The organism is Klebsiella sp. 141162, from assembly GCF_050600755.1.
GTDB classification, from domain to species: Bacteria; Pseudomonadota; Gammaproteobacteria; order Enterobacterales; family Enterobacteriaceae; genus Klebsiella; species Klebsiella aerogenes.
This window is the reverse complement of record NZ_JAQIRI010000001.1, coordinates 1,150,943-1,593,654: the sequence shown is the minus strand read 5'-3', so window position 1 is coordinate 1,593,654 and position 442,712 is coordinate 1,150,943. Positions and strand designations below refer to the sequence as shown.

Below are 442,712 nucleotides of genomic sequence, written 5' to 3'. Positions count from 1 at the left end.
CGGTAGTCGGTTGGTAGCCCCGGTAAGCGTAAGCGCCACCGGGGAGGATTCCCAGATAGCGGCGCATAGCGCCTTATCCGGGCTACGGTTCGGTAGTCGGTTGGTAGCCCCGGTAAGCGTAAGCGCCACCGGGGAGGATTCCCAGATAGCGGCGCATAGCGCCTTATCCGGGCTACGGTTCGGTATTCGGTTAGTAGCCCCGGTAAGCGTAAGCGCCGCCGGCGGAGGATTCCCGGATAGCGGCGCATGGCGCCTTATCCGGGCTACGGTTCGGTAGTCGGTCGGTAGCCCCGGTAAGCGTAAGCGCCACCGGGGGAGGGTTGGTATGGCCGTCGAACCTTAACCCATCGCGCTTTCGCGCAGGCGGGCTTTCAGCTTGTTGTACTCGTCGATCACGTACTGCTCCGCCGCGCGCTGATCGGCAATCCGCTCAACGTTAACCGCGCAGTACTTGTACTCCGGCGTTTTGGTTATCGGGCTCAGGTTCTCCGACACCAGCTCGTTACAGGCGCCAATCCACCACTGGTAGGTCATGTACACCGCGCCTTTATTCGGCCGATCGCTGACCTGCGCGCGGGTGATGATGCGCCCCTTACGCGAGTTGACCCACACCAGCGCTTCATCCTCGATGCCTAACCGTTCGGCGTCGGCGGTGTTGATTTGCGCATAGCCCGGTTCATCCGCAAGCCTGCTTAAGGCCGCACAGTTACCGGTCATCGAACGGCACGAGTAGTGACCGACCTCGCGCACCGTTGAGAGCACCATCGGGTACTGTTCAGAAAGTTTATCTCCCGGCGCGACCCAGTCGCAGGTGAAAAACTGGGCTTTACCGCTCGGCGTAGAGAACGTCTCTTTAAACAGATACGACGTCCCCTGGTCGGCGTCGGACTCATCGCGGCATGGCCACATGACATAGCCGAGCTCGCCCATTTTTTCATAGGTGGCGCCGTAGAAGTTCGGGCACAGATGCCGCAACTCATCCCAGATCTCCTGGGTGTTGTTGTAGTGCATCGGATAGCCCATCCGGGTGGCGATTTCGCTGATGATCTGCCAGTCGGTTTTCAGGTCCCACTTCGGCTCCACCGCTTTAAAGAAGCGCTGGAAGCCGCGGTCCGCTGCGGTATACACACCTTCGTGCTCGCCCCACGAGGTGGATGGCAGGATGACGTCGGCCGCGGCGGCGGTTTTGGTCATGAAAATATCCTGGACGATAACCAGTTCCAGCTGTTCAAACGCCTTGCGCACCGCGGAAAGCTCGGCATCGGTCTGCAGCGGATCCTCGCCCATAATGTACGCCGCGCGGACTTCGCCGTGTTCGGCGCGGTGCGGCAGCTCGCTGATGCGGTAGCCGGTATGTTCCGGCAGGCTGTCGACGCCCCACGCTCTGGCAAACTTCTCGCGGTTTTCCGGGAACTTAACGTACTGGTAGCCCGGATAGGTATCCGGCAGCGCGCCCATATCGCAGGCGCCCTGAACGTTGTTCTGTCCGCGTACCGGGTTGACGCCGACGCTCGGCTTGCCGAGGTTGCCGGTGAGGATCGCGAGGCTGGTCAGCGACCGCACGGTCTCCACGCCCTGGTAGAACTGGGTGACGCCCATGCCCCACAGGATGGCGGCGGATTTGGCGCTGGCGTACATCCGGGCGCAGGCGCGGATCTCCTGAGCGCTGACGCCGGTTATCTCTTCCACCGACTCCGGCGTGTAGCCTTCGACGATTTTGCGATACTCCTCGAAGCCCTCGGAACGGCTGGCGACGAAGGATTTATCGTACAGATCCTCTTCAATAATGACGTGGCCAATGGCGTTGAGCAGCGCGATATTCGAGCCGTTCTTCAGCGCGATGTGCATGTCGGCGATGCGCGCGGTTTCAATCTTGCGCGGGTCGCAGACGATAATTCTCGCCCCGTTGCGTTTGGCGTTAATGACGTGATTCGCCACGATAGGGTGGGAATCCGCCGGGTTGTAACCGAAGATAAACACCAGATCGGTGTTATCAATCTCCGTGATGGCATTACTCATGGCGCCGTTACCGACCGACTGGTGCAGACCTGCAACCGAAGGGCCGTGTCAGACGCGAGCGCAGCAGTCAACGTTATTGGTACCAATAACGGCGCGCGCGAATTTTTGCATCACGTAGTTGGTTTCATTGCCGGTCCCGCGGGAGGAGCCGGTGGTCTGGATCGCGTCCGGGCCATATTTTTCTTTAATGGCGCCAAGGCGGGCGGCGACGTAATCGAGCGCCTCGTCCCAGGAGACGGCTTCCAGTTTGCCGCTGCGCTTACGACGGATCATGGGGGTTTTGAGACGCGGGGTCAGGATCTGGGTATCGTTAATGAAGTCCCAGCCATAATAGCCTTTCAGACACAGGGTTCCCTGATTGTTTTTCCCCATGGCCGCTTCGGCGCCGACGACCATGCCGTCGTCCACCACCAGCCGCAGCTTACAGCCAGCGGCGCAGTAGGGACAGACGGTGGTTACTTTTTCCATCGTGTGACTCCTTAAAAATAGTACGGCAGCAGATAGATAAAACGGCTGTTAATTCCGAGGGTAATGGCGTCCTGGATGGCGGGAACCGCCATCAGGGCCATCATCAACAGTGCAAAAAGCAGACGTTGCGACATAGACATAATCACTCCTGGCCGTCAGCGGCGGTTTGACCTTTCTGTACCTTGCGCAGCAGCAGCCACATGCGTACCGTACGCACGGCCATGTTGCGGGCAGCCGCGCTCGGCGGCGCCGGGTCCGGTTCCGGGACATCGTGAGAAATACGGAACGGCACGCTGCCGTTCAGCGTCAGGTTGGCGACAATCGCCGTCAGGGTGCCGATAGTGATGCCGCTATGCAGAAACAGCTGCATCATCGGCGGGAACTGGGTAAACAGATTCGGCACCAGTACCGGCATCATGCCGAGACCAAGGGTGAGCGCGACGACCATCCCATTGTTATTGTTGCGATAGTTGACCTGGCCGAGAGTACGAATACCGGAAACGGCAACCATGCCGAACATAACGATACCGGCGCCGCCGAGGATCGGTTTCGGAATCAGTACCACCAGCGCCGCCATTTTGGCGAAAATGCCCATTAGCATCAGGATGACGCCCGAGACCGACACCACGAAGCGGCTGCGTACGCCGGTCAGGCCAATCAGGCCGACGTTTTGCGCAAAGGCCGCGTAGGGAAACAGGTTGAAGAAGCCGCAGATCGTCGTCGCCAGTCCGCAGGTATTCAGGCCGTTACGCAGCATGCTGGCCGTGACCTGTTTACCGACGATATCGCCGGTCGCCATGATGGACGACATGGTTTCGACCATCACCACCACCATGACCATCGACAGCAGGGCGACCGGCACGATATGAAACTCAGGCCGGGCGAACTGCATCACCTGTGGCAGATGCAGCCAAGGCGTAGCGTTGACGAGGTTAAAATCCAGCGGCTTGAAGAAGCTCCATAAAATAGTGCCGATCACCAGCCCGATCAGCACCGAGGTGTTCTTGACCACGCCGGTGGCGAAGGTATAAAGGTTAAGAATAATGACCAGCGTGATGGCCGCCATCAGCAGCGAGAAGAGATCGCCGAAACCGGCCATCTCGCTGCTGCCGCCGCCAATCCATCCTCCCGCGACCGGCATAATAGAGAGGCCGATCAGCGTCACAATGCCACCCATCACCACCTTCGGAAAGAAGCGAATGAGACGGCTAATCCACGGCGCGCAGCAGAGGATAAAAATGCCGGAGACGATAACCGAGCCGGAGATCGCCCCGATACCGTACTCTTTGCCGATAAGCACCATCGGGATCAGCGCGGCGAAAGTACAGCCCTGGATCAGCGGTAAGCGGCAGCCCAACCACTGCTTGATGCCCATCGATTGCACGATGGTTGCGGCGCCGCAAATAAACAAATCGGCGCTGATTAATAAAATAATATGCTCCGCAGGCAAACCGACCGCGTTACCCACCACCAGCGGCACCGCCACCGCCCCGGCGTACATCACCAGCACGTGCTGCAATCCATAGAGAATCATTTGCGTAATTGGCAGGACCTCATCGACCGGCGCGACAGTCGCCGTATTGCGTGAGGCCGGAATGGCAAAATCTTTCATGAAGTAGTTGTCTCCTTTACGACTTCTGCCCGTGCCGAACTGAAAGGGCAGAAGTTACGATTCGAAGGCCATTGCCTCCCTCTGCTGATGATGTTCACCAGCGTATAACGCGCACGGAGTTGCTTATGCGTTAGGAGGGTTATGCGTAAGCTGTGCCAAAAATGAGCGAAGCGGCAGTGGAAGAATATATTTGTGAAATCAATCACGGGTTGGCATGTTTATTTCTTGCAGGCCCGTTTAACGCTGCGAGCGGGCATCAGAAATAAAAATGGCGAATATCAGTTTGAGATATATGCCGTCTCATTTTGGTAGGCGAAATAAGCGCTAAGAAGGTAAAAATGATAAAAAGGCAGGGCGGGCTTGAGATGCCATCCCGGTGATTTGATGAGCTTTTATTTATTCGAGAGTGACAGGAGAGTAATAATTTGAGCTGACTCGCAAAAATGAATGGCAGCAGAAGGTGAGCGCCCAATATCGCCCGAATATTGCAATCCATCCCTGAGACTATTCCAGAAGAATAAAAGGGAAGCAAATGAATCGATTTATTGTGGCCGATGTTGCGAACTGTATTGGATGTCATGCCTGCGAAGTAGCCTGCGTCACGGCGCATCATCAGGATGCCTGGCCGGCACAGCGCAGCGCCTTTGTTCCGCGCATCCATGTTGTCTTCCACCGGAATGCCAGTACTGCGACCACTTGCCACCATTGCAACGACGCGCCTTGCGTCACCTCCTGTCCGACTCAGGCGCTGTATGTCGCCAACGACAGCATCCAGTTTACCCAGTCCGAGTGTATCGGTTGCAAAAACTGCGTCGTCGCTTGCCCATTTGGCGCAATCGAGATGGTCGCCAGCGGGGAGGATGGCCCGCAGCTGGCGCAAAAATGCGATCTTTGTCGCGAGCGCCCCTCCGCAGAACAGGCCTGCGTGGCCAGTTGCCCGACACAGGCGCTGCGCGTAATGGACGAGAGCGCGCTCCAGCGGTTACAGCGGGAAAGACAAATCCGCTCCGCCCAAGGGCAGCCGCTGGCCGAGCGTCGTGGCGCAAGGCGCGAAGCAATCCTGGATAAAGCGCCGCGGATGGGGGCGAAGAAGCTTGCCGCGGAGGAGCGAAAAGCGCATTTTGCCGAGATCTACCAGCGCCTTAGCGAATGTGATGCCGAATATGAAAGCGAGCGTTGCCTGTACTGCGCGCAAAAAGCCTGGTGCAACTGGACCTGCCCATTACACAACCATATTCCCGATTTCATCCGACTGGTGCGTGAAGGCAAAATTATTGAGGCCGCAGAACTCTGTCATCAAAGTAGTTCGCTTCCGGAAATCTGCGGCCGGGTCTGCCCACAGGACAGGCTATGTGAGGGCGCCTGTACGCTGAAAAACGAAGGCGGCGCGGTGGCGGTTGGCAATCTGGAACGCTATATCACCGATACCGCGCTGGCGATGGGCTGGCGGCCAACCACAGGCGAGGTTGCGCCGCGTCGGGAACGCGTGGCTATTATCGGCGCCGGACCGGCGGGACTGGGCTGCGCGGATATTCTCGCGCGCGCCGGGGTACAGGTTGATGTTTTTGATAAACATCCTGAAATTGGCGGGCTGCTGACTTTCGGCATTCCGTCTTTCAAGCTGGAAAAAACGGTAATGGCGCTGCGGCGTGAGATCTTCAGCGATATGGGGATTCGTTTCCATCTCAATCAGGAAGTGGGGCGCGACGTGGCCTTCAGCGACCTGGTTGCTAACTATGACGCGGTCTTTTTAGGCGTCGGCACCTATGGGCTGATGGGCGCTGGTCTTGATGGCGAAGATGCGCCGGGTGTTATTCAGGCGCTGCCGTTCCTGATTGCCAATACCCGTGAGGTGATGGGGCTTGAAGAGAGCGCTGAATATCCGTTAACCGATATTAAGGGTAAGCGGGTGGTGGTGCTGGGCGGTGGCGATACGGCGATGGACTGTCTGCGCACCGCGGTGCGTCGCGGAGCCGAGAGCGTGACCTGCGCCTATCGTCGCGATGAGTTAAGCATGCCGGGCTCGAAAAAAGAGGTGGTGAACGCGCGGGAGGAGGGCGTGGCGTTTCAGTTTAACGTTCAGCCGCAATATATCCTGCGTAACCGTAAAGGGCAGGTCAGCGCCGTTGGGATGATCCGTACCGAAATGGGTGAACCAGGGCCGGATGGCCGCCGCCGCCCGCGGCCAATTGCCGGTTCAGAATTCGAACTCCCGGCCGATGTGCTGGTGCTGGCGTTTGGTTTCCAGGCCCATGACATGCCGTGGCTGCGGGGGCACGGCATCAAACTTGACCGCTGGGGGCAGATTGTGACGGGCGGCAAAGGTCGCGGCACCACGCAGACCAGCCATGACAAAATCTATGCCGGCGGCGATGCGGTGCATGGCGCCGATCTGGTGGTGACGGCAATGGTTGCCGGGCGCCAGGCCGCAAGCGAAATGCTGGCGCGATTTGACCATAAGGAGCGGTGATGACCCATTTTATTCTTGCCAGTTCACAGGCCTGTATCGGCTGTCGTACCTGCGAAGTTGCCTGCGCACTGGAGCATGTGGCGGAGGGGGCGGAATTTCATCCGCGATTGAAGGTGATGCGACTCGACACGTTGAGCGTGCCGGTGATGTGCCATCAGTGTGAGAACGCGCCATGCGTTGGGGTCTGTCCGACCGGCGCATTGGCGATGGGCGCCGAACGGGTCGAGGCCGATGCCGGGCGTTGTATTGGCTGCCAGAGCTGTGTCGTCGCCTGCCCATTTGGCGCGATTACTATCGAGACATCGGCGGCGCATCCGCCGGTTATCGTGAAGTGCGATCTCTGCGAGCAGCGAGACGGCGGCCCGGCCTGCGTATCGGTATGCCCAACGGCGGCGTTATCGCTAATGACCGATGACGCGCTGGCGGCGCTGCAGAAACAGAGAACGATCGCCAGCGCCAGCTTGTTGAGTTTGTAGGAAAGTCCCGGATGGCGACGCGCCGCGCGTCTTATCCGGGCTACCCGAACGATGTTTCTGCGCTATTTATAGCCCCGCTAGAAGCCAAAAAATAAACCCGGTACAGCGACCGGGTTTTGTTTTTGCGTGATGGGATTACGGCAATGCATCCATCCGCTGCCACATCTTCTTCGCCACCTTCCGCGCTTCGGCGAAAATCGTATCGCAATCAATAGCGAACTGCCGATCCTCATAGACCATGACGCCATTCACCATCACGCTATGAACGTGGCTGGCCCCCATACCGAAGGCGATGTGCCCGGCGAGATTAGCCGCCAGCAGCGGCGTCGGCGGAATATAATCGCTGATGGTTAAATCCGCCTTATAGCCCGCCTCAATACGGCCGAAACGGTCGTTAAAGTTGCGGCTAAGCAGCGTGTTGCCGTTGCTTAATGCCTGCGCAAAGCTATCCGGCCACAGCGGCCCGCCGGCATCACGGTGTTTAAAGAAGGCGAACTTGAGCTCTTCAAACATATCGGAGCCGATACCGTCGGTGCCCAGCGCCAGGTTGCGAAATGCCGTCAGCTGCTGGTTATAGCCAACATGGTTGTTCATGTTAGAGCGGGCGTTATGGACAAGAAAACCATCGTGCGCGTTCAGTAGTTCAATATCCGCGTCCGACAGATACAGCCCGTGAGCCACCAGCGTTTTACTATCGATGAGATCGAACTCCGCCAGGCGTACCAGCAGATCTTTACCGTAGTGATGGTGGCTGTGGGAAACGTCGTAACGGTCTTCCGCCATATGAATATGCAGGCCGCGCCCGGTTGCTTTTAATGCTTCGCGAAGCATCAAAAGCCCCTCATTGGGAACCGTAAACGGCGCATGGGCGCCGATATGCGCTTCTACCAGATAGGGTTCGTCGCCGTTTTCCCGCGCCCGATCGATTTCGTGGGCAAAACGGATATTTTCCTCCACGCTTGCCTGAAGTTCCTGCTGGCCGCCGTTACGGTCGGTGGTTTCAAAACAGGTCATGCCGCGCAGGCCGACCTTGATGAAAGCGTTACGTAACTGACTTAATGATCCAGCGATATAGTTCGGCGACGCGCTGTGGTCAATGACGGCGGTACAGCCGCTGCGAATGGCCTCCAGCGAACAGATAAGCCCGCTGTAGTATAAGGACTCCTCATCCAGCGCGCGGTCCAGGCGCCACCACAGGTTTTTTAGCGTGGAGATAAAATCGGGACTCGGCGCAATATTGGCCTGAATACCGCGCGACAGTCCGGAATAAAAATGGTTATGCGAGCAGACCATTCCCGGCATCACCAGCCGGCCGCGCATTTCTTTAATACGCGCCTGCGGATAACGCTGGCTCAGGTTCGCGCCTGTTTCGATAATTCTGTCATTTTCGATGACGATATCGACACTTTCTTCCACTTTTGCCGGGTGAAGCTGGGCAAGGGTGGCATTTTTAAGCACTAAGATACTCATACTTCGACGGCTCCTAGCAAATAGTGATGATGTTGATGGACGTGGCTGATGATGCGGCACATGGCATCCAGCTGCGGCGGTACTTCAGCGAACTGACCCTTAGTATCGATTTCCAGCTGCCAGATCAGGCCATCCTGACGGACATGAACCCGCTGCTGTTCCACGAGGAAACCAGGATTGCTGCTGTTGTTGAAATCCTGTTCGAGGCTAAAAACGGTGACTTTGTCCTTATAAGGTTTGCCTTGCCATGGGCAGAACTGCGCGCAGTTGCCGCATTCGTTGCAGTACGCGTCGAGGTGCAGCGTCTGGAAGCGGTTGTCGAACCCCGGCACCGCGATTGAGACGTTGGCGCGGTTCGGGCAAACATCCACGCACTTGCTGCAGACGTAATTACATTCGAGGCAACGCTCCGCCTCCTGCGCGACAAAGGCATCGCGGTCGTCTTTATCAACCTGAGCGATAGCAATGGTTCCTTTGCGGCGGTAAATATCCGCGGGATCGACGTTATTCCACTGTTTATCGCCGAAGTGGCTGCGGATATTCTCGCGCTTCAGGATCGCATCGCTGGCGCGACGGGCGTTGCCTATCGCCGAGACGATCGAAGAAGGGCCATGCTGTACATCGCCAATCAGGAAGACGTTAGCCAGACGGCTTTCGCCATCAGCATTGACCTCAGGCCAGCCGTGGTCGTTGAGCGGGATCCCCATCGCCGCCAGCGCTTCGCCATCCTGCTGTTCGCCGATAGCGGTAATCAGCGTATCGACCTGCAGCGTCCAGGTTTCATCGGTGGGCAATGGGCGACGTCGACCCTGTTCATCAGGTTCGCCGAGGGCCATGGCGCGAACGGTCAGCGTGCCGTCAGCGGCGAAGTGCTCCGGGTTACTGAGGAAGCGGAACGTAACGCCATCCTGAAGGGCTTCTTCGTACTCCTCGCGCCATGCTGGCATCTCCTGCTGCGAGCGGCGATAAATCACCGTCGCTTTCTCAACGCCGGGGATGTGCAGCGCCGCGCGGGCGCAGTCCATTGCAGTATTGCCCGCGCCGACAATGGCCACGTGTTTACCCACGTTCAGGCGATCGCCGCGGTTGAACGCGCGCAGGAAGTTGAGCGATTTATGAATATTCGTGTTGTCGCCGCCAAGCTTCACGCCGCTGTTTTTGTCGGTACCAGTGCCGACCAGTACATAGCGATAACCCTCCTGACGGAGTTTTTCGACGGTGAGATGCGGGTCGCAGCCGTAGACAATATTGACGCCGTGATTAACAACGAACTCGATATCCTGCTGGATAAGTTCCGCGGGAATGCGGAAATGCGGAATGATGTTTTTTACCACTCCGCCAGCGTTAGCTTCGCGCTCAAATAGCGTGACCGGGTGGCCGGCGCGGGCGAGGAAGTAACCCGCCGCCAGCCCCGCCGGGCCTGCGCCAATCACCGCCACCGGGTTACGGCTACCGGAACCAGCCGGTTTATGCCAGCGGCGTTGGTATTCTGGCCAGCCTTTCTCAAGGGCGATTTTTTTCAGCTCGCGGATATTTAACGCGCTGTCATAATCAAGACGCGTACAGTTGTACTGGCACTGGTGATCGCAGATATGGCCGGTGATCGCCGGCAACGCGTTACGTTGATAGATAAGCTCCAGCGCATCGGCATAGCGCTGCTCGCCCATCAGGCGAATGTATTCCGGAATATCCTGTTTGATGGCGCAGGCGCTGACGCAAGGGGCGACGTAGCAGTCGGTTAACGGCAGCGGCTCGCCAACGTCGATGCGATCGTCCGGCTTCCAGTGTTTTTGCGTGTACTCCATGCTCACCGCTTTTTCCGCCAGCGCGTTCAGGCGCTTGACGTCGACCTGATTCATTTCCCAGCCATCGGCCGGTTCCAGCTCGCGCATGCACTGGCTAAGACGCAGGTAACCACCGGGTTTTAGCAGATCGGTCGCCATGGTAATGGGGCGGATCCCGGTTTCAAAGATATCGCGGATATTGAGCTGGCTGGCGCCGCCGGAGTAGGAGATCGGGAGTTTGCCATCGAATTCACGCGATAGCAGCGCCGCAACGTTGATGGAGAGGGGGAACAGGGCGCGGCCGGACATATACATCTCATCGCCGGGCAACGCGCCTTTATTGTTGACCGTGCCGAGGGTGTTGGTTAGCTTCACGCCGAAGCCGAGTTGTTTACTTTTCGCCAACGCCATCAGACGCGTCAACATTTCCAGCGCCTGGCCGATTTTAAGATCGTGTTCAAAAGATTCTTCATTCAGACCGATATAGTCAAAGCCGCAGGTGTCGAGAATTTCGCGTACGCGCGGGTAGCCCAACAGCGTCGGATTAAGCTTCACGAAGGTGTTGAGCTGCTTCTCTTCCAGCATATAGCGGCAAATGGCTTCGATTTCATCCGGCGGGCAACCATGCATGGTAGAGAGAGTAACCCCTTGTACCAGTTTTGCCGGAATGCGTTCCGCGAGCGTCGCCAGCCGCGGGCGGATATCATCCAGCGACAGGCGGGCAAGGAAGGCGTCATCATGCAGCCAGCGGTTCAGCGTGTCGCGGTACTGGGTAAATTTCGGCTGCCCGGCGGCGTTCATCATATTATCGATAAACTGCTGCATCGGCGGTTGTTTGATGCCTTCCAGGTTATAGCCGACGCTCATATTGAAAATAAATGACTTGCCGTTTTGCGCCGGCGTGAACGGGAAAATCTCTTCCAGCAGATGCAGAATAAACCATGCTTTAAGGTATTCATCCCACGCTTTTTGCAGCGTGAATTCCGTAGACCATTCGGTATTGAAACATTCGTCTTCAGCGTCGATGCAGGGTTTTTCCAGCTCAAGCCGGTCGAGGATCTGTACGGTTTTCAACTCGATAAACCGCCCGCCGGTGAGCCAGGCGGTGATGATATTCTGCGCCAGTTGGGTATGCGGGCCGGCGGCCGGGCCGATTGGGGTGGCGCAGCTTTCGCCGAAGACGCTTACCCGGCGTTGGTTGGTGGGCGAATAGAACTGCTGCTCAGGAATACCAAAAATGGAATGGTGTTGTTGATACTCATCGAAAATGCGCGTCAATAATTCCTCAAACGGGACGGGACGCATGATATCCCCCATAACCCTCTCCTTTATCTGTGCAATCAAATTTGCCGGTTAGTGGTGCTTATTCCGACGGATAGTTAAGGAAGAGCAACAATCGAACCAGTTATTAAAGGCAGAAGGTTTGAATAATTAAAAATGTGAGAGAGATCTAAATAACACCTGGCTTTGTGAATAGGCTCACGCTATGGTAATGAGAATTAAAATCACTCTATATTTTTATCCGCCGGGATTTCTCAAAATAAACGGCGAAATATCACAATGATAATTTCCCGACAAAGGCATTATTAATCCTGGTTTTGCAGGCGAATAAAATCAGCAGGGGTATCGATATCCCAGACCATTTGCGGAAAATCTAACTCCAGACAGCGATGGCGGCTTTGTAATAACCGTTTGCGCATTGAGCCGGGTCCATCGTGAGTGATAAGTTGGCGCAACTGCGTGCCGGCAATAAGGATTGGATGACCCGGTACGCCTTGATATTGCGGAAGAAGCGCGCTGTCGCCCCGTTGTTGCCACAGCCGCTGGAAAAGCGCAGTCGGCAGGCAGGGTAAATCGCCGAGGGTGATAAAACAGTAGTTGTTTCGCACCTGGCTTGCGCCGGCGCAAACAGAAGTAAACAGACCCTGCTGATAGTTGGGATTATAAACCAGGGTTATTTTTGGATGCGCCGAATAGCGTTGATGTAACTCCTCTGCGCGAAAACCGCTCACCAGAATAATACGCGAGCAGAATTGCAGGGCGTTTTTTATACTTGCATCAAGTATTGTCGTTCCGCGCCAGGGTAACATCATTTTCCACTGTCCCATCCGGGAGGACAATCCGGCGGCGGTAATAATACAATCGACCTGTTTCATACTCCTCCCTGAATAATGGAATCCTGTCCAGCGCATGGAAAATATACCGCATCTGCAATCGCTGTTTTGTGATTTAGGCGTAAATGATGGTCCGCTGCTGATTTCCGCCGTCGGCGCGGGAGGTAAAACCAGTACCTTAATGTGGCTGGCGCAGCGTTTTCGTGAGGCTGGCCGGCGAGTTCTGCTCACCACGACCACCCACATGTATCTTCCGGCAACCCTACCTGTGCTGATTTGCCGCGATCCGCTGGCGCTGCCTGACGAGGTTTGGCAGCGGCCGCTACAGGCCTGCTACGCCTCATGGCTCGCCCCTGCGGGTAAAGTTCGTGGGTTTAGCCCGCAACAGCTTGATGCGCTGGTTGCCGCAGGTTGCGTGGACGTGGTGCTGGTAGAAGCTGACGGGGCTCACGGTTTCGCCTTAAAAGCGCCAGCTGAGCACGAACCTTGCATACCTCAATCCTGTTGCTGCGTTATTGCCGTCATGGGGGCCTGGAGGCTCGGGCAAAACGTTGGGCCAGCGACCGTTCATCGCTGGCCCCTTTTTTCCCGGATAACCGGCGCGGCGCCGGATACAGCGCTGAGGTGGCCGATGCTGCATCGCTTGATCGCGCATCCGCAGGGAGCGTTTAAAGGCGTTCCGCCCGCCAGTCGCCGGATCCTGCTGCTGAATCAGCTTTCTCAAAATGAGAATTTACCGGAGGAGGCGCTGTTGCAGCAGTGGGGGGTTAACGCACTGTGGGCGGGAGCGGTACAAGAGCAACCCGCGATAACGCGGCGACGAACAACAGAGTGACGCCCCGGCTTGGGCGCATGGCGGATATCCATTGAGGTTGTTATGAATATTTTCTCTGAAGCGGCAAAACTCGAAGCACAGAATCGCCCGTTTGCCCTGGCGCAGATTGTCGATAGCCGCGGCTCAACGCCGCGCCATTCGGCGCAGATGTTAATCCGTGAAGATGGTTCGATAGTCGGCACCATCGGCGGCGGCATGGTTGAGCGTAAAGTGATTGAACAGGCGCTGGAAGCGCTCAGTGAAAAAGCGTCGCGCATGTTTCATGGGCGGATGGCGCGCAGCGGCAGCGATGCGGTCGGCTCCGATTGCGGTGGGGCGATGTCGGTCTATATTAGCGTACATGGCCTGCGCCCGCGGCTGGTGCTGATCGGCGCCGGGCACGTTAACCGCGCGGTGGCGCAAAGCGCGGCGCTGCTGGGTTTTGAGGTGGCGGTGGCCGATATCTATTCTGAAAGCCTGAACCCCGACTATTTTCCGCCGACAACGCAGTTGCTGCATGCTGAAACCTTCAGCGAGGCGGTGGATTCCCTGGCGATCCGCGGTGATGACTTTGTGTTAATCGCCACCAATAACCAGGACCGTGAAGCGCTGGATAAACTGATTGAACGGCCGGTCGCCTGGCTTGGGCTGCTGGCCAGCCGCCGTAAAGTCCAGGTGTTTTTACGCCAGCTACGGGAAAACGGCGTTGCCGCAGAACATATTGCCCGCCTGCACGCGCCGGTTGGCTATAACATTGGCGCCGAAACGCCGCATGAGATAGCGATTAGCATTCTGGCGGAAATCCTGCAGGTAAAAAATCGCGCGCCCGGCGGCCTGCTGATGGCGGCTGCCACGCCTGCGCAGCAGCAGTTGGTCGCTATTCGCGGCGCCGGCGATATCGCCAGCGGCGTGGCTCTGCGCCTGTGGCATGCGGGGTTCAAAGTGGTGATGCTGGAAGTGGCGAAGCCGACGGTTATCCGCCGCAGCGTCGCTTTTGCCCAGGCAGTCTTCGACGGTGAAATGACGGTAGAAGGGGTGATGGCGAAGCGGGTGTCATCCGCTCAGGAGGCCATCCAGGTGATTGAGAATGGCGTGATTCCGGTATTGGTGGATCCGCTGTGCGAATCGCTGACTGAACTGCGTCCTGTCTGCGTCGTGGATGCCATTCTGGCGAAAGAGAATTTTGGTACGCAACGAGAAATGGCGCCGGCGGTAATTGCGCTGGGCCCGGGTTTTTGCGCCGGCGTGGATTGTCATGCGGTGATTGAAACCAATCGCGGCCATTGGCTAGGGCAGGTGATTTACGATGGCAAAGCCCAGGAGAACACCGGGATTCCTGGTAATATTCTTGGGCATACTTCACGACGGGTGATCCGCGCCCCGGGTGCCGGGGTGATGCATGCGAAGGTGGCGCTGGGGGATATCGTTAATGAAGGCGATATCATCGCCACTATCGGCGAGGCCGAGATTATTGCGCCACTAAGCGGTATGGTGCGAGGTTTGCTCAGCGATGGGTTAGTGGTCGATAGCGGCTTTAAAATTGGCGATATCGACCCGCGCGGCGCCAGCGCCGATTTTACCAGCGTCTCCGATAAGGCGCGCGCCATCGGCGGCGGGGTGCTTGAGGCGCTGATGACGCTGATGAATCAGCGGGTAAAAGAGAAAAGCGTATTGTTGTCGGTGGCGTAGATAGCGGCACGAAGCCGCTTTTTTGCCGGGTGGCGGCTACGCCTTACCCGGCCTACCATTCGTGCGACCGGCCTTTAATTTATTCACTACGCTGGATGAAGCCGGTGTTGGTGGCCTCAAAATCCCCGGTGGCGCTACCGCTTACCGGGGCTACAGTACTGTGCGGTCTGGTAGCCCGGATAAGGCGCAACGCGCCGCCTCCGGGAAAACAGTATCTACATTTCGTGCCTTTTTACCCTTCAATAACCGTACCGGTTTTTCCTTCAATTCCTTCTTTGGCTTTATTTAATACGGTGATGAGCGCTTTGCGCCCCGGACGTGAACGGGCGAATGACGCGGCGGCCTCAACTTTAGGCAGCATCGAACCCTTAGCGAAGTGACCCTCACGAATGAACTGTTCGGCATCGCTGAGCGACAGCTTATCCAGCCACTGCTCGTTGGGTTTGCCAAAGTTGATCGCCACTTTCTCGACCGCGGTCAAGATGATCAGCATGTCGGCGTCGATCATCGCCGCCAGTTTAGCGCTGGCCCAGTCTTTATCAATTACCGCGCTGGCGCCGCGCAGATGATTGCCTTCGCGGATTACCGGGATCCCGCCGCCGCCCGCGGTGATCACCACGTGACAGGCATCCATTAGCGCTTTTACCGTCTCTTTCTCAATAATATCGACCGGCTGCGGCGAGGCGACAACCCGGCGATAGCCGCGCCCGGCATCTTCTTTCATGACGTAGCCCTGACGCGTGAGCTGTTCCGCTTCCTGCTCGGTGAAAAAAGAGCCGATAGGCTTGGTCGGATTTTTAAACGCCGGATCGTTGGCGTCGACTTCCACCTGGGTGATGATTGTCGCCACCGGGATATGCATCGATCGCGACAGCAGCTCCTCGCGCAGGGCATTTTGCAGGTCATAGCCGATATAGCCCTGACTTAGTGCCACGCAGACCGACATGGGCAACATCGGGGTATGGGCCTCGGTTTTGGCTGCGGCTTCGAAAGCAAGGTTAATCATCCCAACCTGCGGGCCGTTGCCGTGGGTCACGACCACCTGGTGGCCATGGGCTATCAGGTCGACAATAGCCTGCGCGGTTTGCTTGACGGCCTGCATTTGCCCGGCCAGATCCTCGCCAAGTGCGTTACCGCCGAGGGCGAGTACAATTTTCTTACTCATGAATGCCTCACTTAAGATGTGGTTCCGCTGACCGGAAGGTGAGCGGTAGAAAAGGGGTCGCGGCGTAAAAAACGCCCCTGGCCAGCGCTGCCGGTGAAGGTGCCGTTATCGAAAATAACCCGGCCATGCGATAAGGTCTGGCGAATCGCGCCCTGGCAAATAAAGCCCTCCCAGGGCGAATAGTCGGCGTTGTCATGCAACATCTCATGGCGGATCGTGGTGGTGCGCTGCGGATCGATTATGACGACATCGCCGTCTGCGCCGGGTGCCAATAGTCCTTTTTTCGGCCACAGGCCAAATAGCTTCGCGGGGGTGGCGCTGGTGAGCGCGACGAAACGCTGCGGTGAGAGCCGCCCGGTCATGACGCCGTGGGAAAACATGAGCAACAGGCGGTTTTCCACCCCAGGTAGGCCGTTCGGACAGCGGCTGAAATCGCCGCCGGAGAGCTGCTGGCGTTGGGCCATCGAGAAAGCGCAGTGATCGGTCGCCACCACGTCGATCGAGCCATCGGCGATACCGCACCACAGCGCATCATTGTTGCTGGCGTTGCGCAGCGGCGGGCTTAACAGATATCCCAGCGCGTCTTCGCGTTCATAGCACCGGTCGTCAAGCAGCAGATATTGCGGACAGGTTTCAATCCACACCGGCTGATGCCGCCGCTGGGCGAGACGCAGATAATCCAGCCCCAGGCCGTTGGAGAGATGAACGATATACAGCGGCGCATTGTCGGCGAGCTGGGCGAGGTTGATCATCCGCGCGATAGCCTCCGCTTCACACTCCAGCGGGCGGCTAAGGGCGTGGTAGCGCGGCGCGGTTTTGCCGGCCGCCAGAAATTCGGCCCGTTTACGGGCGATAGCGGCGTCGTTTTCCGGATGAACGGTGGTTAGCGCGCCGGCGCGGTGGAGATGGCACATCGCCTGAAGCACTTCGTCATCGTTCAACTTATACTGGTAGGTCAGGTAGAGCTTGAAGCTGCTAATCCCGGCATCCACCATCATCGGGATTTCATCGAGGATGGCATGGTTGATATGCTGGATAACGCCGTGAAAACTGTAGTCGATCACCGCTTTGTAGGCGGCATATCCGTGATAGGCCTCTAGCTGGTGACGAAGGCGGCAGCCGGCGGGGCCGAAGCCCATATGGTCGACGATAGTGGTGGTACCGCCGCAGGCGGCGGCGCGGGTGCCGGTGAAGAAATCATCGCAGCTGCGGGCGTGCCCGGTATCGATATTAAAGTGAGTATGAACGTCAATGCCGCCGGGCATGACGTAGCAACCCGCGGCATCGATAGTCTGGCAAGGTTCGGTCGGGGTTATCCGTTCGGCGAGCTGGCTGACCAGGCCGTTTTCAATCAGCAGATCCTGTTTTGCCTGGCCGTCGGCGTTGACCACGATGCCGTTTTTAATCAGTACGCGCATAAAAACTCCAGACTCCCGCCGACGCGCGGCGGGAGGAATAACCGTACGAACTTACTCCGTTGCCAGCCAGCTCAGCGGGATTGCGGCGTACATCGCGGCGCAGGTCACCAGATGCTGTTTCCAGGTTTTTTCATTTGGCGCATGGGCTTCCGGCTCTTTACCCGGACCGAAACCGATAACCGGGATGCCGTGACGGCCCATGATGGAAACGCCGTTGGTGGAGAAGGTCCATTTGTCGACCACCGGCGCTTTACCGAACAGCCCTTCATAGGCGTTGCTGAGCGCGCGTACGGTGAAATGATCCTCTTCAACTTTCCAGGTCGGGAAGTAGCATTCCGTTGGATAAACCAGCCCGGTCCATGACGGGCGTTCATAGTTGTACATTGAGACCACGGCGCCAGCCTTCTGCACGGCAGGCAGGGCGCGGATCTCATCCAACGCGCCTTCCCAGGTTTCGCCCCAGGTCAGACGGCGGTCAATAGAGACCGCGCAGCTGTCGGCAACCGCGCAGCGGCTTGGCGAGGTGAAGAAAATTTCTGAAACGGTGAGGGTGCCTTTACCCAGGAATTCATCGTTGCCAAGGTTATGGGACAGCTCCTGCAGCTCGTTAAGAATCGGCCCCATTTTGAAAATGGCATTATCGCCGCGCTCCGGCGCCGAGCCGTGGCAGCTCACCCCCTGAACATCAACGCGAATCTCCATACGCCCGCGCTGACCGCGATAGATTTGGCAATCCGTCGGCTCGGTACTGACCACGAATTCCGGGCGAATGCCGGACTGCTCGATGATGTACTGCCAGCACAGACCGTCGCAATCTTCCTCCTGGACGGTACCGGTCACCAGCAGGGTATATTCATCTTCCAGACCGAGGTCCTTGATGATTTTTCCAGCGTAGACCATCGACGCCATCCCGCCTTCCTGGTCGGACGCGCCGCGTCCGCCGATCAGCTCATCGGTTTCCATCCCCTGGTAGGGGTCGAAGGTCCAGTTCTTGATGTTACCGATGCCGACGGTATCGATATGCGCGTCCATGGCGACCAGTCGCGGGCCGTGGCCGATATAGCCCAGCACGTTGCCCATCGGGTCGATCTCGACTTTATCGAAGCCGACTTTTTCCATCTCTTCTTTAATACGATGCACGACGCGTTTTTCGTCACAGCTTTCGCTGGGGATGGCGATCATATCGCGCAGGAAGCGGGTCATATCCTGCTGGTAGTGGTTTGCTTTTTCGACAATCAGTTTGAATGGAATGTGCTTAGCCATGAATTAACTCTCCGGTCCTGATTTCCCGCTTCGCGGGATGAATATGTTGAATAAATTGAACGTTTATTGTGCTGCCGGCAGCTTGCCTTCCCAGACGACCTCGCGGTAATGCTGCACGTCGGTGTCGCCTTCGGTGCTGATGACCAGCACCACGGAGTGGTTATCAAGCCCCAGTTTGTTCATCAGCGCCTGGCGCTGCGGATGGAAGTGGACGGCGGCCAGCGTCCCGAGCCCGACGGCGCCGGATTCCCCGGAGATAACCCGGTGATCATTGCCGACGGGATTACCGAGTACGCGCATACCGAGGGCGGCAACGGCATCCTGGCAGGAGATAAATTGGGTGGCGCAATTGCGCAGGATTTCCCAGCCCAGCGGGTTAGGTTCGCCGCAGGCCAGTCCGGCCATGATGGTGGCCATGTCGCCGCCGACGTTGACGATGTCGCCTTTTACCCCGGAGCGATAGATGCAGTCCGCCAGTTCAGGTTCGACGATCACCGAGTGCAAATCGCGGGCGCCGAAGACGTCGACCAGATAGCCGAGCACGCCGCCTGCCATCGCGCCGACACCGGCCTGCAGGAAGACGTGGGTAGGGCGAGCAATGCCCATCGCCGCCATCTGTTCTACCGCTTCATCGGCGAGGGTGGCGTAACCTTGCATAATCCAGGTTGGGATTTTGGTGTAACCTTCCCATGCGGTGTCCTGTACCACTTCCCAGCCGTTTTTCTGCGCGGTTTGCATGGTAAAGCGCACGGTATCGTCGTAGTTCATATCGGTAACGATACATTCCGCGCCGAGGCGCAAAATGGCATCCACGCGTTCCTGCGCTGAACCTTTCGGCATGTATACCACCGCGTTTTGCCCTAGCTGCTGGGCGGCCCAGGCGACGCCGCGCCCGTGGTTGCCGTCGGTGGTAGTGGCGAAAGTCATCTTCTCTTTGATGGTGGATTTCAGGGTATCAAACGAGAAGGCGTTAATATCGAGACGGTATTTTTCACACAACAGCTGGGCGATGGCGTAGGCGCCGCCGAGCATTTTGAAGGCGTTGAGGCCAAAGCGCTGGGATTCATCTTTTACCAGGATGTTCTTTACGCCGAACAGCGCCGCCAGTTCCTTCAGGGCATACAGCGGCGTCGGTTGGTAACCGGCGATTTTTTGATGAAAATGACGCGCCTGTTGCGCCTGCTGACGGGAAAACAGCGGCGAGGTTTCACCGGTAAAGAAGCGGTTGTCGGCAATATCCATTTTCAGCGAAAAAGCAGACATATTCTGTCCTTATCCTTCTTTGGAGTCGGGGAAGCCGGCCCGCAGACCGGCTTGCGAGGTTATTTGATGCGTTTTTGCGCGTCCTGCAGCAGTTGCTCCAGCAACTGACCGGGTTTGGCATATTTGCGACAGAGGATCATGGCGGCGATGATGTACGGCTTCCAGCTGGCCTCTTTATAGGTGGCGATACGGTATTTTTCGAACACCGCTTCGGTGACTTCGCCTTCCTCGCAGGAGACGCCGGTAATATCCGCCGGCAGGCAGTGCATATACAGCGCGTCACCGTCTTTGGTGTGCTTCATCATCTCTTCGGTACAGTGCCAGTCTTTGTGATTGGCGTTCTGGGCGAGACAGGCTTTTTCCAGTGCTTTCAGCCCGTCATGGTCGTTGGCGCGCAGTAGCTCGGTGCGCTGTTCCATAACTTTGTATGGCGCCCAGGATTTCGGGTAAACGATATCGGCGTCTTTAAAGGCTTCCGCCATATCGGTGACCTGACGGAAGCTGCCGCCGGATGCCGCGGCGTTTTTCTTCGCCACTTCGATAACATCCGGGATCAGATCGTAGCCTTCCGGATGGGCGAGGGTGACGTCCATACCGAAGCGGGTCATCAGACCGATGATCCCCTGCGGAACGGAAAGCGGTTTGCCGTAGCTGGGCGAGTAGGCCCAGGTCATGGCAATTTTTTTACCTTTCAGATTTTCCAGCGAGCCGAAGTGTTCACGCAGCCAGGCCAGATCGGCCATCGCCTGCGTCGGATGGTCGATGTCGCACTGCAGGTTTATTAATGCCGGGCGCTGCGGCAGTACGCCCTGTTTGTGGCCGTCATCCAGCGCTTCGCCGACTTCACGCATATAAGCGTTGCCGGCGCCGAGATACATATCGTCGCGAATACCGATGGCGTCAGCGCAGAAGGAGATCATATTGGCGGTTTCACGTACCGTTTCACCGTGGGCGATCTGCGACTTGCCTTCGTCGAGGTCCTGCTGCGCCAGGCCGAGCAGGTTTAACGCCGAGGCATAAGAGAAGCGGGTGCGGGTCGAGTTATCGCGAAAGACCGAAATACCCAGCCCGCTGTTAAAAACTTTGGTAGCGATGTTTTCCGCCCGCAGCGTTTTCAACGCCGCGGCGACATCCAGCACCTGCTTCAGCTCGTCCGGCGATTGCTCCCACGTCAGCAGGAAGTCTTTTTCATGCAGGTTGGAGTTGAGCTTATTGATATCCTTGATCAGTTCGTTAACAGTTTTCATATTTCGATCCTGGTAGTGAATGACGGCTTATTGATTGCTGTGCAGTCGAAATGACATTGATGTAAGTGGCGACGGCCAGCGCTGTATTACCACTAACAATAAGCGTGCCAGTTGTAATTCAGTCGCGGCGCGCGAGCGAAAAAGTCGAGAATTATGCGAGGCGGGTCACGAAAAATGGCTTATAACGGTCAATTGATAGAAATGAAATTCATTCGCCAGTTGTCACGATAAATTTAATTTGATCCATCAGACGAGCGTGGATATCGTTCTGCGACGGTGATTTCGACACCAAAATGATAATTTTGGCCTGTGGATTATCATATTGAGAGGAAAATGTGATACCTCTTCCATATTTTCTTTAAGCCGTAAAAAAGCGCAGGGTTGGTACCTTTTTTCAAGTTGCGCAGCGGTAGTATGATAAACGCAGAATAAAAAGAGTCGATCTTCAGCATTCTCTTTCGGCTACTGATATTAAAAGGTCAATTATGATTCCCTCCAATTCTCTATCCGTTTTAATGCAGATTCAGCCAACGATTCAACGTTTTGCCCGCATGCTCTCCAGCGTGTTACAACTCGAGGTCGAGATTGTCGATAATACGCTGTGCCGCGTCGCCGGTACCGGCGCCTACGGTAAATTCCTGGGGCGAAAATTAAATACAGATTCGCGACTTTTACGTTACATAATAGAAACAAAAAAAGAAAAGGTCGTGACTCATTCGCGTTTTGACCCCTTGTGTAAGGGGTGTACCAATAAAGAGAACTGTAAAGAGAAGGCATTTCTGGGCACCCCGGTCATTTATCAGGAACAGTGTGTCGGGGTTATTAGCCTGGTCGCCCTAACTCGCGAGCAGCAGGAGCGAATTAATGACAACCTCCACGAGTTCTCAGATTATGTACGACACGTTTCTTCAATATTTGTCTCCCGCCTGTTAGAAGACCAGGGTGGGGGAGACAATATGCTAAAAATGTTTTCCACCATGATTGAAAACATGGATCAGGGCGTGCTGGTGGTTAGCCAGGATCAAAAAGTTAAATTTGCCAATCAGGCGGCAATGAAAATCCTTGGCGCGAATCACGGTAGTATGATTGGTAAAACTATTCATTTTCGTCCGCTGACGTTTGCGCAAAATTTTATTCGCGGCCACGTTCAGCACGTCATTTCTTTTGATGATAAGAAAGAGCTGATTATCGGCCAGCTGCACGCTATTCAGGATCAATGGCTGTTCTTAATGGCCTTCCATCAGTCGCATTCGTCGGCCGATCTGGCGCCGCCGCAGGATGGCCCGCAGATTGAACAGATGGTTGGCGAATGTCGGCCAATGCGTCAGCTGAAAAAACTGATTACCCGTGTGGCGCCAAGCCCGTCGAGCGTAATGATCGTCGGCGAAAGTGGAACCGGCAAAGAGGTGGTCGCTCGCGCGGTACATAAGCTCAGCGACAGACAGGCAAAGCCTTTCATCGCCATCAACTGCGCGGCCATCCCCGAGCAGCTACTGGAGAGCGAGCTCTTTGGTTACGTCAAAGGCGCATTTACCGGGGCGTCGGCAAACGGCAAGACCGGGTTGATTCAGGCAGCTAATCACGGCACGCTGTTTCTCGATGAAATCGGCGACATGCCGTTAACCCTGCAGGCTAAGCTGCTGCGGGCGATTGAATCGCGCGAAATTCAGCCGGTGGGGGCGAGCCATCCGGTGCCGGTCGATATCCGCATTATTTCGGCCACTAACCAGAATCTTGAGCAGTTCATTGCCGAAGGCAAATTCCGCGAGGATCTGTTCTATCGGCTTAATGTCATCCCACTGCGCCTGCCGCCGTTGCGCGAGCGTCAGGATGATATCGAATTGCTGATTCACTATTTCCTGCACCTGCACACCCGGCGGCTGGAGCTGGTTTATCCCGGCGTGTCCCCGGAAGTTATCGCCTTACTGAAGAACTACCGTTGGCCGGGCAATATTCGCGAGCTGAGTAACCTGATGGAGTACCTGGTTAACGTGGTTCCCTCCGGTGAGGTGATCGATCTGTCGCTGTTGCCGCCAAATCTTATCAGCAGCGGCAAAGTCAACGAGCGTGAAAGCACCGGGGCGGCGCCAGCCAGCGTTGCGAAAGAAGAAGAGGGGGGTACGGCGCTGGAGGAGATGGAAAAGCAGATGATCCGCGATGCTTTGACGCGTTATAGCAATAAAAAGCAGGCCGCCGATGAACTCGGGATCGGCATTGCGACGCTATATCGTAAAATCAAAAAATATGAACTGGTCGGGGTTTGATAACCCGTATCACTCTGAGAGCAATGTTTATCAAAATCGCCGATCGTTATTGATCTGGCATGCATCACGCGCCGAATGCCCGGAAAAGAGAAAATCACTACCGATGATTTTCTCTTTTTTTACAGCTTTCAACTCCTCCCTCATGGCTTAACTGTTCTGCTTGCTCGCTTCAGTCACCATTTTCTGTTCGTTTTTTCAGCAGGTGGCATTGTTCTTGCCTTTACCGTTTGCCATCGGCTGCTGCGATAGCCGGCAAACAAACATGATAAGGACAGGAACATGGTGCAGATAAATGAGAATCTCGCGACTCCGCCCGTTTCATCGTTGAGTCGTTTTTTTGCTAAGCCCCGCATTATTGCTAAACCTGGATTTAACCGCTGGTTGGTCCCACCGGCGGCGCTGGCGGTGCATTTGTGCATTGGTATGGCCTACGGCTTTTCAGTCTACTGGCTGCCAATGTCGCAGCTGATCGGCGGCAGCGCGCCGCTGCAGTGTCCGGTCGATATGTCATTCTGGCAGCAACTGGTTACCCGCCAGTGCGACTGGAAAATTTCCCTGCTTGGCTGGACCTATACGCTGTTCTTCGTTTTTCTCGGCTGCTCCGCGGCGCTCTGGGGGAGCTGGCTGGAGAAGGTTGGCCCGCGTCTGGTGAGTTTCGTTGCAACCCTTTGCTGGTGTGGCGGCCTGCTGCTGGCGAGCGCGGCAATCTATTTTCATCAGCTGTGGCTACTGTGGTTGGGCGCCGGTGTGATTGGCGGCATTGGCCTGGGGCTTGGCTATATTTCGCCGGTCTCAACGCTGTTGCGCTGGTTTCCCGATAAGCGGGGGATGGCCGCGGGAATGGCGATCATGGGCTTCGGCGGCGGGGCGCTGGTGGGGGCGCCGCTGGCGAATTGGCTGATTAATTTTTTCGCCGATAGTCAGGAAACTGGGGTATGGCAAAGCATTCTGGCGCTGGCGGTGATTTATGCGCTGTTTATGCTCTGTGGGACATTCGGCTATCGCCTGCCACCGATGGGCTGGCATCCGCGCGGCGCGAAAGCGCAGCAAGTCATCGGCAAACAGCCAACCATTCAGGTTCACGTCAGCGTCGCGTGGCGCACTCCGCAGTTCTGGCTGCTGTGGCTGGTGCTGTGGCTTAACGTTACCGCCGGGATCGGCATTCTCGGCATGGCCTCGCCGATGCTGCAGGAGATTTTTGCCGGTAAGTTACTATCGCTGGATCTGGGCTGGCAGGAACTTAATACAGAACAGCTGAAGCGCATCGCGACGATGGCGGCGGGATTTACCGGCCTGCTCAGCCTGTTTAATATTCTGGGGCGCTTTTTCTGGGCTTCTGTTTCCGATATGTGCGGCAGGAAGGTCACCTTCGCGCTGATCTTCTTTCTGGGAACCCTACTTTACGGCACGCTGCCGCTCATTAACCACGGCGGCTACGTGGCGTTTTTTGTCTGTGCGCTCTGCGTGATTATCTCTATGTACGGCGGCGGGTTCGCGACCATCCCGGCGTATCTCGCCGATGTATTTGGCTCACAAATGGTTGGCGCGATCCATGGCCGTCTGCTGACTGCCTGGTCGGCGGCCGGGATCAGCGGCCCGGTGCTGGTCAACTATTTGCGTGAATACCAGCTGGCGCAAGGCGTGGAACCCGCGAGAATATATGACATCACGCTGCTGGCGTTGACCGGGTTGCTTATCATCGGCTTTATTTGTAATCAGCTGGTTCGGCCGATTTCGCAGAAATATGCCATGACCGCGGAGCAACAGCAGCAGGCGAGGGGCCTGTATACTATCAATAAAGACGCGCAGCTGAGCTGGGAACCGACGCCCGCGCCGCTGCTGCTGACGCTAAGCTGGCTGGCGGTCGGCATACCCTTGCTGTGGGGGATGGGGACCACCTTGCAACAAGCGGTGAAGTTCTTTATGTAGACCCACAGAGGTAAGCACCCAAAGGAGAGGTTGGGTGCTTATTGTGCAGCTATTACCAATAACGATTCCCATTCTGCGCTTCGGTGATACACTAACTAAATGTGATCTTTGTCATATCGTAATTACTACAGAGAAAAGAGACACTGCTATGCAACATATCATTGAGGGCTTCCTCAACTTCCAGAAAGAGATTTTCCCGCAACGCAAAGAGCTCTTCCGCAGCCTGGCGTCGAGCCAGAATCCTAAAGCGTTGTTCATCTCTTGTTCCGATAGCCGCCTGGTTCCGGAACTGGTTACCCAGCAGGAACCTGGGCAGCTGTTCGTTATTCGTAATGCCGGTAATATTGTGCCCTCATTTGGACCGGAGCCGGGCGGCGTGTCTGCCACCATTGAATATGCCGTTGTCGCCCTTGGCGTGACGGATATTGTTATCTGCGGTCACTCCAACTGCGGCGCGATGAAAGCCATCGCCACCTGCCAATGTCTGGAACCAATGCCTGCCGTTTCCCACTGGTTGCGCTACTCCGACGCGGCGAAAGCGGTGGTTGAGAAGAAAACCTGGGCCAGTGAAACCGATAAAGTGAACGGTATGGTGCAGGAAAACGTCATTGCCCAGTTGAACAACATTAAAACGCATCCATCGGTCGCGGTTGGCCTGCGTGACAAAACCCTGCGTCTGCACGGCTGGTTCTATGATATCGAAAGCGGCGATATTCGCGCGCTGGATAAAGACACCAAAACCTTCGTTTCATTGTCGGAAAACCCGGAAGTCTACTTCGAATAATATCCCCCAGGGCAAGGAAGCCCTGAGCATCGTAATAGATAATTCATGAGCCCATCTCATAGGTCTGTTCGTTAACACCTGGCTAATCAACGCCCTGCCAAGTTTCTATAATCCTCTTCTCCTGTCGATACTTTCCGTTTGGAGAACAAACGATGCAAAACCCATTGAACGCGCGCCAACAGGCGCTGATCCCGGTTGGCGCCCTGGCCGCTGAAGGCAATATCGCGGCATTGGCCCCGGCGCTGGAGACCGCGCTTGATATCGGCCTGACAATAAATGAATTAAAAGAGACGCTGGTGCAGTTGTATGCCTACTGCGGCTTTCCGCGGAGCCTGAATGCACTCTCCTGCCTGATGAGGGTGATAACCGAGCGCCGGGCGCGAGGCGTTATTGATAACGAGGGGGCGACAGCGACCCCGTTACCGGAGAACTGGGATAGCCTGCAGGCCGGTAGCCGTAATCAGACACAACTGGTAGGGCAAACGGTCAGCGGACCGCTATTTGATTTTGCGCCGGCCATTGACTGCTATCTGAAGGCACATCTGTTTGGCGATATTTTCCAGCGTGACGTTCTGGATTGGTCGACGCGCGAGCTGGCGACGATCTCAATGCTGGCAGCGCTATCCGGCGTGGAAAGCCAGCTGAAGAGCCATTACGCGATTAGCCTGCACAACGGCCTGACGGCGCAGCAGCTGCGCGGATTTATTAACGTGTTGGCGACAAAAGTCAGCGCCGGGATAGCGGATAAGGCCTCGGTGGTGCTGGAACAAGTGGTTATTGAGCAGCAGCAGGATGGAAAAGGCGTTTAATGGCTGCGGTCTCTTCCAGCCGGTTGAATCATTGGCGGAGAGTACATCTCATTAATGGTTGGAAGAGGTGAACGACGGAGGGGACAACAACATTGTCTTCGCTAAAAAGCAGCGCGGCGCGCCAGAGAGAATGTCTGACGCGCCATGCTCGCACTATTATTTGCTCAGTTCGGCAGTCATATAGACGCGGTTATTGAACTGGGCGCTGGTGATTTTATAAGACGCGCCTTGCTCTGCAGCCTGCGCGGCAATTTTCGCTTCCGCACGGTCGAGGGTCGAAGCGGTTGCCGTCACGCTCTGCGCGAAAGCACCGAATGACATCAGGGACAGAACGGTAACAGCAGCAAAAGTTTTGATGGATTTCATGGTCATATTCCTTAAATTTTTTGTTTGGGGAGGAGCACTGTTGCTCCGATGTGATAAGAATAGAACCAATGCCGGTTGTTTAAAATCGAAACAATTTGCGTATCTCATTCAAAATTTATGATCAATATTGGCGGCGAATGTTTATCTGAAACGGAGGCGGGGATGATAGGGCGGGCTGATAGGGTGGCGGCTTTACAAAGCCACACAAATGTTGAAGGAACTTGCCGTAAAGCGTGCTACTCTCTATCTGAAGTTGTTGAATTTACTACGGAATGGTTAACGCCTGAAGGAGAACGCTATGGTAATGACCACGCTATCCCCCTTAGTAGTGACGCGTTGGAGTGAAAGCCCGGCGGTGCAGGAACTACAAGATACCCAATTGCTGCGGCCTTGGGCAAAAGCCACCGCCTGCTGTCGTAGCAAGAAAGCCTGGAAGAGGCGTTATGTCACTCGCCAGAAACAGGCCGAATAAACCGAAACGGTATTTGCCGGTCTATTCCTGGTGTTGCGGTTGATAGCGTAGTGGATACTCCGCAAGTGGATGGGGCAGGTTCATATTATGGCTGCCCTCAATCTCGGCAACGATGGTTTGATAACCGGCAATCCAGCGTTGCCCCTGCGCTTTAGCCTGCTGGTGTTGCAGATGGTTCATCATCATTTCCATAGACTGTCGGTCACGCCAGTAGTAATTATTGATGATTCTGCCGCTGGCGGCATCATGATAGCTCTCCATCCCGATAAACCCTTCTAGCGACCGGGTGTAGCGTTCGATTACGCCGTCCAGTTGATAAAAGTCGTCGTCGTACTCTTTCTTCTCGAAGATAAAACTGGTTAAAAATAGTGACATCGCCTGCTCCTGCGCCTGCCTTTACAGACTGATTAACGTGGACTGGTGACTCAGGCCGGGCATCATCTGCTCCAGTCCCTCGGTAAGCATCCGCCCGGCCTCATGCAGCGCTTCGAGCGGCATTTCCGGCAGGCTTTCCAGAATAAACCACATCTGCGGGTCGCGAGCGCTCAGACGGGTGCGAACTCCCTGTCGCCAGTTCCAGCGGCGGCAGGTAACGCCGCGATCGTCACGCCAAATGACTTCTCCCGGTTCCGCTGATTCAACGGCGGCTAAGCCTTCCTTCATCGTATCAAAAAGCTCAGAACCGTCGGCGATAACCAGACGCGGCGCGCCGCAATAGGCGGCGATGTTCTCACCCCCGACCGGAACGGCATACCGCAGGCTAACGGCATTGTAGAGGTCAACGACCGGGTCAATTGCCGGCATGGCGCCCTCGCGCAGTACGCGTTTACGCAACGCCTCCGCGGAGCAGGGCGTGCGTTTTGGCTTAGCGCCAAACGCTTTGAATACCGTAGACCAGGCCGCGAGATGATCTTCCGCCCAGGCGGGCTGTCCGGCTAATACCGCCTGACAGGCTGTGGCCAGCGCGGCTTCACCGATAGAAGCATCACGTAGCGGCGCAGCGTTGACGGTAATACTCAGCGCCCGAAACCCCGGGGCGATTGCGGCTAACTGTGGGCTAATTGACGGTAATGGGTGAGACATTGCATAATCCTGTAACGACTGATTTAGAGCATAATATCGACCGATGAACGACAAAGTCAATATAACGACCGATAATAACAACGATCTAAGCCGCATTAATGAGGCGGTATCGCGGCGTATTAAGCAGTTTCGACGCGAAAAGAAGATCTCTCTCGACGAGCTTTCCCGTCGCGCAGGCGTCAGTAAAGGGATGCTGGTGGATATCGAAGGGTGTCGGGCGAATCCCAGTATCGCGATGTTGTGCAAAATCGCTGCGGCGATGGGGGTGTCGGTGGCGGAGTTTGTCAACGTCGCCAGTGAACCGATGGTCCATCTTATCGACCGTGACGCAATTCCGATATTATGGCGCGGCGAGCAGGGCGGCAGCGCCAGACTGCTGGCCGGCACCAGCGGACCGGATATGCTTGAGCTCTGGCAGTGGCGGATGCTGCCTGGCGAATCGTTCCGTTCGCCGGGGCACCCGGCCGACACCTACGAACTGCTATACGTGACCGAGGGGCAGCTCACCCTGACGGTGAATAATGACCAATATCAGGTGGCAGAGGGATGTTCTGCGGTAGCGCGTACTGATGCGCCGCATGAATATTGTAATGTTAGCCAGTTGCCCGTCGTCTTTACCATGACGGTGTATGAGAAAGGGCGCTGACGCGGACTCTGGCGTAATTCTGGCTTCACCACTACGCTCAATAACTCACTCCCTGGATAGAGATAGTATCCAGGGGAACGCGGTGAGCCAGAGGAAGCCTTATGAGTGAAGTCAAAATTGTTGCCACGCTGACCCCTTATCCTGAATATATCGATACCATCAGAAATGCGGCATTAGCCATGGTGCCGCCGACGCACAGAGAAGCAGGGTGCCTGCAATACGACCTGCACGAAAGCCGGGAGATCCCTGATGTCAGGCAGCTTTCCCAACAAGGAAAGATCTCATTTGTGTTTATTGAGCGTTGGCGTTCGGAAGACGATCTGAAACAGCACGTTGCGATGCCCTATCATGATGATTTTCTGGCGATACTGGACGGTAAACTGGAGAGTATTCAGGTACAGCGATTGATGGCCTTGTAGATAAAAGCAAGAGGAAAAAAGAGAAGTGCGCACCAAATCAATAATGATTGAAATGGTGCGTCCGAGTGGACTCGAACCACCGACCCCCACCATGTCAAGGTGGTGCTCTAACCAACTGAGCTACGGACGCAAATGGTGCGTTTAATTGGACTCGAACCAACGACCCCCACCATGTCAAGGTGGTGCTCTAACCAACTGAGCTATAAACGCAAATGGTGCGTTCAATTGGACTCGAACCAACGACCCCCACCATGTCAAGGTGGTGCTCTAACCAACTGAGCTATGAACGCAATGTTGTGGTGACAACGGGGACGCATATTAACGGCAGGGAGGCCATGTGGCAAGAGGCAAACGTCACTTTTCTTGCAGAATAGACGCGTTTGCAGAACTTTTATCCATGTCGCACATATTTTACTGATGATAAAGGATATTTCTTCAGCAATATCCCGCTTCGTTGCGTTTTTCTGCCCGGATTGGCAGGGGAGACGCTCACCGACTTTATGCTAGAGTGTGCGGCAAATAAACGACGGAGCGCAGTAATGAAAGCAATTGGCATTTTTTGTGGTTCTTCTACCGGGGACAACCCGATTTATCAGATTTACGCGCAACAGGTTGGCAAGGCGCTGGCGCAAGCCGGGGTGGAGCTCGTGTATGGTGGCGGTAAAGTAGGACTCATGGGCGCCGTGGCAGACGCGGCGTTAGAACACGGCGGGCGGGTCATTGGCGTGATGCCGCGCGGGCTGGTGGAGCGTGAGATTGCGCATAGCGGACTAAGCGAGCTGCATGTCGTTGAGAATATGCATGAGCGTAAAAACAAAATGTCGCTGCTGGCGGACGGCTTCATTGCCATGCCGGGCGGAGCCGGAACGCTGGAAGAAATTTTTGAACAGTGGACCTGGGCGCAGCTCGGTATTCATGAAAAACCCTGTGCTTTTCTGAATGTGAACGGCTATTACAATCCGCTGCAGGCGATGGCGGAAAAAATGGCCGCCGAAGGGTTTATGCACCGCCGCTATGCTGAGATGCTGACTTTTAGCGATGATGTGCAGGAGATTTTGACCGCATTCCACCGCTATGAGCCGCCACAGCGCAAATGGCTTGCGAAGTAGCGCTATTTTTAAGTCGATTTATTATTTAACGCCAAAAAAAGGGCAAACCGCGTCAACGGCTTGCCCTTTTATTTAGCATTTTTGGTTAGCGCGCTGCGCGCTGCAGGATAATGCTGGACGGCTGACGCTGCAGGAAGCGCATGCGCAGCATCATCATGATGGCAGCGGAGGTCAGGCCGATGATAAAGCCGCACCAGAAGCCCGCAGGCCCCATCCGCGGCACCACAATATCGGTCAGCGCCAGCAGATAACCGCTTGGCAGCCCCAGTACCCAGTAAGCGGTGAAGGTAATAAAGAAGATCGACCGCGTATCTTTATAACCGCGCAGAATACCGCTGCCGATCACCTGAATGGAGTCGGAAATCTGATAAATCGCCGCCAGCAGCATCAGCTGTGAGGCCAGTAGCACCACCTCAGGGTTATCGTTGTACAGCAGGGCAATCTGCTTACGCATCAGGATCGTGAAAATCGCGGTGATCATTGCCATGCAGACGCCCACGCCGACGCCGGTACGCGCGGAGGTCTGGGCATCCAGCGTCGAGCCCTGGCCGAGACGAAAGCCAACGCGAATGGTCACCGCCGCCGCCAGCGAGAGCGGAAGAACGAACATCAGCGAACTGAAGTTGAGCGCGATTTGATGCCCTGCGACATCGATAATTCCCAATGGCGAAACCAGCAGCGCCACAACTGCGAACAGCGTGACTTCAAAAAACAGCGCCAGCGCGATTGGCAACCCCAGCTGTACCAGCCGTTTTAATACCGAAAAATCAGGTTTACTGAAACGCTCAGCGCAGCGGATATCGCGCATTGAGCGCGCGCGGCGTACCCAGGTCAGCATGCTGGCAAACATGACCCAGTAGACCGAGGCGGTCGCGACCCCGCAGCCGATACCGCCAAGCTCCGGCATGCCGAAATGACCATAGATAAAAATGTAGTTCACAGGAATGTTGACCAACAGGCCGATAAAACCCATCACCATTCCGGGTTTGGTTTTTGCCAGCCCTTCGCACTGGTTACGCGCGACCTGGAAAAACAGATATCCCGGCGCTCCCCACAGCAGCGCACGCAGATACCCCACCGCTTTGTCGGCAAGCTGTGGGTCGATGTTGTGCATCGAGCTAATGATATAGCCTGCGTTCCACAGCACCACCATCACCAGTACGGAGACAAAGCCCGCCAGCCAAAAGCCCTGGCGTACCTGCTGGGCGATACGATCGCGGCGGCCGGAGCCATTGAGTTGGGCGATAACCGGCGTTAGCGCCAGCAGCAGACCGTGGCCGAACAGGATGGCAGGTAGCCAGATCGAGGTGCCGATAGCCACGGCGGCCATATCGGTTGCGCTATAGCCGCCGGCCATCACCGTATCGACAAAACCCATCGCCGTCTGGGCGACCTGCGCCAGAATGACCGGGATAGCCAATGCTAATAACTGACGCGCTTCTATAAAGTACTTCTGCACGTGAACACCTTTATATTGTTGTTATTTTGAGACTAAAAAAGCCGCCTTAAATGGCAGCAAGAAGAAAAAACAGGAGGAATTTCCAGTCTATTGTAGCGAGGATTAGCCATTAAGCCAGTGAAAAAATGGTGGGGGCACGATGCGCGCTGGCAACCTGTTTGGTCAACTGTTATTGTTCCGCGTATATATAACGGTAATGATACCGTCACGATTCTCAACAGGAGCAAAGTATGTTTACTGGTATTGTACAGGGGACTGCGAAAGTGGTGTCCATCGATGAGAAACCGAATTTCCGCACCCACGTGGTGGAGCTGCCGGCGCATATGCTCGACGGCCTGGAGACCGGTGCTTCGGTGGCGCACAATGGCTGTTGCCTGACCGTTACCGAAATTGACGGCCCGCGAATCAGCTTTGATTTGATGAAAGAGACGCTGCGGATCACCAACCTTGGCGCTATCCATGAAGGCGATATGGTCAACGTTGAGCGAGCGGCGAAATTCAATGATGAAATCGGCGGCCATTTGATGTCCGGCCATATTATGACCACCGCCGAAGTCGTTAAAATCCTCACCTCGGAAAACAATCGCCAGATTTGGTTTAAGGTACAGGACCCGGCGCTGATGAAATATATCCTGTATAAAGGGTTCATTGGCGTGGACGGTATTAGCCTGACGGTTGGCGAGGTGACCCCGACTCGTTTCTGCGTGCATCTGATCCCCGAAACGCTACAGCGTACGACGCTTGGGGTGAAAAAACTCGGCGATAAAGTGAATATCGAAATCGATCCGCAGACTCAGGCGGTGGTGGATACCGTGGAACGCGTGCTGGCGGCAAAAGAAGCGGCGCAAAAAAGCGCGGAAGAATAATTAAAAAAGCCCCCGTAGAAGCGTATTTCTGCGGGGGCTTTTTTTAGCGAGTCTAGCGGGCTACGCGCAGGCCGTGTTCAACACCACGCGAGAAGACGACCTGCCAGAGCTGAATATCGCGGGCGCGGAAGGCACCGGCGCAGGCATTCAGATAATAGGTAAACATGCGTTTGAAACGGTCCGAATAGTTATCGGCAATATCCGGCCAACTGGCAAGGAAACGCTCGTACCAGGCCATCAAGGTGGTGTCATAATCGGCGCCAAAGTTATGCCAATCTTCCATCACAAAATGCTTCTCGCTGGCATCGGCGATATGGCGTACCGACGGCAGGCAACCGTTAGGGAATATATATTTATTAATCCACGGGTCGACGTTGTGATCGGTAATTTTTGAGCCAATGGTGTGCAGCAGAAAACGACCGTTTGGTTTTAAATTACGATCGACAACTTCAAAATAAGTGGCGTAATTTTTAGGCCCTACGTGCTCGAACATCCCGACGGAGACGATGCGGTCAAAACTTTCGTGGAGATCGCGATAGTCCTGCAGCAGAATATTGACATCTAATCCCGCGCAACGCTCTTGCGCCATTTTTTGTTGTTCAGCCGAAATGGTCACGCCCGTCACGCTGACGTTATAGTTTTTGGCCATGTAATAGGCCAACCCACCCCAACCGCAACCGATATCCAGCACTTTCATTCCAGGCTCAAGCTGCAGTTTGCGACAAATAAGATCTAATTTATCCTGCTGCGCCTGCTCCAGATTTTCGGCCTCTTTCCAGTATCCGCAGGAATATTGCATATAGGGATCGAGCATGCGGTGGAAAAGGTCGTTGCCTAAATCGTAGTGTTCTTTACCAACAATCCAGGCGCGTTTTTTGCTTTGCAGATTGAACAGACGAGCGCCAGCGATACGTAGCGTATCTTTGAAGTGGCGGGGGAGTTGCTTATCCAGCCCGGCGCGCAATACCTTGTGAAAGAATATATCCAGGCGTTCGCATTCCCACCAGCCGTCCATATAGCTTTCGCCTAATCCGAGAGACCCTTCCTGTAACACGCGTTTAAAAAAGAGCGGGTTTTTTACCCGGATATCGGAGGGTGCGGAACCATTGATTTCAATTCCGGCACGGCCCAATAATTCAGCTGCAATCCGGTACCAATCATCGTTTGGTACACTTACTTCTTCTATACACGATGAACTCATAGCTTCTCCATCACGCCCAAGTGATCAGAACCTTAAAACAGCGTAGACGCTTTTTTGGCTTTGTGAGAAATCTCACGAAAAAATCGTGAGGGTGCTATCCGACGTAGAACAGAGGAAGGGAGATAACCCTTGCCGAAAGGCCTTCCATGGTTAAACGGGCTGCGTCCTGCCCCCGTTAATATCTAAAAAACTTTCTATTTATGTGATGCCGGATCCAGTATAGGCCGCTAAAAACCGCCTTTCAATAAAAATATATTAGCAGGCTAATGACTGGTCCGGGATATCCTTTAAAAATTCATCAAGCGTGAGATGATTCGCTCACTAACTGTACGCGTCGTTGCTGCATCCAGAAACCGATGCCTGCCAGGACGATGGAAATCAGCATCACGCTGGTGGTGGTCAGAAGCGGAGTGGCGATAAGGCTTGAGACCAGCAGGCTTGCCAGGAAGCACAGGCCAAGCTGCAGCGTATTCTGCAGGGCGGCGGCGCGGCCGGTCGCCTGTGGAAAAGGTTTCAGCGCCTGGGCGACAACGATAGGGTAAATGCCGCCATTCACAATCGCCATAATGCAAAACGGAACCATTAACGCAACCAGCGACGGATGATCCTGTATTCCGGCAAGCCAGGTCGCGGCTACGCTCAGCGAAAAAACAACCAGCAGCCAGGGCAGCATCTGATGACCCTGCCATTTTTGCAGCGCCGCGCGGCAGCCGTAACCGCCGATCAGGAAGGCGATAGTTTGCGGCACGTAGCTAAGACCAATCACCGTCGGACCATAGCCCATTTCATGGAGGATAAATGGCGAACCGGTGAGCCAGGCGAAGAAGCTGGCGGAACACGCCGCATAAATGAGCACGTTACCGCTATATTCACGTGAACGCAGCAGGGACATAAAGGTAAGTTTCTGCTGGGTTTCGCCAGCAGGTTTGACGACCGCCTTCAGACGAAAAGCCGGTAGCATCAACAGTATGGTGATAGCGAACAGGGTGGCGAAGATAGCCTGCCATTCCAGATGGACTAACAGCCAACTGCCGAGTAACGGCGCCAGCGCCGGAGAGAGCCCGACCAGCGGCATGATCGTCGCGAAAATGCGGTTGGTGCGCTGGGCCGGATAGTAGTCGGTCACCATCGCCTGCCAGGTCACCGCGGCGGCGCATACGCCAATCGCCTGGACAAAACGCAGTACCAGCATCAGCGTCGCATCGCGTACCCACAGCATCCCAAGGCAGCCAAGAGCGAAGATAGCCAGCCCGGCGAGCAGAATCGGTTTCCGACCATAGCGGTCCGACAGCGGCCCCCAGAACAGCTGGCCGATCGCGAAGCCCGCGAGGAATAAGCTCAGGCTGGCGCTAACCGATGCGGCAGAGGTGTTGAGGTCTTGCTGAATGGCGGCAAAGGCCGGTAGATACATGTCGGTGGCCAGAAAGCCAAGCACGCTCAGGCCGCCCAGCCACACTAAAAATCCTTTCCCAGGTTGTTGCATAACGTTCTCTTTCTACTGATGCAGGTACGATGCCGCAGAGTGTAGGGAGTGTAATCCGCCTTGTGAAACGCTATTATTTGTCACATGCATTCAAAAATTTTGCAGGCAGAATATGTGGTCTGAATATTCCTTAGAAGTGGTTGATGCTGTGGCGCGTAACGGGAGTTTCAGCGCCGCGGCGCAGGAGTTGCACCGTGTACCTTCGGCGGTGAGCTACACGGTGCGACAACTGGAGGAGTGGCTTGCGGTTCCGCTTTTTGAACGTCGCCATCGTGATGTTGAATTGACCCCCGCCGGGCACTGGTTTTTGCAGGAAGGACGTTCTGTTATCAAAAAAATGCAGATCACCCGCCAGCAGTGCCAGCAGATTGCTAACGGCTGGCGTGGCCAGCTGTCGATTGCGGTGGACGATATCGTTAAACCGGCGCGGATGCGCCAGATGATCGTTGATTTTTATCGCCATTTTAGCGATGTCGAACTGATCGTTTTTCAGGAAGTTTTCAACGGCGTCTGGGATGCGTTAGCCGATGGGCGGGTAGAATTAGCTATTGGCGCGACGCGTTCGATTCCGGTGGGCGGGCGCTACGCTTTCCGCGATATGGGGATGCTGAACTGGCACTGTGTCGTCGCCAGCAGCCATCCGCTGGCGCAGATGGAAGGGCCGCTCAGCGATGACGTGTTGCGCAACTGGCCGTCCCTGGTGCGCGAAGATACCTCACGTTCGCTGCCGAAGCGCACAACCTGGCTGCTGGATAACCAGAAGCGGGTGGTGGTGCCGGATTGGGAATCTTCAGCCACCTGTCTTTCGGCAGGATTGTGCGTCGGGATGGTGCCTGGCCACTTTGCCCGCCCGCATATCGATAGCGGGGAGTGGACGGCTTTGACGCTGGAAAACCCATTCCCGGATGCCGCCTGCTGCCTGACCTGGCAACAAAGCGATACCTCACCCGCTTTGAGCTGGCTACTTGACTATCTTGGCGACAGCGAAACGTTGAATCGGGAGTGGTTGCGGGCGCCGGAATAACCGGCGCCGGGGGGAGGGCGTTAGCGGCGATAATCGACGAACGGGCCGTCGGCAACCGAGCGGCGCTCGATAAGACGCGGATGTACCTCGATGGACTGCGACTCTTCACGTTTATTAACAATGCGATCGAGCAGCATATTGAATGCCGCTTCCCCGAGCGAGTCCTTTGGCTGATGTATAGTGGTCAGCGCCGGGCTGAAGTAGCGGGCGTTACGCACGTTATCATAGCCGATCAGCGAAATGTCCTGCGGTACGCGCAGGCCCATTTCGTCGGCGGCGCAGATAGCGCCCATCGCCATGATGTCGCCGCCGCAGAACACGGCGGTTGGGCGGTGCTGCTGATTGAGGATCTGCTGCATGGCGCGGTAGCCGGATTCCGGTTCAAAGTCGCCCTGAACAATCCAGTTTTCCGGCACATTGATATGCGCTTCTTTCATCGCCTGCATGAAGCCTGCCAGGCGTCCGGCACCGGTGTTACGCTCAAGCGGGCCCGGAATAACGCCAATTTCGCGGTGGCCGCGTTCAATCAGGTAACGGCCGGCGATATAGCCGCCTTCAAAGGCATTATCGATAACCGAGTCGGTAAAGTCCGCTTTGGCTTCGCCCCAGTCCATCACCACCATCGGGATATGACGATACTCTTCAAGCATACTGAGTACGGACTCCGGGTACTCGGAACACATCACCAGCAGGCCGTCAACGCGCTTTTGCGCCATCATAGACAAGTAGGCGCGCTGTTTTTCCGGATCGTTCCAGGCGTTGCCCAGAATCAGGGTATAGCCTTTCTGGAAGCAGCTTTTTTCTACGGATTCGATAATTTCAGCGAAATAGGCCGCTTCGCTACTGGTGGCCAGCAGACCGATCGATTTAGTGTGATTGACTTTCAGGCTGCGAGCCACGGCGCTTGGCGAATAGTGGAGTTCTTTAATTGCCGCCCACACCGCATTGCGCGTCTCTTCCGCAACGAAACGGGTTTTGTTAATCACATGTGACACAGTTGTAGTGGAAACGTTTGCGCGTTTCGCTACATCTTTAATAGTTGCCATTACTTCTCACTCCAGACCTTGACCTGATCGTCTGATTATCGATACGTAAACGTTTGCCTATACACACCCTGTATACAATGATCAACATTGCAACACCTGGGAAAACGACACAGAACGACAGGAAGGGGTCAATGGCCGATACGCTTTCAAATTAGCGTGGGATTTTGTCCTATCTCGCGGCAAAGGGGAAGAGCAAAAATGTGCATCACTCTAAATCCGGGAAGATTTTTGCATATTTTTGTGCAAAAATGAGCAAGCTCACTTTCTATGTGGGGATAATCAGGGGAGAAAATTGATGGACACAAATTTAAAGTTTTCGCTGACAACGACGGTTATTGTTCTGGGTCTGATCGTCGCCGCCGCGTTGACCGCGGTACTGCACTGATTCCAGCAGGGAGGGGGCTTCCCCTCCCATCCCGCCATTATTAGCAGATCTGCAAAAATCTTTTGTCATTTCGTTTACTTCTGTTTTTCTGTGATTGATGTCATGCTTTTGGCTTCTGATGTAATGCCGTGTCCTGAATCGGCCTGATGGAGTCTCTGAATGAAAATCAACTTTCCCTTACTCGCGTTGGCGATCGGTGCCTTTGGTATCGGTACCACCGAGTTTTCCCCGATGGGATTACTGCCGGTTATCGCCAAAGGCGTAGATGTTTCTATTCCGGCCGCGGGGATGCTGATTAGCGCCTATGCCATTGGCGTGATGGTTGGCGCGCCGTTAATGACGTTACTGCTGTCGCATCGCGCTCGCCGCAATGCATTGATCTTCCTGATGGGGATCTTCACCCTCGGCAACGTGCTCTCTTCTATTGCGCCGGATTACACGACGCTACTGCTGTCGCGCATTATCACCAGCCTCAATCATGGCGCGTTCTTTGGCCTTGGCTCGGTCGTTGCCGCAAGCGTGGTGCCAAAACACAAACAGGCCAGCGCGGTCGCGACCATGTTTATGGGGCTGACCATTGCCAATATCGGCGGCGTACCGGCTGCCACCTGGCTTGGTGAAACCATCGGCTGGCGAATGTCGTTCCTGGCCACGGCGGGTCTGGGGTTAATTGCGATGGTAAGCCTGTGGTTCTCCCTGCCGAAAGGTAGCGCCGGCGAGCGTCCGAACGTGAAGCGCGAGCTGTCGGTATTAATGCGGCCTCAGGTACTCTCTGCGCTGTTGACCACCGTGCTGGGCGCCGGGGCAATGTTCACGCTGTATACCTACATTTCTCCGGTACTGCATACCATCACCAACGCTTCACCGCTGTTTGTTACCGCCATGTTGGTATTAATCGGCGTCGGTTTCTCGCTTGGCAACTATCTGGGCGGTAAGTTTGCCGACCGTTCAGTCTCCGGCACTTTGAAAGGATTCCTGTTGTTGTTGATTGCCATCATGTTGGCTATTCCGCTGCTGGCGCAATCGCAACTGGGTGCTGCCGTCAGCATGGTCGTGTGGGGCGCGGCAACCTTCGCGGTGGTTCCGCCGCTGCAGATGCGGGTAATGCGCGTAGCGCACGAAGCGCCGGGTCTGTCATCATCGGTGAATATTGGCGCTTTCAACCTCGGTAACGCGTTGGGCGCGGCGGCGGGCGGCGCGGTGATATCCGGCGGTCTCGGGTATGCTTTTGTGCCGGTGATGGGGGCGATTATTGCCGGGCTGGCGTTGGCGGTGGTGCTGTTTGGCGGGCGTTCTCAACCAGAAGAAGCATTAGCGAATAACTAAGTCGCACTAAGAAAAAACCGCAGCGGGGTAACCCTGCTGCGGTTTTGTTTTTATGCTGCCAGGTTAGCGGCAACAAATTTCCAGTTTACCAGCGCCCAGAAGTGTTCCAGATAATTAGGACGGGCATTGCGGTAGTCGATGTAGTAGGCGTGTTCCCAGACATCAACGGTCAGCAGCGGCGTCGCATCGGTAGTCAGCGGAGTGCCGGCGTTGCTGGTGGAGACGATAGCCAGGCTGCCGTCTGCGTTTTTAACAAGCCAGGTCCAGCCTGCGCCGAAGTTTTTTGCCGCGGCATCGGTGAATTTCGCTTTAAAATCAGCGAAGCTACCGAAAGATTTGTTAATCGCTGCGGCCAGTTCGCCTTCCGGCTCACCGCCGGCGTTCGGCGCCAGGCAGTTCCAGTAGAAAGTGTGGTTCCAGACCTGCGCTGCGTTATTGAAGACGCCGCCTTCAGAAGAGCGAACGATCTCTTCCAGAGATTTGCCTTCAAAAGCGGTGCCTTTGATCAGGTTGTTGAGGTTGGTCACGTAGGCCTGGTGATGCTTACCGTAATGGTATTCCAGGGTTTCAGCGGAAATGTGCGGCGCCAGGGCGTCTTTTGCATATGGTAATGCAGGTAATTCGAACGACATTGCTACTCTCCTTATAACTTTTTGTTTTTTATCACATTAATTAGGTGAAGATTCACCTGAATACAGTATTTACTGTGTAACGCTGTCGCGAGTGTTACATGTTATTGTGTTGAGAATGTTAACATTTGCTGAAGTCAGTTAAAAGACTTACAACAACAAAGGTTATTCATTGCTAACGCGACTGATTAAGCCTTCGCCAGTCTGGCGCATGGCGAGCGATATGATTCGCAAATTCCCCATCGACGCGCCTGCCTACGACTAAAACGCTTCGTATCTTCACCGCCTGTTATCTTTTTAGATCGCTATAAAACATTAGCTTGCGAGCATTATGCGTAATGGGAATGACTTTCATGCCCAATAATCATTAGGATTAATTTTAATTGTATGACAAATATAATTGTCTCTGCAGGCAACGGACCTCGGAGTAAGAAATCGTTATTGAACAAGCATAAAGCTCATAATTGATGGATGAAAAGAGATGGCGCACAAACATGAAATGGTCAGTGAACATATCATTCCGATCGTCATAGATATTATCGAATGGATCGAAGACAACATTTTTACCGCGCTCCCCGTTACCGCGATCTCGCGAAAATCGGGTTATTCGCACTGGTATTTTCAGCGTCAGTTCGCGCTAATTACCGGTTATACGCTGGGAACATATGTGAGCCGACGCAAAATGACCATTGCCGCCGGCATTCTCAAACAGACGAAGGATTCGGCGCTGAGTATCTCATTGCTGCTCGGGTTTGAAGGCCAGGCGACATTCTGCCGTACTTTCCGTCGTCATTTTGGTATGTCGCCGACCAGTTATCGCCGTCACCCCGCGCTACTGGAGGAACGTATGCAGTATCCGCTGAATCTGCAAGAGGAGGGGAATGTACAGCAGAACGGTATGCCGCCGCAGCGGCAAACCGGGATCGGCGTTTCTTAACGAATGGTTTTTGGCGTCATCACGCGGCGCGCGCCGACGTAGTGGCGAACCCAATAATCTTCGCTTAAAGAGGTTATCTGGATGTCACGGCCGGTACGCGGCGACTGGATAAACTTTCCGTTTCCAACGTAAACGCCAACGTGGTCGGCGGTGCCGCGTCCGCGGGTGCGGAAGAAGACCAGGTCGCCACTTTGCAGTTCATCGCGGTCAACCGGGCGGGCATCGCGCAGGTGATACATTTCGTTAGCGGTGCGCGGAATATGAATTTTAACCAGATCTTTATAGGCGTAATAAACCAGCCCGCTACAGTCAAAACCGGTGCGCGGAGAGGAGCCTCCCCAGCGGTAAGGCTTGCCTAGCTGATCCATGAGTTTATTCATCGCGGTGCTTTGCGCTTTTTGCACCCGGGCTTTGTGCGCATCGGCAATCGTCAGATTCGGTTCATCGGCAACAGGTTTACAGCGCTTTTTGTAGCCTTTACGCACCACGCATTTGCTTTTTACGCTGTTTAACGCCAGCGTCGTTGCTTCGCTGGATGTTACCGTTTTCGCACACTGCTTTTTATAACCTTTGCGCAACACGCATTTTTTGCTGGCGCCGGCGGCTTGACGATTAAGTGCGGTTTGGCTTGCTGCGGTAGTACGGGTAGGGTGCTTTGCGCTTGAGGTTTTTTTACGGGTAGTTTTAGCGGTGGATTTAGATTTATTCTGTGCCGCTTTCTTCTTACGCTCGGCGGTGGAGCCTTTCGCCGGATGCGCCTTCGGCGTAGCCGAAGCGTGCGTATGCCCTGAAGCATGCGCCAATGGCGTAAGCGAGATAGATGTAAACAGTAATGCACAGAGCGATATCGCGATTTTATTGAGCCGCGCCACTGAGCAATCCCCTGATTAAATTACAGACATATACCAATGCCTGACGGTGAATGACAAACCGGAATGATTCTAAAGCATAAAAAGCCAGAAAGTTAATACTCTTTTGTATCTAAAATGTCGTTTGGTTAACGATTGCAAAAAAATAAGTCAGAGAATCGCCGACCCGTACAGAAAGTGCGCAATTCGCCTCGCGGCGGCGTTACAAAGTGATATTTTTAAGGCAACTTCAGACGACAGAAGATAAAATGTGGCGAGTGAAAAAAATGTTATTATCGGTCCTGCGTCCAGGACGCTACAATGACAAATTACTGCCGTAAAGATGTTTAAGGAAGCACGACAATGAGCACCACTTTAGAAACGATCCAACGTCAAATCGCTGAAAACCCAATTCTGCTGTACATGAAAGGCTCTCCGAAGCTGCCGAGCTGCGGTTTCTCCGCTCAGGCAGTGCAGGCGCTTTCCGCTTGCGGCGAACGTTTTGCCTACGTAGACATCCTGCAGAACCCGGATATTCGCGCTGAACTGCCGAAATACGCTAACTGGCCGACCTTCCCGCAGCTGTGGGTTGACGGCGAACTGGTTGGCGGTTGCGACATCATCATCGAAATGTATCAGCGCGGCGAACTGCAGCAGCTGATTAAAGAAACGGCTGCCAAGCACAGCGCTGACGAGCCGAAAGCAGAGTAATTCTTCGCTGCAAAGAAAAAGCGACTTCCCCGGAAGTCGCTTTTTTTATGGCTTATGCTTCGATCGGCGCTAGCGGCCAGCCGCCAAGGCGCTTCCAGCGGTTGACGATTTCGCAGAATAGCTGGGCGGTTTGCTCGGTATCGTACAACGCGGAATGGGCCTTACTGCCGTCAAACTCCATTCCTGCGGCGATGCAGGCTTTAGATAATACGGTTTGCCCTAAGGCCAGCCCGCTCAGCGCGGCGGTATCGAAGGTCACGAAAGGGTGGAACGGATTGCGTTTCAACCCGGCGCGCTCGGCGGCGGCCATCGTGAAGCTGTGATCGAAAGTCGCGTTATGCGCCACCATTATCGCCCGGCTGCAATCGCTCTCTTTCATCCCTTTGCGGACCATCTTAAAAATAGCGTGCAGCGCATCGTATTCGCTTATCGCGCCGCGTTCAGGATCGTTTGGGTTAATTCCATTGAAAGCCAGCGCTTCTGGCTGCAGGTTGGCCCCTTCGAAGGGAGCCACGTGAAAATGCAGCGTTTCGTCCGGCATTAGCCAGCCCTGCTCATCCATCTTCAACGTAATAGCGGCGATCTCCAGCAGGGCGTCGGTTTTGGCATTAAACCCGGCGGTCTCAACATCAATCACCACTGGGTAAAAACCGCGAAAACGGCCGCACAGACCATTAAGTTGAGCGTTCTCGGACATCAGATTCTCTTAGCTGGAAAAAAGTAGCGCGCATTATGGCAAATTTTGCCGCGGCTTGCAGCAGGAAGGGAGAAAACATCGGGGGCGAACGCGCCCGATGAGATTGATGATAAACGTCATGCAATCAGTGGGAATTCAGATTGCATTAGGACAAATAACAAGGAAAATCAATTTATTGATTTTCGGCTGATAACCACAAAGAAGGAAAAACCACGCTTTTTCCTTCTTTGTCAGCAGTCTGACGGGCGCGAATGCGCCCGAATTAACTTAGTTGCCGAGACCTTTTCCGGCATCTTTCTCTTCGATCAGCTCGATTTTGTAGCCGTCCGGATCTTCAACAAAAGCGATAACCGTGCTGCCGCCTTTCACCGGACCTGCCTCGCGAGTGACATTGCCGCCGTTCTGACGAATACGTTCGCAGGCTTCCGCCGCGTTATCGACGCTCAGCGCAATGTGGCCATAGGCGGTACCGAGCTCGTAGCTATCTACGCCCCAGTTATAGGTCAGTTCGATAACCGCGGTATCGCTCTCTTCGCCGTAGCCGACGAAAGCCAGCGAGTATTTGTACTCAGGGTTTTCGCTGGTACGCAGCAGCTTCATGCCCAGCACGTTGGTATAAAACTCAATAGAACGTTGCAGGTCGCCAACGCGCAGCATGGTGTGAAGTAAGCGCATAATTTCCCCTATGCAGTTTGTTTTGATACATCAGAGTCTTGAGTATAGCGGCGATGGTACGCCGCTATCAATGGAGGGATTACAGGGTTGGATAATCGGTATAACCTTCCGCGCCGCCGCCGTAGAAGCTTTCCGGGCGCTGCGGGTTCAGCGCCGCTTTTTTCTGCAGACGCGCCACCAGATCCGGGTTGGCGATGTAATCGCGGCCAAAGGCCACGGCATCGATCAGTCCTTTATTGATAAGGTCGTTGGCTTTCTCCACCGTGTAGGCGCCAGCACCGATAATCGCGCCTGGGAAACGATCGCGAACTTTCTGGCGAAATTCGTCGCTATACGGTTGACCGCCGGCCCAGTCTGGTTCGGACATATGCAGATAAGCGATACCGCGTTTCGCCAGTTGCTCAATAAGATAGAGCGCATCGGCTTCCTCGTTCGGGCCGTTATCGACGTTCTGGAAACTACCGATTGGCGACACGCGAATGCCGATACGGTCGGCGCTCCACTCTTTGCTGACGGCATCGACCACTTCCAGCACCAGACGGGCGCGGTTTTCAACGCTACCGCCGTACTGGTCGGTACGCTGGTTAGAAGAAGGCGACAGGAACTGGTGCAGCAGATAACCGTGCGCGGAGTGCAGCTCTACCAGATCGAAACCCACATCGCGGGCATTGCCTACCGCCTGACGGAAGTCATCAACGATGCCTGGGATTTCGTCCGTTTCCAGCGCGCGCGGCATCGATGTATCGACGCGAATGGCATGACCGTTTTCATCACGCAGCGAAGTACGCGTGCCTGCGCTCAGCGCCGATGGCGCAACCGGCGCGGCGCCGCCTGGCTGCAGACTGTTATGAGAAATACGCCCGGTGTGCCACAGTTGCACGGCGATATGACCGTTTTCAGCATGTACGCCAGCGGTGATTTTTTGCCATGCGGCCATTTGCTCTGCGCTATGCAGGCCCGGCGCGCCGGCATAGCCTTTCGCTTGGGCGGAAATTTGCGTCGCTTCGGTGATAATCAGGCCGGAGCTGGCGCGCTGACGATAGTACTCAGCCATCAGCGGAGTAGGGATGTCGCCAGGCTCGATGCTGCGCAGACGGGTCAGCGGAGCCATAAATACGCGGTTAGGTACGGTCACCGCACCGACTTTTAACGGGCTGAACAATTTAGATTCTGACATAATGACTCCTGAGTAGACCGGTCGTCTTGTAACTGGTTAAATAAAAACGCCTGTTAAACCGCAGGCGCTGCAATGATCTGTTTGGCGTGAGCAAGGGCGCTTTCCAGCGGCGTTGCGCTACGCGTAATTTTGGCCTGTAAATTGGCCCCCAACCACAACGAGTACAGCACCTGTGAAAGGGTAATTGCTTCCCCCTCAAACAGCAGGCTACCCTCCAGGCGGCCTTTTTCCAGCGCTTCGCCCAACAGGGCGATAATCTGGCTGGCGCCTTTATCCATGGCGGTACGCATATCTTCCGACAAGTCACACACCTCTGCCGACAGCTTCACGGTTAAGCAACCGCTGATAATACCCTGTTGGCAAAACTGATTCAGCGTGTGCTGATAGTAGGCCAGCAGTCGGTCGCGGTAGTTGCCTTCGCCATGGTCAAAGTGGTCAACCAGGCGCTGCAGATAGCCGGTGTAGTGATGTTCAAGCAACGCGACGCCGAAGGCTTCTTTTGAGCGAAAGTAGTGATAGAAAGAGCCTTTCGGCACTTCCGCGGTTTTCAGAAGTTCACTTAAGCCCATTCCGGTAAAACCACGATGCATGCATAGTTGTTCGCCGGTGACGAGGATGTGTTCTCGGGTATCGCATTCGCTGTGTCTGTTCATGGGGCACACTGTAGTAGACCGATTGGTCTAATGCAAGCAAAATGATCATTCTGCGAGGATAACAAACCAACAAAAGTTGCGCGCGAGCGGCAGAGCGTCTTCAATGAGAGACAGAGAGAATAAACGGGAGAGCGGTGGTGGCAGAGCAGCTTGAGTTTTTCCCGGTACAGAGTCCGTGCCGGGGAATATGTCAGTCCGATGAACGCGGTTATTGTCGCGGCTGTTTTCGTAGCCGTGATGAGCGCTTCAATTGGCAAAAGCTGAGCGATGCGCAAAAACAAGAGGTCCTGCGTCTGTGCCGCCAGCGTTTACTGCGTAAAATTCGCGCGGCTAAGCAGGCGCCCGCGGAAGAACCGCAGCAACCCTCACTGTTTTGACGACAAATATGCGTATACTCAGAACACTTTTTTGTCGAGGAAGCGTTTATGGTTCAGCGTATTGCTATGGCTCCGCAGGGGCCGGAATTTTCACGTTTTGTTATGGGTTACTGGCGGCTAATGGACTGGAAAATGTCCACAGACGCGTTGGTTGGTTTCATTGAGCAGCACCTGGATCTAGGAATTACTACCGTCGACCACGCCGATATCTACGGCGATTACCAGTGTGAAGCCGCTTTTGGCGAAGCGATGAAGCGAGCGCCGCACCTGCGTAGCCGTATGGAAATCGTTAGCAAGTGTGGGATTGCGACTAAAGCGCGTGCGGAAAATACCATTGGTCACTATATCACCGATCGCGACCACATCATTCTTAGCGCCGAACAATCGCTGCGCAATCTGGCGACCGATCATCTCGATTTACTGCTGATTCATCGCCCGGATCCGCTGATGGATGCCGACGAAGTCGCAGAGGCTTTCCTCGCGCTACATCATAGTGGGAAAGTGCGCCACTTTGGCGTATCTAACTTTACGCCGGCGCAGTTTACGCTATTACAATCGCGCCTGCCTTTCACCCTGGCTACTAACCAGGTCGAGATCTCACCGGTACATCAGCCTCTATTGCTTGACGGTACCCTCGATCAGCTCCAGCAGTTGCGCATTCGACCGATGGCCTGGTCGTGTCTCGGCGGCGGACGCCTGTTCAATGACGAGAGCTTCCAACCGCTGCGCGACGAGCTGGCGCAAATTGCCCAGGAGCTCAATGCAGATAGCATTGAGCAAGTCGTCTATGCGTGGGTGCTGCGCCTGCCGTCGAAACCGCTGCCGATTATCGGCTCGGGCAAAATCGAGCGCGTGCGCTCGGCGATTGTGGCGGAAAAACTGCCTATGACGCGCCAGCAGTGGTTCCGCATTCGTAAAGCGGCGCTGGGTTACGACGTTCCTTAAACCATCTTACGCCTCCGGATGCCGCTACCTGGTTTACACTTATCAGGGATACAGCCAATCCGGAGGTGTTATGCAACGATGTTTACTCGCTATTTTCACTCTCGCATTTTGCGCTGGCGCGCAGGCCGCCAGTGAAGATGTCTCCCTTAATCTTGTCACCAGCCAGAGCGTTGGCCAGGCCGTCGGTAGCGTTAAAATTACTGAAACCGACAGAGGCCTTGAATTTACTCCTGATTTACGCGCGCTTCCGCCGGGCAAACACGGTTTTCATATCCACGCTGAGGGAAGCTGCCAGCCGGCGATAAAAGACGGTAAAGCGGTCGCCGCCGGCGCGGCGGGCGGTCATTTCGATCCGCAACATACCGGTAAGCATGAAGGGCCGCTGGGCGCAGGGCATCTTGGCGATCTTCCACTGCTGGTGGTCAACGACGATGGGGTGGCTAACCAACCGGTTATTGCCCCGCGCCTGAAAACGCTCGCGGAAGTGAAGGGCAAAGCGCTGATGGTTCATGTCGGCGGCGATAATATGGCCGATAGCCCGCAGCCGCTGGGCGGCGGCGGCGAGCGTTTTGCCTGCGGGGTGATTAAGTAGTCCGTTCGGTAATGGTGCCGGCAATTGGCGCCTGTTCCAGCTGCGATAGCGAGCAGTATAACCGCCAGATTATCGCCGCCAGCTCTTTAGCCGCCGGCTGATGATGATGGTTAAGGGTATCGCAGATCCGCTGCAACTCCAGCAACGTCGAGGCAAGTGGACGTTGCTGGACGCCGCGTTCGCTCATGACGTCGCGAAGCAGGCTGATACACAAGTCGCGTACTTGTGAGAGGGGGTCTGAACGTGTCTCCCAATCACGTAGTTGCCACACGACATGCGAGCAGTTGAGCAGCACTACGCCCCAGCGCAGCAGCCAACGTCGCGCCAGCGCGTCCTGGCTGCTGCTCAACTGGCTAATGTGGTGATACACCAGAGACTCAAATTCGTGCTCGCTATGCTGCGGGCGGCGGCTCAACTGATCGACAAAGTGACGCCGTAACGCACGGATATGGCGGCGACTTTTCCGCGCATCTGAGCCGGGACTGATAACCGCAAAGGCAAGCCACGCCAGACCAACACCGATAATTTTGCCGAGATTATCATTAAGAAACGAGGCAAAGTCATAAACCGGAGGGTTGGTGACCGAAATAAACGATCCCATAAAGACGATTAACTGCCCCCATAGCCCAGCGAACTTCGGCATCTGGAGTTTCAATAACTGCATGGTGGTGAGCAGCGGGAACAGAAACAGTAAAAACTGCCACAGGTCGGTTATCTGCACCATTAAGCCAAACTTCACCACAAAACTGAACAGCGACAACAGCACCAGGGTACGCATCAATAAGGTGAGCGATTTAAATGGCGACGGCGATATTGAGTAGAGTACGCAGCTAATGGCGGCGAGGGTGAGCGCGGCGGCGCAGGCCTGCCATTGGGTGCTGATACCCCAGGCGCCCACGGCCACCAGCGCGCAGAAGGTACGTAAGCCGTTCCATAACGCTTCAGCCTGATCGGTATGACGCGACAGCGCCGGCGCCGAAGGGACGTTAAACTCGGTGATAGCGCTGGCGTTCTCGATGCGGCGGATCCAGCGGCTGCTTTCGAGATAGATACGACAGAAATAACGCAGCCGTTTCCAGAACGCCAGATGGCGATAGTCGGCGTTAGGGCCGGGGGCCAGCGGTACCAGAATCCGCGCCACGCTATAAACATTTGCGTGCGGATTGGTGAGCTCGCTGAGTAGCGTTTCGAGCACCGCTCGCGTATTGCCAGGCGCATCCGGCCAGTTCAATAACATTCTTCGCAGGCTGGAGATGACGCTGGTCATTCGCAACTGCTGATGAAGCAGATAATTCAGCAAGGGATTCTGCCGTCTGAAACGGTAGTGGCTCCAGAAGGCCTGGATACGCAGCAAATTCATGGTCAGGATCTGGCCGATGACGCTTTCATGGGCGCTACGAATCGCATCGGTGGTTTCCGGCACCCACAGCAGGCTGGCATGCTCTAATAGCCGGGAATGCATATTCTTCAGTGCCGTCAGCAGCGTGACGCCATCTGAGGTACTGGGCAGGATCATCATCATGAACCCGCCGGACAATATCCCCACAATCACTTCACAAACTCGCGACTGAGCGATAGTCCACAGTTCATTCGCGTCGGCAACATTAATAACCGGGAAGGCGATAATTGCGCAGGTATAGCCTGCCAGTTGAAAAGCGTAGGCGACGTTATTGGTGAACATCGCGCAGGCCCAGGTACAGAGCGCAATCCAGGCTGAAATACTGAACAAGAATAGCCACGGGTCGTTAAGGGTATGGCCGGCCAACAGCAGGGCGGCGCAGGCGCCGAGCAGGCTGCCGGCGATACGACCAAAGCTCTTGCTGATAACGCCGCCAACGGTCGGGAAGCTGACGACCGCGGCGGAGGTCATTGCCCAGTAGGGCTCATCAAGATCCAGCGCATAGGCGATGCTAAGCGCCAGACACATCGCAATGCCGTTGCGTAACGCGTAGCGCCATTGCGGACGGCTGGCTTTAAACCACGGCAGTGATTGCCAGCGCAGAGCCTGCAGCTTCATTACTGTCCGCCAATCGATACGGTGCAAGTGGTACCTGAAACCAGCGTGACGTCCGCAGGCAGCTTATCGAACTCAATACGTACCGGTACGCGTTGCGCGAGGCGTACCCATGGAATGTTGGGTTTAATATTAGCGACCAGCGCCGAACCGCCTTCGACGCTCTGATCAACGATGGCGCGGCCGATGCTGGAAACGTGACCCTGTAACGTTTGTTTGCTGCTATAGAGAACGACCTGAGCGCTAGCGCCTTCGCGGATGTGACGCAGTTTGGTCTCTTCAAAATAACCCAGGACATAAAAAGAATGACTATCAACCAACGCAAATACCGGGTGGCCGACGGAGGCGTAATCTCCGACCCGCGTTGACAAATTAGTGATCCAGCCATCAACCGGCGCTTTGACCTCGGTTTGCGTCAGCTGCCACTGCGCATGTTCCAGCGCGGCTTGCGCCACGCCAACCACCGCTTTAGCCGCCTCATAAGTGGTATTGGCGGTATTCAAAGCGGTATTAACGGTTTCCATATCTTCAGCGGAGATGAAGTTTTGCGAAAGACTGCGGCGGCGAGTAACGTCGCTGGCGGCCTTGGTTTGCTCGGCTTTGGCTTTTGCCAGTTCCGCTTTGGCTTTTGCCAACTGCGCCTGAGCGTTTAAAACCGCAATGCGATAGGGGGTATCGTCAATGCGGAACAAAACGTCGCCGGCTTTGACCAACTGGTTGTCTTTAACATTCAACTGCAAAATACTGCCGGAAACCTGAGGCGTAATGCCGACCTGTTCGGCGCGAATTTTGCCATCCCGCGTCCATGGTGACTGAGTGTAGTAATTCCATACCAGCCAGGCGGCGATAATCGCAATAGCGGCAATAATTAAGGTTGAGAGATATTTTAGTTTCTTCATGAAATGAGCATCACAAGAGAGTCAGGAGAACCAGCGCCAGGCAAACGGCCAGCGCAAACAGGGAAAGGTCCATCAGCAGGGGATGCCAGATTTCGCCGGCGTACATCCAGTCGCGTAGCTGACGATGAACGATTAACCAGATAAAGAAACCAAGCACGACGGCTTTAAATAACGGGGGAAAATAGATAGAAGCGCCGAACACCAGGTCCTGTAGCGACAATCCGGGAGTGTTAAGACTCAGTTTCACAAGCAAAAATCCTTTGCCGTTGCAGGGATAATGTTCTTGGTGATGAATTAGTTCACATTGTAAATCATTGTCTTGAATTTAGTGAATCAAGTAATTCATTTGTTTTGGTAATTTAAATGCTGCACACTATTCTAAAAGCAGTATAATAACTTAGCAAGCTAATTATAAGGAGATGAAATTGGAATCGCCACTTGGTTCTGATCTGGCACGTTTGGTACGCGTTTGGCGCGCGCTGATCGACCATCGCCTAAAACCTCTGGAGTTAACGCAGACGCACTGGGTCACGCTGCATAACATTCATCAGCTACCTCCTGAGCAGTCGCAAATCCAGCTGGCCAAGGCTATTGGTATTGAACAGCCCTCTTTGGTGCGCACGCTGGATCAACTGGAGGAGAAAGGGCTTATTTCTCGCCAGACTTGTGCAAACGATCGCCGGGCGAAACGTATCAAGCTCACGGAAAAGGCGGAACCGCTGATCAACCAAATGGAAGACGTGATCGGCAAAACGCGTGATGAAATCCTTGCGGGTGTATCTAAGCAGGAAGTCGAAACGCTGCTCAACTTAATCCGTAAACTTGAAAACAATATCCTCGATCTTCAGGCAAAAGACTAGCCGGGAAAAGGGCTTTGCGTTCGCAAAGCCCTTTCTCTTATTCCTGCCAGACCACCACGCGATTGCGGCCAGCGTTTTTCGCCGCGTACATAGCCGCATCCGCGCGTTTGACGCACTCTTCAGCCCCAATGTTGGAGCTCGAAACGGTGTAGACCCCCATACTAATCGTCATCCGTTCCGGCAGTGATGCCTGCCCGGCGCTGACCATCTGGCGAATTCGCTCGGCTATCGCCAGCGCATCATCAGCATCAGTATTTACCAGCAACAGGGCAAACTCCTCGCCGCCGATACGGGCGGCAATATCCTCACGGCGCACATGAGTTTGTAGTACGCTGGCGGCAAACTGAATTACCTTGTCGCCCTGAACATGGCCGTAGTTGTCATTGATGCGCTTAAAATGATCGAGATCGCTGACGATGACCGATAGCGGTCGTGTTGCTGAAGTCTGCGGTAGCAAACCGCTGAGCGTGTCGTAAAAGTAGCTGCGGTTGTACAGTCTGGTCAGCGGATCGCGGATAGAGTTCTGATACGAATTGATGTATTTGTTGTTAGAGTCGCGATAGAGAATAAAAACGTCACTTAACAGTACGAACAGCATAAATAACGTACTCAAAGTTTCGAACAGGCGCGCCTGATTCCAAGCGATAATATGCTGACTACCTGTCGCTGTGAGTAATACGTTTAGCGTAAATATATAGGCAGCACAGAAAAATGCGCCGCTATACCAGAAGATATTACGTAGCTTGGTTAGTATAACCAATAATATCAACGTAAATACCCAGGCGAAAAATAGCAGCCAGCCCATCCAGTTATGCCATAACGGAGTAAAAGTGCTGGTGATGTCGTCGATAAAATCGATGCTTAATAATGGGCTGTTACTGGAGTGTAACCACGATAAAATAAGAATAGTAGCGCTAAAAATAAAACATCCCGTCAATATTAAAGTATGCGCGCCGGCCGCTTGATTAAGATACTGACGATAGCGGTATATAATAATGGCAGTGATGAACAACACGACCATCAAAATATTACGGAATGAGTAAAAAATCAGCGCGTCATTTTGTTTAACAATATATTCGCTGTTGCACAGTAGCCAGCCGGGATAGCTGCTCAGGGTGCCCAGCATCAGTAAGGCGGAGCTGGCAAAGGCGAAGGCGATAGGCATCAGATAGAGACGGCTTTTATCACACCAATACTTCATGCTCATGAAGCAGGAAATAGTAATGTGAAAAATCATTAATATAATTGTCAGCAAAGGAAAAAGTGGTGATGAAGTCGTAGGGATACGATTAACGACTGAATCAGATAGTATATCAATCGTAATAATTGCCAGGCTGCAGGCGATGATATAAGCGAATAAGCGGTGCGATAATCGATTTAAATTCAGAGGCACAGGTAAACTCCCGCGATAAAAATGGGGGGTAAAAACGACGCGCAGGTCGCTAAATGAGAAAATCCACTTCAGGCTAACGAATTAATTAACGGGGAATATTGCGCAAACGCAAGTTGCCGTGCAGAAATATCAATAATATTGATATATGTATGATGAATGTTTTGGTGGTAAATAATGAATCTGGAGAATTAATGCGGCCAATTAAGGCCGCATTAGAGAGGCTTAACGCGGGGAAACCGTCACTTGACTGCCGCTGCCGGCAATGGCTACGCGCTGACCAACGGAGAACGGGGTGCTGCCCTGTTTCTGAACCACCATGATGGTATTGCCGTCATCTTTGCGGATTTCCAGCTCAACGCCTTGCGTTTTGTTCATCGCGCCCTGTACGCCCTGACCGGCTACGCCGCCGGCAACCGCGCCTGCAGCGGTTGCAAGAGAACGACCGGTGCCGCCGCCAATGGTATTACCAAGGAAGCCACCGAGTACCGCGCCGCCAATCGCGCCGATAGCATTGCTGTCATCGCCGCTTTGGATCTGGACCGCACGGGTATGTACGATGGTACCGTAGGTCACGCTTTGCACCTGCTTGGCTTCTGATGCTGTGTAAACATCGCCAGATAGACCGCTGCTGCTGACGCAACCCGCCAGGGTTAAGCCAATCATCGAGACAGCCAAAACACGTAAAATCATTTATGAATCTCCTGTGTACCAAAAATGTTCCAGTGAACTTCCATGTGGTCAATTATATGGCATTTAAGCGTTCGCTGGCATAGCTTCCTTATGGACTGTTTAAAAATAATAAGGTTCGCTTTAACGACGAATAAACGTAAATACTTTACCTAACAAATCGTCGCGGCAGAACTATTGTTAAAAAGTATTAGTGCGCCATAGCATTGAACCCTGCTTTATGATGCACTGATGGTTCTGCAAAAGTCATGGAATGAGGGTAGGCGTATGAAATCAGGTCGTTTTATTGGCGTAATGTCTGGCACCAGCCTTGATGGCGTAGATGTCGTTCTGGCGGCGATAAATGAAAACATGGTGGCGCAGCAGGCGAGCCTCTCGTACCCCATCCCGGTCAAACTGAAAGAAGAAATATTAGCGATTTGCCAGGGGCAGCAGCTGACCTTGTCGCAACTGGGGCGTCTGGATACCCGTTTGGGGCGGCTTTTTTCGGATGCAGTATTAGCGCTGATGCGCCAGCAGAACCTTCAGCCTGAAGATGTTGTCGCCATCGGTTGCCATGGTCAGACGGTGTGGCATGAACCGACCGGCGATGCCCCGCACACCATGCAAATAGGCGATAACAACCAGATCGCTGCGCATACCGGCGTGACCGTCGTGGGGGATTTCCGCCGCCGCGATATGGCGCTTGGCGGCCAGGGCGCGCCGCTTGTCCCGGCCTTCCATGAGGCTCTGTTGGCGCACCCGGTTGAAAGGCGCATGGTGCTTAACATCGGCGGCATTGCCAACCTCTCGTTGCTGGTTCCGGGGCAGCCGGTACGCGGTTATGACACCGGGCCGGGGAATATGCTGATGGACGCCTGGATCTGGCGCCAGTGCGGTAAACCCTACGATAAAGACGCGCAATGGGCCAGTGAAGGCAAAGTCTTACTACCACTTCTGCAGGATATGTTAAGCGACCCCTGGTTCGCGTTACCCGCGCCGAAGAGCACCGGTCGTGAGTATTTCAACTATGGTTGGCTGGAAAAGCATCTGGCGCGCTATACCCATCTGCGGGGGCAGGATGTTCAGGCCACGCTGACAGAACTGACCGCGGTGTCCATCAGTGAGCAGGTTTTGTTAAGCGGCGGCTGTGAGCGTTTGTTAGTTTGCGGCGGCGGGGCGCGGAATCCGCTGCTGATGGCGCGTCTGGCGGCATTGCTGCCAGGGACTGAAGTCACGACCACCGATGACGCCGGTATCAGCGGCGACGATATGGAAGCGTTGGCCTTTGCGTGGCTGGCGTGGCGTACGCTTGCCGGTCTGCCGGGGAATCTTCCCTCCGTCACCGGCGCCAGCGAAGCGACAATTCTTGGCGCCATCTATCCCGCGAATCGAGCGCAGAATCAGAGTTAACTGAAGTCGCTATTTTTTATTTACCGGTAAACTGGACGAAATTCCGGGAGGGCGGTTTGCTCTCCTGACCGGGAAAGTCGAAGGCATACACATGAAAAAAATTCTTATTGCGGTAGTTCCTTTTATGCTCGCTGGGTGTAGCTATTACAACCAATTCGTTGAACGGATGCAGACCGACACCCTTGAATATCAGTGCGATCAAAAACCGTTGACCGTCCATTTGAACAACGCTCGTCAGCAGGTGAGTTTTATCTATGATAATCAGCAATTAAACCTGACCCAGGGGCTCTCGGCTTCCGGGGCTCGTTATACTGATGGCGTTTATGTGTTCTGGTCGAAAGGCGACAGCGCCACCGTTTATAAACGCGACCGCGCGGTGTTGGATAACTGCCAGTTACAGACCGCGAAACGTTGAGATTTCCGTAGCGGGGGCGCACAATAACGCCACCCTATGACAACGATCTCAATGGTTATGTCTGATAACGACGAATTGCAGCAAATCGCGCATCTGCGCCGTGAATATACCCGTGGCGGCCTTCGTCGCCACGATCTTCCCGCTGAACCCCTGACGTTATTTGAACGTTGGCTGCGTCAGGCCTGTGACGCTAAGCTCGCAGACCCGACGGCGATGGTAGTCGCGACCGTTGATGAAAACGGCCAGCCCTATCAACGCATCGTATTGTTAAAGCACTATGACGAAAAAGGGCTGGTGTTTTATACCAACCTGGGTAGTCGCAAAGCACATCAAATCGAAAAAAATCCCCGTATCAGCCTGCTGTTTCCCTGGCATATGCTGGAACGCCAGGTCATGGTAATAGGTCAGGCAGAACGTCTGTCGACGCTGGAAGTGGTGAAGTATTTCCACAGCCGACCGCGCGATAGCCAGATTGGCGCGTGGGTCTCCCAACAGTCCAGCCGTATCTCCGCTCGTGGGATCCTGGAAAGTAAATTCCTCGAGTTGAAACAGAAATTCCAGCAAGGCGAAGTGCCGTTGCCAAGTTTCTGGGGCGGTTTCCGCGTTAGCATCGAACAAATGGAGTTCTGGCAGGGCGGTGAACATCGTCTGCACGACCGCTTTTTATACCAGTGGCAAAATGATGGCTGGCAAATCGACCGTCTGGCGCCATAAAGGACGCAAAATGTTGTTTTAAGCGCTGGTGCTACGTGCTCCGGCGCTTTATTCTATGTACCTTTCGCGTCTGGCGAAAAGTCGTGTACCGGCAAAGGTGCAGTCGTTTATACATGGAGAATTTGATGGCAAGCAGTAACTTGATTAAACAATTGCAAGAGCGGGGGCTGGTAGCCCAGGTGACGGACGAAGAAGCGTTAGCAGAGCGACTGGCGCAAGGCCCGATCGCGCTCTATTGCGGCTTCGATCCTACCGCTGACAGCTTGCACTTGGGGCATCTTGTTCCATTGTTATGCCTGAAACGCTTCCAGCAGGCAGGCCATAAGCCTGTGGCGCTGGTCGGCGGCGCGACCGGTCTGATTGGCGACCCGAGCTTTAAAGCCGCTGAGCGTAAACTCAATACCGAAGATACCGTGCAGCAGTGGGTGGATAAAATCCGTAAACAGGTTGCGCCATTCCTCGATTTCAACTGCGGCGACAACTCGGCGATTGCCGCGAATAACTACGACTGGTTCGGCGGCATGAACGTGCTGACCTTCCTGCGTGATATCGGCAAGCACTTCTCTGTGAACCAGATGATCAACAAAGAAGCGGTGAAGCAGCGTCTGAACCGTGACGATCAGGGGATCTCTTTCACCGAGTTTTCCTATAACCTGCTGCAGGGTTATGACTTTGCTTGCCTGAATAAACTGCACGGCGTGACGCTGCAAATCGGTGGTTCCGATCAGTGGGGCAACATCACTTCAGGTATCGACCTGACTCGTCGTTTGCACCAGAATCAGGTCTTCGGTTTGACCGTTCCGCTGATCACCAAGGCCGACGGCACCAAGTTCGGTAAAACCGAGGGCGGCGCGGTATGGTTGGATCCGAAGAAAACCAGTCCGTACAAATTCTACCAGTTCTGGATCAACACCGCGGACGCAGACGTTTATCGCTTCCTGAAGTTCTTCACCTTCATGGACATTGCCGAGATCAATGCGCTGGAAGAAGAAGATAAGAACAGCGGTAAAGCGCCGCGCGCGCAGTACGTACTGGCAGAGCAGGTGACGCGTCTGGTCCACGGCGAAGAAGGCCTGGAAGCGGCTAAGCGCATTACCGAAAGCCTGTTCAACGGCAATCTGAGCGACCTGAGCGAAGCGGATTTCGAACAGCTGGCGCAAGACGGCGTGCCAATGATCGAAATGGAAAAGGGCGCCGATCTTCTGCAGGCGCTGGTGGATTCCGAGCTGCAGCCGTCCCGCGGTCAGGCGCGTAAAACCGTAGCCTCCAACGCGGTGACCATTAACGGCGAAAAACAGTCCGATCCGGAATATGTATTCAGCGATAGCGACCGCCTGTTCGGCCGCTACACCTTACTACGTCGCGGTAAGAAGAATTACTGCCTGGTCTGCTGGAAATAAAAAATAAAACCAGGGCGTGGGAAACCACGCCCTTTTTTCTTTTTAGGGTTGTGGTAAGAAAATGAAGAACATCCTCGCCATTCAGTCTCACGTCGTGTTTGGCCATGCGGGCAACAGCGCCGCTGAATTTCCGATGCGCCGTCTCGGCGCCAACGTCTGGCCCCTCAATACCGTACAGTTCTCCAACCATACGCAATACGGCAAATGGACCGGCTGCGTCATGCCGCCTTCGCATTTGACCGAAATCGTGCAGGGGATTGCCGATATCGATAAGCTGCAGAGCTGCGATGCGGTACTGAGCGGCTATCTTGGTTCCGCCGAGCAGGGCGAACATATTCTCGGCATCGTGCGTCAGGTGAAAGCGGCGAATCCGGCGGCAAAATACTTTTGCGATCCGGTTATGGGGCATCCGGAAAAAGGCTGCATCGTCGCTCCTGGAGTGGCTGAATTCCACGTACGCTATGCGCTGCCGGCCAGTGATATCATCGCGCCGAATCTTGTCGAGCTGGAGATCCTGTGCGGCCATCCGGTGGCCAACGTTGATGAAGCCGTTAGCGCGGCCCGTGAGCTTATAGCGCAAGGGCCTCAGGTAGTGCTGGTGAAGCATCTGGCGCGGGCGGGTATGAGTATGGATCGCTTTGAGATGTTGCTGGTGACGGCGGATGAAGCCTGGCATATCAGCCGCCCGCTGGTCGATTTTGGCAGCCGTCAGCCGGTCGGCGTGGGCGATGTGACCAGCGGCCTGCTGCTGGTTAAGCTACTGCAGGGCGCCAGCCTGCGCGACGCCCTTGAGCACGTCACTGCGGCAGTGTATGAAATCATGCTGGCAACCAAAAATATGCAGGAGTATGAACTGCAGGTGGTGGCGGCGCAGGACCGCATCGCCAAACCGGAACATTACTTCAGCGCAACGCAACTGTAAGCGCGATGGCATGCCCGCTTGCGGGCATGCCGATGATTTACTTCAGACCTTCCGCCGACAGCGCCGCCGCAACGGACGGACGCGCCGCGACATGCGCCATCCAGGCGCCAATATTAGCGTAAGCTTCCATATTCAGTTTCACCGCATAGCCCCAGCGCAGGACCGTAAACAGGTAGCCATCGGCGATGGTGAAGCGATGCCCATTCAACCACTGTTTATCCTGTAGCGCCTCATCGACATACTGCAGCTTTTTCTCCAGCAGGGCGCGCACCGTTGGCTTGTAGTCTTCCGGGGTGTCCGGACGGAACAGCGGAGTAAAGCCTTTATGTAGTTCGGTGGCGACGTAATTCAGCCATTCCAGCGTCTGATAGCGGGCAATGGTGCCCACTGGCGCCAGCAGCTGGCGGTCGGGCACGCGGTCGGCAATATACTGCATGATGGCCACACCCTCGGTCAGCAGCACTTCATCGTCAAGCAGCAGCGCGGGAACCTGACCCTTAGGATTAATCAGCAGGTAGTCATCGCCGTTTTCGAGGCGTTTCTTCGCCAGGTCGACGCTATCGATGGTAAAGTCGAGGCCGCTTTCGCGCAGGGCGATATGAGAGGCAAGGGAACAGGCGCCGGGCTTGTAGAACAGTTTCATCAGTAACTCCTCGTGGCTGCAGTTTCCTGTATGTTAGTCCCCCGTGGGGCAAAAAAAAAGCCGCTAACAAACGTTAGCGGCCTAAATTTATTGGTTTTCCCGGAGCATTTAAGCGGTTGCGGTTTCGCGCGCTTTGGCGACAGCGTCGTCATCCAGCGTCATACGGTTTAGCTTCGGCGCGGTCAGCAGCATCAGGAAGGCGATGACTGCGGTCGCGATACCAATTTGCAGGAACACGTGGCCGTAAACATCCAGAGAAACCAGCGGGTCGGTCACGTTTTCCGGTACTGCCATCAGGTTAGCGATTTTACCTGCAATGATGGCGGCGCCTGCGGTGGTCAGGAACCAGCTACCCATGATGAAGCCCATCAGACGTTGCGGTACCAGTTGAGCAACCATCGCCAGGCCGAGGCCGGAAATCATCAGTTCACCGATACTCTGCAGCGCGTAGCTGAGGATCAACCAGTTGACGGAGACGATACCGGCATCGCTGGCGAATTTGGTACCCAGCGGCAGCACCAGGAAAGCGCCGGAGCACAGCACCATACCGATGGCGAACTTATGCGGCATCGGCAGGCGGTCACCCATCTTGTTATAAATCGCGGCCAGAATCGGGCTACCAATCATAATCCAGAACGGGTTCAGTGCCTGATACTGCTCAGGTTCGAACGCGATACCCAGAATCGAGTGCTCAACGTTACGGATCGCGAAGAAGTTCAGCGAGGTTGGCATCTGGCTGTACAGTACGAAGAATACAATCGCTTCAACCATCAGCAGGAAAGCAACGATCATTTTACGACGCGCCGCGCCCTGCAGCGCCATGGCTTCTTTAGCGAAGATGATAACGATGCCCAGTGCAATGACGCCCAGCGCCATACGTGCGATGCCCTGATTGTGCAGCAGCCAGGTGGCAATAGCGACCAGCACTACCACGCCGACGATGGTCGCCAGCAGTTTGCCGACATGCACCGGAGCGAAGTCAGGTTTGGAACCGTACTGTTTAACCCACTTCTGGCAGAAGGCGAAGTTAACCACGGTGATCAACATGCCCACGACGCTCAGCGCGAACGCCACGCTCCAGCCGAACTTCGCTGCCAGCCACGGCGTGGCGAGCATAGAGAAGAAGGAGCCGATATTGACGGACATATAGTACATGGTAAATGCACCGTCCAGACGCGGGTCGTTCTTGTCATAGCAGGTGGAGAGCAGGGAAGACGGGTTAGCTTTGAACAAGCCGTTACCGACGGCGATAGTCGCCATACCCATATAGACGATGGCGGCATCGTGACCGGACCAGGCAACCAGCGCATAGCCGATAGCCAGAACAATCGCGCCAAGCATGATGACGCGTTTGGTGCCAAGCACCTTGTCGCCGAGCCATCCGCCGATAGCGACCAGGCCATAAACCAGTGCACTAAAGGAAGAGAACAGGGTGATAGAATCCGCTTCCGACATACCCAGCTGTTTTACCAGGTAAACGGCCATGATCCCTTGCAGGCCGTAATAACCAAAACGCTCCCATAACTCAATGGAGAAGATGAGATAAAACGCTCTTGGTTGTTTGAAAGCGTTCAAACTCACGCTTTCTGCTGGTTTATTGTTTGCAGTTGACACATATACCTCTTTTTTTACATCCCATATTAACGGGGGCTGTTTGGGGCGCAATCCCGGAGGACCGCCGCCTTTATAGTTATTCTTGGAGGGAAAACGGCAAGTAATGTTCACTATCCTGCCCCATCAGGCAATAGCTTTGTAATACTCTGTTACACATAACCAAGCTACTATAATTAGCCAGTCATACAAATGTTATACAGAGTTAAATTTCACCTTTTCGTTAAACCTGATATTTTAATCTACGCCGGGCGGCCATCGTGGGGATAAAGGCGATATATTCTGCTTTTTGACCTTGAAGGCAGTGGGATGGCCTATATTCCTAAAAATAAGCAGGCTATTCTCCTGGTGACTGAGGCTCTGATATTGAAATTGCTGGCTTTTTGCAGCATTTTTGCAACAGTAATTTAACGACGAGTTGCGTGGATGATCTTGATCACAAATACATAGAAAATTTTCAGCGGTAAAAAACGATTGCGCTGATTGCTGGTTATATAACCGCATAATTATCCATCTAAATGGCAAAAGTATGGAGTCATTGTCGGTGTGATTGATGAAAAATAGAACCATAACCACAGGTTAGGTTATGGATCCGGGCGATCGTTGGTGAAAATAGCGGTGACTGACGAGGACGGTAATATTCAGCAGATATGCAAAAATCAGGACTCAACCTTCTCTTTATACTCGCACAAATCTTCTATCAGGCAGGAACCGCAGCGCGGTTTTCGCGCGACGCAAGTGTAACGGCCGTGAAGAATAAGCCAGTGGTGACAGTCAACTTTAAACTCCGCCGGAACCACCTTTAACAACTTTTCTTCGACTTGTTCAACGTTCTTACCGGGAGCAAATTGTGTCCGATTGCAAACGCGGAAGATATGGGTGTCGACGGCAATAGTCGGCCAGCCAAAAGCGGTATTCAGCACGACATTGGCGGTCTTACGACCGACTCCTGGTAGCGCTTCCAGCGCCGCCCGGTCTTCCGGCACCTCACCGTTATGTTTCTCCAGTAAGATGCGGCAGGTCTTAATGACGTTTTCGGCTTTACTATTAAACAAGCCAATGGTTTTGATATAGGACTTCACGCCGTCAACGCCAAGCTCCAGCATCGCCGCCGGCGTATTGGCGACCGGATAGAGCTTCGCAGTAGCTTTGTTGACGCTAACATCAGTGGCCTGCGCTGACAGCAGCACCGCAATAAGTAGCTCGAACGGTGAGGTGAAATTGAGTTCAGTGGTTGGGTGCGGGTCGTTATCCCGCAGCCTGGTCAGGATCTCCAGGCGTTTGGCTTTATTCATCTTACGCTTTCCCTGTCACATCAGTTGGGGCGACGGAGACGGCCTGCGCCGCTTTCGCCTTACGCTGCTTAGTACGCTCATCGATGAGGTATTTTACCGCCAGCATCATACCGAGGCCAATGAAAGCGCCTGGCGGTAGCATCGCCAGCAGGAACGGCGTATCGGTATGGAAAACTTCAATGCGCAGGACTTTCGCCCAACTGCCTAATAAGCTATCGGCACCATCAAACAGCGTGCCATTACCGATTATTTCGCGCAGCGACCCCAGCACAAACATGGCACAGGTCGCGCCCATACCAATGGAAAAACCATCGAGCGCTGACAGCGCCGGTCCTTTTTTGGCGGCGAACGCTTCGGCGCGCCCAACCACGATACAGTTGGTCACGATAAGCGGAATGAAGATACCCAGCGATTGATACAGGCCGAAAGCGTAGGCATTGATAAGCATTTGTACCACGCTGACTACCGAGGCGATAATCATCACGTAGATCGGAATACGGATCTCCGCCGGTGTCCAGCGGCGCAGGCTGGAAATGGTGAGGTTGGTGAGCGTCAGCACCAGCGTGGTCGCCAGACCGAGGCCCAGGGCATTGGTAGCCGTCGAGGTAACCGCAAGCAGGGGACACATCCCCAGCAGCTGGACCAGCGCCGAGTTATTCTTCCACAACCCTTGAACAATGACGTCTTTTACTTCGCTCATGGCTTAGTCTCCGCAGGCGGTGAATTCAGGGATCTGCGCGGGCAGCGTTTGCGCATACAGTCCCGCGCGTTTAACGGCGTTTACCACCGCACGTGGGGTAATGGTCGCGCCGGTGAATTGGTCGAAATCACCACCGTCTTTTTTCACCGCCCAGTGGCTATCATTTTGGCCATGGATAACCTTGCCGCTGAAGTGGGTGATCCAGTCAGAAATACGCAGTTCAATCTTATCACCGAGCCCGGGGGTCTCATGATGCTCGGTGACGCGTGAGCCGAGAACGGTGCCTTTAAAGTCAGCTGCGACCAGAAGTTGAATCGCCCCGGAATAACCATCCGGCGCCGTGGCTTCCATCACCGCGCCGACCGGCGCATCGTTATTCTTTGCAATCCATACTTTATGCTGACCTTTGCCTAACTGCGGCGCGGTCACCAGATAACAGCTTTTCAGCAGATCGTTATTATAACTCTCCGCTGGCAGGACCTGATCGAACAGGGCCTTTTGCTGTAGCGCGGCCTGCTGCTCAATGGTGTTCTTGGTTAATTCATTGATGGCGGCCGTCAGTCCGGTAGAGCCAGCGGCAAAGAGCGCCAGCGTGATGCCGTGTTTACGCATGCTATTTAACATCGCGACTCCTCAACGGTGGCCATACACGCGCGGACGCGTGTAGTAGTCAATCAATGGGACGGTAATATTCGCCAGCAGCACGGCGAAGGCGACGCCGTCCGGATAACCGCCGAAGCTGCGGATTAGCCACACCAGTAAACCTGCCAGCGCGCCGAAAATCAGGCGTCCGCGGTTGGTAGTGGATGCCGTCACCGGATCGGTAAGGATAAAGAACGCTCCAAGCATGGTGGCGCCGGAAAGCAGATGCATCTGCGGCGATGCCAGGCTTTCCGGTGAGAAAATCCAGCCGAGAGTGGCGCAAACGGCAAGGCTTAACAGGAAGCTTACCGGAATATGCCAGCGAATGGTTTTTTGCCAAAGCAGGAACAGACCGCCAGCCAGCCAGGCGAGGTTAACCCACTGCCAGCCGAGACCAGCTAATTGGCCGCCGTAAATTGGATACTGCAGGATCTCTTTTGCGCTGTGTCCGGCATGCAGGGACGTTTTAAACGTATCCAGCGGCGTGGCCTGGCTGATACCGTCGATTCCCATACGCAGGCTGTTCATATCGCCGCCGCTGGCGGTATGGCCGCTGAAAATAACCTGCAGCGCATCCATAAAACCAGGCACCTGAGCGGAAATCTCATGCGGTGGTAACCAGGAGGTCATCTGCACCGGGAAAGAGATCAGCAGAACAACATAGCCGATCATCGCCGGGTTAAAGGGGTTATGCCCTAATCCGCCGTACAGTTGCTTGGCAATCACCACCGCAAAGGCGGTGCCTAACACCACCATCCACCACGGCGCCAGCGGCGGAATACTGACGGCCAGCAACAGCCCGGTCAGCAGGGCGGAGTTATCCGCAAGGGTTGCCGCTATATTTTGTTTGCGCAACTTGAGAATAGCCGCTTCGGTTCCCCATGCGGTGAAGGCCGCGAGGATAATCTGCAACAGGGTACCCCAGCCGAAAAACCAGCTCTGGACGATAATACCAGGGATCGCCGCCAGCAGCACCAGTAGCATAATTCGCGAGGTCTGGCGCTGGTTGTGGGTATAAGGGGAGCTTGCAATTCTGAAAACCATTTATTCCTCGTTAACTGCCTGCTGTGTTGCTTTACGCGCCTGAACGCGAGCGATAGCTGCCGCGACGGCCGCCTTACGCGGATCGTCATTGGCGGCATCCGGCGTGGATTGTTGTTCTGCTTGTTGTGCTGCCTTTCGCGCTTTGGCACGGGCGATAGCGGCCTCAACGGCGGCTTTACGCGGGTCGACCGCGGGGGCAGCCTCAACCGGTGTTTCACTTTCGGCAGAAGGTGCGACGTTCTCAACCTGCTGTGCGGCCTTACGCGCTTTTGCACGGGCGATAGCGGCTTCAACGGCGGCTTTACGCGGGTCGACCGCGGGGGCAGCCTCAACCGGTGTTTCACTTTCGGCAGAAGGTGCGACGTTCTCAGCCTGCTGCGCGGCTTTGCGCGCTTTGGCACGGGCGATAGCGGCCTCAACGGCCGCTTTGCGCGGATCGCTTGCTTCGGCTGTTGATTCAACAGCGGCTTGCTGTTCGGCTTTGCGCGCCCGAGCCTCGGCTTTACGCGCTTCGCGGGCGGCAATCGCTTCGCTGTTGTCCGGTTTGCTGCCGGACTGAATGACAATCGGCTGCGCCGCGTCACGCTGCTTATCGCGTACGCGGGCCAGCGCGGCGTTAATGGCATCCTGATCTTTCGCCGCCGGTTGTACGGCCGCTTTTTTGTGCCGCTCCTGACGCGCGGCTTTTTCACGTTCAAGACGTGCCTGTCGCGCTTCAAAACGAGCTTTCGCCTCGGCGGCGCGCTGTTCTTCCAGGCGAATGGCGGCTATTTCCGCTTTTTCCTGGCGGAAATATTGCACCAGTGGAATATTGCTGGGACAAACCCAGGCGCAGGCGCCGCATTCGATGCAGTCCGCTAAGTTATGCGTGGTGGCTTTATCGTGCTGCTGGCCTTTACTAAACCAATACAGCTGCTGGGGGAGTAGATCTGCCGGGCAGGCATCCGCGCAGGCGCTGCAGCGGATACAGCCTTGTTCTTCCTGCGTTTCGCCCATCTCAGTTATCGACGGCGCCAGCAGGCAGTTAGTGATTTTCACGACAGGAACGTCAAGCCAGGGCAAAGTGAAGCCCATTAGCGGCCCGCCCATGATGACCATCGGCTCCGCGCTGGCGCAGAAACCGGCATCGCTCAGCAGATGACGCACCGGCGTACCCAGGCGCGCCCAAACGTTGCCCGGACGGCTAATCGCTTCGCCGGTTAAAGTGACGACGCGCTCGGTTAACGGCTCGCCGTCAATAACCGCGCGTTTAACAGCATAAGCGGTACCAACGTTCTGCATCAGGACGCCAATATCGGAGGAGCGGCCGCCGTGCGGCACCTGCTTACCGGTAAGAATTTGCGTGAGCTGCTTCGCGCCGCCGGAGGGATATTTCGTTGGGATTACCCGCAGCGCTATGCCATGGGCGTCGGATAATACCGCGCGCAGCATGGAAATGGCCTGCGGTTTATTATCTTCGATACCAATCAGCACCTGTTTGGGCTGCAAAATATGCGCAAGGATGCGGATCCCTTCAACGACCTGCGCCGCGCAGTCCTGCATCAGGCGATCGTCGGCGGTGATATAGGGTTCGCATTCCGCGGCATTGATAATCAGGGTGTCGATTTTATCACCGCCGCCGCGCAGTTTTGTTCCCGTGGGGAAGCCGGCGCCGCCTAGCCCGGCAACGCCAAACTGGTGGATACGCTCGATCAGTTCTTCACGCGATTTGTTGTGGTAGTCGCTCCAGCCGTCGCGCTCGATCCAGCAGTCATCGCCATCGGCGTCGATAATAACGCTCAGTTCCGCCAGCGCGGAAGGATGGGCGGTCGAGTGAGGCTCGATGGCCGTCACCGTCCCGGAAGTTGGGGCATGGACCGGCAGCATTCTGCCAAAACCGCGGGTCAACGGTTGGCCGCGCAGAACCTTATCGCCCGGTTGTACGCACAGTTCGCCTTCAGCACCGATATGCTGCTTCAGCGGAATGACGAAACGCTGCGGCAGAGGAACCTGACGCAGCGGCGTGCCGTTGGACTGAGTTTTCATTTCCGGCGGATGAATACCGCCGTTGAAATCCCAGATCTTGTCTTTTCGGAAAGCGGAAAATAACTTAAACATGTTGTTCCACAGGAATATTGCGTACTGGGATGGTTTGCAGGTCCCATTTCCAGGTTTCGGTGGTCTGGGCGACTGGACGCAGGTCAATACACTGAGTCGGGCAGGGGGCCACACAGAGATTACAGCCGGTACACAGGTCGCTCATTACCGTATGCATGGCGCGGGTCGCGCCAACGATGGCATCGACCGGACAGGCCTGAATACATTTGGTGCAGCCAATGCAGTTGGCTTCATCAATCACCGCCAACATGCGAACCGGCTCTTGCTGCTGCTCGTCGCCGTCAATAGGCTGCGGATCGACATTCAATAACGCGGCGATTTTTAACATGACTGCTTCGCCGCCGGGGGCGCAGCGGTTGATTTTTTCACCCTGGGTGCCTACGGCTTCCGCGTAGGGACGGCAGCCCGGAAAACCGCACTGACCGCATTGGCTTTGCGGCAGCAGTTCATCAATTTTTTCTACCACCGGGTCGTCTTCCACCGCAAAACGGCGCGACGCGTATCCCAGTATTAAGCCGAAAATCAGCCCGAGCAGGCTGATGGCGATCACGGCTATCCAGACAGCGCTCATTACAACTTCACCAAACCACTAAAGCCCATGAATGCCAGTGACATTAATCCAGCGGTCACCAGCGCAATCGCGTTACCGCGAAACGGCGCGGGAACATCGGCAACCACCAGGCGTTCGCGAATGGCGGCGAATAACACCATCACCAGCGAGAAACCGACGGCAGCGGCGAAACCGTACAGCGCGGACTGCAGGAAATTATGCCCGAGGTTAATATTCAGCAATGCCACGCCCAGCACCGCGCAGTTGGTGGTGATTAACGGCAGGAAGATCCCCAGCAGACGATACAGCGCCGGACTGGTTTTACGGACCACCATCTCGGTAAATTGCACCACCACTGCGATGACCAGGATAAAGGCCAGGGTGCGCAGATAAACAAGGTTCAGCGGGATAAGGATCCAGGTATCAATCAACCAGGCGCAAATCGAGGCCAGCGTCATCACGAAGGTGGTGGCCAGTCCCATCCCCATAGCGGTTTCCAGCTTTTTGGAAACCCCCATAAACGGGCACAATCCAAGAAACTTCACCAGCACGAAGTTATTAACAAGGACAGTACCGACAAAGAGCAGTAAATAATCAGCCATTATTGGACCTGAAACGAAAAAAAGCCGCCTATTATCGAATAAATCGATACCGGCGACAACAGGTGAACTGTGTGGTTATTACGGATTGACGAAGGTCCGCTTAACCCGCGCAGAGCGTCGAAAATAGGGCGCAAACAACGCTGCGGCAAGCAACGGAAACAACAGCTGGCGCATGGCCAGAAGATCCGAAATCGGCGAAAAAGCGAACGCCTTAATCGCCAGCAGCAGAGAAATAAGCAGCCAGATAATGTAGTGCTTAGGTACCACCGCGCGGCGTTTGAAAAAAGCGATTGTCAGCCACAGGGTATAATACCACATCGCGACGGCAAACAGCAGGGAAGCCAGCCATAGCGCCAGGTGGCCGAAGCTCATTGCTTTCAGCAATGCCCAGGTCTGCGGCGCCATCAGCGCATTCGCGTACAGTATTAATGATAGAGAGGTGCTGAACAGCGCGAGCAGTAACCACGCCAGCGGCGCCAGTAGCCAGCCGCCGATACGTTCTGCAGATTGAGAGGACATCGTAACCCCCGGATTCAACGCCAGTTAGTTAATTTCAGGGCGGGAAGTATAAGCAACTGGCGTGAATGATAACAGCCTTTATTGCACGTAACGCCATACCGACTTCGGCACCTGGCCTACATCGAACAGTTTTCCGCCAGAGACTAACTCGGCGCGGCGGTGATCGGCGGCGCGATACATGTTGACGATTTCATTGGTGTCAGAGAGAGAATAGTTAAGATGATCAAAAAGTTTTTCCAGGCTTTCCAGCGAACTAATTTTGCGGAATTTTAATAAATAATCCTGTACGGTCATTTGTGTATCCATTTAATAATCGGAATTAAGTCGAATATTACCAATTTTCTGTAAACCGTGTTTCAACTAACAGCGCCTTCTTGATGGGCCGGCGGAATTATTTCGGTTGCCAATACTAAAAACAAGAACTGATTAGGGTCCTGGCATCGTAAAAAGAAATTTAAGAATATTCTACAACCAGATCAGGCGCCGGACGGCGCCTGGGAGGGAAGATTAACGCTGTTCGCCTCGGCTGGCAATAACGTTTTGATACCAGAAATAACTCTTTTTTCGTTTGCGAGCGCGGTTCTGCTGGTGATCGACGTAGACAAAACCGTACTGCTTCTGATAACCGTTGAGCCAGCTTAGCAGGTCAATAAAGGACCACGGGTAAAAACCACGGACATCCGCACCTAATGCTATTGCTTTTTCCAGCGCATTAATGTGGCTACTCAGATAGTCAATTCGCGGATCGTCGACAATTTCACCGTCAATTATCGGATCTTTTGCCCCCAAACCATTTTCGGTGATATAGATTGGGATATCGCCATAGCGCTCTTTTATCATCATGATGCCGTCGGTTAATCCCTGCGGCCAAATTTCCCAACCCCATTCAGTATAAGTACTTTGCGGATTGCGGACGAAATAAAATAATCCATCTACGCCGGACTCGCCGACGCCTGGACCCTCCTGCGGCGTGGCGGAGACCGTCTCCCGACGGTAATAATTCAGGCCAATAAAATCACAGCGGTTTTCCTTAAGCAGCGCATCATCGCCCGGGGCGAAGCGCGGTACATTCCACAGCGCCTGAGCCTGACGAAGCAAATCGTCTGGATAGACGCCTTTCAGTACCGGATCGTAGAACCAGTGAGTATGAATAGCATCGGCCAACGCAGTGGCCTTAATATCCTCCGCGCTTGGCGTCAACGGCGTATGGGGCTGCAGGACATTAACGAAACCAATCTGACCGTCAATGTTCATTTCACGAAAGCTCTTAACGGCCAACGCGTGGGCGATAAAGACATGGTGACAGGCCTGGATGGCGCGCGCCGGGTCGCGTACCGCCGGTGGGTGGCAGCCATTTATATAACCGTGGCCAATAAATACGATAGTTTCGTTAAAGGTGGCCCACAGTTTGACCCTGGAACCGAAGCGCTGATAGCACAGACGTGCGTATTCAGCGAAGGCTTCCGAGGTGCTGCGGGCCTCCCAACCGCCTTCGTCCTGCAATGCCTGCGGCAAATCCCAGTGATAAAGGGTGATCATCGGTTCGATATTGTGCGCCAGCAGTTCGTCGATCAGATCGCTGTAAAACTGTACGCCGGGTTCATTGACTTCGCCGCGGCCACGAGGCAATAACCGTGGCCAGGAGATAGAAAAGCGGTAGCTTTGGAGCCCCATTTCCGCCATCAGGGCGACATCTTCACGAAAACGATGGTAGTGATCGACTGCGATATCGCCATTGGTGCCCTGAAAGGTGGTTCCTGGCTGGTGCGAGTAGATATCCCAAATAGAAGGGCCTTTGCCATCGGCATCGTGCCCGCCTTCAACCTGGTAGGCGGCCGTTGCGGCCCCCCAGAGAAAATCTTGCGGAAATGCGCCCATCAAAAAAACTCCTTATCAAGTGATAAAGAGAGTGTATTGAATGGCGCGACAAATCTGCAACCGGTTTCTGAAACCGGTTGCAGATTTGCGGCGAGCATCACTTTTTGCCGTTACTTCGCCTGAACGGTGCTGGCCGGAGGCGGGGACTGATAATCATCGATTTGATGCGCAACCACCAACAGCACAGCCGAAACGCCAAAAACAACCCAACCAATAAGTTCTACAATGCGGGTAAAAACAGTCGTCATAATTCTAAAGCGGAAAGTTAAAATGGACTGAAATGTTACTAAACCGCGGAAACAACGCAAGTACTACCGCCCATGCATTGCGCAAATGGCGCAAAGATGAACACCGTACACTGATAAGTGGAAGATTGCGGTTTATAGTTAGAGCCATGTTGCCTGTGAGGATGACGCCATGAGTGATGCTATACGGGTAGGGCTGATAGGCTACGGTTATGCAAGCAAGACATTTCATGCGCCTTTGATTTCCGGTACGCCGGGTATGGCGCTGTCGGCTGTGGTCAGTAGCGACGCGCAGAAAGTGCTGGCAGACTGGCCGGCGACCCAGGTGGTGGCTTCCGCGAATTCGCTCTTTGCTGACCCCGATATCGATCTCATTGTCATTCCGACCCCCAACGATACTCATTTTCCGCTGGCGCGAGCGGCGCTGGAGGCGGGCAAACACGTCATTGTTGATAAGCCTTTTACCGTGACACTGTCACAAGCGCGTGAGTTGGATGCTATCGCCAGAAGCCGCGGGCGTCTGTTATCAGTATTTCACAACCGGCGTTGGGATAGCGATTTTCTCACGCTGAAGGCCTTGATTGCCGCTGGGGAATTGGGAGAGGTCAGTTACTTTGAATCACATTTCGATCGCTATCGTCCGCAAATTCGCGATCGCTGGCGTGAGCTAGGCGGCCCTGGCAGCGGTATCTGGTATGACTTAGGCCCTCATCTGCTGGATCAGGCTGTCAATCTGTTTGGCCTGCCGGTGAGTATTGCCGTCGATCTGGCGCAGCAGCGCCCCGGCGCTCAGGCGACGGATTATTTCCACGCGGTGTTAATTTATCCGCAACGACGCGTGATTTTGCACAGTACGCTGCTGGCGGCGGCGGAAACGGCGCGTTATATCGTCCATGGTTCACGAGGAAGCTATGTGAAATATGGTCTCGATCCGCAGGAAGAGCGTTTGAAAAGCGGCGAGCGGCTGCCGCAAGAGGATTGGGGCTACGATATGCGCGACGGCATATTGACCCGCGTTGAAGGTGAAGAGCGCGTCGAGGAAACCTGGCTGACGCTGCCGGGAAATTATCCCGCTTATTATGCGGCGATCCGCGATGCGCTCAACGGCAGCGGTGAAAACCCGGTACCCGCAAGCCAGGCGATTCAGATTATGGAACTGATTGAGCTGGGGATTGAATCGGCACGGCACCGGACGGCGCTGTGCCTGATTTAACCGCTTACTCCGCCTGTGCGGCGGAGCTTTGACTTAATGAGCCTGCAGGACGCGTTGCATTAGCGCCTCTTTTTCCTGACGACTCAGGAACGCCAGCTCCAGACCGTTAATTTGCGCCTGGCGGATCTGCGCACGGCTGAGGCCCGCCGCCGGTGCGGCGACATTGTACTCATGAATGATATCCACACCCTGTACCGCCGGATCATCGGTGTTAATGCAGGCCAGAACGCCGTGATCGAGGAAGGTCTTCAGCGGGTGCTGCGCCAGTGAGGCGACGGTACTGGTCTGGATGTTTGATGTCAGGCAGGATTCAATGCCAATACGTTCAGCGGCGAGGAAGTCCATCAGCTTCGGATCCTGCACTGCTTTCACCCCGTGACCGATACGTTCGGCGCCCAGTTCACGAATAGCCTGCCAGATACTTTCCGGCCCGGCGGCTTCACCTGCGTGGACGGTAATACGCCAACCCGCGTCACGTGCGCGGCGGAAATGATCCATAAACAGCGCGCCAGGGAATCCCAGCTCATCGCCAGCCAGATCCAGCGCGGTGATACCATCGCGATGGGCCAGCAGGGCGTCGAGTTCTTCTTCACAGGCCGCTTCGCCGAAGGTGCGGCTCATGATGCCAATCAGACGCGCTTCGACGCCAAAATCACGGCAGCCTTCACGTACTCCGGCAATCACCGCTTCGACGACGCCGGCGACCGGCAGCTGATGGGTCATCGCCATATAACGCGGAGAAAAGCGCAGCTCAACGTAGTGCAGGCCGTTGCGCGCGGCGTCTTCAACGTTTTCCCAGGCAACACGCCGGCAGGCTTCCAGAGAAGCCAGCACCTTCACGCCCCAATCGAGTTTCGCCAGGAAGCTGACCAGGTCTGGTTCATTACTGGTAACCTGCACATGCGGACGCAGCGTTTCAAGCGTGTCTGCCGGGAGAGTAATATTGAACTGGCGGCCAAGATCGAGAATGGTTTGGGCACGGATGTTGCCGTCAAGATGGCGGTGAATGTCAGTTAAAGGCAAAGTTGAATCAATCATGGACGCACTCGTTTTTTAGTTGAAGTGCACGATATTATACATCAGCAGTGTAACTGTTTAAAAGTAGGGAAAAAATCCTGTTGATACAGAGAGATGACTTGAACAAAGTCTGTTTTTGCGCAAATTAAGAGCCATTTTTTCTTTTTGTTGCGCAATTCGGCTGATGAGCTGCCCGCCACAAAACTAACTGCGGGCCGCCTGAATATCCGGATGAGCGTTTAATAATTTCTGCGATTAAAAGGGCAGAATCATATTTTCCATATGCAATAACGTATTATCTTTTGACCAGTAATGGCGCGTTTTTTCATTAAGATCAACCACCCACTTGAATACCCCTGCATTTGCCAGTTCAGCGCAATAGATATCAAAAGGGGTGATACCGCTAAAGTGGCGTCGCGCAGCTTCTCGGGTAAGCGTTCTGCAGGCCTGCGAGTTAACACGCAGCAACTTTCTGTTGCTTTTCAGGGAAACGAAAGTATCTGATGACATAACAAAATTCACATTCCCGGTAGCGACAAAATAAATGTAATAAGAGACATTATTTTCAATAAGTACTTCAGTAAATGAAATAAAATCCGCATCAGTACGTACTCGCTCAAAAATGGTTCTGAGCAAATCCAGAAGCTCCATGGTTTTCCTTGTGGGTCGTGTGCGCGCGTGAGACGGCTTCATATACGGTTGGTGTATATAAAACGTTCACATATCTATTTATTATAATGCTAATTATATAGGCTTAATTTTAATGTGTGTAATGGTGTTGGAACAGTGTTTCAAGTGTTACAAAATATTGCTTCAGCGTCAGATATCGCGGTTGAACTGGCAGGGAGTAAAACAGCGCGGCGACTTATCAATAGCATTTCGCTATTAGTCATAGAGAATCAGTATTTAATCTTAATATTCCGCTTTTATATAGTATCACGGACTACTATTCCTGCCATCGTTAGCAGGCTATTTTATAAAGGACGCTGGGAAAATGGCATTTACTCTGAAAAATTTGACGCATTCATTGGTTTTCGCTGGCGCATTGCTGCTGGCGGGCTGTGGGCCAAAAGATCAGGATCCGAATCATATTAAAGTGGGGATTAGCGCGGGGATAGACCAGCAAGTCTGGGCGGTGGTGCAAAAGGTCGCCAAACAAAAATATAACCTCGATGTCGAGGTGGTGACTTTCAATGACTTCGTCCTGCCAAACGAGGCGCTGAACAATGGCGATCTCGATATCAATGCTTTCCAGCATAAACCCTATCTGGATAAACAGATTCAGGAGCGCGGCTATAAGCTGGTAGATGTCGGTACCACATTTGTCTATCCGATAGCCGCTTATTCAAAGAAAATCACCGCCATTTCACAGCTTCCGGACGGCGCCCAGGTGGCGGTGCCTAACGACCCAACCAACCTTGGACGCTCACTGTTATTGCTGGAGAAGCAGGGACTCATCACTCTGAAAGAGGGGGTTGGCCTGCTGCCAACCGCGCTGGATATCGTGAAAAACCCGAAGAAGCTGAAAATCGTCGAGATTGAAGCGCCGCAGCTGACCCGCGCGCTGGATGATAAACAGGTGACCATGGCTATCATTAATACCACCTTTTCCAGCCAGATTGGCCTGTCGCCGACGCGCAATGGTCTGTTCATTGAGGATAAAAATTCGCCGTACGTCAATATCTTCGCCAGCCGTGAAGATAATAAAGACAGCGCAAAGGTAAAGAACCTGGTGAAAGCCTATCAGACCGACGAAGTCGCCAATGCCGCCGCCGAATTGTATAAAGGTGATGCGGTGAAAGGTTGGTAGCTATTCTTCCCTCGCGGTCTGGTTCTGTGCATCCAGCACCTGAGTTAACACGCGCCGCGCATTAGCGGCGCAGTCAATGTCATCCGGCTTCTGTTGTATCTCATCAATAACGCTTATCAGCTGCGCTTTGCTGTGCGCGAGTTTCTGTTCCAGTTTTTCAATATCCGCCACTTTTTGTTGCAGGGTGGTGAGAAGCGTTTGTCGGTCCCAGTGGTTGAGATCGGACGGTAACAGGGCGGCGATTTCTTCAAGAGTAAATCCCGCCGCCTGTGCGGTAGTAATCAATCCCAGCAACACCAGCGCCTCTTCCGGATAGCTGCGATAGCCATTGGCTTTACGCTGCACGGTTTTGAGGATCCCGGCGCGCTCGTAATAACGGATCCGCGAAGGCGTAAGGCCGCTGCGTTTTGCCAGAGTACCGATGTTCATTTTTATTCCTCATAAGCTGCTTGACCTTAAACTTAACTTTAAGGTTATGGTTTGTCCAGTACACTGACTGGAGCCCTGACATGACACTCTTTACTCCGCTGCGACTGGCCTCTGGCGTCGTCATTAACAACCGCATCGCTAAAGCGGCGATGGAAGAAAATATGGCCGATGCCGATCATGCGCCGTCAACGGAATTACTCACTCTCTATAAGGCCTGGGCGCAGGGGGGCGCCGGGGTGATTATTACCGGCAATGTGATGGTGGACGCCAGGGCGATGACCGGCCCGGCGGGCGTGGTGCTGGAAGATGAACGACATCTCGACAGGTTCCGCGCCTGGTCGCAGGCGGCGCGGGCGAATGGCGCGCAGGTGTGGATGCAGATCAATCATCCTGGGCGACAGATGCCTGCGGGCCTGGGACAGGAGACGCTGGCCCCTTCGGCGTTGGCGCTGGATCTTGGGTCGCAATCTTCGCGCTTTCGCCTGCCGCGGGCCATGGATGAGAAGGATATCGCCGATGTGACGCGACGGTTCATCACCACCTCCCGGTTAGCGGAACGCGCTGGATTTCACGGCGTCGAAATCCATGCCGCCCACGGTTATTTGCTGAGCCAGTTCCTCTCGCCGCTCAGTAATCAGCGCACCGATCGATATGGCGGGAGCATTGAAAATCGCGCCCGTCTACTGCTGGATATCGTGCGCGGCGTACGCGAGACGGTGGCGGCGGATTTTACCGTTGTGGTCAAACTCAATTCAGCGGATTTCCAGCGCGGCGGCTTTTCGATTAACGATGCGAAGAGGGTGGTGCAAATGCTGGCGGAAAGCGGCGTCGATCTGGTCGAACTTTCCGGCGGCAGCTACGAAGCGCCGGCGATGATGGGCGCCATGCGCGATGAGCGGACGTTGGCGCGGGAAGCTTACTTCCTGCAGTTTGCCGAGCAGATCGCCGAAGTGGCGACGATTCCTTTAATGGTCACCGGCGGCGTGCGGCGGCGTGAAGTGGCGGAAAGGGTGGTGAATAGCGGGGTTGCGCTGGTGGGGATCGCCACGGCGATGGCGATTGTCCCCAGTCTGCCGCAGTACTGGCGTGAGGGGGAGTTCGATGCGCCACTGCTGCGTCAGGGTAACTGGAAGAACAAGGCCATTGCCGCCACCGCGCATATGGCGGCGGTGAAATATCAGCTGCAGCGGCTAAGCCGCCACCGCGCGGCGCGGCCGCAGGTCTCACCGCTATGGGCGCTGCTGACGGCGCAACTGACGGCGAAACGGCAGGCTAAACGTTATCGGCGCTGGATGGCGGGCAAATAATGACAGCCGGTAGCGTGCTACCGGCCCCTCGCGTCACTTTTGAATCAGATAGCGGATTGTCGGCCCGTCCTGCTGAATATCCAGCACGGTATAGCCGTGATTTTTAGCATCGTGCGGGATGTTGTTGATTGACTGCGGACAGTCGCTCACCACTTCCAGTATTTCCCCTTTTTTTAGTGCCGGCATCGCTTCAAGCGTGGCCACGGCTGGGTAGGGGCAAGGTTCGCCAACCATATCGAGGCGGTAATCAGGAACGATCTCTTTCATGCGGTTTCCTTAATACGGGTCGCCGAAGTGTTTTTCTGGCGAAAGAAGTGTTTTTCCCAGGCGATAACCAACATCAGCGCGATAAACAGCAGCAGGTAGGTGATAAGCAGGCCGCCGAACGGACCAAAAGTCGTCAGCAGGTTAATCTTATCCCAGTTGGTGGCAAGCGTCGGCGATAAGTCATCCCAGAAGTAAGCCAGCAGGGTGGAGCCGATAACGTTGCCTAACCCGACCCACCAATAATGTACCTGGCCTTCAACGGCGCGATACATCCAACCGGTTTCGCAACCACCGGCCAGTACGATGCCAAAACCGAACAGCAGGCCGCCAATTACCGCGTTCGGCCCGGCCCACATGATTTTGGGCTCCATGCCGAGCTGCACATAGCTAAAGATACCGATAGCGCTGGCCGCCATCCCGAAGATGATTGCTTTGGCCATATAGGTGCGCCCGGTCACCCACATATCGCGAAAGGCGGAGGTGAAACAGATTTGCGCTCGCTCGATGAGCAGGCCAAAAGCAACGCCGAACAGCAGGGCAAGGCCAAGTTTAGGCTGATTGGCGGCGGTCAGTAGCCCCCAGCCGATCATAGCGACAAATACCAGCATTCCCAGACGAAAGCGGCGACGCGCCTGCGCGGGTTTTTGAGTTAACGGTGAGGCCGCGAAGACTTTCTCAATTTTGACCGGGATACGGAAAACAGGCAGCAGCGTAAAGCGCGCGCCGAACCAGGTCCCGATAGCGGTGGCGATGGCGAAGAACCATGCGTGCAGGGAAAACTGCGGGATCCCGGTGAAGAAAGCCGCCAGGTTACAACCCATTGCCAGCCGGGCGCCGAAGCCAGCGATAATGCCGCCGGCCAGCGCCTGGAAAATGCGAATGCGGCTACGCGGCATCCGCAGCTTGACGTTATTCGCCCACAGCGCGGCGGCCAGGCAGCCGCCAAACATGCCAAGGATCATCATGCCGTCGATACGCGTTAACGGCGTACCTTCGAGATGAATTAATTGGTAGTAACCCCAGTTTTCGGCCGGAACGCCCATCATCTGCAGCAATTGGCCGCCCCAGCGGGTAAATTCGCCGGTGACTGCCCAGAATGTACCGGTAATGCCAAAATAGTAAGTAGAAAGAATACCGGCGGCGATCACCGCAGGCGCTGGCGCCCAAAACTTAATTAGCCAGGCTTGTTTGAATTGTTGCCATGTCATAGAAATGCCTCTGAACTCAGAAGGTAATTCGCCCCGAAAGGGCTTGAAGAGCCGCGATAATACGCCGCTTAGCTTTCAGAATCACTCGACGAGATCAAAAGCGGGAAGAATGCCTCATGAAAAAGGCCGCCAGTCAGGGCGGCCTTAAATCAACAACGCTGGAATTAATTAAAGCCCAGGCGAATAAGATTCAATGGGCAATACAATTCATGGCTACCGTCTAATTCTACGCAGTCACTGCGGCGCAGCTGTTCGCTGTTTTTATTGGCGCCATGAATAGCCTTAATCACTCCCGTCGCGCCGCTGTCGGCCACCATGACCCGGCTGCCGGCATCAATAGCATTACGGTTACGATCGTAGGTTTTCATCATTTCCTCCTCTGCATTGTCATTCGGACGTGATTGTTTAGCGTTGTTTTAATACTCCTGTGTGGTTAAAAAGTTTTTGAGATATATCAAAATTATTTTAATTGAGGGCGCAATGACCGCAGAGCGGCAATCAATCCTTGAACCCCTTTCTCAAGCTTCACCCGCGGGCATCCGGCATTTAGCCTGATGAAACCGTTACCCTCTTCGCCATAGGTATAACCCGGCATGATCGCGAGTTTTTGCTCTTCAATCAGCGCTTTTTGCAGCGCGCGATCGTCGATACCGAGTGGACGCAGATCGATCCACGCCAGATAGGTGGCCTGTGGCGGCTGCCAGTTTAGCTGCGGGAAGGCCTGATTCAGCTGCCCGGCGATATAGCGCATGTTTTCCTGCAGATAATCGCGTAGCGCATCCAGCCATGGCGCGCCCTGACGATAGGCGGCGATATGCGCGACCAGCGCCGGAACCGACGGAGAAGATAGTCCATCGCGGCCTTTCAGCGCTTGCAGATAGCCATCGCGCGAAGCAGTATCGGCGATGAGCCCATAGGCGCCGGTAAATGCCGGGATATTGAAGCTTTTTGAGCCCGACGTGAACAGCGCCCAGGACCCCTGCGCAACGGCGCACCAGGGGGTATGATGGTGTTCGCCCCAGGTCATATCCATATGAATTTCATCGCTAATAACCCGGACGTTATGCTTCGCGCACAGTTGCGCCATGGTGGTCAGTTCATCGCGGCTCCAGACTTTGCCCGTCGGATTGTGCGGGCTGCACAGCAGCAAAATGCGGTTGTCGGGATGGGCGAGCGCGGCTTCCAGTTCGTTCATATCGCAACGCCACTCACCCTCATCAAGCTTGAGCGCCACCGGGGCAATGCGGCGCTGGTTGCCGTCGATAGTTTTGTAAAACGCGTCGTAAGCCGGAGTATGGACCACGATGCCGTCCCCCGGATTCGACCATTGCCGGATCATTTCGGCCACCATGTAGATAACCGACGGGCCGTAAACGATGGCGTCGTGGTCGATGGGGCTATGAAAACGGCTGGCGAACCAGTGGCTGACGGCCCCGAGAAATTCGTCGTTTTTCCAGCGGCTATAGCCAAAAACGCCGTGCGCCAGGCGCTGGCTGACGGCGTCGATAATACAAGGGGCGGTAGCGAAATCCATATCAGAGATAGTGAACGGCAGGAGGTCGGCGGCGCCGAAACGGTCGGCAACGTAATCCCATTGGGTGCACCAGGTACCGTGGCGATCGACTGGCGTGGCAAAATCAAACATCTGAACGTCCTTCGAAAATGCCCCCTACGCGTGGAAGGGGGCGTATGTTTAGGCCTGAACGGTATTCATCAGGGTGGCCATTTCATCTTTTACCGACTGAACCTGTGGGCCGATGACCACTTGCAGGTTGTGATCGTTAAGCTGGACCACGCCGATTGCGCGGTTGGCTTTCAGCGCGGCGGTATCGACTTTGCTCATGTCGTTCACCGACAGGCGCAGGCGGGTAATGCAGTTATCGAGCGTGACAATATTGTCGGCACCGCCGAGCGCGGCCAGAATCGCCGGCACGTTATAACCTGATTTGCCAATCGTTCCGGCAACCGCTTTTTCGATGTTAGTCGCCGTTTCGATATCGCGGCCCGGCGTTTTCAGATTGAAGCGGGTGATGGCGAAACGGAAGATACCGTAGTACACCGCGAACCAGATGGCGGCGACAACCGGCACCATATACCACTTGGTCGACAGCCCGTGCAGGATGCCAAAGACCACGAAGTCGATAATGTTGCCGTCGGTGTTGCCGATGGTGACGCCAAGTACCGCCATGATAGTGAAACCAAGGCCGGTCAGCAGGGCGTGGATGACGTACAGTACCGGCGCGACGAACAGGAACAGGAATTCCAACGGTTCAGTGGTACCGCCGACTACGCAGGCAATGACGCCAGAAATGAGCAGCCCTTTAATTTTATGACGGTTTTCTGGGCGGGCGCAGTGGTACATCGCCAGCGCCGCGCCGGGCAGGCCGCCGAGGAAGGCTGGCATTTTACCCTGTGACAGGAAGCGGGTCGCGCTTTCAGAGAAGCCGTGCGTCGTCGGACAACTCAACTGCGCCTGGAAGATGGTCAGCGCGCCGCTGACGCTGTGGCCGCAAACGTCCATGGTGCCCCCCGCTTCGGTAAAGCGGATCAGCGCCACCAGAATATGATGCAGGCCGAACGGCAGCAGCAGGCGTTCTCCGGTGCCGAAGATCATCGGGCCAAAATCGCCGGCGCTATTGATAACATGTCCTAGTCCGTTGATACCCATCGCGAACACCGGCCACACCAGTGGAATAACCAGGCCGACCAGGCCTAACACCACGGTGGTAATGATAGGCACAAAGCGCGTGCCGCCAAAGAAGGCCAGCGCGTCCGGCAGACGGATGTTGTGGAAGCGTTCGTGCAGCATCCAGACGATAATCCCGGCGATAACCGCTCCGAGGATCCCGGTGTCGATCGACTGAATACCGATAATATTCTGAATGTTGTTGGCCTTGAGGATCGCCGCGTCGGTCGTTGGCAGAATGCCTTTCGCCGTCAGCCAGAAGTTAACCGCGAGGTTCATTACCGCGTAGCCGACGAAGCCCGCGAAAGCGGCGACGCCTTTGTTTTCACGCGCCAGGCCGAGCGGAATAGCGATACAGAACATGACCGGCAGGAAGCTAAAAGCAAATGAGCCGACTTTACTCATCCAGACAAAAATCGCCTGCAGCAGCGGCACGTTTAGCCACGGCAGCAGCGTAATCACATCGTGGCTGCTTAACGAGCTGCCGATCCCCAGCATGATCCCGCAAAACGAGAGCAACGCCACGGGCAACATAAAGGTTTTTCCTAACTGCTGGAAAAACTCCCATAAGGTAATTTTTGGTGCTGTTTTCGCCGTCATACACGAATCCTGGTTCTGAAAAGGGTCGATAGGATGTAACGTAGCGGCAAGATAAAACGTTTTACCATTTTTTAGTGCGATAAAAATCACATAATCAAGCGATAATAAGGTTTATAAAGATAACATACTGATAAAACGTTTTATCGAAAGGCAAAGGGAGTCAGCCAGTCGTTATGGCTATCGCAAAAAAGACAACCATCAATGATGTGGCGCTGGCGGCTGGCGTCTCGGTTAGTACGGTATCGCTGGTGCTCAGCGGTAAAGGGCGTATCTCTTCGGCCACCGGCGAGCGCGTCAATCAGGCCATTGAGCAACTCGGTTTTGTGCGTAATCGCCAGGCGGCGTCGCTCCGCGGCGGGCAAAGCGGGGTGATTGGCCTTATCGTTAGCGATCTGTCGAAACCGTTTTATGCCGAACTAACCGCCGGGTTGACCGATGCGCTGGAATCACAGGGTAAAATGGTATTTCTGACCCAGGGCGGGCATCGCGGCGAGAAAATGCTCCAGCGTTTTGAAACGCTGGTCTCGCAGGGGGTGGACGGGGTGATTATCGCCGGCGCTATCGACAAGGGCGGCGAACTGCGCGATCGTGCCGCCGAAGTGGGGATGCCGCTGGTTTTTGCCTCCCGCGCCAGCTACCTGGACGATATCGACCTGATCCGCCCGGATAACATGCAGGCGGCGCAAATGGTGACTGAACATCTGATTCGCCGCGGTCATCAGCGCATCGCCTGGCTGGGCGGGCAAAGCGCGTCCCTGACCCGCGCCGAACGGGTGGGCGGCTATTGCGCCACCTTATTGAAGTACGGGCTGCCGTTTCATAGCGAATGGGTTGTCGAGTGTGGATCCAGTCAGCAGCAGGCGGCGGAAGCCATGATCGCGCTGCTGCGGCAAAACCCGACCATCAGCGCGGTGCTTTGCTATAACAGCGTCATCGCCACCGGGGCGTGGTTCGGTCTTCTGCGCGCCGGGCGGCAGAGCGGCGAGGGCAGCGTGGAAAGTTATTTTGAGCAACGCATCGCGCTGGCGGCCTTTGCCGAAGTGCCGGAAGCGGCGCTCGATGATGTTCCCTTGACCTGGGTGATCACCCCCGCGCGTGAGATGGGGAACAGTCTGGCGGAGTGTATTTTACGCCGCCTCGAGGAGGGGCAAGGCAGCGCGCGTAATCAGATTATGCCGCCGCGGCTGGTTATTAGAAAATAGGGGCCGCCATCGATTAAGGTGGTTCCCGGGCTGCGGCTTACGCCTTGCCCGGGTAACCTGATTGCAGCCCGGTACGTGTTTTTACTGCTGCGGTTCGGCGGTGGGGAGCGTCAGGCCGAACATGGCGGCGAAATCAGCCAGCGGCATTTTCTGCCCGTTTAGCGTGACCTGGCCGTCGGCGTACTGCAGGCTGGAGGTAATCGCGTTATCTTCCATCGTGGTCAGACGGAACATCTGGCCCATCGCCGCCAGCCCTTTAACCTGCTGATCGGCAAGTTTCGCCGCATCCTCCGGCTGATAGCCTTCCAGCCCGGCAATCTGCGTCATCAGAGCGGTGGCCATATCCACCGGGATCACCAGCTTGCCGTCCAGCGATTTAATGCTGCGGTCCAGTTCATCGGCGACGGTCTGCGGCGCGGCGGTCGTTTGCGCCGGATCCTGCATCAGCACCGACAGATTCAGGGTGCTTTCGCCTTTCGCATTTTGCCAGCTCAGCGGGGAAATCGTCAGCGACGGATTACCTTTCAACAGAATCGGCAGCGAGCTAAAGAAGATTTCGCTTAACGCCTGCTGATAGAGTTCCGGATTCTGCGCCAGCTCTGGCTTCGCCATCAGCGCCTGTGCCTGGGCGTTATACTGCTGGCTGAATTGATGCCACGCCTGTCCGTCGAGATTATCCAGCTTAACGGTGAGTTTGCCGCGGCCCATATCCTGGTTTTGCAGTTTCAGGCTGTTAAGGTTGTAATCAAGCTGGCTATTGATACGCTTGCCGTCATCGGAGAGCGTAGAGCGGCCGTCGATATTCATGCCTTCCAGCAGCGCCAGCTCTTTACCTTCAACGCCGATCGCCAGTTTATCAAGCGAGATCTTCTGCTTGCCGATACGCTCCTCAAAAGCGGTCATTTCGGTGGCGCCGTCAGCCTTCAGGTTGCTGAAATTGAGCTGAACTTTCTGGTTGTATTCGTTGACCGCGTTGATCTGCCCGCTGGCCGCTTCGCCGCTCAGGCTGATAGTTTTGCCATCGCGATCGGCATTGAGCTGGAACTGGCCGCCGCTAAAGATAACTTTTTCATTGTCTTTAGCGTAATCCAGCGGGTTAAGGAAGATGGCCGACTGGGTATCGCCGCTGTAGGCAATACGGGTGTCGATGTTGAACGGCGCTTGCCCTTTAGCAATATCGAACAGCGCTTTGCTGGCGTCGTTATTCACGAGGGTGGTGTTGACGGAGGCCATTGCCGGCACGAGGTTAAAAGATTTTAACGAGGCAAGCGGGAAGGGACCATGATCGACCTTCTCGTCAAACACCAGGCTTTGACCGGCGGCCAACAGGCTGTGTTCTTTACCGGCCTGCGGCTTTACCACCAATTGCAGATGGCTGCTGAATAACCCGCGCTGGTAGTCCTGATAGCTCAGCTCTACGCCCGCTTCCGGCGCGTTGCTCTGCAGTTGGGCATTCGCCTGCTGCACCATTTCGGCAATACGGTTTTCCAGTTGCTTACCGGTAAACCAGGCTCCGCCTGTCCAGACGACTCCGAGCGCGACGATAACTCCCGCGGCGACCAACGTTTTTTTCATAGCATTTGTCCATAAATGAAACCAGGCGGAACATGCCGCCTGGTTGTGTTGTCATGATGGGGGAAGTCTAGCAACTGCGGATTAAAAGTTCAGTAACTTACTTAAGCTTATTGAACACGCGCGCCAGACGACCGTTGCCGCTGACCTGTACCGGCGATTCGTTGCAGGCGATAAACGCCGATTCACCCGGCTGCAGGGTCAGACGCTGCTCGCCTTTACGCAGCGTTGCTTCGCCTTCCACACAGAACAGAATCGCGGCGCTCTCTTGCGCCAGAGAGGCCTCATTAGTGGTCAGATCGTGCAACGAGAAGGCGAAATCATCGACCGGGATTGGGAAATCCAGCTCGCTACCGCGTTGTTCCGGCTGGGTCAGCAGCTCAGCGGCAGGTTTGGCGACAAATTTCACGTTCGCCACCAGTTCCGGAATATCGATGTATTTTGGCGTCAGACCGGCGCGCAGCACGTTATCTGAGTTGGCCATCACTTCCAGCGCCACGCCCTGCAGGTAGGCGTGCGGGGTCTCGGCGAACAGGAACATCGCTTCGCCAGGATTCAGTTTCACCACGTTGAGTAGTAGCGGGGAGAAGAGGCCGCTGTCATCCGGGTAGAATTCAGCGATCAGACGAATGGTCTGCCACGGCTCGCCCTGCTGGCGGTCGAGGGCGTTTTGCAGCACGCTGAGCGCATGCGCTTTTTCTTCACCTTTCATATTCAGCAGGCTGGCGAATAGCTGGCTTAAATGCGCGGCATCCGGCTGTTGAATGAATTCGCCAATTGCCGGATGCGCCTCGGCAACCGGCTGCAGCAGCGCGACAATTTCATTAAATTCGCGGAACGCGTTCATAGCGAGGAACGGCGTCAGGGCGAAGACCAGCTCCGGCTTGTGGTTGGGATCTTTATAGTTGCGCTCGGCGGCATCCAGCGGAATACCCGCGGCGTTCTCTTTGGCAAAGCCAATTTCCGACGCGCGTTTATTCGGGTGAACCTGGATGGAGAGCGGCTGGGCGGCGCACAGTACTTTGAACAAGAACGGCAGTTCGCCAAAACGCTCGGCGACGTTAGCGCCGAGGAGGGCATTTTTATCGGCTTCAATGACCTCGCGCAGCGACTGCGGCTGGCCGTCGGCGTTAAGGATCCGCGAGCTGCTTTTCGGGTGTGCGCCCATCCACAGTTCCGCCATCGGCAGGTTGTCCGGATTGGCGATACCGTAAAGGTCGGTTAACGCGGTGTGACTTCCCCATGCATAGTTTTGCACTGAGTTAATGAGCTTCTGCATTCTCAATCCCTGTTTCCACATAAAAATGTTGGCTCTATTAAACCAACAAATCGTCGAGAAGCAACTGCTGAAAGAAAAAGTCGTCCTTGTCTCAGTTTTTGTTAAAAAATTGTGTAAGATTGATCGACTCGCTTTTCTACAGGCAAATGGAGTGTCTGCCTGAAACATAATCAGCCAAGCAGTAAGTGAGAGTACAATGTCGAACAAACCGTTTGTTTATCAGGATCCTTTTCCGCTTAAAAAGGATGACACCGAGTATTATCTCCTCAGCAGTGATTACGTCTCCGTCGCCGAATTCGCCGGCCAGGAAGTTCTGAAGGTTGAACCTCAGGCGCTAACCTTACTGGCCCAACACGCGTTCCACGACGCCTCCTTTATGCTCCGCCCGGCACACCAGCAGCAGGTCGCGGATATCCTCAACGACCCGGAAGCCAGCGAAAACGACAAATACGTCGCGCTGCAATTCCTGCGTAACTCCGATATCGCCGCCAAAGGCATTCTGCCGACCTGTCAGGACACCGGTACCGCGATCATCATGGGGAAAAAGGGACAGCGCGTTTGGACCGGCGGCGGCGATGAAGCCGCGCTGGCGCAGGGCGTGTACAACACCTATATCCAGGACAACCTGCGTTATTCGCAGAACGCGCCGCTGGACATGTATAAAGAGGTCAACACCGGTACCAACCTGCCGGCGCAGATCGATCTTTATGCAACCGATGGCGATGAGTATAAGTTCCTCTGTATCGCCAAGGGCGGCGGCTCCGCGAACAAAACCTATCTGTACCAGGAAACGAAAGCGTTAATCACCCCGGCGAAGCTGAAAAACTACCTCGTCGAGAAGATGCGCACCCTCGGTACCGCAGCCTGTCCGCCTTACCATATCGCCTTTGTTATCGGCGGCACCTCAGCGGAAGCCACGCTGAAGACGGTGAAACTGGCCTCGACCAAATACTACGATGGTCTGCCGACCGAAGGTAACGAACATGGCCAGGCGTTCCGCGATGTGCAGCTGGAGCAAGAGCTGCTGCTGGAAGCGCAGAACCTCGGCCTCGGCGCGCAGTTCGGCGGCAAGTACTTCGCCCACGATATCCGCGTGGTCCGCCTGCCGCGTCACGGCGCCTCCTGTCCGGTGGGGATGGGAGTCTCCTGTTCCGCTGACCGTAACATCAAAGCTAAAATCAACCGCGACGGCATTTGGCTGGAGAAACTGGAGAGCAACCCAGGGAAATACATCCCTGAGCACCTGCGCCAGGCCGGCGAAGGCGAAGCCGTGAAGGTGAACCTCAATCAGCCGATGAGCGAGATTCTGGCGCTGCTGTCGCAGTATCCGGTGTCGACGCGTCTGTCGCTGAGCGGCACGATCATCGTGGCCCGCGATATTGCCCATGCCAAGCTAAAAGAGCTTATCGATAATGGCGAAGCGCTGCCGCAGTATGTCAAAGATCACCCGATCTACTACGCAGGCCCGGCGAAGACGCCGGATGGTTACGCTTCCGGTTCTCTGGGTCCGACGACTGCTGGCCGCATGGACTCATATGTCGATCTGCTGCAATCGCACGGTGCGAGTAAAATCATGCTGGCCAAGGGTAACCGCAGCCAGCAGGTGACCGATGCCTGCCACAAACACGGCGGTTTCTATCTCGGTAGTATCGGCGGCCCGGCGGCGGTTCTCGCGCAGCAGAGTATCCGCAGCCTCGAGTGCGTGGCTTATCCGGAGCTGGGAATGGAAGCTATCTGGAAAATCGAAGTGGAAGATTTCCCGGCCTTTATCCTCGTTGATGATAAAGGTAACGACTTCTTCCAGCAGATCCAGACGTCGCAGTGTTCGCGCTGCGTGAAGTGAACGATGCCGCCCTTCGGGGCGGTTTTTGTTTGTGCCGCTTAGCGGCACGAACGACCAAAATAACTAATAAATCTGGTTAATACTTAATCCTTTAAGCAGGTGAGCTTTGTCGCTATGACGCACTTTGAATCCAAGGAGAAAGTAATGACAACGCATCGCAGTGAAAAAGACTCGATGGGCGCCATCGACGTCCCGGCCGATAAACTTTGGGGCGCGCAGACCCAGCGCTCGCTTGAGCATTTCCGTATCTCAACGGAGAAAATGCCTGGTGAACTGATCTACGCGCTGGCGCTGACCAAACGCGCGGCGGCGAAGGTTAACCAGGATCTGGGGCTGCTGGCGGCGGATAAAGCGGGCGCCATCATCGCCGCCGCGGATGAAGTCCTCGCCGGCAAGCATGCGCAGGAGTTTCCGTTGGCTATCTGGCAAACCGGCTCCGGTACCCAAAGCAACATGAATATGAACGAAGTGCTGGCTAACCGTGCGAGCGAGTTGCTTGGCGGCGAGCGCGGCATGGGGCGCAAAATTCATCCCAATGATGACGTCAATAAAAGCCAGAGCTCGAATGATGTTTTTCCAACGGCGATGCACGTCGCGGCGCTAATCGCGCTGCGCGAAAAGCTGATCCCGCAGCTACAGGCGCTGCGGGCCACGCTACAGGAAAAGTCGCTGGCCTTCGGTGACATCGTTAAAATTGGCCGCACCCACCTACAGGACGCTACGCCGCTGACGTTAGGGCAGGAGATCTCCGGTTGGGTCGCGATGCTGGAACATAATCTCCGCCATATTGAACACAGCCTGCCGCATCTCGCAGAGCTGGCGCTGGGCGGTACGGCGGTTGGCACCGGCTTGAATACGCACCCGGAATATGCGGTGCGGGTGGCGGCGGAACTGGCGTCGCTTAGCGGACTGCCGTTCGTCACCGCGCCCAACAAATTTGAAGCGCTGGCCACCGTGGATGCGCTGGTCCACGCCCACGGCGCGCTGAAGGGGCTGGCGGCTTCGCTGATGAAAATCGCCAACGATGTGCGCTGGCTGGCCTCCGGGCCGCGCTGCGGCATAGGTGAAATCGCCATTCCGGAGAACGAACCGGGATCCTCCATTATGCCCGGCAAGGTCAACCCGACGCAGTGCGAAGCGTTGACGATGCTGTGCTGCCAGGTGATGGGTAACGACGTGGCGGTGAATATCGGCGGCGCGTCAGGGAACTTTGAGCTTAACGTCTATCGGCCAATGGTCATCCACAACTTCCTGCAGTCGGTACGCCTGCTGGCGGACGGCATGGAGAGCTTTAATGAGCACTGCGCGGTGGGTATTGAGCCGAACCGCGAGCGAATCAACCAGTTGCTGAATGAGTCGCTGATGCTGGTGACCGCGCTCAATACCCATATCGGCTACGATAAAGCGGCGGAGATCGCCAAAAAAGCGCACCATGAAGGGCTGACGCTGAAAGCCGCGGCGCTGTCGCTTGGTTACCTGACGGAAGCCGAATTCGATAGCTGGGTTCGCCCGCAGGATATGGTTGGCAGCCTCGCTACTCGCTAGCCAGCCATAAATGCAGACGCGGGATCAGTAATCGTAACGACTGTGCCTGCGGCTTGTGGCGGTACTGCACGTTATCAGCATCGTAATTCAAAAGTTCGCCGAGATCCGGCACGCTAACCCCGTGGGTGCCGGAGATTAGCGCAATCAGCGGGCCGGGGCAGGCGTACTGCACCTGCTTCTGCTCGCCGGCATACCACACCCGGGCAATCGGCTGTACCTTGACCGGGCGTTTGATTTTCAATTTTGCCCGTTGCGGCAGGGCAGCGATATCCTGAAATTCCCGTTCCAGCTTGCTTTGCCACTGTTCGCGGGTCCAGGGCGGCACCGCACGCGGCGATTGCAGGCTCTTCTCTAACTGCATTAATACTTCATCGCGGGTCAGATTTTTAATCACATGCTTATTGGCCCAGCCGAAGCGGATGGTGCTGGGATCGAGCAGCGGCGTCAGGGTACGATAGGCGCTAAGGGTAATCAGGCCGGGCAGGTGGCGGTGAACCCATTCGAAACGCGCGGCGGCCGGCAATCCGGAATCGACGGTCACTATTTTCTCAAACGCCGCTTTCAGCGCGTTAATGGCGCTGATTTTCTCCAGCAGGTCTGCCTGCTGTTGCGTATCAACCGCCAGGCAAATCGCCCCGGGGAGGCGTACCGCCGCCTTGCTGCTGCGGTTTTCCGACTGCTGCTGTATAAACAGATGGCTGTAGTGCCTGAGCGCCATCTCCAGCGCGCTTTGCCCGACGTGCTGGGTGACCTGAATGGTATCCAGCGGCGCGTGCTCCGCCTCTTTACTCACCGCGGGTAATTCGAAAACCCGCGCCGCCAGCAGACGGCAGCGGCTCAGCGACGCTTTGAAGGTTTGTAGTTCGCGCTCAAGCTCACGAAAGGTGTCATTTAAGCGCGCAACGAGGTCGTAGCTTGCCATGATTACCGCCTTAGTTACAACATACTGTTTGAGTATAAACTATACGCAGGCCGTAACGCCTGCGCAAGCTCGGCTAAGCAGAAGTAAAAGCGGGAAGCTGGTGGTAAATAGGCCAGCTGAAAATGAACGCCGCGCCGCCGAGCGAGCTTTCGTCGCAGCGGACTTCACCGGCCATCGCCTGAGCAATACTGTGTACGATAGCCAGCCCCAGGCCGCAGCCGCCGGTGGCGCGATCGCGGCTGGGATCGAGACGGACAAACGGCTCGAATACCCGTTCGCGTTCCTCAAGGGCGATACCCGGGCCATCATCTTCCACTCGCAGCGTCGCCCGTGAACCGGCCAGCGACAGACTGATATGAATATGTTGATGGCTGTAGCGCAGGGCATTATTGACCAGGTTATCCAGCACGCGCTCCATTAAACGCATATCCAGCGCGCCGTAGTCGCCGGCCGTTAGCTGGCGCAACGCGACTTCACGCTGCGGATTGACCAGTTGAATGTCCTCGACGTGCGCGCGGATCCAGGCCGGGAAATCCGGGGTGGTCAGGTTGAGTTCGTTCTGCGGGCGATCGAGACGAGCGTAGGTCAGTAATTCTTCAATCAGCGCTTCCAGTTGCCCGATATCGCGGTTGAGAGCCTGCGACTCGGCCTCGGTCAGATTTTCGCTCATCTCCAGGCGATAGCGCAGGCGCACCAGCGGCGTGCGTAGTTCATGAGCGATACCGTCAATAAGCTGTTTTTTACTGGCTATCAGGGCGTTGATATTATCCGCCATTTGGTTAAAGGCCACGCCGAGTCGCTCGAAGCTCGACATGCTATCGAAATGGATGCGCTCGCTAAAATGGCCTTCGCCGAAGCGCTGTGCGGCGGTTTCGATACGCAACATATCCTGCCAGTGTGGACGCATCCAGATAAACACCGGGAACGCCAGTGAAATAGCGATAAACGCCATCAGCGCGACGTCCAGCAGGCGCATCTCATGCAAAAAATAAAGATAGGGCACCGGGCCGACTGATAATACGTAATGGCTGCGCGGGATGCGTTGAATGAAGGTGTACTGATCGTCCAGCGCCACGATATCCCCCGCGCGCAGGTGCTGCATCGAGCTTTCCGACAGCTTGAATTTGCTTAACGGTTCAATGTGCAGATCGAAAGAGAGGTTGAGGTCCAGCTCTTTCAGCGTGTTGCTCCAGTCGCGCGGCGGGATCTCACGCAGTTCGCTGCGCATCAGATACAGCGAGCTTTTCATCAGATCGTCCAGCGACTGGCGACCGGCGCGCTCGGCGGTGAATTTATACACCAGGCCGACCAGCATGGTCATGACCAGGAAGCAGACGAACAGCAAAAGGTAAAACTGCACAAACAGTTTTTTCATTAATCATCACCGGTCATTAACTGGGTTATCTCGCGTCAAAAGATTCTACAGGAGAAGGATCCCGCTCGGCAAAGTTCTCACAGAGGCGCCAGGCCAAATGGCCGATGGCCGTATTGTGCCATTTCCCCGGTCTGCCAGACGCCAGCCTCTCTGTTAATTTAAGCGCCCCTTAAATGACGGAGAGCGCCAGATGACTAAGCCCGTGTATTTGCATACTGATAATGATGTTGAGATTTTAAAAACCTTCGATATGGTCCTCAGCCATATGCAGGCGATCGCCGACCCTTATCAGTGGAAGTGGGTGATTACCGGCTGGCACAGCATCCTGCAGAACGCAATGGTGTTGGCGCTGTGTCAGGGCAATGACTTTCAGGTATACCTGGCCGACGGTAAAGCGTCGACTCGAGATATTTTCCTGCAAATTTATAACGACGATTTTTCCAACATCGACAAGCTGCAACTGCCGTCCTTTATGACGCTATACCGTGCGACAATGGAGAACAGCGCATTCGCACCCAGCGAAGACTGTACGGTGGCGATGGGTAAGCTTCACCAGCTGCGCAATGATTTCATCCACTATCATCCCGGAGGCTGGAGCCTGCAGGTCGATGGTTTACCGCAATGGATTCTGGCGAGCGGCGAACTGCTGGATCATTTCCTCGCCAGCCGTGAGGTCGTACGCTGGTATGGCGAAGACGATGAAATGGCATTCAGAGAGAAATACGCTGAATTTCAAGACCGACTACACGGCGTGATATCGGTCTATTCCTGACGCCGATTAATTATCCCAGGCGTGCGGAGCGAACAGATAACCTTTGTTGCGCACCGTCTTGATACGGTAGGGCTCGTTGGCGTTGTCGAGCAGCTTTTTACGCAGGCGTGAAATCGCGACATCGACGCTGCGATCCATGCCGTCGTAGCTGACGCCACGGAGATTTTTCAACAGCGCATCGCGATCCATAATCTGCCCGGCATGGGTCGCCAGCTCCCACAGCAGGTCGAAATCGGCGGTGGACAAAGCAACGTTGTCGCCACCGAGCAATACCTGACGGTTAACCGGGTCGATCGACAGCGAACCAAAGACAATGGCTTTATGCGGCGTCAGGGTTGCGGGAGCGGGCATCGACGGCGAAGCCACATGCTGGCGCAGATGCAAACGTAACCGGGCCAGCAGCACCGCAGGCGGGGTGGTCTTGAGGATATAATCACTGGCGCCCATCTCCAGCGACAGAATATGGTTCATATCGCTATCGAGCGAGGTCAGCAACACAATCGGACCCTGCCACTGGCTGCGCAGGTCGCGGCACAGCGTCATTCCGTCTTTGCCAGGCAGCATGATATCCAGCAGTACCAGATCGGGTTGTTCACGAGCAATAACCTCTTCGGCCCGGTCGCCGCGCGGTTCAACGACCACGTCCATATCATGCTTTCCCAGATAGGCGGCGATAAGCGCGCCAACTTCGGGCTCATCCTCAACAAAAACGATCTTATTCATATCTTACGCGTATAAATTAAAAAGCTAACATACACCGCCCGCAAATTGCCTGCCATTAATCTTTCATAAACAAATGTTCTTCCGTTATGCTGGGGAAATTGTTGTTCAAATGTTAAGGCATAAAATGGGGCTGTTGATTAAAGCGCTGCTGGGAGCGCTGGTGGTGGTACTGATAGGCGTACTGTCAAAAACCAAAAATTACTATATTGCCGGTTTAATTCCGTTATTTCCGACCTTCGCGCTTATTGCCCACTATATCGTCGCCAGCGAGCGCGGCATTGAAGCGCTGCGCACGACTATCGTCTTCGGCATGTGGTCAATCATCCCGTATTTTATCTACTTACTTTCGTTATGGTACTTCACCGGCGTAATGCGCCTGCCTTACGCGCTGGCAGGCGCGGTGATCTGCTGGAGTCTGGCGGCCTGGCTGCTGATCCTCGGCTGGAGCCGTTTCCACTAGCGCAGCGGTCGGCCGCCGTCGACCGCGAAAGAGCGGCCGGTGACGTAGCAGCTGGTGAACAGATAATTGATGAGGTCGATAATCTCTTTTTCACCCGGTGCGATTTTCATCAGCGATTTATCCAGCGCCTGTTTACGGTATTCAGCGTCATCATGCTCGTTGAACATAATCAGCGATGGCGCGATGGCGTTGACCTTCACTTCCGGGGCCAGCTTACGGGCGAAAGAGCGGGTCATATTATCAAGCGCCGCTTTACTGGCGGCATAGGCGATATGCTTATCGCTGCCGCGTTCCACCACGTAGTCGGTGATGTGAATAATATCGCTGACCGCGTGACCAAAACCGCGCAGCAGGCTCTCCAGCGCGTGGTTAAGCAGATAGGGCGCGTGGACGTGAATTTGCATCATCCGCGATATCACCGTGGATAACGGCACCCCCGGTTTCTCCGCCATCCAATCACTGGCGTTATGAATAATCGCGCGCAGGCCGCTGGTCTGCGCTTTCACCGCTTCCGCGAAGGTAAGAATACCGTCGTCGCTGCTGAAATCGGCCTGCAGACACACCGCGCCGGCGTCGCGCAGGGTGTCAATCGATGGATAATGCTGGCGATAGCTGACGATCACCGGTTGCTGCTGGTTTAAAAAATGGTGTGCCAGAGCGAGGCCGATACGGCGGCCTGCTCCCGTGATCAGGACCGGACGAGGCTGTGCTTCAGCCATGGGTATCTCCTTTCAAGTTCAGCGGTAGGGCAACCGCTTACCCCACCAGCATCCACGTTGCCGGAACGGCGGCAACCAGCAAAAAACCAATTAATGCCATTTCACGGCGTTTGAGCATGCGATCGTGCTGGTGAGTACGGCGGGCGTACAGGAAAACCAGAAGACCCGGAGCGTAAAGTACCACCGACAATAGCAAATGCACAGGACCGGACGCATACAATAACCATAAGCCATAAACGCACGCGCCGACACCCACGGCTTTGTGTAACGGACGTACGGCAATCTTAAGCAGGAAAGCGCCGACGAGGAAATAGGGCACCAGAATCATTTCTGAGGCGATGGTTAGCAGGGTACCGTAGTCGGATCCGGTAAGCCAAATCAGCACCAGACAAATCTGCACGCTGATGTTGGTCAACCACAGCGAGGAAGAGGGGGCGTTATTCTTATTGGTTTTGGCGAACAGGCGTGGGAACGCTTTATGCGTCGCCGCCAGATACGGCACTTCAGCGGCCATAATGGTCCAGCTTAAATAGGCGCCGCAGACGGAGATAATTAATCCCGCGGCGATCACTACCTCGCCCCACGATCCCATCATCTTGACCATCAGGCCAGCCATCGACGGGTTGCGCATTTCAGCCAGTTCCGGGCGGGCGACAACGCCCAGCGACAGCAGGGTGACCAGCAGATAAACCGCCAGCGCCGAGACTACCGCCAGCAGCGTCGCGCGGCCAACGTCGCGCTTATGACGGGCGCGGGCAGAGACCACTACCGCACCCTCCACGCCGATAAATACCCACAGGGTAATCAGCATGGTGTTTTTCACCTGTTCCCATACCGGTACGCCGAGCGCGATACCGCTGAAGTCGAGACGGAAAGTATCGAGCCGGAACGCGATAGCGGCCAGCGCCACAAACGCGCCGAGCGGCAACAGCTTCGCCAGCGTCGCCACCAGGTTAATGCCTGCCGCGGTCTGTACCCCACGCAGCACCAGAAAATGGACCACCCAGAGCAGCACGGACGCGCCGACGATCGCCTGCCAGGTGTTACCGTCACCAAAAATACGCATCTCCGGCGTATCGGTGAAGAAACTCAGGGCCGAGAAGACGATAACCAGGTAGGAGACGTTGGCAATCACCGCGCACAGCCAGTAGCCCCAGGCGGAACAGAAACCGATCAGTTCGCCAAAACCTTCCCGGGCATAGGTAAATATGCCGCCATCCAGTTCCGGGCGGATACGGGTCAGTAATAGCATGGCGAATGCGAGGAATAGAATCCCGACGCCGGTGATGGCCCAGCCGATAAGCAGAGCGGATGGGCTGGCGACGGCAGCCATGTTTTGCGGCAAACTGAAAACGCCCGCGCCCAGCATGGAGCTGAGTACCAGTGCGGTCAGGGCGCTAAGGCCCAGTTTCTTTTCCATTGTATTCCCGAGGTGGCAACAGTGAATCAAGAATATTTATTTGGCGAAATCGCATAAAAATGGAGGATTACGCTAAGGCGCGGGATTTTACGGAGTGTCTTGTACGCATGCAATGGCGGCGGGCGAAAAAATGCAAAAAGGCGACATCATGTCGCCTTTTTGAGCAGTTGAAACCGATTACTTATACAGGTCGGCGCTAATGGTGATGTTACCGCCACGTTCCTGCCACTGGCGGGTGATGTGGTAGTATTTCGCTCCTTTCTTCGCCGCGCGTTTCGCGGTCTGATAGGAGATTTCCGTCATGTTGCCGTAGTTACCGGTGAATTTGATGCTATCAAACGGCACCATCTGCGCGGCGGTGATTTTGTTCACCTCTTCGACTTTCGTGCCGTCCGGCAAGGTGACAGTGTAACGTCCGCCTTTCGACGATTGGGTTTCGTAGAACAGACCTACGCCGGTACCGGCGCCGACCGCGGCAGAGGAGGCCACGCCTGGGATTTCGACGTTTTTAGCCGCTTCGCCGCCTTTAGCCAGAGCGGCGCGACCGGCTTCGGAATCAGCAGGAATCGCATCCGGGCTCTGCAGTACGCGCTTCTGCGCATCCTTTTTATAAATATAAGCGGTGATGCGCTGGTTGCCGCCCTGGTTGGCGTCAACCTGGCGGACGATGAAGAAGGCATACGCGCCTTTAGCTTTTGCCGCTTTGGCGATGGCGTCGTTGACTTCCGGCTGGCTACGGTAGAAGCCCTGCACGGTCACGGTATCATACGGCATCAGCGCGACGGCCTGATCTTTCGGCAGTTCCATCACGCCGTTAATAATACGGTTTTTCGGGGTATCCGCCTGCGGGGCGTTTTCTTTATAAAAATCCGCCGTTACGCGCCAGTTGCCGCCGTTGCCGAAATCTGAGGTGTCGACAACATAAAAGGAAGCTGCGCCATCTTTATCCGCCTTGCGGGAAACCGCCTGTACGGCATCGCCAATCGCGTTAAAACGGCCAGTGACGACGACGCGGTCATAGGGCTTCAGCGCTGCCGCTTGCTCCGGAGTCAGCTCGGTCGCTGCATGGGCAGACAACGCGGTGGTAGCCAGAAGAGCAGACGCCAGGAGTGTGTTCTTAAGCTTCATAAAAATAATCCTTTGCCTTGCGCAAACCATGTACTGGTATTGTTGTTGACTGAAAACAGGTGATTATTGCATTTAAACAACGTAACTGTCTGCGTCATTTTTCACTTCCCGCCCGAATCGTTCGTTACAAAAATATAACAAATACTGATATGTTGAAAAAACAGCCCCTTGAACAGCAAAATCGATAATCAATATCACTTTTATAAGTTAACGTAATGTTAATGCAATGATACTGGCGGTAATAAATGGCGAATTAACCGCAAAGGTAAGCGAATTATCAGGTTCTGGCATAAAATTAAGGCAAATATTGCTGCCTGACGCAGTCAGGACTAATTTTTCTCAATAAAATCAAAAATTCTGTTTTAACGATGTAGATCACAATCGGTATTTTCAGTAGGTTATAAAAAGTTTGTTACTGTTTCATTTTCCAGATGAATACCTGTGCGGCGTTTTTGCGCCGCCGCTGGCGCATTTGTGAAAAAAATAAACCATCATCAAAAACCGATGGAAGGGAAAACTATGCGAATTGGGATACCAAAAGAGAGCTTAGCTCAGGAAACCCGGGCCGCTGCGACGCCGAAGACGGTCGAGCAGCTGCTTAAGCTCGGGTTTAGCGTGGCGGTCGAGAGCGGGGCCGGGAAACTGGCGAGCTTCGACGATGAAGCCTTCGAACAGGCGGGCGCAGAAATCGTCAGCGCGGATAACGTCTGGCACTCCGACGTTATCCTCAAGGTTAACGCGCCGAACGATGCGGAAATTGCGAAGCTCAACCCGGGCACCACGCTGGTGAGTTTCATCTGGCCGGCGCAGAATCCGGATCTCATGGAAAAGCTGGCCGCTCGCGGTATCAACGTCATGGCGATGGACTCGGTGCCGCGTATTTCCCGCGCCCAGTCGTTAGATGCGCTGAGTTCGATGGCTAACATCGCCGGTTATCGCGCGATTGTCGAAGCGGCGCACGAATTCGGACGCTTCTTTACCGGCCAGATCACCGCTGCGGGTAAAGTGCCGCCTGCGAAGGTGATGGTCATCGGCGCAGGCGTCGCCGGCCTCGCAGCGATCGGCGCGGCGAACAGCCTCGGCGCCATCGTCCGCGCCTTCGATACCCGTCCGGAAGTGAAAGAACAGGTGCAGAGTATGGGCGCCGAGTTCCTTGAACTGGACTTCAAAGAAGAAGCGGGCAGCGGTGACGGTTATGCCAAAGTCATGTCTGAAGCCTTTATCAAAGCCGAAATGGCGCTGTTCGCCGCGCAGGCTAAAGATGTCGATATCATTGTCACCACCGCGCTGATCCCGGGTAAACCGGCGCCGAAGCTGATTACCCGCGAAATGGTTGACTCCATGAAGTCGGGCAGCGTGGTCGTCGACCTGGCGTCGCAAAACGGCGGCAACTGCGAATACACCGTGCCGGGCGAAGTCGTGACCACCGCTAACGGCGTGAAAATTATCGGTTATACCGACCTGCCGGGTCGTCTGCCGACGCAATCTTCCCAGCTCTACGGCACTAACCTGGTAAACCTGCTGAAGCTGCTGTGCAAGGAAAAAGACGGCAATATCACCATCGATTTCGACGATGTGGTGGTACGTGGCGTTACCGTGGTCCGCGAGGGCGAAATTACCTGGCCGGCGCCGCCGATTCAGGTATCCGCGCAGCCGCAGGCGGCGACGAAAACCGTCGAAGTGCCAAAAGAAGAGGCCAAACCAGGCTCGCCGTGGCGTAAATACGCGCTGATGGCGCTGGCGATTATCCTCTTTGGCTGGCTGGCGAACATCGCGCCTAAAGAGTTTCTGGGTCACTTTACCGTCTTCGCGCTCTCCTGCGTAGTCGGCTACTACGTGGTGTGGAACGTGTCGCACGCGCTGCACACGCCGCTCATGTCGGTAACCAACGCCATTTCAGGGATCATTGTCGTTGGGGCATTGCTGCAGATAGGGCACGGCGGCTGGGTCAGCTTCTTGAGCTTTATCGCGGTGCTGATCGCCAGCATTAATATTTTTGGTGGTTTCACCGTCACTCAGCGCATGCTGAAAATGTTCCGCAAAAACTAAGGGGTAGCACATGTCTGGAGGATTAGTTACAGCTGCATACATTGTTGCCGCTATTCTGTTTATCTTTAGCCTTGCGGGGCTGTCAAAGCACGAAACGTCGAAGCAGGGGAACCTGTACGGCATCGCCGGGATGGCGATTGCGCTGATTGCCACCATTTTTGGGCCGGACAGCGGTAACGTCGGCTGGATCATCGTGGCGATGGTTATCGGCGGGGCGATTGGTATCCGTCTGGCGAAGAAAGTCGAAATGACCGAGATGCCGGAGCTGGTGGCGGTGCTACATAGCTTCGTTGGTCTGGCGGCGGTGCTGGTTGGCTTCAACAGCTATCTCGACCACGGACCGGGCCTCGATCAGGTGCTGGCGAATATTCACCTGACCGAAGTATTCCTCGGTATCTTTATCGGCGCCGTAACCTTCACGGGCTCGATCGTTGCCTTTGGTAAGCTGCGCGGCAAAATTTCGTCAAAACCGCTGATGTTGCCGAATCGCCACAAGCTGAACCTGGCGGCGCTGGTCATTTCCTTCCTGCTGCTGGTGGCCTTCGTGCGTACCGACAGCACCGGAACCCAGGTACTGTGCCTGCTGGTGATGACCATTATCGCCCTGGCGTTCGGCTGGCACCTGGTGGCGTCTATCGGCGGCGCGGATATGCCGGTCGTGGTATCGATGCTGAACTCCTACTCCGGTTGGGCGGCGGCGGCGGCGGGCTTCATGCTCAGCAACGACCTGCTGATCGTGACCGGCGCGCTGGTTGGTTCTTCCGGTGCCATCCTCTCCTACATTATGTGTAAGGCGATGAACCGTTCGTTTATCAGCGTTATTGCCGGCGGTTTCGGCACCGATGGCGGCAGTTCCAGCGGCGATGAAGAAGTCGGTGAGCATCGTGAAATCAGCGCCGAAGAGACGGCTGAAATGCTGAAAAACTCGCATTCCGTGATCATCACGCCGGGCTACGGTATGGCGGTGGCGCAGGCGCAGTATCCGGTCGCGGAAATCACCGAGAAGCTGCGCGCACGCGGTATCAAGGTGCGCTTCGGCATCCACCCTGTCGCCGGGCGACTGCCGGGGCATATGAACGTGCTGCTGGCGGAAGCGAAAGTACCTTACGACGTGGTGCTGGAAATGGACGAAATCAACGATGATTTCGCCGATACCGATACCGTACTGGTGATCGGCGCGAACGACACCGTCAACCCGGCGGCGCAGGACGATCCGAAGAGCCCGATCGCCGGTATGCCGGTGCTGGAAGTGTGGAAGGCGCAAAACGTGGTGGTCTTCAAACGTTCGATGAACACCGGCTATGCTGGCGTGCAGAATCCGCTGTTCTTCAAAGAGAACACCCACATGCTGTTTGGCGACGCTAAAGCCAGCGTGGATGCCATTCTGAAAGCGCTGTAATAGCGCAACGCTCTAAGCCGTCTCTGTTGAGACGGCTTTTTTATATAGACAGTGAAACCATGATTTTGCTCATAAAGTGAACGGCGATGGGTGTTATACTATGCCTGTTTTTTCACCACACTGAGGATATTATGGATACCGAGTTAACCCCCACGCAGATGGCCATCGAGTACCTGCGCCGCGACACTTCCGTTATGACCCCCGCGCAGTACCTGAAGAAGCTCAAACTCCTCGAGCTCGAGTTTGCCGATCTGATGTCGCTTTCATCAATGGAGCTGAAAGAAGAGATCGACCTGGCCTGGCGTTTAGGTATCCACTAACGCATTCTGTAAGTATGTTCAATTAGCGTTGATATCCCGGGCCGTATGGCCCTTTTTCTTTTTTAGCGGGCCGACAAAAAAATCCCCCGACGGGCGGGGGATGATTAGATAAAACTTCAGGCCTGATGAGACGCCGTTAGTCGTCGTCTTCATCGTCCAGTTCAACTGGAGTTTGATAGGCCTCCGGTTTCAGTACCAGCAGGTCGCAGCGCAGGTGGTCGATAACCTGTTCCGCGGTATTGCCGAGAAACGCGGCAGAGATGCCGGTGCGGCCAACGGTGCCCAGCACCACAATCCCGGCCTGCAGGTGTTCAGCTAAATCAGGGATAACCTCTTCAGGCAGCCCTTTTTCTACGTGGGTGCGACTTTCATCGATGCTGAATTTCTGACGCAGCGCTTTCATTGCCAGCAGATGCTGGCCGCGAATCGCATCGTTATAGATGCTCGGGTCAAAATCAGGTAATTCAATGGCGATGTTAATAGGCGTCACCGGATAGGCGCCAACCAGATGTACTTCGGTATGGTTAACCTGATCGGCGAGGGCGATGGTCTCCCGCACCAGTTTTTCATTAAGGGCGTTGTGATAGTTCTCTTCACTGGCCAGATTAACCGCCACCAGCGCTTTACCGCCTTCCGGCCACGGCTGATCTTTAACCATCCATACCGGGCATGGACATTTGCGCAGCAGGTGCCAGTCGGTCGGGGTGAAGATGACCGCTTCGAGTTTGTCGTGCTGATGGGCCATTTTCAGCAGCAGGTCGTGTTTATCGCTGATGATTTCCTGAATGATGGCTTCAAAGGGGCGGTTGTGCCACACCACTTTGATATCGATTGGCACCCCGGATTCAATGTAAAACTTGGCCTGTTCACGGATCCAGGCGCTGCGTTGGCTAATCACGCCCTGGCGCATCGCCGTCCGCTCGTCGGGCGACAGCAGGGTAGTCATTTCGTAGGAAAAATCATAAATCGGCAAAAAGGCTTTGATGCGTCCACCAATCCGTTGGTGCAGATACACCGCGCGCCGTAATGCAGGCTGGTCGTCCTGGTTAGGGTCGATTACTACCAGCATGTTCTGATACTTCGCCATACAGGGTCTCCTTACAGCTGTAGCTACAGTCAGTATTTAAAAAGATAACCTATATGGATGAATTGAAACAGGGGATGACCCTGGCCAGATCAACAAATTAGAAAAAAATGTCGATCCGGCACAAGGTGGAAGAGAGTATAGCGGAGATAAATCAGGCGACGTTGCGCGCCTGGCCTGCCAGTTGCGCCAGCAGATCGCTGTTTTCGATGGTGATATATTTCCCTTTCACCGCCAGCATACCGCTTTTCTGGAAACGACCAAGCAGGCGGCTGATGGTTTCAACCGTCAGGCCCAGATAATTGCCGATGTCGCCACGGGTCATGGTCAGACGGAACTCACGCGGTGAGAAACCGCGCTGCGCGAAACGGCGGGACAGGTTGTAGATAAAGGCCGCCAGCCGTTCTTCGGCGTTCTTTTTGGAAAGCAGCAGGATCATGTCCTGATCGCCTTTGATCTCGCCGCTCATCAGACGCATCATCTGCTGACGCAGGTTCGGCATTTTACCGGAAAGATCATCCAACGTTTCGAACGGAATTTCGCAGACCATCGAGGTTTCCAGCGCCTGCGCGAAGCTTGGGTGCAGGGCGGTGCCAATGGCGTCAAAGCCGACCAAATCACCAGCCAGATGGAAGCCAGTAATCTGCTCATCGCCTTGTTCGGTGATGGTGTAGCTTTTGATGGTCCCTGAACGGATAGCGTACAGCGACTTCAGCTCATCACCCGCTTTGAACAGGGTTTGCCCTTTCTGAATAGGCTTTTTACGCTCGATGATATTATCAAGCTGATCCAGCTCATGTTCGTTCAAAGTAAAGGGGATGCAGAGCTGGCTAATGCTGCAATCCTGACAATGGATTGCACAACCACCAGACTGAATGCGTCGTATAATTCGCTTTTCCGGGATCATATGTCTGCTCAAGCTTTAATTGATATTGGTCAATTTTAACATCTTTTTGAGGAGCAAGTAAGTCTCGAAACCCGGAAAGACGTAATATTAGAAGGGTAAATATGTCGATCGCCATATCTCTTTGATAACAAGAAAATTATTAAGCGATTAATTATTGTAAAGTTACCTGTAATTTCCAAAAAAGGCATTATCTGTTAAAGCAGCAAATAGCCCTCATGGCGCAATAACCACTCTTTACGCTGTACGCCGCCGGCGTAGCCGGTCATGGTGCCGTTGCGGCCAATTACCCGATGGCAGGGAACCACAATGCTGACCGGATTGGAACCGTTTGCCGCGCCAACCGCACGGGCCGCGCCCGGACGGCCAAGAACCTCGGCTAACTGACCGTAATGCATCACCTGCCCGCAGGGAATCGTGCGCAGCGCTTGCCACACCTGACGTTGAAAGGGGGTACCGGCGGTTGCCGTCGGCAGGGTATCGATAATTGCGAGATCGCCGTCGAAATATTGCTGCAGCTTCGCGCTCAGCCCGCCAGGATCGCGCGCATCAACGCGTTTATAACCCTCGTGACGGTAGTGGATGTCGAGCAGTTGCTCCATGCGGTCGCGGTGCTGATCCCACTCTACGGCGCGCAGGTTGAATTGTTCATCGCAAATGACCCACAGCGGCCCCAGCGGGGTGTCGATTTTATCTTGCAGCAGCGTCAGCATCGGGCGTCCTTCTACGAGGTTAATTCGGCAAGGGCACACCATATCATGACGTGCGGCCTGCAAACTATACCTCCGAAAGGTCAGCAAATAATGAAACCTGTACTATTAATTTATAAATACGAATCGCAGTCATTTAAATTCAGTCATTCCGTTGCCTGATGGTTAATCGTCGGAATAAAGGAAGGGGTGGAGCAATGTTTATTTTTGCATTAACTAGCAGGCGCGGCGTGATGGGCATTTTGCTACCTTTGTCTGGCGGCGAATTTCCCTGTGCGGAGGAGCGTTCAGTTCAAATCTCTATGCAGTTTGTCATACGCACGCGGATTAGTGTGAACTGGCTAATTCACCGGGAGGCACCCGGCGCCGCAGATAAATATACAGGCATTCCTTGAGTCAATTATTTTTTCCAGCGCTTTGGCGCTGGTTTTTTTTAACTACAAGAAAGGTGGCGATATGCAATACATGTTAACGGGAGTTGTTGTGTTGATTATCAGCGGATTAGCTATCAATTTGCTGTCGGTGGTCATCGAAAGTCTGTATAAAACGTTCCTGAACCGCACCACATCGCGTTAACTTACGCAGGCCATCCCTGGCCTGTTGCCGCGTTATGGCAAGCGTGGATAAATACCTGGGCCAATCGGTAGCCCTACCAGGTACCAGCCCACCAGCAACAGCAGCCAGACGGCTAAGAAAATCAGCGGGTAGGGTAACACCAGCGAATAGTAGGTACCCAGTCTGGCATCGGGCCGGTAGCGCTGTAAAAAGCCGAGAAACAGCGGTACAAATGGCGATACCGGTGCGAGCGGCAGTACGGACGAATCGGCGATACGAAACAGGATCTGCGCAAACGCCGGGTGAAAGCCCAGCAGCATAAACATCGGTACAAAAATGGGCGCCAGAATCGACCAGATAGCCGAACCGCTGGCGATAAACATACACAGAAACGCCGACAGCAGCGCCAGACCGACAAACGCCGGCACGCCATTCATTCCCGCACTTTCCAGTATATCCGTTAATCCTACCGCCATGAATTTCCCCATATTGCTCCAGTTGAACATGGCGACAAACTGGGCCAGCGGGAAGACCATCACGATGAAGCCGGCCATCTCCTTCATCGGCTCGATCATTAACTGCGGCAGGTCAGCCTGACGGCGAATTTTGCCGGTGGCGATGCCGTAAGCTAAAGATACGACGAAAAAGAAAAAGATAATCAGCGGTACGATGCCTTTTATAAAAGGCGAGGGCATCACGGTATGTTTGATAGGATCGCGCAGGATGCCGTTTTCCGGCACCACCATCAGTGCGATAACCGCCACAAACAACAGCGCCGCAATACCGGCAATGCGCAGCCCGAAGCGCTGTTCCGCCGTCAGCGTCTGCAGCGTTTCATCGCTCTGGCCTTGCCACTTTCCTAGCCGCGGCTCGACCAGTTTATCGGTAATCAACCCGCCGACCAGCGTCAGAACGATGACTGAGGTGGCCATGAAGTACCAGTTGTCGATAACGCTAACATGCAGCGAGGCATCAAGCGTTTTCGCCGCTTCGGTACTAATACCGGAGAGCAACACGTCGGTAGTGACAATAAGTAAATTTGCCGTGAATCCGCAGCCGACGCCGGCGATTGCCGCCAACAACCCGGCTACCGGATGGCGGCCGACGGCGAGAAACATTAACGCCCCCAGCGGCGGCATAATGACCAGCGCCGCGTCGGAAGAGATGTGGCTGAAGAAGGCGATAAATAACACCATGTAACTGGCGTAACGCGCGCTAACGTGCGATGACATCTTGACCATCAGCGACGGCAGCAGGCCGACACGTTCGGCGAAACCGGCACCGAGCACCAGCGCCAGAATCGCCCCCAGCGGCGCGAAGCCGCTAAAGTTTTTAATCACGTTTGGCAGAAACCAGTGCAGCCCTTCTACGCTGAGCAGATTCTTTACCACCACTCGCGAACCGTCGGTGGGGTTCTGTACGCTGACGTTTAGCGCCGACAAAATGGCGGTGGCGGCCATCAGCGCGACGATCAGATAGATAAACAGCAAAAATGGATGCGGAACCTTATTACCTATTTTTTCAACCCAGCCATACAGCTTACCGGTGGGGGAATGCGACGGTATGGATGACATACTCATGGGCGTTCCTCAGTTGTCGTTGTTGTGTTGTTTGCGGCATGCCTCAGGGGTTGTCAGCTGTTATTTTTATTGGCGATTGCCATCACGCTGTACGCTATCCCAGAGGCTAATTTTTCTTATTTTAAAATTGATGGTACGACGTCACGCGGGATCGGGCACTGGTATGGAGTTACCGCCAGTACCTGAGCCAGTTCCTGCTGGCTTGCTTCGAGTAACGGCCTGTCGCTGAACAAACGAATCGCCGTTGCTCCCAGAATTTTACCCGCCAGCAGCATCCCTTTATGGGCGATGGAAGTTCTTCCCTGGCTCACCAGTTGCCAGCTATGCAGCGGCGTACCGATGGCGAAACAGGGGCTAAAACACTGGGCCACCGGCGCTTTCCAGCTCACGTCGCCGACGTCGGTAGATCCCGCCAGCACGTTTTCCGTTGCCGCCCACGGCGCGACCTCATCGATCAACACCGTGTCGTGATGACGGCGGGCAAACGCTTTTCCTTCTTCACCGCTGGTACCGGCAATATTCTTCAGGCTGTTATTTATATCGTTCACGCCGAGCGTGGCGCGAATATCCGCCGCGAAAGCGCGCTCTTCGTCACTCCACTGCGGCGTACCGTAATGACATACGGCCTGATACATTGCCGCTTCCAGCGTGCGATTGGGGAGATAGCTGGAACAGGCTTTTTCAAAACGGCAGCTGACGCTGGTTTCGGTCATCAGCGCGGCGCCCTGGGCGATTTTCTCAATACGGGCGAAGATTTGCTGCACATCGGCCATCTCCGGAGCGCGAATCAAATACAGCACTTCAGCTTGCGCCTGCACCACGTTGGGCGACACGCCGCCGGTATCGGTAATGGCGTAGTGCACACGCGCTTTCTCGATAATATGCTCATTGAGGAAATTACTGCCGGTGGTCATCAGCGTGACGGCGTCCAACGCGCTACGCCCCAGATGCGGTGAGTTTGCCGCATGCGCAGCGGTTCCGGTAAAGCGCCACGCCGCCTGAATATTGGCCAGCGTGCTGGTACTGAACATCCCGGCCCAGGCTTCCGGATGCCACGTGAGGGCGGCGTCAATATCATCGAATAATCCCTCGCGCACCATAAAGGTTTTACCCGAGCCGCCTTCTTCCCCCGGGCAGCCATAAAAGCGCAGGGTGCCCGCTCCGCCTTGCTGCTGCAGCCACTGTTTCGCGGCGACGGCGGCGGCGAACGCCGCGGTGCCGAGGAGATTATGCCCACAGCCGTGGCCGTTTTCCCCCGGCGTCGCGGATGTTGGTTCAGCACTGTGCGCCTGTTGGCTGAGTCCTGCCAGCGCATCAAACTCGCCGAGCAGGGCGATGACCGGTTTACCCTCGCCGTAGCTGGCGATAAACGCATTGGGTATGCCGCCAGCGTGACGGGTTAGCTGAAAACCTTCCGTTTCCAGCGCATCGGCCAACCGCGCGGCAGACCAGAATTCCTGGAAGCGGGTTTCCGGATGATCCCAGATATCATCGGCAATAGCGCAAAAATCGTCGCGCCGTGACGTAATGATGTCATCGACAAATTGATAGATCTTTTCCATCACACACCTCGCTGCCAGGGAAAGTTGAGCGCGATGCGCGCCAGCGTCTCGACCGCGATGACCATCACGCCTTCGTCGAAATCAAATTTCTCGTTGTGATGTCCGGCGCTCAGTTCAGTACCGAAAATCATGTATGAAGCCAGTCCACCGCGATCCTGTACCCGCGCCATCATCAAAGTGGCATCTTCGGATCCCGCCGGCGCGGCAATATGATCCACTGCTTCTACTACCCCCGGCACCTGTGCTGCCTGCTCACGCAGGTATTGCACCCACGCCGGAGAGGGGGCGCTGGAGGTTGCCGCGCCCATGAGCCGAAGTTCATAGCGGGCTTCATACATCGCTGCGGCGCCGGCAATCACGTTTTGCGCCCGCTCAAACACATACTGGTTGATAGCTTCCGTCTCGCCGCGGGTTTCCACTTTAATTAGCGCCGATGAGGGGACCACGTTACGCCCGGTGCCGGCCTGTATGACGCCGACGTTAACCCGCGAGGCGCCTGCGCTGTGCGGCGCGATGGCGTGTAATGCGAGGGCGGCCTGGGCGGCGGCCAGTAGCGCGTTGCGCCCATCTTCCGGTTTGCCGCCGGCGTGAGCGGCGACGCCCTCGAATTGCACGTCGAATTTGGTGGTCGCCATAAAGTTGTCACCGCCGCAGACCACGGTACCGTTGGGAACGCCGGTACCGATATGAATGGCGGTGAAGTAGTCCACGTTATCGAGCACGCCTGCCGCCACCATCGCGCGCGCGCCGCGGGTGCCTTCTTCGGCAGGCTGGAAAATCAGCTTGATGATCCCGTTGAGCCGATCGGCATACTGCTTTAGCACGTGCGCCAAACCCAGCCCAATGGCGGTATGTCCGTCATGGCCGCAGGCGTGCATCATCCCGGCGTTGCAGGAGGCGAAACCCGCGCGATGCGGGCGATGGCGATCGTCGTGTTGTTCGTTAAGATCGAGCGCGTCCATATCGACGCGAAACGCAAGCGTAGGGCCGGGGCGGCCGGTGTCCAGGGTGGCGACGACGCCGGCGAATCCGCCTTCAAAAGCCGGCAGCCAACGTTCCGGCGCTCCCTGTTCGCGGGCGCGCTGGAATGCCTGCTCCAGGGTGGCATCGTCGGGCAGCCCCATCCGGCTGTCGGCATCGATAACGTCGCGACCCAGCGCGAGTTGATAACCGAGGCCGTCTAAGATCTCGGCAACCTTGCTGGCGGTGCGAAATTCCAGCCAGCCGGACTCCGCGTGCAGGTGAAAATCACGACGCCATTGCGTCATTTCCGGCGCCAGCTGGCTTACCAATTCATGAAGTTGCGGCATAACCCTTCCTGTCATAATTAAAAAGTGTGACGGCGTTCACGGTGTGATAGCTTTTAATTATCACGAACGCCTTTCTGGCAATCTCACCCTTAACCTGCCACAGCATGATGGATTACAGTAGATGTCATTTTCTTCTGTCTGATAAACAATGGTTATCACCTAAAACATGTCATTTCAGATTAAATTTCATCAAATTCGCGCTTTCGTTGAGGTCGCTCGCGAGGGGAGTATTCGCGGCGCCAGCCGGGCGCTGGCGATCTCGCAGCCCGCGTTGACCAAAGCGATTAAAGAGCTGGAAGAAGGGCTTTCCGCCCAACTGTTTGTCCGCCGCAGCCAGGGGGTGGCGCTGACGGAAAACGGCGAAAGTTTTTATCAACATGCGAGCCTGATCCTTGAAGAGCTTCGGGCGGCGCAGGATGAACTCCTGCAGCGTCAGGGGGAGCAGGCCGGGCAGATTAATATTGGTCTCGGCGCCAGCGTCGCCCGTTCGCTGATGCCATCGGTTATCTGTCGCTTTCATCAGCAGCATCCGCTGGTGAAGGTTCGGATCATGGAAGGGCAACTCCTGGCGATGATTAATGAACTGCGCCAGGGTGAGCTTGATTTCACTATCAACACCTACTATCCCGGCCCGTACGATCATGAATTCAGCTTTGAAAAACTGTTTGAGAAACCGTTCGCGGTATTCGCCCGCGCAGGGCATCCGGCGGCGCGCGCCACTTCCCTGACTGAATTGCTCGATCACCACTGGACGATGCCAACGCCGCGCGGTAGCTACTTCAAACAGTTGCAGGAGATGTTTAATCAGGCCGGGCTGGCGCCCAAGGTCGATATCGTTTGCGAAACCTTCTCTTCGTGCATCAGTCTGGTGGTGAAGAGCGATTTCCTTAGTATTCTGCCGGTAGAGCTCGGAAACGATCCGATGATGGCGGATAAACTGGTGATGATCCCCATACGTGAGGTATTGCCCAGAGCAACTTACTACCTGATCCAGCGGCGCGACACGCGACCAACGCCGTTAACGGCTTCGTTAATCACCCTGTTTCGTCGTCAAAGCCGTCAATTGTTTCCTTAAATATCCCGCGTTGGTCTATTTGCCAGCAGTTGCGGCTAAACGCGTTGAGGGGTAGGCGTGAGGCGGCTATAGTAGCAGGCGATAGCCGCTGGAGGAGTGACCATGAACCTTGACGACAAATCCCTGTTTCTTGACGCCATGGAGGATGTCCAGCCTCTGAAACGCAATAATGACGTACACTGGCATCGTGAACGACCCGCGCGCGCGCCGCAGCGTATCGATACCCTACAGCTCGATAATTTTCTGACCACCGGCTACCTCGATATTGTGCCGCTCGCCGTGCCGCTGGAGTTCAAACGGGAAGGGCTGCAAAGCGGAGTGCTGGAAAAGCTGCGGCGTGGAAAATACAGCCAGCAGGCAAGCCTGTCGCTGTTGCGCCAGCCGGTCGAACAGTGCCGGCAAATGCTGTTCGCCTTCGTGATACAGGCGCAAAAAGAGGGGCTGCGTAATTTACTTATCATCCACGGCAAAGGCCGTGATGACCAGGCCCACGCCAATATTATTCGCAGCTACCTGGCGCGCTGGCTGCCAGAGTTGCCCGAGGTACAGGCGTTTTGCGCCGCGCTACCGCACCACGGCGGCAGCGGCGCTTGTTACGTGGCGCTGCGTAAATCCGAACAGGCTAAGCAGGAGAACTGGGAGCTGCACGCTAAACGCAGCCGCTAGCGCAGCAGCAGCGTTAGCTCGCGGGCGGCTTTTTGTAATTCCGGCAGCACCCGGTCCAGCATTTCGCGGGTCGACATCTGGCCCGCGTGAACCCCGACGTTCAGCGCTGCTTCCACCTGTCCCTGCGGGTTATATAGCGGTACCGCCAGCGAACGCAGCCCCATTTCCAGTTCCTGATCGTTCAACGCATATCCCTGCTGATGCACGCGTTTTAGCTCCGCGCGCAGCTTATTCACCGAATCTACCGTTTGCGGGGTGTAGCGAATCATCGTCACCCGGCCCAGCATGTCGTTCAGCCTTTCTTCCGGCTGATGGCTTAACAGCACGCGCCCCATGGAGGTCGCCCACGCCGGCAGACGACTGCCAATATCAAGATCGATCGTCATAATGCGCGAACTGGAGGCGCGGGCGATATACAAGATATCGTCGCCATCCAGGGTGGCGATTGAGCAGGACTCATTGAGCATTTCGCTCAGATGCTTGAGCACCGGCTGCGCCGAGCGCGCCAGCGGCGTTGAGGCCAGCCAGGCGTGGCCGAGGGCAAGTATCCGTGGTCGCAGCTGGAAATTCTTGCCGTCTTCGGCGTAGACGAAACCCAGCTTGCTTAGGGTGTACAGGCAGCGACGTACCGCCGCTCGGGGGATGCCGGTCTTTTGGCTGATCTGCGAAATCGAAAGTACCGGGCGCTGCGGGGTAAAAGCCTGAATCACTTCCAGCCCGCGCGCCAGCGATGCCATAAAGTTCGGATCGCCCTTAAACGGATCGCCGTCGCCCGCCACTACATCATCTGGATGCTTGTCCATTTTGTTCTCCGTATTTGCCATCGATCACATTCTTTCGCTAAAGATATACGATGTTCGATTATCGCACCATATTTCGATTATCGCCCTTGACCAGCATCGTTAAGCGGGTCACATTTTGTGCGAACAACGCATATAAGTGCGATTACCGCACGTTAAGGAGCGACCTGATGATTGATAAAAGCGTGTCGACGCTGAGTGAGGCCATTGCCGGGATCCACGACGGCGCGACCATCATGATCGGCGGATTTGGCCCCGCCGGGCAGCCGACATATCTGATTGACGCCCTGATTGACCAGGGCGCCCGCGACCTAACCATTATTAATAACAACGCGGGTAATGGCGAGGTGGGGCTGGCGGCGCTGCTCAAAGCCGGGCGGGTGCGCAAAATGATCTGCTCGTTCCCGCGCCAGGTAGATTCACAAATTTTCGATGACCTCTATCGCCGCGGCAAAGTTGAGCTGGAACTGGTGCCGCAGGGCAATCTGGCGGCGCGGATCCAGGCCGCTGGCGCAGGTCTCGGCGCGGTCTTTACCCCTACCGGCTACGGCACGCCGCTGGCGGAAGGCAAAGAAACCCGGGAGATCGACGGCCGTCATTACGTGCTTGAATATCCAATTAAAGCCGATTTTGCGCTGATTAAAGCCCATCAGGGCGACCGCTGGGGCAACCTGGTCTACCGCAAAGCGGCGCGCAACTTCGGCCCGATTATGGCGACCGCCGCCAAAACCACCATTGTTGAAGTCTCGCAACTGGTCGCCCTTGGCGAACTCGACCCGGAAAACATCATCACCCCGGGGATTTTCGTCCAGCGCGTATTCTCGCTGGAAAATCTGTCCGCCGCGCAAAGCGCCTGAGGAGCCGAACATGCAAAAACTGACTCGTGACGAAATGGCCCAGCGCGTCGCCCGCGATATTCCGGAAGGCGCTTACGTAAACCTCGGTATTGGCCTGCCGACCCGTATCGCCAACTATCTACCTGCCGATAAAGAGGTGTTCCTGCACAGTGAAAACGGGCTACTCGGAATGGGGCCGAAGCCGCAGCCCGGCGAAGAGGACCCGGAGCTGATCAACGCGGGTAAAGAGTATGTCACCCTGCTGCAGGGCGGCTGTTTTTTCCACCATGGCGACTCCTTCGCCATGATGCGCGGCGGGCATCTCGATATCTGCGTGCTGGGCGCCTATCAGGTTTCCGCCAGCGGCGATCTCGCTAACTGGAGCACCGGCGCGCCGGATTCGATCCCGGCGGTCGGAGGGGCGATGGATTTGGCTATCGGCGCCCGCCAGGTGTTTGTAATGATGGACCATCTGACCCGCGATGGCGAATGCAAACTGGTCGAGCAGTGCAGCTATCCGCTGACCGGCGTCGGCTGCGTCAGCCGTATCTATACCGATCTGGCGGTCATCGATATTACCGACCGTGGTCCGGTGGTACGCGAAATCTTTAACGGCCTCTCATTTGAAGAGCTACAGCGCATCACTCCGGTGGCGCTGACTTTTGAACAACTGGCGGAAAGCGCGTGAGGAACCTATGATGAATCAGGCATTTATCTGTGATGCGGTGCGTACGCCGTTTGGCCGTTTTGGCGGCGCATTATCGAGTTTGCGCGCTGACGATCTGGCGGCGCTGCCGCTGAAAGCGCTGCTGGAGCGTAATCCGGGTCTCGATCCGGCGCTAATTGACGATGTGATCTACGGCTGCGCCAACCAGGCCGGAGAAGATAACCGTAACGTGGCGCGTATGGCGCTGTTGCTGGCCGGCCTGCCGCAGAGCGTTCCCGGCAGCACGATTAACCGCCTGTGCGGCTCGAGCCTTGATGCGATCGGCGTCGCGGCGCGGGCGATTAAAAGCGGCGAAACTCAGCTGATGATCGCCGGTGGGGTGGAGAGTATGTCGCGCGCGCCGTTTGTGATGGGCAAAGCCGAGAGCGCCTTTAGCCGCTCGATGCAGATGGAAGATACCACCATTGGCTGGCGTTTTATTAACCCGCAGATGAAAGCGCTGTACGGCGTGCACTCGATGCCGGAAACCGCGGAAAACGTCGCCGATGAGTTTGCCATTTCTCGCGCCGACCAGGATGCTTTTGCGCTTCGTAGCCAGCTGCGTACCGCTGCGGCGCAAGAAGCGGGGCGTTTCGCCGATGAACTGATCGCCGTATCGGTACCGCAACGCAAAGGTGAGCCGCTGTGTTTCAGCCGCGATGAACACCCGCGCAGCACCTCGCTGGAGGCGCTGGCCAAATTGCGCGGCGTGGTCCGAGCCGACGGCAGCGTTACCGCCGGTAACGCCTCCGGCGTCAATGATGGCGCCTGCGCGCTGCTGTTGGCCAGTGAACAGGCCATGTCAGCGAATGATTTACAGCCGCTGGCGCGGGTTGTCGGCGTGGCGACGGCAGGGGTTGCGCCGCGAATTATGGGCTTCGGCCCGGCGCCGGCGGTGCGTAAGGTGCTGGCGCAAACCGGGCTGACGCTGGCGCAGATGGACGTCATCGAATTGAATGAGGCTTTTGCCGCACAGGCGCTGGCGGTTACCCGTGATTTAGGTCTGCCGGATGATTCCGCCCACGTTAACCCCAACGGCGGGGCCATCGCGCTGGGCCATCCGCTAGGCGCTTCCGGCGGGCGTCTGGCGATGACCGCCGCTTATCAGTTGAAGCGAACCGGCGGCCGCTATGCGCTGTGCACCATGTGTATCGGCGTGGGCCAGGGGATTGCGCTGATTATTGAACGCGTTTAAGGAGTAGCGATGAGTTTGTTGACCCCCATGTTGCGCAGCAGTCCGCTAACCGACTGGTTTAGCGATGCGCAGCGGGTACAGGGCATGCTGGATTTCGAAGCCGCGCTGGCGCAGGCGCAGGCCGACTGCGGTCTGGTGCCGAAGGCGGCAGTCTCGCCGATAGTCAACGCCTGCCGGCATGCGCTTATTGATTTCGACGCGCTGGGACAGGCTGCGGCCAGCGCCGGTAATCTGGCAATTCCTCTGGTCAAACAACTGACCGCGCGTGTGAAAGCGCAGGATCCTGACGCCGCGCGCTATGTCCATTGGGGCGCCACCAGCCAGGACGCTATCGATACCGGGTTTGTTTTGCAACTGCGCGGCGCGCTGGCGGCGACGGATAGCCTGCTACAAAGCCTGATTGATGCGCTTGCCGAACAGGCGCAGCGCTATCAGCATACGGTGATGCCGGGGCGCACCTGGATGCAGCATGCGCTGCCGGTCACCTTTGGCCTCAAACTGGCGGGGACGTTGGATGCGCTACTGCGCTGGCAGCAGCGGTTGATCGAGATGCGCCCACGGGTGCTGGCGCTGCAGTTTGGCGGCGCGGCTGGCACGCTTGATTCATTGAAACAGCAGGCGCCGCAGGTCGCGCAGGCGTTAGCGCAAACCCTCGAGCTGCAGTTGCCGGATACGCCATGGCATAGCCAGCGCGACCGTTTCCTCGAAGTCGGCGCCTGGTTCGCCGGCGTTTGCGGCACCCTGGGAAAATTCGCCAATGATTTTTCGCTGCTGATGCAAACCGAGGTTGCGGAAGTCGGCGAGCCGCTGGCGGAAGGGCGCGGAGGCTCCTCGACCATGCCGCACAAACGTAATCCGGTCTCCTGCGCGGCGATTTTAACCGCGGCGCAGCGCACGCCGGGGCTGGTCGCCACCCTTTACGCCGGTCAAATCCAACAGCATGAGCGCGCGCTCGGCGGCTGGCAGGCGGAATGGGAAACGCTACCGGAGCTGATTATGCTGGTGGGCGGGGCGCTGGCGCAAACTGACATGCTGGTGCGCGAGATGCAGGTTTTCGTGCATAAGATGCGTGCCGACCTTGATATTACCCACGGGCTGATTATGGCGGAAGCGGTGACCCTGGCGCTGGCGGAGTTTATCGGCAAAGCCGAGGCGCATCACCGTGTAGAAGCGCTGTGCCGCCAGGCTCTGGACAGTCACGGTTTACTTGTCGATCTGCTGGCGGCTGACCCGCTGGTCAGTCAGTATCTCTCCCGCGAACGTTTAAACATGCTACTGGATCCGGCAACGGCCACCGGTAGCGCCGAACGCTTTGTGCGCCAGGTACTGGCGCGTTATCAGGAGCAACGTCATGAATCTTGATTATCAACTCGACGGGCCGGAAGGCGCGCCGGTTATCGTGCTGTCGAACTCGCTTGGTACCACGCGCGCAATGTGGCAGCCGCAAATGGAGGCCCTGACGGCGAATTTTCGCGTACTGCGTTATGACACCCACGGCCATGGTAAAACGACGAAAAACGGCAAGGTGACCCTGGCGCAATTGGGTGAGGATGTGATTGCGCTGCTCGATCACCTAAATATCGACAAAGCGCTGTTTTGCGGTATTTCGATGGGCGGGCTGACGGGATTATGGCTGGCACGCTTTGCGCCGGAACGTTTTTATGCGGTGGCGGTGGCCAATACCGCGGCGCGGATCGGCGATCAGTCGGGCTGGCTTTCTCGCGCCCGCGCGGTACGTCAGGAAGGGATGGATGTGGTTGCCGCGGGGGCGGCGGATCGCTGGTTCAGCGATGCTTTCCGCCAGCGCGCGCCGGAGGTGGTCGAGGCATTATGCCATCAACTGACTCATAGCGACGCCGAAGGCTACGCTGCCTGCTGCGAAGCCCTGGCGGCGGCAGACCTGCGGGGGGAGGTCGGGCAAATTGCGATTCCGGTGCTGATTATTGCCGGAGAAAGTGACCCTGTCACGACTGTCGCCGACGCTAACTTCCTGCATCAGCAGATCGCCACTTCACAGGTGGTGGTGTTGAAGGCGTCGCATCTGTCGAACATTGAAGCGCCTGCTGCCTTTAACGCCGCGCTGAACGGCTTTTTGCTGGGGGAGCAAAATGGAAGATAAACAACGTTATCAGCAGGGAATGGAGGTTCGCCGCAAGGTATTAGGCGATGCTCACGTTGACCGTACTCTGCAGAATCTGACGCCGCTGAACGAGGAGTTTCAGGATTTCATTACCCGTTACGCCTGGGGAGAAACCTGGACCCGTCCAGGGCTCGATCACCATACCCGCAGCATGATCACTATTGCGATGCTGATTGCGCTGAACCGCGAGGCGGAACTTAAGATGCATCTGCGCGCCGCCTTTAATAACGGTGTGACCCGTGATGAGCTGAAAGAGCTGATTATGCATTCGGCGCTGTACTGCGGCTTACCGGCGGCAAACGCCACGTTGCACCTCGCGCAGCAGGTGTTTGCCGAGATTGACGCCGCGCAGGCGTAGCGGGGCGGCGCATTGCGCCTTGTACGGGCTACTAAATCGCACAGCGCTGTAGCCCCGGTAAGCGGTAGCGCTACCGGGGATTTTGAGTTGTAGGCCGGATAAGCGCAGCGCCATCCGGCATTGCCTGATGACGCTGCGTCGGCGTGGGACGACGTTACCTGTCGCGCTCCTGCGGCGCGACCGCCGGGGCGGTATACCAATCCTCTTTGGCGACCACCACCGCGCTTTTCGGTTGCATGACAAAATTGGGCGACATAATCTGCACGCCAAATTCGTTAAATACATCGATAATGCTGCTGTGCAGCGCGTTGCGCCCCTCCGGCAGCGTCGTTTCCGGTAACAGCCGCACCTGCAGTTCATACGACGTATACCAGTCGAGCAATCCCAGTTTGCGAACCACCGGCGCCACCTGATGATCCACTCCCTGGGCGCGGTGGGCCGCCAGTTCCAGCATCGCCTGTACCTGCCGCCACGGCGTGTCGTAACCAATGGTCACGCCGGTGGTGAGGTTGATTCCCTGTTGCGGGTCGCTGGCGCTGAGATTGGTGATTTTACCGCTGACCACCACCGCGTTCGGCAGGGTGACAATATAGTTTTCGCGGGTCAGGATTTTGGTCGCCAGCATGCCGATCTCGCTGACCTGGCCTTCGTTATCGGCGATGCGGATCCAGTCGCCTTTATGCAGCGCGCGGGTATAAATCAGCACCAGGCCGCTCATGGCGTGATTCATCACCCCCGCTGAGCCCAGCGTCAACATCAGACCGAAGAACACGCTAATCCCCTTGAAGGCCAGAGAATTTGCGCCAGGCAGGAAAGGATAGGCGGCGGAGAGCGCAAAAAGCCAGATAACCACGGCGATAAGCTTTCGCGTGGCGCCGACGGTTTCCGGATGCAGACCGGGGATCTGCAGACGTCCGGCGGCGACCTGATCCAACACCACCTTCAGCAGGCGGATGATAAACCACGTAATCAGAAAGATAAGCAGTACGATCATCAATCCCGGCAGCGCCGACACGATGGACAGCGAAATATCGCGAATCACCCCTACCGACCACTCACCGAGCGACTCTCCCCATACCCGGGTCCAAGGAAACAGGCTGAATACCCAACTCAGCCAAACATAACCCGCCAGTACCCCAAGCAGTATGACCAGCAGCGCGTATAATCGGCTTTCAATGTTGCCGAGAAAACGCCGCCAGTTATGCGGGATCAGGCTGCGCTTTTCGAGGATCCGCAGATGGAAAAAGCGCCTCACTCGCCGCCACGAACGGAAAGCGAGATAGCAGGCCAGGGCGAGGAGCAACGCGCCGGCGGCGGATTTTAGCGCCGCCAGCAGCAGATAGCGGGTATTGTACTGTTCGCGCAGCGACGTCCGCTGCGCTTCCATACGGGCAAGAACGCGCTGCGCCGCCTGATCGAGGGTCAGATCGTCGCCTTCATCGAGGTCCGCCTGGCTGAGTAACATGATGGGTTTGCCATTCATCAGGAACAGCCGCCCCGGCTGGTTGTAGCGGGTGACAGGCACCACCTGTAGCGGCTGGCTGATATCGGCCTCGGTAAAGGCGCGTAGCGTATTGCGGATGCGCAGAACCCGCTCTTCCGGCGTGGTCTGGCCGAAGGTGGCCTGCAGCATGACGATCGGTTGATGGAAAATAGCGACGGTTCGCGCCTGCTCGCGAGCGGTGGGCTGCTGACGCGGTTCTGCCGCCGAAAGCGGGAAGGCCAGCCATAGCAGAAAACACGCCGTTAATAACGCCTGGATCCTGTTCATATGCGACACCGGAAAAGGGGGAATTATTGTTATTTTTCAGCTGGTCAAACTCTGAACGGCTGCTGGATTGAGCATAGTTCAGCGTCGGGTGAATTCAAGAGTAAAGGGGGAGAATACGCCCGACGATGAGCCGCCGGGCGTGGAGGGAATTAGCCGTGTTGTTTACAACCGGCGCACTGCTGATTTTGGATCTGTTGGAAGAAATCGTTACCTTTATCATCAACGAGAATAAAGGCCGGGAAATCTTCGACTTCGATTTTCCAGATAGCTTCCATTCCCAGCTCCGGATAAGCCACGCACTCGAGGCTCTTAATGCTCTGTTGGGCAAGGACTGCCGCCGGGCCGCCAATGCTACCGAGGTAGAAGCCGCCGTGTTTATGGCAGGCGTCGGTCACCTGCTGGCTGCGGTTGCCTTTGGCCAGCATCACCATGCTGGCGCCGTGCGATTGCAGCAGATCGACGTAGGAATCCATACGTCCCGCGGTGGTCGGGCCCAGGGAGCCGGAGGCGTAACCAGCCGGCGTTTTGGCCGGACCGGCGTAGTAGATCGGGTGATCTTTCACGTACTGCGGCAGCGCTTCGCCGTTATCGATAAGCTCTTTCAGTTTCGCGTGGGCAATGTCGCGGGCTACGATAATGGTGCCGTTAAGGCTCAGACGCGTGGAGACCGGGTGCGCCGACAGCTGTGCCAGGATTTCGCTCATCGGCTGGTTCAGGTTGATGCTAACCACATTGCCTTCGCCTTGCTGGCGCAGGTGTTCAGGAATGTATTTCCCCGGGTTGCTTTCCAGTTTTTCAATCCAGATGCCGTCGCGGTTGATTTTAGCTTTGATATTGCGGTCGGCGGAGCAGGAGACGCCCATGCCGATCGGGCACGAAGCGCCGTGGCGCGGCAGACGGATAACGCGAATATCGTGGGCGAAATATTTCCCGCCGAACTGCGCGCCGAGACCGAGATTTTGCGCTTCTTGCAGCAGCTCTTGCTCCAGCTGCACATCGCGGAAGGCCTGACCGTGCTCGTTGCCTGCGGTCGGCAGGTCGTCATAGTAGCGGGCGGAAGCCAGCTTAACGGTCTTCAGCGTGGCTTCCGCCGAGGTGCCGCCGATCACAAAAGCGATGTGGTAGGGCGGGCAGGCCGCGGTACCGAGGGTACGCATCTTCTCGACGAGATAGTTTTTCAGCTTCGCCGGGGTGATTAACGCTTTGGTTTCCTGGTACAGATAGGTTTTGTTGGCGGAACCGCCGCCTTTCGCCATGCACAGGAATTTATATTCATCGCCGTCGACGCTGTAGAGATCGATCTGCGCCGGAAGGTTGGTGCCGGTGTTGACCTCTTTATACATATCCAGCGGCGCATTCTGCGAGTAACGCAGGTTGTCTTCGGTATAGGTGTTATAGACGCCCTGCGCCAGCGCGGCTTCATCGCCGCCGCCGGTCCATACGCACTGGCCTTTTTTACCCATGATGATGGCGGTGCCGGTATCCTGGCAGGTTGGCAGCACGCCTTTGGCGGCAATTTCGGAATTACGCAGGAACTGCAGCGCGACGTATTTGTCGTTTTCGCTGGCCTGCGGGTCGAGCAGAATGGCCGCGACCTGCTGCTGATGCGAGACGCGCAGCATAAAAGCGGCATCGTGGAAGGCCTGTTGCGCCAGCAGGGTTAACGCCCGTGGTTCCACTTTCAATACTTCCTGACCATCGAATTCGGCGACGGAGACGTGCTCTTTGCTGAGCAAATAGTATTCGGTATCGTCATGCGCCATCGGGAACGGGTCTTGATAAACAAAGGGTTTCGTCGACATATTCACATACTCCATAAAGATAAAAACCGCCGGGGGAAGACCCGGCGGTTATGAATCAGAACATCATGGACATCCACGGATAGCCAATCAGCAGCAGGGCGGCCAGGAAGATGGCGCCGAAGATGGTGCCGAGGCGCCAGTAGTCTTTGGTCGGCAGATAGCCGCTGCCGTAGTAAATCGGGCTCGGACCGGTACCGTACGGGGTGATGATGCCCATCACGCCCAGCGAGGTCACCATCAGCAGGACGAAGACTTCCATATTCATTCCCGGGATAGTCGAAGCGATGGTCAGCATGGCCGGCAGCAGCGCGGTAGTGTGCGCGGTGGTACTGGCGAACAGGTAGTGCAGCAGATAGAACGCCAGCAGCAGGACGATGGTCGCAACGCCCGGAGAAATACCGCTCATCAGCGCGCCGCCTTCTTTACCCAACCAGGCGATGAAACCAGTGGAGGAGAGACCGTCAGCCAGCGCGACCAGCGTGGCGAACCAGACAAAGGTATTCCACGCCGCTTTGTTGTTGGTTATATCGCTCCAGGACAGCACGCCGGTCCACAGCATCAGCACGATAACCAGCAGGGCAGCCAGCGCCGGTTCAATCCAGTCGGCGGCGAAGATCCACATCATCAGCGCGAAGCAAACAAACACCAGCAGCAGGATTTCATTGCGCGACAGTTTGCCCAGTTTTTCCAGTTCACGAGCGGCCCAAAGCGGCACTTCGTTATTGATTTTTACTTCTGGCGGATAGAACCAGTACGCCAGCAGCGGCATGGCCAGAATCAACAGGATACCGAGCGGCAGGAAGGCGATAAACCAGGTCCCCCAGGAGATGTTGATACCAACGATGCTTTTTACCAGCGCCAGCGCCAGCAGGTTCGGCGCCAGCGCCGACAGGAACATAGAACTAGTGATACAGGCGGCGGTAATGGCTACCCACATCAGATAAGAGCCAATACGGCGTGCGCTCGGATCGTTAGGTTTAGAACCGTACAGCGGCGGCAGGTTAGCGATAATCGGGTAGATGGTCCCGCCGCTACGTGCGGTGTTGGACGGGGTAAACGGCGCCAGCAGCAGGTCAGCGAAGGTAATGGCGTAGCCCAGCGTCAGGCTGCGGCGGCCAAGATATTTTACCAGAATCAGCGCCAGACGGCGGCCGAACTGGGTTTTGTCATAGCCGGCGGCGAACATGAACGCGCCGAAGATAAGCCACACGGTAGAGTTGCCAAAGCCGCTGACCGCCCATTTAAATGACGCGCCGGCCAGCTTAAAGCTTGGCGCCGCCATCTGTTCCGGGCTGAACAGTAGCCACTGGCTACATAAAGCAATCACCACCACCCCGGTGATACCGATAACGGCGCCCGGCAGCGGTTCGAAGATAAGGCCGACGATGACGCCAACGAAGATAGCAAAATAGTGCCAGGCGAAAGGCGGTAAGCCGTCAGGCACCGGGACGAACAGCAGCAGTACGGCGACGATAATGGGCAATGCCATCATGATCAGACGTTTATACGCCGCGTTAGACGCGGCACCGGCAGGCGGTATGGTTGTCTTTTTCTCTTTCATAATGAGTATCTGCTAGTAGTTGAAAATACGGTTCCGTCTTCGCTTACAACGCTCGATTTTTTTAGTTGCGAAAGTTTCTTTAATTATTAATGGTCGAGATTGCTTATTGCTTAAACGGTTATTTAACGCGTTTTTCGCGGCGTTAAATTAAATTCATTGGGTATTTATATATTGCGCTTTCACGTTGCATTGCAATTGATCGAGATCAAAAAAAACAGGTGATCTGGATCTTTTTTTTCGTTTGGCAATAACCACATATGATGATGTGGTTATTATCCGCAAGAAACGTCAATTGTTAAGGGAACGCTTAAAAAATAATAAATGGCTAAAGCAATTAATTATTTAAGTTATTGAAATTACGTGTTTTATTTTTGTTTTGCGCGTTTTTCTAGCGTTAACAAAAGTGACCGAAATGTTATCATTCATTTGTATTATGTAAATGCGATATATAAATTTAATAATACAATAGAGGTATTGCTGTTATTGCAGGTATTAAATAGTTTTTTAACTAACGTAATTAATTTAGTAACTAAAAAACACGCTATATTATTGGCATGACAACAGGAATGAAAATAAACAATCAATAAAATTTCCGTCACCCAATTCTGAATTTCAATATTTAAAATCTGGAGTATTAATATGACCAGTAACGAACGAATTCTGCAGCCATTTACTTTACCGAATGGGACTGAACTGAAAAACCGTTTGCTAATGGCGCCAATGACCACCTGCACCGGTTATTTCGATGGTACCGTCACCAGCGAGCTCGTTGAATACTATCGCGCCCGCGCCGGCAGCATCGGGACTATCATCGTTGAATGCTGCTTTATTGATGATTATGGTCTGGCCTTCCCGGGCGCTATCGGCATCGATAACGATGAAAAAATCGCCGGGCTGGCGAAAATCGCCGAAGCGATTAAAGCGGAAGGCTCAAAAGCGATTTTGCAGATTTACCACGGCGGTCGCATGGTTGACCCGCAATTGATTGGCGGTCGCCAGCCGGTGGCGCCGAGCGCCATTGCCGCGCCGCGCGACGGCGCCGCTATGCCGCGCGCCCTCAGTGGTGAAGAAGTCGAAGGCATGATCGCCAAATTTGGCGACGGCGTACGCCGCGCGATTCTTGCCGGTTTCGACGGTGTCGAAATCCACGGCGCCAACACCTATCTTATCCAGCAGTTCTATTCGCCGAACTCTAACCAGCGTGACGACCAGTGGGGCGGCAGCCGCGATAACCGCGCCAGATTCCCGCTGGCGGTGCTGGACATCACGCATAAAATGGCCCGTCAGTACGCTGACGATGCCTTTATTATCGGCTATCGCTTCTCGCCGGAAGAGATGGAAGTCCCGGGGATCCGCTTCGACGACACCATGTATCTGTTGGAGAAACTGGCCGCCCGCGGCGTCGATTATCTGCATTTCTCAGTTGGCGCGACGCTGCGCCCGTCTATCGTTGATACCTGCGATCCGACGCCGCTGATTGAAAAATACTGCGCCATGCGTTCTGAAACGCTGGCGCAGGTGCCGGTGATGGGTGTCGGCGGAGTGGTTAACGCAGCCGACGCCGAACAGGGCCTCGATCACGGTTATGACCTGATGGCCGTCGGCCGCGCCTGCATCGCCTATCCGGACTGGGCTTCACGTATCGCCGCCGGCGAAGAGCTGGAACTCTTTATCGACAGCACCCAGCGCGAGGCGCTGCACATTCCGGAACCGCTGTGGCGTTTCTCGCTGGTCGAAGCGATGATCCGCGACATGAGCATGGGCGACGCGAAATTTAAACCGGGGATGTTTGTCGAAACCGTTCAGGACGATGCCAACGAACTGGTCATTAACGTCAGCCTCGAAAACGATCGCATTGCGGATATCGAGCTGGCCGCAAGCCCAGTACAGAGCGTTGAATTTACCACCAGCTTCGAAGAGATCCGCGAACGTATTCTGACCGCCAACACGCCGCACGTCGATGCTATCTCCGGCGCGACCAGCCAGAGCGAAGCGGTGAAAAAAGCGGTGTCCAAAGCGATGCTGAAATCCAGCAAAGCGCTGGCCGCGGAAGAGGGCGGCAACGATACCGCGCCGAAAAGCTATGACGTTGTGGTGGTGGGGAGCGGTGGCGCCGGTCTGGCTGCGGCGATTCAGGCCCACGACGAAGGCGCCAGCGTGCTGATCGTCGAAAAAATGCCGACTATTGGCGGCAACACCATCAAAGCTTCCGCCGGGATGAACGCCGCGGAAACCCGCTTCCAGCGCGTCAAAGGTATTCAGGACAGTAAAGAGTTGTTCTATCAGGAAACCCTGAAGGGCGGCCACAACAAAAACAACCCGCAGCTGCTGCGCCGTTTCGTTGAAAACGCGCCGCAAGCCATTGAATGGCTGGCGGACCGTGGGATTATGCTTAACGATATCACCACCACCGGCGGGATGAGTATCGACCGTACCCACCGTCCGCGCGACGGATCGGCGGTTGGCGGCTACCTGATTAGCGGTCTGGTGCGTAATATCACCAAACGCGGTATCGATGTGCTGCTGGATACCTCGGTAGAAGAGATCCTGATGCGCCACGACGAAGTGAGCGGCGTGCGTCTTATCAACGATGAACAAGAGGTCATCGAAGTGCAGGCCAAAAGTATTATCGTGGCGACCGGCGGCTTCAGCGCCAACAGCGCGATGGTGGTGAAATATCGTCCTGACCTCGAAGGCTTCGTGACCACCAACCATAAAGGGGCGACCGGTAGCGGTATCGCGCTGCTGGAACGTATTGGCGCCGGCACCGTGGACATGGGCGAAATTCAAATTCACCCGACCGTCGAGCAGCAGACCTCGTACCTGATTTCCGAATCGATTCGCGGCGGCGGCGCTATTCTCGTTAACCAGCAGGGGAACCGCTTCTTCAACGAGATGGAGACCCGCGATAAAGTGTCTGCGGCGATTATCGCGCTGCCGGAACACTATGCTTACATCGTCTTCGACGAGCATGTGCGGGCGAAAAACAAAGCCGCCGACGAGTATATCGCCAAAGGCTTCGTCACCAGCGCCAGCTCGCCGCGTGAACTGGCGGAGAAGCTGGGGATGGATTACCATGCGTTCCTCGCTACCCTGGAATGCTACAACGGCGCGGTGGAAAAACAGCACGATGAAGCGTTTGGCCGCACAACCGCGCTGCGCGCGCCGATTAACGAAGGCCCGTTCCACGCCATTCGTATTGCCCCAGGGGTGCACCATACTATGGGCGGCGTGACCATTAATACCGATGGCGAAGTGCTGAATGTGGCGCAGCAGCCAATTCGCGGCGCCTACGCCGCGGGTGAAGTGGTTGGCGGTATCCATGGCGGTAACCGCATCGGCGGTAACGCGGTCGCGGATATCATCATCTTCGGTACCCTCGCGGGCCATCAGGCGGCGAAACGTGCCAGAGGATAATAGGTAATTGCTGATGCCGGGCTGGCTTAGCCGCCCGGCTTATCCCTTCTAAGGAGAGCCCGATGTCCGATAACCGCGTCTATAGCTACTCCGCCGTGTTGATGGGCTCGCCCATCCTGCTCAAACTCTATTCCCACGATGAGGCGCTGGCCTCCCGCGTATTTCAGTTAATTAAACGCTACGAAGATCTGCTCACCGTTAACCGCGCGCAGTCGCAGGTGATGGATATCAACCATGCCGCCGGGCGTCATCCCGTTACCGTTAGCCGTCCGGTGTACCAGCTGATTAAGTGCGCTAAAGCCGCCAGTATGGTGCGTGACAGCGCCTTTAATCTGGCTATCGGCCCGCTGGTTAAACTGTGGCGCATTGGCTTTCAGGGGCATAGCGTGCCGTCGGCGGCGGATATTGCGGCGCGGCTGCCGTTAACCCGCCCGCAGGATGTCATTCTCGATGACGAAAAGCAGAGCGTGTGGCTGGCGCAGGCTGGAATGGAAATTGACCTTGGCGCAATCGCCAAAGGATATATCGCCGATCGGGTACGCGATTACCTGGGCCAGCAGGGGATCGAACAGGCGCTGATTAATCTCGGCGGCAATGTACATACGTTAGGGGAATGGGCGATTGGGCTGAAAAAACCCTTTGCCGCGGCGCAGGAACTTATCGGCTCGATTGCCGTTAGCGGGCAGTCGGTTGTCACTTCAGGCACCTATGAACGCTATTTCGAGCAGGATGGCAAACGCTGGCACCATATCCTCGATCCGCGCAGCGGCTATCCATTGGATAACGAACTCGACAGCGTCACGGTCATTTCCGCGGATTCACTGGACGGCGATATCTGGACCACGCTGCTGTATGGCCTTGGCGTGGAGAAGGGCTGCGCGGCGCTGCGCCAGCGGGACGACATTGAAGCGATTTTTGTCACCAAAAACCGCAACGTGATTCTATCGTCACCGCAGCGCATCCGCTTTCAGCTGCGCGACAGCGGCTACCAGATTACTGACTGTACTGCTTGAGCAGGCCGTACTGCTCGGCGACCAGGCGGTAGCGATACACCGGTCGGCCGGTCGCGCCGTAATGGATGGTCGTATAGAGAATATTGATCTGCGCGAGCCAGATCAGATATTTGCGGCAGGAGACGCGCGAGATATTCACCGCCGCCGCCAGCTCATCGGTAGAAAATTCCACATCAGGGTGGCTGTCAATCCACTGGCACAGCGTGCGTAGGGTTTGCGCCGTTAAGCCTTTCGGTAGCTTACGCGCGTCAGCCGCTTCCGGCGCGCCGCCGTGCAACAGACGATCGACATCCGCCTGCTCGTAATAGGGCTGGCCGGTCATCAGTTTGCGCTTTTCGCGCCATGCGGTCAGCGCCTCTTCAAAGCGCGGGAACTGGAAAGGTTTAATCAGATAATCCACCACGCCGTAGTGCATGGCGGTTTGAACGGTGGCGGCATCGGCGGCGGAGGTTATCATAATCACGTCGATGGCGCGGCCGCTGGCGCGAATGGTCGGCAGCAGATCCAGGCCGCTATCCTGCTGCATATAAACGTCCAGCAGTACTAAATCGATCGCCATCTGCGGTTCGTTAATCATCTCCTGGGCTTTGCCGAGCGTCGACGCGGTGCCGCAGCAGCTGAAACCGGGGATGCGCGCCACGTACAGGCGATTCAGCTCGGCAACCATCGCATCGTCGTCAACAATCAATACATTTATCACGCTTTTTTCCTTTTACTATCCCAGGGCAGGTGAACAAAAAATTGGGTAAATACGCCAGGCTCGGACTCAACGGCTAGCGTGCCGCCGAGTTCGTGGAGCTGCTGGTTGGCGAGAAACAGGCCGACGCCGCGATTCTCGCCTTTGGTGGAGAAGCCCTTATTAAAAATGGCGTCGATATTGGCCGCCGGGATCCCCGGGCCGTCGTCGCTGACTTCACCGCTTAGCCAGCCATCCTGATAGTGCAATAGCAGGCTCACTTCACCTTCCGCCTGGCCGCTCATCGCATCCAGCGCATTTTCAATGAGATTACCTAATACCGTTACCAGCACGGTGACCTGTTTTTCATTCGGGCAATCCGGCACCAGGCTTTCTTCGGCGAGGTTCAAGGTGAAGCCTCGCTCTTTGGCGCGCTGGATTTTACCAATCAGGAAGCCGGCGACCACCGGCGATTTTATCCGGTGCTGAATTTCGCCGATGTCGGCCTGATAGGCATGGGCGGTTTGCAGTACATATTCTTCCAGCTTGTCATAGCTTTTCATATTCAGCAGGCCGAGGATTACGTGCAGCTTGTTCATAAATTCGTGCGAAGTGGTGCGCAGGGCATCGACGTAGCTCATCATGCCATCCAGCCGTTGCACCAGTTGGCTCATCTCGGTTTTATCGCGGAAGGTGCTGATGGCGCCAACGATGGCGTTCTGGCTGCGCACCGGGACGGTATTGCTAATCAGCAACAAGCCATTACAGCCGAGCGCGCGGTCATAGATGGGCTCGCCGCTGCGCAGAACTTCCTGCAGGTCCGCCAGCAGCGGGGTGCGATCGATGCTTTTATCCGGCCCGCTAAGTAACATGCCGCGGGCGGCCGGGTTAATTAGCGTGACCTGGCCGCTGCTATCCACAGCGATCACGCCTTCTTTGAGCGAGTGCAGCATCGCCTGACGCTGTTGGAACTGGGTAGAGATATCCTGCGGCTCCAGCCCCAGCAAAATACGCTTCAAGCCGCGCACCAGGCTCCAGGTGCCGATTGCGCAGACCAGCGCGCTGAACAGAATGGTCAGCAGGACGTCCCAGCGGCTATTGGCGATCTGTTCGTCGACTTTACTCAGCGAAATCCCCACCACCACCACGCCTATCTGTTGATGCTGTTCATTGAATACCGGGGTGAACACGCGCAGCGCCGGCGCCAGTACGCCGTGGTTAATCGCCACGTTTTCGCGCCCGGCGAGCGTCGGGCGGATATCCTCGCCGATAAACGGTTTACCGATGATGGCGCTATCCGGATGCGAATAGCGGATACCGCGCATGTCGGTCACAATCGCGTAAAGCAGATCGTTACGTCGGGTAATGGCCTGCGCCAGCGGCTGAATAATATTGCTCTGCGGCGGCTCGCTGAGGCCGCGCTTCACCTGCGGCATATCGGCCATGGTGCGCGCCACCGCCAGCGCCGTCTCTTTTAAGCCGTCGCGGGTGGCGTTGCTGATCTGCATAAACCATAGCGCGTAGACCAGCAGCAGCACCGCGCCGATAACGCTGCCAATCATCAGCGTGACGGCGGTACTTAATTTCAGGCTGCGGGCGCGCTTACGTGCGGGCGGCTGTAGCTCGGCTTCCTTCATGACAACCCCGGTCAATTCGTTGAACGATCATTATCGCCGATAGGGCGGCTTTCATAAAGCCGTGTAATAACAGTAAAACCGGCTTACCGGATATCCGCTGCCTGACATGCGTAGCCCTCATGCTCGGATAACGCGCAATCGCGCCGCGATTAGGTGTCGAGTGAACAAACTGTGACCCCCGTGGCGGTAAAGCCGTGGATGAAGGCTTTACACTGGCCGCATCAATCAAATAGCCGTGATGAATGAATGGATATGTCATTGCTATTGATGTAGCCGCAGTGAGTTCGGTTTTAAATGGAGGTTTTATGAGCAGTAAGCCAACCGCATCAATGCTGGAACGACGCCACCCGCAAACGCGCCATATCGATACGCTCGCCACCCTCGATATGCTGACCCTGCTGCAGCAGGATAACAAACAGATAGCCATCGCCATCGATGCCTGCCTGCCGCAGATTACCCGGCTGGTGGATAACGCCGCGGCGACCCTGAGCCGGGGAGGACGGCTGATGATCATTGGCGCCGGGGCATCCGGGCAGGCGGCGTTGCAAACGGTTAATGACTATTCCCCTGAAGCCAATCACTCACTGGTGGCGATTATCGCCGGCGGCGAAGGGAGCGCGCTGCAGGCGGCCGAGATGGCGGCTAACGATTATGACGCCGGCGTGCGCGATTTGCAGCTACATGCCTTCAGCGCCAACGATATGCTGCTGGCCCTTTCCGTCAGCGGCAAAACACCGTGGGTGTGGGGAGCCATGCGTCACGCCTGGTCGCTGGGAGCGCCGATTGCGCTACTGACGCAGCTGAGCGACAGCGAGGCTGCGCAGCTGGCGGATATTATTATTGCGCCGCAGACCGGGCCGGAGGCGGTAGCCGGTTATGGCAACCCGAAAGCGCAACTGGCGCAGCGGCAGATCCTCACCCTGTTAACTACCGGCCTGGCGGTACGCAGCGGCAAGGTGTACGGCAACCTGCGCGTAGACCTCCAGGCAACCAGCCCGCGTTGGGAGGAGCGGCAAATCGCCATGGTGATGGCCGCCACAGAGTGTACGCGCGCGCAAGCCAAAGCTGCGCTGGCCAGTTGCAATCAGCATTGTCGGACGGCGATTCTGATGCTGATGACGGGGCTTGATGCCTGGCAGGCGCGGGATCTGCTCAGCGAAAACAACAACCATCTGCGTATCGCCCTGGGTGAAGCGCAAGAGAAAACGCCATGTAACGTCAGTTAATTTCCTCGCCGCGCCGGTTTGTTAAATAACTAAATAAACCGGCGCTATATTTCTTATCGCCTGAATAATCCTGCTTTTTTTGCCGCTATTTTCGCAATAACCGCCAGTGAAATAAATAAACTGATTTTTTAAGTTAAAAAACTGTTTGCATTAAAATATCAAAGTGTAAATGATATTTTAAAATAAAGTAAAAGTGCGTTAATATGACGGCTCTTATTACACTTTTGCTACGCGATATTTCTATTATGCCTGCAATTAAAAAAACGATTATATCTATGACCGCATTAGCGATGTTCGTCAGTACGGCGACCTACGCGAATGGCGATACCTCGAAAAAAACTGATTTTCTGCTGATCGGCGGCGGCATCATGAGCGCTTCGCTGGGCACCTGGCTGCAGGAACTGCAGCCGGAGTGGAAACAGGTGATGGTGGAGAAACTCGACGGCGTCGCGCTGGAGTCCTCTAACGGCTGGAATAACGCCGGTACCGGTCACTCGGCAAATATGGAACTGAACTACACGCCGCAGCGTGCAGACGGTTCTATTGATGTCAGCAAAGCGCTGGATATCAATGAACAGTTTATGATTTCGCGCCAGTTCTGGTCGGCGCAGGTCAAACGCGGTATTTTGCACGACCCGCACTCGTTTATTAATTCCACGCCGCATATGAGTTTCGTGTGGGGCGATAATGTTGATTATCTGCAAAAGCGTTATAACGCGCTGCAGCAGACTACCTTATTCCAGGGAATGAAATTCTCCACCGATCACGCGCAAATTAAACAGTGGGCGCCGTTGGTCATGGAAGGACGCGATCCGCAGCAAAAAGTGGCCGCCACCTGGACGCCGGTCGGTACCGACGTGAACTACGGTGAAATCACCCGTCAGCTGATCGGCAGCCTGAAAAAGAGCAGCAATTTCTCGCTGCAGACCTCTTCTGAAGTCACCGATTTCAAACGCAATGCCGACAACTCCTGGCACGTGACGATTAAGAACGTGAAGAGCGGTGAAGAGCAGGCTATCGACGCCAAATATGTCTTCATCGGCGCCGGCGGCGGCGCGCTGAAGCTGCTGCAGAAAACCGGCATTCCGGAAGCGGACAACTATGCGGGCTTCCCGGTAGGCGGCTCGTTCCTGATGACCGAAAACCCGGAGCTGACTAAACTGCACCAGCAGAAAGTCTATGGTCAGGCCTCGGTTGGCGCGCCGCCGATGTCGGTACCGCACCTGGATGCTCGTTACCTCGATGGTAAGCGCGTGGTGCTGTTCGGACCATTCGCCACCTTCTCCACCAAGTTCCTGAAAAACGGTTCGTTCTTCGATCTGCTGAGCACCACTACCACCAGCAACGTACTGCCGATGACCCACGTTGGCCTCGACAACTTCGATCTGGTGAAGTACCTGATTAGCCAGGTTATGCTCAGCGATGATGACCGCTTTGCGGCGCTGAAAGAGTACTACCCGAACGCGCGCAAAGAAGACTGGAAACTGATTCAGGCCGGTCAGCGCGTGCAGATCATCAAAAAAGACGCGGAGAAGGGCGGCGTTCTGAAGCTCGGCACCGAAGTGGTGGTCGATCAGCAGAAAACGATTTCTGCGCTGCTCGGCGCATCGCCAGGTGCTTCCACCGCCGCGCCGATCACCCTGAACGTTCTCAAGCAGATGTTCCCGCAGCAGTTTAACTCGCCGGAATGGCAGAGCCGCATTCGCGCCATCGTGCCGAGCTACGGCGAGAAGTTAAACGGTAACGTGGCGCTGACCCAGCAGGTTTGGGATGACACCGCCGCGACGCTGCAGTTGACTAAGCCTCCGGTCATTCAGATGCCAGAGTCCGCGCCGACCGCGACCGCCAAACCGGCAGAGACGCCGCGCGAAGCCTCGCCGCAGCACGATATGGCGCTGTAACGACGCATCCAGGCAGTGAATAAAAGGGAAGACCATGGTCTTCCCTTTTTTGCGTTATTTACCGGCTGACGCCGCGCGCTGCCTGCAACTTTGGCCTCATAAAAGATATACTGGTTTGAATTGAAACAGAAAATTAAACCAGGAGTGTGGAAGGGCTATGAAAGACGATATCAACCAGGAGATCACCTTCCGCAAGCTGTCGGTCTTTATGATGTTTATGGCGAAGGGCAATATCGCCAGAACCGCCGAAGCCATGAAGCTCAGCAGCGTTAGCGTTCACCGCGCACTGCATACGCTCGAAGAGGGGGTCGGCTGCCCGCTGTTTGTCCACAAAGGGCGTAACCTGCTGCCGCTGCAGGCGGCGTGGACGCTGCTCGAATACTGCCAGGATGTGATGAGTCTGATGAGCCGCGGGCTTGAGGCGACGCGCAAAGTCGCCGGCGTTGGTCAGGGGCGGTTGCGCATTGGTACTCTCTATTCGCTGACGCTGGAAACCGTTCCGCGCATCATTATGGGGATGAAGCTGCGTCGCCCGGAGCTTGAACTGGATCTGACGATGGGCTCCAACCAGATGCTGCTGGATATGCTGGAAGACGATGCCCTTGACGCTATTTTAATCGCCACCAATGAAGGCGAGTACAATAATTCGGCCTTCGACGTGGTGCCGCTGTTTGAAGATGATATCTTCCTCGCCGCGCCGGCGACGGAACAGCTGGATACCTCGCAGCTCGCCGACCTGCGCGATTACGCCGATCGCAAGTTTGTCTCGCTGGCGGAAGGGTTTGCGACTTATGCCGGGTTTCAGGAGGCTTTTCAGGTAGCCGGTTTTGAGCCGGAAATTGTGACCAGGGTGAATGATATCTTTTCGATGATAAGCCTGGTGCAGGCGGGCGTCGGCTTCGCGCTGCTGCCGGGGCGCATGAAGAAAGTCTATGAAAACGATGTGCAGCTGTTAAAGCTGGCGGAACCCTATCAGATGCGCCAGCTGATCTCTATCGTCTATTCACACCATCGCGAGCGCGATGCCGACCTGCTGGCGCTGGCGGCGGAAGGGCGCATGTACGCCCGCAGCATTAATCGCTAAGCCGCTTTGCAAGATGGCGGGCGACGTCTACGCCGCTGCGCTCCAGCGCAATGGTCTCGCCGCGCCAGCCTGCCTGGCGGGTCAGGCAGGTGAGCACGCCGCCGGGCGGCATCTCGATTGCCAGTCTCGCGTCGCGTTCATCGGCGGCGATCATCGCCTCCTGCCAATGTACGGTGCGCGCCATGTTCATCGCCAGATCGTCGGCGATCCGCTGCGGATCCCACAGCACGCGCGCCGTCGAGCCGCTTAAATAGGCGCGCTGAGGGCGCGTTAAGGTGACCTCGGCGAAGGCTTTTGCCAGGGCGACGGCCGGTTTAGCCAACAGCGCGCAGTGCGACGGCACGCTGACCGCCAGCCGTTGGGCTTTACTGGCGCCAGCCTGCAGCGCCAGCTGCGCCACCTCGGCCATGGCGTCATCACGCCCGGCGATCACGATCTGCGTTTCGGCGTTCAGGTTGGCGAGATACACCTCGTGGCCCTGCATCAGCGCCTCAATCCGCGGGCGGGTCAGCCCCATAATCGCCGTCAGCCCGTAACCTTCGGGATAAGCCTGCTCCATTAAATCGCCGCGCAGCGCCACCAGCCGCAGCGCGCTGGCGAAATCGAGCGCGCCGGCAATCACCGCTGCCGGAAACGCGCCGATAGAGAGCCCGCTGACCATCTGCGGATCCACACCCTGACGCTGAAGCTCGCGCGCCCAGGCCACCCCGGCGATCAGCAGACAAAGCTGGACCGCACGGGTATGCTTTAGCGCATCGGCGCTATCGAGAGTATCGACTTCATCCCCCAGCACGGCGCGCGCCTGGGAGAGGATAGCCTCGCGATCGGGGATTGCCGCCAGCATCGCGGGGCGCTGACCGCCCTGACCGGGAAACGTAAATAAAATCTTCATCATTCCTCCCTGTGCCACGGCGTCGCGGTTAAGCGCGCGCCGCGGGATGTTTTCAGCAGCGCGCGGCCATCGCGCAGCCACTCATTAAGAGCGAAGGCGCCGTAGGGTGTTTCTACCTGGGTATCGGCGCGGCACGGTAGTTGGGCCACCCGGGCCTGCCATTCCAGCAAGGCCTCGCGGTCCAGCGGCTGCGGCGCGCGGATCAGCAGATCCAGATCGCTTGCCGCATGCAGCACCGGGATTTCGGTTGCCAGCGCGTAGCCGGTACTGCCGGTGACGCCCCAGCCCCAGGGCCAGCGGTGTAAGGTGAGGGCGATAGCCGCCTGGACCGGCGGCTGCGAGACAAACGGCGAGCAGAGTAATGCTTCGCGCTCGACAAGCATCTCCGGGGTGACGCTGCGCACGATATTGTGCGCCTGTACCCAGCCGGCAGCGCGCTGCTCGCGCTTCATGCCCCGCACTCCAACCGGGATGCGGGCCTGGTCGTCAACGTCGCGCCTCACCACCACCGGCAGCGCGGCTCGCCACTGCTGAGCCACCCACGGCTCGGCAATAGCTTCCAGGGCGCTGGCGTGGTTTAACCAAACTAAATCGTGGGGACGCGGCGTTGATGACATGGTTTACAGTCCTGAAGTCAAAGAGATAAACAGCGGTAGCGACAGGATACACAGAACCGAGCTTAACAGCAGCACGGCTTCAGCATCCGGAGACTGCACGCCGAAGCGGTTGCCGAAGACCACGCCGAAGAAGCCGGCGGCCAGCGCAATCATCAGGATCGCGGTAATGGCAATAGAGCCGTGCAGACCAAGTAACATCACCAGACCCCAGGCAATAAACGGCTGCACCAGCAGTTTCACGATGGTTGAGGTAGCGATCAGCGCATTGAGCTGCAGTTTACGTGCCGACAGGATCACCCCGGTGAGGAACAGCGCGGCGGCGGTGGCGGCCAGGCCCAGCGGTTTGATCGACGCCAGCAGCAGGTCCGGCATTTTAATGCCGATAGCAGAAAGCACCACCCCAAGCAGCGGGCCCCAGACGATCGGTTTTTTCACCGAACGCCACATCAGCACCGGCAGCATCGCCAGCGTAGAACCGCTGTTTTCACCCGCGGCGCGGGCTTTTTCACGCTCCAGAATCAGCAGGCAGAACGGGGTCATCAGCACCGAGCCGCAGGCGATAGAAACCGCCACCGACAGCGAGGTTGACGCGCCTTCACCCAGCACGCTGCCGAGGATCGGCAGACCCAGCGCGGCATAGTTTGGCAGGGCGACGGTGAGGGTCAGCACCGCGGCATCCTGCGGCGTACGTTTGAACACGCTGGTGGCGAGGAAGTAGATTGCGGCATAGGTGATCCACATCGCGCCGGTCAGCACCAGCACCAGTGGCGACTGGGCGACGATACCGGCCCACGGCGTTTGTACCGTCGCGCTAAACAGCGTGGCGGGTAAGGCAAAATCCATTACAAAAATATTAAGCAGCGAGACGTTTTTGTTATCTACCATCCCGGCCTTTCCGGCCCAGAAACCCAGCAGCATAATGACGAAAATGGGCGCGAGAGCATGAATAATCACATAAGTCATAAATCACCTGTAAATAAAATAGAGTACTGGCGCGATTGTTATTTTTTCTAAAAGCCGTCCCTTCCCGGAGCGTTTATTCCGCGCTCCGGGAGACTGCTTCCGGCAGGTTTTCTTCTACTACTTACGTACGAACGTCTTACCAGCTGGCGCGCATGCGATCGCGAACCAGTTGTGAGCTGCGGCGGTTTTCCGCGCCCAGGCGGCACTTCAGTGAGGTATCGGTGCGCGCGTCAGCGATGGCGTCGCGCAGGGTACGGCTGACCAGCGACAGATCGCCTTCGTCTGGCGCATCCGGATGGTTGATATCGAGCAGGGCGGAGAGCAGGCCGAGCGTAGCGTAGTTGCTGACGTCGTAGGCCATCGGCGGGATCGTCGCCGCCAGTTTCTCCAGCGCTTCTACGGTACGCAGCGTAATACGCGCCGCCGATTCTTTACCCATCGCGTGAACCAGCACGCCGCTATCGTTAAAGGCGATCAGGCGGTTGGCCTGATAGCCGTGGGCCAGAAACGCCCCGGACATCGCTTTTCCGACAATCAGGCCAATCACCGGGTGGCCGGCAAGACGGGCTTTGGCGTAGGCGCCTGCCGCCCCGGCCAGGGCCTGGTGGATGCCAAAGGCTTCTTCGCGGCGGCCATAGGCCTGGCTCGGGACATCAATTACCGCGACGATCGGCCGTTTGACAGGCCGATCGGCGTCGGCGGCGATGGTTTCGTTGACCACTTTCGCCAGCGTCCAGCCTTCCAGCAGTCCGACTTCGCCGCCGGCGGCGCGCGGGTAGTGGTTGTTAGCGTCAGGCACCACGGCGATAAAGCGGACGTTTTCGCCATCAATCTGGCCATCTGCGACCTGCACTGAAGGGCACAGACCACTCATCAGCGGCGCGTTGGGCGCCAGTTTGTTCAGCCATAGCGCGGCGCGGTTTGGGAACTGACTCATTATTTATCCTCCCGGGCAAAAAGCTGTTTAATCTGCGCGGTATCCGCCTGCTGGCGGGTATCGAATTGGCTCAAGCGACGCAGATAATCGTCATAGTTGTCGCTGCGGTGTTGTGCCGGTACACCTTTGGCGATCGCCTCATTCATTGCGGTTTTAACCGCGTTAACGCCATCGTTAACCAGCGCGTCGACCAAGCCGCTGGCGGCGCGAATTTCGCCGCCGGTCATGCTCCAGATAAACGGACGGTTACGGGAGTCGTACTCTTCAATTCCGGCTTCCTGCTCGATAACCTGCGGGCCGTTGAGGCCGAGACGGGCTTCACGGGTGACTATAAGGTAGCTGCACAGCGCCGCGGCGATGGACATGCCGCCGAAGCAGCCGACGGTACCGGTAATAATGCCGACCACCGGGGTGTAGCGGCGCAGGTCGACAATCGCGGCATGAATATCGGCGATGGCGGCCAGACCGAGGTTGGCCTCCTGCAGACGTACGCCGCCGGTTTCGAGGCACAGTACCGCCTGCGTCGGGATACCGTTGCGGTTATCTTCCGCCGCCAGCTCCAGTGCGGCGGCCATTTTGGCGCCGGAGACTTCGCCCATGCTGCCGCCCTGGAAGGTGCCTTCGATGGCAATTACCACCGCAGGTTGGCCGTTGATAGTGCCTTTGGCGACCACCATACCGTCGTCGGACTGCGGGACGATGCCCTGCGCGCCGAGCCACGGCGACATAATGCCTTCAAACGGATCCAGCAGTTCGCGGTAGCTGCCGTCGTCCAGCAGGGCGTGGGCGCGTTCGCGAGCGCGCAGTTCAATAAAGCTGCGATCGTTACGCATGAGCAGCCTCCTCAAATACTTGTTCAATACGAATACGGGCGACGCCCGGCGTGGCGCCGAAGTCGTGGATAATCAACTGCCCGGCGGGCAGACCGTTGATCAGGTTCAACCTGTCGAACAGCGCCTGCCAGCGCGCCTGGCTGTTATCCACTGAGGTGGTGATTTGTACGTTGAGCGTGGCGCCCTGTGCGGCGGTATAAAGCACTTCCATATCGCCTGAACCTACGACCCCTGCCAATGCTTTGCCGCTGAGGGCGCGGTTGGCAGGAAATGACAATGTAATCTGTTCCATAACATCCTCTGAATGCGTTAGCCGGAAACCCGGTCGAGAAACAGGGTGGCGGCAAGGAGATCGGCCGCACCACCCGGCGAGGCGTTTTGCGCCAGCATCTGCGCATCGAGGCGCGCCAGCGCGGCGCGACCGGCGACGCTGGCGCAACCGCCCGCCGCCAGAACCTCACGGGCGCCTTGCTGCATGGCGTGCAGGCCGTTCATGCCGGCCCGCGACAGCACGCAGGTATCGCTCAGCGAGGTCATGATGGCCATCAGCGCGTCGAGGCGCGCCTGCGGCTCGCTGGCGCCTCGCGCCCGGCTTTGCTGCAGTTGCGGCAGCGCCAGGGCGGTAACATGCGGAAATCCGCGCTGCGCTTCCTCGCGTGCCCCCGGCACCTGCCAGCGACGGCTGGCGCGCAGCCCTTTACTAAAGCTTTTCGGCGCGAAGCCGTCAGGCAGGCGGGCGAGGGAGGCGGCGGCGGCGGCGATCGCCTGTGATTGACCCTCTCCACCCAACATCGCCACCGCGCTGACCAGCAGGCCCAGCGCCCAGATAGCGCCGCGGTGGGTGTTAACTCCACCCGTCGCCATCATCATCTGCGCTTCACCTTCGCGACCGAGGCGGCCGACGGTTTCGCGCAGGGCGATATCCGCCGGACGCTGCCAGCTTTGCTGCGCCAGCGCGTGAAACGTCGGCTGTAGGCTACGGGCGGAGCGTTCCATCAGGTCCAGATTGAGATCCTGATGCGCGCCGTTGCCGCGACTATCGACCAGACCCGGTTTCGGGCTCAGACGGGCTTCGTCAATCAGACACGCGCTGGCGGTATGCGCCAGCCAGCTGACGCGGCTTTCTGCGTGTAGGGGGGAGAGTTTTTTCATTACCAGCTCCGGAATTTTGCCGGTGGGTTATACAGTCCGTCGGACCATTTCACCAGGTCGGCGACGCTGCCGGCGGCCAGTAGTGAGCGGGTGGCATCGCTGCGGCGAATGCCGATATCTTCCGGGTACACCACTTTGCCGCTCTGGCGCAGCGCGGCGACGCGTTTGGCGTCCACGCCGAGGCCAATATCGGTGATCCCGGCCACCGCGGCGACCATCGCCCGGCGCTCTTCAAGGCTTTCCGCCCGGTACAGGTAAGCGATACCCTCTTCGGTCAGCACGTGGGTCACGTCATCGCCGTAAATCATCACCGGCGCCAGCGGCATGCCGGAAGTTTTGGCGACCTCGACCGCATCGAGCGTTTCAACGAAGGTCGGTTTCACGCCGGCCTGGAAGGTTTCGACCATCTGCACCACCAGTTTTTTACCGCGCTGCATCGGGTCTGGTTCAGTGATCATATTGAGCCAGGCCGGGGTGGCGTGGCGGCGACCGTGCGGGTCGTGGCCCATGTTCGGCGCGCCGCCGAAGCCGGAAAGGCGGCCGCGGGTGACGGTGGAGGAGTTGGCCAGACCATCAACCTGCAGGGTCGAACCGATAAACATATCTACCGCGTACTGACCTGCCAGCTGGCAGAAGGCGCGGTTAGAACGCATCGACCCGTCCGGGCCGGTAAAGAAGATATCCGGGCGGGCGCGGATGTACTCTTCCATCCCCAGTTCGCCGCCGAAGCAGTGCACGCTCTCCACCCAACCGCTCTCGATGGCCGGGATTAAGGTAGGGTGCGGGTTCAGCGTCCAGTGTTTACAGATTTTGCCTTTCAGGCCGAGCTGTTCGCCGTAGGTGGGCAGCAGCAGCTCGATGGCGGCGGTATTAAAACCGATACCGTGGTTAAGCGACTGCACCTGATGCTCCGCGTAGATGCCTTTAATCGCCATCATCGCCATCAGAATGTGTTCTTGCTTAATCAGACGCGGGTCGCGGGTGAACAGCGGTTCAATAAAGAACGGTTTGTCGGCGACCACCACGTAATCGATCCACGAGCCGGGGATATCGACGCGCGGCAGATCGCATTCGTCGTCCACCAGTTCGTTGACCTGGGCTATCACAATGCCGTCGTGGAAGGCGGCGGCTTCTACCAGCGCCGGGGTATCTTCGGTACTCGGTCCGGTATACAGGTTGCCTTTACGGTCAGCTTTATAGCCGGCGATCAGCGCGACGTTTGGCGACAGATCGACATACAGGCGGGAGTAGAGTTCGATATAGGTGTGGATGGCGCCGATTTCGAGCAGACCATCTTCCAGCAGCTGCGAGATGCGCAGGCTTTGCGTGCCGGAGAAAGAGAAATCCAGTTTACGGGCAATGCCTTTTTCAAACAGGTCCAGATGCTCGCTGCGCCCGACGCTTGGCATAATCATATGCAGGTCGTGGATTTTCTGCGGATTGACCTCGGCGAGCATGCGGGAGAGGAAATCAGCCTGCTTCTGGTTGTTACCTTCCAGTACTACCCGGTCGCCAGGGGCGAGCAGATTTTCCAGTACGCTGACCAGTTGGTCAGTGGGGATGACTTTGCCGGCAATCTTCGTTTCGGCCAGCCGCCGCTGTTTTTCCGTCCGGCGACGGTTCCAGACCCGTCCCGTCGTTTGTTCAGCATTCATTGTTAACCTCCTGATTCGACAAATCGTTTCGTTTGTCCTGGTGGAAGTTAGTGTGCGATGCGCAGCGCTGCGCATCAATTAAGCACGCCGGCTAATCGTTAGCTTTAGAGTAATGATTGGATATGCCCATTTGTGATGGGGATCAATAATAAAAAAGGAGTAACGGTCTAAGCGGAAAAGATGAAAGGAGGGGAAGGCTGGCGGATAGGCCAGCCAGATTGCCGGTTATTCTTTACTTAAGTCGCTGAGTAAGAAAGCAATACTCTGCCCGCCGTTGGTTTGCTCAAGGGCGATTTTCACAATGATGGTCAACGGCACCGACAGCAGCATGCCGACCGGGCCAAGCAACCAACCCCAGAATATTAACGACAGAAATACCACCAGCGTGGAGAGCCCCAGTCCGCGGCCCATAATGCGCGGTTCGAGAATATTGCCGAACACCAGGTTGATAATAAGGTAACCGGCAGTGACGATGAGCGCCTCATACAGGCCGCCAAATACCATTACCTGCAAAATCGGCGGGATGGCTGCCAGTACCGAACCGATATTGGGAATGTAGTTCAGCGCAAAAGCCAGCAGCCCCCACATAAAGGCGAAACGGACGTCCAACAGCGCCAGCATACCCCAGACCACCAGTCCGGTGACCAGGCTTATCGCGGTTTTCAGCACCAGATAGTGGGACACGCTATCAATCGCCCGCTGAATGGCGCCCATCCCCTCAACCGGCCGCGACATCAGCTGCTGGAGCTTGGCGGGCAGTTGCGGCACTTCCAACAGCATAAATACTACGGTGAGCAGCAACAGAAAAATGGACGACATCGCATTCGACAACTGGGTCAACAGGCTGGTAACCAGCGTCATCACCGCGTTGGGATCGATATACTTATTCAGCTCAATGGCGGAGACGGTAAAACCAAAGCGCTGTAGCCACGGCGTGACCGTTTTTAGCGGTTCGGCCAGCGACGTGCGGTATTGCGGCAGAGTGCGCGCCAGTTCGTTAAGCGAGGTGCCAAGCGACGCCAGCAGTACCACCGCCAGCAGGACGATAGCGCCCACCAGTAGCGAAATCGCCAGCACCCGGGGCACCCGACAGCGCACCATCAGCTGGACCAGCGGATTGATCACCACCGCAAGGAACAGCGCTAAGATAAAGGGGACGATAATGTCGGCGGCAAAACGGATGCCCGTAAGGATGATAACCAACATGCCCAGCATGATGACGATCTTGAGTCCATTAAGGGTGATGATGGGTTTGGCCATTGGGTTCCTTACGGTAAAGATGAAAACGTCCTTGATCATAGCGACTTTGCTATACACGTTTATGATGGAGATCAGTTTGAGAAAATACTAATTGAAATCGCGCCTTAGACGTAAAGAATTGCAAAGACTTTGAGTTAATATTAACACTATGGTACAAATTTACTTGTGTTTAACTACCGAGGACAATTTTTTTCCGCAATGACGAGAAGCAACACCGCGGATAATTGTAATTTTATGAACAATCAGTTCAGCCTTTATTTTTCGACTCATCACGCATTACCTTTCATCCTTTCCCGATTTGCTGGCGAACAGCACTGGCGCTCCGCGCTATAGTCCCATTCTCTCTGCCTGAGCTGGCGCACCGCGCACGGCTAAAACTACGTCAGAATTTTTTCGGTTTACCTTCGTAAGCCGTCATGGATTGTATTCTCAAGCAGGAGAAGGGATTATGTTTTATTGGATTTTATTAGCCTTAGCTATCGTTGCTGAAATAACCGGCACGCTGTCTATGAAATGGGCAAGCGTCAGCGGCGGTCATACGGGCTATATTTTAATGCTGGCAATGATTGCGCTTTCATATATTTTCCTGGCCTTCGCCGTTAAAAAGATTGCTCTCGGTGTGGCGTATGCGCTATGGGAAGGTATCGGTATTCTGTTGATTACCGTATTTAGCGTGCTGCTGTTCGATGAAAGCCTGTCTATCGTAAAACTGGCCGGGCTGGCAACGCTGGTCGCGGGTATTGTGCTGATTAAGTCCGGCACAAAGAAAGCGGTGAAACAGCGTGAGGAGACAGTTCATGCAACAGTTTGAGTGGATTCACGGCGCCTGGCTGGCGCTGGCTATCGTACTGGAAATTACCGCGAACGTATTTCTGAAATTTTCCGACGGTTTTCGTCGTAAAATCTACGGTATCCTGTCGCTGGCGGCGGTGTTAGGGGCTTTTAGCGCTCTTTCGCAGGCGGTAAAAGGTATCGATCTTTCCGTCGCTTATGCGTTGTGGGGAGGGTTTGGGATCGCGGCGACTATCGCCGCCGGTTGGATCCTCTTTGGACAACGCCTTAACCATAAAGGCTGGGTTGGCGTCGTGCTGCTGGTAGCCGGCATGGTATTGATAAAACTGGCTTGATATGATGCCGCCTGCGTAAGCTGGCGGCAAATTCTGTCCTCTGTATTACGCTTAAAAAGCAGATTCGGCCTGGTTTCGGTAGGCCGCTATGAGGACAGCGCATGATCCCTTTGCCAGGCTGGCGGAATATTCCCTCTGCCAAAATTCTTTCTGTACTGGTCTTTTTCGCCGGCCTGGGGCTGGTGGTCTCCGTTATTTCTCTTTTCTATTTGTCACAACACCTGGTCAGTATAAAAACCAATGAAATTGATAAGCACCGTTCGATGCTCTCGGTGCAAGGGGCCGTACAGACATCGGTCAATCGGGTGTTGTCTTTGGTATTGGATAATTCGATTTGGGATGATGCGGTTAAACAAACCTATACGCCCCATCTTGACCCACACTGGCTGTATGATTCGTGGGGGGCGGGTTTTAAGATTAATAATCTCTACGACGGGACCTTTATCCTGGATGAAAACTATCGGATCCTGTGGGGCGCTTTTCGCAGCGAGCCATTTACCGAACCCGATATTGGTTTTTTTGGCAGCGGGCTGCAAGCCCTTATCGAGCAACACGCGAACACGCTGAGACGTGGTGAAAATGCCTTTGCTGGTATTACCCGCACCCGGGAGGGTATCGCGTTTGTGGGTATCGGCTTGATTCGCCCGACGATCGGCCGCTTACCGGTTTATGACAAGACCCGTCGCTATCTGGTTATTACCCGCCACATTAATCCGACCATGCTGGAAAACCTGGGGAATACTTTCCAGATTAATCGCCTGCATACGACGCAGCTCGCCGGCGAATACAGCGTACCATTGCGCACAGAAGGTGGGGAAACGCTGGCATATCTGAGCTGGCAACCGCGTCTTCCTGGCGCGGAGGCGGCGCGAGCCGCGTCAAACAGCATCAGGCTCATCGCCATTCTGGCGGCGAGTTTGATTCTGCTATTTATTCTGCTCAGTAGCCTGGGGTTATACAAACTGGCGCGCGGCGAACAGCAGGCGCGAAAAAATGCGTTAATCGATTGGCTGAGCCGTTTGCCGAACCGTCGGGCGCTGATTGAACGCTTAAATGCGATGGGCGAATGCGGCAAGAATGAAATGCAGAGCGTGGTATTTATCGATCTCGATGGCTTCAAAGACGTTAATGACAACTATGGCCATGATGTTGGCGACGCGCTAATCGCACGCATTGCCCGCGAATTACGCGACCGTGTTCCGGCGGGGGCGATGCTGGCGCGGATGGGCGGTGATGAATTCGCCATGACCGTCAGCGGTGAACAAGCGCTTAATCAGGCTTCCGCGTTTGCCTGGGCGGTGCTTGAGTTATTAAAAGCCCCTATTGAACTCAGCGAGCGCAAAATATACATCAGCGCCAGTATCGGTATTGCCAGCGGCGTACCGGCATTATGCTCCAGTACCGAGTTATTCCGCCGCGCCGACATGGCTATGTATCACGCGAAGAAGAGCGGTAAGGGGAGAGCGGCCTGGTACGATGATACCCTCAACGAAACGCGTCAGCACCAGTTGCACATTGAAAATGGTATCCGGGAAGGGCTGGAAAGGGGCGAATTTGACGTCTGGTATCAGCCGATCGTCAACGCCGAAACGCTGGCGATGGAAGGAGTTGAAGCGTTACTACGCTGGCCGCGGCGGCCTGAAGGCCCACTTGCGCCAGATGCTTTTATTTCTATCGCTGAAAGCAGTGGTTTGATCTACGCGCTAGGTCAATTTGCCTTATCGCAAGCCTGTTACGACTTACAACCGATGGGGGATTTGTTGCTTTCCGTCAATATTTCACCGGCGCAATTCCGTGACCCGGAATTCGAAACGCGGGTGGTCCAAACCCTGGGACGCTGTCAGTTTCCTGCTCGCCGCCTGCAGCTTGAAGTGACCGAAAGCTATGTACTGGAAAACCCGGAGCGCGCCCGCGTGGCTATCGAGAACCTGAAAGCGTTGGGTATCGCCGTCGCGCTGGATGATTTCGGCATTGGCTATTCCAGTATTGGTTATCTACGCAGCTGTCGTTTTGATAGCCTCAAGATTGATAAGTCGTTAGCCGGGGTGGTGGATGTCGACCCACAGGCGGCAGAACTGGTGCGCGGCACGGTACGTATCGCTAATGCGCTGGGGATCACCGTGGTTGCAGAAGGGGTAGAAACTCAGCAGCAGCTGGCGCTGCTGCGGCGGGCGGGATGCGATCGACTGCAGGGATTTTATTTCAGCCAACCGATGCCTATCGACTCATTGCTTCAACTGCGCCAGCAGCAGGGATAATTACTCTTTGGCCAGCGCTTCCAGCTTGTCGAGAAAACCGGTCACGGCAATGGCCCGGTTATCGGCGCGATAGCGATCTTTCGGCCCCGGCGCCGAGCTTTGCACCGCAATGACCTGCCAGCCGTTATCCGTTTTCAACAGCAGTGGAGAACCGCTGTCGCCCGGTAGCGTATCGCATTGATGCGATAACACCGACGTTTGCGCCCATCCCGTCACCAGACAATCCTGGTGGCTATAGAGGCTATCCAGATGATCTTCCGGGTAGCCGGATTGCGTCACTTTGCGGTCCGTGGCTTTTAGCGCCGCGGTCAGCGCTTCTTTATCACCACTAAAAACAGGAACAGGCGTAATACCGCCTGGCGCGTAGCGCAGGACGATCAGGCCAAAGTCCCAGGGGGCTGCGGAAGAGGGGACAATCCAGCCATCGCCGTCAGCTTTAAGCCGTTTGCCTAGCGATGGGTCGGTACGGCCGTCAATCCCGTGAATTTCATAGACCCAGTTGCCTTTACGCGAGATAAAACGCAACGCGACGGCCTTGTCCGGCTTGCCTTTCGGCGGCTGCAGCAAACAGTGACCGGCGGTGAGGGCCAGATGCGGAGAAATCAGCGTTGCGGTACACAGATTACCGCTGGCGGTTTCTAATTGACCGATGGCATCCCAGGGGGAACTGGCCGGATCGCTGACCGCTTTACGATCGTCATGGCCGAAAAAAAGCGTTTTGATATCTTTCGCGCTCATGCCGTCATCATCGGCGTGAGCAAACAGGGGAAATACACAAAACGAACACAGTAATAACAGTACGTCTCTACGCATATCACTCTCTGGGGAGATAATTATGTCTATTGAAAGTAGCAGGAGATTTAAGTTTATGAAAGTTAAGAATAATTTTTATTAAGCCAAACGGCAGATAAAACGACTCCTGAAGACATTTCATCTCTGCGAGAACCATGGTAATTCAGAGGGTTAACGCATAATCTCTGCTGTCGTCATTTCCGCAGAAAGCGGCGGGCAACGCAACATAATTCGTGTATCGGAACGTACGTAAAGCGCGGGAAAAATAATCACTTTGCCTTGCAGGACATTCGTAAAGCGCAATTTTTAGCGGGCGTTTTAGTTGCCTGAAGTACGCAAAAGTTCATCGTCATTGGCGTTTTTTTACCATCTTCTCAATTATTTTCACTACGAAACATTTTCTCACTGTAAACATTGTTTTCGCCGGTTCCCATTGAGTGAAATGTGAGGTTGACCCGGCCATCATAAGCACAAGGTCATTTCCCGCAGTGGGAGGGTGTATGTCTAAACAAGGTATTCGCGCGTTAGTTTATGTTTCGTTAGTTTCAATTTTTATGTGGGGAGCGATGGGTTATCTCGTGATTGAGGCGGTACATGCCCTGTAACGAGCCGCCAGCGCCGCTGAGGTGGCGTTGGCTATAATATCTGCCAGTGAATGCAGAACTGGCGGACATGATGACTATCGATGAGACGCAATTACGGGCGGTGATTACAGGAGCGAAAACCGAAGTGTCGGCCGCTGAATTGGCGGTGGAGTTGCTGGCGGCGCGGCAAAAAATTAGCGAGCTGGAACGTCAACTGGCGACGCCGATTCGCTTGCCTTTCTCCAGCGCGAGCCCGGTATGTGAAATTGAAGCGGGATATGCTGCAGGAGTCAGCGATTGCCGTCAGGCTATTCGTGAAGCCGGTTTTCCCATTGAGGGGGAAGATTAGCGGCGCCTAATAGAGGAAAAAGCGGGTTGCCACCAGCGCGCAGATTATCAGCAGTATCAGGATGAGCTCAAAACGATAACGTCGCAGCATAGCGCTCTCCAGAAAAAAACGGCGCTGAAACAGCGCCGATTTATACAAGACCAGACTAACCGGAAAGATTATGCAGCCGGCTGAGCAGCAGGTTTAGCTGCGGTGTGTTTAGTGGTTTTGTGGTGTTTTTTGGCAGCCTGAGCTTTCTGCGCTACTGGTTTAGCGGCAGTTTTGTGGTGCTTTTTGGCAGCCTGAGCTTTCTGCGAAGCCGGTTTAGTGGCGGCTTTGTGGTGTTTTTTCGCTGCCTGAGCTTTTTGCTCTACAGCAGGTTTTGCCGCGGCTTTTTTGTGTTTCTTGGCAGCCTGGGCTTTCTGTTCTGCAGCTGGTTTGGCGGCAGCTTTGTGATGTTTTTTATGGTGAGTGGTCTTGGCAGTGGTGCTGTGAGTTGCAGCAGCAGGTGCCTGAGTGGTGCTTACTGCATCAGCAGCGAAAGCAGCGGAAGACAGACCCATAGCAGCGGCAACGACCAGAGCTAATACTTTTTTCATTCTGATATCCTCGAAAAGGTTTCTTCATTTCAACCCCACTGCGGGGCCGTTGAAGTAACTATATGCTTGTCTTTTCGAGCTTTCCGTGAGTGTTTGGTATCGGCGTGTAACCGTTTGTACAATACGAGCAAGGCGGGGGTAAAGCGCCGGAGCAGGCCCCGGCGCGCAGGCTTAGAGATAACGGGCGGTAAGGTGCTGGCGGAAATACTCGCTGTTGAGATCTTCACCGGTGGCATTCTTAATCAGCTGCGAAGTGGTAAAGCGGCTGCCGTGTTGCCAGATATTTTGCCGCAACCAGTCGAACAGGGCGTTAAAATCGCCGCCGGCGATATCCTGAGCGAGATTCGGTAGCGCGCGTCTGGCGGCCGCCATCAGCTGTGCGGCGTACATCGCCCCCAGCGTATAGGAAGGGAAATAGCCGAAACCGCCATCGGTCCAGTGAATATCCTGCATACAGCCGTCACGATAGTTGCCGAGGGTCGAAATACCCAGCCAGCTCTGCATTTTCTCATCCCACAGGGCCGGAATATCGTCTACTTCAATATCGCCGTCGATCAGCGCCCGCTCGATTTCATAGCGCAGAATGACGTGCGCCGGGTAGCTGACTTCGTCGGCATCGACGCGAATGAAGCCCGGCTTCACGCGCTGGTTCCAGGCGATAAAGTTTTCCGCGCTGAACGCCGGCTGGTCGCCAAAGCGCTGACGCACGGCGGGCAGCAGGCGGTTGAGGAAGGCTTCGCTGCGGCCAAGCTGCATTTCGAAGAACAGACTCTGAGATTCGTGAATCGCCGTTGAGCGAGCCAGCCCAACCGGCTGATCGACCCAGTTACGCGGGAGGTTCTGTTCATAGCGAGCGTGGCCAGTTTCGTGGATCACGCCAAATAGCGCGCTGAGCAGATCGTTTTCGTTATAGCGGGTGGTGATCCGGATGTCCTCTGGCACGCCGCCGCAGAAGGGGTGTGCGCTAATATCCAGACGCCCGCCGTCAAAATCAAAGCCTAAAACCCGCATCGCTTCCAGGCCCAGCTCACGCTGATCGGCGATGGCGAAGGGCCCCTGTGGCTCGAGCAGCGTCTTCTGCGCTTGCTTATCGACGACGTTTGCCAGCAGCGACGGCAGCCAGGATTTCAGATCGGCGAATAGCACGTCAAGACGCGCGCTGGTCATGTCGGGTTCAAAAATATCCAGTAGGGCGTCGTAGCGGGAACACCCTTTCGCTTCGGCTCGGATCTGCGCCTCTTCGCGACTGAGCTTAACGACTTCGCACAGGTTTTCGGCAAATCCCTGCCAGTCGTTAGCCGGACGCTGGCTGCGCCACGCGTGTTCGCAGCGGCTGCCGGCCAGTGATTTCGCCTCCACCAGGCTCTCCGGCAGTAGCGCCGCCTGCTGGTACTGTCGGGTCATTTCGCGCAGGTTAGCTTGCTCCAGATCGTTAAGATCTTCCTGCTGGGCGTGCCGCAGCCATTCGCCAACCTTCTTATCGGTCAAAATTTGGTGCTGCAGTACCCCGAGCTCCGCCAGCGCTTCGCCGCGCGCGCGGCTGCCGCCGGGCGGCATCATGGCGAACATATCCCAGCCGGCGATGGCGGCAAGGTGCGAGAAGCGGGAGAGCCGTTGGAAAGTGCGGGTGAGCTGCTGATAGTTGTTGTTTTCAGTCATAGTCTCTGCTGGCCTGTGGCGAGTGAAATAAATCTGTTGTCAGTGGGTACACTAGCGCGTCGGGGGGATTTGGTCGAGTCGTGGGCACGACATTTTGCGTGCGGCGAAAAATGCGCATGTGATGACTATAACGGACGGCGCGCCACGCCAGCGGCTACACTGATAACAGGCGCTGGCTGTCAGCGGAGGCGAGTATGAATCCGTTCACGTGGGTGTTTTTCGCACTGCTCTCTATGGATGCTCTCAGAGAACTGTTGGGGTTGCCGTCGGTGCTCGGGCTATGGTGAGCGGACGTGACCCGTAAGGTCACGTCGTTTAACGATTATTTCAGGCGGTTGTGCAAACAGGCGCCGGTCAGCAGCGCGGCCATTAACAGGAGCGCGATAAAGCCGCCGACGCCGTTCCAGCCGTAGTGATGCCAGAAGACCCCGCCCAGCGTCCCCGCAATACTTGAACCCAGATAGTAGCTGAACAGATATAGCGAAGAAGCCTGGCCGCGCGCGCGACGCGCCCGTGGGCCGATCCAACTGCTGGCGACCGAGTGCGCGGCAAAAAAGCCGGCGGAGAACAGCAACATGCCGATGAAAATTAGCCACAGGGGCGAGAATAGCGTCATCAGCAGGCCAAACAGCATCACCGCAATAAAGAACAGCATCACCGGTCCGCGGCCATAGCGCACCGTCAACGCGCCGGCTTTTGGCGAACTCCAGGTCCCGGTCAGGTAGGCGACCGACAGCAGACCGACCACCGCCTGGTTCAGCGACCACGGCGACATCATCAAGCGGTAGCCAATATAGTTAAACAGGGTCACAAATGCGCCCATCAGCAGGAAACCTTCGAGGAACAATAGCGGCAGGCCGCGATCGCGCCAGTGCAGATGGAAGTTAATCAGCAGCGTTTTCGGTTTCAACGAAATAGGGCGGAAGTGGCGCGACTCGGGAAGAATACGCCAGAACATGATTGCCGCCGCGAGGGCGAAGGCGCTTATCACCGCCAGCGCCACGCGCCAGCCGAAGAAATCGGTAAAGACCCCGGTGAGCAGGCGGCCGCTCATGCCGCCTATCGAGTTACCGCTGATATAAAGCCCCATTGAAAACGCCACCACGCTTGGGTGGATCTCCTCGCTGAGATAAGTCATCCCAACGGCGGCTACGCCGCTTAACGAAAGACCAATCAGCGCGCGCATGATCAGAATCCCGTGCCAACTGGTCATCATTGTTGATAAGAGGGAGCAGCACGCGGCCAGCAGTAACGCGGTGACCATCACCGGTTTACGGCCAATGGCATCCGACAGCGGGCCGGTAAATAGCAGGCCGACGGCGAGCATCGCGGTGGAAATCGATAACGAAATACTGCTGCTGGCGGGGCTTACGCCGAACTCGCCCGACAGCACCGGCAGAATGGGCTGCACGCAGTAAAGCAAGGCGAAGGTTGCCAGTCCGGCGGAAAACAGCGCCAGGGTGACGCGGATAAACGCCGGGGTACCGCGTTTAATAAATTGATTTGGCTGGTTTACCGCCTTATCACCGGCGCTGCTCGCCGGCGCGGTGCCGGCGGTTGTTGTGTTGCTCACGGAGAATTCCTTGCTTATATACAGCTGGATTACAAACAAACTGATGTGACCATTCAGCTCACATTTTTAGGGTATAAAATTGTAAATATTCCGTCTAATATATTAATAATCTCAAATAAGATGTTTTAAATATGAATATCGAGCTGCGTCATTTGCGTTACTTCGTCGCCGTGGCGGAAGAGCTACATTTTGGCCGTGCGGCGGCGCGCCTCAACATCTCTCAGCCGCCGTTAAGCCAGCAGATTCAGATTCTCGAACAGCAAATTGGCGCGCGACTGTTTGCCCGCACTAACCGCAGCGTCAGCCTGACGGCGGCGGGGAAGCAATTTCTCGCCGATAGCCGACAAATTCTGACGCAAGTTGAAGATGCCGCCGCCCGCGCCGGGCGCCTGCACCACGGCGAAACTGGTGAACTGCGCATTGGTTTCACTTCATCGGCGCCATTTATCAAAGCGGTTTCCGATACGCTTTCCACTTTTCGCCGTCGCTTTCCCGATGTCCATATCCAGACTCGCGAAACCAACACCCGCGAACAGATAGTGCCGTTAACTGAAGGGGCGCTTGACCTTGGCCTGATGCGCAACACGCAGCTGCCGGATACGCTGTGCTGGGAAAAAGTGCTGCGCGAACCGCTACTGGCGATGGTGCCCAGCGATCATCCTCTGGCCCGTCAGCAGGCGGTCAGTCTGCTTGAGCTGGCGCGCGAGCCGTTTGTCTTTTTCGACCCGCACGTTGGTACCGGCCTGTACGACGATATTCTCGGACTGATGCGCCGCTACGGTACCGCGCCGGTTATCACCCAGGAGGTCGGCGAGGCCATGACCATCATCGGCCTGGTGGCTTCTGGTCTTGGGGTATCAATCCTACCGGCCTCGTTTAAGCGGGTGCAGCTGAATGAAATGCGCTGGCTGCCGATTACTGAACCCGATGCGGTGTCGGAAATGTGGCTGGTGTGGGCCAAACATCGCGAACAGGGGCTGGCGGCGCAGCGTTTTCGCGATTATCTTCTCGCCGCCGCCGCGTTAGCAAAATGAGACAAAAAAGACCCAAAAACGTGCGGTAAATCACAAGGCTAAGTAAAAATTTGACGTGTACCATCGAAGTGCTTCACCATAGCCGAAAGTTTATTTCGAAGCGCGAAAATAAAGGGAGTCAACGGTGGTAGCGGACAGTCAACCAGGCCATATCGATCAAATAAAGCAGACCAACGCAGGAGCCGTGTATCGCCTGATTGATCAGCTTGGCCCGGTGTCGCGTATCGACCTTTCCCGATTTGCGCAACTGGCGCCGGCCAGCATTACCAAAATTGTTCGCGAGATGCTGGAAGCGCATCTGGTGCAGGAGACCGAAATCCAGGAGCCGGGGAGCCGCGGCCGCCCGGCGGTCGGGCTGATGGTTGAAACGGAAGCCTGGCATTATTTGTCGTTGCGCATCAGCCGGGGGGAGATTCATCTGGCGCTGCGCGATCTGAGCAGCAAACTGGTGGTGGAAGAACAACTGGAACTGCCGCTGCAGCATGCGCAACCGCTGCTGACGCGGATCATCGAGCATATCGACCAGTTTTTTATTCGCCATCAGCACAAGCTCGAGCGCCTTACCGCTATCGCCATCACCTTGCCAGGGATCATCGATACTGAAAACGGCATCATTCACCGGATGCCATTTTACGATGATGTGAAAGACATGCCGCTTGGCGAAACGCTGGCTAATCACACCGGGGTGTCGGTCTATATTCAGCACGATATCAGCGCCTGGACCATGGCCGAATCGTTGTTTGGCGCGTCACGCGGGGCGCGTGACGTCATCCAGGTGGTGATCGACCACAACGTCGGCGCTGGCGTCATCACCGATGGCCGCCTGCTGCATGCCGGTAGTAGTAGCCTGGTGGAGATCGGTCATACCCAGGTCGACCCTTATGGTAAACGCTGCTACTGCGGCAATCACGGCTGCCTGGAAACCATCGCCAGCATCGAAAGCGTGCTGGAACTGGCGCAGATGCGTATGGCAAAATCGATGAGCTCGATGCTGCATCAGCAGCAGTTGAGCGTTGAATGGTTATGCCAGGCGGCGCAGCAGGGTGATTTACTGGCGCGGGATATCATTACCGGCGTTGGTACGCACGTGGGGCGTATTCTGGCCATTATGGTTAACCTGTTTAATCCACAAAAAATCCTTATCGGTTCGCCGTTCAACCAGGCATCCGATATTTTGTTTCCGGCAATTTCTGACTGTATTCGGCAACAGGCGCTGCCAGCATATAGTCGTCATATTGCGGTTGAGAGTACCCAGTTCTCAAACCGCGGCACGATGGCTGGCGCGGCTCTGGTGAAAGACGCCCTCTATAACGGATCGCTCCTTATCCGACTGTTACAGGGTTAACATTTTTTCATAGTCGCACCAAAAATTGCGCTATCTCAATCTGGGCCCCGACGGCTTCGCGTAGACTTTTCCCACTGTTGATTATTTCTCTTATGTATCTTTCGTATAGACAACTTTGGGGTTAGTGATGTTTAAGCGTTTCTTTATAACAGGTACTGACACTGCTGTCGGGAAGACGGTAGTTTCCCGCGCGTTGCTGCAGGCACTTGCTGCCAGCGGTAAAAGCGTCGCCGGGTATAAGCCTGTGGCGAAGGGCAGCAAAGAGACGCCGGACGGACTGCGTAATAAAGACGCGCTGGTATTACAGAGCGTGTCGACGTTGTCGCTGCCGTATGATGCTGTCAATCCCATCGCGTTAAGCGAAGAAGAAAGCAGCGTGGCGCACAGCTGCCCGATCAACTACGGTTTACTCAGCGACGGGCTGCAGCAGCTCAGCGGCAGGGTCGATCATGTCGTAGTGGAAGGTACCGGCGGCTGGCGCAGCCTGATGAACGATTTACGCCCGCTCTCCGAGTGGGTGGTACAGGAACAACTGCCGGTAGTGCTGGTGGTGGGTATTCAGGAAGGGTGTATCAACCATGCTCTGTTGACCGCTCAGGCGGTGGCTAACGACGGTTTGCCATTAATCGGCTGGGTCGCCAACCGCATTAATCCTGGTCTTGCGCACTACGCTGAAATCATTGATGTACTGAGCAAAAAGCTACCCGCGCCGCTTATTGGCGAGCTGCCTTATCTGCCGCGCGCCGAACAACGTGAACTCAGCCAGTATGTTGACTTAGACGTTCTCGGCAGCGTCATGGCGATAGATCGAATCCCGGCGTAACGTTCGCGACAGTACCGAGGCCAGTACGCAGGCGATCAATAAACCGGGCAGCAGCACATACTGCCCGGTCATCTCACAAATCATCAGCGTCGACATAATCGGCGCATGCGTTGTCGCGGCGAGAAACGCCGCCATCCCGGTTAACCCAATCATAATCGCCATGTTCTGATCGTTATCTAACCATAGCCCGCTAAAACTGGCGAACAGCATGCCCAGCGCCAGCCCGACGAAAAGCGTCGGGGTAAAGACGCCGCCCGGGGCGCCGGAGCCGCTGCTGGCCAGCACCGCCAACAGCTTACAGACAAAGACGATGATAATGACGCTAAATAGCGGCGGCGACAGCAGGTAGCTTTGCACCACGCTATAACCGTTGCCCCACACCGCTGGGGTAATGAGCGATAACATGCCGACGATCAGTCCACCCATCGCCAGCTGCCACGGCGGTGACAGTTTCAGCCTCACGAAGCCACGATGGCTGTAGTTCATCAGCCAGATAAATAGCGGCCCACACAGCCCGGCCAGCAGGCCGGTCGCCAGCATTAAAACGTAATGCAGCGCGTTAAGGTTTTGCTGAAAGACGACGTGGTACAGCGGCGCGGCGCCGCCGTTGAGCAGATTCGTTAGTAACAGGGCGATTACCGCCGAAATGACTACCGGGCCGAGCGAGGCCAGCATCAGGGTGCCAAAGAGGATTTCCGCGATAAACAGGCTACCCGCCAGCGGCGCATGATAGGCGCTGGCCATCCCGGCGGCGGCGCCGCAGGCGACCCACAGCTTCCATTCAGCGCGCGGGGTAAAGCGGCGGGCGAACAGCGAGGCGGCCAGCGCGGCCAGCAGGATCATGGCTCCTTCGCGGCCAATGGCGCTGCCGGTCACAACCACCAGCAGCGACGCCAGCGATTTCACGAGGCTTGCCGGCGTATCGAAACAACCATCGCCGGTTTCCAGCGCTTCCATGTAATCGGTCGGGGCGTGCGGACGCGACACGCTGCGCCGTTGCCATAACCACAGCAATGTCCCCGCGGCCAGTCCGCCAAGCGCTGGCGTCAGCAGCCGACGCCACCACGGCAGCGACTGTGCGGCGTTCACCAGGCTACCGCTATCGTTACCGAGAAATAATGTTTCCAGCACGACCATCGAGTGGCGAAACAGCGCCACGGCCAGCGCCGCAAAGATGCCGACGAGCGTGGCGATGAGCAGGCGACGGAACATCACCTGCACATCAGGATAGTTATGAAGACGGTGCATTAGCGGGCGTGAAATTGGGAGTCATGGCGTTATTGTGATAGGGAATAACCTTAGATGCAAAAGCTATAAGTGCCGCGCCGGGGATCGACGCGGCGGGTGAGTTAACGATACAGCTGCTTTTCTGCCACCGCGATGGGCAAATGTGCCTGCCAGTTAGCCAGCGTCGACTGCGCCAGTTGGCCCAGCGCCCGATAGAACGGATGCCCGGCGTTTTCCATAAAGACGCTCAGGAAACGCCCGGACCACGGCAGCAGATGCCAGGCCAGCAGTTGCGCAAACAACTCATCCTGATTTGTTTCGCACAGCCATGCAGCCAGCAGCAGCAAGGTGCCGAAGTGATCTTCGGGTTCGTTGCGCTCAAGATCCAGCGCGATACCGCTGGCCCGCATCCATTCGCGCAGCGCAAGCGTCGAGTCGCCGAATAACACCGACTCTTTATCCAGCCACACCGAGCCCCACGGCGGAGCGGGCAGCGCCCATGGGCCGATAAACAGACGCTGCCAGGCTTGCGGCAGAGTCTCGTCGCTGCTGGCGACGAATTCCATTGCCAGTGAATCCGAGACCGGGAACGGCCACTGCGGCTGCCAGCTACCATCGAGAAAAGCGGCGACCAGCGGCGCGTTTTGCTCGCTGTCCGGTGCAAAAGAGAACAGCGCGCCCAGCGTACGGGCGCTTAGTGCGACGGCGTTGCGATTTGGGATCTGCATCATTACCCTATTCCTTACTGCGGCGCGCACAGGCGCGCCGTCTCGTTAACCCGCAACCGCCATACCTACGGTCATATGCAGGCCATAAAACAGGCCGCGGCCTATACACTCCGCGACTAAAACCATTATCAGCCCGATCAATAACCCGGCGGCGCGCGGCGGCTGGCGGCGGAGAAGCGGACACAGCCAGCAGCCGAGACCGAGCGCCAGCAGGATCAGCCGTAGAACCTGCAGTCTGCCGTAATCCGGAAGATGGGCGTTCGCCTGTTGTACTGAACTGTGGATCGTGCCGAGGTCAGCGCTTTGCAAGACAACAACGGCCACGCTGATGATGAGGGCGGCGACGCTAATCGCGGCAAAAAACCAGCCGTTGAAGTCAACTTTCGCCAGCTTCAGCAGCAGGGCGGCGAACAGCGGCCCGCTGAGTAGTACCGTCAGGAAGAACGCGCTGGTAGTGTAGCCATTATACCACGTCGGCACGGTGTCAATTTGGTAGACGCGGGTCATCGCCATCACAAACAGCAACCCCAGTAGCATGGTGAGAAACAACCAGATTTTGCCGAGCGCCTCCGGCATTTTTCCTGGCACCGCCAGTAGCCACCAGAATCCGCCAACGGCGAAGAAGAGGGCGCCGCTGGCGATTTCATTACTGAGCGCTGAAGCGCCAACGCGATTCAGTGAATTAAATGCGCGTAGCGGCGAGCCGAGATGGATTACGGAAGCGAGAAAACCTATTCCCATCAATAGCCAGATAAAGAACATGCTGCGCACCAGCCGCTCTCGCGCTTTGCGCTGACCGGAGAGCGACACCCAGCCCAGGCCGCTGACGATGACTGCGCCAGCGACGCATTGCCCCAGTACCGTAAACAGAACCAGCGGCCATTCATGCCATCCATTTCCCATTTCAGACCTCCTGCGGATTGGCCAGATAGCCGGTGGTATCCCCACACTGACGGCTGTTGGCGTTAGGTTTTATTACAATGCTCGGCCTGGTGAAGTGCGCTGAAGGCAGCGGCGCCACGGCGGCCAGCTGGCCGTGTTTTTCCCGCAGCTCGGCAATCGGCCCGAAGTCCAGCGCGCGCAGCGGGCAGGACTCGACGCAAATCGGTTTCTTGCCTTGTGCGACACGCTCGTGACAGCCGTCGCATTTGGTCATATGCCCTTTGGCGGCGTTGTACTGCGGCGCGCCATACGGGCAGGCCATATGGCAGTAGCGACAGCCGATGCACACCTCTTCATTGACCACCACTAAACCGTCTTCGCGCTTGTGCATCGCCCCGCTCGGGCAGACCTTGGTGCACGCCGGGTCTTCGCAGTGGTTACAGGCGATAGAGAGGTAATAGGCAAAAACGTTCTGATTCCAGACGCCGTTGTCCTCCTGCCAGTCGCCGCCGGCATACTCATAGATACGACGGAAGCTGACGTCCGGCGTCAGGTTCTTGTAGTCTTTACAGGCCAGCTCGCAGGTTTTGCAGCCGGTGCAACGGGCGGAATCGATAAAAAATCCGTATTGAGCGCTCATGGTTTACTCCTTAAACCTTCTCGATTTCGACCAGGTTGGTATGCTGCGGATTTCCCTTCGCCAGCGGTGAAGGCCGGTGGGTGGTGAGGGTATTCATGCAGGCGCCGTGGTCGACGCGATCGCCAGACATATTGGCATCGTGCCATGCTCCCTGACCCATCGCCGTCACCCCAGGCATAATACGCGGCGTGACCTTCGCCGGAATACGCAGTTCGCCGCGCTGATTAAAGACGCGCACCATGTCGCCGTTGTTAATCCCGCGCTTTCCGGCATCGATAGGGTTAAGCCACACTTCCTGGCGGCAGGCCGCTTGTAAGACATCGACGTTGCCGTAGCTGGAGTGGGTACGCGCCTTATAGTGGAAGCCAAACATTTGCAGCGGGAACTGGCTGCGCAACGGATCGTCCCAGCCTTCAAAGGTGGAGGCATAGACCGGCAGCGGACTGATGACGTCGCCTTTTTCCAGCTCCCAGCGGGCGGCAATCTCGGCGAGGCGGCTGGAGTAAATCTCAATTTTGCCGGAGGGGGTTTTTAGCGGATGCGCTTCAGGATCGCGACGGAAATCCCGATAGGCGACGAAATGGCCGTTCGGGTCTTTACGCTTGTAGATGCCCATTTTTTTGAGTTCGTCATAGCCCGGCAGCGCCGGATCTTTAGCGACCATTTTGGCGTACAGGTACTGTAACCACTGCTCCTGAGTCCGGCCTTCGGTGAAGCGCTGATGCACGTCGTCGCCAAGACGTTTTGCCACTTCACTTAGGATCCAGTAGATAGGTTTGCGTTCGAACTTCGCCGTGGTGGCGGGCTGGATGAAAATCAGATAGCCCATATTGCCGGCATAGTCGTTAGGAATGATATCTTCCTGTTCTACGGTCATCAGGTCCGGCAGCAGAATATCGGCATATTTTGCCGACGAGGTCATAAAGTTTTCGATAACCACGATCGTCGAGCATTTGCTCTCGTCCTGCAGGATATCGTGGGTTTTATTGATGTCGGAATGCTGGTTAATGATGGTGTTGCCAGCATAGTTCCACAGGAATTTGATGGGAACCGTCAGCTTCTCTTTGCCGCGCACGCCGTCGCGGGTGGCGGTCATCTCCGGCCCGCGGGCGATAGCGTCGGTCCAGCTAAAGCAGGAGATGGCGGTTTTTACCGGATTTTCCAGTACCGGCAGACGCTCAATGGTGATGGTATAGGTCGATTCGCGGGCGCCGCTGTTTCCGCCGTTGATGCCGACGTTGCCGGTTAAAATCGGCAGCATGGCGATAGCCCGCGCGGAGAGCTCGCCGTTCGCCTGGCGCTGCGGCCCCCAGCCCTGGCAGATATAGGCGGGTTTGGTCATACCGATTTCGCGCGCCAGTTTAATGATGCGATCGGCGGGAATACCGGTAATACGCGAGGCCCACTGTGGCGTCTTGGCGGTCGCGTCGTCCCCCTGGCCGAGAATATAGGCTTTATAGTGGCCGTTGGCCGGAGCATCGGCCGGCAAGGTTTTCTCATCGTAGCCGATGCAGTATTTATCGAGGAACGGCTGGTCTACCAGATTTTCATTAATCAATACCCAGGCGATACCGGCGACCAGCGCCGCATCGGTACCGGGACGAATGGGGATCCACTCATCTTCACGCCCGGCCGCGGTATCGGTATAGCGTGGGTCGATGACGATCATGCGGGCGTTGGAACGCTCACGGGCCTGCTCCAGGTACCAGGTAATGCCGCCGCCGCTCATGCGGGTTTCCGCCGGGTTATTGCCGAACATTACCACCAGTTTACTGTTTTCAATATCCGAAGTGCTGTTACCGTCGTTGCTACCGTAGGTATAGGGCATGGCGCAGGCGATCTGCGCCGTACTGTAGGTGCCGTACTGGTTGAGCGATCCGCCGTAGCAGTTCATCAGCCGCATCACCGGCGAGGCGGAAGGGGAAGAGCGGGTCATATTCCCGCCGACAATCCCGGAAGAGTAGTTAATATAGACCGCTTCGTTGCCGTACTCTTTTACCACGCGTTTCAGACTTTCGGCGATGGTATCCAGCGCTTCGGTCCAACTAATGCGTTCGAATTTTCCTTCGCCGCGTTTGCCTACGCGTTTCATTGGGTAGTTAAGACGATCGGGGTGATTGATACGTCGGCGGATAGAACGCCCGCGCAGGCAGGCGCGAACCTGATGATCGCCGTAAATATCATGGCCGGTATTATCGGTCTCCACCCACACCACTTCGTTGTCGCGAACGTGCAGGCGCAGCGCGCAGCGGCTGCCGCAGTTAACCGAGCAGGCACCCCAGACGGTTTTTTCTTCTGCTCCGGTGGCTTGCTGCACGGCGGCGGCCGCGGCGCGTAGACTGAAAGGCAGCGACAGGCCGCCGGCGGCCAGGGCCAGGGAACCGATTGCTGAGGATTTTATGAGGGTGCGACGACTGACGCCGCCGGGATGTTCAGGGTTGGACATTGTGCTCACTCCATGATTTTTATTATGCGAAATGCCGCTGGCAACCGCAGGATTGCTGCGCATGGGTGAGAAATAATACTTAAATAGGGGTAGGCGAATCTTATCTCCGGTCAACCAGAGATAAGATCCTTCACTCGAAAGCGGCGGTTATTGCCCGTCTGAATCGGTCGCCGTCGCGTCGCCGTTGCGGGTATAGATTATCTTGAAGGTGTCGTTAGCGCAGTGGCCAACCACCTGAGCGCCGGGCTGGTCAGGCTGATCGTTCGGTACAATGGCCAGGCTAAAACCAGAAGCCGGAACGCCGTTGTTGATGATCTTTTGCTGGATCTCGCCCTTTACCCGCTCGCAGGAGTCCGGCGCTGCCAGTGCGGATGCCGAACCCAGCAGCAGGACCGCGCACAACCATGGGGATAGTTTCATCATAAGCTCCTTATTGATGTCATCCATTTTTAAGCATAGCAGAATTGGTGTAAATAATTGTATTTGCTAAAATGATTGGAATATTCCCAAAAAGGTAGCGGCTGTGAATAAACTGTTTTTGCTAATCCCGGCAGCGTTGCTGCTCAGCGCCTGCGATAAGCCGTCAACGCCGGCGGCGTTTACCCCGGAGATGGCCAGTTTTTCCAATGAGTTTGAGTTCGACCCGCTGCGCGGCCCGGTGAAAACGTTTACTCAGATCCTGTTCGACGACCAGGGGGAAATGGTGAAGCGGGTGCGTGCCCAGGTGTCGGCAGAAGGGTGTTTTGATCTGCTGGATTTTACCGACCTCGAAAACAAAACCGGCGCAACGCTGGTACTTGACGCGAATTACTATCTGGATGCGCAAACGCAGGAGAAACGCCTGCGGCTGCAGGGGAAATGCCAGCTCGCCGAGATGCCGGCGGCGGGCGTCAGCTGGGAGACCGATGACAACGGGTTTGTGGTGACGGCTCGCGGGAAAGAAAGCACTTCCAGCTATCGCTATGACAGCGAAGGTTATCCGCTGGGCAAAACCACCACCGCGAAAGATGAGCGCTTCAGCGTCGTATCGACGCCATCTACCGATCCGCGTAAAAAGCTCGATTACAGCGCGGTGAGCGTATTTAACGACCGCGCGTTAGGTAAGGTGAAGCAAACCTGCGACTATGACGATCACGACAACCCAATCCGCTGCGAGATGCAGGTTGTCGATGAAAGCGTCCAGCCGGCGGTGACGCGACACTACAGCATCAAAAACACTATCGACTATTACTGAGCGGTGGGCTTGAGCAGCGTCTGGCCTTGAGGACGATGTTTCTCAAGGTACTGATGCTGGAACAGGCACATGCGAATGGTATTGCGGTATTCGCCGTTGATAAAGAACTCGTGAATCAGCTCTCCTTCGACCATGAAACCGAGTTTGCGGTAGATGTGGATCGCTTTTTCGTTTTCTTTATCAACAATCAGATACAGCTTATACAAATTGAGAACGGTAAAGCCGTAGTCCATTGCCAGCTTAGCGGCGCGCGTCGCCAGCCCTTTGCCCTGATATTCCGGGGAGATGATAATCTGGAACTCGGCGCGACGGTGAACGTGGTTTATCTCCACCAGTTCAACCAGCCCGGCTTTTTCGCCATCACATTCGATAACGAAACGGCGTTCACTTTGATCGTGAATGTGTTTGTCGTAAAGGTCAGAGAGTTCGACGAAGGCCTCGTAAGGTTCTTCAAACCAGTAACGCATTACGCTGGCGTTATTATCAAGCTGGTGGACGAAGCGCAGGTCTTCGCGCTCAAGCGGGCGGAGTTTGACGTGAGGGGCGTCAGACATGGGAAATCCTGTGTGCATTAATAGAGGATGGCGCCCACGGGCGCCGGGGAATTATGGCGTAATAACGCGACCGGTGCGGCGGTCAAGACAGCGCAGGGTGTTGGGTTCCCAGTAGGCGTTGACGTTGGCGCTCTTCTGGCAGTTATCCTGCGCATCGAAGGCGACGTCGGTTTTGTCCCACTCTTTCTCCGCGCGTTTATTTACTTTCTGCCGTAGCGAGCGGGTATCGTTCCACTGCTCTTTTTCCATTGCGGCTTGCTGACGGCTCTGCGCGCTGTCGCCGGACTCGATCACCAGTTTGTCGGTTTGCGCGAAGGACGAAGCGGTATAGACCATTGCGCTTGCCGCCAGCAGGGCGGTCAGGCACCAGCGTTTATTGCGTGTCATTTTCATCACGATTTCCTTTGAGTGATAAAAAGGGTTAACCAGTTGGACAAGTTTACTACAACTCGCTACCCGCGCCTACCGGACAAAATGGCATGGGTGCCTGCGCATTATCGCGTACACTAGTGCAACAAATTGTCTCATTTACCAAACTTTAATGCTGAAAACCACGTTACTTTTCTTTGCTACCGCGCTGTGCGAAATCATCGGCTGTTACCTGCCGTGGCTATGGCTGAAGCGGGGCGGTTCGCCGCTGCTGTTGATCCCGACCGCGATGGCGCTGGCGATGTTCGTCTGGCTACTGACCCTGCACCCGGAGGCCAGCGGCAGAGTCTATGCCGCTTATGGCGGCGTCTACGTCTGCACCGCGCTGCTGTGGCTGCGTTTCGTCGATGGTGTGAAGCTAAGTCACTTTGACTGGGCGGGGGCCGCGATTGCGCTATGCGGCATGCTGATCATCGTTGCTGGCTGGGGGCGGGCATAGCGTCTTGTAGCAGGATAAAAAATCGCCCTTTGTGATCTTCCACGCTAATTTCAACCTTAATTCTTGTATGGTAGCCGACTAGTTGCCTTACTTACCCTAAACGCATCGTGCTGTTTATCGTAAGAGGCAATTATGGCTACACAAACCCTTGCCAGCGAAGCTGGCGCCAAACCCGTGCGCATTGGCCGGGTGCAAAAAGTCACCCTGACGCTGCTGTTCATCGCCGGTATCGTCAACTTCCTCGATCGTTCGTCATTAAGCGTTGCCGGTGAGGCTATTCGCGGCGATCTCGGGCTTAGCGCGACGGAATTCGGCGTGCTGCTGTCGGCGTTCTCTCTGTCATACGGCTTTGCTCAACTGCCCTCGGGTATTTTGCTCGATCGCTTCGGCCCGCGAATTGTATTGGGGGCAGGGCTGATTTTCTGGTCACTGATGCAGGCGCTAACCGGGGTGGTGAACTCCTTTAGCCACTTTATATTGCTCCGTATTGGCCTCGGGATTGGCGAAGCGCCGTTTATGCCGGCGGGGGTAAAATCCATTACCGACTGGTACGTACAAAAAGAACGCGGTACCGCGGTCGGCATCTTTAACTCGTCAACGGTGCTTGGCCAGGCGATCGCGCCGCCGGCGCTGGTGCTGATGCAGATAGCCTGGGGCTGGCGCACCATGTTCGTGGTTATCGGCCTTGCCGGGATCGTTGTGGGCCTGTGCTGGTACGCGTGGTATCGCAACCGCGCGCAGTTCGATCTGCAACAGGAGGAGCGCCAGTATCTGGCGGCGCCGGAAAAAGCGCGCCCAACGCTGGTATTCAGCGAGTGGCTGGCGCTGTTCAAACGACGCACCACCTGGGGCATGATTTTAGGCTTCTCCGGGGTTAACTATACCGGCTGGCTGTATATCGCGTGGCTGCCGGGTTATCTGCAGGCGCAGCAGGGATTGAGCCTGGCGAAAACCGGCTGGGTGGCGGCGATCCCGTTTCTGGCCGCGGCGGTGGGCATGTGGGTCAATGGGCTGGTGGTCGATGCGCTGGCGCGCCGCGGGTACGATCTGGCGAAAACGCGCAAAACGGCCATTGTGGTTGGCCTGACGCTTTCTGCGCTCGGCACGCTGCTGGTGGTGCAATCGAGTTCGCCGACCCAGGCGGTGGCGTTTATCTCCATGGCGCTATTCTGCGTCCACTTTGCCGGGACCTCGGCCTGGGGGCTGGTTCAGGTGATGGTTAGCGAGAATAAAGTCGCGTCTGTGGCGGCGATCCAGAACTTCGGCAGCTTTGTTTTCGCCTCTTTTGCGCCGGTTGTCACCGGTTGGGTAGTGGACACCACGCACTCCTTTAACCTGGCCTTAGTCATCGCCGCCTGTGTGACCTTTACCGGCGCGCTGTGCTATTTCTTCATCGTAAAAGACCGCATTAATTAATCGCTAACGGGGGGACGCCTGGCGCCCCCCGCAACCACATCCGTTTGTGATCCTTCGCATCTTTTTTAAATATCATACTTGTATGGTAGTAGGTCTGGTGATTTAATTTTGATCACTAACCGCACAGATGTAAGGAATTACCCATGAAGATCGTTGCCGCCGACGTGTTCGTTACCTGCCCAGGACGTAACTTCGTCACCTTAAAAATCACCACCGATGACGGGATTGTCGGCCTCGGTGATGCCACGCTCAACGGCCGTGAATTGTCGGTCGCCTCATACCTGAAAGATCACCTTTGTCCGCAGCTGATTGGCCGTGATGCTCACCGCATCGAAGATATCTGGCAGTTCTTCTACAAAGGCGCCTACTGGCGCCGCGGTCCGGTGACCATGTCGGCTATTTCCGCCGTTGATATGGCGCTGTGGGATATCAAAGCCAAAGCCGCCGGAATGCCGCTTTACCAACTGCTGGGCGGCGCCTCGCGCGAAGGGGTGATGGTCTACTGCCACACCACCGGTCATTCCATTGATGAAGTGCTGGACGACTACGCCCGCCATCAGGAAATGGGTTTTAAGGCGATCCGCGTGCAGTGCGGTATTCCGGGGATGAAAACCACCTACGGCATGGCCAAGGGCAAAGGTCAGGCATACGAGCCGGCGACCAAAGGCGTGTGGCCGGAAGAGCAGCTGTGGTCAACGGAGAAATATCTGGATTTCACCCCGCGGCTATTTGCCGCCGTGCGCGAACGATTTGGTTTCAACGAGCATTTACTGCACGACATGCACCATCGCCTGACGCCGATCGAGGCGGCGCGATTTGGTAAAAGCGTTGAGGAGTATCGTCTGTTCTGGATGGAAGATCCGACACCGGCAGAGAATCAGGCGTGCTTCCGCTTAATTCGCCAGCATACCGTCACGCCGATTGCCGTCGGCGAAGTCTTTAATAGCATCTGGGATTGCAAACAGCTGATTGAAGAACAGCTCATTGATTATATCCGCACCACCATTACCCACGCTGGCGGGATCAGCGGCATGCGGCGTATCGCCGATTTTGCTTCATTGTACCAGGTACGTACCGGTTCTCACGGGCCGTCCGATCTCTCTCCGGTATGCATGGCGGCGGCGCTGCATTTCGATCTGTGGGTGCCAAATTTCGGCGTTCAGGAGTACATGGGCTATTCCGAACAGATGTTGGAGGTCTTCCCGCATAGCTGGCGTTTTGACAATGGCTATATGCATCCGGGCGATAAACCAGGGCTGGGTATTGAGTTCGACGAGAAGCTGGCGGCGAAATACCCCTATGAACCCGCCTGTCTGCCGGTGGCGCGCCTCGAAGATGGCACTTTGTGGAATTGGTAAGGAGAGAAAAATGAAAAGTATTGTTATCCAACAGCCGAACGCGCTGGCGATTGAAGAACGGCCATTGCCGCAGCCGGGGAACGGGGAAGTGCGGGTAAAGGTGAAACTGGCGGGAATTTGCGGCTCAGATAGCCACATCTATCGTGGACATAATCCGTTCGCCAAATATCCGCGGGTCATTGGCCACGAGTTTTTCGGCGTGATTGATGCCGTGGGCGAGGGCGTGACGGATAAAGTCGTGGGCCAGCGGGTGACGGTTGATCCGGTGATCAGCTGCGGCCACTGTTATCCCTGTTCGGTCGGTAAGCCCAACGTCTGCGCGTCGCTGGTGGTGCTGGGCGTCCATCGCGATGGCGGGTTTAGCGAATGCGCGGTGGTACCGGCCAAAAATGCCTGGCCGGTGCCGGAGAACGTGAGCGACCATCATGCGGTAATGGTGGAGCCCTTTACTATTGCGGCGAATGTCACCGGCCAGGCTAAACCACGCGAACAGGATATCGCGCTGGTCTACGGCGCTGGGCCGATGGGGCTGACCACCATTCAGGTGCTCAAGCGCGTCTATAACGTGCGGCAGGTGATCGTCGCCGACCAGATCCCTGAGCGGCTGCAGATGGCGCAGCAAAACGGCGCCGACTGGACCATTAATAATAAGGAGCAACCGCTGGCGCAGGCGCTGGAAGCGCAGGGTATCCGACCGACGCTGATTATCGACGCCGCCTGCCATCCGGCGATTTTTCCAGAGGCCATCGCACTGGCTTCGCCGGCAGGCAGGATTGTGCTGATGGGCTTTTCTACCGAACCGTCAATGGTGGCGCAGCAGGGGATCACCGGCAAAGAGCTCACTATTTATTCGTCCAGGCTCAATGCCAATAAATTCCCGCTGGTTCTTGAATGGTTGGCAAACGGCTTAATTAATCCGGATCGGCTTATCACCCATCAGTTTGCTTTCGAGCATGTTGTCGATGCCATGACGTTATTTGAAGAAGACCGCAAGCATTGTTGTAAGGTGTTATTAACCTTCAACGCATAAATATAAATAACCTCGCTGTATCCTACTTTAGAGATTATTATTATGACGACAGCTAAAAATGAGAGAAGCACTACGGATCTTATCCGCGCCGCGGTATCCGGCTGGCTTGGCACGGCACTGGAATTTATGGATTTCCAGCTTTATTCTTTAGGCGCCGCGCTGGTCTTTCATGAGATATTTTTCCCGGAGCAGTCGGCGGCCATGGCGCTGATATTAGCGATGGGAACCTATGGCGCAGGATATATTGCGCGGATCGTCGGCGCTTTCATATTCGGTAAAATGGGGGATCGCATCGGGCGTAAAAAGGTTCTGTTTATTACCATCACCATGATGGGCATTTGCACCACGTTAATCGGCGTATTACCCACCTATGCGCAGATTGGTATTTTTGCGCCGGTGTTACTGGTGACCCTGCGTATTATTCAGGGGCTGGGAGCGGGCGCCGAAATTTCCGGCGCCGGTACCATGCTGGCGGAATATGCGCCGAAAGGCAAACGCGGCATCATCTCTTCTCTGGTGGAGATGGGCACCAACTGCGGGACGCTGAGCGCCACGGCCATCTGGGCAGTGATGTTCTTCCTGCTCGATCGCGAACAACTCATCGCCTGGGGCTGGCGTATTCCGTTCCTTGCAAGCGTCGTGGTAATGATCTTTGCCATTTGGCTGCGTTTAAATCTGAAAGAGAGCCCGGTATTTGAACAGGTCAACGAAGCCGATGAAGTTAAGGCTAAAGCCGCCGCTGCGCATAATACCTTCGGCGCGATGTTAAAAAGTAAATCATTCTGGCTGGCGACCGGTTTACGCTTTGGACAGGCCGGTAATTCCGGTTTATTGCAAACATTTCTCGCGGGATATCTGGTTCAAAGTCTATTATTTGATAAAGCGATTCCGACCGATGCCTTAATGATTAGCTCAGTGATTGGCTTTATTACTATCCCACTGTTAGGCTGGCTGTCGGATAAAGTTGGGCGCCGTTTACCTTATATTATTGTCAATATTTCCGCCATTATTCTGGCCTGGCCGATGCTGGCTATTATTGTCGATAAAAGCTATAGCGCCAGCACCATTATGCTGTCCCTGATTGTTATTCATAACGTGGCGGTACTGGGTCTGTTTGCGCTGGAAAATATCACCATGGCGGAAATGTTCGGCTCGCGTAATCGCTTTACCAGAATGGCTATCTCCAAAGAGGCTGGCGGTCTGGTGGCGGTGGGATTCGGGCCGGTGCTGGCCGGTATCTTCTGTAACGTAACCGGTTCGTGGTGGCCGATTGTCGCGATGCTGATCTGTTATTCAGCTATCGGTCTCATCTCGTCATTACTGATGCCGGAAGTGTGTGACCGTGACCTGAGTCTGGACCACGATGCGGCGGACGCCGGTACGCGTCAGGCGCTAAACGCGAATGGCCAATACGCGAAATCATAATCTCGTCGTTAACGTTATCTAGCCGGGATACTCCCGGCTCATCCCCGCCATTGCGCGCAGGATCACGAAACGCGACAGCGCCGGATCTTCTTGTATGGTAGTTGATGAAAATCAAAGATGTCATACCAATTGCGTGCGATGGTTTACCTCACCAAAACATTCTGTTTGAGAATGATTTATCAGTCATCATAAAAATGAGAGACACCATGGAAAACACGCTTTTAAACGCCAGGGCAACGCTTCCTTCTTACGATCGCAGCAAGCTGGTTTCTCGCATCGTTCATCTCGGTTTTGGGGCTTTTCACCGCGCCCATCAGGCGGTGTATGCCGATATCCTTGCCACAGAACACGGCAGCGACTGGGGCTATACCGAAGTGAACCTCATTGGCGGTGAGCAACAGATTGCCGATTTGCAACAGCAGGACTTGCTCTATACGGTGGCTGAAATGTCCGCCGATGCCTGGACCGCACGCGTCGTCGGCGTGGTGAAGCAGGCGATGCATGCGCAGGTCGATGGCCTGGAAAGCGTGTTGGCGAAAATGTGCGAGCCTCAGGTAGCGATTGTCTCGCTGACCATCACCGAAAAAGGCTACTGCCACTCTCCGGCCACCGGTCAGCTGCAGCTTGATAACCCGCTGATTGCCGCCGATCTGCAAACTCCACACCAGCCGAAATCGGCGCCGGGCGTGGTGGTAGAAGCGCTGGCGCGCCGTCGCGCCGCCGGTCTGCCGGCTTTCAGCGTCATGTCCTGCGATAATATGCCGGAAAACGGCCACGTAATGCGCAACGTAGTTTGTGCGTATGCCCGCGCCGTTGATAACGAACTGGCGCAGTGGATTGAGCAGAACGTGACGTTCCCTTCCACAATGGTCGACCGGATCGTTCCGGCAGTGACCGCTGATACGCTGGATAAAATTGAACAACTCACCGGGGTGCGCGATCCGGCCGGTGTGGCCTGTGAACCGTTCCGCCAGTGGGTTATCGAAGATAACTTCGTCGCCGGTCGTCCGCAGTGGGAGAAAGCCGGCGCGGAGCTGGTCACTGACGTCGTGCCGTTTGAGGAGATGAAGCTGCGAATGCTCAACGGCAGCCATTCGTTCCTCGCTTATCTGGGCTATCTCGCCGGTTATCAGCATATCAATGATTGCATGCAGGATGATAACTACCGCCGTGCCGCGCAGGCGTTAATGTTGCAAGAGCAAGCGCCGACGCTGAGTGTACAGGGCGTGGATCTGGCGCGTTATGCGGGTTTGCTCATTGAGCGTTATAGCAATCCGGCGCTTAAGCACCGCACCTGGCAGATTGCTATGGACGGTAGCCAGAAGCTCCCGCAGCGTATGTTGGACTCCGTGCGCTGGCACCTGGCGCATCACAGTGATTTCAGCCTGCTTGCGCTGGGTATTGCCGGCTGGATGCGCTACGTGAGCGGTGTCGATGACAAGGGGCAGGCGATTGAAATCAGCGATCCGCTGCTGCCGGTCATTCAACAGGCGGTGCAGGGTAGTAAAGAGGGTAGCGAACGCGTGCAGGCGCTGCTGGGTATTAAGGCCATTTTCGGCGAAAGTCTGCCGCAGGAACCGCGTTTTGTCGATGCGGTGACGGCGGCGTATCTCTCTTTACAGATTCACGGCGCCAAGGCGACCGTCGGCGAATGGGCTAAAGGCCAGTAAAAAAACATCATTCCATTCATAGCCCGGCATCGCATAGCGAGTCGGGCTATTTTTGTATTAGCAATACGAATAGCCTCTGATATTTCCCGTCTATACATAACTCTAACTTTCCATAATTAATTATATATTGTTGATGTTTATTTTTATCTCTGAAGTATTTATTTGGGTGATTGATCGTATTCCCACACGCTTAAATATGACAGAATAAAATCCCCCCAACGGTTTCTTCAGGACTAAGGAGCTCAGGCTATGTACAAAAAGATATTATTGCCGGTCGATGTGTTTGAAATGGATTTAAGCGATAAGGCCGTTCGTCACGCGGATTTTTTAGCATCTGCCGAAGAAGGTGAAATCACGTTGCTGAACGTGCTGCCAAACAGCACCAGTTCTTTGCTGCGCGGCTTCACGGCGGATATTCGTAAATTTGAAGCCTTCATGAAAGAAGAGTCGGAAAAGAAAATGCGCGATCTGTCGCGATTGTTTTCAATCCCGGCGTCGCGGATCCATACCCGCATTGTTTTTGGCAATGTGCGTGATGAAATATTAGCGCTGAGCGAAAAAGAGAATTTTGACGTTATCGTTATTGGTTCACGCAAGCCGGGTATATCAACTCATCTCCTCGGTTCTAACGCCGAGTCCATTTTACGCTATGCCAAAATTCCGGTGTTAGTGGTTCGGTAATCTATTTTACGGCAGCTGACGCAACGTTGGCTGCCGCTTAACCCATTATTCTTCGCTGAACCACTCGCTATTTTCCTGACGAATCAACAAAACCGACTCGCTAATTTCATGCAGGTGAATATTCATCGCCTTTTCTACGGCATCAAGATCGCGTTTTTCCAGTGCCTGAAAAATATCGAGATGCTGACGCAGCAGCATATCGGGCGGAGTCACGTGGTCAAGGCTCATATAGCGTACCCGATCGATGGTCGCCTTGATATTTTCAATGGTGTCCCACGCCAGCTGGCAGTCGGCGATAAGGGATAATTTCTGGTGAAATTCGTCATCGAGCTGGAAAAAATCATTGAGCTGCTGACGTTCAACCGCCACCCGCTGCTGGTTGAGGTTTTGTTCCAGCTGATAGAGCTGTTCATCGTTGATCATCGTTCCTGCGCGGCGCACTACCGCGCACTCAATAGCCTGGCGCACGAAACAGCCGTTGCGCACCTGGGTCATTGAGATTTTATTCACATAGCTGCCGCGCTGGGGACGGATCTGAATCAGCCCGTTTTCCGCTAATTTGATGAAGGCTTCCCGTACCGGCTGGCGCGAAACATCAAACCGCACCGACACCTCTTTCTCTGACAGCGGGGTTCCCGGCGGGATCAGGCAATGGACAATATCCCGGCGAAGGATGCGATAGATTTGCTGATTGACGGGCTGGGTCGGATTCAGTTGCGTTTCTGCGGCCATTGATGATTACTTTTTAATGGGTTATGAGCATTATTTTACTCGTTTTTTGCCGTTCCGCCCAGACCTGGCCCGCAGGCCAGGCCGCTGAGGGCGTTAGCCCTGACGATGGACGCTGAGCCCGGCGAAGCTCTGGCTGACCGGCATCATTTCCAGCGTGTTAATGTTGACATGTTTCGGCAGATTCGCGACCCACCACACCGCTTCGGTGACATCTTCCGGCGTCAGCGCCTGGGTGTTCTCGTAAGTTTTACCGGCTTTCGCATCGTCGCCTTTAAAACGGACGTTGGAGAACTCGGTGCCGCCTACCAGGCCCGGCTCGATATCGGTGACGCGAACCGCGGTGCCGTGCAAATCAGTGCGCAGATTCAGGCTGAACTGGCGTACGAAAGCTTTGGTCGCGCCGTAGACGTTGCCGCCGGCGTAGGGCCAGCTACCGGCGGTCGAACCGATATTAATAATATGGCCGCGATTACGCTCCACCATCCCCGGCAACACCGCGCGGGTCATGTACACCAGGCCTTTATTATTGGTATCGATCATGTCTTCCCAGTCTTCGACGCTGGCGCGATGAGCGGGTTCCAGACCCAATGCCAGGCCGGCGTTATTCACCAGAACATCGATAGACTGCCAGTCCGCGGGCAGCCCGGCAATCATCTCTTCGATGGCGGCGCGATTACGCACGTCGAGTTGCGCGGTATACAGGTTATCGCCAAGCTCCTCTTTGAGCGTCTTCAGGCGCTCTTCACGACGCCCGGTGGCGATCACTTTGTGGCCGTTAGCGATAAAACGACGAGTAATACTTTCGCCAAATCCAGCAGTTGCACCAGTCACCAGAATAATCATCTTACTGTTCCTCAAAGCTTTTTGTGTTGTCATAACATAGCACGCGTTAACGCCGCGCGGTAAAGGAAAATCGTATCGTCATCTGTTGGTATAGCGCGCTGGCTGGATAAATCATTGCGGCCAATCAATGAGTTGCCTAATCTTAGTGGATACCCGCGTTCAGGAGAGAATGATGACGGACAATAATCCCTTTTTACACGTCAGCCTACTGCCGTACCAGGCGCCGCATTTTGATTTGATTGCAGATAGCCATTATCGCCCGGCTTTTGATGAAGGCGTTCGGCGCCAGCGCGAGGAGATTGCGGCAATCGTCAACAATCCGGCGCCGGCGGATTTTGACAATACCCTGGTCGCGTTGGAGCAGAGCGGCCAGCTCCTGGGCCGGGTGACCCGGGTCTTTTTCGCCATGGCCGGGGCGAATACTAATCCGCTGATACAGCAACTGGACGAACAATTCTCCGCCGAGCTCGCCGAGCTTGGCAACGATATCTGGCTCAACGATGCGCTGTACCAGCGAGTCAAACAGGTCTGGCAGCAGCGCGACGCCCTGAATCTGGATCCGGAGTCGCGGCGTCTGCTTGAGGTGAGCTGGCAGCGTTTCCAGCTGGCGGGAGCCGCGCTGGCGCAAGAGCAGAAAACCGCGCTAAAAGCATTGAATACCGAGGAGGCGTCGCTGCAAAGTCAGTTCCAGCAGCGTCTGCTGGCGGCGGTGAAGTCCGGCGGTCTGGTTGTCGATTATCAACACCAGCTCGACGGGCTGGCCGCGGATGAGATTGCCGCCGCCGCCGATGCCGCGCGCGATAAAGGCCTGCAGGACCGTTGGCTGCTGGCGCTGACCAATACCACCCAGCAACCGGCGCTACAGGCCCTTGCCGATCGCCAGACCCGGCACAATCTATTCACTGCGGGCTGGACGCGTAACCAGAAGGGCGATGCCAACGATACCCGTGAACTGGTTTTGCGGCTGGCGGAAATCCGCGCGCGTAAGGCCGCATTGCTCGGCGTCGCCGATTACGCGAGCTGGTCGATGGCTGACCAGATGGCGAAAACGCCGTCTGAGGCTTTGGCTTTTATGCGCCGCATCGCGCCGGCGGCCCGCCGTCGCGCCGAACAGGAGCTTGCCGACATCCAGCAGGTTATTGATGAAGAGGGCGGCGATTTTCAGGCTGCGGCCTGGGACTGGTTATATTACGGCGAGCAGGTGCGGCGCGCTAAATTCGCCATCGATGAAGCGCAGCTAAAACCCTATTTCGCCCTGGATCGGGTGCTGGAAGATGGCGTGTTCTGGACCGCCTCCCAACTGTTTGGCATTCGTTTTGTCGAACGTTTTGATATTCCGCTTTACCATCCCGATGTACGGGTATGGGAAATCTTTGATGCCAACGGCGAAGGAATGGCGCTGTTTTACGGCGACTACTTCTCGCGTGACAGCAAAAGCGGCGGCGCCTGGATGGATGTGTTTGTCGAGCAATCGACGCTGCGTGCCCAGCGTCCGGTGATTTACAACGTTTGCAACTACCAGAAACCAAAAGCCGGCGGCTGCGCGCTGCTGTCGTGGGATGACGTCATCACGCTGTTCCACGAATTTGGCCATGCGCTGCACGGCCTGTTCGCTAACCAGCGCTATGCGAGTCTTTCAGGCACCAATACGCCGCGTGATTTCGTGGAATTCCCGTCGCAGATTTATGAACATTGGGCCAGCGAGCCGCAGGTCTTCGCCCATTATGCGAAGCACTACCAGACCGGCGAAGCCATGCCCGATGATCTGCGCGACAGCATGTTCCGCGCCTCAACGTTCAATAAGGGTTATGACATGAGCGAACTGCTGGCGGCGGCGCTGCTGGACATGCGCTGGCACAGCGTCACCCCGCAGGCGCTGCCGCAGGATGTCGATGCTTTTGAACAGCAATCGCTGCGCGAGGAGCAGATGGATCTGGCGGCAGTTCCGCCGCGCTATCGCAGCAGCTATTTCTCGCATATTTTCGGCGGCGGTTATGCGGCGGGCTACTATGCCTATTTGTGGACGCAAATGCTCGCCGACGATGGTTATCAGTGGTTTGTCGAGCAGGGGGGATTAACCCGGGAAAACGGCCAGCGCTTCCGCGAGGCGATTTTGTCGCGCGGTAACAGCTGCGATCTCGAAGCGCTGTATCGCGACTGGCGTGGGCACGATCCGCTGATCGAGCCGATGTTGAAAAATCGCGGCTTGTAGATACTGTGCTATTCGTCGCCGCCCGGTTTTATCCCCCGAGGCGGCGCATCGCGTCTTGTCCGGCTACCAAATACCGCGGCATCCCACTGTAACCAATGTACATTTTGCGACCATTCTCAACGCCCTGAGCAACAAATAAGAGTTGTTAAGATTCACAATTCCACTTTTTTCCTTCATCATTTGTCGGCCTTTACTACTAATAATGCGTGCTTACAAAGTGCAATTCGTTTTTTTTTATACTCCAGGCCGCTATGAACTATAAAAAAGTACATACGACGATGTTTTTTCCTGCGGCGCTTCAGCGTGTCCAGGGACTTGTTCAATGACATTTTTGACCCCACTCGGGAGGAACACAGTGCACCCGTTAATTAAGGTCATGCTGGTTGGCGGCAAAGCAGATGGTCTGCTGGTTAGCGTCGCCGACACCGCGACGGAAGTTTCCGTCACTCCTGCGCAGTACGGCGCGCCATCCGGACAGCCGTTGAACTACCGGGTCGTGTCGCAGGTTATTGATGATGAACGCCTGTTTTTCGGCGTCTTTAGTGATTCACATCTGGATGCCGATAAACTCGCCAGAGTCGCGCTAACGCGCGGGATGAAAAAATCGCTCAGTTGAGCATCGGCGCGCCTGAGGACAGGTATGATTAACCGCATTCGTATTAACAATTTCCGTTCCGTCAGGGCGATTGAACTGGAACTCGGGCCGCTGAATATCGTGTTTGGCCCTAACGGTTGCGGAAAATCGAACATCTACAAAGCGATTCACCTGTTAACCGCCTCGGCCAGCGGCCAGTTTTCCAGCTATGTCAGCGAGGAGGGTGGGCTTGAGAATATCATGTGGTCGGGGAAACAGGCGCCGACCGACCGCCACCCACGGCGTCTGCAAATCGCCTGCCTGACCGACGAATTTGAATACGAATTGCAGGTCGGGTTTCCGGAAAAACTGCCGTACCCAACGCAATTCATGCTTGACCCGATCGTTAAAGAAGAGAATATCTGGCTATCGGGTTTTAACCGCCGGCCATCGTCACGGGTACTGCAGCGGAAAAACCAGGCGGCGTTTCTGATTGATGTCAATGGCGAAAAAAGTACCTTCACCGATACTATTTACGAAAACGAGTCTATTTTCGGCCAGCTAGGCGAACCGCATCGTTTCCCGGAAGTGTCGCGCGTGCGGGAGACCATGCGCCGCTGGCGTTTTTACCATGAGTTTGCCATCGGCAGGCTTTCACCGCTCCGCCAGCCGACGGTCGGCTACCGTTCACCGGTGCTCGATAGCGATGGCGGCAATCTGGCGGCGGCCTTTCAGACTATCGTCGAAATCGGCGCTGAGGAGTTGCTGCACGAAATCCTCGGCGAAGCGTTCCCCGACTGTACCTTTTTCTGCGAGAACGACAACTCGCGTTTCGTGATGAAGATGCGCCGGGAGGGGATTTATCGGCCGCTGCTGGCGGCGGAGATGTCTGACGGCACCCTGCGTTTTTTGTGCCTGGCGGTCGCGTTACTCAGCCCACGGCCACCGGCGTTTCTCGCCATTAATGAGCCGGAAAACAGCCTGCATCGCCAGATGTTCCCGGCGCTGGCGCGTCTGATTGTCGAAGCGTCACGCTATAGCCAGATCTGGCTTACCAGCCACTCGGCAGAACTGGCGCAATTGATCTCAGCGCGAGCGGAGTGCCGCCTCTACGAACTGGAGAATAGCGGCGGGCAAACGCAAATCAAAGCGGCGTCTCCGTCATCCGTGACGGAAGGATAATCTCAGGACGCATTGTTATACTCTGCTGTAGGCAGCAGTGTCTTACTACCTTTTAAGGTAAATAGCGATATCAGGGTAAAGCTCAGGGTGATTGAGCCGAGGATCAGGTAGGCCTGGTGAAAACCTACGGTGTCGTACATCCGTCCCACCCAAGCCGAAAGCACTACCCCGGAAAGCTGTTTCGACAGGTTAAAGCCGATTAAAAATAGGGTGGCGGAAAGCTTAGGGTTAAATGCGGAAGAAATATATTTGAAAGTGCCGACCAGCAGGAATGGTAATTCAAACATGTGCAGCATTTTTAAAATGACCACTTCCACCGCCGAAGTCGCAAAAGAAGATCCGAGGATGCGCATCGACATAATTATGCCGGCGGTCAGCAGGGCGTTTTTCGCGCCGATGCGGTTAATAATTGCCGGGGCGCAGAACATAATCAGCGCGTTGAGTAATTCACCGCCGGTGGTGACAAAGCCGAAGACCTCGGTCCCACGCTGCGGCGTGGCGAAAAAGCCTTTAAAAAAGTTAGCGAACTGTTGGTCGAAAACGTCATAGACGCTGGCGACGCCTACCACATAAATAATAAATCCCCAGAAGCGCGGCATTCGCAGCAGTTCGGCCGCCGTACGCAGTGAAAAGGCCTGGCGGTTGGCGCCGATGGCGTCGATAACCTGCGCGCTGCTGCTGGCCTCCGGGCGCGATAGCCATAACAACACGCCAAGCACCAGCGCAAAACCGGAGGCTATCCAGAAGGTAATGTTAGGGTCGATACCGAACAAGATGCCGGTAATTGACGCGCACAGCGCCCAGCCGACGCAGCCGGAGACGCGTACTTTGCCGTATTCAAAACGGTTGGCGCGGCTGACGCGTTCAATATAGGCCTCGACCGCGCCGGAACCGCTGGAAAACACCACGCCTAAATAAATTCCTCCCACCAGCGCGCCGGCGATAATGTTCATTTGCAGCAGCGGCGAGAAGACAAAAATAAAGAACGGGGCGAACAAAATAAGCAGTACGGTAATGGTCCACAGCAGATGTTTACGCAGCCCGAGCTTATCGGAAATCAGACCAAACACCGGTTGGAATATTATCGCGAACAGCGAAATGGAGGAGAAAACAATCCCCGTTTCGGTTTTCGTTAAATGATTTACTTCCGCCAGCCACACCGGAAAAAAGGGAAAGTAAGCCGACATAATGAAATAGTAAAAGAAAAAGAACAGCATGAAATAGATAAAATTATGCCGTTCGCGGGGCGTGAGTTCAGAGAGTTTCATATCTTATTATACCTGTGCGGTGGGGGCCGAAGCCCCCGTTATTATTGACAATGAAGCGTAACCTGATAGTGCCATTTGGCCTCGAGCAGCAGCCACTGTGACAGAACGCTTGGTGTCCAGGAATCATCGCCGCCAACGCCCATATGCTGGCCGTCGAGCGTGATCCAGACGCCTTTTTCCGGCGTCATACGATGCCAGTGATCGGTCGTCATCAGCTGTTCCGTACTGTACGGCTGCACCGAGAAGTGGAACTGGCCTGCGACGTGCCAGCATCCCCAGTCCAGCGCTTTGCAATCGCAGCGCAGACCGTTTTCGCTGGGGAAGATATAGGGCGTACTCATCTCGCAAAGCGGCTGTTGCCAGCGCGAAAAACAGGCGCTGCTTTTGCGATCCGGATAGTTTTCGTGCGGCCCTAATCCCAACCAGCTGACTTCGGCATGTTGATCGGCGACCTGGAAGCGCAGCCCGACGCGCGCCAGCGGCGGTAACGTTGCGGCACGTTCGCCATCAACGGTGATCTGGAGCCCGCCGTCGGCCGTGAAGGTCATGCGCCAGTGGCTGGCAATGACCGTCTCCTCGCCGCGCAGATAGTGCCAGTGGCTATCAACGATCACCTCCCGCGCCAGCTGCTGCGCCTCGCATTTCACGCAGCGGGTCGTCAACGAATACAGACCGGCGCTCTTCCAGCGCTCGACCCAGGCGTTCGGATCGATACGTTCGACTTCGCTGACGCCAATATCATTGTCCAGCGGCGCACGGATAAACTGATCCGCCAGCGGGGTCAGCAACTGCTGTTTGCCCGCGGCATACCATTCGCTTAAACGTCCGCTCTGACGATCGATAATCCAGCGCTGGGATCCGACGCTGACCTGATAGAGCGTGGGTTCGATCGTCAGGACCGGCGCCGGGCCTTCGGCGGACGTCTCAGATAGCGCCAGCGGCGCGGCAAGCGCTAGCTGCTGCCAGGCGACGCGGTGACCGGGCTCAGACCATGACGTCGCCTGCGGCTGGATCACTTCGAGCTGCAGCCAGACATCACGGGCGCCGCGCGGCAGGGCCAGGCAGTCGCTAAGAATCAATTCCGCCCGTCCTTGCGGCTGCAGCGCCAGCGCTAAGTCGCCGCTGGCTATCGTTTCTCCCGCGCACTGAACCTGCCAGCGCAGCATTTCGTTATCGGTGACGCGGAACAGATATTCGCTGGTGATAGCAATCCGCAGCGGACTTTGCTCCAGCAAGGCGAACTGGAAATACTGTTGCGCATGTTTGGCCTCGATGAGCGAAGGATGGGCGCGCCGGTCGGGGAATACCAGGCCATTCATGCAGAACTGCCGGTCGTTAGGTTTATCGCCGAAATCGCCGCCATAGGCCCAGCCGACGCTACCATCCGGGAACGTTTTCTCGATTGCCTGGTCGGCCCAATCCCAGATAAAACCGCCCTGCAGGCGAGGATAGTCGCGGAAAGCCTGCCAGTAATCGGCGAAATTCCCCAGGCTATTGCCCATCGCGTGGGCGTATTCGCAGAGGATCAGCGGGCGTTGTTCGCCGGGCATCCCGATCCACTTCTTGATCGACCATTTGGGTACCGCCGGGAACGGCTGGTCGCGCTCGACGCGGGCGTACATCGGGCAGATAATATCGGTGGCGCTGCTGTCGGCGCCGCCGCCTTCATACTGTACCGGACGCGAAGGGTCGTTATGCTTCAACCACTGGTACATGGCCTGATGGTTGTCGCCGCAGCCGGACTCATTACCCAGCGACCAGATAATGATCGAGGGATGATTGCGGTTGCTCTGCACCATACGGGTGACGCGCGCGCTGTAAGCGGCAAGCCAGGCCGGATCGTCAGACAGCCGATTCATCGGTACCATGCCGTGAGTTTCGATATTGGCTTCGTCCACCACGTACAGGCCGTAGCGGTTGCATAGCTCGTACCAGCGCGGGGCGTTGGGGTAGTGCGAACAGCGCACGGCGTTGAAATTGTTCTGCTTCATCAGCAGAATGTCCTGCACCATATCCTCTTCGTTGACCACCTGGCCGCGCTGATGATGATGTTCGTGGCGGTTGACGCCGCGAATCAATAGCGGCTTGCCGTTGAGCAACAGTAGCCCGTCGCGGATTTCTACCTGGCGAAAACCAATATCCCAGCCTTCCGCTTCAAGCAACGTCTCGCCGCGCCATAGCGATACCACCGCGCGGTAACAATGCGGCTGCTCGGCGCTCCACAGCCGCGGGCGCTCAATATCGAGATTGACAATTGCCCGCTCGCCGTAGCTGCCGCGTTCATCGATAATCGGCGTACCCAGCGGCTGGCGCTGGCTGGCAAGGCGCGTTTTGCCATCCCACAGCGCGACGTCAATTTCCAGCGCCGCCAGCGCTTCAGGCGCGGCCTCGACGCTAAGCTTGACCTGCAATTGCGCGTCGCGATATAGAGCATCGAGCTGCGGGGTTAATTGCACATCGCTGAGGCGGACCTGCGGTTTATGCAGTAACCACACCGAACGGAAGATACCGCTCATGCGCCACATATCCTGATCTTCAAGCCAGCTGCCCGCGCTCCAGCGCATCACCATCACGCACAGGCGGTTGGCGCCTTGCTGCAGAAACGGGCTTAAATCAAAGGCGGCGGGCAGACGGCTATCCTGGGAGTAGCCGACCCACTCGCCGTTGCACCACAGATGAAACGCGGAGTTAACGCCGTCAAAGATAATTTGCGTTTGCCCTTCGACCCGCCACGCCTCATCGACGGTCAACTGTAGCGAATAGCAGCCGGTAGGGTTGTCTTCGGGCACCCGCGGCGGCACGGTATCAATCGGATAGCGGACGTTGCTGTAAATCGGCGCGTCATAGCCCTCCATTTGCCAGTTTGAAGGCACCGGCGTCGGGCGGCTGTCGGGCAGGTCATGCTGCAGCCAGTTGGCATCCACCTGAAACGGACTACGGGCATAGGAAAATTGCCATTCGCCGTCCAGCTGACGGCGGCGGTCGGAAGGGCGGTTGTCGCGCGCCGCATCGGCATCGCGCCAGCTGGCAAAAGAGGGATGGGCGGGCAGGCGGTTGAGGTGAGTGATAGTCTGGTTTTGCCAGTCCTCGCGGGCCAGAACTTCGTGAAAAGCGGGGCCGCGAGCGGCGCCTGAATCATATCGTTGCATACGCATACCTGACGGATAATGGTAATAAATGTTATTCGCTAAACAATCTCATCGGGTTATCGGGTATTTTCCACAGACCCGCAATGTTGGCGAAAATGAAACCCATTCACGATCACGAATCACGGCGCAAATAGCAGATTTTTGTCGTAAGGAAGACATAAAATGTTAGCGTAAGACATTACGCCGTTTTCACTGACAGGAGTACGCGATGCAGCGCCGTTCAGCCACTTTAGAAGATGTCGCCCGCGAGGCGGGCGTTTCGCAGCAGACGGTGTCGCGGGTGGTGAATAACCCACAGATTGTGGCGCAGCGCACCCGTGAAAAGGTGCTGCGCGCGATGCAGACGCTGCACTATGTACCTAACCGTTCGGCACAGCTATTGGCGGGCAAAGCGGCGGCATCGATAGGGCTTATCACCGCGTCGTTGACCTTACACGCGCCGTCGCAAATTGCCGCGGCGGTGAAAAGGTATGCCGGTGAGCAGGGGCTGGAGGTCGCCATCGCCATGCCGGCGCAAAGTGATTACCCGGCGCTGCAGGCGCGGCTGGATGAGTTTCGCGCCCAGCATATTCGAGGCGCCATTATCAGCCTGCCGCTGGAGAGCAGCGTCGCCGAACGGCTGGCGGCGGAAAATACGGATATCGCCTGTTTGTTTCTCGATGTCTCGCCGGAGACAGATGTCTCCTGCGTGCGTTTCGATCATCGCGATGGCTGCGGCGCCTGCGTGCGCCACCTTTGGGAATTAGGTCACCGAGAGTTTGGCCTGTTGGCCGGGCCGGAAAGCTCGGTGTCGGCGCGGATGCGCCTCGGCAGCTGGCGCGAGACGCTGCACCGGCTTGGGGTCAGTCAATCGATCACGGTGTTCGGCGACTGGAGCGCCGCCAGCGGCTGGCAAAAAACCTTCGAGTTGCTGCATAAAAACCCGAAATTAAGCGCGATCGTGGTCGCCAACGATCAGATGGCACTCGGGGTGCTAAGCGCGCTGGCGCAGCTTAATCGACGCGGCAGCCAGGCGATTTCGGTGACCGGTTATGACGATACGGCCGATAGCCTTTACTTTCAGCCGCCGCTTACCACCGTCGCCCAGGATTTTGATCTGTTAGGCCGCCGGGCGGTGGAATTACTGATGCAGCAGATGGCGGCGCCGACCGGCCGCCTGCGCGAACTGCTGCCGGCGCGGCTGGTGGTACGTCAGTCGACCTGGCCGCTCGCGACGCAGGATAATACCGCGCCGCTGATCGCGGAACTTAAAGCGCTGGTGGAGAAGCTATGAGTACGTCTGCGGTTTAAGATTTATTGAACAAGGGCGTGCTAGCCTGCGAGTCAGACGTAGGAAGTCCCGACGCACTCCTACGAAAACGCTAAATACAATCTACGATCTATCCATGCAAGCATTTATTCACCGCCAGTCACATGGCGGTTTTTTTTTGCCTATTCACCCCTGGCTCGTCGCTGGCGATTTTATTATCTTCTGCTGATTGCCGATAATTTGCGCTGATAACAGCATAAACGCATTGTTTTTCATGGCGTGGGTCTCGGCGCTTCCCTGGGCCGTATTTTTTAAGCCAGCATAAAATGCGGATAGCTATTGGGATGGAAAAAACGGCCAGGGCTAACCATACTGATGACATTGCGACAGGAGGTGGTGCTTTCAATGAACGATGATTTTCAGGCGATTAAGAACGAATTTGCTAAATGCGCCGATGCGGCGCAAGGGACCGCGGTGGCTTTCGCCATGTATGAAGATTTAGCCCGACGGCTGGCGAATTACTTTCATAACCTCGATCAGCTCAACAAACGACGTTTTCTGCTGAAGCTGCAAGAGGGGGAACGCGAAATTGGTACCCAGGGCAGCTATGACTGGTATGGGGCGCTGACGCGCTTTTCATCGGCTGCTCATTAATCCCGCCATCTGATTTTTTCGCTTTATTGCAATGAGGCTTTATGAAATTCCCAGGCGTACCGGAAAATGAAGAAGAAAGACTGAAATCGCTGTATCTGGCGGACCTGCTCGATACCCGTGATGATGAGCGTTTCGAACGCCTCACCCGGCTGGCTAAAAGAATTTTTCAGGTGCCGGTGGTACTCATCAGCCTGCTCGACCGTGAACGGCAGTGGCTGCTCGCCTGTCAGGGGTTGGGGATTCGCCAGACCCGGCGCGATATCTCTTTTTGCGCCCACGCCATCTTGCAGGACGGCGCATTCATCGTTAACGATGCGGTCAATGACGATCGTTTTTATGATAACCCGTTGGTGACGGGCGAACCCTATATCCGCTTCTACGCGGGCTATCCTGTCCATCTGCCCGATGGCGCCGTGGCCGGCACGCTATGCCTGATTCATACCACACCGCGCGAGTTTAACGATGAAGAGATCGCCGTCCTCAAGGATCTGGCGTATATCGTCGAGGATGAGTTCCAGGTGATTGGCATGGCGATGACCGACAGTCTGACCGGCATCGCTAACCGGCGCGGCTTTTACCGTATCGGCGATAAACGTTTCCGTACGCTTACTAGCAACGCAACGCCATTTAGCCTGGTCTTTTTTGATCTCGATAAATTCAAACCCATTAACGATCTGTGGGGGCATGCGGAGGGGGACGAGGTGCTAAAAACCTTCGCGGCGTTTCTGGCGCAACATCTGCTGCCAGGCGAGGTTGTCGGCCGTTTAGGCGGCGATGAGTTCGCCGCCATCATTACCCGCAACGGGCGTGCCGACACATTCTTGCAAAAGCTGCGTGAGAGTGTCGATCATTACAACCAGACGTCAGGAAAACCCTATAACATTAATTACTCTTACGGCGAGCTACAGAGCGATGTCAGTCGTTATCCTACGCTCGGGGATATGCTCAAACAAAGCGATGAAGTGATGTATTCGCGCAAGCGCAGAAAGACCTTATAAGCGGCAGTAAACAGGCGGTGGGGATGATGTGCCAGGCGTTCAAAGAAGTGACTTAACGCAGAACGCCCCCTGGTGCAACAGCAGCAGGGGGCGCTTACGGGTGGGGATTATCGTCGTTCATCAGTCATCCCATTTGTGGCTTAGATACGCGGCCAGAAAACCAAAGAACAGGATGGTTCCCAGTACGGCCATGAAAACATGCATATTTCCCAGCATGATCTACCTCCATCTTATTTATGCGCTAATGTTGTCCTCATTGAACAGGGTTTACGGTTGTTGAATAGATAATATCCTGGTCAATCTAAACAAAAGATTAACCAGAATAGCGTTATGTTTATGAAATAAATTAACGCATCAGATGGCGCGTTCGAGCACAAATAAATAGGCTTCGCGCGACCAGAACAGGGCGCTGCGGCGGCGTTCGACCGCCATGGTTTTGACTTCCCAGCCCTGCTGCGTGTACTCAGTGAGGAACCGGCTCATTTTATCGGGATCGGCTTTCGCTTCGCCAAAAAACATACTGCCCAGCAGCCCCTCTTTATAGATAACGACGCGACACTCTTTTTTCATCAGCTTAATCCTTGCAGGTGTAATTCAACGACGTGAATTATTGTCGCTGGCCATCTTAATATTACTACTGACGGGGGAAAACTTTTTTCGATATTGCAGCGGACTCACGGCGAAATGCTGGCGAAAGTGGTGACGTAGCGTACTGGCATTAGCGAAACCGCAGATTTCGGCGATTCTGTCGATGCTGAGACGGCTATCGGTGAGCTGCTGGCGGGCGCGAAGCAACCGCTCATCAAGCAGCCAGCGGGCCGGCGATTTACCGGTCGCCTGCTGAAAACGACGCAAGAAAGTGCGCGGGCTCATATCCATTCGCTGCGCCAGCGAGGCAAGGGTATGGCTCTCAGCGAGATGCTGATGCAGATAATCAAATAGCTGGCCGAGGCGCTGGCTTTCACGCGCTGTTGCTACCGGGCGGATCACCTGCTGCGCCTGCCCGCCGTCGCGGTGCGGCGACACCACCAGCCGCCGGGCGACGATGTTCGCCGCTTCGTGACCGAAATCTTCGCGCACCAGATGCAGACAAAGATCGATGCCCGCGGCGCTGCCGGCGGAGGTCATCAGCCGCGCATCGCCGACGTACAGCACGTCTTCCACCACTTCAATCAACGGAAAACGCTCCTGCAGCCGGGCAGTATAACGCCAATGGGTGGTGGCCTGCCGGCCGTTGAGCAATCCGGCGGCGGCGAGCACAAATACCCCGGAACAGATAGAGACGATTCTGCAGCCGCGCGCATACGCTGCCGCCAGCGCCTGGCACAGCGCCTGAGGAACCTCGCTTTCTATGCCTCGCCAGCCGGGGACGACGATGGTGTCCGCTTCGTTAAGCAGCGCCAGCCCGCCGTCGCTGACGATACGAATACCGCCGGTGGCGCGAAGCTCGCCATCATCGACGGCGGCGACCGCGAACCGATACCAGCTATCGCCCATTTCAGGGCGCGGGAGACCAAAAATCTCGACCGCCACGCCGAACTCGAAGGTACACAGGCCGTCATAGGCCAGAACGACGACTTTTGGTGGTGACAGTGTCACATTGTTGGTTGTCAGGATTTCAGCGTTTTCTGTCATCAATGGGGGCGGTGGTCTAGGTCGGGTGGTAGTTAAAGTAGTGTTACCACAGACAAGGAGAATACGCCATGAGTGTTGTAAGCCAATTTACGCCAGCCGCCCCGGCCGATGCCGCTGCCTGGTTTGCCCATAAACTGAGTGTCGAAACCGACTGCGCCGATGTCCATCACGCTTTGCAGCGCGGTGAACAGGACTTTGTGCTGCTGCATGTGATAGGCAGTCATGATGTTTTCGCCCGTCGCCACCTGCCTGGCGCGCTGCATCTTCCGCATCGCGAGATCAATGCCGCGCGAATGGCGCAGTGGCCCGCGGAAACGCTGTTTGTCGTGTATTGCGCCGGGCCGCACTGCAACGGCGCGGATATTGCCGCGTTAAAGCTGGCGCAGCTTGGCCGACCGGTAAAAATGATGCTCGGCGGCCTGACCGGTTGGGCGGATGAGGGGTTCGCATTTAGCGTCAGCGAAACGAGCAACATGAAATAAATTCAACAGCCATGAATTTTTCTCGTTTGCCGATGCTCTCTCCGCATGACAGTATCTGGACATATAGACATCCAGAAGTCTAAAAATTCAAATAATGAATTATCACGGCGGGCAACTACCTGCCTGCCGTTAAGGAGAGAACATGCAACGTCACCAGGCCCCGTTCCGCGCAGATATTGTCGGCAGTTTTTTACGTCCTAACGCCATTAAGCAGGCGCGCCTGCAGCTGGCGGAAGGCAATATTGATGCCGGCCATCTGCGTGAAATTGAGAATGAAGCCATCCGCCAACTGGTTCAGCAGCAGTGCGATTGCGGCCTGCACGTGGTGACCGACGGTGAGTTCCGGCGCGCGTGGTGGCACTTCGACTTCTTCGACGGTCTGGAAGGCGTTGAACGTTACGATTCAGAGAAAGGTATTCAGTTCAACGGCGTACAGACCAAAGCGCACGGCGTGCGCGTGACCGGTAAACTGGGCTTCGGCAACCATCCAATGCTGGAAGATTTCCGCTTTTTGAAAAGCGTCAGCGGCAATGCGCAGCCGAAAATGACCATCCCCAGCCCCAGCGTGCTGCACTTCCGCGGCGGGCGTAAAGATATCGATAGCACGGTATACCCGGACCTGGCTGAATACTTCGACGATCTAGCAACCACCTGGCGTGATGCGATCCGCGCTTTCTATGACGCTGGCTGCCGTTATCTGCAGCTTGATGATACCGTCTGGGCCTATTTATGTTCAGACGAACAACGCCAGCAGGTACGCGAGCGCGGTGACGATCCGGACGAACTGGCGCGTACCTATGCCCGGGTACTGAATAAAGCCCTTGAAGGGAAGCCGCAGGATCTCACCGTCGGCTTGCACGTCTGTCGCGGTAACTTCCGCTCGACCTGGATTTCAGAAGGCGGCTACGAGCCCGTGGCGGAGATCCTCTTCGGCGGCGTCAACATCGACGCGTTTTTCCTTGAATACGACAACGATCGTTCCGGCGATTTTGCCCCGCTGCGCTTTATTCGTCCAGGGCATCAGCAGGTGGTGCTTGGGCTGATCACCACCAAAAACGGCGAACTGGAAAATCCGGAAGGCGTGAAGGCGCGCCTGCAGGAGGCGGCGCAGTATGTACCGCTGGAGCAGATTTGCTTGAGCCCGCAGTGCGGCTTTGCCTCCACAGAAGAGGGCAATTCGTTAAGCGAGGCCCAGCAGTGGGATAAAGTGCGGCTGGTCACTGGGATCGCCGCCCAGGTCTGGTAACAAGATAGCCCGCATTAAGCGGGCTTTTTCTATTTACGCAGCAGGCGCTGCAGTCGCGCCTGCCGCCACTGGCGGATCCACCCGGCAAAGACAAACAGACGTAATCCCCGCAGCAGCAATAACGCGCCCCAGATGATTGCCACCCACACTGACCAGTAGACGTCCGGTTGGGTGAAATGATTAATCACCAGCAACAAAACGCAAACCGTGACCGCCACGCTCAGCGAGCGAAAAAAACGGCTCTCCTGATGCAGGCGGCTTTTCGCTTCTTCGATACGTAAATCGAGCGATGCTTCGTGACCGACGGGAGCATCGTCGCTGAGCTCGGCCACATTTATCTCAAACACCGCCGCCAGAGCGCTCAGGGTTTCTAACCCCGGGCGATCGCCGTTTTCGATCCGCTGGATAGTGCGAACGCTGACGCCAGCCAGTTCGGCAAGTTGTTCCTGGGACCAGGCGCGCTGCAGACGTAATTGCTTTACTCGGGTACTGCTGTTCATGGTGTTAATCTCCGGATGGGAACCTGAGACCAGTGTGATTTTTTAACCTGCCGGGCGCCACGACGGGCACCCGACAGAGAGGCGACAGCAACCCGACAGCCGCATGACGCCTGGGTTTACGCCTGTACGGTTTGCCAGGGACGCACATTCATGCCGCGGAAAATCATCAGCCAGGCGGCGACGATCGCCAGCATTAAGATGAAGAATAGCGACCAGTGCGGCAGATGGGTGAGGATTATCCCGGTCAGCATCGGGTTGAACGCCGCGCCTAACCAGCCTAACGACTGGGCGGAAAAATAGCTGGCTTTCATACCGGGTGGGGCAATCTGATCGATCAACATATATTCGCCCGGCGCATAAATAACTTCGCCAAGGGTAAAGATAGCGGCGGAAATGCCCCACATCAGCAGATTATTACCGGAGAGGATAAAACCGCCGAGACCCAACACATAGCACAGGGTGCCGAAGGTCATCAGCGGGCGGATGTTTCGCGCCGAAAGCCGTCGCCCGACGGCATATTGCAACGCGACCACTACCGCGGCGTTGACCGGCAGCACTACCGCGACCACTTTTTCCGCGAAGTCGCTGGTGCCTGCGGCGAGTACATACTGCGAAATACAGGAGGCAAATGAGCCGCCGACAAACGATGCCAGTAAGCCGGAAAAAGTAAACCACAGCAAGGCGCGATCGCGCAAAAGCACCGACGGCGTCCACTGCGGCGCGGTACCTTCCACGCTAACGGCAGAGGTACGTTCGACGAAGATCTGGATAAACACCAGCGGGAAGGCGGCACACAGCGCGGCCAGCCAGAAAGGCAGGTTAATGCTCTGCATCACCAGTAGGGTGCCAATTGGCGGCCCAACGGTCCAGCCGATATTGAGGAAGGTATAGTTGAGCGAAAAGATGCGCGCCTTTTTCTCCGGCGTCAGCACATCGGCAAACCAGGCTTTCAGCACGGTAGAAAAAACCGAATAAGCGCAGTTGATCAATGAGAAAAAGAATACCACCAGCGCCACGCTATTGACCGCGGGGATGGCGATAAAGCCAGCGATAAACGCCACGATGGCGATCAGCATATAGCGTTTTTTGTCGAACTTATCGGCAAGAATACCGAAGCCCATGCTGAAGATAACGCCGACGACCAGCGCGACGGAGAGCGCATAGCCGATGACGTCGACTTCCAGCTGAAAACGGCGGGTGAGATAAATCGTCATAAAAGGAAGCGTTGCGCCGCGGCCGATGGTTAACAGCAACGACGACGCCAGTAGCGCTACCGTTGAGCGCCTGATGGTGGTTGTCATTTTTTCCTTGCCCGATGTTGTGTTTTATTTTTGTTGTGCCCGATCACAAATAGCATGCTAACTGAGCCTTGTATAGCGGGCTCTATGTCGGAAAGTGCCTTCAGCACCTGCTAAAAATAATGATCTGTTCGAGCGGCGGGAATTTGGTTACTTTGACCTTGGTCATCGTTGACCAGAAAGACAGAGGCATCGTATGACGCGCAGAGATGGACTGCTGGCAATGCTGGTAGTGGTGGTGTGGGGGCTTAATTTTGTGGTGATTAAGCTCGGGTTGCACAATATGCCGCCGCTGATGCTGGCGGGGTTACGTTTTTTACTGGTGGCGTTTCCGGCGCTACTGTTCGTTGCGCGGCCCAAAATACCGCTGCGCCTGCTGCTGGGCTACGGCCTGACCATCAGTTTCGGCCAGTTCGCCTTTTTATTCTGCGCGATTAACCTCGGTATGCCAGCCGGTTTGGCATCTCTGGTACTGCAGGCTCAGGCCTTTTTCACTATCGTGCTGGGCGCTTTTGTCTTTGGCGAGCGGTTACAGGGAAAGCAGGTCGCCGGTATCGCGCTGGCTATTTTTGGCGTATTGGTACTGGTTGAGGCCAGCCTCGGCGGCCAGCACGTGCCGCTGGTCGGCTTTATGCTGACTCTGGCGGCGGCGTTCAGCTGGGCCTGCGGCAACATTTTCAACAAGAAAATTATGTCTCATCAACATAAGCCGCCGATTATGTCGCTGGTGGTGTGGAGCGCGTTGATTCCGGTGTTACCGTTCATGCTGGCGTCTGGCATTATTGATGGCCCGCAGGCGATGGCGGCAAGCCTGGTTAATATCGACGCCACGACCGTGCTGTCGCTGATGTATCTGGCGTTTGTCGCCACCATCGTTGGTTACGGTATCTGGGGGGCGCTGCTCGGGCGTTATGAAACCTGGCGGGTGGCGCCGCTGTCGCTGTTGGTGCCGGTAGTCGGGATGGCGAGCGCGGCTCTGCTGCTTGGCGAACGGCTCAATGGCCTACAGCTGTTGGGGGCGGCGCTGATTATGGGCGGGCTCTATATTAACGTGTTCGGTCTGCGGCTTGCGCGCCGCGGCGCAGCGCGGTAATGACCGTCCCGACGAAGCCGGGATAAAAAAGCCCCGCTTCAGCGGGGCTTGAGTCATTGCGGAATGGGCGGGCGTTAGTTGTAATACGGTACGCCCAGCTCATCCGATTTATCATTGCCGGCAGCCATGTGATTAAAATCAAACGGCGAGTCGTTATGTTCGGAAGGGATAATCATCGCATCCCGGTTATTGTGGCGAACCGGAGTAGTGGTTTGCTCCGCATAACTCTGGCTTGCGGCCAGCGCCATTAGCACGATGGCGGCGGTAGCGAATAATTTCATGATTTCCTCAATACGTCTTTATGCAGGCGATTAACAACAATAATTATTTAGCGGCATCAGGTAGCGGGATTCACCCGGAACGTTGGTGATGCGATATTTATGCGGCGGCACATCGAAATAGTTTTTAAACGTCCGCGTCAGCGTCTGCTGCGATTCAAAACCGTAGCGCTCGGCCAGATACAAAATCGGCTCATTGCTCTGCTTGAGTTTTTGCGCGATTTCCGTCAGCTTGCGGCTGCGGATGTACTGGCCCAGCGAGTGGCCGGTCTCTTTCTTAAACATTCTTTGCAGGTGCCATTTGGAGTAACCTGAGCGCTCCGAAACTTTCTCCAGCGATAATGGAGATTCCAGGTTCTCTTCGATCCACGACAAAATACTATGGATAGTGATGGCGTCGTTATTGCGTCTGGACATCATCTTACCTCTTCTTATTACGGCAGGACTTTCTTGAGCAGTTGCTCAAGCATGACCACTTCGTCTGCCGTTAGATTTTTTGTTAGTTCCTGGTGCAATTTTTGACCCACAACCTGATGACAGTGCTCACAAAGGGCTGCGCCTTCTGGTGTCAGTTGCACCAGAACGCCGCGCTTGTCATTTGGGTTGGGCAACCGTTCTATCCAGCCTTTGCAGACTAGCCTGTCGAGCATGCGCGTCATTGCGCCTGGATCGACCGACAGGACGGTCTTCAGCTCAACGGGTGTTGTACATACTTCACAGCGAATGGAGCAGAGCACCCGGAACTGGGTGGCGGTGATATCCATGGGTGAAAGATAGTCGTTGAGCAGTCGATCTTTTTTCTGGTTAACCATCTGGATCAATCGGCCAAGAGGGATCATCTCGTTGAACAGATTGTTAGTGTTTTCCATGATAGTTGCCCAGGCAATTATTTAGTTGCGATGGATATTATTGCCGCGGCAATCATAAGTCAACATTATGAATTCGCCGATGCCACGATTTGCTAAAGATTGATAATTTGACGGTTGTCACTTTTTCTCATTTTACTAACGCTTGTTATTTTTTATCGACGTGATTTTTTTCGTGGATGTGGCATCTGAGTCGCTGCTGTCGATATACTCACGGGGTGAAACTGTACTGAAAAAATAATACTTAACGGGATGTTGACTCACTATGCTGGAACTCTTTAAAGCAATAGGGATCGGTCTGGCGGTGATTTTACCGTTGGCGAACCCGCTCACCACCGTGGCATTGTTCCTTGGTCTGGCGGGCAATATGAACAACGCTGAGCGTAATCGACAGTCGCTGATGGCATCGGTGTATGTCTTTGCGATCCTGATGGTGGCGTGGTACGCCGGTCAGGTGGTGATGAATACCTTTGGTATTTCCATTCCTGGTCTGCGTATCGCCGGCGGTCTGATTGTGGCTTTTATTGGTTTTCGGATGCTGTTTCCGCAGCAGAAAGCCCACGATTCGATGGAAGCGAAGATCAAATCGGAAGAACTGCAGGATGAACCCACGGCGAATATCGCCTTCGTGCCGTTGGCGATGCCCAGCACCGCCGGGCCGGGCACCATCGCGATGATTATCAGCTCCGCCTCGACGGTAAAACACGGTGTTGATTTCCCGGAATGGGTCGTGCTGGCCGCGCCGCCGATTATTTTTGCGCTGGTGGGGATCATTCTGTGGGGCTGCCTGCGTAGCTCTGGAGCGATCATGCGGCTGGTGGGGAAAGGCGGTATCGAGGCGATTTCCCGCCTGATGGGTTTCCTGCTGGTCTGCATGGGCGTGCAGTTCATTATTAACGGCGTGCTGGAAATTATCACCAACTACCACGCCTGAGGGCAGCAATACGATACACGTGCCCGGCAGTAAGCGGCCGGGCTTCGCTGAAGGCTAATGGGAGTGGTGCGGCTGCTGCTCATCGCCAGGCGATGGCCAGCGGCGGAAAATCATCACCGACCACACCAGCGCTACCAGCGCCGGTACGGCGCCAACGTAGCCTATCGCCGACATCGACAGTTGCGTACTCACCTGGCTGCCGACCAGCGCGCCGGCGCCAATACCAATATTGAAAATTCCCGAAAACAGCGACATCGCCACATCGGTAGCATCCGAAGCCAGCGCCAGCACTTTCACCTGCATGCCGAGGCCGATGACCATAATCGCGATCCCCCAGAACACGCTGAGCAGCATGAGCTGATTGGCGTTCCTTGAGGCAGGTAGCAGCAACAGCAGGCATACCAGCAGCAGGCCGATAGCGGTGGTAATCAACCCGGAAGCATGTTGGTTTCCCAGCTTGCCGAAGACAATACTACCAATAATACCCGCGCCGCCGAGCACCAACAGCAGCAGAGTGGCGAAATTAGCGCTCAACCCTGCGACGTTCTGCACGAAGGGTTCAATATAGCTGTATGCCGTGTAGTGGGCGGTCACCACGATAACCGTCAGCAGATAAATACCGAGCAGCGCCGGACGGCGGAACAGCACCGGCAGGCTCTTGAGCGAACCGGAATGTTCGCTTGGCAGCGCCGGCAATAGTTTTGCCAGGCACACCAGCGTCGCTAAAGCGCCAAGACCAATGGCCAGGAAGGTTGTGCGCCAGCCAAAATATTGTCCGACGATACGGCCAATAGGAATGCCGAACACCATGGCCAGCGCGGTACCGGTGGCGATAAGGCTAAGCGCCTGGGCGCGCTTGCCGGGAGGGGCCATACGGATAGCCAGCGCGGAGGTGATCGACCAGAACACCGCGTGGGCGAAGGCGATGCCAATGCGGCTCACCACCAGCACCGTGAAGTTCCACGCGAAAAATGACAATACGTGGCTGGCGATAAATAACACGAACAGGCCAATGAGCAGGCGACGGCGCTCCATCTTGCTGGTCAGCAGCATGAACGGCAGCGACATCAATGCCACTACCCAGGCATAAATGGTCAACATGATCCCGACCTGGGCCGTTTCCATACCGAAGCTGTCGGCAATATCAGACAGCAGGCCGACCGGGGCAAATTCTGTGGTATTAAAGATAAAGGCGGCTATTGCCAGCGTGACGACCCGCAGCCACGCGACCTTGCGTGAGACCGTATTTGTAAGCATAAATTCCGGGCTGGTAGTAATGAGAAGAAGAGGAGGCGATCTTAAAACGAATGCTGCTGAAAATACAATCACTTTGTGATCTGTATCTCATTTTTTGCTGACGCCTGTGGCAGCTAACAACTTAATTTTTCGGCTAATAGTGTGCGGGAATGGTTTATGTGTCATGTTGATAGCCGATAAAAAAGGGGAGCACGATGAAAGAAATCAATTTTTACCTGGTCGATGCCTTCAGCGATCGCAATTTTGGCGGCAACGCGGCGGCAGTATGCCCGCTCAGCGAATGGCTGCCTGATGAAACGCTCTTAAAAATGGCGCAGCAGCATAATCAATCCGAAACGGCGTTTTTTGTCCGCACCGACGCTGGCTATGAGCTGCGCTGGTTCACGACGCTTGATGAGATTAACCTCTGCGGCCACGCCACGCTCGCGGCATCGCACGTGATTTTTGAATATCTCGACCACCCCTCGGCAACTATCGTATTTAGCACCCGTTTTGTCGGTGAACTACGGGTAACGCGCAGCGGCGACTGGCTGACGCTGGATTTCCCCGCCTGGCAAACCACGCCGGTGCATGACGTACCGCCGGCGCTGTTCGCCGGGTTGGGCATCGATGACGCGCTGGAGGTGCGGGAAGGGCGTGATTATCTGGTGGTTCTGCGCGACCGGGCGCAGGTTGAAGCGGTGCGCCCGAATATGGCCCTGCTGGAGACGCTGGATAAGATGATTTGCATTAGCGCGGCCGACGAAGAGTACGATTTTGTCAGCCGCTTTTTCTGCCCCGGTGAATCGGTACCGGAAGATCCGGTAACCGGGTCAACCCACAGTATGCTGATCCCCTACTGGGGAGCGAAGCTCAATAAAACCGACCTGCTGGCGCGCCAGGTGTCGGCGCGCAGCGGCGAGCTGCGCTGCCAATGGCGCGATGACCGCGTACTGATTAGCGGCCAGGCGACCACCTATCTGCGCGGCACGGTCTATTTGCGCGAAGGTTAATGATAGTTTCCCCCGGCTGGCGCGACGCTTAGCCGGGTACTCCTAACCAAGCGAGGCGCCGCCACACATCACCAGCTCTTGTCCGGTCATGGCAGCGGCCCCTTCGCTAAGTAGCCAGCTCACCAGCGACGCCACCTCCTGTGGCTTAATCAATCTACCGAGCGGCGGCGCCTTCGGCGGCGAACTCTCGCGCCCTGGCTGGCGCAGCATTGGGGTATCGGTGGCGCCGGGGGCGATAACGTTAACGGTAATGCCCGCAGCGGCAAGTTCCGCCGCCCAGCTTCTTGCCAGTGCCACCAGCGCCGCTTTGCTTGCCGTATACTGAGAACGGCCTGCCGCTCCGCGCGAGGTCCGGCTACCCAAAAGGATAATCCGACCGCCACGGTCCATGACGGGCGCAAAGCGGTTGGCTAGGGTCTGCGCTGCATCTACATGCAGACGCCATAACGTCTCGCCACGCTGTGCGTCAAGTTCTCCTAACGGTGCCGCCGCCATCAAACCGGCGGCATGGATAATCGCCTGCGGCGGTGGTACCGACGACAGAGCATCAACCAGCACGCGGCGGTCGCTCACATCGACCGCCAGATGGGTGAAGCCTTCATGGATGAACGGCGGCGCGGAGCGGCTCAGACCGAGCACCTGCCAGTCCTCCGCCAGCAGTTGACCGACAATCGCGGCGCCGATCCCCGAGCTCGCGCCCGTCACCAGTGCCTGCTTCATGGCGCCTCCAGCATGCTGCGCGGTACTTTAAATACCGCTTTCCTCACCGGGGCGGGTGACGTAACGGCGCACAGTGCCTGGTGCGGTTCGCCGGGGAGAAAGACCGCGAAGTCCCCGGCGCACAGATGCAGCGTGACGCTTTGCGGCGTCTGCTTGCCGATAAAGAGGTCCGGCTTGCGTTCTTCATCATCAGGTTGGCCTGTGTACACCATACCGGCATGCAGCGTCTCCTCGCCGGCTAAAATGACCTGAATATCGGCCCATTGGTGGTGATATTCGGTATGTCGCTGTCCTGCCGCCTGGGTTTGCGCGGTGCCAATGGTGCAGTACCATCCGCCATCAGCAGGTTGGAAGCGGCCATCTTCGCGGGCTGTCAGGGCGGCAAGAGAACATTCAGTACGGCTGAGGATCTGCCGCAACGCCAGCGGCAACCCCGCCTGAGGCAGGGCATTCAGATTACCGATGATCATGCGCCTTCTCCTTTAACCCATTGCGGCGAGACGCGGACATACTTAATGGCCTGCCGGTACCAGGTATAGGCAATGTGTAAATTACCGTCTTCACCCTGTTTAATACTGGGATAGGAGAATTCACGGTTTAGTTTTTGCTCTGAATTGTTGGTCATACAGTAGCCGTCGCCCTCATCAAGGTTGCGCATCCACGGCCAGCTTTTGCCGCCATCGGTGGAGATAGCCACGGTCATTGGCGCGCGCGGCGCGCCCCAGAAGGCGGTTTTCCCGGTGCATTCAGGCTCTTTCCGGCCGTCGTCGTCTTCTATCTCATCGTATAGCGATGCCCGACGCTCGCTGGCGCCTGCTGCGCTCATGTTATTGAAGACCAGCGCCAGATCGCCGTTGCTCAACGTGGTCGCCTGAATGGACGAGTTATTGTTTGGCAGCGTGGTGGGGATCGGCGCTGACCAGCTTTCGCCAAAATCTGTCGACTGGCTGTACCAGATATGATCGGCCCAGCGGCTGCGGAAGAAGGCGGCCAGCGAGCCATCGGCCAGCGGGATGATATTCATATGCACGCAGCCGAGGCTTTGCGGTACCGCCACGTCGCGCCAGCTTTTGCCGCCATCGGCTGAGATTTTTACCGCGCTGATATCGTCGTTACCGACCCATTTTTCCCCTGGACGGGTACGACAATAGAAAACCGGCAGCAACCAGTTGCCGTTGGGCATTACGGTTATGGGTTGCCGGATAAAGGTGCCGGGTTCATCGAGTAGAGTGGCAATCGCTCCCCAGTGCTTTCCTCCATCGTGCGACTGGCGATAACGCACAATAGCGGTGTCCTGATTGCCGGCGTGCTGCGCGGTCCATAACAGCCACAGCACGCCATCAGGAGCCTGGAACAGCACCGGATTTTGTTCCGAACGTTCCGGGTCGTCGGATAACTTTATCGCTTCGCTCCACGTTGTGGCGCCCGGCGCTAAACGCGATCCCCAGACTGAAATATCCGCTTTCCCTTCCTGCGAACCGCCGAACCACACGCACATCAGGGTGCCATCGGGCAGCGGCAGAAGATTGGCGGCATGGTTTTGCGGGCAGCCGGAGGGCAGCATTGCCGAGGCGAGCTGAGGATCCTGCTGGTGTTGGCGAATCACGCCGTCAAAAGTTGGGGTGGTGGTCATTTTTACACTCCACGTTGTTCAATGGGGGCCGGGGATGATTGTTGCGCTTTATTGGGGATCAGGCGGTCGATCACCATAATCAGGGCCGGGGTGATCAGCGCGATGTACATGTTATTGATGCCGAACGGATCGCCGAGCAAATACCACGCCGAAGTCACCACGCAGGCGCCGATGAGGCCAGCGTTCGCGCCGCGGGCGCTCTTAAAGAACGGCGCATAGAAGGCGATGACCGCGACCACGGTGATAGAGAGCCTGATGGCGCGGGTAAAGAAGGAGAGCTTCAGCACTTCCGGTACCAGCAGCACAAAAATAAGCGGCAGAAAACCGATGATCAGCGAGGCCCAGCGGGTGGCCTTAAACTCCTGCTCCGGCGTTGGGTTGCGCCACGGCACGTAAAAATCTTTTACCACCAGAGAGGCAATCGCCAGGGCAACGGTGCTGACGCTAACGAAAATAGAAGCCACAAGTGACGTTGTCACTAATCCGGCAAGCCACGGGTTCATATCCTGCAGGAACACCGGCAGAGCGTACAGGCTGTTGATTTCCGGGTGCAGAAACTTCGCCGCCACGCCGATAATGGCGATCGCGAAGGCGATAGGCAGGCAGAAGAAAAAGGCAATCCAGGTAGAGCGTTTCGCCGATTTTACGTTTTTGGTCGAACTGATCGCCTGAATGACAAACTGGGTACAGAAGATGGAGCCGATAGTGCCGATAAGCCAGGCGCAGATGGTGCCGGCGCCAAAATTACCATCCCAGGTCCAGTAGTAATCCGGCATCTTCTCAATCATCGGCGTGAAACCGCCGGTTTTTGCCAGCGCGAAGCCCATAATAATGAGTAGACCGGCATATTTTAATGCGCTGTGCAGCATGGTGACCCAGGCTACGCCTTTCATACCGCCGAAGGCAAAATAGAAAGTACTAACAATGGCGGTAATAAACGCCGCGAGGGGTAAATTGATCTTTAATACCGTGGAAATTGCCGCCGCGCCGCTGACGTAGTTACCGACGTTCACCAGCAACAGGGCGTAAATCATAATGATGGAAATAATATTCTTGGTACTGGTGCCGTATCGCTCGGCAATCGCCCCGGAAATAGTAATTTTACCAGTATTATAAATCCGCTTAACCAGTATCAGGCCAAACAACGGAAAGCCAATGGCGGCGCCCAGCACCGACCAGGAAGCGGCAATCCCGCTCTCGAATGCGGCCTGTGCGGTACCGATAGTCGACTTGGCACCGATATATTCCGACATCAGCAGGATACCGACGATAAAGGCCGGCATCGCGCGCGAGCCCTCCATAAAATCCCCGGAATTTTTACTTCTGATACGGAACGTCAGCCAGGTGGTAAATAAGATATAGGCGATGACAATGCCGACAATAATAAAGGTATCTTCAGTGGTAAAATGATTCATCTTAGCCTCTCTTTGGGCGTACGAATCCTGGGTACACAGGTACCCGGTCTATTTTGTTGAAGAAGCGCAGCGCTTAATTAAGATACTGCGCGATGATCCCGCGTATTTGCTGCAGTTGAGATGCGCTAAACTGCACCGCGTAGCGGCTATCGCCGACTTCATGGCCCATCAGCTGCAAGGCTTTTTTCACCGCGGCAGGGGAAAAGGCGACTTTATAGAGATCGGTACGCAGGCCGGTGACGTTTTCCTGCGCCAGCCTTGAGGCCGCAATATCGCCAGCCTGGAAGGTTGACCAAATCGCGTTAATCTCCCGTGGCGCCACGTTAGCCAGCCCGGAAATGCACGCTGAACAACCATCCACGAAACCCTGATGAATCAGCGAATCCGGCCCGTTCAGGACATTAAAACCGTCGATGTCGCGCACCGCATCAAGAAAGCCCTTCAGGCTGTCATAGCTACCTGCGCTATCTTTTATGCCAATAATGTTGCCATGCGCAGCCAGCCGACGAGCGGTTTGCGGTTCAATGGTGTTCCCGGTACGCGCCGGGATGTTATAGAGAAATACCGGTACGCTGAGCGCATCGGCGATCGCCATGTAGTGGCTTACCAGCTCATCTTGTTTAAGCGGCACGAACCACGGGGTGATGACGGACACCGCGTCGACGCCTGATCTTGCTATCTGCTGGCCAAGACGAATGGTTTCCCGCGTCGACACTTCGCCAATATGGGCCACCACCGGCGCGCGTCCGGCAACCGCCTCGACGCAGGTTTCGGCAACCGCAATTTTTTCCGCCTCATTAAGGACGAAAAACTCGCCGTTGGTTCCGCCGCAAAAAATGCCGTTACCGGCGGCCAGCTGTCGCTCTACCTGCTGGCGTAGCGCCGTCAGGTTCAGTTCACCGCTAGCGGTAAAGGGGGTAACAATGGCGGTTAACACGCCGCGAATGGAATGATGCATTTATCTCTCTTCTCCCTGATGATATGACTGTGGAAACAGCGTCTGGTAAATCGCCTGGACTTGAGCCTGGCTTACGCTGCATGGGGCATTGTTCATTAATCGTTTTACTTCCAGCGCCGCGGCGCTTAGCGTTTCAATGCTCTCTGGTGGTACGCCCAGCGCGGCGAGGTTGTCCGGCAGCGCCAGCCGTTTCACCAGCTGTGCCAGCCAGCGGACCAGCGCATGAGATTTCTGTTCGTTATTCAAGGTCAGATCGGCGTCCGGGATCAGATCCCAGACCTGAGCGAATTTATCCACCGCGTACGGGCGCACGACCTGCATACAGGGGGCCAGCAGAATGGCGTTCGCGACGCCGTGCGGCAGATGCCAGGTGCCGCCAAGCGGGTAGGAGAGCGCGTGCACCAGATGCGTGCCGGCATGATTGATAGCCACGCCGCCATAGTACGAGGCCCACAGCATCTCCAGTTTCGCCGTGAGATCCTGCGGGTCGGTCACGGAGCGCTCAATATTCCGTACCAGCTTATACAGGCCGATTAAGGCGGCGTTATCGCTTACCGGGTTCGCGACGGTTGAAGTAAAGCACTCCAGAAGATGACACAGCGCATCGATGCCGGTGGAGGCGGCAATGGCCGCAGGCATGCTGGTGGTCAGCTCCGGCAACAGGGCCACGAAATCCGGCAGCAGCACCGGGAAGATAATCCCCACTTTGGTATTACGTTCGGGAATAGCCAGGATAGCGTTTGGCGTCGCTTCCGAGCCGGTGCCGGCGGTGGCGGGTATCAGCAGCGATGCCAGACGCAGGCGCGGTTTCTCGCCGTCGATCAGCGCGTTCAGCGAAGGGGATGCGGGATGAAGTAGTACCGAGAGCAGCTTAGCCACGTCGAGAACGCTGCCGCCGCCGATACCGACGACCATCTCCGGCTGCGCTCCCGCGAGTTGGGCAACAATCTGCGCCACATCATGTTGGCTGGGCTCTGCCGGGACGGAATCCACGATCCTCACATCAACGGTATTCCCGCCCAGCAGATGTTGGATCCGTTTGGTCGCTTCGAGCTTACCGACGTTCGCATCGGTGACCAGCAAAATGCTTTTTTTACCTGCCAGCACTGGCTTCAGGGCTGAGATGGCGCCCGCGCCGCTGATAATCGTGCTGTTAATCGTCGCCACGTCTTACTCCTCTTTTGTAATGATTAAATTCAATCAATCCACTTAGTGTTCACTCATTTCGATGAGCAAAAGTTATAATTTATACGGAGGTTTAATAACTTGAGCTTGCTCACATTTAATCAAATATGATTGAATATAATCATTAACGATTCAGATAAGCGATGAAGGAAAGAGAATGAGCTGCGGCGATAATCCTGTTCTGGTGCTGGCAGATGACTTTACCGGGGCCAATGATGCCGGTGTCAGTCTGGCGGAAGCGGGTTTAGCGGTTGAGGTGGCGTTTAACGCCGGCCATCAGCCGACCACCCGGGCGTTGGTTCTCAATAGCGATAGTCGGGCGCTTTCCGCGGCGCAGGCAGCAGAGAAAGTGAGCGCGATACTCGGTGATGCGGCAAATTTCGCCGCCGTCTGGCAGGTGAAGAAAATCGACTCCACCCTGCGCGGCAACCCCGGCGCGGAACTGGAGGCAATGATGCGTGCGCGGGGCTGCTCTGTCGCGGTTGTCGCGCCGGCCTTTCCGGCGGCAGGGCGCATAACCCGCGGCGGACGATGTTATGTCCACGGCGTGGCGCTCGATAAAACCGAATTCGCCAGCGATCCCAAAACGCCGGTCAGTAGCGCGGATATTGGGCAATTGCTCGCCATGCAGAGCTGCCTGCCGTGCCGTTCGCTGGATGCGCAGCAACTGGCAGCCGCCCTCGCGGAAGAGAGCGACCAACCGCGTGTGTTGATTATTGATGCTGAAGAAGACGCGCAGATGGATGAGGTTATCGCCGCGGTAGCCAGCCGCGCGCGGCAAACGCTGCTGGTGGGATCTGCGGGGATCTGCGAGGCGCTGGCGCGCTACCTGCGCCGGGCCACTACCGGACCGTTGCTGGCGGTGGTCGGTTCCATGAGCGAAATAGCGCAGGCTCAGGTCGCCGCTTTGGCCGGCCATCCGCGAGTCGCGCGGATCGGGATTGATGCCGCCCGCGCCTTTAACGGCGACGCCCTGGCCGATGCCCGGCGAATCGCCGCGGCGCTGGCGGCAAATCATCATTGCGTGGTCACCACCTGCGCGGACAGCGCTGTCCGGCACGGCATTGAGGCGCTGTGCCATGAACGCGGCTTGAGTCGCGCTGCGCTGGGAGAACGGATCTGCGCTTATCTCGCGCAGGTCACTCAACTTGCCGTTGAGTTCCATGCGCCCGGGGCGCTCTATCTGTCCGGTGGCGATGTCGCGATCGCCGTCGCTCAGGCGCTCGGCGCGCAGGGGTTTCATATAACCGGCCGGGTGGCGCAATGCGTGCCGTACGGCCATTTTCTCGGAAGTCGCTGGCCGCGTCCGGTGATGACCAAAGCAGGGGGATTCGGTACGGAGACCACGCTGCGGGATGTCGTGAATTTTATTGAGGAGAAACTGAGTGTCTAACATGATTGCGGTAACGATGGGCGACCCGGCGGGCATTGGTCCGGAAATTATTATTAAATCGCTGAGCGAAGGCGAACTGAGCGGCGCGCCGGTGGTGGTGGTGGGCTGCGCGCAGACGCTGCGGCGAATCCTGGCGCTGAACATTACCCCGCGCGCGGAGTTGCGGATTATTGAACACCCGAGAGAAGCGCAGTTTTCACCCGCGACGATTAACGTGATTGATGAACCGTTAAGCGACCCTCAGGCCCTGCGGCCCGGTGAAGTTCAGGCCCAGGCCGGGGATTTGGCGTATCGCTGCATCAAGCGCGCCACCGCGCTGGCGCTGGCGGGCGAAGTTAAAGCTATCGCCACCGCGCCGTTAAATAAAGAAGCGCTACATCTGGCCGGGCACCATTTCCCGGGGCACACCGAACTGCTGGCCCACCTGACCCAGACTAAAGATTATGCCATGGTGCTGTACACCGATAAGCTTAAGGTGATCCACGTCACCACCCATATCGCGCTGCGACGTTTCCTCGATACCCTAAGCCAGTCACGGGTAGAGACGGTTATCCGCGTCGCCGATGATTTTTTACGCCGCGTGGGTTACCAGCAGCCGCGTATCGCGGTCGCTGGGGTGAATCCCCATGCCGGTGAAAACGGTCTGTTTGGCGATGAGGAAATTCGTATCGTCGCCCCGGCCGTCGCGGCGATGAAGGCACAGGGCGTTCATGTCTTCGGACCGTGCCCGCCGGACACCGTTTTTATGCAGTGCCATGAAGGCATGTACGATATGGTGGTGGCGATGTATCACGATCAGGGGCATATTCCGCTCAAGCTGCTCGGGTTCTATGATGGGGTGAATATCACCGCCGGGCTGCCGTTTATCCGCACCTCCGCGGACCACGGCACCGCTTTTGATATTGCCTGGACAGGTAAAGCGAAGTCTGAGAGCATGGCAACCTCCATTGAGCTCGCCATGCAAATCGCACAGGAATAACATGAAGGGATATAATCGGTTAGAGCAGATTATGGACTTCCTGAAAAGCCATAATCTGGTAACGGTCGACCAACTGGTTGCGGTAACCAACGCCTCGCCGGCGACCATTCGTCGCGATCTGATTAAACTCGATCAGGAAGGGGTAATTAGCCGTACCCACGGCGGCGTGACGCTCAACCGATTTATTCCCACACAGCCGACGACGCTGGAAAAAGCGCAGCGTAGTCCGCAGGAGAAGTACGCCATCGCGAAAGCGGCGGCGTCGCTTATCAAGGCCGGCGATGCCATTGTGCTGGACGCTGGTACCACCATGATTGAACTGGCGCGACAGATTACGCATCTGCCGCTGCGGGTCATCACCAGCGATCTGCATATCGCGCTGTTTCTGGCCGAATTCAAACAGATTGAAGTGACGATTATCGGCGGGCGCATTGATGACAGCAGCCAGTCGTGTATTGGCGAACATGGGCGACGCCTGCTGCAGAATGTGTGGCCGGATCTGGCGTTCGTCAGCTGTAACGGTTGGGATTTGCAAAAGGGCATTACCGCGCCGACGGAAGAGAAGGCGGCGCTGAAACGCGATCTGATTGCCAACGCCAGGCGGCGGATCCTGCTGGCCGACAGTTCGAAATACGGCGCCTGGTCACTGTTCAATATCGCGCACCTCGACTCGCTCACGGACATTATCACCGACGCGCATTTGCCGACGGAAACCCGCGAGGCGCTCCTGGAGCTATCGCCGCGGCTGATTATCGCCGATTAACGTCCGCCATCATGTCGCGCTTGCAGCCTGCCGGTCCTCGTTCAGCAATTCAATAAATGCCTCCAGCTGGCGCGTTTTCGCGCCGCGCCGCCATACAAGCCAGGTCGTCAGCCAGCGCCACTCTTCGGCGAGCGGCCAGGCGGAAACCTGCTGATGGCCGGGCATACTCTCCAGCATACTGCGCGGGATCAGCGCCAGCCCGGCGCCGGCAATCACGCAGGCTAACATACCGTGGTAGGACTCCATCTCATGGATCCTTCCGGGCGTCGCGCGGTCGGCGTGAAACCAGCTCTCAAAATGGCGGCGGTAAGAGCAGTTGGCGCGAAATGCGTAAACGTTCGCGCCGTTAACCTCGCTGGCGCGCGTCACCGGCGCATGGCCAAAGGGGGCGACGATCATCATCTCTTCCGGGAACACCGGCAGCCCCTCCAGACCGGGGTGAACCAGCGGACCGTCAACGAACGCCGCGCTCAGCGCGCCTTCCAGCACGCCGTCAATCATGGTGCCGGACGGGCCGGTGGATAATGCCAGGTGGATCTTCGGATAGCGTTGGTTGAAATGAGCCAGCGTCGTGGGGATACGTACCGCGGCGGTGCTTTCCAATGATCCGAGGGAAAACAGCCCCTGCGGTTCATCGCCGGCCACCACCATCCGCGCTTCATCGACTAACGCCAGGATTTGCTGGCTGTAGCGTAAAAAACTGTGCCCGGCGGGCGACAGACGCAGCCGCTGGTTCTCGCGAATAAATAGCTCGACGCCGAGGTCGGCCTCCAGTTGGCGAATGCGGGTGGTCAGATTCGACGGGACGCGGTGCACCTTCTGCGCGGCCTGGGTAATACTGCCGGTGCTGGCGACGGCGTTAAACATTTCAAGCTGGGTTAAGTCCATACTGTTCTTCTTTTGTGAATACGTTGCTTAATATTATTCATTTTCAATGAAAGGAAGGGTAGGCCACACTATCCATACTTCGCAATCCCTACAGAGAGAATAACCATGAATTTATCTGCCACCCATGCGGTTTCCGTTAACCCGACCACTGGTGAAGTCGTGTCGTCTCTGCCATGGTCGACCGAACAACAAGTGGATTCAGCCATTGCCCAGGCGCAACAGGCTTTTCGCCAGTGGCGCCACGTAGCGGTCGCCGACCGCGCCGCCGCGCTGCGTAAAGTCGGCAGCGCAATGCGCGCCCGTGGCGAAGAGCTGGCGCAAATGATCAGCCTTGAAATGGGTAAGCCTATCGCCCAGGCGCGCGGCGAAGTGAGTAAATCGGCCAATCTCTGCGACTGGTATGCCGAGCATGGCCCGGCGATGCTGGCGACCGAAGCCACCCAGGTAGAAGATAATAAGGCGGTGATTGAATATCGTCCGCTGGGGCCGATTCTGGCGGTGATGCCGTGGAATTTCCCGGTCTGGCAGGTTCTGCGCGGCGCGGTACCGATTTTGCTGGCAGGGAATAGTTATCTGCTGAAGCATGCGCCAAATGTGATGGGCAGCGCGCAGCTGCTGGGCGAACTGTTTGCCGAAGCGGGACTGCCGGCTGGCGTTTTTGGCTGGATCAACGCCACGAACGAGGGCGTCTCGCAAATTATCAATGACGACCGTATCGCGGCGGTCACGGTGACCGGTAGCGTACGCGCCGGGCGGGCAATCGGCGCTCAGGCCGGCGCAGCGTTGAAAAAATGCGTGCTGGAGCTTGGTGGTTCCGATCCCTTTATCGTGCTCAACGATGCCGATCTGGACGAAGCGGTAAAAGCCGCCGTCATCGGCCGTTATCAGAATAGCGGACAGGTCTGCGCGGCGTCGAAACGCTTTATTGTGGAAGCGGGTATTGCCGACGCTTTTAGCAAAAAATTTGTGGCCGCGGTGGCGGCGTTGAAAATGGGCGACCCGCGCGACGAGCAAAATTATATCGGTCCGATGGCGCGTTTCGATCTGCGCGATGAACTGCATCAACAGGTGGAAGCCACGCTGAAAGAAGGGGCAATGCTGCTGCTTGGCGGCGAGAAAATCGCCGGCGCCGGTAACTATTACGCGCCAACGGTGCTGGCCAACGTTACCCCCGAGATGACCGGTTTTCGTCAGGAGCTTTTCGGACCGGTGGCTACCATCAGCGAAGCCCGCGACGCGGCGCATGCGCTTGAACTGGCTAACGATAGCGAGTTTGGCCTTTCCGCAACCGTATTTACGTCAAGCAGCGCGGAAGCGGAACGTTTTTCTCGTGGTCTGGAGTGTGGCGGGGTATTTATCAATGGCTATAGCGCCAGCGATGCCCGCGTGGCTTTCGGCGGTGTGAAGAAAAGCGGCTTTGGTCGGGAACTGTCGCATTTTGGCTTGCATGAGTTCTGCAATATTCAAACCGTATGGAAAGACCGTCGCTAATCGACGTTAGCGCCTGACGTCCGTCGTCGCGCTCTGCTATACTCGCCACCCGAATTTCGATGGTGGGCAAGGAGCCGAGTGTGGCGACGGTTATTAATAATGCAATGCTGGATGCCGTTCTGGCAGAAATCAGGCCGCTGATTGGGCGCGGCAAGGTAGCGGACTACATTCCAGCCCTGGCGCGCGTTAGCGGCAATAAACTTGGCGTCGCTATCTGTACGGTCGACGGTCAGCACTATAGCGCCGGCGATGCCCACGAACGCTTCTCAATTCAGTCTATCTCGAAGGTGCTCAGTCTGGTGGTGGCGATGAACCATTATCAGGAAGAGGAGATCTGGCAACGCGTCGGTAAAGATCCCTCCGGACAGCCCTTTAACTCCTTACTGCAGCTGGAGATAGAACAGGGCAAACCGCGTAACCCCTTTATCAACGCCGGAGCGTTGGTGGTCTGCGACATGCTGCAAAGCCGCCTGAGCGCGCCGCGTCAGAGAATGCTGGAGATCGTGCGTCGGCTGAGCGGGGTGGACGATATCGCCTATGATTCGGTGGTCGCGCGATCCGAGTTCGAACACTCTGCACGTAATGCCGCCATCGCCTGGCTGATGAAATCTTTCGGCAATTTCCATAACGATGTCGCCACGGTGCTCCAAAACTATTTCCACTACTGCTCGCTGGAGATGAGCTGCGTCGAGCTGGCGCGGACCTTCCTGTTCCTCGCCGATCGGGGGATTGCCCCGCATCTGGCGGATCCGGTTATCGCGCCGATACAGTCGCGGCAGGTAAACGCGCTGATGATGACCAGCGGTATGTACCAGAACGCCGGCGAGTTCGCCTGGCGCGTCGGGCTGCCGGCAAAATCCGGCGTCGGCGGCGGCATTGTGGCGATTGTGCCGCAGGAGATGGCGATTGCGGTGTGGAGTCCGGAACTTGATGAGGCCGGTAACTCGCTGGCGGGGATCGCTTTACTGGAAAAACTCACCCAACGTTTAGGAAGATCGGTGTTCTGATGTCTGCAATGGAAACTCTGTTCGCCCGGCTTGGGCGTTCAACGTTCCGTTCACGCTTCCACCTTGGGGCGAAAGAGCGGCAGTATTGTTATGATAAAGGGCCGGAGGTTATCGACAGCCACGCGGCGGATTTTATCGCCAAACGGCTGGCTCCGGCGCAGATCGCTAATGATGGTAAGCAGACGCCGATGCGCGGGCACCCGGTGTTTATCGCTCAGCACGCCACGGCCACCTGCTGCCGCGGCTGTCTGGAAAAATGGCATGCGATCCCGCGCGGACGGGAACTGAGCGGCGAGGAGCAGCGTTACGTCGTACAGGTGATTCACCATTGGCTGGTCATGGAAATGAATGCGATTACCCGCCGTTAACCTGTAACGCGAAGGCATGGCAGTATGCCTAACAAATATTCTCATGCTATGATAATCCGCTAACTAATTATTTACATAATAATTGCCTGAAACAATTAGACGGATAATTACTGAATGTCTTCACTGTCGATTCGGTCATTCACGCTATTTCGCGAGGATCAACCGGTGCGCGATGCGCTGGTGTTATTCACGCTGACGATCCTGCTGCACTTTATGGGCGCCATGCTGCGTCTGGTGCAGGAGCTTTCGTTCTTTTGGCCGCTCAATGCCGTCATGGCAGGTATTTTCGCACGCTACGTCTGGCTAAATCGCAGCTATTTTTACGCTATTTGTTTTGCCGCGATGCTGGTTTATGACGGCCTGACTTCCCGTTGGGGCATGGGTTTTGCGTCGCTGCTGATTAACTTCTCCAATATCGTCTTTATCGTTATTCTGGCGCAACTGGTGCTGTGGGATAAGCGGCGCGCCGATTCGATGCCGGGGCCAATTAACGCTCTGAATCTGTTTTGTTATTGCCTGCTGGCGGCGCTGGTGTGCGCCGCGGTAGGCGCCTTGGGTTCGGTTGATGTTGAACGGGCGACGTTCATTCCGCAACTGGCGGACTGGTTTAGCGAGCAGTTCTCGACCGCGGTACTCATCTTGCCGTTTATTCTGACCCTGACGCTGCCCTCGGTACTGGGGCGCTTTCGTTTTAGCCAACTGTTGCCGGTTATCGCGCTGGTGTTATCGATAGCGCTCGGCGTGGCGGTAGGCGGCGCCGGAAGCCTGACCTTCCCGTTGCCGGCCTTGATCTGGTGCGCGATTCGCTATCCCTTGCCGCTGACCTGCCTACTGACTTTTATGACCGGTATCACGGAAATTCTGCTGGTGGCGAACTCGCTTATTCATCTTTCGCCGGATGCGCGTCCCCAGCCGTGGCAGCTGTTTTCAACCCGTCTTGGTATGGCGGCGATGCTGATTAGTCCGGTGATCGTGGCGACCAGCGTCGAGGCTATCAACAACCTGGTCAAACAGCTGGCGCTCCGCGCTGACTTTGATTTTCAGACCCGCGTTTACTCGCGCTCCGGTTTGGGCGAGGCGCTGAAACGTCAGGCGCCGCAGGCGAATAAACAGCTCTCGGTGATGGTGCTGGATATCGACGGTTTTAAACGGGTGAATGATACCTGGGGTCATGAATGCGGTGACTGCGTGCTGGCCCAGTTTGCCCAGCGCGTACGTGAACTGGCAGGCGAAGAGGGGATGGTGGCGCGTATCGGCGGGGAAGAGTTTGCCGTCGCGGCGCTGCTCGATAATGCTCAACAATCCCATCTGCTGGCGGAAAAAATTCGCCAGGGAATCGAGTCGGAAACCTTCACCTGGGGGCAGCAGCGCATTCGCCTGACGGTGAGTCTTGGCCTGCAGTGCCGTGAAGTGGGTGAAGGACGGATCGCCGAGCTGTTTAATCAGCTGCTAATGGAAGCGGATGACCTGTTAGTCAACGCCAAGCAGGCCGGGCGCAATCGTGTTTGCGTGCAAGCGCTGCCTGACGGCGTGTGATAAGAAAATCCAATGGTCTTTTAGCTTGAGTTAAATATTAGTTAAAAACATAGTGATGTGGTCATTATCAGGGAGCAACCCATGGCCACACCTATTTCACTTCGCACGCTGACGCGTGAATCCATTCTTGAGCATCTTCCGCAATTAAATGAAATCCTCGCCAGCTGCGTTAACGGCGGGGCTTCGGTCAGTTTTATGCAGCCGTTTTCGCCGGATACCGGCGAGCGATTCTGGCAGCGGATGGCGCAAAGCGTCGCCGCCGGTGAGCGGATTGTGCTGGCGGCAGAAAACCAACAACGGCAGATAGTGGGGACCGTCCAGTTGATTATCGACCAACCGGAAAACCAGCCTCACCGTGCCGATATCGCCAAGCTTTTGGTTCACCAAAATGCGCGCCGACAGGGGATCGCCGGGTTACTGATGAGCGAGCTTGAGGCTATTGCACTGGCGCACGGGAAAACGGTACTGGTGCTGGATACCGCTACCGGCAGCGGAGCGGAACGCTTCTATCAGCAGTGCGGCTGGCAAAAAGCGGGGGAAATTCCGCAGTTTGCCTTAATGCCTGACGGGGAAATGACGAGCACCACGCTGTTCTATAAGATCCTCCCGGCGACAGAATAAAGCGAAGAGGTTTGATCAAAACGGGGTTTTGCCAATCATAAAACCTGATAACTTATTGGACCAATTACTCAGGTTGTATGACTACTCTAAGAGGGAACCCATTGTGAAAACCTTAAACCGTCGTGATTTCCCCGGCGCGCAGTACCCTGAACGTATCATCCAGTTTGGCGAAGGTAACTTCCTGCGCGCGTTTGTTGACTGGCAGATTGACCTGCTTAACGAGCATACTGACCTGAATGCTGGCGTGGTCATCGTCCGACCCATCGCCAGCGATTTCCCGCCGTCGCTGAGCACTCAGGATGGCCTCTACACCACGATTATTCGCGGATTGAATGAAAAGGGCGAGGCGGTCAGCGATGCGCGTCTTATTCGTTCGGTAAACCGCGAAATTAGCGCCTACCACGATTACGCTGAATTTCTGCGCCTGGCGCACAATCCGGACATTCGTTTTGTCTTCTCCAACACCACGGAGGCCGGTATTAGTTACCATGCGGGCGACCGTTTCGACGATGCGCCCGCGGTAAGTTATCCGGCGAAACTGACGCGGCTGCTATATGAGCGCTTCAGCCATTTTGCCGGCGCTGCTGATAAAGGCTGGGTTATCATCCCTTGTGAGCTCATTGATTATAACGGCGAGGCGCTGCGTGAACTGGTGCTGCGCTATGCACGTGAATGGGCGCTGCCGGCAGCTTTCGCCGCCTGGCTTGCAGAGGCGAACACCTTCTGTTCGACGCTGGTGGACCGCATCGTGACCGGCTATCCGCGCGATGAAGCGGAGCAGATTGAAACGCAGCTTGGCTATAACGACGCCTTTCTTGATACCGCCGAGCACTTTTACCTGTTCGTGATCCAGGGGCCGAAATCTCTGGCCGCCGAACTGCGCCTCGATAAATTACCGCTCAACGTGCTGATTGTTGACGATATCAAACCGTATAAAGAACGAAAGGTCGCTATTCTCAACGGCGCGCATACCGCACTGGTGCCGGTGGCCTGGCAGGCGGGTCTGGACACCGTTGGTGAAGCGATGAACGACGCGGAAGTCTGCGCATTTGTCGAAAAAGCGATATACCAGGAGATTATCCCGGTTCTCGATCTGCCGCGCGATGAGCTGGAATCGTTCGCCAGCGCGGTAACAGGACGCTTCCGCAATCCCTATATCAAGCACCAACTGTTATCTATCGCCCTTAATGGCATGACTAAATTCCGCACTCGTATCCTGCCGCAGCTGCTGGCAGGGCAGAAGCAGAGCGGTAAGCTCCCAGCGCGCCTGACCTTCGCGCTGGCGGCGCTGATCGCCTTCTACCGCGGCGAACGTAACGGTGAAGTCTACCCGGTTCAGGACGACGCGGAGTGGATCGAACGCTTCCAGTCGTTGTGGGCGCAGCATCGCGACGGCCAGCTTGCAACGCGGGACATGGTAACGTCGGTGTTGTCGGTAGAAACGCACTGGCAGCAGGATCTGACGAAGGTGCCGGGGCTGACGGCGCAGGTAACGGCCGATCTCGAGGCTATTTTACGTGATGGCATGCGCAGTGCCGTAAAACCGCTGTGCTAAACGCTCCACTACAATGACCCGGCATGCTGCCGGGTTAATTTTTATTATTAGTTACAACATTCTGATTGTTATTAGCAATAAACCGTTGCAGTAACGCCATACCCGCACCGCTTAGTAGGGAGGAAAAAGATGAAATGTGCACTCGTCGCTTGAAGTCATTTTCAGAAAGCAAAATAATGACTTAACGATGACGTTTAGCGTGCGGAGATCCCATCAATGAATATCGACATTCGTGAACCTGCCGACCGGGATTACAGCGCCTGGCGAGCGTTATGGGAGGGGTACACGCAGTTCTATAATAGCCCGCAGCCGGACAGCGTCACCGAACATACCTGGCGGCGTTTGCGGGACCCGCATTCACCGGTAATCGGCCGGGTGGCCGTGGTCGATGGCGAGGTGCTGGGGTTTGCTATCTGCGTACTGCACGAAGGCACCTGGGTGACGACGCCAATTTGTTATCTGGAGGACCTGTTTGTTGCGCCAAAAGCCCGCGGACGGGGAGTCGCGAGAACGCTGATTCAAACCCTGCAGGCTGAAGGTAAAATTCAGGGATGGTCGCGGCTGTACTGGCACACCCGTCACGATAATCCTGCACGCCGACTGTATGATGAATTCACCCCTGCGGACGATTATGTTCGGTATCTGATGAAGCTCTAGCTGTGCGACACAGGAGAAGCAACATGGAAAAACGAATCGAAACTACCGTTAATCTGATTATGTTTCTGTCGTTACTGGCCACCGCCTGGGATCTTTCGCTGGTTCACGACTTCCCCTGGTAACATGCCGCGGCGCCGTCGGGCGCCGCTGGTACCGAACCTATTTGAGGTAATCCGCCATATACTCTTCGATCATTTCGCTGAAGCTGTGGTTGGCGCTAAACCTAAGACGCTGAGCGTAACGCGTGTCGAAATCGCCGGGCCATGAATTGACAATACGTTCAATGGCGGCATCGGGGGTGAAGGTGATGCGCTGCGCGACCTCACTGCCGGCAACCTGGCGTAACGCCGCGATCATCTGTTCGACGCTGACCGACAGCCCGCAGAGATTAATCACTCGACCGTCCGTCAACTGTGCTTCAGCCAGTTCATGCCCGTGAATTAAAGCTTTAATTGCGTTACGGGGCGACAACAGCCATAAACGAGTATCCGCCGGGACCGGGCAAACGGCGGGTTCTCCATTAAGAGGCTCGCGGATAATACCGCTGGCAAAACTCGATGCCGCCTGATTGGGCCTTCCCGGACGCACGACGATGGTGGGCATGCGCAGACTTCTGCCATTAAGCCAACCGCGTCGGCTGTAATCCGCCAGTAACAGATCGCAAATCGCTTTTTGCGTACCGTAAGAACTCTGCGGCAACCATACCTGTGAATCGCTCACTTTTTCCGGCAACTCGCCGCCGAATACCGCCACCGAACTGGTGGTCACCAGTTTGACGCTCTGCGGCAACTGACGCAGGCGCTCCAGCAGTTGGCGGAAGGCATCAACGTTGATTTTCATCCCCAGCTCGAAGTCTTGTTCCGCCTGGCTTGAAACGATGGCGGCTAAATGAAAGACGCTATCGACCTGAGCGGGAATCGCGCTACGTAACCATTCGCTATCGCTGATGTCGCCGGTTAATACTTGTAAACGGCTATCGTCGATCCCCTGTAACGCCACGCGGTCGATAGCGATCAGTCTACCTATTTCTTGCGTTTCGCCCTGCGGGCCGCTTAGCGAACCACGTTGAAGCAGGGCCTTGACCAGTTGGGAGCCAAGAAATCCGGCGGCGCCGGTGACGGCAATCGTTAATGTATTATTCATGGTGATGTTCTCAATATTATTAATGGTTAACCATACGAGCAGGAATACGGAATATCGCAGCGGCGCCGATAAACAGCGTCGCGGAGATGATTAAGGTGCCGGTTAGCGTCGAATGAGTCATATCGGTGAGCAGGCCCATGATCCACGGCGCGACAAAGCCGGCGAGATTGCCAAAGGAGTTGATCACCGCGATACCGACCGCCGCTGAAGCGCCGCCAAGGAAGGCGGTCGGCAGGCTCCAGAAGAGTGGTAGGGTGCTCAATCCGCCCGCTGCACCAATTGTTAAGCCGATCATCGCAATCACCAAATCGTGGCTGAACAACGCCGCAATAATCATGCCCAGGCCGCTCATGACGGCGATGGCGGCGAGATGCCAGCGACGTTCTCTGTGTTTATCGGCGCTACGCGAAGCGGCAATCATGGTGACTATCGCTGCGGCATAAGGAATAGCGGTTAACAATCCGACTTTCAGCACATCGCCTTCACCGGCGTTGTGAATCAGCGTTGGCATCCAGAAACTAACGGTATAGAACCCGGCAATCAGGCAGAAATAGATAAAAGTCAGTAACCAGACCTTCGGATTCTTCAGTACGGCCAGCATTGAACCATGCTGCTCAGTTTTATGGCTGCCATCGCTGTGCAGTCGCGCCTCGAGCAACGCTTTTTCGTCATCTGAAAGCCATTTCGCCTGAGCGATGCGGTCGGTAAGCAGAAATATCACCAGTACGCCAATCAGCAGTGATGGCGCGCCTTCAATAATGTACAACCACTTCCAGCCAGCGAGACCGCCGTACTCATGAAAATGGCCCATAATCCAGCCAGAAAGCGGAGCGCCGAGGATCCCCGAAAGCGGCACGGCGGTAGCAAAGAGGGCAAACATCCGTCCACGGCGATAGCTGGGGAACCAGAACGAAAGATACAGAATTACGCCGGGATAAAAGCCTGATTCCGCCACGCCTAAAAAGAAGCGCACGGTATAAAACTCCAGCGGCGTGCGCACGAATGCCGTCAGCGGCGCGATGAGCGCCCAGGAAATAAGTAAACCGCCAAGTAAACGTCTGGCGCCGAAGCGATGAAGAATCATATTGCTGGGAATTTCAAAAAAGAAAAAGCCGATAAAAAATATTCCCGCGCCGATACCGTAAACAGTATCGGAAAAGGCCAGATCGCTCGACATTTGTAATTTAGCGATACTGACGTTGATTCGATCAAGATAGGCCAGAATATAGCAAATCATTAATAGGGGCAGCGTGCGGCGGACGACTTTCTTCCACACTAACTCTTCATTTACGGCAGGCGCAACCGCCTCCAGGCTCAACGCAGAGTGGTTTGACATAGTTCTATCTCCAGAAAATGAGCGCGCATCGGCGCTCACTGAGGCATTGATATTATGTGATTTTTAGTTATTTAACCAAGGTTGCGCCCAGCGCAGTCCGGCTTGTGTCCCGGCGCGTGGACTATATTCTGCGGCGACATAACCCTCATATTTTTCCTGCTCGAGTACGGCGAATATCCATTGATAATCCACTTCGCCGTCAATCGGTTCCTGGCGCGCCGGTACAGATGCGATCTGGATATGGCCGATATACTCTTTAAAGTTTTTCAATAAATAAGTTAGATTGCCATCGACCTGCTGGGCGTGGAAAATATCAAGCTGCAGTCGAATATTATCGCGGTCCGCCTGGCGAATATATTCCATCGCCTGATATTGGCTGGAAAATAAATATCCCGGACGGGTGGCGGGCGATAAACCTTCAAGCAGAATGGTGATGTTATGCGGTTTGGCTCGATCCGCCGCGTAGCGTACGTTGTCAATAAACGTGTTAGCACATTGCTGCCGGTCGAACCCTTCGGTGACGCCCGCCATAACGTGTATCGCCGGGCACTGCAGAGCTGCAGCATAATGAATAGCTAAATCAATGGCTTTGCGGGCTTCCTGTTCACGGCCGGGTAAAGCCGATAACCCCCATTCGCCGCGTGCGGTATCGCCTGCCGGAGTATTGATGCCGATAAGCTTGAGGTGATGTTTCTCTAATTCGTGGGCGACGGTCGCTACGGGATATTCATAGGGGAACCACATCTCCACGGCGTTAAAACCGGCACTGGCCGCCAGGGAGAAGCGCTCCAGAAGCGGATTTTCGCCGAATAACATCGATAAATTGGCAGCAAGTTTCAACATTATTGCATTCCTCGAAGCACAGTCATTTGTTGATGATCGAGATAGTTCACCGGGCTGTTTTTCAACGTGAAGAACAGGCGGGCGGACGCTTCCATCTCTTCCAGATTGTCGGCGGCATCGCGTAGCGATTTACCCACCACCACCGGACCATGATTAGCCAGCAAAAAAGCCTTATGCTGCGCGGCGCGTTCGCCGAGCCATTGGCCAATCTGCGGATCGCCTGGGCGGAAATAGGGGACAAGCGGTATTTCACCTACCCGCATGACCACATACGGCGTGCAGGCCGGCAGGGTATTAGCCGGATCCAGATCCTGCAGGCAGGATAAAGCCGTCAGGTAGTGGCAATGCAGATGGACGACGGCGCGACACTGAGGATTGTTGCGGTACAGCGCGAGATGAAAACTCACCTCTTTTGAGGGTTTTAACCCCGAGAGCAATTCACCGCTCAGGGTCACGTGCGACAATTCTTCGGCGTTAAGCTCGCCAAGACAGGAGCCTGTCGGGGTGGCCAGAATCGTGCCGTCAGCAAGCTGGACGGAAAGATTGCCCGCCGAACCGGTTGCGTAGCCGCGTTGAAAGAAAGAGCGTGCGATAGCCACCATCTGTTGGCGTAAGGATGACTCGTTCATGCGCAAACCTCCGCGGACTGCGCGCGAGCAAAGAAATTGTCATCGCCAAAATTACCCGATTTGAGCAGCAAGAAAAGCGGTCGGGAATCTGCCTTAATCCACGGCACGCCGGGTGAGACCGCGGCGCCAATAGCGAAATGGCGAAGCTCCAGCGCTTGCGTTACCGCGCCGGAGGTTTCTCCACCAGCGACGATGAACCGGCTGACGCCTTGCTGCACAAGTTGTTTTGCCAACAGAGAAAACAGCGCCTCAACAATCAACCGGCTTGGCTCGGCGCCATAGCGTTGCTGGATGTTGTGCAGTTCGGCGACCGAAGTGGTGGCATAAATCATAGGCGCCATGTCCGCGTTGGACTGCTTTTTCAGCCATTCAACGATCTGGACGCAGTACTCATCAAGCGTCCAACGTTTATCCAGCAAACCTGCCACGTCCACGGCCAGCGATGGCGCCAGTTGGCGGTATTTTTCCACCTGCGCCTGAGTTCTCATAGAACAGGAGCCGGATAATACTACCGTGCTGGCCGCTGGCGTGGTGACGCTAAAGGGAAGGGAAGGCGCCGTGGCGTTGGCCCAGCAGCGCGCGAGACCGGCGGCTAAGCCGGATCCCCCGGTAACCAGCTTCATATCGTGCAGCGCTTGTCCCTGAATTTGCAGATGTTTATCGTTTAATGCGTCCAGTGCGATATAGCGATAGCCCGCGGCGGATAGGGTTTGGATGCCGTCGCGCACGGCCGCCTCGCCGGACTCCAGCATCTGAGCATTGATAAGGGCGCATGTGCCGCGTGACTGACGTTCCATTAAACGTCGCAGATCGCTGTCATCCATGGGATTGACCGGATGATTGCGCATACCGGATTCCTGGAGCAGGCGATCTTCAACGAATAAATGTCCCTGATACACCGTACGACCATTAATGGGCAAAGCCGGAGAGATCACCGTGGTTGCGACGCCCAGCGCATCCATTAAGGCATCGGTGACCGGACCGATATTCCCCGCGATCGTGCTATCGAAGGTGGAGCAGTACTTAAAATAAAAACGGTCGCACCCCTGTTGTTGCAACCAGTGTAGCGCATTCAGTGACAGTGTCACAGATTCTTTGGCTGGAACAGAACGTGATTTCAGACTCACGACTAATGCGCGAGCATCACCCAGGTAATCTTCTCCTGGGACGCCGCTAAACAGGCTGGTCGCTATTCCGTTATTGGCCAGAAAACTGGCGATATCCGTCGCGCCGGTAAAATCATCGGCAATTATGCCTGCTCTCATATCCAGTCCTCTTCATACAGCGAGTGTTAATTTACGGTACTATCTGTTGTTAAATGTTAATATCAATGATTCAGATGATGAATACAGCGACAATGATCACATTAAATAACATTTATTATCTATTTTTCACATGGTGTGGCGCTGTCAATCCGATGTACAGCCCATCTGAATGTGATAAAATGTGAAAATATGAGATGACGAGACACCATCAGGAGAAATCGATGCTGCCGTTGGAAAGACAAGAGAAGATACTGGAAATCATTAAAGACAAAGGGGTGGTCAGCGTCGTCGAACTGGTCGAGGCGCTGGGCGTGTCGCATATGACGATCCGGCGCGATATTCAGCGCCTGGAGCAGCTTAACGTGCTGGCCAGCGTATCAGGGGGCGTGGCCCTGCCGCAACGAACCCGCTTGCTGAATGAACCTTCGCATCGCGATAAGACTCTGATGTTCCCACAGGAAAAGGAAGCTATTGGCCTGGCGGCGCTTAAGCACATTCCGGCGAATAGCACCGTCTATCTGGATGCCGGGACCACGACGCTGGCGTTGGCTGAAAACCTGGTTGAGCGCAAGGATTTGCTGATCGTCACCAATGATTTTGCCATTGCCAATTTGATGATTGAACGCGGGCAGTGTGAATTGATTCATACCGGCGGGCGTCTATGTCGTGAAAATCAGTCAGCCGTTGGCCACCTCACGGCGAAAATGTTAGAGAATCTGTTTATCGATGTCGCGTTTATTTCAGCGTCATCGTGGAATTTACGCGGTCTGTCGACGCCTAACGAAAATAAAGCCATCGTGAAACAGACCGTCGCGAAGGTAAGTGAAAAATGTATCCTGCTCAGCGATTCATCAAAATACGGAAAAATGGCGAATTACCTGATCCTGCCGCTGAGCGAACTTGATGTCATCATCAGCGATGACGGGCTGAGTAGCAGCGTGGTAAATCAACTGAATGCGCTTAACGTTGAGGTCGAACTGGCGACGAGGCGTTAACCAGGCGTCGCGCGACAATAAACAGCCGCGGGAACAATAACAGCACCTTTCCGTTACACTGTAACGGATAGTGTTGCTGTAACAGCGTCAGATAACGCTCTAAAAACACCTTCTTTTCTGCTTCATCAAGATTTTGCAGGTACGGGCGCAGACCGGTCGCCTGCAGCCAGTCAACGATCGCCTGGTGCGATTCCAGAGGGTGATAATAGGTAGTGCGCCAGATGTCTACCTCGCAGCCGCTGTGGGTCAGCATGTCGTAATACTGCTGAACGCTGGGGAGCGGCTGTCGGCCGCTTTCCGGAAATCCCAGTTCTTCAGCAACCTGACGCATCAGAGTATGAGAGGGCTCTTGCCAGTTATCCGGCATCTGAACCGCCAGAACGCCGCCATCGCTTAACTGACCGGCCAGCCGTGGTAACAGCGTTTGATGGTCTGTGAGCCATTGCAAAGAGGCATTGGCATAAATCAGGTCAACCCGCTCTGCGGAATACCAGTTTTCGATATTCGCCGTAACGAATTCGCAATCGGGAAGCGCTTGCGTCGCCTGTTCCAGCATGGCGGCGGAATTATCAACGCCGATAATTCGTGCTTCAGGCCAGGTAGCACGCAGCAAGGCAGTGCTGTTACCGGGGCCGCAGCCCAGATCGACTGCCAGCTTTACCGGCTGTTGCGCAATACGCGCCGTGAGCTCAGCCGCCGGTCGGGTACGCTCATCAGCAAATTTCAGATACAACGAGGGATTCCAGTCTGCCATAGTCGACCTCAGATTAATGTTCCGCGTTCATCAGCATAGAGGACGTAGCGTGGTTGTGAAGCTGTTTTTTAGTGACAGTGTCACTTTTTCGCAGTGAAGGGTGCGGCGCTCATCACACAGATTGCAGGGTTTCTTCGTTACACTGGTCGCGCATATATAACAGGGATGAATGATATAATGGCCTTAACCATCAGGGTATTACTGGAAAATCGCCTTGCGGCGCACGCCGACCCGGCGTTGATAGCCAAAGCCGGGCTCAGCCTGCTCATTGAAGATGAAACCAGTAAAGTGCTGTTTGATACCGGCCCGGACGGCAGTTTTCTTGAGAATGCGCAGCGGATGGGGATTAAACTGGAGAATTTGACCGCGACGGTATTATCACACGGCCACTACGATCACTGCGGCGGCGTTCCCTGGCTGCCGGATGAAAGTCGAATTATCTGTCATCCACGGCTTGCCCAACCGCGCTATGCCGCTATCAGCCTTGGCCGGCACGTACGCAAAATCAAAAAACTCTCGCTTGAGCTCGACTATTCCCGCTTTCGCATGGAATGCTACCGGCAGCCGTTTGCCATCAGCGAACGTCTGTTGTGGTCCGGCGAGATCGTGGTAAACCGTCCGCAATCCTTTGGCATTTTAGCCAGTACGCCGTTGACGCCTGATTATATCGTCGATGAAGGCGTCCTTATTTATCTCTCCGACCACGGTCTGGTCATCATCTGCGGCTGCGGACATCGCGGAGTAGAGAACATCGTGCGGCATTGTCAGAATATCACCGGCATTGAGCGGGTCCACGCGTTGATCGGTGGGCTACACCTGCGCGCCGCATCTGTCGCCAGGGTCTGGCAGGTCAGGAGTTACTTACAGCAGCTGCAGGTGGAGAAAATTATGGCCTGTCACTGTACCGGCGCCTGGGGAAAACTGTGGCTCGCCGGCGCAAAGGCACCGGCCACCGGCGATATTTTGCAACTAGCTTAATAAGGGTTAGTCGGCATCTTTGAGCATTTCGGCGCGCCGGGCGGTGGCATAGACGAATTCCAGCATCGGCTCAAGGTCAGTATCGTGTCCCGCCTGGATGATTTTGCCACGTAGCCATTCAATTTCGCTGGTGATATCCGGATGAAAAATGTTGTTGTCCTGCGCCTTGCGTAACCATTTGAGAAGAAAATTATTTTTCCCTCTCGCTCCGCCCGATTTCTTCGTTTTTACGTGGATTTTCAGCGCGACCAGAATGCAGTAGTAAAAATGGACGCGCTGGTTGAAACTTTGATGCATGTCGGTATTTCCCGCCAGGGTAAGCCGCTCGCCGCATCAGGCGACGAGTCGAATGGAGCCAGGTCACGGGGGGATCGTTTTGTTGACAACCTCTATCACTGCACCCGTACCGCCCGGCATCCAGGACTGGATGCTCGCAGAATGGTGGCACGGATATTAAAGCGTCGTCAATTATTGATTAAATTGTTACCAGTATCATGATTAATCGGCATACATCATACGTTCGACCTGGTCTGTTGCAGACGAACCCGAAGCAGCAGGATAAACGCCATGGCGACGACCACCGCAGCCAGCAGATACAGCGTATCGAGCGCATAATAACCCGCCACCCAACCGGCAACCGGGCCGGTCAAACCCAGCGCCAAATCGAGAAAGGCTGAATAGGTACCCAGCGCCGTGCCCTGGTTTTGTTCTTCTACCTGTTTCACCGCCTCGACGCCCAGCGCCGGGAAGACCAGCGAGAAACCAGAACCGGTGAGGAATGCGCCAATACCGGCGACCCACGCCGACGGCGCCTGCCAGATAATCAATAATCCAAGACACTCCACTACGAAGCAGACAAGCGACACCGGCACGCCGCCGTAGCGGGTAATGGTGTTGCCAAGGATCAGGCGTATACAAATAAAACCGATGCTGAAGAGAGAGAGCGTGAATGCAGCGCCTTGCCAGTGGTGAGCCGAAAAATAGAGGGTGATAAAGGTGGCGATGACGCCAAAGCCGACGGTACCCAGCGCCAGCCCCAGCCCGTAGGGCCAGATCCTGCGCACTACCACATGGAATGGCGCTCTCACTCCGGCGGTTACGCTGACATTCTGTCGCGTGCGGGCAAACAGCAGGCCAATTAGCGCAACCAGCACTACCACTACGGCAAAACCGCTGATGCCAAAATAGCTATTGAGCATCACCCCCAGCGGCGCGCCGACGGCCATTGCCACGTAGGTCGCGACGCCATTCCATGAAATCACCCGCGAGGTGTGAATCGCGCCAACGGTTTTAATGCCCCATAACGTCGCCCCGGTGGCGGTAAAGCTTTCTCCCACGCCGAGGAAAACCCGGCCAATCAACAGGGCACTGACGGCGAGAAGCGGTATAGCTTGCAATATCACCGCCGCGAGGGTGAAGACTCCGCTTAACATGCAGCAGATGATGCCGAGGCTAACGACCTTTTTCGGCCCCCAGATATCGGTATAGCGGCCAGCGTGAGGTCGACTTACGAGCGTTGAAATGTACTGCAGGCTGATAACGACTCCGGCGATTAGCGTACTGTACCCGAGCTGATAGTGGATGTAGCCGGGAAGCACCGCCAGCGGCAGGCCGATGGAGAGATAGCAGATACAGGTGAAAACCACGATGGAAATAATACGCAGGTTAAGCTGAGTGGTGCTAACAGAAGTGGTCATAACGCTAAGTGTTTAAAACGAAAGGGAGGATAAGCATAGCGCAAGCGCGGCGACTCCGGCGAGCGGGCGAGCATTTTATGCCAACGCTCGGTTCATTTATTGGCAAAATGACCGATAATATAGCTATACAGATGATAAATAACGCCCATATTATTTTTTAGAGTGATACCTGAGTTTGAAAGGGAAATGGATGAGTGGCCAGTCTTAGTATGGAGCACGGCAATCTATTTGCTTCCCGGAGGTCATCGCGATGAAAAAATTACTTATATTGCTCATTGTTTTTGCAGCATCCGCCTGTTCAGGAGGTTCCTCATCATCCTCGGGGATGGCGCCGGGTCAGGGGCTTGATTCGCAAACCTGCATGAACGACACCATTGATGCTAACAGCGCCTGCGGCCATTCGGTTGCGCCACAGTTTAATTGATAGAAGACAGCCTGAGAGAGGAGCGCGCCTCAAATCAGGCTGCCGACTATTTTAACGGGCAAAGCGCTTCGAACCGATCACGCAGAAAATGATGCCAAGCGTGACGACAACCATCAACGGGCTCACTGCTTCATGAAGGAGCAGCGCCGCCAGCGCCAGGCCGAAAAAGGGCTGCAATAGCTGGAGTTGACCGACCGCCGCAATACCGCCGATTGCCAGTCCCCGATACCAGAAGATAAAGCCTATCAGCATGCTGAATAACGAGACATAGGCCAGCGCCGTCCATGCAGACGCACTGATACCACTGAAGCTGACGGGAAGCGTTAAGCCGCAGGCTATCAACATCAGGGGTAGGGACAGGAGCAGCGCCCAACAGATGACCGCCAGCCCGCCAAGCTCTCGGGTGAGGCGCCCCCCCTCGGCATAACCCAATCCGCAGACCACTACCGCCGCCAGCATTAGCAGATCGCCCGCGACGGAGATCCCGGCATTACCGGCCAGCGCGAAACTGGCCACCAGCACGCTGCCCAGCAGCGAGAATCCCCAAAAGGCAGGGCGCGGTCTCTCACCACCGCGGATCACCGCGAAAATCGCCGTCGCCAGCGGCAATAACCCAATAAAAACAATTGAGTGTGCGGATGTCACCCGCTGTAGCGCCAGCGCCGTCAGCAGCGGAAAGCCGATGACCACGCCGCCGGCAACCAGCGCCAGTGAACGCCATTGTCCCGCTTGCGGGCGCGGCAGGCGTAAAAGCCAGATCAGGCCCAGCGCAAGCACCCCGGCAATCGCACCACGACAGAAAGTCAGGAAAAAAGGATCGAATTCCTGCACGGCGATGCGGGTGGCGGGTAGCGAGCCGCTAAAAATAGCGACGCCGATAAAGCCGTTTATCCAACCGGATATGGAAGTGGAAGCGCGACGGTTGTGCACGTGAGACCTCTTTGTAGTGATAGTTAAGGTGGTTGACCGGGTCGATAGTAGGTCGCACAATTCATGACAATCAAATAATTGTCATGGATACAATGACGATGAAAAACCGCTATAAATCTCTGGTTGATCGCTATGCGGCAGCAATCCGCAGCGGTGCGCTGGCGGCTGGCAGCCAACTGCCGACCCATCGGCAATTGGTCGTTGAACATGGAATTTCTCTGGCTACCGCGACGCGGGTCTACAGTGAACTGGCGTTAATGGGGCTGGTCAGCGGTGAAACGGGACGCGGCACTTTTGTGCGTGAACTGAGCTTGCCGCCGGGGCTGGGTGTCGATCAGCACGCCATTGCCCCGGATATGATCGATCTTAATTTCAACTCTCCGGCATTGCCGGAACAAACCGTTCTCCTGCGCGAGGCATTAAAAAAGCTGTCTGGCGCGGGCGATCTGGAGGCGTTGTTACGCTATCAACCGCACGCTGGACGTATGAGCGAACGGGAAATAGTGGCCCGGCATCTTAACAGACAGGGTATTGCGGCCAGCGCCGGGCAGGTCGCTATCGTTAACGGCGCTCAGCATGGGCTGGCGGTCACGCTCGGCGGCCTGCTGCGTCCCGGCGATGTGGTTGCGGCAGATGCATTGACCTATCCGGGATTTCGCGCCCTCGCCAGGCTCTATCAACTTGAACTGGTTGCTATCCCGCACACAACACAAGGGCCGGATCTCGATATGCTTCGCAGCCTGTGTGAAAAACGGCGGGTAAAAGCGATTTACACCATGCCGACGCTGCATAACCCTCTCGGCTGGGTAATGAATCTGGCGCAGCGTAGTCAACTGGTTGATATTGCCCGCCAGTTCGATTTGTTCATCATTGAGGATGCCGCCTATGCATGGTTGATTGAAAACGCGCCGCCGCCGCTGATGTCTCTGGCGCCTGAGCGTACGGTCTATGTGTGCGGTTTTTCAAAAAACATCGCCACCGGTTTACGGGTTGGCATGGTGGTATGCCGCGAGGGGTTAATGCCGGCGATAGAGCGGACGATCCGCGCCACCAGCTGGAATACGCCGGCCTTAACGACGGCGCTGGTCTGCGGCTGGATCCAGGATGGGACGCTGGCCCGGCTCGAAACTATAATGCGCGCAGATGCGCGGCAGCGGCAGGCCATCGCCCGTCAGGCGTTGGCTGGCTTACCAATGATTGGCAATGAAAATGCCTGGTTCCTTTGGCTGCCGTTGGGCGAGGAGATCCGCGCCGATCGCGTCGTGAAACAGCTGCTAACCATGAATATCGCTATTTCCACCGCCGAACCGTACAGCGTCGGCCGTGATGTGCCGCATGCTTTACGTCTGGCGCTGGCGTCACCGAGTCTCGATAAACTGAGCGCCGCGCTGAAGATAATGCGGCCCATTATCGAGTACGGCGTTTAACGACCATTTGCTCCTGACAACCATCCTTCGTCTCTAATCGAAGTATCTTGCGGTAGGTGCTTTTACTCTTTGCCTTAGCGCGACGACTTGCTCGGCGCATTATGCTATTACATAATAAAAAGAGAATTAAAGTTAAATAATATTCTCTTTTTGAGATTAATTGTGCAAGGGGTAACGGAGATGCGACAAATCAGGCCGCAGATAAACGCTTTCTTATTAGCGCTGGCAGGGGCGACGGTATTAATGATTGGTATGGGTTACGGCCGCTTCGCCTTCACCGGGATCCTGCCGGTGATGTTAAGCGATCAGATCCTGACGCTGCGTCAGGGTAATCTGGCCGCCTCCGCTAATTATGCCGGATACCTGCTGGGAGCATTGTTGCTGGCGAAGGCAAAGCCGGAGCAGGCGACCAGAATGAATATTGTCTCGGTCATTCTGACGCTAATTTGTCTGGCGCTACTGGCCTGGCTGCGTTCGCCGCTGGCTATCATTATCCTGCGCGGGTTGGCCGGGGTACTCAGTGCGGTAACGCTTATCTCCGCCTCGTTATGGCTACTGCAGCATATGAAACATCATAACGGCGCGCCGGTACTGTTTGCCGGTGTCGGGATGGGGATCTTTTTATCGGCGGAGTTTATTGCCGCCGGTAAAGCGCTGGCGTTTAGCAGTCAGCAAATCTGGCTACTGTGCGCGATCACGGCGATGGTGCTGTTTTTATGCGCCTTGCGCGGATTATTAAGCCCGGCGGATTCGCTGCTGGCGTTACACCGCGGGCCCGCAACAGCGATGCCGAGCGACAATGGGCGCACGGGCGATGCGGTAAAATTGCTGCTGATTTATGGCCTCGCGGGTTTCGGCTACATCATCACCGCGACCTATTTGCCGCTGTTTTTGCACGGCGCGCTATCGGGTATCGACCCGGTGCACCTGTGGGCGGTATTTGGTCTCGCGGCGGTACCTTCCTGTTTTATCTGGCACCAACTTGTACTAAAAATTGGCTATCAGCGGGCATTTTGTAGCAATCTCGTTATTCAGGCCTTCGGCGTGGCCTTACCGGCATGGAGCCACTCATTCACCTTTTGTCTGTTGAGCGCGCTGCTGGTTGGGGCGACCTTCCTTGGGACGGTAACCATTGCCTTGTCAGAGGGCAAGCGGCTAAATCAGGAGGTAAAATTTAATATGATTGCCGCGCTCACGGCGACTTACGGCGTCGGGCAGATAATCGGGCCGCTGGTCGCCGATGGGTTATACAGCCTGACGGGATCGTTTAATCCTTCACTATTGACGGCCAGCGGCGTGTTGCTGGGAGCCGCCGGGCTGGTTGCCTGTGGCCGGCGTCAGCAATAACTGGCGCAGGGCGTCGAGAATAGGCGACACATACCCGCGGCGCCAGATAAGCTGGGTGGCGGCCTGGGTCACGTATTGCGTCTGGCAGCCTGCGGGCAGCGTGAGCAGGGCCAGGACGCTTTCCGGGAGCAAACAGGCGTAGCGACCGGTGGCGACGTTAGCCATCATCGCGTGATAGGAGCTGACTTCGACGATGTCCACGTGCGTTCCCGTCTGCTGCAGATATTCGATGCCGCGTTGGCGGTAGGTACATCCTGCCGGGAAGGCGGCAAAGCGGTAGTCGCGCCCATCGACAGGGGAGATCAGGACCAGCTGTTCGATGAAAAGCGGTAGATATTCAAGCGTTTGTGGGCATTGAAGGCTGCCGTCTGGGCCGGCCGGCAGTGAAACCAGCGCGCAGTCCAGCGTTGCGTTTTCGACCAGTTCAGTCAGCTGACGGGTGGGCATGGTACGCAATGTCAGGTCGGCGTCCGGACAGCGTTGCTGAAACAAAGGCAATATGGCCGGCAGGCGGCTGGCGGCGCAGGCTTCCATCGCGCCGAGTTTTAACGTCCCCGAGGGCCGTGCCGGGTGCAGCGCCAGTTTGGCCTCTTCGGCAAGGCTTAAAATTCGCCGCGCGTAGCTGAGGAAGTTTTGTCCGGCGGGTGAAAGCAGCATCTTCTTGTTTCCGCGCACGAAAAGCTCGACTTCCAGCTCCTCTTCAAGCTGCTGAATGCGCGTGGTGATATTGGATTGCGCGCGACCAAGTTGTTTCGCCGCCTGAGTGACGCTTTGCGTTTCGGCCACCAGTTTAAAGATCAGTAATGTGGTGTGGTTCATATTTTTCTTCTCAATATGACAATGGAGTTGATCTTATCATCTTAAAAAGAGATGGTTAATGTCTCACATCGCAAATTGCGCAGGATCGTCAATGAATCAACATTTAATGCAATTGCTTAATATTCGTTACCCGATTATTCAGGCGCCGATGGCGGGCGTGTCGACGCCGGCCCTGGCTGCGGCGGTAAGCAATGCCGGGGGATTGGGATCGCTTGGGCTCGGCGCGTCGACGGTTACGCAGGCGCAGGCGCTTATTGAACAAACCCGGCAGCTCACCGAACGTCCCTTTAACGTCAACCTTTTCTGTCATACGCCGTCGCGCCGCGATGCCGTTCAGGAAGCGCAGTGGCTGGCGAGGTTGGCTCCGGCGTTTGCCCGCTATCACGGCACGCCGCCGAAACAGCTTAACGAGATTTATCAGAGCTTCCATCAACATCAATCCATGCTCGATATGCTGCTTGAAGAGAAGCCGGCGGTGGTGAGTTTTCATTTTGGCGTGCCGTCTTCGGAGGTTATTCGCCGCTTCCAGCAACAGGGAACGGTGACGATGGCGTCCGCCACCTGCGTCGCGGAAGCGCGATTAATTGCGCAAGCGGGTATTGATGTCGTTATTGCGCAAGGGTATGAGGCCGGTGGCCATCGGGGGATTTTTGACCCGCACGGCGACGATCGTCAAATGAGCACCTTCACTCTGCTTCAGGCACTACTGCGGGCCGTCGATTTACCCATTATCGCCGCCGGCGGCATTATGCATGGAACGGCGATAGCCAGTCTGATGCAGCTCGGCGCGTCGGGCGTTCAGCTGGGAACCGCGTTTTTATTATGCCCGGAAGCGGGTATAGATAGTGGATATCGACAGGCGCTCACGCAAAATAGTGACGTTGTCACCTTTTTGACGGCGGCCATTTCGGGTCGGCCAGCACGCTGCGTTAAAAATAGCTGGAGCGAAATGGTGGCTTCATTCAATGAACGGGACATTCCCGCCTATCCGCTCGCTTATGACGCCGGAAAAGCGCTGGCGACGGCGGCAAAGGCACAGGGCGATCATGGTTTCGGCGCGCACTGGGCGGGACAAGGGGTGGCGATGATCCGCGAAATGCCGGCGGCAGACCTGGTCAGGGTTCTGGCGGTAGAAGGCGGCCTGTAGTAGCCGCCTGCGAATGAGAGCTTAGCGGCGATGGGCAAGCTGTCGTACCAGCCTGTCGCCGATCATTTGTACGCCCTGAACCATCACCACCAGAATCAGTACCGTACCGACCATCACCTGATCGTTAAAGCGCTGATAACCATAGCGAATCGCCAGGTCTCCAAGCCCGCCGCCGCCAATGACGCCCGCCATCGATGAAAAGCCAATCAGCATCACGATAGTCAGGGTGATCCCGGCAAGCAGGGTCGGTAGCGCCTCCGGCAGCAGCGATTTAAAGATAACGTGCCACAGATTACCGCCCATCGACAGAATGGCTTCAATGCGCCCGTAATCCACTTCATCCAGCGCGTTTTCGGTCAGCCGCGCGAAAAACGGAAAAGCGCCGATAGTAATCGGCACGACGGCCGCGGTGCTGCCCAAGGTGGTGCCGATAATCAAACGGGTGAAGGGGATCAGCGCAATGAGCAGTACAATAAACGGCAGCGATCGGCCAAAATTTATAATCGCCCCCAGCAGCGCATTCAGTTTCGGCATCGGCGCCAGGCCGTTGCGCCGGGAGACAAACAGTAACACGCCGACCGGCAGGCCGATTAAGATGGTAAACAGCGCCGCCAGCCCCACCATATAGAGGGTTTCAAGGCTGCCTTCCCATAATAAGGGCCATAAATCTTCCCAGCTCATGCGACTACGCATAAAGGCCTCCCGTGAAAGCCGTGGCGGGCAAGGAAATCTTGCTCCGCCTGCGGATTATGCAGTAACGACTGACGTAATCTGGACCACGGCGCCACCAGCAGATCGGCGATTTTCCCGCTCTCGATGACTTCGCCATGCTCCAGCAACGCCGCGTGATCGCACAGCGTTTTGACGACTTCCAGCTCATGGGTAATAAGCACGATAGTCAGATTGAGCCGCTGATTGATATCGGCCAGTAACGCCAGCACCGAGGCGGTGGTTTCCGGATCGAGGGCACTGGTTGCTTCATCGCATAGCAGCACATCCGGGCCGGCCGCCAGCGCGCGGGCGATGCCGACGCGCTGCTTTTGACCGCCGGAAAGCTGGGATGGAAAGGCGGTTGCTTTATCCGCCAGTCCAACCAACTCCAGCAACTCGAGCACGCGTTCGCGGCGCGCACGTTTGTCGACACCGGCGATTTCCAGCGGTACCGCGACGTTGTCAGCCACGTTGCGGGCATGCAGCAGGTTGAAGTGCTGGAAGATCATTCCGGTGCGCAGACGGTGCTGACGTAAACCGGCTTTGTCTAACTGAGTGATATCCTGCCCGTTCACCACAATCCGGCCCGTAGAGGGCCGTTCGAGTAAATTGAGACAGCGGATCAGCGTGCTTTTGCCTGCGCCGCTGCGCCCGAGAATGCCATAAATCGCGCCTTTCGGGATCTGCAGCGACACGTCGTTCAACGCCGGTCGGCCTGTTCCGGCATAGGTTTTACTCAGCCCGACGACCTCAATCATGATTGCGGCGCTACCGGGATAACCGAGCCGTTATAGTTTTTGTGAATAAACTCGGCAACCTGCGGTGAGGTGAGATCTTTGGCCAGCGCTTTAATGCGTGGGTCATTAGCTAACTGCGGCGTCGTCACCAGGATATTGGCGTAGGGGTTGTTGTTCGCGCTCTCCAGTCCTAACGCATCTTTCGCCGGTACCAGTCCCGCCTCCAGCGCGTAGTTGCCGTTAATGACCGCTAAATCGACATCGTCTAATGAACGTGGGATCTGCGGTGATTCAATTTCGAGGATCTTCAGATGCTTGGGGTTTTCCACGATGTCTTTCGGGGTGGCTAACGTGGTCGCCGGGTTGGTGAATTTAGCGCCGAGTTTGATTAATCCCTGGCTTTGCAGCAGGAACAAGGCGCGACTGAGATTGGTGGTGTTGTTCGGCACCGCGACGGTCCCGTTTTCCGGGACGGAATTAAAGTCTTTGTGCTTACGGGAATAAATACCCAGCGGTTCAATATGCACTGTGGCAGCGACGGCAAAGGTCTTACCCAGCGCTTTTTCCTGGTCCTTCAAATAGGGAACGTGCTGGAAGTAGTTGGCATCAACATCGCCATTCGCCAGCAGTTCGTTGGCGTTGACGCCGCTGGTGAGTTCGACCACTTTGATATCGAGGCTGGGATCGATTTTTTTGATGTAATTGAGGATCTCAGCGTGCGGCACCGGGTCAGCGGCAACGCGCAGCGTGGCAGCCTGGGCGGATGTCCATGCCAGAGAAAGAGATAAAGCGACCCCTGCCAGTTTGAATGCGGCATATTTCATGTTGTTATCCTTATTAAATTAAACGATCAGTTGCTCAGTACGTTCGCGAAAAACATCCTGGTAATAACGTTCGGCGACGTCCGGGTGGGAACGCAGCCGCCCTTTGAGGTAATTCCAGCCAACATCCCGCAGCAGCGGATTTTGCGGATCGCTATCCGGGCCGAGCGCTTCCTGCGCCAGATGGGCGGGCAGGCGGTACACCGGCACCACGGCATCGAGCTGCGCGCCAAGAAAGAAGGCGATAGAGAGACGTTCCTGTTCTGCCGGCGGCGAGACCACGCGATGAACGGTGGCGCGCAGATAACCATTAGTCGCCAGCTCAAGCAGCTCGCCGATATTTACCACAAAGCTTCCCGCCAGCGGCGTGGCATCGATCCAGCGGTCCGGCGCGACTTCCACCTGCAGTCCTTTTTGCTCGTCCTGTAACAGGAAGCTTAAGAATCCGGAATCTTTATGCGCGCCGACGCCCTGGTCGCTTTTCGTTTCACGCTGTCCGGGGTAACGAATCAGTTTGATATGTTCATTCGGCTTATCGCCATACAGCGCGTCAAAGGCGTCGGCAGGCAACTGTAGCGCTTCGGCAAACGCGCGCAGCAAGGTCATCCCGACGCCGGTCATCGCCTGCTGCCAGCCCAGCAGAGTGGGTTTCAGCGACGGTAGCGCGGCAGGCCATAAATTCGGTCCCTGCAGGCGCTGCCAACGTGGCGCGTTTTCGGCGAGGGTTAAAGCCGGGCGTTCCGCGCCGATATCAAACTGTTCGCGCCAGTCTGGCTGGCCGCGAGTGAGCTCGGAAGCCGCGCGGTTATAGCCGCGAAAATGGGGGGAGTGAATCATCGCCACCTGCTGCTTTTCGCTATCATCAAGGGCAAAAAAGCGTCGCGCCTGGCGTTGAACTTCAGTTTGCAATCCGGCGTCCACACCGTGATTAATAAGATAAAAGAAACCAATATCGCGAGCGGCCTGGCGGAGGTCGGCAAGAAAACCGGCCTTTTCAGCAGGATTGCTATAGCGGGCCAGATCGAGAATCGGCAAAGTCGTGGCGTTCATTGTGTTCTCCGAAAACGGGGTACGGGTCATTGGCTATTGAGTGATTCTGGGTTCGGCAACAACAACGGCGCATGATGATTTCCTCTGTCGGGTAGATGCGCTCAGCTTGCCTTAGCGCAATTTTTTCGACCAATAACGTTCTTTTCTAATTTATGACCGCGGTGGGTTCAGTGCTTTTGCGAAAAACGGATAAGGAGAGAGGAAACCGCGTGGACGTGATGTAAAAAAGTAGCGGGATGTTGCATGATGCCGCCGCGGGCCGTATGGTGAGCGAAATTTTTCATGCAGGAAAGACAATGCACACGTCAAAAGATCCGCTTCACGGCGTGACGCTCGAAGCGTTACTCACTGACCTTGTGGCCAGATATGGCTGGGATGAACTGGCCCGACATATCAAAATCAACTGTTTCAAAAGCGATCCGAGCATTAAGTCGAGCCTGAAATTTCTGCGCCGCACGCCGTGGGCGCGTAAAGAAGTCGAAAACTTTTATCTCGATTCGCTGGAAGGGCTTATCGACAAATCTACCGCCTCTGCCGACGCTGGCCCGTGGGCCAACTGGCAGAAGAAGTAACGCTTATCAGGTTACCGCTTGTTCATTGACACCATTGCGCAGCGCTCCCGGCGCTTTGCCGGTAATGCGTTTAAAAGCGCGGCTAAACGCGGCGAGCGAGTTGTAGCCGAGGCGGAAGGCGACTTTTTCCAGCGCTTCGCCTTCGTGGCTGATGTACTGCACCGCCAGGCGCATGCGTAATTCCGTCAGGTAGCGGGCCGGCGTGGTACCGGTGGCGGTGAGAAAACGTTCGGCGAATACCGAACGCGACAGGCCGGATTCGCGGGCTAAGTCTTCTACCTTCCAGTTGACGCCGGGCTGCTGATGCATAGCGTATATCGCGCGCGATAGCTTCGGGTCGCGCAGCACCTGTACCCAGCCGGTGGCGTTACCGCAGCCGCATTCCACCCAGGCGCGGACGATCAGCGCCGCGACGACGTCGGCGAGACGAGCCAGAATGCCGGCATAGCCCACCTGACGCGTCAGGGATTCACGCTCCATTGCCGCCAGCAGCGGCTGGATTTCCGGGCGGGCGCTTAACAGGCTACTGACCAGCATCACCTCCGGCATGGCCCGAACCAGCGGCTGCATTCCGCCTAATTCAAAATCCATACAGGCGCTGAAGATAACCGCATTTTCTTCAGTATTAACGCAGCCCGCGTTTTTGACGCAGGAAACCGTCCCGCAGACCGGTTTGCTGTCGAGTTCCATCACGTTAACCCGCGCGGCTTTGCTATCTGAGAGCAGAGCATGCGCGTCGCTATTGGGAATAAACACCGCATCACCGCTCTCGAGCGAGAACTGTTTGCCGTTGCTCATTTGTAGCAGCAGCGGGCCGCGGCTGACGAAATGAAACTGCGCTTTGCCAGGAACCGAATTAAACTCCACGCCAAAAGGACGAGAGGTTTCAATCCGTCGGTATTTCACTCCCGACAGCCGCATGCCCTGTAACAGCTCGCTGGTCAGATCTAACGTTTGCAGGCTCATCTTTTTTTCCGGACGGATAATCAATAATTGCAGAGTATGTATCATATATCGTCTTAACGGAAGCTACTAAGCTTGGCGAATGTTAATGATTCTGGAGAGATGTATATGAGTTCTTGCATTGTCGCTGAAGAGAGCGCAGTTAACGCCCGTCCGGCGTGGCGCGCCGTGTATGCGCTGGCGCTGGGGGTCTTCGGCCTGATCGTCGCTGAATTTCTACCAGCCAGTTTACTGACGCCAATGGCCAGCAGCCTGGGCGTGAGTGAGGGGATGGCCGGACAGGCGGTGACCGCCACGGCGTTAATCGCTCTGGTGACGGGGTTGTTGATTACCTCTGCAACCCGCAATATCGACCGGCGTTGGGTGCTGATGTTCTTTTCCGTATTGCAAATCATCTCCAGTCTGATCGTGGCCTTTGCCGGTTCACTGGAGTTCCTGCTGCTGGGACGCCTGCTGCTTGGCATCGCTATCGGCGGCTTCTGGGCGATGTCGACGGCGACGGCGATGCGGCTGGTACCGGCGGCGATGGTGCCGAAAGCGCTGGCGATTATCTTCTCGGCGGTGTCGATTGCCACCGTAGTGGCGGCGCCGCTGGGTAGCTACCTGGGCGCGCTCATTGGCTGGCGTAACGTCTTTATCATCTGCGCCGTACCGAGCCTGGTCGCGCTACTGTGGCAGCTATGGGTACTGCCGTCGATGCGCCCGGAGAGCGCTGGCAGCTTTAGTACGCTCTTTAAGGTACTGCGGCGGCCGGGAATGGTTGGCGGTCTGCTGGCTTCGATTTTGATTTTTGGCGGCCACTTCGCTTTCTTTACCTATCTGCGGCCATTTCTCGAAACCGTGGCGCTGGCAAGCGTAGAAGGGGTACCGTTGATTTTGCTGGGGTTCGGTGTGGCCAACTTTATTGGCACCTCGCTTGCCGGGCATCTGCTGGCGCGCAGTTTGCGGATGACGCTGGCGCTGGTTCCACTGGCGATGAGCGTACTGGCGCTGATGATGGTGCTGTATGGTCATATTGCGCTACTCGATGGTCTATTGGTCGCCCTGTGGGGATTTGCATTCGGCCTGGTGCCGGTGGCCTGGTCAACCTGGCTTGCCACCACGGTACCGGATGAAGCGGAAAGCGCAGGGGGATTATTAGTCGCGGCGATCCAGTTAGCCATTAGCGCCGGGGCTGCCGGCGGTGGGGCAATATTTGATATCAGCGGCGCCAGCGGCGTATTTACCGGCAGCGGACTGTTATTATTAAGCGCCATGCTGATTGTCTTTATTGGCGTCAGGGTGACGCCGCCGGTCAGAAACAATTAATGATTAAACGCGCCAACTGGCGCGTTTATTTTTCTTCAGGCGCAGCGAGTACTCATTTTATTATTATAAAACGAGCGGGTAATTGATGAGTTGAAAACTATGTATGCTTTCCCGCATGAATGCGGTTGCTGGCCTCAGCGTTTTGTCAGGTGGCTTCCATCACAGATTGGGCGCTATGTTATTAATTATTCTGTTAAATAGCGTCTGTCAGTTGGTCAACGATAACTTTACCGCTGTTATCAAACTGGGTAATACGAAAATTAACGTTCCACGAGCGACGAGTATTAAATTTATCAAACAGGGAGACGCGGCCTTTTTTCTTACCCTCTTTATTGAGGATCACCCACTCAGTCACTTCGGTATACTGCTGGCTAGGTTGATGACCGCTTTGTTGTTCAACTAATTGGTCTTCAGAATCCAGTTTTAAATAATCGCGTAACATTTTGCACCTCTTTGTTAATGTTTTTTTAACGTTACTCCTTTTTTTGATTCTTTCAATCTGAGTTTTTAATCGATGTGTGTGACTATTAGTCGGCGATCTAGCTGGTATATTTTTGCTAATCACTCTGCTGAATATCAGTTCATTGTGACCATCCTGCACCGGACCAATCTAAGGACGCGAAGCGATGGATGCCTCATCCAGCGGAAAGGGCCCGTTGGATTTGGCATCGATTACCCGGTTTTTGGGATTGAGGTTATTCATCGTGCTGATGGATATTACAGCACCGCTACGTACTTAATACCGTTATTGTTCTGTTTTAGCCTTTCCAGCGCCTGCGGGATCTCGTCGAAGCTGACGCTTTCTATCGGCGGCATCACCAGTTCGCCGCGGCCGATCTGCTGCAGCATGCTTTCCCCGGCCTGACGTAATCGACTCCACTGTCTCTGGGTACCGTAAGGATGGATTGCCGCCAGCGCGACCTCATGTAGTGAGATACTGGTAGTAAACGCCGGTAGCGGCGCGTGCTCGAGCCGGTCCTGTATACAGACCAGATGGCCGTAGTAGCCCAGCAACCCGGCAAGCGAAAGGGCATTTTGCTGGTTTACGGTATCGAAAGCGGCGTACAGCGATTTACCCGCCAGCGCGCGTTTTAACTCCTGCGGCCACGAGGTATGGTGATAATCAAAGGCCTGAATCACCCCGCGAGCCAGCAGTTTCGCGTGATGTGTGGCGCTGGCAGTGACGTAGACGTTAGCGCCGCTCTCAATCAATAACTGGCTTAACAGACTGCCAGCAGCGCCGCCGGCGCCGCTGACCAGTACATTCTCGCCAGCCGGAAGGGGGATCTTTTGCGCTGCCTGCCACGCCGTCAGACCGGGGCACGGCAGCGCCGCAGCGGTGAGGTCGCTGATGTGGTCGGGAACCGCAATCACCGCCTGAGCGCTGACTAACGTATGGCGGGCAAAGCTACCGTCAAAACGCAGGTCGGTGTGATACATCACTCGCGTGCCGGGACGAAGGTGGCGGGCGTTGCGGCCAACGGCGGTAATCACCCCCATACCGTCGACGCCGGGGATCTGATCCTCCTGCCAGGCGTCGGAGAGACCGGCCATCAGCTTCCAGTCGACCGGATTAAGGCCAATGGCGCGGTTCTCGATCAGCACCTGATCGTCAGCGGGTGTGACTAACGTTTTCTCATGGCGTTCGAGCAGAAGCGGGGAGGCGTGCTTTTTCCACAGCCAGGCGTCGGTTTTTATCATTGTTTCTTCCTCTGGTGTTGGTGAGCTATCCATTTAAACAAAATCAGAACTCAAGATAATTCCCTAAATAGCAATTATCTATTGCGATTAGTGCTGTTTATTGCAATAGCATTCCATGAAACACTTTGCTCATATTTTCAACGTGATACCGCCAGGCGGTTGACGGAGTGACCTATGAGCATCGAAAAATTAACCCAGCAGCCGCTAACGATTGGCGTTGAACTGCCGCTGGACAATGACTGGTCAACAAGCGGACAGCTAAAACGGCAGCGCGACGGGCGACCGTTTGGCGTGCCGGATATGAGCGAGCACGCGGAGCGCATTAAACTGGCGGATACGCTCGGTTTTCGCGCCGCCTGGATCCGCGATGTTCCGCTGTACGATCCGCAGTTTGGCGATGCGGCTAACGTCTTTGAAGCCTTTACCTACCTCGGCTATTTATCGAGCCTGACGCAAAATATTTTACTGGGCACGGCGGCGGTTGTGCTGCCGTTACGTCAACCCTGGCTGGTACGTAAAGCCGCCGCCACGGTGCAGGCGCTCAGCGGCGACCGGCTGCTATTGGGCATCGCCAGCGGCGACAGGCCGGTCGAATACCCGCTATTTGGTGAAGACTACGCCAGCCGTGGCGAGCGTTTCCGTCACGGCGTGAGCGTGCTGAAGGGGGAGACCGATCGTCAACTGGAGCCGGGCCTGCAGTTATTGCCAGCCAAACCGACTCCGCCGCTGCTGGTTGCTGGTTTGGCGCAACAAACGGCGCAATGGGTAGGCAGTAACATGGATGGCTGGCTCGCCTATCCAGGTCAGCCTGACGAGCACGTTAGCCGCGTCAGGCTATGGCGCCGGGTAGCGGGCGAGAAACCCTATATCAGCTTCATCCATCTGGATCTGCAAGATGACCCCAATGCGCCGATTCAGCGCCATCGTTTCGGCATCAGCAGCGGCCGCTATGGTCTCATTCAGGAATTGAATGCGATGCGCGATGCCGGCGTGAACCATATCGGCCTGCATTTCCGCCGTAACCAGCGTCCGCTGGCCGAGACGATGCAGGAGATTGGCGAACTGGTGCTGCCGGCATTCCATCATTAAAGTACGCCGTCACCGCCGTCAGAACACCAGACCTGGCCGGAGGCATACGAGCAGGCATCAGAGGCGAGGGTGACATACAGCGGGGCGATCTCAACGGGTTGCCCTGGCCGCCCCAGCGGCGTATCGCCGCCGAAGTTTTGCACTTTTTCTGCCGGCTGTCCGCCGCTTGACTGCAGCACCGTCCAGTACGGGCCGGGAGCGACTGCATTGACCCGGATCCCACGCGGCCCTAACTGCTTGGCCAGCGATTTGGTGAAGGCCACCAGGCAGGCTTTGGTCTGGGCGTAATCCAGCAGAATTGGGCTCGGTTTAAAAGCCTGGACCGAAGAGGTGTTGATAATCACGCTTTGGGCTTTGAGGTGCGGTAGCGCGGCTTTGGTTATCCAGAACGGCGCATAGACGTTGGTTTTGAAAGTAGCATCGAAATCGGCGGTGGTGAGTTGCTCAATTTTTTCACAGTATTGCTGACGTCCTGCATTATTCACAACAATATCCAAACCGCCAAGACCGCTTACCGCTTTTTCCACCAGCGTTTCACAGAAGGATTCCACGCGAATATCGCCCGGTATCGCCACCGCGGTACGGCCTTCCGCTTTGATAAGCGCGATAACGGCGTCCGCATCGCTCTGTTCTTCCGGCAGATAGTTAATGGCAACATCCGCGCCCTCGCGGGCAAAGGCGATGGCCACGGCGCGACCAATCCCGGAATCTCCGCCGGTAATCAGCGCTTTCTTACCCTGTAGCCGTCCTGAACCGCTATAGCTGACTTCACCATGATCCGGTGTGGGTTCCATTTCGGCGGCCAGGCCGGGAGGCGTTTGCGGTTGATCGGGGAAAGGGGGTTGTGGCCAATGGTTGGTACGCAGTTTGTCATTATCCATAGCAATCTCCTTCACAGAAAAGAGTAATGATAGAAGACATGCGGAAGTTTTTAAAAATACAGCTGGAGTCTAAATAGATATATTCCCGGTTTTTTACGAGGCAACTGTTTGATATAAGAGGTTTTGCAAACTGATTTCTTTGCTGTGGTTTTTAGGATTATTCAATGATGAAATGTTTCGAATTATAATCTTTAACATTTTTTACATTACACTTTTTATCTCGATGGGATAGTTTTTTATTTATCCTGCGGTTGCGTTTATTTCTCTCATAAAATATCAGCTTATGCCGCTAAGTTGTTATTTTGCGGCTTCGCTATTTATTGTTTAATTAATTTTGTGGTGGCTTTTAATTAATTATTAGTGAATTGCTTTTTTTAGTGATTACGCCATGCTTAGTTTTCGACGGCGATGATTTAGACCGATAAATCATCATTAACTAACCGAGCTAAAAGGTAACCATTATGGCAGAACATAGAGGCGGTTCAGGTAATTTCGCAGAAGACCGGGATAAAGCATCTGAGGCCGGACGTAAAGGCGGTCAGCACAGCGGCGGGAATTTTAAAAATGACCCGGAACGTGCATCCGAAGCCGGTAAAAAAGGCGGTAAAAACAGCCATGGCGGCGGCCGTAAATCCGGTGACAGTTAGTCAGTTGAAGTAAATTTGGTTGATAAGCAAACAACCATAGACAAAATACCCTGCGGGTCATTTGGCCCGCTTTTTTTAAAGGTGTGATTTATGAAAATTCAAACCATTGAAGATATTTTTACCCATTTATTATCGGATACCTATAGCGCGGAAAAACAGTTAACCCGCGCGCTGGCTAAACTATCCCGCGCCAGCGCATGTGAAGAGCTACAAACCGCATTCAGCGCTCACCTCGAGGAAACGCAGGGCCATATAGAACGTATCGATAAACTCCTCGAACAAAATGATCAAATTCGCCTAAAACGGATGAAGTGCGTGGCGATGGAAGGGCTTATCGAAGAGGCCAACGAAGTGATCGAAGCGACGGAAAAGAACGAGATCCGCGATGCTGCGCTGATAGCCGCCGCGCAGAAAGTTGAACACTATGAAATTGCGGCCTACGGTACGCTGTGTACGCTGGCAGAGCAGCTCGGCTATAAAGCCGCGGTGAAACTGCTGGCGGAAACGCTGGAAGAAGAAAAAGACGCTGATATGAAATTAACGGACATCGCCGTTGGACACGTCAATCAGGATGCCCAACAGTCCGCTTAATCCTATCTAAGGCATCAGGCAAAAAAATGAGTCTTAGTCCGGTTGTAATAAAAAGGTGTCATCTCGTCGCGGCGATAATGTGGTTTGTACTGGCTATACCGTCGGTAATATGGTGGAAAGACAGTGTCCTGTGGGTCATCATTATTAGTATTTATGCAAATATTGTCGGCCACTTATCAGGGTATAGCGCAGCGCGAGCCGACCAAGCCGCAGAAGAAAATGAAGATAAGGCTGAAGAGTAATTATCTTTTTATGAAGAGGTTGTTATGACTGATATTGAAAACTATCACGATTGGTTGCGTGACGCGCACGCTATGGAAAAACAAGCTGAATCAATGCTTGAATCAATGGTAAAACGAACCGACAGCTACCCGGAATTATGTACCCGCCTTGAGCAGCATCTTTTTGAAACCCGTCGGCAAATTACCGTTCTGGATGATATTATTGCGCGCAATAATATTTCCCGCTCTGTTCTTAAAGACTCAATGAGTAAAATCGCCGCGATGGGACAATCTATTGGTGGAATGTTTCCACAAGATGAAGTGGTGAAAGGGGTGATCAGCGGCTACGTTTTCGAGCAATTTGAGGTCGCCTGTTATACCTCCTTATTAACCGCCGCGCAAAAGGTCAACGATCATGATTCGATTGCTGATTTAGAAAGTATTCTGGCGGAAGAAAGAGGCATGGCCGAATGGTTGCTGCATCATATACCCGATATTACGGAGCAATATATTATTCGCTCCGAAACGTCGGGTTTTGATGCCAAGCGTTAGCGGCAAAAGGTTTATAAATGATACGCCTCCTTGCCATCTTGTCACGAATTAACCAAAGCTCGCTGGCTCTAACGAGGGCGGAAAAGCAGATTATGTTAGAGATAAATTTCAGCGAGCACTGTCAGTGTCCGTCATTGACCCCGAGGCAGCAAATGATGGTAGATAAACTTGCCACACGTCCGAAGCCTGCGCAGAGAAAATAAGAGCTTATACCTCGGGTATGTTTCGGGCGCTCGTGATGTTCTGCTGATACGAGGGGGAATAATGCCTCGCCAACCGTGGTTTCAAAACGCTGTAATTTATCAGGTTGATACATCGCTGTTTTATGATGCCAATGGTGATGGCTGTGGCGACCTGGCCGGGATAAGGCAAAAACTCTATTACTTACGTAGCCTTGGGGTGACGGTATTGTGGTTAACCCCCTTTTATCTGACCCCATTTCTCGATGACGGTTACGATGTGCAGGATCATCTGCAGCCCGATCCGCGTTTTGGGCAAATTAGCGACGTTATTCGACTGATTGATGACGCGCGCGAATTGGGGATACGCGTAATCATCGAGTTGGTTATCCAGCATACCTCTTCGCAACATCCCTGGTTTCAAGAGGCGCGTAAAAACAGGCATTCTCCTTTCCGGCCATATTATCTCTGGGCCGATTCGCCGCCCAAACAGGACGATCCGCCAATGTTTCCCGGTGTCGAAAAGAGCGTCTGGCGCTGGGATCAACAGGCGGGACAGTATTATCGCCACATGTTCTATCGCCACGAGCCGGATCTCAATCTGGTGCACCCTCCGGTGATAGACGAAATTGACAATATTGTGCGTTTTTGGCTACGCGTAGGGATTACGGTTATCGCTGGTTTAGCCGCCAGCACGATTAACGGCGCTTGCGCGGGCGGCGTAGTAGTCCGCGTAATATCATCAGTCCAAATGCGATCCCTACGCCAGATGCGACTTTACCAGGCAAATCGGCGCTGACGTTAAATGAACGCTGGCGAGCGCCGGCGCTAAATGTCCCGCGAGAGCTGTGCTCGCCCCGCACGGCAGAATAGAGATCGTCTGGCTTTTCGCTACGTTTTGCTTGCGCTGTCAGCTGACCTTCCCAGGCTTTGTTAACCATCAGGCGGTCGAGTAGTGAAGGGAAGAAAAACTGGCCAACGATGGATTGAATGGTGCTTTTACCTACCCACAATTCGCGAACGGGGCGCTGAACGACGCTGAAAATCGCCTCTGCCGCCACCTCCGGCTGATAAACCGGGGGAACGGGCTGCATCTCTTTATCCATTTTATTCCTTGCCCAACCAAACTGCGTCGTATTCATTCCGGGCAGTTGCACCATGGTTAATTGGATCCGGCTGCGTTGATGCATCAGTTCGGTTCGCACTGCATCGGTAAATCCTCGAATCGCCGCCTTCGCGCCGCAATACGCCGATTGCAAAGGGATGGAACGCCAGGCAAGCGCGGAGCCCACCTGGATTATTATCCCGCGGTTTCTCGGGCTCATGACCTCCAGCGCGGCGCGTGTGCCGTTGACATAACCCAGATAGGTCACCTCCGTCACGCGGCGAAATTCCTCATCACTCATCAGATGGAAGGGCGCTAACACTGTGGTCATAGCATTATTAATCCACACTTCAATGGCGCCGAGCTGGGTTTCGATTTCTGCCGCGGCCTGCCGCAGCGAACGGGCGTCAGCGACATCAGCGCTGATAACCTGCGTCCGCACGCCGAACCGGCGGCATGCGTGTTCGGCCTCCTGTAACCCACTTTCATCGCGCGCAATAATCGCCACGTCATAGCCGGCTTTCGCAAAGCGTAGTGCCGTCGCTTTACCGGCGCCCGCACTACCGCCGGTGATAACCATTACCGCCATAGTCGCCTCGATTGGTCTGAACATGGCATTTCGCCATGGTGTATTGGTCATGAGTAATTGAGTATTATTGATTCATTGCTGGCTGGTGGTCGGAAATATCTGAGAGTACTTATTATGGCTAACAAGCGATATTATTTATAATGGCAATGGATAAATTTCGTGGTAACGCTACCTTTATAATTCAATGCCGCAAGGTTGGAGGGGTATGTATATTAATTATGTTGCTGAAAAAGAAGAGGACGACCCGACACGGGCACCTGAGTCGGGAGATAAACAACCGGAACGTGATAAACGTGATAAGTAACGTCTCACGTTTCGGTCGGAATAATTGAAATCTGGCCGTTACGTTCGAGGATCGCAAATTTAATCTTCTCAAGTTGATATATACCATGGTGCTGTCGCGCGGCGAGCAATATGTCATCCACAGAGATATTGACCATTTTCATTTTATCGTCAGCGACAACACCATTTTCTACGACGATCGTCGGCGAACCATCAAGATAATTCTCAGCCTGCGAAAAGCGTTTCTTAATATAGCCAAATAAAATATCTACGCTGACCAGCGTGACAATCGTCAGCATTGAACCGGTGACAGAATAGTCGGTACTGAGCATGGCCTGCTGGGTGGCCTCACTGATAATCAGCAGTAAAATCAGATCAAAACTGGTGAGTTGCATAAGCGTTCTTCTGCCAGCAACTTTAAAAATAATCAATAAGATAAGATAGATTGCGACGGCTCTGAGCACCATTTCCATCGTTGTGGCTCCTACGGAAAGACAAATTGGTTAAAGGTGACGGCGGGTTGCTGATTCGCCTGCAGTGTCGTGGAAAGGTTGCCGAAAGTTTTTGGCGTGATGGATAACCACACTGAAAGCGGCGCGCCACGGCTATTTTCATTGTAAACCAGGATCAGATGACCGTTAGCGCTGTACATTTTATCGGGCTGCGGTCGAATATCGCCAATTTGGTAATGGCTTAATAACGTGGGTGAAAAATCCACTGAGGTATGAGCGAGGCTACTGTTTTTCACCTGAATATTGACTTCGGTTTCGCTCATTAGTCTGGCAAAACGGTCATAGTCTACCGTTAACGATGAAGCGGAATTCTCATGATGGGCGGAACTCAGGATGCCAGATGAAAATAAACCGCATAATGCAGCAATGATAATAATGGCGAGAAAAACCACCCCGTAGCGCCGGAAGTTATACTCGAAGCGTAGCGCCTGTAGATTCTCGTTTATCTCTGGCGGATCCTGTTGATTATTGTCCATTATTTGGGCTCCAGCATGATGTTTATATTTAACGCAGCGATAGCGACGTTGTTATTTTAGCTGATATCAGAATTATTGACGTTGTTAAAATCGCTATCAGCGGCCAGACTTTAATAACAGTCTGCTGACATGAAAGGTGAAATAATGAGGAAAAAGCTAATCGCGACACTCTGTTTGTTACTCACCGCTGGCGTCTGGGCTGAAGAAAAGGGCGGTTTTAAAAACGATGCCGCGCCGCCGCCACCGCACCAGCTGGACGACGGCTATCGCGGTATGGAGGATGGCCGGATTATGACCATTGAGCAGGCGAAAACCATGCACGACGGTGCGACTATTTCCCTGCGCGGCAATGTGATTAAGCATGAAGGCGACGACCGCTATCTGTTCCGTGATAAAACCGGCACCATTGCGGCCATTATTCCGGCAGCCGTTTTTGATGGTCAGGAAATCAAGCCGGACAAACTGGTGAGCATTAACGGAAGCCTGGATAGCAAAATGACGCCGCCGCTGGTGCGGGTTGATAAGCTGCGCCAACAGGCACCCAATTAACCGGAGAGCCAGACGATGAGCAGAGCGCATCACCATGAACTGGATAAACGCGGTAAACACCCGGCGCGCGAAGAGCCGGGTAAACACGGTGAGATCCCACGTAAACGGGATGATAGCGACGATCACAAAAGCGATCCCTATCATCCGACGGAAAACGCCAAAGCGGTATGTTTCTGCTGAAGCTCATGATACCCCGCGCGGTGCGCGGGGTTAGCGTTTACTCACGTAACGCGTTTCGCCAGTCAGCAATCAGGTCTTGCGGATCTTCAATACCTACCGAGAGTCGGATCAACTGCGGCGTTATGCCATTCGCCAGCCGCTGTTCCAGCGGAATGGAGGCGTGCGTCATGCTGAATGGCTGGCTCACCAGGCTTTCCACGCCCCCCAGGCTTTCCGCCAGCGTAAATAACCGTAGTTTTTTGATGATGCGCCCGGCGTAGTCATCATCTCCTTTGACCACAACGGAAATCATACCGCCTGGCAGGGCCATCTGTCGGCGAGCCAGATCGTGATGAGGATGGCTGGCGAGCCAGGGGAACCACACTTTCTCGACCTGCGGCTGCTGCTCCAGCCATTCCGCCAGCAGCAGAGCGTTGCTGCTATGACGTTCCACCCGTAGAGCCAGGGTGCGAATGCCGCGCAGGGTCAGGAAGCTGCTGAATGGGTCAAGTACGCCGCCGACGGCGTTTTGCAGATAGCCCAGCTTCTCGGCCAGCGCGGGGTTGTCGCCAACCACCGCCAGACCGGCAACCACGTCCGAGTGGCCGTTGAGATATTTGGTCGCCGAATGCACCACGATATCAAAGCCCAGTTCGATAGGGCGATGAATGATCGGTGAGGCGAAGGTATTATCGGTGACGCTGATAATGTTATGTCGACGGGCAATCGCGGCGATGGCGGTAAGGTCCGCCAGCTTTAATAACGGATTGGTCGGCGTTTCTACCCAAATCATCCGTGTATCAGGGCGGATTGCGGCTTCGATGCCTGGCAGATCGTCAGGTTTGACCCAAGTGACCTGTAACCCGGCACTACGACGGCGAACATTTTCAATCAGTCGGTATGTGCCGCCATAGACATCATCTACCGCTACCAGATGACTGTCCTTATCCAGCAGTTCCAGTACCGTGGAAATAGCTGCGAGGCCTGAAGCGAAAGCAAAACCCCGGCTACCGCTTTCCAGCTCAGCGATGGCCGTCTCCAGCGCGTGGCGGGTTGGATTACCACTACGTGAATATTCATAGCCGGTATGCTGACCCGGCGCGGGCTGGACAAAGGTGGAGGTGGCATAAATCGGCGGCATCACCGCGCCATGCTGGTCGTTAAAAATGCCGCTATGGACGCTGAGCGTCTGTAGGTTTTTCATGTTCGTTCCTTATTGTTCCAGTCGGTTACGCCAGGTGGTCAGGACGTCGCTACGGGTGATCAGGCCGATAAACCGATCGTTATCGGTGACGACCACGACGTGTCCACGGTCGAAGATATCTTTAAGCGCACTTTCCGGGGCGTGCTTATCCAGGGTTTCGACATGGCGGGTCATCGCCTCTCTGACCGGCAGCGCGAAACGCTGGCTGTCGCCCTGGACGTGGCTTATCAGATCCCATTCGTCGACGATGCCTACCACGTGACCGTTTTCCAGCACCGGCAGCTGGGAAAAATCGTACAGGCGCATACGAGCAAGGACGGCAGCCAGCGTATCGTCGGGCGCGGCGGTGACGGTTGCGCCTTCGTCATGACGCAGGGCAATAAAATCGCTAAGATCGCCGCGCGTCGGACGGCTTAGCAGACCTTGCTGGCGCATCCAGTCATCGTTGAACATTTTCGACAGGTACTTGTTACCGCTATCGCAGGCGAAGGTCACCACCCGTTTAGCGGTGGACTGCGCCTGGCAGTAACGCAGGGCTGCTGTCAGCAGGGTGCCCGTTGACGATCCGGCGAGGATACCTTCCACCTGCAGCAGTTGCCGGGCGGTGGCGAACGCTTCACGATCGGTCACCCGCCATGCTTTGCGTACTTTCTCCAGATGGGCGAGCGGGGGAATAAAATCTTCGCCGATCCCCTCCACCAGCCAGGAGCCGGTTTCACCGTATTGCCCGGTCTCTACCTGATCCGCCAGAATCGACCCCGCAGGATCGGCAAGAATAAATTCGGTTTTCGGCGAATGCTCCGCAAACCACGCCTGCAAACCGCCCAGGGTACCGCCTGAGCCGACACCGACCACCACGGCGTCAATATCGCCATCGAGCTGCTCAAACAGCTCCGGCGCGGTAGTGGTGGCATGAGCCAACGGGTTGGCTTCATTGTTGAACTGGTCAATATAAAACGCGCCCGGCGTTTCCTCCGCCAGACGGCGGGCGTAGTCCTGATAATAGGCGGGATGGCCTTTGTTGACGTCCGAGCGGGTTAACTGCACGGTGGCGCCCAGCGCGCGCAGATGGAAAATTTTCTCGCGGCTCATTTTGTCCGGTACCACCAGGATCAGTTTGTAGCCTTTCTGGGCGGCAATCAGCGCCAGCCCCAGCCCGGTATTACCGGCGGTGGCTTCAATGATGGTGCCGCCGGGGCGCAGTTTTCCCTGGCGCTCGGCTTCATTAATCATCGACAACGCCACGCGATCCTTTATCGAACCGCCGGGGTTTTGGTTTTCCAGTTTCAGGAACAGGCTGCACGGGCCGGTATCCAGTTTATGCAGCTGTAACAGCGGGGTATGACCAATCAGGTCGCTTACAGAGTGAAAGAGTGACATAACCATTTACCCATTCGTATCGAGATAGCTGAATGGTAGAACTGTAAAAACGGCATTTTAAAGAACATAAATCTGCCGTTTAGCGCAAAATGGAATATAAGATGCTTTTTAGCCATCCAGAAGGAAAGCAGGTTATCCGCCCGGGCGTATCGATTGCTGGAATAGCGGTTTTTTGCCTTGTTTTTAAGCAAATTAGCCGCTGTCTTTAACCTGTCTATGCGTTTTCCGGCAAAGCATTACTGAAAATTATCGATAGCTTGACTCTCCAGGCATAGCGATTATAAATAAATTGACTATGCCGATACGGCAAGGCTATGACCGTCACTGGATTACCACCTGGACCGATAAGGGAATACTGATGAAACTGTGGAATAAAACGCTGATTACCTCTGCATTGTGCCTGGCGTTGTTTGGCTGCGATGACTCATCGAAAGTCGACAATAAACTGGATCAGGCTAAAGATAACGCGGAACAAATTAAAGATGCGGCTGCCGATAAAGCGCGGGCCATTAAGCAAGAAGCGGATAAGCAGATCGACGACATCAAAACGCAGGCCAATAATGAAGCGGATAGCCTGAAAAACCAGGCCAGCAGTATTAAATCTGAAGCCGACAAGAAAGCCGACGCGATTGCCCAGGATGCGAAAAATAAAGCGGATGCGGTTAAACAGGATGCGCAGCAAAAAAGCGATGCGATCATGAAAGAGGCGGGAAAAATTAAAGATAACGCCATCGTTGAAGCCAACCAGCTTTCCGCCGATGCCGCCAATAAAACTAAAGAGATAAAAGAGAGTATCGCGCCGGAGCAAGCGCCAGCTCAGCAGACGCCGGCCGGCCAGCAGTAAGATACTGGACTGCTACCGCGGCGATACTATTCTCGCCGCGGTGTATTTTATCAGGAAATAAACAGACTCAGTAATAACACCATCAACAGACCCACCACCGAGTTGATAAGCTCCAGTAAGCCCCAGGTCTTAAAGGTATCGCGCATCGAGATACCAAACGTTTCCTTAAATAGCAGAAACCCGCCGTCATACATCAGAGTAATGGTATTGCTACCGCAGGCCACCGCCAGACACATCAGCGCCGGATTAAGGTGAAACGCGGTCACCATCGGCGAAACAATGCCGGCTGAAGTAATTGCCGCCACGGCGCCCTGGCCGGTAAGAATACGAATAATCGCCGTAATCAACCAGGCGATAATAAACGGCGACAGCGGGACGTGGCTCATCATCGTGACGATATGGTCGCCGACGCCGGAATCGATAATAACCTGTTTGAGAATGCCGCCGGCGCTGATGACGAACAGGACGTTGGCAATTCTGGCGACCGAATCCGTTACGCAGTGGTTAACCTGAACGGCATTCATACCGCGGCGGCAGCCGAGCAGCCAGATTGCGGCGCCGGTCGCCAGCAGCATGCTAATTTCCGCGCTGCCGAGAAACTGGAAGAATTTTGCCGCAGAAGAGGTCGCGCCAAACAGCGACTGAATCAGCGAAGACGCAATCATTAATATCGCGGGGATCAGCGGAATAGCAATACTGACCGCAAACGACGGCAGCGCCTCGGCGGGTTTCTCCTCCTGTGGTTTAATCATGGCATTCAGCTTCATCTCGCGGATGCCCGGAAGCCAGGCGGGTAATAAAATCCCCGCACAGAACAGCGCCGGGATGATAACGATAATGCCGTACAGATAAACCTGAACAATATCTGCCTGGAAGGCGCTGACTAATGCAACCGGCCCCGGCTGTGGCGGAAATAAACTATGGCCCATGGTGGCGCCGACGACCGTCGGTATAACCAGTTTCATCCACGGGATATTGGCTTTGCTGGCGATGTTGAGAACCAGCGGCATGGCAATCAAAAACGCCACTTCATAAAACATGGCGATGCCGAAGATGACGCCGATAAACATCAAGCCGACCGCCAGATAACGGGTGCCGCAACGCCTGATGACCGTATCGGCAATCTGCTGGCTGGCGCCGGATTCAGTCATGAATTTGCCGATGATAGCGCCGAATATAATGATCAGCGCCAGGTGTCCCATTATTCCGCCCAGTCCTTGCTGAACCATCGAGACGATTTTATCGAGGGGCACGCCCTCCATAATGGCGACAAACAGGCCGGCAATTAACAAGGCGAAAATATTGTGGACTTTGTATTTCAGATTCATGATGACCAGTAGCGCAATACCGACCACCACCCATAGCAGAGCCAGGGCTGGAGACATGGCATCCTCCCAACAGAGATTTTATTATATTTTCAGTGCCGGAGAACTCCGGCACCTGAGTGAAGAGCGGATCAGGCGTGCTGGTTTTCCAGCGCTTCCCATAATCCCAGCAGGTAAGTGGCGCCGAGCGCGCGATCGTACAGGCCGTATCCCGGGCGGCCGGTTTCACCCCAGATAAAACGGCCATGATCGGGACGAATATAGCCGTCGAAGCCGTTGTCGTGCAGCGCCTGCATCACCCGATACATATCGAGCGAGCCGTAGCGGGTAGGGTGCGCCGATTCGTAGAAATCTTTATCTTTTATGATTTTAATATTTCTCACATGAGCGAAATGAATGCGCCCGCGCTGGCTGAATTCCGCGAGGATTTGATAAACATTATTTTGCGGCTCCTCGGCAATAGAGCCGGTACATAAGGTAATTCCGTTTGCCGGTGAATCCACCGCGCGACACAACCAGTCGAGGTCGTCGCGGTTTTTAATAATGCGCGGCAGACCAAAAATGGAATACGGCGGATCGTCCGGATGAATGGCCATTTTCACGCCGACCTCTTCGCAGACCGGGATAATTTTTTTCAGAAAATAGAGCAGATTTTCTCGCAGTTTGTCATCATCGACCGCTTTATAGCTGTCGAATAGCGTCTGTACCTGCGCTAAACGTTCTGGCTCCCAGCCCGGCAGGGCATAGCCGTTGGCGTTGCTGAGCACTTCCGCAACAACCTGTTCCAGCGTTTTATCGATGCCGGCTTTTTCAAAAGCCATCGTCAGCGACCCGTCCGCCAGCCGGTAGTTCATGTCGGTTTTCATCCAGTCGAAAACCGGCATAAAGTTGTAGCAGATGACCTTAACGCCAAAGGCGGCGAGGTTACGGATAGTTTGCTGATAGTTGGCGATATAGCGATCGCGCTCCGGCAGCCCGATTTTAATCGCGTCGTGAATATTCACGCTTTCGATAACTTCCATCGTCAGACCGTTAGCGTGGGTCTGCTCGACTAACGCCTTAATTTTCTCCCGCGGCCAGACTTCGCCAACCGGAACGTCGTACAGCGCGCCGACCACACCTTCCACCCCCGGAACCTGACGGATCTGTTCAAGAGTGACTTTATCTTCGTCTGGCCCAAACCAGCGCATCGTCATTTGCATGAAAACTTTTCCTTACCGCGTTGTTTATAGTCTACTACCATACAAGTTGAATTAAGGATAACGACAATGCGTAGTGGAGGACATGATCGAACTCACAAAACCATACATCGGATGAATTGCACTCGCTGACGCAATAGTCATTACGAGATGCGTAAAATCGGGTAAAAAGGGCGGCTAACGTGGCGGCATCAGGTAGAATTACTATGCTTAGAGACGAGGTCTCTTTTTTAAGTCGTTAATTTTGTTTGTATGGAGAGTGTATGGGTTTCTGGAGAATCGTATTTACTATCATCCTGCCGCCGCTGGGCGTACTGCTGGGTAAAGGTTTCGGCTGGGCATTCATTCTGAATATAATTCTGACCTTGCTGGGCTACATTCCTGGTCTCATCCACGCGTTCTGGGTGCAAACCCGCGATTAACCCTGCCGTAATCTAGCGGCGCTGATGCGCCGCTATCATTCATATCGTTAAGCTTCAGCGATTAGCTTTTAACGTACCTTTCAGACCATGCGGCTCCGAGCGCAGATATTGCGGCGGCACGCTAACCTGGGCCCCCAGAGCAGCCGCAGCCTGCCACGGCCAGTGTGGGTTGTAGAGCGCAGCGCGGGCGATGGCAATCAGATCGGCGTCGCCGTTTACCAGGGCATCTTCAGCCTGCTGCGGTTCTGTGATTAACCCTACGCCAATGACCGGAACGTTGATCTGCTGGCGGATTTCATGGGCGAACGGTAATTGATAGCCAGGACCGACCTGAATCGCCTGCCGTGGCGACAATCCGCCGCTGGAAACGTGAATATAGTCGCAACCCAGCGCTTCAAGCTGCTGACTAAAGACGATGGATTGCGCGGTATCCCAACCGCCGTCCACCCAGTCCGTCGCCGAAAGTCGCACGCCGACGGCGATATTTTCGCTGACCGCCTCCCGTATTGCCTGGAAAACCTCCAGCGGGAAACGTAAGCGGTTCTCCAGCGAACCGCCGTATTCATCTGTACGCTGGTTGCTCAACGGGGAGAGGAACTGATGCAGCAGATAGCCGTGCGCGGCATGCAGCTCTATCAGTTCAATTCCCAGGCGTTCGGCGCGTCGCGCGCTATCAACAAAGGCTTGCTTAAGCCGCGCCAGATCGTCATGGCTCAGCGCTTTCGGCGCCCGGTCGCCGTCATGGAATGCCAGCGCGGATGGGGCGACGGTTTGCCATCCGCCGTTATCCAGCGCTAACTGACCGCCGCCAAGCCAGGGTGCAGCGGCGGAAGCTTTGCGCCCGGCATGTCCCAGCTGGATACCGATGCGGGTTGTTGAATAGGCGCGAACATCTTCCAGTACCCGGTACAGGGCGGCTTCGGTTTCATCGTCCCACAAGCCGACGTCCGCCGGGGAGATGCGGCCCGCAGGCTCGACGGCGCTGGCTTCGATAATTAATAAACCGGCGCCGGAAAAAGCCAGTTGTCCGAGATGAATGCGGTGCCAGGCGGTTGCTTTGCCATTATCCGCCGAGTACTGGCACATCGGGGCGATGACAATACGGTTTTCCAGCTCCAGTTTGCCAATTCGCGCAGGGCTAAATAGTTGACTCATAAGTACCTCGTAAGCGTTGTGCTGCCTGATGACCTTTAGTTGTAGCATGCCTGAATGGCGGCCTCTTTTCCGTTGTTGCGCTTAAGACGCTGTTCGTCGTTATTCGCATGCTGATGGATCACCACTCATCGCTGAACCACAGCTTGCGCCGGCGACCGCTGGCCTGTTGTGAAACCGCTCTCGCCATCGCGGCGCCGATTTCCACGCTGGCGACGAGGCCCTGAACGAAAGGGCGGTCATGCATCAACCACGGCAGCGCGCCGAAGGCAATGCGTCCGCGAGCGCACGCCGGCGCCTGCAGGGTGTAATCGTCACCAATATCCGGGATTTCATCACCACAGGCGAGAAGCTGCTGGCGCAGCGTCGGGAAAGGGATGTCTTTACTCTTCAGCGCCTTTTGGCCTCTGGCGTCAATAAAGACGTCAAATTCGCTGCGTTGATTGTGATGGTGGATGACCGTTCGTTGTGGTTGAACTTCCAGTTGATAATCGGACCCCAGCGGCAGAATACTAATAAGCCCTGCCTCCCGTAACGCCAGCAGGCGGCGAATCGATTCCGACGGAATGGCCGCGTAATTATCGATAAATACCCGGGCGAGCCCTGTTTTAAAGCGTTCACGATCGCGTTCGTTAAGATGCGGCGCAATCATCTCAATCACTTCATGCAATCGCAGAATGGTATACCGCCACGGCACGGTATGCTGTTGCTGTTTGTTGCGTTCCACTTCCTGCAAATTGGCTTGCGCCCAGGCGAAGGGATCGTGGCGTTTTCTGTCGACAAACCAGGCGTCGCTGAATGTATCCGCGGTGAGCTGGCGTAACCCTATCTGCTTGCACCAGTGCGGCGCGGCGAGTTCCAGCTCTTTGACGATAAGTTGGAATACACGATCCAGCAATCCCTCGCTCCCCTCGGCAATGGCCGCTTCCAGCGCCTGATGGGTGACTATCTCCAGCGGTTCATAGGGGATGGGGCAGTAGAAATCGGCCTCGGGCAGAATGCCGTTTCGCGACATCAGAGTAATGTGGAGTTTGTGGCTGGCGTCATTAAGCCGAAAATGGACGCTCTCATCCTCGTCAGTCGTAAAGTGGCCATGCTGAATGACGACGGCGACGGCGGCATCAATGCCGCTGAGTGACGTCCCCATGATACCGACCCGGCACGGGGCTATCTGCGCCTGCATCAAGCCGCTCCAGGGACTGGGATAATATTCGCGGGGGGAATCATCATCCTGCGGCCAAAGATGTCCGGTGGCGATAACGGCAAAATCCGCGCGTTCCGCTGTGGGCGCGTGGTTAACCCACAGTTTGACGCCATCCTGTTCTGCCTGGATATCGGTCACCTCGCAGGACTCGCGCACGCTAACTTTGAACCCCGCTAACCTTGCTTTCTCTAACAGCGCGAGAAACCGATCGCGATAATAGTCGCCGAGGATCACACGCGGTAAAAACTGCCGCTCATGTAAGGCCTCACGCTCAATGCCATACCGGGTGAGCCAGTCTTCGCTCTGATTTTGTAGCCACGTCAGATAGGTAATATAGATGGGGGGGATTTCGATACTGGCGATATTCGCCAGCATTTGCGCTGAATTATGCTCATCGTTATAAGGCATGCCGACGCCAGCCTCTTCACCCTGCTCGTAGAGCACTATCTCCAGCGGCTCACCCCGTTCAACCAGGGAATGAAAGGTATATATCCCGGTCGGCCCGACGCCGACAATCGCCACTTTCTTCATCGTTATCCTTCCTTTGGTGCGGTTCCCGAACTGAAAGATAAGTGTGGTAGAGAAAATGACGAAAGGTGGAGTTATTTAGGCAAAGCGAGGAAAAGTGTGCGTTCCTGGGTGGTTGAGGCTTTGAATCCGTGGTGTAGATAGAATCGTTTCGCGCTATCGGTCAGAGCATGGACCATCAGGGCACGTACGCCAACATTTTCGGCAACGCGATAACTGCGTAAGAGCGCATCATGGAGTAGATCGGCCCCCAGCCCCTGTCCGTGAAAAGCGCAGTCGATCGCCAGGCGGGCGAGAATGATGACCGGGATAGGATCGGGCATATTGCGCCGCAGGCCGCCAGTGGCTTCCGTGTGATTAACGCTGCCGGTTGCTAACGAATAAAACCCCACCACCTGGTGGCTATCTTCCTTGCAGACCACAAAGGTTCTCGCGGCGCCCTGAGCCTGGTTTTTCAATCCTCGCTGTTTTAGCCATTGATCGAGAACCGTTTCTCCACAACAAAATTCCGCAATCTGGTGGTGTGAAGATAGCGGCGTCGGCGCGCTTACTTTTCCCATTGCGGTTTTCTCGCCAGCAATTTATCGAGAGCGGGGTTAGCTTCAACCGGCGCATCCAGCATGTCGATAAATTCGGCGTATTGTTCATCGCTTAAGTTAAACACCCGACGGTCGAGAATGACGTTTTCTGCCGCCTGGCAGGCCATCTCAAGAATAAAGTCGGTCCGCGATTTATGCAGAATTTCAGCGGCCGCATCAATCAGCGCCCGCTGGGACTCCTTCGCCCGGATGTTGAGTTGGATATCTGATTTCATCTTCTTTTCCCGTATAGCAATTGGTATACAGCTCATTGTAGAACAGCTGTATATCAAATGCTATACATTCTGCCTGCGCGGGGTATCAGGGGACATATACTTAATTTGAAACAAATTAGCATGCTAATTAACTTGCAGCCATACGATTGTTGGGTGTATTTAACATATGGGTAACTTAAGAAACTTTACATTTACATATGCAGTTGGCCCTGCATGTTCTTTCGGCTAGCTGCTACATCTCCAGGCCGCTGTGCCAGGATAGGGATAACACGATGTTAGGCTGGACTTCACTACAGCGCAATGCCGCCATTGCCAGCTTCTTAAGCTGGACACTTGATGCCTTCGATTTTTTCCTCCTCGTCTTCTTACTGAGTGACATTGCCCAGACGTTTCACGTTGGGCTGGAAAAGGTCACGCTGGCGATATTACTGACGCTTGCCGTACGGCCTATCGGCGCGCTCATTTTTGGTCGGCTCGCCGAGAAATATGGCCGTAAGCCGATCCTGATGTTGAATATCATCTTCTTTTCGATATTCGAGCTGTTGTCCGCCGCGGCGCCGTCATTAACGATTTTTCTGGTTTTAAGAGTGCTGTATGGCGTGGCGATGGGCGGTATTTGGGGCGTGGCGTCGTCGCTGTCAATGGAAACCATTCCGGATCGTTCCCGGGGGCTGATGTCAGGAATTTTCCAGGCCGGTTATCCGTTTGGCTATCTGATTGCCGCCGTCGCTTATGGGCTGCTATTTGATTTACTCGGCTGGCGCGGGATGTTTGTTATCGGCGCTGCGCCTATTTTGCTGCTGCCGTTTATCTGGTTCTGCGTGCAGGAGTCACCGGTATGGCTGGCGTCACGGGCGAAAAAGGAGAGCACGGCGCTACTGCCGGTACTGAAAACGCACTGGAAATTGTGCTGTTATCTGGTGGTACTGATGGCGGCGTTCAACTTTTTTTCCCACGGCACCCAGGACCTGTATCCGGTATTTTTGAAAGTGCAGCACGGCTTTGATCCGAAAACGATCAGTATTATTGCGGTCACTTACAATATTGCGTCGATCATCGGCGGGGTGCTGTTCGGTTCGCTTTCCGAGAAGATTGGTCGTAAAAAGGCCATTATAACCGCCTCGCTGCTGGCGCTACCGGTTATCCCGCTGTGGGCATTCGCTAGCGGTTCACTGATGTTGGGAATCGGCGCATTCCTGATGCAGTTCATGGTTCAGGGCGCCTGGGGCGTGGTCCCGACCTATCTGAATGAACTCGTTCCAGCGAATACCCGGGCGGTGCTGCCGGGCTTTGTGTATCAACTGGGTAATCTTATTGCTTCGGTTAATGCGACTTTGCAGGCCACGATCGCGGAACATCATGGTCAGAACTATGGACTGGCGATGGCAATTGTTGCCGGTACGGTAGCGATCATTATCGCGATACTGACCTTCTTTGGTCAAGAAAGTCGGGCGAAGAAGATAAGCGGGGCGGTTGAGCAAAACGCCATGCAGCATGTGAGTCGGTAACCCGCTATGGCAAAGCGGGTAGCAATAGTCTACCCGCGCTTTGGATTAGCCCTGGTTAAGTTCGCCTTCGATAGATTTCAACCCGGCAATTGCGCAGGCTTCGTCAAAATTTCCCCCCGGCGCGCCGCCGACGCCAACCGCGCCAATGACCTGGTTGCCCATCTTAACCGGCACTCCGCCAGCTAATAGCAGAAAACCGGGTATATCGCGCAGGTTCGCGGCTCCGGCGTTGGACTGAGAACCTTTCATGACAGCGCTGGTGGCGTTTTTAGTGGTTAGCGCGGTGAATGCTTTCATACGGCTGGCTTCGACGGTATGCGGGCCGGCATTATCCATTCTCTTCATCAATAGTGGCGTACCGGAACGGTCGACCAGAGTGACGGCGACGTTATAGCCATCTTTGACGCAGGCCTGAAGCGTGCTTTGCGCGATTTTATCCGCGAGCTCAAGTGACAAATTTTGCTGGCTGAGTACGCCCGTGGCGGCGCAGGCGGTAGTGACCAGACTACCGAGCAGAATGGTGCTAAGAAGAATACGTTTCATAGTGATGCTCCGTCGTGTTGAGTGGCGATAGGCCAATACTAGGGCGCAGGGAGCATGGCGACTATTGCCGCGAATACCGAACGTACCAGGTATTTTTACTTAGAACCACTGGCGACATCAGCGTAAATCTTTAACAGTTTGGGCAGCGAGTTAACTTCAAGCTTGCTAAAAATATTGGCGCGATGCGCTTCGACGGTACGCGGCGATAGCGAGCATAAACGGGCGATTTCTTTACTGGAATATCCCTGAATCAACTGCTGGAGCATTTCATGTTCGCGGGCGGTAAGTGTGGCGAGCTTTTCCTGCAGCGGCAGTAATATTTGTTGTCGTTCGAGATGCGCTTTTTGCTGCGCCATCGCTTCGCCGACCACTTCGAATAGCAGGTCGGCATCAATGGGTTTGGTTAAAAATTCAAAGGCGCCATTTTTGAAGGCGCGACGGCATAAATCAATATTACCGTGCCCGGTCATAATAATAACCGGTAAGGTTAAACCCAGCCGGCGCCACTCATCGAGCAGCGTCAGCCCGGTTTTCCCCGGCATGCGGATATCCAGCAGCATACAGCCGGTTAATTCAGCAAGATTCCCTGCCTGATGTTGAAAAGCGTGTGCGCTATCAAAAGCCTGCGCCTGCCAGCCAACGGTTGAGAGCAGCAGACTCAATGAATCGCGGATTGCCGCATCGTCATCTATTAACCAGATATACTGTTCCATTACTTTTCCTCCGTGCGTAGCGGAAACCATAGCCGGAAGCAGGCGCCTTGTCCGGTGATATTGCTCGCTTCTATCGTGCCATTAAGGCGCTGGACGAGAGTATCGGTGAGGGCCATGCCCAACCCAACGCCGTCGCTACGGGTGGTATAAAACGGCATAAATATCTGCTCCAGCGCTTCAGTCGATAACCCTGGTCCGCCATCAGTAATAGTTAAGGTAATACCGTCATTCACTCGCTCAGCTTGCAAATGAATCCATGCGCTACCGGGAGCATTTGCGCCTTGCGCCTGAATGGCATTGCTGGCGATATTATGCAGTATTTGCTCCACCCATAGCGGCGGCGCAGGAAGCGCGGGGAGGTCCGACGGAAAATGGCTGGAGATACGAACTTTCCCCGCGCCGATCTCGTTATCCAGTAATTCGCAAACGCGTAGCCACAGGGACGCAAGGTCCACCGGCTGATATTCGGCGCGCTTACTAGTGAGCTTGAGACGAAACTGGCTGAGCAGGGCGTCAATGCGTTTTATCTGCAACACTGAGGCCTCAAGTAGTTCGGGGATCCGCACGGGATCATTTTTTTTAATCAGGCGCACTGCCGCCTGGTTATAGCTCATGATGGCGGTCAACGGTTGATTAAGCTCATGTACGATGCCGGCGGCCAGTTCGCCCATGGTATTAAGACGAGTAAGTTCGCCATAGCGAGAGCGTAAATCGGCGATATCCCGTCGGCGTTTATTGGTTCGATACTGATTAACGAGATAGATAATCACCGCCCAGAACAGTGCCGGTGAAAGTATCAGCCACCACGGCAGTTGATGCCACTGCGGGTTATCGCCTGCGCTAATCCGCAGCGGCTGCGTCGGGCTGGCGACGGTTTTCTCCCAACGCCACCAGGTGTTGGCAGAGGCGGTACCTTCCTCAAGCAACGTGGTATCGTCCCAGAGAATGGCAAGATGTTTGAATGTCTTTTTCTCATTGAGACTGTTAAGTAGGGTGTTCAAATCAATCAGCAGGGAGATGCCCGGAAGATTCAGCCAGTAGCGTGCAGGGCTTTGCGCGACGATGGGGCGTCGCGGTTCAAGGGAATCGTAGCGGCGCCATTGCACGATTTGCGGCAGGATCTGCTGGACTTCGGCGGCATTTTGACCGGCCGGAAGCAGGGGGATGATGGCATCGTGCTGCGACACCTTTACCGTGATTTCTCGATACAGGATGCGGAAGTCGGCGGAGCGCGCGTCATATTGCTGTTGAAGAAACCAGGCGCCAAGCCCCGTCGAGCTTAACAACGTCAGCATGAGCCAGCAGAGGTTTTTTATCATATCGCATTTTGTGCATGATGTTTTAATTGCCAGCGCCAAACTCGATTATGTAAATAAAATGCTGAGGTTTTTACAAACATAGCGCTGTTAATGAGTTTGATGCTCCCAGCGCTAAACAATACACCAACCAAAGCACTTATAAGCAAACCGGCATGCCCGCCAAATATGAATACCGAAATGAATGCGTAAACGAGATTTCCCGCGGCGAGCGCGGCGGTCAGGAAAATCAGACCTAGATAGAACTTAAGCGCCGCCAGAAAACCCCGAGAGAACAGCGTCATCGACGGGAAGATCAGCAGACAATAGAGTAAACCTGTGGGGATGATACCAGCAAAAACAGCATGCGCGGGCCAGGAAAACCACTGAAAGATGGCTCCCCAAAGCGTTAGCTGCGGCATAGCAAAACTTATTACGCTTAACAGCGCGCTTAAAATAAAAGGCACGCCAGCCGTATGCAACCCGACAGGCGTTCCCATACGCTCCATCAAGTACATTTTCGCGGACTCTAACTGCTTAGGATCCTGCTCCTTTATCCTTTGCTCAACGATGGTGCCCAGTTTGAGACTGTCATTAATATATTTCATTATGCCGAGTGCTTTAACTATCTAAAATGAGAACGACTGTATAACGCCGATGACGTACTTACCGGATTGCGTCATATTTTGCGGGTGGCGTATTGTTCCGGTGAGCGCGCTCCCCGCGAAGGCTGAGGTATTAATAACCGCATTCGTTAATTCGCGCTGCAAAGAACGCTGTATAGCCTCAGACGGGAAACGCTTAGGGTAAAGCTGCGCCTGCATGGCCGCCTTAATTCCACCGTTAGAAATTCCTGGATTTTGGGCGCGGATGATTTCTTCTGTAATACGCTTACGCTCGGCCCGGCTCAGACTTTTGAGCCAGTTTATCGCCCCGGAGGAGGAACTGGCTTTCATTAATTTATATGTTGCAATGGTACTTTTTAAACCCGCACCAGCGCCAGCTAAAGAAACGATATCCAGGGCTGTTGAGGTTGCGGTATACCAGTCCTGGCTGTCAAGCCAGGCAATATCCTCCTCATGGCCGATACCGATAGCTAACAGACGTCCGCTACCGATAAAACACTGTAAACCGGTAGCCACACCACCTGCAGTGATCATTGCTGCCACCACGCCTGAGGCTCCGGCGGTGAGGGGGATGGCCGCGCCAGCTCCAAGCGCTAAAAAGACAGTGACCACGGCAGCGCCGCAGGCTATAGCCGTGGAGGTAATTTCATTAGCCAGTGACGGTGCTTGTAGCGTTTTGATCGTGGCTTTTGCGGCATTGTGCGGCGTCGAGGATGCAATTTTTGTCACGATAACATGGCTAACGCTACTTTGGTTTGGTGTGGCGATTCTACGTGAAGGGCGCACAAGCCAGCGATTCATTCCGTCGGAATAGATTATCCCGGCTTGAGAGAAATCACGGGAGCAGTCCAGTTGTGCGGCCAGCGCGGTAAAATCAAAATCACTACCAGAGGCTAGTCCCAGGCTACGAGCAAACCCATAGTCGGGCAGATTTGAAGAATGTGCAGGGAAGGTCATGAGCTGCTCGCTACGTGAATTGTGGAATTATAGAAAAATGAGGTTAGATGTTAAAAAAACCATAAACAACCAGGAATAGTCCGAAATAGACTAACTTTTGAACTCAATCAAGTATTTACCTGATATTGGAAGGGTACGCGTCGTACAGTACGGATGAGGGCTTGAGCAATATAATTAGGCGGTGATGAAAAATTGAAAACATCGCCTGCCAGCGATTTAGTGTATCGCCGGCAGGAACGAAGTGGATGGTACAAAGTTGTGAAATAAACTGGTGAATTATTTATTCAGCAGTGCTTCATATTGCGCCTGAAATTGCGGCGCGTTCGTTGCCCCATCAAAGAGGGTGTAGGTGATATAACCTTTATTAAGCCAGCCGGAATCGGTATCGTTCTCAACGTTCTTTAACGATGCCGGGTTGATGATTTGTTTGGCGCGTCCATCAGGTAAAATATCATAACCAATCTGTGGGGTAGGGAACATCTCATTTTCGATATAGTGCACACCTTTAATTTTTGATTTTGGCAGCGGCGGATAGTTAATGCTTAAACCCGATCCTTTAGGCACCAAAGGTGAACCAGGAACATGATTACGATTCAGGGTCTCAACAACCTCAACCACATAATCCACCGCATCAGGCCAATATTTATGTGTGCTTGGCCATTTATTCTTCATTTCATCTTCGGTAAAGATATACCCAATGCTGGCCGCAATCGCCGGGAAACCATAACGTACAGCCCTGGCTGCCGCACTTACCGTCCCTGAATTGACCTGGGCCATCCCGGTATTCGGGCCATCGTTGACGCCAGAGATAACCAGGTCCGGCTGATTATTAATGAGTAGTCCCCGTAAGCCGAAATCAACCGCATCAGCAGGCGTTCCCGGGAAGCAGTAGCGTTTATCAGCAGCTTTCTTTACATCAAAGATTTTACCCGTTTTGAAGGTAATGGCCGAACCGATGCCGCTCTGATTGGTGGCAGGAGCGACCATCCATACCTCAAAACCTTTTTGCGTGAGTTTTTCCTGAAGCGAAATACTGCCCGGAGATTCGCAACCATCGTCGTTTACAATCAAAATTTTAAGCGGGGCGGCGCTTACGGTGAAAGTGAATGCAGAGATCAGCGCTGCGGCAATACATGACTTGTTCATCGAAACTCCTGTTAATCCTAGGGTAGATACAATGCAAAAAAAAACCTAAGGCCGCTCCTGCAACGAGTACAGAAACGGCCTTAGGTTTTGCCTGAAAAAGTAACAATCCCAAGTGAATTTAAAATACGTACTGCAGATATTTACGTCCAGACGGAAATACGGTTGATATGAGGAGGATCACATTTACATAAATCATCGTTATAGATTAAGTGCAATTCAAAAGCATTAGTGATAGGGTCCGTAATAGCTGGATTGTTACTGTATCAACAGGCAAAACCTACGTTTTCTTCTCCACCTGCATGCCAGGGCGCTGAAGAGTACGTAGGTTTTTTTTTGGCTATAGAAAAGGATTCTTATAAAATGAAAAAATTATTTCTGGGGGCCTTAATGGCTGTTACCGCCGTTACCAGTCCACTGCTGATGGCGAAAAGTAACGATAAAAATGACCAGGAGGTCATCAATATTTATTTTGCGCGTCATGGGAAAACGCTGCTTAATTCGTTTGACCGCGTGCAAGGTTGGATTGATTCCCCATTGACGAAGGATGGGGTGCAGGTTGCTCAATATTTAGGTGAGGGACTCAAAGGGATAAAATTTGATCGTTTTTATTCCAGTGATGCGGGACGGCAGCGCGAAACCATGGCAGTGATTCTTAAACAGGCTGGCGTAACGGATTATCATTTAACCGAAATGACAGGCCTGCGAGAGGCGTTTTTTGGCGGTTTTGAAGGCGGTTATAATGTCGATATGGCCAATGCAGGCGCACACGCACTAGGGATGTCGGACAGTAAAGCGCTTTTTAAGGCGATGAAAGCTGGCACACTTTCGGTAAGCGAAAGCCAGAACGCGCTGGCCAAATCCGATCCTAAACAACTAGCGGAAAACTATGAGCAGGTAAAAGAACGGACACAAGCTGCGCTGGCAACTATTGTAGAAAATGCCCAAAAAGAGGGTGATAAAAATATTCTGGCCATTTCTTCAGGTACCGCGATTCAGATAATGATTTCCGATCTGACGGACGACCCGGCCAAAAATCTGCCATTGTCGAATGCTGCGGTGGTGAAAATCACTTATCACGATGGTAAATACAGTGTGCCAGAAATTGGCACCATGAAATACGTTGAAGCAGGCAAGGTTTCACTAAACCATAAATAATCTGACAGTTTAGTTTTCCGCCATAAATATGCTATGGCGGATCTTTTCTCAGGAAATAAAAATGTTTAAAAATATAACTGCCGCGTTAATAGCGTGCGGGCTGGTTACGCCTGCATGGGCCGCTACAGACGCTATTTTTGAAGATCCTTTTTTTACTGACTCACAGCTCACTGTCTCTGCAAAGAATTATTGGAAATATCTTAAGGAGGAAAATGCCAACCCTAAACATGTACACAACGCCTGGGGACAGGGATTTTCAGCAGAATACCAGTCTGGTTATTTAGCCGATATTATCGGCTTCGACGTATCGTATTATAGCGCGATAAAGTTGGGCGCCAGCGACTATTTCAACTCCCGCGGCGTGCTTTATAACAATGGGACTGGTAACAAAAAAAGCAATGCAGAAGGGTATTCAAAGTTTGGTCAACGTAATGTGAAGCTTAACTACACGCTTTCTGGTGCTCAGCTAAACGCGCGCTGGGGATGGCAGATGCTGAAAAATTATGGCGTTATTTCAACATCTAACAGGCTTTCGCCGACAACGTATTCCGGCGTAAGCAGTGCTTTAAGCTACGGTCCATTTACCATAAGAGGGGCATGGCTTGAAAATTCCATGGACAGAAACTCACCAGATAAAAAGCGATTTCAGACCAATACCGGTGAATATATTAGCCACCTGGCAAGCGGAGAAATGCTCTGGCGGGGACAAAATTTTGATGCACAGTATGCTTATGGTGAGAGCAAAGGCTATCTGCAGCGGCACCTGCTGTTTACGCAGTTTCGACCTGATACGCAGCTAACGATAGGCACTCAGGTATACGGCACCCACGCCATGGAAAGTTACCGTGCAATGCCCGCGAGTAAACGTGATTTTGACAATAATGCCTGGCATTTTGCGTTGGACGCGACCTGGAAAGGTGAACGCTGGAATAGCAAAATGGGCATTGGCTACACCAATGCTAAAAAAGCAGATGAAGTCGGGTTTTATCCACGCCACATGAGCAAAAATTCCCGGGGAACATTTATTTCTATGGCCTACGCTGGCGACGATTACATGCGTGATGGGGAACTGGTGCTGGCGAACATCACCGAATATCGGTTAACGCCTGAATTAGCCGTGGGCCTGGCGGGAAACATCGGGCAATTTAACTATAAGGGGAATCACGTGCGCACCGGGGAAATCAATGCCTTTAGCCGTTGGGTTCCAACGCAGTCCATGTTTAAAAACTTCACCTTTTGGGCAATGTTCGGGCCGGGATGGTCATACAAGACGCAAGGAAAAACGCCAGTCCTTACGGATGGCCATTATACACGTACCAACACGCTGTCTTCGGAAGTCATCATGGAATATCGATTTAAGGTGTTCTGATCGGGATGACATGGCGAGGACGAAGTCGCCCGGGAGCGATGGCGAACGATGAGCCGTGAAAACGCCATGTTGAGAATGATATTGTAGACGCGGACAACGACATAATGATGTTGTTGTTGTCCGCGATGTAATCTGACAGCCGGAGATGATTGTTGGAGAAAGAAAGCGACATGTCTGATTGCGGATATCATGAAGGCTGAATGGCGCTCGTCGCAGACAGAGCAACGATAGATGACCAGTTTGATTGGATAGCTACGAGAACGGAACAAGCACAGGCCAGCAAGAACCACAGTAATGCACAACGTTAAACGCCGTTATCCGCCACGCTCCATGCAAGTGCGCATAATGTATATTATGTTAAATGCAGTCGATTGTTAACTTACTTACTATGGTCCTGTCCTGACGATGTCCGTTATGATCCTCTTTCACGAAATAACAATGACAATATCCAGCGCCGGCAGCGCGAATATTACTCGCTGCCGCGACAGTTTCCCAACTACTCGATTTTAGTTATGGGTGATTCACAAGTTGGATGACTCCCTAATAGCCCGCTCAGTCTATGCCGTGCGGACTATTTTCCTCTTCTAATATAAAATCACGCCGTTAAACATGAATGTCTACACCGTCCGTTCCCCTAAACATCATGCGATAGAACGAGACCATTACTTGTTGCCCTTTATAAACGCTCCGGGCGTAAATCCATTAGAGGCAGCCAACTGTGCAAACCAAAGAGCGTTGCGCTTTATCTGTCGCTCCCCGCTTTCCAGATCCAGTCGCCAGAAACCGTAACGGCGTTTAAAGCTATTTATCCACGACCAGTTATCAATAAATGTCCACTGGTGTACGCCAAAGCAGTTCGCCCCCTCGCTGATGGCGCGATGGAGCTGTTCGAGGTGTTCTTCCATTAATTCGATACGGAAAGTGTCATCAATAACCCCATCAGCCAGAACAGGACCTTCTGACTGGATATCCATGGCGATACCGATTTCAGCCAGATACCACTTCATATTGTCGTAATTATCGCGGATGTTGCAGGCTATATCGTAAATCGCCTGCGGAAAAATCTCGTTATTATCGCGATACGGATTGAAGCGCCCTTCGGGATCGCTGTAGTTCTCGAAGTAATACTCTGGCGTGAAGTAATCAAGTTCATAGGGACATTCGCGCGCTTTAACCCGACGTGGAACATAGTAGTTAACCCCCAGGAAATCTACCCGCGAACTCGTTATCAGATCGACATCCGCTTTTTTTATTTCTGGCAAGCAATCATGGGTTGCGAGGACTTCACATAAATCCTTCGGGAATTCATGCTTAACCAGCGGATCAAGGAAACTGCGATTAAAGAACAGGTCGGCATACCACGCTGCTTTTTTATCCTCGTCGCTATTGTTTCGGGTATACGAGGGAGTCAGATTAAGCACCACGCCTATTTCGCCCGGTAGCTCAAGTTTCCGGTACAGTTGCACCGCTTTTGCATGCGCCAGCATAATGTTAAATGCAACCTGCGCCGCCAGCTTGCCATCTTTTTTACAAGGATAATGGAAATCATAAAGATAGCCGCCTTCGACAGGTACTATCGGCTCATTAAAGGTGATCCAGTATTTGACCTTATGACCAAATAGCTCAAATGCCGTGCGTGCAAACCGTGCGAAAAGATCCGTCACATGGGGTGATTCAAAACCGCCATACTGCTTTTGCAAAATCTCCGGCATATCGAAATGATAAAGATTAATCATTGGCTCAATGCCGCTGGCGATCATCTCATCTAAGTAGTTGTTGTAAAACCGGACGGCTTCCGCGTTTGGGGCGCCAGTTTCAAAATCATCAATCAACCGTGACCACTGAATGGATGTACGAAACGAGTTAAATCCCGTTTGCTTCATTAGCGCAACGTCCTCTTTATATTTGCTGTAGGTTTCACATACTTTCTGCGGACCAATCTGCTGGAAAAAGCGGTTGGGCTGTTCTGCATACCAGCTATCCCAGATAGAACGGTGCGGCTTATGCGCTATGCCTTCCGTCTGAGGACCCGACGCCGCTGCGCCCCAAAAAAAATCTTCCGGAAATTGATACCGATTCATAATGCCTCCTGAATGATAAAAAGCTGCCCCAGAAGGGCAGCCAAATAACTACTCTGCAGTAACTTCAATTGATTGGATGAACATATATCCCCAGTCGCCGGCGAACTTTCCAAAACTGATGGTATTTGCCCCCTCTCTGAACGAAACAGGAACGACTATGGTCTGGCCCTTCTCATCCGTTTGCGGAAACTCAATGCTGACTGGCATCCCATCGTTCACGATGACCGAGTTTTTCTTGCTTCCCCATTTGCCGTTAAATTTCACATGTAGGGCGAATTTACCGTCCCAGGGAGCGTTAACCTGCCAGCTCACGCTGTCTCCGTCACGAGCGAAAGGACCGAGAAAACCGTCTTCTCCGATGGCTAAGGTCTCTTTTTCACTTTTAGTTGAGGTAAGTGTTCCCTTGCTAACATCAAGAGTCCCGCTGCCAAAGCGGCAATAATCTGCCGGTACAGGCCTCACAGCGGGCTTCACGCTGACATTTATCGTTTTGCTGCTTTCCAGCAACCCGTCATCAGCAGTAAAGGTCAATGCATAGTCACCCGGCGCAGAGAACCAGACTCGGGTTTCCTCTTTGCTGCTGTCACAGAAGTGCACGTTATTCTTACCGTTATGACTCCACGCTACGCTGACTTTCGTGTCAGGCAGATTGTCATCCTGCCAGGCCGCATTGAGTTGAACGCCTTTATCGACAGTGGTGGAAAGCATGTCCTGCAGAGTGATAACCGGTGGAAGGTTTTTCTGCATATGCTTCAGGCGAATTACGTTTGAAGGTGCTGACTGACCACTTTCATTCTTAGCGATTACCCGATAGTAGTAAGTCTGGCCGAGCGTCAGGCTGCGATAGTCATCGCGGAAAAGACTCATTTTTGACGGGTTCCATTCATTTTTGCCGTCGGAGATGTCCTTTCCTACGCGTGTCCATGGCCCCTGTGGCTGTGCCGCTCTTTCTACGTCGTAATAACGCCCAACGGGTGACCCCATCCAGTTAATGGCAAAGGGGGAATCGCCCTCGCGCAACCTCGGTGCTTCCGGTACCGGCAGAGCTGGCGCCTTGCTCAGACCAGCCATTTGTGCCGCGGCGGTTCGTACCAGATTGACAACCTCCATCTCCTGGTTCGCTTTCCCCTCATCCGGGAAGCCAGGCAGATGGTAGCTATAGTGCCCGGTATACTCTTTGTGCCAGTAAAAACCGCCATCATGCCGATGACCGCGAAAACCCCAGATAAAGCCACCTGCAGCCTGAGCACCATTGACCTCGGAATGGACAATGGACTGCATGATAGCGTTCAGGTCTTTTTGATCGAGCAGACCGAATTCGCCGACCAGATACACTTTTTTGCCGCCTATCGCCGCAAGATCTTTACGCACCTGCTCGGGATGATTGTTATTGGCATTGGTGTAATAGTGATTGCTGATGATGTCGACGTTCGGATCGCTGAGCGCAAAATCATTCACCTTTTTATAAGTCCCATCGACGATAAGCTGATGGGGTGCCCATTTACGGATCCAGGCTGATGTCTGATGAAGAAAATCGGCGTTAGTGTCCTCCAGTTCATTACCCGTTTCCCACGCCATAATCGCCTTTTCATCGTAGTAGTGGCGTCCCGTAATGGTGTTAGTCCGGGTTATTACCTGACGAATCACGTCCAGATAAGCCTGGAAGGTTTTACTGTCCGTCCGATAAAAATCCTCAGGTTTTTCATGATAAAATGCGGCAAGTTGTTCTCTCCCACCCCACCACCACCAGTGATCGATAAACGGTAGAATCAGGCGAAGCCCCTGCTTATCCGCTTCAGCAATCATGTTGTCATAAACTTTCATTGCCGCTTCATTCAACCGCGGCATGCCGTCAGGCGTTTCCGGTGACAGGATATGCGTTTCACGTCCGCAGGCCGCGTCGTTTTCCTGCTGAACGGATAGCACATACACGCGCTGTGCTTTAGCACCCGTTTGTACCAGGGCTTTAATCCAGTTTTCTTGCTCTTCAGCAGTAGGCCATTTGAAATATTGCCCCCACCCACGCGGATCCGCTTTGCAGGTCCCTCTCGCGTCATCCTCTATACGATGCAGCTCCGGAGCGTGGATCCCGGCAAAGCGAAAGAGCCGATCGCCGTCTTTTAACGCAGCACCATCACGAGTAATAAAATGTTCAAAATGGGATTGTTCCGCCGCCAGCGCTCCCGCGCTTCCCAGCGCGGACAGTAAGGAGACGATCAGAAGTTTTCGAATCGGGAAAGCCATCTCTTATCTCCTCAGAACCAGACTTCAGCCTGTACACCAAAATTCAGCGTATCGGTATCCCCGCTGCGAGAGTATCCCCCCGGGCTAAGGGTACCGGTGCTCCAGTCGTAATTTCTGTCCATCGCATCCGAGACGCCTTTATCCCATTTTGCGTACGTGGCAAAGAAGCGCAGCTGTGGACGACTCCAGAATCCGGAATCAAAGGTGAGCGTCGGCGCAATGGTCACTTTGGTCAGGCCACCCTTCCCTTTGCCGTTTACCCCCATGTAGTTTTTATCATCCAGATATTCGTAACCCACTTCATATTGCATGGCGAAATTCTTCGTTATCTGATGATACGGCCGGATACCCGCGACCCACATGGAGCGTCCCCAGCCGTCATCATCGCTGGTCCACCAACGGTAGTTTTTGTCTTTCTGATAAAACGCAAAGGTCGAAACTTCTACTTCGCCCAGGCTGGCCATACCATCCAAAATCACGCGCCAGGACTGGGTGTCATCTAAGTTTGCCCAACCCCAGCCGTTTTTACCCAGCGAGTCAGCGGCAGCGAGCCCTTTGCCGTACTGGAAAACAATGCGGGAATAGCCACCTGTCAGCCCATAAAAACTGTCGACGTTATACAGCGCCGTCACGCCATAACCTTTTTCAGCAGAAGTGGGATGGTTTTCGTTGCGGTTCATATGGTGGCCAATAAGCTCAACATCCAGCCCGGTGCCGCCGATTTTTTTAAACCAGAGGTTAAGCGAGTAATCGTCAGGGTATCCCTGATCCCCCAGAGCCACGGGATAGGCTTTGGCTTCATCCGTTGTTGAAAACGCATAAACGCCGGCGTCAAAGCGCGCAAAGCCTAAATCCAGGTTATCAAACCCGCCCCCCGTTCCGTTGTACTGAATATACTCCCAGTCGAACTGGTGGCTGGAAAGATTGGAGCTGCTGTAACGTTTACCCGCCCAGAAAGTCATATCCGGCGCAAAATCGAGATTTGATAACTCAGCAAAACCTTCACGGAACTGGGTTTCTTTACCGTCATCGTCGGTACAGTTCCAGTCTGCGGTACATTTTGTTTGATGCGTCAGGTTGGCCTGAACACGGGCGACTGCGCCTGTGTCTGATTTCAGCGTGACCGTCGGGATAAGCTCAATCTTGGTATCTTCTTCGTTCCCCAGACGCCATTTCCCGTCGGGCATCAGTCCCACTGAATCCACCCGGTTACCGTCACTGTTGGCGAGGATCCCTGAGCGCAAATAGCCGTGGAGTGCAAAATCATATTTCTCATCGGCGCTGGCATAGCCGCTGATGACAGTGAGGGTAATCAAGGACAGAGGTATTGATTTAATTAACGTTTGCATAGGTTCCCTTTGAATTTTTATTTTCACGGTTAAACGTGCAGGGGAAATGTAAGGATCAAAAATGGAAATGTACATCCATTAACGGAAAGCGCTTTCCGTCTTTGCCGGATTGAATCACAAATTTGAGATCTTTGAGAATATTTTCGTGATTAAGGTCACGAATTAAGCTTCTGCCCACGAGAAATGGGCAGAAACAGAAAGAGGAGCGTTATTTTTCCAGCTGCATCAGCTGGCGTTCGTGAACCTTAAAGAATGGACGATAAAGCATCCATGCGTTGAAAAAGGCAAACAGGCACATACACATATTCTTCCAGCTACCGTTGGCCGACCATGCTGCACCCAGCGGTGAGGGCATTGACCATGGCAGCATTGCAACGGCCCTGTCGAGGATACCCATTTGCGTCAAATACCAGGCTATACAGGCATTTATCAACGGAACAAAAACAAAGGGCAGTAAAAAAACCGGGTTCATGATGACGGGGAAGCCAAACAATATTGGCTCATTAATATTGAACAGAGAAGGCAAAAGACCAATCTTTCCCACACTCTTCAACTGCCTTGAGCGGCTTCGCATTGCCATAAACACCAGTGGCAACGTTGAGCCGATACCGCCAATCAACAGATAAAAATCCCAGAACCCCTGGAGATAAATATGGGGTAGCACAGCCTCCCCAGCAGCCAGGGCTCGCTGATTTTCAAACAGATAGGTGAGCCAGAACGGGTTCATGATACCCGTTATGATCAGGGCACCGTGTATACCAACAAACCATAAAAGATTACACAGAAACAAGGAGATAAGCACCGCCGTAAGAGTATCCGACGCCACGATAAGTGGACGTAATGCTTCCCCAATCAGTTGCGGCAAAATCTGTCCGGTCGTCTGCAGCATCACGGCATTCATCACGCTGATGGAAAGCATAATCACCAGCAGCGGCATCAGCAGCTGGAAACCATTCCGTGTCATCACCGGCACCTCATCCGGCAAACGAATGCACCACCCTTTATTATAAAAAAACCTTATAATTTCAATCGAATATGCGCTTGAAATGAGGGCAGTAAAAAGTCCCATCCCTCCCAGAAAAACATTCGTCGCGCCATTATCCCGAAAACCGATAAACAGCAGAAAGGCGAGACATCCGGTGAGCCCGCATAACCGTTCCGGTAATTGATATTGCTTGGCAAGGCTGGCACTTGCACCAAATGCAACAATCAACGCCACCAGGCCGAGCGTCAGCTCAAAGGTTGGTAACAGCATCGGACGCAGCAGCAGATAAAAAGATCCGAATCGTGAGGTGCTTGAAATGGCGAACGGTGGAAACAGCATTGGCACCATCAGACTTCCCACGATGACAAAAGGCATTGCAAGAGAAAAGCCGTCTCGCATTGCTGTAATGTGTTGATTCTTAGTGATTATGTTCGCCACCGGCGTGAGGCGTTGCTCTATCAAATCCACAGCAACATTCATCAAATGAATGTTCATAAGTCGACCTTAGTAGTTCTTGAATAGCAGGGATGATCGCGCACATTCATACAAAGTGAAAGGTGCTCTCAAGTGATCGTGGTCACAATTACCTTATCCGTAAACGGAAAGCGCTTTCCGTTTTGTTCCGTGGTGACTATATTCCAGCCATAAATTCAAAGGAGACGTTATGAAAAAAATCATGTTGTGTTGTTCTGCCGGGATGTCTACCAGCCTGCTGGTAAAAAAAATGGTCGATGAAGCGCACAAGCGTGGCCTGGAAGCGGAAATCAAGGCGTATGGCGTTGCCGAATTTGCCGAGCAGGTTGGTCACTACCAGGTGGTATTGCTTGGACCACAGGTGAAGTACATGCAAAGCGATCTACAGAAACAAGCCGATAAATACGGGATCCGCGTTGAGCCAATCAACATGATGGATTACGGCATGCAAAAAGGGGGCGCCGTTCTCGATTTCGCCCTCTCCCTGATAGATAACAAATAACGAAGGGAAACCCTATGAGCTCTCTGTACGCAAAACTAATTCAGGTTATCGAAAAGAAAATTACTCCGATGGCGGGCGCCGTCGGCCAGCAAAAATATGTCACCTCCATTCGTGACGGCTTCATTACCGCTCTGCCGTTCATGATTGTGGGTTCTTTTATGCTGGTATTTATCTTCCCCCCCTTCTCGCCCGACACGTCCTGGGCCTTCGCCAGGGCATGGCTGCAATTCTCGCTTGATCATCGTGATGCACTCATGCTGCCCTTTAACTTCAGCATGGGAATTATGACGATCTTTATTTCCGTCGGGATTGCCGCAAGCCTGGCCAAACACCACGATCTCGATGCACTTACCGCCGGGATGCTCTCTTTAATGGCCTTTTTGCTTGTCGCTGCGCCATTGAAGGACGGGCAGATTTCAACGGCCTACTTCTCCGGTCAGGGGATCTTTACCGCCATTCTGGTGGCTATTTATTCCACGGAACTTTACGCCTTCCTGAAGCGACACAATATTACCATCCGCCTGCCGCCGGAGGTCCCAGCCGGCGTAGCACGCTCGTTTGAGATCCTCATCCCGGTACTGGCAATCGTCATCACGCTGCATCCGCTGAACCTGCTTATTGAAGCGCAACTGGGGATGATTATTCCCGAAGCAATTATGTCGCTGGTGAAACCGCTGGTTGCCGCGTCCGATACACTCCCAGCAGTGCTACTCTCGGTGCTGGTGTGCCAGGTGCTCTGGTTTGCCGGTATCCATGGTGCGCTGATCGTCACCGGTATTATGAACCCTTTCTGGATGGCAAACCTGTCCGTAAACCAGGCGGCAATCGCCGCGGGTGAAGCTATCCCACATATTTACGTTCAGGGTTTCTGGGACCATTACCTGCTAATCGGTGGTGTTGGCTCGACGCTGCCGCTGGCCTTCCTTTTGCTGCGCAGCAAAGCCATCCATTTGCGGACTATTGGGCGAATGGGCGTGGTACCAGGGGTGTTTAACATTAACGAACCCATTCTGTTTGGTGCGCCCATCATTATGAATCCTCTGTTTTTCCTGCCGTTTGTGCTGGTCCCGATGGTCAATGCCACCTTCGCATGGTTTGCACTGGATCTCGATTTAGTCAGCCGTGTGGTGTCGATGACGCCATGGACAACACCTGCACCCATTGGCGCGTCATGGGCAGCCAACTGGAGCTTCAGCCCTGTGATCCTGTGCCTGATATGCATCGTGACATCTGCTGTCATGTACTTCCCCTTCCTGAAGGCCTACGAAAAACAGCTTCTGGAACAAGAGCATGAAAACGCGGTTGAACATGCAGAAGATGCGGCCCAATCCGCCTGAAAGTAGAAAATAGAGGGAAAAAAACATGGAATTAGAAGAACAAGTTATGGGCATCATTATTAACGCGGGTCAGTCGCGCAGCCTGTGTTATGAAGCCCTCGGCTGCGCAAAGCAAGGTGATTTCGAAGCCGCAGATCAACTAATGAAAGAGGCGACTCATTTCGCCCGTGAAGCGCACCTTGTTCAAACCCAGCTCATTGAAGCCGATGAAGGCGAAGGGAAAACCAAAATGACGCTGGTGATGGTGCATGCGCAGGACCACCTGATGACCTCCATTCTGGCCAAGGAGCTGGTGACCGAACTTATTCACATTTACCGTACACGCCAGCAACAGGCATAACGACAGCAGAGAGGCCGCGGCCTCTCTTATGACAGAGGATTGTATGCATTATCTTGGACTGGATATTGGTGGCACAAAAATGGAAGCTGTATTGCTTTCAGCTCAAGGCGATTATCTCTGGCGTAAGCGCCAGCCGACTCAGAAAGAAAGTTACGCTGAATTTATGCTGCATCTGGTGAGCCTTATTGATGATGCCCGCGCGGCTAGCCCGGAACCCTTCACTGTAGGGATCGGTCTGCCAGGCGCAATTGACCCGCAAACGGGGCTCATCAAAAATTGCAATTGCCTGGTTCTTAATGGCCACGATCTGAAAGCCGATCTTGCCACACGCATCCATCAGCCAGTGTGGATTGCCAACGACGCCGATTGTTTTACCCTCTCTGAAGCGGTAGATGGTGCTGGTGCAAAGGCAGACACCGTATTTGGTGTGATTATCGGTACGGGTTGTGGCGGTGGTGTTGCCGTGCGCCAGCATTTGTTACAAGGTCCAAACGCCATTGCCGGTGAATGGGGACACAACCCGCTTCCGGGTTACGCGGCAGCGAGTGACGGTCCCGCTCAGCCCTGCTATTGCGGGAAAGACAACTGTATTGAAACCTTTATTTCCGGTACCGGGTTTGCCCGTCGCTTCCCGGGAAATCTGACCTCTCAGGAAATTATCAACGCCGCAGAACAGGGAGATCCGAAGGCGTGCGAACACTGGCGCCATTTTATTGATGTATTTGCCCGTAGCCTGGCGTCAGTCATCAATATTCTGGATCCCCAGGTCATTGTGTTAGGAGGAGGATTGTCGAATGTCAGCAGAATCTATGATGATCTGCCTGTCGCTATTATTCCTTATCTCTTTTCTGAAACCTGCCATACGCGCATTGTTCCGGCGCGCTTTGGCGATGCCAGCGGCGTACGCGGCGCAGCCTGGCTTCCCCGGCTGAACGCGCACGAAACATAAGCGTCATGACCGGCGACGGGACGATTCTTCGGGAGGGTTATGTTAAGATGATGAAAACTCACCACGCAGAAAACGCTATGCCAACGATTGATGATGTATCTCGATTAGCCAATGTTTCCAGAGCAACGGTTTCCCGCGTGCTGACGGGAACCCGAGGTGTTCGCGAAGAGAGCCGTGAGGCGGTATTGCGGGCCGTTGAAGAACTCAACTACCGCCCAAGCTTCGCCGCGCAAAACCTGGCGAGTCAGTCATCAAGCCATATCGGTGTGGTACTTTCCTCACGTGATGAAAGCAGTGGCGCGCGTATTCTTCCCGCGCTTGCGCGCGCAATGAAAGTGCTGAACAAAACGCTGATCGTCCAGTATGTGGATAATGACTTCGAACATGCAGCTTCGGTAGATGATTTACAACGGCAATGCGCCGCCGTTGTGGTGTTCGGACCAGTTGTACCAGGCAGTGGCGATAACGTGATTTCTTTCGACCGGCCCGTGGTGGATGCGAAAATTCAGGGCTACGATTTCGCATTTGCTACGGAGAGCGCCTGCCGCTACATGATAGGTAAAGGCCATCGCAACATCGCGCTGGTTATCGATAACGAGACGGATGACGCAAGCAAGCGAATGGTTGAAGGTTATCGCAACGTGTTGCAGAATTACTCATTTCCGTTTAATCGCCAGTTGGTATTAACTGCCAATGAGAGTGTCGAACGCGCGCTGTTGACGCTTATTAATAGTCTGAGCAAGTTCTCTTCCATCGTAGTTAAGCGTGATGCTTACGCTGCAGAGGCCATGCGCCTGTTCCGCGAATTTAATATTGCCGTGCCTCAGGAAGTATCCCTCCTCAGTCTTGAGGATTCTCCGTTGGCCACGCAGTTATACCCGCAACTGACCTGTATTTCCTGGCCAATGGAACCCCTCCTGCACCAGTGTGTACAGCGCATTAAAAGCATCGTTGAGGGTCGTCCGCTTCGCGAAACGGAACTGCCACCGATAATTGGTAAGCTTACGCCTCGCCAGTCGGTGCTGGAAATGAGTTAACTATTTTTCAGGAGTGAAGATATGAATGCAGCCCAGCTTTTGTGTTCTCTGGCATTGATTTTGGTCGCATCCTTTCGCATTTTTGCGCAGGAACCAGGGCTCCCGCTGAAGGAACAGATCAATACAGATGAAGGTACAATCTGCGTTTATGAACGCGGGGAACACCGTGAAAAAATTGTTATTCCTGTTGGTCAAGCGTGCCCGAAAACCTCACCCAACAATAATTAATGATGTCAGGGGTGTAGGCGCTGTCCTGGTATGTAAAATCCAATGACGATTACGCCCATCTGTGAAAAAAACTCACAACACCATTCGATGACGCATGCTGGTTCCCTTCATGTCAGTGCAATACCCTGTCACACACAGAATTGCTGGCAATAAAAGAAGGAACACAGAATGAAGTATGTGAATCTGGGTCGTAGCGGTTTGAAAGTCTCCCGTCTTTGCCTCGGTTGTATGAGCTATGGTGAACCTGAACGTCTTCCTCAACCCTGGTCCCTGGATGAAAAGGCGTCACGTCCGCTCATTCGCCAGGCGCTTGAAGCGGGCATTAATTTTTTTGATACCGCGAATATCTACTCGGGCGGAAGTTCTGAAGAGATCACTGGAAAAGCACTGAGAGAAATGGCCAGGCGCGATGAGATCGTTGTGGCGACAAAGGCCTTCTTTCCGTGGCGCAACTCACCCAATACCGGGTTTCTTTCCCGCAAAGCCATTTTTCAGTCTATTGACGATAGCCTGATGCGCTTAGGTATGGATTATGTGGATCTCTTTCAGATTCACCGCTTTGACCACTCCACGCCTGTTGAAGAGACCATGGAGGCTCTGCATGACCTCGTTAAATCAGGAAAAGTACGTTACATCGGCGCATCATCTATGGAAGCCTGGCGCTTTGCAAAAATGCAGCATATGGCAGAGCGTAACGGCTGGACCCGATTTATTACGATGCAACCGCAATACAATCTGCTTTACCGGGAAGAAGAGCGCGAGATGTTGCCCCTGTGTGAAGACCAGGGCGTTGGTGTGATCCCCTGGAGTCCGATGGCACGCGGCAGGCTCACGCGCGACTGGAGTGTCACGTCCCGACGAACGCAAAACGATGCCTTTGCGTTAAAAATGTATGAGAACGCAGCCCTTCTGGATAAGCCCGTTATTGATGTTGTTGCCAGCATTGCTGAAAAGCACCATGTGCCAAGAGCCCATGTTGCAATTGCCTGGTTGCTATCAAAAACGGTCATCACAGCACCGATCATCGGCGCGACGAAACCAGAACATCTTTCCACGGCTATCAGCGCGCTGGACTTTTCACTTAGCGATGACGAAAGCATGGAACTCGAGGCACACTATCTGCCGCACCCCGTCGACGGGATCATCCCCCCACTTCCGGATACGCCACCTTCACTCACGCCGCCTTCAGCAATACAGGACTGTTAATGCCCTGAGCGCGTTATGATTTAGTCCATTCATGTGGTTTATCCCTGACAATAACACAGAGGGAGACATTATCTACAGTCTCCCTGTGACAGTAAGTATAAAGGTGGCCATCACCGTTTAACTTTTATCAAACTGACTTTCGGTAAACGGATCTGCGCGACCGCCCTGCAATGGGATCCTGGCAAGCGCTGCATCGATTTCGCTTAATTCGCTGTCCGTCAACCGGACTTGCGGTGCACCGCTGTTTTCTATTAGGTGCGGATATTGCGTCGTACCCGGGATAGGGACAATCCAGGGCCGCTGCGCCATCACCCAGGCCAGCGCGAACTGAACCGGAGTGGTGTTTTTGCGACGGGCCCACGACTGCGCGAATTCAAGCAGTACCATGTTTTTGGCCAGGGCATCGGGCTGGAAGCGTGGCAGGTTATGCCGCCGATCTGTGCTGTCGAACCGCTGGCTTGGATTGACTGCCCCGGCAAGGAAACTGCGGGCGGTCGGGCAGTAAGGTACGAAACCGATACCCAGCTCTTCGAGTGTTGGAAATATCAGTGTCTCCGGTTCACGCCACCACATGGCATACTCACTCTGCACTGCAGCCACAGGGAGTACCGCATGTGCGCGGCGGATTGTCCTGGCACTGGCTTCCGACAATCCCCAGTGTTTCACTTTACCCTCCTGGATCAACGCCTTCACGGTTTCCGCCACATCCTCAATCGGCACATTCGGATCGGGGCGATGTTGATAAAGCAGATCGATGTGGTCCGTTTTCAGACGCTTTAGCGAACCCTCTACGGCGCGGCGGATATGGTCAGGATGGCTGTTGAGGGAGGTTGGCTTCCCCTCCTCCACGCCGAAACCGAACTTAGTGGCAATCACCACACGATCGCGAACGGGAGCCAGTGCTTCCCCGACAAATTCTTCACTGAGATGAGGGCCATACACCTCGGCAGTATCAAAGAACGTAATGCCTTGTTCGAAGGCGGCCCGGATGAGCGAAACCATGGCTTTACGATCGCGCGGACCACCGCCGTAATACCCCACCATAGGCAGACACCCGAGTCCCATGCTGGAAACCTCCAGCGAGCCGAGTTTACGCGTGGTTAAGGTCTCCTTCTGGACGGGAACAGCATCCGATGGGGCGTTCGACGTGTCCTGACCAGCCGGTTTCGCCATCACTGCACCGCTCCTGCCAAGGGTGGTTGTGGCCAATGCCAGACCGGCTCCGGCGATCAGAAAATTGCGACGATCCTGGGAAGCGGGTACGGAAGCAGAATGCTGGTCATGCATCATCTTGCTCATAAACTGGAACTCCCTATAGCGAAGAAAGGATTCATTAATTTGGTCCTTACCAGGCATAAGCCTGTGGCGCTTCTCCCCCGGGGCCGGGCCAGATTTCGTCGAGACAGCTCATGGTGTCGTCTGATAGCGTGATTGTCGTTGCGTGAAGCGCCTGCTGGAGTTGTTCGACCGTACGAGGCCCGATAAGTGGAGCAGTAACGACAGGATTCTGCAGGAGCCAGGCAAGCGCCACATCGGAAGGGGTTTCGTCGAGGTCCTCACATAATTCTTCGTAGGCTTCCAGCTGTGGACGATACTGTTCGATTAGACGGGAAAACGCGGGTCTTGCACGGCGCCCGCTTGCCATCTTTTTCAGTACGCCGCCAAGCAACCCTCCTGCAAGTGGGCTCCAGGGAATCAGTCCCAGGCCAAAATGGCGGCATGCGGGAATGACCTCCAGCTCAACAGTTCGGGCAGTCAGATTGTAGAGACTTTGCTCAGCAACCAGGCCAAGGGAATGACGGGCCGTAGCAACTGACTGCGCAGTCGCAATGTCCCAGCCCGCGAAATTACTGCTACCGATATAAAGCACTTTTCCCTGCTGAACAAGGAGTTCCATGGCCTGCCAGATCTCTTCCCATGGCGTATAGCGATCGATGTGATGCATCTGATAGACGTCAATATGGTCGGTCTTAAGCCGTCGCAAACTGTCCTCGCAGGCCTTGCGAATATGGTAAGCAGAAAGACGGCGATCGTTCGGACCCGGTCCCATAGGCTGATAGACTTTCGTCGCCAGAACGATACTGTCTCGCCGGCCACCCTGCTGGAGCCAGCGACCAATAATCTCTTCGGACAGCCCCGAGCCTTGCTGGATATCGGGTGATTGCTCAGTGCCATACACGTCTGCTGTATCAATGAAATTTATACCTGCCTCAAGCGCTTCATCCAGAATGCGGGCGCTGGTTTTCTCGTCGGTGACGTCACCAAAATTCATGGTTCCGAGACAAAGGCGGCTGACTTTCAGGCCGGTGCGGCCAAGATGCGTATAGTTCATACACGGCTCCGTTAGGTGAATGTTCCGCCCTGACCGACGGCCAGAGCGCATAATTTTCAAGAATAACGAAGCACAACGTGTTCAGTGAGAGGCGATGAGTGGATGGACTTGTGAAATAAATTCAGCAACGGATTAGCGCTAATCGGTCTATGGTGTATATCATTTCCGTATCAATACATTCGGGCCTTAACGCACAAGGAAAACGATTCTGTATGCAAATAAGCAGAGCTGATGTCGCCGATCTCATTTATTTCATGGCTATTGCACGTCATCGCAGTTTCAGCCGTGCGGCGATTGAATTAGGTGTCAGTGCATCAGCGCTTAGCCATGCCCTGAAGGGACTGGAAACCCGGCTCGGGGTTCGCCTCCTTAATCGCACGACCAAGAGCGTTACACCTACGGCTGCAGGTGAAGAACTGGTTCAGTCTGTACTTCAACCTTTCGACACGATAGAAGGCGCGCTTGAATCGCTTAACCGGTATCGTAATACCCCTACCGGACGTATCCGCATCAATGCTGCCGTTGAAGCGGCCAATCTTATGCTTGCGCCAGTTATGCCCGCGTTTATGGATCGCTATCCCGATATTGAAATCGATATTGTGGCCAGCAACCGTATGGTTGACGTCACTGATGCGGGCTTCGATGCCGGTATCCGCTATGGTGGCACCGTCCCGGAAGACATGGTTGCCCGGCGTTTATCTGCCGATATTCGCTGGGTTATCGCAGCATCCCCCGACTACCTTGAACGCTACGGAACGCCTGAACATCCTGATGATTTATTACACCATCGCTGTATAAGCAATCGTCTCGGCGACGATCGGATTTATCGCTGGGAACTTGAGCGAGACGGCGAAACGTACCAAATCAGTGTGCCTGGCTCTGTGACGGTCAATCAGGCTGAAACGGGCCTTGTGGCCGTATTAGGCGGAGCCGGCCTGATGTATTTTCCGGAGCCTCTTGTTGCACCCTATGTGAAGGATGGACGGCTCCGCCTGGTGCTTACGGAGTGGTCCCCGCTGGAGGAAGGTTTTCATATCTATTATTCAAGCCGCCGGCAACTACCGACCGGGCTTCGCCTTCTGATTGAGTTCATACAGGAAGCCCGGCCGCTGGGGTTGTGAAATAACGCCTCCATACTGAACGAGGCGTTATCGTCCCGTAGCGGATATCAGAAAATCAATCAGGGCCTTCACTCTTTTCGTTTTACCCGCGTTTTTGGGGTAATAGAGATACACTGGCGGGTAGGTTTTCCAGTAGCTCTCCATCACGGGTATAAAGCGCTCCCTGTCCGGCTGTAACTGCAAGATGGGTTCAAACAAACGTCCGATTCCCAGGCCGTTACGGATCCCGTCTGCCATAACGTCAATATCGTTGCTGATTAACTGTCCGGGCATCTCAACCGTCAACTGCTCTCCGCGATCGTTCAGAATCAACGGAAGGATGCGGTTGTTAGTAATAAAACGGTAGCCAATCAGCTTGTGTTGACTGAGGTCAGCCGGCACCTCGGGCATTCCATGCTCGCTGATATAAGCTGCGGATGCATATAACCCTTCACGAAATGGTTTCATTAACGGCCGCGCCACCACCCCACCTTCGAGGATATCGCCAAAACGGATCCCAAGATCAAAACGCTCTTCGATAACATTCACGGTACCGTCGTAAACCGAAATTTCAAGCTGTATACCCGGATATTGCTGACAGAATTTCGCCATTGCAGGCTTAAGAATTAACAGATAGGCAAAACGCGAGAGCGTGATTCGCACGATACCAGAGGGCTCCTGATTCTGGTCGCGAATGCTTTCAAGCGAATTTTCCAGCGACTCCACCGCCGCAGCGGTCTGTTCCAGCAACAGCTGCCCAGTTTCCGTCAGCTCAATACGGCGGGTCGTACGCACAAAAAGCGGATGGCCAATATGATCTTCCAGCAGCTTAAGCGCATTGCTGACGGAGGGAGGCGTAATTTCCAGTTTTCTTGCGGCTGCCGAAATATTGCCCTCACGTGCAATGCTCTGAAAGATCCGTATCTGGTTATACAGGGCGTTATTCATAATGTTTTCCTAAAGCAATCTCCGCCTGATTATTAAGTACAGTCTAAAGATGCTTAAGTCAATGCTCCTCTAATCTTCGTGAAATTCGCCTCTTATACTTTTATCTCTTTCTACAACGACCTGAGTTCAGGAGACTATGATGCGAATTTTATGTCTGGATATCCCCGCACCTGGAGCATCGCTGGAAAAATATGCTCCACACCTTAACGCTGAAGCGCTGCACGCCTGGGGATTGTATAAATCCGGCTTCATCCGCGACATCTACTTCCGTCAGGACAGACCTGGCGTCGCTATTTTTCTTGAATGTGACTCTGTCGATGAAGCGATGAACGTAATGGCCGAATTCCCGCTGGCAAAAGCTGGCTTATTAAGCTTTGAGTGCATTCCGCTTGGCTCCTTTATTAACTGGGAAAATCTCTTTGCCGCTGAATTTAAAAATAAATAGTGAGGCCCGATATGAAACCTGCAGATAAACCCGTGCTGTGTGTCGTTTCCAGTCATCCGATTAAAGGCGCATCCGGTGTACCAACCGGTTTTTTCCTGGCCGAGCTGACGCATCCGCTGAAAGTACTGGAAGATGCCGGACTAAAAACGATGATAGCCAGCATTCGCGGGGGACAGCCGCCGGTGGATGGATTTGACCTCAGTGACTCTGTCAACGCCTGGTTCTGGAACGAAACCGATTTTCAGCAGCGCCTGGCCACAACGCCTGCGTTATCTGAGCTGAACGGTTCCGATTACAGCGCCGTTTTCTTTGCGGGCGGGCATGGAACCATGTGGGATTTCCGCGACAGCCATGATGCCCAGCGTATTATCCGCGAAGTGTATGAAAGTGATGGGATTGTCTCAGCCGTCTGCCACGGGCCTGCGGCACTGGTTGACGCAAAGCTCAGCAGCGGCGAATACCTGGTGAAAGGCAAAAACGTGGCGGCCTTTACCAACAAGGAAGAGGAAGAAGTTCACACTACAGATGTGGTTCCCTACCTGCTTGAGACTGCACTCCGCGAGCATGGCGCGCTTCATCATGAAGCCCCGAACTGGTCTGAAAACGTGGTTACCGACGGACGCCTTATCACGGGGCAGAATCCCGCTTCAGCGCACGGTGTCGGTGTGGCGCTGTTAAATGCCCTCCGCGAGCCAACTTAATTCATTCATCTGTCTTTCATCGTTACTCACCCTCTTTGGCCGGTTTACGTCAGCAACGTTCCGGCCTTTTTTCAGGAGCTGAATATGAAAACTCTTCCTCCAGTCGCGCTCGGCACATGGTCCTGGGGCACCGGCTTCGCCGGTGGCGACACCGTCTTCGGCAATCATCTTTCTGATACTCAGATGGCAGACGTGTTCACCACGGCCATGAGTAAGGGTCTCAACCTCTGGGATACCGCAGCAGTATATGGCATGGGGAGTTCCGAGGCAGCGCTGGGAACATTAGTCCGTCAGTTCCCCCGCGAGGATATGATTTTATCCACCAAATTCACGCCGCAGATTGCGAACGAGCAGTCTGCACAGCCTGTCAGCGATATGCTTGAGGCCAGCCTCGGACGCCTGGGCGTGGACGCGATTGATATCTACTGGATCCATAATCCCCTCGACGTCGAAAAATGGACGCCAGGACTGATCCCACTTTTACAAAGCGGTAAGGTAAAAGGCGTAGGTGTTTCCAACCACAATCTGGCACAAATCAGACGCGCCAATGAAATCCTTAACGCTTCCGGTTATTCCCTCAGTGCAGTACAAAATCACTACAGCCTGCTCTATCGCGCTTCTGAAGAGGCCGGGATCCTTGATTATTGCCGACAAAATAACATCACGTTCTTTGCTTACATGGTCCTGGAGCAAGGCGCGCTCAGTGGTCGTTATGATTCAAATCATCCCATGCCTGCCGGGAGTGACCGGGCCGAAAGTTATAACGCAGTACTGCCGCAGATAGAAAGACTAACCGCCGCCATGAAAAAAATGGGAGCCGAAAGGAATGCCAGCGTGGCACAGATAGCCATCGCATGGGCTATTGCGAAAGGTACCCTTCCCCTCGTTGGTGCGACTAAAGTCCATCACGTTCTGGACGCCGCCTGCGCTTCAGACATCCAGTTACGCGATGAGGAAATCATCCTGCTGGAACAACTCGCCGCAGAGACCAGAGTGGATACACGAGGCGCCTGGGAAAAACCGATGGTGTAAAGCCCGTCCGGAACAGACTGTCATGAATCACATTCACGTATGGACAGTTCCGGGCGATCCTAATCTGTATCACTTTTACTGCTTTGTATGAAGGGTGAGAATATGAAAATCATTTGCCTTGAAGAACATTATCTCGACAGCGAGTTAGGCCGAGCGTGTATGCCTGTTGCGCTTGAGCAGGCGCCTTTCCTTGGCGACTGGGGTAAAACCGTCGCTGATGGTCATAATCCTGACCGAAGCCGGCCGCAGATAGAAAAGAATGCGCTGATAAACGCGAAAGGCGCTGATTTGGGAAGCCGCCGCCTCAGGGATATGGATGAGGCGGGAATTACCCTGCAGATACTCTCTGTGGGCGGATTCCCCCAGCTGGCACCCGAGGATGAAGCGGTAACATTAAATACGGTGGCAAACGATCGCCTTGCCGGGGCGGTAAGAAATCACCCGGATCGCTTCGCGGCATTTGCCACACTTCCCTGGGCACAGCCGGAAGAGGCTGAAAAAGAGCTTGTCCGCGCAGTTGAAGAACTGGGGTTTAAGGGGGCACTTCTGAATGGACGACCCTCTTCATGCTTTCTCGATAATCCTGACTATGACTCCCTACTTTCCCGCTTTAATAAACTGAATGTGCCACTCTATCTTCATCCCGGATTACCGTTTAAAAGCGTGCAACAGGCCTACTTCACGGGCTTCAGCGCAGAGGTCAACGCCCGGCTCTCTATGTTTGGCTGGGGCTGGCATCACGAAGCCGGAATCCATTTGTTACGGCTGATGTTATCGGGCGTATTTGATAAATATCCCCACTTGCAGGTAATCAGTGGCCACTGGGGGGAGATGCTGCCCTTCTGGCTGCAGCGTCTTGATGACAGCCTTCCACTGGCTGCAACGGGTCTGTCACGCACGCTAACGAGAACCTTCCAGGAGCACGTTTACGTTACCCCGTCAGGTATGCTGTCGCTGCCGCACTTCCAGTTTATCTACGCGTTAATGGGGGCAGAAAGGATCCTGTTCTCCGTCGATTATCCCTATCAGACCCTGGACGGTGTAAAAACCTTTATCGACAGTCTGCCCGTCAACAAGGCTGAAAAAGAGGCCATCGCATTTCGCAATGCAGAACGTTTACTGGGCATCACGGCGTAGTTCACGGGTTCGTGATGACCGGTACAATGAGAACAGTCGACCATTATTAGTTTTTGTCTAAAAGTGAATGAGTCTTTACTGCTCTAAAAAAAATAATGGTGTCACTCTATACTGGGTTAAACATTCACCAAATATATTTAACTCATTGAAATGAAAAATATCCTTATTGTTTCAGGTCATCCTGAGCTTACCCATTCCGTCGCCAATGCCACGATCCTTGATGAAGTGGCGACCGCCCTTCCCGATGCTGAAATTCGTCGTCTGGACTGGCTCTATCCGGACGGCAAATTCAATATCGCTGCGGAGCAGGAAAGCCTGCTCAGGGCCGATGTGATTGTCTGGCAGTTTCCTTTTTCCTGGTATGGGCTGCCCGGGTTAATGAAACAATGGCTGGACGAGGTCTTTGTCCACGGCTTCGCGCATGGCTCAACGGCGAAACTGGGCGGTAAAAAGCTGCTCCTCTCCTTCACTACAGGGGCGCCACAGGCGCTCTATACCGCTGACGGTTTCTTTGGCCATGCCATTGAAGAGTATCTTATTCCGTTCGAGACCACGGCAAAACTGTGCAATCTTGAGCTGCTGGCGCCGGTTTATACCTGCGGTATCAGCTATGCCGACCGGGATGCCGACAAAATCGCGCAGCAAAAAACGCTTGCCCGGGAACACGCTTCAAGGCTTGTCGATCTGCTCAATTCCGTCGTGAATAATCCAGAGAGAGAATAACGATGCAGTATACCCGGCTCGGTAAAAGTGACTTACTGGTCTCCCGCATCTGTATGGGATGTATGGGGTTTGGCGACCCGTTAACGGGCCAGCATCGCTGGACGCTGGACGAAACAGCAAGCCGGGACATCATCCGCTACGGTCTCGAAAAGGGTATCAATTTTTACGATACCGCCATCGCCTATCAGAACGGCTCCAGCGAGCGATACGTTGGCCGGGCGCTGCGGGAGATGGCAAAACGCGAGGACGTGGTGCTGGCCACCAAGTTTCTGCCACGAACCGCCGCGCAAATTGCTGCGGGGATCGGCGGAAAAGAGGCAATAGCCCAATCGCTCGACCAGAGCCTGCAGAATCTGGGGATGGACTACATCGACCTCTACATCTACCACATCTGGGATTACAACACCCCAGTTATTGAGGTGCTTGAAGCGCTTCATGCCGCCGTTACTGCGGGCAAAGTGCGCGCTATTGGTATTTCCAATTGCTATGCCTGGCAGCTGGCGAAGGCGAACGCCCTTGCCGAACGCGAAGGGCTGACGCCCTTTGTCTCCGTGCAAAGCCACTACAACCTGATTATGCGTGAAGATGAACGAGAGCTCTTCGGTCTGTGCGCTGAAGATGATATCGCAATGACCCCCTATAGCGCGCTGGCCAGCGGTCGTCTCTCCCGGAAAGAAGGCCACACGCGGCGAGCCACGGAGGATGATTATGCGCGCGGAAAATATGACAGCACGGCTGAACAGGATCGGAGCATTATCGAGCGCGTCGCCGAACTTGCCGAACGGCATCAGGTGTCTATGACGGAAATATCTCTCGCCTGGTTGCTGACAAAAGTCACGTCACCTGTCGTCGGGGCCACAAAAAAAGATCACGTCGATGACGCGGTAAACGCCGTAAATCTACAACTGAATCCGGAGGAAATCCGGTTTCTGGAAGAAACCTACCAGCCGCATGTTCTGACGGGGATCATGGGGCAAAACACGCCGCAAATGAAAGACGTTAAGCAGGTCTGGACGCGGTAGCAAACAGTAATTTCAGTAAAAGGATCATCGTGAAAAAGCCCCTTATGCTTTTAATTTGTATGCTCATAAGCTGCCCTGTCTTTGCAACAAAACTGGACGCGCCGGATAAGGTAGTGATGAATATCTTTGAGCTCGGCGTCAGGCACGATCGGGACAAAGATTTTGCAGACGTAGCCAGACAGACGATTTCCGCTTCGGTTGATCATGAAGCAGGTACGCTGGCGATGTACGCCCTGCACCGCAGCGACAATCCACGTAAGGCATTCATGGTCGAACTCTATGAAAACGAGAGTGCTTACCGCAAACATCTGAATGCCGAACCATACAAGGCATTCGCTGCCCGGGCACCTGACATTATCGATCGGAAAAATAAAATCACTCTGGAGCCCCAGTTTCTGGGGGACAAACACATCATACCGAATGAGCGAACCATTAATAATCTGGTGATCGTCGAGGTAAAGCCTGAATTACAGACCGAATTTAAAAACATCGTCATGCCTGAAATGGCTGAGTCGCTCAAAATAGAGAAAGGGGTGTTAGCCATGTATGCCGCTACAGACTCACAGACTCCGAACCGCTGGTATTTCTATGAGATTTACGCCAGTGAGGAAGCGTATCAACTGCACCGTCAAACGCCACACTTCCGCGACTATCTCAGGCAAACGGCGAATATGAGCGTCAGTAAGGACGCTATCCCGGTAAAACCGGTATTTCTTCGTAACAAAGGCGGAATCAAACAGGATCCGCACCGTTGACCAGTGAGGATTGACATGAAAAGCGTAATTGCAGCGGCGGCCATGTCGCTTGTTATTTCTGATTTTGCTAATGCTGAGGAAACAAGAGGTAAAGTTATGATGAAAATTGAACCTTCAGCGATTTCTGAAGCTGATATTCGTTCTGTTTCACCGGCTCTTGCGCGCTTTGGTCGAGAAGCTATTACTGAAGATCTGTGGACACGCGATGCCCTCTTGCCAAGGGATCGTAGTATGGTGACCGTCGCCATGCTAATTGCCAGAAACCAGCCTGGCGACCTTAAGCACTATATAGACATTGCCCTTGATAATGGCGTTACGCCAGCGGAATTGTCAGAAATCATTACCCATCTGGCGTTCTACTCAGGTTGGCCAAATGCAATGTCAGCCGTCAGCGTGACCAAAGCAGTATTTGAAACTCGTGGCGTCACGGCAGATCCACTTCCTGACGCTTCTCCGGACCTGCTTCCTCTCAACCAGGATGCAGAAAAGCAGCGTTCAGAGACAGTGGAAAAAAATGTTGGCCCAATATCTCCGGGCCTGGTTAAATTCACTGCAGATCCACTGTTCCTGGATCTCTGGGAAAGACCCGCGCTGAAACCCCGCGACAGAAGCCTGATTACGGTCAGCGCCTTAATCGCATCCGGACAGAGCGCGCAGATTGGCTATCACCTCAATAGAGCAATGGATAATGGACTTTCTGTTGAGGAAGCTGGTGAGATCGTTACCCAGGCCGCCTTCTATGCTGGCTGGCCAAACGCATTTACCGCTGCTTCGGTTGTCGGAGAGGTGCTAAACAATCGATCATCGAGTAAAAGGTAACATTACTGAACACTAAAAACTGACGCACATCACAAAATTAGAACGATCAGTTCATGAACCAACAGACGTGACATCGAGTGATTTATGGACAGCGTTTAACACAGTTATGAACCAAAACTGAGTTCATAACTGTGAGTTTGAATCGCCATTTGATTAATATCCATTTAAAACAGTTTGTTATACTGTTTCTGGTGCTGTCGTAAATTATGTATATTCCTCAAACCCAGAATAGTTAAATCACATTAAGCATACCTGACGATCTCCACATGGGATTATGAACCTGGTAATTTCTGGTGATTAGCGACCTCCCGCAAATCAGACCAAACTGCCCTTTTTTCTTCTTAAGTAAAAGCAGCTTGATCTAAACGAGTCGATGCCGCAGATTCAAGACTCCATTTTTTCATGGAGTCATCTCAATCAGCCGCAAACTCAGCAGACCGTTACTGTCTGAAATGTCGCTGGGTGGCCGGTTCATTAACCTGATAGGCCTGAAGCCTGACATCAAACCATCGCTGGAGGAAGCATGCTTAAAAAATCGATAGTCGCCCTTTCATTGTTTTTCGCTCTGACGCCGGCCGTTTTTGCGGGCAATAGCGAAAGCGAGCTGTTGAATAAAAAGAATGTGATTGATTTTTATAATAAGGCCTTGAATGAAAAAGACTTCTCTGCCGCCAGGCCCTATCTCGGGGATCGCTATGTACAGCACAATCCGATGGCAAAAGATGGCGTGGAAGGCTTCGAGCAGTTTATCGCTTTTCTGAAGAGTAAATATCCCGACTCGCACAGCGAAATTAAGCAGGCATTCGTCGACGGAGATAACGTGATCTTGCATGTTGAAGTGACCGGTCGTGAGCCAGGCGTTACGCGGGCTATCGTTGATATCTTCCGCCTCAACGAACAGCACAAAATCGTTGAACATTGGGATGTTACCCAAAACGTTCCGCAAAAAACCGCCAGCGGCAACGGCATGTTCTAAGACCTTTGACTCACGCTCTTGCTTTCCCTTTTTTCATTCGTATAGAAGATTGCTTGTTTAAATAATTTATTTACTTTACTGTAAAGTAAATAAATTCATGAGATCACACTGATGCTCAACGAAAGAAATTGGGGAAAGCTTCTTTATTTCATTGGCTTATGGCTTTTTAGCTCCAGTGCTGATGCTGGTTTGCCAAACTTCAGCAGTGAATACTTGCGCGCATCACCATGTGTTGCAACCCGCAAATTGTTCACAATCAACTCCTACGGCGTGGCAAAACAGATACCGCCCTTGCCTTTTTCTCCTCTTCCGGCTGACGACGAGCTAAACGAACCAACTGACGCGTTTGCTATGCAAAAATCCCTTAACTGACTAAAGGTGAATAACAATGCTGGCCCGTTTTTTTGTCTTTCGCCCGGTTTTTGCCGCGGTCATCGCCATCTGCATCATGGCAACCGGCGCTCTCGCCATGATGACTTTGCCGGTGGAACAGTATCCGGATATCGCCCCGCCTGCTGTTAATGTCACGGCTAACTATACTGGCGCTTCAGCAGAAACCGTCGAGGATAGCGTTACTCAGGTGCTGGAGCAGCAGATCAAAGGTATCGATGGGTTGATCTACTTTTCCTCAAGCAGCAGTTCAGCTGGCCAGGCCCGCATTAGCCTTAGTTTCGATCAGGACGTTAACCCTGATATGGCGCAGGTACAGGTACAAAACGCGGTAAATCAAGCAATTACACGATTACCACAAGAGGTGCAGCAGCAAGGAATTACCGTTACCAAATCTCAGGGGGACAGCTTGATGGTGGTAGCCCTGTATGACCCAAGCAGGCAATTAACCAGCCTTGATATTAGCGATTTCCTCATCAGCTCTTTACAAGAACCGTTGAGCCGCGTCGAAGGCGTGGGTGAAACCACTGTTTTTGGCGCGCAGTATGCCATGCGCATCTGGCTCAATCCGCTCAAACTAACCAGCTATGGATTGATGCCCTCGGACATACAGGCCGCGATCGAGGCGCAGAATTCGCAAGTGACCAGCGGTGAAATTGGTTCTCTGCCGACGATTGAGGGACAATATTTGAACGCCACGGTGACGACGCAGTCCCGCCTTGGTCATCCGGAGCAGTTTGAGAATATTATTCTACGCACCCATCGCGATGGCTCAGTAGTGTACTTGCGCGACGTTGCCCGCGTGGAAATCGGCGCGGAAAACTATCAAAACCAAACGACGCTCAATGGTTACCCTTCCGCTGGGATCTCAATTCAGTTGGCCTCGGGAGCCAACGCGCTGGAAACGGCGGAGAAAGTTAGGACTGAAGTCGAACGCCTTTCTCCCCGCTTTCCACAAGGCGTAATCGCCGCCTTTCCACGCGACAGCACTCCGTTTGTGACGGTATCGATCGAAAGCGTGGTGCATACGCTGATTGAAGCGATACTCTTTGTCGTGGCCGTTATGTATCTTTTTCTTCAAAGCTGGCGTGCAACGCTTATCCCGACCCTGACGGTACCGGTGGTTCTGTTGGGCACTTTCGGCATTCTCAGCCTGCTGGGCTACAGCATCAATACACTGACCCTTTTTGCCATGGTGCTGGCAATCGGGCTGCTGGTAGATGACGCTATCGTGGTGGTGGAAAATGTTGAACGTTTGATGGCAGAGGAAAACCTCACTCCACAGGAGGCCACGCTGCGCTCGATGAATGAGATAACCGGGGCGCTGATAGGTATTGCTCTGGTTCTCTCCACCGTTTTTATCCCGATGGCGTTCTTTGGTGGCTCTGTGGGGATTATCTATCGTCAGTTCACCGTGACCATTGTTTCAGCAATGGCGCTGTCTGCATTGGTCGCTCTGACGCTGACGCCAACGCTGTGCGCCCACCTGCTCAAGCCTGGACACATAAATAAAGGTCGTTTTTTTACCCTCTTCAATCGCGGAGTAGCGATAAGTCAGAACAGCTACCTGGCCACACTTCGTCGAATGACCGCCCATCCACTCCGTTTTGTTTGTCTGGCCCTGATACTAACTTTTTTGATGCTCTGGCAATATCAAAAGCTCGCAAGCGGATTTTTGCCCGAGGAGGATCAGGGCGCGGTTATGGTTCAGTACTCGCTGCCGTCTGGTTCGCCGATGTCGATGACCGAGGCCGTTGGCGCGGATATTACCCACTATTTTATGACTGAGGAGAAAGATAACCTCGACGTTATTTTTATGGTCACAGGAAGAAATAATGCCGGTAGCGGGCAGAACGTCGGTATGGCATTCGCTGAGTTAAAACACTGGGACCAGCGTCCCGGGAAAGAAAACAGCGCTCAGGCCATTATTCTACGCGCGAACCAGTATTTTAATAAAAATGCCAGGCAGGCCAACATAAGCGTGATGTCACCCCCGACCATTCGCGGTCTCGGACAATCCAGCGGTTTTGAATTATGGCTGCAGGACAGCGCCGAAAATGGCAGTGCGGCACTTATGCAGGCACAAACCACCCTGCTCAATGCCGCCAGAGAGAATCCTGCTCTTAACGCGGTAAGGATTAATAGTCTGGAGGAAAAGGCGCAGCTGCAGGTCGATGTCGACCGACAAAAAGCGCAGGTTCAGGGGCTGGATCAGGCCGATATCAACAATACGCTTTCAGCGGCCTGGGGGGGCATATATGTTAACGACTTTGTCGATCGAGGGCGGGTTAAACGCGTGTATATCCAGGGAGACGCGCCCTGGCGTTCAACACCAGAAAATTTATCCGCCTGGTTTGTCCGTGGCAACAGCGACAACATGGCGTCCTTCGACAGCTTCTCGACGCTTCGCTGGACCAGCGGACCGCAGATGCTTCAGCGTTTCAATGGGCTGTCGGCCGTGCAGTTTCAAGGAGGTGCTGCGTCTGGCGTCAGCTCCGGCGTGGCAATGGCTGAAATGTCCGAAATGGTCAGCTCGCTGAACGGATTTGACCTGCAATGGAGCGGTTTGTCCTGGCAGGAGCGCTCATCTTCGGTGCAAACGCTGTGGGTCTATCTGGCATCGCTAGCCTTTATGTTTCTGTGCCTCGCTGCCTTATATGAAAGCTGGTCGATCCCCATTGCCGTGATGTTGATTATCCCGTTGGGCATCATTGGCGCGATCAGCGCTTCGTTGCTCGCCGGTTATGAAAATGATATTTATTTCCAAGTGGGGATGTTAACAACAATGGGCCTTTCGGCCAAAAATGCGATCCTGATCGTCGAATTCGGGCTATCGCAGTTTCAGCAAGGAAAAAGCCTGACGGAAGCCGCACTGGAAGGCGCACGGCTGCGCTTGCGTCCGATTATTATGACCTCACTCGCATTTGTTGTCGGCGTGATCCCTCTGGTACTCTCTGCAGGTGCCGGCGCTGCCAGCCAACAAGAAATTGGGACGGCGGTGATTGGTGGCATGCTTTCAGGGACGCTACTGACGTTGCTTTTCGTTCCACTATTTTTCCTGCTAGTGCAGCAAGGAATCATGCGACTGAAAAGTCGCAAACAGTAAGGACTCAATTGATGGTCAATCAACGCGGGCGGCCGATGAAAGCTCGCCCTCGCATTTTGCAAACCGCGCGTGAGCTGTTTCTCCAGCACGGACTGGACGTGTCTTTGGATACCATCGCCGCCGAAGCGGGCACCACGCGTCCGACGCTGTACAGCCATTTTCCCGGTGGTAAAGATGCGCTGCTGCTGGAGACTTTTGCGTTTCTGAATGACACAATGCAGCCCCCCCTACGCCAGCTTTTACAGGAACGTCAGCAGGATTTTCCCGCGCTGCTGCACGGATTTGCAAACGTTGTGCAGCAGCACTTCTATGCCCCTGAGAACATCCATTTTCAGCGCTTACTGATCCAGGTTCTCGTGCAGAAACCCGAGCTATATGTCACGCTTGAGCAACGGCCCTCCGGTCGCGTACTGCAGGCACTCAGCGAGATCCTTGCGCAAAAACGAGACGAGGGACTGTTGACCATCAACGACCCGGAACTGCAGGCAACAGCGTTTCTCGGCGCAATTATGGGTTACCCGCTGCCTGGGGCGCTCATTGCACAAAAAGCAATAGATCCAAAAAGGCTGGAGCAACTTGCCGACTGCGCAATTGAGGGGTTTCTCAAAGCATGGGGGTACAAGCCGTAATGCTTTGCCACAACTATCTGAAAAAACAAGGAGAATACCTGAGGTACTCTCCTTGTTTTATAGGTGGTTAATCACCCCGACATATATAAGTGGGATAATGCCGATCCTGGATCAGCCACACCGAAGGCGCAACCTCGGAGATGGTAAGATAGTAGCGGGCGGTTGGATTGGCAAAGCTTCCCCATTGCGCATCCGGCGTGTTGTCATTGTGCCTGCGCCAGGTTTTGGTGTAACTCAATACCACCACTTTATCATCATCCCGCCGCGACCAGATAAAATCGACATCTCTGTCAACGATCATACTCTGGCCATTTGCCCAGGCAGCGCCTTTATAGGCAGTCAGGCCAGTACCGTCGCGGTGAAAATAGAACTGAGCAACAGTATTAACCCGCACTTCACTGGCCTTCCCTTCATTGCGCGTAAAATTAAATTCTGTACTGCAGGCCAGTACATCACGTTTACCAACTCCGGTAGAACAGTAATAAAGCGCCATTCCGCCACCGAGCAGAAAAATACCGAGGCCACAGAAAACTTTAATTTTCATTTTTCTGCTCCACTTTTATAGCGAATGGTTTTACACAAACTGGCTTTATTGATCGGGCATGCGCCGATAAACACTTCATCCGCAGCGACCAGGGAAAAACGAGCGCTGAAATAATAGACGTTGTACTCCTCGCGCTGGCACGCTACGTTGTTTTTATCCAGCAACGCGGCCAGTTTCGATAATACCAACGGTCGCCCATGATCGTTAATAAGCCAGATGCTACATTTAGCGATTTTTTGCTCAACCGGCTTTAGCTTTATCGGCGTCGTTATATTCTGTTGTTGGCGAATAATTATACCAACACCGAATACCGACGCTAATAATGCCGTGAATACCAGCCACCATTTCAGACGTCGTGGTTGCTTCCTCTTTTCAGCGTTTTGTCGCTGGGGTTGAGGTTCGCTTGCGTAAGCGTTTTGCGCCGGTTGAAAAATAACATCCGCCTCAAACCGGAAACCATAGCGTGGTATGGTCACAATCAATTCATGATGTTCTCCCAACGCCTGGAAGCTTTTGCGTAACTCACTTATCGCTTTGTTGAGATTATTTCCCGAAGGCGTGAAACCGAATTCCTGCCACACGCGGGTAATCAACTCCTCACGGCTAAGTTCGCTTCCTTTATGCCGAATAAATTCCTGTAACAGACGCACGGCGGGCGCCGAAAGCGTTAATACGGACTCAGGCTGTCCAACAATACTTAATGTGTGAGCTTCAGGATCAAATAACAACGAATTGTTGCATATAAAAAACATATTTCATTCTCGGCTGTTGCCGCTTGCTTTTTATCCCTGTAACTGCAGGCAAGAAATCCCCTTCTGAATTAGCTTATTTTTTCATCAGTAGGAATTTTCTCCCCATCCTGGGTTGCGGCATTTTCTTTTAACTATACAACTTTAAAGCCTGGATTGCAGGATAAAGAACTGTATTTTTAAAGTTAACTAATACAAATTTTCACAACCTGCTGTTCCGGTTAAAGTTTCCCTGTCCTGAAGCGATACGAAAGCAGACGGTGTCGTGGTGTAAAAACGCCGTACATGAACTCAGAGCAGGCAGAATGAATGTGAAAGTAAAAAACAGAGTAAACAAGTCCACTGCGCTTTATCTCGCTGCCCTGTCGATGTCATTTTTCGCAGAAATGACACAGGCTAATATGAGCGTTTACCCGATGGAACTTAACGTCGACAGTTCCGGGACGGCCCAAATCAGAGTGGCCTCTAAAAGCGATGATATTCAGTTCATTCGGGTGAGGCAAAAGAAAATTCTTAATCCGGGTACGCCACAGGAAAAAGAAGTTGAGATGGCAGCCTGGAAAGACGGTGGCGTTGTCGTTACCCCTGAAAAATTCGCCTTAGCGGCAGGCGCTTTACGTATCGTGAGGCTGGTATCTCTGACCCCGCCAGAAAAAGAGAGTACCTGGCGCGTTTATTTTGAAGGGGTAAAACAGCCGGATAGTATTCTGCCTGCAGCATCCGCGGGAACGCCGGCTTCGGCCAAACTCGGCGTTAACGTTATCTGGGGAGCATTGGTTCATTTGGCGCCGGAAAAGCCGGTGGTTTCTCTGCGAATAAATCCCGCAGCTGGAACTTTAAAAAATGACGGCTCTTTGCGGGTACCGCTGAAAGAAATTGGCGCTTGCGATGTTAATGATAAATGCAGGTGGTTTAAAGAAGATGCGACTATTTATCCGGACACCGAGCGAAAATTAAAAGTGCTCACTCAGGTTCGTGGCCAAAAATATAAATTCCGCTATTTCAACTGGATTAATAAAACAGCTGAAGAAGCCGACTTACCCGTCGTGCAATAACACGACATCACTGTCAAAACCACGTGTGGTTTGTTTAAAGAGCTAATGGAGCTCGTTTATAAATATGGAGATATCAATGAAGAAGTATATTAAACCTCTGATGATCGTTGCTGCGATGTCGACTGCGTTCAGCGCAATGGCTATTCAGAAGGATATTACGGTTAATGCCAACGTAGATTCCCAGTTGGATATGACCCAGGCCGATAATACGCCATTACCAGCCAGCATCGATATGCAATATCTGCCGGGCCGTGGGCTGGAAAGCTACCGTCTGAATACCAAGATCTGGTCGAACTCAGCCACCAGCAACGTCAAAGTGCGTCTGGTTAGCGCAGCGAATCTGACCAATGAAGATGGCGCCGAAACGGTACCGATGACCGTAAAACTGGGCGATAAAACCCTGAATACCACCGATGCTGAATTCACCGGTAGCGAACTGTTCCCGGGCAGCGTTGAAAACGGTTCTGCGGTCCTGCCACTGACCATCTCTCAGACCACCAAAGGCATTCTGAAAACCGGTCAGTACAGCGGCGTGGTGAGTCTGATGCTGACTCAGGCGACCACCGCGGAAGGTGGCGCGTAACCCCACAATACGTATAAGGAAGTACATCAGAGGGCGCCTGCCCTCTGATGTCAGGATGACGTCGAGGCTCGTTCATGGCTTTTCACAGAAATGCTCTTCTTTTTGTCGTTTTGTTACCCGCTTCCGTTCAATTAGCCAGCGCCACTATCGTCGTACCTGCGGGCTTTGAGGATCTGGCGAAAACGCAGCGCCTGTGGACAGAAGTGAGTCTGTATGGCACTTCGCTTGGCCTGTTTGAAGCCGATATTACGCTTGAAACGGTAACCTTCGTGGCGCCGGAAACGCTTGTCGCGGCAATTAAACGTCAGTTCAACGATGATCCTGCCTTGATCGCCTCGGTGACCGGCGCCCTTTCCTCTCCGCTTGCGCGTAACGGCAATCTCGCCTGCAGCAGCAATGGTTCCGCGCCGGGCTGCGATTTTATCGACACCAAAAGCGTGGCCCTGATTTATGACGAGAATAACGCGCGCATAAACCTGTTTTTCGACAGGCGGTATCTACCCAAACAAACGGCGGAAAATCAGTGGTATCAGCCTACGCGTAATACCGAAAACGCGCTGATCCACCAGCAAAATATCAACTTCGTGGCCGATGAAAACTATCAGTCGATGACCGTGCAGGGAAACGGCGCGCTGGCCATGACTGAGAATGGGTATTTTAACCTCGACTGGACCTGGCTTGGGCAGCGCTCTCGCCATCAACAGCAGCAGGAGATCACGGTGAATAACGCCTGGTTCCGTCAGGATCTATGGCACGAATATTACGTTCAGTTAGGTGAAATGGATACGCGCGATCTCTTCAGCGCGGCCGGCGGCAATATCAACCTCAGCCAACTGCCGCTTGGAAAAATTCGCGGGCTGCGTGCCGGCTCGACGCGAGCGTGGATCAACCCCGTTCAGCAGTCCAGCGGAACGCCCATTACCGTGCTGCTTTCCCATGACGCGCGTATAGACGCCCGTAGGGGGAATCAGCTGCTGGCCAGTTTTTATCTTAATGCCGGGGCGCAAACCCTGGATACCCGTTCGTTTCCGGACGGGAGCTATACCGTGACGATGGCGATTTATGAAAACAACCGCCTGACCCGCACCGAGCAGGTTCCGTTTACCCGCACCGGCATCACGCCATTCGACCGCGTCGAGTGGTTTATGCAGGCCGGTGAAACCGATAACGACGATATGAGCGACGAACGCAGCGCCGTGGTGCAGGCGGGTATTCGCCTGCCTGTAACTTCTACGCTGGCGGTCACCAGCGGCGCAACGGTGAAAAAGAACCAGCGTTTTGTGGAAAGTGCCGTCGACTGGAGCCGCGGATTCAATACCGGCCCCATCGATGGCGTCCTCAGCACACGCTTTAGCTACCTTTATGGCAGCCAGGGCCAACGCGGCAATATCCAGCAAATCAGCTACAACGATGGCTTTTCACTAAGCTTCTATCGTAATGCCTTATCGGCTGACAACTGTGACTCCAGCAGTACCGGGTTTGATGCGGTGAATGGTTGCTACCGAAGCCTCTCGGTAATGTTCTCCGTTCCTGTCGGCTCGTGGTATGCCAACCTCGGTTATTCCGATAACCGCAATGAAGGTCGCTATGTTTCGCGGCGTGAATTACCGAATAGTGACGATCGGCGCGACAACGGTTTGCCCTGGGAATCGGTGTATATGACCCGCACACGCTCGCAGGCATGGCAGGCCGGACTGAGCAATTCGTTCAGCACCCGCGGGCTGAATATCAACAGCAGCATAAACCTGTTTATGCGTAACGATCATTCTGGTGATGGCAAGGATAAAGGCGGCTTCCTGAGCGTAAGCCTGTCGCTGGCTCATAACCGTCAGGGCGATGCCTCCAGCTACACCTCCGTGGGGGCCACGTGGCAACAGCAGAAGCATGAAAAAAATCAGCTCAACTATAACATCGCGCACAACTGGTACACCGATGCGCGCGGTGAAAACGAATATGGTCTTAACGCTTCCGGGATTAATAGCGACTCGCTAAATACTTCGGCCTATACCCGTCAGGGCGGCCGTTTTGGTAACGGAAGTTTGACCGTCAGCGATTCGTGGGATCGCCAGGATCATCGCCACCGGTTCAGCAGCAGCGGTAACTACAGTTCTACGCTGGCGTTATCTCGTTCTGGCCTGTGGTTTGGCCGCTGGGGTGACGGACGCCCGGCGTCAGCCATTGCGGTCAACGTCGACACGCCGGAAGCGTCTCCTGATTCCCGCATTGCCGTTTCGCTTGATAACAGCGGTAGCGCCGATATCCCGGCAAACGCCCGCGCGCTGTTCGCCCTGCCCGGCTATCAGCAAACCACGCTCACTATTAATGAGTCGACGGACATTTCCCACGGCGCCAACAGTGAAATTACGCAGGGGTCGGGAAGCAGAACGGTATTCATGGTGCCAGGAAAAATGCTGCACAGAGAGGTGCAAACCACCACGCGTTACACCTGGCTTGGCCAGTTGACCGATGAACAACATACGCCGTTTATCGGCGGCATGCCGCTCAACGTCAGCGGCTGGAGCGATTTAGGTAATGGCGGCTTTAGCGCGGAAAGCGACAGCCTGATCCAGTCGCTCTATCTGGTGAAACAACAGCAGTTTTACCAGTGCGCGCTGAAGGTGAAGACCATGCGTGACGTCGTGCGTTATGTCGGCACGGTGACCTGTGAAGAACTGACTTATTCCGCGTTACCGGAAACCGTGCAGCAGCAGGCGCAATTACTGCTGGCTGGCCGTACGCCTGCGGTCAGCCCAACGGCGATGAATAACTCAACTCTCTCTACAGGAAAATGATGTGATAACGCGTCTTTTGATTTTACTGCTTGCCTGCATCTGTTTTGCCGAGGCTCAGGCCGGTAGTCCCGCCGGCAGAAATACCAGCGTGGCGTTCGCCTTCGATCGCCAGTCTCCTCCTGCCCGGTTGGATATCTGGCTGCACGAGTCCGGCGGTTATGATTCCAGCGATCCGCAAAAATGGGGACGAAATACCCTGACCTGCCAGTCGCGTACCGATACAACCTATGGCGCCTGCATGACCGCGCCGGTATGGTTTTCGGCAAACCCGGCCGCGCCCTATCCGATAAACCTGCGTTTTACCCACGCAATAACCAACAAAACGGTGGACGTAAAAGTCTATGGCGAACACCGTATGTTTATCAATAACAGAACCTTTGTTTTCGCCAGCTACGTAACGGGCGGTACAGTAGATTTGCCAGCCTGGAACAGTGCGCCCTATTTTGATTTTTACATCGTTCGTAGCGAATTAAACAAACTCGATCAGGCCGGTATCTGGACGGCAACACTGAAACAGAATTTGCGCGAATGGGGCACCGCCGACTGCAACGGCAACTTTAATGACGTCAATGTTGGCTGCCCAGGCTACCTCACTCTTGCTAACTGGCAGGCAAACCTGCGTATTGAGGTGGTCGACCCGGGCAATCAGCAGATTTACTTACCTGCATTTCCGCACTCCACGCCGGTGGTGAACCTCAACCTCACCAATTTCCCAGGCAGACCCGGCGGCAGTGAGATTAAGGGCGAAAACTCGCTGGATATGTGCCTCTATGATGGCAACAACAGTTCCAGCTCGCGGGCGTTTCTACGCTTTGAAGACGATGGACTTGACGCGACCGGGCGTGCCGAAGGGGCGTTCTCCATCCGGCGACGGGGGGGCAGCCAGACAGATCCAAGAGATCGTCTTGATTATCAGGTGCTGGTGACCAACCCGACCACCGGCGCAACTGAAGTTGCCGCTAACGGTAAAACGTTGACCTGGGAGGGCACCAACAATCGCCGTTATTTGCGCCAGGTTGTCCTGCCGGGCGGCCGCGAAAGCGTGTTATGCATCCCGGCGCCCATTACCCTGAAAACACCCGCCTTTGCCGCCAGCAGCAAAAACGCGGGTGACTATACCGGTACGTTACGCGTTATCTATACCCCCAGTACGTTATAAAGAGGCTACTGTGAGCTACGTTGTTCTTGATAATAATCGCTTTTATGCGGAGGGACTGCGCTACGCCCTCCTCCGTCGTAACGTTAAGACGGAAGTGCATAGCGGCACGGTGCAGTGGCAGCCCTTACTGTTAGAGAGCACCACCCTTGTTATTCGCTGCCGTTTCTCCATCAGTGGTACACATCAGTCGCTGGTTGAAATTTTGCTTACCCTCGAGGCCCATTGCTGGCAGGGTACGGGCTATCTGGTGTGTAATGAAAAAAGCTGGGGGCTGGCCACCTATCTGCGCAAGCGCTTTGAAACGTTAACGTTGCATATCATTGATGACCGGATTTCCGTTGCGGATGCCGCCTGGCTGTTATCTAAAGAGCCAAGGCGGATCCGCACCCTGCGCTGCTGCCTGACCGAGATGGAATTTAACGTCCTCGACAGACTGGTTAAGGGGCAGTCGGTAAGATATGTCGCGCATATGACGAAGATGAGTGAAAAACAGGTCTCGACCTATAAATGTAATGCGCTGAAGAAACTCAATGCGAATAATCTTCTACAGCTTCTGGTGTAACGACTTGTCCATGCGGCATATCGCCACTATTTTCTCTCTAAGCCAGCGGTGAGCGGGATCGCGTTCCATTCTCGGATGCCACATCTGCGAGACGGTAATCCGCCGGCTTTTAAAAGGCAGTTCAAAAAGATGCACCTGCTCAACTACTTGCTGATTGACTAAATAGAGGGCGGGGATCATAGCGATAAGATCCGTTTGCAGCGCCACGGAAAGCGCGGTCGGAAATCCGGGTACGACGCTGGCGATTTTGCGTTTCATGCCGAGTTCGGCCAGTACATCATCGACGGACCCGTGCAGCGTACCTTCTGGTGAGGCCACCACATGACCCCAGGCAACATAATCCGCCACGGTTATCTCTGTCAGGGCGGCCAGCGGGTGCCCCTTACGCACCACCCCCACAAACCGATCTTCAAATAGCCGTTGCAGACGGATTTCAGGCCCCATATTGCTCTGGACGCCAATCTCCAGATCAACCAGTCCTTCCCGTAGATAGCGTGACGTTTTTTCAGGCTTAGGCGCAAAGCGTAGACAGACATTGGGCGCGGCTTCGGCTACTGCCGCAATCAGCGAAGGGCCAAACGCCACCACAAACCCATCGTTTGCCCTGATGGTAAAAAGACGCTCCAGATTTTGCACGTTGAGCGCTTCGGCCGCTGGCTGCAGCACCGCTTTCGCCTCGAAGACCGCGCGACGGGCGCGATCGCGGGTCGCCTCCGCCCACGGCGTCAGCACCATGTTACGCCCGGCGCGAACCAGTATCGGATCGCCGGTGACGTCGCGTAACCGGCTTAGCGTGCGGCTCATGGCTGACGTACTGAGATTCAAACGACGTGCCGCGCCCGCCACGCTGGCTTCGTTAAGTAATACGTCGAGTGCAATCAATAAATTAAAATCGGGGTCTGACATGACCATCACTCCTGGAACATTCAGATAAGGCGTTTCATGCAACTATAGAGTGTAAATGGTGCGCCTTCCGCCCGGTAAAAGCCATCTTTATAGTTTCGTCATCCAGATATCCTCTGCAGGAGACAACACGATGACACTTTTTTCCAGCCAACCTGGCGATGACGGGCTGCCAGGCCCGGCGCGAGCGCGGGTCATGGCCGCGGTAATGACCACCACGTTAATGGGTGTCTTTGATGGCACCATGGTAAACATTGCCCTGCCGTCGATGGCGCAGGAACTGCAGGCGTCAGCCAGTACCGCCGTCTGGTTCGCCAACGGGTATCTGCTGGCGGCGGCGATGACGCTGGCGATATTCGCCGCACTGGCGGCGCGTTTCGGCTACCGCCCGGTGTTTCTGGCCGGACTGACGACATTTATTTTGGCATCAGCAGGTTGCGCGCTGGCGACGACGCCTGAGCTGCTCATCAGCATGCGGGTGCTGCAAGGGATCGGCGGCGCGGCAACGCTCAGTATCGCGCCCGCCATATTGCGCTCCGTTTTTCCCGGACGACTGCTGGGGCGTATTCTCGGGATACACGCCCTGCTCATCGCTTCAAGCTCCGCCATCGGGCCGGTGCTGGGCGGCACGATCCTGCATACCTTGAGCTGGCAATGGCTGTTTGCAATAAACGTGCTCCCCGGCATCGTCGCCTTACTGCTGGCGGTCAGAGCGCTACCGCGGCCGACAGTAGGCGGGCAAGCCGCTTTTGATACGCCCGGAGCGATATTGTCGGCGCTGCTATTGGGTTCAACGATCATGGCGGCGAATAGCTTGCAGAGCGCTTCGCAGCATATCGATAGTCTGTACTGGACGTTGCTCGCGGCGATAAGCGGTACCGCCTTTATCTGGCGTATCCGGCGTACGGACAACCCGCTGCTGCCGCCTGCGATGTTTAAGAATGAACGTTTTACCCTTTCGGCCTTTACGTCGCTGATCGCCTTCGTAAGCCAGGGGATCACTTTTATTGCGCTGCCGTTCCTGTTCCAGAACGAGTATGGCTATAGTCCGATGCTCTCGGCGCTGCTGTTTACTCCGTGGCCATTAGGGATAGTGCTGATCGCGCCGCACGCCGGCCGTTGGGCGGACTCAATCTCTGCTCCGCTCATCTCGACGCTGGGATTGATGATTTTTGTCGCGGGTTTAATCCTGCTGGCGATGCTGCCCGCTACGCCCGCCGCGTGGGATATCTGCCTGCGGAGCCTGGTATGCGGTATTGGCTTTGGCTGCTTCCAGAGCCCGAATAACCGCGAAATGCTGTCAAACGTGAGTCGCGAACAGGCGAGCTATGCCTCGGGCGTTTTATCCATCATGCGCACGTTCGGGCAGTGTCTGGGCGCCGCCTTGATGGGCGTACTGTTGGCAAAAGACGAAAGCGCCGTTCATATTGCGCTGTGGATCGCCGCCGCGGTCTCGGCGTTGTCGGCGGCCGTTAGCGCCAGCCGACTGCGGAAAATAGCTCTTCCTGCGGGAGCGGGATAAGTCTGCGGCGCATCCCCGAAAAGAGGATGCGCCCGTTATTGCTTTACCCGGCAAGTTTTATCACCGCCCGGCTGAACGCATCAATCGCCAGTTCGACATCGGCTTCGCTGACCGATTCCGCCGGATGGTGACTAATTCCCCCTTTACAGCGCACAAACAGCATCCCCACCGGCCAGCGCTCCGCGACAGCAATCGCATCATGTCCGGCGCCGCTTGGCAGCGTCAACGCCGCGCCCTGTACCTCGCATACCGCTTCGGCAATCACCCCCTGTAATCGCGGATCGCAGGTGGTTGCCGCAATGCGATAGAACTCCTCAGCGGCAAACTGCAGGCCGCGACGCCCGGCAATCTCTGCGGCTGACTCCAGCAATGAATCCAGTAATGCATCCAGCGGTTGATCCTGCGGACCGCGGATATCAAGAGTCAATGCGACTTCGCCGGGAATGACGTTGACCGCCGCCGGCGAGCAGCGCAATGTCCCGACGGTAGCGACCAGATTGCCTCCCTGCTGGCGCGTAGTGCTCTCAATACACAGCATCCACTCCGCGGCGGCGGCAAGCGCGTCGCGGCGCTGGTCCATCGGCACCGTGCCGGCATGACCCGCCTCGCCGGTAAAACAGCAATTGAGGCGCCGCGCGCCGTTGATCGCCTCGACCACACCGAGTGCCGAACCGGCCTGTTCCAGTCGCGGACCCTGCTCGATATGCAGCTCCAGATAGGCGGAAAAATCTTCCGCCGGGCGCGAGGATGAGTGAACGCGTGATGGATCCAACCCGGCGTTGACCATCGCCTGCGCCAGGCTAATGCCTTCGGCATCATGCTGGTCGAGCCAGGCATGTGGCCAGCTTCCCGTCAGACCCTTGCTGCCTAATAGCGTGATACCAAAGCGCGTTCCTTCTTCATCGCAGAAACCGACGATTTCGATGGCCTGCGCCAGTCGGCGCTCCTGATTATGTAAGCTCTGCACCACTTCGATGGCGGCTAACACCCCCAACATGCCATCATATCGCCCGGCGTTGCGTACCGTATCGAGATGCGATCCAAGCAAAATCGCCGGCGCCCCTTCTTCACGGCCTTCATAGCGCCCGCAAATATTACCGACGCTGTCCTGCCAGACGAGCATGCCTGCCTGGCGCATCCAGTGGCCAACCTGCTGATTAGCTTCAAGATGCTGTGGCGAAAGGTAAACCCGCGTCAGGCCTTCCGGCGTTTCGCTTATCGCCGCCAATCTCTCAGCCCGCGCCATCACTCGCGCTGCGGCCAGGTTCATAGCGGCTTCTCGCTGCGATAATGATCCCACGCCGCCTGCATGGCTGCCCCTTGCGTGGTGGGGAATTTCAGGTAATTGAGTACTGATTCCAGCGCGCTGAGGGTAGTCATGACGCAATCTTTACGCGCGTTGTAACCCATTGTGCCTATACGCCACACTTTGCCGTGCAGCGGGCCGAATGAGGTGCCAATCTCAATGGCGAAATCTTGCAGCATCAGTTGGCGTACCTGGTCGCCACTAATGCCCTGCGGGATGATCACGCCCAATACGTTATTCATTTTGTGTTGCAGGTCGCCAAAGATTTCCAGACCCATCGCCTGAATACCTTTCACCAGCGCGTCGCCGTGCAGTTTGTGGCGGGCAATGCCGTTATCGAGCCCTTCCTCAAGAATCAGACGTGCGCATTCGCGGGCGGCGAACAGCGCGGATGTCGCTTCCGTATGGTGGTTAAGGCGTTCTGGCCCCCAATAATCCATCACCATTCCGAGATCGAAATAGTTGGAGTAAACCATCTCATCGACGCCATCAAGGTGTTCGGCGGTACGGATCCCCTGCTCAACGCATTTACGTCGACGGATAGCCTCTTCCATCCGCGGGCTCAGGGTAATGGGCGAGGTGCCGGAGGGGCCGCCGAGACACTTTTGCATCCCCGCCGATACCGCATCCAGTCCCCAGGCATCGGTCTCCAGCGCATTGCCGCCCAATGAGGCGGTGGCGTCGGTATAAAACAGCACATCATAACGACGGCAGATCTCGCCCAGCTCCGCCAGCGGCTGCAACATGGTGGTCGAGGTATCTCCCTGTACCGTCAGCAGCATACGTGGACGCACCCGTTTGATCGCATCTTCAATCTGCTCGGGAGAGAACACTTCACCCCACGGCACCTCAATGGTATGCACTTCCGCCCGGCAGCGGCGGGCAATTTCACATAACAGATGGCCAAAGCGGCCAAATACCGGCACCAGCACTTTGTCGCCGGGGCGGATCGCGGAGATCAAAATGGCTTCAATCCCCGCCCGTGACGTGCCATCCACCAGCATGGTCCAGCGGTTGCTGGTGCGTAATACCCCGCGGTATAACGCCATGACTTCGTTCATATAGTGCGTCATAGCCGGATCGTATTGGCCGATAAGCTGGCTGGACATCGCGCGCAGGACACGCGGGTCGGCGTTGATCGGCCCCGGCCCCATCAGCAGACGATGCGGAGGATTGATTTGTGAAAATTGAGCGATATCCATCGTAGATTCCTTTATTAATTCAGTCCGCGCACGGAGGAGATAAATTGTTTGAGTTCATTGGTTTGTGGCTGGCTAAACAGCGTTTTGCTGTCGCCCTGCTCCCAGACTCGCCCCTGGTGCATAAACACCACCCGGTCGCCGACTTCACGGGCAAAATTCATTTCATGAGTAACCAGAATCAGCGTCATTCCTTCCGCGGCCAGCTGTTCCAGCACTTTAAGCACCTCTCCCACCAGTTCCGGATCCAGCGCGGAGGTGATTTCGTCACAGAGTAAAACTTTTGGCGACATCGCCAGCGCGCGGGCGATAGCTACCCGCTGCTGTTGCCCGCCGGAGAGGCTGGAGGGATAGAAATCCAGCCGATCGCCAAGCCCGACTTTACCCAGCATTTGCTGCGCCAGTTCGCGGCACTCGGCAGGCTTTTTTTTCAATACCCGCCGCGGCGCCAGCATCACATTTTCCAGCGCCGTCATGTGCGGAAATAAATTGAAGTTCTGGAATACCATGCCAACGGAGCGGCTAATCTCCCGCGCCTGCGAGTCACGATCGGTAATGGTCATGCCGCCGAGCTTAATACTGCCTTCCTGGTACCCCTCCAGCCCGTTAATGCAGCGCAATAAGGTGCTTTTCCCCGAGCCGCTTCGGCCGATGATGGAAATCACCTCGCCCATATTGATATCGAGATCGACCCCCTTCAGCACGTGGTTATCGCCGTAGAATTTCTGCACCTGATTAATGGTGATGAGCGGCATTGAATTTATTCTCCAGATAGCGGCTGTAACGGGACAGCGGATAACACAAGATGAAGTAGCCCAGCGCGACCAGCGCGAAAACCTTAAACGGCTGATACGTCACATTGGTGAGCATGGTGCCAGCCTTGGTGAGCTCGACGAAACCGATAATCGACGCCAGCGCGGTGCCTTTTATCACCTGCACGGCGAAACCCACGGTGGGAGCGATGGCAATCCGCACCGCCTGTGGCGCCACCACGCGACATAACGTCTGGGTGAAATTTAATCCCAGGCAACGCGATGCCTCCCACTGTCCTTTCGGCAAGGCCCGGATACTGCCGTACCAGATATCCAGCAAAAAGGCGCTGGTATAGAGGGTCAGCGCCAGCGCGGCGGCGGTCCACGGCGACACATCGATCCCGAATAACGCCACGCCGAAAAAGGCGAGAAACAGCTGCATCAGCAATGGCGTCCCCTGAAATAGCTCGATATAGCCGCGAATGAGGCGCTGCCCCCAACGTTTTCCCCGCAGGCGCAGCAGCAACAGCGGTAATGTCACCAGCGCGCCGCCAATAAAAGCCGTCAATGACAGCAGCACGGTCCAGCGTCCGGCCAGCAGCAGATTGCGTACGATGTCCCAGTCGGTAAAGGTTGTCATCATGCCTGCACCCTCAGCCATTTACGTCCAGCCGCCATTAACAGCTGGCGCATCGCTATCGATAACGCTAAATAGAGACCGGTCGTCACCAGATACACCTCGAAGCTCAAAAACGTTCGCGATTGAATTAAGTTGGCGGCAAAGGTCAGCTCCTCATAAGAGACCTGCGATACCACCGACGATCCGAGCATCACGATAATGCACTGGCTCACCAGCGCCGGATAAATACGCTGCAACGCCGGCGGCAACACCACCTGAATAAAGGTCTGACTCCGGCTGAGCCCCAGTACCCGGCCGGCTTCCCACTGCCCTTTTGGCGTCACCTGGATCCCGGCGCGGACAATCTCCGTACTGTAGGCGCCCAGGTTGACGATCATCGCCAGCAGCGCCGCTTCGCCCGCCGTCATCTTCAACCCCAGATTCGGCAGGCCGAAAACAATAAAGAACAGTTGAACCACGAACGGCGTATTGCGGATAACCTCAACGTAAGCCCCCCATATCCGACTCAGCCAGCTTGCCCGCCCGCTACGCAGAGCCGCGCCGACGATCCCGATGGCCAGGCCGCCGAGTGTGGCGAGTACAGTGAGTTGGATAGTGACCCAGAGTCCCGCCACGAGCTCCGGCCAATAAGGCCAGAGCGCGGAAAAATGTAATTGCTCCGTCATCGCTGTACCTTAAGCGGCAAAGTCGCTGGGCAACGGCGCTTTCAGCCACTGCTGTGATAACGTATTGAGGGTGCCGTCCTTAATGCCCTGCGCGATTAAGGCGTTCACCTTTTCCTTCAGCGCCGGTTCATTTTTTTTCAGGCCAATCACGCACGGTGAATCCTTAAGCATAAAGTTGGCGACCGGGGCTTTCGCCGGGTTTTGCCGTGAGATAGCCGCCACCACCAGATTACCCGTCGCCACATATTGCACCTGACCAGAAAGCCAGGCCGACAGCGTCGTGTTGTTATCTTCGTAACGCTTAATCTGCGCCGCTTTCGGCGCAATGCTGGTCAGCACCATATCTTCCACCGCGCCGCGGGTCACGCCGATACTCTTACCGCTCAGTTCGGCTGCGTCTTTCAGGGCAGCTCCCTGCGGGCCGAAGACGCCAAGGAAAAACGGCGCGTAGGGTTGGCTGAAATCGATGACCTTTTCCCGCTCGGCGTTCTTACCCAGGCTTGAGATCACCAGATCCACTTTATCGGTCTGCAGATACGGTACCCGGTTGGCGCTGCTCACCGGAACCAGCTGCAGTTTTAGCTTCATCTGCTTTGCCAGATAGCGTGCCATATCAATGTCATATCCCTGTGGCTGGAGATCGGTGCCGACGGAACCAAACGGCGGGAAATCCTGGGGAACGGCGACGCGGATCACGCCGCGTTTTTCAATATCCTGGAGTTGGTCCGCGCGTGCGGCGGTGATTTGTGTTAACAGACAAGCGGCCCCGGTCAGCGCGATCAGCAGTTTTTTCATCATCATTCCCCGTTACGTTAGTATGAAACAAAAGATTCTTTAAATAAACTTCTGCAACTAATGTGCCAGATGCGGACAAAACAAATTTGCGCCGGCTAATCGGCTTTTAGCGGGAAATGACGGGAACATTAACCATAGCGGTAAGAAGAATTGGATTTCTTCTTACCGCATTTTGGCACCAAAAAGGTGCAAAGCACCAGCATGACTCCCCATTATCGTTGTTCAAGCTCATCCAGTTGTTGGTATAACGTAGCGATGTCATGAATGCGCGGGCGACCGCTATCGAGAATTTCATGTAGCAAGGCGTTGGCCAGCAGGTTGATAAGACTATTGGCCGACGCGTAGCTGTCGAAAGCCGACACGCTGTCCAGTGGGGCGAAGAGCCGCCAGCGCGCCAGAGGAAACAGGCTATGCGCCTGCGGCTCACAGATTAGCAGCTGCGGAACTCCCCGCTGTTGCAGTTGCTGCATCAATGGGCGAATAATTCGCGGCCGACGGCGAAACGCCATCACCACCACCATATCTTCCGCGCTTAAATCGACCAGTTCTTCACTTAGGCTTTGCCCCGGTTGCGGCAGCACCACCACTTGCCCGCGCGCCTGCAGTAACTGCTGACGTAGATGCAACGCCAGCGGCCAGGAGTTACGCATCCCAATAATGACGACGCGCCTGGCATTCACCAGTGCGTTAATGGCTTCGGCAAACTGCCGGGCATCCAGCGCGTTGACCCACTGCGTCAGGTTTGCCATCTCCTGCTTATAATGCCGCGCCAGCAAGGTATTACCCTGCACCGCCTCGCGATGATCGGTCAACGGCATCCCGCTCTGGCGTAACGTGCGCAGCTCATCGCGCATATCGCGATACTTTTCATACCCCAGCCGTTTAAACAGGCGGCTTACCGTCGCTTTAGATACCCCGCTCAGTTGGGCCAGCTCGGCGCTGTTGTAGCTAATCAGGTCATCAAAGTGGTCGACAATGAAATCCGCCACCCGCTGCTCCTGGGGTGACAACGACGCATATTGCGCCTTCAGCCGTTGATCGAGTTGTTCCATAGCGCCTCTGTAACTTTTGTTTCACTGAACTATACCGCTAACCCCCTTCACAATGCATGCCACAATGAGAAAAGAAAATGATAACCGCAACATTGAAACTTTCTTTTCAAAGTGGAACAGCTTTTGCACGGACAGCGTTTGCAGCAGTGGCTGCACGATTCGTTACGAGGATAATTTATGCAGAGTCATTTCTCGACCCAGGGGATGGCGGTCGCCCCCCATCATCTGGCTAGCCAAAGCGCGCTGTCCGTGCTGCGCGAAGGCGGAAGCGCAATAGAAGCGATGGTCGCCGCCGCTGCGACCATCGCGGTGGTCTATCCGCATATGAATGGTTTAGGCGGCGATGGGTTCTGGCTGATCGTGCCGCCGCAGGGCGATCCGATCGCCATTGACGCCAGCGGCGCCGCTGGTTCACTGGCGACGCCGGAAGCCTATGCCGGGCTAACGCACATCCCGCATCGCGGCCCGCAATCCGCCCTGACCGTCGCCGGCACCGTCAGCGGCTGGGATGAGGCGCTGAAAGTTTCACAATCCCTGACCGGTAAATCACTACCGCTTTCGCGCCTGTTACAGGACGCGATTGGCTATGCCGATAACGGTATTCCGGTGACCGCGTCACAAGCCAGCGCCACCGCTGGAAAGTTAGATGAACTTCAGCACCAGCCGGGCTTCGCTGAGACCTTTCTGGTCAATGGCCGCCCTCCTGAAAGCGGCAGCCGCTTTTGTCAGCCTGCGCTGGCTTCCACGCTAAAACGGCTGGTTGCGGAAGGGCTTGATAGTTTCTATCGCGGCTCGCTGGCGGAACAACTGGCGGCCGGCATGGCCCGTTACGGCCTGCCTATCACGCTTGACGATCTGCGCCAGCATCGCGCGCGCCGCCCGCAACCACTGCGGCTACAGCATCAACACGGTGAGTTATGGAACCTGGCGCCGCCGACGCAGGGGCTGGTATCTCTGGCCATTCTCGGCATCACTGACCGGCTGGCGATGGAACAGGCCGACGATGCGCAGACTATCCACCGTATCGTGGAAGCGACAAAACTGGCCTTTAGCCTGCGCGATAAACATATTACCGACCCGCTGCATCTGGACGTGGATATTCAAAGCCTGCTGTCCCCGCAGGCGTTACAACCGCTGGCGGAGAAGATCGACGACCAGCGCGCCGCGCCATGGGGCGCAGGCAAAGGCCCCGGCGATACCGTCTGGATGGGCGTGATGGACAGTAGCGGACTGGCGGTCTCCTTTATCCAGAGTCTCTACCATGAGTTTGGCAGCGGCGTGGTGCTTCCGGACAGCGGTATTGTCTGGCAAAACCGCGGCGCGTCGTTCAGCCTCGACCCGGCGCATTTGCTGGCGCTGGCGCCCGGCAAGCAACCCTTCCATACCCTTAATCCCGCCGCCGCACGCCTGAACGATGGGCGGGTGATGGTTTATGGCTCAATGGGCGGCGACGGCCAGCCGCAAACCCAGGCGGCGCTGTTCACCCGTTATATCCTGCAGAACGTCCCGCTTCAGGAGAGTATTTCTCGTCCGCGCTGGCTCCTTGGGCGCACCTGGGGACAGACCTCGGACTCACTAAAAGTGGAAGGTCGCTTTGCGCCGCAAACCCTCGCCCGACTCAGGGAACTGGGGCATGAAGTTGAGGTACTGGCCGACTTCAGCGAGGCCATGGGACATGCCGGGGCCATTGTCCGCCATCCTGACGGCCTGTTTGAAGGCGCGTCTGACCCGCGCAGTAACGGCACCGCCGCTGGCTATTAGGAGGAGAAGCATGAAACAAACCGAAAAAGAGTGGCGCGACTGGCTTCTACAGATGGAACAGATCCTCGCCCTTGAACTGGATGAATCGCGCCGCGCTGAGCTGCTGACGCAATTTCGCCGCATTGCCGATATGGCTGAACCGCTGATGGCCTATCCGCTCGATCAGCGTCTGGAAATCGCCGGAGTGTATAAAGCATGAAGCTACATCAGATGACCATTGCCGACATTCAGCAGTCGCTGAGTCGCGGTGAATTTAGCGCCAGAGAGCTGGCTCACCAGACGCTTGATGATATTGCGCAAAGTAACCCGCGGCTCAACGCCTGGACGACAGTCACCGGGAAACGGATGCTCGACGAAGCGGACGCCATTGATGCCCTACGGCGTACGAATCAGCCGCTGCCTGCGCTGGCAGGTATTCCCTATGCGGTCAAAAATCTGTTTGATGTCGCAGGGGAAACCACCCTTGCCGGCGCGCAACTGTTCAGCGATAACCCGCCTGCCCGCGTCGATAGCTGGGCAGTAAGTCAGATCCATAGCGCAGGCGGCCTGCTCAGCGGGATGCTGAATATGGACGCCTATGCTTACGGTTTTACCACAGAAAACAGCCACTATGGCGCGACGCGCAATCCGCACGATCTTAACCGCATTGCCGGCGGCTCCTCCGGCGGCTCAGCGGCGGCGGTCGCCGCCGGATTGGTTAATTTCTCGCTCGGTAGCGACACCAATGGTTCGATTCGCGTTCCGGCATCCCTGAGTGGGATTTTTGGTCTCAAGCCAACCTTCGGCCGCCTGTCGCGCGCCGGCAGCCACCCTTTTGTTCCCAGCCTCGATCATATTGGTCCGTTTGCCCGCACGGTAGAGGATTTAGCCACAGTTTACGATGTTCTGCAGGGGCGAGACGTCAACGATGGGTTTCAGGCCGAACGCGGCGTCGCCCCTGCCACGCCGCATCTACGATATGGCCTCCAGGGGCTGCGTTGCGCGGTTTTAGGCGGCTATTTCAGCCGCTGGTGCGATGACGATGCCCGCGCGGCGGTGGCTCGCGTCGCCCGCTATCTCGAAGCCTCTGAAGAGTATCTCTTCCCCGAGGCGGAGCTGGCGCGCGCTTCTGCGTTTATCATTAGCGCTTCTGAAGGCGGAAACCAGTACCTTCCAGCCTTACGGCGCGAGCCGGAGCGCTTTGAACCGCACTCGCGCGAACGTCTGCTGGCGGGCGCGATGATCCCTTCCGCCTGGTACCTGCAGGCGCAGCGCTTCCGTCGCCACGCTCAGCAGCGAGTCGCCTCGCTGTTCACCCACGCCGATGTGCTCATCGCCCCGGCAACACCGTGCAGCGCGACGCTTATTGGCGAGCAGACGATGGAGATCAACGGCGAGTCTTTACCGATACGCGCCAGCATGGGCATGCTTACTCAACCGATCTCCTTTATCGGTCTGCCGGTGGTGACCGTCCCGCTTCGTTCCGCGACGGGGCTGCCTGTCGGGGTGCAGTTAATTGCCGCGCCGTTTAATGAACAGGCTTGTCTGCGCGCCGCCTATGCGCTGGAAGCGATGGGAGTAACCGATTCTCGTCCGGTGGGGGTAGCCGCATGATCGCATCACAAGACATCAATCTTCCGCAAGTGGTCGCCGAAGTTACGGCGGCCTTTTATCGCTATGAACAGGCGCTGGTGAGTAACGATATCGCGGTGCTGGATGCGTTGTTCTGGCACGATACGCGCACGGTTCGCCTCGGCGCCGGAGAGAATCTGTATGGTATTGATGAGATCCGCGCCTTCCGCGCCGCGCGCCCTGCCGCAGGGCTTGCGCGGGAGTTACGCCATACGGTGATCACCACCTATGGAGAGGATTATGCGGTATGCAGTACCGAGTTCACCCGTGAAGGCAGCGAACGTATTGGCCGTCAGCAGCAAACCTGGGTGCGGTTTGCCTGCGGCTGGCGTATCGTTGCCGCGCAGGTCAGTTTGATGGGACATTGATGCCGTTGTCGCCCCCTGCTTGCGCTGCGCTTAGCAGGGCTACCAACTCACAATGGCACGGATCGTAGGCCGGATAAGGCGCAGCCCCATCCGGCGCGAAAGTGGTTCTTTACCCGCGGTTATTGCCCGGCGGCGCTACACTTACGTGGGCCTACAGATCACATGCCGGCGTAGATACTGTTATCGATTTGCAACGGTTTTGGTCTGGGAAAAACATGTGCTTTGTGTTAATTCTGAGCACATTGCGCTCCCGGTTAATTTTTTCCGCAATATGTTTTCCGTGGCGCTGGGAGCGCACAGAGGGCGGCCAGTCGCCGCCGCCCTCTGTACTCCCGGGCTCTGGCCGCCAAAATCGCCACTTCGTGGTACCTTCGACTTATCCCGGCAGGCTCCGGGTCGGGCCGAGGCAGCATCCCTGCAAATCACGGCCCTCAGCCCGCATCCATGCGGGCTGCCCCGGCCTTCCGGGAACGTCTCAGCGATTTTGAGGCCACCAACACCGCAGTTTCAGTAGCCATTTACAAGATAGAGATCTTAAGCTCACAACGGTACGGACCATAGATACTGTTATCGGTTTGCTACTTTTTTAAGGGGTTTTCCCGGACGCGGCGCGTTGCGCCTTCTCCGGGCTACCAAATCGCAAAGCGCTGTAGCCCCAGTAAGCGGCAGCGCCACCGGGGATTTTGAGGCTACCAACACCGGCAGTATAAATTAACGGCAGGCCGCACGGACCGTAGGTCGGGTAAGGCGTTAGCCGCCACCCGACAAAATAACGGCGCAATGGGTCTGCTGCTATGGCTGGTACGGATGTACCTGCCGCCAGTGGTCGGCAATCTGCTGGCGGGTACAAATCCACACGCGCTCATGCTGCTGCACGTAATCGAGAAAACGTTGCAGAGCGCGGAAACGTCCGGGGCGCCCCAGCAACCGGCAGTGCATGCCGATAGACATCATTTTCGGCGACGTTTCGCCTTCCGCGTACAGCACATCAAAGCTGTCTTTCAGATAGGTATAAAACTGTTCAGCGGTATTAAACCCCTGAGCGGTGGCAAAGCGCATGTCGTTGGCATCGAGCGTGTAAGGCACGATGAGATGCGGTTTACGCTGCCCGTCGGCGCAAGGCACTTCCGTCCAGAACGGCAAATCATCGCCATAATAGTCGCTGTCGTAATCAAATCCGCCATGTTCCACCACCAGTTGCCGGGTGTTAGGGCTATCGCGACCGGTATACCAGCCGGTGGGCGGTTTGCCAAACAGGTCGGTCAGCACCTGCACCGCTTTATGCAGATGGTCACGCTCCTGTTCAATCGCCATATGCTGATAGTGGATCCAACGCCACCCGTGGCTGACCACATCATAGTTGGCCGCTTTGATCGCCGCGACGATATCCGGATGACGCGCCAGCGCCATCGCCACGCCAAACACCGTTAACGGCACCCCCCGCTCCTGAAAGGCATGATGGATACGCCAGAAGCCCGCGCGGCTGCCATATTCATACAATGAGTCCATTGACATATGGCGGTCAGGGTAGCTGGCAGCGCCGATGATATCGGAGAGAAACTGTTCGGAACCCGCATCGCCGTGCAGGACGTGATTCTCGGCGCCCTCTTCGTAATTAAGCACAAACTGTACCGCGATACGCGCCTGATTTGGCCACTGCGCGTGCGGCGGCTTTCCCGCATAGCCGCGCAAATCGCGCGGATACGATTCTGCTGCTGGTATCATCTCCCACCCCCTCATTTAATCATTAAACACGGCAAATTTACCGCTAAGCGTTTTACGTTCCGGATAGGCTAAATCACCGTGCTTGCTGGTTGTCAGCCCGAGCGACACCAGAGATTCAACCATCTTCACCGCCGCGCTGACGCCATCAATAACGGGTACCTGAAGTTCCCGGGTCAGTTGCTGCGCCAGGGTCGCCATGCCGCCGCAGCCCAGCACGATAGCGCCGCAGCCGTCCTCCTTTAGCGCCTGAATACAGCGGGCGCGTACTTTTTCCTGCGCCACGCCGCTGCCATCTTCCAGCGCCAGCACCGGTAGATCGATCGCATGCAGACCGGCGCAATGGTCATGGAATCCATACTGATGTAGCAGGTGGCGAGCGATAATCAGCGTGCGCGGCAAGGTAGTGACTACCGAGAAGCGGGTAGCGACCAGCGTCGCCATATGCATCGCCGCTTCGGCAATACCAATAACCGGCCCCTGGGCCAGTTCACGGGCGGCCAGTAGTCCCGGATCGCCAAAACAGGCGATGACATGGCCGGAAACGCCCTGCCGCCGCCCGGCTTTAATCTGCTCCAGCACGCCGACGGCGGCGATGGCTTCGTCAAAATGTCCTTCAATCGACGGCACGCCGTCCGGTGGACACACCGCGAGAATATCGGTTCCTGGCGACGCCGCGGCGCGGGCCGCCTCGGCGATGGTTTGCGTCATACCGGGATCGGTATTGGGATTGATAACTTGTATACAGATGGTGGACATTACCGCTCCTTATAGCCGGCGAATAGCCGGGCGAAATCGGGAACCGACTCCCCCGTGCGGGAAAAACATAAACTGGCGACGATGTGTTCAAAGTGATGGTTGAGCGCCTCGGTCAGCGCGGTTAGCGCTTTTTCGCGCAGCAGGCCGACAAGGCGTTCGTGGTCATCGCAGCGGCACCCTTGCCGCCACGGCGCGCCCCAGGCGGCAATCACCAGCGATGAGCGTTGACTGAGCCGGGTGACCATCTCCGTTAGCACCTGGTTGCCGGAAATGGCCTGTAACTGAATATGAAAATTAGCGGAGTGGCGGATAGCCGCCGGGCCATCGTAGGCCTCATGCGCCAGTTGCTCCTGCTGAATAATGGCTTCCAGCGCCGCCAGATGCGGAGGCTGGCAGCGTTGAAGGACGTCCGGCAGATTCGCCACTTCCAGTAGCGCGCGGGTGCGGAATATTTCCCGTGCCTCGTCGACCGTCGGACTGGCGACCTGTGCACCACGTTTGGGCGTTAATGTCACCATTTGCACAGCGGCGAGTCGTTGCAGCGCTTTGCGTACCCCCGTGCGGCTGACGCCGAACACCTCCGCCAGCGCCTCTTCCGGCAATTTGCTGCCCGGCAGCAGCTGTTGCTCGACAATCGCGGTCAGCAAGGCTTCGTAGATAGACTCATCCTTGTCATGCAGTCCGGCTGCGGCCTGCAGCGGATTTTCATTGCCCATTGGTCTACTCCACTTTCCATTTTGATATCAAATCGTATACATAAAATAAATATTTTGTATACAAGATTAACCATTCTGGCCTGAATCCTGCAACGCCTTCCGCTATCAACGGCACAACGTTTGTCTTCAGAGGAGCAGGATCCATGCCAAATACACAAAACACGCATCAGCTCAACGCCGGTGACCCGGCATCAGGCTACAGCCCGCGTCTTTGCAACGAGGATCTGGCGCCGACGCGCGAGCAAAACTGGAACTGGTACAACATTTTTTCTTTCTGGATGTCGGACGTGCATAGCATGGGCGGCTATGTAGTGGCGGCGAGTTTCTTTACGCTGGGGCTGGCGAGCTGGCAGGTGCTTATCTGCCTGTTGGCCGGAATTGTTATCGTCCAGCTTTGCGCTAATCTGGTGGCCAAACCCAGCCAGATTGCCGGCGTGCCCTATGCGGTCATTTGTCGTCAGGCGTTTGGCGTCTTCGGCGCCAATATTCCGGCGGTGATACGCGGACTGATAGCTTTCGCCTGGTACGGGATCCAAACCTATCTGGCTGCGAACGCCTTGATGCTGGTGCTGCTGAAGTTCTGGCCCTCGCTGGCGGCAATGACGCAAACCTCATTGCTGGGTCTTTCATCGCTTGGCTGGCTCTGTTTCGCTACCATGTGGCTGTTGCAGGCGATGGTGTTCTGGCACGGCATGAGCGCGATTAAGCGTTTCATCGACATCGCCGGCCCGGCGGTATATGTGGTGATGCTGGCGCTGGCGGGCTGGATTGTATACAAGACAGGCCTCGACGGTATCTCCTTTACCCTCGCCAGTAAGACGCTGACCACCGGCGAGCAAAGCTGGCAGATGATCACCGCCACCGCGCTGGTGGTCTCCTACTTCTCCGGTCCGCTGCTTAATTTTGGCGATTTCTCCCGTTATGCCAGAAGCATGGGCGAAATTCGCCGCGGTAACCGCTGGGGGCTGCCGTTTAACTTCCTGCTGTTCTCGGTGGTGACTGTAGTGATCGTCTCCGGGACGCAATCTTTATTTGGCCGGATGATCACCGACCCGATTGAAACGGTGAGCCATGTGGGTAACGATCTGGCGGTGGCCATCGGCCTGCTGACCATGATCACCGCCACTATCGGCATCAATATTGTCGCCAACTTCGTCTCGCCGGCATTTGATTTTTCCAACTGCGCGCCGCAAAAAATCAGCTTCCGCACCGGCGGGATGATTGCCGCCGTCGGCTCGATACTGCTCACCCCGTGGAACCTGTTCAACTCCCCTGAGCTTATCCACTACACCCTGGATGTATTGGGAGCGTTTATCGGACCGTTGTTCGGCATTCTGCTGGTTGATTTCTATTTGATTAAACGCGGGCAGGTATCGGTCAACGATCTGTTCGATGACACTCCGAAAGGCAAATACTGGTACCGCAACGGCTTTAACCCGAAGGCCATCGCCGCGCTGCTGCCCTCGGTAGCGGTTGGCCTGATTATCAGCTTTATTCCCGCTCTGCATGAAGTGGCCAATTTTAGCTGGTTCATCGGCGTGCTGCTAAGCGGCAGCCTGTATCGCTGGATTGCCCGCGATGAGCGGCAGGCCGCTTCCTCCGCCCGCTTTACCCCCGGCGCGCTGGCGCAGAAAGAATAATCCCGCCCGGCCGCGGCATCTGTCGCGGCCTTCTGGCATTAAATTTGCAAAACATTTGCGTAATAGATATCTCCACACTCAAATAAGGCGGCAACATGCTGGAATACCACACCGCGCTACGCGGTGCGTTTTTTGATATTAGCCAACCCGCCGCCAGCGCTGACGATATCGCCCGCTACGCGCGATATATTGATGATGGCGTGCTGTTTATTTACGCCGGAAAGATTCAGGCGCTACTGCCATGGCAGGAAGGCGAAGCATTACTCGATCCACAGAAAGGCTATCGCGATCTGCGCGGTAAACTGCTGCTGCCGGGGTTTGTCGACGCCCATATTCATTATCCTCAAACCGAAATGATCGGCGCCTTTGGCGAACAGCTGCTGGAATGGCTGACCACCTATACCTTCCCGGTGGAAAGTCAGTTTGCCGATGAACGGTACGCGGCAGATATCGCCCGGTTTTTTGTCAACCAGTTGCTCAGCCATGGCACCACCACCGCGCTGGTATTTTGTACGCTTCATCCGGCGTCCGTGGAGGCCCTGTTTACCGAGGCGTTGCGCCTGAACATGCGCCTGCTGGCCGGTAAGGTGATGATGGATCGCCATACGCCGGAGTATTTAACCGAAACCGCCGAACAAAGCTATCGCCAGACCCGCGAACTGATCCAGCGCTGGCACCGGCGCGGTCGTCTGGGCTACGCCATTACGCCGCGTTTCGCCCCCACCTCCACGCCGGAACTCTTGCAAGCGGTTCAGCGTCTGCGGGAGGAGTTTCCCGATACCTGGCTACAAACCCATCTGAGTGAAAACTTAAATGAAATAGCGTGGGTAAAGCAGTTATGGCCGGAGCATGAGCACTATCTTGATGTTTATCATCACTATCAATTGACCGGAGCGCGCAGCGTCTTCGCCCACGGGATACATCTGGCGGAGAAAGAGTGGCGGTGTCTGCATGAGACCGGTTCGGCAATCGCCTTTTGCCCGACGTCAAACCTGTTTCTGGGTAGCGGGCTATTTCGCCTGCCCGCCAGCTGGCAACATCAGGTCCGGATCGGCATCGGCAGCGATGTTGGCGCCGGGACCACCTTCAGCCTGCTGCGTACTCTCGGCGAGGCCTATAAAGTGGCGCAGCTACAGAGCTATCGCCTGCGCGCCAGCGAAGCGTTTTATCATGCGACGTTGGGCGGCGCGCACGCGTTACGCCTGGATGACAAAATAGGTAATTTCCAGTCGGGAAAAGAGGCCGATTTGGTGGTTATCGACCCGGCGGTGACACCGCTACAAAGACTGCGCAGCGCCCGCTGTCAGGATGTGTATGAACAGCTGTTCGTGTTAATGACCTTAGGCGATGAACGGAACATTAGTGAGACCTGGGTCAATGGCGAACAGGTATGGTGTAACGAAGGATGAACCGCTGCCCGGCACTGTATTCTGACCGGGCAGCGGACTCAATTTAACTTCCGCGATAGGTCGACCAGCCGCCGGGGGCAATTAAAAAAGGCAGATGAAAATGGTCTTTGTCATCAATGGTAATCATAAAATCGATCTGCGCCTGTCGGTACAGGGTCTGGCGGCCATCGCGCGCAAACCACGATTGCAGTTCGGCCACCAGCTGATAGTTTCCGGGACGCAGCTGTCCCTTCGCCAGCTCGCCCAGACGGCCATTGCTGTCCGTCACGCCTGATGCCAGGCTGCGCCCTTCGCATAACAGGGTGACCGCCACGCCTTGTGCAGGCTTGCCGGTGGAAATATCAAGAATATGGGTGCTCAGGGTGATCATGCGCTAATAACTCCCGCCAGTCTGAGTAAGGTGATTTCACGTAATTGTTCCAGTGCCGCTTCAATTTCCTGCGCGTCATTATGCGTCAGCCGTTGGGTCAGCGCCTGCAGGATCTCGGCGGCGCTGCGCCCTTTGGCGCGGATCAGAAACACACGGTCAAAGCGGGCTTCGTAACGGGCATTCCCTTCTTTCAGCGCCCGGGCGATAGCGGCATCGTCGGCATTAACCTCCGCCTGCTCCTGGCGAGACAGCGCGGCATGCGCTTCCCCGCCTGTCGGCTTCTCTCCGATCCGCGGGTGGGCGCAGAGCGCCCGCGCCAGGTCCGCCTCCCCCCAGTGCTGCATCAGCTGTTGTGCGCGGTCCGTTAAGGCCGTCAGTGTGGCATAGGGGCGCCCCAGCGCCAGCGCTTCGCGCCAGGCGGGGAGCGCCACGCAGGGTTCGAGCAGTCGCAGGGCTTGCGCCTGCGGCAGCTGATTAAAGTGGTTGAGTGTTATCATCATTGCTCCTTGCCGCTGCCGTCATGGCGGCTTTCTCTTGCGGAATAATCAGATTCAATACAATCGCCACCAGCCCGCCGCTGGTAGCGGCAGATCCAAACAGATTGCCGATGATGGGCGGGAAATGGGCAAGGAAAGCGGGAACCGCCTCAATGCCGAGGCCAAAACCAAATGCCAGGCCCACAATCAGCATATCGCGGCGGGTTAGCGAGGTCTGGGTGATAATGCGGATCCCGGCCGCCACGACACAGCCAAACATGACCATCGTCGCGCCGCCTAACACCGGCGTGGGGATCTGGCGCAGGATTTCGCCAAATGGCGGAAATAGACCAAGCAGGATCAGCAATACGCCGATATAACGCCCGACATAGCGGCTGGCGACCCCGGTCATCTGGATGACGCCATTATTCTGCGCGAAGGTGGTATTGGGAAACGCGCAGATCGCCGCGGCGATCAGGCAGCTAATACCATCCGCGAGGATCCCGCCTTTCAGGCGTGAGCGAAACGCGGCATCATCGATGGACTGTTTTGAGATCAGGCAGTTGGCGGTTAAATCGCCGACGGCTTCAAGAATGCAGACCAGCGACACCAGCGCGACCGGTAAAAAGATGGCGCTATTAAACTGAAAGCCAAAAGGAAAGATCGCCGGCAGACGAAACCAGCTCTCGCCGACCGGCGCCAGATGAAATTTCCCGCTCAACGCGGCGGCGATACAGCCCACCGCCATGCCGACGACCACCGACGATAAACGCAGCCAGCGGTTTTTCGCGCAGCTTAATAACACGATAATCCCTAAGGTCACGCCGCCCAATGCGATATTGCCAGGGCTGGCGAAATCCGTCGCGTGCTCGCCGCCGCTCCAGTTAATAATACTGACCTTTATCAGGCTGATGCCGATCAGCGCAATGACGCTGCCGGTAATAATCGGGGTAAAGAGTTTTTTCAGCGGTTCGATAAAGCGGCTGACGACGACCGGTACCAGCGCGGCAACAACGTTGACGCCGAACAGCATGGCCATAATGTCCTGCGGACCGCCTCCCTGCGCTTTGACCCACATGCCGCCGGCAATCGCTACGCCGAGAAAAGCGAAGCTGGTGCCCTGCATACAGATCATCCCCGCGCCGATCCCCCAGACGCGGTTAGCCTGAAGAAAGGTGCCAATCCCGGAAGCTATTAGCGACATACTAATTAAATATGGCAGCCATTCGCCAAGTCCCAGCGCGGCGCCAATAATCAGCGGCGGCGTAATAATGCCGACCAGCCCCGCCAGCACGTGCTGTAAGGCGCTAAAAAAGGCCGGCAGCGGCGGGATGCGCTGCTCTAGGCCATAAAGCAGGTTGCTGTTCTTTTCATCAGACATGGGGTCACCGTCTCGTCGTGGATAAGCGTTCACGATGTAGTGCACAAAGCAGGCCACATTGCTTATTCCCTCTATCTTTATCCACGTAATAATAGCTTTATCTTTTATTTATCAGTGAAATAGCTAAATTAAAGAGCGGGTATTCTGTAACGATCGTTGGCGCGGGGCGCTGAAACTTTTGATTCCTTAATTCATCAAAAGAAATCTTTGATTCATAAAAAGGCAACATAATCGCAAATTTGCCCTCCTTTGGTGCATCTCCCCGCCATCACCCGTCCGTTTTCCGCTGATTTCGCAGGTTCTGCTACCTGGTATGCAAATTGCTGAACCCCTTAAACAACACACCTAAGGGGAAGACAATGAAAGCAATCGTGATTGGCGCGGGAATCGGCGGGTTGAGCGCCGCGGTGGCGCTACGTAATGCAGGCATCGCTTGCGAAGTGTTCGAAGCGGTAAAAGAGATTAAGCCGGTTGGCGCCGCGATCTCTATCTGGCCCAACGGCGTCAAGTGTATGAACCGCCTGGGGATGGGCGAGATCATCGACGCTTATGGCGGCCCGATGCATTATCTGGCGTATAAGGAGTATCAACGCGGGGAAACGCTCACACGGTTCAGCCTCGCGCCGCTGGTTGAACGTACGCAGGGCCGCCCTTCGCCTGTGTCGCGAACGGAACTGCAGCGCGAGATGCTCGATTTCTGGGGGCGTGAGCAGGTGCGGTTCGGCAAGCGGGTTACCCGCGTGGAAGAGCATACCGACGGCGTAACCGTCTGGTTTACCGATGGTAGCGAGGCGCACGGCGATGTGGTCATCGCCGCCGATGGCAGTCATTCGGCGCTGCGGCCATATGTGCTCGGCTATACGCCGGAACGCCGCTATGCCGGTTACGTTAACTGGAATGGTCTGGTCGATATTGATGAGTCCATTGCTCCCGCCGATCAGTGGACGACGTTTGTTGGCGAAGGGAAACGCGTGTCGCTGATGCCGGTGGCGGGCGGACGCTTCTACTTCTTCTTCGATGTGCCGTTGCCGGCCGGATTAGCGGAAGATCGCCTCACCCTGCGCGACGATTTAACCCGCTACTTCACCGGCTGGGCGCCGCCGGTGCAAAAGCTTATCGCCGCCCTCGACCCGCAGACCACCAACCGGATAGAAATTCACGATATTGAACCTTTTGATAAGCTGGTACGTGGCAAGGTGGCGCTACTGGGCGATGCCGGACACAGCACCACGCCGGATATTGGCCAGGGCGGCTGCGCGGCGATGGAGGACGCGGTCGTGCTGGGGAATGTACTACGCGAAAACAGCGATATTGTCACCGCGCTGCGCCAGTACGAAGCATTGCGCTGTGAACGGGTGCGTGACCTGGTGCTCAAAGCGCGTAAACGCTGTGATATCACCCACGGTAAAGATATGGCGTTAACCAAAGCCTGGTATCAGGAACTGAAAACGGAAACCGGCGAGCGTATTATCAATGGCTTGTGCGAAACCATTCAGGGCGGGCCATTAGGCTGAGAGTGAGCAGCGTTACGCATCTCCTCCATCACCAGCGTTAGTTTTTGAATCGCCATTTGCGCCGGACGAGATAGCTGGCGCGATGGCGCGGTGCATAGCGCCAGGGTCAAAGGCCGCAGCAGCTTATTACGTAGCGGCACAAACGCCAGCGAACCGTTGTTTACCTCGTCCTGCACGTCCAGCAGGCTCAGGACCGCCACCCCGCCGCCTTTAAGCACCAGCGATTTAATCAGACGAATATCATTGCAGCTAACGGTGTTGGGCGGCGAAAAATCATAATGGCGATAGAGCATTGTCACCCGGTCATGCACTATTAACGGCGCGCCGGGAATAATATGCCGTTCATCGCTAAGTTCCCCCAGCGAGATCGCGGGCGCAGCGGCAAAAGGATGGTGCGGATGCAGTACCACCCCGACTTCCATTTCAATAAACGCCAGTACGTTGAGACCCGCCTGACCTTCAGGATCGAGGATCAGACCAAAATCGACATCGGCCTGACGCACTCTGTCGCTGATGCTCTGGCTATCGGCGACCTGCAACATCAGTTCAAGCCACTCGCACTGGTTGATAATCTCTGCCAGCGCCGCGGCAAAACTCCCTTCGGCCAGCGCCTGCACCATACCGACATTCACCGTTCCGCGTTTTAGCCCCTGCAGTTCATCAAATTTCTGTTGGGTTACGCGAAACTCTTTTTGCCAGCGCAGCAGATTGTCATACAGCAACTCGCCTGCGGTGGTCATCCGCAAACCTTCCGGCAGCCGTTCAAATAGCGGCGTGCCGAAGGACGCTTCAGCCTGCAGTATCTGGCGGTTAATCGCCGAAGCCGAAATATGCAGTTTTTCCGCCGCCCGACGCAGGCTGCCGCTGCGGGCCACTTCCATAAAATAGCGAGCAAAGCGTGAGAAAGGACTCATCGGTTACCTGTACTGATTTTTGCAACGGATAGCTGAATTAATGCTGATGGATGTCAACACCCTACTATGGCAACAATTAACTCACAACAATTAAACAATCACTTTAGCCATCAGGAAGCAAAACGATGAACAGACAACCGCTTATGCCGCCCGCGCATTGCACCTTTGAACCCCAGGACTGGCTGCGGCTGGCAAAATGCTGGCATCCAGTGGCGCGTAGCGCGGATATCGGCCGGCAACCGATGAAGGCAACCCTGTTGGATGAAAAGCTGGTAATCTATCGCCTGCACGAACGCGTAGTGGTCGCCCGCGACGCCTGCCCCCACCGCGGGGTACCATTGACGTTAGGTTTTCATGACGAAGAAGGTATCATTTGCCCTTATCACGGCCTGCGCTTTGGGGAAGATGGCCGCTGTAACCGAATCCCCTCTAGTCCAAATCAGCCGATACCGGCGAAATTAAATCTGACCAGCTACGCGGCGGAAGAGCGCTATGGTCTGGTGTGGGTCTGTCTCGATTATGATGCTGACAATCCCCCGCAGTTACCGACCATGCCGCACTGGGCAGACGACGGATTTCAGCAACTGACCTGCCCGGCTTTTGAGGTCAATGGCTTCGCAGGCCGTCAGGTTGAAGGGTTTCTTGATGTGGCGCATTTTGCGTGGATCCATACCGACACCTTCGCCGATGCGGATAATCAACAGGTTCCTGACTACCTGCCTGAGGAAACGGAAAATGGGTTTGTCGTCGACTACTGGAGTACGGTCGGCAATTATCCGGCAAGCGCCGGCTACCGCGCTCCGGAGGGTTTTCAATGGCTGCGTCGCTTTGAGATGCATTTGCCCTTTACCGCCACCCTGACGATTCATTTCCCCGGCGAAGCCCGGCTGGTAATTATGAATGCCGCCTCGCCCGTCTCATCACGGGTCACGCGAATGTTTGCCCCTATCGCCCGCAATTTCGACCTGCATGTGCCGGTGGAGGAAGTCTACGCCTTCAACCTTCGCGTGTTTGAAGAAGACCGGCTGATGGTAGAGAGCCAGCGTCCGGAGACGCTACCTCTGGATCTTACCCTGGAAGCACATATTCCTGCCGACCGTAGCTCAATTGCCTACCGTCGCGGCTTGAAGCGGCTGGGTTTCGGTGAATTTTTCCTGGTCTGAGCAAGGAGTTATATGATGAGTACTCTGATTGAGGTGGTTGTCGATGGTCTCTGGCGTGAAGGCGAACATAATCTGGCGGTCACGTTGGTGACGGCTGACGGCGGTCCATTACCCGCATGGCAGCCCGGCGCCCATATCGATCTGCATCTGGCGAGCGGCGTAACCCGTCAGTATTCACTCACCGGCAGCCACAGCAGGCTGGAGCGTTATCTGATTTGCGTGGCGAGAGCGGCAGAATCGCGCGGCGGTTCGCGCTACATCCATGAGACGCTGCGACCGGGTCAGAGGCTGATGATATCACCGCCGAGAAATCAGTTTGCCCTGCAGACGGCGCGACACGTCACCCTGCTGGCCGCCGGGATTGGCATTACGCCGCTGTATAGCATGGCGCGGGCGTTAGCGGCGCAGGGAAATCCGTTTACCTTACAGTATTACCTCAAACGCCTTGAAAACGGCGCCCTGGTAGCCGCGATTGCCCGCAAGCTGGCGCCAGAAAACGTGAGGATTTATAGCTCCGCTGAAGGCGGGAGCCCGCGAGAAAATCTGGCTGGCAGATTGAGCGTTCCTCACCGTGAGGATCGGCTTTACGTGTGTGGTCCGGCGGGATTTATGGCCGCCGCGCGCCAGGCGGCGGCAATACAAGGCTGGCAGGCTGAGCAGATCCATGAAGAGGCATTTCAGGCGTCAATGCCCGCGAACGACGCCCGGCCAGAAGAGACGTTTACGGTGACGCTCGCCTCTTCTGGCCAATGCTGGCCCGTCGCCGCCAATCAAACCATCGCGCAGGTATTGCAGGAAAATGGTGTGGCAGTGCCGCTCTCTTGTGAGATGGGAATTTGCGGCGCCTGTCTGACCAGAGTGGTTGAGGGAGAGGTGGACCATCGTGATACGGTGCAGTCAGCAGCAGAAAAATCCACCATCGTGCAGCATGTCGCGCTGTGCTGCTCCCGCAGCCGCAGCACGAATCTGCTCATTGATTTATAAAATAAGGCCAGGCGAACCCTTTTCTAACGTGAAGCGCGGCGCTGCATTTGGCGCCGTATATTAAGCTGTTTTCGCCAGACCCTGTTATGTAAATAAAGGGCGTTTGCACGGTAAAAAGTCTGGCTATTTATGCATCGGATACAGCCGAACATAAATAATAGTCCCAGCACGGCGCTGATGAGAAATCCTGGTTTTAGTCCGGCGCCGAATAATGCCCCGAGGCAAACAGAAAGAAAATAAACACTCGCAACCAGACCACTAAAAACCATCAAAGCCAGTGATAATTTAAGCGCCAGAAAATTGCCTCTGGCAACAAAGTACATCGCCAGAACCATTACCAGACTATAAATTAGCGATACAGGCACAATCGCCGCCATCACGGCATACTGCGGCAGCCCAAATAGATCGAACATCGCCAGGCAGAGATAAGGTTGAGCCAGGGCAAAAGCGAACATGCTCAGAATCATTGCCCCTATCAGCGGTATTCCTGACATATGCCAGCCGACCGGAATACCCATCCGGTCTTTTAATCTGTCTTTAAGCTTCTCCAGTTGCTGCGGATCGTTGGTTTTTATTCTGTCCCTGACGACCGCACTGAGCAGCAAACTGTATTTAATGAACTTCAGCATCCTCTGAACATCCTGTTGTCGAGATGGATATACGCGCCAATTATGGCCCTTCCGTCGACGGCGGTGTCGTCGTCCGTAAACTGTTTTCCTGCGATAAGCGCCAGAAATCATGCCCGGCGGGATACTGGTAAAGACGCAGTGAAAACTGCCCGGCCACGGCGGTAATGTATTCAAAAATAGCGGATTGCGTGTTCTCGTAATCCATCCATAGCGTCGAGGAGGTAAAACAGTAGATTTCCAGCGGCAGCCCGGACGGCGACGGTTTTAACGTCCGCGCCACGATGTACATATCTTTAATGATATCTGGCCGTTCGGCGAGATAGCTCATCAGGTAATGGCGAAACAGCGTCAGGTTAGTCAACCCGTTATCAATAAACCAGCGATCCGCGACGCCGCCCGGATCCCGGCCATCCAGTAATTTACTGAGCGGCTCACTCACCCCGCGGATTGCCAGCATCGGGGTTAACATCTCCTGATTCAGGAAGGTTACCGAGTGCTGATCGATATTAATGCTACGCATGATCCGTCGTGCGCCGGACGAGAACATCGCCTGCCAGTTGGTATACGTTTCTGTGAGGAAATTCTTGGTCGGAATACGCGAAATGGTGTTGTCCCAGTTACGGATAGTAATGGTATGCAGCGCGATATCCGTCACTTCCCCGCTCAGGTTCTTGTCGGGCATTTCGATCCAGTCGCCCAGTTGCAGGACATCGTTGGACGATAGCTGGACGTTGGCCACCAGCGACAGCAAGGTATGTTGAAACACTAACATCAGCACCGCCGCGACGGCGCCGAGGCTGGAAATGATAATCACCGGTGATTTATTCGACATCACGGCGAGGATCATTATCGCGGCCAGAATGTGAACTAAGATTTTACCTATCTGGATATAGCCTTTGATGGAGTGGTTTTTACGTTTGGTCTTACGCAGATAAGAGCTATTGACGATATCCAGCATTTCGTTGAAGAAGATCGACAGAAAAATAAAAAACAAAATTCCGCAGATGGTATTAATCGCCGTTACCAGCGATGCCGGCATATTGGGCATAAACTGCAGAACGTAGTAGACGATAATAACCGGAATGAAGTTTGACAGTTTCTCGGCGATACGGCGGTCTTTTTCCAGCGGCACGTCCTGTTTATGGCTGGCGAAGAACACCTTGCGTATCACTTTAATCAGCAAAAACTTGCACAAAAGATGGGCAAAGATGCCGGAGACGACCAGCAGAATAAGGTTAAAGCCGATCGCCAGAGCCGGATTACTTTCAATAAACGTCAACAGATGATTCAAATACGCCATGCGTTATCGCCTGAATTAATATGCCCTTTTGTATTAGCCATTTACTATCAGCTATTAATACAAAAATTTAACCAATGTGCATCATGACATGTCAAAGCCGCATAAGTCCACGCTTTGCGCGGGGGATCACATTCATTGTATAAATATGTTCATTTGCATTAATGATGCTCTGCGCCCACTATTAAGGGGCCCGAAATGAGGACATATCAACTCCAGGAGGAAACATGTTCAAAGCACTTGCCGCCATCATCGCACTCACTGCATCCGCCAGCGTCATGGCGCAAAGTGATGTCACGCTGACTTCACTTGCCAAAGATAATGCGACCAAAGCGTCGTTCAGCCAGATGGTTAAAGGCCATAAACTCCCGGCCTGGGTTAACAGCGGTGGTACCGGATCCCCGGCACAAACCGTGAAACTGGGATCTGAATCCTGGCAGGTATTAAGCGCCTGTAAACCACACGATTGTGGTAGCGAACGTATCGCCGTGATCTGGTCGGAAAAATCCAAACAGATGGCGGGCGTCTTCTCGGTGGTAGATGAGAAAACATCGCAGGAAAAACTGACCTGGCTTAACGTCAGCGATGCGCTGTCGATTGATGGCAAAACCGTGCTGTTTGCCGCGCTGAGCGGCAGCCTTGAAAACCATCCTGACGCGTTTAACTACCCGCAATAAACAAAACCCCTGGCTATCCGTTGATAGTCAGGGGTTGCTCACCGTCTTCGCCGCTCTCTATTTACGCTGCCGGCGTAGTGTGCCCGCGAGAAGAGCCAACCGCTGGCTACGACAATAAATCGCGTACAGCACGAATCCCTGGCGGTTAAATATTAGCCGGCAACACAGTAATGCCAGCGCGGCGAACGCCAGCGGCCAGAGACTTTCACCTGCGCTAACCATCGCTCGCAATGCTTGCACCACCGTTGACGCTGAGAGGAGAAGAAATAACGCCAGAAATCCCTTCAGCCCGAGGGTATAACCGCGAGCCAGCAACACGCCGCTGGTTAACAGAAAAAATATTATCACCAGCGCCGGTACAAAAAAACTCGCTACCCGTATCGGTGCCGAGAATGGCGGGAGCGTCTGCAAAAATGGTAGCAAGTTGAATGCAAAAGCCACTAAGAACAGTGGGAATAGCGCGGCGACCGGAAATGGGTTTTGCCGGGGAAGTTCGCCTGGTGGACGCGAAAAGTAGCGTTCAAGTCCTGGCGTGGAGTGATTCAGCAAGCTGGCGTCCCGGCGCGCAATAGCGCGGTCTATCTCCCGACCATGCTGCAGGAGATCGTAGAAGACGGGCCCCACTATCGGAGAAACTATCGACATCAGATGAGGGCCTGGGCGCGAATTATCGCTGCCAAAATAGTGCTGAATGTTTGTGGGCCGCTGAGACGCTCCACCACCTGACCATCGCGGAAAACAAGCGTATTGGGTAACCCCCAGACGCTATATTTCGCCGCCAGCACCGGAGCCTGAACAACATTTACTGTACCGACTAAAACATCAGACGGTAGCCGGTCGGCCGCCTGGAGAAAAAGACTTTCGCTGCTTTGACAAGGGCCGCACCACGGCGCATGAAAACGCACAACAGCCACGCCGTTATAGCGTTCAACTTGCGAGAAATTGTCTTCATTCCACTGAATGACGCTCGGATTCATCTTGACCCTTATAACTCTGCACAAAAAGTGATTCAGTTGGGCGATTGTAATCGTTTTCTCGCATAGCCGACAGCTTACGGCGCCAGCATCAATACCTTGAACTGGCTGGGTACGATGCGCATACCGACCGCGTTTGTCGAATTTTGCAGGCTAACGCTGGTTAGACGCGTCGCCGGCGTGCCTTTCAGCAGCACGGTAAATGCGCCGGTCAGATGACGCGATGGTCCCATCACCGTACCTGACGCTACCCCGGTCGCCACGCCGGGGTTATCGCCGTTGGTGAGCGGCGTCACCGTCGCCATATTGTGCGCGGGCATGCCCATAAACAGAATATTGAGCGCGTTAGGGATCGCCGTCGGCCCCAGCGCGATATCCGGATAGGGAATCGGCGTTGGCGCCGGCATCGGCGTCAGACAGACGTCGGGAAAGGCTAAATCGACACCGAAAAGCTGGCAGTTGGCAAACATGATTAGCTCCTTAGCCCATATGAATCTGTTCTGAATCGACTTTGGTGATCGCTTTTGAGGTGATGACCGTATTGTGCGCATGCAGCCGGGCGTAATCTTCCGCTTTCATATCCAACTGCCCGGCGCGCACCTGCTCGGTCTGCCGGGTGGTGCGCAGCAGATTGTGGCTAATTTGCGTCACCGTTTGCCAGACCGATTCGGCGCGCTTGCCGACAATACGTGACAGTGTCACCCATGCCGAGAGTTTATCGCCGCTGTAGTTCATCTCGCTGATATGGCAGTCCCCCTGCGCGGCATTGACGCACAGGCGCTGACCGCTGAGGCTGAGTTCCCCCTGACTTTGAATATGCAGGTCACCCGGTACGCTGAGCTCCGCCTGGCGGCTTTCATCACGCTCCAGCACCGCTAACAGCCAGATCTGGTTGTCCACGCTGCTGATGAGTACGCGATCGCCAGCCTGCGGCGCGATCAGACAGCTGACCGCTCGCCGACAGTGCCAGCCGCGCCCTTCGCTCTCGACGGTCACGCTACCGTCGGCAAAGCAATGGGTCACCGTGCCGGAAGCCTGCGCCGGCGGCATCGCCGCCTGGGCCAGTTTGTGATTAATAGTTGTCATCTGTTGTCTCCTTAACAACGGCTGTGGCGCTGGGCGCTCCACGCCTCAGCGGCTAATAACTCTTCATCGTATTCCAGAATCCCCTGACGGCCGGTAAACAGCGCTTCGTCCTGGCGGGCGCGATGCAGGCGGGTGCGGGAAAAGGTCGCGCCGCGCAGATCCGCCTGGCGCAGGTCGGCGGCGGAAAAATCACTCCACGTCAGATCGCAGAGCGCGAATCGCGCTCCGGCGGCCTGAACCCGCTGTAAAACGCTCTGGAACAACCTGCTCTGGCTAAAGTCGGCCTGCTCCAGTATCGCGCCGACAAATATTGCCTGGTCGAACCGGCTGCCGCGACACTGGGCGCCGCGCAGATCGGCCTCCATAAACAGCGCCTGGCTGGCATTCACCTGATTGAGCTCTGCTTCACGCAATGACGCGCCTTTGAAATTGCACTGGGTTAACTGGGCGGCGTTAAACTTCGCGCCGTCCAGCGGACAATCGGTGAACTGGCAGCCGGTAAAGCCCTGCCTTGAATAGTCTTTGCCGCGCTGATCGCACTGGAAAAACACCAGCCGGTCGCACTGCATTCCGTCCAGTGCGGTGTCCCGCAAATCAATATGGTAAAAGGTGGTCAACAGACCGCGGCTTTGCGCAAAGCTGGCGTGAGTCAGGTCAGCCTCATAAAACACGCTGCGTTCCAGCGTTGAACCGCGAAAACGGCTCCTGCTCATCTGGCAACGCATAAACTGGCTGCTTTGCAGCGTCGTTGCCGAGAAATCGCTCTCTTGCAGGTCGCACTGATTAAACACGCAACTATCAAGCGTGGTTTCAGCGGCCTGAAGATGGGCCATTTCACACTGATTGAAGGTCGTCTGCTTAAGTTGGGCGCCTTGCAGCTGCAGGTTCTGCAGCTGGCACTCGGTAAACAGGGCTTCATGCAGATTGGCATTTTGCAGATTAGCGCCGCGTAGCGACACCTCCTGAAACAGTCCGCCGGAGAGATCGCAGCCCTGCAGGTTGATACCATCCAGCGATATTTCATTGAGTGGCTCGCCGTTTTTGATGCGCTGAACGATCTCCTCCGGGCTCAGTATCGTCATATCACTTCTCCATCGCGCTTTGGCAGGGTTTTAATGCGTTTGGTCCATGCGCCGTCCAGCCGCGTGGTTTTACTGGTAAAGGATTGTGAAAGATCGGCGCGGAACAGATTGGCGCCTTCGAAGTTGGCCCCGGCAAGCTGGCTTTTTTGCAGCAGCGCGCCCATCAGATTAGCGTCGGTAAAATCGGCCTCGCGAAAATCGGTGCGAACAAACAGACTGCCAACCAGATTAGCGCGTACAAAGCTGGCATCACGGCAATCGGCCTCACTCAGATCGCTGTTTTCGATTTTTGCCAGCGCAAAGCACGCGCCCTGTAATGGCGTCTGGCGCAAATTGCTCTGCTGCAGCGTTGCGTGGCTGAAGTCGGCGCCGATAAGTGAGCTTTCCGACACCGCAGCGCTGGCTAGCCATGTTGCAGCGCTAAAATCAGCGCGCTCCGCTCGGGTCTGCACCAGCGAACAGCTTTCCAGCGTCGCCTGATGGAAAATGGCATGCTCCAGTTCAGATTGTAAAAACGAGCATTTGTGCAGCCGCGCGTGGCTGAAATCAGGTTGTGCCAGCGTCAGTTCCATAAAGACGCAGCCATCCAGCTCGGCGCGCTGAAAACGGCAGTCAATCAGGCTGATTTCCCGAAGGATCAGCGTTTTTAGCGTCGCGTTATCGAAAATGCATTGCGCAAACAGCGCGTTCTGTAGCTGACTATCTTCAAAGCGAGCGCCGGTGAAGTCGCTTTGATGGCACTCCGCCAGTACCAGGCTGGCGCCGCTAAAATCACAGTTACGCAGCGACGAATGTTGTAGCTCCGTTCTGGCCAGCACGGCCCCCTGAAAAGAGGCGTTATCCAGCTGACAGTGGCTGAGGTCCGCGCATTCCAGTAACGCCTTTTCAAAATTGGCGCCGCGAAAATCCATGCCGGAAAAATCAACGCCGGTCAGATCCATCCCGCTAAAATTGCCGCCCTGCGCCATGGTACGCTCGGCGCGTTGGCGCAGGATCATCGCCAGATCGCCCTTCAGCCGGACCGCCGGCGGCTGATGCTGCACCGCGGCCAGGTACATCTGATGTAGCGCCTCGCGCGTTTGCGCGCGCTTCTTCTCGCTCAGTTCCTGCTGGTGCTGATGTAGCATCTCCTGCATCCGGTGCATGGATTCGGGGCCGCGCGGTTGGTTTTCATCGTTATTCAACTGCGGATATTGCGCCTCCATCTCACGTTTGCGCTGTTGCGCATCATTCTCCATTTCCTGCGCCTGACGCTCCATGTCGGCGATAAACTCCGGCAGGTCTTCAAGCTTAGGCAACGTGGGCTCGTCGATATCCGCCAACAGGCTATCGATATCACCGCCGCTGGCTTCAATGGCGGCGCGGTGCTGTTCACGCAGCAGACGAGCGCGGTTTTTCATATTCTCCTGCTGCGGACTCGGCGACTGTTCAATTTCATTGTCGATCCACGGGCCGATGGTCTCTTCCGGTATGAGATCCTTTTCGCGAAAGGAGAAGAGCGCGCCCTTCTCTTTATCCATTCGCTGGGCCAGTACCTTGCGATAGTGATTAAGCGAACGGGCGGCACCCTCTTTTTCCAGCGCCGGGATCAGCTGCAGGACGTCGGCGGCATCGTCTTCATTGATACGAATGTGCCCCTGCCAGATAAGCATCATCTGTTCCCGATGGGGAAAGAACCATACCGTGGTGGCGCGTAAGGCAATTTCTTCGAATAGCGTTTCATCCGCGCGCTGGCGATGAATAAAACAGCGAGCCTGCCACGGCGGCAACTGGCCCTCCTGCATTGGTTTCTCTGGATGCATATTCCAGATCCGCCATTTCGCCCCTGGCGGCAAGGTATCCCGATCCTCCCACCATTGATCCGAACTGGCGGCGTTAAAGACTTTCCAGTCAATATCGCGGGCAAAACCGGGAAACTCCTGTTGTAGCCAACTGGCATCATATTTTTTGCCCATTCGGCTAAAGCGCCGCGGCCACTGAATATCCAACGGGCCAAAACTTGCCGGCTGCGGTTTCTGCTGCGGCGAGCTTACTCTTCCCTCCAGTGGTTCAATATTCGGCAGAGGATGATGCTCGCGCCCCTGCTGTTTTACCGGCGCGACACCAAGACCGTGCGGGTTGTCGGCATAATCACCGCCGCCAAAGGCGCGGCTCCAGTCGAGGCGCATTTCGCTGAACGGCTGCGGTCGGGTCATACGTTGCCCCGTCCACTCGCGATCGCCGAACACCACCAACGACTTACTCAGTTTGTCGATATCGATGCGCGCCACGCAGGCGCTTTTTTCCTGCTGATGATGGGTATAGGCAAAACCGGTGGCAAGAAATTCGGCGCGGACTTTAGGGATGGCCATATCCACCACGCCGGCGCTGGTTTGCAGTTCGTCGGCGGCAAGCTGCCACAGTTCCATCTCGGGGCGCAGCTGCGGGTTTGGCCCCATATCCGCCAACGCCAGCACCGAAACGCCAAGATAATTTTTGCCCTGCCAGCGGAATGGCCGGTTCAGTACGCTCAGGCGTAAGGGTTTAATGATTTTCATATAGCCCTAATGCGATAGGTTCTTAAGGGGAATTGATGCTTAGCATCAGACATTACGATAATCGAGGTAGTAGAAATGTTGTGGGTCGTCATGGTGAACGCGAATATTGATTAATTGATTCACCTGAACCTCAGATTGGTCTTGCGCGGGGAATATAACGCCGCGGATGCCCTGCAGTTCTTGCTCATGCCAATGATAACGAAGGGTCAAAATGGCTGAGTAGTGATTATTAATTCGCTGGTCGCGATCGTATTTGATCTGCAGGATGGTGGCCTTAACATTGACACTATTCATTTTCGTTTTTTTATCTTGTCGCGCAGAGCGTATATTCTGCATCGCAACCCAGGCCACAAAGAGCAATACTACCAGCGGAATGGCCCATGCCATGGTTAGCATTATGGTAGAGACAATTTCCATGTTATCTCCTGATTAGCTGTCACAAAAAAAGCGGCCTGTCATATAGCGCAATTCTCTGCGGGTTCGCCGGATCGTATTTAATCGTTGTGCCATTACCCGGCTTAAAACGTTCAATGTCGCTGAAATTCAGGGTGTGATTCAGGCTAGCTTGAACTTCAACCTGCTCGCGGGTCTTAAACTTAAAGGTGATACGATAGATCGGTTTACTTCCGCTCCAGGCGCTGGTCTGGTGTGCGGCAATGATATCCGCGTTGACCGCAATCCCTGATTGCAGGACCTCACTGTGGGTAAAACTATCCTTTAAGTACGGGTAAACATCCTGATAAAGAAAACGGGCCATGGGATAGATACCAAACACCAGGACAATCAGCCCCATGACGATAAAAAAGAGTATATCCATAGTGAATTAACCCACATCACCGATTTGCATAATAGCAATCTTATTGCCGCGTCCTTTCTTAACGACAATGGACAGCCCTTTACGTAATAGATGTATTTGTGCTGGTGCAATCAGCGCCTTGGCGCAAAATAATTGAGGCATTTCATCGATGCGAAAATATATATCGAAAAATAGATTATTACCGAGCATTACATTAGTTTGTTGCCAGAATTCAATCCGCGACCTCAGTAAGTCTCCTCGCCAGCGCTCGCGTTTTAAAAAGATTTTCACTGACTTTAGTTGTAACGATGACTTTCTGAATGTGAAATAGGTGGCTATCATGAATAATATACTTACTGACAAACCAATAATCACGGGTATCATTTCCCCTGGAGACATATTGGTGATCCATTTTTCAAATGACATAATTATCCCTGGTGGGTTTCAGTTCAGGCTTCACAATTCATGATTTTAGGTAAAAAGACATCTTGGTTTTCTCACAATATAGAGAGACTCCATCACTCCATCTCCCAAGGTGTTGGTAATAACTCTTTGGGATTATCAGGCATGTAGTAGATGTAAATAGTATTGTTTCTCATGATTTTTACCATATTTTGCGGGGAAATATACTGTTTAGCCGTTGCCGTCACCAGACCTGAGTCAGTATTGAAAGATAATTCCATTTTAAGTTTAGTGCTCCCTCCGCCACTCGCGCCAATTTTTTCCATGCTTAATATTTTAGCCTCGGTACGAATGCCATTTGCCTTAAACTTATCATAATTGGAGCCTGAACGATAACAATATAAGAACAAACCAAACAAAATTAAAATGGCTAATATTAATGTTTCCCACATAGAGTCAAACATAATGATCCATTAATGATGAAGTTCACCACATATTAGAAATTCTGTGAGTGTTTTTAAGTGGCCACCTAAATGGCCACGAGCATAGAAGTCTAGTGGATACCCTGTTTATTCATAATCCACATCCATAACAGCCATTCGTTTTGGCGGAACGCCCTCATGCTTTATAGTTAATTGAAGTCCCGATTTTAATTTGGGGATTTCTGAAGCACGTACCACGGCGGCAGCATTATACTGTTTTGTCGTACCCTCAATGTTCGCCTCAAAGGTAAATACAAAATAATAATCAAAATTATTGGTCGCGTTAGTTTGACGCCAACTTACCAGAGATGCGTTTTTTATCTCACCGGGCCAGCGCTCACGGCTTAGCCAGTTTTTTATTTCAGTAAGGTCCCCGCCCTGTCCTTTGAGACTTCGCAACGAACCGAACAACAGAAAAAAGCTAAATGCAACCGATGCAATAACAATTAACAAAGAGTGTTGATAAATAAAGTTCATTGTTAGCTCTTTTAGGTTTTAAATATAAATAATTGTCACATTATAAAAATAATGGTCTGTCATAAATTGCGATTCGTTTAGGATTTTTAGCGTCGTATTTTATTGTTGTCCCATTGCCGGGTTTAAATCTCTCAATTTCTTCAAAGCTTAGCCCCATATCAACACTCGCTTCGGTTTCAACACCTTCAAGAGTTTTAAATTTTAAGGTCAAATGGTATATTGGCTTATTTCCACCCCACATACTAGTTTGATGAGATGCAATAATATCGGCATTTACTGCGATTCCTGTTTTAAGAACAGCGCTTTCAATAAACCCAGCCTTGATCATAGGGATAACGGAACTACGAAAATTCCGCCCAATAATATAGAGTGCTATAAGGCATGCCACAAGCAGAATATAAAACCATTTTGTATTTAGAAAATCCATTTAATCAATTCCAGGTTGTGATTTTATAGGTAGAATGAAATATCAAATACTACAGCACCATTACACATTTAATAATTAACGGAAGTAACGGTTATCTTTACAAGCGTGTCATTACTGTACTTTACTGATAATAACATTCCTTTCTTTAATTTATGAATGTCACCGGGTCTTACAATGCCTTTCGCAATGTATTTTTTTACATAACCGTTTATATTTGCACTAAAATAGAAATCATAAATATAATCATTGCCGTACTTTGTTTCTGTCTGACGCCATGATTCTAGCGGAACCTGGATTGTTTGACCGGACCACTTATCTCTCGATAACCAGTTTTTAATTGCTGAGACTTCAGATTTATTCGGTTTGAATGCAGCGAATGATATACCTAATGCTATGATTGTCACCACAATGCCAAAGATAAAAGATGATTCCGTGATGACATTCATAGGGTTGCATCCGTGCTGTTAACAAAAACTATCATCAATAGTTTACTCCATATCTCCAGGAACAAGGTAGACTTTTTCAGGGGCACCTGGGAGGTAATATAAAAAAACTGTATTTTTCCTACCAATTTTAACCATTTCTTCCGGAGTTATAAAGCGACGAGCATATGTGACGACAACTCCATCGGGAGTCATAAATTCCAATTCAAACTTAAATTTCATATTTCCGGTGCCAGAGGTACTTATATGTTGTTTACTAATGATTTTAGCTTCAACTTTAATGCCTTCCTTACGAAACTTCTCATCATTATTTCCTGACTTCATTATACTGTATAAGAACCACCCCAAAACTAAAATGGTTATAAAGATAGACCACATTGTTGAATTTGACATCGTAAAATCTTACATTAAGTGAACCATTGATGGCTGTCTTATTTTAAATGCAAAAAATTGAGAAATCGTTAGGTTCTGGATTGATTATTTATTACCAGCTAAAACCAATGGAAAGGAAACGCAGCATTTGGAGGCCGTTTCTATGCCATGTTCCCTATCAAAGGGTAAAGCAGCAATTATATGTCGTGCATCGACTAGTATTAGCCTACGCTCATGACTGCTGTTTTTTTTGGGGGTACTCCCTGGTATTTGAACATTACAGGCATATCCTTTTTTAATTTAATGACTTCAGAGGTCTTTAACACAGTTGCTGCTTTATATGTTTGAGCTTCACCACTCAAATTAGACTCGATAGTAAAAATATAGAAATGGTCAAAATTATTGGTAGTTGATGTTTGTTTCCATTCTTTTAATTTCCCTGTTGCTAATTCGCCGTTCCAGTTGTCTCTTGCAACCCAATTTCTTATTTCACTAAAATCTTCCTTCTGTCCCTTTAATCCTCTGAGACAGATGAAGATGAATATCAACATTACACCTAACGCAATAGGGCCTGAGTGTTCAGAAAGAAAATTCATACCTGCACCTGGCATGTTAAAACGCGTCGTTTCTAACGAGGCACATTAGAAATTGCCAAAGGTTTCCCATTGGAAGGGTCTGTAACAAAAACAATGGATTTAGTTTTACTATCTAGTTTAGCTCTATAAATAGAACCAACCTGGTAAGCATCAAGAGCTATTAATTGTATGGTTTCATCATGTTTTTCGAGTAGCCATGTTTTGTTATCAGCAGCATTTGCCACCCTCAAGTCCATTGTTACTACAGGATTGTTGTTTATGAAAACTCCGCTTTGCTTCATTGATAAAATTGTAACATAAACATCATCTCCCTGTTCCATTATACTGTGCTCTCTCTGTTGTGAATTTTTCACTATTCTATTTGCGAAATAAAAACACACAAAAATAATTAAAAACGTCAATACTGCATTTATAACCCAAGAGATAGACATATAATCCTCTGACTACATTAACATATGAAGTGCAAATAATGCGGTTCTTAGACTGCCGCTGTCAACCCGAGCCCCTTCGACTCGTTGAGCATTGATAACGGTACGACCAAATGTCATTCCTTGATGTGAAATATTTATTCCTGTTGCTGCATAGCTAACACCCTTAAAGGCGACACTTCCTGTTGAAATTGTAACATATTGGCCGATGAAATCCATTGCATTTTGGGCAAAGCTTTTCTTTTCTACATCGTTATGTTCAAAAACGGGAGAGTCAATAAAAACTTTTGTTTTGCTTTTTATTACTATTTCTTCTGGTGATTCAATCTTCACTTTTCCTGTAACGGTTTGCATCCAGGCGCCATCTATATCTACATTAACTTTCCCCTGAATATTTTGTTTTTGCCCTCCAGATTTTATAGTGAATACATCTCCGTTACCAATTGTCGTTTCTTTTTTCCCATTGATATGAATGGTTTCATTGGCGAGAACTTCCTCATTGTTATTCCCATCCAGAGTTAGCTCGCGATCACCTTTAATTTTTCGGATGTCACCTCCATTTTGTATATCTGTTTTTCGACCGTTTTTAATTATAGTTTCTTCACCATTATTATATTCTTGCAGCTCTAGATCTTCTACCTTAGTTGTTCTTTTCTTCTGATAATGAAAGGATGAATCACCAACGACAGTATCACTTTGCTCTTTTCCTATTGTGGTAGTACGGCAACCATCAATAGTTACATGTTTATCATTCTCTACCGAGATCTTCATATCTTTCTCTGAATGCATCTCGACGGATTCATTGCCCGGATTATCTTCGAAGAACAAGAAACTGCTGTTATCAATATTCCCATCCTTACTCCGCGTCATAAAGCCCATCCGGGTGGCGTCGCCGGGGAGATCCCATGGCGGCATGCTGGCTTCATTATACACACGTCCGGTGACGATCGGGCGGTCAGGATCGCCGTTGATAAAATCAATGACCACTTCATCGCCGACGCGGGGAATTTGCACGCCGCCAAAGCCCTGGCCTGCCCAGGCGCTCGACACGCGAACCCAGCATGAGCTGGTGTCATCGCCTTTGGCGTGGCGGTCCCAGTGAAACTTCACTTTGATGCGTCCATACCTGTCGGTCCAGATGCTTTCCCCTTCAGGCCCGACAACTTTCGCCGTCTGCGGGCCATAGGTGCGCGGCCAGTCGGTTACCTGCGCCGGGCGATAGACTACCGAAGAGGGGATCACTCTAAAATGGATTTGGTGCGAGATATCGCTATTACCGCCGCTGGCGTAGCTGTTCTCTTCAAATAAGTAATCTGCGGAGGTCGTCAAATATTCGCCGTTATCGCTAAAGAATGGCGCATTGGTTAGGGTAAACGTTGCGCCGGGAGCGATGCCCACCGCGGTGGCGGACGCCTGAATTTGCTGATGTTCTACCTGCCAGCGCTCCTGGCGGATACGGGCGTAGAATTCACCGTGTCCGTGATCGACAAACCGCCCCGGCCAGTCGTACACGTCGATACTGCCCGGCGAGGGCGATGCCGGGTTCTGCCGCGCCTGAAACAGCCAGGCGTTAGGTTTACGGAAATCATAGTCATCGAGGCTGTAAATCCCCGGCGTCACGCTATCTTCCAGCGCCCACTGACCGATCCCCTCTTCAGTGGTAATACCGCCCGATGCCGTCTGGTGGTAGGGAATGGTTTCATAGCCGCTTACCGGTTGATGCTGGGTGGCTGAATCGGTCAGAACCATCGTATGTTTACCCGCCTCGTGACGGAAATGGTAGGCAATCCCCTCCAGCTCCATCAGGCGGCTGATAAAGGCGAAACTACTTTCCTGATACTGGACGCAGTAATCCCAGACGCGGTAACTGCCGTTCAGCTTATCCTCAACGTTGACCTGGTATTCACTCAGCAACGTATTGATGATCTGCGGTACCGTCTGCCCCTGGAATATACGCAGGTTGCGGTCGAGTTTCATCGGCCATAAGTCGGGTTCAACGGTCAGTTGGTAAGCGGCGTAGCGGATACCGCTCAGTTCAACGGCGCTCACCGCCACGCGGGTAATTTTACCGTTGAAATAACGCGAACTCAGCGCGTTTTGCGTCGGAATGGTCACGGTGACCGGCTGGCCAAGCAGCTTGCTGCGATCCAGACGCGCATCGCTGCCAAGCAGCGTTAAGCTGAGCTCGAACATTTCCGACATGGCTTCATGTCCGCTGAGTTTCCAGAAAAGCAGCCCCTCAACGGGTAGCTGAACGGTGATCCTGTTAGACATAATATTATTCCATTCAGGGGGATACAGTTTGTGCAGCGCTAGCTGCGCGTTAACAGTGGGTTCGGCAGATCGACCAGCACCTGTTGCGGGTCAAGGCGCAAGTAGCGTAACGGAATCGGCTTTCCCGGTTGAAAGTTTTGGATACGCGTAATATCAATAACGATATCCCGCTGACCGGTCAGCAATTCACCTTTTTCGTTAACGTAATTAAAATCGACGCTAATATTAATAAACCCGGAATTACCGCCCGAGCGGCTTCTCACATTTGTGATGGTGCCAGACACCGCAACGCCATCATTGTGGATAGCCGCTTTGAGTTTTTTATTTTTCGCATCGCGAATCAGTAATGACGCAAAAATATAAATAAACAGTAGGGCCACGGCCAGAACGATTACGTTAGTAAAAATACTCATCTTTCACTCGTCAGTTTTGGCTTATCAACTCGATGGATTAATAAGCCAGGTTCCCGGTTTGGCGATCTCCAGCGTCTGCTCGCGGGTTTGTCCATTACCCTGCAGGGTAATTTCATAATGTCCCGGCGCCAGTTTCAGCGAGGCGAAGCCGTTTGTGGCCGGTTGCGTATTATGAGGTTCGCCATTGAGTTTGAGCTTTTCCCCTTCCCGCATGCGCACGTAAACCTGAGCAACAGGCGCCGCCGCCGCTGCAGGTTTGCTCTCTTTAACGGCAACGGGCGGAGCGGGCTGCGCGTTAGCGGTCTGCGTTGGTACCGGCGGCGTAACCGCCGCTGGCGGCTGGGTGCTGGCGCTCTGTGCAGGTTGCGCCTCGCTGCCGCCGCCGCTGAACAGCATACCGCCGGCAATAATACCGACCAGTACGCCTGCGGCGACCATCCCCGGAACCTTATAGCGCCGCCAGTCTGTCGCGGCCGGCGCCTGTTCTTCCTCTTCGACCAGCGCCAGCATGGTGCCGGTTTTTTTGACCGACAAGACGTCATCGATACTGGACACCGGCATTTCAATCAGCTCGGCAAACGCGTCGATTGACTGGGGACGATCTTCCACCCGCAGCGCCAGAGCTTTATCCACCGCCTGTAGCAGCGGCAGCGAGTAACCCGCCGGCTTCAGCTCCGCCAGCGGCTGATAGTTGTCCTGAATACTCCGCACCACGCTCACCGGCGGCGGTGAACCCACGATCAGCGTATGCAGCACCGCGCCGACGGCATAAATATCGGTCCAGGCGCCCTGTTCGCTGTCATTATCGTCGGTATACTGCTCGATAGGCGCATAACCCGGGCGCAGCATGGTTTCGGTTTCGTCGGAGAGATTACCGATGGTCCGGCGCGCCGAACCGAAATCGAGTAGCACCGGCAGGCCGTTATCCTGGATCTGGATATTTTCCGGTGAGATATCACGGTGCAAATAGCCGGCGTCGTGAATGGTTTTAATGGCGCCGAATAGCATCGGCAGCATCCGACGGATCCATGCCTCATCGATGAGGTTTGGCTGCTGCTCGCGCAGGCGGCTCAAGGTGGTGCCGCTATAAAACAGCGTGCCCATATAGGCGGTGTCGTTCTGAACCCAAAAGCGCAGCACGTGCAGCAAGTTGGGATGATTAAAGCGCGCCAGCAGCCGCGCCTCCTGGATAAAGCTGTTTAATCCGGCGGAGAACGCTTTGCTGAAGCGCTCGCTACGCAGTACCAGGGTCATATCTTCGTTACGTACCGCCAGCGACGAAGGCATAAACTCTTTTATCGCGATGGTACGTTCCAGCTGATGGTCCCAGGCGCGATACACAATGCCGAAACCGCCGCCGCCAATCACTTCCTTTATTTCAAATTCGTTAAAACGATACCCGACCGGCAGCGCGTTCAGGACAGTCCGATTGTTTTCGTGATCCGTCATCTTAAGACTCACTTTCTGATGGTGTTACGCGGCAAACTGACAATGAAACTCGCCTTGCGCATAGCTGATGCGCAGTTGCGTAAACTGCTCATCGTTACGGTTGGCGGTTAACAGAATTTGGCTCATCTGCGGCAGCAGCGTGTTGGTCAGAATCGCATCGACCATACGCCCGCCGGATTCCACTTCGGTACAACGCTGAACCACCTGCTCGACGACGCTGTCGTCAATCTCACAGACAATGTTGTGATTGTCCTGCAGACGGCGCTGAATACGCGCCAGCTGCAGACGCACGATTTGCCCCAGCATCGCATCGCTCAGCGGGTAGTACGGCACCACCAACAGGCGGCCAAGCAGCGCTGGCGGGAAGACCTGTAACAGCGGCTGACGCAGCGCGCCGCTCAGCGCTTCCGGCTCGGGCATCAGATCCGGATCGGCGCACATGGCGCTAATCAGCTCGGTACCGACGTTAGACGTTAAGATAATGATTGTGTTGCGGAAATCGATATGGCGGCCTTCACCGTCTTCCATCCAGCCTTTATCAAACACCTGGAAGAAAATTTCGTGCACGTCCGGATGCGCCTTCTCGATTTCATCCAGCAGCACCACGCTATACGGGCGGCGGCGTACCGCTTCAGTCAGCACCCCGCCTTCGCCGTAACCCACGTAACCCGGCGGCGCGCCCTTCAGGGTCGAGACGGTATGCGCCTCCTGGAACTCACTCATGTTGATGGTGATAACGTTCTGTTCGCCGCCGTACAGCGCTTCTGCCAGCGCCAGCGCGGTTTCGGTCTTACCTACGCCGGATGGCCCGCAAAGCATAAAGACCCCGACCGGCTTATTGGGATCGTCGAGCCGCGCGCGTGAAGTGCGCACACGTTTGGCGATCAGATCCAGCCCGTGGCGTTGGCCAATCACTCGCTGGTTGAGCGTGTCGGCCAGGCTCAGTACGGCGTCAATTTCATTTTTGACCATCCGCCCCAGCGGAATGCCGGTCCAGTCAGCGACCACCGCCGCCACCACGTTCTCATCTACCGCCGCGAACAGCAGCGGCATCTCACCCTGCAGGGTTTTTAGCGCCAGCTGTTTTTCATTAAGCGTCTGGCGCAGCGCCGGCTGGGCGTCGTCATCGGCCTCCTGCAATTGCGCGCGCAACGCGATGACTTCATCAACCAACGCGCGTTCCTGCTCCCAGCGACGACTCAAGGTATCGCGTTCAGTTTCCTGCTGCTGACGCGCCTGCTTGAGTTGCTCAATGCGCCGGGCATCGCCAATCGCCACCCGGTTCTCGCGTTGGGCAATCTCTAGTTCCACATCCAGGGCGGCAATGCGCTGCAGGCAATCTTCCAACTGCGGCGGCGGCGCGCTTTGGCTGACGGCGACGCGGGCGCAGGCGGTATCCAGCAGCGCTACCGCTTTATCCGGCAACTGCCGCGCGGGAATATAACGATGCGACAGCTTCACCGCCGCGTTGACCGCTTCATCAAGCAGCAGCACCCGATGGTGTTTCTCCAGCGGCGATACGGTACTGCGCAGCATCAGCAACGCTTTCTCTTCATCCGGCTCGTGGATTTGCACCGTCTGGAAACGGCGGGTCAGCGCCGGATCTTTTTCAATATATTTTTTGTACTCCGCCCAGGTGGTCGCGCCGATGGTGCGTAACTGTCCGCGGGCCAGCGCCGGTTTCAGCAGGTTCGCCGCATCGCCGGTGCCCTGCTGGCCGCCTGCGCCAATTAGAGTGTGGATCTCGTCGATAAACAGCACGATCGGCGTCGGGCTGGATTGCACTTCGTTAATTAACGCCTGAAGACGGGCTTCAAATTCGCCTTTCATGCCCGCACCGGCCTGCAGCATGCCGATGTCCAACAGCCACAGCTCAATATTACGCAACGGCTGCGGAACATCGCCTGCGGCGATCCGCCGCGCCAGCCCTTCCACCACCGCGGTTTTACCGACGCCTGCTTCCCCGGTCAGCAGCGGGTTGTTCTGCCTGCGGCGCATCAGGATATCCACCATCTGGCGGATCTCTTCATCACGGCCGACTACCGGATCGATTTTGCCCTCCTGCGCCCGCTGCGTCAGATTCTGTCCGTACTGGGCCAGCGTGCCCTGCGCCGTCGGCGTCGCGCCCGTGTTGGCCGTCTCCACCGCCGCCTGCTGGCTCTCTTTACTGGCGGCCAGCAGCGTCTCAAAGCTCTCGCTCAACGCATCGACATTGATTTTGCTAAACTGCGGCGAAATACCTTTCAGAACATTAGCCAGATTCCAGGTTTTCAGCAGCCCTATTAACAAATGGCCGCCGCGGATGCGGTTGACGCCATATTTCAGCGAGCCATAAACCCACGCGCGTTCGACGGCGCTATCGATATGCTCAGAAAGGTCGGAGACAGAGCTGGCGCCGCGCGGCAGCGCATCCAGGGCCGCGATGATATCGCGGGTCAGCGCCTGCTCATCAAGGGCGAAATGGCGGATAATGTGTTGCAGGTCGCCGTCCTGCTGCTGCATCAGCTGATGCAGCCAGTGCACCAGCTCAACGTAAGGGTTGCCGCGCAGTTTACAAAAGGCGGTTGCGCTTTCCAGCGAGGTAAACAACAGCGTATCCAGTTTGCCGAAGAGTACGGCACGGCTGATTTCTGACATGTTCGGTTCCATTGATAACATTAATAAAGGTGTCAGAGAGCAGACGACATCAGGCGTCGCTCTGCTCCACGCTAAACACTAAATCGCCACGCGGCGTGGGGACTGGCTGGCGGCCAAGCCAGGTGCTATAGCCCAGTTTGCCGTCGCCGCTGAGGACCGTACCGGGTACTTCATCGCCGCGGATAAGTACCCTGACGTCCCATGCATATTCGATCCCGAGATACTGGCGGACCCAATCGCGTAATTCGTTCACCGCGTTTTCGCCCGGCAGAAAACGGGCGTATTCGGCGGCGCTAAGCGGACCGATTTCAAGGCGGAATTTATGCTGAACATCGCGTACCGCGACGCCGAGAAACGCCGAGACGCCCAGGCGAGGCAGACGCCTTCCCGCCCCCAGCTGCGCTTGTTCTCGCGAGGTCAGCGGCATCCATTGCGGCACGTTGCTGATAATGTTGACCGGGACTTTGAAGAAATTTCGCAGGATCTTCTCCAGCCCTTCCGGATCCCGACCGTGGCGGCTGAGATGGCCTGCGTGGGTGAAACGCGCATGCGGGCTCAGGTCGCCCTTTTCCAGTTGCCCCGGCTGGCCCATGCCGATGAGTGAGGCGAGGTAGCGCTCAAAGCGGCGGTTATCCGCACGGTCTAACGATACCGTTGGCTGCGCGTCGGCCCAGGCGCGGTAGAACAGCAGCGTCAGGCGGTGGTGAAAGAGATCGGCAAAAGCGCTCAGGCTGTCGTCCTGATGATGATGAATACGCTCGCGGGCGTATTCGGTCATATGAACCGGCAGCGGGCCATTGGGGCCGAACAGACCGAAGCTGAGAATCGATATCTCATGCACCGCGCTATTTTCCCGTTTTTGCGCGCTGGCCAGCGTCGCGGGGGCAAACCCCATTGAGGGCGTTTGCCCGATGCGCAGCGATTCAAATTTCGGCAGCGGCGCGCGTCCAAGCGGGTAACGTTCGCCTCCTTGCGCGTCAATGCGGCGCAGCAGATGAAAAAGATCGTAGCGCCAGGGCGCGGCGGTAACCTCGCGCCAGAAAACGTCCGCCAGCGGCGTCAGGCGATGAATGGTAGCCATCGTCTCACTCATATCAGCGCCCTTTTACCCATTCGCGGCGCCCAGTAGCCGATTTCGCCGCGCTGCTGGCTGCATAAGGTGAATTCGGTAAAGCTGTTGAGCGACACCAGCCGGGCAAAGACCCGTTCCAGTACGCTGCCAAACAGCCACGGGCTGGCGCCGGAAAAAGCGCGCTCATCTACGGTTAAGGTAATGCCGATACCGCGGGCGAAGACGATGGGTCCCGGCTCCGGCACCCGGCGATGAACCGGCTCCAGCACGCAGTGGCGTACCCCTTCGATTTGGCGGGCCACGGCGGTCTCCGCCAGCCCGGCATACAGCCCAAGTAACTGGCGCAGCGCCGCGGCGCCTTCGCCATTTTCACCGTCCATCAGGCTGAGATAGTTCATCTGCAGCTGGCTTATCAGCCGCCAGGTGCTGAGCCCTTCCGCCAGCGCCGGGCGCGGCGGCGTTGGGCCGCTACGCATTTTCAATGTTTTTACCGGTAGCGAATCCGCCAGCACAAATTGCCCCAGCTCCTGTTGTAGCATCAACGGCAGGTCGCGGCTGGTGCACAGCACCTCGGCGGTGATATAACGCAGATCTTCCTGCCACGGCGCATGCTGCTCATCGACCAGTGAGACAAAGGTCTCAGAGCCGGTATAGCCGGTACGCGTGCCATAACGCAGCGCGTGTTCGGAAAGCACCCGCTGTTCGCGGCGCAGTGAAAAATAAGCGCCGTAATCTCCGGCATCCTTGCTCCACGAACTCCAGAATGGACGGAACTCGCGATCGTCGCGGTGGCCATCGGCGCTACCGTGAATTTTACTCACCGAATAGATTTCGTAGTCCAGCGGGCGGATGTTATCGACCACCAGATGGTATTCATGCTGGCTATCGCTTAGCGACTGGCGGGCGGCGATTTTCGGAAACAGGTTAATCACCGGCGTGCAGTGCAACGCGAAGTGGTTAGCTTCCACCACTTGTTCCAGGCGGTCGTCGGTTTTATCCAGCAGAATGATGATATCGAATGATTTTTCTTCCTTGCACTGCCCAATTAGCTTGCTCAGGCCGTTAATACTGATAAAGCGGAAGCGCGCCGGGAAGGCAAAGTATTCGTGCAGCAACCGGTAGCCGTCAAAATTGCGAAGATCTTCCGGTAGCAGCGCCTGATTGGCGGCGAATCCCTCTTGTTGGATAGCCTCTTCGCTCAGCGAAAAACGCAGCGGATCGCGCCCGGTGGTCTGGCACACCACGCCGACCTGGTGGGCAAGAATCAGCTCCAGCAGGCGCAGCGCCTCAATATCCGGGCCGCTTAAGAAAAACGCCAGCCGGTCAAAGGTCAAATGACCAAGATGTTGAGCCCCTTCACAGCTGATGCGCAGGCGCAAAGCGCTGACGGCGCCGCGCTGGCTGAGCCCAAGCGCGGCCAGCGGCACATCGGCGGGGATCCCGCCAAGTTCGGCTTTCTCAATACGCAGCGGCAACAGCGTGACATCGTGCGCGGTGGTGTAGCTACAGGTGACGCCGTTTTTCTTCAATACCTGGCTGTCCATCATCGTACCGCGCGGTACCACGAAACCTTTACTCAGATCGCCTTTATTGATGTCCGGCTGCAGTTCGGCTATCGCCATCGACGGCGTAGGCGCCAGATAATTGGGCGCGATCATCTCCAGCAGACGCTGTGAAAAGCGCGGGAATTCGGCGTCCATTTTTAGCTGGACGCGGGAAGTCAGAAAGGCGAAACCCTCCATCATCCGCTCAACGTAAGGATCGGCGACCTCAATACCGCGCATGCCCAACCTGCCGGCAACCTTCGGATAGCGTTCGGCGAATTCAGCGCCCATCTCACGCAGATAGGCTAGCTCGCGGTTGTAATATTCAAGCAGTTTGCCTTCCATCGTTACCCCGCGTCTTTCAATTCAAAGTGGCCATTTTCGAGATCCACATCGGTACGGAACAAAAACTCTAATGGATACGGTACGCACCACAGACGCCCTTTAATTTCAATCGACAGGACGTTATGTAAATCCAGTGACTGGGTATCAGAAATACAGCGGACCTGAAGCCCCTGCGGCAGAATGCGCGGTTCGAAGCTGATAATTGCCTCGGTAAGTTTGCGCTGAATATCCTGCCATTCAATGTCCGACATCCGTTTCCCGGCCAGTGGCGCGACGCCGAAATTAACCACCGAACGGCGCACGTGCGCCAGCGCGGCCAACGCCTGCGGATCGTCGTGATTGATGGTATTGAACAGCCACTGCAGATCGCGCAGCACGTGACGGCGCAGCGTACTGTGGGTGATCAGGTTGCTGTTAAGCGGCTCCGATTTTTTCTGCGGCTGATTATCGGTCAGGCGGTCGAGCAGCGACGGCTGCATCTTATCGCGGGCGCCAATGGTCTCTTGCTTGCTACGCGCCTGCCAGCCGCTGCGCAGCGCGTCACCGTCGCGTACCGGTTTGTTCATGCAAAACTCACCACGTCAAGAGAGAGAATCGGGAATTCATTGTTATCGTTAAGCCACACTTTCTGCCCTTGGCCCTGATACAGCGCGCCTTCGTCGTCCAGCGGCTGCCACTCGGTGGCGCGGCCCAGCTGGAAGCGCGCCTCCGTCTGCGGCGTGACAGGGTAACGCGCGGGGATCTGACACACCTGCTCGCTTCCATCGGTCAGGCGCACCAGCGCATGGCGCCACACCAGATCGGTGACGCTCGCCGGGGCCTGAAAACGAATTTCGGCGATAGCGGCGAACGGCAGCCAGCAATACCGGCCATTGACGATAAGTTCGCAAACCGGCCCCAGACGCGCGTCGCCGTCCATCAACCAGTGAAAAGCGACCGCGGGGGTATCCGCCTGATTGAGATTGCCAGGATTAAGGGGCGCCTGTTCAAAGGCGGCCATCCGCTGTCGCTGGGCGGTTTCTGAATCAGCACAAAGCGCGGAGGCCAGCGCAGACAGCCACGGCCACTGGCTGTCCGGCATCTGCGGGCGTGCGCTACCGGCAAATACCGCATCGCGCTGCTGCTCGCCCTGAATGCTCTGTTCCAGCAGGGTGACCGTTGGCCGGGCCTGCGGCTTCAGCGCCAGCCAGCTTTTTAGCTGCGCCAACGCGCGCGTCCAGTTACCGCTCAGGCATAGAAACTGGACGAACGCCGCACGTAAATCGGCATCGGCGGGACGGCTTTTGATGTCGCTTTCCAGGCGCTGCAGCGCCGCGTCGACGCTTTCGCCAGCCAGCTGTTGATATAGCGTGTTCATCGTCGCTCCTTAGTTTGCCGCGCGCCATGCGCTGGCAGCCGGATTACGCAGCAGCGGGTGCAGGCCGTCGATCAGCACAACGTTGAGTTTGATATCCGGCGCCAGCCACGGCGACCAGACGCTCCGCGCCGCCTCTATCCGCGCCTGTAGACGCGACGGATCGTTGGCCAGTTCGCGGGACATTTCGATAGCCAGCGTGCCGGTCATCTGCCAACCGTTTTGTCCGGCGACATAGGGCAGGATCATCCAGCTTTGTTGGGCGTTTTCATTGCTGACTACCATGCGTTGGTTATTGACCGCGGTGATCAGAAGTTTGTTGGGGTCAGCGGCGGCATTGAGACCCACTACCGGGAAGCCATGCACGAACGTGACGGTGCTCTGCTTTTCTTCGCCGTTCACTGATTGAGTGATGACGGTGCGTCCGCTCAGCCAGCCGCCCTTTTCGCAACTACCGGATTCAACGGCGGGAATGAATAAGGCGGCGGCGCTTTCCTGCCAGAAGGTGCGCAGTCGGCAGCCGCCCTGCAGCGTAAACTCCTGCCACGGCGTGCGGTCGGCGGCGGGAGACAGTTTTTCCGCCTTCTCTTCCGGCGGCAGCCAGGCTGGCGCGACGGGCTTTTCCGCCGCCGCGACGGTCTCGGCGGGCGCGACTTTTACCGCCCATTTTTTGTTTTTCGCCGCGCTACCCTGGGCGATATGCCCATTATTCGCGTCAACCAGCGTCCAGTTCAGCTGCTGTAAACGCGAACACTGATGCTGCATTAAGGCGCCGACGCGCGGCAGGAAGTTATCCAGTATTTTGACGTTCTTATTGCCGTTGGCGACGATGCGTAGCGCCACTTCATCAGCGCACCAGTTCTGCGCGGTGTTGCCCTTGATGTTATCGATCCAGACATCCAGTTTTTGCGAAGGCGATTGCACGATACGGTAGTTTTCCGCCTGCGCGACGCCGGTGGCGGCAAATATTGCCGCACCCAATATCCAATGTTTCATAAAAATCCTTCTTAGCCTGTCTCAATCCCGCAGTGGGAAAAATTGCGCGGCGTCGGCCAGCGAGTGCAGCAGCGTCGCCTCTTCCGGACTGCCCATCCATACCGCGACGGCGCTGTAGTTGTCCTGCGAGGCCTGGTCGCCGTCATTGTTTCTCTGAAGATACTGATTCATCAGGGTTAGCCACTCCTGCGGGGTATTGACCATCTGCAGGGAGGATTTCATCTGCTCTTCGCCAACGCCGTGCCAGAAACCATCGGTACAGAGCAAAAAGGCATCGCCGTCTTCCACCGGCACCACATCGCTATAGCTGGCTTCCGCGCCGTCGCTGGCCATGCCTAACGCCCGGTACAGCAGATTACTGTTAATATCGTCGGTCTGATGTCCGGCATCTTTCATCTGTTGGACCAGACTGTGGTCAGTGGTGACGTGGTACAGCCAGCCGCGGCGAAACAGGTATAACCGGCTATCGCCAGCGTGGGCCCAGTAGGCCAGCTTATAATCGCGATCGATAAACAGGCTCACCAGCGTGGTGCCCATTCGCCGATAATCCGGCGTCGCCTGCTGTTGTTGGAGAATGGCGCCGTTGGCCTGCTGTACATACTGGCGAATGGTCTGGGCGTTCAGGTGATTATCGCCGTCAAACCGATCCAGAATCGCGTTGCGCGCCAGTTCCGCCGCCACCTCGCCGCCGGGCAACCCGGCAATGCCGTCGCAGACCACAAAGCAGGCGGAGCGCTCACCGACGCATTCGCCGGTCTGATCCTGATTGCTAGCGCGCGTTCCCTGGCGGGAAAGAGAAGCCGTGGTAATGTCCATTATTCTTCCGATCCGCTCTGTGAGTCTTTGTACTGATTCACTTCCATGTCATAGGCATAGAGGAACGCTTCGCCAAACAGGGTGTGGAAATCGTCTTCAATTTCCCCGGCGGTTTCGCCGTAGGTACGGACAAAATAGTCCCATAACGCAGCTTTCCGGCTGGCCGGAAGCGCCAGGCGCGAAGTGTGGCCATCGCGTTTAGCCTCTTCTTCCAGTTGCTCGGGGTTAAAGGACTGCAGCATCGCGGCGATAATGGCGCGGATCCCCGAGATCATCCCTAACTGATGGGCCTGCAGGTCGATCAATGCGTCGCGTACCGATTTTTTCGGCGGCATAAAGCCCGGCATCCGCGCGCCGAACATCTGCATCAGCACGGTTTTCCCGGAAGGCAACAGCTTGAACGGGTTGTTGGCGTCGTCCAGTACCATGGTCATATCGGCTTTGACGCCGCGTTTGAGGATCGAACGCGAAGAGAGCAGCGCGACGGTGCCCTGCGAGAACATGCTCAGCATTTGACCAAGCTGACGCATATTCTCTTTGTCGAACTGCGGCACCGGCTGCATATCGCCGAGCCCCATGCCTTCCAGTAAGGCTTCCAGTAACTCTCCCTGCAGCACTTCGCCGTTACCCGGCTGCGTCGTGCTGGTCGCCTGATGTTCATGACGTACGGGATCGATACGCAAGCGCCCTTTTGGCGTCTGGGCGGCTTGCCGCGCCACGGCCTGCGGCGTCGGTAAGGTTATTTCCGGCGCTTCTTCGCGCGCTGCCGCGGGCGGCTCCTGCGGCGGCTGGGTCATTAATAATGGCGAATCAAAAGCGGCATCAGGCTCGTCGGCAACCGTTTTAGCAGGCTCTTCGGTGCTGAAGGCATCTACCGATGTCAGCGGCGCGCCGCCCATTAGCCCCAGCGGATCGTCATGACGCGCGGTTTTGGCGCTAGCGTCGCCGCCAAAGAGCGCCAGCGGATCCAATTCTGCCTGCGGCTCATCGGCGACAGGCTGAGCCGGTTTTTCAACTGGCGGCACCAGCGTCGTTGGCGTAACGTCGGCAAAGATACTGTCGCGGTCAAATGGGGTGTCATCGGCAAACAGGTCGTCCGTCGCCACCGGCGGGCGCTCAAACAGCGGTTCGCTATCAGCGAACATCGCCAGCGGATCTTCCGGATTACGTTCGGCAGGCTTCGGCTCGGCAAAGGGATTCGGCGCGTTATCGGCCTGCGGCTTGGCCCGGCTGCTGGAGATGCTGTCGGCAATCGAGAATTCCTGCATCAGGCTATCCCAGATTTCTGACGGCACCGCGGTTGGCGCGGCTTCCGCCACGGCGGGCGCTGCGGCTGAGTTTGGCGTTGTCGGTTTCGCAGTGACAGGCGGCTGACCGCTCGCCGCCATTCGGCTGATCGGTTGGCTATCCTGCAGCAGATCGCTGACTTCGATGCGATAGTCGTCAATGGCGAGGATATCGCCATCCTGGAGTTCAACCTGACGCCCCCGCTCCAGCGGGATCTCGTTGAGTACCACCCGCGTCACGTTGCCGCGATTGGTAATTTTGCACTCGCCGTCTGCCGCCACGTGGACGATGGCCTGCAGGCGAGAAATGGCGCGGTCGTCATCCGGCAGCACCAGGTTATTGTCCGTGCCGCGCCCAATGGTACCGCCCGGCGCGTAAAAGTCACAGCTCCCCTGCGGGGGCTGATGACCGGCTTTGGTCGAAATAATCGTGAATCGCATAGCCTATTCCTGCTGATATGATTGGCGCACAAACGCTGCCGCTCTCGAAATAAGAACGGCGGCGTTTGCGGGGGCACATTTTATTCAGTCTGTGTAAGCTTAAATTGCCCTGAAGCGCTTTCTACTAAGGAGAATCGAGCACCATAACGAACGGAATCGTTTTTACCAGACACCTTTAGTGCAACATCATATTCTCCAGCTTGCCATGTAATACCACTCCATTGGTGACACTGCTGGCTATTTAACATCGCGGTAGGGCTGAACGTCGCTGGCGGTGATATTGGTTTCCATTCATTGGCCGTTTTTTTCATAATGGTGGGCGAAGAACTAGTGATAGGCGCTTCCAGCCCTGAGTTAGCGGGGAGAGCAAAACAAGGTTCATTGTTTTTTAGTGTTACTGAAAACGTCTGATATTGTGCCGGGTGAGGTACACAGGCGTTTATCATGATTGTGAACGCCAATATAATAAAAAATTTACTCATAACCATGTCCGCCGATCTTTAGGGTTTTTAATAAACAAAGATAACGCCTGTAAATATTTATCTCTTAGATTTGGCCCAATAATCCCCTCAAAACCTGTGATGTTTACAAAATCGCCCAAGCCGTAATTAATTAGATAATAATAATCTGAAATTATAGAGGCCTGCTGTTCCATACCAAAGTTCGACAATTTCTTGTTTGGAGGTAAAGAGTAATTATAACTCACTGCCCAACTGAATACCCCTCTGGTTCGAACATTCATTCCAATCTGATGCTGCAAAACATGAACCATCTCGTGTATGAACCAGTGCTTATATCGAGGAGGCTCTGTTGAAAAATCATCACGATAATGCGGCTCTCGGAAATACATTTCACCATTAGGTGTCATTGCAACATTATTTGATTGCATGTTAAATGGTAAGTAACTTTTATTATGTACTTTAACTTCAGAATATTTTATTGCGCCGCCAAAAACCAAACGTGCCAATGCTATCTCGCCGATAGTAAGAGAACGAAAACCCCCTTCCTGCAAATTTGCCATGTATCCTTCCTCCTTGATTGAGAATGGCCGGGGAAAATCCCCGGCACGTAGGCAATTATGCTTCTTTATTTTCTTTGATATTCCAGCCGGCGCTGCTTTCTGCCCCTTTACCGCCAGCGGAAGTCTGCTCCCAGTACTGCTGTTTCACTTTCGCCGCCTGGAAGGCATAGGTTACGCCAACGGTGTCGCCGTTATCGGCGCCGGTGTACTGCACGGAAGTCACCAGTACATCTTCGAGGGTGATTCGCGCATATTCAACCTGCTGACCACCGGCTTTGCAGACCGAAAGTTCAACTTTGGTCAGGTGCTTGCCGCTGGAGCAGTGCTTCAGAATCGCGGTGGTGGATTTGTCGATCAGCGCATTTACGTGCAGGTCGTTGAAATTCACTTTACCCGCACCGCCACCGCCGCCCACGCTCATATTACCCGGCTGGGATGCGCCCCAGGAAAAAGAGGTAATATCAGTCCAACCGGTGTGATTAGAATCTTTTGATTCACCGGTTACACCCTCGACCTTCAGAAACATATCAATAGCCATAATATCTACTCTTCGTTAATGAAAATTATTGCTTTCGAAAAAGCACTTATATGGCAAACAGGAAAGCATGGGGCTGAATAAAACCATCCATATTTTACTATTGCCTCAAGCCTGACGAGTTAAACCGTACAGACCACTTCAGAATAGCCGCATTATGACAGCAACTACTCTAAGTTCCCTTCTGTCGTTCAATATTTCGGACAGGTGCTAGACAACTAATACCTGGTTAATCTAGAATAAATCCAACCAACTACAGCAAAAAAGGATTGATGAATGAAAAAAGCGCTATCGGTAGCATTGATAATTATACTTTCAATTATTGGCATATTTTCTCTTGTCAATATTTTTCAATCATTATGGTATATTATTTCGCTTGAATCATTCAATACAATAAATATTGGACTGCTTGTCGGAAAAATAATTTTCACCGCCCTTGTTTTTATGGGGGTTCGTATTTTAATCAAATTGTGTCGCGCATCACAACTTTGATTTTACCCTCTCTGCGAAATAGTATATGGCGAGAGATGCGATAATAAGCAACATCAAAAGAAACACATTTTTCGCCAGCGCTATAATATCACCACCCCAGTCACATACAAAAATATAATAACCTAGAGTTGTAAAAAATAGAATGAATGAAAAAATCAAAAGAATATAAACACATAAGTATTTAATGATTTTATTTAACACGACCAACCCCTGATAGGAAATGGTTGAATATTTCTTTATCTATAGCGCCATGAGCTTGTTGGTAGTTGATTGCAATGATAAATGGCTTAATATTATCCTCAACCAGAAAATATAATAAATCTAAATCACCAATTCCTCGCAATTGATTATAAATCTCTTTGTTTAAATTGCGTAGCTCATATGATGTATAAATGGACCTCGAAATAGACGCCCCCACACTTAATACTCCAGTCACACCTACGGACACTAAAAAACGAGGAATTATTTTAGAAATAAACAACGAAACCAACTCGTTCACAAATGCCATTTTGAAAGCAATGCCACCAACTTGCGAACCCCCAACTTTTATCAGAAGTTCTCTCGATTGTTCTTCAGAAAGACCACATAAATAACGTTTTATCACCACATTCACTAATCTGCGTACTTCTTCTGAAGTTACACCTTTTTTAATGAGGCTGATAAGCCTGATTTTATCGGTTTCATTGCGCCAGCGATGATCAGAGTCTAGAAAATCTTTAGACAACATCCAAAGATCTTCTGGAATAGACATGAAGCCACTAATCGTGCTGTTAGCAAAAATCTCAATACTGCTTTTTTTGCCAGAGTCAAAAATTTTCAACATACCATCGGCGATTTGTTTCGGCGTACTCATTCCCAAATTCGAATCTCCCTGTCGTTAATTATATATCTCAACATAATTGTCCATTGAATAGCAGGAATGCAAAGTTGAAATTAATGCTAGTTATCCTGACTCCAGGTTTTATTAGGATCACCGATGATTATCTGCGAAGTTAATTTATCCAGTTCCGTACTATGATAAAGGCGCAAACAATTTAAGGTAACGCCCTGAGTTGCGGGTTGTCTCTCGGAATGAAAGCCATTGGTGGCACTTTTGTATTTAGTAATAATGGCGTTAATTTTGTCATTACCGTTTTCAATATCGAAAGGCACCCACTCCAGCAACGCATTGCTACTGCGCGCAGCATCCACAGAAAACTGACTTTTATCATCGGCTACCTGCGCCAGACAGCGGGATAAAACCACGTCTTTAACAACCTGCTTATAGGGTAGCTGTTTAACAAACAATACCGGGTCGTCCCAGGCATAAGCCGACGCACTGCTAGCAAGCAGCAGACTGATAATGATTCTGTTCATGGCAACTCCCAAAAATTGGCTTTGGTTGCTACCTCAATTCCCAAAATTCATCATGTTGTCGCCAGGGAAGCCTCATGACGTCGCTCCCTTTTTGCAAGGCAACTCCTTCGCCAACGCTTCGGTAATCAGCATCGCCGCAGGCTGTTTAATTCGCTCGTCGGGCAGCTTTTTGAAATAGCTGTAGACGCTTTCTCGAAGCGATCCCGGCAGTGCCTGCTGATAACCGCACCAGGCTTTACCTTCTGTTGCATCCATCACGCCAAGCAGATACATATTGGCCTTTAACTGCTGCTGGGTATTGTCTTGTGCCAGCCAGGCCTTGAGAAACTTTTCGCCGCTCAACCGCACATCATTACGTGATAGTTGATTGGGATCGCGCAGTAAATTGGCGGAATCTTCAGCCGCCTGGACGACAGCAAATGGCATCAGCACCGTGAGCAGTCCCAGCGTGCAGAGTGGTAATAATTTCATTTCTTTACCTTCTTCCATGGCGTGGTACCTGCCGGGAGTCGCCTCCCGGCGGCATCATATTACGCTTCCTTGGTTTTCAGCGACGGCAGCTTGGAAACCAGACGCAGCGACACGGTAAGCCCTTCCAGCTGGTAGTGCGGACGCAGGAAGAACTTCGCGGTGTAGTAACCCGGGTTGTCTTCGATCTCCGCTACCTGCACTTCAGCGGCCGCCAGCGGTTTGCGCGCTTTGGTCTCCTGCGACGAGTTAGCCGGATCGCCATCGACATAGTTCATCACCCAGTCGTTCAGCCAGCGTTCCATGTCATCGCGCTCGCGGAAGGAGCCGATTTTGTCGCGCACAATGCACTTCAGGTAGTGAGCAAAACGGCAGCAGGCGAACAAGTACGGCAGACGAGCGGCCAGACGGGCATTCGCCGTGGCGTCGGCATCATGATATTCCGCCGGTTTCTGCAACGACTGCGCGCCGATAAAGGCGGCAAAGTCGGAGTTTTTGCGATGGATCAGCGGCATAAAGCCATTTTTCGCCAGCTCCGCCTCGCGGCGATCGCTGATGGCAATCTCGGTCGGGCATTTCATGTCCACGCCGCCATCGTCGCTCGGGAAGGTGTGGCAAGGCAGATTTTCCACCGCGCCGCCGGATTCCACGCCGCGAATGGAGGTGCACCAGCCAAACTCTTTGAACGAGCGGTTAATGTTCGCCGCCATCGCATACGCCGAGTTGGCCCACGCGTAATTGTTGTGATCCGCGCCGTCGGTCTGCTCTTCAAAATCAAAACTGTCCACCGGGTTGGTTCGAATCCCGTACGGCAGGCGCGACAGGAAGCGCGGCATCACCAGCCCCAGATAACGCGCGTCTTCCGACTCGCGCAGCGAACGCCAGGCGGCATATTCGGTATTCTGGAAGATTTTTGTGAGGTCGCGCGGGTTCGCCAGCTCCTGCCAGGACTCCATCTGCATCACTTCCGGTGCGGTACCGGTAATAAACGGACAGTGCGCAGCCGATCCGATACGCGCCATTTCGCCCAGTAATTCCACATCCTGCGGACTATGGTCGAAATAGTAATCGCCGACGATGCAGCCGAATGGCTCGCCGCCAAACTGGCCGTACTCCTGTTCATAAATTTTCTTAAAGATCGGGCTCTGGTCCCAGCCCACCCCTTTGTAACGCTTCAGAGTGCGCCCCAGCTCCTGCTTGGAGATGCTCATAAAGCGGATTTTCAGCATTTCGTCGGTTTCGCTGTTGTTGACCAGGTAGCTCAGGCCGCGCCATGCGCTTTCCAGTTTCTGGAACTCGTCATGATGCAGGATCTGGTTCACCTGCCGCGACAGCTGCTCATCGATACCGGCAATCAGGTTCTGGATGGTGCGATAGGTGTCGTTGGAAAACGTGACGGTGTTTTCCAGCGCCTGCTGCGCGAGGGTTTTTACCGCGTTTTCAACGGCGGAACGCGCCTGGTCGGTTTTCGGGCGAAACTCTTTGTTCAGCAGCGCGCTGAATTCATCCTGGCTAAAGGCCTGGCTGGACTGCTGCTCATGTTGTTGAGTCGGGTTGCTCATCGATTACTCCTCGCTACCTTTCGCACTGTCGTCTTGTTTCGGCATCTGGCTCAACGATTTGAGCAGCGTCGGATCCTGCAAAATTTTAGCAATTAGCTCTTCCGCGCCGTTTTTACCGTCCATATAGGTGAGCAGATTCGAAAGCTGGGTACGGGCTTCCAGCAGTTTGTTCAGCGGCTCCACTTTGCGGGCCACGGCATCCGGCAGGAAGTCGTCCATGCTGTCGAAGGTTAAATCGACGTTCAGTTTGCCTTCGTTGGTCAGCGTATTGTCGACCTGGAAAGCGACGCGCGGTTTCAGCGCTTTCATACGTTCGTCGAAGTTATCAATATCGATGTCGAGGAACTTACGTTCATCGACCGCCGGTTGATTGTCGACCGGTTTACCCACCAGATCCGCCATCACCCCCATTACAAACGGAAGCTGGATTTTGCGTTCCGCACCATAAATCTCTACGTCGTACTCGATCTGTACGCGGGGCGCACGGTTGCGTGCGATAAATTTCTGCCCACTTTTACTTATTGCCATGATGTTCTCCATCGAAGATGCGCGGTAAAGGTTGAGCGCCAGACCTTATGCCTGTCGCCATAATGTCCGGACGCGTCAGTCGCGACGTCCAAAAATGTTTTCCAGTTGATGAACGCCGTCCGGCGCTAAATCGCGGATGATGTCCATAAAATCCAGCTCAATCAGCCGCTGTACCCGTTCAATCATCAGCGGCGCGGGGTGACTCGGTTCGTGCTGGGCGAAGTACTGTTTTACTTTTTCCAGCATCTGCTGCGCCTCGGCGCGGCTGCTGATTTGCGCGCTGCGCCAGTCAACGGCAGACGGCGGCGGCGCGTTGGGAATCGCTTGATGTTCACTCACGGCACTCTCCTCGCGGGACGCGTGAAAGGACGAAATATCGGTTATCTGGCAGGCGCCGGCGACGATACCGACGGTCTTCTGAAGTTGTTCCATTTCCGGCACGCCGCTTTCACCCAGACAATCGCTTAATATTTCGCGGATGGTCTGCAAGCGCTGGTGAATGGCGAGGATGGCGTCAATCCCCGGCTGTCCGCCGCGGGCCAGTTCATCAATCAATCGCGAACGGCCGCCGGGATAATCCGCGCATTCGGTTTTACTGCCATCGAGCAGCGCCTGCGCATCGCGCAATAGCAGTTCATCGCCATTACTGCGTAACAACACGGCATTGCGTAACGCGCTGGTCAGCGCTGATTTGTCACTTAGCCCCGCGAGCGCATTGATACGGTAAAACGGATCAGTTTCGCCATACTCTTCCAGCAGCGGATAGATAGGCTGCCAGTAAAGCGACAGCGCCTGTTGCACCAGCAGCAGGCCATCCGCGTAACCACTCAGGCCGCGGCGTTTTGTCCACGCCTGAGTCAGCGCCAGCATGACGCGCAAATCTTTGGTGCGGCTAAGTAGCCCAGCCGCCAGCTTTTCTACCGTCGTCCAGTCAGCGGGTTCCGCCGGGATAATGGTGTCGCCGAACTGCTGCTCGGCTTTACCCTGCATCGCTTGTTCCATTGCCTGGAAATCGGCGTCATATTCGAGGTTTTCACCGCAGGGCTGCTCCGCGCTAACCGGAGCAAGGAATTCATCAATATTCATGGCCTACCTGCTTATTCAAACATCGGCGGATACAGACCGTGACGGCCCGGCCTCGCGCCCCCGGCGGGATCAAACAGCAGCGTGAACAGCTGGCCGGTCAAATTACCGCTATGGACGTGGGTATAGAGCGGATAACCATCGGCGCGGTTAGTCCACCAAAAGCTGGTCTGACGCTGCGGATCAAAACAGTCCGCCGCCTGCTGCCAGCCAAGGGAGCTTTGCCCATCTTGCTGATAGCCAATCACGTCGAGTATCTCCGAACGCTTTTCCGCCTCTACCAGCTTTGGCGCTGGAATAGCGAGTAGCGCCTGGTCAAGTTGTTCCGCGGAAAAACCATTACGTACCGCATGCAGCAGCGTTCTGCCCACCTGCTGATACCACTCTCCGGCCTGAGTGAGGATCGAAGGCGACCACTCCAGCGGGTTGAAGGCCATTTGCGCGCAGATAGGATACTGGCGACCTACCCGGTCACGCCCTGGGATCAGACACCCCATCTGCACCATCTGCCCGCTTAACATCGGCGGAACGATAAAGTTCCATACCGGCGCGTTGCTGAACTGGCGTTCGCCGCTACGCTGTTGCTCCTGTTGCCAGGCCAACAGCCCAACCTGAAACCATTGCGACCACTGGCGAACCAGCATGTCCGGAAATCGACGTTGTAAAAAATCGCCGGTACTGGGGAGTTTCCCGTACCAGCTCATCGCAGGGGCGTGAGTCATTCGGCTTTCCTTGCGGTTATGGACATGAGAAATGGGGAAGCTGGAACGGATTGCGGATACTGTTCGGCGCAAACTCCAGCGTGACCTGGTAACCATCGACATTAAACGTTGCCTGACGGCTCAAACTGCTGCTGCCGGGCGCGGTGCGCGCCTTATCAAAAAAGCGGTTCAGCGCCCATGAGCCGCTGGTCACCAGCGTCGAGGTGGTACCATCGGCCAGACCGAGTTGCATACGCACCTGGTTGGTGCCGCCCGGCCCCGGCCAGCTCATCATTTGCACCGCCTGCGGACCGTGGCTATAGCGCAACTGCTGGCCATCAACATCCAGCGTCAGGTTGAGGATCCGGTTGTCCATGCTGATGGTGCGCACCGTCACTTTAAATGACGGCGTGGTCGCGCCATTGGCAAAGAACGCGTCGCGGATCGATTGCGCCTGCTGGAAAGGCCTTAATAACCCTTCACTACCCGGCAATGTTTTGCCATCGATACCGGGCATAAAACGCCAGCTGGACTGCGTGGTATCGACTTTATTGGTCAGGTTGTCACGGAAGAAGGTATCCATCATGCCGGTGCCCGGCGCGAACATACGCGCCAGATCGTCCGGCGTGACTTCACTACTGGCGCTGCGAACCAGCGGATAGCGCCCGGCGATAGCCTGGCGGCAGAATCCGCCGACTTCAACGTTAATCCGTTTACGTACGTTATCGAGATCGCGGCGCTGGGTATCACTGCTGGCGCCGACCGCCATTTTGCTGAACATGGTTTGCAGGCCGCCAGGTAAACGCCCGGCGCTGGCCTGTAGACGGCTAATCGCGTCGCCGCCCGGCGGTTGCATACCGCTGTTGGCGGCATCCTGTACCGCGGTCAAGTAGCGATAAAGTTCATCGATCTGTTTGAGGAAATCGTCGAACACAATCGTTTTGCCGCCCTTTTCCAACGGCTGCGCCAGTTCGATCAGCGGCGCGTAGTGTTCCGTTACCAGCTGTTCCGGCGTCTGGCTAAGCGCCGCGCCCTGGGTTGTGCCGCCCTCATCATGGCGGAAAAGCGCTTCCAGCGTTCGGGTAGCGCGGTTGCCCTGCTCGGCTGAGTTTTCGCTTTTAACCGTATCCGGCTCGGCGCGCGCCAGGTTCAGCACCTGACTCAGGTTGATAACCAGACGGCGCAGCGGCGAGTTACTGGCGGAAAGCAGGCGCGCGGTGTTGATCCGCGATGACAGATCGGCGCTATTGTTGAGCTGAATATCGGCAAGGAAGCGATCCCAGTTGGCGATAAAGTCACGCATATAGAGCTGGCGGACGGCGTTATCGGTTTGCTGTTTATCTTCCGACGCGCTGGCGGCGCCCAGCACCCAGATATCATCTTCATGCAGCGCGCTGGTCACGTTATCGATCTGTTTATTGAACACCTGCCAGTAGCCATCTGGCGTGTACAGGCCGGGAACGCCCTCAGCGATCGGCGTACCGCTTTTACGCGAGAACACCAGTTCGCTCTGCGGCCCGCCGAGCGTCGCAAGCGATACCGCTTTCAGATTGTCATCATGCTCAAGTAGACGTTTCAGACGACCGTACACTCTTGAGGAGAGCGGCTGCTGGTTAATCAACGCCCGCTCACGGGCGATCAGCGCATCATCCCTGGCATACGGCGAGGACTGGATTTGCGGTTCCAGTAGCTGGACCAGATGCCCTTCCAGCTGTCGTAGCTGCGTCTGCGTCACGTTTTGCGGCAGGTTACGCTGCAGGTTAAGCATCACCCAGGAGAGTAGAAACTTGCCGTCATACTGCTTGGGCTGATAGAGCATCTGATAGGCTTTCAACGCCTCATAGCTATACTCGGCGTCACTGCCATTGTCGTTGCGCAACCAGGTAGTGATACGCATGGCGACATCCGGTAGCAGCATTTGCTGCAGCGCTTTTTGATACAGCGTCTGCGAGGCATCGCTGACATCATTTCCGCGGTAGAGTCCCATCCGGCGGCTGACCGGCGGGTCGTTGACGTCAAAATCGGCACTCTTCGGCAATTCCAGCAGGCCGTTGAGTAGCGGCAGCATGGCGAACAGATCGCGCTGCTCGGGGTTTTGCAACGCTTTGCTCTGCTGCTCAACCTGCGGCACCTTCACCGAGACTTCTTCCAGGTAGGCCTTGTTTTTGCCGTAGCTGGTCAGCCACAGTACGCATGAAATGATTAACAGCGCCGCGAGCGCCGCATAGCCTGACCAGATCGCTGCGCGGTTACGCAGTTCCCACCAGCGGTTCTGCCCGGCGATGCCGGCTTCCTGGAAAATCACGTTTTGCAGCAGGTTTTTAATGAAATAACTCTGGCCTTTGGCGCCGGGGATCGGCGCTTCTTTACTCACAGAGTCCCAGTTGTCGTTTTCATTTCCCTGTGGCAAAGACAGCGCGCGATTGAGTTCGCCCATCACGCGGTCGAATGGTAGCCCTTCCTGGGTACCGCTGGCGAAATAAATGCCGCGCGGTGAAAACTCGGTTTCAAAGTTAGAACGGGCAAAGACGGTACTCAGGTAATCGGCTAACAGCGGCCGCAACGCCGCAAACTCTTGCGGGAACAGCCAGGCTTCGGCGCGGGTTTTGGCATCATGCTCTTGCAGCATTGTATCCGGCAGCCCGGCTTCAAGCCGCTGTTGCAGTAGCGCAAACTCCTGGGTAAAGCGGCCTATCAGGTCGAAGTCGGCAAGACTTGCCTGCTCCCACGGGAAAGTGAAGCCCCAGATTTGATCGCGCTGCGCCTTGTCGTAATCGGCAAACCAGGCGCGGAAGCCTTTAAGCAGGTCGGCCTTCGTCACCAGTACGTACACCGGGAAACGAATACCCAATTGTTCATGTAGTTCAGAGAGACGCTGGCGCAGATTAACCGCCTGCTGCCGCGAGGCCTCCGTCGATTGCGTTAACAGGTCGGAGATACTTACCGTGACGATAACGCCGTTAATCGGCTGGCGGCGGCGGTATTTACGCAATAATCCCATGAACTTCAGCCACTCGCTGGCGTCCTGCGCCTGCTCGCTCTCCTGGGTGGTATAGCGCCCGGCGGTGTCCAGCAGCACGGCCTCGTTGGTAAACCACCAGTCACAGTTGCGCGTGCCGCCGATGCCGCGTAACGCCGTTTTTCCGAAGCGGTCGGCCAGCGGGAACTGCAGCCCGGAATTCGCTAAGGCGGTGGTTTTACCGGAACCGGATGCGCCAATAATCACATACCATGGCAGCTGATACAGATAGTGAGTGCTAAACCGCTGGGTCCACTGGCCATTGCCGGTTTTGCTGAAGTGCGCTTTTTTCAACATTTGCGCGGCTTCATCAAAGCGTTCGGCGAGGATCTGGTCTTCACTATTGAGGCGCTGCTGCGGATCGTTACCCTTCGGCGTGTCTTCCTTCAGGTTATCCATCAGCTTGCGGTTGAGCCAGGCGTTGTACAGACGCGGCAGAATGTGGCTTTGCGCCCAGATGAGGTACACCAGCGCAATAGATATAACGCGGTTTTGTTCCGATTCCAGCGGCCGGGTATCGACAATCGACAATAGCGGGCCAATCATCCAGATGACGGCCGCCACCGCCGTAGCGCCGAGAAAACCCCACAGCAGCCGGTTGGTCAGTATGGAAAGCAGAAGTGTCAGCATCCTTAATTTCCTTGGGGCAATCCGTTCAGCTCAGCCCGGGTATTATCGGGCGACACCAGCAGAGTAATTTCCACACGGCGGTTACGGGCACGGTTCTCAGGAGTAGTATTCGGCGCGATGGGGTTCATTTCCCCTCGCCCTTCGGCTTTTACGCGTTCAGGCTGCGTCAGATGATTTTGCAGTTGCTTTTGTACCGATCGCGCGCGTTCCAGCGACAGTTCGTAGTTCGAGGCAAAGCGCGCGCTGCGGATAGGCACATTATCGCTATAGCCGACCACCAGAATGCGGCCGCTGACGTTGTTCATCGCTTGCGCAATGCGATCAATCACCGGATCGTAACGGTCGCGCACCACCGTCGAGGCCGAAGCAAAGAGCCCGTCGCCTTTGAGGATCACCACGCTGCGGTCCGCTTCGTCACGAACCGCAACCAGCCCTTCGGCAATTTCCGGGCGCAGAAAACCTCGCAGGTTAAGTACCGCCGGCAATTTTTCCGCCGGCTGAGCAATCGACGCTTCCGGCAGCGGGGTCTGGTAAATTTTCGCCAACACCGGGTTGGTGGCATCGCCAAGCCGCCAGTTAAGAATGATATAGAACAGGCAGGCGGCGAACCCCGCCAGCGCGACGCAGGCCCATAGCGGCACCACCGGACGCCACAGTTTACGCAGCACCGGGCGATCCTCGCCGTGAACCGATAACGGCGGCGCGTAGCCGCCGCGTACGCCGCATATCATTTGCCACAGGCGCTGCTTGATGGTTTCCAATTGCGTACGGCCGTTATCCATTACCCGATAGCGTCCTTCAAAACCGAGCAATAAACAGTAGTTGATCAGTTCCAACAGATTGATGTGTTCGCGCGGATTCTGCGACAGGCGCGCCAATAGCTGAAAGAACTTCTCCCCGCCCCAGGTTTCGTTATGAAAGGTCACTAAAAGACCGCTGCCCGACCAGACGCCGCTACTCCCCCATGGCGTCAAGGCCGCAGCCTCGTCCAGCGCGGTACACAGACAGTAACGAGCGCCGACTATCACTTCGTAGGGTAACCCCGCCTGCTGAGCGCGCACTTCAAAACGACGGATTTCATCAATCAAACGCTGGCGCAAACCGGCCTGGTCATCGTGAGATACCGAATGACGAATCTGTGGGATCGCATTTAGCAATGGGTTGGCGGCCGTCACCAGGGGATTATTGCCGCTTACGCCATGGCTGGCAGCGGCCTGTTGTTCCTGCATCATCAACGCTCGCTTTCTTATTCCGACGGGCTACGGATAGCCCAAAATTCCATATCCAGGCCGGGGAACTCGCCTGCCAGATGCAGGGCGAAGGCGCCGGATTTCTCCATGTCGTTCCACAGCTCGCCGCCCTTTTCGACTGCAAAGTAGTTGTAACCGGCATGCCACGGAATTTGCGGCGGCGCGGCGGGCATAGCGCGCAGGATCAAACCCGGTAGCTGTAGTTGCACCAGATCGCGAATTTTGCTCACCGGCGCGACTTTCATCTGTGCCGGGAAGTGCGTTTGCAGTACATCACCCGGTACGCTAGCTTTAACCGCCAATACGAATCCGAAATCACGCACCATGCTGCTCTCGGGTACGGTCGCGATGTTTAGCCCATGCGATCGTTCTATCAGCGGGAGTTGGATGGCGTTGTCTTCCATTACTTGTGATAACCCCTGACGCAGCAACAACATCAGTTTGCCGAAGCAGCTAGCGAGATCGTCATGGTCGTAAATTGGCAGCGCAGCATCCGGACCGCGCTGCGCCATCCAGGTCGTCAGCTCGGCGGCGAACGGCAGCCAGCTATTCCACAATGACTCGGGGTGAACTAACGGCAGCGTTTTGAGATGTAAGAGATGGCCGAGATGGCGATTGACCAGCGCAAGTAGAGTGAACTCAATTAATTCGGAAGTATTAAAACGCCCCGGCTGTCGCAGCCGGCTGCCGATCTGCTGGCTGCGTTGCGCCAGCAGACCATGCAAGTCGTTGATCATCGCGTAAATCAAAGGATGATTGATGCCGTTGAGCATCGGCGGGATATAGCCATTATCGAGTTTTACGGCATTATCGTTGCGCTTTTCGGCAATGAACGCCACGCCGATGGCCGTCCACTCGGCAGACAAATCCTTTTCCAGCATCAGGGTGAGCCGCGGGCGGGCAAACTGCACGGTGGCATCGCCAACCGACAGCGCATTGTCATCCGCCACATCCTGCTCAAACGCGGTAAAGCGCGCCAGCGAGTCTTTTTCCTCGCTGAAGATAACTTCTTCCCGGCCGCCGCGGCGTACCGGCAAGGCCAGTACGACTTTTTCGCCGGCGACGTTATCCGGAAGCTGCAACGGCGTCGGGCCCTGACGAGCATCGCGAAACTGGAAGAACGTCCCATCCGGCAGCAGGCCGCTGGCATAGCTCAGAGCAATGCAGCCCTGACGCAGCATCGCCTCATCAAGTTCAATCTCAAGGAAACCCCACAGCCAGGAGCGCTGTAATCCGCCCCATTCGCGAATTTGCGTTTGCAGGTAGCTTTCTGCCCGCTGAAAGTGATGCGGACGCAAGAACATACCTTCGGTCCAGACCACCTTTTCTGCTTTATTCATACAAATTTCCTGTTAGGGCTCGCGCTATTGCTGCACGACGCGGATCCCGTTAACGTCAAGATATAAATTAGCTTGCAGTTGATCTGCCGACAGTTTCCAGAACTGCCAAAAAGGAGTTTCGCCAGACGTTGGCAGAGGAAGAGAAATGCGCCACTTTTTACCATCCAGAGATTGGTATTCCGCCATCACTCCGATATAACGCGCCTCCGGCGAGCTCTGCCCGCTGAGTTTTTTTGCCAGTTGACCCGGCATAAGGAAAAATTCATCGCTGTTCAGCAAGTTGCCGGCGAGAATTTTTTGCGCGTTATTTTGTAAGGAGTAGAAATCGGCGGACATGAATTCCGCATCGGATTTCAGCACTAACACTCTGACCTTTAATGGCGCAGAACTGTTAATTTGCGGGTGGGCCTGGAACTGAAGATTGTATCGGGCAGGGTCGCTGTGTGAAGACGAACCACATCCACTAACCAACGTAAAAAGAAGCAAATAAAACGCCAGCATGACCTGGCGTAAAAGAGAGTTATTATTCATACGGTGTCGCTCGTAAAGGCGGGATTAATCCAGAATCCAGGTACCGTTATTGCCGTTTTTGCAGGCTTTGGTATTTCCGTCGACGCTCACGCAGGTCGCTTTCTTACGCGCCTTCGGGCGCTTCGACTGTTCGCGGACCGTTTTATCATACAGTTCACTTTTGACGACGGCATTGGCCGGAGCATAGCCAATTAAATTTTCCTGACCTTCATTGGCTAACGCTATCCAACCGTCCTGCGCCTGGCCCAGGGCGATATAATTAGCACCAGGAACCAATTGCACAATCACTTTGCCGCCATATCCGGCCTGGCTCATTACCGCGGCAGAATACAGCGCGCGATATTCTGCGTTAATCGGGGTAAATTCCGTTGGCGGAACAACAATATGGCGATGGGTCAAATTGACGCCGTTAACCTGCGTGGTTTCAATGGTGTCATCGGTAATTTGCGGCTTCGGCGGCGCTTCGCACCCTGCCAGTGAAACCGCAATCATAGCGGCTAAAAACACTCGCGTTTTCATATGCTTTTCCATTGCAATGCTATTATTTTCTTAAGGGTTATCTCTGCTTGAATAACAAGTCTGAATATCCTTAATCACTGTGCGTAAAAGGGTTCCCGATGTGATATGGGCATAGCTACCGCACGAATCTTCACCGCAGTGGATCCCTATATTACATTTCATTAACTATCACCACACAATTTTACAGATCGATCGAGTCAATTCAACACGCAATTTCGGCTCGTAGTTATGGGTGGTTAGCGTATTTAAATTTTTAGGATTAATCTCACCCAAGCTTTTAGCGCAGAAAAACGAACAATCGCCAAAAAAGTGTAATACCAAAGACCATACAAAATAAAGTGTAATTTAACTATATGATTTAAAATATATATTTAATTATTTTGCAAATCGGATTTTTCATTCGCTGTGAATATGGAATAGTCTTAAAAAAGATTTAGCGGTAAATTCGCCCACCAATCTTGGTAGGCTACTTTTATTTTTATCAGGCAATACTGACGCTGTAAAAAATCACGGTGATATTTGACAATATTACGGGAGGCCTCTAAAGGCAGATTACGTATAACGTCTACAGCAGCGAATAATGAGTTGAATCTTAGAGGGATGAAATGCAGTAACTAAAACGGAGCCCGATGGCCCCGTTGTCGTTTTAGTGATGATGATTCTTGTGGTGTTTATAGTATTCTTTCTCACGCTTCTTCGCGTCTTTACGACCGTCGTGATAGCCCTTCTCGTAGGCTTTACGCTGTTTTTTCTCTAGCTTTCGCCAGTGCTTGTCACGATATTCATAATGACGATGCCAGTAGTCTTTATCACGCCAACGGCCACCGTCCCAGTAATGACCGTAGGAATCACGGTCGCCTATCTGCAGTTTAATAGCCGGTAAAAGCGTAATCTCTTCGGCCTGGGTGACGATCGGTGCGGATGCCAGCAAAACGGCGGCCAGCAATAATATTTTTCGCATCGGATTCTCCTTAGCTGTGCGTCTCGTAATATGTTGTAACACAACTGACCAGCTAATTATCCAGGTTAATTCTGCTTTTTCAGCTAAATGCTGTGAAAGGTTGTCGTTAGCTCTGCACGTTATGCGTACGGATACCAGACAAAAGGCATTTTATTTTTCTTTACATCGGAGCGCGGCTTGCCCTGGTGGGGGAATCATTAGACAATGTGATTTTTCAAGCGTCTACATGCCTACGGGAGTAATGATTATCGCTTCTCGTCGCCTCCTCTCCGTCACCTGCATGACCCGGCTCGGCGCGGTTGCTGCCGCCGTATTGCTGCTCGTGACTTGCACCAGTAAAGCGCCAAAATCGCTGGTGACCGCCAGCAAACCGCCCGTTGCGCAAAAATCGGCAAAAAATCAGCAGCCGGTGCGCGGCGTCTGGCTCACCACGGTTTCCCGTCTCGACTGGCCGCCGGTGGGTTCAATTATCGCTAGTAGCCCGGAAAGCCGTATCAGCCAGCAAAAGCTGGCGCTGATCGCCAAACTCGACAATCTACAACGCCTGGGCATCAATACCGTCTTCTTCCAGGTTAAACCGGATGGCACCGCGCTGTGGGAGTCCCACATCTTGCCGTGGTCAGACATGTTGACCGGCAAAATTGGCGAAAATCCCGGTTACGATCCGCTGCAGTTTATGCTCGATGAAGCGCATAAACGCGGGATGAAAGTTCACGCGTGGTTCAACCCGTATCGGGTTTCGGTCAATACCAAACCCGCCACCATCGCCGAACTTAACCACACCCTGACTCAGGTCCCCGCCAGCGTATTTGTCCTGCACCGCAACTGGATACGTACCGCCAGCGATCGCTTTGTTCTCGATCCGGGGATCCCGGAGGTCCGAGACTGGATCACCAGTATCGTGGCGGAAGTGGTGCAAAACTATCCTATCGATGGCGTGCAGTTTGATGACTATTTCTATACTGAAACACCGGGATCGATGCTGAACGATAATCAAACCTATCAGCAATATGGTCAGGGTTATGCCTCGAAAGCCGACTGGCGGCGTCATAACACCCAACAGTTGATAGCGCAGGTCTCGCAGACCATCAAGAAACTGAATCCGCAGGTTGAGTTTGGCGTCAGCCCGGCGGGGGTATGGCGCAACCGTTCCCACGATCCGGCCGGTTCTGACACCCGCGGCGCGGCGGCCTATGATGAGTCCTATGCCGATACCCGCAGTTGGGTTCAACAAGGGCTGTTGGATTATATCGCGCCGCAGCTGTACTGGCCGTTCGCCCGCGATGCCGCGCGCTATGATGTGCTGGCTAAGTGGTGGGCCGATGTCGTGAAACCCACTCACACCCGGCTCTATATCGGCGTGGCGCTGTATAAAGTCGGTGAACCGTCAAAAAATGAACCAGACTGGATGGTCGGCGGCGGCGTGCCGGAGCTGAAAAAGCAGATCGACCTCAATGAAACCACACCAGGTATTCAGGGGACGATTCTGTTTCGCGAGAACAACCTTAACCAGCCGCAAACCCAGCAGGCGGTTCAGTATCTGCAGCAGCGCTGGGGGAGCTAATTTGTGCTAATCACCCTCCCCGTTGTGCGAACGGGGAGTTTCTGTTTTCCGCCTGAGAGCGCAGCGGTTGAGATTAAACCGTCAGTTCATCCACTACTTCCGCGACGCTCTTGACCTGCTGAATACTGCCGATGCCGGTTCCCAGTGAAATGTAACCTTCATCAGTGTTGCCCTCCAGCATGCCAATCCGTAGGCCGCGCAACCCGCCCATTTCCGCGGCTATGATTTCATTACTGGCGCCGGATTTATCTAACGCCACCAGTCTGGCGGCTAATTTGCCCGGCAGCGAACGATAGTAATCCGGCAATGTGCGAAATAGCAGCAAATCCAGGCCGTTAGCTTGCACGATCATCTCTTTCACCGATTGCGGCACGCGGCTCTCGGTGGTGCTGATAAACACGGAACCGGCAAATACCCCCTGCGCGCCCAGCGCGTGGGCGGCCCTGGCGGTGCGCCGGTCGGTAATCCCCCCAGCCGCCAGCACCGGCACGCGCTTCACCGCATCGACAATCAATGGCACGATAGAAAACGTTCCCAATGCCGTCCCCGGAAGCGTTCCTCCTTCGTCGAACCCGGTGGCGACAATAACATCAGCGCCCATCTCCTCGGCCTCGCGGCTGTTTTCCGGCGTCGGGTTAATATCACGATAGATAATGTTGATCCCGGCCTGCTTAAGAGAAGCAAACAGCGCGGGAATGATAGCCCCTTGACCATAGCCGGTATAAACCACCGCTTTAACCCCCTCTTCTTTTACTACCTCTACAATCGGCGGCGTCCAGATATCGTTTTCAACCGTCGGAATGAGATTGACGGCAAAAGGTTTCTCGGTGAGTAATTTCGTTTTACGGATCTCTTCACGCATCTTTTCTGCCGTTTCCTGCGGCGTCGAGACGGCGGTTTGCGCGGTTAAACCTGCGTTCGGCCCTAATACGCCAAGCCCTCCGGCATTACTGACGGCGGCGACCAATCGGGCGTCGGTCAGCCAGGATAGCGGCCCCTGAATGACAGGTTTTTCAATACCGAGAATATGGCTAACAGAACGGTTTTGCATGATGCGACTTCCTTAGTGTGTTTTCTGGCGCTTAGCGCTGGGATGAGGACACTGTAGGCCGCTTTATTGTTTGGAAAAATAGTAAAAATTATCCTTCACTGTTATTAAATAAGTAATAATCAAAAAGAAATACCATGTTGTCATCGGAGCGCATCGGCACAAATGAACTTAAATCTTTTTGAATCTATTAAGATTTTTATCGAGATCATCGAGTCTGGCAGCTTTACGCGCGCCGCCGAGAACCTGCAGATCCACCGCCCGGCGGTCACGAAAGCGCTACAGCAGCTGGAGCAGCACTGCGGCGTTCGGCTGCTGCAGCGTACCACCCGACAGATCCACCTCACCCCTGATGGCGAGGCGTTTTATCGTCGTAGTAAACCTCTGCTGGCGCAGGCCGACGAGCTGATGGAATCTTTCGCCCCGCAGCGTCCGCTGCAGGGTCAACTGCGCGTCGATATGCCTATCGCCCTGGCGAAGTTAGTGGTCGTACCGAATCTCCCCGCCTTTTATCATCAGCATCCGGAGCTTGAAATTGTGCTGAGCAGCTCCGACCGGCGGCGGGATATGCTTCGTGAGGGCCTCGATTGCGTTCTGCGCATCGGCGAACTTGAAGACGGTGACTATATCGCACGTCATCTCGGTACCGTCGGTATGAAAACCTGCGCCAGCCCGGCTTACCTGGCGAAACACGGCGTTCCCACAACCCTTGACGACCTGCAGCATCATCAGGCGATCAACTGGCTGAATAACAGTAATCATCAGACCATGCGCTGGGTGTTTCAGACTGACGCCGGACCGCAGACTCTTGCGCTGGCCGGCAAACTGGTGGTGGATAATTCAGAGACGTACATCGCCGCCGGTTTGGCTGGGCTAGGCATTATGCAGGGCCTGGATCTTTTCCTGCACCCCTGGTTGAAGAGCGGGGAGTTGGTTGAGGTCCTGCCGAATAATCCGGTTCCCTCCAGAAAATTATCGCTTATCTATCCCCATCGTCATGTATCACGCAAGGTGCGCGTCTTCGCCGAGTGGCTGGCGACGCTGTTATAGAAATAAGGATACAATAAAGCCCGGCGCGATATGCCGCCGGGCATGAGTTAAGGCGAGGTAAGTTCATCGTAAAGCGTTCGCAATCGGCTGCGAAGAAAGAGTACCGCTTTGTGTTTACGCGACAGCCACGCCTGCTCGCTGGCGCCGCTCTCTGCCGCCAACTCCCTGTAGCTATAGCCCTGCAGTTCGGTTTTCTCGAAGGCTTCTCGCTGCAGCGGCGGCAACTCCGCCAGCGCTTCAGTTAATGCCTCCCACAGCAGTTCTTTAAGGTATGCTTCCTCCGGCGTCTGCGCGACGCCAAACAGCGTTTCCGCCAGCTCATCCTCGGCAGAGCCGCCATCGCCATCCTCATCGCTGTCGAATGTTAATGGCAACTCGCGCTTCTTGCGCGACCGATCGGTCATTTCATTACGCGCCGCCCGGAATAACCATGCCGCCACGTTCTCCACCGGTTGCTCGACTTTCATCAGTTGCAGGGTAACTTCCTGCAGGATGTCATCGGCATCGTCACGTACGGCGGTTCTACCGCGAATAAACGCCCTTAAACGCGCACGACAGGCGGCAAGCGCAGACAACAGCCGTGATTCCCCCGCCATCGTGTTGTTTACCTCGTTCACTCGGCATCCGGCGTCTTCGCCGAGGTGTTATCGTCAGTCGGTTGCCCGCCGCGACGTTCATGCCAGCCGCAGCGGCCGTGATGTCCGTGGCGACCAAAACGTTGAGCAAACTCCTCTCGCTGCTCCGGGGTCATGGTCATCCAGCGTTCATGCATGCGTCGACGCGCCTGCGCCATACCAAACATACCGCGATGAAAACCTAAACCGCCAAACAAGATACGGCACAGCGCCAGCAACCCCAAAGCCTGCCAGAAACCGATGCTTTTCACCCCGAAGATAGCCGGCAGCAAGGCGTTCCATAGCGACATCACGACCAGACTCAGTACCACAACAATCGCCACGCCGATGATCAGCGGTCGCGCCAGTCTATGGCGACCAAAACCCTGGTGATGATGCCCGTGTCGTTCAAAATCTCTCATCGTCAATTACCTCATTAAAATGTATGTATCGAGGTAGACGAATCAGCGAAGAAAATATTGCCAATAAAAATGAAAAAATAACGCAATCACGAAAACGGGCAATAGCACTCAGAAACTCATTGCTAAACCGAGACCATAACCTTCGGTGTTATTACCGAACATGTAGCGGGCCACCAGTCGGGTGCGGGTGATAAATACCGGATACTGGCTACTGTCAAGTTCCAGACCAATACCAAGCGAACTCAGGCTATCAAAGCCGAGTTCACCGCGCTGGTCGCCGAGATACATGGTATGGGCGCCTTCCAGCACATAGCGCACCGGGCTTTTCAGCAGCGTCCAGTCGGCAATCGGCGCGCGTCGGCGAAGGTAGATACCCAGATTTTCGGCACTGGCCTGCCCCTGTACCGCTTCAGATGTGCTACCGAAGGTTTGTAAATTCATCGCGGAATAGCGCGCCTCTATATCAATATCCTGCGTTTTGGAAAACAGTTCATAATCGAGCATTAGCGACCCGCCCAACCCATAGGCGTTCAGTCGTCCACCATCGAGGAAGCGAATATCGGCATCGGTTTTACGTTCGAGCGCCCAGCGACCAAGACGCGCATCACTGGCCATGGTGCCCAGCATCATATTGAAGATAGGCCGTAGTACCAGTTTTCCGCCCCAGCGGTCCTGATACAACGGAAAGTCCCAGCCGACGCCGCCGGTGGCGGTCAGACTGTTCCATTTGGTCGGGATGGTACGACTTTGGTCGCCATCGCTGATTACAAATTGTGGGTCGTAGCGGCTATAACCCATGGTGCCTTCCAGATAGAGAGGAAAACTGTTGCTCAGCGTTGCGCCGCCGCCGAATTGGGTGATGGTGAGTTCGTTTTTCTCATTGGCGCCGGAACCAATATTCAGGTCGCTGGCGGTTACATCAGGCACCACGGTATAACTCATTAAGGTGAGCACCGCGTCCGCACGCTGCTTTAGCCGACTGCCGTCGAGGGCATAGCCTGCCTGGCTGACGAATAGCACCGCCAGCAGTAGCCAGGACGCGCGCGGAACGACAAATACCATGGTCTGATGCTACCTCAACGGGGGGATTAGTTTGATTGAGTATAGCCAGCAGTGACCAATCGTTAGTTATTTTTCAATACGCTGCAGTTGAATGGCATCCGCCTGCTGCGCTTTATCAGCAAGCTGCTGGAACTGCTGCGGAGAATAAAAATTTTGCGGTGCTGGTAGCGACTGCATATCCTGCCCTGGATGGATTTGCAGTTGACCTAGTTCAGCGAGCGTAAACCCGGCAACTTCCTTTGGCATCGTCAGACGATACGGCGGCGTGCGTTCAAAAGGAACCGGCGTTGGCAGGCGATTTTCGCTGAGATCGTAATTCCGCTTCAGTACCAAAAATTTGTCCGGTACCCTGCGCTTACTGTTCCACCAGTCGCCGTCAATCTCGCGAAACATCCGTTCCGTCTCACTTTGCGGCGCGACCAGCAGTTTGACCAACGCCTGTTTTAACGCCGCTTCCATCGCCCGGTTGTAGGCATCGACCGAACCGGCTTGCCCTTGCAATATGACGTTGATCGCCAGACGTGCGCCCAGCAGATTGGAGTAGAGATCCTCCGGCGAAAAGGCGGAAATCTCTTCCGAAAAGCCCGGAACCGATTGGAAGCCATACCATTGGGCGATCTCATGCCATTGCGCAATTTCAAAGGCCAGATGGCCGGCAAGCCACGCGGCTATCGTATATCGCTGCGGCATTGAAGCCGGCGGCGTAAAGGCATTTAACTGGACGCGGCGGACGCCCAGCTCCTCGCTGTAAAAGATACGTCCTGGCTGGCCGAGCGTGGGATAAATTCGGCTGAATAAATAGAAGGTGTAATCAGCGGTATCGCGCACATGGGCAATATCAATAAAGCCGCCGCGGCGGGTATAGATAAGGCCATTGTGCTCATCGCTTAAGCCAATCAGATTTTTAACCGCGCCGAGCGCGCTATCGTTGTAATGATGCTCACCTAAGGTATCGAGCGTCAGCACATTGCCAATCTGATAAACCGGGATCGGCACGCCAATGGCGCGCACCCGCAGATCGAACCCGAAGGCGCAGCATGGGCGCAGCGATTCCGGCGGTGACAGTTCACCCACTACCGGGCTGACATGATTAACGGGAATCGTCGGTAATACCGGGTCCTGGGCAAATACCGAAAAAGCGGCTGCCCATAACCACCACAAACTCTTACGCATCAAAAGCGTTCTCCACCACACAAAAACAGCGCGCATCATACTCGCCGATGACTACGCGCCGTTAAGTCAAAAACGGTATTCGCCAGCGACAAAGAAACTATTGCGCTCGTTAAAGCCAAATTCGGTTAGCACATTGAAGTTACGCGTGATTTCGTACTGGGCGCCGATCAGCATATTCCACGGTGAAGTGAGTTTCTGTTTGACATCAAACTTGCCGTCGCCGTCTTTATTGACCGCGGCAATCAATGGTTGCAGCTGTGGCGGCATATGCAAATCAGCAAGGTTGCCTTTGAACTCCTGTTGCACGTCCTGATACATACTGCCAACCCACACGCTGAGATGCGAAGGGCCAGAAATCCCCTGTAGATCAAATCGATAACCCACGCGAGGTGACACTGTCACGGCAGAGATGCTGCCGTCGAGAATATCAAAATCGGTGCGGGTGTAGTTAGTATCGACGAGGGCAAACCAGTTCTCATAGCCGCCAGCCAGCGTGAACCCGCCCCCCCAGGTAGTACCTTTGAAATCAAGGACAAAATCGATGTTTTGCAACTCGCCGCTTTGGTTGAGGTTATGCACCGCGCCGGCGATGATGCGATCCAGACCGCGGTATTGCGTCGGGTCAGCATCGACCGACACATTCGACACCGACGAACCGCGGGTGTGGCCCAAAATTCCGTAGACATTAAGGAATGGAAATACCCACATATCGAGACGCAGGTTCTCAGTTTTGCTCTTCTCCCGCGTGTGTCCGGCGTCAATGGCGAACATATCGCTGGGGATTGGATGGTTACCCAGCTTCAGTCCGGAAAAGGTGATGCTGTCGACCATAATATCCTGGCGCATATTCATATAGCTGAGATTGACGCCAAACGGCAGCGGAATGGAATAACCGCGGGCGCGGGCTTCGTCGCCCCATATGGGAAAGTAGCTATCACTGTCGTCACTTTCCGCCGCACAGGCATTCCACACGGCGCCAGAGGTTAATAGCAGCGTAATGACGGTTGTTTTCCATCTCATTTTTTATATGTACCTTTACAGTCCGGAACCCACATTAAAATAGACCGCCTGTTCGTGTTCGCTGAAGGCGACATCGACGCCGGTAAATAATCCATACTGACGGGCGACCAGATAACGAAAACCGGTGCCCCACGCCACTTCGTTTTGCTGCCACAACGCCCCGGCTTCGTCAGCGGCGCTACCGACGCCGACAAAACCCTGCAGGATCCAGCGCGGCGCAAATTGCCAGGCCAGTTGTGTCTGGGCGACAGCGACATAATCGCCCTGATAGCGAAAACGCGAGATGCCACGCAGTTCGATGTAAGGCCGGGCCATTGGCGTCAAGTGCTTGTCATGATGAGTTAGCGACTGATAATTCGCCGCCAGCGCCAGGGTTAAGGTCGGCGCCAGCGGGATAAAGTATTTACCATCCAGCGACAACTGATTGTAATGATAGTCGCCGCCAAGCAGAGCGCGGTAAAAACGGTACTCGCCCTGTAGCGATAACCCTTTCTTAGGGTAGAAAAAATTATCGGTGGTGTCATATTCCGCCACCACGCCCAACGCCGAAGAGGTGCTTTTCTCCCCCAGCACCCGCTGCCACACCTTGTTAATCACCTGATTGTCCGCGGTCACATCGGTATGTGCATAGAATTGCGAGGCGCCAAGAAAAACCGGCGAGTCCCCCACGCGGAATAACAGCTTTTGTAAACCGCCAAAACCTTTGGTATGGGTTTGCACCGCCACATTTTTGTTAAAACCGGCAATATCGCCCGAATAGATATCGAGATTGACATTGGCGTAGCCCGCGCCAACCAGGTAACGAATCCGGTCGTGATTCCACGTATGGCGATGCGCGGCCCCGATGAACCAGGTGCCATTTTGCGTCCCGCCGCCGCCGAACCCGGTTAGCGCTGGTGGAATAAAACGATCGCCCTCGCGGGAGCCTTTACCATGCAGAAATAAACCAAACAGACCGCCGCCGTAGCCGATAGCCGGCTCGGTGATCATTACCGGCACCGGCAAAAAACCGTACGGGTTATCCTGCAGATACTGGCTCATATCAAGCATGCCATCTTCAGGATCGAACAATTGGGCGGCTCGAGACACGTCAGGCGCAAGGGCAAGCATCAGTAAAAGAGTAAGGCCTGCCAGCTTCATGCGGTCTCCAGCACTGACGCATTCATAAGGGGATATTAAGGGAATGTGCTAAAAATATATCGTAAGCCCTTGTTCTTCGCCAACTTACCCTCGCCTTACTTTGCTTATTTTTGGATAAAAAAGCGTGGTTAATCACACAAATTGATAAATGTTATTTATCGATCTGGCGCATAACCACTCAAATGTGACAGTGTCACTACTATCGACGCTTTTTACCTTGTCACCGTTGTAATCAAAAAGTGAATGACGTATAACATGTCGCAACCGAGGGGTGTCCCGTGAGGGCTGAGATGGCGTAAAAACCGAACCCTTTGAACCTGATCTGGGTCATGCCAGCGAAGGGACGGGTCGGCATGTTCGCCAGTTTTCAGTTTTTACCTGTTCACACTTCTGCACGCCCGGATCTCCCCTTATTTTCAGGAGGTCCCATGATGATTCCCGCTTTTACCCAAGGTCTTTACGGTCGACTGCGTGAGCAGGCCGGTGGCGAGTGGCAACGCTACGTATCGCACCCCTTCCTCCAGCAATTAGCCGCGGGCACGCTGCCGCAGGTAGCCTTTCGTCATTATTTAACCCAGGATTATCTGTTCCTGATCCACTTCGCTCGCAGCTACGCCCTGCTGGTCAGCAAACTTCGCACGTTGCCGGAGATGCGCGCCGCCGCCGCCTCGATGAATGCCATCCTTGCTGAGCTACCGCTACATGTGGGCTATTGCGAGCAATGGGGGCTGAATGAAGACGCTATGGCCCTGCAAAGCGAAGCGATGGAAACCGTCAACTACACGCGCTACGTTCTGGATATCGGCCACGCCGGCGACGCGTTGGATCTGCTGGCGGCGCTGCTGCCCTGCGTTGCGGGTTACGCGGAAATCGGGCTCGGTCTGCTGCACAACCCACAAACCAACTTGCACGATAATCCCTATGCTTCATGGATCCGCAACTACGGGGACGAGAGCTATCTTCAGGGCGTCAACGCGGCGATCGGCCTGCTGGAAACCCTCTGGCAACAGCGCGGCGCGGAATCACGGTTCGCCGGACTGAGCGACATATTTACTACCGCTACCCGGCTGGAAGGCAATTTCTGGCAGATGGGTCTGAATGCCGCCGGGCAGGTCCAGGCGTGATGGCGCCAGGCATTCACGTTCGCGATTTATGCCTGCGCTTTGGCACACGGACTATCTTTCGCGATCTCGCCTTTGATATTGCCGCCGGGCAATGGGTGTCGCTCCTTGGCGCCAGCGGCGCGGGCAAAACCAGCCTGTTGCGTATTATCGCCGGGCTGGCGACGCCAACCCGCGGAACCGTTGTCGCCAGCGATGGCCTTCCCGTCACTACGCGACTGGCGTGGATGGGTCAAAAAGATCTGCTCTATCCGTGGCTTAACGTGCGGGAAAATGTCGCCCTCGGCGCCAGGCTGCGCGGTGAGAAGGTCGACAACACCCGCGTCAACGAGCTTCTTGAGCAGGTAGGACTGGCCTCCTGCGCTGATGATCGCCCTGCCGCGCTGTCCGGCGGGATGCGCCAGCGCGCGGCGTTGGCGCGCACCCTCTATGAAGATCGCCCCATTGTGCTGATGGATGAACCGTTTTCCGCCCTCGATACCCTCACCCGCACACGCATTCAGAGCCTGGCCGCGCGCTTACTGACCGGACGAACCGTGGTGCTCATTACCCACGACCCGATGGAAGCCTGCCGCCTCAGCCATCGGCTGCTGGTGCTTTCGCCTGATGGTGAAATTGATGATAGCCATCATTTAAGTGGCGCTCCGCCTCGCGCACCGGATGATGGCGCGCTGTTGGCAAGTCAGGCGCAGCTGCTGCAGCAATTGATGAGGGCGAACGGATGAGGGGCAAGTTACTGCGCGGGAGCAGCGTCTTTTGTGGTCTACTGTTGCTCTGGCAACTGGCGAGCAACAGCGGCATTCCCGCCTTTTTGTTACCTTCTCCGGCGGCGGTCGCTGAAGCGCTGTGGAATAACCGCAGCTATCTGGCCAGCCACACTCTGGTCACCCTAAGCGAAATTCTCAGCGGAATGGCGCTCGGCGTCGCGCTCGGTATGGTGCTGGCGCTCTGTATGACCATGTCGCCGCGATTACAACGCTGGTTGATGCCGCTGGTACTGACCAGCCAGGCCATTCCGGTCTTCGCCCTCGCACCGCTACTGGTGCTGTGGTTTGGTTTTGGTATGAGCGCCAAGGTCATGATGGCGGTGCTGGTTATCTTCTTCCCTGTTACCTCGGCTTTCTTTGATGGTCTGCAACGGGTCAATCGCGACTATCTCGATCTGGCCCGTACCATGGGCGCCTCCTTTGGCGCTCAATTGCGCCATGTCCGGCTCATGGCGGCGCTACCCGCGCTAGGTTCCGGCCTGCGGATGGCCGCCGCCGTCGCCCCCATCGGCGCGATTATTGGCGAATGGGTCGGCTCCGCCGAGGGACTCGGCTACGTAATGCTGAATGCCAATGCCCGCCTGCAAACCGATATCTGCTTCGCCGCCTTGTTCATTTTAGTGCTGCTGACCATCGCGCTGTGGTTGGCGGTCGACGCCTTTTTGCACCGGCTGATCGACTGGTCGCCGGAATAACTTATCAACAGATAATAAGGAAGAGATATGCGTATACCTCTGTTGGCCGGCCTCACTCTGCTGGTTTCCGGTCAGGCATCGGCAAATGAAAAGCTGACCCTGGTACTGGACTGGTACATCAACCCGGATCATGCGCCCATTATGGTGGCGGAACAGATTGGCGCCTTTCGGGATGCCGGGCTGGATGTCAACATCATCCCCCCTTCCGACCCGGCGCTCCCTCCGCGCCTGGTTGCCGCTCGCCAGGCGGATTTAGCGATAACCTATCAACCGCAGGTTCACTTCTTCGCCGATGAAGGACTGCCGTTGGTTCGAGTCGGTACGCTGATCCACTCGCCGCTGAACACAGTGATTGCGCTGGATCCGCGCATCAAATCTCCGGCCGATCTACAAGGTAAAAATGTGGGATATTCGGTGAGCGGTATTGAACAGGCGACCCTGGCCACCATGGCGCAGCACGCCAACATCGACCCTGACAGCATCAAACTGATCAACGTTAACTTCCAGCTCACCAGCGCTCTGCTGGCCGGCCAGGTTGATGCCGTTATCGGCGGTTATCGCAATATCGAAGCGCTGGAACTCAAACTGCAGGGCAAAAAACCGGTGGTCATGAACGTGGAAGACTATGGCGTGCCCGCTTACGACGAACTGGTGATCGTGGCAAACAAGGCCGAGGTCAACGCCCCTAAAATCAAAAAGTTTCTCGACGCATTACAGCAGGGCGTGAGCTATTTGCGCGCCCATCCGCAGCAAACCTGGCAGCGGTTTGCTAAAGAGCATCCGGAACTCAATACCGAACTGAATCAGCAGGCGTGGTTGCAGAGCGTGCCGCTGTTCGCTACCGATCCGGCAGCGTTAGATAGGCCCCGCTATGACGCGTATGAACAATTTTTATATAACAATAAGTTGGTGAAAAAAGTAACACCTTTAGCAAATTATGCGGTTGAACTGCGTTAAGTAACCATAAAACTGACGGAAGTATTTCCGTCAGTCATTCAGCGAAGCGGTAATAAAAATATATAGACTTTCTCACTAATAATTACACTTTCCATGGTTTTAAAAACAATCGAAATTTAGCTTTTAAATCAGCTAATTATATTGACACCCCTGTATGTAATAATGACGTCAAAATAGCGCCATAAATTAAAGATTGAATGCGGATTTAAAAAGCCATATATTGTGCGCGCTTTATGAATGCCGATTCAATTTTCTAAACCTTTTTATTCAACCAGAGTTCAAACGTAACGCTGGTTGTGGGAGTGATATGATGACGGATAAAGTCCGTATTGATACTTTAAGTGCAGATTTATTGGACGCGAACAACGAAACCTTTTTGGCCCGTCAGGCTGAATTCGAATCGAATGTCAGGAGTTACCCTCGCAAGTTGCCGCTCGCCATCACCAAAGCCGAAGGCGTTTGGCTGACCGATGCGGATAACAAACAGTACCTGGACTGCCTCGCCGGCGCCGGGACCCTCGCTCTGGGCCATAATCATCCTGAAGTACTGCAGAGCATCCAAAGTGTCATTACCAGCGGCTTGCCGTTACATACCCTCGATCTGACAACACCGTTAAAAGATCGCTTCTCTGAATACCTGCTCTCCTGCCTGCCGGGCGAAGGGAAAGAGTATTGCCTGCAGTTCACCGGTCCTTCCGGCGCTGACGCCGTTGAAGCCGCGCTGAAGCTGGCGAAAAAATACACCGGCCGTACGGCGGTGATCAGCTTCTCCGGCGGTTATCACGGGATGACCCACGGCGCGCTGTCCGTGACCGGCAATCTGTCGCCAAAAGCGGCGGTCAACGGCATGATGCCGGAAGTCCAGTTTATGCCTTATCCGCACCAGTATCGTTGCCCTCTTGGTATCGGCGGCGAAGCGGGCGTGAAAGCGCTGACCTACTACTTCGAAAACCTGATCAACGACGTGGAAAGCGGCGTTCGCAAACCTGCTGCGGTCATCCTTGAAGCCGTACAGGGCGAAGGCGGCGTGAACCCGGCGCCGGTTGAGTGGCTGCAGCGCATCCGCAAAGTCACCAAAGAGCACGGCATTCTGCTGATCATCGATGAAGTTCAGGCAGGTTTCGCCCGTACCGGTAAATTCTTCGCCTTCGAACACGCCGGCATCGAGCCGGACATCATCGTGATGTCAAAAGCCGTCGGCGGTGGTCTGCCAATGGCGGTTCTGGGCATTAAGAAAGAGTTCGATGCCTGGGAACCTGGCCACCATACTGGCACCTTCCGCGGCAACCAGCTGGCGATGGCCACCGGCCTGACCACCCTGCGCCACCTGCGTGATAACAAGATTGCCGACAAAGTCGCCGCCCAGGGCGAGTGGCTGAAAGGCAAACTGGCGGAAATGCAGAAACGCTATCCGGTTATCGGTCACGTTCGCGGTCTCGGTCTGATGATCGGTATCGAAATCGTGAAGCCGAACGAGGCGCAGGATCATATGGGTTGCTACCCGGCTGACGGTGAACTCTCCGCGCTGCTGCAGAAGAAATGCTTCGAAGCGGGCCTGATCCTGGAACGCGGCGGCCGTCACGGTTGCGTACTGCGTCTGCTGCCATCTCTGCTGATTAGCGATGCGGAGCTGGAAGTATTCCTCGATAAGTTTGAACAGGCCCTGCTGGCCGCCGGCGTAAAACCGGTCTGAGTGGAGTAAGTGACCGCAATGTCCAAATTGAATCCGATTCTGGCTGGGTCCGCGGCAAGCATTGACGCTTACCAGCAGGTCATTTCCCAGACCAGCCAGGCGGTTGCGCAGTGGCTGCAACAACCTGAAATGTATCAGGGGAAAAGCGTTGATGAACTCCGTGAGCGCATCACCCTTGATTTTAACGAACAGGGTCTGGGCAACCAGGCGGCGATTGAACGTGCGATCGAGTACTTCCTGAAAGACAGCCTGTCGGTGCATCATCCGCAGTGCGTGGCGCACCTGCACTGCCCGAGCCTGGTTATCAGCCAGGCGGCGGAAGTGCTGATCAACGCCACCAACCAGAGCATGGACTCCTGGGATCAGAGTCCGTCGGCGACCATCATCGAGATGAAACTGATCGAGTGGTTGCGCGCGCAGGTCGGTTATCCGGCTGGCGATGCTGGCGTCTTCACCAGCGGCGGCACCCAGAGCAATCTGATGGGCCTGATGCTGGCGCGCGACGCCTTCTTCGCTCGTCAGGGGCATTCCATCCAGCAGGATGGTATTCCGGGCGACATTCGGCAGTACAAAGTGCTGTGCTCGGAAAACGCCCACTTCTCGGTGCAGAAGAACATGGCGCTGATGGGGCTTGGCTACCGCTCGGTCACGTTGGTGAAAACCGATGAATTCGCCCGTATGGACGTCACCGACCTGAAGGCCAAGATTGCGCAAGCGCAGGCCAACGGCGAGCAGATCATGGCCATCGTCGCCACCGCCGGTACCACCGACGCGGGCGCGATTGACCCGCTGCGTGATATCGCCGGTATCGCGGCGGAGCACCAGATCTGGCTGCACGTTGATGCCGCGTGGGGCGGCGCGCTGCTGCTGTCCGAGCAGTATCGCGATTACCTCGACGGCCTGGAGTTAGTGGATTCAGTAACCCTGGACTTCCACAAGCAGTTCTTCCAGACCATCAGCTGCGGCGCCTTCCTGCTGAAAGAGGCGCGTCATTACGAGCTGATGCGCTATCAGGCGGCCTATCTGAACTCCGAGTTTGATGAAGAACACGGCGTTCCGAACCTGGTCTCCAAATCGCTGCAGACCACCCGCCGCTTCGACGCGCTGAAGCTGTGGATGGGGCTTGAGGCACTGGGGAAGAAACAGTACGCTTCAATCATCGATCATGGCGTGACGATGGCGAAAAACGTCGCGGAGTTCATTCAGACTCAACCAACGCTGGAGCTGGTCATGCAGCCGCAGCTGGCAAGCGTGCTGTTCCGCTCACGTCCGGCGCAAATGGCTGGTAGCGATACCGCCGCGATCGCCCTGCTTAACCAGCGCGTGGGCGACGCCCTGCTGGAGTCCGGCCGCGCCAACGTCGGCGTGACCGAGCATAACGGCGTAACCTGCCTGAAGCTGACGCTGCTCAACCCGGTGGTAACGCTGGAGGATGTGAAGGTCCTGCTGAGCCTCGTTGAACGCACTGCCCAGGAACTGCTGGCGAAATAAGACGCTGCCGATTAGCGAGTGTCCTGCAAAGCCGATAACTGCTGTTATCGGCTTTTTTATTTCCCTCTCACGTCCGCGCTTCGCGCAGCAGTTGTTGGATCACCTGCTCCTGACGGGCATAACCGCCTTCGCCAAAGGCGGTATAGCGCAGTTGTCCCCGCGCGTCGAAGAAATAATGCGCCGGCCAGTACTGATTACCAAACGCATTCCAGATGGCGTAGTTGTTATCCGCGACAACCGGATAGTTTAGCTGCCGCTGGCTGACCGCTTCACGAAGCTGCGGCAACGATCGTTCCCACGGATATTCCGGCGTATGTACGCCAATCACCACCAGCCCCGCATCGCGATACTTATTGGCCCACGCCCGTACATAAGGCAGCGTATGCTGACAGTTGATGCAATCGCGGGTCCAAAAATCAATCAGCACCACCTTGCCCTTTAACGCCGCCTTGGTAAGCGGTGGGCTATTAATCCATGCGGTGCCGCCGTGCAAATCCGGCATAGCGCTGGTTGGCCGCGGCGCGACGATCGGCTCCAGCCGAACCCGTTGCGGATCCTGCGGCATAAACGCGCTGAGCCGCTGCTCCAGACGATGGGTTAAACCGCTGGCGCCCTGCAGATAACGATCGCTGCCGCTGGCGATTAACGCCACCGCGGCCAGCATCGCCACGCCAGCCAGTTGGCGCAACCGCCCACTTATCACCTGACCACCGCGCAGACAGGAAATCAGCCGCGCGCCGAACCACCCCAATAGCAGCAACATCAGCGCGCATCCGCTGGCATAGGAAAGCAGCAAGATGCCGGTCGTCACTGAATTTCCTTGCAACAACGCCAGGCTAAATATCGCCCCCAGCACCGGTCCCGCGCACGGCGCCCAAAGTAGTCCAATCGCCAGTCCGGCGAGCACTGAAGCGAGCCCACTGCCATAACGATAGCTCTGTTGGTTAAGTTGATTACCCAGCGCCACCGCTGGCGATCCGAGCCAGCCTGCAACGCGTGATGACAGCAAACTGATGGCCACAACGACCAAAAAGCCCAGCGCCAGCCAACGCCCAACGATAGTCAGATTGACTAACCACCCTGTTGCCGCCGTGGCCAGCAGCGACACAGCGGTAAACATCAACCCCATACCGAACAACAACAAGATCAGTTGTCCCCTACGCCCGCTAACGCTGGCAAACACCAGCGGGATCACCGGTAAGGTACAGGGGCTGAGCAGCGTCAACATACCGGCCAAAAATGCAATCACAACAGCCATGATCATTCTCCTTCGCAACGTTGCCGAAGTGGCAACGTCAGCATTACAACAGGCGATTGTATGGCGGATATGTCCGTGAAACGGCGGTTTAGTATAGGGATTTATCTGCAGTTGACGTGGATACAGAAAGATACAAAGCGGCGGTATTGAGACGTACCCGCGCCTCAAGACCGCCCTGTTGCAGATTATGCAGGGTCAAACTTCCCTGCATCTGTCCGGCGAGCTGGGCGGCGATTGCCAGCCCCAAACCGGTACCGCCGGTATCGCGATTACGTGACTGCTCGAGGCGATAGAACGGCTGCAGTACGGCGGTGAGTTCTTCTTCCGGGATGCCGGGGCCATCATCAGCAACGTGAATGATAACATCGCCATTCGGCGAATAACTCAGGCTGATTTCTACCTTTTCGGCGTATTTCAGCCCATTATCGATTAAATTACTCATGATTCGCCGCAGCGCCTGCGGCTGAAGCGCCATGACGTCCGCCCCTTTAGCGGCATGAAAACTGACCGCTTTACCGATGTCGGCATAATCACAGGCGATGCTATCCAGTAATGCATTGAGACTCATCCGCTGCGGCGCTTCTGCCAGCGGTTCGGCCGATCGTGCCAGCGCGATGCCTTCACGAACTAGTCGGGTCATGCTATCGAGATCCTGTAACAGCTTATCGCGGAGTGCCGGTTGGTCAGCCATCTCGACCCTTAGCTTCATACGGGTAATCGGCGTCTGTAAATCGTGAGAGATCGCCGCCAGGATCCGCGCGCGCTCCTGCAAATGGTCCTGTATTCGCTTTTGCATCGCGTTGAAGGCGCGCGCCGCGCGCTGCACCTCCTGCGGCCCCTTCTCGGCCAGCGGCCCTGCCGCCGGAGTAGCCGGTTGCAGCGTATCAATGGCGCGGGTAAAACGGGCCATCGGCGCAACCACCTGGCGGACGGCGTACCAGGCGCAAAATAGCAGTAACAGAAACTGCGCGACCAGCACCAGCGGCAGCCAACGCGCGATGGCCGGCAGCTTTGGCCACAGGTCAATGCTCAGCGGCGCGCCGTCGCGCAGGGTCACGTGGGCCTGAATATGTTCGCGCGGTCCAGGGACGGCGACAATACTCACAGGATAGCGACCGCTCAGAGCTTCCTGTAACGAGCGTACCGCATCGCGGGTACGCCAGCTGGTGGGATAGTCGCCAGTTTGTCCAGCAGACAGCTGATAGCGGTAGTTACCGCGCGCCAGACGCGGCAACCAATGCGGGCGTTCTTGCGCCGGAAGACGATCAAGAATAGCCACGCTGGTGGCGACATCGTATTCAAGGTTGCCCAGCATGACGCTACGGGCGCTGCTCATGCGTTCGTAGAGCAGAAGCGATAGCGTCAGGGCATTCGCAAGCAGCAGAGCGAGAAAAATCATCAACATTAAGCGCGACTGCAGTGACGCCGGCCACACTTTCATTATCGCGCCTCGCGGATCGACACCGGCACTGACAGCACATAACCCTCGCTGCGCACGGTTTTGATATAGGCGGGCTCACGCGCGTCCTCCCGCAGGCGCTGACGCAGGCGGCTCACTAACAGATCGATAGACCGTTCAAACAGTTCGGCATCACGCCCTTGGGTAAGATTCAACAACTGATCGCGGTTGAGCACCCGTTGAGGATGATCAAGAAACACCCGCAGCAGGCGATATTCCGCCCCGCTTAGCGCCACAATTATGCCACTCTTGTCCAGTAGATGCCGCGCTGAGGTATCGAGCTGCCAGTCGCCAAAGGCGATAAGCCTGCCGGCTTCGCTGATTTGTAAATTGGGGGGAAGCGCGCGGGCGCGGCGTAAAATGGCTTTAATCCGCGCCAGTAGCTCCCGTGCCACGAAGGGTTTCACCAGATAATCGTCGGCCCCCATCTCGAGACCAAGTATACGGTCGCTATCTTCGCTACGCGCGGTCAACATCAGCACCGGGATATCCTGTTGGCCATCATTGCGCAACTGGCGACAAAGGGTTAAACCATCATCGCCGGGCAGCATGATATCGAGGACAATCAAATCGATTTGATGGTTTTTAAGTACGGACCACATCGCTTTGCCATTAGCTGCGCCGCTGGCGCGATAGCCCGATTTCTCCAGATAACCCACGATCAGTTCGCGGATATCGCGATCGTCATCGACAACCAGGATGTGGTCAATACGTTCCAAAGGCGTCTCCTGCGGAAAAATAAGCTCATGAAAAGCATATGCGGCTTCTCCGCAAGCGCAACTCTGCGTTTGCGCCGCGGTGAGGCTTATAAACGATCGGCGTCAATAACCGCCTGAACAAATTCCGCTGGCGCCTCCTGCGGCGGGTTATGTCCCACTGCGCCTTTGAAATCCCGATGCTCATATTTACCGGTGAATTTCGCCCGATAGGTATCCGGCGCCGGATGCGGCGCGCCATTGTTTTCCCCCTCGATGGTAATTGTGGGTACGCTAATCGCCGGCAGTTTCGCGAGTCGCTGTTCGTAAGCCGCATATTTCGCTTCGCCCTGCTCCAACCCCAGGCGCCAGCGGTAGTTGCTGATGGTGACGGCAACGTGATCCGGGTTATCCAGCGCTTTCGCGCTATTGGCGAACGTGGCCTCCGTGAATGTCCACCGCGGCGAAGCCTGATGCCAGATAAATTTGGCAAAGTCATGGGTATTTTGCCGGTAGCCTGCTTCGCCGCGCGGGGTGGCAAAGTAGAATTGATACCACCACGACAGTTCCGCTTTCGGCGGTAACGGCTTCTCGCCAATTTGCTGGCTGCTAATCAGATACCCGCTCACCGATACCAGCGACTTAACCCGCTGCGGCCAGAGCGCCGCGACGATATCCGCTGTACGCGCACCCCAGTCAAAGCCGGCGAAATCCGCTTGCTTAATTTTTAGCGCATCCATCAGATGCACAATATCAGCCGCCATCGCCGATGGCTGACCGTTACGCGGCGTTTTAGCCGACAGGAAACGGGTGGAGCCGTAGCCGCGCAGATACGGCACGATGACCCGGTACCCCTTCTGCGCCAACGCCGGGGCCACCTGCGCGTAGCTTTGAATATCATACGGCCAGCCGTGCAGCAAAATTACCGCCTGGCCATCGCGTGGCCCCATATCGACATAACCGATATTCAAGTCCCCGGCGTTGATTTGTTGCACCTTGTCGAAAGCGCCTGCGTCTTCAGCAGCGCACACGCTGGCGGACCACAGCGCGGAGAGACACAGCGCCGCCGCGCTGACATGACGGATTGCGGATAATCTGTTCATCCTCATTTCACCTTTTATCTGGAAGCGTTAAGCGAGTACGTGAACAGTTAATCAGGCCTGTGTATCCCGCATGTGTGGGATTTATCGTGTTTTTGCATCGCCATGTATGAGGGTTGTCGATTGATACAGTGTGATACAAACGCCAGATTTGGCGATTGTTGCTAAGTTGTGAATTTCCACTTGCCGCAGCGAACAAATCAGTTACCGTGTCAGGCATTTCCAGTACAACCAGCAGAGGGAGCGCTATGGCGATTTTTGATGGTCACAATGACCTGCTGCTCAATTTATGGCTTCACCATCGCGAAGATCCTGCAACCGCTTTCTTTGCCGGGATTGAGAACGGTCATCTCGACTATCCGCGCATGCAGCAAGGCGGATTTGCCGGCGGGCTATTCGCGCTATTCGTGCCGCCGCAGGAGTATATTGCCCGTATGGCGCCGCAATACGCCAGCCAGCGGTGGGAGCCGATCGCTATCCTCTGGCAGCAGCTGGCCATCCTGAAGCAACTTGTCGCGCAGTCCGCTGGACGCTTGAGATTGTGTCTGAGCGCGGCGGATATCGAACGCTGCCGCCAGGATAATGTACTGGCAATGGTGGCGCATATTGAGGGCGCCGGGGGTTTTGATGGCGAGGGCCACGACCTGCAGGCCTTCTATGCCGCCGGGGTACGCAGCATTGGACCGTTCTGGAATATTGCTAACCGCTTCGGCAGCGGCGTTAATGGTTCGTTTCCCGGTAGCCCGGATACTGGGCCTGGACTGACAGCGGCAGGTATCCATCTTATTAAGCAGGCCAATGCCCTGAAGATGCAGATTGATGTGTCTCATATGAATGAAAAAGCATTCTGGGATACCGCCCATCACTCGACGTCGCCGCTGGTAGCCACCCACTCCAATGCCCATGCGCTATGCCCGCAGCCGCGTAATCTCACCGATGAACAACTGCGGGCAATTCGCGACAGCGGCGGCGTGGTCGGCGTCAATTTCGGCAACGCTTTCCTGCGCGCCGACGGCAAACGCGATAGCGATACCCCATTGCGTACCATCGTTCACCATATCGACTATCTTATTAACATCATGGGCGACGATCACGTGGCGCTGGGGTCCGATTTTGACGGCATCACGCTACCGGACGAATTGGGCGATGTGAGCGGTTTACCACGGCTAATCAACGCATTGCGCCATAGTGGTTATGAACAATTGGTGCTGGATAAACTGCTGTGGGGCAACTGGCAAAAGGTATTAAAAAATGTTTGGCAACAATAGGTTATATTGTAAACGCAAGGTTAAATACTTACATGTTGCCGGTTGACCTTTATCCCCCTGAGGGGCAATATTTGATTGCCATCACAAAACCGACACAACCGACGTTGTTGATGTCGCATTTTTATAGAGGAAAAAACGATGTGGAAGAAACCTGCTTTTATTGATTTACGTCTGGGTCTGGAAGTGACGCTGTACATTTCCAACCGCTAATCGCTCCGCCCGCCGTCCGTGCGGGCATTTTGTTTTTTTATCTGGTCCGTCTTCATGTTTATAAAAGTCCTCGGTTCCGCCGCTGGCGGAGGCTTTCCGCAGTGGAATTGTAACTGCGCCAACTGTCAGGGTCTGCGCAATGGCACGATTCAGGCCACTGCTCGTACTCAGTCTTCCATTATCGTGAGCGATAACGGTAAAGAGTGGGTGCTGTGTAACGCCTCTCCCGATATCAGCCAGCAAATTGCCCATACGCCAGAGTTAAATAAACAAGGCGTTCTGCGCGGCACGCATATTGGCGGCATTATTCTTACCGATAGCCAGATTGACCATACGACCGGGCTGCTGAGCCTGCGCGAAGGCTGCCCCCATCAGGTATGGTGCACGCCGGAGGTACATGAGGATCTCAGCACGGGTTTTCCCATTTTTACCATGTTACGGCACTGGAACGGCGGCCTGATTCACCATCCTGTCACTCCGCTGAATAGTTTTACCGTTGACGCCTGTCCCGACCTGCAGTTTACCGCCGTCCCCATCGCCAGCAATGCGCCGCCCTACTCGCCGTTTCGCGATAGACCGCTGCCGGGCCATAACGTGGCGCTGTTTATCGAAAACCGACGCAACCGCCAGACGCTATTCTATGCGCCGGGGCTTGGCGAACCGGACGAAGCGCTCTTGCCGTGGCTGAAAAAAGCGGACTGTCTGCTGATTGACGGCACCGTATGGCAGGATAATGAACTGCAGGCTGCCGGCGTCGGGCGCAATACCGGTCGAGATATGGGCCATCTGGCGCTTGGCGATGAACACGGCATGATGGCGCTGCTGGCCTCGCTCCCGGCGAAGCGCAAAATTCTGATTCATATCAACAATACTAATCCAATCCTTAACGAGCAGTCGCCGCAGCGTAACGCCCTGACGCAACAGGGAATTGAAGTGAGCTGGGACGGAATGCCTATCACGCTTCAGGACTAACTATGCAGATTCGCGAAACCCTATCGCCACAGGCGTTTGAACAAGCGCTACGGGAAAAAGGCGCCTACTACCATATCCATCATCCATACCATATTGCGATGCACAACGGCGAGGCCAGCCGCGAGCAAATCCAGGGCTGGGTGGCGAACCGTTTTTACTACCAGACCAATATCCCGCTAAAAGACGCCGCCATTATGGCGAACTGCCCCGATCCCCACACCCGACGCAAGTGGGTACAGCGGATCCTCGACCACGATGGCAGTCACGGCCAGGAAGGCGGTATTGAAGCCTGGCTGCAGTTGGGTGAAGCCGTGGGGCTAAGCCGCGATGAGTTACTCAGCGAGCGCCACGTGCTGCCCGGCGTGCGTTTTGCCGTCGACGCCTACGTCAATTTTGCCCGCCGGGCCAACTGGCAGGAGGCGGCGTGCAGTTCGCTAACCGAACTGTTTGCCCCGCAAATCCATCAGTCGCGCCTCGACAGCTGGCCGCAGCACTATCCATGGATTAAAGAAGAAGGCTATTACTACTTCCGCAGCCGCTTAAGCCAGGCCAATCGCGACGTCGAACATGGACTGGAACTGGCGAAGATCTACTGCGATAGCGCGGAAAAACAGAACCGGATGCTGGAGATCCTGCAGTTTAAGCTCGACATTCTGTGGTCGATGCTGGATGCCATGACCATGGCCTACGCACTGCAGCGCCCGCCCTATCATACGGTCACCGACAAGGCGGCCTGGCACACGACCCGACTGGTATAACTATGCAAAAGAGCGCAATCATCGCCTTTCGTCGCGGCTACCGCCTGCAGTGGGAAGCCGCTCAGGATAGCCACGTGATCCTCTATCCGGAAGGAATGGCGAAACTGAATGAAACCGCCGCCGCGATCCTCGAGCTGGTCGATGGTCAACGCGACGCGGCAAAAATAATCGCCGAACTCAACGCCCGTTTCCCGGAAGCGGGCGGCGTCGATGACGACGTCATCGAATTCCTGCAGATAGCTTACCAACAGAAGTGGATTATCTTCCGTGAGCCAGAATAAACCCGCCGTTAATCCGCCGCTGTGGCTACTGGCGGAACTGACCTATCGCTGTCCGCTGCAGTGCCCCTACTGCTCTAACCCGCTGGACTTTGCTCAGCAGGAGAAAGAACTCACCACCGAACAGTGGATTGAGGTCTTTCGCCAGGCGCGGGCCATGGGTAGCGTGCAGATGGGTTTCTCAGGCGGCGAACCGCTGACGCGCAAAGATCTGCCGGAGCTGATTCGCGCCGCGCGCGATCTCGGTTTTTATACCAACCTGATTACGTCGGGCATTGGGCTCACCGAGAGCAAACTCGACGCCTTCAGCGAGGCCGGGCTGGATCATATCCAGATTAGTTTCCAGGCCAGCGATGAAGTGCTTAACGCGGCGCTGGCGGGCAACAAAAAAGCGTTCCAGCAGAAGCTGGCGATGGCGAAAGCGGTAAAAGCGCGCGACTACCCGATGGTGCTGAACTTTGTCCTGCATCGCCACAACATCGACCAGATCGATAAAATCATCGAGCTGTGTATCGAGCTGGAAGCGGATGATGTTGAGCTCGCCACCTGCCAGTTTTACGGCTGGGCGTTCCTCAATCGTCAGGGATTACTGCCGACCCGCGAACAGATCGCCCGTGCTGAACAGGTCGTTGCTGATTACCGACACAAAATGGCGGCTAACGGTAATCTGACCAATCTGCTTTTTGTCACCCCGGACTACTACGAAGAGCGTCCCAAAGGCTGTATGGGCGGCTGGGGCTCGATATTCCTCAGCGTGACCCCGGAAGGCACCGCGCTGCCGTGTCACAGCGCGCGCCAGCTGCCGGTCGAGTTCCCGTCGGTGCTGGAGCAGAGCCTGGAATCGATCTGGTATGACTCATTTGGCTTCAACCGCTACCGCGGCTTTGACTGGATGCCGGAGCCCTGTCGTTCCTGTGATGAAAAAGAGAAAGATTTCGGCGGCTGCCGCTGCCAGGCCTTTATGCTGACCGGCAATGCCGATAACGCTGACCCGGTGTGCAGCAAATCGCCGCACCACCATAAAATCCTCGAAGCGCGGCGCGAAGCGGCCTGCAGCGACATAAAAATCAGCCAGCTGCAGTTCCGCAACCGCACCCGTTCACAGCTGATTTATAAAACCCGGGAATTGTGATGACCACCGCCACCCGCATCGTGGAACTGGCAGGCGGTATGCGCGCAACGCTGGTTCATCATCCGCAGGCGACGCGTGCGGCGGCGTTGGTTAAGGTGGGCGCCGGAAGCCATCACGAAACCGATGCCCTGCCGGGGCTGGCCCATTTGCTGGAACATTTACTGTTTCGCGGCAGCCAGCGTTATCACGATGATGAGCGATTGATGGCGTGGATCCAACGCCAGGGCGGCAGCGTCAACGCCACCACTCTTGCCCGCCACAGCGCCTATTTCTTCGAGGTCGCCGCCAACAGTCTGGCCGAGGGCATAACCCGTCTACGGGATACGCTCCGGGCGCCGCTGCTGTCGCCTGAAAATATCCGTCAGGAACTGGCGGTCATCGATGCGGAAAACCGGCTTATCCAGCAGCACGATCCCTCCCGCCGTGAAGCCGCGGCCCGTCACGCGATGGCGGCGCCCGCGGCTTTTCGCCGTTTTCAGGTCGGCAGCATGGATTCGCTGGGCGGAAACTTGCCTGCGTTGCAGAGTGCGCTCGGCGAGTTTCACCAGCGCTATTATGTCGCCAGCCATCTGCAGCTATGGCTTCAGGGGCCGCAGTCGCTTGATGAATTAGCCGAATTGGCCCATTTTTTTGCCGCGGGGTTCCCTGGCGGCCTGCCGCCGGAAAGCCCGCCTTCTGCGCATTTTAGCAACAATGTGGATCTTCAACTGGCCGTTGAAGACAAACCGACGGTATGGCGTTGTCCGCTCATCGAAAAAGGTGACAACGTCACTACTTTCCGCGAATTCTTACTGGATGAAGCGCCTGGCAGCCTGCTGGCCGGGCTGCGTGAATGCGGGCTCGCGGACGATGTCGCGCTGAACTGGCTTTACCAGGATGAACGCGTCGGCTGGCTGGCGCTGGTATTCAGCAGCGACCATCCCGACGCCATCAAGCAGCATGTCGAGCGATGGCTGCAGGCATTGCGGCACACCTCGCCTGAACAGCAGATGCACTATTACAAGCTGGCGCAGCGGCGTTTTGACGCACTGACCCCGCTCGAACAGCTCCGCCAGCGGGCATTGGGTTTTGCGCCCGATTCCCCGCCCGTCGATTTTGCTGGCTTCTGCGCCAGCTTGCTGTCGGCGCCGGCCTCTTCGCTGGTTTGCCGCAAAATAGCGGCTGGCGATGGCGTGGCAACCCAGGGCTTTACCTTGCCGCTCAGCCGCTGGCAGCCACGGACGATAGTGACGGATCCGCTGGCATTTAGCTTTTATCCGCAGGCGGCGACCGCTGAGGCACCTGAACTGCCGCTAACGACCAGCCCAATGCTGCATGTCATTGCAGATAATCAAACGCCGACGCTGATCGTTCGCAAGCCTTTCTATAGCGTGCTCAGCCAGGCGCAGGGTATGGCGATAAGCCAGCAGATCCGTCCCTTGCTCGCGCAACTTCGCCATGCTGGCGGCAGCGGCGAGTGGCAAACGGTGGACGGCAACTGGCAGCTTACTCTACAGCTACCTGAATCCGGCGGCGTAGCGGAGCGCGTCGTCACCGCGCTCATGCGCCGATTATCTCAATCCGCTCCGGGGACGGTAGTCGCACCTGAAACCATCGCCATTCGCCAGCTACTGCAACAATTACCTGAACAATTGACTATCGCTCCGCCGCAGGAGGGTTGGCTGGCGGCTATGGTAGGCGGCAGCAGCAATCTGGCGCGGCAGGTTGCCCGCCTGTTGAGCTTGCTCAACGCCCCGGTCAACGCCGAGCTTCGCTCTTCGGCGGGCTGTCGCCGCGGTATTCAGCGTATTCCTCACGCCAGCTCAGATAACGCGCTTCTGGTTTTTATTCCATTGCCTGAGGGGGCGTCGCTGGCCGCGCTGCAACTGCTGGCGCTACTTTGCGAGCCGCAATTCTTCCAGCGTCTGCGGGTCGAACAGCAGATTGGCTACGTGGTGAGCTGCCGTTATCAGCGGATCGCCGATCGCGATGGCCTGCTGCTGGCGCTGCAATCGCCCGTCCGTTCCGCCGGTAATCTACTACGCTGCTGTAAAACCTTTCTTCGCCAGTTAACGCTGTGTGGGCAAGCTGAGTTCAGCCAGTTACAACACCAGCTGGCTGAGCAGAACGGTCAGGCGCGGGACGCCAGCGCAACCGCGCTCGCCGCCCTGCGCCAGCGCTATCATCTACCGGTAGCCAAGCCGCAGGACGTTAACGAGCTGCAGCTGGACGAGATCATCGCGCTATGGCGTGAGATAACTCGCCGTCGCCGCAGTTGGCAAATCTTATATAGCGCGCTAACGACGTCCACCACTTAAGGTCGTCACTGCGCATCGGCGCTTTCGACCTGCGGAACGCTACTTTGCGCGCTATCCGCAGCTGGCGCATTCGCCGGGTCGAAGATATGGTCGAGAATCGCGCGCGCCGTCGGGCCGGCGACAACGCCATCGCCGCCGCCATTTTCGAGAATGAGCGCCATCGCCACCTTCGGATGCTGATACGGCGCAAACAGGGTATAAAAAATGTGGTCGCGCAGACGTACCGGGATCATTTTGGCATTGTAGGTCTGGTTCTCCTTCAGGCTAAACACCTGCGAGGTCCCGGACTTCGCCGCAATCTGATACGGCGCGGTATGGAACAACTTATATCCCGTCCCGTTCGGCAGGTTCGCCATGCCATACATACCGTTACGGACAATCCCCCAGTATGGCGATTTCGGGTCGCCAACCTGCGGTAAATTGGCCGGCTGCTGGTAGCGTTCGACCTTATTCCCCTGCTTCATTGAGTACAAAAGATGCGGGTTTTGTACTTTGCCGTTGTTGATTAGGGTGGTCAGCGCTTTCACCATTTGAATAGGAGTGGCGATCCAGTAGCCCTGGCCGATACCGACGGAAATAGTATCACCCTGGTACCACGGTTTTTTATGGACCCGCTGTTTCCACTCTCGGCTCGGCAACACGCCAGAATACTCCTCATTCAGGTCAATCCCTGTCGGCTGTCCATAACCAAACTTGCTCAGCCACTGATGAATACGGTCAATGCCCATTTCAAAAGCGACCTGGTAGAAGAACGTATCCGCCGACTCTTCAATCGCTTTGGTCACATTCAACATACCGTGTCCGGTTTTTAACCAGTCGCGATAGCGGCGCTGAGTACCAGGTAGCGTCCAGGTTGGCGCGCCGAAGAAGGTGGTATTTGGCGTAATCACCCCGGCGGAAAGGGCTGAGAGCGCCATATACGGCTTGACCGTGGAAGCCGGAGGATACAAACCCTGAGTGACGCGGTTAATTAGCGGGCGATCCTGGTTATCGAGCAGTGATTTGTAAGCCTGGTAGCCAATCCCCTTAACGAAGGGATTCGGGTCATAGCTGGGGCTCGACACCATCGCCAGTACGCCGCCGTCGCGCGGATCGACGGCCACGACCGCGGCGCGCTGGCCCTTCAGGACCGACTCAATATACTGCTGCAAATGCAGGTCGAGCGTCAGATAGATATTTTTGCCGGCGACCGGCGGGACTTCTTTCAGTAAGCGAACGACGCGACCGTGGTTATCTACTTCAACTTCCTGATAGCCGGTGGTGCCGTGTAATTCTTTCTCGTAATAGCCTTCAATTCCCTGTTTACCGATATTGCGATCGGCCGCGTAGTTTTCTGCTTCACCGTTTTTCGCCAGCCGTTGTAAATCGTTATCGTTAATTTTGGAAACGTAACCGACAACGTGCGCCAGTTCCGCGCCATAGGGATAACTTCGCTGCTGGTAGCTCTCGACGGTGACGCCGGGAAAACGGAATTCGTTGACCGCGAAGCGCGCCACTTCCACATCGGTAAGATCGGATTTCAGCGTCACTTCTTTATAGCGGCTATTGTGGTGCATATCGTCGCGGAAACTGGCGATATCATCCGCCGTCAGGTCGACAATCGGGCTTAACGCCTGGAGCAGCGCCGACATATCGGCAATTTTGCTGGGGATCACCTGCAGGCGATACAGGGTGATATTTTGCACCAGCGGAATACCGTTGCGGTCGAAAATCAGCCCCCGGCTTGGCGCGATCGGCAGCATTTTAATGTCGTTCTGGTTGGAACGGGTCTGATAAAAATCGTGCTGCTCTACCTGGAGATGGTAGAGATTGAAAATCAACACGCCAAAGCAGATCACCACCAACAGGAAAGCAATGACGGCGCGGCGGATGAATAGCATCTCTTCTGCCGAGTGGTCGCGGATCTCATCTCTCAATAGGGGCATTGGCGGCAATTTACCTGAGTCACTTGAAAGCACAAAAAATAAAGGCGGGGAAGAATAGCTTTATTGACGCATTAGCCCTACAGAAAGGTTGCTAATGAACTGGCAGAAATGTATCAGTATGTTAGAACGTGAGATGCCTTTCTTAACCGGAGAAAGGCATCAGCATGCGGGGTTCGCCAGTAACGGTTATTTTCTGGCCTCAAAGGCAATTTTTACGGCCATTCCGGCAAGTACCGTCGCCATCAGCCAACGTTGAAATTGTTGCCAGCCCGGCCGCCGCCCAAGAAACAGCGCCACCTGCCCGGCCAGCATAATAATAAGTCCGTTTACCGCCACGCTTATTAGCGCCTGGGTGCAGCCTAATATTAGCGACTGACTCAGCACGCTGCCGAGCCCGGGGGTGATGAACTGTGGCAGCAAAGACAAATACATGATAGCTACTTTTGGATTCGCCAGGCTGGTAAGAAGGCCCATCAGAAACAGCTTACGCCCGCTATCCGCCGGTAAGTCGCGAACTGCGAAAATCGGCCGCCCACCGGGTTTAATCGCCTGCCACGCTAAATAGAGTAAATAAGCCACTCCGCAAATTCGCAACGCGTCGTAGGCATAAGGTACGGCGAAAACCAGCGCGGTTATGCCAAAAGCCGCGCACAGCATATAACAGAAAAATCCCAGCGCAACGCCAGCAAGAGAAATAAAGCCGGCGCGTTTTCCCTGGCAAATCGACCGTGAAGTGAGGTACATCATGTTGGGGCCAGGAGTTAATACCAAACCCAACGCCACCGCGGCAAAAGCCGATAATGAAGCTAATTCAGGCATAACTTATCTCCAGATAGGGGTAATGCCCAGGCGCGCGGCGTACTTGACCATGCTCCCCAACAGTATTCTGTCTTTAGCGCCAGTCACATGGTGTCTAAGTATTAGCTTATTCCCGTTCGGTCGACAACCATTTCGCCTTTCCCGACCGTTTTGTCGGCTCAACTGCCCCTGATACGCCAGACGCGTATATAAAGTACAGCGCTAGCGCCAAACACAGAACCGCCGCCAGGCGTTGTGGCGAAAAGGCAATAGCGCTATTCCCCAACCACCCAAAATTGTCAATCAGCAAGCTCATCGCGAGTTGACCAAATATTACCGCCACCGTCGCCGTTGCCGTGCCGATTCGCTGTACTGCCAGCACCATGATGACAATATAGGGTACCCCGCAGAACGCCCCAAGCAGTTGCCACTTTGGCACATCCAGCAGCGTCATCGACTGCTGCGGAGCAAAGAAAACGATCAATAAACCGGTCACCAACGCACCAATGGAAAAGGTCAAAAAGGCGCTACGCAATATTCCGACATGTGCGCCAAGACGGCCATTCACCGCAGCCTGTACGCTTAGCAATGCGCCGCCAATCAGCGACAAAATAATCATCAACATATTCATATCAGCACCTCAATCAACGGCAATCAGCATTAATGCCGCCACAATGAACAACAGCGCAATAACCCGGCGGCGATCTATTTTTCGCCGCGGACTACCAAACCAGCCAAAATGATCGATTAACAGGCTTTTACATACCTGACCGGCGAGAACGCCGGTAATTGTCATTGCGATGCCGATCGCCGGAGTCACAATCGTTAATATCACCACATAACCGGGCCCCAACAGACCACCGGTTAATTGCCAGCCGGGGAGCGAAAAAAAAGAGGGACTCTGTCGCGGGCTAAAAAAAAGCATCAGTAAAAATGTTAATGCCGCGCCAATAGAGAAAATACTCATTGTTGCCCATAAATCACCGATCTGACCCGCCAGCGGCCCCAACAGACCTGCCTCTACGGACAGCCCCATTCCGCCGGCAATCACTAAAAAAATCAGCATACGCTGCATATTAAATACTCTTCAGTTGTTAAGAGCGGAAGAGAATAGAACGGCGCGCTAATGCAAAAAATAGTATAGTGTTGTAAACACCTTTGCAGGATCTGCATCAATGGCCGACGTAGGTAACATCAATCTCCGCGCCCTCCAGCTATTTATCGCCGTGTATGACAGCCATAGTTTTTCCGTTGTCGCGCGCCGTGAAGGCGTATCCCCTTCTCTTATCTCACGGGTCATCCAGCAACTCGAGGATGCGCTTGGCCAGCAGCTGTTCTATCGCAATACGCGTGCGGTCGTTCCAACGGAGGCCGGAAACCTGTTTGCTGACTATGCCCGCGGGATGACCGAGCAATTCGCTCACGCGCAACGCGAATTACAGGATCGCACCCAACAACCTGGCGGACTTGTGCGCATCAACGCCCCGGTCTACTTCGGCCAACGGCATATCGCGCCATGGTTAGCCGGACTGGCCGATCGTTATCCCGCGTTGGAGTTCGAATTAATTCTGACCGATGACTTTGTCGATCCTCATCGCCAGGCGACTGATATCATTTTTCGCATCAGCGCCCTGCCTGACGCCAGCTATCACGCAAAGGTTTTTGGCGCCCAGCGCTATTACCTCGCCGCAGCGCCTGGTTACCTTTCCCGTTTCGGCGCGCCGCAATCGCCTTCTGAGCTCAATCAACATCACACGCTGGTGTATCGCGGTTCACAGGGAGCTAACCGTTGGCTTTTTCGCCAGGGGGAAGAAGAGTGGACCCATTACCCGCAAACACCGCGGCTAATCTCAAACAACGCCGATGCCCTTCTCACTTCAGCGATTGGCGGAATGGGTATTGTTCTGTTTCCAGACTGGATGGTGGGCGATGCGCTGGCGCAGGGAACATTAGTTTCGCTGATGAATGACTACAGCGTTGGCATCAACCATTTGCCCTCTTACATTGCCGCGATTTATCCGCATGCTCGTCATCCGTCGCTCAATGTACGCACCGTTATTGATTATTTTACCGACGTTTTCGGCACGCCGCTTTACTGGCAACGCTAATCCATTCATCGCAGTAAAATTGTCATATCTCAAACAATTAGCGATCCGTAGCGGTTAACGCATCATAACGTTTCCTTTACCGCTGCGTTACGACTATGTTTAAAGGTGTGGTTTTGAATTTCGCCGAGTAATCACACTAAAACACTGGTTTTAATTATGTTTGTTGAACGGTAAAAGCTATTAAATCCGTAGACTCATTCAAATATCGCTTATTGGTAGCAGTGTATATCGTAATGGCATTCACAAAAGCAAACGGAGCCTGATATGAGCACGTCAAATGATCCCACTAACAACCCATCCGCTGGGAAATGCCCTTTCCACGCCGAGACGCCGAAGCAAAGCGCCGGCAGCGGTACCGCCAACCGTGACTGGTGGCCCAACCAACTTCGTGTTGACCTGCTGAATCAGCACTCCAACCGTTCTAACCCGCTGGGCGAAAACTTCAACTATCGGGAAGAGTTCAAAAAGCTCGACTACTCCGCATTGAAAGCCGACCTTCGCGCGGTGCTGACCGACTCCCAGGAGTGGTGGCCCGCCGATTGGGGCAGCTATATTGGCCTGTTTATTCGCATGGCGTGGCACGGCGCGGGGACCTACCGTACCGTTGATGGCCGCGGCGGCGCGGGTCGCGGTCAGCAGCGTTTCGCCCCGCTTAACTCCTGGCCTGATAACGTCAGCCTTGATAAAGCTCGTCGCCTGCTGTGGCCGGTGAAACAAAAGTACGGTCAGAAAATCTCCTGGGCCGACCTGTATATGCTGGCGGGTAACGTGGCATTAGAAAACGCCGGCTTCCGTACCTTCGGTTTCGGCGCAGGGCGTGAAGACGTGTGGGAACCGGACCTCGACGTTGACTGGGGCGATGAGAAAGAGTGGCTGAAACACCGCCACCCGGAAAGCCTGGAAAAACAAGCGCTGGGCGCCACCGAAATGGGTCTGATCTATGTCAACCCGGAAGGCCCTAACGCTAGCGGCGATCCGCTTTCCGCCGCGGCAGCCATTCGCGCGACCTTCGGCAATATGGCGATGGACGATGAAGAAATCGTCGCGCTGATCGCCGGCGGCCATACGCTGGGTAAAACGCACGGCGCCGCGCCGGCAAGCCATGTGGGTCCGGAACCAGAAGCCGCTCCGCTGGAATCTCAGGGTCTTGGCTGGAGCAGTACTTACGGCAGCGGTGTAGGCGCGGACGCCATCACCTCGGGTCTGGAAGTGGTATGGACGCAAACACCGACCCAATGGAGCAACTACTTCTTCGAGAACCTGTTCAAATACGAATGGGTACAAACGCGCAGCCCGGCGGGCGCAATTCAGTTTGAAGCGAAAGATGCGCCAGAGATTATTCCCGATCCGTTTGATCCAAATAAAAAACGCAAGCCGACGATGCTGGTAACGGACCTGACGCTGCGCTTCGACCCGGAATTCGGCAAAATCTCGCGCCGTTTCCTGAACGATCCGCAGGCCTTCAACGAAGCCTTCGCACGCGCCTGGTTTAAGCTGATTCACCGCGATATGGGGCCAAAATCCCGTTATCTCGGGCCGGAAGTGCCAAAAGAAGATCTGATTTGGCAAGATCCGTTACCGGCACCGACGCATAACCCAACCGCCTCCGACATCGCCACGCTGAAAACGGCCATTGCGGATTCAGGCCTGTCGGTTAGCGAACTGGTCTCCGTTGCCTGGGCTTCCGCCTCAACCTTCCGCGGCGGTGATAAACGCGGCGGCGCTAACGGCGCGCGTCTGGCCCTGCTGCCGCAAAGAGAGTGGCCGGTAAACGCCATCGCCAGCAAAGTGCTGCCAACTCTGCAGGCCATCCAGAAAGCGTCGGGTAAAGCTTCTCTGGCGGATATCATCGTTCTGGCTGGGGTCGTGGGCGTTGAGCAGGCTGCCGCCGCTGCCGGCGTTCGCGTAAACGTGCCGTTTGCGCCGGGTCGCGTTGATGCGCGCCAGGATCAGACCGACGTTGAAGCAATGGATCTGCTGCAGCCGCTGGCCGACGGTTTCCGTAATTACCGTCGCATCGAAGGCGGCGTGTCGACGGAGACTCTGCTTATCGATAAAGCGCAGCAGCTAACCCTGACGGCGCCGGAAATGACGGCGCTGGTCGGCGGCCTGCGCGTGCTGGGCGCTAACTTCGACGGCAGCCAACATGGCGTCTTCACCGATCGCGTCGGCGTCCTCAGCACTGACTTCTTCGTCAACCTGCTGGATATGGGCACCGTATGGAAAGCCGCCGATGAACAGGCTGAGCTGTTTACCGGTCGCGACCGTAAGAGCGGCGAAGAGAAATATACCGCCACGCGCGTTGATCTGGTGTTCGGTTCTAACTCGGTCCTGCGCGCGCTGGCCGAAGTCTATGCCTGCGCCGATGCGCAACAGAAATTCGTTACTGATTTCGTTGCCGCATGGACGAAAGTGATGAATCTGGACCGCTTCGATCTGTAATTCCCCTGCCCGCCGGTGAATAATCGGCGGCAGGTTACTCTGTTAAAGCGCCGCTCAATATCGAGAGGCGCTTTTTTTATGCTTCCCGCGCGAGCTGCTGTAACCGGCTGTAGGTGCGCTGAATATCATCCAGCTCCACATCCGCCACCAGTGTTTCCAGCCCGCAATCGGTAATTAATATTAAGCGGCACTGTTTTTCATACAAAATATCCACCACGTTGATAAAGCGCTGCTGTGCCGCCGGGCTAACGCGCGCCAACGGCGGAACATTCTCGACGAGCCAGTTCTGGTGCTGCTCACATAGCGTCAGGTAATCCATGACCGAAGTGGGCGCAAGGCAGAGCTGGTCGAAAGTGAAATGCAGAAAGGTCCCTTGCGGCGATGCCGTGTGCAGGGTTCGATAACCTACCTGCAGAGCCTGCGCCTGCGGGGCAATAGCCGGCAAACCGAGCGCTGCGCGGCAGCTGAGAGTGGGCTGCACCAACAATTTTCCCTGGCAGAAATCATTCTCCAGCGAGGTATGTCGCTCGCGATAATCCTGTTCGCCGTTGAGCGCCGTTACCGTCATATGCCGTTTAATGAGGTTAATGGAAGGCAAAAAACGTTCGTGATAAAGCGGATTCGCCAGCAAACGGTCGGGCGGATAATTGGAGGTCGCTAATAAGACGATATTTCGCGCGAATAAATGTTCCAGTAGCACCTTCATCAACATCGCGTCAGCCGGGTCATGAAGGTGAAACTCATCAAAACAGAGCAGACGACAGTTGTCGGTCATTTGCGCGACGACCTGTGGCAATCGCGGCGCCGAAGGGGCGTTCAGCCGCTGATGGAGCTCGCGGAAAAAGTGATGAAAATGCACCCGCCGCTTTTCACGCAGCGGCAAACTGGCAAAGAAACTATCGAGAATAAAGCTTTTCCCGCGCCCGGTTCGCCCCCAGACGTACAAGCCTTGTATTGCCGTTTGCTGCCGGAATAACTGCTGACTCAGCGTTTGCAAATCGGCGACTAACGCGAGCTGGTCGGCATCAAGGGTGAGATTTTCTTTTGCCGCCCGTTGGGCCATCACGGCGCTAAAACAGAAATCAGCGTACTGTTGCATGGGATTCACTAACGCTATTTTTATCGAGAATGGTCGCCATGATATGGTCAAAGTGCGGCAGATCCTTAGCCACGCTAAATGCGGGATTCATCGCTTTACGGCCAATCAAACCATCGATTAACGCAAAGATGGTAAGCGTTGCTTCTTCGACATTAACGTGTGGGCTGAGCTCACCCGCGGCAATTCCGCGAGTAATAATCTGTGCCATTCCGTCGCGCATGATCCTGTCGCTATTGACGAAAATCTGCCGCAGCGCCGGCTTTCTTGCCGACTCAGCAATAATTTCCACCCACAGCTGGTGAGATGAGGGATACCCCACTTCTTCAATACAGGAAACGGCTAAGGCGCAAATCTGCGCAAAATGGGAACCTTCAAAGCGCTCCTGATGCTTAGCTAATGCCGATTTTTGCTCTTCAAGGATAATCGCCTCAATGAGTTCATCTTTGCCCTTGAAGTAGGTGTACATCGCGCCGAGGCTAATACCTGCGCGCAGTGCAATTTCGCGCACGCTGGTTCCATTAAATCCTTTTTCGGCAAAGCACGCCGCCGCGGCGACAATCAGCTTATGGTACGTTTCTGAATTATTTAACATTTCAACTACCTCCGGCGATGGGCAATTCTACCTGCTTCTGCCGTTTTTTGCTTGCCATCGTGCATCGCGCGTTTCATTATAAATGAATGAACGTTCGTTCATTTAATTGCACATGCCTGAGGCGAGGATGATATGGCTCAAAATACTTACCACACACTGCGTTTACTTTTCCCGCAGTGGCAAGGCGGTAACAATCCGCCCTACTTTTTCGGTTCGCAGCTGCTGGCGTGGCTGGCGCCGCCGGCCCAGGGCGCCGTTGAAGAGGTCAGCGTCCCCGCCCCGACCAAGGCGCCGCTGGTTAATGAAGAGGGTATTGTCGGCCGCCGTGCGGTAGTTGAACAGCTGCTTGATGCGCAAGACAAAATCACCAGAACTCAGCCAGAGTCCATCGTCACCTTAGGGGGCGATTGCCTGGTCTCTCTGGCCCCCTTTGCCTGGCTTGCGGAAAAATATGGCGATAAATTGGGGGTGTTATGGATTGATTCTCACCCGGACATTATGACGCCAGAGCAGTTCCCACATGCCCATGCCCACGTTCTTGGGGCGTTGATGGGCAATGGCGACGTGGAACTAACCCAGGTGGTCAGAAAGCCATTATCGCCTGGCAAAGCGCTTATTGCTGGGATCCATAGCCCCCTCGATGTCGAAAAACAGTTTATTACTGAACGCGGTATCGCCACCTTAAGCCCTTCAGAGCTGCGTCAGAATCCGCAGGCGATCGACGAGTGGATAGCGCGCGAAAGTGTTGAGTACCTGGCCATCCACCTCGATCTTGATGTCCTCGACCCGGCCCTGTTTCGAGCGGTGCTGTTTGCTCGTCCGGAGCGCGGCGTACACGACTTCGGCGATGTCGCCGAAGGGAAACTGACGATTGCCGAAGTGGTTAATTTTATCAATCAAGCTGCCGCTCAGGCCAAACCGGTGGGACTCACCGTCGCCGAACACTTGCCGTGGGATGCCCTAAACCTGAAGAATATGCTCGAAGCTCTGCCATTATTGAGCTAATCGACACGTTCCCCGTGGTGGAAAGTGCCATTTGCCATGTAGCAGGAATATCGCAGGCCCGGAGCAATAATACCCCGGGCCTTAAACTACCTAATCCAGACGGTGAGTAAGACTATCACCACCATCATCAACACAGCCTGGATAAAGATTGGGTCTAATGATGTTTTGCGCATAGTCCCCCCGCTATTCAAAGATTTGCCGTATCGCCAGCGCCAGTACCAGCAAACCGGCCAGTAAAAACATCCAGGCGATGAGATCTTCCGGTGAACGATTCATCGTCATCCCTCCTTTTTGTCATCAGAACCACTGGCCAAAGCGCTTGATATAGAAACGTTTCATACCCTGCGCCACCAGGCAGTAGCTCAGCAGCGTGGCAACCAACCACGGGAAATAACTCAGCGGCAGCGGCTCAAGCCCCACCATGGCGCCAAGCGGCGAGAATGGGATATAAATGCCGATGGCCATAATGGCGGCGGTGGTGAGCAGTACCGGCAGCGTCGCGCGGCTCTGGATGAACGGTATTTTCTGCGTTCTCAACATATGCACCACCAGCGTCTGCGACAGCAGCCCTTCGATAAACCAGCCGGACTGGAACAACGCCTGCGCCTCCACATGATTGGCGGCGAAGACGTACCACATCAGAGCAAAGGTGGTGATATCGAATATCGACGACGTGGGGCCAATCCACAGCATAAAGCGGCCAATGTTCTTCGCATCCCACTTGCGCGGTTTACGCAAAAACTCCTTATCCATTTTGTCCCACGGCAGCGACAGCTGTGAGATGTCGTACATCAGATTCTGGATCAACAGATGAATAGCCAGCATCGGCAGGAACGGGATAAAGGCGCTGGCGACCAGCACCGAAAACACGTTGCCGAAGTTGGAGCTGGCGGTCATGTTCAGGTATTTGATAATGTTGCCAAAGGTCTCGCGTCCTTTAATAACGCCCTCTTCCAGCACCATCAGGTCTTTTTCCAGCAGAATAATATCCGAGGACTCCTTCGCGATATCCGCCGCGCTATCGACAGAAATACCGACATCGGCATCGCGCAGCGCCGGCGCGTCGTTAATGCCATCGCCCAGAAAACCAACGGTATGGCCATTTTTCTGTAGCATCTGTAGAATGCGCGACTTCTGCAGCGGCGTCAGTTTGGCAAACACCGCGCGTTTCTCGACCTCCTGCTGAAGCTGGCGGTCAGTCATTGACTCAACCTGTTGGCCGGTGAGAATGTCGTGCGAATCAATTCCCACTTCAAGACAAATCCGCGCCGTTACGACCGGGTTATCACCGGTAAGCACCTTAACCGCGACACCGTTATCACGCAGTGCGGTGATGGCTTTGCCCGCGCTTTCCTTCGGCGGATCGAGAAACGTTAACATGCCCTCAACGGTGAGCCCCTGTTCATCGGCGGCGGTGAGCGGCACGTTTAGCTCGGTGTCGTCCAGCTTGCGGGTAGCAACCAGCAATACCCGGAAGCCCTGAGCGTTATAATCTTCGGTTTTCGTCAGCAGCAGTTCCCGGCGCAGCGCATCCAGTTCAACGATCTTGTCGCCCTCACGGATATGGGTCGCGGCTTCGAGCATCTCTTCAACCGCCCCTTTGCAAATCAGACTTTTATCGCCATAGCGGCTGTCTTCCACCGAGACCGATACGCGGCGACGTACAAAATCGAATGGCAATTCATCAAGCTTAACGAAACGCTCTTTTTCCGTCGGCGCCAGCCGGCCTTCCCCATAACGGAGCACGGCCCTGTCCATCAGATTACGCGCTCCGCTTTGGCTGCTGCTATTCAGCCACGCCAGCATTAATACCCGATTACTTTCCGCGCCGCCGACGTCGAGATGATGCTCAAGAATGATATTGTCCTGGGTCAGGGTGCCGGTTTTATCCGTACACAGCACATCCATTGCGCCAAAGTTTTGGATGGCATTAAGACGTTTAACGATCACCTTGCGTCGCGACATGGCAATCGCGCCCTTCGCCAGGTTCGAACTGACGATCATGGGTAACATCTCAGGCGTTAAACCGACCGCCACCGCCAGGGCGAATAGCGAGGCTTCAACCCAATCGCCCTTGCTGAAACCGTTAATCAGCAACACGATCGGTACCATAATCAACATGAAGCGGATTAACAGCCAGCTGACGCTATTCACCCCACGATCGAAGGCGGTCTGCGTGCGGGTGCCGACAATCGATTTTGCCAGTGAGCCAAACCAGGTCCGGTCGCCGGTCGCCACCACCACCGCCTGCGCCCTGCCGCTGGTGACGTTCGTCCCCATCAGACAGATATTGCCCATCTCTAACAGGCTTTTATTTTTATCCGGCGTCGGTATACGATCGCTGCATTTACCTGAAACGCTGGCCATGAGGTCATATTTTTCCACCGGCAGCGATTCACCGCTTAGAATGGACTGACTGACGAAGAGGTCCCGTGATTCCAGCAGACGAACATCTGCCGGCACCAGATCGCCCGCGGCAAGAAAAATAATATCGCCCGGCACCAGCTCTTCAATGGGTATTTCCTCCTGACTGGGGCCAATATTTCCCGGCCCGCGGCGCAGTACCGTTGCGGTGGTACGGACCATGGATTTTAGCGCCTGCGCGGCTTTATTGGTCCTGAACTCCTGCCAGAAGCGTAATAGACCACTCAGGCTCACCATCGTCAGGATAATAATAACGCCGGTGAGGTCGGTCTCTTCACCATTACGCAGCGGTAGCCAGTAATCGGTAATAAAACTGACTGCCGCCAGCGCCATCAGCACGTAAATAAACGGGTTATTAAATGCCTGCAGTAATTGAATAAAAAACGGCGGCGCGGTTTCTCGTGCCACTTCGTTGCGGCCATAATCTTCCAGCCGCTCCAGCGCATCGGCGGTCGTTAGCCCCTGCCGACTGCTATTTAAACGCGACAGCGTGTGATCCGGGCTATTAAAGGCCTCCGTTTCAATCGCAAAGCTCTTTTTATGCTGCTTATCATTTTCTGACGCAGACCGGTTGGTATTCCGGTTTTCTAATTTCATGTCAGTCATGATTCATCCCCAAATTTAGATGTGGTAGTCCCTGCATAAATAAATTATGCATAGTTAGATGTTATTTTTTCACACTCATAATTGCGCGTATTAAATATCCCTGCGAGGTTTGCCAAACCGCAGTGAGAGAGCCTTAATGGCTAATATGAGCGTGTATTACCGCGGCAAAGGCGGAGGGAACAGTGCGTAAAAAAACAATAGCATGATGAATTACCTCGCAAAAAAGCGAATTCCAGTTCTCAGGAGGCAATCGGGTTTGGGAAAGGATTGCTGCCTGCCGGTTGGCAAACAGCGCAGAATAGATAGCGTCAGTTTGCCTTGATGTTTAAATAAGGGTGACTGTCCAACATATCTCTCCTGTGTGAAGTTGTGCTTAGTATAGACGTGACTTGCCGGGAGTAAAGCTCCGTAAGCCCGTCAGTGAGGTTTGGTTTAGATTTGCTCTCGTTTAACCTCTCTCGTCAGAGGAGTCACAGCGCACAATCGTGTCGGCTGCCAATGCTTCAGACCGCCATCATACAGCTCTTATCGTGAACATTGTGCCACCCCCATCACCAAATCAGACAACATACCTATACGATAAACGTTATTTATATTAACATCTTAAATATTCGCATTATTTATTTACCTGTACAAAATACCATCATAATTTAAGCAAATTTACACAACCACGTAAAGGAAACGGTATGAGCAAAAGAGTTTATTTGGTTTCATGTTCCGGAAGACCAAATTATGGCGATGAATTAATCACCGCCACCTGGCTATCTTTCCTTTATAAAAATTATCCACAGTATGAAGTCTGGTTAGATACCCCTGAACCAGGTAACGTGCAATCGTTGTTTATGAAGTATCATCCCAACTTCAAAGCCATTAATACCTTGTGGAAAATCTGCTGGCGTTCCGTAGATATTCTAAATGATATAAATAATAAAACTGCCAGTCTTATTAAGGATTATGGTTCTCCTGATATTGACCTGAATATCGATATTTTACGCTCTGCTGATATTGTACATATTCTGGGGGGCGGCTATATCAATGCCAACTGGAAAGAAAACTATGCCATCCTGTTCGCTTGCCAGGCGCTAAAACAGGTCTCGCAAGCTAAAACGATTGCCACCGGCATCAGCATTTACCCGCACGAAGAGTTCCTTGCCGCTGAAATTTTTAACGATGCGATAACCTCATTTGATTATTTTTCCGTTCGCGATCCCGCAACGGCCAGTCGATTTGCGGTTGAAAATACTCAGGACGATGTGTTCCTGGGTTATGACCTGGATGTGGTATCCAAAAACAATAGCCCCGATCTGCCGGATATTTTATGCTGTATTCAGAATGAACTTTCTGAAGACGATATATTTCAAAAGCTTGTTTCCCTGGTTGCCGATTACCTTCAGCAACAGCATCAATGCGGCAAGAAAATAGGTTATATAGAAGCTATTCCAGGCGCCGACAACACGGCATTTGTCGAACTGCAGAAGGCCATCCCTGATATTCAGTTTTATCCTTTCTCGCATGTCTGGCATGGAGGTATCCCGGTTCAGGCTGATGGGGAGATTATTAGTACCCGTTTTCATCACCATCTGGTAGGCGCTTGCCTTGGAATTAAAGGCACCGCACTTAATATTGATAGTGAATATTATAAGAACAAGCACGAATCGTTGAGCCTGCTGGGTACCGGCTGGAATGTGCAATCGGCAGACACCCTTGCCGGTAATTTACACTCAACAATCAATGACGATTTTCATGCGCAACTCAGTAATATCGCCTCCGCCAAGTTAAACAAGGCTTTGGCGCTGTATCAGGAATAACGACACTCCAGTCCCCCGGCAACGCCGGGGGCTTCAGTTTAATCAAATACGCTATTAATAATCGCGGTGACCACAGCGGTACTGAGCGCAATCAGAACCAGATCGTCACCGACGACCCGCCACTCATAGCCGGGATAATAAGGTAATTGGTTGAGCATCGAGGCAGGCACCGCTTTTTTGGCAATACCCGGAGGTAATGGTTTTCCACGCGCGAGATTTTTCGCAATCCCCGGAGGCAGCGCCTGATAGCCGGTTAAGCCATAGTTCACCGCTAGCGCGCGAGCGGTGGTATAGCTGATATCACTGTTGACGTGATCCGGTTTGCCGTAGTTCTTACGCTGTCCCTTGCCAGCGCCGTTATCGCTTTGGCTGACGCTATGGCCATTGTTGCCTTTGTCTCCATGGTTGCCGTTATTACCACTATTGCCATGGTTGCCGCTATTACCATGACCACCGTTGCCATTACCGTTGCCATTACCGTTTCCGGGATTAGCAAGCGCCGGTGCCGCGGCCATTGTTAGGGACAGCACCATAGCCAACGCTGCTTTTACTACCTGACGCTTTAACATGATCTTTTCCTTTAAATGCACAGAGTACACGCTGCAAATGTAGGTGATATTCGCCAACGATACCATTTCACTTATTCTGATTTCCATCACCGGTCGTTTACTTCAATTCCGCCGCCACGCCAGGCAAAAAACCAGCATATTTGCCATCTATAAACGCATTAAGCATGATTTCTGACTGTTAAATCGTGATGCCGCTAACAATTAAAAATTTAAAACCATTAACAACCAATTAACATTAGCAGGCAAACATTTCTCCTGAGGAAAATAATAATATGTCTACCACCCAGGTTCTCGGCGACGCCTCCTTTAGCCCGCCAGGACAACATCCCGACAGCTTAACCGCGCGTATCGACGCTCTGCCCTCCTCGCCCGGTCTATGGTCATTTATCACACTGCTGGCATTAGGCGGCTTTTTCGAACTCTACGACCTGTTCCAGACCGGTTATATCAGCACCGGTCTGCTCGCCGAGAATATTTTCCATACCGGGAAAGACGGGGTATTCGGTATCGCGGATCAGGCGGCCTTCGCCTCTTCGACCTTTATGGGCTTGTTTATCGGCGCCAGCCTGCTCGCGCCGCTGGCGGACAGGCTCGGACGCCGTCTGACCTTTATGTTCGCGCTGGCGTGGTATGGCATCTTTTCGCTGATTATGGCGCTGCAAAATAGCGCTGAAGGGGTCATTTTCTTTCGTTTCCTGGTCGGGATCGGCCTGGGAATTGAACTGGTGACTATTGATACTTATCTCAGCGAGTGGATGCCGACGCATTTACGCAATAAAGCCTTCGCGTATGCTTTCTTCATTCAGTTTCTCTCGGTACCGACAGTGGCGCTGATGTCCTGGCTACTGGTGCCAATGACCATCCTCGGCCTGAGCGGCTGGCGCTGGGTGATTATTCTTGGCGCACTGTGCTCATTGGTCATTTGGGTCATCCGCAAAAAGCTGCCGGAATCCGCCCGCTGGCTGGAAAGCAAAGGCCGCCACGATGACGCGCACCGGGTCATGGGTGAAATGGAGCAGCGCTGCGGTTTATCGCCTTCCCGGCGCCATGCCAGCCCGGCGGTATCGGCGCCGCAACGCGGTAATTTTAAAGAAATTTGGGCGCCGCAGTACCGGCAACGCACCCTCATGTTAATGGTGATGAACTTCTTCCAGGCCATCGGCTTCTTTGGTTTCGGTAACTGGCTGCCCGCGCTGCTTTCCGGCCAGGGCGCCAGTATTACCCATAGCCTGCTGTACGCCTTCTTTATCACCCTGGCCTACCCGCTTGGCTGCCTGTTCTGCACTCGTTTCGTCCATCGTTTTGAAAACAAATGGCAAATTGTCCTGTCAGCGCTAATGACGGTCATCTTCGGCACACTGTTCGCTTTACAAAATAACCCGATACTGCTGGTTATCTGCGGCTTTATGATCACCTGGTCTAATGCCTGGCTCACCATCAGCTATCATGCCTACCAGGCCGAAGTTTTCCCGACCCATATTCGCGCCCGGGCGGTAGGTTTTTGTTACTCCTTTAGCCGTCTGTCTACCGCGGTCACCAGTATTATGATTGGTGTGATCCTGCAATATGCCGGAACGCCAGGGGTGATTAGTTTTATCGTCGCCAGTATGCTGATGGTCATGCTGTCGGTCGGCATATTTGGGCCAAGAACCCGGGGAATTCGCCTGGAAAATATTTAATGCTCACCAACGCCGCCGGTTACCCGTTCGGCGGCGTTGCGTACGAGTATTTTTTCTTGATAGCGCAATAAAAATGGCAGCAGCAAGGCGCTAGCTCCGCTAAATACAATCAACCCAGTAGACGCCTGCTGACTCATCTCGCCGTCGGCCAGCCACACTGAACAGAGCACAAAAGCAATCGCCGTACTGAAGGACATGAAACCTCCTTGCAAAGTGGTAAATCCCGCTCGCCAGGTATCGTCCGGGAACCGAATCGCCACCGCCGAGGAGGCAACCAGTCGGCTATAAGATGCTCCCAGGAAGGCAATCATGAACAGCCAACTCGCGCCGTCCAGCCAAAGCACCATCAGCAAACTGATGATAAAAACTACGGTTGCCGCCAGGCTCAGCCGGTAGCCGCCAAAGCGCTGACACAGACCGCCGCTCAACTTTGTCGCCGCAAATCCCGCTATACCGCCGAGAAAGAACAACCACGGTAGCGCTTCGCTGCTTGCCCGCATATTGCCCATCAGCAAAGGCACCAGGATCGGCAGTAATAGCATCGGGCTAAACTGGGTTAACGCATTGCCGCTGGCGAATAACAGCATCGTTGGCGTGATGCGTATCTTTGTACCAGAGCCTGCACAGCCGGAAGTCTTCGGCAGGCCAACATAGATCATGATAAGCGCCAGCAGGCAAAGAACACCAATCAATGCCGGCGCCGTCTGCCAGCCGAAACGTGCGCAGAGAAACAACATGGCGGGCATGCCGATAATACTGACCAGCGAAAAGGCTGAAATGACCGTTGCCAACAAGCGTGCGCGTTGTTGCTGGTCCGCCGCGTTGATCAATAAACTGCTGGCCACCCCCATCGTCATTCCGCCAAGGATCCCGGCAAAAAAGCGCAGCACCAACAGTAATATGAAATGCTGGGTGGCCAGCACCATCAGCGTTAACGCTCCCAGTAACGCCATATTAACCAGCAGAAACGTTCGCGGATTAAGCCTCCCCACCCAGCGCCACGCGCCAATGCCGGAAATGACCGATGCGAGCGTGTATATACCGCTGACATAACCTGCCCAGCTCACCGGCACCTGGAAAGTTGGCGCCATGTAGACAAATAGCGGATTGAAAATCATATATTCCAGCGCGTTGGTAAATTGGATAAAAGCGATAATCGCACCCATTCGTCGTAGATTTATGGTCATTACACGTCCTCTCATCAGGGGGAGCATCAGTTTATCGGCTAGTAAAAAAGCGCATAAGGCGGTAAAAATGGGCGGGTTAATTATCAAAAATGGGATAATCGGCGGTGAGTAAACTGGATTTGAATGCACTACGGGTGTTTGTGAATGTCGTGGAAAACGGCAGCTTCAGCGGGGCGGCGCGGGCGTTACGTATGCCTTCGTCAAATGTCAGTCGCCAGATTTCTCAACTGGAAGAAAAACTGCAATTGCGGCTTATCCAGCGCAGCACCAGACACATGCATCTCACCGATGCCGGACAGGCTTTTTTTAACAGCATGCGTCCCCTGCTCGATGAGCTCGCGGCAACCGAAGCGGCCTTGACTCAACAGCAGGCCGATCCTGAGGGGCTGTTGCGCTTATGTCTGCCTAACGAAATTGGACCGACGCTTTTTGGCCCCCTGCTGGCGCAGTTCGCCACGCGTTATCCTAAAATCGAAGTAAGCTGCGTGGTCAGCCTTGCCGGTGCCGATGCGCTCAAAGATGATATTGATATTGCCGTCGCCATCGTCCGTGGAAAAATGGAGGATGCCAGCTATATCGCCAGGCCGTTGGCGACGTTTCCCTGTTGTGTTGTCGCAGCGCCTTCGCTGCTGGAAAAATGCGGACAGCCAGTACGTTGCGAGCAGCTTGCCTCGCTTCCCTGCATCACCACCGTCAGCGCGCTGAAGGGGCAAGCCTGGCAATTCATCACCGCACAGAACGCGTTTAAAAAAGTGAACGTACAGGCCCATTTTCGGGTGAATAGCGGAGAGATCGCTCTTCATGCCGCCGTCGCCGGCGTGGGTTTCGCCATCCTTGCTGAACAGGCTTGCCGCCCGTTTATCGCCTCAGGTCAGTTAAAGGTGATTGAACTGGAACTACCGGCGGCACCGCTACATCTCATGGCGCTGTATCGCGAACGCCACTTTTTACCCGCTCGTTCTCGCGTCTGGCTCGATTTCATGCAACAGCATTTTGCCGCCGATTAAGTTTCTGACGTTTCGCCGAAAATCGCCTGCGCATCGGCGAAGCACTTCTCCGCCAGCGACGATACTGGCTCCTGGTTACGCATGATGAGCGCAAGCGTGGAGTCAACCTCGGTTTCCGCGATGGGAATAATCGCCAGGTTGTCGCTCAACGCCTCCAGGCCGTTATTGAGCGGCATGATGGCACAACAGATCCCGGCCTGGACCGCCTGGATTATCTGAAATGTCGAATCGCTTTCAAAAACATATTTCGGCGTTAACCCTTTGGCTTTGAAGCTCATTTCAATCGATTCACGATAATACATCCCCTTGGTAAGGAAACCCAGCGGCAGTCCCGCTAATGTCTCCCACTCGGGGATACCGGCATCAAACTGGAAATGGCGACTGTCGTGCAGCAGGCCCATTCGCGTTTTCGGCAGCCAGGTGACGTTAAATAATTCGCTATCGACGTGGTGCAAATAGCAGATGCCAAGATCGAGCTGATTACGGCTGACGCCGTCGATAATTTGCTCAGAGGTCATCGACAGCAGACTGAACTGCAGTTCAGGGTATTTTTCCGCCAGCGGTTTGATAAGCTGCATAGGGTTCAGGCTGGCTAACGGCACCATGCCTACGCGTAACTGGCCCACCATCTGGCCGCGACAAATCGCCGCTTCTGCCGCCAGGCCGTCGTGCGCCGCCAGCAGCGCTCGCGCCCAGGCCAGAATGCGCTCCCCCTCCGGGGTAAAACCTTCGAAGCGTTGGCCGCGCTGAATCAGCGTAAGATTAAGTTCGTCTTCCAGGTTGCGAATACGCATCGAAAGCGTCGGTTGGGTGATATGGCAGGCCGCCGCGGCCTGACCGAAATGGCGCGTCTGATCGAGCGCGATCAGATATTTCAGCTGTTTAATGTCCATCTTAACTTCCAGAATAGTGACGTCCGCTGGTCAGTGGTGGACGCGATGCAGAACACAGCTGCGATAAGATATGTTATTTAAATGTTACTTGCGGTAGGGGCTTATTTCAAGATGCCATTTACCAGTGGCCCGGTCTTAGGCCACTGGCAACATTCAGCAAATTAACGCAGACCGGGGACGGCGCGCACCTCTTTAGAACGCAGCGTCAGGCGGATAGGAACTGACTTGTACGACGGCGTTCCGCTCTCTTCATCGATGTAATCCAGCGGCACCAACACGTTGGCTTCCGGATAATAAGCGCCCACGGTGCCCGGCGCGATGCTATAAGCAACCACGGTGATATCCTCAAGGCGCAGGTCGCTATTCGGGAGCGCGGTGAAAATGTCGACGCGGTCGCCATGCTCCAGCCCCTGCTCGGCCATATCCTGCTCATTCATAAACAGCACATCGCGGCGGCCAAACACCCCGCGATAGCGATCGTCCATCGCGTAAATCGTGGTGTTGTACTGATCGTGACTGCGCAGCGTAACCAGGCGCATCACGTCGTCGCCGTCAACGCGGGTGTTCTCATGGACGCCTTTGAACACCGAGAACATCGCTTTGCCGGTCGGCGTCGGCCAGATCCGCTCGGTTGGCGGCAGCGGCATTCGGAAACCGCCCGGATGACGAATACGTTCGTTATAATCCTCGAATCCGGGGATAGTGTGCTCGATGAGATCGCGGATGCGGTCGTAATCCGCCACCAACGATAACCAGTCGATCTTACTGTTCGGCAGCGTCGCCGTCGCCATCCCGGCGACGATAGCCGGTTCCGAGCGCAGTCGGTCAGAGGCCGGTTTCAGTTTGCCGGATGAAGCGTGGACCATCGACATCGAGTCTTCCACGGTAATCGACTGACGTCCGCTCTCCTGCATATCAAGTTCGGTGCGGCCCAGACAAGGCAGAATAAAGGTCTCTTTCGCCACCAGCAGATGCGAACGGTTCAGTTTGGTGCCAATGTGCACGCTAAGATCGAGCCCGCGCATTGCCGGGAACGCCTGCTCATGATCCGGCATCGCCACCGCGAAATTACCGCCAAGACAGATAAGCGCTTTCGCTTCGCCGGCAACCATTGCCTGCAGCGCTTTCACCGCATCGTGACCATGTCCACGTGGAGCGGCAAAGCCAAACACGCTTTCAAGATTATTCAGAAACTCCGCACTCGGTTTTTCGGTAATGCCGACGGTACGGTTGCCCTGCACGTTAGAGTGACCGCGCAGCGGGCAGATCCCGGCCCCCGGTTTGCCGATATTACCGCGCATCAGCAGAAGGTCGGCAATCAACCGGACGTTAGAGGTGCCTTTGTTATGCTGGGTGATCCCCATGCCATAGGTCACGATAGTGGCGTTGGATTTGGCGTAGGCAACGGCAACGCGCTGCAGATCGTCGCGGGTTAATCCGGACTCACGCTCAATTTCCGGCCAACTAGTCTGACGTAAATCTTCGGCAAAAGCATCGAAGCCGAGGGTGTGCTCGTTAATAAACGCCTGGTCCAGCACCTGGCCCTGGTCCGCTTCGATCTCCAGTAATGCCTTAGCGATCCCTTTCAGCGCCGCGGCATCGCCGCCCGCTCTCACCTGAAAATAGGTTGAGGCGATATTAGTTGAGCTGTAGGTCGCCATTTCAATAACGTTCTGCGGGTCGGCAAAACGCTCCAGCGCCCTTTCACGCAGCGGGTTAAAGACGATAATCGGCACACCGCGGCGGGACAGTTCATGCAACGTCCCCATCATGCGCGGATGGTTGGTTCCGGGGTTGTGACCGATGGAAATAACCAGTTCGGTTTTATCAAAGTCATCCAAAGACACCGTGCCTTTGCCGATGCCGATCGATTGCGGCAGACCGACGCTGGTCGCCTCGTGGCACATATTAGAGCAGTCCGGGAAGTTATTGGTGCCGAACTCGCGGGCGTAAAGCTGGAACAGATATGCCGCTTCGTTAGAGGCGCGCCCGGAGGTATAGAACTCAACTTCATCGGGCTGCATGCCCTGTAATACTTCGCCAATGCGGGAAAACGCGCTTTCCCAGGAGACCGGGCGCAGCGTGTCGCTTTCGCGATCGTAAGACAAGGGATGGGTAATACGTCCGTACCCTTCCAGTTCAAAGTCGCTTTTCGCCAGCAGCGAGGTCACGGTATTGGCAGCGAGGAACTCCGGCGTCACGCGTTTGCTGGTGGCTTCCCAGGTGACCGCCTTCGCGCCGTTCTCACAAAACTGGAAGGTTGATTTATGTTCTTTATCCGGCCATGCGCAGCCGGGGCAGTCAAAACCGTCAGGCTGGTTGGTACGCAGCAGCGTGACCGGGGCGTCAAGCGCGTCCATTTGCGTACGCACGGCGATGGCGGTCGCTTTTAACGCCCCCCATCCACCCGCTGGGCCATCATAGGGATGAACACCGGGGACAACGCGTTTTTTCTTATTCATATGAACTCCTGAATACTCTCTTCAGCTAGCGGATGTTATTAACAACATTGGTCACGTTTTTTTGCGGTGATGTTAAATAACCACATTAATTAAGCGGGAAATACCGCATTTCATTTTCCAATGAATAGCAAATGACAGGGTTAACTCGTTGTTTTTAATCTTTAACTAAATGTCTGGTTAAAATGAAATGAGCGACTTTAATCGTTAACTAAATAATAACATCTCATTTCGTGTTGTATAATAGATGTTATCTATCGGGTGTTAAATTTAACCTATTTGATAATTAAAGAATTATTTTTAAACTTTATTATCAAGGGCATTAACATATTTCAATGCCCGTCAACGCCGTAATTTAATTGTCATCAACAGGAGGCTTTGCGCAGGTAAAGCCGTATCCGCTATGCAGAAAATATTCCATAAATACAATGAAGTAATGTCGTACAGGGGTGAGCCATGTTCGGATTAGATGCCTTTTATTTAGCCAGGATACAGTTTGCATTTACTGTATCTTTCCACATCATTTTCCCCGCTATTACCATTGGTCTCGCCAGCTACCTTGCGGTACTGGAAGGGCTGTGGTTAAAAACAAAAGAGGATACCTACCGCCAGCTCTACCATTTCTGGTCAAAAATATTTGCCGTTAATTTTGGTATGGGCGTCGTTTCCGGACTGGTGATGGCCTATCAGTTCGGCACTAACTGGAGCGGGTTCTCGCAGTTCGCCGGTAGTATTACCGGGCCGCTATTGACCTATGAAGTCCTGACCGCCTTCTTCCTCGAAGCCGGCTTTCTTGGCGTCATGCTGTTCGGCTGGCATCGCGTCGGCCGCGGACTGCACTTCTTCGCGACCTGTATGGTGGCGCTGGGCACGCTGTTTTCCACTTTCTGGATCCTCGCGTCCAATAGCTGGATGCATACACCCCAGGGCTACATTATCGAGAATGGCATCGTGGTGCCGGTAGACTGGCTGAAGGTCGTTTTTAACCCTTCATTCCCGTATCGCCTGCTGCACATGTCCACCGCCGCCTTCCTTGCCAGCGCCTTTTTCGTCGGCGCTTCGGCGGCATGGCATCTGCTGAAAGGCAATGACACGCCGGCAATCCGCAAGATGTTCTCGATGGCGCTGTGGATGGCGCTGATCGTCGCCCCCATTCAGGCGATGATTGGCGATGCGCACGGCCTGAATACGCTCGAACATCAACCGGCAAAAATCGCCGCGATTGAAGGACACTGGGAGAATAAACCGGGTGAGGCCACGCCATTAGTGCTGTTTGGTCTGCCGGATATGGATGAGGAGCGCACCAAATATAAAATTGAGGTTCCCTATCTTGGCAGCATCATCCTGACCCATAGCCTAGATAAACAGGTTCCGGCCTTAAAAAGTTTCCCGAAAGAAGATCGCCCAAATTCCACCATTATCTTCTGGTCGTTCAGGGTGATGGCCGGGCTCGGTATGTTAATGGTACTGCTCGGCGTGGTCAGCGCCTGGCTGCGTTGGCGTGGCCGGCTTTACACGTCAAAACCGTTCCTGCGTTTTGCCCTGTTGATGGGTCCTTCCGGGCTGGTCGCGCTACTGGCAGGCTGGTTTACCACTGAAATTGGCCGCCAGCCGTGGGTAGTCTATGGCGTTCAGCGCACCCGGGATGCGGTCTCCGCCCATGGCGATCTGCATATGTCCCTCAGCCTGCTGGCCTTTATCGTGGTTTACGCCTCGGTGTTTGGCGTCGGCTACGTGTATCTGATTCGCCTGATAAAAAAGGGGCCGGAAAGTGCGCACACGCCGGAGGACCCGACTCAGAACCAAACCCCTGCCCGCCCGCTGTCAGCGGTACGCGAACCTATGAATACTTCGGGGAGAAAATAATATGGGTATCGACCTGTCAATTATCTGGTTCACGATCATCGTTTTTGCCACTCTGATGTATATCGTGATGGACGGTTTCGATCTCGGGATCGGCATTCTGTTCCCGTTTAATAAAAATGAAACCGACCGCGACATGATGATGAATAGCGTGGCGCCAGTGTGGGACGGTAACGAAACCTGGATGGTGCTGGGCGGCGCGGCGCTGTATGGCGCGTTTCCACTGGCCTACGCGGTGATTATCGATGCGCTCAGCATCCCGTTAACCGCCATGTTATTGGGGCTGATTTTCCGCGGCGTAGCGTTTGAGTTTCGCTTTAAGGCGACGCCGGAACATCGCCCGTTGTGGGATAAGGCGTTTATCGGCGGTTCGCTACTGGCGACGTTTAGTCAGGGGATCGCCGTAGGCACCCTGCTCAACGGCCTCAGCGTCACGGGTCGCGAATTTAGCGGCTCAACCCTCGACTGGCTGGCACCCTTCCCGCTGTTTTGCGGCGTCGGACTGGTGATTGCCTACGCATTACTGGGCTGCACCTGGCTGATAATGAAAACTGAAGGCGCTCTGCATCGCAAAATGTCCGAGCTGGCGATCCCGCTGACGCTGGCGTTGTTAGCAGTGGTCGCTATTATCAGCATCTGGACGCCGCTGACTCACCCGGAAATCGCTCACCGCTGGTTTACCTTCCCCAATATCATCTGGTTTATGCCGGTGCCGTTGCTGGTGCTGGTTTGCTGCTGGGGGATTGTCCGGAGCGCCTATAATCGTCAGGCCAGCTATGGGCCGTTTTTACTCACCCTGGCGCTGGTGTTCCTCGGGTTCAGCGGCCTTGGGATCAGCATCTGGCCAAATATTATTCCACCGGCTATCTCTATCTGGCAGGCCGCTTCGCCGCCGCAGAGCCAGGGCTTTATGCTGGTCGGCGGGCTGCTGATCATTCCGGTTATTTTGATGTACACCTGCTGGAGCTACTACGTGTTCCGCGGCAAAATCAAACCCGATGAGGGGTATCATTGATGGCGACTCAATCTGATAAAACGTTAACGACGCATCATCGTCCGTTCTGGCATAAACTGATGTGGCTGGTGATTATCTGGGGGGCCAGCGTGCTGGCGCTCGGCGTGGTCGCCACCTTCTTTAAGCTATTGATGACGGCGGCAGGAATGCGCACTCACTGATACTAAACGCCGGACGGGCTGACCCGCCCGGCGTTTTTTTATGTAAGGTTGTAATAACGGTCAGGCTGCATTTTTTCCGGTAACGGATGTTGCCCGGTCATATCCATCAAATTACGTTCAATGGTATTGCACATTGCATTCAGCGGCAGGTCGTTGGCCGAGGTACCAAACGGATCTTCCAGCTCTTCCGCCAGGGAATCCCATGACAGGAAGGTATAGGAGATAAACACCGAAACAAACGGCGTCATATAATGCAAATCGCCCACCAGCGCGAACGGCAGCAACGTACAAAAAAGATACACCGTGCGCTGTAAAATCAAGGTGTAGGCAAACGGCACCGGCGTGCTCGCCAGACGCTCGCAGCCCCCCAGGACATGGGCTAACTCATCGAGTTTATTATCCATCAAGCCGTAGGTAATATCGCTGAGCTTACCCTGCTCGCGCAGCTTACCTAACTCATTACCAATCAATAATAATATTCGGTTAGTCGGCATTGAGCTGGCGAGAATTTCCGCCACTTTTTCTTTCGGCAACAGGCGATAGAGGTCGACCGCCGGGTCGGTTTTACGCAACTGGTGCTTAAGGCTCCAGCTGAACGCCACCAGATAACTGACTAATGTTTTATGCGTTTCATCCTCGGCTGGAAGGATATTTTTCAGCTGCCGCACCAGCGTTCGTTCGGCAATCAGCACGGTTCCCCATAAATTACGCGCCTCAACGAAGCGGCTGTAGCTCGCGCTATTACGAAAGCCGAGAAAAATCGCAATCGCGATCCCCAACAGGCTAAATGGCGCAACGGTTAAATGAATGCCAAGTTGTTCATACCATTGATAGCTGATGATGGCGATGACCGACATCAGGACGTTCAATAGCAGGCGGAAAACAATTTTTGACAGCACGGAACCGTGCCAGTCAAACAGACGAAAAAACCAGTGTTGTTCTGGCCGGATGATCATTGTATTACTTCCTGAAGACCCAATGATGCTCAGTACATACCCTAATGAAAAATGATGGGTATATACCCGTCATACTTCAAGTTGCATGTGCGTTGGCAATAACTCGGCCCATCCCTGGGCCTCGCCCTTACGGGCGCAGTGAACTGCGTTCAAATTCGTTCCTGACGAATTTGTCCTCGCTCACCCCAGTCACTTACTGGAGTAAGCTCCTGGGGATTCCCTGCGTCGCCGCCTTCCTGCAACTCGAATTATTTAGGGTATAGATATTATCTATTAAGCCATTGGTTAATTTTATTGTACACAAACACGACATCGCGTTGATAACCGCCATTAATTAGCGATGAATTAATGGTGTTTTAATTATGGGCTGTTTTTATTTTCCACGCAATATACGGCCTGCAAAGCAGGCCGGAGAAATAAACCATCTGTAGCGGCGTAATGGCCGATATTATGCAGGGTTATTCAGCCTGACGGCTGGATAATTCTTCAAGTAGCGTCGCGGAAGGTACAAAGAACAGACTACCGGTAACCGGGCGGCTGTAATCGAGCAGTCGATCGTAATTACCGGCCGGGCGACCGACGAACATGTTTTCCAGCATCTGTTCGATGGGCGCCGGGCTGCGCGCATAACCGATAAAATAGGTACCAAACTCGCCCATCCCGGGTTTGCCAAACGGCATGTTGTCGCGCAGGATTTTAATCTCCTCGCCGTTCTCTTCAAGCGTGGTCAGCGAACTGTGCGAACAGCTTGGTTTGACGTCGGCATCCAGTTCGATGTTGGTCATTTTTTTACGCCCGATAATACGCTCCTGCTGTTCGACGGTTAGCGCATTCCAGCCCGCCATATCGTGCAGATATTTCTGCACGATCACGTAGCTACCCCCGGCGAAATCCGGGTCTTCTTCGCCAATAATGGTGAAATCCGCCGCCGCGCGCCCCTGCGGGTTTTCACTGCCGTCAACGAAGCCAATCATCGCCCGACGGTCGAAATAGCGGAAGCCGTGAACTTCATCGACAACCGTCACCGCGTCACCCAGTTTATCCATCAACTGCGTCGCCAGCTCGAAGCTAAGCCCCATATCATCGGAACGGATATGCAGCAGCAGATCGCCAGGCGTAGAGACCGCCACGCGCTCTCCGCTGCCCACGCGGCGGAAAGGATGCAGTTGCTGCGGGGTGGGTTGACCAAACAACTGCGGCCAGATCTCAGCGCCAAATCCGCAGATGCAGGAAATTCCTGCCTCCGGCATGCGGGTACCAACGGAACGCACCACCGCGGCAAAATCATCGCACCAGTCGCGCACGCGGCTCAGGCTCTCAGCGCTGCGCGCTACGGTCGCGACGATGAATATCGCCGTTCGCGGCAGCGGTAAAGTAATCGCCTGAGGTTCGTTAATTTTCATATCATCCTCTGTTATTGCCAATTAACGGCAAGGTAGCGTTGGCTCCTGCAGGCAGGAGTCGAAAGTTGTTTACGCGTGAGCCAGTTCGCCGCCGGGCGCTTCGTATGGATCAATGTGAATCATCACCTGTAGCACCTCATGGCGCGCGAGCACATTTTCCCGCACCGCCAGCGCGATAGCATGGCCTGCACGAACCGACAACTCGCCCGGAACTTCAATATGGACATCGACGAGGATCAGGTCGCCCGCCTTACGCGTTTTTAGATCGTGCAAACCCACTACGCCGCCGGTTGCGGCGATGGTGTCGCGTATCGCATTCTGGGTTTGCGCGTCGACCGAGCGATCCATTAAATCATGTAAAGCATCGCCGGCAAAAGTGTAACCCATTCGTGTAATCAATACCCCTACTAACAATGCCGCCACGGGATCCAACCAGGCAATACCGGCGAGGTTACCCACGATCCCCACCGCCACCACTACCGACGATGCCGCATCCGAGCGCGCATGCCAGGCGTTCGCAATTAATAATGACGATTGAATGCGCTTTGCTACCGCCAGCATGTAACGGAACAGCGTCTCTTTTGCGATCAGCGCCGTCAGGGCCACCCAAAGTGCCGTAATATGCACGGATTGAATGGTTTCCGGATGGAGTAGTTTATCCACCGCCGACCACAACATACCGACGCCGACAACCATTAAAATCGCGCCCAATATCAGCGACGCGCCATTTTCGTAGCGCCAGTGCCCATAATGATGATCGCTGTCTGAAGGTTTACGGCTTTTCTTATTGGCAATCAGAACCACAAAATCAGCAATTAAATCGGAAAGAGAGTGGATGCCATCGGCAATAAGCCCTTGCGATCCTGAAAACAGGCCAGCGATAATTTGCCCGGTCGATAAAAACAGATTAACCACGACGCTGACCAGGGTGCTTTTTCGCGCGGCCTGTGAACGCTGATGATATTTATTATCATTCTGTTGATTTTTATTTTCCATCATCCCTCCCGAATAAAATATGGATGATAGCCTGATATGAATCAGCGATATTCAATATTAATGGCTTGTTGATAATAAATTTAAAATAAATAGCCTGAGTTATAATATATAAATGCGAATGATTGCGCTTTAAAAATAGCCGACATTGAGCGGCTATTTTTTTATTTTATGACGTTGCCATTCGACGCATAGCGCAATGATAAGCCCCATTTCGCACCGAGGCGCGGAGCACCCGCGCTACGCCATTGACCGCCACTCTCGCGGTTCGCCGCTGCAGCGGATTGATGGGGATCGCCAGCATCTGCTGCGCCCAATCGGGGAGCAGATCGATTCCGGCGACCATCATCCAGCGCCCTACCGGCTGGCTTAGACGGCCCGGCAGACGGGTGTTGAGCAGCACCTGCGCCACTTCTTGCGTTCGCTCATCACAACGTAACTGTGGGCGCATATCCTGCAAATACTCCGCCACCTGACGTGGCGTTTCGGGGATGTCTTCGGCGCCAAGCCGCCGGGCGACCTCCGCCGCTTCGCGATAGTATTGCTCCTGACGCGCGGCAGTAACGATGGTGCGCTTATAACGCAGATGAGAGGCCATAAAGCTGCTGCACTCGGCCACATGAACCCAGGTTAAGAGCGCCGGATCGCTGGCGCGATAGGGTGTGCCGTCCGGCGCAACGCCGCTGATGCGCTGATGGATCCCCTGCACTTTGGCGATTAATCTTTCGGCATCTGCGGTAGCACCAAACGTGGTGGCTGAGATAAATTGACTGGTGCGGCGCAGACGGCCAAAGATATCCTCGCGAAAACGCGAATGATCCCACACGCCGGCCAGCGCCAGCGGATGCAGCATCTGCAATAATAGCGCGCTAATGCCGCCGCAGAGCATTGAGGTAAAGTCGCCGTGCACCTGCCAGATAGCCGAATGCGGGCCAAATAAGCCCGGCTCGCCCTTCGGGTTTTCAAAATCAATCTCTTTTAACGCCATCCCGGTTAAACCCAGGACCTGTGATTCAATCATGCCGCGTATGCTGGTCATTGCGTTGCCCGTCGCTATCCGTAACGCCACCAACATAACACCATTCGCGGCGGCAGGCATTTGCCGACGGTGACTTTAAACGCCAACGCGCCCGCGTTCCCGCGGGCACGCCACGGATCAAGCGTTGAGCTGATAATCGAGGGAGATGTCGGCTTTCAGTACCTGCGAAACCGGGCAGCCGGCTTTGGCTTTCTGGATAATCGGATCAAAGGCCGCTTTGTCGATACCCGGCAGGACAATATTGCTCTGCAGCGCGATCTTGGTGATGGCGAAGCCGCCGCCGCTCTTATCCAGCGTGACCACCGCAACGGTATCGATAGAGGTCGCCGTATAGCCCTCTTCGCTGAGCATTAATGACAGCGCCATTGAGAAGCAGGCGGCGTGGGCCGCGCCGATAAGCTCTTCCGGGTTAGTCCCTTTAACGCCTTCAAAGCGGGTATTAAAACCATAAGGTTGTTGGTTCAGCGCGCCGCTTTCCGTCGAGACGGTGCCTTTACCGCTTTTCAGATCCCCTTCCCAATGCGCCTGACCTTTCTTATGAATTGCCATCGTTTCACTCCTTTTTGACGTTAAAGGAGTAAGTATAGACAGCTCTAGCTGACCTGAGCCAACTGTTGCTGAATGGCCTCCAGAAACAACGGCAGCGCGCTGGGCTGATAATCCCGTGACAGATAGATGCCATAGACGGCCAGGGATTTTGGCGTATATCCAGGCAGCACCTGCTTTAGCGCGCCGCTGTTTAGCGCGCGCCGGGCTTCCAGTTCCGGCAGCATAGCGATGCCGCATCCGGCAACCGCCGCTTCCATCAGCAGAGAGGAGATCCCGGCGCTCAGATTGCCGGAGACGGCCACCGACACGGGTTCGCCCTGCGGATCGGTAAACTGCCATGTCGGGGTGGCGAAATGGCTATAGTGCAGACAGTTATGTTGACTAAGCTCCTCCGGCGAATTTATCTGGCCATGCTGCTGTAGCCACCTCGGCGAGGCGCAGAGTACCGAGCGGCAGATGCCGAGCCGCCGCGCTATCGCCCCCGGCTCCGGATTATCGGTGATCCGGATGGCGACATCGATACGCTCGCCAATCAGGCTCACCGGATGGTTATTGATATCCAGTTCGAGACGCAGTTGCGGGTAGCGGGCCAAAAACTCCGGTAGCAGCGGTGAGAGCAACTGCATGGCGGTAAAGTGCGCGCAGGCGACCCGCAGCGTGCCGCTCGGCACCGCGCGTTCCGTCTGCCCCGCTATCTCATCCGCCAATTGCGTGAGGCTACGCGTTTTCTGCAAAACCTTTTCGCCAGCGCTGGTTAAGGTCAGTTTGCGTGTCGAACGATGAATGAGCCGGGTTCCGGCCCAGTGCTCCATCTGCTCCAGATAGCGACTCACCATCGGCCGCGACATACCAAGCGCCCTGGCCGCCGCGCTCAAACTGCCCAGCTCGCATATCCGCATATATACCTGAGCGGCGATCACTCGATCCATATCCGTATCCATCTGCACGTTTTATGAAACTCAGCATCTCTTTTTTCAGGAATTTTCGCAAATCAAGAATGACGTAAAATAAACCTATTCACCTGAAAGAGAGAAAACCAACATGAAAGTATCTGCCCTGGCCATCGCCACCGCCCTGTTCAGCACCACCGCTTTTGCCGCGCCGTTGACCCTGCAAACCTACAACCCGCAGGAGAACGCGATCTTCGCGGTGAACTCCACGCTGGCCTCCGGCCCGCACGAGGCGGTGCTTTTTGACGCCCAGTTCAGCGTTAAAGATGGCGAAAAGCTGGTTGAGATGATCAACAAAAGCGGTAAGAAGCTCACGCACATTGTGATCACCTCCGGCGATCCGGATTTCTATTTTGGCCTCGAGCCGCTGGTAAAAGCCTTCCCGCAGGCCAAAGTGGTGGCGACCCCTCAAGTGGTTAAGCATATTGAAGAGACCAAAGCGGCGAAGCTGGCTTACTGGGGCCCGCAGATGAAAGACGGCGCGCCGAAGCAGGTCTATGTTCCACAGGTATTAGCCGCAGATAGCTTCACCATCGACGGCGAGAAAGTGGAAATTCGTCAGCCGCAGAACTACGGAGCGTTCGTTTGGATCCCGGCGAATAAAGCGATTCTTGGCGGCACCGGCGTCGCCTGGGGCATGCACGTCTGGACCGCCGATACCCAAAGCGCGGCGAGCCGTCAACAGTGGCGCCAGACCCTTAACGATATGGCCGCGCTGCATCCGCAACAGGTGATCCCGGGCCACTACCTCGGCACGCCGCCGGCGGGCGATAAGGCTATCGTCTTTACCCGCGACTATCTGGAGAAATTCGAGCAGGCGCTGAAAGCGCATAAAGATTCCGCCAGCGTCATCAAAGCCATGCAGGCGCAATATCCGGGTCTCGCTGAAGAAAGTTCGCTGGAGCTGAGCGCGAAAGTGAACACCGGCGAAATGAAGTGGTAATCGCCCGCGCCTGAATCGAGAACGCTCTTAATCTGCCGACGCAAGGTTGCTATTCGCAAAAAAATGGACCACGATAATCCCGTCGCGTTAAAAAGCGCGGCCTACTTAGGGTTACGTTTCGTCCGGCTTGCGTCGGGCTTGTCCTTGAAACCAGAACAGGATTAAGGAGTAAGAATGAAATCGAACCATCAGGCACGTCATCTTCTCGGTCTGAACTACAAGCTTTCACGCCAGAAAAAAGTGGTGCTGGAAGGCGACGAAGAAACTACCGTTAACCATATCCATGCTACGGGCCGCAAACGCCGCGGTGGTTAATTTTCCAGCTGAGTGATGATAAAAACACCATCCGCTAAACAGGATGGTGTTTTTTTAAGACAATCCCACGCTTCGCATCCTTCTTTTGTTACCATCTGCTCTATACTCTGCCCGCTGCATTTCCTGCCAGCCCGATCGCTTATCGCGCGCCCGGGTCTGAAGTGAACATCAAGGAGTTAGTGCGATGCAATTCATCTATAAAAAAAACCGTTCTCTTTATATCCCCTACGCTGGCCCGGTTCTGCTTGAGTTTCCGTTACTCAACAAAGGAAGCGCCTTCAGCATGGAAGAGCGTAGCAGCTTCAACCTGCTGGGCCTGCTGCCGGAAGTGGTCGAAACCATCGAAGAACAGGCTGAACGCGCGTGGATCCAGTATCAGGGATTTAAAACCGAGATCGATAAGCACATTTATCTGCGCAACATCCAGGATACCAACGAAACCCTGTTTTATCGCCTGATTGGCAACCATCTCGATGAGATGATGCCGGTTATCTATACCCCCACCGTCGGCGCCGCCTGCGAGCGTTTCTCGGAAATCTACCGTCGCGCGCGCGGCGTGTTCATCTCCTACCAGAATCGCCACAACCTCGACGATATCCTGCAAAACGTACCGAACCATAACGTCAAAGTGATCGTGGTGACAGACGGCGAGCGTATCCTCGGTCTCGGCGACCAGGGTATCGGCGGGATGGGCATCCCTATCGGTAAGCTGTCGCTCTATACCACCTGCGGCGGTATCAGCCCGGCCTACACCCTGCCTATCGTGCTGGATGTCGGCACCAACAACCAACAACTGCTCGACGACCCGCTGTATATGGGCTGGCGTCACCCGCGCGTGACCGACGATGAGTATTATCAATTCGTTGATGACGTTATCCAGGCCATCAAAAATCGTTGGCCGGACGTGCTGCTGCAGTTTGAAGATTTCGCGCAGAAAAACGCCATGCCGCTGCTTAACCGCTATCGTAACGAGATTTGCTCGTTTAACGATGATATTCAGGGCACCGCGGCGGTCACCGTCGGCACATTGATCGCCGCCAGCCGTGGCGCGGGCAGCCAGCTCAGCGAGCAAAAAATTGTCTTCCTCGGCGCGGGCTCCGCCGGTTGCGGTATTGCTGAACAGATCATCGCGCAAATCATGCGCGAAGGGCTAAGCGAAGAGGAAGCCCGCCAGCGCGTATTTATGGTGGACCGCTTTGGCCTGTTGACCGACGGCATGCCGAATCTGCTGTCGTTCCAGAGCAAGCTGGTGCAGAAGCGCGAAAACCTGCAAGGTTGGGATACGACCAACGAAGCGCTCTCGCTGCTTGACGTGGTGCGTAACGTGAAGCCGAATATTCTGATCGGCGTTTCCGGCCAGCCGGGGCTGTTCACGGAAGAAATTATTCGTGAAATGCACAAGCATTGTCCGCGCCCGATCGTCATGCCGCTGTCGAACCCGACCTCCCGCGTTGAAGCCACGCCGCAGAACATCCTGACCTGGACCGACGGCGAAGCGCTGGTGGCCACCGGCAGTCCGTTCACCCCGGTGACGGTTAAAGGCAAGCAGTACGCCATCGCGCAGTGTAATAACTCCTATATCTTCCCGGGTATCGGCCTTGGCGTTATCGCCGCGGGGGCATCGCGCGTCACCGACGAGATGCTGATGGCGGCAAGCGAAACCTTAGCCAACCACTCGCCGCTGGTGAATAACGGCGAAGGCCCGGTACTGCCGGAACTGAAAGATATTCAGGCCGTGTCGCGCGCTATTGCGTTCGCTGTCGGTAAAGTGGCTCAGGAACAGGGCGTGGCGGTGAAAACATCGGCCGAGGCGCTGCTGCAGGCCATTAGCGATAATTTCTGGCAGCCGGAATATCGCAACTATCGCCGAACCTCAATTTAATACGTAATCTCTAACCGGGCCAAATATCGGCCCGGTTTTTTTGTCTAATTCGCCTGCCGCTTATTTATATTTTTCCTTCTGATATTTCTTACACCAATATATAAATAAAAATACTTGCTACTTTTCCTTACCCATGCAACATTTTCCACCCCCACATCAAATAAAGGAATGCAAAGTGGAAAATGTGACTTTCAAAGAAAACAAAAACACACAGACAATGATCCGCGTCGTATTAATCCTGATAGGTCTTACTGCTATCTTCGCGGGTCTCTCTCTCTTTAGTGGCGATATGTGGCGCATCATACCCGATGCCGACCCGGAAAAAACCGCAACCGGTACTCTCGTTGGTCTTATTATATATTCACCCAGTAAATTCTTTTTTGCGTTGCTATATATTTTTATTGCCCCTCTAATATGGCTTTTGCTTGTTCGAAAAATCAATTTCCACCTCCTGCACCATCCTATCATCCCTGCAATTTTGTTTCTCTGCGCAGGCATCTTTGTTTTTCTGCATCCAGAAGTGACACCGGGCGAAGACTTGAGCATTCAGTACAGTCGCCACAATAGTTATCATACTTCTATATTCTGGCGAGAAAGAATAACCCGTATTTATCTTAATAACACAATTAAATACGAAACATTTGTCGAGACTAAAGACTCCAGTTGGGATTTTAGCAAATATAATATTAAAAGCGCCTGGCGCTGCAAAGTCGAACAATATTCAAGTTTTTCAACTCTGGGCTTCAATGAAAGCTGGTACCCGGACGATAATCCGCAGGTAATGGCCGTGAACTGTAGACAAATTACGGATATTGAAGGACTCTCTAAAGAAACACTCTACAGTGCCCAGCGCATTGCAACTCAAAATGATCAGGCGGGCGTACAGAAAAATGAACAATAAAAAAATAATACTCAAACCTGCATTAAGAGTTTGGCTCGCGCTGTTTGGGGTTATAGTTTTGGCAAGCGTTTTGAGTGCTATTAATGGGAAACACTTGTATTTGGGTAACAGAGTCGATTTTTTGTTGGCAAAAACAGGAGAGGTTATTATTAATGAACTATATATCCCTGCTAAGGTTTTTTTTGCTCTTATCGCTTCCTTTATCCCGCCGATTCTGTGGCTACTGTTCGTGAACAATAAGCCGCAACGCCCATTTTTTTCCATAATCCTCCCGCTGTTACTATTTTTATCAGGGCTATTATTTTTCTTTCTTAAACCTCAAATCATTCCCGGCGAAGAAACAACCACCTACCGCTACGGCCTCTCCGACCTAAATTATCAGACTATCCGTTGGCAGAAAATGGTTCCCGGAAAATTTATTGATACACATTCAAAATTTCAAGTTTTTCTCGAGTATCTGAACCTTATGGAAGGGGAAACCTCCGACAATATAAAAAATGCTTATATCTGTGAAACTGAACGGGAGACTCAGTTTTATACTTTAACTATCAACCAACGATGGTTGCCGGATAAATACCCTCACATTCTGGATGCCCATTGCAGCCAAATAAAAGAAATCAATTCACTGACGGAATCTACCCTTTCACAGGCGCATTGGTTCCTGACAAGAGATTAATACGTTAACCAGACTGGCAGGATAGCTTCCAGACTACTCCTGCCATTTTTGCGGCGATAGTAACCAACCGCCGTCCCACAATACTCTCCGGATTACCATCGCCGAAAAAAAACAGCACTGCCGCGCTTCATTTTCATACCCTCTGTTTACTAAACACCCGTCCATCCTTACGAGTGGGTTCACATATGCTTTATTAACTCGCTCATCCGCGAGTAAAGGTCTTGCCCACTTACCCGGTCGCCGATAAATTAGCAATCAGATAACGCGGTGCTGAAATAAGCGCGCAGCATAAACAGAAGGTTTAGGTATGGCGAATATTCGTGATGTCGCCCGTCAGGCCGGGGTGTCAATTAGTAGCGTGTCCAACGTACTTAATAATCGCACACAGCAGATGCGCGAAGAGACCCGACAGCGGATAGTCAAAACGATGGCTGAGTTAAATTACCGCCCGCCGCGTTGCGCCCCGCCGGTCGCCGATTCAGCAACCAAAATGCTCGGCCTGATGGTACCGTCTATCGTCAATCCGAGCTTTTCAGCGCTGGCACATGAACTGGATACTGCCGCGCGCGCTTTTCGCCATCGCCTTTTATTAGGCATTTGCTGCCGCGATGCCGCCGAGGAGTCGGCATTTATCGCGGATATGTTTTTGCATGGCGTACGCGGATTGATCGTCGCCGCCAGCGACGTACGCAAAACCCACTTTGTGCGTGCAGCCGAACAAGGCATGACCATTATTAGCTATGACAATCGGCTGGCCGAAAGCGTCCCGCCTCGGGCGCGCTACTTCGATAGTGTCTCAATGGACAACGTTGAAGCGGGACGTCTGGCGGCGCAACATCTGCTGGACAACGGTTGCCGCAATATCGTCTTTGCCACCGAAAGCGGGTTAACGCTAGGGCGCAGCCATAAAATCCTCGGCTTTCAGTCCGCGCTTGCCCAAAGCGGAACAGCGGCAAGAGGCGTGGTGATAGAAGGCAGAGGCAATCGGGAATTCGGCGACGCCGAGATGTTCGAACTGGGCGTAAGTCTGGCGCAAAAAATTAGCGCCCGCACGCCGCGAGTGGATGGCGTGGTGGCGATTAACGATGCGTTAGCCATCGGCATGATGGTTGGGCTCCGCGCGCAGGGCCTGAGAATTGCGGAAGATATTTCGGTCATTGGCATCGATAACATCGCCCTCTCAGCGCTCTCATCGCCCGGCCTTACCTCGGTAATGGCCCCGCTTTCGACAATGGCGTCGATGATGGTAGAGCGGCTCGTCCAGAGAATTGCTGAGCCGGGATTACAAACCGACGAATTTATCTTCGCTCCGGAAGTGATTCAGCGCCAGTCGGTAAGAATAAAGCAACCATAGTTGTTTTATAAATAAATAACACGATGCAGATAATATTTATTATCAGCAGGGAGGCTTACACCCTTTTAGACTCAATACGCATATTAATGTCGGGATTCCTATCCCATTCTTTTGTACTTTAACGAGTATAACCGGAAATAATGATGAACCTACAATCTGCGCAAAATATAGAAAAGAGCGCCATTAAGAAATTGACATGGCACATTGTTCCATTAATGATATTGCTTTATTTTCTGGCTTTTCTTGATCGTAATAATATGGCCTACGCCGCAATGGCGTTAGAGGATAGCCTTGGTCTGACGGCCACCGCCTTTGGCTTTGCTTCGGGAATATTTTTCATCGGTTATTTTATGTTTGAAATCCCCAGCAACGCCGGCACGATTAAGTTCGGTCCGCGGCTGTGGTTCGCGCGTATTCTGATAACCTGGGGAATATTTGCCACCTTGATGGGCTTCGTCAGAACGCCGACCGAACTCTATATCTGTCGTTTTATGCTCGGCGTGTGCGAAGCCGGTTTCTTTCCTTCGGTGGTGTACTACTTCACGATCTTTTTTCCGCCCGCCTGGCGGACCAAAATTCTCGGCATGTTCATTATTGTTCAGCCGCTATCCAACGCCGTCGGTTCACCGATTTCAGGTTTAATTCTGCATATCGATAACGGCTGGTTTGGCCTTGAATCCTGGCAGTGGTTATTTATCCTCGAAGGTATTCCGCCGATCGTTATTGGCCTGTTCATCCCTTTTATTATCAAGAATTCACCACAGGAAGTCGGCTATCTCAACGCTGAAGAAAAAGCGTGGTTAATGAGTAGTACGAACCGTTCAAAATCAGGTAGTAAAGTCTCGCTTGCTGAGTTCGCCAGCGGTATTAAAAATCCCAAATATCTGCTTTATGCACTGCTGAACTTCGGAATGGTTTGCGGGATTTACGGCTTCGGAATGTGGCTACCGTCGATTATTACCGCCATTTCCGGCGATGATATTCTGCGCGTTAGTATGATTGCCCTCATCCCCTACGGCCTGGCGGCGCTACTGGTTTACCCATGGAGTATGCTGGCGAGTAAAACGCGAAAAATCGCCGTTTTTGCCGGTATCAGTATGGTCGTCGCCGCATTAGGACTCGCCGGCGCGGTGGTGTTCTTCAAGTACAACGTCGCGGTTTCACTCTCATTCCTGACCATTGCCGCCATTGGCATCTATACCGCGGTGCCGTGTTTCTTATCGATGCCTGCCAACGTCTCGGCGGGCGCGGCGACGGCCGCGGGGCTCGCCGTAGTGAGCTGCATCGGCAACCTGGGCGGCTTCGTCGCCCCCTACGTGGTCGGCCTCCTTAACGACTTCAGCCACAGCAGCACGCCGGGTCTGATATTCCTCGCCATGTGCCTGCTGATCACCGGCCTGATTTGCATTTTCTACTGCGCCAGACAGCGTGAAGGCGTCATTCAATCCTGAAAATTTAAGGAAACATCATGGGAACTCTTATTGGAAAAAAAGCATTTATCACCGGCTCTGAACAAGGTATCGGCTGGGCCACCGCCGAAAAACTGATTCTGGCGGGATGCGATGTCTTTTTGCACTATCACAGCGGTGAAGAAGGCCCGCAAGCGCTGGCGGCTATCGCCAGCGCGCGAGGGCAAAAAGCGGCCTGGCGCTATGCGGACTTGATTGACACTGAGGACGCGACCGCCTGCGTGCAGGCCGCCGCGGAATTCCTCGGCGGCATTGACATCCTGGTGAATAACGTCGGCGGCATCGTCGGGCGTAAGTGGCTTGGCGAAATTGACCGTCAGTTCTGGCAAACGGTGTTAGACGTCAATATGACCACCATGCTTAACGTCACCCAGGCGGCGCTTCCCTGGCTCAAATCGGCAACGGATGGCGCCAGCATCATTAACCTCGCCTCGCTGGCTGGCCGCTCCGGCGGGCATGCCGGATCTCTTGCCTATTCAACCACAAAAGGGGCCATCCTGACCTGGACACGCTCTCTGGCGGCTGAACTGGGCGAGCACGGCGTACGCGTCAATGCGGTTGCGCCGGGGCTTATTCTCGGTACCCGTTTTCATAACCGCCACACCACACAGGCATCGGCTGATGAAACCATCCGGCAAATTCCGCTAAAGCGCGCGGGAACGCCGGATGACGTCGCCCGCGCCATTGCTTTCCTTGCCGGCGAGTATGACGGATTTATCTCCGGCGCCACTATCGATATTAACGGCGGAATTTATCGCATGTAATGCAAACCGGGCGGCCAGAGATAGCCGCCCGCCAGGGAGTTCCTGATGATCAAATTCGAAATTATCCATCCACAACTGCTGGCTGCTCTGGCGAGCTGCGGCCATAAATCACAAATTCTCATCGCGGATAGCAATTATGCCTGTCGCGTTAATGCCAATGCCGATGCCACGTTGATTCATCTCAACCTCGCGCCAGGCATGGTACCGGCAACTTATATCGTCGAAAAACTGCTTACCTGCGTTAATGTCGAACACGCGACGCTGATGGCATCACCTCCGGAATTCACTAACACCATCGCCAGTGAATATCGGGAGCTTCTACCGACAAACTGCCCGCTTGAATTTGTCGAACGCCAGGCGTTCTACGCTAAGTCCCGGCTGCCGTTGACCCAACTGGTCATTGCTTCCGGCGAACAGCGTCGTTTTGCCAACCTACTTCTCGCCGTAGCCCCGGCCTAATCGTTATACCCGCCGCCGATGAGACCGGCGGCGCGATCCTCAATGCTGGTATCTGGTCAAAAAGCAATTTAGCCACTACACTCCCTGCATCCATCAACCTACTGAAAAAATAAGGAGGACCCCTATGCTGTACTGTGAACTGTTTAATGTTTCACATACATTTGGCGATCGCGCCAGCTCAAGCGTTATCGGTATCGTGCTGCGATAACTTTAGCTTGAGCGAAGAAGCCAACGACTAAATCCCTTCCTCGGGCTTACCGGGTTATCGTCAGCGATGTTTGACGAGGCATTCTCATGCCTGTAACTCTTGAGTAAGTTCACAATGAGCACACTTTTAAGCGCACAATGTCTCCACGTTGATACGGCCTTTGGCACACTTTTCAACGACCTCTCCTTTACCCTGAAAAAAGGCGATCGCATTGGCCTGATTGGCTATAACGGTTGCGGCAAAAGCACGCTATTGCAGGTGCTCGACGGCACTCTCACGCCGAATTCTGGCAGCGTATCGCGGGCTAATCACTGCCTGCTGGCGCGAGTAGAACAACATCTTCCTGATGCCCTACTCAGCCAACCGTTATTACAGGTGGTACTGGAAAAACTGGCGCCTGGCGAACGGGATTCGCTGCGCTGGCAAGCGGAGCGGCTGCTCGCTGAAATGGGTTTTACCGTTCAACAGACCCAACAGCAAGCCGCCACCCTGAGCGGCGGACAACATACCCGTCTGTTGCTTGCCCGCGCCTTGATCCAACAGCCCGATTTGCTGTTGCTGGATGAGCCAGGCAACCATCTCGATCTGCCGACCCTGCTGTGGCTGGAAAGCTTTTTACAAACCTGGCAGGGGAGCTTCGTGGTGGTGTCGCACGATAACCTCTTACTGGATGCTGTAACTAATACCAGTTGGATTTTACGCGATAAAACGCTGCACGCTTTCTCACTCCCCTGCAGCGCCGCCCGTCGGGCGCTGGAAGAGCAAGATGCAAGCGATGCTCTGCGCCACAAAGCGGAACAAAAAGAGATCGACCGCGTCGCTGCCAGCGCCAAACGGCTGGCCATCTGGGGCCGGGTTTACGATAACGAAGATCTGGCGCGTAAAGCCAAGCAGATGGAAAGGCAGGTTTCACGCCTGAAGGATAGCCAGACGGAACTCACCGCCGGCACGCCGTGGCGTCTTGAGGTGCATGGCGACGCCGTTCGCGCCGATCGCCTGCTGGAGATGGAAAATCTCCCCGTGCCGCCGGCGCCGGGTCTTCCCGCCCTGTTCACCACCGGTGTGGCGCGGCTGCAAAGCGGCGACCGGGTAGCGATAATGGGTCGCAACGGCGGCGGGAAATCGTCGCTGCTGCGCCTGTTATGGCGGCAAATGCAGCAACCGGCTAGCGAAGCCGGCCTGCGTTTACATCCGCGGCTCCATGCGGGTTATTACGATCAAACCCTGCATCAACTGGCGGATGAGGCCAGCCTGCTGGAGGCGCTGGAGCCCTTTGAGCCTTCACCGGAAACGCGCAAGCGGGCGCTGATTTCCGCCGGCTTCGGCTGGGCGCGACACGGGCAGAAGGTCAGCACCCTCAGCGGCGGCGAACGTTCGCGGCTGCTGTTTGTCGGCCTGTCGCTGGCGAGCTATAGCCTTCTGCTGCTCGATGAACCCACCAACCATCTGGATATGGAGGGTAAAGAGGCGCTGGCGGCGACGTTGCGGGAATATCCCGGCGGCCTGCTGCTGGTGAGCCACGATCGACAGCTCATCAGCCAGAGCTGTAACCGCTTCTGGTTAATTGATGAAGACGGGTTAAGCGAGTGGCACGACGTCGACGAGGTGTACACCCGTCTGCGCGGCAACGAGCGCCTTCAGAGCCCGGCGACCCAAACGCCGCCGCAGGCGACGACCGTCGACGACCTGCAAGAGGGTCTGCTGGAACGTCTGGTGATGCTGGAGCAGTTATTGGCGGACGATCTGCAGCGTAAGCCGAAGCATCAGAAACCGCAGCTACAGGCGCAGTGGCGTCAGGAGATTGAGGAAATTAATATACAGTTGAGTTAACACGCTTATGCCACCGGAGCTTTAGCGCCCCGGTGGCATGACGGCTTTAGCGGCGGGTAAACTGTTGCTCAAGCATGGTCTTCCCCCATTGATCGCCCCGCCACTCTTTACTCAGCGTAAACCCAAAGGATTCATATAATTTACGCGCCGCCTGCAAGCCGCTAAATGTCCATAGCTGAACCGCATCGAAGCGCTGATTATCACAAAAGTTGATGGCTTCAGTCAGCAAGCGCCGCCCCACGCCGCTGCCACGACAGCCATCGCCGAGAATAAACCAACGTAGATGCGCTTCATTATTCCCGAGGTCTTCGCCATCAATGGCGACAGAGCCGACGATGACGCCATTTTTGACCGCCAGCCAAATCTGGTTACGTTGATTGTTCAGCCTGCCAGAAAATTCAGCCAGACCGCTGGCGACTTTACCTTCAAAAAAATGGCCAAAGCCGTAATGCCGGGCGTAATACTCACCGTGCATTTGCGCAATGCGGCCAATCATTCCCGGCTGATAGCCGGTGACTATCGTGATGTCGTTTGGTCTGGTCGTGACCGGCTGCTGACGACAACGCTCAAGCGCCCGCGAATAGGCCGTCAACCCCTCGGCAACAATCTGCTGCTGTGCGCTATCCAAATGCGCCAGCGCCTCAATCACCCGCATGGCGCCGTACTCATGAATGCGGGCGACCGTCGCCTGCCCTTTGGTTGTCAACGAGAGTTGTTTAAAACGCCCGTCATCAACACAACCATTTTCCTCTATCTCGTTAGCGGCCTGCAGGCGCGATAGCATTCGGCTGACGCTCGATTTGTCCAGCCCCAATACCTGCACCAGTTGCGCGGCGGTCATCGCGCCATGAGTAGAAATCTCAAGAAGCGCATGCACCGCTGAAGGTGAATAGTCGGTAGCCGCCAGCGTACTGTTCATAAAGCCGAGCTCGCGCACCATCAATCGTGATGCGCAACGAATTTGATCGATAAGTAAAGTGTCAGACATGGTGACATCCATGAATCGAGATAGTTGCATCATACAACCACCATTCGCTCACCCTGTCAATCACCCTGACGCACGTAGCGCAATGCCGATTAAGCCCCCTAAAATTAGTATAAACGGATGAATATTGTGCCAAATATGCGGCAAATCCCCCCATTCCCAACCATACCGCTTGTAATTAGCGACATAAGATCTAATCCTTAATGAGTATTATTTTCGCTGTTAGCACCTTCGTACCATAAACAAGGAGAAACGCATGAAAGCTGCTGTAGTCACCCACGACCACCAGATTGATGTAACCGACAAAAAGTTACGCCCGCTGGAGCATGGCGAAGCGCTGCTGAAAATGGAATGCTGCGGGGTCTGCCACACTGACCTGCACGTGAAAAACGGCGATTTCGGCGATAAAACCGGCGTCATTCTTGGCCATGAGGGCATCGGCATCGTGGAAAAAGTCGGCCCTGGCGTGACGTCGCTGAAGCCGGGCGATCGCGCGAGCGTGGCCTGGTTCTTCGAAGGCTGTGGCCACTGCGAATACTGTAATAGCGGCAACGAAACCCTGTGCCGCTCGGTGAAAAATGCCGGCTATACCGTCGATGGCGGGATGGCCGAAGAGTGCATCGTCACCGCTGATTACGCGGTCAAAGTGCCGGATGGACTGGATTCGGCCGCCGCCAGCAGCATCACCTGCGCCGGCGTCACCACCTATAAAGCGGTGAAGGTCTCACACATCAAACCCGGCCAGTGGATTGCCATTTATGGCCTCGGCGGCCTGGGTAACCTGGCGCTGCAATATGCCAAAAACGTCTTTAATGCCAAAGTGATCGCCGTTGACGTCAACGACGGACAGCTGGAGCTTGCCGCCTCGATGGGCGCCGACCTGACGGTTAATTCCCGCAACGAAGACGCCGCCAAAATCATTCAGGAGAAAACCGGCGGCGCCCACGCGGCCGTGGTTACCGCCGTTGCTAAAGCGGCATTTAACTCCGCCGTAGATGCGGTTCGCGCCGGCGGCCGCGTCGTCGCCGTTGGCCTACCGCCGGAAGCGATGAGCCTGGATATCCCTCGCCTGGTGCTGGACGGTATTGAAGTAGTGGGTTCGCTGGTCGGTACCCGTCAGGATCTGATTGAAGCCTTCCAGTTTGCCGCCGAAGGCAAAGTGGTGCCGAAAGTCACTCTGCGCCCGCTTGGCGATATCAACGCCATCTTTAAGGAGATGGAACAGGGCCAAATCCGCGGCCGCATGGTTATCGATTTCCGCCGTTAATTCTGTCTGACTCTGCCAGACGAAAAAGTCTAACCTACTGACTATTCCCGCATGTTGGGAATAGTCAGAATTCGCAAATGCTTAGCGCAAATCGTTGGTTCCTTTGTATTCCGTCGCGCCCGATGATGGCAAGACAATAGATAACAAAGGAATTCACCATGCAAAATCGTTTTCGCCTGCCTACGCTTGCCGCCCTTTTTATCGCAGGCGCATTTTCAGTTTCGGCCGCGCAAACGCCGATCAAAGGCGGCACCTTAATTTATCTGGAACAACAGCCGCACACCAATCTCTATCCGCCGGCCGGCGGTTTTTACCCTAACGGCGGGATCCTCAATCAGATAACCGACAAGCTGACCTGGCAGAACCCGGAAACGCTAGCTATCGAGCCGTGGATCGCCGAAAGCTGGACTAGCAACGACGATAAGACCGAATATACCTTTAAGCTGCGACCTGGCGTCACCTTCTCTGACGGCACCCCACTCGATGCCAACGCGGTCGCAAAGAATTTTGATACTTACGGTTTGGGCAATAAAGCCCTACGTCTGCCGGTTTCCGAAGTGATCAACAATTACGATCGTAGCGAAGTCATCGATCCATTGACCGTCAAATTCTACTTCAAAAAACCCTCACCGGGATTCCTGCAAGGTACCGCGACGATTGGCTCCGGGCTGGTGTCCCTCAGCACCCTGGCGCGAAGTTTTGAGGCGCTGGGCGATGCCCGCCATATCATTGGTTCCGGCCCCTTTACGGTAAAAGATGAAAAACCCGGACGCGAACTAACCCTGGTGGCGCGGAAAGATTATCAGTGGGGGCCGAAAAATCTTGCTCAGCAAGGCCCGGCGAACCTCGACGGTATTACCTATATCGTCACGCCGGAAGATAGCGTACGTATTGGCGCGCTGCTGGCGGGACAGGCCGGGTTTATTCGCCAGGTGCAGGCCTATGATGAAAAACAGGCGACCGACCAGGGCTTTAATATTTATGCCGCACCGACGCGTGGCGTTAACGATAGCCTGAGCTTCCGCCCTGATAATCCGCTGGTTGCCGACCTGCGGGTACGCCAGGCGCTACTGCATGCTACCAACGCCAAACAGGTTGTCGAGACCCTTTTCTCACCTAACTATCCGCAGGCAAGTTCCGTCATCGCCCGCACCGCCGCGGGATACGTCGACTTAAGCGACAAACTGGCCTTCGATCAGCAGAAAGCCAAACAGCTGCTGGATGAGGCGGGCTGGATCCCGGGCGCGGATGGTATCCGGCAAAAAGCGGGACAGCGGCTGGCGCTCACCGTCTATGAATCCCTGCCCCAGCCGCAGAACAAAGAGGTGCTACAGCTGGTCGCGCAGCAGTGGCGTCAGGTTGGCGTGGCCTTAAGCGTGAAAGCCGGCGACGCCGGCAGCCGGGTACTGGATAATCTCGACCCGCTGAAAACGCCATTAACCGTTTCTGAAGTTGGTCGCGCCGACCCGGACGTGGTGAAGAGTATGTTCTTCCCGGCTAATCGCGATGCCTTGCTGCAACAGGGCGGTTCGAGCGACAAAGTAAAATCCTTCCGTGACGATAAGCTCAACGCCCTGTTAACCGCAATCTCTGCCGAAGTGGATGGGCAAAAGCGTCTGCAGCTAACTGGCGATGCACAGCGTTACCTGCTGGATAACGCCTACGTCATTCCTATCTTTGAAGAACCGCAGGTCTTTGCCGGCGCGTCATGGGTAAAAGGCGTACGTTTTGAAGCCGTAGGCCGTCCGTCGTTTTACGGCGTATGGCTGGATAAACACTAAGGGGGCGCCATGAGCCACTATCTTTGGCGACGGTTGGGACAAGGCGTGCTGGTGCTGTGGGCGGCCTTCACCCTGACCTTTTTTCTGCTGCAGGTACTTCCCGGCGACGCGATTTTGATTAAGTTTCAGAACCCCGATCTGGGGCTGAGCCCGCAACAGATCGCTGAAATGCGTGTGGCCTATGGTGCAGACAGCCCGCTGTGGCGGCAATATTTGCATACCTTGCTGGCCATGCTGCAGGGGGATTTCGGCTATTCACTCCAGGCGGGACTGCCTGTCAGTTCCCTGATTGCCAGCAATTTACCCGACACGCTGGCGCTGGCGTTGCCGGCCTTTGCGCTGGCGGTTCTGCTGGCCTTTGCGATCGCTATCGCTTCGCGTTTGCCGGGGCTACGCGGTATCAGCAATTTGCTACAGTCGTTGCCGGTGCTGTTTATTTCACTGCCGACCTTTTGGCTCGGCATCGCCTTAATCCAAATCTTTTCATTCCAATTGCACTGGGTCCCGGTTATCAATCCCGGACCTCTGCAAGGCCTGGTGCTACCCGTTATCGCGGTGGCGATACCGATTTCCGCGCCGCTGGCGCAAATTCTGTTACGCACCATGGATCACATCGCCGCACAACCCTTCGTTGCCGTTGCTCGCGCCAAGGGAATGAGCGAAACGTGGGTGTTATGGCGGCATGTCACCGGCAATGCTCTGTTGCCGACATTAAACATTGCCGGCCTGCTGCTGGGAGAACTGATCGCCGGGGCCTTAATTACCGAAACCGTTTTTGGCCGCAGCGGGCTCGGCCAACTGACGCAGCAGGCGGTGAATAATCAGGACATTGCCATTCTTCAGGCCGTGGTGATGATTTCAGCGCTGGGCTTTGTCGCGATCAATCTGCTGGTCGACCTGCTGATGCCGATGCTCGACCCGCGCTTAAAACCCCTGCGCGGAGGTACGCTATGAGTCTGGTCGATTACGCCTCGGCGGCGCGACGCCGTCCGGTCAACTGGCGCCGTTTTTCCTTCCAGCCAGGACTGTGGCTGGCATGGTCGGTGATGACGGTTGCGGTACTAATGGCTTTCGCGCCGCAATGGTTCACCGCGTTTAATCCGCTCGACGGCATCGCTGGCGCCCAGCGTCTGGCGCCGCAGGCCGGACACTGGCTGGGTACCGACCAGCTCGGTCGCGATGTGTGGAGCCGAATGGTCTACGGCGCAGGGCATTCGCTTTCCGCGGCCCTGGCCGCCGTCGCTATGGGACTGGTTGTCGGCACGGCGTTGGGCACCGTTGCCGGCGCGATGGGCGGGCGGGTCGAAGCGGTCGTCATGCGGATTGTCGATATTCTGCTGGCTATTCCCTCGCTCCTGCTATCACTAACGGTAATCATACTGCTCGGTTTTGGCACCCTGAACGCCGCCATGGCGGTTGGCGTTGCCGCTATCGCCAGTTTCGCCCGACTGTCGCGCGCCGAAGTCGTGCGCATTCGTCACAGCGACTATGTCGAAGCAGCCTACGGAAGCGGAGGCACTTTTTTGTCCGTATTCTGGCGGCATATTCTGCCTAACTCGCTTTCGCCGGTGCTGGCTTTCGCCACCCTACAATTCGGCCAGGCTATTCTCGCCCTCTCAACCCTGAGTTTTCTCGGCTATGGCACTCCGCCGCCGGTGCCGGAATGGGGATTACTTATCGCCGAGGGGCGTAACTATCTTTCCACCGCCTGGTGGCTCACCACCTTCCCCGGAATCGCGGTCATTGCCGTGGTACTGGCAGCCAATCGTATCAGCCAACAACTCAACAGGGAGCGCCGATGAACGTGCTTAGCGTAGAAAACCTCACCATCAGCTACCGCTCTGGCGGGTTGTGGCGCGAAGTGGTTCACCGGGTTAGTTTTACGGTTAAACGCGGCGAGATGCTGGCGTTCGTCGGCGAATCCGGTTCGGGCAAAACCACAACCGCCCAGGCGATTATCGGCCTGCTGGCGGAAAACGCCCGCCTCGATGCCGGGACGGTTCGTCTCAACGGTGAAGAGATTAGCCGCTGGTCAGGCAAGCGGCTGGATAGCCTGCGCGGGGCCAGAATCAGCCTGGTGCCGCAGGATCCCGGCAACTCGCTGAATCCGGTGCAAACCATCGGCGCGCAGGTCGGCGAAATACTCCGCCTGCATCAAAAAAGCAGTAAAACCGAGCGTCGACAGCAGGTTATCGCCCTGCTGGAAAAAGTCGGCTTAAGCCATCCGGAGCAGCGCGTAGACCAGTATCCGCACCAGCTCTCCGGCGGTATGAAGCAGCGGGTGCTGATCGCCATTGCCATCGCCCTGAAGCCGGATTTGATTATTGCCGATGAGCCTACCAGCGCGCTCGACGTGACGGTCCAAAAAAGAATCCTCGATCTGCTCGATCATTTGCGCCGTGAATCCGGCACCGCAGTGCTATTTGTCACCCATGACCTCGCGCTGGCGGCGCAGCGAGCCGACCGGCTGGTGGTTTTTCGTCACGGTGAAATTCAGGAACAGGGCAATACGGGTGATGTTATTCGCACCCCGCAGCACGGCTATACCCGCCAGTTGCTGTGCGATCTGCAGGGACAGAACCTGCACTTAACCACCACGATTCGCCCGTTTGTTACGCCGGCAATTCGGGTTGAAGGCGTGAGCAAACGCTTTGCGTTAGGGGGCAGCCATCTCCAGGCGCTGGATAACGTAAGCTTTATTTTACCGCGTGGAAGTACCCATGCGCTGGTCGGCGAATCGGGTTCAGGAAAAACCACCCTCGCCCGTATCTTGCTGGGTTTTGAGCAGGCCGATAGCGGACAGGTGACCATCGACGGTATTGCCAGCGGACAATTGAGCCGCGAGGCCCAGCGCCAGCTGCGGCGCAAAATTCAGTTTGTTTATCAAAACCCTTTCGCCTCACTCGACCCTCGCCAAACCCTGTTCGACATTATCGAAGAGCCGCTGAAGAATTTTCAGCGCCTGTCCAAAGAAGCTCGCCGTCAACGGGTAGAGTCTGTCGCCGCCCGCGTCGCGCTGGCGCCGGAGCTACTCTACCGAACCGCTCGTGAGCTCTCCGGCGGCCAGCGACAGCGGATCGCTATCGCCAGGGCATTGATCCTCGACCCCACGATTCTGGTGCTCGATGAGGCCACCTCAGCGCTGGATGTCACGGTGCAGGCGCAAATTCTCGCCCTGTTGCTGCAATTACAGCAACAGCTCGGGTTGAGCTATCTGTTTATCACCCACGATCTGGCGACGGTGCGTCGCATCGCCCATAGCGTGACGGTGCTGCGCGCCGGGCAAGTCATCGAACAGGGCGAGGTTAAGCAGTTGTTCGCCGCGCCGCAGCACGACTATACCCGCGAGCTGCTCGCCGCCATTCCTCATTATCACGCACCCAGCATGGAGATTGCATGATGCCTAAACGTCTCGGATTTTTCACCCGCCTACTTGATCGCGCCGCGCCGCAAGAGCGCTATCGCCTGGCGACGGAGCAGATCCGCCACGCGGAACGGCTGGGCTTTGATAGCGCCTGGGTGGCGCAACACCATTTTCATGAAAATGAAGGCGGATTACCGTCGCCGTTGGTGTTTCTTGCCCATGCGGCGGCCCATACGCAACGGATCCGTCTCGGTACCGCCATCATTACGCTGCCGATGGAAAACCCGCTGCGCGTCGCGGAAGATGCGGCAGTGCTAGATTTACTCGCTGAGGGTCGCCTGGAAGTGGGTTTTGGTTCCGGCGGGACGCCAACCTCTTTTCTCCCCTTTGGCCTGGCCTGCGAACAACGCGGCGCGGTCTTCGCCGATCATCTGCATTTGATTGAAAGCGCCTGGCGCGGCGATACGTTGGCTCATCCGGACAACCATCTTTATCCGCCTGCGCCGCAGCTGGCAAAACGGATTTGGATCGCCACCTTTTCGATTGAAGGCGCTATTCGGGCCGCTAAATCCGGCCATGGGTTGATGCTATCGCGCACGCAGCCGCGCCCGCCAAGTCAAAGCGAGCTGCCGCTGGATGCGATTCAGAACCCGATTATCGACGCCTACCTCGCCGCGCTGCCTGCCGGCGTGGCGCCGCGAATTCTGGCCTCCCGTACCGCGTTTATTGCCGACAGTCAGGGGTACGCGCTACAGACCGCGGAGCCAGGATTAAGTAAACAGGCGGCAGCCCATCGCGCCGCCGGCCACGAGATTATTGGTGACACTGTCACGGATTACGCTCGCCAGCTTGATGCCCACATTGGCGATGCGCCGCATGTGCTTGCATCGCTGGCTAAAGACAGCGTGCTAGCCCGGGTGACTGACATTTCGTTTCAGGTTCATT

Annotated in this window: 431 protein-coding genes, 3 tRNA genes, 3 pseudogenes and 2 riboswitches (1 of these 439 cut by a window edge); of the genes and pseudogenes, 188 read left to right on the top strand and 249 right to left on the bottom strand. The window is 54.9% G+C overall.

The genetic code is table 11. The features are described 5' to 3' along the window. Nucleotides 1–339 precede the first annotated feature (339 nt). From fdhF to PGR23_RS07555, 3 genes are read right to left on the bottom strand one after another with little or no spacing between them, the layout of a single operon-like run. Nucleotides 340–2,487: a formate dehydrogenase subunit alpha gene (gene fdhF, locus PGR23_RS07565; RefSeq protein ID WP_396279737.1), complete on the bottom strand. Its 2,148-nt coding sequence runs from the start codon at nucleotides 2,485–2,487 to the stop codon at nucleotides 340–342. A gap of 11 nt (nucleotides 2,488–2,498) precedes the next feature. Then, nucleotides 2,499–2,627: a hypothetical protein gene (locus PGR23_RS07560; RefSeq protein ID WP_015366915.1), complete on the bottom strand. Its 129-nt coding sequence runs from the start codon at nucleotides 2,625–2,627 to the stop codon at nucleotides 2,499–2,501. Between the two features lie 2 nt (nucleotides 2,628–2,629). Then, on the bottom strand, nucleotides 2,630–4,099 hold the full coding sequence (locus PGR23_RS07555; protein ID WP_015366914.1) for a nucleobase:cation symporter-2 family protein: 1,470 nt from the start codon (nucleotides 4,097–4,099) through the stop codon (nucleotides 2,630–2,632). 532 nt (nucleotides 4,100–4,631) lie between these two features. Between PGR23_RS07555 and ygfT the strand changes: the two genes are divergently transcribed. Both ygfT and PGR23_RS07545 read left to right on the top strand, forming a co-directional pair. Continuing rightward, the gene (gene ygfT, locus PGR23_RS07550; protein WP_315710206.1) at nucleotides 4,632–6,569 is read left to right on the top strand and encodes a formate-dependent uric acid utilization protein YgfT; all 1,938 of its coding nucleotides are present in this window, start codon (nucleotides 4,632–4,634) and stop codon (nucleotides 6,567–6,569) included. Further along, nucleotides 6,569–7,045 carry a 4Fe-4S dicluster domain-containing protein gene (locus PGR23_RS07545; RefSeq protein ID WP_047042737.1) on the top strand — a complete coding sequence of 159 codons (477 nt, stop codon included), beginning with the start codon at nucleotides 6,569–6,571 and terminating at the stop codon, nucleotides 7,043–7,045. Before ygfT ends, PGR23_RS07545 begins: the two co-directional genes overlap by 1 nt. A gap of 135 nt (nucleotides 7,046–7,180) precedes the next feature. Here PGR23_RS07545 and ssnA read toward each other — a convergent pair whose 3' ends face one another. The 3 genes from ssnA to PGR23_RS07530 form a co-directional block, all read right to left on the bottom strand. Beyond that, nucleotides 7,181–8,515 carry a putative aminohydrolase SsnA gene (gene ssnA, locus PGR23_RS07540; RefSeq protein WP_315710210.1) on the bottom strand — a complete coding sequence of 445 codons (1,335 nt, stop codon included), beginning with the start codon at nucleotides 8,513–8,515 and terminating at the stop codon, nucleotides 7,181–7,183. Beyond that, nucleotides 8,512–11,616: a putative selenate reductase subunit YgfK gene (gene ygfK, locus PGR23_RS07535; protein ID WP_315710211.1), complete on the bottom strand. Its 3,105-nt coding sequence runs from the start codon at nucleotides 11,614–11,616 to the stop codon at nucleotides 8,512–8,514. The genes ssnA and ygfK overlap by 4 nt, the downstream gene beginning before the upstream one ends. A gap of 269 nt (nucleotides 11,617–11,885) precedes the next feature. Next, entirely contained in the window at nucleotides 11,886–12,455 is a 570-nt protein-coding gene (locus PGR23_RS07530) for an NTP transferase domain-containing protein (protein ID WP_047042744.1), read from the bottom strand. Between the two features lie 34 nt (nucleotides 12,456–12,489). On the opposite strand from PGR23_RS07530, the gene yqeC reads away from it, so the two are divergent. Further along, nucleotides 12,490–13,248: a selenium cofactor biosynthesis protein YqeC gene (gene yqeC / locus PGR23_RS07525; protein WP_063415913.1), complete on the top strand. Its 759-nt coding sequence runs from the start codon at nucleotides 12,490–12,492 to the stop codon at nucleotides 13,246–13,248. 42 nt (nucleotides 13,249–13,290) lie between these two features. Further along, on the top strand, nucleotides 13,291–14,916 hold the full coding sequence (gene yqeB / locus PGR23_RS07520) for a selenium-dependent molybdenum cofactor biosynthesis protein YqeB (RefSeq protein WP_047042750.1): 1,626 nt from the start codon (nucleotides 13,291–13,293) through the stop codon (nucleotides 14,914–14,916). A gap of 232 nt (nucleotides 14,917–15,148) precedes the next feature. Here yqeB and arcC read toward each other — a convergent pair whose 3' ends face one another. The 5 genes from arcC to ygeW form a co-directional block, all read right to left on the bottom strand. Further along, nucleotides 15,149–16,081: a carbamate kinase gene (arcC, locus tag PGR23_RS07515; RefSeq protein WP_047042754.1), complete on the bottom strand. Its 933-nt coding sequence runs from the start codon at nucleotides 16,079–16,081 to the stop codon at nucleotides 15,149–15,151. A gap of 11 nt (nucleotides 16,082–16,092) precedes the next feature. Further along, nucleotides 16,093–17,499 carry a dihydropyrimidinase gene (hydA, locus tag PGR23_RS07510; RefSeq protein WP_430915615.1) on the bottom strand — a complete coding sequence of 469 codons (1,407 nt, stop codon included), beginning with the start codon at nucleotides 17,497–17,499 and terminating at the stop codon, nucleotides 16,093–16,095. A 51-nt stretch (nucleotides 17,500–17,550) separates the two neighbouring features. Then, nucleotides 17,551–18,762, bottom strand: coding sequence for a YgeY family selenium metabolism-linked hydrolase (locus PGR23_RS07505; RefSeq protein WP_015705213.1), 1,212 nt, complete (start codon nucleotides 18,760–18,762; stop codon nucleotides 17,551–17,553). Between the two features lie 63 nt (nucleotides 18,763–18,825). Next, nucleotides 18,826–20,025, bottom strand: coding sequence for a diaminopropionate ammonia-lyase (dpaL, locus tag PGR23_RS07500; RefSeq protein WP_045392528.1), 1,200 nt, complete (start codon nucleotides 20,023–20,025; stop codon nucleotides 18,826–18,828). 59 nt (nucleotides 20,026–20,084) lie between these two features. Next, complete coding sequence (ygeW, locus tag PGR23_RS07495) at nucleotides 20,085–21,272, bottom strand: knotted carbamoyltransferase YgeW (protein WP_015366901.1); 1,188 nt, start codon at nucleotides 21,270–21,272, stop codon at nucleotides 20,085–20,087. Nucleotides 21,273–21,757: 485 nt separating this feature from the next. Between ygeW and PGR23_RS07490 the strand changes: the two genes are divergently transcribed. From PGR23_RS07490 to PGR23_RS07475, 4 genes are all read left to right on the top strand, one after another. Continuing rightward, nucleotides 21,758–23,536, top strand: a complete 1,779-nt coding sequence (locus PGR23_RS07490) for a sigma-54 interaction domain-containing protein (RefSeq protein WP_047042759.1) — start codon at nucleotides 21,758–21,760, stop codon at nucleotides 23,534–23,536. A 279-nt stretch (nucleotides 23,537–23,815) separates the two neighbouring features. Beyond that, nucleotides 23,816–25,465, top strand: coding sequence for an OFA family MFS transporter (locus tag PGR23_RS07485; RefSeq protein ID WP_430915614.1), 1,650 nt, complete (start codon nucleotides 23,816–23,818; stop codon nucleotides 25,463–25,465). A gap of 148 nt (nucleotides 25,466–25,613) precedes the next feature. After that, the gene (locus tag PGR23_RS07480) at nucleotides 25,614–26,249 is read left to right on the top strand and encodes a carbonic anhydrase (protein WP_015366898.1); all 636 of its coding nucleotides are present in this window, start codon (nucleotides 25,614–25,616) and stop codon (nucleotides 26,247–26,249) included. A gap of 110 nt (nucleotides 26,250–26,359) precedes the next feature. Continuing rightward, on the top strand, nucleotides 26,360–27,058 hold the full coding sequence (locus PGR23_RS07475) for a carboxymuconolactone decarboxylase family protein (protein WP_315712774.1): 699 nt from the start codon (nucleotides 26,360–26,362) through the stop codon (nucleotides 27,056–27,058). A gap of 156 nt (nucleotides 27,059–27,214) precedes the next feature. Here PGR23_RS07475 and PGR23_RS07470 read toward each other — a convergent pair whose 3' ends face one another. After that, nucleotides 27,215–27,424, bottom strand: coding sequence for a YdgH/BhsA/McbA-like domain containing protein (locus PGR23_RS07470; protein ID WP_015366896.1), 210 nt, complete (start codon nucleotides 27,422–27,424; stop codon nucleotides 27,215–27,217). A gap of 298 nt (nucleotides 27,425–27,722) precedes the next feature. Between PGR23_RS07470 and PGR23_RS07465 the strand changes: the two genes are divergently transcribed. Then, entirely contained in the window at nucleotides 27,723–27,896 is a 174-nt protein-coding gene (locus PGR23_RS07465; protein ID WP_165430646.1) for a hypothetical protein, read from the top strand. A 21-nt stretch (nucleotides 27,897–27,917) separates the two neighbouring features. On the opposite strand, the gene PGR23_RS07460 is transcribed toward PGR23_RS07465, so the two are convergent. Continuing rightward, the gene (locus PGR23_RS07460) at nucleotides 27,918–28,271 is read right to left on the bottom strand and encodes an antibiotic biosynthesis monooxygenase family protein (protein WP_047042767.1); all 354 of its coding nucleotides are present in this window, start codon (nucleotides 28,269–28,271) and stop codon (nucleotides 27,918–27,920) included. Between the two features lie 21 nt (nucleotides 28,272–28,292). Next, nucleotides 28,293–28,979, bottom strand: a complete 687-nt coding sequence (locus PGR23_RS07455) for a B3/B4 domain-containing protein (RefSeq protein ID WP_045392513.1) — start codon at nucleotides 28,977–28,979, stop codon at nucleotides 28,293–28,295. A gap of 43 nt (nucleotides 28,980–29,022) precedes the next feature. On the opposite strand from PGR23_RS07455, the gene PGR23_RS07450 reads away from it, so the two are divergent. Further along, nucleotides 29,023–29,625 carry a cupin domain-containing protein gene (locus PGR23_RS07450; RefSeq protein ID WP_047042770.1) on the top strand — a complete coding sequence of 201 codons (603 nt, stop codon included), beginning with the start codon at nucleotides 29,023–29,025 and terminating at the stop codon, nucleotides 29,623–29,625. Between the two features lie 101 nt (nucleotides 29,626–29,726). Then, nucleotides 29,727–30,044 carry a putative quinol monooxygenase gene (locus PGR23_RS07445; RefSeq protein ID WP_045392507.1) on the top strand — a complete coding sequence of 106 codons (318 nt, stop codon included), beginning with the start codon at nucleotides 29,727–29,729 and terminating at the stop codon, nucleotides 30,042–30,044. 53 nt (nucleotides 30,045–30,097) lie between these two features. Here the strand turns inward: PGR23_RS07445 and PGR23_RS07440 are convergent. The 3 genes from PGR23_RS07440 to PGR23_RS07430 all read right to left on the bottom strand — a co-directional run bounded on the left by PGR23_RS07440 (nucleotide 30,098) and on the right by PGR23_RS07430 (nucleotide 30,334). Further along, nucleotides 30,098–30,174, bottom strand: a tRNA-Val gene (locus PGR23_RS07440). Nucleotides 30,175–30,177: 3 nt separating this feature from the next. Beyond that, a tRNA-Val gene (locus PGR23_RS07435) sits at nucleotides 30,178–30,254 on the bottom strand. Nucleotides 30,255–30,257: 3 nt separating this feature from the next. Next, nucleotides 30,258–30,334 (bottom strand) — tRNA-Val (locus PGR23_RS07430). Between the two features lie 249 nt (nucleotides 30,335–30,583). Here PGR23_RS07430 and PGR23_RS07425 point away from each other — a divergent pair. Beyond that, nucleotides 30,584–31,153: a TIGR00730 family Rossman fold protein gene (locus tag PGR23_RS07425; RefSeq protein ID WP_047042772.1), complete on the top strand. Its 570-nt coding sequence runs from the start codon at nucleotides 30,584–30,586 to the stop codon at nucleotides 31,151–31,153. A gap of 85 nt (nucleotides 31,154–31,238) precedes the next feature. On the opposite strand, the gene mdtK is transcribed toward PGR23_RS07425, so the two are convergent. Further along, nucleotides 31,239–32,612, bottom strand: a complete 1,374-nt coding sequence (gene mdtK / locus PGR23_RS07420; RefSeq protein ID WP_047064934.1) for an MdtK family multidrug efflux MATE transporter — start codon at nucleotides 32,610–32,612, stop codon at nucleotides 31,239–31,241. Between the two features lie 230 nt (nucleotides 32,613–32,842). Between mdtK and PGR23_RS07415 the strand changes: the two genes are divergently transcribed. Continuing rightward, nucleotides 32,843–33,478, top strand: a complete 636-nt coding sequence (locus tag PGR23_RS07415) for a riboflavin synthase subunit alpha (protein WP_315710227.1) — start codon at nucleotides 32,843–32,845, stop codon at nucleotides 33,476–33,478. Between the two features lie 52 nt (nucleotides 33,479–33,530). Here PGR23_RS07415 and cfa read toward each other — a convergent pair whose 3' ends face one another. Both cfa and punC read right to left on the bottom strand, forming a co-directional pair. Next, the gene (gene cfa, locus PGR23_RS07410; RefSeq protein WP_045392498.1) at nucleotides 33,531–34,679 is read right to left on the bottom strand and encodes a cyclopropane fatty acyl phospholipid synthase; all 1,149 of its coding nucleotides are present in this window, start codon (nucleotides 34,677–34,679) and stop codon (nucleotides 33,531–33,533) included. Between the two features lie 298 nt (nucleotides 34,680–34,977). Beyond that, nucleotides 34,978–36,162 carry a purine nucleoside transporter PunC gene (gene punC / locus PGR23_RS07405; protein ID WP_047042780.1) on the bottom strand — a complete coding sequence of 395 codons (1,185 nt, stop codon included), beginning with the start codon at nucleotides 36,160–36,162 and terminating at the stop codon, nucleotides 34,978–34,980. A 112-nt stretch (nucleotides 36,163–36,274) separates the two neighbouring features. Between punC and punR the strand changes: the two genes are divergently transcribed. Further along, nucleotides 36,275–37,186: a DNA-binding transcriptional activator PunR gene (punR, locus tag PGR23_RS07400; RefSeq protein ID WP_047077699.1), complete on the top strand. Its 912-nt coding sequence runs from the start codon at nucleotides 36,275–36,277 to the stop codon at nucleotides 37,184–37,186. Between the two features lie 20 nt (nucleotides 37,187–37,206). On the opposite strand, the gene purR is transcribed toward punR, so the two are convergent. Next, a complete protein-coding gene (gene purR, locus PGR23_RS07395; RefSeq protein WP_015366884.1) occupies nucleotides 37,207–38,232 on the bottom strand; it encodes an HTH-type transcriptional repressor PurR in 1,026 nt (341 codons plus the stop codon). Nucleotides 38,233–38,527: 295 nt separating this feature from the next. On the opposite strand from purR, the gene PGR23_RS07390 reads away from it, so the two are divergent. Next, nucleotides 38,528–38,617 (top strand): YnhF family membrane protein, encoded by a 90-nt coding sequence (locus PGR23_RS07390; protein ID WP_032705726.1) that lies wholly within the window; start codon nucleotides 38,528–38,530, stop codon nucleotides 38,615–38,617. A gap of 159 nt (nucleotides 38,618–38,776) precedes the next feature. Beyond that, nucleotides 38,777–39,943, top strand: coding sequence for an MFS transporter (locus PGR23_RS07385; protein ID WP_015366882.1), 1,167 nt, complete (start codon nucleotides 38,777–38,779; stop codon nucleotides 39,941–39,943). A 50-nt stretch (nucleotides 39,944–39,993) separates the two neighbouring features. On the opposite strand, the gene sodB is transcribed toward PGR23_RS07385, so the two are convergent. Then, nucleotides 39,994–40,575, bottom strand: coding sequence for a superoxide dismutase [Fe] (gene sodB, locus PGR23_RS07380; RefSeq protein ID WP_015366881.1), 582 nt, complete (start codon nucleotides 40,573–40,575; stop codon nucleotides 39,994–39,996). A 478-nt stretch (nucleotides 40,576–41,053) separates the two neighbouring features. Here sodB and PGR23_RS07375 point away from each other — a divergent pair, with 478 nt between their 5' ends. Continuing rightward, nucleotides 41,054–41,509, top strand: coding sequence for a helix-turn-helix domain-containing protein (locus tag PGR23_RS07375; protein ID WP_047077700.1), 456 nt, complete (start codon nucleotides 41,054–41,056; stop codon nucleotides 41,507–41,509). Here the strand turns inward: PGR23_RS07375 and PGR23_RS07370 are convergent. Further along, a complete protein-coding gene (locus PGR23_RS07370; protein WP_047077701.1) occupies nucleotides 41,506–42,381 on the bottom strand; it encodes a C40 family peptidase in 876 nt (291 codons plus the stop codon). The genes PGR23_RS07375 and PGR23_RS07370 overlap by 4 nt on opposite strands. A 339-nt stretch (nucleotides 42,382–42,720) precedes the next feature. Between PGR23_RS07370 and PGR23_RS07365 the strand changes: the two genes are divergently transcribed. Then, nucleotides 42,721–43,068: a Grx4 family monothiol glutaredoxin gene (locus PGR23_RS07365; protein ID WP_045392486.1), complete on the top strand. Its 348-nt coding sequence runs from the start codon at nucleotides 42,721–42,723 to the stop codon at nucleotides 43,066–43,068. Between the two features lie 52 nt (nucleotides 43,069–43,120). Here the strand turns inward: PGR23_RS07365 and rnt are convergent, their stop codons facing one another. From rnt to PGR23_RS07345, 4 genes are all read right to left on the bottom strand, one after another. Next, the gene (gene rnt, locus PGR23_RS07360; RefSeq protein ID WP_045392483.1) at nucleotides 43,121–43,765 is read right to left on the bottom strand and encodes a ribonuclease T; all 645 of its coding nucleotides are present in this window, start codon (nucleotides 43,763–43,765) and stop codon (nucleotides 43,121–43,123) included. Nucleotides 43,766–44,032: 267 nt separating this feature from the next. Then, nucleotides 44,033–44,440 carry a lactoylglutathione lyase gene (gene gloA, locus PGR23_RS07355; RefSeq protein ID WP_045373539.1) on the bottom strand — a complete coding sequence of 136 codons (408 nt, stop codon included), beginning with the start codon at nucleotides 44,438–44,440 and terminating at the stop codon, nucleotides 44,033–44,035. Nucleotides 44,441–44,519: 79 nt separating this feature from the next. Beyond that, nucleotides 44,520–45,617, bottom strand: coding sequence for an alkene reductase (locus PGR23_RS07350; RefSeq protein WP_015366875.1), 1,098 nt, complete (start codon nucleotides 45,615–45,617; stop codon nucleotides 44,520–44,522). Between the two features lie 53 nt (nucleotides 45,618–45,670). Then, nucleotides 45,671–46,270, bottom strand: coding sequence for a TetR/AcrR family transcriptional regulator (locus PGR23_RS07345; RefSeq protein ID WP_045392477.1), 600 nt, complete (start codon nucleotides 46,268–46,270; stop codon nucleotides 45,671–45,673). Between the two features lie 134 nt (nucleotides 46,271–46,404). On the opposite strand from PGR23_RS07345, the gene PGR23_RS07340 reads away from it, so the two are divergent. The 3 genes from PGR23_RS07340 (at nucleotide 46,405) to sodC (ending at nucleotide 48,184) form a co-directional block, all read left to right on the top strand. Next, nucleotides 46,405–46,647, top strand: a complete 243-nt coding sequence (locus PGR23_RS07340; RefSeq protein WP_161801910.1) for a DUF1289 domain-containing protein — start codon at nucleotides 46,405–46,407, stop codon at nucleotides 46,645–46,647. 48 nt (nucleotides 46,648–46,695) lie between these two features. Then, entirely contained in the window at nucleotides 46,696–47,592 is an 897-nt protein-coding gene (locus PGR23_RS07335) for an aldo/keto reductase (protein ID WP_045392474.1), read from the top strand. A gap of 70 nt (nucleotides 47,593–47,662) precedes the next feature. Further along, entirely contained in the window at nucleotides 47,663–48,184 is a 522-nt protein-coding gene (sodC, locus tag PGR23_RS07330) for a superoxide dismutase [Cu-Zn] SodC (RefSeq protein ID WP_015366871.1), read from the top strand. Here the strand turns inward: sodC and PGR23_RS07325 are convergent. Genes PGR23_RS07325 through PGR23_RS07315 form a run of 3 tightly spaced genes read right to left on the bottom strand, consistent with a single transcriptional unit; the run spans nucleotide 48,177 to nucleotide 51,344 of the window. After that, nucleotides 48,177–50,201: an FUSC family protein gene (locus PGR23_RS07325; RefSeq protein WP_396279734.1), complete on the bottom strand. Its 2,025-nt coding sequence runs from the start codon at nucleotides 50,199–50,201 to the stop codon at nucleotides 48,177–48,179. The genes sodC and PGR23_RS07325 overlap by 8 nt on opposite strands. Beyond that, nucleotides 50,201–51,097 (bottom strand): efflux RND transporter periplasmic adaptor subunit, encoded by an 897-nt coding sequence (locus tag PGR23_RS07320; RefSeq protein ID WP_045392466.1) that lies wholly within the window; start codon nucleotides 51,095–51,097, stop codon nucleotides 50,201–50,203. The genes PGR23_RS07325 and PGR23_RS07320 overlap by 1 nt, the downstream gene beginning before the upstream one ends. Nucleotides 51,098–51,107: 10 nt before the next feature. Continuing rightward, a complete protein-coding gene (locus tag PGR23_RS07315; protein ID WP_015366868.1) occupies nucleotides 51,108–51,344 on the bottom strand; it encodes a DUF1656 domain-containing protein in 237 nt (78 codons plus the stop codon). 172 nt (nucleotides 51,345–51,516) lie between these two features. Here PGR23_RS07315 and slyA point away from each other — a divergent pair, with 172 nt between their 5' ends. Continuing rightward, complete coding sequence (gene slyA, locus PGR23_RS07310; RefSeq protein ID WP_020078997.1) at nucleotides 51,517–51,957, top strand: transcriptional regulator SlyA; 441 nt, start codon at nucleotides 51,517–51,519, stop codon at nucleotides 51,955–51,957. A 37-nt stretch (nucleotides 51,958–51,994) separates the two neighbouring features. On the opposite strand, the gene PGR23_RS07305 is transcribed toward slyA, so the two are convergent. Both PGR23_RS07305 and slyB read right to left on the bottom strand, forming a co-directional pair. Then, nucleotides 51,995–53,350, bottom strand: a complete 1,356-nt coding sequence (locus tag PGR23_RS07305; RefSeq protein ID WP_063416170.1) for a sensor domain-containing diguanylate cyclase — start codon at nucleotides 53,348–53,350, stop codon at nucleotides 51,995–51,997. A gap of 222 nt (nucleotides 53,351–53,572) precedes the next feature. Continuing rightward, the gene (slyB, locus tag PGR23_RS07300) at nucleotides 53,573–54,040 is read right to left on the bottom strand and encodes an outer membrane lipoprotein SlyB (RefSeq protein WP_045392464.1); all 468 of its coding nucleotides are present in this window, start codon (nucleotides 54,038–54,040) and stop codon (nucleotides 53,573–53,575) included. Nucleotides 54,041–54,304: 264 nt separating this feature from the next. Here slyB and anmK point away from each other — a divergent pair, with 264 nt between their 5' ends. The 5 genes from anmK (at nucleotide 54,305) to pdxY (ending at nucleotide 58,880) form a co-directional block, all read left to right on the top strand. Further along, entirely contained in the window at nucleotides 54,305–55,429 is a 1,125-nt protein-coding gene (anmK, locus tag PGR23_RS07295; RefSeq protein WP_045392462.1) for an anhydro-N-acetylmuramic acid kinase, read from the top strand. An 85-nt stretch (nucleotides 55,430–55,514) separates the two neighbouring features. Then, nucleotides 55,515–55,844, top strand: coding sequence for a C-type lysozyme inhibitor (gene mliC / locus PGR23_RS07290; protein WP_161801899.1), 330 nt, complete (start codon nucleotides 55,515–55,517; stop codon nucleotides 55,842–55,844). A 57-nt stretch (nucleotides 55,845–55,901) separates the two neighbouring features. Further along, nucleotides 55,902–56,558, top strand: coding sequence for a pyridoxamine 5'-phosphate oxidase (gene pdxH / locus PGR23_RS07285; RefSeq protein WP_063416176.1), 657 nt, complete (start codon nucleotides 55,902–55,904; stop codon nucleotides 56,556–56,558). A 125-nt stretch (nucleotides 56,559–56,683) separates the two neighbouring features. Further along, nucleotides 56,684–57,958, top strand: coding sequence for a tyrosine--tRNA ligase (gene tyrS / locus PGR23_RS07280; protein ID WP_063416172.1), 1,275 nt, complete (start codon nucleotides 56,684–56,686; stop codon nucleotides 57,956–57,958). 61 nt (nucleotides 57,959–58,019) lie between these two features. Then, the gene (gene pdxY / locus PGR23_RS07275; RefSeq protein ID WP_015366860.1) at nucleotides 58,020–58,880 is read left to right on the top strand and encodes a pyridoxal kinase PdxY; all 861 of its coding nucleotides are present in this window, start codon (nucleotides 58,020–58,022) and stop codon (nucleotides 58,878–58,880) included. A 37-nt stretch (nucleotides 58,881–58,917) separates the two neighbouring features. Here the strand turns inward: pdxY and gstA are convergent, their stop codons facing one another. From gstA to blr, 13 genes are all read right to left on the bottom strand, one after another. Beyond that, the gene (gene gstA, locus PGR23_RS07270) at nucleotides 58,918–59,523 is read right to left on the bottom strand and encodes a glutathione transferase GstA (protein ID WP_045392456.1); all 606 of its coding nucleotides are present in this window, start codon (nucleotides 59,521–59,523) and stop codon (nucleotides 58,918–58,920) included. A gap of 108 nt (nucleotides 59,524–59,631) precedes the next feature. Then, a complete protein-coding gene (dtpA, locus tag PGR23_RS07265) occupies nucleotides 59,632–61,137 on the bottom strand; it encodes a dipeptide/tripeptide permease DtpA (protein WP_015366858.1) in 1,506 nt (501 codons plus the stop codon). A 656-nt stretch (nucleotides 61,138–61,793) separates the two neighbouring features. Then, on the bottom strand, nucleotides 61,794–62,429 hold the full coding sequence (gene nth, locus PGR23_RS07260) for an endonuclease III (protein WP_045392454.1): 636 nt from the start codon (nucleotides 62,427–62,429) through the stop codon (nucleotides 61,794–61,796). Between the two features lies 1 nt (nucleotide 62,430). Beyond that, nucleotides 62,431–63,129 (bottom strand): electron transport complex subunit E, encoded by a 699-nt coding sequence (locus PGR23_RS07255; protein WP_015366856.1) that lies wholly within the window; start codon nucleotides 63,127–63,129, stop codon nucleotides 62,431–62,433. 3 nt (nucleotides 63,130–63,132) lie between these two features. After that, nucleotides 63,133–63,753 (bottom strand): electron transport complex subunit RsxG, encoded by a 621-nt coding sequence (rsxG, locus tag PGR23_RS07250; protein WP_047064925.1) that lies wholly within the window; start codon nucleotides 63,751–63,753, stop codon nucleotides 63,133–63,135. A gap of 9 nt (nucleotides 63,754–63,762) precedes the next feature. After that, entirely contained in the window at nucleotides 63,763–64,815 is a 1,053-nt protein-coding gene (gene rsxD, locus PGR23_RS07245; protein WP_047042802.1) for an electron transport complex subunit RsxD, read from the bottom strand. Continuing rightward, nucleotides 64,816–66,912, bottom strand: coding sequence for an electron transport complex subunit RsxC (gene rsxC / locus PGR23_RS07240; protein WP_430915613.1), 2,097 nt, complete (start codon nucleotides 66,910–66,912; stop codon nucleotides 64,816–64,818). It lies immediately after the preceding gene. Then, nucleotides 66,905–67,483 (bottom strand): electron transport complex subunit RsxB, encoded by a 579-nt coding sequence (gene rsxB, locus PGR23_RS07235; protein ID WP_045392444.1) that lies wholly within the window; start codon nucleotides 67,481–67,483, stop codon nucleotides 66,905–66,907. Before rsxB ends, rsxC begins: the two co-directional genes overlap by 8 nt. After that, nucleotides 67,483–68,064, bottom strand: coding sequence for an electron transport complex subunit RsxA (gene rsxA, locus PGR23_RS07230; protein WP_015366851.1), 582 nt, complete (start codon nucleotides 68,062–68,064; stop codon nucleotides 67,483–67,485). Before rsxA ends, rsxB begins: the two co-directional genes overlap by 1 nt. A gap of 78 nt (nucleotides 68,065–68,142) precedes the next feature. Next, entirely contained in the window at nucleotides 68,143–68,583 is a 441-nt protein-coding gene (locus PGR23_RS07225) for a DUF2569 domain-containing protein (RefSeq protein WP_047042807.1), read from the bottom strand. A gap of 78 nt (nucleotides 68,584–68,661) precedes the next feature. After that, on the bottom strand, nucleotides 68,662–68,877 hold the full coding sequence (ydgT, locus tag PGR23_RS07220; RefSeq protein ID WP_015366849.1) for a transcription modulator YdgT: 216 nt from the start codon (nucleotides 68,875–68,877) through the stop codon (nucleotides 68,662–68,664). Between the two features lie 213 nt (nucleotides 68,878–69,090). Beyond that, on the bottom strand, nucleotides 69,091–70,461 hold the full coding sequence (locus PGR23_RS07215) for a GH1 family beta-glucosidase (RefSeq protein WP_047077708.1): 1,371 nt from the start codon (nucleotides 70,459–70,461) through the stop codon (nucleotides 69,091–69,093). A gap of 110 nt (nucleotides 70,462–70,571) precedes the next feature. Next, nucleotides 70,572–70,709 (bottom strand): division septum protein Blr, encoded by a 138-nt coding sequence (gene blr, locus PGR23_RS07210; RefSeq protein WP_015366847.1) that lies wholly within the window; start codon nucleotides 70,707–70,709, stop codon nucleotides 70,572–70,574. A gap of 169 nt (nucleotides 70,710–70,878) precedes the next feature. Between blr and PGR23_RS07205 the strand changes: the two genes are divergently transcribed. Next, complete coding sequence (locus PGR23_RS07205; protein ID WP_045392435.1) at nucleotides 70,879–71,919, top strand: oxidoreductase; 1,041 nt, start codon at nucleotides 70,879–70,881, stop codon at nucleotides 71,917–71,919. 33 nt (nucleotides 71,920–71,952) lie between these two features. Here the strand turns inward: PGR23_RS07205 and add are convergent, their stop codons facing one another. Together add and PGR23_RS07195 are read right to left on the bottom strand one after the other, a co-directional pair. Beyond that, nucleotides 71,953–72,957, bottom strand: coding sequence for an adenosine deaminase (gene add, locus PGR23_RS07200; protein ID WP_045392433.1), 1,005 nt, complete (start codon nucleotides 72,955–72,957; stop codon nucleotides 71,953–71,955). Nucleotides 72,958–73,191: 234 nt separating this feature from the next. Beyond that, nucleotides 73,192–73,587, bottom strand: coding sequence for a DUF1398 domain-containing protein (locus PGR23_RS07195; protein WP_045392431.1), 396 nt, complete (start codon nucleotides 73,585–73,587; stop codon nucleotides 73,192–73,194). 343 nt (nucleotides 73,588–73,930) lie between these two features. Between PGR23_RS07195 and metQ the strand changes: the two genes are divergently transcribed. Further along, nucleotides 73,931–74,746 carry a methionine ABC transporter substrate-binding lipoprotein MetQ gene (gene metQ, locus PGR23_RS07190; RefSeq protein ID WP_047042811.1) on the top strand — a complete coding sequence of 272 codons (816 nt, stop codon included), beginning with the start codon at nucleotides 73,931–73,933 and terminating at the stop codon, nucleotides 74,744–74,746. Here the strand turns inward: metQ and PGR23_RS07185 are convergent, their stop codons facing one another. Continuing rightward, entirely contained in the window at nucleotides 74,747–75,175 is a 429-nt protein-coding gene (locus tag PGR23_RS07185) for a MerR family transcriptional regulator (RefSeq protein ID WP_047042814.1), read from the bottom strand. 80 nt (nucleotides 75,176–75,255) lie between these two features. On the opposite strand from PGR23_RS07185, the gene PGR23_RS07180 reads away from it, so the two are divergent. Further along, nucleotides 75,256–76,482 (top strand): NADH:flavin oxidoreductase/NADH oxidase family protein, encoded by a 1,227-nt coding sequence (locus tag PGR23_RS07180; RefSeq protein WP_316422200.1) that lies wholly within the window; start codon nucleotides 75,256–75,258, stop codon nucleotides 76,480–76,482. 33 nt (nucleotides 76,483–76,515) lie between these two features. Here PGR23_RS07180 and yedF read toward each other — a convergent pair whose 3' ends face one another. The 5 genes from yedF to malX form a co-directional block, all read right to left on the bottom strand. Further along, nucleotides 76,516–76,749 (bottom strand): sulfurtransferase-like selenium metabolism protein YedF, encoded by a 234-nt coding sequence (yedF, locus tag PGR23_RS07175; protein WP_015366840.1) that lies wholly within the window; start codon nucleotides 76,747–76,749, stop codon nucleotides 76,516–76,518. Continuing rightward, on the bottom strand, nucleotides 76,746–77,957 hold the full coding sequence (yedE, locus tag PGR23_RS07170) for a selenium metabolism membrane protein YedE/FdhT (RefSeq protein ID WP_047064916.1): 1,212 nt from the start codon (nucleotides 77,955–77,957) through the stop codon (nucleotides 76,746–76,748). The genes yedF and yedE overlap by 4 nt, the downstream gene beginning before the upstream one ends. 164 nt (nucleotides 77,958–78,121) lie before the next feature. Continuing rightward, nucleotides 78,122–78,325: a putative selenium delivery protein YdfZ gene (gene ydfZ / locus PGR23_RS07165; protein WP_015705242.1), complete on the bottom strand. Its 204-nt coding sequence runs from the start codon at nucleotides 78,323–78,325 to the stop codon at nucleotides 78,122–78,124. 92 nt (nucleotides 78,326–78,417) lie between these two features. After that, nucleotides 78,418–79,602: a MalY/PatB family protein gene (locus PGR23_RS07160; RefSeq protein WP_396279733.1), complete on the bottom strand. Its 1,185-nt coding sequence runs from the start codon at nucleotides 79,600–79,602 to the stop codon at nucleotides 78,418–78,420. Between the two features lie 48 nt (nucleotides 79,603–79,650). After that, on the bottom strand, nucleotides 79,651–81,243 hold the full coding sequence (gene malX / locus PGR23_RS07155) for a maltose/glucose-specific PTS transporter subunit IIBC (RefSeq protein WP_045392419.1): 1,593 nt from the start codon (nucleotides 81,241–81,243) through the stop codon (nucleotides 79,651–79,653). Nucleotides 81,244–81,416: 173 nt separating this feature from the next. On the opposite strand from malX, the gene PGR23_RS07150 reads away from it, so the two are divergent. Next, nucleotides 81,417–82,445, top strand: coding sequence for a Mal regulon transcriptional regulator MalI (locus PGR23_RS07150; RefSeq protein WP_047064914.1), 1,029 nt, complete (start codon nucleotides 81,417–81,419; stop codon nucleotides 82,443–82,445). An 81-nt stretch (nucleotides 82,446–82,526) separates the two neighbouring features. Here PGR23_RS07150 and PGR23_RS07145 read toward each other — a convergent pair whose 3' ends face one another. Next, nucleotides 82,527–84,020 (bottom strand): YdgA family protein, encoded by a 1,494-nt coding sequence (locus PGR23_RS07145; RefSeq protein WP_045392417.1) that lies wholly within the window; start codon nucleotides 84,018–84,020, stop codon nucleotides 82,527–82,529. A gap of 97 nt (nucleotides 84,021–84,117) precedes the next feature. Further along, nucleotides 84,118–85,296, bottom strand: a complete 1,179-nt coding sequence (gene manA / locus PGR23_RS07140; RefSeq protein WP_047042830.1) for a mannose-6-phosphate isomerase — start codon at nucleotides 85,294–85,296, stop codon at nucleotides 84,118–84,120. Between the two features lie 196 nt (nucleotides 85,297–85,492). On the opposite strand from manA, the gene fumA (PGR23_RS07135) reads away from it, so the two are divergent. Beyond that, on the top strand, nucleotides 85,493–87,139 hold the full coding sequence (gene fumA, locus PGR23_RS07135; protein WP_032714392.1) for a class I fumarate hydratase FumA: 1,647 nt from the start codon (nucleotides 85,493–85,495) through the stop codon (nucleotides 87,137–87,139). Between the two features lie 144 nt (nucleotides 87,140–87,283). Further along, a complete protein-coding gene (gene fumC, locus PGR23_RS07130; RefSeq protein WP_213797294.1) occupies nucleotides 87,284–88,684 on the top strand; it encodes a class II fumarate hydratase in 1,401 nt (466 codons plus the stop codon). Here fumC and tus read toward each other — a convergent pair. Both tus and rstB read right to left on the bottom strand, forming a co-directional pair. Further along, nucleotides 88,674–89,606, bottom strand: a complete 933-nt coding sequence (gene tus / locus PGR23_RS07125; RefSeq protein WP_047077715.1) for a DNA replication terminus site-binding protein — start codon at nucleotides 89,604–89,606, stop codon at nucleotides 88,674–88,676. The genes fumC and tus overlap by 11 nt on opposite strands. 73 nt (nucleotides 89,607–89,679) lie before the next feature. Then, the gene (gene rstB / locus PGR23_RS07120) at nucleotides 89,680–90,981 is read right to left on the bottom strand and encodes a two-component system sensor histidine kinase RstB (protein ID WP_015705253.1); all 1,302 of its coding nucleotides are present in this window, start codon (nucleotides 90,979–90,981) and stop codon (nucleotides 89,680–89,682) included. 190 nt (nucleotides 90,982–91,171) lie between these two features. On the opposite strand from rstB, the gene PGR23_RS07115 reads away from it, so the two are divergent. Further along, nucleotides 91,172–91,753: a hypothetical protein gene (locus PGR23_RS07115; protein ID WP_315710257.1), complete on the top strand. Its 582-nt coding sequence runs from the start codon at nucleotides 91,172–91,174 to the stop codon at nucleotides 91,751–91,753. 6 nt (nucleotides 91,754–91,759) lie between these two features. On the opposite strand, the gene rstA is transcribed toward PGR23_RS07115, so the two are convergent. Further along, nucleotides 91,760–92,476 carry a two-component system response regulator RstA gene (gene rstA / locus PGR23_RS07110; protein WP_015366827.1) on the bottom strand — a complete coding sequence of 239 codons (717 nt, stop codon included), beginning with the start codon at nucleotides 92,474–92,476 and terminating at the stop codon, nucleotides 91,760–91,762. Nucleotides 92,477–92,600: 124 nt separating this feature from the next. On the opposite strand from rstA, the gene PGR23_RS07105 reads away from it, so the two are divergent. After that, entirely contained in the window at nucleotides 92,601–92,936 is a 336-nt protein-coding gene (locus PGR23_RS07105; RefSeq protein ID WP_015366825.1) for a GlpM family protein, read from the top strand. Here PGR23_RS07105 and folM read toward each other — a convergent pair. The 3 genes from folM to ydgH all read right to left on the bottom strand — a co-directional run bounded on the left by folM (nucleotide 92,933) and on the right by ydgH (nucleotide 96,203). After that, nucleotides 92,933–93,655 carry a dihydromonapterin reductase gene (gene folM / locus PGR23_RS07100; protein ID WP_315710259.1) on the bottom strand — a complete coding sequence of 241 codons (723 nt, stop codon included), beginning with the start codon at nucleotides 93,653–93,655 and terminating at the stop codon, nucleotides 92,933–92,935. The genes PGR23_RS07105 and folM overlap by 4 nt on opposite strands. 37 nt (nucleotides 93,656–93,692) lie before the next feature. Next, on the bottom strand, nucleotides 93,693–95,075 hold the full coding sequence (locus PGR23_RS07095; protein WP_015366823.1) for an amino acid permease: 1,383 nt from the start codon (nucleotides 95,073–95,075) through the stop codon (nucleotides 93,693–93,695). A gap of 177 nt (nucleotides 95,076–95,252) precedes the next feature. Continuing rightward, nucleotides 95,253–96,203, bottom strand: coding sequence for a DUF1471 family protein YdgH (gene ydgH / locus PGR23_RS07090; RefSeq protein WP_032711543.1), 951 nt, complete (start codon nucleotides 96,201–96,203; stop codon nucleotides 95,253–95,255). A gap of 519 nt (nucleotides 96,204–96,722) precedes the next feature. Here ydgH and pntA point away from each other — a divergent pair. The 3 genes from pntA (at nucleotide 96,723) to PGR23_RS07075 (ending at nucleotide 99,971) form a co-directional block, all read left to right on the top strand. Beyond that, the gene (gene pntA / locus PGR23_RS07085; protein ID WP_315710262.1) at nucleotides 96,723–98,252 is read left to right on the top strand and encodes a Re/Si-specific NAD(P)(+) transhydrogenase subunit alpha; all 1,530 of its coding nucleotides are present in this window, start codon (nucleotides 96,723–96,725) and stop codon (nucleotides 98,250–98,252) included. 10 nt (nucleotides 98,253–98,262) lie between these two features. Further along, a complete protein-coding gene (gene pntB / locus PGR23_RS07080) occupies nucleotides 98,263–99,651 on the top strand; it encodes a Re/Si-specific NAD(P)(+) transhydrogenase subunit beta (RefSeq protein WP_020078971.1) in 1,389 nt (462 codons plus the stop codon). A 131-nt stretch (nucleotides 99,652–99,782) separates the two neighbouring features. Then, on the top strand, nucleotides 99,783–99,971 hold the full coding sequence (locus PGR23_RS07075; RefSeq protein ID WP_045392396.1) for a YdiH family protein: 189 nt from the start codon (nucleotides 99,783–99,785) through the stop codon (nucleotides 99,969–99,971). 136 nt (nucleotides 99,972–100,107) lie between these two features. On the opposite strand, the gene uspE is transcribed toward PGR23_RS07075, so the two are convergent. The 3 genes from uspE to ogt form a co-directional block, all read right to left on the bottom strand. Next, nucleotides 100,108–101,058, bottom strand: a complete 951-nt coding sequence (gene uspE, locus PGR23_RS07070) for a universal stress protein UspE (RefSeq protein WP_045392393.1) — start codon at nucleotides 101,056–101,058, stop codon at nucleotides 100,108–100,110. Between the two features lie 151 nt (nucleotides 101,059–101,209). After that, nucleotides 101,210–101,962, bottom strand: coding sequence for a fumarate/nitrate reduction transcriptional regulator Fnr (gene fnr / locus PGR23_RS07065; RefSeq protein WP_004862555.1), 753 nt, complete (start codon nucleotides 101,960–101,962; stop codon nucleotides 101,210–101,212). A 194-nt stretch (nucleotides 101,963–102,156) separates the two neighbouring features. Then, on the bottom strand, nucleotides 102,157–102,672 hold the full coding sequence (gene ogt / locus PGR23_RS07060) for a methylated-DNA--[protein]-cysteine S-methyltransferase (RefSeq protein WP_045392390.1): 516 nt from the start codon (nucleotides 102,670–102,672) through the stop codon (nucleotides 102,157–102,159). A 453-nt stretch (nucleotides 102,673–103,125) separates the two neighbouring features. Here ogt and PGR23_RS07055 point away from each other — a divergent pair, with 453 nt between their 5' ends. Further along, a complete protein-coding gene (locus PGR23_RS07055) occupies nucleotides 103,126–103,245 on the top strand; it encodes a hypothetical protein (RefSeq protein ID WP_045392558.1) in 120 nt (39 codons plus the stop codon). A 32-nt stretch (nucleotides 103,246–103,277) separates the two neighbouring features. Here PGR23_RS07055 and abgT read toward each other — a convergent pair whose 3' ends face one another. The 3 genes from abgT to PGR23_RS07040 all read right to left on the bottom strand — a co-directional run bounded on the left by abgT (nucleotide 103,278) and on the right by PGR23_RS07040 (nucleotide 107,676). Next, nucleotides 103,278–104,804: a p-aminobenzoyl-glutamate transporter gene (gene abgT / locus PGR23_RS07050; RefSeq protein ID WP_045392384.1), complete on the bottom strand. Its 1,527-nt coding sequence runs from the start codon at nucleotides 104,802–104,804 to the stop codon at nucleotides 103,278–103,280. 116 nt (nucleotides 104,805–104,920) lie between these two features. Further along, the gene (locus PGR23_RS07045; RefSeq protein WP_047077718.1) at nucleotides 104,921–106,366 is read right to left on the bottom strand and encodes a M20 family metallopeptidase; all 1,446 of its coding nucleotides are present in this window, start codon (nucleotides 106,364–106,366) and stop codon (nucleotides 104,921–104,923) included. Further along, complete coding sequence (locus PGR23_RS07040) at nucleotides 106,366–107,676, bottom strand: M20 family metallo-hydrolase (RefSeq protein WP_047064903.1); 1,311 nt, start codon at nucleotides 107,674–107,676, stop codon at nucleotides 106,366–106,368. The genes PGR23_RS07045 and PGR23_RS07040 overlap by 1 nt, the downstream gene beginning before the upstream one ends. 166 nt (nucleotides 107,677–107,842) lie before the next feature. On the opposite strand from PGR23_RS07040, the gene PGR23_RS07035 reads away from it, so the two are divergent. Both PGR23_RS07035 and smrA read left to right on the top strand, forming a co-directional pair. Next, complete coding sequence (locus tag PGR23_RS07035) at nucleotides 107,843–108,751, top strand: LysR family transcriptional regulator (RefSeq protein ID WP_045392375.1); 909 nt, start codon at nucleotides 107,843–107,845, stop codon at nucleotides 108,749–108,751. 102 nt (nucleotides 108,752–108,853) lie between these two features. Further along, nucleotides 108,854–109,417 (top strand): DNA endonuclease SmrA, encoded by a 564-nt coding sequence (gene smrA, locus PGR23_RS07030; protein ID WP_047077719.1) that lies wholly within the window; start codon nucleotides 108,854–108,856, stop codon nucleotides 109,415–109,417. On the opposite strand, the gene PGR23_RS07025 is transcribed toward smrA, so the two are convergent. Beyond that, complete coding sequence (locus tag PGR23_RS07025; RefSeq protein ID WP_015366809.1) at nucleotides 109,414–110,220, bottom strand: IclR family transcriptional regulator domain-containing protein; 807 nt, start codon at nucleotides 110,218–110,220, stop codon at nucleotides 109,414–109,416. The genes smrA and PGR23_RS07025 overlap by 4 nt on opposite strands. Before the next feature lie 167 nt (nucleotides 110,221–110,387). On the opposite strand from PGR23_RS07025, the gene PGR23_RS07020 reads away from it, so the two are divergent. Genes PGR23_RS07020 through pcaC form a run of 6 tightly spaced genes read left to right on the top strand, consistent with a single transcriptional unit; the run spans nucleotide 110,388 to nucleotide 115,452 of the window. Continuing rightward, nucleotides 110,388–111,074 carry a 3-oxoacid CoA-transferase subunit A gene (locus PGR23_RS07020; protein ID WP_045392371.1) on the top strand — a complete coding sequence of 229 codons (687 nt, stop codon included), beginning with the start codon at nucleotides 110,388–110,390 and terminating at the stop codon, nucleotides 111,072–111,074. Between the two features lie 10 nt (nucleotides 111,075–111,084). Next, entirely contained in the window at nucleotides 111,085–111,741 is a 657-nt protein-coding gene (locus PGR23_RS07015; RefSeq protein WP_015705262.1) for a 3-oxoacid CoA-transferase subunit B, read from the top strand. A gap of 10 nt (nucleotides 111,742–111,751) precedes the next feature. Beyond that, nucleotides 111,752–112,954, top strand: a complete 1,203-nt coding sequence (gene pcaF / locus PGR23_RS07010; RefSeq protein WP_213797318.1) for a 3-oxoadipyl-CoA thiolase — start codon at nucleotides 111,752–111,754, stop codon at nucleotides 112,952–112,954. 9 nt (nucleotides 112,955–112,963) lie between these two features. Further along, a complete protein-coding gene (locus PGR23_RS07005) occupies nucleotides 112,964–114,316 on the top strand; it encodes a 3-carboxy-cis,cis-muconate cycloisomerase (RefSeq protein ID WP_045392365.1) in 1,353 nt (450 codons plus the stop codon). After that, a complete protein-coding gene (gene pcaD / locus PGR23_RS07000) occupies nucleotides 114,306–115,073 on the top strand; it encodes a 3-oxoadipate enol-lactonase (protein ID WP_045392362.1) in 768 nt (255 codons plus the stop codon). The genes PGR23_RS07005 and pcaD overlap by 11 nt, the downstream gene beginning before the upstream one ends. Continuing rightward, complete coding sequence (pcaC, locus tag PGR23_RS06995) at nucleotides 115,063–115,452, top strand: 4-carboxymuconolactone decarboxylase (RefSeq protein ID WP_015705266.1); 390 nt, start codon at nucleotides 115,063–115,065, stop codon at nucleotides 115,450–115,452. Before pcaD ends, pcaC begins: the two co-directional genes overlap by 11 nt. Before the next feature lie 154 nt (nucleotides 115,453–115,606). Here the strand turns inward: pcaC and PGR23_RS06990 are convergent, their stop codons facing one another. The 3 genes from PGR23_RS06990 to PGR23_RS06980 all read right to left on the bottom strand — a co-directional run bounded on the left by PGR23_RS06990 (nucleotide 115,607) and on the right by PGR23_RS06980 (nucleotide 120,586). Beyond that, nucleotides 115,607–117,223: a mechanosensitive ion channel family protein gene (locus PGR23_RS06990; RefSeq protein ID WP_315710271.1), complete on the bottom strand. Its 1,617-nt coding sequence runs from the start codon at nucleotides 117,221–117,223 to the stop codon at nucleotides 115,607–115,609. Nucleotides 117,224–117,372: 149 nt separating this feature from the next. Further along, nucleotides 117,373–119,025: a class I fumarate hydratase FumA gene (gene fumA, locus PGR23_RS06985; RefSeq protein WP_088389924.1), complete on the bottom strand. Its 1,653-nt coding sequence runs from the start codon at nucleotides 119,023–119,025 to the stop codon at nucleotides 117,373–117,375. 55 nt (nucleotides 119,026–119,080) lie between these two features. After that, nucleotides 119,081–120,586, bottom strand: a complete 1,506-nt coding sequence (locus PGR23_RS06980; RefSeq protein WP_032707943.1) for an anion permease — start codon at nucleotides 120,584–120,586, stop codon at nucleotides 119,081–119,083. 639 nt (nucleotides 120,587–121,225) lie between these two features. Between PGR23_RS06980 and PGR23_RS06975 the strand changes: the two genes are divergently transcribed. Together PGR23_RS06975 and PGR23_RS06970 are read left to right on the top strand one after the other, a co-directional pair. Then, entirely contained in the window at nucleotides 121,226–124,003 is a 2,778-nt protein-coding gene (locus PGR23_RS06975) for a flavocytochrome c (protein ID WP_047042876.1), read from the top strand. A gap of 62 nt (nucleotides 124,004–124,065) precedes the next feature. Then, entirely contained in the window at nucleotides 124,066–125,016 is a 951-nt protein-coding gene (locus PGR23_RS06970) for an FAD:protein FMN transferase (protein WP_045392351.1), read from the top strand. On the opposite strand, the gene dcuR is transcribed toward PGR23_RS06970, so the two are convergent. Both dcuR and PGR23_RS06960 read right to left on the bottom strand, forming a co-directional pair. Beyond that, complete coding sequence (gene dcuR / locus PGR23_RS06965; RefSeq protein ID WP_315710278.1) at nucleotides 124,997–125,716, bottom strand: two-component system response regulator DcuR; 720 nt, start codon at nucleotides 125,714–125,716, stop codon at nucleotides 124,997–124,999. The genes PGR23_RS06970 and dcuR overlap by 20 nt on opposite strands. Beyond that, complete coding sequence (locus PGR23_RS06960) at nucleotides 125,713–127,329, bottom strand: sensor histidine kinase (RefSeq protein WP_045392345.1); 1,617 nt, start codon at nucleotides 127,327–127,329, stop codon at nucleotides 125,713–125,715. Before PGR23_RS06960 ends, dcuR begins: the two co-directional genes overlap by 4 nt. Before the next feature lie 305 nt (nucleotides 127,330–127,634). Here PGR23_RS06960 and PGR23_RS06955 point away from each other — a divergent pair, with 305 nt between their 5' ends. The 3 genes from PGR23_RS06955 to PGR23_RS06945 all read left to right on the top strand — a co-directional run bounded on the left by PGR23_RS06955 (nucleotide 127,635) and on the right by PGR23_RS06945 (nucleotide 131,540). Further along, nucleotides 127,635–128,555: an N-acetylmuramic acid 6-phosphate etherase gene (locus PGR23_RS06955; RefSeq protein WP_315710281.1), complete on the top strand. Its 921-nt coding sequence runs from the start codon at nucleotides 127,635–127,637 to the stop codon at nucleotides 128,553–128,555. Between the two features lie 245 nt (nucleotides 128,556–128,800). Further along, nucleotides 128,801–130,456 (top strand): malate dehydrogenase (quinone), encoded by a 1,656-nt coding sequence (mqo, locus tag PGR23_RS06950; protein ID WP_047042937.1) that lies wholly within the window; start codon nucleotides 128,801–128,803, stop codon nucleotides 130,454–130,456. 157 nt (nucleotides 130,457–130,613) lie between these two features. Continuing rightward, nucleotides 130,614–131,540 carry a LysR family transcriptional regulator gene (locus PGR23_RS06945; protein ID WP_045392340.1) on the top strand — a complete coding sequence of 309 codons (927 nt, stop codon included), beginning with the start codon at nucleotides 130,614–130,616 and terminating at the stop codon, nucleotides 131,538–131,540. On the opposite strand, the gene mdcH is transcribed toward PGR23_RS06945, so the two are convergent. The 9 genes from mdcH to PGR23_RS06900 form a co-directional block, all read right to left on the bottom strand. Beyond that, the gene (gene mdcH, locus PGR23_RS06940; protein ID WP_042892381.1) at nucleotides 131,530–132,432 is read right to left on the bottom strand and encodes a malonate decarboxylase subunit epsilon; all 903 of its coding nucleotides are present in this window, start codon (nucleotides 132,430–132,432) and stop codon (nucleotides 131,530–131,532) included. The two genes, PGR23_RS06945 and mdcH, sit on opposite strands and share 11 nt — an antisense overlap. Next, nucleotides 132,432–133,049, bottom strand: a complete 618-nt coding sequence (locus tag PGR23_RS06935; protein WP_063415016.1) for a malonate decarboxylase holo-ACP synthase — start codon at nucleotides 133,047–133,049, stop codon at nucleotides 132,432–132,434. Before PGR23_RS06935 ends, mdcH begins: the two co-directional genes overlap by 1 nt. 3 nt (nucleotides 133,050–133,052) lie before the next feature. Beyond that, on the bottom strand, nucleotides 133,053–134,012 hold the full coding sequence (locus tag PGR23_RS06930) for an AEC family transporter (protein WP_004148291.1): 960 nt from the start codon (nucleotides 134,010–134,012) through the stop codon (nucleotides 133,053–133,055). A 136-nt stretch (nucleotides 134,013–134,148) separates the two neighbouring features. Then, nucleotides 134,149–134,949: a biotin-independent malonate decarboxylase subunit gamma gene (gene mdcE, locus PGR23_RS06925; protein WP_213797280.1), complete on the bottom strand. Its 801-nt coding sequence runs from the start codon at nucleotides 134,947–134,949 to the stop codon at nucleotides 134,149–134,151. Further along, on the bottom strand, nucleotides 134,949–135,782 hold the full coding sequence (locus PGR23_RS06920) for a biotin-independent malonate decarboxylase subunit beta (RefSeq protein ID WP_012541866.1): 834 nt from the start codon (nucleotides 135,780–135,782) through the stop codon (nucleotides 134,949–134,951). The genes mdcE and PGR23_RS06920 overlap by 1 nt, the downstream gene beginning before the upstream one ends. Then, complete coding sequence (gene mdcC / locus PGR23_RS06915; protein ID WP_008805033.1) at nucleotides 135,775–136,074, bottom strand: malonate decarboxylase acyl carrier protein; 300 nt, start codon at nucleotides 136,072–136,074, stop codon at nucleotides 135,775–135,777. The genes PGR23_RS06920 and mdcC overlap by 8 nt, the downstream gene beginning before the upstream one ends. Before the next feature lie 17 nt (nucleotides 136,075–136,091). After that, a complete protein-coding gene (locus tag PGR23_RS06910; RefSeq protein WP_047042900.1) occupies nucleotides 136,092–136,934 on the bottom strand; it encodes a triphosphoribosyl-dephospho-CoA synthase in 843 nt (280 codons plus the stop codon). After that, entirely contained in the window at nucleotides 136,934–138,589 is a 1,656-nt protein-coding gene (gene mdcA, locus PGR23_RS06905; protein ID WP_315710288.1) for a malonate decarboxylase subunit alpha, read from the bottom strand. Before mdcA ends, PGR23_RS06910 begins: the two co-directional genes overlap by 1 nt. Before the next feature lie 225 nt (nucleotides 138,590–138,814). After that, nucleotides 138,815–139,849 (bottom strand): AI-2E family transporter, encoded by a 1,035-nt coding sequence (locus tag PGR23_RS06900; RefSeq protein ID WP_015366785.1) that lies wholly within the window; start codon nucleotides 139,847–139,849, stop codon nucleotides 138,815–138,817. A gap of 448 nt (nucleotides 139,850–140,297) precedes the next feature. Between PGR23_RS06900 and mdtJ the strand changes: the two genes are divergently transcribed. The 3 genes from mdtJ to PGR23_RS06885 all read left to right on the top strand — a co-directional run bounded on the left by mdtJ (nucleotide 140,298) and on the right by PGR23_RS06885 (nucleotide 143,234). Beyond that, nucleotides 140,298–140,660, top strand: coding sequence for a multidrug/spermidine efflux SMR transporter subunit MdtJ (gene mdtJ, locus PGR23_RS06895; protein ID WP_396279732.1), 363 nt, complete (start codon nucleotides 140,298–140,300; stop codon nucleotides 140,658–140,660). Further along, a complete protein-coding gene (gene mdtI / locus PGR23_RS06890) occupies nucleotides 140,647–140,976 on the top strand; it encodes a multidrug/spermidine efflux SMR transporter subunit MdtI (protein WP_045392324.1) in 330 nt (109 codons plus the stop codon). Before mdtJ ends, mdtI begins: the two co-directional genes overlap by 14 nt. 101 nt (nucleotides 140,977–141,077) lie before the next feature. Further along, nucleotides 141,078–143,234, top strand: a complete 2,157-nt coding sequence (locus PGR23_RS06885) for a putative bifunctional diguanylate cyclase/phosphodiesterase (protein WP_396279731.1) — start codon at nucleotides 141,078–141,080, stop codon at nucleotides 143,232–143,234. Here PGR23_RS06885 and PGR23_RS06880 read toward each other — a convergent pair whose 3' ends face one another. Further along, nucleotides 143,235–144,047, bottom strand: a complete 813-nt coding sequence (locus tag PGR23_RS06880; protein ID WP_047042911.1) for a trypsin-like serine peptidase — start codon at nucleotides 144,045–144,047, stop codon at nucleotides 143,235–143,237. It lies immediately after the preceding gene. A gap of 654 nt (nucleotides 144,048–144,701) precedes the next feature. Here PGR23_RS06880 and PGR23_RS06875 point away from each other — a divergent pair. Then, complete coding sequence (locus PGR23_RS06875) at nucleotides 144,702–144,959, top strand: hypothetical protein (protein ID WP_052667954.1); 258 nt, start codon at nucleotides 144,702–144,704, stop codon at nucleotides 144,957–144,959. Between the two features lie 158 nt (nucleotides 144,960–145,117). Here the strand turns inward: PGR23_RS06875 and asr are convergent, their stop codons facing one another. Beyond that, a complete protein-coding gene (gene asr / locus PGR23_RS06870) occupies nucleotides 145,118–145,537 on the bottom strand; it encodes an acid resistance repetitive basic protein Asr (protein WP_315710294.1) in 420 nt (139 codons plus the stop codon). A 171-nt stretch (nucleotides 145,538–145,708) separates the two neighbouring features. Continuing rightward, nucleotides 145,709–147,196: a carboxypeptidase M32 gene (locus PGR23_RS06865; protein WP_315710296.1), complete on the bottom strand. Its 1,488-nt coding sequence runs from the start codon at nucleotides 147,194–147,196 to the stop codon at nucleotides 145,709–145,711. Between the two features lie 194 nt (nucleotides 147,197–147,390). On the opposite strand from PGR23_RS06865, the gene PGR23_RS06860 reads away from it, so the two are divergent. Next, nucleotides 147,391–147,483: a KPN_01571 family protein gene (locus PGR23_RS06860; protein ID WP_020078946.1), complete on the top strand. Its 93-nt coding sequence runs from the start codon at nucleotides 147,391–147,393 to the stop codon at nucleotides 147,481–147,483. Nucleotides 147,484–147,518: 35 nt separating this feature from the next. Here the strand turns inward: PGR23_RS06860 and PGR23_RS06855 are convergent, their stop codons facing one another. Continuing rightward, a complete protein-coding gene (locus PGR23_RS06855; protein ID WP_323129992.1) occupies nucleotides 147,519–148,787 on the bottom strand; it encodes an MFS transporter in 1,269 nt (422 codons plus the stop codon). Nucleotides 148,788–148,900: 113 nt separating this feature from the next. Here PGR23_RS06855 and PGR23_RS06850 point away from each other — a divergent pair, with 113 nt between their 5' ends. From PGR23_RS06850 to bioD, 3 genes are all read left to right on the top strand, one after another. After that, the gene (locus tag PGR23_RS06850; protein ID WP_315710300.1) at nucleotides 148,901–149,803 is read left to right on the top strand and encodes a LysR family transcriptional regulator; all 903 of its coding nucleotides are present in this window, start codon (nucleotides 148,901–148,903) and stop codon (nucleotides 149,801–149,803) included. Between the two features lie 124 nt (nucleotides 149,804–149,927). Beyond that, nucleotides 149,928–151,148, top strand: coding sequence for a sugar metabolism global transcriptional regulator Mlc (gene mlc / locus PGR23_RS06845; protein ID WP_045392308.1), 1,221 nt, complete (start codon nucleotides 149,928–149,930; stop codon nucleotides 151,146–151,148). Between the two features lie 127 nt (nucleotides 151,149–151,275). After that, complete coding sequence (bioD, locus tag PGR23_RS06840; RefSeq protein WP_045392306.1) at nucleotides 151,276–151,971, top strand: dethiobiotin synthase; 696 nt, start codon at nucleotides 151,276–151,278, stop codon at nucleotides 151,969–151,971. Here bioD and clcB read toward each other — a convergent pair. From clcB to PGR23_RS06810, 6 genes are all read right to left on the bottom strand, one after another. Further along, the gene (clcB, locus tag PGR23_RS06835; protein WP_047042925.1) at nucleotides 151,924–153,219 is read right to left on the bottom strand and encodes a voltage-gated ClC-type chloride channel ClcB; all 1,296 of its coding nucleotides are present in this window, start codon (nucleotides 153,217–153,219) and stop codon (nucleotides 151,924–151,926) included. The genes bioD and clcB overlap by 48 nt on opposite strands. A gap of 101 nt (nucleotides 153,220–153,320) precedes the next feature. Further along, nucleotides 153,321–153,929: a Tat proofreading chaperone DmsD gene (gene dmsD, locus PGR23_RS06830; protein ID WP_396279730.1), complete on the bottom strand. Its 609-nt coding sequence runs from the start codon at nucleotides 153,927–153,929 to the stop codon at nucleotides 153,321–153,323. 42 nt (nucleotides 153,930–153,971) lie between these two features. Then, complete coding sequence (locus PGR23_RS06825; protein WP_315710304.1) at nucleotides 153,972–154,829, bottom strand: DmsC/YnfH family molybdoenzyme membrane anchor subunit; 858 nt, start codon at nucleotides 154,827–154,829, stop codon at nucleotides 153,972–153,974. A gap of 1 nt (nucleotide 154,830) precedes the next feature. After that, complete coding sequence (locus tag PGR23_RS06820; RefSeq protein WP_315710306.1) at nucleotides 154,831–155,448, bottom strand: DMSO/selenate family reductase complex B subunit; 618 nt, start codon at nucleotides 155,446–155,448, stop codon at nucleotides 154,831–154,833. A 10-nt stretch (nucleotides 155,449–155,458) separates the two neighbouring features. After that, nucleotides 155,459–157,894, bottom strand: a complete 2,436-nt coding sequence (gene ynfE, locus PGR23_RS06815; RefSeq protein WP_315710308.1) for a selenate/tellurate reductase subunit YnfE — start codon at nucleotides 157,892–157,894, stop codon at nucleotides 155,459–155,461. A gap of 147 nt (nucleotides 157,895–158,041) precedes the next feature. Continuing rightward, nucleotides 158,042–158,314 (bottom strand): DUF1161 domain-containing protein, encoded by a 273-nt coding sequence (locus PGR23_RS06810; protein WP_047048073.1) that lies wholly within the window; start codon nucleotides 158,312–158,314, stop codon nucleotides 158,042–158,044. Nucleotides 158,315–158,417: 103 nt separating this feature from the next. On the opposite strand from PGR23_RS06810, the gene PGR23_RS06805 reads away from it, so the two are divergent. After that, on the top strand, nucleotides 158,418–159,128 hold the full coding sequence (locus tag PGR23_RS06805) for a YnfC family lipoprotein (protein WP_045394624.1): 711 nt from the start codon (nucleotides 158,418–158,420) through the stop codon (nucleotides 159,126–159,128). Here PGR23_RS06805 and speG read toward each other — a convergent pair. Next, nucleotides 159,122–159,682, bottom strand: coding sequence for a spermidine N1-acetyltransferase (speG, locus tag PGR23_RS06800; protein WP_015366764.1), 561 nt, complete (start codon nucleotides 159,680–159,682; stop codon nucleotides 159,122–159,124). The genes PGR23_RS06805 and speG overlap by 7 nt on opposite strands. A gap of 51 nt (nucleotides 159,683–159,733) precedes the next feature. Then, a complete protein-coding gene (locus tag PGR23_RS06795) occupies nucleotides 159,734–160,075 on the bottom strand; it encodes a DUF1283 family protein (protein WP_015366763.1) in 342 nt (113 codons plus the stop codon). An 86-nt stretch (nucleotides 160,076–160,161) separates the two neighbouring features. On the opposite strand from PGR23_RS06795, the pseudogene PGR23_RS06790 reads away from it, so the two are divergent. The 7 genes and pseudogenes from PGR23_RS06790 to PGR23_RS06760 all read left to right on the top strand — a co-directional run bounded on the left by PGR23_RS06790 (nucleotide 160,162) and on the right by PGR23_RS06760 (nucleotide 168,130). Then, a pseudogene (locus tag PGR23_RS06790) lies at nucleotides 160,162–160,550 on the top strand (YnfA family protein). Nucleotides 160,551–160,682: 132 nt separating this feature from the next. Beyond that, a complete protein-coding gene (locus PGR23_RS06785; RefSeq protein ID WP_047048077.1) occupies nucleotides 160,683–161,966 on the top strand; it encodes an MFS transporter in 1,284 nt (427 codons plus the stop codon). A 143-nt stretch (nucleotides 161,967–162,109) separates the two neighbouring features. Further along, nucleotides 162,110–163,324, top strand: coding sequence for a D-mannonate dehydratase ManD (gene manD / locus PGR23_RS06780; protein WP_047048080.1), 1,215 nt, complete (start codon nucleotides 162,110–162,112; stop codon nucleotides 163,322–163,324). Nucleotides 163,325–163,334: 10 nt separating this feature from the next. Next, complete coding sequence (locus PGR23_RS06775; RefSeq protein ID WP_315710310.1) at nucleotides 163,335–164,354, top strand: Zn-dependent oxidoreductase; 1,020 nt, start codon at nucleotides 163,335–163,337, stop codon at nucleotides 164,352–164,354. A 42-nt stretch (nucleotides 164,355–164,396) separates the two neighbouring features. Further along, the gene (locus tag PGR23_RS06770; protein ID WP_396279729.1) at nucleotides 164,397–165,779 is read left to right on the top strand and encodes an MFS transporter; all 1,383 of its coding nucleotides are present in this window, start codon (nucleotides 164,397–164,399) and stop codon (nucleotides 165,777–165,779) included. 206 nt (nucleotides 165,780–165,985) lie between these two features. Further along, nucleotides 165,986–167,449 carry a mannitol dehydrogenase family protein gene (locus tag PGR23_RS06765; protein ID WP_315710313.1) on the top strand — a complete coding sequence of 488 codons (1,464 nt, stop codon included), beginning with the start codon at nucleotides 165,986–165,988 and terminating at the stop codon, nucleotides 167,447–167,449. 249 nt (nucleotides 167,450–167,698) lie between these two features. Then, a complete protein-coding gene (locus PGR23_RS06760; RefSeq protein WP_045394603.1) occupies nucleotides 167,699–168,130 on the top strand; it encodes a universal stress protein in 432 nt (143 codons plus the stop codon). 45 nt (nucleotides 168,131–168,175) lie between these two features. On the opposite strand, the gene PGR23_RS06755 is transcribed toward PGR23_RS06760, so the two are convergent. Together PGR23_RS06755 and ydfG are read right to left on the bottom strand one after the other, a co-directional pair. After that, on the bottom strand, nucleotides 168,176–168,862 hold the full coding sequence (locus tag PGR23_RS06755) for a GntR family transcriptional regulator (RefSeq protein ID WP_045394600.1): 687 nt from the start codon (nucleotides 168,860–168,862) through the stop codon (nucleotides 168,176–168,178). Nucleotides 168,863–168,955: 93 nt separating this feature from the next. Continuing rightward, nucleotides 168,956–169,705: a bifunctional NADP-dependent 3-hydroxy acid dehydrogenase/3-hydroxypropionate dehydrogenase YdfG gene (ydfG, locus tag PGR23_RS06750; RefSeq protein WP_045394599.1), complete on the bottom strand. Its 750-nt coding sequence runs from the start codon at nucleotides 169,703–169,705 to the stop codon at nucleotides 168,956–168,958. Nucleotides 169,706–169,877: 172 nt separating this feature from the next. Here ydfG and dcp point away from each other — a divergent pair, with 172 nt between their 5' ends. The 3 genes from dcp to PGR23_RS06735 all read left to right on the top strand — a co-directional run bounded on the left by dcp (nucleotide 169,878) and on the right by PGR23_RS06735 (nucleotide 173,673). Further along, the gene (gene dcp, locus PGR23_RS06745; RefSeq protein WP_045394597.1) at nucleotides 169,878–171,917 is read left to right on the top strand and encodes a peptidyl-dipeptidase Dcp; all 2,040 of its coding nucleotides are present in this window, start codon (nucleotides 169,878–169,880) and stop codon (nucleotides 171,915–171,917) included. A gap of 355 nt (nucleotides 171,918–172,272) precedes the next feature. After that, nucleotides 172,273–172,533 (top strand): hypothetical protein, encoded by a 261-nt coding sequence (locus tag PGR23_RS06740; protein WP_045394594.1) that lies wholly within the window; start codon nucleotides 172,273–172,275, stop codon nucleotides 172,531–172,533. Between the two features lie 24 nt (nucleotides 172,534–172,557). After that, complete coding sequence (locus PGR23_RS06735) at nucleotides 172,558–173,673, top strand: AAA family ATPase (protein ID WP_315710317.1); 1,116 nt, start codon at nucleotides 172,558–172,560, stop codon at nucleotides 173,671–173,673. Nucleotides 173,674–173,675: 2 nt separating this feature from the next. Here PGR23_RS06735 and PGR23_RS06730 read toward each other — a convergent pair whose 3' ends face one another. Then, the gene (locus tag PGR23_RS06730; RefSeq protein WP_045394589.1) at nucleotides 173,676–174,941 is read right to left on the bottom strand and encodes an MFS transporter; all 1,266 of its coding nucleotides are present in this window, start codon (nucleotides 174,939–174,941) and stop codon (nucleotides 173,676–173,678) included. A 41-nt stretch (nucleotides 174,942–174,982) separates the two neighbouring features. Beyond that, entirely contained in the window at nucleotides 174,983–178,090 is a 3,108-nt protein-coding gene (locus tag PGR23_RS06725; protein WP_396279728.1) for a beta-galactosidase, read from the bottom strand. A 208-nt stretch (nucleotides 178,091–178,298) separates the two neighbouring features. Here PGR23_RS06725 and PGR23_RS06720 point away from each other — a divergent pair, with 208 nt between their 5' ends. The 3 genes from PGR23_RS06720 (at nucleotide 178,299) to PGR23_RS06710 (ending at nucleotide 180,991) form a co-directional block, all read left to right on the top strand. Further along, on the top strand, nucleotides 178,299–179,363 hold the full coding sequence (locus PGR23_RS06720) for a LacI family DNA-binding transcriptional regulator (protein ID WP_047067385.1): 1,065 nt from the start codon (nucleotides 178,299–178,301) through the stop codon (nucleotides 179,361–179,363). 381 nt (nucleotides 179,364–179,744) lie between these two features. Further along, on the top strand, nucleotides 179,745–179,993 hold the full coding sequence (locus PGR23_RS06715) for a hypothetical protein (protein ID WP_396279727.1): 249 nt from the start codon (nucleotides 179,745–179,747) through the stop codon (nucleotides 179,991–179,993). 41 nt (nucleotides 179,994–180,034) lie between these two features. Beyond that, the gene (locus tag PGR23_RS06710) at nucleotides 180,035–180,991 is read left to right on the top strand and encodes a sensor domain-containing diguanylate cyclase (RefSeq protein ID WP_045394581.1); all 957 of its coding nucleotides are present in this window, start codon (nucleotides 180,035–180,037) and stop codon (nucleotides 180,989–180,991) included. 120 nt (nucleotides 180,992–181,111) lie between these two features. On the opposite strand, the gene mgtS is transcribed toward PGR23_RS06710, so the two are convergent. From mgtS to ftrA, 3 genes are all read right to left on the bottom strand, one after another. After that, complete coding sequence (gene mgtS / locus PGR23_RS06705; RefSeq protein WP_004102377.1) at nucleotides 181,112–181,207, bottom strand: protein MgtS; 96 nt, start codon at nucleotides 181,205–181,207, stop codon at nucleotides 181,112–181,114. A 138-nt stretch (nucleotides 181,208–181,345) separates the two neighbouring features. Then, complete coding sequence (locus tag PGR23_RS06700; RefSeq protein ID WP_015366741.1) at nucleotides 181,346–181,561, bottom strand: DUF4177 domain-containing protein; 216 nt, start codon at nucleotides 181,559–181,561, stop codon at nucleotides 181,346–181,348. Between the two features lie 24 nt (nucleotides 181,562–181,585). Beyond that, nucleotides 181,586–182,626, bottom strand: a complete 1,041-nt coding sequence (gene ftrA, locus PGR23_RS06695) for a transcriptional regulator FtrA (RefSeq protein ID WP_047079239.1) — start codon at nucleotides 182,624–182,626, stop codon at nucleotides 181,586–181,588. A 68-nt stretch (nucleotides 182,627–182,694) separates the two neighbouring features. Between ftrA and PGR23_RS06690 the strand changes: the two genes are divergently transcribed. After that, entirely contained in the window at nucleotides 182,695–183,108 is a 414-nt protein-coding gene (locus PGR23_RS06690; protein ID WP_063415213.1) for a rhodanese-like domain-containing protein, read from the top strand. A gap of 142 nt (nucleotides 183,109–183,250) precedes the next feature. After that, on the top strand, nucleotides 183,251–184,354 hold the full coding sequence (locus PGR23_RS06685) for a cobalamin-independent methionine synthase II family protein (protein ID WP_015366738.1): 1,104 nt from the start codon (nucleotides 183,251–183,253) through the stop codon (nucleotides 184,352–184,354). Between the two features lie 29 nt (nucleotides 184,355–184,383). Here the strand turns inward: PGR23_RS06685 and PGR23_RS06680 are convergent, their stop codons facing one another. Then, the gene (locus PGR23_RS06680; protein WP_047048101.1) at nucleotides 184,384–184,854 is read right to left on the bottom strand and encodes a helix-turn-helix domain-containing protein; all 471 of its coding nucleotides are present in this window, start codon (nucleotides 184,852–184,854) and stop codon (nucleotides 184,384–184,386) included. A gap of 116 nt (nucleotides 184,855–184,970) precedes the next feature. After that, nucleotides 184,971–186,155 (bottom strand): efflux MFS transporter YdeE, encoded by a 1,185-nt coding sequence (gene ydeE, locus PGR23_RS06675; protein WP_045394569.1) that lies wholly within the window; start codon nucleotides 186,153–186,155, stop codon nucleotides 184,971–184,973. Between the two features lie 193 nt (nucleotides 186,156–186,348). Between ydeE and eamA the strand changes: the two genes are divergently transcribed. After that, complete coding sequence (eamA, locus tag PGR23_RS06670) at nucleotides 186,349–187,245, top strand: O-acetylserine/cysteine exporter (RefSeq protein WP_213797265.1); 897 nt, start codon at nucleotides 186,349–186,351, stop codon at nucleotides 187,243–187,245. A gap of 74 nt (nucleotides 187,246–187,319) precedes the next feature. On the opposite strand, the gene marB is transcribed toward eamA, so the two are convergent. The 3 genes from marB to marR are packed head-to-tail and all read right to left on the bottom strand — an operon-like array spanning nucleotide 187,320 to nucleotide 188,392. Next, nucleotides 187,320–187,526: a multiple antibiotic resistance protein MarB gene (gene marB, locus PGR23_RS06665; protein WP_020078926.1), complete on the bottom strand. Its 207-nt coding sequence runs from the start codon at nucleotides 187,524–187,526 to the stop codon at nucleotides 187,320–187,322. A gap of 30 nt (nucleotides 187,527–187,556) precedes the next feature. Beyond that, nucleotides 187,557–187,940 carry an MDR efflux pump AcrAB transcriptional activator MarA gene (gene marA, locus PGR23_RS06660; RefSeq protein ID WP_015366733.1) on the bottom strand — a complete coding sequence of 128 codons (384 nt, stop codon included), beginning with the start codon at nucleotides 187,938–187,940 and terminating at the stop codon, nucleotides 187,557–187,559. 17 nt (nucleotides 187,941–187,957) lie between these two features. Continuing rightward, nucleotides 187,958–188,392 carry a multiple antibiotic resistance transcriptional regulator MarR gene (gene marR / locus PGR23_RS06655; RefSeq protein WP_045394564.1) on the bottom strand — a complete coding sequence of 145 codons (435 nt, stop codon included), beginning with the start codon at nucleotides 188,390–188,392 and terminating at the stop codon, nucleotides 187,958–187,960. A gap of 262 nt (nucleotides 188,393–188,654) precedes the next feature. Here marR and PGR23_RS06650 point away from each other — a divergent pair, with 262 nt between their 5' ends. Next, entirely contained in the window at nucleotides 188,655–189,323 is a 669-nt protein-coding gene (locus tag PGR23_RS06650; RefSeq protein ID WP_047048110.1) for a MarC family NAAT transporter, read from the top strand. 54 nt (nucleotides 189,324–189,377) lie between these two features. Here the strand turns inward: PGR23_RS06650 and PGR23_RS06645 are convergent, their stop codons facing one another. Beyond that, a complete protein-coding gene (locus PGR23_RS06645) occupies nucleotides 189,378–190,580 on the bottom strand; it encodes a sugar transporter (RefSeq protein WP_047048113.1) in 1,203 nt (400 codons plus the stop codon). Between the two features lie 194 nt (nucleotides 190,581–190,774). On the opposite strand from PGR23_RS06645, the gene PGR23_RS06640 reads away from it, so the two are divergent. Then, on the top strand, nucleotides 190,775–191,572 hold the full coding sequence (locus PGR23_RS06640) for a PhzF family phenazine biosynthesis protein (protein ID WP_396279726.1): 798 nt from the start codon (nucleotides 190,775–190,777) through the stop codon (nucleotides 191,570–191,572). Between the two features lie 42 nt (nucleotides 191,573–191,614). Here PGR23_RS06640 and PGR23_RS06635 read toward each other — a convergent pair whose 3' ends face one another. The 6 genes from PGR23_RS06635 to PGR23_RS06610 form a co-directional block, all read right to left on the bottom strand. After that, nucleotides 191,615–192,292 carry an SDR family NAD(P)-dependent oxidoreductase gene (locus tag PGR23_RS06635; RefSeq protein ID WP_396279725.1) on the bottom strand — a complete coding sequence of 226 codons (678 nt, stop codon included), beginning with the start codon at nucleotides 192,290–192,292 and terminating at the stop codon, nucleotides 191,615–191,617. Next, nucleotides 192,289–192,762 carry a YhcH/YjgK/YiaL family protein gene (locus tag PGR23_RS06630; protein WP_396279724.1) on the bottom strand — a complete coding sequence of 158 codons (474 nt, stop codon included), beginning with the start codon at nucleotides 192,760–192,762 and terminating at the stop codon, nucleotides 192,289–192,291. Before PGR23_RS06630 ends, PGR23_RS06635 begins: the two co-directional genes overlap by 4 nt. Further along, complete coding sequence (locus tag PGR23_RS06625; RefSeq protein ID WP_396279723.1) at nucleotides 192,759–193,925, bottom strand: exo-alpha-sialidase; 1,167 nt, start codon at nucleotides 193,923–193,925, stop codon at nucleotides 192,759–192,761. The genes PGR23_RS06630 and PGR23_RS06625 overlap by 4 nt, the downstream gene beginning before the upstream one ends. Nucleotides 193,926–193,927: 2 nt before the next feature. Beyond that, nucleotides 193,928–195,340, bottom strand: coding sequence for a sodium:solute symporter family protein (locus PGR23_RS06620; RefSeq protein WP_047038689.1), 1,413 nt, complete (start codon nucleotides 195,338–195,340; stop codon nucleotides 193,928–193,930). A gap of 73 nt (nucleotides 195,341–195,413) precedes the next feature. Then, on the bottom strand, nucleotides 195,414–196,298 hold the full coding sequence (locus PGR23_RS06615; RefSeq protein WP_396279722.1) for a dihydrodipicolinate synthase family protein: 885 nt from the start codon (nucleotides 196,296–196,298) through the stop codon (nucleotides 195,414–195,416). Further along, entirely contained in the window at nucleotides 196,299–197,465 is a 1,167-nt protein-coding gene (locus PGR23_RS06610) for an iron-containing alcohol dehydrogenase (RefSeq protein WP_396279721.1), read from the bottom strand. Nucleotides 197,466–197,640: 175 nt separating this feature from the next. Here PGR23_RS06610 and dtnK point away from each other — a divergent pair, with 175 nt between their 5' ends. The 3 genes from dtnK to PGR23_RS06595 are packed head-to-tail and all read left to right on the top strand — an operon-like array spanning nucleotide 197,641 to nucleotide 200,618. Then, a complete protein-coding gene (dtnK, locus tag PGR23_RS06605; protein ID WP_396279720.1) occupies nucleotides 197,641–198,876 on the top strand; it encodes a D-threonate kinase in 1,236 nt (411 codons plus the stop codon). Then, nucleotides 198,869–199,855, top strand: coding sequence for a D-threonate 4-phosphate dehydrogenase (locus PGR23_RS06600; RefSeq protein WP_047067417.1), 987 nt, complete (start codon nucleotides 198,869–198,871; stop codon nucleotides 199,853–199,855). Before dtnK ends, PGR23_RS06600 begins: the two co-directional genes overlap by 8 nt. Before the next feature lies 1 nt (nucleotide 199,856). Continuing rightward, complete coding sequence (locus PGR23_RS06595) at nucleotides 199,857–200,618, top strand: DeoR/GlpR family DNA-binding transcription regulator (protein WP_047050919.1); 762 nt, start codon at nucleotides 199,857–199,859, stop codon at nucleotides 200,616–200,618. Nucleotides 200,619–200,627: 9 nt separating this feature from the next. Here PGR23_RS06595 and ptrR read toward each other — a convergent pair whose 3' ends face one another. Beyond that, a complete protein-coding gene (ptrR, locus tag PGR23_RS06590; protein ID WP_047079228.1) occupies nucleotides 200,628–201,506 on the bottom strand; it encodes a putrescine utilization regulator PtrR in 879 nt (292 codons plus the stop codon). 105 nt (nucleotides 201,507–201,611) lie between these two features. Between ptrR and sad the strand changes: the two genes are divergently transcribed. From sad to PGR23_RS06555, 7 genes are all read left to right on the top strand, one after another. Beyond that, complete coding sequence (gene sad, locus PGR23_RS06585; RefSeq protein ID WP_396279719.1) at nucleotides 201,612–202,997, top strand: succinate-semialdehyde dehydrogenase; 1,386 nt, start codon at nucleotides 201,612–201,614, stop codon at nucleotides 202,995–202,997. Between the two features lie 80 nt (nucleotides 202,998–203,077). Then, a complete protein-coding gene (glsB, locus tag PGR23_RS06580) occupies nucleotides 203,078–204,004 on the top strand; it encodes a glutaminase B (protein ID WP_015366717.1) in 927 nt (308 codons plus the stop codon). Beyond that, nucleotides 204,004–204,372: a DUF4186 domain-containing protein gene (locus PGR23_RS06575; protein WP_047050917.1), complete on the top strand. Its 369-nt coding sequence runs from the start codon at nucleotides 204,004–204,006 to the stop codon at nucleotides 204,370–204,372. Before glsB ends, PGR23_RS06575 begins: the two co-directional genes overlap by 1 nt. Nucleotides 204,373–204,486: 114 nt before the next feature. Continuing rightward, the gene (locus tag PGR23_RS06570) at nucleotides 204,487–205,908 is read left to right on the top strand and encodes a GGDEF domain-containing protein (RefSeq protein ID WP_045394513.1); all 1,422 of its coding nucleotides are present in this window, start codon (nucleotides 204,487–204,489) and stop codon (nucleotides 205,906–205,908) included. Between the two features lie 81 nt (nucleotides 205,909–205,989). Next, nucleotides 205,990–206,529 carry a GNAT family N-acetyltransferase gene (locus tag PGR23_RS06565; protein WP_047048155.1) on the top strand — a complete coding sequence of 180 codons (540 nt, stop codon included), beginning with the start codon at nucleotides 205,990–205,992 and terminating at the stop codon, nucleotides 206,527–206,529. 103 nt (nucleotides 206,530–206,632) lie between these two features. Then, the gene (locus PGR23_RS06560; RefSeq protein ID WP_396279718.1) at nucleotides 206,633–208,084 is read left to right on the top strand and encodes a tagaturonate reductase; all 1,452 of its coding nucleotides are present in this window, start codon (nucleotides 206,633–206,635) and stop codon (nucleotides 208,082–208,084) included. Nucleotides 208,085–208,300: 216 nt separating this feature from the next. Next, nucleotides 208,301–208,741, top strand: a complete 441-nt coding sequence (locus PGR23_RS06555) for a GNAT family N-acetyltransferase (protein WP_316422246.1) — start codon at nucleotides 208,301–208,303, stop codon at nucleotides 208,739–208,741. A gap of 159 nt (nucleotides 208,742–208,900) precedes the next feature. Here PGR23_RS06555 and denD read toward each other — a convergent pair whose 3' ends face one another. The 5 genes from denD to otnK form a co-directional block, all read right to left on the bottom strand. Continuing rightward, the gene (denD, locus tag PGR23_RS06550) at nucleotides 208,901–209,884 is read right to left on the bottom strand and encodes a D-erythronate dehydrogenase (RefSeq protein ID WP_396279717.1); all 984 of its coding nucleotides are present in this window, start codon (nucleotides 209,882–209,884) and stop codon (nucleotides 208,901–208,903) included. 19 nt (nucleotides 209,885–209,903) lie between these two features. Continuing rightward, complete coding sequence (locus PGR23_RS06545) at nucleotides 209,904–211,220, bottom strand: MFS transporter (protein WP_213292576.1); 1,317 nt, start codon at nucleotides 211,218–211,220, stop codon at nucleotides 209,904–209,906. 63 nt (nucleotides 211,221–211,283) lie between these two features. Further along, entirely contained in the window at nucleotides 211,284–212,063 is a 780-nt protein-coding gene (gene otnI / locus PGR23_RS06540; RefSeq protein WP_380376781.1) for a 2-oxo-tetronate isomerase, read from the bottom strand. Further along, on the bottom strand, nucleotides 212,063–212,692 hold the full coding sequence (locus PGR23_RS06535; RefSeq protein ID WP_045394494.1) for an aldolase: 630 nt from the start codon (nucleotides 212,690–212,692) through the stop codon (nucleotides 212,063–212,065). The genes otnI and PGR23_RS06535 overlap by 1 nt, the downstream gene beginning before the upstream one ends. Beyond that, nucleotides 212,689–213,957 (bottom strand): 3-oxo-tetronate kinase, encoded by a 1,269-nt coding sequence (gene otnK, locus PGR23_RS06530; protein ID WP_213797256.1) that lies wholly within the window; start codon nucleotides 213,955–213,957, stop codon nucleotides 212,689–212,691. Before otnK ends, PGR23_RS06535 begins: the two co-directional genes overlap by 4 nt. 221 nt (nucleotides 213,958–214,178) lie before the next feature. Between otnK and PGR23_RS06525 the strand changes: the two genes are divergently transcribed. Next, complete coding sequence (locus PGR23_RS06525; RefSeq protein ID WP_045394489.1) at nucleotides 214,179–214,952, top strand: DeoR/GlpR family DNA-binding transcription regulator; 774 nt, start codon at nucleotides 214,179–214,181, stop codon at nucleotides 214,950–214,952. Here the strand turns inward: PGR23_RS06525 and tam are convergent. Then, entirely contained in the window at nucleotides 214,918–215,706 is a 789-nt protein-coding gene (gene tam, locus PGR23_RS06520) for a trans-aconitate 2-methyltransferase (RefSeq protein ID WP_396279716.1), read from the bottom strand. The genes PGR23_RS06525 and tam overlap by 35 nt on opposite strands. A gap of 177 nt (nucleotides 215,707–215,883) precedes the next feature. Here tam and PGR23_RS06515 point away from each other — a divergent pair, with 177 nt between their 5' ends. Beyond that, entirely contained in the window at nucleotides 215,884–216,684 is an 801-nt protein-coding gene (locus tag PGR23_RS06515) for an MBL fold metallo-hydrolase (RefSeq protein ID WP_396279715.1), read from the top strand. A 6-nt stretch (nucleotides 216,685–216,690) separates the two neighbouring features. On the opposite strand, the gene PGR23_RS06510 is transcribed toward PGR23_RS06515, so the two are convergent. Together PGR23_RS06510 and PGR23_RS06505 are read right to left on the bottom strand one after the other, a co-directional pair. Further along, nucleotides 216,691–216,981, bottom strand: coding sequence for a hypothetical protein (locus PGR23_RS06510; RefSeq protein WP_015366702.1), 291 nt, complete (start codon nucleotides 216,979–216,981; stop codon nucleotides 216,691–216,693). A 215-nt stretch (nucleotides 216,982–217,196) separates the two neighbouring features. Continuing rightward, nucleotides 217,197–218,381 (bottom strand): MFS transporter, encoded by a 1,185-nt coding sequence (locus PGR23_RS06505; protein WP_430915612.1) that lies wholly within the window; start codon nucleotides 218,379–218,381, stop codon nucleotides 217,197–217,199. Between the two features lie 250 nt (nucleotides 218,382–218,631). On the opposite strand from PGR23_RS06505, the gene PGR23_RS06500 reads away from it, so the two are divergent. Next, on the top strand, nucleotides 218,632–218,805 hold the full coding sequence (locus PGR23_RS06500) for a hypothetical protein (protein ID WP_162184068.1): 174 nt from the start codon (nucleotides 218,632–218,634) through the stop codon (nucleotides 218,803–218,805). A 51-nt stretch (nucleotides 218,806–218,856) separates the two neighbouring features. Here PGR23_RS06500 and PGR23_RS06495 read toward each other — a convergent pair whose 3' ends face one another. Next, entirely contained in the window at nucleotides 218,857–219,735 is an 879-nt protein-coding gene (locus tag PGR23_RS06495) for a DMT family transporter (RefSeq protein ID WP_396279713.1), read from the bottom strand. 98 nt (nucleotides 219,736–219,833) lie between these two features. Between PGR23_RS06495 and PGR23_RS06490 the strand changes: the two genes are divergently transcribed. Next, nucleotides 219,834–221,162, top strand: a complete 1,329-nt coding sequence (locus PGR23_RS06490) for a PLP-dependent aminotransferase family protein (RefSeq protein WP_315712785.1) — start codon at nucleotides 219,834–219,836, stop codon at nucleotides 221,160–221,162. A 180-nt stretch (nucleotides 221,163–221,342) separates the two neighbouring features. Then, complete coding sequence (locus tag PGR23_RS06485) at nucleotides 221,343–222,509, top strand: YbfB/YjiJ family MFS transporter (protein WP_396279712.1); 1,167 nt, start codon at nucleotides 221,343–221,345, stop codon at nucleotides 222,507–222,509. Here the strand turns inward: PGR23_RS06485 and PGR23_RS06480 are convergent. Then, the gene (locus tag PGR23_RS06480; RefSeq protein WP_316422251.1) at nucleotides 222,441–223,328 is read right to left on the bottom strand and encodes a LysR family transcriptional regulator; all 888 of its coding nucleotides are present in this window, start codon (nucleotides 223,326–223,328) and stop codon (nucleotides 222,441–222,443) included. The two genes, PGR23_RS06485 and PGR23_RS06480, sit on opposite strands and share 69 nt — an antisense overlap. Before the next feature lie 91 nt (nucleotides 223,329–223,419). On the opposite strand from PGR23_RS06480, the gene PGR23_RS06475 reads away from it, so the two are divergent. Further along, nucleotides 223,420–224,475 carry an NAD(P)H-dependent flavin oxidoreductase gene (locus PGR23_RS06475; protein WP_396279711.1) on the top strand — a complete coding sequence of 352 codons (1,056 nt, stop codon included), beginning with the start codon at nucleotides 223,420–223,422 and terminating at the stop codon, nucleotides 224,473–224,475. 21 nt (nucleotides 224,476–224,496) lie between these two features. Here PGR23_RS06475 and PGR23_RS06470 read toward each other — a convergent pair whose 3' ends face one another. From PGR23_RS06470 to PGR23_RS06455, 4 genes are read right to left on the bottom strand one after another with little or no spacing between them, the layout of a single operon-like run. After that, nucleotides 224,497–225,156: a methionine ABC transporter permease gene (locus PGR23_RS06470; RefSeq protein ID WP_161798788.1), complete on the bottom strand. Its 660-nt coding sequence runs from the start codon at nucleotides 225,154–225,156 to the stop codon at nucleotides 224,497–224,499. After that, nucleotides 225,153–225,944 carry a methionine ABC transporter ATP-binding protein gene (locus PGR23_RS06465; protein ID WP_213292570.1) on the bottom strand — a complete coding sequence of 264 codons (792 nt, stop codon included), beginning with the start codon at nucleotides 225,942–225,944 and terminating at the stop codon, nucleotides 225,153–225,155. Before PGR23_RS06465 ends, PGR23_RS06470 begins: the two co-directional genes overlap by 4 nt. Next, the gene (locus tag PGR23_RS06460; protein WP_396279710.1) at nucleotides 225,941–226,747 is read right to left on the bottom strand and encodes a MetQ/NlpA family ABC transporter substrate-binding protein; all 807 of its coding nucleotides are present in this window, start codon (nucleotides 226,745–226,747) and stop codon (nucleotides 225,941–225,943) included. Before PGR23_RS06460 ends, PGR23_RS06465 begins: the two co-directional genes overlap by 4 nt. Before the next feature lie 18 nt (nucleotides 226,748–226,765). Then, the gene (locus PGR23_RS06455) at nucleotides 226,766–227,794 is read right to left on the bottom strand and encodes an isopenicillin N synthase family dioxygenase (protein ID WP_380376802.1); all 1,029 of its coding nucleotides are present in this window, start codon (nucleotides 227,792–227,794) and stop codon (nucleotides 226,766–226,768) included. A gap of 296 nt (nucleotides 227,795–228,090) precedes the next feature. Here PGR23_RS06455 and PGR23_RS06450 point away from each other — a divergent pair, with 296 nt between their 5' ends. Further along, the gene (locus PGR23_RS06450) at nucleotides 228,091–228,366 is read left to right on the top strand and encodes a VF530 family DNA-binding protein (protein ID WP_047048980.1); all 276 of its coding nucleotides are present in this window, start codon (nucleotides 228,091–228,093) and stop codon (nucleotides 228,364–228,366) included. 6 nt (nucleotides 228,367–228,372) lie between these two features. Here PGR23_RS06450 and PGR23_RS06445 read toward each other — a convergent pair whose 3' ends face one another. After that, nucleotides 228,373–229,332 carry an AraC family transcriptional regulator gene (locus PGR23_RS06445; protein WP_047067448.1) on the bottom strand — a complete coding sequence of 320 codons (960 nt, stop codon included), beginning with the start codon at nucleotides 229,330–229,332 and terminating at the stop codon, nucleotides 228,373–228,375. A gap of 105 nt (nucleotides 229,333–229,437) precedes the next feature. Here PGR23_RS06445 and PGR23_RS06440 point away from each other — a divergent pair, with 105 nt between their 5' ends. Beyond that, nucleotides 229,438–230,637, top strand: a complete 1,200-nt coding sequence (locus tag PGR23_RS06440; protein ID WP_396279709.1) for an MFS transporter — start codon at nucleotides 229,438–229,440, stop codon at nucleotides 230,635–230,637. A gap of 193 nt (nucleotides 230,638–230,830) precedes the next feature. Here PGR23_RS06440 and PGR23_RS06435 read toward each other — a convergent pair whose 3' ends face one another. Together PGR23_RS06435 and PGR23_RS06430 are read right to left on the bottom strand one after the other, a co-directional pair. After that, nucleotides 230,831–231,079 carry a hypothetical protein gene (locus PGR23_RS06435; protein ID WP_015366686.1) on the bottom strand — a complete coding sequence of 83 codons (249 nt, stop codon included), beginning with the start codon at nucleotides 231,077–231,079 and terminating at the stop codon, nucleotides 230,831–230,833. A gap of 275 nt (nucleotides 231,080–231,354) precedes the next feature. Next, on the bottom strand, nucleotides 231,355–232,338 hold the full coding sequence (locus tag PGR23_RS06430) for a zinc-binding dehydrogenase (RefSeq protein WP_063447053.1): 984 nt from the start codon (nucleotides 232,336–232,338) through the stop codon (nucleotides 231,355–231,357). Between the two features lie 174 nt (nucleotides 232,339–232,512). Between PGR23_RS06430 and PGR23_RS06425 the strand changes: the two genes are divergently transcribed. Then, entirely contained in the window at nucleotides 232,513–233,427 is a 915-nt protein-coding gene (locus PGR23_RS06425) for a TIGR03571 family LLM class oxidoreductase (RefSeq protein ID WP_045394455.1), read from the top strand. Here the strand turns inward: PGR23_RS06425 and PGR23_RS06420 are convergent. Beyond that, nucleotides 233,424–234,308, bottom strand: coding sequence for an SDR family oxidoreductase (locus PGR23_RS06420; protein WP_015366683.1), 885 nt, complete (start codon nucleotides 234,306–234,308; stop codon nucleotides 233,424–233,426). The two genes, PGR23_RS06425 and PGR23_RS06420, sit on opposite strands and share 4 nt — an antisense overlap. Nucleotides 234,309–234,769: 461 nt before the next feature. On the opposite strand from PGR23_RS06420, the gene PGR23_RS06415 reads away from it, so the two are divergent. The 5 genes and pseudogenes from PGR23_RS06415 to PGR23_RS06395 all read left to right on the top strand — a co-directional run. After that, nucleotides 234,770–234,955, top strand: a complete 186-nt coding sequence (locus PGR23_RS06415; protein WP_045394453.1) for a general stress protein — start codon at nucleotides 234,770–234,772, stop codon at nucleotides 234,953–234,955. A gap of 90 nt (nucleotides 234,956–235,045) precedes the next feature. Beyond that, nucleotides 235,046–235,546, top strand: a complete 501-nt coding sequence (locus PGR23_RS06410; protein WP_015705353.1) for a ferritin-like domain-containing protein — start codon at nucleotides 235,046–235,048, stop codon at nucleotides 235,544–235,546. A 26-nt stretch (nucleotides 235,547–235,572) separates the two neighbouring features. Beyond that, nucleotides 235,573–235,788: a hypothetical protein gene (locus PGR23_RS06405; RefSeq protein ID WP_032705768.1), complete on the top strand. Its 216-nt coding sequence runs from the start codon at nucleotides 235,573–235,575 to the stop codon at nucleotides 235,786–235,788. Nucleotides 235,789–235,812: 24 nt separating this feature from the next. Beyond that, a complete protein-coding gene (locus PGR23_RS06400) occupies nucleotides 235,813–236,319 on the top strand; it encodes a ferritin-like domain-containing protein (RefSeq protein ID WP_396279708.1) in 507 nt (168 codons plus the stop codon). A 264-nt stretch (nucleotides 236,320–236,583) separates the two neighbouring features. Beyond that, a pseudogene (locus PGR23_RS06395) lies at nucleotides 236,584–237,168 on the top strand (alpha-amylase family glycosyl hydrolase); the annotation flags it as partial. A 28-nt stretch (nucleotides 237,169–237,196) separates the two neighbouring features. Here the strand turns inward: PGR23_RS06395 and PGR23_RS06390 are convergent. The 3 genes from PGR23_RS06390 to PGR23_RS06380 form a co-directional block, all read right to left on the bottom strand. Next, complete coding sequence (locus PGR23_RS06390) at nucleotides 237,197–238,183, bottom strand: SDR family oxidoreductase (RefSeq protein ID WP_396280104.1); 987 nt, start codon at nucleotides 238,181–238,183, stop codon at nucleotides 237,197–237,199. 317 nt (nucleotides 238,184–238,500) lie between these two features. Continuing rightward, on the bottom strand, nucleotides 238,501–238,947 hold the full coding sequence (locus PGR23_RS06385) for a DUF421 domain-containing protein (RefSeq protein WP_045394445.1): 447 nt from the start codon (nucleotides 238,945–238,947) through the stop codon (nucleotides 238,501–238,503). Between the two features lie 11 nt (nucleotides 238,948–238,958). Next, a complete protein-coding gene (locus tag PGR23_RS06380) occupies nucleotides 238,959–239,462 on the bottom strand; it encodes a hypothetical protein (RefSeq protein ID WP_047048243.1) in 504 nt (167 codons plus the stop codon). A gap of 144 nt (nucleotides 239,463–239,606) precedes the next feature. Here PGR23_RS06380 and PGR23_RS06375 point away from each other — a divergent pair, with 144 nt between their 5' ends. Then, nucleotides 239,607–240,011: a YdeI family stress tolerance OB fold protein gene (locus PGR23_RS06375; RefSeq protein WP_045394442.1), complete on the top strand. Its 405-nt coding sequence runs from the start codon at nucleotides 239,607–239,609 to the stop codon at nucleotides 240,009–240,011. 15 nt (nucleotides 240,012–240,026) lie between these two features. Then, entirely contained in the window at nucleotides 240,027–240,191 is a 165-nt protein-coding gene (locus PGR23_RS06370; protein ID WP_074165369.1) for a hypothetical protein, read from the top strand. A gap of 37 nt (nucleotides 240,192–240,228) precedes the next feature. Here the strand turns inward: PGR23_RS06370 and PGR23_RS06365 are convergent, their stop codons facing one another. Together PGR23_RS06365 and PGR23_RS06360 are read right to left on the bottom strand one after the other, a co-directional pair. Then, the gene (locus PGR23_RS06365) at nucleotides 240,229–241,374 is read right to left on the bottom strand and encodes a trans-sulfuration enzyme family protein (protein ID WP_396279706.1); all 1,146 of its coding nucleotides are present in this window, start codon (nucleotides 241,372–241,374) and stop codon (nucleotides 240,229–240,231) included. 9 nt (nucleotides 241,375–241,383) lie between these two features. Beyond that, nucleotides 241,384–242,760, bottom strand: coding sequence for a pyridoxal-phosphate dependent enzyme (locus PGR23_RS06360; RefSeq protein WP_165430647.1), 1,377 nt, complete (start codon nucleotides 242,758–242,760; stop codon nucleotides 241,384–241,386). A 352-nt stretch (nucleotides 242,761–243,112) separates the two neighbouring features. Here PGR23_RS06360 and PGR23_RS06355 point away from each other — a divergent pair, with 352 nt between their 5' ends. After that, the gene (locus tag PGR23_RS06355; protein ID WP_396280103.1) at nucleotides 243,113–243,598 is read left to right on the top strand and encodes an E3 ubiquitin--protein ligase; all 486 of its coding nucleotides are present in this window, start codon (nucleotides 243,113–243,115) and stop codon (nucleotides 243,596–243,598) included. A 50-nt stretch (nucleotides 243,599–243,648) separates the two neighbouring features. Here the strand turns inward: PGR23_RS06355 and PGR23_RS06350 are convergent, their stop codons facing one another. Both PGR23_RS06350 and uxuA read right to left on the bottom strand, forming a co-directional pair. Beyond that, complete coding sequence (locus PGR23_RS06350) at nucleotides 243,649–244,983, bottom strand: gluconate:H+ symporter (protein ID WP_045394438.1); 1,335 nt, start codon at nucleotides 244,981–244,983, stop codon at nucleotides 243,649–243,651. 71 nt (nucleotides 244,984–245,054) lie between these two features. Then, nucleotides 245,055–246,125, bottom strand: coding sequence for a mannonate dehydratase (uxuA, locus tag PGR23_RS06345; RefSeq protein ID WP_396279704.1), 1,071 nt, complete (start codon nucleotides 246,123–246,125; stop codon nucleotides 245,055–245,057). 260 nt (nucleotides 246,126–246,385) lie between these two features. Between uxuA and PGR23_RS06340 the strand changes: the two genes are divergently transcribed. Then, complete coding sequence (locus PGR23_RS06340; protein ID WP_002903230.1) at nucleotides 246,386–246,544, top strand: YqaE/Pmp3 family membrane protein; 159 nt, start codon at nucleotides 246,386–246,388, stop codon at nucleotides 246,542–246,544. Between the two features lie 54 nt (nucleotides 246,545–246,598). Here PGR23_RS06340 and PGR23_RS06335 read toward each other — a convergent pair whose 3' ends face one another. From PGR23_RS06335 to PGR23_RS06320, 4 genes are all read right to left on the bottom strand, one after another. After that, nucleotides 246,599–247,699, bottom strand: coding sequence for an NADH:flavin oxidoreductase/NADH oxidase (locus tag PGR23_RS06335; RefSeq protein ID WP_396279703.1), 1,101 nt, complete (start codon nucleotides 247,697–247,699; stop codon nucleotides 246,599–246,601). A 118-nt stretch (nucleotides 247,700–247,817) separates the two neighbouring features. Then, entirely contained in the window at nucleotides 247,818–249,431 is a 1,614-nt protein-coding gene (locus tag PGR23_RS06330; protein WP_396279702.1) for an FAD-NAD(P)-binding protein, read from the bottom strand. A gap of 71 nt (nucleotides 249,432–249,502) precedes the next feature. Beyond that, on the bottom strand, nucleotides 249,503–249,988 hold the full coding sequence (locus PGR23_RS06325; protein WP_047048257.1) for a GNAT family N-acetyltransferase: 486 nt from the start codon (nucleotides 249,986–249,988) through the stop codon (nucleotides 249,503–249,505). Then, nucleotides 249,976–250,242: a DUF1778 domain-containing protein gene (locus tag PGR23_RS06320; RefSeq protein ID WP_015705366.1), complete on the bottom strand. Its 267-nt coding sequence runs from the start codon at nucleotides 250,240–250,242 to the stop codon at nucleotides 249,976–249,978. The genes PGR23_RS06325 and PGR23_RS06320 overlap by 13 nt, the downstream gene beginning before the upstream one ends. 272 nt (nucleotides 250,243–250,514) lie before the next feature. Here PGR23_RS06320 and PGR23_RS06315 point away from each other — a divergent pair, with 272 nt between their 5' ends. Next, on the top strand, nucleotides 250,515–251,750 hold the full coding sequence (locus PGR23_RS06315; RefSeq protein ID WP_047067471.1) for an MFS transporter: 1,236 nt from the start codon (nucleotides 250,515–250,517) through the stop codon (nucleotides 251,748–251,750). A 45-nt stretch (nucleotides 251,751–251,795) separates the two neighbouring features. Here PGR23_RS06315 and PGR23_RS06310 read toward each other — a convergent pair whose 3' ends face one another. The 6 genes from PGR23_RS06310 to surE all read right to left on the bottom strand — a co-directional run bounded on the left by PGR23_RS06310 (nucleotide 251,796) and on the right by surE (nucleotide 257,030). Continuing rightward, complete coding sequence (locus PGR23_RS06310; RefSeq protein WP_047048263.1) at nucleotides 251,796–252,293, bottom strand: GlcG/HbpS family heme-binding protein; 498 nt, start codon at nucleotides 252,291–252,293, stop codon at nucleotides 251,796–251,798. 95 nt (nucleotides 252,294–252,388) lie between these two features. Further along, nucleotides 252,389–253,006 (bottom strand): response regulator transcription factor, encoded by a 618-nt coding sequence (locus tag PGR23_RS06305; protein WP_047048266.1) that lies wholly within the window; start codon nucleotides 253,004–253,006, stop codon nucleotides 252,389–252,391. Then, nucleotides 253,006–254,325: a sensor histidine kinase gene (locus PGR23_RS06300; protein ID WP_396279700.1), complete on the bottom strand. Its 1,320-nt coding sequence runs from the start codon at nucleotides 254,323–254,325 to the stop codon at nucleotides 253,006–253,008. The genes PGR23_RS06305 and PGR23_RS06300 overlap by 1 nt, the downstream gene beginning before the upstream one ends. Next, the gene (locus PGR23_RS06295; protein ID WP_047048272.1) at nucleotides 254,322–254,909 is read right to left on the bottom strand and encodes a hypothetical protein; all 588 of its coding nucleotides are present in this window, start codon (nucleotides 254,907–254,909) and stop codon (nucleotides 254,322–254,324) included. The genes PGR23_RS06300 and PGR23_RS06295 overlap by 4 nt, the downstream gene beginning before the upstream one ends. Nucleotides 254,910–254,930: 21 nt before the next feature. After that, nucleotides 254,931–255,884: a hypothetical protein gene (locus tag PGR23_RS06290; protein ID WP_047048276.1), complete on the bottom strand. Its 954-nt coding sequence runs from the start codon at nucleotides 255,882–255,884 to the stop codon at nucleotides 254,931–254,933. A 276-nt stretch (nucleotides 255,885–256,160) separates the two neighbouring features. Beyond that, entirely contained in the window at nucleotides 256,161–257,030 is an 870-nt protein-coding gene (gene surE / locus PGR23_RS06285) for a 5'/3'-nucleotidase SurE (protein ID WP_045394414.1), read from the bottom strand. 360 nt (nucleotides 257,031–257,390) lie between these two features. On the opposite strand from surE, the gene PGR23_RS06280 reads away from it, so the two are divergent. Next, the gene (locus PGR23_RS06280; protein ID WP_049060921.1) at nucleotides 257,391–258,185 is read left to right on the top strand and encodes a histidine phosphatase family protein; all 795 of its coding nucleotides are present in this window, start codon (nucleotides 257,391–257,393) and stop codon (nucleotides 258,183–258,185) included. 61 nt (nucleotides 258,186–258,246) lie between these two features. Next, nucleotides 258,247–259,554 carry an OprD family outer membrane porin gene (locus PGR23_RS06275; protein ID WP_072251423.1) on the top strand — a complete coding sequence of 436 codons (1,308 nt, stop codon included), beginning with the start codon at nucleotides 258,247–258,249 and terminating at the stop codon, nucleotides 259,552–259,554. Between the two features lie 662 nt (nucleotides 259,555–260,216). Here the strand turns inward: PGR23_RS06275 and PGR23_RS06270 are convergent. The 4 genes from PGR23_RS06270 to PGR23_RS06255 form a co-directional block, all read right to left on the bottom strand. Then, nucleotides 260,217–261,635 carry a glycoside hydrolase family 1 protein gene (locus tag PGR23_RS06270; protein WP_396279699.1) on the bottom strand — a complete coding sequence of 473 codons (1,419 nt, stop codon included), beginning with the start codon at nucleotides 261,633–261,635 and terminating at the stop codon, nucleotides 260,217–260,219. Between the two features lie 48 nt (nucleotides 261,636–261,683). Continuing rightward, nucleotides 261,684–263,879, bottom strand: a complete 2,196-nt coding sequence (locus PGR23_RS06265; RefSeq protein ID WP_396279698.1) for a CBM35 domain-containing protein — start codon at nucleotides 263,877–263,879, stop codon at nucleotides 261,684–261,686. An 11-nt stretch (nucleotides 263,880–263,890) separates the two neighbouring features. Beyond that, a complete protein-coding gene (locus tag PGR23_RS06260; protein ID WP_024908494.1) occupies nucleotides 263,891–265,228 on the bottom strand; it encodes a maltoporin in 1,338 nt (445 codons plus the stop codon). A gap of 208 nt (nucleotides 265,229–265,436) precedes the next feature. Further along, nucleotides 265,437–266,708, bottom strand: coding sequence for a PTS sugar transporter subunit IIC (locus PGR23_RS06255; RefSeq protein WP_047048286.1), 1,272 nt, complete (start codon nucleotides 266,706–266,708; stop codon nucleotides 265,437–265,439). 169 nt (nucleotides 266,709–266,877) lie between these two features. Here PGR23_RS06255 and PGR23_RS06250 point away from each other — a divergent pair, with 169 nt between their 5' ends. The 7 genes from PGR23_RS06250 (at nucleotide 266,878) to PGR23_RS06220 (ending at nucleotide 272,286) form a co-directional block, all read left to right on the top strand. Further along, a complete protein-coding gene (locus tag PGR23_RS06250; RefSeq protein WP_015366647.1) occupies nucleotides 266,878–267,189 on the top strand; it encodes a PTS sugar transporter subunit IIB in 312 nt (103 codons plus the stop codon). A gap of 14 nt (nucleotides 267,190–267,203) precedes the next feature. Beyond that, nucleotides 267,204–268,526, top strand: a complete 1,323-nt coding sequence (locus tag PGR23_RS06245; RefSeq protein WP_430915611.1) for a PTS sugar transporter subunit IIC — start codon at nucleotides 267,204–267,206, stop codon at nucleotides 268,524–268,526. A gap of 25 nt (nucleotides 268,527–268,551) precedes the next feature. Next, complete coding sequence (locus PGR23_RS06240) at nucleotides 268,552–268,866, top strand: PTS lactose/cellobiose transporter subunit IIA (protein ID WP_047048292.1); 315 nt, start codon at nucleotides 268,552–268,554, stop codon at nucleotides 268,864–268,866. A 43-nt stretch (nucleotides 268,867–268,909) separates the two neighbouring features. Then, nucleotides 268,910–269,815 carry an ROK family protein gene (locus PGR23_RS06235; RefSeq protein ID WP_047048294.1) on the top strand — a complete coding sequence of 302 codons (906 nt, stop codon included), beginning with the start codon at nucleotides 268,910–268,912 and terminating at the stop codon, nucleotides 269,813–269,815. A gap of 77 nt (nucleotides 269,816–269,892) precedes the next feature. Continuing rightward, complete coding sequence (locus PGR23_RS06230) at nucleotides 269,893–270,852, top strand: LacI family DNA-binding transcriptional regulator (protein WP_047048296.1); 960 nt, start codon at nucleotides 269,893–269,895, stop codon at nucleotides 270,850–270,852. A gap of 21 nt (nucleotides 270,853–270,873) precedes the next feature. Next, a complete protein-coding gene (locus PGR23_RS06225; RefSeq protein WP_047048299.1) occupies nucleotides 270,874–271,080 on the top strand; it encodes a hypothetical protein in 207 nt (68 codons plus the stop codon). 168 nt (nucleotides 271,081–271,248) lie between these two features. Next, complete coding sequence (locus PGR23_RS06220; RefSeq protein WP_047048302.1) at nucleotides 271,249–272,286, top strand: aldo/keto reductase; 1,038 nt, start codon at nucleotides 271,249–271,251, stop codon at nucleotides 272,284–272,286. A 117-nt stretch (nucleotides 272,287–272,403) separates the two neighbouring features. On the opposite strand, the gene PGR23_RS06215 is transcribed toward PGR23_RS06220, so the two are convergent. Together PGR23_RS06215 and PGR23_RS06210 are read right to left on the bottom strand one after the other, a co-directional pair. Continuing rightward, nucleotides 272,404–273,585, bottom strand: a complete 1,182-nt coding sequence (locus PGR23_RS06215; protein WP_063447152.1) for an aldo/keto reductase — start codon at nucleotides 273,583–273,585, stop codon at nucleotides 272,404–272,406. A gap of 46 nt (nucleotides 273,586–273,631) precedes the next feature. Then, complete coding sequence (locus PGR23_RS06210; RefSeq protein WP_047048305.1) at nucleotides 273,632–274,618, bottom strand: aldo/keto reductase; 987 nt, start codon at nucleotides 274,616–274,618, stop codon at nucleotides 273,632–273,634. Between the two features lie 212 nt (nucleotides 274,619–274,830). Here PGR23_RS06210 and PGR23_RS06205 point away from each other — a divergent pair, with 212 nt between their 5' ends. Next, nucleotides 274,831–275,739, top strand: a complete 909-nt coding sequence (locus tag PGR23_RS06205) for a LysR family transcriptional regulator (RefSeq protein ID WP_063447076.1) — start codon at nucleotides 274,831–274,833, stop codon at nucleotides 275,737–275,739. Nucleotides 275,740–275,766: 27 nt separating this feature from the next. Here PGR23_RS06205 and PGR23_RS06200 read toward each other — a convergent pair whose 3' ends face one another. Continuing rightward, nucleotides 275,767–276,666 carry a LysR family transcriptional regulator gene (locus PGR23_RS06200; protein WP_063447077.1) on the bottom strand — a complete coding sequence of 300 codons (900 nt, stop codon included), beginning with the start codon at nucleotides 276,664–276,666 and terminating at the stop codon, nucleotides 275,767–275,769. A 139-nt stretch (nucleotides 276,667–276,805) separates the two neighbouring features. Between PGR23_RS06200 and PGR23_RS06195 the strand changes: the two genes are divergently transcribed. From PGR23_RS06195 to PGR23_RS06135, 13 genes and pseudogenes are all read left to right on the top strand, one after another. Further along, nucleotides 276,806–277,111 carry a hypothetical protein gene (locus tag PGR23_RS06195; RefSeq protein WP_045910563.1) on the top strand — a complete coding sequence of 102 codons (306 nt, stop codon included), beginning with the start codon at nucleotides 276,806–276,808 and terminating at the stop codon, nucleotides 277,109–277,111. 11 nt (nucleotides 277,112–277,122) lie between these two features. Then, nucleotides 277,123–277,812 (top strand): type 1 glutamine amidotransferase domain-containing protein, encoded by a 690-nt coding sequence (locus PGR23_RS06190; protein ID WP_063447078.1) that lies wholly within the window; start codon nucleotides 277,123–277,125, stop codon nucleotides 277,810–277,812. 84 nt (nucleotides 277,813–277,896) lie between these two features. Beyond that, nucleotides 277,897–278,844, top strand: coding sequence for an aldo/keto reductase (locus tag PGR23_RS06185; RefSeq protein ID WP_380379184.1), 948 nt, complete (start codon nucleotides 277,897–277,899; stop codon nucleotides 278,842–278,844). A 102-nt stretch (nucleotides 278,845–278,946) separates the two neighbouring features. Further along, entirely contained in the window at nucleotides 278,947–279,981 is a 1,035-nt protein-coding gene (locus tag PGR23_RS06180; RefSeq protein WP_063415274.1) for an amidohydrolase family protein, read from the top strand. 150 nt (nucleotides 279,982–280,131) lie between these two features. Then, complete coding sequence (locus PGR23_RS06175) at nucleotides 280,132–280,704, top strand: NAD(P)H-dependent oxidoreductase (protein ID WP_047048324.1); 573 nt, start codon at nucleotides 280,132–280,134, stop codon at nucleotides 280,702–280,704. A 2-nt stretch (nucleotides 280,705–280,706) separates the two neighbouring features. Then, complete coding sequence (locus PGR23_RS06170; RefSeq protein ID WP_396279697.1) at nucleotides 280,707–281,726, top strand: aldo/keto reductase; 1,020 nt, start codon at nucleotides 280,707–280,709, stop codon at nucleotides 281,724–281,726. 59 nt (nucleotides 281,727–281,785) lie between these two features. Then, nucleotides 281,786–282,481 (top strand): putative quinol monooxygenase, encoded by a 696-nt coding sequence (locus PGR23_RS06165; protein ID WP_193127495.1) that lies wholly within the window; start codon nucleotides 281,786–281,788, stop codon nucleotides 282,479–282,481. Nucleotides 282,482–282,496: 15 nt separating this feature from the next. Continuing rightward, nucleotides 282,497–283,300 (top strand): carboxymuconolactone decarboxylase family protein, encoded by an 804-nt coding sequence (locus tag PGR23_RS06160; RefSeq protein ID WP_396279696.1) that lies wholly within the window; start codon nucleotides 282,497–282,499, stop codon nucleotides 283,298–283,300. 349 nt (nucleotides 283,301–283,649) lie between these two features. Further along, nucleotides 283,650–283,783 (top strand): annotated as a pseudogene (locus PGR23_RS06155) (hypothetical protein); the annotation flags it as partial. Between the two features lie 40 nt (nucleotides 283,784–283,823). Continuing rightward, entirely contained in the window at nucleotides 283,824–284,276 is a 453-nt protein-coding gene (locus PGR23_RS06150; protein ID WP_015705397.1) for a nuclear transport factor 2 family protein, read from the top strand. A gap of 111 nt (nucleotides 284,277–284,387) precedes the next feature. Further along, complete coding sequence (locus PGR23_RS06145; RefSeq protein WP_047048336.1) at nucleotides 284,388–284,648, top strand: hypothetical protein; 261 nt, start codon at nucleotides 284,388–284,390, stop codon at nucleotides 284,646–284,648. 16 nt (nucleotides 284,649–284,664) lie between these two features. Next, on the top strand, nucleotides 284,665–287,772 hold the full coding sequence (locus tag PGR23_RS06140) for a multidrug efflux RND transporter permease subunit (protein ID WP_047048339.1): 3,108 nt from the start codon (nucleotides 284,665–284,667) through the stop codon (nucleotides 287,770–287,772). A gap of 11 nt (nucleotides 287,773–287,783) precedes the next feature. Then, complete coding sequence (locus PGR23_RS06135; protein ID WP_020078793.1) at nucleotides 287,784–288,401, top strand: TetR/AcrR family transcriptional regulator; 618 nt, start codon at nucleotides 287,784–287,786, stop codon at nucleotides 288,399–288,401. A 67-nt stretch (nucleotides 288,402–288,468) separates the two neighbouring features. Here PGR23_RS06135 and PGR23_RS06130 read toward each other — a convergent pair whose 3' ends face one another. Both PGR23_RS06130 and PGR23_RS06125 read right to left on the bottom strand, forming a co-directional pair. Then, entirely contained in the window at nucleotides 288,469–288,945 is a 477-nt protein-coding gene (locus PGR23_RS06130; protein WP_047048342.1) for a hypothetical protein, read from the bottom strand. Beyond that, complete coding sequence (locus PGR23_RS06125) at nucleotides 288,942–289,697, bottom strand: transcriptional regulator (protein WP_396279695.1); 756 nt, start codon at nucleotides 289,695–289,697, stop codon at nucleotides 288,942–288,944. The genes PGR23_RS06130 and PGR23_RS06125 overlap by 4 nt, the downstream gene beginning before the upstream one ends. A 302-nt stretch (nucleotides 289,698–289,999) precedes the next feature. On the opposite strand from PGR23_RS06125, the gene PGR23_RS06120 reads away from it, so the two are divergent. The 5 genes from PGR23_RS06120 to PGR23_RS06100 all read left to right on the top strand — a co-directional run bounded on the left by PGR23_RS06120 (nucleotide 290,000) and on the right by PGR23_RS06100 (nucleotide 295,845). After that, nucleotides 290,000–290,749, top strand: a complete 750-nt coding sequence (locus PGR23_RS06120) for a fimbrial protein (protein WP_045394403.1) — start codon at nucleotides 290,000–290,002, stop codon at nucleotides 290,747–290,749. 76 nt (nucleotides 290,750–290,825) lie between these two features. Beyond that, nucleotides 290,826–291,332, top strand: coding sequence for a CS1 type fimbrial major subunit (locus PGR23_RS06115; RefSeq protein ID WP_015366620.1), 507 nt, complete (start codon nucleotides 290,826–290,828; stop codon nucleotides 291,330–291,332). Nucleotides 291,333–291,406: 74 nt separating this feature from the next. After that, a complete protein-coding gene (locus PGR23_RS06110) occupies nucleotides 291,407–294,124 on the top strand; it encodes a TcfC E-set like domain-containing protein (protein WP_047048348.1) in 2,718 nt (905 codons plus the stop codon). A gap of 1 nt (nucleotide 294,125) precedes the next feature. Continuing rightward, nucleotides 294,126–295,283 (top strand): CfaE/CblD family pilus tip adhesin, encoded by a 1,158-nt coding sequence (locus PGR23_RS06105; protein WP_047048351.1) that lies wholly within the window; start codon nucleotides 294,126–294,128, stop codon nucleotides 295,281–295,283. A gap of 10 nt (nucleotides 295,284–295,293) precedes the next feature. Then, nucleotides 295,294–295,845 (top strand): LuxR C-terminal-related transcriptional regulator, encoded by a 552-nt coding sequence (locus PGR23_RS06100; RefSeq protein ID WP_045394397.1) that lies wholly within the window; start codon nucleotides 295,294–295,296, stop codon nucleotides 295,843–295,845. On the opposite strand, the gene PGR23_RS06095 is transcribed toward PGR23_RS06100, so the two are convergent. Beyond that, a complete protein-coding gene (locus tag PGR23_RS06095) occupies nucleotides 295,828–296,751 on the bottom strand; it encodes a LysR family transcriptional regulator (RefSeq protein WP_047048354.1) in 924 nt (307 codons plus the stop codon). The two genes, PGR23_RS06100 and PGR23_RS06095, sit on opposite strands and share 18 nt — an antisense overlap. Nucleotides 296,752–296,881: 130 nt before the next feature. On the opposite strand from PGR23_RS06095, the gene PGR23_RS06090 reads away from it, so the two are divergent. After that, nucleotides 296,882–298,270, top strand: a complete 1,389-nt coding sequence (locus PGR23_RS06090; RefSeq protein WP_047048357.1) for an MFS transporter — start codon at nucleotides 296,882–296,884, stop codon at nucleotides 298,268–298,270. Between the two features lie 43 nt (nucleotides 298,271–298,313). On the opposite strand, the gene hpxK is transcribed toward PGR23_RS06090, so the two are convergent. The 7 genes from hpxK to hpxU all read right to left on the bottom strand — a co-directional run bounded on the left by hpxK (nucleotide 298,314) and on the right by hpxU (nucleotide 304,679). After that, the gene (hpxK, locus tag PGR23_RS06085) at nucleotides 298,314–299,540 is read right to left on the bottom strand and encodes an allantoate amidohydrolase (protein WP_047048359.1); all 1,227 of its coding nucleotides are present in this window, start codon (nucleotides 299,538–299,540) and stop codon (nucleotides 298,314–298,316) included. Beyond that, nucleotides 299,537–300,778 carry a pyridoxal-phosphate-dependent aminotransferase family protein gene (locus PGR23_RS06080; RefSeq protein ID WP_396279694.1) on the bottom strand — a complete coding sequence of 414 codons (1,242 nt, stop codon included), beginning with the start codon at nucleotides 300,776–300,778 and terminating at the stop codon, nucleotides 299,537–299,539. Before PGR23_RS06080 ends, hpxK begins: the two co-directional genes overlap by 4 nt. A 14-nt stretch (nucleotides 300,779–300,792) precedes the next feature. Then, on the bottom strand, nucleotides 300,793–301,530 hold the full coding sequence (locus tag PGR23_RS06075; protein WP_045394384.1) for an amino acid ABC transporter ATP-binding protein: 738 nt from the start codon (nucleotides 301,528–301,530) through the stop codon (nucleotides 300,793–300,795). Then, complete coding sequence (locus PGR23_RS06070; protein ID WP_047079255.1) at nucleotides 301,511–302,167, bottom strand: amino acid ABC transporter permease; 657 nt, start codon at nucleotides 302,165–302,167, stop codon at nucleotides 301,511–301,513. The genes PGR23_RS06075 and PGR23_RS06070 overlap by 20 nt, the downstream gene beginning before the upstream one ends. Further along, the gene (locus tag PGR23_RS06065; protein WP_049059825.1) at nucleotides 302,167–302,832 is read right to left on the bottom strand and encodes an amino acid ABC transporter permease; all 666 of its coding nucleotides are present in this window, start codon (nucleotides 302,830–302,832) and stop codon (nucleotides 302,167–302,169) included. The genes PGR23_RS06070 and PGR23_RS06065 overlap by 1 nt, the downstream gene beginning before the upstream one ends. A gap of 9 nt (nucleotides 302,833–302,841) precedes the next feature. Then, nucleotides 302,842–303,627, bottom strand: a complete 786-nt coding sequence (locus PGR23_RS06060) for a transporter substrate-binding domain-containing protein (protein ID WP_046883860.1) — start codon at nucleotides 303,625–303,627, stop codon at nucleotides 302,842–302,844. A 212-nt stretch (nucleotides 303,628–303,839) separates the two neighbouring features. Further along, nucleotides 303,840–304,679: a MurR/RpiR family transcriptional regulator HpxU gene (gene hpxU, locus PGR23_RS06055; protein ID WP_396279693.1), complete on the bottom strand. Its 840-nt coding sequence runs from the start codon at nucleotides 304,677–304,679 to the stop codon at nucleotides 303,840–303,842. Nucleotides 304,680–304,856: 177 nt separating this feature from the next. Here hpxU and hpxW point away from each other — a divergent pair, with 177 nt between their 5' ends. The 4 genes from hpxW to hpxZ are packed head-to-tail and all read left to right on the top strand — an operon-like array spanning nucleotide 304,857 to nucleotide 308,419. Beyond that, nucleotides 304,857–306,440 carry an oxamate amidohydrolase gene (hpxW, locus tag PGR23_RS06050; RefSeq protein WP_045394374.1) on the top strand — a complete coding sequence of 528 codons (1,584 nt, stop codon included), beginning with the start codon at nucleotides 304,857–304,859 and terminating at the stop codon, nucleotides 306,438–306,440. A 10-nt stretch (nucleotides 306,441–306,450) separates the two neighbouring features. Then, complete coding sequence (gene hpxX / locus PGR23_RS06045; protein ID WP_396279692.1) at nucleotides 306,451–306,639, top strand: oxalurate catabolism protein HpxX; 189 nt, start codon at nucleotides 306,451–306,453, stop codon at nucleotides 306,637–306,639. Beyond that, nucleotides 306,636–308,033 carry an AtzE family amidohydrolase gene (locus tag PGR23_RS06040; RefSeq protein ID WP_396279691.1) on the top strand — a complete coding sequence of 466 codons (1,398 nt, stop codon included), beginning with the start codon at nucleotides 306,636–306,638 and terminating at the stop codon, nucleotides 308,031–308,033. Before hpxX ends, PGR23_RS06040 begins: the two co-directional genes overlap by 4 nt. Then, nucleotides 308,030–308,419 carry an oxalurate catabolism protein HpxZ gene (hpxZ, locus tag PGR23_RS06035; protein ID WP_047048378.1) on the top strand — a complete coding sequence of 130 codons (390 nt, stop codon included), beginning with the start codon at nucleotides 308,030–308,032 and terminating at the stop codon, nucleotides 308,417–308,419. Before PGR23_RS06040 ends, hpxZ begins: the two co-directional genes overlap by 4 nt. A gap of 792 nt (nucleotides 308,420–309,211) precedes the next feature. Here the strand turns inward: hpxZ and puuE are convergent. The 3 genes from puuE to PGR23_RS06020 are packed head-to-tail and all read right to left on the bottom strand — an operon-like array spanning nucleotide 309,212 to nucleotide 311,616. Beyond that, complete coding sequence (gene puuE, locus PGR23_RS06030; protein ID WP_396279690.1) at nucleotides 309,212–310,144, bottom strand: allantoinase PuuE; 933 nt, start codon at nucleotides 310,142–310,144, stop codon at nucleotides 309,212–309,214. 15 nt (nucleotides 310,145–310,159) lie between these two features. Beyond that, a complete protein-coding gene (hpxA, locus tag PGR23_RS06025; protein WP_213292549.1) occupies nucleotides 310,160–310,900 on the bottom strand; it encodes an allantoin racemase in 741 nt (246 codons plus the stop codon). Next, nucleotides 310,900–311,616: a GntR family transcriptional regulator gene (locus tag PGR23_RS06020; RefSeq protein ID WP_015705421.1), complete on the bottom strand. Its 717-nt coding sequence runs from the start codon at nucleotides 311,614–311,616 to the stop codon at nucleotides 310,900–310,902. The genes hpxA and PGR23_RS06020 overlap by 1 nt, the downstream gene beginning before the upstream one ends. A 143-nt stretch (nucleotides 311,617–311,759) precedes the next feature. On the opposite strand from PGR23_RS06020, the gene PGR23_RS06015 reads away from it, so the two are divergent. Both PGR23_RS06015 and guaD read left to right on the top strand, forming a co-directional pair. Then, nucleotides 311,760–313,256, top strand: a complete 1,497-nt coding sequence (locus PGR23_RS06015; RefSeq protein WP_396279687.1) for an NCS1 family nucleobase:cation symporter-1 — start codon at nucleotides 311,760–311,762, stop codon at nucleotides 313,254–313,256. 95 nt (nucleotides 313,257–313,351) lie between these two features. Beyond that, nucleotides 313,352–314,665, top strand: coding sequence for a guanine deaminase (gene guaD / locus PGR23_RS06010; protein WP_396279686.1), 1,314 nt, complete (start codon nucleotides 313,352–313,354; stop codon nucleotides 314,663–314,665). 43 nt (nucleotides 314,666–314,708) lie between these two features. Here the strand turns inward: guaD and uraH are convergent, their stop codons facing one another. From uraH to PGR23_RS05995, 3 genes are read right to left on the bottom strand one after another with little or no spacing between them, the layout of a single operon-like run. Next, nucleotides 314,709–315,035, bottom strand: coding sequence for a hydroxyisourate hydrolase (uraH, locus tag PGR23_RS06005; protein WP_348876635.1), 327 nt, complete (start codon nucleotides 315,033–315,035; stop codon nucleotides 314,709–314,711). Continuing rightward, a complete protein-coding gene (gene uraD / locus PGR23_RS06000; RefSeq protein WP_047056833.1) occupies nucleotides 315,032–315,532 on the bottom strand; it encodes a 2-oxo-4-hydroxy-4-carboxy-5-ureidoimidazoline decarboxylase in 501 nt (166 codons plus the stop codon). The genes uraH and uraD overlap by 4 nt, the downstream gene beginning before the upstream one ends. Further along, nucleotides 315,510–316,892: a nucleobase:cation symporter-2 family protein gene (locus PGR23_RS05995; RefSeq protein WP_396279685.1), complete on the bottom strand. Its 1,383-nt coding sequence runs from the start codon at nucleotides 316,890–316,892 to the stop codon at nucleotides 315,510–315,512. The genes uraD and PGR23_RS05995 overlap by 23 nt, the downstream gene beginning before the upstream one ends. 359 nt (nucleotides 316,893–317,251) lie before the next feature. Between PGR23_RS05995 and hpxO the strand changes: the two genes are divergently transcribed. Next, complete coding sequence (gene hpxO / locus PGR23_RS05990; RefSeq protein WP_047067531.1) at nucleotides 317,252–318,406, top strand: FAD-dependent urate hydroxylase HpxO; 1,155 nt, start codon at nucleotides 317,252–317,254, stop codon at nucleotides 318,404–318,406. Here hpxO and hpxR read toward each other — a convergent pair. Then, entirely contained in the window at nucleotides 318,385–319,320 is a 936-nt protein-coding gene (hpxR, locus tag PGR23_RS05985; protein ID WP_213797222.1) for a LysR family hpxDE operon transcriptional regulator HpxR, read from the bottom strand. The genes hpxO and hpxR overlap by 22 nt on opposite strands. A gap of 125 nt (nucleotides 319,321–319,445) precedes the next feature. On the opposite strand from hpxR, the gene hpxD reads away from it, so the two are divergent. Then, complete coding sequence (gene hpxD / locus PGR23_RS05980) at nucleotides 319,446–320,483, top strand: molybdenum cofactor-independent xanthine hydroxylase subunit HpxD (protein WP_396279684.1); 1,038 nt, start codon at nucleotides 319,446–319,448, stop codon at nucleotides 320,481–320,483. A 15-nt stretch (nucleotides 320,484–320,498) separates the two neighbouring features. Beyond that, the gene (locus tag PGR23_RS05975; protein WP_430915617.1) at nucleotides 320,499–321,467 is read left to right on the top strand and encodes a PDR/VanB family oxidoreductase; all 969 of its coding nucleotides are present in this window, start codon (nucleotides 320,499–320,501) and stop codon (nucleotides 321,465–321,467) included. Between the two features lie 23 nt (nucleotides 321,468–321,490). On the opposite strand, the gene PGR23_RS05970 is transcribed toward PGR23_RS05975, so the two are convergent. Further along, the gene (locus PGR23_RS05970; protein WP_396279683.1) at nucleotides 321,491–322,096 is read right to left on the bottom strand and encodes a hypothetical protein; all 606 of its coding nucleotides are present in this window, start codon (nucleotides 322,094–322,096) and stop codon (nucleotides 321,491–321,493) included. A gap of 40 nt (nucleotides 322,097–322,136) precedes the next feature. Next, nucleotides 322,137–323,396, bottom strand: coding sequence for a mechanosensitive ion channel family protein (locus PGR23_RS05965; RefSeq protein WP_045394337.1), 1,260 nt, complete (start codon nucleotides 323,394–323,396; stop codon nucleotides 322,137–322,139). Between the two features lie 224 nt (nucleotides 323,397–323,620). Here PGR23_RS05965 and ivy point away from each other — a divergent pair, with 224 nt between their 5' ends. Further along, a complete protein-coding gene (gene ivy / locus PGR23_RS05960) occupies nucleotides 323,621–324,070 on the top strand; it encodes an Ivy family C-type lysozyme inhibitor (RefSeq protein WP_047079170.1) in 450 nt (149 codons plus the stop codon). A 57-nt stretch (nucleotides 324,071–324,127) separates the two neighbouring features. Here the strand turns inward: ivy and PGR23_RS05955 are convergent, their stop codons facing one another. The 30 genes from PGR23_RS05955 to PGR23_RS05810 form a co-directional block, all read right to left on the bottom strand. Continuing rightward, nucleotides 324,128–324,715 carry a hypothetical protein gene (locus PGR23_RS05955; protein WP_396279682.1) on the bottom strand — a complete coding sequence of 196 codons (588 nt, stop codon included), beginning with the start codon at nucleotides 324,713–324,715 and terminating at the stop codon, nucleotides 324,128–324,130. Then, nucleotides 324,715–325,047: a thioredoxin family protein gene (locus PGR23_RS05950; protein ID WP_213797218.1), complete on the bottom strand. Its 333-nt coding sequence runs from the start codon at nucleotides 325,045–325,047 to the stop codon at nucleotides 324,715–324,717. The genes PGR23_RS05955 and PGR23_RS05950 overlap by 1 nt, the downstream gene beginning before the upstream one ends. Before the next feature lie 74 nt (nucleotides 325,048–325,121). Then, nucleotides 325,122–325,514 (bottom strand): DUF4150 domain-containing protein, encoded by a 393-nt coding sequence (locus PGR23_RS05945; RefSeq protein ID WP_015366584.1) that lies wholly within the window; start codon nucleotides 325,512–325,514, stop codon nucleotides 325,122–325,124. Nucleotides 325,515–325,524: 10 nt separating this feature from the next. Beyond that, nucleotides 325,525–326,130: a DUF3540 domain-containing protein gene (locus PGR23_RS05940; RefSeq protein ID WP_020078770.1), complete on the bottom strand. Its 606-nt coding sequence runs from the start codon at nucleotides 326,128–326,130 to the stop codon at nucleotides 325,525–325,527. An 11-nt stretch (nucleotides 326,131–326,141) separates the two neighbouring features. Next, entirely contained in the window at nucleotides 326,142–327,212 is a 1,071-nt protein-coding gene (locus PGR23_RS05935; protein WP_063415316.1) for a pentapeptide repeat-containing protein, read from the bottom strand. Continuing rightward, on the bottom strand, nucleotides 327,209–329,749 hold the full coding sequence (locus tag PGR23_RS05930; RefSeq protein ID WP_396279681.1) for a DUF2169 family type VI secretion system accessory protein: 2,541 nt from the start codon (nucleotides 329,747–329,749) through the stop codon (nucleotides 327,209–327,211). The genes PGR23_RS05935 and PGR23_RS05930 overlap by 4 nt, the downstream gene beginning before the upstream one ends. A gap of 45 nt (nucleotides 329,750–329,794) precedes the next feature. After that, complete coding sequence (locus PGR23_RS05925) at nucleotides 329,795–330,166, bottom strand: hypothetical protein (RefSeq protein ID WP_396279680.1); 372 nt, start codon at nucleotides 330,164–330,166, stop codon at nucleotides 329,795–329,797. A gap of 19 nt (nucleotides 330,167–330,185) precedes the next feature. Continuing rightward, on the bottom strand, nucleotides 330,186–330,566 hold the full coding sequence (locus PGR23_RS05920) for a DUF3592 domain-containing protein (protein ID WP_047048427.1): 381 nt from the start codon (nucleotides 330,564–330,566) through the stop codon (nucleotides 330,186–330,188). Nucleotides 330,567–330,572: 6 nt separating this feature from the next. Beyond that, nucleotides 330,573–330,971: a hypothetical protein gene (locus PGR23_RS05915; protein WP_047079165.1), complete on the bottom strand. Its 399-nt coding sequence runs from the start codon at nucleotides 330,969–330,971 to the stop codon at nucleotides 330,573–330,575. Nucleotides 330,972–331,063: 92 nt separating this feature from the next. After that, nucleotides 331,064–331,411 (bottom strand): DUF3592 domain-containing protein, encoded by a 348-nt coding sequence (locus tag PGR23_RS05910; RefSeq protein ID WP_047048433.1) that lies wholly within the window; start codon nucleotides 331,409–331,411, stop codon nucleotides 331,064–331,066. A 105-nt stretch (nucleotides 331,412–331,516) separates the two neighbouring features. Then, complete coding sequence (locus tag PGR23_RS05905) at nucleotides 331,517–331,906, bottom strand: hypothetical protein (RefSeq protein WP_063447103.1); 390 nt, start codon at nucleotides 331,904–331,906, stop codon at nucleotides 331,517–331,519. Nucleotides 331,907–331,946: 40 nt separating this feature from the next. After that, nucleotides 331,947–332,333, bottom strand: coding sequence for a DUF3592 domain-containing protein (locus tag PGR23_RS05900; RefSeq protein ID WP_042897410.1), 387 nt, complete (start codon nucleotides 332,331–332,333; stop codon nucleotides 331,947–331,949). 68 nt (nucleotides 332,334–332,401) lie between these two features. Next, nucleotides 332,402–332,779, bottom strand: coding sequence for a hypothetical protein (locus PGR23_RS05895; RefSeq protein WP_047048436.1), 378 nt, complete (start codon nucleotides 332,777–332,779; stop codon nucleotides 332,402–332,404). 42 nt (nucleotides 332,780–332,821) lie between these two features. Then, nucleotides 332,822–333,169, bottom strand: a complete 348-nt coding sequence (locus PGR23_RS05890; protein ID WP_225526355.1) for a hypothetical protein — start codon at nucleotides 333,167–333,169, stop codon at nucleotides 332,822–332,824. Between the two features lie 200 nt (nucleotides 333,170–333,369). After that, entirely contained in the window at nucleotides 333,370–333,744 is a 375-nt protein-coding gene (locus PGR23_RS05885) for a hypothetical protein (RefSeq protein WP_021469585.1), read from the bottom strand. A gap of 32 nt (nucleotides 333,745–333,776) precedes the next feature. After that, entirely contained in the window at nucleotides 333,777–334,175 is a 399-nt protein-coding gene (locus PGR23_RS05880) for a hypothetical protein (RefSeq protein WP_045360889.1), read from the bottom strand. Nucleotides 334,176–334,187: 12 nt separating this feature from the next. Further along, on the bottom strand, nucleotides 334,188–336,446 hold the full coding sequence (locus PGR23_RS05875; protein ID WP_141238710.1) for a type VI secretion system tip protein TssI/VgrG: 2,259 nt from the start codon (nucleotides 336,444–336,446) through the stop codon (nucleotides 334,188–334,190). Between the two features lie 38 nt (nucleotides 336,447–336,484). Next, on the bottom strand, nucleotides 336,485–336,859 hold the full coding sequence (locus PGR23_RS05870) for a DUF3592 domain-containing protein (RefSeq protein ID WP_045360893.1): 375 nt from the start codon (nucleotides 336,857–336,859) through the stop codon (nucleotides 336,485–336,487). A 24-nt stretch (nucleotides 336,860–336,883) separates the two neighbouring features. Next, a complete protein-coding gene (locus PGR23_RS05865) occupies nucleotides 336,884–338,308 on the bottom strand; it encodes a serine/threonine protein kinase (RefSeq protein ID WP_032708081.1) in 1,425 nt (474 codons plus the stop codon). A gap of 24 nt (nucleotides 338,309–338,332) precedes the next feature. Then, nucleotides 338,333–340,945: a type VI secretion system ATPase TssH gene (gene tssH / locus PGR23_RS05860; RefSeq protein ID WP_396279679.1), complete on the bottom strand. Its 2,613-nt coding sequence runs from the start codon at nucleotides 340,943–340,945 to the stop codon at nucleotides 338,333–338,335. 49 nt (nucleotides 340,946–340,994) lie between these two features. Then, entirely contained in the window at nucleotides 340,995–342,038 is a 1,044-nt protein-coding gene (tssG, locus tag PGR23_RS05855) for a type VI secretion system baseplate subunit TssG (protein WP_380377283.1), read from the bottom strand. Continuing rightward, on the bottom strand, nucleotides 342,035–343,906 hold the full coding sequence (gene tssF / locus PGR23_RS05850; RefSeq protein ID WP_015705451.1) for a type VI secretion system baseplate subunit TssF: 1,872 nt from the start codon (nucleotides 343,904–343,906) through the stop codon (nucleotides 342,035–342,037). The genes tssG and tssF overlap by 4 nt, the downstream gene beginning before the upstream one ends. A 2-nt stretch (nucleotides 343,907–343,908) precedes the next feature. After that, nucleotides 343,909–344,472, bottom strand: a complete 564-nt coding sequence (gene tssE / locus PGR23_RS05845; RefSeq protein ID WP_015705452.1) for a type VI secretion system baseplate subunit TssE — start codon at nucleotides 344,470–344,472, stop codon at nucleotides 343,909–343,911. Next, nucleotides 344,469–345,263: a type VI secretion system accessory protein TagJ gene (locus tag PGR23_RS05840; protein ID WP_047079160.1), complete on the bottom strand. Its 795-nt coding sequence runs from the start codon at nucleotides 345,261–345,263 to the stop codon at nucleotides 344,469–344,471. Before PGR23_RS05840 ends, tssE begins: the two co-directional genes overlap by 4 nt. Nucleotides 345,264–345,272: 9 nt before the next feature. Further along, complete coding sequence (locus PGR23_RS05835; RefSeq protein WP_063447110.1) at nucleotides 345,273–346,256, bottom strand: hypothetical protein; 984 nt, start codon at nucleotides 346,254–346,256, stop codon at nucleotides 345,273–345,275. A 21-nt stretch (nucleotides 346,257–346,277) separates the two neighbouring features. Next, on the bottom strand, nucleotides 346,278–347,072 hold the full coding sequence (locus tag PGR23_RS05830; RefSeq protein ID WP_015705455.1) for a PP2C family protein-serine/threonine phosphatase: 795 nt from the start codon (nucleotides 347,070–347,072) through the stop codon (nucleotides 346,278–346,280). Beyond that, nucleotides 347,072–348,799: a type VI secretion system-associated FHA domain protein TagH gene (tagH, locus tag PGR23_RS05825; RefSeq protein WP_047048460.1), complete on the bottom strand. Its 1,728-nt coding sequence runs from the start codon at nucleotides 348,797–348,799 to the stop codon at nucleotides 347,072–347,074. The genes PGR23_RS05830 and tagH overlap by 1 nt, the downstream gene beginning before the upstream one ends. Before the next feature lie 80 nt (nucleotides 348,800–348,879). Further along, nucleotides 348,880–349,287, bottom strand: a complete 408-nt coding sequence (locus PGR23_RS05820; protein ID WP_072058240.1) for a putative T6SS immunity periplasmic lipoprotein — start codon at nucleotides 349,285–349,287, stop codon at nucleotides 348,880–348,882. Then, on the bottom strand, nucleotides 349,278–349,820 hold the full coding sequence (locus tag PGR23_RS05815; protein ID WP_348876648.1) for a hypothetical protein: 543 nt from the start codon (nucleotides 349,818–349,820) through the stop codon (nucleotides 349,278–349,280). The genes PGR23_RS05820 and PGR23_RS05815 overlap by 10 nt, the downstream gene beginning before the upstream one ends. Before the next feature lie 55 nt (nucleotides 349,821–349,875). Continuing rightward, nucleotides 349,876–350,358 (bottom strand): Hcp family type VI secretion system effector, encoded by a 483-nt coding sequence (locus PGR23_RS05810; RefSeq protein ID WP_015366565.1) that lies wholly within the window; start codon nucleotides 350,356–350,358, stop codon nucleotides 349,876–349,878. A 273-nt stretch (nucleotides 350,359–350,631) separates the two neighbouring features. Between PGR23_RS05810 and PGR23_RS05805 the strand changes: the two genes are divergently transcribed. After that, nucleotides 350,632–350,847 carry a hypothetical protein gene (locus tag PGR23_RS05805; protein WP_047079156.1) on the top strand — a complete coding sequence of 72 codons (216 nt, stop codon included), beginning with the start codon at nucleotides 350,632–350,634 and terminating at the stop codon, nucleotides 350,845–350,847. 190 nt (nucleotides 350,848–351,037) lie between these two features. On the opposite strand, the gene PGR23_RS05800 is transcribed toward PGR23_RS05805, so the two are convergent. The 13 genes from PGR23_RS05800 to PGR23_RS05740 all read right to left on the bottom strand — a co-directional run bounded on the left by PGR23_RS05800 (nucleotide 351,038) and on the right by PGR23_RS05740 (nucleotide 364,795). Next, a complete protein-coding gene (locus PGR23_RS05800) occupies nucleotides 351,038–351,700 on the bottom strand; it encodes a hypothetical protein (protein WP_047048468.1) in 663 nt (220 codons plus the stop codon). Nucleotides 351,701–351,786: 86 nt separating this feature from the next. Next, entirely contained in the window at nucleotides 351,787–352,203 is a 417-nt protein-coding gene (locus PGR23_RS05795) for a T6SS amidase immunity protein Tai4 family protein (RefSeq protein ID WP_047079154.1), read from the bottom strand. Between the two features lie 72 nt (nucleotides 352,204–352,275). Next, nucleotides 352,276–352,692: a Rap1a/Tai family immunity protein gene (locus tag PGR23_RS05790; protein WP_348874582.1), complete on the bottom strand. Its 417-nt coding sequence runs from the start codon at nucleotides 352,690–352,692 to the stop codon at nucleotides 352,276–352,278. Nucleotides 352,693–352,733: 41 nt separating this feature from the next. Beyond that, nucleotides 352,734–354,233, bottom strand: a complete 1,500-nt coding sequence (tssC, locus tag PGR23_RS05785) for a type VI secretion system contractile sheath large subunit (protein WP_045382220.1) — start codon at nucleotides 354,231–354,233, stop codon at nucleotides 352,734–352,736. Between the two features lie 3 nt (nucleotides 354,234–354,236). Continuing rightward, on the bottom strand, nucleotides 354,237–354,761 hold the full coding sequence (gene tssB / locus PGR23_RS05780) for a type VI secretion system contractile sheath small subunit (RefSeq protein WP_015366559.1): 525 nt from the start codon (nucleotides 354,759–354,761) through the stop codon (nucleotides 354,237–354,239). A 75-nt stretch (nucleotides 354,762–354,836) separates the two neighbouring features. Next, nucleotides 354,837–355,847, bottom strand: a complete 1,011-nt coding sequence (tssA, locus tag PGR23_RS05775) for a type VI secretion system protein TssA (protein ID WP_047048471.1) — start codon at nucleotides 355,845–355,847, stop codon at nucleotides 354,837–354,839. Nucleotides 355,848–355,858: 11 nt separating this feature from the next. Further along, a complete protein-coding gene (tagF, locus tag PGR23_RS05770; RefSeq protein ID WP_015366557.1) occupies nucleotides 355,859–356,566 on the bottom strand; it encodes a type VI secretion system-associated protein TagF in 708 nt (235 codons plus the stop codon). 16 nt (nucleotides 356,567–356,582) lie between these two features. Continuing rightward, the gene (gene tssM, locus PGR23_RS05765; RefSeq protein ID WP_430915610.1) at nucleotides 356,583–360,194 is read right to left on the bottom strand and encodes a type VI secretion system membrane subunit TssM; all 3,612 of its coding nucleotides are present in this window, start codon (nucleotides 360,192–360,194) and stop codon (nucleotides 356,583–356,585) included. A 2-nt stretch (nucleotides 360,195–360,196) separates the two neighbouring features. Next, a complete protein-coding gene (locus PGR23_RS05760; protein ID WP_047048479.1) occupies nucleotides 360,197–361,426 on the bottom strand; it encodes a DotU family type VI secretion system protein in 1,230 nt (409 codons plus the stop codon). Between the two features lie 14 nt (nucleotides 361,427–361,440). Then, entirely contained in the window at nucleotides 361,441–362,784 is a 1,344-nt protein-coding gene (gene tssK / locus PGR23_RS05755) for a type VI secretion system baseplate subunit TssK (protein ID WP_289577638.1), read from the bottom strand. A gap of 24 nt (nucleotides 362,785–362,808) precedes the next feature. Continuing rightward, nucleotides 362,809–363,315 carry a type VI secretion system lipoprotein TssJ gene (gene tssJ, locus PGR23_RS05750; RefSeq protein ID WP_047067583.1) on the bottom strand — a complete coding sequence of 169 codons (507 nt, stop codon included), beginning with the start codon at nucleotides 363,313–363,315 and terminating at the stop codon, nucleotides 362,809–362,811. Nucleotides 363,316–363,339: 24 nt separating this feature from the next. Continuing rightward, complete coding sequence (locus tag PGR23_RS05745) at nucleotides 363,340–363,834, bottom strand: hypothetical protein (RefSeq protein ID WP_015366552.1); 495 nt, start codon at nucleotides 363,832–363,834, stop codon at nucleotides 363,340–363,342. A 646-nt stretch (nucleotides 363,835–364,480) separates the two neighbouring features. After that, nucleotides 364,481–364,795 (bottom strand): DUF2502 domain-containing protein, encoded by a 315-nt coding sequence (locus tag PGR23_RS05740; RefSeq protein WP_015705463.1) that lies wholly within the window; start codon nucleotides 364,793–364,795, stop codon nucleotides 364,481–364,483. Nucleotides 364,796–365,075: 280 nt separating this feature from the next. Between PGR23_RS05740 and PGR23_RS05735 the strand changes: the two genes are divergently transcribed. Further along, nucleotides 365,076–366,359 carry a glycoside hydrolase family 10 protein gene (locus PGR23_RS05735; protein WP_396280101.1) on the top strand — a complete coding sequence of 428 codons (1,284 nt, stop codon included), beginning with the start codon at nucleotides 365,076–365,078 and terminating at the stop codon, nucleotides 366,357–366,359. Nucleotides 366,360–366,432: 73 nt separating this feature from the next. Here PGR23_RS05735 and PGR23_RS05730 read toward each other — a convergent pair whose 3' ends face one another. After that, complete coding sequence (locus PGR23_RS05730; RefSeq protein ID WP_213797200.1) at nucleotides 366,433–367,410, bottom strand: NAD(P)H-dependent flavin oxidoreductase; 978 nt, start codon at nucleotides 367,408–367,410, stop codon at nucleotides 366,433–366,435. A 162-nt stretch (nucleotides 367,411–367,572) separates the two neighbouring features. Here PGR23_RS05730 and PGR23_RS05725 point away from each other — a divergent pair, with 162 nt between their 5' ends. Beyond that, complete coding sequence (locus tag PGR23_RS05725) at nucleotides 367,573–368,457, top strand: LysR family transcriptional regulator (protein ID WP_289577639.1); 885 nt, start codon at nucleotides 367,573–367,575, stop codon at nucleotides 368,455–368,457. A gap of 47 nt (nucleotides 368,458–368,504) precedes the next feature. Here the strand turns inward: PGR23_RS05725 and PGR23_RS05720 are convergent, their stop codons facing one another. The 6 genes from PGR23_RS05720 to PGR23_RS05695 all read right to left on the bottom strand — a co-directional run bounded on the left by PGR23_RS05720 (nucleotide 368,505) and on the right by PGR23_RS05695 (nucleotide 373,888). Further along, a complete protein-coding gene (locus PGR23_RS05720; protein WP_045414211.1) occupies nucleotides 368,505–369,053 on the bottom strand; it encodes an RNA polymerase sigma factor in 549 nt (182 codons plus the stop codon). A gap of 17 nt (nucleotides 369,054–369,070) precedes the next feature. After that, nucleotides 369,071–369,493, bottom strand: coding sequence for a hypothetical protein (locus PGR23_RS05715; protein ID WP_032714542.1), 423 nt, complete (start codon nucleotides 369,491–369,493; stop codon nucleotides 369,071–369,073). Nucleotides 369,494–369,601: 108 nt separating this feature from the next. Next, the gene (locus PGR23_RS05710) at nucleotides 369,602–370,555 is read right to left on the bottom strand and encodes a hypothetical protein (protein WP_047079148.1); all 954 of its coding nucleotides are present in this window, start codon (nucleotides 370,553–370,555) and stop codon (nucleotides 369,602–369,604) included. 66 nt (nucleotides 370,556–370,621) lie between these two features. Beyond that, entirely contained in the window at nucleotides 370,622–371,728 is a 1,107-nt protein-coding gene (locus tag PGR23_RS05705) for a DUF4056 domain-containing protein (RefSeq protein ID WP_047079147.1), read from the bottom strand. A 66-nt stretch (nucleotides 371,729–371,794) separates the two neighbouring features. Continuing rightward, nucleotides 371,795–372,748, bottom strand: coding sequence for a hypothetical protein (locus PGR23_RS05700; protein WP_045394266.1), 954 nt, complete (start codon nucleotides 372,746–372,748; stop codon nucleotides 371,795–371,797). A gap of 15 nt (nucleotides 372,749–372,763) precedes the next feature. After that, the gene (locus PGR23_RS05695; RefSeq protein ID WP_047079146.1) at nucleotides 372,764–373,888 is read right to left on the bottom strand and encodes a BamA/TamA family outer membrane protein; all 1,125 of its coding nucleotides are present in this window, start codon (nucleotides 373,886–373,888) and stop codon (nucleotides 372,764–372,766) included. Nucleotides 373,889–374,145: 257 nt separating this feature from the next. After that, nucleotides 374,146–374,249: riboswitch (TPP riboswitch) on the top strand. A gap of 67 nt (nucleotides 374,250–374,316) precedes the next feature. Here PGR23_RS05695 and tenA point away from each other — a divergent pair. From tenA to PGR23_RS05665, 6 genes are all read left to right on the top strand, one after another. Continuing rightward, nucleotides 374,317–375,012, top strand: a complete 696-nt coding sequence (gene tenA / locus PGR23_RS05690) for a thiaminase II (protein ID WP_047048500.1) — start codon at nucleotides 374,317–374,319, stop codon at nucleotides 375,010–375,012. After that, nucleotides 375,009–375,734, top strand: a complete 726-nt coding sequence (locus PGR23_RS05685; protein ID WP_063415345.1) for an ABC transporter ATP-binding protein — start codon at nucleotides 375,009–375,011, stop codon at nucleotides 375,732–375,734. The genes tenA and PGR23_RS05685 overlap by 4 nt, the downstream gene beginning before the upstream one ends. Continuing rightward, nucleotides 375,731–376,471: an ABC transporter permease gene (locus tag PGR23_RS05680; protein WP_063415347.1), complete on the top strand. Its 741-nt coding sequence runs from the start codon at nucleotides 375,731–375,733 to the stop codon at nucleotides 376,469–376,471. Before PGR23_RS05685 ends, PGR23_RS05680 begins: the two co-directional genes overlap by 4 nt. A 27-nt stretch (nucleotides 376,472–376,498) precedes the next feature. Then, complete coding sequence (locus PGR23_RS05675) at nucleotides 376,499–377,428, top strand: ABC transporter substrate-binding protein (RefSeq protein WP_396279677.1); 930 nt, start codon at nucleotides 376,499–376,501, stop codon at nucleotides 377,426–377,428. A gap of 307 nt (nucleotides 377,429–377,735) precedes the next feature. Continuing rightward, a complete protein-coding gene (locus PGR23_RS05670; RefSeq protein ID WP_047048511.1) occupies nucleotides 377,736–379,121 on the top strand; it encodes a diaminobutyrate--2-oxoglutarate transaminase in 1,386 nt (461 codons plus the stop codon). Between the two features lie 9 nt (nucleotides 379,122–379,130). Beyond that, a complete protein-coding gene (locus tag PGR23_RS05665) occupies nucleotides 379,131–380,612 on the top strand; it encodes a pyridoxal phosphate-dependent decarboxylase family protein (protein WP_163350955.1) in 1,482 nt (493 codons plus the stop codon). Nucleotides 380,613–380,679: 67 nt separating this feature from the next. Here PGR23_RS05665 and PGR23_RS05660 read toward each other — a convergent pair whose 3' ends face one another. From PGR23_RS05660 to PGR23_RS05645, 4 genes are all read right to left on the bottom strand, one after another. After that, a complete protein-coding gene (locus PGR23_RS05660; protein WP_315710535.1) occupies nucleotides 380,680–381,870 on the bottom strand; it encodes a cytochrome c biogenesis protein/redoxin in 1,191 nt (396 codons plus the stop codon). A gap of 88 nt (nucleotides 381,871–381,958) precedes the next feature. Beyond that, nucleotides 381,959–383,311, bottom strand: a complete 1,353-nt coding sequence (locus PGR23_RS05655) for an ATP-binding protein (RefSeq protein WP_396279676.1) — start codon at nucleotides 383,309–383,311, stop codon at nucleotides 381,959–381,961. Beyond that, nucleotides 383,311–384,048 (bottom strand): response regulator, encoded by a 738-nt coding sequence (locus PGR23_RS05650; RefSeq protein ID WP_045394241.1) that lies wholly within the window; start codon nucleotides 384,046–384,048, stop codon nucleotides 383,311–383,313. The genes PGR23_RS05655 and PGR23_RS05650 overlap by 1 nt, the downstream gene beginning before the upstream one ends. An 86-nt stretch (nucleotides 384,049–384,134) precedes the next feature. Further along, nucleotides 384,135–385,127 carry an alpha/beta fold hydrolase gene (locus PGR23_RS05645; protein WP_396279675.1) on the bottom strand — a complete coding sequence of 331 codons (993 nt, stop codon included), beginning with the start codon at nucleotides 385,125–385,127 and terminating at the stop codon, nucleotides 384,135–384,137. A 245-nt stretch (nucleotides 385,128–385,372) separates the two neighbouring features. Here PGR23_RS05645 and PGR23_RS05640 point away from each other — a divergent pair, with 245 nt between their 5' ends. The 7 genes from PGR23_RS05640 to pqqF all read left to right on the top strand — a co-directional run bounded on the left by PGR23_RS05640 (nucleotide 385,373) and on the right by pqqF (nucleotide 392,039). After that, entirely contained in the window at nucleotides 385,373–386,392 is a 1,020-nt protein-coding gene (locus PGR23_RS05640; protein WP_396279674.1) for a dipeptidase, read from the top strand. A gap of 138 nt (nucleotides 386,393–386,530) precedes the next feature. Next, on the top strand, nucleotides 386,531–386,602 hold the full coding sequence (gene pqqA / locus PGR23_RS05635) for a pyrroloquinoline quinone precursor peptide PqqA (protein WP_002905689.1): 72 nt from the start codon (nucleotides 386,531–386,533) through the stop codon (nucleotides 386,600–386,602). Between the two features lie 54 nt (nucleotides 386,603–386,656). Beyond that, complete coding sequence (pqqB, locus tag PGR23_RS05630) at nucleotides 386,657–387,574, top strand: pyrroloquinoline quinone biosynthesis protein PqqB (protein ID WP_213797189.1); 918 nt, start codon at nucleotides 386,657–386,659, stop codon at nucleotides 387,572–387,574. A gap of 2 nt (nucleotides 387,575–387,576) precedes the next feature. Then, a complete protein-coding gene (gene pqqC / locus PGR23_RS05625; RefSeq protein ID WP_063415353.1) occupies nucleotides 387,577–388,332 on the top strand; it encodes a pyrroloquinoline-quinone synthase PqqC in 756 nt (251 codons plus the stop codon). Nucleotides 388,333–388,334: 2 nt separating this feature from the next. Further along, nucleotides 388,335–388,613 (top strand): pyrroloquinoline quinone biosynthesis peptide chaperone PqqD, encoded by a 279-nt coding sequence (pqqD, locus tag PGR23_RS05620; protein ID WP_015366526.1) that lies wholly within the window; start codon nucleotides 388,335–388,337, stop codon nucleotides 388,611–388,613. Further along, nucleotides 388,600–389,742 (top strand): pyrroloquinoline quinone biosynthesis protein PqqE, encoded by a 1,143-nt coding sequence (gene pqqE, locus PGR23_RS05615; protein WP_020078732.1) that lies wholly within the window; start codon nucleotides 388,600–388,602, stop codon nucleotides 389,740–389,742. The genes pqqD and pqqE overlap by 14 nt, the downstream gene beginning before the upstream one ends. Further along, nucleotides 389,742–392,039 (top strand): pyrroloquinoline quinone biosynthesis protein PqqF, encoded by a 2,298-nt coding sequence (pqqF, locus tag PGR23_RS05610; protein ID WP_396279673.1) that lies wholly within the window; start codon nucleotides 389,742–389,744, stop codon nucleotides 392,037–392,039. Before pqqE ends, pqqF begins: the two co-directional genes overlap by 1 nt. A gap of 5 nt (nucleotides 392,040–392,044) precedes the next feature. On the opposite strand, the gene mrdA is transcribed toward pqqF, so the two are convergent. The 4 genes from mrdA to PGR23_RS05590 form a co-directional block, all read right to left on the bottom strand. Then, nucleotides 392,045–393,964, bottom strand: coding sequence for a penicillin-binding protein 2 (mrdA, locus tag PGR23_RS05605; RefSeq protein WP_315710547.1), 1,920 nt, complete (start codon nucleotides 393,962–393,964; stop codon nucleotides 392,045–392,047). Between the two features lie 186 nt (nucleotides 393,965–394,150). Further along, nucleotides 394,151–394,783, bottom strand: coding sequence for a LysE family translocator (locus PGR23_RS05600; RefSeq protein WP_045394225.1), 633 nt, complete (start codon nucleotides 394,781–394,783; stop codon nucleotides 394,151–394,153). A gap of 17 nt (nucleotides 394,784–394,800) precedes the next feature. Continuing rightward, a riboswitch (ZMP/ZTP riboswitch) is annotated at nucleotides 394,801–394,880 on the bottom strand. Nucleotides 394,881–394,889: 9 nt separating this feature from the next. Then, on the bottom strand, nucleotides 394,890–395,393 hold the full coding sequence (locus PGR23_RS05595; protein ID WP_063415564.1) for a DMT family transporter: 504 nt from the start codon (nucleotides 395,391–395,393) through the stop codon (nucleotides 394,890–394,892). Between the two features lie 9 nt (nucleotides 395,394–395,402). Further along, complete coding sequence (locus PGR23_RS05590; RefSeq protein WP_315710550.1) at nucleotides 395,403–395,837, bottom strand: DMT family transporter; 435 nt, start codon at nucleotides 395,835–395,837, stop codon at nucleotides 395,403–395,405. A 100-nt stretch (nucleotides 395,838–395,937) separates the two neighbouring features. Between PGR23_RS05590 and PGR23_RS05585 the strand changes: the two genes are divergently transcribed. Together PGR23_RS05585 and katG are read left to right on the top strand one after the other, a co-directional pair. Further along, the gene (locus PGR23_RS05585; protein ID WP_047048537.1) at nucleotides 395,938–396,870 is read left to right on the top strand and encodes a LysR family transcriptional regulator; all 933 of its coding nucleotides are present in this window, start codon (nucleotides 395,938–395,940) and stop codon (nucleotides 396,868–396,870) included. A gap of 264 nt (nucleotides 396,871–397,134) precedes the next feature. Further along, nucleotides 397,135–399,312 carry a catalase/peroxidase HPI gene (gene katG, locus PGR23_RS05580; protein WP_047048540.1) on the top strand — a complete coding sequence of 726 codons (2,178 nt, stop codon included), beginning with the start codon at nucleotides 397,135–397,137 and terminating at the stop codon, nucleotides 399,310–399,312. Between the two features lie 76 nt (nucleotides 399,313–399,388). Here katG and zapE read toward each other — a convergent pair whose 3' ends face one another. Together zapE and PGR23_RS05570 are read right to left on the bottom strand one after the other, a co-directional pair. Further along, the gene (gene zapE / locus PGR23_RS05575) at nucleotides 399,389–400,411 is read right to left on the bottom strand and encodes a cell division protein ZapE (protein WP_396279672.1); all 1,023 of its coding nucleotides are present in this window, start codon (nucleotides 400,409–400,411) and stop codon (nucleotides 399,389–399,391) included. Next, nucleotides 400,395–401,003 carry a TetR/AcrR family transcriptional regulator gene (locus tag PGR23_RS05570; protein WP_047079136.1) on the bottom strand — a complete coding sequence of 203 codons (609 nt, stop codon included), beginning with the start codon at nucleotides 401,001–401,003 and terminating at the stop codon, nucleotides 400,395–400,397. Before PGR23_RS05570 ends, zapE begins: the two co-directional genes overlap by 17 nt. Nucleotides 401,004–401,135: 132 nt before the next feature. On the opposite strand from PGR23_RS05570, the gene PGR23_RS05565 reads away from it, so the two are divergent. Continuing rightward, complete coding sequence (locus PGR23_RS05565) at nucleotides 401,136–402,008, top strand: arginase family protein (protein ID WP_396279671.1); 873 nt, start codon at nucleotides 401,136–401,138, stop codon at nucleotides 402,006–402,008. Between the two features lie 86 nt (nucleotides 402,009–402,094). Here the strand turns inward: PGR23_RS05565 and mgtU are convergent, their stop codons facing one another. The 3 genes from mgtU to mgtA are packed head-to-tail and all read right to left on the bottom strand — an operon-like array spanning nucleotide 402,095 to nucleotide 405,038. Then, nucleotides 402,095–402,181: a magnesium transporter protection protein MgtU gene (gene mgtU, locus PGR23_RS05560; RefSeq protein WP_257880777.1), complete on the bottom strand. Its 87-nt coding sequence runs from the start codon at nucleotides 402,179–402,181 to the stop codon at nucleotides 402,095–402,097. 10 nt (nucleotides 402,182–402,191) lie between these two features. Further along, nucleotides 402,192–402,284, bottom strand: a complete 93-nt coding sequence (mgtR, locus tag PGR23_RS05555) for a protein MgtR (RefSeq protein ID WP_020078726.1) — start codon at nucleotides 402,282–402,284, stop codon at nucleotides 402,192–402,194. Nucleotides 402,285–402,305: 21 nt separating this feature from the next. Further along, the gene (gene mgtA / locus PGR23_RS05550; RefSeq protein WP_396279670.1) at nucleotides 402,306–405,038 is read right to left on the bottom strand and encodes a magnesium-translocating P-type ATPase; all 2,733 of its coding nucleotides are present in this window, start codon (nucleotides 405,036–405,038) and stop codon (nucleotides 402,306–402,308) included. A gap of 686 nt (nucleotides 405,039–405,724) precedes the next feature. Here mgtA and PGR23_RS05545 point away from each other — a divergent pair. Next, entirely contained in the window at nucleotides 405,725–406,846 is a 1,122-nt protein-coding gene (locus PGR23_RS05545; RefSeq protein ID WP_063447134.1) for a polysaccharide pyruvyl transferase family protein, read from the top strand. 38 nt (nucleotides 406,847–406,884) lie between these two features. Here the strand turns inward: PGR23_RS05545 and PGR23_RS05540 are convergent, their stop codons facing one another. Continuing rightward, a complete protein-coding gene (locus PGR23_RS05540) occupies nucleotides 406,885–407,415 on the bottom strand; it encodes an anti-virulence regulator CigR family protein (RefSeq protein ID WP_380377368.1) in 531 nt (176 codons plus the stop codon). A 272-nt stretch (nucleotides 407,416–407,687) separates the two neighbouring features. Between PGR23_RS05540 and PGR23_RS05535 the strand changes: the two genes are divergently transcribed. Continuing rightward, entirely contained in the window at nucleotides 407,688–409,094 is a 1,407-nt protein-coding gene (locus PGR23_RS05535) for an MFS transporter (RefSeq protein ID WP_045394207.1), read from the top strand. Here the strand turns inward: PGR23_RS05535 and PGR23_RS05530 are convergent. Continuing rightward, on the bottom strand, nucleotides 409,091–410,281 hold the full coding sequence (locus PGR23_RS05530; protein WP_396279668.1) for an MFS transporter: 1,191 nt from the start codon (nucleotides 410,279–410,281) through the stop codon (nucleotides 409,091–409,093). The genes PGR23_RS05535 and PGR23_RS05530 overlap by 4 nt on opposite strands. Before the next feature lie 104 nt (nucleotides 410,282–410,385). Between PGR23_RS05530 and PGR23_RS05525 the strand changes: the two genes are divergently transcribed. After that, the gene (locus PGR23_RS05525; RefSeq protein WP_047048560.1) at nucleotides 410,386–411,288 is read left to right on the top strand and encodes a LysR family transcriptional regulator; all 903 of its coding nucleotides are present in this window, start codon (nucleotides 410,386–410,388) and stop codon (nucleotides 411,286–411,288) included. On the opposite strand, the gene PGR23_RS05520 is transcribed toward PGR23_RS05525, so the two are convergent. Continuing rightward, nucleotides 411,285–412,181: a LysR family transcriptional regulator gene (locus tag PGR23_RS05520; protein WP_045394200.1), complete on the bottom strand. Its 897-nt coding sequence runs from the start codon at nucleotides 412,179–412,181 to the stop codon at nucleotides 411,285–411,287. The genes PGR23_RS05525 and PGR23_RS05520 overlap by 4 nt on opposite strands. 161 nt (nucleotides 412,182–412,342) lie before the next feature. Next, complete coding sequence (locus tag PGR23_RS05515) at nucleotides 412,343–414,643, bottom strand: FdhF/YdeP family oxidoreductase (protein WP_047048565.1); 2,301 nt, start codon at nucleotides 414,641–414,643, stop codon at nucleotides 412,343–412,345. Between the two features lie 453 nt (nucleotides 414,644–415,096). On the opposite strand from PGR23_RS05515, the gene PGR23_RS05510 reads away from it, so the two are divergent. From PGR23_RS05510 to PGR23_RS05500, 3 genes are read left to right on the top strand one after another with little or no spacing between them, the layout of a single operon-like run. Then, entirely contained in the window at nucleotides 415,097–416,506 is a 1,410-nt protein-coding gene (locus tag PGR23_RS05510) for a cytochrome ubiquinol oxidase subunit I (RefSeq protein ID WP_015366505.1), read from the top strand. A 1-nt stretch (nucleotide 416,507) separates the two neighbouring features. Further along, nucleotides 416,508–417,518 (top strand): cytochrome d ubiquinol oxidase subunit II, encoded by a 1,011-nt coding sequence (cydB, locus tag PGR23_RS05505; RefSeq protein ID WP_015705494.1) that lies wholly within the window; start codon nucleotides 416,508–416,510, stop codon nucleotides 417,516–417,518. Continuing rightward, nucleotides 417,518–417,679: a DUF2474 domain-containing protein gene (locus tag PGR23_RS05500; protein WP_064568862.1), complete on the top strand. Its 162-nt coding sequence runs from the start codon at nucleotides 417,518–417,520 to the stop codon at nucleotides 417,677–417,679. The genes cydB and PGR23_RS05500 overlap by 1 nt, the downstream gene beginning before the upstream one ends. A 38-nt stretch (nucleotides 417,680–417,717) precedes the next feature. On the opposite strand, the gene PGR23_RS05495 is transcribed toward PGR23_RS05500, so the two are convergent. The 6 genes from PGR23_RS05495 to PGR23_RS05470 form a co-directional block, all read right to left on the bottom strand. Further along, nucleotides 417,718–418,635 carry a bestrophin family protein gene (locus tag PGR23_RS05495; protein ID WP_045394194.1) on the bottom strand — a complete coding sequence of 306 codons (918 nt, stop codon included), beginning with the start codon at nucleotides 418,633–418,635 and terminating at the stop codon, nucleotides 417,718–417,720. A 458-nt stretch (nucleotides 418,636–419,093) separates the two neighbouring features. After that, a complete protein-coding gene (locus tag PGR23_RS05490) occupies nucleotides 419,094–420,038 on the bottom strand; it encodes a Dyp-type peroxidase (RefSeq protein WP_045394192.1) in 945 nt (314 codons plus the stop codon). Nucleotides 420,039–420,107: 69 nt separating this feature from the next. Further along, nucleotides 420,108–421,034, bottom strand: a complete 927-nt coding sequence (locus tag PGR23_RS05485) for a cation diffusion facilitator family transporter (RefSeq protein WP_045394190.1) — start codon at nucleotides 421,032–421,034, stop codon at nucleotides 420,108–420,110. A 166-nt stretch (nucleotides 421,035–421,200) separates the two neighbouring features. Further along, nucleotides 421,201–422,070 (bottom strand): oxygenase MpaB family protein, encoded by an 870-nt coding sequence (locus PGR23_RS05480; RefSeq protein WP_047048575.1) that lies wholly within the window; start codon nucleotides 422,068–422,070, stop codon nucleotides 421,201–421,203. Nucleotides 422,071–422,187: 117 nt separating this feature from the next. Continuing rightward, a complete protein-coding gene (locus PGR23_RS05475; protein WP_015366497.1) occupies nucleotides 422,188–422,619 on the bottom strand; it encodes an OsmC family protein in 432 nt (143 codons plus the stop codon). Between the two features lie 44 nt (nucleotides 422,620–422,663). After that, nucleotides 422,664–423,548, bottom strand: coding sequence for a LysR family transcriptional regulator (locus tag PGR23_RS05470; RefSeq protein WP_047048576.1), 885 nt, complete (start codon nucleotides 423,546–423,548; stop codon nucleotides 422,664–422,666). A 112-nt stretch (nucleotides 423,549–423,660) separates the two neighbouring features. Here PGR23_RS05470 and PGR23_RS05465 point away from each other — a divergent pair, with 112 nt between their 5' ends. From PGR23_RS05465 to PGR23_RS05420, 10 genes are all read left to right on the top strand, one after another. After that, a complete protein-coding gene (locus PGR23_RS05465; protein ID WP_047079128.1) occupies nucleotides 423,661–424,512 on the top strand; it encodes a Vmh family MBL fold metallo-hydrolase in 852 nt (283 codons plus the stop codon). A gap of 174 nt (nucleotides 424,513–424,686) precedes the next feature. Continuing rightward, nucleotides 424,687–424,827 carry a stationary-phase-induced ribosome-associated protein gene (gene sra, locus PGR23_RS05460; RefSeq protein WP_015366494.1) on the top strand — a complete coding sequence of 47 codons (141 nt, stop codon included), beginning with the start codon at nucleotides 424,687–424,689 and terminating at the stop codon, nucleotides 424,825–424,827. 184 nt (nucleotides 424,828–425,011) lie between these two features. Beyond that, complete coding sequence (locus tag PGR23_RS05455) at nucleotides 425,012–426,709, top strand: NAD-dependent malic enzyme (protein WP_015366493.1); 1,698 nt, start codon at nucleotides 425,012–425,014, stop codon at nucleotides 426,707–426,709. Between the two features lie 217 nt (nucleotides 426,710–426,926). Beyond that, nucleotides 426,927–427,610 (top strand): glycosyl transferase, encoded by a 684-nt coding sequence (locus tag PGR23_RS05450; RefSeq protein ID WP_289577734.1) that lies wholly within the window; start codon nucleotides 426,927–426,929, stop codon nucleotides 427,608–427,610. Further along, a complete protein-coding gene (locus PGR23_RS05445) occupies nucleotides 427,600–428,286 on the top strand; it encodes a hypothetical protein (RefSeq protein ID WP_047048581.1) in 687 nt (228 codons plus the stop codon). Before PGR23_RS05450 ends, PGR23_RS05445 begins: the two co-directional genes overlap by 11 nt. Nucleotides 428,287–428,593: 307 nt before the next feature. Next, on the top strand, nucleotides 428,594–429,640 hold the full coding sequence (locus PGR23_RS05440; RefSeq protein ID WP_396279667.1) for a LacI family DNA-binding transcriptional regulator: 1,047 nt from the start codon (nucleotides 428,594–428,596) through the stop codon (nucleotides 429,638–429,640). Between the two features lie 143 nt (nucleotides 429,641–429,783). Continuing rightward, nucleotides 429,784–431,091: an MFS transporter gene (locus PGR23_RS05435; protein WP_045394178.1), complete on the top strand. Its 1,308-nt coding sequence runs from the start codon at nucleotides 429,784–429,786 to the stop codon at nucleotides 431,089–431,091. A 17-nt stretch (nucleotides 431,092–431,108) separates the two neighbouring features. After that, complete coding sequence (locus tag PGR23_RS05430) at nucleotides 431,109–431,873, top strand: SDR family NAD(P)-dependent oxidoreductase (RefSeq protein WP_047048589.1); 765 nt, start codon at nucleotides 431,109–431,111, stop codon at nucleotides 431,871–431,873. A 45-nt stretch (nucleotides 431,874–431,918) separates the two neighbouring features. Then, complete coding sequence (locus PGR23_RS05425; protein WP_213797181.1) at nucleotides 431,919–432,332, top strand: RbsD/FucU domain-containing protein; 414 nt, start codon at nucleotides 431,919–431,921, stop codon at nucleotides 432,330–432,332. A 322-nt stretch (nucleotides 432,333–432,654) separates the two neighbouring features. Continuing rightward, nucleotides 432,655–434,370, top strand: a complete 1,716-nt coding sequence (locus PGR23_RS05420; RefSeq protein ID WP_396279666.1) for an ABC-F family ATP-binding cassette domain-containing protein — start codon at nucleotides 432,655–432,657, stop codon at nucleotides 434,368–434,370. A gap of 46 nt (nucleotides 434,371–434,416) precedes the next feature. On the opposite strand, the gene PGR23_RS05415 is transcribed toward PGR23_RS05420, so the two are convergent. Continuing rightward, nucleotides 434,417–435,358 carry a bifunctional helix-turn-helix transcriptional regulator/GNAT family N-acetyltransferase gene (locus tag PGR23_RS05415; protein WP_380377355.1) on the bottom strand — a complete coding sequence of 314 codons (942 nt, stop codon included), beginning with the start codon at nucleotides 435,356–435,358 and terminating at the stop codon, nucleotides 434,417–434,419. Nucleotides 435,359–435,611: 253 nt separating this feature from the next. On the opposite strand from PGR23_RS05415, the gene adhP reads away from it, so the two are divergent. The 6 genes from adhP to PGR23_RS05385 all read left to right on the top strand — a co-directional run. Continuing rightward, nucleotides 435,612–436,622 (top strand): alcohol dehydrogenase AdhP, encoded by a 1,011-nt coding sequence (gene adhP, locus PGR23_RS05410; protein ID WP_015366486.1) that lies wholly within the window; start codon nucleotides 435,612–435,614, stop codon nucleotides 436,620–436,622. Nucleotides 436,623–436,780: 158 nt separating this feature from the next. Further along, nucleotides 436,781–438,403, top strand: coding sequence for a TIGR04028 family ABC transporter substrate-binding protein (locus PGR23_RS05405; RefSeq protein ID WP_047079121.1), 1,623 nt, complete (start codon nucleotides 436,781–436,783; stop codon nucleotides 438,401–438,403). Nucleotides 438,404–438,412: 9 nt separating this feature from the next. Beyond that, the gene (locus PGR23_RS05400) at nucleotides 438,413–439,357 is read left to right on the top strand and encodes an ABC transporter permease (RefSeq protein WP_396279665.1); all 945 of its coding nucleotides are present in this window, start codon (nucleotides 438,413–438,415) and stop codon (nucleotides 439,355–439,357) included. Then, nucleotides 439,354–440,205, top strand: coding sequence for an ABC transporter permease (locus PGR23_RS05395; protein ID WP_396279664.1), 852 nt, complete (start codon nucleotides 439,354–439,356; stop codon nucleotides 440,203–440,205). The genes PGR23_RS05400 and PGR23_RS05395 overlap by 4 nt, the downstream gene beginning before the upstream one ends. After that, nucleotides 440,202–441,803 carry a dipeptide ABC transporter ATP-binding protein gene (locus PGR23_RS05390; RefSeq protein WP_396279663.1) on the top strand — a complete coding sequence of 534 codons (1,602 nt, stop codon included), beginning with the start codon at nucleotides 440,202–440,204 and terminating at the stop codon, nucleotides 441,801–441,803. Before PGR23_RS05395 ends, PGR23_RS05390 begins: the two co-directional genes overlap by 4 nt. Continuing rightward, nucleotides 441,803–442,712 carry the 5' portion of a putative FMN-dependent luciferase-like monooxygenase gene (locus PGR23_RS05385; RefSeq protein WP_213797307.1) on the top strand. It continues 77 nt past the right edge of the window, so 910 of the gene's 987 nt are visible here — the first part of the coding sequence; the start codon lies at nucleotides 441,803–441,805; its stop codon lies beyond the right edge, outside the window. The genes PGR23_RS05390 and PGR23_RS05385 overlap by 1 nt, the downstream gene beginning before the upstream one ends.

Bases quoted from the DNA above. Each gene is read 5' to 3' on its own strand.
- PGR23_RS07560 (WP_015366915.1), bottom strand. From the start codon at position 2,627: ATGTCTATGTCGCAACGTCTGCTTTTTGCACTGTTGATGATGGCCCTG.
- PGR23_RS07555 (WP_015366914.1), bottom strand. From the start codon at position 4,099: ATGAAAGATTTTGCCATTCCGGCCTCACGCAATACGGCGACTGTCGCG.
- ygfT (WP_315710206.1), top strand. From the start codon at position 4,632: ATGAATCGATTTATTGTGGCCGATGTTGCGAACTGTATTGGATGTCAT.
- PGR23_RS07545 (WP_047042737.1), top strand. From the start codon at position 6,569: ATGACCCATTTTATTCTTGCCAGTTCACAGGCCTGTATCGGCTGTCGT.
- ssnA (WP_315710210.1), bottom strand. From the start codon at position 8,515: ATGAGTATCTTAGTGCTTAAAAATGCCACCCTTGCCCAGCTTCACCCG.
- ygfK (WP_315710211.1), bottom strand. From the start codon at position 11,616: ATGGGGGATATCATGCGTCCCGTCCCGTTTGAGGAATTATTGACGCGC.
- PGR23_RS07530 (WP_047042744.1), bottom strand. From the start codon at position 12,455: ATGAAACAGGTCGATTGTATTATTACCGCCGCCGGATTGTCCTCCCGG.
- yqeC (WP_063415913.1), top strand. From the start codon at position 12,490: ATGGAAAATATACCGCATCTGCAATCGCTGTTTTGTGATTTAGGCGTA.
- yqeB (WP_047042750.1), top strand. From the start codon at position 13,291: ATGAATATTTTCTCTGAAGCGGCAAAACTCGAAGCACAGAATCGCCCG.
- arcC (WP_047042754.1), bottom strand. From the start codon at position 16,081: ATGAGTAAGAAAATTGTACTCGCCCTCGGCGGTAACGCACTTGGCGAG.
- hydA (WP_430915615.1), bottom strand. From the start codon at position 17,499: ATGCGCGTACTGATTAAAAACGGCATCGTGGTCAACGCCGACGGCCAG.
- PGR23_RS07505 (WP_015705213.1), bottom strand. From the start codon at position 18,762: ATGGCTAAGCACATTCCATTCAAACTGATTGTCGAAAAAGCAAACCAC.
- dpaL (WP_045392528.1), bottom strand. From the start codon at position 20,025: ATGTCTGCTTTTTCGCTGAAAATGGATATTGCCGACAACCGCTTCTTT.
- ygeW (WP_015366901.1), bottom strand. From the start codon at position 21,272: ATGAAAACTGTTAACGAACTGATCAAGGATATCAATAAGCTCAACTCC.
- PGR23_RS07490 (WP_047042759.1), top strand. From the start codon at position 21,758: ATGATTCCCTCCAATTCTCTATCCGTTTTAATGCAGATTCAGCCAACG.
- PGR23_RS07485 (WP_430915614.1), top strand. From the start codon at position 23,816: ATGGTGCAGATAAATGAGAATCTCGCGACTCCGCCCGTTTCATCGTTG.
- PGR23_RS07480 (WP_015366898.1), top strand. From the start codon at position 25,614: ATGCAACATATCATTGAGGGCTTCCTCAACTTCCAGAAAGAGATTTTC.
- PGR23_RS07470 (WP_015366896.1), bottom strand. From the start codon at position 27,424: ATGAAATCCATCAAAACTTTTGCTGCTGTTACCGTTCTGTCCCTGATG.
- PGR23_RS07465 (WP_165430646.1), top strand. From the start codon at position 27,723: ATGGTAATGACCACGCTATCCCCCTTAGTAGTGACGCGTTGGAGTGAA.
- PGR23_RS07460 (WP_047042767.1), bottom strand. From the start codon at position 28,271: ATGTCACTATTTTTAACCAGTTTTATCTTCGAGAAGAAAGAGTACGAC.
- PGR23_RS07455 (WP_045392513.1), bottom strand. From the start codon at position 28,979: ATGTCTCACCCATTACCGTCAATTAGCCCACAGTTAGCCGCAATCGCC.
- PGR23_RS07450 (WP_047042770.1), top strand. From the start codon at position 29,023: ATGAACGACAAAGTCAATATAACGACCGATAATAACAACGATCTAAGC.
- PGR23_RS07445 (WP_045392507.1), top strand. From the start codon at position 29,727: ATGAGTGAAGTCAAAATTGTTGCCACGCTGACCCCTTATCCTGAATAT.
- PGR23_RS07425 (WP_047042772.1), top strand. From the start codon at position 30,584: ATGAAAGCAATTGGCATTTTTTGTGGTTCTTCTACCGGGGACAACCCG.
- PGR23_RS07415 (WP_315710227.1), top strand. From the start codon at position 32,843: ATGTTTACTGGTATTGTACAGGGGACTGCGAAAGTGGTGTCCATCGAT.
- cfa (WP_045392498.1), bottom strand. From the start codon at position 34,679: ATGAGTTCATCGTGTATAGAAGAAGTAAGTGTACCAAACGATGATTGG.
- punC (WP_047042780.1), bottom strand. From the start codon at position 36,162: ATGCAACAACCTGGGAAAGGATTTTTAGTGTGGCTGGGCGGCCTGAGC.
- punR (WP_047077699.1), top strand. From the start codon at position 36,275: ATGTGGTCTGAATATTCCTTAGAAGTGGTTGATGCTGTGGCGCGTAAC.
- purR (WP_015366884.1), bottom strand. From the start codon at position 38,232: ATGGCAACTATTAAAGATGTAGCGAAACGCGCAAACGTTTCCACTACA.
- PGR23_RS07390 (WP_032705726.1), top strand. From the start codon at position 38,528: ATGGACACAAATTTAAAGTTTTCGCTGACAACGACGGTTATTGTTCTG.
- PGR23_RS07385 (WP_015366882.1), top strand. From the start codon at position 38,777: ATGAAAATCAACTTTCCCTTACTCGCGTTGGCGATCGGTGCCTTTGGT.
- sodB (WP_015366881.1), bottom strand. From the start codon at position 40,575: ATGTCGTTCGAATTACCTGCATTACCATATGCAAAAGACGCCCTGGCG.
- PGR23_RS07375 (WP_047077700.1), top strand. From the start codon at position 41,054: ATGGCGCACAAACATGAAATGGTCAGTGAACATATCATTCCGATCGTC.
- PGR23_RS07365 (WP_045392486.1), top strand. From the start codon at position 42,721: ATGAGCACCACTTTAGAAACGATCCAACGTCAAATCGCTGAAAACCCA.
- rnt (WP_045392483.1), bottom strand. From the start codon at position 43,765: ATGTCCGAGAACGCTCAACTTAATGGTCTGTGCGGCCGTTTTCGCGGT.
- gloA (WP_045373539.1), bottom strand. From the start codon at position 44,440: ATGCGCTTACTTCACACCATGCTGCGCGTTGGCGACCTGCAACGTTCT.
- PGR23_RS07350 (WP_015366875.1), bottom strand. From the start codon at position 45,617: ATGTCAGAATCTAAATTGTTCAGCCCGTTAAAAGTCGGTGCGGTGACC.
- PGR23_RS07345 (WP_045392477.1), bottom strand. From the start codon at position 46,270: ATGAACAGACACAGCGAATGCGATACCCGAGAACACATCCTCGTCACC.
- PGR23_RS07335 (WP_045392474.1), top strand. From the start codon at position 46,696: ATGGTTCAGCGTATTGCTATGGCTCCGCAGGGGCCGGAATTTTCACGT.
- sodC (WP_015366871.1), top strand. From the start codon at position 47,663: ATGCAACGATGTTTACTCGCTATTTTCACTCTCGCATTTTGCGCTGGC.
- PGR23_RS07325 (WP_396279734.1), bottom strand. From the start codon at position 50,201: ATGAAGCTGCAGGCTCTGCGCTGGCAATCACTGCCGTGGTTTAAAGCC.
- PGR23_RS07320 (WP_045392466.1), bottom strand. From the start codon at position 51,097: ATGAAGAAACTAAAATATCTCTCAACCTTAATTATTGCCGCTATTGCG.
- slyA (WP_020078997.1), top strand. From the start codon at position 51,517: ATGAAATTGGAATCGCCACTTGGTTCTGATCTGGCACGTTTGGTACGC.
- slyB (WP_045392464.1), bottom strand. From the start codon at position 54,040: ATGATTTTACGTGTTTTGGCTGTCTCGATGATTGGCTTAACCCTGGCG.
- anmK (WP_045392462.1), top strand. From the start codon at position 54,305: ATGAAATCAGGTCGTTTTATTGGCGTAATGTCTGGCACCAGCCTTGAT.
- pdxH (WP_063416176.1), top strand. From the start codon at position 55,902: ATGTCTGATAACGACGAATTGCAGCAAATCGCGCATCTGCGCCGTGAA.
- tyrS (WP_063416172.1), top strand. From the start codon at position 56,684: ATGGCAAGCAGTAACTTGATTAAACAATTGCAAGAGCGGGGGCTGGTA.
- pdxY (WP_015366860.1), top strand. From the start codon at position 58,020: ATGAAGAACATCCTCGCCATTCAGTCTCACGTCGTGTTTGGCCATGCG.
- gstA (WP_045392456.1), bottom strand. From the start codon at position 59,523: ATGAAACTGTTCTACAAGCCCGGCGCCTGTTCCCTTGCCTCTCATATC.
- nth (WP_045392454.1), bottom strand. From the start codon at position 62,429: ATGAATAAAGCCAAACGCCTGGAGATCCTGACCAGGCTGCGGGATAAC.
- PGR23_RS07255 (WP_015366856.1), bottom strand. From the start codon at position 63,129: ATGAGCGAAGTAAAAGACGTCATTGTTCAAGGGTTGTGGAAGAATAAC.
- rsxG (WP_047064925.1), bottom strand. From the start codon at position 63,753: ATGTTAAATAGCATGCGTAAACACGGCATCACGCTGGCGCTCTTTGCC.
- rsxD (WP_047042802.1), bottom strand. From the start codon at position 64,815: ATGGTTTTCAGAATTGCAAGCTCCCCTTATACCCACAACCAGCGCCAG.
- rsxC (WP_430915613.1), bottom strand. From the start codon at position 66,912: ATGTTTAAGTTATTTTCCGCTTTCCGAAAAGACAAGATCTGGGATTTC.
- rsxB (WP_045392444.1), bottom strand. From the start codon at position 67,483: ATGAGCGCTGTCTGGATAGCCGTGATCGCCATCAGCCTGCTCGGGCTG.
- rsxA (WP_015366851.1), bottom strand. From the start codon at position 68,064: ATGGCTGATTATTTACTGCTCTTTGTCGGTACTGTCCTTGTTAATAAC.
- PGR23_RS07225 (WP_047042807.1), bottom strand. From the start codon at position 68,583: ATGTCCTCTCAATCTGCAGAACGTATCGGCGGCTGGCTACTGGCGCCG.
- ydgT (WP_015366849.1), bottom strand. From the start codon at position 68,877: ATGACCGTACAGGATTATTTATTAAAATTCCGCAAAATTAGTTCGCTG.
- PGR23_RS07215 (WP_047077708.1), bottom strand. From the start codon at position 70,461: ATGGGCGCATTTCCGCAAGATTTTCTCTGGGGGGCCGCAACGGCCGCC.
- blr (WP_015366847.1), bottom strand. From the start codon at position 70,709: ATGACGACTGTTTTTACCCGCATTGTAGAACTTATTGGTTGGGTTGTT.
- PGR23_RS07205 (WP_045392435.1), top strand. From the start codon at position 70,879: ATGAGTGATGCTATACGGGTAGGGCTGATAGGCTACGGTTATGCAAGC.
- add (WP_045392433.1), bottom strand. From the start codon at position 72,957: ATGATTGATTCAACTTTGCCTTTAACTGACATTCACCGCCATCTTGAC.
- PGR23_RS07195 (WP_045392431.1), bottom strand. From the start codon at position 73,587: ATGGAGCTTCTGGATTTGCTCAGAACCATTTTTGAGCGAGTACGTACT.
- metQ (WP_047042811.1), top strand. From the start codon at position 73,931: ATGGCATTTACTCTGAAAAATTTGACGCATTCATTGGTTTTCGCTGGC.
- PGR23_RS07185 (WP_047042814.1), bottom strand. From the start codon at position 75,175: ATGAACATCGGTACTCTGGCAAAACGCAGCGGCCTTACGCCTTCGCGG.
- PGR23_RS07180 (WP_316422200.1), top strand. From the start codon at position 75,256: ATGACACTCTTTACTCCGCTGCGACTGGCCTCTGGCGTCGTCATTAAC.
- yedF (WP_015366840.1), bottom strand. From the start codon at position 76,749: ATGAAAGAGATCGTTCCTGATTACCGCCTCGATATGGTTGGCGAACCT.
- yedE (WP_047064916.1), bottom strand. From the start codon at position 77,957: ATGACATGGCAACAATTCAAACAAGCCTGGCTAATTAAGTTTTGGGCG.
- ydfZ (WP_015705242.1), bottom strand. From the start codon at position 78,325: ATGAAAACCTACGATCGTAACCGTAATGCTATTGATGCCGGCAGCCGG.
- PGR23_RS07160 (WP_396279733.1), bottom strand. From the start codon at position 79,602: ATGTTTGATTTTGCCACGCCAGTCGATCGCCACGGTACCTGGTGCACC.
- malX (WP_045392419.1), bottom strand. From the start codon at position 81,243: ATGACGGCGAAAACAGCACCAAAAATTACCTTATGGGAGTTTTTCCAG.
- PGR23_RS07150 (WP_047064914.1), top strand. From the start codon at position 81,417: ATGGCTATCGCAAAAAAGACAACCATCAATGATGTGGCGCTGGCGGCT.
- PGR23_RS07145 (WP_045392417.1), bottom strand. From the start codon at position 84,020: ATGAAAAAAACGTTGGTCGCCGCGGGAGTTATCGTCGCGCTCGGAGTC.
- manA (WP_047042830.1), bottom strand. From the start codon at position 85,296: ATGCAGAAGCTCATTAACTCAGTGCAAAACTATGCATGGGGAAGTCAC.
- fumA (WP_032714392.1), top strand. From the start codon at position 85,493: ATGTCGAACAAACCGTTTGTTTATCAGGATCCTTTTCCGCTTAAAAAG.
- fumC (WP_213797294.1), top strand. From the start codon at position 87,284: ATGACAACGCATCGCAGTGAAAAAGACTCGATGGGCGCCATCGACGTC.
- tus (WP_047077715.1), bottom strand. From the start codon at position 89,606: ATGGCAAGCTACGACCTCGTTGCGCGCTTAAATGACACCTTTCGTGAG.
- rstB (WP_015705253.1), bottom strand. From the start codon at position 90,981: ATGAAAAAACTGTTTGTGCAGTTTTACCTTTTGCTGTTCGTCTGCTTC.
- PGR23_RS07115 (WP_315710257.1), top strand. From the start codon at position 91,172: ATGACTAAGCCCGTGTATTTGCATACTGATAATGATGTTGAGATTTTA.
- rstA (WP_015366827.1), bottom strand. From the start codon at position 92,476: ATGAATAAGATCGTTTTTGTTGAGGATGAGCCCGAAGTTGGCGCGCTT.
- PGR23_RS07105 (WP_015366825.1), top strand. From the start codon at position 92,601: ATGGGGCTGTTGATTAAAGCGCTGCTGGGAGCGCTGGTGGTGGTACTG.
- folM (WP_315710259.1), bottom strand. From the start codon at position 93,655: ATGGCTGAAGCACAGCCTCGTCCGGTCCTGATCACGGGAGCAGGCCGC.
- PGR23_RS07095 (WP_015366823.1), bottom strand. From the start codon at position 95,075: ATGGAAAAGAAACTGGGCCTTAGCGCCCTGACCGCACTGGTACTCAGC.
- ydgH (WP_032711543.1), bottom strand. From the start codon at position 96,203: ATGAAGCTTAAGAACACACTCCTGGCGTCTGCTCTTCTGGCTACCACC.
- pntA (WP_315710262.1), top strand. From the start codon at position 96,723: ATGCGAATTGGGATACCAAAAGAGAGCTTAGCTCAGGAAACCCGGGCC.
- pntB (WP_020078971.1), top strand. From the start codon at position 98,263: ATGTCTGGAGGATTAGTTACAGCTGCATACATTGTTGCCGCTATTCTG.
- PGR23_RS07075 (WP_045392396.1), top strand. From the start codon at position 99,783: ATGGATACCGAGTTAACCCCCACGCAGATGGCCATCGAGTACCTGCGC.
- uspE (WP_045392393.1), bottom strand. From the start codon at position 101,058: ATGGCGAAGTATCAGAACATGCTGGTAGTAATCGACCCTAACCAGGAC.
- fnr (WP_004862555.1), bottom strand. From the start codon at position 101,962: ATGATCCCGGAAAAGCGAATTATACGACGCATTCAGTCTGGTGGTTGT.
- ogt (WP_045392390.1), bottom strand. From the start codon at position 102,672: ATGCTGACGCTGCTGCAAGATAAAATCGACACCCCGCTGGGGCCGCTG.
- PGR23_RS07055 (WP_045392558.1), top strand. From the start codon at position 103,126: ATGCAATACATGTTAACGGGAGTTGTTGTGTTGATTATCAGCGGATTA.
- abgT (WP_045392384.1), bottom strand. From the start codon at position 104,804: ATGAGTATGTCATCCATACCGTCGCATTCCCCCACCGGTAAGCTGTAT.
- PGR23_RS07045 (WP_047077718.1), bottom strand. From the start codon at position 106,366: ATGGAAAAGATCTATCAATTTGTCGATGACATCATTACGTCACGGCGC.
- PGR23_RS07040 (WP_047064903.1), bottom strand. From the start codon at position 107,676: ATGCCGCAACTTCATGAATTGGTAAGCCAGCTGGCGCCGGAAATGACG.
- PGR23_RS07035 (WP_045392375.1), top strand. From the start codon at position 107,843: ATGTCATTTCAGATTAAATTTCATCAAATTCGCGCTTTCGTTGAGGTC.
- smrA (WP_047077719.1), top strand. From the start codon at position 108,854: ATGAACCTTGACGACAAATCCCTGTTTCTTGACGCCATGGAGGATGTC.
- PGR23_RS07025 (WP_015366809.1), bottom strand. From the start codon at position 110,220: ATGGACAAGCATCCAGATGATGTAGTGGCGGGCGACGGCGATCCGTTT.
- PGR23_RS07020 (WP_045392371.1), top strand. From the start codon at position 110,388: ATGATTGATAAAAGCGTGTCGACGCTGAGTGAGGCCATTGCCGGGATC.
- PGR23_RS07015 (WP_015705262.1), top strand. From the start codon at position 111,085: ATGCAAAAACTGACTCGTGACGAAATGGCCCAGCGCGTCGCCCGCGAT.
- pcaF (WP_213797318.1), top strand. From the start codon at position 111,752: ATGAATCAGGCATTTATCTGTGATGCGGTGCGTACGCCGTTTGGCCGT.
- PGR23_RS07005 (WP_045392365.1), top strand. From the start codon at position 112,964: ATGAGTTTGTTGACCCCCATGTTGCGCAGCAGTCCGCTAACCGACTGG.
- pcaD (WP_045392362.1), top strand. From the start codon at position 114,306: ATGAATCTTGATTATCAACTCGACGGGCCGGAAGGCGCGCCGGTTATC.
- pcaC (WP_015705266.1), top strand. From the start codon at position 115,063: ATGGAAGATAAACAACGTTATCAGCAGGGAATGGAGGTTCGCCGCAAG.
- PGR23_RS06990 (WP_315710271.1), bottom strand. From the start codon at position 117,223: ATGAACAGGATCCAGGCGTTATTAACGGCGTGTTTTCTGCTATGGCTG.
- fumA (WP_088389924.1), bottom strand. From the start codon at position 119,025: ATGTCGACGAAACCCTTTGTTTATCAAGACCCGTTCCCGATGGCGCAT.
- PGR23_RS06980 (WP_032707943.1), bottom strand. From the start codon at position 120,586: ATGAAAGAGAAAAAGACAACCATACCGCCTGCCGGTGCCGCGTCTAAC.
- PGR23_RS06975 (WP_047042876.1), top strand. From the start codon at position 121,226: ATGACCAGTAACGAACGAATTCTGCAGCCATTTACTTTACCGAATGGG.
- PGR23_RS06970 (WP_045392351.1), top strand. From the start codon at position 124,066: ATGTCCGATAACCGCGTCTATAGCTACTCCGCCGTGTTGATGGGCTCG.
- PGR23_RS06960 (WP_045392345.1), bottom strand. From the start codon at position 127,329: ATGAAGGAAGCCGAGCTACAGCCGCCCGCACGTAAGCGCGCCCGCAGC.
- PGR23_RS06955 (WP_315710281.1), top strand. From the start codon at position 127,635: ATGAGCAGTAAGCCAACCGCATCAATGCTGGAACGACGCCACCCGCAA.
- mqo (WP_047042937.1), top strand. From the start codon at position 128,801: ATGCCTGCAATTAAAAAAACGATTATATCTATGACCGCATTAGCGATG.
- PGR23_RS06945 (WP_045392340.1), top strand. From the start codon at position 130,614: ATGAAAGACGATATCAACCAGGAGATCACCTTCCGCAAGCTGTCGGTC.
- mdcH (WP_042892381.1), bottom strand. From the start codon at position 132,432: ATGAAGATTTTATTTACGTTTCCCGGTCAGGGCGGTCAGCGCCCCGCG.
- PGR23_RS06935 (WP_063415016.1), bottom strand. From the start codon at position 133,049: ATGTCATCAACGCCGCGTCCCCACGATTTAGTTTGGTTAAACCACGCC.
- PGR23_RS06930 (WP_004148291.1), bottom strand. From the start codon at position 134,012: ATGACTTATGTGATTATTCATGCTCTCGCGCCCATTTTCGTCATTATG.
- mdcE (WP_213797280.1), bottom strand. From the start codon at position 134,949: ATGAGTCAGTTCCCAAACCGCGCCGCGCTATGGCTGAACAAACTGGCG.
- PGR23_RS06920 (WP_012541866.1), bottom strand. From the start codon at position 135,782: ATGCGTAACGATCGCAGCTTTATTGAACTGCGCGCTCGCGAACGCGCC.
- mdcC (WP_008805033.1), bottom strand. From the start codon at position 136,074: ATGGAACAGATTACATTGTCATTTCCTGCCAACCGCGCCCTCAGCGGC.
- PGR23_RS06910 (WP_047042900.1), bottom strand. From the start codon at position 136,934: ATGAAAAAACTCTCCCCCCTACACGCAGAAAGCCGCGTCAGCTGGCTG.
- mdcA (WP_315710288.1), bottom strand. From the start codon at position 138,589: ATGAATGCTGAACAAACGACGGGACGGGTCTGGAACCGTCGCCGGACG.
- PGR23_RS06900 (WP_015366785.1), bottom strand. From the start codon at position 139,849: ATGGCCAAACCCATCATCACCCTTAATGGACTCAAGATCGTCATCATG.
- mdtJ (WP_396279732.1), top strand. From the start codon at position 140,298: ATGTTTTATTGGATTTTATTAGCCTTAGCTATCGTTGCTGAAATAACC.
- mdtI (WP_045392324.1), top strand. From the start codon at position 140,647: ATGCAACAGTTTGAGTGGATTCACGGCGCCTGGCTGGCGCTGGCTATC.
- PGR23_RS06885 (WP_396279731.1), top strand. From the start codon at position 141,078: ATGATCCCTTTGCCAGGCTGGCGGAATATTCCCTCTGCCAAAATTCTT.
- PGR23_RS06880 (WP_047042911.1), bottom strand. From the start codon at position 144,047: ATGCGTAGAGACGTACTGTTATTACTGTGTTCGTTTTGTGTATTTCCC.
- PGR23_RS06875 (WP_052667954.1), top strand. From the start codon at position 144,702: ATGACTATCGATGAGACGCAATTACGGGCGGTGATTACAGGAGCGAAA.
- asr (WP_315710294.1), bottom strand. From the start codon at position 145,537: ATGAAAAAAGTATTAGCTCTGGTCGTTGCCGCTGCTATGGGTCTGTCT.
- PGR23_RS06865 (WP_315710296.1), bottom strand. From the start codon at position 147,196: ATGACTGAAAACAACAACTATCAGCAGCTCACCCGCACTTTCCAACGG.
- PGR23_RS06860 (WP_020078946.1), top strand. From the start codon at position 147,391: ATGAATCCGTTCACGTGGGTGTTTTTCGCACTGCTCTCTATGGATGCT.
- PGR23_RS06850 (WP_315710300.1), top strand. From the start codon at position 148,901: ATGAATATCGAGCTGCGTCATTTGCGTTACTTCGTCGCCGTGGCGGAA.
- bioD (WP_045392306.1), top strand. From the start codon at position 151,276: ATGTTTAAGCGTTTCTTTATAACAGGTACTGACACTGCTGTCGGGAAG.
- clcB (WP_047042925.1), bottom strand. From the start codon at position 153,219: ATGCACCGTCTTCATAACTATCCTGATGTGCAGGTGATGTTCCGTCGC.
- dmsD (WP_396279730.1), bottom strand. From the start codon at position 153,929: ATGATGCAGATCCCAAATCGCAACGCCGTCGCACTAAGCGCCCGTACG.
- PGR23_RS06825 (WP_315710304.1), bottom strand. From the start codon at position 154,829: ATGGGAAATGGATGGCATGAATGGCCGCTGGTTCTGTTTACGGTACTG.
- PGR23_RS06820 (WP_315710306.1), bottom strand. From the start codon at position 155,448: ATGAGCGCTCAATACGGATTTTTTATCGATTCCGCCCGTTGCACCGGC.
- ynfE (WP_315710308.1), bottom strand. From the start codon at position 157,894: ATGTCCAACCCTGAACATCCCGGCGGCGTCAGTCGTCGCACCCTCATA.
- PGR23_RS06810 (WP_047048073.1), bottom strand. From the start codon at position 158,314: ATGAAACTATCCCCATGGTTGTGCGCGGTCCTGCTGCTGGGTTCGGCA.
- speG (WP_015366764.1), bottom strand. From the start codon at position 159,682: ATGTCTGACGCCCCTCACGTCAAACTCCGCCCGCTTGAGCGCGAAGAC.
- PGR23_RS06795 (WP_015366763.1), bottom strand. From the start codon at position 160,075: ATGAAAATGACACGCAATAAACGCTGGTGCCTGACCGCCCTGCTGGCG.
- PGR23_RS06785 (WP_047048077.1), top strand. From the start codon at position 160,683: ATGGCTACACAAACCCTTGCCAGCGAAGCTGGCGCCAAACCCGTGCGC.
- manD (WP_047048080.1), top strand. From the start codon at position 162,110: ATGAAGATCGTTGCCGCCGACGTGTTCGTTACCTGCCCAGGACGTAAC.
- PGR23_RS06775 (WP_315710310.1), top strand. From the start codon at position 163,335: ATGAAAAGTATTGTTATCCAACAGCCGAACGCGCTGGCGATTGAAGAA.
- PGR23_RS06770 (WP_396279729.1), top strand. From the start codon at position 164,397: ATGACGACAGCTAAAAATGAGAGAAGCACTACGGATCTTATCCGCGCC.
- PGR23_RS06765 (WP_315710313.1), top strand. From the start codon at position 165,986: ATGGAAAACACGCTTTTAAACGCCAGGGCAACGCTTCCTTCTTACGAT.
- PGR23_RS06760 (WP_045394603.1), top strand. From the start codon at position 167,699: ATGTACAAAAAGATATTATTGCCGGTCGATGTGTTTGAAATGGATTTA.
- PGR23_RS06755 (WP_045394600.1), bottom strand. From the start codon at position 168,862: ATGGCCGCAGAAACGCAACTGAATCCGACCCAGCCCGTCAATCAGCAA.
- ydfG (WP_045394599.1), bottom strand. From the start codon at position 169,705: ATGATTATTCTGGTGACTGGTGCAACTGCTGGATTTGGCGAAAGTATT.
- dcp (WP_045394597.1), top strand. From the start codon at position 169,878: ATGACGGACAATAATCCCTTTTTACACGTCAGCCTACTGCCGTACCAG.
- PGR23_RS06735 (WP_315710317.1), top strand. From the start codon at position 172,558: ATGATTAACCGCATTCGTATTAACAATTTCCGTTCCGTCAGGGCGATT.
- PGR23_RS06730 (WP_045394589.1), bottom strand. From the start codon at position 174,941: ATGAAACTCTCTGAACTCACGCCCCGCGAACGGCATAATTTTATCTAT.
- PGR23_RS06725 (WP_396279728.1), bottom strand. From the start codon at position 178,090: ATGCAACGATATGATTCAGGCGCCGCTCGCGGCCCCGCTTTTCACGAA.
- PGR23_RS06720 (WP_047067385.1), top strand. From the start codon at position 178,299: ATGCAGCGCCGTTCAGCCACTTTAGAAGATGTCGCCCGCGAGGCGGGC.
- PGR23_RS06715 (WP_396279727.1), top strand. From the start codon at position 179,745: ATGAACGATGATTTTCAGGCGATTAAGAACGAATTTGCTAAATGCGCC.
- PGR23_RS06710 (WP_045394581.1), top strand. From the start codon at position 180,035: ATGAAATTCCCAGGCGTACCGGAAAATGAAGAAGAAAGACTGAAATCG.
- mgtS (WP_004102377.1), bottom strand. From the start codon at position 181,207: ATGCTGGGAAATATGCATGTTTTCATGGCCGTACTGGGAACCATCCTG.
- PGR23_RS06700 (WP_015366741.1), bottom strand. From the start codon at position 181,561: ATGAAAAAAGAGTGTCGCGTCGTTATCTATAAAGAGGGGCTGCTGGGC.
- ftrA (WP_047079239.1), bottom strand. From the start codon at position 182,626: ATGACAGAAAACGCTGAAATCCTGACAACCAACAATGTGACACTGTCA.
- PGR23_RS06690 (WP_063415213.1), top strand. From the start codon at position 182,695: ATGAGTGTTGTAAGCCAATTTACGCCAGCCGCCCCGGCCGATGCCGCT.
- PGR23_RS06685 (WP_015366738.1), top strand. From the start codon at position 183,251: ATGCAACGTCACCAGGCCCCGTTCCGCGCAGATATTGTCGGCAGTTTT.
- PGR23_RS06680 (WP_047048101.1), bottom strand. From the start codon at position 184,854: ATGAACAGCAGTACCCGAGTAAAGCAATTACGTCTGCAGCGCGCCTGG.
- ydeE (WP_045394569.1), bottom strand. From the start codon at position 186,155: ATGACAACCACCATCAGGCGCTCAACGGTAGCGCTACTGGCGTCGTCG.
- eamA (WP_213797265.1), top strand. From the start codon at position 186,349: ATGACGCGCAGAGATGGACTGCTGGCAATGCTGGTAGTGGTGGTGTGG.
- marB (WP_020078926.1), bottom strand. From the start codon at position 187,526: ATGAAATTATTCGCTACCGCCGCCATCGTGCTAATGGCGCTGGCCGCA.
- marA (WP_015366733.1), bottom strand. From the start codon at position 187,940: ATGTCCAGACGCAATAACGACGCCATCACTATCCATAGTATTTTGTCG.
- marR (WP_045394564.1), bottom strand. From the start codon at position 188,392: ATGGAAAACACTAACAATCTGTTCAACGAGATGATCCCTCTTGGCCGA.
- PGR23_RS06650 (WP_047048110.1), top strand. From the start codon at position 188,655: ATGCTGGAACTCTTTAAAGCAATAGGGATCGGTCTGGCGGTGATTTTA.
- PGR23_RS06645 (WP_047048113.1), bottom strand. From the start codon at position 190,580: ATGCTTACAAATACGGTCTCACGCAAGGTCGCGTGGCTGCGGGTCGTC.
- PGR23_RS06640 (WP_396279726.1), top strand. From the start codon at position 190,775: ATGAAAGAAATCAATTTTTACCTGGTCGATGCCTTCAGCGATCGCAAT.
- PGR23_RS06635 (WP_396279725.1), bottom strand. From the start codon at position 192,292: ATGAAGCAGGCACTGGTGACGGGCGCGAGCTCGGGGATCGGCGCCGCG.
- PGR23_RS06630 (WP_396279724.1), bottom strand. From the start codon at position 192,762: ATGATCATCGGTAATCTGAATGCCCTGCCTCAGGCGGGGTTGCCGCTG.
- PGR23_RS06625 (WP_396279723.1), bottom strand. From the start codon at position 193,925: ATGACCACCACCCCAACTTTTGACGGCGTGATTCGCCAACACCAGCAG.
- PGR23_RS06620 (WP_047038689.1), bottom strand. From the start codon at position 195,340: ATGAATCATTTTACCACTGAAGATACCTTTATTATTGTCGGCATTGTC.
- PGR23_RS06615 (WP_396279722.1), bottom strand. From the start codon at position 196,298: ATGCATCATTCCATTCGCGGCGTGTTAACCGCCATTGTTACCCCCTTT.
- dtnK (WP_396279720.1), top strand. From the start codon at position 197,641: ATGAGCTGCGGCGATAATCCTGTTCTGGTGCTGGCAGATGACTTTACC.
- PGR23_RS06595 (WP_047050919.1), top strand. From the start codon at position 199,857: ATGAAGGGATATAATCGGTTAGAGCAGATTATGGACTTCCTGAAAAGC.
- ptrR (WP_047079228.1), bottom strand. From the start codon at position 201,506: ATGGACTTAACCCAGCTTGAAATGTTTAACGCCGTCGCCAGCACCGGC.
- sad (WP_396279719.1), top strand. From the start codon at position 201,612: ATGAATTTATCTGCCACCCATGCGGTTTCCGTTAACCCGACCACTGGT.
- PGR23_RS06575 (WP_047050917.1), top strand. From the start codon at position 204,004: ATGTCTGCAATGGAAACTCTGTTCGCCCGGCTTGGGCGTTCAACGTTC.
- PGR23_RS06570 (WP_045394513.1), top strand. From the start codon at position 204,487: ATGTCTTCACTGTCGATTCGGTCATTCACGCTATTTCGCGAGGATCAA.
- PGR23_RS06565 (WP_047048155.1), top strand. From the start codon at position 205,990: ATGGCCACACCTATTTCACTTCGCACGCTGACGCGTGAATCCATTCTT.
- PGR23_RS06555 (WP_316422246.1), top strand. From the start codon at position 208,301: ATGAATATCGACATTCGTGAACCTGCCGACCGGGATTACAGCGCCTGG.
- denD (WP_396279717.1), bottom strand. From the start codon at position 209,884: ATGAATAATACATTAACGATTGCCGTCACCGGCGCCGCCGGATTTCTT.
- PGR23_RS06545 (WP_213292576.1), bottom strand. From the start codon at position 211,220: ATGTCAAACCACTCTGCGTTGAGCCTGGAGGCGGTTGCGCCTGCCGTA.
- otnI (WP_380376781.1), bottom strand. From the start codon at position 212,063: ATGTTGAAACTTGCTGCCAATTTATCGATGTTATTCGGCGAAAATCCG.
- PGR23_RS06535 (WP_045394494.1), bottom strand. From the start codon at position 212,692: ATGAACGAGTCATCCTTACGCCAACAGATGGTGGCTATCGCACGCTCT.
- otnK (WP_213797256.1), bottom strand. From the start codon at position 213,957: ATGAGAGCAGGCATAATTGCCGATGATTTTACCGGCGCGACGGATATC.
- PGR23_RS06525 (WP_045394489.1), top strand. From the start codon at position 214,179: ATGCTGCCGTTGGAAAGACAAGAGAAGATACTGGAAATCATTAAAGAC.
- tam (WP_396279716.1), bottom strand. From the start codon at position 215,706: ATGGCAGACTGGAATCCCTCGTTGTATCTGAAATTTGCTGATGAGCGT.
- PGR23_RS06515 (WP_396279715.1), top strand. From the start codon at position 215,884: ATGGCCTTAACCATCAGGGTATTACTGGAAAATCGCCTTGCGGCGCAC.
- PGR23_RS06510 (WP_015366702.1), bottom strand. From the start codon at position 216,981: ATGCATCAAAGTTTCAACCAGCGCGTCCATTTTTACTACTGCATTCTG.
- PGR23_RS06505 (WP_430915612.1), bottom strand. From the start codon at position 218,381: ATGACCACTTCTGTTAGCACCACTCAGCTTAACCTGCGTATTATTTCC.
- PGR23_RS06500 (WP_162184068.1), top strand. From the start codon at position 218,632: ATGAAAAAATTACTTATATTGCTCATTGTTTTTGCAGCATCCGCCTGT.
- PGR23_RS06490 (WP_315712785.1), top strand. From the start codon at position 219,834: ATGAAAAACCGCTATAAATCTCTGGTTGATCGCTATGCGGCAGCAATC.
- PGR23_RS06485 (WP_396279712.1), top strand. From the start codon at position 221,343: ATGCGACAAATCAGGCCGCAGATAAACGCTTTCTTATTAGCGCTGGCA.
- PGR23_RS06480 (WP_316422251.1), bottom strand. From the start codon at position 223,328: ATGAACCACACCACATTACTGATCTTTAAACTGGTGGCCGAAACGCAA.
- PGR23_RS06475 (WP_396279711.1), top strand. From the start codon at position 223,420: ATGAATCAACATTTAATGCAATTGCTTAATATTCGTTACCCGATTATT.
- PGR23_RS06470 (WP_161798788.1), bottom strand. From the start codon at position 225,156: ATGAGCTGGGAAGATTTATGGCCCTTATTATGGGAAGGCAGCCTTGAA.
- PGR23_RS06465 (WP_213292570.1), bottom strand. From the start codon at position 225,944: ATGATTGAGGTCGTCGGGCTGAGTAAAACCTATGCCGGAACAGGCCGA.
- PGR23_RS06460 (WP_396279710.1), bottom strand. From the start codon at position 226,747: ATGAAATATGCCGCATTCAAACTGGCAGGGGTCGCTTTATCTCTTTCT.
- PGR23_RS06455 (WP_380376802.1), bottom strand. From the start codon at position 227,794: ATGAACGCCACGACTTTGCCGATTCTCGATCTGGCCCGCTATAGCAAT.
- PGR23_RS06450 (WP_047048980.1), top strand. From the start codon at position 228,091: ATGCACACGTCAAAAGATCCGCTTCACGGCGTGACGCTCGAAGCGTTA.
- PGR23_RS06445 (WP_047067448.1), bottom strand. From the start codon at position 229,332: ATGAGCCTGCAAACGTTAGATCTGACCAGCGAGCTGTTACAGGGCATG.
- PGR23_RS06440 (WP_396279709.1), top strand. From the start codon at position 229,438: ATGAGTTCTTGCATTGTCGCTGAAGAGAGCGCAGTTAACGCCCGTCCG.
- PGR23_RS06435 (WP_015366686.1), bottom strand. From the start codon at position 231,079: ATGTTACGCGATTATTTAAAACTGGATTCTGAAGACCAATTAGTTGAA.
- PGR23_RS06430 (WP_063447053.1), bottom strand. From the start codon at position 232,338: ATGATAAAAACCGACGCCTGGCTGTGGAAAAAGCACGCCTCCCCGCTT.
- PGR23_RS06425 (WP_045394455.1), top strand. From the start codon at position 232,513: ATGAGCATCGAAAAATTAACCCAGCAGCCGCTAACGATTGGCGTTGAA.
- PGR23_RS06420 (WP_015366683.1), bottom strand. From the start codon at position 234,308: ATGGATAATGACAAACTGCGTACCAACCATTGGCCACAACCCCCTTTC.
- PGR23_RS06415 (WP_045394453.1), top strand. From the start codon at position 234,770: ATGGCAGAACATAGAGGCGGTTCAGGTAATTTCGCAGAAGACCGGGAT.
- PGR23_RS06410 (WP_015705353.1), top strand. From the start codon at position 235,046: ATGAAAATTCAAACCATTGAAGATATTTTTACCCATTTATTATCGGAT.
- PGR23_RS06405 (WP_032705768.1), top strand. From the start codon at position 235,573: ATGAGTCTTAGTCCGGTTGTAATAAAAAGGTGTCATCTCGTCGCGGCG.
- PGR23_RS06400 (WP_396279708.1), top strand. From the start codon at position 235,813: ATGACTGATATTGAAAACTATCACGATTGGTTGCGTGACGCGCACGCT.
- PGR23_RS06390 (WP_396280104.1), bottom strand. From the start codon at position 238,183: ATGGTTATCACCGGCGGTAGTGCGGGCGCCGGTAAAGCGACGGCACTA.
- PGR23_RS06385 (WP_045394445.1), bottom strand. From the start codon at position 238,947: ATGGAAATGGTGCTCAGAGCCGTCGCAATCTATCTTATCTTATTGATT.
- PGR23_RS06380 (WP_047048243.1), bottom strand. From the start codon at position 239,462: ATGGACAATAATCAACAGGATCCGCCAGAGATAAACGAGAATCTACAG.
- PGR23_RS06375 (WP_045394442.1), top strand. From the start codon at position 239,607: ATGAGGAAAAAGCTAATCGCGACACTCTGTTTGTTACTCACCGCTGGC.
- PGR23_RS06370 (WP_074165369.1), top strand. From the start codon at position 240,027: ATGAGCAGAGCGCATCACCATGAACTGGATAAACGCGGTAAACACCCG.
- PGR23_RS06365 (WP_396279706.1), bottom strand. From the start codon at position 241,374: ATGAAAAACCTACAGACGCTCAGCGTCCATAGCGGCATTTTTAACGAC.
- PGR23_RS06360 (WP_165430647.1), bottom strand. From the start codon at position 242,760: ATGGTTATGTCACTCTTTCACTCTGTAAGCGACCTGATTGGTCATACC.
- PGR23_RS06355 (WP_396280103.1), top strand. From the start codon at position 243,113: ATGAAACTGTGGAATAAAACGCTGATTACCTCTGCATTGTGCCTGGCG.
- PGR23_RS06350 (WP_045394438.1), bottom strand. From the start codon at position 244,983: ATGTCTCCAGCCCTGGCTCTGCTATGGGTGGTGGTCGGTATTGCGCTA.
- uxuA (WP_396279704.1), bottom strand. From the start codon at position 246,125: ATGCAAATGACGATGCGCTGGTTTGGGCCAGACGAAGATAAAGTCACT.
- PGR23_RS06340 (WP_002903230.1), top strand. From the start codon at position 246,386: ATGGGTTTCTGGAGAATCGTATTTACTATCATCCTGCCGCCGCTGGGC.
- PGR23_RS06335 (WP_396279703.1), bottom strand. From the start codon at position 247,699: ATGAGTCAACTATTTAGCCCTGCGCGAATTGGCAAACTGGAGCTGGAA.
- PGR23_RS06330 (WP_396279702.1), bottom strand. From the start codon at position 249,431: ATGAAGAAAGTGGCGATTGTCGGCGTCGGGCCGACCGGGATATATACC.
- PGR23_RS06325 (WP_047048257.1), bottom strand. From the start codon at position 249,988: ATGGGAAAAGTAAGCGCGCCGACGCCGCTATCTTCACACCACCAGATT.
- PGR23_RS06320 (WP_015705366.1), bottom strand. From the start codon at position 250,242: ATGAAATCAGATATCCAACTCAACATCCGGGCGAAGGAGTCCCAGCGG.
- PGR23_RS06315 (WP_047067471.1), top strand. From the start codon at position 250,515: ATGTTAGGCTGGACTTCACTACAGCGCAATGCCGCCATTGCCAGCTTC.
- PGR23_RS06310 (WP_047048263.1), bottom strand. From the start codon at position 252,293: ATGAAACGTATTCTTCTTAGCACCATTCTGCTCGGTAGTCTGGTCACT.
- PGR23_RS06305 (WP_047048266.1), bottom strand. From the start codon at position 253,006: ATGGAACAGTATATCTGGTTAATAGATGACGATGCGGCAATCCGCGAT.
- PGR23_RS06300 (WP_396279700.1), bottom strand. From the start codon at position 254,325: ATGATAAAAAACCTCTGCTGGCTCATGCTGACGTTGTTAAGCTCGACG.
- PGR23_RS06295 (WP_047048272.1), bottom strand. From the start codon at position 254,909: ATGAAATATATTAATGACAGTCTCAAACTGGGCACCATCGTTGAGCAA.
- PGR23_RS06290 (WP_047048276.1), bottom strand. From the start codon at position 255,884: ATGACCTTCCCTGCACATTCTTCAAATCTGCCCGACTATGGGTTTGCT.
- surE (WP_045394414.1), bottom strand. From the start codon at position 257,030: ATGAACAAGTCATGTATTGCCGCAGCGCTGATCTCTGCATTCACTTTC.
- PGR23_RS06280 (WP_049060921.1), top strand. From the start codon at position 257,391: ATGAAAAAATTATTTCTGGGGGCCTTAATGGCTGTTACCGCCGTTACC.
- PGR23_RS06275 (WP_072251423.1), top strand. From the start codon at position 258,247: ATGTTTAAAAATATAACTGCCGCGTTAATAGCGTGCGGGCTGGTTACG.
- PGR23_RS06270 (WP_396279699.1), bottom strand. From the start codon at position 261,635: ATGAATCGGTATCAATTTCCGGAAGATTTTTTTTGGGGCGCAGCGGCG.
- PGR23_RS06265 (WP_396279698.1), bottom strand. From the start codon at position 263,879: ATGGCTTTCCCGATTCGAAAACTTCTGATCGTCTCCTTACTGTCCGCG.
- PGR23_RS06260 (WP_024908494.1), bottom strand. From the start codon at position 265,228: ATGCAAACGTTAATTAAATCAATACCTCTGTCCTTGATTACCCTCACT.
- PGR23_RS06255 (WP_047048286.1), bottom strand. From the start codon at position 266,708: ATGAACATTCATTTGATGAATGTTGCTGTGGATTTGATAGAGCAACGC.
- PGR23_RS06250 (WP_015366647.1), top strand. From the start codon at position 266,878: ATGAAAAAAATCATGTTGTGTTGTTCTGCCGGGATGTCTACCAGCCTG.
- PGR23_RS06245 (WP_430915611.1), top strand. From the start codon at position 267,204: ATGAGCTCTCTGTACGCAAAACTAATTCAGGTTATCGAAAAGAAAATT.
- PGR23_RS06240 (WP_047048292.1), top strand. From the start codon at position 268,552: ATGGAATTAGAAGAACAAGTTATGGGCATCATTATTAACGCGGGTCAG.
- PGR23_RS06235 (WP_047048294.1), top strand. From the start codon at position 268,910: ATGCATTATCTTGGACTGGATATTGGTGGCACAAAAATGGAAGCTGTA.
- PGR23_RS06230 (WP_047048296.1), top strand. From the start codon at position 269,893: ATGCCAACGATTGATGATGTATCTCGATTAGCCAATGTTTCCAGAGCA.
- PGR23_RS06225 (WP_047048299.1), top strand. From the start codon at position 270,874: ATGAATGCAGCCCAGCTTTTGTGTTCTCTGGCATTGATTTTGGTCGCA.
- PGR23_RS06220 (WP_047048302.1), top strand. From the start codon at position 271,249: ATGAAGTATGTGAATCTGGGTCGTAGCGGTTTGAAAGTCTCCCGTCTT.
- PGR23_RS06215 (WP_063447152.1), bottom strand. From the start codon at position 273,585: ATGAGCAAGATGATGCATGACCAGCATTCTGCTTCCGTACCCGCTTCC.
- PGR23_RS06210 (WP_047048305.1), bottom strand. From the start codon at position 274,618: ATGAACTATACGCATCTTGGCCGCACCGGCCTGAAAGTCAGCCGCCTT.
- PGR23_RS06205 (WP_063447076.1), top strand. From the start codon at position 274,831: ATGCAAATAAGCAGAGCTGATGTCGCCGATCTCATTTATTTCATGGCT.
- PGR23_RS06200 (WP_063447077.1), bottom strand. From the start codon at position 276,666: ATGAATAACGCCCTGTATAACCAGATACGGATCTTTCAGAGCATTGCA.
- PGR23_RS06195 (WP_045910563.1), top strand. From the start codon at position 276,806: ATGCGAATTTTATGTCTGGATATCCCCGCACCTGGAGCATCGCTGGAA.
- PGR23_RS06190 (WP_063447078.1), top strand. From the start codon at position 277,123: ATGAAACCTGCAGATAAACCCGTGCTGTGTGTCGTTTCCAGTCATCCG.
- PGR23_RS06185 (WP_380379184.1), top strand. From the start codon at position 277,897: ATGAAAACTCTTCCTCCAGTCGCGCTCGGCACATGGTCCTGGGGCACC.
- PGR23_RS06180 (WP_063415274.1), top strand. From the start codon at position 278,947: ATGAAAATCATTTGCCTTGAAGAACATTATCTCGACAGCGAGTTAGGC.
- PGR23_RS06175 (WP_047048324.1), top strand. From the start codon at position 280,132: ATGAAAAATATCCTTATTGTTTCAGGTCATCCTGAGCTTACCCATTCC.
- PGR23_RS06170 (WP_396279697.1), top strand. From the start codon at position 280,707: ATGCAGTATACCCGGCTCGGTAAAAGTGACTTACTGGTCTCCCGCATC.
- PGR23_RS06165 (WP_193127495.1), top strand. From the start codon at position 281,786: ATGCTCATAAGCTGCCCTGTCTTTGCAACAAAACTGGACGCGCCGGAT.
- PGR23_RS06160 (WP_396279696.1), top strand. From the start codon at position 282,497: ATGAAAAGCGTAATTGCAGCGGCGGCCATGTCGCTTGTTATTTCTGAT.
- PGR23_RS06150 (WP_015705397.1), top strand. From the start codon at position 283,824: ATGCTTAAAAAATCGATAGTCGCCCTTTCATTGTTTTTCGCTCTGACG.
- PGR23_RS06145 (WP_047048336.1), top strand. From the start codon at position 284,388: ATGCTCAACGAAAGAAATTGGGGAAAGCTTCTTTATTTCATTGGCTTA.
- PGR23_RS06140 (WP_047048339.1), top strand. From the start codon at position 284,665: ATGCTGGCCCGTTTTTTTGTCTTTCGCCCGGTTTTTGCCGCGGTCATC.
- PGR23_RS06135 (WP_020078793.1), top strand. From the start codon at position 287,784: ATGGTCAATCAACGCGGGCGGCCGATGAAAGCTCGCCCTCGCATTTTG.
- PGR23_RS06130 (WP_047048342.1), bottom strand. From the start codon at position 288,945: ATGAAAATTAAAGTTTTCTGTGGCCTCGGTATTTTTCTGCTCGGTGGC.
- PGR23_RS06125 (WP_396279695.1), bottom strand. From the start codon at position 289,697: ATGTTTTTTATATGCAACAATTCGTTGTTATTTGATCCTGAAGCTCAC.
- PGR23_RS06120 (WP_045394403.1), top strand. From the start codon at position 290,000: ATGAATGTGAAAGTAAAAAACAGAGTAAACAAGTCCACTGCGCTTTAT.
- PGR23_RS06115 (WP_015366620.1), top strand. From the start codon at position 290,826: ATGAAGAAGTATATTAAACCTCTGATGATCGTTGCTGCGATGTCGACT.
- PGR23_RS06110 (WP_047048348.1), top strand. From the start codon at position 291,407: ATGGCTTTTCACAGAAATGCTCTTCTTTTTGTCGTTTTGTTACCCGCT.
- PGR23_RS06095 (WP_047048354.1), bottom strand. From the start codon at position 296,751: ATGTCAGACCCCGATTTTAATTTATTGATTGCACTCGACGTATTACTT.
- PGR23_RS06090 (WP_047048357.1), top strand. From the start codon at position 296,882: ATGACACTTTTTTCCAGCCAACCTGGCGATGACGGGCTGCCAGGCCCG.
- hpxK (WP_047048359.1), bottom strand. From the start codon at position 299,540: ATGAACCTGGCCGCAGCGCGAGTGATGGCGCGGGCTGAGAGATTGGCG.
- PGR23_RS06080 (WP_396279694.1), bottom strand. From the start codon at position 300,778: ATGGATATCGCTCAATTTTCACAAATCAATCCTCCGCATCGTCTGCTG.
- PGR23_RS06075 (WP_045394384.1), bottom strand. From the start codon at position 301,530: ATGCCGCTCATCACCATTAATCAGGTGCAGAAATTCTACGGCGATAAC.
- PGR23_RS06070 (WP_047079255.1), bottom strand. From the start codon at position 302,167: ATGACAACCTTTACCGACTGGGACATCGTACGCAATCTGCTGCTGGCC.
- PGR23_RS06065 (WP_049059825.1), bottom strand. From the start codon at position 302,832: ATGACGGAGCAATTACATTTTTCCGCGCTCTGGCCTTATTGGCCGGAG.
- PGR23_RS06060 (WP_046883860.1), bottom strand. From the start codon at position 303,627: ATGAAAAAACTGCTGATCGCGCTGACCGGGGCCGCTTGTCTGTTAACA.
- hpxU (WP_396279693.1), bottom strand. From the start codon at position 304,679: ATGGAACAACTCGATCAACGGCTGAAGGCGCAATATGCGTCGTTGTCA.
- hpxW (WP_045394374.1), top strand. From the start codon at position 304,857: ATGCAGAGTCATTTCTCGACCCAGGGGATGGCGGTCGCCCCCCATCAT.
- hpxX (WP_396279692.1), top strand. From the start codon at position 306,451: ATGAAACAAACCGAAAAAGAGTGGCGCGACTGGCTTCTACAGATGGAA.
- PGR23_RS06040 (WP_396279691.1), top strand. From the start codon at position 306,636: ATGAAGCTACATCAGATGACCATTGCCGACATTCAGCAGTCGCTGAGT.
- hpxZ (WP_047048378.1), top strand. From the start codon at position 308,030: ATGATCGCATCACAAGACATCAATCTTCCGCAAGTGGTCGCCGAAGTT.
- puuE (WP_396279690.1), bottom strand. From the start codon at position 310,144: ATGATACCAGCAGCAGAATCGTATCCGCGCGATTTGCGCGGCTATGCG.
- hpxA (WP_213292549.1), bottom strand. From the start codon at position 310,900: ATGTCCACCATCTGTATACAAGTTATCAATCCCAATACCGATCCCGGT.
- PGR23_RS06020 (WP_015705421.1), bottom strand. From the start codon at position 311,616: ATGGGCAATGAAAATCCGCTGCAGGCCGCAGCCGGACTGCATGACAAG.
- PGR23_RS06015 (WP_396279687.1), top strand. From the start codon at position 311,760: ATGCCAAATACACAAAACACGCATCAGCTCAACGCCGGTGACCCGGCA.
- guaD (WP_396279686.1), top strand. From the start codon at position 313,352: ATGCTGGAATACCACACCGCGCTACGCGGTGCGTTTTTTGATATTAGC.
- uraH (WP_348876635.1), bottom strand. From the start codon at position 315,035: ATGATCACCCTGAGCACCCATATTCTTGATATTTCCACCGGCAAGCCT.
- uraD (WP_047056833.1), bottom strand. From the start codon at position 315,532: ATGATAACACTCAACCACTTTAATCAGCTGCCGCAGGCGCAAGCCCTG.
- PGR23_RS05995 (WP_396279685.1), bottom strand. From the start codon at position 316,892: ATGTCTGATGAAAAGAACAGCAACCTGCTTTATGGCCTAGAGCAGCGC.
- hpxO (WP_047067531.1), top strand. From the start codon at position 317,252: ATGAAAGCAATCGTGATTGGCGCGGGAATCGGCGGGTTGAGCGCCGCG.
- hpxR (WP_213797222.1), bottom strand. From the start codon at position 319,320: ATGAGTCCTTTCTCACGCTTTGCTCGCTATTTTATGGAAGTGGCCCGC.
- hpxD (WP_396279684.1), top strand. From the start codon at position 319,446: ATGAACAGACAACCGCTTATGCCGCCCGCGCATTGCACCTTTGAACCC.
- PGR23_RS05975 (WP_430915617.1), top strand. From the start codon at position 320,499: ATGAGTACTCTGATTGAGGTGGTTGTCGATGGTCTCTGGCGTGAAGGC.
- PGR23_RS05970 (WP_396279683.1), bottom strand. From the start codon at position 322,096: ATGCTGAAGTTCATTAAATACAGTTTGCTGCTCAGTGCGGTCGTCAGG.
- PGR23_RS05965 (WP_045394337.1), bottom strand. From the start codon at position 323,396: ATGGCGTATTTGAATCATCTGTTGACGTTTATTGAAAGTAATCCGGCT.
- ivy (WP_047079170.1), top strand. From the start codon at position 323,621: ATGTTCAAAGCACTTGCCGCCATCATCGCACTCACTGCATCCGCCAGC.
- PGR23_RS05955 (WP_396279682.1), bottom strand. From the start codon at position 324,715: ATGTCGATAGTTTCTCCGATAGTGGGGCCCGTCTTCTACGATCTCCTG.
- PGR23_RS05950 (WP_213797218.1), bottom strand. From the start codon at position 325,047: ATGAATCCGAGCGTCATTCAGTGGAATGAAGACAATTTCTCGCAAGTT.
- PGR23_RS05945 (WP_015366584.1), bottom strand. From the start codon at position 325,514: ATGTTTGCCAACTGCCAGCTTTTCGGTGTCGATTTAGCCTTTCCCGAC.
- PGR23_RS05940 (WP_020078770.1), bottom strand. From the start codon at position 326,130: ATGACAACTATTAATCACAAACTGGCCCAGGCGGCGATGCCGCCGGCG.
- PGR23_RS05935 (WP_063415316.1), bottom strand. From the start codon at position 327,212: ATGACGATACTGAGCCCGGAGGAGATCGTTCAGCGCATCAAAAACGGC.
- PGR23_RS05930 (WP_396279681.1), bottom strand. From the start codon at position 329,749: ATGAAAATCATTAAACCCTTACGCCTGAGCGTACTGAACCGGCCATTC.
- PGR23_RS05925 (WP_396279680.1), bottom strand. From the start codon at position 330,166: ATGGAAATTGTCTCTACCATAATGCTAACCATGGCATGGGCCATTCCG.
- PGR23_RS05920 (WP_047048427.1), bottom strand. From the start codon at position 330,566: ATGGATATACTCTTTTTTATCGTCATGGGGCTGATTGTCCTGGTGTTT.
- PGR23_RS05915 (WP_047079165.1), bottom strand. From the start codon at position 330,971: ATGTCATTTGAAAAATGGATCACCAATATGTCTCCAGGGGAAATGATA.
- PGR23_RS05910 (WP_047048433.1), bottom strand. From the start codon at position 331,411: ATGTTTGACTCTATGTGGGAAACATTAATATTAGCCATTTTAATTTTG.
- PGR23_RS05905 (WP_063447103.1), bottom strand. From the start codon at position 331,906: ATGAACTTTATTTATCAACACTCTTTGTTAATTGTTATTGCATCGGTT.
- PGR23_RS05900 (WP_042897410.1), bottom strand. From the start codon at position 332,333: ATGGATTTTCTAAATACAAAATGGTTTTATATTCTGCTTGTGGCATGC.
- PGR23_RS05895 (WP_047048436.1), bottom strand. From the start codon at position 332,779: ATGAATGTCATCACGGAATCATCTTTTATCTTTGGCATTGTGGTGACA.
- PGR23_RS05890 (WP_225526355.1), bottom strand. From the start codon at position 333,169: ATGTCAAATTCAACAATGTGGTCTATCTTTATAACCATTTTAGTTTTG.
- PGR23_RS05885 (WP_021469585.1), bottom strand. From the start codon at position 333,744: ATGAATTTTCTTTCTGAACACTCAGGCCCTATTGCGTTAGGTGTAATG.
- PGR23_RS05880 (WP_045360889.1), bottom strand. From the start codon at position 334,175: ATGTCTATCTCTTGGGTTATAAATGCAGTATTGACGTTTTTAATTATT.
- PGR23_RS05875 (WP_141238710.1), bottom strand. From the start codon at position 336,446: ATGTCTAACAGGATCACCGTTCAGCTACCCGTTGAGGGGCTGCTTTTC.
- PGR23_RS05870 (WP_045360893.1), bottom strand. From the start codon at position 336,859: ATGAGTATTTTTACTAACGTAATCGTTCTGGCCGTGGCCCTACTGTTT.
- PGR23_RS05865 (WP_032708081.1), bottom strand. From the start codon at position 338,308: ATGACGGATCACGAAAACAATCGGACTGTCCTGAACGCGCTGCCGGTC.
- tssH (WP_396279679.1), bottom strand. From the start codon at position 340,945: ATGTCAGAAATCAGCCGTGCCGTACTCTTCGGCAAACTGGATACGCTG.
- tssG (WP_380377283.1), bottom strand. From the start codon at position 342,038: ATGAGTGAGACGATGGCTACCATTCATCGCCTGACGCCGCTGGCGGAC.
- tssF (WP_015705451.1), bottom strand. From the start codon at position 343,906: ATGGAAGGCAAACTGCTTGAATATTACAACCGCGAGCTAGCCTATCTG.
- tssE (WP_015705452.1), bottom strand. From the start codon at position 344,472: ATGAACAAACCGGTACGCGACGGTGACGCGCTGCGCAGCGGCTGGCAG.
- PGR23_RS05840 (WP_047079160.1), bottom strand. From the start codon at position 345,263: ATGAACACGCTATATCAACAGCTGGCTGGCGAAAGCGTCGACGCGGCG.
- PGR23_RS05835 (WP_063447110.1), bottom strand. From the start codon at position 346,256: ATGAAACATTGGATATTGGGTGCGGCAATATTTGCCGCCACCGGCGTC.
- PGR23_RS05830 (WP_015705455.1), bottom strand. From the start codon at position 347,072: ATGGACATTACCACGGCTTCTCTTTCCCGCCAGGGAACGCGCGCTAGC.
- tagH (WP_047048460.1), bottom strand. From the start codon at position 348,799: ATGCGATTCACGATTATTTCGACCAAAGCCGGTCATCAGCCCCCGCAG.
- PGR23_RS05820 (WP_072058240.1), bottom strand. From the start codon at position 349,287: ATGGTTATGAGTAAATTTTTTATTATATTGGCGTTCACAATCATGATA.
- PGR23_RS05815 (WP_348876648.1), bottom strand. From the start codon at position 349,820: ATGGCAAATTTGCAGGAAGGGGGTTTTCGTTCTCTTACTATCGGCGAG.
- PGR23_RS05810 (WP_015366565.1), bottom strand. From the start codon at position 350,358: ATGGCTATTGATATGTTTCTGAAGGTCGAGGGTGTAACCGGTGAATCA.
- PGR23_RS05805 (WP_047079156.1), top strand. From the start codon at position 350,632: ATGAAAAAAGCGCTATCGGTAGCATTGATAATTATACTTTCAATTATT.
- PGR23_RS05800 (WP_047048468.1), bottom strand. From the start codon at position 351,700: ATGAGTACGCCGAAACAAATCGCCGATGGTATGTTGAAAATTTTTGAC.
- PGR23_RS05795 (WP_047079154.1), bottom strand. From the start codon at position 352,203: ATGAACAGAATCATTATCAGTCTGCTGCTTGCTAGCAGTGCGTCGGCT.
- PGR23_RS05790 (WP_348874582.1), bottom strand. From the start codon at position 352,692: ATGGAAGAAGGTAAAGAAATGAAATTATTACCACTCTGCACGCTGGGA.
- tssC (WP_045382220.1), bottom strand. From the start codon at position 354,233: ATGAGCAACCCGACTCAACAACATGAGCAGCAGTCCAGCCAGGCCTTT.
- tssB (WP_015366559.1), bottom strand. From the start codon at position 354,761: ATGGCAATAAGTAAAAGTGGGCAGAAATTTATCGCACGCAACCGTGCG.
- tssA (WP_047048471.1), bottom strand. From the start codon at position 355,847: ATGAATATTGATGAATTCCTTGCTCCGGTTAGCGCGGAGCAGCCCTGC.
- tagF (WP_015366557.1), bottom strand. From the start codon at position 356,566: ATGACTCACGCCCCTGCGATGAGCTGGTACGGGAAACTCCCCAGTACC.
- tssM (WP_430915610.1), bottom strand. From the start codon at position 360,194: ATGCTGACACTTCTGCTTTCCATACTGACCAACCGGCTGCTGTGGGGT.
- PGR23_RS05760 (WP_047048479.1), bottom strand. From the start codon at position 361,426: ATGATGCAGGAACAACAGGCCGCTGCCAGCCATGGCGTAAGCGGCAAT.
- tssK (WP_289577638.1), bottom strand. From the start codon at position 362,784: ATGAATAAAGCAGAAAAGGTGGTCTGGACCGAAGGTATGTTCTTGCGT.
- tssJ (WP_047067583.1), bottom strand. From the start codon at position 363,315: ATGAATAATAACTCTCTTTTACGCCAGGTCATGCTGGCGTTTTATTTG.
- PGR23_RS05745 (WP_015366552.1), bottom strand. From the start codon at position 363,834: ATGAAAACGCGAGTGTTTTTAGCCGCTATGATTGCGGTTTCACTGGCA.
- PGR23_RS05740 (WP_015705463.1), bottom strand. From the start codon at position 364,795: ATGCGAAAAATATTATTGCTGGCCGCCGTTTTGCTGGCATCCGCACCG.
- PGR23_RS05735 (WP_396280101.1), top strand. From the start codon at position 365,076: ATGACCCGGCTCGGCGCGGTTGCTGCCGCCGTATTGCTGCTCGTGACT.
- PGR23_RS05730 (WP_213797200.1), bottom strand. From the start codon at position 367,410: ATGCAAAACCGTTCTGTTAGCCATATTCTCGGTATTGAAAAACCTGTC.
- PGR23_RS05725 (WP_289577639.1), top strand. From the start codon at position 367,573: ATGAACTTAAATCTTTTTGAATCTATTAAGATTTTTATCGAGATCATC.
- PGR23_RS05720 (WP_045414211.1), bottom strand. From the start codon at position 369,053: ATGGCGGGGGAATCACGGCTGTTGTCTGCGCTTGCCGCCTGTCGTGCG.
- PGR23_RS05715 (WP_032714542.1), bottom strand. From the start codon at position 369,493: ATGAGAGATTTTGAACGACACGGGCATCATCACCAGGGTTTTGGTCGC.
- PGR23_RS05710 (WP_047079148.1), bottom strand. From the start codon at position 370,555: ATGGTATTTGTCGTTCCGCGCGCGTCCTGGCTACTGCTGGCGGTGCTA.
- PGR23_RS05705 (WP_047079147.1), bottom strand. From the start codon at position 371,728: ATGCGTAAGAGTTTGTGGTGGTTATGGGCAGCCGCTTTTTCGGTATTT.
- PGR23_RS05700 (WP_045394266.1), bottom strand. From the start codon at position 372,748: ATGAGATGGAAAACAACCGTCATTACGCTGCTATTAACCTCTGGCGCC.
- PGR23_RS05695 (WP_047079146.1), bottom strand. From the start codon at position 373,888: ATGAAGCTGGCAGGCCTTACTCTTTTACTGATGCTTGCCCTTGCGCCT.
- tenA (WP_047048500.1), top strand. From the start codon at position 374,317: ATGATGATTCCCGCTTTTACCCAAGGTCTTTACGGTCGACTGCGTGAG.
- PGR23_RS05680 (WP_063415347.1), top strand. From the start codon at position 375,731: ATGAGGGGCAAGTTACTGCGCGGGAGCAGCGTCTTTTGTGGTCTACTG.
- PGR23_RS05675 (WP_396279677.1), top strand. From the start codon at position 376,499: ATGCGTATACCTCTGTTGGCCGGCCTCACTCTGCTGGTTTCCGGTCAG.
- PGR23_RS05670 (WP_047048511.1), top strand. From the start codon at position 377,736: ATGATGACGGATAAAGTCCGTATTGATACTTTAAGTGCAGATTTATTG.
- PGR23_RS05660 (WP_315710535.1), bottom strand. From the start codon at position 381,870: ATGGCTGTTGTGATTGCATTTTTGGCCGGTATGTTGACGCTGCTCAGC.
- PGR23_RS05655 (WP_396279676.1), bottom strand. From the start codon at position 383,311: ATGAAAGTGTGGCCGGCGTCACTGCAGTCGCGCTTAATGTTGATGATT.
- PGR23_RS05645 (WP_396279675.1), bottom strand. From the start codon at position 385,127: ATGAACAGATTATCCGCAATCCGTCATGTCAGCGCGGCGGCGCTGTGT.
- PGR23_RS05640 (WP_396279674.1), top strand. From the start codon at position 385,373: ATGGCGATTTTTGATGGTCACAATGACCTGCTGCTCAATTTATGGCTT.
- pqqB (WP_213797189.1), top strand. From the start codon at position 386,657: ATGTTTATAAAAGTCCTCGGTTCCGCCGCTGGCGGAGGCTTTCCGCAG.
- pqqC (WP_063415353.1), top strand. From the start codon at position 387,577: ATGCAGATTCGCGAAACCCTATCGCCACAGGCGTTTGAACAAGCGCTA.
- pqqD (WP_015366526.1), top strand. From the start codon at position 388,335: ATGCAAAAGAGCGCAATCATCGCCTTTCGTCGCGGCTACCGCCTGCAG.
- pqqF (WP_396279673.1), top strand. From the start codon at position 389,742: ATGACCACCGCCACCCGCATCGTGGAACTGGCAGGCGGTATGCGCGCA.
- mrdA (WP_315710547.1), bottom strand. From the start codon at position 393,964: ATGCCCCTATTGAGAGATGAGATCCGCGACCACTCGGCAGAAGAGATG.
- PGR23_RS05600 (WP_045394225.1), bottom strand. From the start codon at position 394,783: ATGCCTGAATTAGCTTCATTATCGGCTTTTGCCGCGGTGGCGTTGGGT.
- PGR23_RS05595 (WP_063415564.1), bottom strand. From the start codon at position 395,393: ATGAATATGTTGATGATTATTTTGTCGCTGATTGGCGGCGCATTGCTA.
- PGR23_RS05590 (WP_315710550.1), bottom strand. From the start codon at position 395,837: ATGCAGCGTATGCTGATTTTTTTAGTGATTGCCGGCGGAATGGGGCTG.
- PGR23_RS05585 (WP_047048537.1), top strand. From the start codon at position 395,938: ATGGCCGACGTAGGTAACATCAATCTCCGCGCCCTCCAGCTATTTATC.
- katG (WP_047048540.1), top strand. From the start codon at position 397,135: ATGAGCACGTCAAATGATCCCACTAACAACCCATCCGCTGGGAAATGC.
- zapE (WP_396279672.1), bottom strand. From the start codon at position 400,411: ATGCAACAGTACGCTGATTTCTGTTTTAGCGCCGTGATGGCCCAACGG.
- PGR23_RS05570 (WP_047079136.1), bottom strand. From the start codon at position 401,003: ATGTTAAATAATTCAGAAACGTACCATAAGCTGATTGTCGCCGCGGCG.
- PGR23_RS05565 (WP_396279671.1), top strand. From the start codon at position 401,136: ATGGCTCAAAATACTTACCACACACTGCGTTTACTTTTCCCGCAGTGG.
- mgtU (WP_257880777.1), bottom strand. From the start codon at position 402,181: ATGCGCAAAACATCATTAGACCCAATCTTTATCCAGGCTGTGTTGATG.
- mgtR (WP_020078726.1), bottom strand. From the start codon at position 402,284: ATGAATCGTTCACCGGAAGATCTCATCGCCTGGATGTTTTTACTGGCC.
- mgtA (WP_396279670.1), bottom strand. From the start codon at position 405,038: ATGACTGACATGAAATTAGAAAACCGGAATACCAACCGGTCTGCGTCA.
- PGR23_RS05545 (WP_063447134.1), top strand. From the start codon at position 405,725: ATGAGCAAAAGAGTTTATTTGGTTTCATGTTCCGGAAGACCAAATTAT.
- PGR23_RS05540 (WP_380377368.1), bottom strand. From the start codon at position 407,415: ATGTTAAAGCGTCAGGTAGTAAAAGCAGCGTTGGCTATGGTGCTGTCC.
- PGR23_RS05535 (WP_045394207.1), top strand. From the start codon at position 407,688: ATGTCTACCACCCAGGTTCTCGGCGACGCCTCCTTTAGCCCGCCAGGA.
- PGR23_RS05530 (WP_396279668.1), bottom strand. From the start codon at position 410,281: ATGACCATAAATCTACGACGAATGGGTGCGATTATCGCTTTTATCCAA.
- PGR23_RS05520 (WP_045394200.1), bottom strand. From the start codon at position 412,181: ATGGACATTAAACAGCTGAAATATCTGATCGCGCTCGATCAGACGCGC.
- PGR23_RS05515 (WP_047048565.1), bottom strand. From the start codon at position 414,643: ATGAATAAGAAAAAACGCGTTGTCCCCGGTGTTCATCCCTATGATGGC.
- PGR23_RS05510 (WP_015366505.1), top strand. From the start codon at position 415,097: ATGTTCGGATTAGATGCCTTTTATTTAGCCAGGATACAGTTTGCATTT.
- cydB (WP_015705494.1), top strand. From the start codon at position 416,508: ATGGGTATCGACCTGTCAATTATCTGGTTCACGATCATCGTTTTTGCC.
- PGR23_RS05500 (WP_064568862.1), top strand. From the start codon at position 417,518: ATGGCGACTCAATCTGATAAAACGTTAACGACGCATCATCGTCCGTTC.
- PGR23_RS05495 (WP_045394194.1), bottom strand. From the start codon at position 418,635: ATGATCATCCGGCCAGAACAACACTGGTTTTTTCGTCTGTTTGACTGG.
- PGR23_RS05490 (WP_045394192.1), bottom strand. From the start codon at position 420,038: ATGAAAATTAACGAACCTCAGGCGATTACTTTACCGCTGCCGCGAACG.
- PGR23_RS05485 (WP_045394190.1), bottom strand. From the start codon at position 421,034: ATGGAAAATAAAAATCAACAGAATGATAATAAATATCATCAGCGTTCA.
- PGR23_RS05480 (WP_047048575.1), bottom strand. From the start codon at position 422,070: ATGACCAGCATACGCGGCATGATTGAATCACAGGTCCTGGGTTTAACC.
- PGR23_RS05475 (WP_015366497.1), bottom strand. From the start codon at position 422,619: ATGGCAATTCATAAGAAAGGTCAGGCGCATTGGGAAGGGGATCTGAAA.
- PGR23_RS05470 (WP_047048576.1), bottom strand. From the start codon at position 423,548: ATGGATCGAGTGATCGCCGCTCAGGTATATATGCGGATATGCGAGCTG.
- PGR23_RS05465 (WP_047079128.1), top strand. From the start codon at position 423,661: ATGAAAGTATCTGCCCTGGCCATCGCCACCGCCCTGTTCAGCACCACC.
- sra (WP_015366494.1), top strand. From the start codon at position 424,687: ATGAAATCGAACCATCAGGCACGTCATCTTCTCGGTCTGAACTACAAG.
- PGR23_RS05455 (WP_015366493.1), top strand. From the start codon at position 425,012: ATGCAATTCATCTATAAAAAAAACCGTTCTCTTTATATCCCCTACGCT.
- PGR23_RS05450 (WP_289577734.1), top strand. From the start codon at position 426,927: ATGATCCGCGTCGTATTAATCCTGATAGGTCTTACTGCTATCTTCGCG.
- PGR23_RS05445 (WP_047048581.1), top strand. From the start codon at position 427,600: ATGAACAATAAAAAAATAATACTCAAACCTGCATTAAGAGTTTGGCTC.
- PGR23_RS05440 (WP_396279667.1), top strand. From the start codon at position 428,594: ATGGCGAATATTCGTGATGTCGCCCGTCAGGCCGGGGTGTCAATTAGT.
- PGR23_RS05435 (WP_045394178.1), top strand. From the start codon at position 429,784: ATGAACCTACAATCTGCGCAAAATATAGAAAAGAGCGCCATTAAGAAA.
- PGR23_RS05430 (WP_047048589.1), top strand. From the start codon at position 431,109: ATGGGAACTCTTATTGGAAAAAAAGCATTTATCACCGGCTCTGAACAA.
- PGR23_RS05425 (WP_213797181.1), top strand. From the start codon at position 431,919: ATGATCAAATTCGAAATTATCCATCCACAACTGCTGGCTGCTCTGGCG.
- PGR23_RS05420 (WP_396279666.1), top strand. From the start codon at position 432,655: ATGAGCACACTTTTAAGCGCACAATGTCTCCACGTTGATACGGCCTTT.
- PGR23_RS05415 (WP_380377355.1), bottom strand. From the start codon at position 435,358: ATGTCTGACACTTTACTTATCGATCAAATTCGTTGCGCATCACGATTG.
- adhP (WP_015366486.1), top strand. From the start codon at position 435,612: ATGAAAGCTGCTGTAGTCACCCACGACCACCAGATTGATGTAACCGAC.
- PGR23_RS05405 (WP_047079121.1), top strand. From the start codon at position 436,781: ATGCAAAATCGTTTTCGCCTGCCTACGCTTGCCGCCCTTTTTATCGCA.
- PGR23_RS05400 (WP_396279665.1), top strand. From the start codon at position 438,413: ATGAGCCACTATCTTTGGCGACGGTTGGGACAAGGCGTGCTGGTGCTG.
- PGR23_RS05395 (WP_396279664.1), top strand. From the start codon at position 439,354: ATGAGTCTGGTCGATTACGCCTCGGCGGCGCGACGCCGTCCGGTCAAC.
- PGR23_RS05390 (WP_396279663.1), top strand. From the start codon at position 440,202: ATGAACGTGCTTAGCGTAGAAAACCTCACCATCAGCTACCGCTCTGGC.